The sequence below is a fragment of the Variovorax sp. GW823-FHT04B03 genome (assembly GCF_058796495.1).
Map to the genome: position 1 here is coordinate 55,573 of NZ_JBXAIT010000005.1, position 444,162 is coordinate 499,734.

General features: G+C 67.9%; 452 protein-coding genes and 2 tRNA genes (2 of these 454 cut by a window edge). 195 read left to right on the top strand and 259 right to left on the bottom strand.

The genetic code is table 11. From position 1 onward, the window contains the following. Positions 1-260: the 3' end of a 16S rRNA (cytidine(1402)-2'-O)-methyltransferase gene (rsmI, locus tag AC1RAD_RS21165; protein ID WP_492737024.1), read on the top strand. Its footprint begins 697 nt before the window's first position; the window shows 260 of its 957 coding nt (coding positions 698-957); the start codon falls outside the window, past its left edge; its stop codon occupies positions 258-260. A gap of 11 nt (positions 261-271) precedes the next feature. Here rsmI and AC1RAD_RS21170 read toward each other — a convergent pair whose 3' ends face one another. Both AC1RAD_RS21170 and AC1RAD_RS21175 read right to left on the bottom strand, forming a co-directional pair. Beyond that, entirely contained in the window at positions 272-823 is a 552-nt protein-coding gene (locus AC1RAD_RS21170; RefSeq protein ID WP_492737026.1) for an RNA 2'-phosphotransferase, read from the bottom strand. Further along, complete coding sequence (locus tag AC1RAD_RS21175; protein ID WP_492737027.1) at positions 820-1,740, bottom strand: LysR family transcriptional regulator; 921 nt, start codon at positions 1,738-1,740, stop codon at positions 820-822. Before AC1RAD_RS21175 ends, AC1RAD_RS21170 begins: the two co-directional genes overlap by 4 nt. Before the next feature lie 43 nt (positions 1,741-1,783). Here AC1RAD_RS21175 and AC1RAD_RS21180 point away from each other — a divergent pair, with 43 nt between their 5' ends. After that, positions 1,784-2,338, top strand: coding sequence for a hypothetical protein (locus AC1RAD_RS21180; protein WP_492687265.1), 555 nt, complete (start codon positions 1,784-1,786; stop codon positions 2,336-2,338). Positions 2,339-2,349: 11 nt separating this feature from the next. Here AC1RAD_RS21180 and AC1RAD_RS21185 read toward each other — a convergent pair whose 3' ends face one another. The 4 genes from AC1RAD_RS21185 to AC1RAD_RS21200 all read right to left on the bottom strand — a co-directional run bounded on the left by AC1RAD_RS21185 (position 2,350) and on the right by AC1RAD_RS21200 (position 4,342). Then, entirely contained in the window at positions 2,350-3,078 is a 729-nt protein-coding gene (locus AC1RAD_RS21185) for a glutathione S-transferase (protein ID WP_492737029.1), read from the bottom strand. An 89-nt stretch (positions 3,079-3,167) separates the two neighbouring features. After that, positions 3,168-3,395, bottom strand: coding sequence for a hypothetical protein (locus AC1RAD_RS21190; RefSeq protein WP_062481748.1), 228 nt, complete (start codon positions 3,393-3,395; stop codon positions 3,168-3,170). 161 nt (positions 3,396-3,556) lie between these two features. Further along, positions 3,557-3,631 (bottom strand) — tRNA-Arg (locus AC1RAD_RS21195). Positions 3,632-3,673: 42 nt separating this feature from the next. After that, a complete protein-coding gene (locus tag AC1RAD_RS21200) occupies positions 3,674-4,342 on the bottom strand; it encodes a TetR family transcriptional regulator (RefSeq protein ID WP_492737030.1) in 669 nt (222 codons plus the stop codon). A gap of 179 nt (positions 4,343-4,521) precedes the next feature. On the opposite strand from AC1RAD_RS21200, the gene AC1RAD_RS21205 reads away from it, so the two are divergent. From AC1RAD_RS21205 to AC1RAD_RS21220, 4 genes are all read left to right on the top strand, one after another. Further along, on the top strand, positions 4,522-5,817 hold the full coding sequence (locus AC1RAD_RS21205; RefSeq protein WP_062481754.1) for an efflux RND transporter periplasmic adaptor subunit: 1,296 nt from the start codon (positions 4,522-4,524) through the stop codon (positions 5,815-5,817). Between the two features lie 15 nt (positions 5,818-5,832). Then, positions 5,833-9,000 carry an efflux RND transporter permease subunit gene (locus AC1RAD_RS21210; protein WP_062481757.1) on the top strand — a complete coding sequence of 1,056 codons (3,168 nt, stop codon included), beginning with the start codon at positions 5,833-5,835 and terminating at the stop codon, positions 8,998-9,000. After that, the gene (locus tag AC1RAD_RS21215; RefSeq protein ID WP_062481759.1) at positions 8,993-10,417 is read left to right on the top strand and encodes an efflux transporter outer membrane subunit; all 1,425 of its coding nucleotides are present in this window, start codon (positions 8,993-8,995) and stop codon (positions 10,415-10,417) included. Before AC1RAD_RS21210 ends, AC1RAD_RS21215 begins: the two co-directional genes overlap by 8 nt. A gap of 115 nt (positions 10,418-10,532) precedes the next feature. After that, entirely contained in the window at positions 10,533-11,138 is a 606-nt protein-coding gene (locus AC1RAD_RS21220) for a c-type cytochrome (RefSeq protein ID WP_062481762.1), read from the top strand. Between the two features lie 91 nt (positions 11,139-11,229). Here AC1RAD_RS21220 and AC1RAD_RS21225 read toward each other — a convergent pair whose 3' ends face one another. The 4 genes from AC1RAD_RS21225 to AC1RAD_RS21240 form a co-directional block, all read right to left on the bottom strand. After that, on the bottom strand, positions 11,230-11,778 hold the full coding sequence (locus AC1RAD_RS21225; protein ID WP_492737032.1) for a DUF2946 family protein: 549 nt from the start codon (positions 11,776-11,778) through the stop codon (positions 11,230-11,232). Next, the gene (locus tag AC1RAD_RS21230; RefSeq protein WP_492737034.1) at positions 11,771-12,787 is read right to left on the bottom strand and encodes a YheT family hydrolase; all 1,017 of its coding nucleotides are present in this window, start codon (positions 12,785-12,787) and stop codon (positions 11,771-11,773) included. Before AC1RAD_RS21230 ends, AC1RAD_RS21225 begins: the two co-directional genes overlap by 8 nt. A gap of 81 nt (positions 12,788-12,868) precedes the next feature. Then, the gene (locus tag AC1RAD_RS21235; RefSeq protein ID WP_062481770.1) at positions 12,869-13,321 is read right to left on the bottom strand and encodes a YybH family protein; all 453 of its coding nucleotides are present in this window, start codon (positions 13,319-13,321) and stop codon (positions 12,869-12,871) included. Positions 13,322-13,373: 52 nt separating this feature from the next. Further along, positions 13,374-14,177, bottom strand: a complete 804-nt coding sequence (locus AC1RAD_RS21240; protein ID WP_492737036.1) for a hypothetical protein — start codon at positions 14,175-14,177, stop codon at positions 13,374-13,376. Between the two features lie 47 nt (positions 14,178-14,224). On the opposite strand from AC1RAD_RS21240, the gene AC1RAD_RS21245 reads away from it, so the two are divergent. The 4 genes from AC1RAD_RS21245 to trxC are packed head-to-tail and all read left to right on the top strand — an operon-like array spanning position 14,225 to position 16,795. Further along, positions 14,225-14,824, top strand: coding sequence for a LemA family protein (locus AC1RAD_RS21245; protein ID WP_492737038.1), 600 nt, complete (start codon positions 14,225-14,227; stop codon positions 14,822-14,824). A gap of 12 nt (positions 14,825-14,836) precedes the next feature. Then, positions 14,837-15,763 (top strand): TPM domain-containing protein, encoded by a 927-nt coding sequence (locus tag AC1RAD_RS21250; RefSeq protein WP_492737039.1) that lies wholly within the window; start codon positions 14,837-14,839, stop codon positions 15,761-15,763. A gap of 5 nt (positions 15,764-15,768) precedes the next feature. Further along, positions 15,769-16,299 carry a TPM domain-containing protein gene (locus AC1RAD_RS21255; RefSeq protein WP_070063861.1) on the top strand — a complete coding sequence of 177 codons (531 nt, stop codon included), beginning with the start codon at positions 15,769-15,771 and terminating at the stop codon, positions 16,297-16,299. A 46-nt stretch (positions 16,300-16,345) separates the two neighbouring features. After that, entirely contained in the window at positions 16,346-16,795 is a 450-nt protein-coding gene (gene trxC / locus AC1RAD_RS21260; RefSeq protein WP_070063801.1) for a thioredoxin TrxC, read from the top strand. 18 nt (positions 16,796-16,813) lie between these two features. Here the strand turns inward: trxC and AC1RAD_RS21265 are convergent, their stop codons facing one another. From AC1RAD_RS21265 to AC1RAD_RS21340, 16 genes are all read right to left on the bottom strand, one after another. Further along, on the bottom strand, positions 16,814-17,338 hold the full coding sequence (locus AC1RAD_RS21265; RefSeq protein WP_492737040.1) for a DUF3617 domain-containing protein: 525 nt from the start codon (positions 17,336-17,338) through the stop codon (positions 16,814-16,816). Positions 17,339-17,407: 69 nt separating this feature from the next. Next, positions 17,408-18,115 carry a phosphatase PAP2 family protein gene (locus tag AC1RAD_RS21270; protein ID WP_492737041.1) on the bottom strand — a complete coding sequence of 236 codons (708 nt, stop codon included), beginning with the start codon at positions 18,113-18,115 and terminating at the stop codon, positions 17,408-17,410. 52 nt (positions 18,116-18,167) lie between these two features. Then, positions 18,168-19,298, bottom strand: coding sequence for a Gfo/Idh/MocA family protein (locus AC1RAD_RS21275; RefSeq protein ID WP_492737569.1), 1,131 nt, complete (start codon positions 19,296-19,298; stop codon positions 18,168-18,170). Between the two features lie 37 nt (positions 19,299-19,335). Further along, positions 19,336-20,301, bottom strand: coding sequence for a substrate-binding domain-containing protein (locus AC1RAD_RS21280; protein ID WP_062480193.1), 966 nt, complete (start codon positions 20,299-20,301; stop codon positions 19,336-19,338). A gap of 51 nt (positions 20,302-20,352) precedes the next feature. Beyond that, positions 20,353-21,393: an ABC transporter permease gene (locus tag AC1RAD_RS21285; RefSeq protein WP_492737042.1), complete on the bottom strand. Its 1,041-nt coding sequence runs from the start codon at positions 21,391-21,393 to the stop codon at positions 20,353-20,355. Then, entirely contained in the window at positions 21,356-22,894 is a 1,539-nt protein-coding gene (locus tag AC1RAD_RS21290) for a sugar ABC transporter ATP-binding protein (RefSeq protein ID WP_492737044.1), read from the bottom strand. The genes AC1RAD_RS21285 and AC1RAD_RS21290 overlap by 38 nt, the downstream gene beginning before the upstream one ends. Next, on the bottom strand, positions 22,891-24,060 hold the full coding sequence (locus AC1RAD_RS21295; RefSeq protein ID WP_139705568.1) for an ROK family protein: 1,170 nt from the start codon (positions 24,058-24,060) through the stop codon (positions 22,891-22,893). Before AC1RAD_RS21295 ends, AC1RAD_RS21290 begins: the two co-directional genes overlap by 4 nt. A 248-nt stretch (positions 24,061-24,308) precedes the next feature. Further along, entirely contained in the window at positions 24,309-24,728 is a 420-nt protein-coding gene (locus AC1RAD_RS21300) for a F0F1 ATP synthase subunit epsilon (protein WP_062480186.1), read from the bottom strand. 18 nt (positions 24,729-24,746) lie between these two features. Then, positions 24,747-26,162 (bottom strand): F0F1 ATP synthase subunit beta, encoded by a 1,416-nt coding sequence (atpD, locus tag AC1RAD_RS21305; RefSeq protein WP_062480184.1) that lies wholly within the window; start codon positions 26,160-26,162, stop codon positions 24,747-24,749. A gap of 43 nt (positions 26,163-26,205) precedes the next feature. Next, the gene (gene atpG, locus AC1RAD_RS21310) at positions 26,206-27,081 is read right to left on the bottom strand and encodes a F0F1 ATP synthase subunit gamma (RefSeq protein WP_062480182.1); all 876 of its coding nucleotides are present in this window, start codon (positions 27,079-27,081) and stop codon (positions 26,206-26,208) included. 33 nt (positions 27,082-27,114) lie between these two features. Next, positions 27,115-28,728, bottom strand: a complete 1,614-nt coding sequence (gene atpA, locus AC1RAD_RS21315) for a F0F1 ATP synthase subunit alpha (protein WP_062480180.1) — start codon at positions 28,726-28,728, stop codon at positions 27,115-27,117. Between the two features lie 47 nt (positions 28,729-28,775). Then, positions 28,776-29,306: a F0F1 ATP synthase subunit delta gene (locus tag AC1RAD_RS21320; protein ID WP_492737046.1), complete on the bottom strand. Its 531-nt coding sequence runs from the start codon at positions 29,304-29,306 to the stop codon at positions 28,776-28,778. Positions 29,307-29,313: 7 nt separating this feature from the next. Then, positions 29,314-29,784, bottom strand: a complete 471-nt coding sequence (locus tag AC1RAD_RS21325; protein WP_062480176.1) for a F0F1 ATP synthase subunit B — start codon at positions 29,782-29,784, stop codon at positions 29,314-29,316. 33 nt (positions 29,785-29,817) lie between these two features. Next, positions 29,818-30,087, bottom strand: a complete 270-nt coding sequence (atpE, locus tag AC1RAD_RS21330; RefSeq protein WP_056576471.1) for a F0F1 ATP synthase subunit C — start codon at positions 30,085-30,087, stop codon at positions 29,818-29,820. Between the two features lie 49 nt (positions 30,088-30,136). Next, positions 30,137-31,015, bottom strand: coding sequence for a F0F1 ATP synthase subunit A (gene atpB, locus AC1RAD_RS21335; protein ID WP_062480174.1), 879 nt, complete (start codon positions 31,013-31,015; stop codon positions 30,137-30,139). A gap of 26 nt (positions 31,016-31,041) precedes the next feature. Then, positions 31,042-31,512, bottom strand: a complete 471-nt coding sequence (locus AC1RAD_RS21340) for an ATP synthase subunit I (RefSeq protein WP_056576477.1) — start codon at positions 31,510-31,512, stop codon at positions 31,042-31,044. Between the two features lie 137 nt (positions 31,513-31,649). Here AC1RAD_RS21340 and AC1RAD_RS21345 point away from each other — a divergent pair, with 137 nt between their 5' ends. The 14 genes from AC1RAD_RS21345 (at position 31,650) to ispC (ending at position 46,822) form a co-directional block, all read left to right on the top strand. After that, positions 31,650-32,543, top strand: a complete 894-nt coding sequence (locus tag AC1RAD_RS21345) for a D-amino acid aminotransferase (protein ID WP_492737048.1) — start codon at positions 31,650-31,652, stop codon at positions 32,541-32,543. Then, positions 32,540-32,848 (top strand): YbeD family protein, encoded by a 309-nt coding sequence (locus AC1RAD_RS21350; RefSeq protein WP_095747011.1) that lies wholly within the window; start codon positions 32,540-32,542, stop codon positions 32,846-32,848. The genes AC1RAD_RS21345 and AC1RAD_RS21350 overlap by 4 nt, the downstream gene beginning before the upstream one ends. After that, positions 32,845-33,522: a lipoyl(octanoyl) transferase LipB gene (gene lipB, locus AC1RAD_RS21355; RefSeq protein ID WP_062480168.1), complete on the top strand. Its 678-nt coding sequence runs from the start codon at positions 32,845-32,847 to the stop codon at positions 33,520-33,522. Before AC1RAD_RS21350 ends, lipB begins: the two co-directional genes overlap by 4 nt. Positions 33,523-33,529: 7 nt before the next feature. Further along, positions 33,530-34,513 carry a lipoyl synthase gene (gene lipA, locus AC1RAD_RS21360; protein ID WP_062480166.1) on the top strand — a complete coding sequence of 328 codons (984 nt, stop codon included), beginning with the start codon at positions 33,530-33,532 and terminating at the stop codon, positions 34,511-34,513. Between the two features lie 411 nt (positions 34,514-34,924). Then, positions 34,925-36,820, top strand: coding sequence for a 1-deoxy-D-xylulose-5-phosphate synthase (dxs, locus tag AC1RAD_RS21365; protein ID WP_492737051.1), 1,896 nt, complete (start codon positions 34,925-34,927; stop codon positions 36,818-36,820). A gap of 34 nt (positions 36,821-36,854) precedes the next feature. Next, entirely contained in the window at positions 36,855-37,796 is a 942-nt protein-coding gene (locus AC1RAD_RS21370; protein WP_062480112.1) for an SAM-dependent methyltransferase, read from the top strand. A 27-nt stretch (positions 37,797-37,823) separates the two neighbouring features. After that, positions 37,824-38,747, top strand: a complete 924-nt coding sequence (locus AC1RAD_RS21375) for an SAM-dependent methyltransferase (protein ID WP_492737053.1) — start codon at positions 37,824-37,826, stop codon at positions 38,745-38,747. Between the two features lie 85 nt (positions 38,748-38,832). Further along, a complete protein-coding gene (locus AC1RAD_RS21380; protein ID WP_492737055.1) occupies positions 38,833-39,939 on the top strand; it encodes a terpene synthase family protein in 1,107 nt (368 codons plus the stop codon). 60 nt (positions 39,940-39,999) lie between these two features. Further along, a complete protein-coding gene (locus tag AC1RAD_RS21385; RefSeq protein WP_492737057.1) occupies positions 40,000-41,118 on the top strand; it encodes a Rieske 2Fe-2S domain-containing protein in 1,119 nt (372 codons plus the stop codon). Next, positions 41,118-42,062 (top strand): polyprenyl synthetase family protein, encoded by a 945-nt coding sequence (locus AC1RAD_RS21390; protein WP_492737059.1) that lies wholly within the window; start codon positions 41,118-41,120, stop codon positions 42,060-42,062. Before AC1RAD_RS21385 ends, AC1RAD_RS21390 begins: the two co-directional genes overlap by 1 nt. A gap of 120 nt (positions 42,063-42,182) precedes the next feature. Next, the gene (locus AC1RAD_RS21395; protein ID WP_492737061.1) at positions 42,183-43,307 is read left to right on the top strand and encodes a Rieske 2Fe-2S domain-containing protein; all 1,125 of its coding nucleotides are present in this window, start codon (positions 42,183-42,185) and stop codon (positions 43,305-43,307) included. Positions 43,308-43,332: 25 nt separating this feature from the next. Further along, complete coding sequence (gene ispH / locus AC1RAD_RS21400) at positions 43,333-44,271, top strand: 4-hydroxy-3-methylbut-2-enyl diphosphate reductase (RefSeq protein WP_492737063.1); 939 nt, start codon at positions 43,333-43,335, stop codon at positions 44,269-44,271. Then, on the top strand, positions 44,268-45,566 hold the full coding sequence (gene ispG, locus AC1RAD_RS21405) for a flavodoxin-dependent (E)-4-hydroxy-3-methylbut-2-enyl-diphosphate synthase (RefSeq protein ID WP_492737064.1): 1,299 nt from the start codon (positions 44,268-44,270) through the stop codon (positions 45,564-45,566). The genes ispH and ispG overlap by 4 nt, the downstream gene beginning before the upstream one ends. Before the next feature lie 8 nt (positions 45,567-45,574). Then, positions 45,575-46,822, top strand: coding sequence for a 1-deoxy-D-xylulose-5-phosphate reductoisomerase (gene ispC, locus AC1RAD_RS21410; RefSeq protein ID WP_492737067.1), 1,248 nt, complete (start codon positions 45,575-45,577; stop codon positions 46,820-46,822). A 94-nt stretch (positions 46,823-46,916) separates the two neighbouring features. Here ispC and phnY read toward each other — a convergent pair whose 3' ends face one another. The 4 genes from phnY to psrA all read right to left on the bottom strand — a co-directional run bounded on the left by phnY (position 46,917) and on the right by psrA (position 52,210). Continuing rightward, entirely contained in the window at positions 46,917-48,374 is a 1,458-nt protein-coding gene (gene phnY, locus AC1RAD_RS21415) for a phosphonoacetaldehyde dehydrogenase (protein WP_492737068.1), read from the bottom strand. 21 nt (positions 48,375-48,395) lie between these two features. Continuing rightward, positions 48,396-49,643: a phosphonoacetate hydrolase gene (gene phnA / locus AC1RAD_RS21420; protein ID WP_492737070.1), complete on the bottom strand. Its 1,248-nt coding sequence runs from the start codon at positions 49,641-49,643 to the stop codon at positions 48,396-48,398. A gap of 44 nt (positions 49,644-49,687) precedes the next feature. Next, positions 49,688-51,004 carry an MFS transporter gene (locus AC1RAD_RS21425; RefSeq protein ID WP_062480079.1) on the bottom strand — a complete coding sequence of 439 codons (1,317 nt, stop codon included), beginning with the start codon at positions 51,002-51,004 and terminating at the stop codon, positions 49,688-49,690. 111 nt (positions 51,005-51,115) lie between these two features. Continuing rightward, positions 51,116-52,210 (bottom strand): iron-containing alcohol dehydrogenase PsrA, encoded by a 1,095-nt coding sequence (gene psrA, locus AC1RAD_RS21430; protein WP_492737072.1) that lies wholly within the window; start codon positions 52,208-52,210, stop codon positions 51,116-51,118. A 175-nt stretch (positions 52,211-52,385) separates the two neighbouring features. Here psrA and AC1RAD_RS21435 point away from each other — a divergent pair, with 175 nt between their 5' ends. The 6 genes from AC1RAD_RS21435 to AC1RAD_RS21460 all read left to right on the top strand — a co-directional run bounded on the left by AC1RAD_RS21435 (position 52,386) and on the right by AC1RAD_RS21460 (position 58,219). After that, complete coding sequence (locus AC1RAD_RS21435) at positions 52,386-53,270, top strand: LysR substrate-binding domain-containing protein (protein WP_492699649.1); 885 nt, start codon at positions 52,386-52,388, stop codon at positions 53,268-53,270. Between the two features lie 86 nt (positions 53,271-53,356). Continuing rightward, positions 53,357-54,910, top strand: coding sequence for a class I adenylate-forming enzyme family protein (locus AC1RAD_RS21440; protein ID WP_492737571.1), 1,554 nt, complete (start codon positions 53,357-53,359; stop codon positions 54,908-54,910). Continuing rightward, positions 54,911-56,032 carry an SLC13 family permease gene (locus tag AC1RAD_RS21445; protein WP_492737074.1) on the top strand — a complete coding sequence of 374 codons (1,122 nt, stop codon included), beginning with the start codon at positions 54,911-54,913 and terminating at the stop codon, positions 56,030-56,032. Positions 56,033-56,070: 38 nt separating this feature from the next. Continuing rightward, positions 56,071-56,763, top strand: coding sequence for a helix-turn-helix domain-containing protein (locus tag AC1RAD_RS21450; RefSeq protein ID WP_492737076.1), 693 nt, complete (start codon positions 56,071-56,073; stop codon positions 56,761-56,763). Positions 56,764-56,958: 195 nt separating this feature from the next. Next, the gene (locus tag AC1RAD_RS21455) at positions 56,959-57,810 is read left to right on the top strand and encodes a DMT family transporter (protein WP_492737078.1); all 852 of its coding nucleotides are present in this window, start codon (positions 56,959-56,961) and stop codon (positions 57,808-57,810) included. Between the two features lie 79 nt (positions 57,811-57,889). Continuing rightward, a complete protein-coding gene (locus AC1RAD_RS21460; protein ID WP_095747028.1) occupies positions 57,890-58,219 on the top strand; it encodes a hypothetical protein in 330 nt (109 codons plus the stop codon). Between the two features lie 81 nt (positions 58,220-58,300). On the opposite strand, the gene AC1RAD_RS21465 is transcribed toward AC1RAD_RS21460, so the two are convergent. Both AC1RAD_RS21465 and AC1RAD_RS21470 read right to left on the bottom strand, forming a co-directional pair. Next, positions 58,301-59,365: a DUF6708 domain-containing protein gene (locus AC1RAD_RS21465; RefSeq protein WP_492737080.1), complete on the bottom strand. Its 1,065-nt coding sequence runs from the start codon at positions 59,363-59,365 to the stop codon at positions 58,301-58,303. Next, positions 59,349-59,537, bottom strand: coding sequence for a hypothetical protein (locus tag AC1RAD_RS21470; RefSeq protein WP_492737082.1), 189 nt, complete (start codon positions 59,535-59,537; stop codon positions 59,349-59,351). The genes AC1RAD_RS21465 and AC1RAD_RS21470 overlap by 17 nt, the downstream gene beginning before the upstream one ends. A 92-nt stretch (positions 59,538-59,629) precedes the next feature. Here AC1RAD_RS21470 and AC1RAD_RS21475 point away from each other — a divergent pair, with 92 nt between their 5' ends. Beyond that, on the top strand, positions 59,630-60,502 hold the full coding sequence (locus tag AC1RAD_RS21475; protein ID WP_492737084.1) for a hypothetical protein: 873 nt from the start codon (positions 59,630-59,632) through the stop codon (positions 60,500-60,502). Between the two features lie 108 nt (positions 60,503-60,610). Here AC1RAD_RS21475 and AC1RAD_RS21480 read toward each other — a convergent pair whose 3' ends face one another. From AC1RAD_RS21480 to AC1RAD_RS21510, 7 genes are all read right to left on the bottom strand, one after another. Beyond that, complete coding sequence (locus AC1RAD_RS21480; protein ID WP_369630451.1) at positions 60,611-61,654, bottom strand: NADP-dependent oxidoreductase; 1,044 nt, start codon at positions 61,652-61,654, stop codon at positions 60,611-60,613. A gap of 118 nt (positions 61,655-61,772) precedes the next feature. Further along, on the bottom strand, positions 61,773-62,135 hold the full coding sequence (locus tag AC1RAD_RS21485; RefSeq protein WP_492737086.1) for a DUF3325 domain-containing protein: 363 nt from the start codon (positions 62,133-62,135) through the stop codon (positions 61,773-61,775). A gap of 31 nt (positions 62,136-62,166) precedes the next feature. Beyond that, entirely contained in the window at positions 62,167-62,805 is a 639-nt protein-coding gene (locus AC1RAD_RS21490) for a DUF4198 domain-containing protein (RefSeq protein ID WP_307588223.1), read from the bottom strand. Positions 62,806-62,860: 55 nt separating this feature from the next. Next, a complete protein-coding gene (locus AC1RAD_RS21495) occupies positions 62,861-65,035 on the bottom strand; it encodes a TonB-dependent siderophore receptor (RefSeq protein WP_492737088.1) in 2,175 nt (724 codons plus the stop codon). A gap of 171 nt (positions 65,036-65,206) precedes the next feature. Next, complete coding sequence (locus AC1RAD_RS21500) at positions 65,207-67,687, bottom strand: TonB-dependent siderophore receptor (protein ID WP_492737090.1); 2,481 nt, start codon at positions 67,685-67,687, stop codon at positions 65,207-65,209. A gap of 85 nt (positions 67,688-67,772) precedes the next feature. Continuing rightward, positions 67,773-68,711, bottom strand: a complete 939-nt coding sequence (locus tag AC1RAD_RS21505; protein ID WP_492737092.1) for a FecR family protein — start codon at positions 68,709-68,711, stop codon at positions 67,773-67,775. Next, entirely contained in the window at positions 68,704-69,243 is a 540-nt protein-coding gene (locus AC1RAD_RS21510) for a sigma-70 family RNA polymerase sigma factor (RefSeq protein ID WP_174250314.1), read from the bottom strand. The genes AC1RAD_RS21505 and AC1RAD_RS21510 overlap by 8 nt, the downstream gene beginning before the upstream one ends. Before the next feature lie 179 nt (positions 69,244-69,422). Between AC1RAD_RS21510 and AC1RAD_RS21515 the strand changes: the two genes are divergently transcribed. From AC1RAD_RS21515 to AC1RAD_RS21525, 3 genes are read left to right on the top strand one after another with little or no spacing between them, the layout of a single operon-like run. Then, positions 69,423-70,616, top strand: a complete 1,194-nt coding sequence (locus AC1RAD_RS21515) for an efflux RND transporter periplasmic adaptor subunit (protein WP_492737094.1) — start codon at positions 69,423-69,425, stop codon at positions 70,614-70,616. After that, positions 70,613-72,589, top strand: a complete 1,977-nt coding sequence (locus AC1RAD_RS21520; protein ID WP_492737096.1) for a MacB family efflux pump subunit — start codon at positions 70,613-70,615, stop codon at positions 72,587-72,589. The genes AC1RAD_RS21515 and AC1RAD_RS21520 overlap by 4 nt, the downstream gene beginning before the upstream one ends. Positions 72,590-72,597: 8 nt before the next feature. Next, the gene (locus AC1RAD_RS21525; protein ID WP_492737097.1) at positions 72,598-73,974 is read left to right on the top strand and encodes an efflux transporter outer membrane subunit; all 1,377 of its coding nucleotides are present in this window, start codon (positions 72,598-72,600) and stop codon (positions 73,972-73,974) included. Here the strand turns inward: AC1RAD_RS21525 and AC1RAD_RS21530 are convergent. The 10 genes from AC1RAD_RS21530 to AC1RAD_RS21575 form a co-directional block, all read right to left on the bottom strand. Then, on the bottom strand, positions 73,955-75,355 hold the full coding sequence (locus AC1RAD_RS21530; protein WP_369630457.1) for a sensor histidine kinase: 1,401 nt from the start codon (positions 75,353-75,355) through the stop codon (positions 73,955-73,957). The two genes, AC1RAD_RS21525 and AC1RAD_RS21530, sit on opposite strands and share 20 nt — an antisense overlap. Continuing rightward, positions 75,352-76,050, bottom strand: a complete 699-nt coding sequence (locus tag AC1RAD_RS21535; RefSeq protein ID WP_062478915.1) for a response regulator transcription factor — start codon at positions 76,048-76,050, stop codon at positions 75,352-75,354. Before AC1RAD_RS21535 ends, AC1RAD_RS21530 begins: the two co-directional genes overlap by 4 nt. Positions 76,051-76,100: 50 nt before the next feature. Continuing rightward, the gene (locus tag AC1RAD_RS21540; protein ID WP_492737099.1) at positions 76,101-76,481 is read right to left on the bottom strand and encodes a hypothetical protein; all 381 of its coding nucleotides are present in this window, start codon (positions 76,479-76,481) and stop codon (positions 76,101-76,103) included. Positions 76,482-76,486: 5 nt separating this feature from the next. Next, on the bottom strand, positions 76,487-76,978 hold the full coding sequence (locus AC1RAD_RS21545) for a DUF4260 domain-containing protein (RefSeq protein ID WP_492737101.1): 492 nt from the start codon (positions 76,976-76,978) through the stop codon (positions 76,487-76,489). After that, a complete protein-coding gene (locus AC1RAD_RS21550) occupies positions 76,971-77,435 on the bottom strand; it encodes a Spy/CpxP family protein refolding chaperone (protein ID WP_070061899.1) in 465 nt (154 codons plus the stop codon). The genes AC1RAD_RS21545 and AC1RAD_RS21550 overlap by 8 nt, the downstream gene beginning before the upstream one ends. Positions 77,436-77,525: 90 nt before the next feature. Beyond that, entirely contained in the window at positions 77,526-77,909 is a 384-nt protein-coding gene (locus AC1RAD_RS21555; RefSeq protein ID WP_062478905.1) for a hypothetical protein, read from the bottom strand. 247 nt (positions 77,910-78,156) lie between these two features. Then, entirely contained in the window at positions 78,157-79,968 is a 1,812-nt protein-coding gene (ptsP, locus tag AC1RAD_RS21560; protein ID WP_492737103.1) for a phosphoenolpyruvate--protein phosphotransferase, read from the bottom strand. Between the two features lie 10 nt (positions 79,969-79,978). Further along, a complete protein-coding gene (locus AC1RAD_RS21565; RefSeq protein ID WP_062478901.1) occupies positions 79,979-80,248 on the bottom strand; it encodes an HPr family phosphocarrier protein in 270 nt (89 codons plus the stop codon). Continuing rightward, complete coding sequence (locus AC1RAD_RS21570; RefSeq protein ID WP_062478898.1) at positions 80,217-80,672, bottom strand: PTS sugar transporter subunit IIA; 456 nt, start codon at positions 80,670-80,672, stop codon at positions 80,217-80,219. The genes AC1RAD_RS21565 and AC1RAD_RS21570 overlap by 32 nt, the downstream gene beginning before the upstream one ends. A gap of 188 nt (positions 80,673-80,860) precedes the next feature. After that, a complete protein-coding gene (locus AC1RAD_RS21575) occupies positions 80,861-81,397 on the bottom strand; it encodes a hypothetical protein (RefSeq protein WP_492737105.1) in 537 nt (178 codons plus the stop codon). A 102-nt stretch (positions 81,398-81,499) separates the two neighbouring features. On the opposite strand from AC1RAD_RS21575, the gene AC1RAD_RS21580 reads away from it, so the two are divergent. Then, positions 81,500-81,997 (top strand): TlpA disulfide reductase family protein, encoded by a 498-nt coding sequence (locus AC1RAD_RS21580; protein WP_062478893.1) that lies wholly within the window; start codon positions 81,500-81,502, stop codon positions 81,995-81,997. Between the two features lie 65 nt (positions 81,998-82,062). Here AC1RAD_RS21580 and AC1RAD_RS21585 read toward each other — a convergent pair whose 3' ends face one another. Beyond that, complete coding sequence (locus AC1RAD_RS21585) at positions 82,063-82,509, bottom strand: c-type cytochrome (RefSeq protein WP_062478890.1); 447 nt, start codon at positions 82,507-82,509, stop codon at positions 82,063-82,065. Between the two features lie 161 nt (positions 82,510-82,670). Here AC1RAD_RS21585 and AC1RAD_RS21590 point away from each other — a divergent pair, with 161 nt between their 5' ends. Then, on the top strand, positions 82,671-83,378 hold the full coding sequence (locus AC1RAD_RS21590; RefSeq protein WP_369630462.1) for a cytochrome b/b6 domain-containing protein: 708 nt from the start codon (positions 82,671-82,673) through the stop codon (positions 83,376-83,378). Continuing rightward, positions 83,375-83,965 carry a GNAT family N-acetyltransferase gene (locus AC1RAD_RS21595; protein WP_492737107.1) on the top strand — a complete coding sequence of 197 codons (591 nt, stop codon included), beginning with the start codon at positions 83,375-83,377 and terminating at the stop codon, positions 83,963-83,965. The genes AC1RAD_RS21590 and AC1RAD_RS21595 overlap by 4 nt, the downstream gene beginning before the upstream one ends. A gap of 7 nt (positions 83,966-83,972) precedes the next feature. Here the strand turns inward: AC1RAD_RS21595 and AC1RAD_RS21600 are convergent, their stop codons facing one another. From AC1RAD_RS21600 to AC1RAD_RS21710, 23 genes are all read right to left on the bottom strand, one after another. Next, on the bottom strand, positions 83,973-84,479 hold the full coding sequence (locus AC1RAD_RS21600; protein ID WP_070061892.1) for a peroxiredoxin: 507 nt from the start codon (positions 84,477-84,479) through the stop codon (positions 83,973-83,975). A gap of 83 nt (positions 84,480-84,562) precedes the next feature. Beyond that, the gene (gene rpsQ, locus AC1RAD_RS21605) at positions 84,563-84,832 is read right to left on the bottom strand and encodes a 30S ribosomal protein S17 (RefSeq protein WP_062478880.1); all 270 of its coding nucleotides are present in this window, start codon (positions 84,830-84,832) and stop codon (positions 84,563-84,565) included. Between the two features lie 9 nt (positions 84,833-84,841). Further along, positions 84,842-85,051 carry a 50S ribosomal protein L29 gene (gene rpmC, locus AC1RAD_RS21610; RefSeq protein WP_056577224.1) on the bottom strand — a complete coding sequence of 70 codons (210 nt, stop codon included), beginning with the start codon at positions 85,049-85,051 and terminating at the stop codon, positions 84,842-84,844. A 55-nt stretch (positions 85,052-85,106) separates the two neighbouring features. Next, positions 85,107-85,523, bottom strand: a complete 417-nt coding sequence (gene rplP / locus AC1RAD_RS21615; protein WP_007838137.1) for a 50S ribosomal protein L16 — start codon at positions 85,521-85,523, stop codon at positions 85,107-85,109. Between the two features lie 52 nt (positions 85,524-85,575). Beyond that, entirely contained in the window at positions 85,576-86,487 is a 912-nt protein-coding gene (gene rpsC, locus AC1RAD_RS21620; RefSeq protein ID WP_062478877.1) for a 30S ribosomal protein S3, read from the bottom strand. A 17-nt stretch (positions 86,488-86,504) separates the two neighbouring features. Next, on the bottom strand, positions 86,505-86,837 hold the full coding sequence (gene rplV / locus AC1RAD_RS21625) for a 50S ribosomal protein L22 (protein ID WP_007838134.1): 333 nt from the start codon (positions 86,835-86,837) through the stop codon (positions 86,505-86,507). 9 nt (positions 86,838-86,846) lie between these two features. Further along, the gene (rpsS, locus tag AC1RAD_RS21630) at positions 86,847-87,125 is read right to left on the bottom strand and encodes a 30S ribosomal protein S19 (RefSeq protein ID WP_062478874.1); all 279 of its coding nucleotides are present in this window, start codon (positions 87,123-87,125) and stop codon (positions 86,847-86,849) included. 10 nt (positions 87,126-87,135) lie between these two features. Continuing rightward, positions 87,136-87,960, bottom strand: coding sequence for a 50S ribosomal protein L2 (rplB, locus tag AC1RAD_RS21635; RefSeq protein WP_056576555.1), 825 nt, complete (start codon positions 87,958-87,960; stop codon positions 87,136-87,138). Positions 87,961-87,962: 2 nt separating this feature from the next. Continuing rightward, positions 87,963-88,298 (bottom strand): 50S ribosomal protein L23, encoded by a 336-nt coding sequence (rplW, locus tag AC1RAD_RS21640; protein WP_056576559.1) that lies wholly within the window; start codon positions 88,296-88,298, stop codon positions 87,963-87,965. Continuing rightward, positions 88,295-88,915, bottom strand: a complete 621-nt coding sequence (gene rplD / locus AC1RAD_RS21645; protein ID WP_062478869.1) for a 50S ribosomal protein L4 — start codon at positions 88,913-88,915, stop codon at positions 88,295-88,297. Before rplD ends, rplW begins: the two co-directional genes overlap by 4 nt. Beyond that, positions 88,915-89,595: a 50S ribosomal protein L3 gene (rplC, locus tag AC1RAD_RS21650; RefSeq protein WP_062478866.1), complete on the bottom strand. Its 681-nt coding sequence runs from the start codon at positions 89,593-89,595 to the stop codon at positions 88,915-88,917. Before rplC ends, rplD begins: the two co-directional genes overlap by 1 nt. Positions 89,596-89,832: 237 nt before the next feature. Beyond that, positions 89,833-90,387 (bottom strand): hypothetical protein, encoded by a 555-nt coding sequence (locus AC1RAD_RS21655; protein ID WP_492737109.1) that lies wholly within the window; start codon positions 90,385-90,387, stop codon positions 89,833-89,835. Between the two features lie 17 nt (positions 90,388-90,404). Next, complete coding sequence (locus tag AC1RAD_RS21660) at positions 90,405-91,991, bottom strand: hypothetical protein (RefSeq protein ID WP_159279622.1); 1,587 nt, start codon at positions 91,989-91,991, stop codon at positions 90,405-90,407. 151 nt (positions 91,992-92,142) lie between these two features. Continuing rightward, the gene (rpsJ, locus tag AC1RAD_RS21665) at positions 92,143-92,457 is read right to left on the bottom strand and encodes a 30S ribosomal protein S10 (protein WP_007838118.1); all 315 of its coding nucleotides are present in this window, start codon (positions 92,455-92,457) and stop codon (positions 92,143-92,145) included. A gap of 21 nt (positions 92,458-92,478) precedes the next feature. After that, positions 92,479-93,672 (bottom strand): elongation factor Tu, encoded by a 1,194-nt coding sequence (tuf, locus tag AC1RAD_RS21670; protein WP_062478858.1) that lies wholly within the window; start codon positions 93,670-93,672, stop codon positions 92,479-92,481. Between the two features lie 141 nt (positions 93,673-93,813). Further along, positions 93,814-95,916 carry an elongation factor G gene (fusA, locus tag AC1RAD_RS21675; protein WP_062478855.1) on the bottom strand — a complete coding sequence of 701 codons (2,103 nt, stop codon included), beginning with the start codon at positions 95,914-95,916 and terminating at the stop codon, positions 93,814-93,816. 97 nt (positions 95,917-96,013) lie between these two features. Next, positions 96,014-96,487, bottom strand: a complete 474-nt coding sequence (rpsG, locus tag AC1RAD_RS21680) for a 30S ribosomal protein S7 (protein ID WP_007829591.1) — start codon at positions 96,485-96,487, stop codon at positions 96,014-96,016. Between the two features lie 147 nt (positions 96,488-96,634). Further along, on the bottom strand, positions 96,635-97,012 hold the full coding sequence (gene rpsL / locus AC1RAD_RS21685) for a 30S ribosomal protein S12 (protein WP_013543948.1): 378 nt from the start codon (positions 97,010-97,012) through the stop codon (positions 96,635-96,637). 203 nt (positions 97,013-97,215) lie between these two features. Continuing rightward, positions 97,216-98,385, bottom strand: a complete 1,170-nt coding sequence (locus tag AC1RAD_RS21690) for a D-alanyl-D-alanine carboxypeptidase family protein (protein ID WP_062478853.1) — start codon at positions 98,383-98,385, stop codon at positions 97,216-97,218. Between the two features lie 40 nt (positions 98,386-98,425). Then, positions 98,426-99,058, bottom strand: a complete 633-nt coding sequence (locus AC1RAD_RS21695; protein ID WP_492737111.1) for an alpha/beta hydrolase — start codon at positions 99,056-99,058, stop codon at positions 98,426-98,428. A 70-nt stretch (positions 99,059-99,128) separates the two neighbouring features. Further along, positions 99,129-99,482: a (2Fe-2S) ferredoxin domain-containing protein gene (locus tag AC1RAD_RS21700; protein ID WP_095950244.1), complete on the bottom strand. Its 354-nt coding sequence runs from the start codon at positions 99,480-99,482 to the stop codon at positions 99,129-99,131. A gap of 9 nt (positions 99,483-99,491) precedes the next feature. Beyond that, positions 99,492-100,613, bottom strand: coding sequence for a VanZ family protein (locus AC1RAD_RS21705; RefSeq protein ID WP_492737113.1), 1,122 nt, complete (start codon positions 100,611-100,613; stop codon positions 99,492-99,494). A 19-nt stretch (positions 100,614-100,632) separates the two neighbouring features. Then, complete coding sequence (locus AC1RAD_RS21710; RefSeq protein ID WP_062478845.1) at positions 100,633-101,061, bottom strand: CopD family protein; 429 nt, start codon at positions 101,059-101,061, stop codon at positions 100,633-100,635. Between the two features lie 364 nt (positions 101,062-101,425). Here AC1RAD_RS21710 and hemB point away from each other — a divergent pair, with 364 nt between their 5' ends. Further along, positions 101,426-102,412 carry a porphobilinogen synthase gene (gene hemB, locus AC1RAD_RS21715; RefSeq protein ID WP_492737115.1) on the top strand — a complete coding sequence of 329 codons (987 nt, stop codon included), beginning with the start codon at positions 101,426-101,428 and terminating at the stop codon, positions 102,410-102,412. 75 nt (positions 102,413-102,487) lie between these two features. Then, a complete protein-coding gene (locus AC1RAD_RS21720; RefSeq protein ID WP_487847420.1) occupies positions 102,488-103,633 on the top strand; it encodes a magnesium transporter CorA family protein in 1,146 nt (381 codons plus the stop codon). Positions 103,634-103,716: 83 nt separating this feature from the next. On the opposite strand, the gene AC1RAD_RS21725 is transcribed toward AC1RAD_RS21720, so the two are convergent. Further along, the gene (locus AC1RAD_RS21725) at positions 103,717-104,085 is read right to left on the bottom strand and encodes a hypothetical protein (protein WP_062478764.1); all 369 of its coding nucleotides are present in this window, start codon (positions 104,083-104,085) and stop codon (positions 103,717-103,719) included. Positions 104,086-104,371: 286 nt separating this feature from the next. Here AC1RAD_RS21725 and AC1RAD_RS21730 point away from each other — a divergent pair, with 286 nt between their 5' ends. Beyond that, a complete protein-coding gene (locus AC1RAD_RS21730; RefSeq protein WP_070061881.1) occupies positions 104,372-105,262 on the top strand; it encodes a LysR family transcriptional regulator in 891 nt (296 codons plus the stop codon). A 50-nt stretch (positions 105,263-105,312) separates the two neighbouring features. On the opposite strand, the gene AC1RAD_RS21735 is transcribed toward AC1RAD_RS21730, so the two are convergent. Beyond that, positions 105,313-105,996, bottom strand: coding sequence for a dienelactone hydrolase family protein (locus tag AC1RAD_RS21735; protein WP_492737117.1), 684 nt, complete (start codon positions 105,994-105,996; stop codon positions 105,313-105,315). A gap of 54 nt (positions 105,997-106,050) precedes the next feature. Beyond that, a complete protein-coding gene (locus tag AC1RAD_RS21740; protein ID WP_062478772.1) occupies positions 106,051-106,650 on the bottom strand; it encodes a 2-hydroxychromene-2-carboxylate isomerase in 600 nt (199 codons plus the stop codon). 139 nt (positions 106,651-106,789) lie between these two features. Here AC1RAD_RS21740 and AC1RAD_RS21745 point away from each other — a divergent pair, with 139 nt between their 5' ends. Together AC1RAD_RS21745 and AC1RAD_RS21750 are read left to right on the top strand one after the other, a co-directional pair. Next, positions 106,790-107,536, top strand: a complete 747-nt coding sequence (locus tag AC1RAD_RS21745; protein WP_307697106.1) for an SDR family oxidoreductase — start codon at positions 106,790-106,792, stop codon at positions 107,534-107,536. 2 nt (positions 107,537-107,538) lie between these two features. Next, entirely contained in the window at positions 107,539-108,192 is a 654-nt protein-coding gene (locus tag AC1RAD_RS21750; RefSeq protein ID WP_056576614.1) for a MarC family protein, read from the top strand. A gap of 10 nt (positions 108,193-108,202) precedes the next feature. Here AC1RAD_RS21750 and AC1RAD_RS21755 read toward each other — a convergent pair whose 3' ends face one another. The 10 genes from AC1RAD_RS21755 to purT form a co-directional block, all read right to left on the bottom strand. After that, positions 108,203-108,664: an EVE domain-containing protein gene (locus AC1RAD_RS21755; RefSeq protein WP_492737119.1), complete on the bottom strand. Its 462-nt coding sequence runs from the start codon at positions 108,662-108,664 to the stop codon at positions 108,203-108,205. A 74-nt stretch (positions 108,665-108,738) separates the two neighbouring features. Beyond that, positions 108,739-109,905 (bottom strand): ABC transporter substrate-binding protein, encoded by a 1,167-nt coding sequence (locus AC1RAD_RS21760; RefSeq protein WP_492737121.1) that lies wholly within the window; start codon positions 109,903-109,905, stop codon positions 108,739-108,741. Between the two features lie 32 nt (positions 109,906-109,937). Then, positions 109,938-111,794 (bottom strand): AMP-dependent synthetase/ligase, encoded by a 1,857-nt coding sequence (locus tag AC1RAD_RS21765; RefSeq protein ID WP_492737123.1) that lies wholly within the window; start codon positions 111,792-111,794, stop codon positions 109,938-109,940. Positions 111,795-111,802: 8 nt separating this feature from the next. Next, positions 111,803-112,576, bottom strand: a complete 774-nt coding sequence (locus AC1RAD_RS21770) for an ABC transporter ATP-binding protein (protein WP_056576626.1) — start codon at positions 112,574-112,576, stop codon at positions 111,803-111,805. Positions 112,577-112,844: 268 nt separating this feature from the next. Beyond that, entirely contained in the window at positions 112,845-113,663 is an 819-nt protein-coding gene (locus AC1RAD_RS21775) for an ABC transporter ATP-binding protein (protein ID WP_095747054.1), read from the bottom strand. Beyond that, positions 113,660-114,736 carry a branched-chain amino acid ABC transporter permease gene (locus AC1RAD_RS21780; RefSeq protein WP_062478791.1) on the bottom strand — a complete coding sequence of 359 codons (1,077 nt, stop codon included), beginning with the start codon at positions 114,734-114,736 and terminating at the stop codon, positions 113,660-113,662. Before AC1RAD_RS21780 ends, AC1RAD_RS21775 begins: the two co-directional genes overlap by 4 nt. Positions 114,737-114,743: 7 nt before the next feature. After that, complete coding sequence (locus tag AC1RAD_RS21785) at positions 114,744-115,619, bottom strand: branched-chain amino acid ABC transporter permease (protein WP_070061875.1); 876 nt, start codon at positions 115,617-115,619, stop codon at positions 114,744-114,746. Between the two features lie 21 nt (positions 115,620-115,640). Then, positions 115,641-116,471 (bottom strand): helix-turn-helix domain-containing protein, encoded by an 831-nt coding sequence (locus AC1RAD_RS21790; protein ID WP_369645464.1) that lies wholly within the window; start codon positions 116,469-116,471, stop codon positions 115,641-115,643. Positions 116,472-116,584: 113 nt separating this feature from the next. Next, entirely contained in the window at positions 116,585-117,526 is a 942-nt protein-coding gene (lipP1, locus tag AC1RAD_RS21795) for a LipP1 family hormone-sensitive lipase (protein ID WP_062478799.1), read from the bottom strand. Positions 117,527-117,715: 189 nt separating this feature from the next. Next, positions 117,716-118,918 carry a formate-dependent phosphoribosylglycinamide formyltransferase gene (gene purT / locus AC1RAD_RS21800; protein WP_307581834.1) on the bottom strand — a complete coding sequence of 401 codons (1,203 nt, stop codon included), beginning with the start codon at positions 118,916-118,918 and terminating at the stop codon, positions 117,716-117,718. A gap of 180 nt (positions 118,919-119,098) precedes the next feature. Between purT and AC1RAD_RS21805 the strand changes: the two genes are divergently transcribed. The 3 genes from AC1RAD_RS21805 to AC1RAD_RS21815 are packed head-to-tail and all read left to right on the top strand — an operon-like array spanning position 119,099 to position 122,209. Next, entirely contained in the window at positions 119,099-119,947 is an 849-nt protein-coding gene (locus AC1RAD_RS21805) for a 3-hydroxybutyryl-CoA dehydrogenase (protein WP_390348149.1), read from the top strand. Between the two features lie 37 nt (positions 119,948-119,984). Further along, entirely contained in the window at positions 119,985-120,800 is an 816-nt protein-coding gene (locus AC1RAD_RS21810) for a crotonase/enoyl-CoA hydratase family protein (protein WP_487847427.1), read from the top strand. A gap of 56 nt (positions 120,801-120,856) precedes the next feature. Further along, positions 120,857-122,209, top strand: coding sequence for a serine hydrolase domain-containing protein (locus AC1RAD_RS21815; RefSeq protein WP_492737125.1), 1,353 nt, complete (start codon positions 120,857-120,859; stop codon positions 122,207-122,209). A gap of 3 nt (positions 122,210-122,212) precedes the next feature. Here the strand turns inward: AC1RAD_RS21815 and AC1RAD_RS21820 are convergent, their stop codons facing one another. After that, on the bottom strand, positions 122,213-122,986 hold the full coding sequence (locus AC1RAD_RS21820; RefSeq protein WP_492737127.1) for a type III pantothenate kinase: 774 nt from the start codon (positions 122,984-122,986) through the stop codon (positions 122,213-122,215). 134 nt (positions 122,987-123,120) lie between these two features. Here AC1RAD_RS21820 and lysM point away from each other — a divergent pair, with 134 nt between their 5' ends. Further along, positions 123,121-123,582, top strand: a complete 462-nt coding sequence (gene lysM / locus AC1RAD_RS21825) for a peptidoglycan-binding protein LysM (protein WP_492737129.1) — start codon at positions 123,121-123,123, stop codon at positions 123,580-123,582. Positions 123,583-123,601: 19 nt separating this feature from the next. Here lysM and AC1RAD_RS21830 read toward each other — a convergent pair whose 3' ends face one another. Then, on the bottom strand, positions 123,602-124,555 hold the full coding sequence (locus tag AC1RAD_RS21830; RefSeq protein ID WP_492737131.1) for an AraC family transcriptional regulator: 954 nt from the start codon (positions 124,553-124,555) through the stop codon (positions 123,602-123,604). Between the two features lie 129 nt (positions 124,556-124,684). Between AC1RAD_RS21830 and AC1RAD_RS21835 the strand changes: the two genes are divergently transcribed. Then, a complete protein-coding gene (locus tag AC1RAD_RS21835) occupies positions 124,685-124,957 on the top strand; it encodes a DUF4242 domain-containing protein (protein WP_492737133.1) in 273 nt (90 codons plus the stop codon). Positions 124,958-124,976: 19 nt separating this feature from the next. Here AC1RAD_RS21835 and AC1RAD_RS21840 read toward each other — a convergent pair whose 3' ends face one another. Next, complete coding sequence (locus AC1RAD_RS21840; protein ID WP_489061076.1) at positions 124,977-125,387, bottom strand: rhodanese-like domain-containing protein; 411 nt, start codon at positions 125,385-125,387, stop codon at positions 124,977-124,979. Positions 125,388-125,607: 220 nt separating this feature from the next. Here AC1RAD_RS21840 and AC1RAD_RS21845 point away from each other — a divergent pair, with 220 nt between their 5' ends. The 3 genes from AC1RAD_RS21845 to AC1RAD_RS21855 all read left to right on the top strand — a co-directional run bounded on the left by AC1RAD_RS21845 (position 125,608) and on the right by AC1RAD_RS21855 (position 129,447). Next, positions 125,608-126,717, top strand: coding sequence for a TRAP transporter substrate-binding protein (locus AC1RAD_RS21845; protein WP_492737135.1), 1,110 nt, complete (start codon positions 125,608-125,610; stop codon positions 126,715-126,717). 127 nt (positions 126,718-126,844) lie between these two features. Further along, positions 126,845-127,513, top strand: coding sequence for a TRAP transporter small permease subunit (locus tag AC1RAD_RS21850; RefSeq protein WP_492737137.1), 669 nt, complete (start codon positions 126,845-126,847; stop codon positions 127,511-127,513). Then, the gene (locus AC1RAD_RS21855; protein WP_492737139.1) at positions 127,510-129,447 is read left to right on the top strand and encodes a TRAP transporter large permease subunit; all 1,938 of its coding nucleotides are present in this window, start codon (positions 127,510-127,512) and stop codon (positions 129,445-129,447) included. Before AC1RAD_RS21850 ends, AC1RAD_RS21855 begins: the two co-directional genes overlap by 4 nt. Positions 129,448-129,449: 2 nt before the next feature. Here the strand turns inward: AC1RAD_RS21855 and AC1RAD_RS21860 are convergent, their stop codons facing one another. From AC1RAD_RS21860 to AC1RAD_RS21870, 3 genes are read right to left on the bottom strand one after another with little or no spacing between them, the layout of a single operon-like run. After that, positions 129,450-129,890 carry a DUF6691 family protein gene (locus tag AC1RAD_RS21860; protein WP_492737141.1) on the bottom strand — a complete coding sequence of 147 codons (441 nt, stop codon included), beginning with the start codon at positions 129,888-129,890 and terminating at the stop codon, positions 129,450-129,452. Between the two features lie 15 nt (positions 129,891-129,905). Next, a complete protein-coding gene (locus AC1RAD_RS21865) occupies positions 129,906-130,346 on the bottom strand; it encodes a YeeE/YedE family protein (protein ID WP_492737142.1) in 441 nt (146 codons plus the stop codon). 2 nt (positions 130,347-130,348) lie between these two features. After that, a complete protein-coding gene (locus tag AC1RAD_RS21870; RefSeq protein ID WP_062478840.1) occupies positions 130,349-130,672 on the bottom strand; it encodes an ArsR/SmtB family transcription factor in 324 nt (107 codons plus the stop codon). 106 nt (positions 130,673-130,778) lie between these two features. Between AC1RAD_RS21870 and AC1RAD_RS21875 the strand changes: the two genes are divergently transcribed. After that, complete coding sequence (locus tag AC1RAD_RS21875) at positions 130,779-131,690, top strand: MBL fold metallo-hydrolase (protein ID WP_492737144.1); 912 nt, start codon at positions 130,779-130,781, stop codon at positions 131,688-131,690. 12 nt (positions 131,691-131,702) lie between these two features. Here AC1RAD_RS21875 and AC1RAD_RS21880 read toward each other — a convergent pair whose 3' ends face one another. Then, positions 131,703-133,736, bottom strand: a complete 2,034-nt coding sequence (locus AC1RAD_RS21880; RefSeq protein WP_492737146.1) for a PEP/pyruvate-binding domain-containing protein — start codon at positions 133,734-133,736, stop codon at positions 131,703-131,705. Positions 133,737-133,810: 74 nt separating this feature from the next. After that, positions 133,811-134,095, bottom strand: coding sequence for a double zinc ribbon domain-containing protein (locus AC1RAD_RS21885; RefSeq protein WP_492737148.1), 285 nt, complete (start codon positions 134,093-134,095; stop codon positions 133,811-133,813). A gap of 217 nt (positions 134,096-134,312) precedes the next feature. Here AC1RAD_RS21885 and gorA point away from each other — a divergent pair, with 217 nt between their 5' ends. Continuing rightward, positions 134,313-135,671, top strand: coding sequence for a glutathione-disulfide reductase (gene gorA / locus AC1RAD_RS21890; RefSeq protein WP_492737149.1), 1,359 nt, complete (start codon positions 134,313-134,315; stop codon positions 135,669-135,671). 109 nt (positions 135,672-135,780) lie between these two features. On the opposite strand, the gene AC1RAD_RS21895 is transcribed toward gorA, so the two are convergent. The 3 genes from AC1RAD_RS21895 to AC1RAD_RS21905 form a co-directional block, all read right to left on the bottom strand. Next, the gene (locus AC1RAD_RS21895; RefSeq protein ID WP_492737151.1) at positions 135,781-137,694 is read right to left on the bottom strand and encodes a DUF3857 domain-containing transglutaminase family protein; all 1,914 of its coding nucleotides are present in this window, start codon (positions 137,692-137,694) and stop codon (positions 135,781-135,783) included. Positions 137,695-137,801: 107 nt separating this feature from the next. After that, positions 137,802-138,710 carry a ketopantoate reductase family protein gene (locus AC1RAD_RS21900; RefSeq protein ID WP_492737153.1) on the bottom strand — a complete coding sequence of 303 codons (909 nt, stop codon included), beginning with the start codon at positions 138,708-138,710 and terminating at the stop codon, positions 137,802-137,804. A 52-nt stretch (positions 138,711-138,762) separates the two neighbouring features. Continuing rightward, positions 138,763-139,677, bottom strand: a complete 915-nt coding sequence (locus AC1RAD_RS21905; RefSeq protein WP_492737155.1) for a LysR substrate-binding domain-containing protein — start codon at positions 139,675-139,677, stop codon at positions 138,763-138,765. Positions 139,678-139,864: 187 nt separating this feature from the next. Between AC1RAD_RS21905 and AC1RAD_RS21910 the strand changes: the two genes are divergently transcribed. The 7 genes from AC1RAD_RS21910 to AC1RAD_RS21940 all read left to right on the top strand — a co-directional run bounded on the left by AC1RAD_RS21910 (position 139,865) and on the right by AC1RAD_RS21940 (position 146,802). Then, positions 139,865-140,632, top strand: coding sequence for an ABC transporter permease (locus tag AC1RAD_RS21910; protein WP_070061918.1), 768 nt, complete (start codon positions 139,865-139,867; stop codon positions 140,630-140,632). Then, positions 140,629-141,657: an ABC transporter ATP-binding protein gene (locus AC1RAD_RS21915; protein WP_492737157.1), complete on the top strand. Its 1,029-nt coding sequence runs from the start codon at positions 140,629-140,631 to the stop codon at positions 141,655-141,657. The genes AC1RAD_RS21910 and AC1RAD_RS21915 overlap by 4 nt, the downstream gene beginning before the upstream one ends. Before the next feature lie 23 nt (positions 141,658-141,680). Further along, positions 141,681-142,757: an extracellular solute-binding protein gene (locus AC1RAD_RS21920; RefSeq protein ID WP_062481407.1), complete on the top strand. Its 1,077-nt coding sequence runs from the start codon at positions 141,681-141,683 to the stop codon at positions 142,755-142,757. Between the two features lie 9 nt (positions 142,758-142,766). Beyond that, entirely contained in the window at positions 142,767-143,588 is an 822-nt protein-coding gene (locus tag AC1RAD_RS21925) for an ABC transporter permease (RefSeq protein ID WP_062481405.1), read from the top strand. After that, positions 143,539-144,087, top strand: a complete 549-nt coding sequence (locus tag AC1RAD_RS21930) for a TIGR00725 family protein (RefSeq protein ID WP_307581868.1) — start codon at positions 143,539-143,541, stop codon at positions 144,085-144,087. Before AC1RAD_RS21925 ends, AC1RAD_RS21930 begins: the two co-directional genes overlap by 50 nt. Before the next feature lie 59 nt (positions 144,088-144,146). After that, on the top strand, positions 144,147-145,664 hold the full coding sequence (locus tag AC1RAD_RS21935; protein WP_062481401.1) for an AMP nucleosidase: 1,518 nt from the start codon (positions 144,147-144,149) through the stop codon (positions 145,662-145,664). A 115-nt stretch (positions 145,665-145,779) separates the two neighbouring features. Further along, positions 145,780-146,802 carry a Bug family tripartite tricarboxylate transporter substrate binding protein gene (locus AC1RAD_RS21940; protein WP_174250308.1) on the top strand — a complete coding sequence of 341 codons (1,023 nt, stop codon included), beginning with the start codon at positions 145,780-145,782 and terminating at the stop codon, positions 146,800-146,802. 12 nt (positions 146,803-146,814) lie between these two features. On the opposite strand, the gene AC1RAD_RS21945 is transcribed toward AC1RAD_RS21940, so the two are convergent. Beyond that, entirely contained in the window at positions 146,815-147,510 is a 696-nt protein-coding gene (locus AC1RAD_RS21945; RefSeq protein ID WP_492737159.1) for an ArsR/SmtB family transcription factor, read from the bottom strand. Positions 147,511-147,593: 83 nt separating this feature from the next. Between AC1RAD_RS21945 and AC1RAD_RS21950 the strand changes: the two genes are divergently transcribed. Then, on the top strand, positions 147,594-148,757 hold the full coding sequence (locus AC1RAD_RS21950) for a cytochrome P450 (RefSeq protein ID WP_492737161.1): 1,164 nt from the start codon (positions 147,594-147,596) through the stop codon (positions 148,755-148,757). Between the two features lies 1 nt (position 148,758). Here the strand turns inward: AC1RAD_RS21950 and AC1RAD_RS21955 are convergent, their stop codons facing one another. Further along, entirely contained in the window at positions 148,759-149,724 is a 966-nt protein-coding gene (locus AC1RAD_RS21955; RefSeq protein WP_492737163.1) for a flavin-nucleotide-binding protein, read from the bottom strand. Further along, a complete protein-coding gene (locus tag AC1RAD_RS21960) occupies positions 149,721-150,395 on the bottom strand; it encodes a glutathione S-transferase family protein (RefSeq protein WP_492737165.1) in 675 nt (224 codons plus the stop codon). The genes AC1RAD_RS21955 and AC1RAD_RS21960 overlap by 4 nt, the downstream gene beginning before the upstream one ends. A gap of 105 nt (positions 150,396-150,500) precedes the next feature. On the opposite strand from AC1RAD_RS21960, the gene AC1RAD_RS21965 reads away from it, so the two are divergent. The 7 genes from AC1RAD_RS21965 (at position 150,501) to AC1RAD_RS21995 (ending at position 157,426) form a co-directional block, all read left to right on the top strand. After that, positions 150,501-151,391 (top strand): LysR family transcriptional regulator, encoded by an 891-nt coding sequence (locus tag AC1RAD_RS21965; protein WP_492737166.1) that lies wholly within the window; start codon positions 150,501-150,503, stop codon positions 151,389-151,391. A 38-nt stretch (positions 151,392-151,429) separates the two neighbouring features. Then, positions 151,430-152,395: an ATP-binding cassette domain-containing protein gene (locus AC1RAD_RS21970; RefSeq protein WP_062481101.1), complete on the top strand. Its 966-nt coding sequence runs from the start codon at positions 151,430-151,432 to the stop codon at positions 152,393-152,395. An 11-nt stretch (positions 152,396-152,406) separates the two neighbouring features. Next, on the top strand, positions 152,407-153,255 hold the full coding sequence (locus tag AC1RAD_RS21975) for an ABC transporter permease (RefSeq protein WP_492737168.1): 849 nt from the start codon (positions 152,407-152,409) through the stop codon (positions 153,253-153,255). An 826-nt stretch (positions 153,256-154,081) separates the two neighbouring features. Continuing rightward, positions 154,082-154,534: a MarR family winged helix-turn-helix transcriptional regulator gene (locus AC1RAD_RS21980; protein WP_095950280.1), complete on the top strand. Its 453-nt coding sequence runs from the start codon at positions 154,082-154,084 to the stop codon at positions 154,532-154,534. A gap of 81 nt (positions 154,535-154,615) precedes the next feature. Continuing rightward, positions 154,616-155,041 (top strand): organic hydroperoxide resistance protein, encoded by a 426-nt coding sequence (locus AC1RAD_RS21985; RefSeq protein ID WP_062481095.1) that lies wholly within the window; start codon positions 154,616-154,618, stop codon positions 155,039-155,041. A gap of 189 nt (positions 155,042-155,230) precedes the next feature. Further along, positions 155,231-156,349, top strand: coding sequence for a DUF2855 family protein (locus AC1RAD_RS21990; protein WP_492737170.1), 1,119 nt, complete (start codon positions 155,231-155,233; stop codon positions 156,347-156,349). 33 nt (positions 156,350-156,382) lie between these two features. Then, positions 156,383-157,426 carry a serine/threonine protein kinase gene (locus tag AC1RAD_RS21995; RefSeq protein ID WP_492737172.1) on the top strand — a complete coding sequence of 348 codons (1,044 nt, stop codon included), beginning with the start codon at positions 156,383-156,385 and terminating at the stop codon, positions 157,424-157,426. Here the strand turns inward: AC1RAD_RS21995 and AC1RAD_RS22000 are convergent, their stop codons facing one another. Next, positions 157,427-158,323 (bottom strand): LysR family transcriptional regulator, encoded by an 897-nt coding sequence (locus AC1RAD_RS22000; RefSeq protein ID WP_492737174.1) that lies wholly within the window; start codon positions 158,321-158,323, stop codon positions 157,427-157,429. It lies immediately after the preceding gene. 90 nt (positions 158,324-158,413) lie between these two features. On the opposite strand from AC1RAD_RS22000, the gene AC1RAD_RS22005 reads away from it, so the two are divergent. The 5 genes from AC1RAD_RS22005 to AC1RAD_RS22025 are packed head-to-tail and all read left to right on the top strand — an operon-like array spanning position 158,414 to position 163,758. After that, positions 158,414-160,126 (top strand): acyl-CoA dehydrogenase family protein, encoded by a 1,713-nt coding sequence (locus tag AC1RAD_RS22005; protein WP_492737176.1) that lies wholly within the window; start codon positions 158,414-158,416, stop codon positions 160,124-160,126. 33 nt (positions 160,127-160,159) lie between these two features. Continuing rightward, positions 160,160-161,149 (top strand): Bug family tripartite tricarboxylate transporter substrate binding protein, encoded by a 990-nt coding sequence (locus tag AC1RAD_RS22010; protein ID WP_390348099.1) that lies wholly within the window; start codon positions 160,160-160,162, stop codon positions 161,147-161,149. A 36-nt stretch (positions 161,150-161,185) separates the two neighbouring features. Then, positions 161,186-162,154, top strand: a complete 969-nt coding sequence (locus tag AC1RAD_RS22015; protein ID WP_492737178.1) for a tripartite tricarboxylate transporter substrate binding protein — start codon at positions 161,186-161,188, stop codon at positions 162,152-162,154. 15 nt (positions 162,155-162,169) lie between these two features. Next, on the top strand, positions 162,170-162,616 hold the full coding sequence (locus AC1RAD_RS22020; RefSeq protein WP_082818305.1) for a PaaI family thioesterase: 447 nt from the start codon (positions 162,170-162,172) through the stop codon (positions 162,614-162,616). Then, on the top strand, positions 162,613-163,758 hold the full coding sequence (locus AC1RAD_RS22025; protein WP_492737180.1) for a CaiB/BaiF CoA transferase family protein: 1,146 nt from the start codon (positions 162,613-162,615) through the stop codon (positions 163,756-163,758). The genes AC1RAD_RS22020 and AC1RAD_RS22025 overlap by 4 nt, the downstream gene beginning before the upstream one ends. Before the next feature lie 12 nt (positions 163,759-163,770). On the opposite strand, the gene AC1RAD_RS22030 is transcribed toward AC1RAD_RS22025, so the two are convergent. The 10 genes from AC1RAD_RS22030 to AC1RAD_RS22075 form a co-directional block, all read right to left on the bottom strand. Continuing rightward, positions 163,771-164,766, bottom strand: coding sequence for a Bug family tripartite tricarboxylate transporter substrate binding protein (locus AC1RAD_RS22030; protein WP_492737182.1), 996 nt, complete (start codon positions 164,764-164,766; stop codon positions 163,771-163,773). Continuing rightward, positions 164,763-165,977 carry a VWA domain-containing protein gene (locus tag AC1RAD_RS22035; protein ID WP_070063047.1) on the bottom strand — a complete coding sequence of 405 codons (1,215 nt, stop codon included), beginning with the start codon at positions 165,975-165,977 and terminating at the stop codon, positions 164,763-164,765. Before AC1RAD_RS22035 ends, AC1RAD_RS22030 begins: the two co-directional genes overlap by 4 nt. Next, complete coding sequence (locus AC1RAD_RS22040; protein ID WP_492737184.1) at positions 165,974-168,322, bottom strand: DUF5682 family protein; 2,349 nt, start codon at positions 168,320-168,322, stop codon at positions 165,974-165,976. The genes AC1RAD_RS22035 and AC1RAD_RS22040 overlap by 4 nt, the downstream gene beginning before the upstream one ends. 13 nt (positions 168,323-168,335) lie before the next feature. Then, the gene (locus AC1RAD_RS22045; protein ID WP_307695078.1) at positions 168,336-169,415 is read right to left on the bottom strand and encodes an AAA family ATPase; all 1,080 of its coding nucleotides are present in this window, start codon (positions 169,413-169,415) and stop codon (positions 168,336-168,338) included. After that, positions 169,412-170,977 carry a DUF5691 domain-containing protein gene (locus AC1RAD_RS22050; RefSeq protein ID WP_492737187.1) on the bottom strand — a complete coding sequence of 522 codons (1,566 nt, stop codon included), beginning with the start codon at positions 170,975-170,977 and terminating at the stop codon, positions 169,412-169,414. Before AC1RAD_RS22050 ends, AC1RAD_RS22045 begins: the two co-directional genes overlap by 4 nt. Before the next feature lie 55 nt (positions 170,978-171,032). Beyond that, positions 171,033-172,382 (bottom strand): SWIM zinc finger family protein, encoded by a 1,350-nt coding sequence (locus AC1RAD_RS22055; RefSeq protein ID WP_492737188.1) that lies wholly within the window; start codon positions 172,380-172,382, stop codon positions 171,033-171,035. Between the two features lie 58 nt (positions 172,383-172,440). Further along, positions 172,441-172,995 (bottom strand): hypothetical protein, encoded by a 555-nt coding sequence (locus tag AC1RAD_RS22060; RefSeq protein WP_139700473.1) that lies wholly within the window; start codon positions 172,993-172,995, stop codon positions 172,441-172,443. Further along, positions 172,992-175,028 (bottom strand): molecular chaperone HtpG, encoded by a 2,037-nt coding sequence (gene htpG, locus AC1RAD_RS22065; RefSeq protein WP_492737190.1) that lies wholly within the window; start codon positions 175,026-175,028, stop codon positions 172,992-172,994. Before htpG ends, AC1RAD_RS22060 begins: the two co-directional genes overlap by 4 nt. A 158-nt stretch (positions 175,029-175,186) precedes the next feature. Further along, positions 175,187-176,236: an ABC transporter substrate-binding protein gene (locus tag AC1RAD_RS22070; protein ID WP_492699409.1), complete on the bottom strand. Its 1,050-nt coding sequence runs from the start codon at positions 176,234-176,236 to the stop codon at positions 175,187-175,189. 67 nt (positions 176,237-176,303) lie between these two features. Further along, the gene (locus tag AC1RAD_RS22075; RefSeq protein ID WP_492737192.1) at positions 176,304-177,212 is read right to left on the bottom strand and encodes a LysR substrate-binding domain-containing protein; all 909 of its coding nucleotides are present in this window, start codon (positions 177,210-177,212) and stop codon (positions 176,304-176,306) included. A gap of 100 nt (positions 177,213-177,312) precedes the next feature. Between AC1RAD_RS22075 and AC1RAD_RS22080 the strand changes: the two genes are divergently transcribed. Continuing rightward, positions 177,313-178,326, top strand: coding sequence for a zinc-dependent alcohol dehydrogenase family protein (locus AC1RAD_RS22080; RefSeq protein ID WP_492737194.1), 1,014 nt, complete (start codon positions 177,313-177,315; stop codon positions 178,324-178,326). A 188-nt stretch (positions 178,327-178,514) separates the two neighbouring features. Continuing rightward, positions 178,515-179,219, top strand: coding sequence for an aquaporin Z (aqpZ, locus tag AC1RAD_RS22085; RefSeq protein ID WP_095747097.1), 705 nt, complete (start codon positions 178,515-178,517; stop codon positions 179,217-179,219). Between the two features lie 22 nt (positions 179,220-179,241). Here the strand turns inward: aqpZ and AC1RAD_RS22090 are convergent, their stop codons facing one another. From AC1RAD_RS22090 to AC1RAD_RS22110, 5 genes are all read right to left on the bottom strand, one after another. After that, positions 179,242-179,580 (bottom strand): hypothetical protein, encoded by a 339-nt coding sequence (locus AC1RAD_RS22090; protein WP_492737196.1) that lies wholly within the window; start codon positions 179,578-179,580, stop codon positions 179,242-179,244. Between the two features lie 142 nt (positions 179,581-179,722). Beyond that, positions 179,723-181,084 carry a sensor histidine kinase gene (locus tag AC1RAD_RS22095; protein ID WP_492737198.1) on the bottom strand — a complete coding sequence of 454 codons (1,362 nt, stop codon included), beginning with the start codon at positions 181,082-181,084 and terminating at the stop codon, positions 179,723-179,725. Then, positions 181,081-181,737: a response regulator gene (locus tag AC1RAD_RS22100; RefSeq protein WP_062480678.1), complete on the bottom strand. Its 657-nt coding sequence runs from the start codon at positions 181,735-181,737 to the stop codon at positions 181,081-181,083. The genes AC1RAD_RS22095 and AC1RAD_RS22100 overlap by 4 nt, the downstream gene beginning before the upstream one ends. Positions 181,738-181,824: 87 nt before the next feature. Beyond that, positions 181,825-182,937, bottom strand: coding sequence for a winged helix DNA-binding domain-containing protein (locus AC1RAD_RS22105; RefSeq protein WP_492737200.1), 1,113 nt, complete (start codon positions 182,935-182,937; stop codon positions 181,825-181,827). Between the two features lie 10 nt (positions 182,938-182,947). Then, entirely contained in the window at positions 182,948-183,781 is an 834-nt protein-coding gene (locus AC1RAD_RS22110; RefSeq protein ID WP_139700487.1) for a pseudouridine synthase, read from the bottom strand. A gap of 163 nt (positions 183,782-183,944) precedes the next feature. Between AC1RAD_RS22110 and AC1RAD_RS22115 the strand changes: the two genes are divergently transcribed. The 6 genes from AC1RAD_RS22115 to AC1RAD_RS22140 all read left to right on the top strand — a co-directional run bounded on the left by AC1RAD_RS22115 (position 183,945) and on the right by AC1RAD_RS22140 (position 190,003). Then, complete coding sequence (locus AC1RAD_RS22115; RefSeq protein WP_062480685.1) at positions 183,945-185,021, top strand: bifunctional nicotinamide-nucleotide adenylyltransferase/Nudix hydroxylase; 1,077 nt, start codon at positions 183,945-183,947, stop codon at positions 185,019-185,021. A 65-nt stretch (positions 185,022-185,086) separates the two neighbouring features. After that, positions 185,087-186,532 (top strand): nicotinate phosphoribosyltransferase, encoded by a 1,446-nt coding sequence (locus AC1RAD_RS22120; protein ID WP_492737202.1) that lies wholly within the window; start codon positions 185,087-185,089, stop codon positions 186,530-186,532. Between the two features lie 84 nt (positions 186,533-186,616). Beyond that, positions 186,617-187,759 (top strand): MGDG synthase family glycosyltransferase, encoded by a 1,143-nt coding sequence (locus AC1RAD_RS22125; RefSeq protein WP_070063033.1) that lies wholly within the window; start codon positions 186,617-186,619, stop codon positions 187,757-187,759. After that, entirely contained in the window at positions 187,756-188,256 is a 501-nt protein-coding gene (locus AC1RAD_RS22130) for a hypothetical protein (protein WP_062480692.1), read from the top strand. Before AC1RAD_RS22125 ends, AC1RAD_RS22130 begins: the two co-directional genes overlap by 4 nt. Then, positions 188,253-188,792 carry a dual specificity protein phosphatase family protein gene (locus AC1RAD_RS22135; protein ID WP_492737205.1) on the top strand — a complete coding sequence of 180 codons (540 nt, stop codon included), beginning with the start codon at positions 188,253-188,255 and terminating at the stop codon, positions 188,790-188,792. The genes AC1RAD_RS22130 and AC1RAD_RS22135 overlap by 4 nt, the downstream gene beginning before the upstream one ends. Positions 188,793-188,881: 89 nt before the next feature. Continuing rightward, the gene (locus tag AC1RAD_RS22140) at positions 188,882-190,003 is read left to right on the top strand and encodes a zinc-binding dehydrogenase (RefSeq protein WP_492737207.1); all 1,122 of its coding nucleotides are present in this window, start codon (positions 188,882-188,884) and stop codon (positions 190,001-190,003) included. A gap of 258 nt (positions 190,004-190,261) precedes the next feature. Here AC1RAD_RS22140 and kdpE read toward each other — a convergent pair whose 3' ends face one another. From kdpE to AC1RAD_RS22255, 23 genes are all read right to left on the bottom strand, one after another. Continuing rightward, a complete protein-coding gene (gene kdpE / locus AC1RAD_RS22145; RefSeq protein ID WP_062480698.1) occupies positions 190,262-190,963 on the bottom strand; it encodes a two-component system response regulator KdpE in 702 nt (233 codons plus the stop codon). Between the two features lie 8 nt (positions 190,964-190,971). Further along, positions 190,972-193,716, bottom strand: a complete 2,745-nt coding sequence (locus AC1RAD_RS22150) for a DUF4118 domain-containing protein (RefSeq protein ID WP_492737209.1) — start codon at positions 193,714-193,716, stop codon at positions 190,972-190,974. Between the two features lie 174 nt (positions 193,717-193,890). Beyond that, entirely contained in the window at positions 193,891-194,025 is a 135-nt protein-coding gene (locus AC1RAD_RS22155; protein ID WP_301179194.1) for a hypothetical protein, read from the bottom strand. Further along, positions 194,015-194,371 (bottom strand): hypothetical protein, encoded by a 357-nt coding sequence (locus AC1RAD_RS22160; RefSeq protein ID WP_492737211.1) that lies wholly within the window; start codon positions 194,369-194,371, stop codon positions 194,015-194,017. Before AC1RAD_RS22160 ends, AC1RAD_RS22155 begins: the two co-directional genes overlap by 11 nt. A gap of 13 nt (positions 194,372-194,384) precedes the next feature. Continuing rightward, entirely contained in the window at positions 194,385-194,978 is a 594-nt protein-coding gene (gene kdpC / locus AC1RAD_RS22165) for a potassium-transporting ATPase subunit KdpC (RefSeq protein ID WP_492737213.1), read from the bottom strand. A gap of 13 nt (positions 194,979-194,991) precedes the next feature. Continuing rightward, positions 194,992-197,100, bottom strand: a complete 2,109-nt coding sequence (gene kdpB / locus AC1RAD_RS22170; protein ID WP_159274791.1) for a potassium-transporting ATPase subunit KdpB — start codon at positions 197,098-197,100, stop codon at positions 194,992-194,994. 13 nt (positions 197,101-197,113) lie between these two features. After that, positions 197,114-198,913 (bottom strand): potassium-transporting ATPase subunit KdpA, encoded by a 1,800-nt coding sequence (kdpA, locus tag AC1RAD_RS22175; RefSeq protein WP_492737215.1) that lies wholly within the window; start codon positions 198,911-198,913, stop codon positions 197,114-197,116. A 1-nt stretch (position 198,914) separates the two neighbouring features. Continuing rightward, complete coding sequence (gene kdpF, locus AC1RAD_RS22180) at positions 198,915-199,013, bottom strand: K(+)-transporting ATPase subunit F (RefSeq protein ID WP_056576794.1); 99 nt, start codon at positions 199,011-199,013, stop codon at positions 198,915-198,917. Then, positions 199,010-199,150 carry a hypothetical protein gene (locus tag AC1RAD_RS22185; protein WP_167395072.1) on the bottom strand — a complete coding sequence of 47 codons (141 nt, stop codon included), beginning with the start codon at positions 199,148-199,150 and terminating at the stop codon, positions 199,010-199,012. Before AC1RAD_RS22185 ends, kdpF begins: the two co-directional genes overlap by 4 nt. Positions 199,151-199,364: 214 nt before the next feature. Beyond that, a complete protein-coding gene (locus AC1RAD_RS22190; protein WP_492737217.1) occupies positions 199,365-200,015 on the bottom strand; it encodes a hypothetical protein in 651 nt (216 codons plus the stop codon). A gap of 187 nt (positions 200,016-200,202) precedes the next feature. Continuing rightward, positions 200,203-200,550 (bottom strand): hypothetical protein, encoded by a 348-nt coding sequence (locus AC1RAD_RS22195; protein WP_447747874.1) that lies wholly within the window; start codon positions 200,548-200,550, stop codon positions 200,203-200,205. An 8-nt stretch (positions 200,551-200,558) separates the two neighbouring features. Further along, positions 200,559-201,554 (bottom strand): DUF3829 domain-containing protein, encoded by a 996-nt coding sequence (locus tag AC1RAD_RS22200; RefSeq protein WP_159279562.1) that lies wholly within the window; start codon positions 201,552-201,554, stop codon positions 200,559-200,561. A 184-nt stretch (positions 201,555-201,738) separates the two neighbouring features. Then, complete coding sequence (locus tag AC1RAD_RS22205) at positions 201,739-202,854, bottom strand: YeeE/YedE family protein (protein WP_492737219.1); 1,116 nt, start codon at positions 202,852-202,854, stop codon at positions 201,739-201,741. 42 nt (positions 202,855-202,896) lie between these two features. Then, positions 202,897-204,621: a thiosulfohydrolase SoxB gene (gene soxB / locus AC1RAD_RS22210; RefSeq protein WP_492737221.1), complete on the bottom strand. Its 1,725-nt coding sequence runs from the start codon at positions 204,619-204,621 to the stop codon at positions 202,897-202,899. Between the two features lie 19 nt (positions 204,622-204,640). Continuing rightward, a complete protein-coding gene (gene soxX, locus AC1RAD_RS22215; protein WP_095747116.1) occupies positions 204,641-205,294 on the bottom strand; it encodes a sulfur oxidation c-type cytochrome SoxX in 654 nt (217 codons plus the stop codon). Positions 205,295-205,307: 13 nt separating this feature from the next. Beyond that, positions 205,308-206,111 (bottom strand): sulfur oxidation c-type cytochrome SoxA, encoded by an 804-nt coding sequence (gene soxA, locus AC1RAD_RS22220; protein ID WP_095747117.1) that lies wholly within the window; start codon positions 206,109-206,111, stop codon positions 205,308-205,310. Between the two features lie 67 nt (positions 206,112-206,178). Continuing rightward, positions 206,179-206,490 (bottom strand): thiosulfate oxidation carrier complex protein SoxZ, encoded by a 312-nt coding sequence (gene soxZ, locus AC1RAD_RS22225; protein WP_172438442.1) that lies wholly within the window; start codon positions 206,488-206,490, stop codon positions 206,179-206,181. Positions 206,491-206,536: 46 nt separating this feature from the next. After that, a complete protein-coding gene (gene soxY / locus AC1RAD_RS22230; RefSeq protein ID WP_492737223.1) occupies positions 206,537-206,995 on the bottom strand; it encodes a thiosulfate oxidation carrier protein SoxY in 459 nt (152 codons plus the stop codon). Between the two features lie 19 nt (positions 206,996-207,014). Then, complete coding sequence (locus AC1RAD_RS22235) at positions 207,015-208,064, bottom strand: c-type cytochrome (RefSeq protein ID WP_492737225.1); 1,050 nt, start codon at positions 208,062-208,064, stop codon at positions 207,015-207,017. Continuing rightward, the gene (soxC, locus tag AC1RAD_RS22240; protein ID WP_492737227.1) at positions 208,048-209,412 is read right to left on the bottom strand and encodes a sulfite dehydrogenase; all 1,365 of its coding nucleotides are present in this window, start codon (positions 209,410-209,412) and stop codon (positions 208,048-208,050) included. Before soxC ends, AC1RAD_RS22235 begins: the two co-directional genes overlap by 17 nt. Positions 209,413-209,431: 19 nt before the next feature. Further along, positions 209,432-209,749 (bottom strand): c-type cytochrome, encoded by a 318-nt coding sequence (locus AC1RAD_RS22245; RefSeq protein ID WP_307581966.1) that lies wholly within the window; start codon positions 209,747-209,749, stop codon positions 209,432-209,434. 144 nt (positions 209,750-209,893) lie between these two features. Next, positions 209,894-210,364 (bottom strand): thioredoxin fold domain-containing protein, encoded by a 471-nt coding sequence (locus AC1RAD_RS22250; RefSeq protein WP_492737229.1) that lies wholly within the window; start codon positions 210,362-210,364, stop codon positions 209,894-209,896. After that, a complete protein-coding gene (locus AC1RAD_RS22255; protein WP_492737231.1) occupies positions 210,361-211,320 on the bottom strand; it encodes an MBL fold metallo-hydrolase in 960 nt (319 codons plus the stop codon). Before AC1RAD_RS22255 ends, AC1RAD_RS22250 begins: the two co-directional genes overlap by 4 nt. A 111-nt stretch (positions 211,321-211,431) precedes the next feature. Between AC1RAD_RS22255 and AC1RAD_RS22260 the strand changes: the two genes are divergently transcribed. Next, positions 211,432-211,845 (top strand): DsrE family protein, encoded by a 414-nt coding sequence (locus AC1RAD_RS22260; RefSeq protein WP_070063008.1) that lies wholly within the window; start codon positions 211,432-211,434, stop codon positions 211,843-211,845. 37 nt (positions 211,846-211,882) lie between these two features. Here the strand turns inward: AC1RAD_RS22260 and AC1RAD_RS22265 are convergent, their stop codons facing one another. After that, the gene (locus AC1RAD_RS22265; RefSeq protein ID WP_062473861.1) at positions 211,883-212,209 is read right to left on the bottom strand and encodes an ArsR/SmtB family transcription factor; all 327 of its coding nucleotides are present in this window, start codon (positions 212,207-212,209) and stop codon (positions 211,883-211,885) included. A 287-nt stretch (positions 212,210-212,496) separates the two neighbouring features. Between AC1RAD_RS22265 and AC1RAD_RS22270 the strand changes: the two genes are divergently transcribed. The 5 genes from AC1RAD_RS22270 to AC1RAD_RS22290 are packed head-to-tail and all read left to right on the top strand — an operon-like array spanning position 212,497 to position 219,564. Next, positions 212,497-213,603 carry an efflux RND transporter periplasmic adaptor subunit gene (locus tag AC1RAD_RS22270; RefSeq protein WP_492737233.1) on the top strand — a complete coding sequence of 369 codons (1,107 nt, stop codon included), beginning with the start codon at positions 212,497-212,499 and terminating at the stop codon, positions 213,601-213,603. After that, positions 213,600-216,698 (top strand): MexW/MexI family multidrug efflux RND transporter permease subunit, encoded by a 3,099-nt coding sequence (locus AC1RAD_RS22275; RefSeq protein WP_492737235.1) that lies wholly within the window; start codon positions 213,600-213,602, stop codon positions 216,696-216,698. Before AC1RAD_RS22270 ends, AC1RAD_RS22275 begins: the two co-directional genes overlap by 4 nt. 12 nt (positions 216,699-216,710) lie before the next feature. Beyond that, on the top strand, positions 216,711-218,231 hold the full coding sequence (locus tag AC1RAD_RS22280; RefSeq protein WP_492737237.1) for an efflux transporter outer membrane subunit: 1,521 nt from the start codon (positions 216,711-216,713) through the stop codon (positions 218,229-218,231). A 35-nt stretch (positions 218,232-218,266) separates the two neighbouring features. Beyond that, complete coding sequence (locus AC1RAD_RS22285; RefSeq protein WP_070063058.1) at positions 218,267-218,932, top strand: helix-turn-helix transcriptional regulator; 666 nt, start codon at positions 218,267-218,269, stop codon at positions 218,930-218,932. Positions 218,933-218,982: 50 nt separating this feature from the next. Beyond that, positions 218,983-219,564, top strand: coding sequence for a superoxide dismutase (locus AC1RAD_RS22290; protein WP_492737239.1), 582 nt, complete (start codon positions 218,983-218,985; stop codon positions 219,562-219,564). 50 nt (positions 219,565-219,614) lie between these two features. On the opposite strand, the gene AC1RAD_RS22295 is transcribed toward AC1RAD_RS22290, so the two are convergent. Both AC1RAD_RS22295 and AC1RAD_RS22300 read right to left on the bottom strand, forming a co-directional pair. After that, the gene (locus tag AC1RAD_RS22295; protein ID WP_492737241.1) at positions 219,615-222,200 is read right to left on the bottom strand and encodes a hypothetical protein; all 2,586 of its coding nucleotides are present in this window, start codon (positions 222,198-222,200) and stop codon (positions 219,615-219,617) included. 105 nt (positions 222,201-222,305) lie between these two features. After that, positions 222,306-222,683 carry a VOC family protein gene (locus AC1RAD_RS22300; protein WP_354347760.1) on the bottom strand — a complete coding sequence of 126 codons (378 nt, stop codon included), beginning with the start codon at positions 222,681-222,683 and terminating at the stop codon, positions 222,306-222,308. Between the two features lie 245 nt (positions 222,684-222,928). Between AC1RAD_RS22300 and AC1RAD_RS22305 the strand changes: the two genes are divergently transcribed. Next, a complete protein-coding gene (locus tag AC1RAD_RS22305; protein ID WP_492737243.1) occupies positions 222,929-223,918 on the top strand; it encodes a Bug family tripartite tricarboxylate transporter substrate binding protein in 990 nt (329 codons plus the stop codon). A gap of 112 nt (positions 223,919-224,030) precedes the next feature. On the opposite strand, the gene AC1RAD_RS22310 is transcribed toward AC1RAD_RS22305, so the two are convergent. Genes AC1RAD_RS22310 through AC1RAD_RS22325 form a run of 4 tightly spaced genes read right to left on the bottom strand, consistent with a single transcriptional unit; the run spans position 224,031 to position 226,395 of the window. Further along, the gene (locus AC1RAD_RS22310; RefSeq protein ID WP_153281681.1) at positions 224,031-224,288 is read right to left on the bottom strand and encodes a hypothetical protein; all 258 of its coding nucleotides are present in this window, start codon (positions 224,286-224,288) and stop codon (positions 224,031-224,033) included. Positions 224,289-224,304: 16 nt separating this feature from the next. Continuing rightward, the gene (locus AC1RAD_RS22315) at positions 224,305-225,078 is read right to left on the bottom strand and encodes an SDR family NAD(P)-dependent oxidoreductase (protein ID WP_492737245.1); all 774 of its coding nucleotides are present in this window, start codon (positions 225,076-225,078) and stop codon (positions 224,305-224,307) included. Between the two features lie 58 nt (positions 225,079-225,136). Then, positions 225,137-225,616 carry a hypothetical protein gene (locus AC1RAD_RS22320; protein WP_062473882.1) on the bottom strand — a complete coding sequence of 160 codons (480 nt, stop codon included), beginning with the start codon at positions 225,614-225,616 and terminating at the stop codon, positions 225,137-225,139. Positions 225,617-225,630: 14 nt separating this feature from the next. After that, on the bottom strand, positions 225,631-226,395 hold the full coding sequence (locus AC1RAD_RS22325; protein WP_062473884.1) for a Crp/Fnr family transcriptional regulator: 765 nt from the start codon (positions 226,393-226,395) through the stop codon (positions 225,631-225,633). An 84-nt stretch (positions 226,396-226,479) separates the two neighbouring features. Between AC1RAD_RS22325 and AC1RAD_RS22330 the strand changes: the two genes are divergently transcribed. The 7 genes from AC1RAD_RS22330 (at position 226,480) to AC1RAD_RS22360 (ending at position 235,004) form a co-directional block, all read left to right on the top strand. Further along, positions 226,480-228,444: an AMP-dependent synthetase/ligase gene (locus AC1RAD_RS22330; RefSeq protein WP_369645525.1), complete on the top strand. Its 1,965-nt coding sequence runs from the start codon at positions 226,480-226,482 to the stop codon at positions 228,442-228,444. Next, complete coding sequence (locus AC1RAD_RS22335; protein ID WP_062473888.1) at positions 228,441-229,226, top strand: ABC transporter ATP-binding protein; 786 nt, start codon at positions 228,441-228,443, stop codon at positions 229,224-229,226. Before AC1RAD_RS22330 ends, AC1RAD_RS22335 begins: the two co-directional genes overlap by 4 nt. 2 nt (positions 229,227-229,228) lie before the next feature. After that, positions 229,229-230,158, top strand: coding sequence for a branched-chain amino acid ABC transporter permease (locus AC1RAD_RS22340; protein WP_070062998.1), 930 nt, complete (start codon positions 229,229-229,231; stop codon positions 230,156-230,158). Positions 230,159-230,162: 4 nt separating this feature from the next. Then, positions 230,163-231,227 carry a branched-chain amino acid ABC transporter permease gene (locus AC1RAD_RS22345; RefSeq protein ID WP_062473892.1) on the top strand — a complete coding sequence of 355 codons (1,065 nt, stop codon included), beginning with the start codon at positions 230,163-230,165 and terminating at the stop codon, positions 231,225-231,227. Positions 231,228-231,294: 67 nt separating this feature from the next. Then, positions 231,295-232,626 carry an ABC transporter substrate-binding protein gene (locus AC1RAD_RS22350; protein ID WP_062473894.1) on the top strand — a complete coding sequence of 444 codons (1,332 nt, stop codon included), beginning with the start codon at positions 231,295-231,297 and terminating at the stop codon, positions 232,624-232,626. A gap of 169 nt (positions 232,627-232,795) precedes the next feature. After that, complete coding sequence (locus AC1RAD_RS22355) at positions 232,796-233,608, top strand: ABC transporter ATP-binding protein (RefSeq protein WP_062473897.1); 813 nt, start codon at positions 232,796-232,798, stop codon at positions 233,606-233,608. A 148-nt stretch (positions 233,609-233,756) separates the two neighbouring features. Then, positions 233,757-235,004, top strand: coding sequence for a phenylacetate--CoA ligase family protein (locus AC1RAD_RS22360; RefSeq protein WP_492737248.1), 1,248 nt, complete (start codon positions 233,757-233,759; stop codon positions 235,002-235,004). Here AC1RAD_RS22360 and AC1RAD_RS22365 read toward each other — a convergent pair. Both AC1RAD_RS22365 and AC1RAD_RS22370 read right to left on the bottom strand, forming a co-directional pair. Further along, the gene (locus AC1RAD_RS22365; RefSeq protein ID WP_492737250.1) at positions 234,995-236,002 is read right to left on the bottom strand and encodes a hypothetical protein; all 1,008 of its coding nucleotides are present in this window, start codon (positions 236,000-236,002) and stop codon (positions 234,995-234,997) included. The two genes, AC1RAD_RS22360 and AC1RAD_RS22365, sit on opposite strands and share 10 nt — an antisense overlap. Positions 236,003-236,022: 20 nt before the next feature. Beyond that, positions 236,023-237,207 (bottom strand): M48 family metalloprotease, encoded by a 1,185-nt coding sequence (locus tag AC1RAD_RS22370; protein ID WP_070062995.1) that lies wholly within the window; start codon positions 237,205-237,207, stop codon positions 236,023-236,025. Between the two features lie 204 nt (positions 237,208-237,411). On the opposite strand from AC1RAD_RS22370, the gene AC1RAD_RS22375 reads away from it, so the two are divergent. After that, positions 237,412-238,386: a tripartite tricarboxylate transporter substrate-binding protein gene (locus AC1RAD_RS22375; RefSeq protein WP_070062994.1), complete on the top strand. Its 975-nt coding sequence runs from the start codon at positions 237,412-237,414 to the stop codon at positions 238,384-238,386. A gap of 80 nt (positions 238,387-238,466) precedes the next feature. Here the strand turns inward: AC1RAD_RS22375 and AC1RAD_RS22380 are convergent, their stop codons facing one another. Further along, a complete protein-coding gene (locus AC1RAD_RS22380; RefSeq protein ID WP_492737252.1) occupies positions 238,467-240,590 on the bottom strand; it encodes a carboxypeptidase regulatory-like domain-containing protein in 2,124 nt (707 codons plus the stop codon). A 181-nt stretch (positions 240,591-240,771) separates the two neighbouring features. Between AC1RAD_RS22380 and AC1RAD_RS22385 the strand changes: the two genes are divergently transcribed. Then, a complete protein-coding gene (locus AC1RAD_RS22385; protein WP_095747138.1) occupies positions 240,772-241,755 on the top strand; it encodes a helix-turn-helix transcriptional regulator in 984 nt (327 codons plus the stop codon). 64 nt (positions 241,756-241,819) lie between these two features. Here AC1RAD_RS22385 and AC1RAD_RS22390 read toward each other — a convergent pair whose 3' ends face one another. Next, entirely contained in the window at positions 241,820-243,952 is a 2,133-nt protein-coding gene (locus tag AC1RAD_RS22390; RefSeq protein ID WP_062473911.1) for a PQQ-dependent dehydrogenase, methanol/ethanol family, read from the bottom strand. A 143-nt stretch (positions 243,953-244,095) separates the two neighbouring features. Between AC1RAD_RS22390 and AC1RAD_RS22395 the strand changes: the two genes are divergently transcribed. After that, positions 244,096-245,349 carry a helix-turn-helix domain-containing protein gene (locus tag AC1RAD_RS22395; protein WP_492737254.1) on the top strand — a complete coding sequence of 418 codons (1,254 nt, stop codon included), beginning with the start codon at positions 244,096-244,098 and terminating at the stop codon, positions 245,347-245,349. A 4-nt stretch (positions 245,350-245,353) separates the two neighbouring features. On the opposite strand, the gene AC1RAD_RS22400 is transcribed toward AC1RAD_RS22395, so the two are convergent. From AC1RAD_RS22400 to xylF, 4 genes are all read right to left on the bottom strand, one after another. Continuing rightward, positions 245,354-246,508, bottom strand: coding sequence for an ROK family transcriptional regulator (locus AC1RAD_RS22400; RefSeq protein WP_492737256.1), 1,155 nt, complete (start codon positions 246,506-246,508; stop codon positions 245,354-245,356). A gap of 1 nt (position 246,509) precedes the next feature. After that, positions 246,510-247,313, bottom strand: coding sequence for an ATP-binding cassette domain-containing protein (locus AC1RAD_RS22405; protein ID WP_095747145.1), 804 nt, complete (start codon positions 247,311-247,313; stop codon positions 246,510-246,512). Between the two features lies 1 nt (position 247,314). Then, positions 247,315-248,505 carry a sugar ABC transporter permease gene (locus tag AC1RAD_RS22410; protein ID WP_070062989.1) on the bottom strand — a complete coding sequence of 397 codons (1,191 nt, stop codon included), beginning with the start codon at positions 248,503-248,505 and terminating at the stop codon, positions 247,315-247,317. A 146-nt stretch (positions 248,506-248,651) separates the two neighbouring features. Continuing rightward, the gene (gene xylF, locus AC1RAD_RS22415; RefSeq protein ID WP_390904083.1) at positions 248,652-249,674 is read right to left on the bottom strand and encodes a D-xylose ABC transporter substrate-binding protein; all 1,023 of its coding nucleotides are present in this window, start codon (positions 249,672-249,674) and stop codon (positions 248,652-248,654) included. 479 nt (positions 249,675-250,153) lie between these two features. Here xylF and AC1RAD_RS22420 point away from each other — a divergent pair, with 479 nt between their 5' ends. Genes AC1RAD_RS22420 through AC1RAD_RS22430 form a run of 3 tightly spaced genes read left to right on the top strand, consistent with a single transcriptional unit; the run spans position 250,154 to position 252,603 of the window. Then, complete coding sequence (locus AC1RAD_RS22420; protein ID WP_492686906.1) at positions 250,154-251,176, top strand: thiamine pyrophosphate-dependent dehydrogenase E1 component subunit alpha; 1,023 nt, start codon at positions 250,154-250,156, stop codon at positions 251,174-251,176. Then, positions 251,167-252,129 carry an alpha-ketoacid dehydrogenase subunit beta gene (locus AC1RAD_RS22425; protein ID WP_099793780.1) on the top strand — a complete coding sequence of 321 codons (963 nt, stop codon included), beginning with the start codon at positions 251,167-251,169 and terminating at the stop codon, positions 252,127-252,129. Before AC1RAD_RS22420 ends, AC1RAD_RS22425 begins: the two co-directional genes overlap by 10 nt. A gap of 24 nt (positions 252,130-252,153) precedes the next feature. Then, the gene (locus AC1RAD_RS22430) at positions 252,154-252,603 is read left to right on the top strand and encodes a MarR family winged helix-turn-helix transcriptional regulator (RefSeq protein WP_492737258.1); all 450 of its coding nucleotides are present in this window, start codon (positions 252,154-252,156) and stop codon (positions 252,601-252,603) included. Here AC1RAD_RS22430 and AC1RAD_RS22435 read toward each other — a convergent pair. Then, positions 252,591-253,367, bottom strand: a complete 777-nt coding sequence (locus AC1RAD_RS22435) for an SDR family oxidoreductase (protein ID WP_492737260.1) — start codon at positions 253,365-253,367, stop codon at positions 252,591-252,593. The genes AC1RAD_RS22430 and AC1RAD_RS22435 overlap by 13 nt on opposite strands. 123 nt (positions 253,368-253,490) lie before the next feature. Here AC1RAD_RS22435 and AC1RAD_RS22440 point away from each other — a divergent pair, with 123 nt between their 5' ends. Together AC1RAD_RS22440 and AC1RAD_RS22445 are read left to right on the top strand one after the other, a co-directional pair. Continuing rightward, positions 253,491-254,420, top strand: a complete 930-nt coding sequence (locus AC1RAD_RS22440) for a LysR family transcriptional regulator (RefSeq protein ID WP_492737262.1) — start codon at positions 253,491-253,493, stop codon at positions 254,418-254,420. 71 nt (positions 254,421-254,491) lie between these two features. After that, positions 254,492-255,526, top strand: a complete 1,035-nt coding sequence (locus AC1RAD_RS22445; RefSeq protein ID WP_139700606.1) for a Bug family tripartite tricarboxylate transporter substrate binding protein — start codon at positions 254,492-254,494, stop codon at positions 255,524-255,526. Positions 255,527-255,651: 125 nt separating this feature from the next. Here the strand turns inward: AC1RAD_RS22445 and AC1RAD_RS22450 are convergent, their stop codons facing one another. Together AC1RAD_RS22450 and AC1RAD_RS22455 are read right to left on the bottom strand one after the other, a co-directional pair. After that, on the bottom strand, positions 255,652-255,981 hold the full coding sequence (locus AC1RAD_RS22450) for a DUF1840 domain-containing protein (protein WP_070062980.1): 330 nt from the start codon (positions 255,979-255,981) through the stop codon (positions 255,652-255,654). A 17-nt stretch (positions 255,982-255,998) separates the two neighbouring features. Further along, on the bottom strand, positions 255,999-257,267 hold the full coding sequence (locus AC1RAD_RS22455; RefSeq protein WP_062474832.1) for a class I SAM-dependent methyltransferase: 1,269 nt from the start codon (positions 257,265-257,267) through the stop codon (positions 255,999-256,001). Between the two features lie 119 nt (positions 257,268-257,386). On the opposite strand from AC1RAD_RS22455, the gene AC1RAD_RS22460 reads away from it, so the two are divergent. Genes AC1RAD_RS22460 through AC1RAD_RS22485 form a run of 6 tightly spaced genes read left to right on the top strand, consistent with a single transcriptional unit; the run spans position 257,387 to position 264,330 of the window. Then, positions 257,387-259,771, top strand: a complete 2,385-nt coding sequence (locus AC1RAD_RS22460; RefSeq protein ID WP_492737264.1) for a bifunctional salicylyl-CoA 5-hydroxylase/oxidoreductase — start codon at positions 257,387-257,389, stop codon at positions 259,769-259,771. Between the two features lies 1 nt (position 259,772). Next, positions 259,773-260,252: a MarR family winged helix-turn-helix transcriptional regulator gene (locus AC1RAD_RS22465; protein ID WP_056576953.1), complete on the top strand. Its 480-nt coding sequence runs from the start codon at positions 259,773-259,775 to the stop codon at positions 260,250-260,252. Then, positions 260,249-261,103 (top strand): enoyl-CoA hydratase family protein, encoded by an 855-nt coding sequence (locus tag AC1RAD_RS22470; RefSeq protein ID WP_139700614.1) that lies wholly within the window; start codon positions 260,249-260,251, stop codon positions 261,101-261,103. Before AC1RAD_RS22465 ends, AC1RAD_RS22470 begins: the two co-directional genes overlap by 4 nt. 5 nt (positions 261,104-261,108) lie before the next feature. Beyond that, a complete protein-coding gene (locus AC1RAD_RS22475; RefSeq protein ID WP_307582028.1) occupies positions 261,109-262,302 on the top strand; it encodes an acyl-CoA dehydrogenase family protein in 1,194 nt (397 codons plus the stop codon). A 4-nt stretch (positions 262,303-262,306) separates the two neighbouring features. Further along, positions 262,307-263,935: an AMP-binding protein gene (locus tag AC1RAD_RS22480; RefSeq protein ID WP_492699490.1), complete on the top strand. Its 1,629-nt coding sequence runs from the start codon at positions 262,307-262,309 to the stop codon at positions 263,933-263,935. After that, entirely contained in the window at positions 263,932-264,330 is a 399-nt protein-coding gene (locus tag AC1RAD_RS22485) for a RidA family protein (protein ID WP_056576966.1), read from the top strand. Before AC1RAD_RS22480 ends, AC1RAD_RS22485 begins: the two co-directional genes overlap by 4 nt. A gap of 284 nt (positions 264,331-264,614) precedes the next feature. Here AC1RAD_RS22485 and AC1RAD_RS22490 read toward each other — a convergent pair whose 3' ends face one another. Further along, complete coding sequence (locus tag AC1RAD_RS22490; RefSeq protein WP_492737266.1) at positions 264,615-264,815, bottom strand: hypothetical protein; 201 nt, start codon at positions 264,813-264,815, stop codon at positions 264,615-264,617. Positions 264,816-264,843: 28 nt separating this feature from the next. Between AC1RAD_RS22490 and AC1RAD_RS22495 the strand changes: the two genes are divergently transcribed. After that, complete coding sequence (locus tag AC1RAD_RS22495; RefSeq protein WP_492737268.1) at positions 264,844-265,371, top strand: hypothetical protein; 528 nt, start codon at positions 264,844-264,846, stop codon at positions 265,369-265,371. A gap of 6 nt (positions 265,372-265,377) precedes the next feature. Further along, a complete protein-coding gene (locus tag AC1RAD_RS22500; protein ID WP_492737270.1) occupies positions 265,378-266,121 on the top strand; it encodes an SOS response-associated peptidase in 744 nt (247 codons plus the stop codon). Positions 266,122-266,132: 11 nt separating this feature from the next. Here the strand turns inward: AC1RAD_RS22500 and AC1RAD_RS22505 are convergent, their stop codons facing one another. The 4 genes from AC1RAD_RS22505 to AC1RAD_RS22520 form a co-directional block, all read right to left on the bottom strand. Beyond that, positions 266,133-266,996, bottom strand: a complete 864-nt coding sequence (locus AC1RAD_RS22505; protein ID WP_492737272.1) for a hypothetical protein — start codon at positions 266,994-266,996, stop codon at positions 266,133-266,135. 7 nt (positions 266,997-267,003) lie between these two features. Continuing rightward, positions 267,004-267,582 carry a hypothetical protein gene (locus AC1RAD_RS22510; RefSeq protein ID WP_492737274.1) on the bottom strand — a complete coding sequence of 193 codons (579 nt, stop codon included), beginning with the start codon at positions 267,580-267,582 and terminating at the stop codon, positions 267,004-267,006. 694 nt (positions 267,583-268,276) lie between these two features. Continuing rightward, positions 268,277-269,338 (bottom strand): phage portal protein, encoded by a 1,062-nt coding sequence (locus AC1RAD_RS22515; RefSeq protein ID WP_492737276.1) that lies wholly within the window; start codon positions 269,336-269,338, stop codon positions 268,277-268,279. Beyond that, positions 269,335-271,242, bottom strand: coding sequence for a terminase large subunit domain-containing protein (locus tag AC1RAD_RS22520; RefSeq protein WP_492737278.1), 1,908 nt, complete (start codon positions 271,240-271,242; stop codon positions 269,335-269,337). Before AC1RAD_RS22520 ends, AC1RAD_RS22515 begins: the two co-directional genes overlap by 4 nt. Before the next feature lie 164 nt (positions 271,243-271,406). Between AC1RAD_RS22520 and AC1RAD_RS22525 the strand changes: the two genes are divergently transcribed. The 27 genes from AC1RAD_RS22525 to AC1RAD_RS22655 all read left to right on the top strand — a co-directional run bounded on the left by AC1RAD_RS22525 (position 271,407) and on the right by AC1RAD_RS22655 (position 291,978). After that, positions 271,407-272,249 (top strand): GPO family capsid scaffolding protein, encoded by an 843-nt coding sequence (locus tag AC1RAD_RS22525; protein ID WP_492737280.1) that lies wholly within the window; start codon positions 271,407-271,409, stop codon positions 272,247-272,249. A gap of 59 nt (positions 272,250-272,308) precedes the next feature. Next, a complete protein-coding gene (locus tag AC1RAD_RS22530) occupies positions 272,309-273,328 on the top strand; it encodes a phage major capsid protein, P2 family (protein ID WP_492737282.1) in 1,020 nt (339 codons plus the stop codon). A gap of 94 nt (positions 273,329-273,422) precedes the next feature. Next, positions 273,423-274,352, top strand: a complete 930-nt coding sequence (gene gpM, locus AC1RAD_RS22535) for a phage terminase small subunit (protein ID WP_492737284.1) — start codon at positions 273,423-273,425, stop codon at positions 274,350-274,352. 111 nt (positions 274,353-274,463) lie between these two features. Next, on the top strand, positions 274,464-274,961 hold the full coding sequence (locus AC1RAD_RS22540) for a head completion/stabilization protein (protein ID WP_492737286.1): 498 nt from the start codon (positions 274,464-274,466) through the stop codon (positions 274,959-274,961). A gap of 2 nt (positions 274,962-274,963) precedes the next feature. Next, positions 274,964-275,176 (top strand): tail protein X, encoded by a 213-nt coding sequence (locus AC1RAD_RS22545; RefSeq protein WP_447779348.1) that lies wholly within the window; start codon positions 274,964-274,966, stop codon positions 275,174-275,176. A 7-nt stretch (positions 275,177-275,183) separates the two neighbouring features. Next, entirely contained in the window at positions 275,184-275,570 is a 387-nt protein-coding gene (locus tag AC1RAD_RS22550) for a hypothetical protein (RefSeq protein ID WP_447779350.1), read from the top strand. Continuing rightward, the gene (locus AC1RAD_RS22555) at positions 275,551-276,048 is read left to right on the top strand and encodes a hypothetical protein (protein ID WP_492737288.1); all 498 of its coding nucleotides are present in this window, start codon (positions 275,551-275,553) and stop codon (positions 276,046-276,048) included. Before AC1RAD_RS22550 ends, AC1RAD_RS22555 begins: the two co-directional genes overlap by 20 nt. Continuing rightward, on the top strand, positions 276,045-276,233 hold the full coding sequence (locus AC1RAD_RS22560) for a hypothetical protein (protein ID WP_492737290.1): 189 nt from the start codon (positions 276,045-276,047) through the stop codon (positions 276,231-276,233). Before AC1RAD_RS22555 ends, AC1RAD_RS22560 begins: the two co-directional genes overlap by 4 nt. A 31-nt stretch (positions 276,234-276,264) precedes the next feature. Then, entirely contained in the window at positions 276,265-276,894 is a 630-nt protein-coding gene (locus AC1RAD_RS22565; protein ID WP_492737292.1) for a glycoside hydrolase family 19 protein, read from the top strand. After that, positions 276,891-277,424, top strand: a complete 534-nt coding sequence (locus AC1RAD_RS22570) for a DUF2514 family protein (protein WP_492737294.1) — start codon at positions 276,891-276,893, stop codon at positions 277,422-277,424. Before AC1RAD_RS22565 ends, AC1RAD_RS22570 begins: the two co-directional genes overlap by 4 nt. Positions 277,425-277,427: 3 nt before the next feature. Continuing rightward, positions 277,428-277,913 (top strand): phage tail protein, encoded by a 486-nt coding sequence (locus AC1RAD_RS22575; RefSeq protein ID WP_492737296.1) that lies wholly within the window; start codon positions 277,428-277,430, stop codon positions 277,911-277,913. Between the two features lie 2 nt (positions 277,914-277,915). Further along, positions 277,916-278,380, top strand: a complete 465-nt coding sequence (locus tag AC1RAD_RS22580) for a phage virion morphogenesis protein (RefSeq protein ID WP_492737298.1) — start codon at positions 277,916-277,918, stop codon at positions 278,378-278,380. Between the two features lie 100 nt (positions 278,381-278,480). Beyond that, entirely contained in the window at positions 278,481-279,272 is a 792-nt protein-coding gene (locus tag AC1RAD_RS22585; protein ID WP_492737300.1) for a phage baseplate assembly protein V, read from the top strand. Continuing rightward, a complete protein-coding gene (locus tag AC1RAD_RS22590) occupies positions 279,269-279,601 on the top strand; it encodes a GPW/gp25 family protein (RefSeq protein ID WP_492737302.1) in 333 nt (110 codons plus the stop codon). Before AC1RAD_RS22585 ends, AC1RAD_RS22590 begins: the two co-directional genes overlap by 4 nt. Positions 279,602-279,609: 8 nt before the next feature. Further along, positions 279,610-280,509 carry a baseplate assembly protein gene (locus AC1RAD_RS22595; RefSeq protein ID WP_492737304.1) on the top strand — a complete coding sequence of 300 codons (900 nt, stop codon included), beginning with the start codon at positions 279,610-279,612 and terminating at the stop codon, positions 280,507-280,509. Then, positions 280,506-281,192, top strand: coding sequence for a phage tail protein I (locus AC1RAD_RS22600; protein ID WP_492737306.1), 687 nt, complete (start codon positions 280,506-280,508; stop codon positions 281,190-281,192). The genes AC1RAD_RS22595 and AC1RAD_RS22600 overlap by 4 nt, the downstream gene beginning before the upstream one ends. Beyond that, positions 281,189-282,538 carry an SGNH/GDSL hydrolase family protein gene (locus AC1RAD_RS22605; RefSeq protein WP_492737307.1) on the top strand — a complete coding sequence of 450 codons (1,350 nt, stop codon included), beginning with the start codon at positions 281,189-281,191 and terminating at the stop codon, positions 282,536-282,538. Before AC1RAD_RS22600 ends, AC1RAD_RS22605 begins: the two co-directional genes overlap by 4 nt. 9 nt (positions 282,539-282,547) lie before the next feature. Beyond that, positions 282,548-283,303 carry a hypothetical protein gene (locus AC1RAD_RS22610; RefSeq protein ID WP_492737309.1) on the top strand — a complete coding sequence of 252 codons (756 nt, stop codon included), beginning with the start codon at positions 282,548-282,550 and terminating at the stop codon, positions 283,301-283,303. Between the two features lie 108 nt (positions 283,304-283,411). After that, positions 283,412-284,884: a phage tail-collar fiber domain-containing protein gene (locus AC1RAD_RS22615; RefSeq protein WP_492737310.1), complete on the top strand. Its 1,473-nt coding sequence runs from the start codon at positions 283,412-283,414 to the stop codon at positions 284,882-284,884. Between the two features lie 2 nt (positions 284,885-284,886). Further along, positions 284,887-285,270 carry a phage tail protein gene (locus AC1RAD_RS22620; protein ID WP_492737312.1) on the top strand — a complete coding sequence of 128 codons (384 nt, stop codon included), beginning with the start codon at positions 284,887-284,889 and terminating at the stop codon, positions 285,268-285,270. Between the two features lie 6 nt (positions 285,271-285,276). After that, a complete protein-coding gene (locus AC1RAD_RS22625; RefSeq protein WP_492737313.1) occupies positions 285,277-286,473 on the top strand; it encodes a phage tail sheath protein in 1,197 nt (398 codons plus the stop codon). 26 nt (positions 286,474-286,499) lie between these two features. Beyond that, positions 286,500-287,021, top strand: a complete 522-nt coding sequence (locus tag AC1RAD_RS22630; protein ID WP_492737315.1) for a phage major tail tube protein — start codon at positions 286,500-286,502, stop codon at positions 287,019-287,021. Between the two features lie 56 nt (positions 287,022-287,077). After that, a complete protein-coding gene (locus AC1RAD_RS22635; protein WP_492737317.1) occupies positions 287,078-287,503 on the top strand; it encodes a phage tail assembly protein in 426 nt (141 codons plus the stop codon). Between the two features lie 8 nt (positions 287,504-287,511). Beyond that, on the top strand, positions 287,512-287,637 hold the full coding sequence (locus AC1RAD_RS22640; protein WP_447779378.1) for a GpE family phage tail protein: 126 nt from the start codon (positions 287,512-287,514) through the stop codon (positions 287,635-287,637). Positions 287,638-287,658: 21 nt separating this feature from the next. Next, complete coding sequence (locus tag AC1RAD_RS22645; RefSeq protein ID WP_492737318.1) at positions 287,659-290,322, top strand: phage tail tape measure protein; 2,664 nt, start codon at positions 287,659-287,661, stop codon at positions 290,320-290,322. An 8-nt stretch (positions 290,323-290,330) separates the two neighbouring features. After that, positions 290,331-290,816, top strand: coding sequence for a phage tail protein (locus AC1RAD_RS22650; RefSeq protein ID WP_447779382.1), 486 nt, complete (start codon positions 290,331-290,333; stop codon positions 290,814-290,816). A gap of 4 nt (positions 290,817-290,820) precedes the next feature. After that, positions 290,821-291,978: a contractile injection system protein, VgrG/Pvc8 family gene (locus AC1RAD_RS22655; protein ID WP_492737320.1), complete on the top strand. Its 1,158-nt coding sequence runs from the start codon at positions 290,821-290,823 to the stop codon at positions 291,976-291,978. A gap of 21 nt (positions 291,979-291,999) precedes the next feature. On the opposite strand, the gene AC1RAD_RS22660 is transcribed toward AC1RAD_RS22655, so the two are convergent. Continuing rightward, positions 292,000-292,590 (bottom strand): hypothetical protein, encoded by a 591-nt coding sequence (locus AC1RAD_RS22660; protein WP_492737322.1) that lies wholly within the window; start codon positions 292,588-292,590, stop codon positions 292,000-292,002. 102 nt (positions 292,591-292,692) lie between these two features. Then, positions 292,693-293,034, bottom strand: coding sequence for a helix-turn-helix domain-containing protein (locus tag AC1RAD_RS22665; RefSeq protein WP_095747183.1), 342 nt, complete (start codon positions 293,032-293,034; stop codon positions 292,693-292,695). 134 nt (positions 293,035-293,168) lie between these two features. Between AC1RAD_RS22665 and AC1RAD_RS22670 the strand changes: the two genes are divergently transcribed. From AC1RAD_RS22670 to AC1RAD_RS22755, 18 genes are all read left to right on the top strand, one after another. Further along, entirely contained in the window at positions 293,169-293,339 is a 171-nt protein-coding gene (locus tag AC1RAD_RS22670) for a hypothetical protein (RefSeq protein ID WP_447779390.1), read from the top strand. A 41-nt stretch (positions 293,340-293,380) separates the two neighbouring features. Beyond that, positions 293,381-293,590 (top strand): hypothetical protein, encoded by a 210-nt coding sequence (locus tag AC1RAD_RS22675; protein WP_447779391.1) that lies wholly within the window; start codon positions 293,381-293,383, stop codon positions 293,588-293,590. Between the two features lie 46 nt (positions 293,591-293,636). Then, entirely contained in the window at positions 293,637-293,849 is a 213-nt protein-coding gene (locus AC1RAD_RS22680; protein ID WP_492737325.1) for a hypothetical protein, read from the top strand. Further along, entirely contained in the window at positions 293,846-294,241 is a 396-nt protein-coding gene (locus AC1RAD_RS22685) for an Ogr/Delta-like zinc finger protein (RefSeq protein WP_487847544.1), read from the top strand. The genes AC1RAD_RS22680 and AC1RAD_RS22685 overlap by 4 nt, the downstream gene beginning before the upstream one ends. Before the next feature lie 111 nt (positions 294,242-294,352). Further along, positions 294,353-294,970, top strand: a complete 618-nt coding sequence (locus tag AC1RAD_RS22690; RefSeq protein WP_492737327.1) for a hypothetical protein — start codon at positions 294,353-294,355, stop codon at positions 294,968-294,970. A 4-nt stretch (positions 294,971-294,974) separates the two neighbouring features. Further along, positions 294,975-295,337 carry a hypothetical protein gene (locus AC1RAD_RS22695; RefSeq protein WP_492737329.1) on the top strand — a complete coding sequence of 121 codons (363 nt, stop codon included), beginning with the start codon at positions 294,975-294,977 and terminating at the stop codon, positions 295,335-295,337. 7 nt (positions 295,338-295,344) lie between these two features. After that, positions 295,345-297,474 (top strand): replication endonuclease, encoded by a 2,130-nt coding sequence (locus tag AC1RAD_RS22700; RefSeq protein ID WP_492737331.1) that lies wholly within the window; start codon positions 295,345-295,347, stop codon positions 297,472-297,474. Between the two features lie 27 nt (positions 297,475-297,501). After that, positions 297,502-297,774 (top strand): hypothetical protein, encoded by a 273-nt coding sequence (locus AC1RAD_RS22705; RefSeq protein WP_492737333.1) that lies wholly within the window; start codon positions 297,502-297,504, stop codon positions 297,772-297,774. Further along, complete coding sequence (locus AC1RAD_RS22710) at positions 297,771-297,944, top strand: hypothetical protein (protein ID WP_492737335.1); 174 nt, start codon at positions 297,771-297,773, stop codon at positions 297,942-297,944. The genes AC1RAD_RS22705 and AC1RAD_RS22710 overlap by 4 nt, the downstream gene beginning before the upstream one ends. After that, positions 297,941-298,261 (top strand): nucleoside triphosphate pyrophosphohydrolase family protein, encoded by a 321-nt coding sequence (locus AC1RAD_RS22715; RefSeq protein WP_492737337.1) that lies wholly within the window; start codon positions 297,941-297,943, stop codon positions 298,259-298,261. The genes AC1RAD_RS22710 and AC1RAD_RS22715 overlap by 4 nt, the downstream gene beginning before the upstream one ends. An 18-nt stretch (positions 298,262-298,279) precedes the next feature. Then, on the top strand, positions 298,280-298,537 hold the full coding sequence (locus AC1RAD_RS22720; protein WP_492737339.1) for a hypothetical protein: 258 nt from the start codon (positions 298,280-298,282) through the stop codon (positions 298,535-298,537). 29 nt (positions 298,538-298,566) lie between these two features. Continuing rightward, positions 298,567-299,250, top strand: coding sequence for a DUF4406 domain-containing protein (locus AC1RAD_RS22725; RefSeq protein ID WP_492737340.1), 684 nt, complete (start codon positions 298,567-298,569; stop codon positions 299,248-299,250). Positions 299,251-299,253: 3 nt separating this feature from the next. After that, the gene (locus AC1RAD_RS22730) at positions 299,254-299,565 is read left to right on the top strand and encodes a hypothetical protein (RefSeq protein ID WP_492737342.1); all 312 of its coding nucleotides are present in this window, start codon (positions 299,254-299,256) and stop codon (positions 299,563-299,565) included. After that, the gene (locus AC1RAD_RS22735; protein ID WP_492737344.1) at positions 299,562-300,041 is read left to right on the top strand and encodes a hypothetical protein; all 480 of its coding nucleotides are present in this window, start codon (positions 299,562-299,564) and stop codon (positions 300,039-300,041) included. The genes AC1RAD_RS22730 and AC1RAD_RS22735 overlap by 4 nt, the downstream gene beginning before the upstream one ends. Before the next feature lie 91 nt (positions 300,042-300,132). Beyond that, positions 300,133-301,857 (top strand): DNA cytosine methyltransferase, encoded by a 1,725-nt coding sequence (locus AC1RAD_RS22740; RefSeq protein WP_492737346.1) that lies wholly within the window; start codon positions 300,133-300,135, stop codon positions 301,855-301,857. Then, positions 301,854-302,015 carry a hypothetical protein gene (locus AC1RAD_RS22745; RefSeq protein WP_492737348.1) on the top strand — a complete coding sequence of 54 codons (162 nt, stop codon included), beginning with the start codon at positions 301,854-301,856 and terminating at the stop codon, positions 302,013-302,015. Before AC1RAD_RS22740 ends, AC1RAD_RS22745 begins: the two co-directional genes overlap by 4 nt. Then, positions 302,003-302,470, top strand: coding sequence for a hypothetical protein (locus AC1RAD_RS22750; protein WP_492737349.1), 468 nt, complete (start codon positions 302,003-302,005; stop codon positions 302,468-302,470). The genes AC1RAD_RS22745 and AC1RAD_RS22750 overlap by 13 nt, the downstream gene beginning before the upstream one ends. Before the next feature lie 144 nt (positions 302,471-302,614). Beyond that, positions 302,615-304,213 (top strand): recombinase family protein, encoded by a 1,599-nt coding sequence (locus AC1RAD_RS22755; protein WP_492737574.1) that lies wholly within the window; start codon positions 302,615-302,617, stop codon positions 304,211-304,213. On the opposite strand, the gene AC1RAD_RS22760 is transcribed toward AC1RAD_RS22755, so the two are convergent. From AC1RAD_RS22760 to rplN, 18 genes are all read right to left on the bottom strand, one after another. Then, a tRNA-Met gene (locus AC1RAD_RS22760) sits at positions 304,170-304,246 on the bottom strand. The two genes, AC1RAD_RS22755 and AC1RAD_RS22760, sit on opposite strands and share 44 nt — an antisense overlap. Positions 304,247-304,264: 18 nt before the next feature. Further along, entirely contained in the window at positions 304,265-304,663 is a 399-nt protein-coding gene (rplQ, locus tag AC1RAD_RS22765; RefSeq protein WP_056576970.1) for a 50S ribosomal protein L17, read from the bottom strand. A 95-nt stretch (positions 304,664-304,758) separates the two neighbouring features. Then, positions 304,759-305,748, bottom strand: a complete 990-nt coding sequence (locus AC1RAD_RS22770) for a DNA-directed RNA polymerase subunit alpha (protein ID WP_056576973.1) — start codon at positions 305,746-305,748, stop codon at positions 304,759-304,761. Between the two features lie 142 nt (positions 305,749-305,890). Next, complete coding sequence (gene rpsD, locus AC1RAD_RS22775) at positions 305,891-306,514, bottom strand: 30S ribosomal protein S4 (RefSeq protein ID WP_056576976.1); 624 nt, start codon at positions 306,512-306,514, stop codon at positions 305,891-305,893. Between the two features lie 130 nt (positions 306,515-306,644). Continuing rightward, the gene (rpsK, locus tag AC1RAD_RS22780; protein WP_009124825.1) at positions 306,645-307,049 is read right to left on the bottom strand and encodes a 30S ribosomal protein S11; all 405 of its coding nucleotides are present in this window, start codon (positions 307,047-307,049) and stop codon (positions 306,645-306,647) included. A gap of 12 nt (positions 307,050-307,061) precedes the next feature. Next, positions 307,062-307,427 (bottom strand): 30S ribosomal protein S13, encoded by a 366-nt coding sequence (gene rpsM / locus AC1RAD_RS22785; protein WP_013544105.1) that lies wholly within the window; start codon positions 307,425-307,427, stop codon positions 307,062-307,064. Between the two features lie 23 nt (positions 307,428-307,450). Continuing rightward, complete coding sequence (rpmJ, locus tag AC1RAD_RS22790; RefSeq protein WP_013544106.1) at positions 307,451-307,564, bottom strand: 50S ribosomal protein L36; 114 nt, start codon at positions 307,562-307,564, stop codon at positions 307,451-307,453. Between the two features lie 66 nt (positions 307,565-307,630). Then, positions 307,631-308,944 carry a preprotein translocase subunit SecY gene (secY, locus tag AC1RAD_RS22795; RefSeq protein ID WP_056576979.1) on the bottom strand — a complete coding sequence of 438 codons (1,314 nt, stop codon included), beginning with the start codon at positions 308,942-308,944 and terminating at the stop codon, positions 307,631-307,633. Between the two features lie 27 nt (positions 308,945-308,971). Next, on the bottom strand, positions 308,972-309,403 hold the full coding sequence (gene rplO, locus AC1RAD_RS22800) for a 50S ribosomal protein L15 (protein ID WP_056576982.1): 432 nt from the start codon (positions 309,401-309,403) through the stop codon (positions 308,972-308,974). 11 nt (positions 309,404-309,414) lie between these two features. Next, positions 309,415-309,597, bottom strand: coding sequence for a 50S ribosomal protein L30 (gene rpmD, locus AC1RAD_RS22805; protein WP_019653974.1), 183 nt, complete (start codon positions 309,595-309,597; stop codon positions 309,415-309,417). Between the two features lie 35 nt (positions 309,598-309,632). After that, the gene (gene rpsE, locus AC1RAD_RS22810) at positions 309,633-310,151 is read right to left on the bottom strand and encodes a 30S ribosomal protein S5 (protein ID WP_056576983.1); all 519 of its coding nucleotides are present in this window, start codon (positions 310,149-310,151) and stop codon (positions 309,633-309,635) included. A gap of 18 nt (positions 310,152-310,169) precedes the next feature. After that, complete coding sequence (gene rplR / locus AC1RAD_RS22815) at positions 310,170-310,535, bottom strand: 50S ribosomal protein L18 (RefSeq protein ID WP_056577252.1); 366 nt, start codon at positions 310,533-310,535, stop codon at positions 310,170-310,172. 14 nt (positions 310,536-310,549) lie between these two features. Then, positions 310,550-311,083, bottom strand: a complete 534-nt coding sequence (gene rplF, locus AC1RAD_RS22820; RefSeq protein WP_062474819.1) for a 50S ribosomal protein L6 — start codon at positions 311,081-311,083, stop codon at positions 310,550-310,552. Positions 311,084-311,107: 24 nt separating this feature from the next. Then, a complete protein-coding gene (gene rpsH, locus AC1RAD_RS22825) occupies positions 311,108-311,503 on the bottom strand; it encodes a 30S ribosomal protein S8 (protein WP_062474816.1) in 396 nt (131 codons plus the stop codon). Positions 311,504-311,523: 20 nt separating this feature from the next. Further along, a complete protein-coding gene (gene rpsN, locus AC1RAD_RS22830; RefSeq protein WP_056576989.1) occupies positions 311,524-311,829 on the bottom strand; it encodes a 30S ribosomal protein S14 in 306 nt (101 codons plus the stop codon). Positions 311,830-311,837: 8 nt separating this feature from the next. After that, a complete protein-coding gene (gene rplE / locus AC1RAD_RS22835; protein ID WP_056576993.1) occupies positions 311,838-312,377 on the bottom strand; it encodes a 50S ribosomal protein L5 in 540 nt (179 codons plus the stop codon). An 11-nt stretch (positions 312,378-312,388) separates the two neighbouring features. After that, positions 312,389-312,721, bottom strand: coding sequence for a 50S ribosomal protein L24 (gene rplX, locus AC1RAD_RS22840; protein ID WP_062474813.1), 333 nt, complete (start codon positions 312,719-312,721; stop codon positions 312,389-312,391). A 12-nt stretch (positions 312,722-312,733) separates the two neighbouring features. After that, positions 312,734-313,102: a 50S ribosomal protein L14 gene (gene rplN / locus AC1RAD_RS22845; RefSeq protein ID WP_009124801.1), complete on the bottom strand. Its 369-nt coding sequence runs from the start codon at positions 313,100-313,102 to the stop codon at positions 312,734-312,736. 215 nt (positions 313,103-313,317) lie between these two features. On the opposite strand from rplN, the gene AC1RAD_RS22850 reads away from it, so the two are divergent. Then, a complete protein-coding gene (locus AC1RAD_RS22850) occupies positions 313,318-314,496 on the top strand; it encodes an esterase-like activity of phytase family protein (RefSeq protein WP_492737351.1) in 1,179 nt (392 codons plus the stop codon). Next, the gene (gene proC / locus AC1RAD_RS22855) at positions 314,493-315,350 is read left to right on the top strand and encodes a pyrroline-5-carboxylate reductase (RefSeq protein ID WP_369630561.1); all 858 of its coding nucleotides are present in this window, start codon (positions 314,493-314,495) and stop codon (positions 315,348-315,350) included. The genes AC1RAD_RS22850 and proC overlap by 4 nt, the downstream gene beginning before the upstream one ends. A 13-nt stretch (positions 315,351-315,363) precedes the next feature. Here the strand turns inward: proC and ubiA are convergent, their stop codons facing one another. The 21 genes from ubiA to AC1RAD_RS22960 all read right to left on the bottom strand — a co-directional run bounded on the left by ubiA (position 315,364) and on the right by AC1RAD_RS22960 (position 343,808). Further along, a complete protein-coding gene (ubiA, locus tag AC1RAD_RS22860; RefSeq protein ID WP_095950392.1) occupies positions 315,364-316,224 on the bottom strand; it encodes a 4-hydroxybenzoate octaprenyltransferase in 861 nt (286 codons plus the stop codon). 90 nt (positions 316,225-316,314) lie between these two features. After that, positions 316,315-316,899, bottom strand: a complete 585-nt coding sequence (locus AC1RAD_RS22865; RefSeq protein ID WP_062474805.1) for a Dps family protein — start codon at positions 316,897-316,899, stop codon at positions 316,315-316,317. 136 nt (positions 316,900-317,035) lie between these two features. Then, positions 317,036-318,001, bottom strand: a complete 966-nt coding sequence (locus AC1RAD_RS22870) for a LysR substrate-binding domain-containing protein (RefSeq protein WP_062474802.1) — start codon at positions 317,999-318,001, stop codon at positions 317,036-317,038. 68 nt (positions 318,002-318,069) lie between these two features. Further along, entirely contained in the window at positions 318,070-318,813 is a 744-nt protein-coding gene (locus AC1RAD_RS22875) for a hypothetical protein (RefSeq protein ID WP_492737354.1), read from the bottom strand. Between the two features lie 22 nt (positions 318,814-318,835). Next, positions 318,836-319,777: a PoNe immunity protein domain-containing protein gene (locus AC1RAD_RS22880; protein WP_492737356.1), complete on the bottom strand. Its 942-nt coding sequence runs from the start codon at positions 319,775-319,777 to the stop codon at positions 318,836-318,838. 188 nt (positions 319,778-319,965) lie between these two features. Continuing rightward, entirely contained in the window at positions 319,966-320,916 is a 951-nt protein-coding gene (locus AC1RAD_RS22885; protein ID WP_492737358.1) for a hypothetical protein, read from the bottom strand. Between the two features lie 3 nt (positions 320,917-320,919). Continuing rightward, positions 320,920-322,395, bottom strand: a complete 1,476-nt coding sequence (locus tag AC1RAD_RS22890) for a hypothetical protein (protein WP_492737360.1) — start codon at positions 322,393-322,395, stop codon at positions 320,920-320,922. A 5-nt stretch (positions 322,396-322,400) separates the two neighbouring features. Continuing rightward, complete coding sequence (locus tag AC1RAD_RS22895) at positions 322,401-325,238, bottom strand: type VI secretion system Vgr family protein (protein WP_492737361.1); 2,838 nt, start codon at positions 325,236-325,238, stop codon at positions 322,401-322,403. Between the two features lie 153 nt (positions 325,239-325,391). Continuing rightward, positions 325,392-325,988, bottom strand: coding sequence for a hypothetical protein (locus AC1RAD_RS22900; protein WP_492737363.1), 597 nt, complete (start codon positions 325,986-325,988; stop codon positions 325,392-325,394). 30 nt (positions 325,989-326,018) lie between these two features. Then, positions 326,019-326,936 carry a DUF6708 domain-containing protein gene (locus AC1RAD_RS22905; RefSeq protein WP_492737365.1) on the bottom strand — a complete coding sequence of 306 codons (918 nt, stop codon included), beginning with the start codon at positions 326,934-326,936 and terminating at the stop codon, positions 326,019-326,021. A 6-nt stretch (positions 326,937-326,942) separates the two neighbouring features. After that, entirely contained in the window at positions 326,943-330,263 is a 3,321-nt protein-coding gene (locus tag AC1RAD_RS22910; protein ID WP_492737367.1) for a T6SS effector BTH_I2691 family protein, read from the bottom strand. Beyond that, the gene (locus AC1RAD_RS22915; RefSeq protein WP_492737369.1) at positions 330,256-331,200 is read right to left on the bottom strand and encodes a DUF4123 domain-containing protein; all 945 of its coding nucleotides are present in this window, start codon (positions 331,198-331,200) and stop codon (positions 330,256-330,258) included. The genes AC1RAD_RS22910 and AC1RAD_RS22915 overlap by 8 nt, the downstream gene beginning before the upstream one ends. Positions 331,201-331,211: 11 nt before the next feature. Beyond that, positions 331,212-334,043 (bottom strand): type VI secretion system Vgr family protein, encoded by a 2,832-nt coding sequence (locus AC1RAD_RS22920; RefSeq protein WP_492737371.1) that lies wholly within the window; start codon positions 334,041-334,043, stop codon positions 331,212-331,214. Positions 334,044-334,081: 38 nt separating this feature from the next. Beyond that, positions 334,082-336,808 (bottom strand): type VI secretion system ATPase TssH, encoded by a 2,727-nt coding sequence (tssH, locus tag AC1RAD_RS22925; protein ID WP_492737372.1) that lies wholly within the window; start codon positions 336,806-336,808, stop codon positions 334,082-334,084. 41 nt (positions 336,809-336,849) lie between these two features. Next, positions 336,850-337,971: a type VI secretion system baseplate subunit TssG gene (gene tssG / locus AC1RAD_RS22930; protein ID WP_492737374.1), complete on the bottom strand. Its 1,122-nt coding sequence runs from the start codon at positions 337,969-337,971 to the stop codon at positions 336,850-336,852. Continuing rightward, positions 337,935-339,785, bottom strand: a complete 1,851-nt coding sequence (tssF, locus tag AC1RAD_RS22935) for a type VI secretion system baseplate subunit TssF (RefSeq protein WP_095950380.1) — start codon at positions 339,783-339,785, stop codon at positions 337,935-337,937. Before tssF ends, tssG begins: the two co-directional genes overlap by 37 nt. Positions 339,786-339,811: 26 nt before the next feature. Then, positions 339,812-340,303 carry a type VI secretion system baseplate subunit TssE gene (tssE, locus tag AC1RAD_RS22940; RefSeq protein WP_062474770.1) on the bottom strand — a complete coding sequence of 164 codons (492 nt, stop codon included), beginning with the start codon at positions 340,301-340,303 and terminating at the stop codon, positions 339,812-339,814. Positions 340,304-340,412: 109 nt separating this feature from the next. After that, positions 340,413-340,925: an Hcp family type VI secretion system effector gene (locus AC1RAD_RS22945; protein WP_062474768.1), complete on the bottom strand. Its 513-nt coding sequence runs from the start codon at positions 340,923-340,925 to the stop codon at positions 340,413-340,415. Between the two features lie 84 nt (positions 340,926-341,009). After that, a complete protein-coding gene (gene tssC / locus AC1RAD_RS22950; RefSeq protein WP_139700650.1) occupies positions 341,010-342,500 on the bottom strand; it encodes a type VI secretion system contractile sheath large subunit in 1,491 nt (496 codons plus the stop codon). A 2-nt stretch (positions 342,501-342,502) separates the two neighbouring features. Then, positions 342,503-343,018 carry a type VI secretion system contractile sheath small subunit gene (tssB, locus tag AC1RAD_RS22955; RefSeq protein ID WP_070062960.1) on the bottom strand — a complete coding sequence of 172 codons (516 nt, stop codon included), beginning with the start codon at positions 343,016-343,018 and terminating at the stop codon, positions 342,503-342,505. Between the two features lie 121 nt (positions 343,019-343,139). Continuing rightward, positions 343,140-343,808, bottom strand: coding sequence for a tetratricopeptide repeat protein (locus AC1RAD_RS22960; protein WP_492737376.1), 669 nt, complete (start codon positions 343,806-343,808; stop codon positions 343,140-343,142). Positions 343,809-344,025: 217 nt separating this feature from the next. Here AC1RAD_RS22960 and tssJ point away from each other — a divergent pair, with 217 nt between their 5' ends. From tssJ to tssA, 4 genes are all read left to right on the top strand, one after another. After that, positions 344,026-344,646 (top strand): type VI secretion system lipoprotein TssJ, encoded by a 621-nt coding sequence (gene tssJ / locus AC1RAD_RS22965; RefSeq protein WP_062481131.1) that lies wholly within the window; start codon positions 344,026-344,028, stop codon positions 344,644-344,646. 79 nt (positions 344,647-344,725) lie between these two features. Then, positions 344,726-346,072 carry a type VI secretion system baseplate subunit TssK gene (tssK, locus tag AC1RAD_RS22970; protein WP_062481129.1) on the top strand — a complete coding sequence of 449 codons (1,347 nt, stop codon included), beginning with the start codon at positions 344,726-344,728 and terminating at the stop codon, positions 346,070-346,072. 16 nt (positions 346,073-346,088) lie between these two features. Next, positions 346,089-346,886, top strand: a complete 798-nt coding sequence (icmH, locus tag AC1RAD_RS22975) for a type IVB secretion system protein IcmH/DotU (RefSeq protein ID WP_062481127.1) — start codon at positions 346,089-346,091, stop codon at positions 346,884-346,886. After that, positions 346,883-348,043 carry a type VI secretion system protein TssA gene (gene tssA, locus AC1RAD_RS22980; RefSeq protein WP_390347936.1) on the top strand — a complete coding sequence of 387 codons (1,161 nt, stop codon included), beginning with the start codon at positions 346,883-346,885 and terminating at the stop codon, positions 348,041-348,043. Before icmH ends, tssA begins: the two co-directional genes overlap by 4 nt. A gap of 57 nt (positions 348,044-348,100) precedes the next feature. Here the strand turns inward: tssA and AC1RAD_RS22985 are convergent, their stop codons facing one another. The 6 genes from AC1RAD_RS22985 to AC1RAD_RS23010 all read right to left on the bottom strand — a co-directional run bounded on the left by AC1RAD_RS22985 (position 348,101) and on the right by AC1RAD_RS23010 (position 356,590). Then, entirely contained in the window at positions 348,101-348,940 is an 840-nt protein-coding gene (locus AC1RAD_RS22985) for an OmpA family protein (protein WP_492737378.1), read from the bottom strand. Between the two features lie 7 nt (positions 348,941-348,947). Further along, positions 348,948-349,931, bottom strand: coding sequence for a type VI secretion system-associated protein TagF (tagF, locus tag AC1RAD_RS22990; protein ID WP_095950376.1), 984 nt, complete (start codon positions 349,929-349,931; stop codon positions 348,948-348,950). Further along, positions 349,928-353,794, bottom strand: coding sequence for a type VI secretion system membrane subunit TssM (gene tssM / locus AC1RAD_RS22995; RefSeq protein WP_492737380.1), 3,867 nt, complete (start codon positions 353,792-353,794; stop codon positions 349,928-349,930). The genes tagF and tssM overlap by 4 nt, the downstream gene beginning before the upstream one ends. A 24-nt stretch (positions 353,795-353,818) precedes the next feature. Next, entirely contained in the window at positions 353,819-355,291 is a 1,473-nt protein-coding gene (locus AC1RAD_RS23000) for a hypothetical protein (RefSeq protein ID WP_492737382.1), read from the bottom strand. A gap of 102 nt (positions 355,292-355,393) precedes the next feature. Further along, entirely contained in the window at positions 355,394-355,687 is a 294-nt protein-coding gene (locus AC1RAD_RS23005; RefSeq protein ID WP_062481115.1) for a PAAR domain-containing protein, read from the bottom strand. A 60-nt stretch (positions 355,688-355,747) separates the two neighbouring features. Further along, positions 355,748-356,590: a M15 family metallopeptidase gene (locus tag AC1RAD_RS23010; protein WP_370681903.1), complete on the bottom strand. Its 843-nt coding sequence runs from the start codon at positions 356,588-356,590 to the stop codon at positions 355,748-355,750. 160 nt (positions 356,591-356,750) lie between these two features. Here AC1RAD_RS23010 and AC1RAD_RS23015 point away from each other — a divergent pair, with 160 nt between their 5' ends. The 9 genes from AC1RAD_RS23015 (at position 356,751) to AC1RAD_RS23055 (ending at position 367,965) form a co-directional block, all read left to right on the top strand. Continuing rightward, positions 356,751-357,581, top strand: a complete 831-nt coding sequence (locus AC1RAD_RS23015) for a hypothetical protein (RefSeq protein ID WP_492737384.1) — start codon at positions 356,751-356,753, stop codon at positions 357,579-357,581. 25 nt (positions 357,582-357,606) lie between these two features. Continuing rightward, the gene (locus AC1RAD_RS23020) at positions 357,607-360,618 is read left to right on the top strand and encodes a type VI secretion system Vgr family protein (RefSeq protein ID WP_492737386.1); all 3,012 of its coding nucleotides are present in this window, start codon (positions 357,607-357,609) and stop codon (positions 360,616-360,618) included. A gap of 8 nt (positions 360,619-360,626) precedes the next feature. After that, the gene (locus AC1RAD_RS23025; RefSeq protein WP_492737388.1) at positions 360,627-361,544 is read left to right on the top strand and encodes a DUF4123 domain-containing protein; all 918 of its coding nucleotides are present in this window, start codon (positions 360,627-360,629) and stop codon (positions 361,542-361,544) included. After that, positions 361,541-362,014, top strand: a complete 474-nt coding sequence (locus tag AC1RAD_RS23030; RefSeq protein ID WP_492737390.1) for a DUF3304 domain-containing protein — start codon at positions 361,541-361,543, stop codon at positions 362,012-362,014. Before AC1RAD_RS23025 ends, AC1RAD_RS23030 begins: the two co-directional genes overlap by 4 nt. Before the next feature lie 44 nt (positions 362,015-362,058). Next, positions 362,059-362,541 (top strand): DUF3304 domain-containing protein, encoded by a 483-nt coding sequence (locus AC1RAD_RS23035; protein ID WP_159279247.1) that lies wholly within the window; start codon positions 362,059-362,061, stop codon positions 362,539-362,541. 67 nt (positions 362,542-362,608) lie between these two features. Beyond that, entirely contained in the window at positions 362,609-363,094 is a 486-nt protein-coding gene (locus AC1RAD_RS23040; RefSeq protein ID WP_159279246.1) for a DUF3304 domain-containing protein, read from the top strand. A gap of 45 nt (positions 363,095-363,139) precedes the next feature. Next, the gene (locus AC1RAD_RS23045; protein WP_492737392.1) at positions 363,140-365,251 is read left to right on the top strand and encodes a T6SS phospholipase effector Tle1-like catalytic domain-containing protein; all 2,112 of its coding nucleotides are present in this window, start codon (positions 363,140-363,142) and stop codon (positions 365,249-365,251) included. 88 nt (positions 365,252-365,339) lie between these two features. Further along, on the top strand, positions 365,340-365,627 hold the full coding sequence (locus AC1RAD_RS23050) for a hypothetical protein (protein WP_492737393.1): 288 nt from the start codon (positions 365,340-365,342) through the stop codon (positions 365,625-365,627). 448 nt (positions 365,628-366,075) lie between these two features. After that, complete coding sequence (locus AC1RAD_RS23055) at positions 366,076-367,965, top strand: lactonase family protein (protein ID WP_492737394.1); 1,890 nt, start codon at positions 366,076-366,078, stop codon at positions 367,963-367,965. A gap of 13 nt (positions 367,966-367,978) precedes the next feature. Here the strand turns inward: AC1RAD_RS23055 and AC1RAD_RS23060 are convergent, their stop codons facing one another. Genes AC1RAD_RS23060 through AC1RAD_RS23085 form a run of 6 tightly spaced genes read right to left on the bottom strand, consistent with a single transcriptional unit; the run spans position 367,979 to position 374,523 of the window. Continuing rightward, positions 367,979-369,715: an acetyl/propionyl/methylcrotonyl-CoA carboxylase subunit alpha gene (locus AC1RAD_RS23060; RefSeq protein WP_492737396.1), complete on the bottom strand. Its 1,737-nt coding sequence runs from the start codon at positions 369,713-369,715 to the stop codon at positions 367,979-367,981. Between the two features lie 16 nt (positions 369,716-369,731). Then, a complete protein-coding gene (locus AC1RAD_RS23065) occupies positions 369,732-371,318 on the bottom strand; it encodes a 5-oxoprolinase subunit B/C family protein (RefSeq protein ID WP_492737576.1) in 1,587 nt (528 codons plus the stop codon). Positions 371,319-371,326: 8 nt separating this feature from the next. Further along, positions 371,327-372,097 carry a LamB/YcsF family protein gene (locus AC1RAD_RS23070; protein WP_492737398.1) on the bottom strand — a complete coding sequence of 257 codons (771 nt, stop codon included), beginning with the start codon at positions 372,095-372,097 and terminating at the stop codon, positions 371,327-371,329. Positions 372,098-372,132: 35 nt separating this feature from the next. Then, positions 372,133-372,810 carry a pyroglutamyl-peptidase I gene (gene pcp / locus AC1RAD_RS23075; protein ID WP_492737400.1) on the bottom strand — a complete coding sequence of 226 codons (678 nt, stop codon included), beginning with the start codon at positions 372,808-372,810 and terminating at the stop codon, positions 372,133-372,135. Positions 372,811-372,820: 10 nt separating this feature from the next. Continuing rightward, complete coding sequence (locus AC1RAD_RS23080) at positions 372,821-373,777, bottom strand: DUF979 domain-containing protein (RefSeq protein ID WP_095747223.1); 957 nt, start codon at positions 373,775-373,777, stop codon at positions 372,821-372,823. A 5-nt stretch (positions 373,778-373,782) separates the two neighbouring features. Then, complete coding sequence (locus AC1RAD_RS23085) at positions 373,783-374,523, bottom strand: DUF969 domain-containing protein (protein ID WP_062477421.1); 741 nt, start codon at positions 374,521-374,523, stop codon at positions 373,783-373,785. A gap of 284 nt (positions 374,524-374,807) precedes the next feature. Here AC1RAD_RS23085 and AC1RAD_RS23090 point away from each other — a divergent pair, with 284 nt between their 5' ends. Next, positions 374,808-375,512, top strand: coding sequence for a GntR family transcriptional regulator (locus AC1RAD_RS23090; RefSeq protein WP_492683833.1), 705 nt, complete (start codon positions 374,808-374,810; stop codon positions 375,510-375,512). 32 nt (positions 375,513-375,544) lie between these two features. Here the strand turns inward: AC1RAD_RS23090 and AC1RAD_RS23095 are convergent, their stop codons facing one another. From AC1RAD_RS23095 to AC1RAD_RS23115, 5 genes are all read right to left on the bottom strand, one after another. Further along, positions 375,545-376,858: a TRAP transporter large permease gene (locus AC1RAD_RS23095; protein ID WP_159279240.1), complete on the bottom strand. Its 1,314-nt coding sequence runs from the start codon at positions 376,856-376,858 to the stop codon at positions 375,545-375,547. Positions 376,859-376,867: 9 nt separating this feature from the next. Next, positions 376,868-377,401: a TRAP transporter small permease gene (locus tag AC1RAD_RS23100; RefSeq protein WP_095747225.1), complete on the bottom strand. Its 534-nt coding sequence runs from the start codon at positions 377,399-377,401 to the stop codon at positions 376,868-376,870. A 3-nt stretch (positions 377,402-377,404) separates the two neighbouring features. Beyond that, positions 377,405-378,385: a TRAP transporter substrate-binding protein gene (locus tag AC1RAD_RS23105; protein WP_492737402.1), complete on the bottom strand. Its 981-nt coding sequence runs from the start codon at positions 378,383-378,385 to the stop codon at positions 377,405-377,407. Between the two features lie 110 nt (positions 378,386-378,495). Continuing rightward, positions 378,496-378,756 (bottom strand): hypothetical protein, encoded by a 261-nt coding sequence (locus tag AC1RAD_RS23110; protein WP_225616844.1) that lies wholly within the window; start codon positions 378,754-378,756, stop codon positions 378,496-378,498. 28 nt (positions 378,757-378,784) lie between these two features. Beyond that, positions 378,785-380,110: a PA0049 C-terminal domain-containing protein gene (locus AC1RAD_RS23115; protein ID WP_492737404.1), complete on the bottom strand. Its 1,326-nt coding sequence runs from the start codon at positions 380,108-380,110 to the stop codon at positions 378,785-378,787. A gap of 645 nt (positions 380,111-380,755) precedes the next feature. Here AC1RAD_RS23115 and AC1RAD_RS23120 point away from each other — a divergent pair. Continuing rightward, a complete protein-coding gene (locus AC1RAD_RS23120; RefSeq protein ID WP_492737405.1) occupies positions 380,756-381,385 on the top strand; it encodes a LysE family translocator in 630 nt (209 codons plus the stop codon). Between the two features lie 18 nt (positions 381,386-381,403). Here AC1RAD_RS23120 and AC1RAD_RS23125 read toward each other — a convergent pair whose 3' ends face one another. Genes AC1RAD_RS23125 through AC1RAD_RS23140 form a run of 4 tightly spaced genes read right to left on the bottom strand, consistent with a single transcriptional unit; the run spans position 381,404 to position 386,564 of the window. Continuing rightward, positions 381,404-382,822 (bottom strand): L-serine ammonia-lyase, encoded by a 1,419-nt coding sequence (locus AC1RAD_RS23125; RefSeq protein ID WP_492737407.1) that lies wholly within the window; start codon positions 382,820-382,822, stop codon positions 381,404-381,406. Then, positions 382,819-383,799, bottom strand: a complete 981-nt coding sequence (locus AC1RAD_RS23130) for an ABC transporter substrate-binding protein (protein ID WP_070063193.1) — start codon at positions 383,797-383,799, stop codon at positions 382,819-382,821. The genes AC1RAD_RS23125 and AC1RAD_RS23130 overlap by 4 nt, the downstream gene beginning before the upstream one ends. Positions 383,800-383,831: 32 nt before the next feature. Continuing rightward, a complete protein-coding gene (locus AC1RAD_RS23135; RefSeq protein WP_062477436.1) occupies positions 383,832-385,478 on the bottom strand; it encodes an ABC transporter permease in 1,647 nt (548 codons plus the stop codon). Between the two features lie 15 nt (positions 385,479-385,493). Beyond that, the gene (locus tag AC1RAD_RS23140) at positions 385,494-386,564 is read right to left on the bottom strand and encodes an ABC transporter ATP-binding protein (protein WP_062477439.1); all 1,071 of its coding nucleotides are present in this window, start codon (positions 386,562-386,564) and stop codon (positions 385,494-385,496) included. A 198-nt stretch (positions 386,565-386,762) separates the two neighbouring features. On the opposite strand from AC1RAD_RS23140, the gene AC1RAD_RS23145 reads away from it, so the two are divergent. Both AC1RAD_RS23145 and serB read left to right on the top strand, forming a co-directional pair. Next, complete coding sequence (locus AC1RAD_RS23145; protein ID WP_492737409.1) at positions 386,763-387,671, top strand: LysR substrate-binding domain-containing protein; 909 nt, start codon at positions 386,763-386,765, stop codon at positions 387,669-387,671. Continuing rightward, positions 387,668-388,354, top strand: a complete 687-nt coding sequence (serB, locus tag AC1RAD_RS23150) for a phosphoserine phosphatase SerB (protein ID WP_492737410.1) — start codon at positions 387,668-387,670, stop codon at positions 388,352-388,354. Before AC1RAD_RS23145 ends, serB begins: the two co-directional genes overlap by 4 nt. Here the strand turns inward: serB and recG are convergent. Genes recG through AC1RAD_RS23165 form a run of 3 tightly spaced genes read right to left on the bottom strand, consistent with a single transcriptional unit; the run spans position 388,344 to position 392,628 of the window. Continuing rightward, positions 388,344-390,452, bottom strand: a complete 2,109-nt coding sequence (gene recG / locus AC1RAD_RS23155; RefSeq protein ID WP_492737412.1) for an ATP-dependent DNA helicase RecG — start codon at positions 390,450-390,452, stop codon at positions 388,344-388,346. The genes serB and recG overlap by 11 nt on opposite strands. 11 nt (positions 390,453-390,463) lie before the next feature. Continuing rightward, positions 390,464-391,954, bottom strand: coding sequence for a TIGR01777 family oxidoreductase (locus AC1RAD_RS23160; RefSeq protein ID WP_492737414.1), 1,491 nt, complete (start codon positions 391,952-391,954; stop codon positions 390,464-390,466). After that, positions 391,951-392,628: a DUF4166 domain-containing protein gene (locus tag AC1RAD_RS23165; protein WP_492698328.1), complete on the bottom strand. Its 678-nt coding sequence runs from the start codon at positions 392,626-392,628 to the stop codon at positions 391,951-391,953. The genes AC1RAD_RS23160 and AC1RAD_RS23165 overlap by 4 nt, the downstream gene beginning before the upstream one ends. A gap of 137 nt (positions 392,629-392,765) precedes the next feature. On the opposite strand from AC1RAD_RS23165, the gene queA reads away from it, so the two are divergent. After that, the gene (gene queA / locus AC1RAD_RS23170; RefSeq protein WP_492737416.1) at positions 392,766-393,809 is read left to right on the top strand and encodes a tRNA preQ1(34) S-adenosylmethionine ribosyltransferase-isomerase QueA; all 1,044 of its coding nucleotides are present in this window, start codon (positions 392,766-392,768) and stop codon (positions 393,807-393,809) included. 8 nt (positions 393,810-393,817) lie between these two features. After that, positions 393,818-394,990, top strand: coding sequence for a tRNA guanosine(34) transglycosylase Tgt (tgt, locus tag AC1RAD_RS23175; RefSeq protein ID WP_492737418.1), 1,173 nt, complete (start codon positions 393,818-393,820; stop codon positions 394,988-394,990). On the opposite strand, the gene AC1RAD_RS23180 is transcribed toward tgt, so the two are convergent. Then, the gene (locus AC1RAD_RS23180) at positions 394,987-395,367 is read right to left on the bottom strand and encodes a hypothetical protein (RefSeq protein ID WP_492737420.1); all 381 of its coding nucleotides are present in this window, start codon (positions 395,365-395,367) and stop codon (positions 394,987-394,989) included. The genes tgt and AC1RAD_RS23180 overlap by 4 nt on opposite strands. A gap of 135 nt (positions 395,368-395,502) precedes the next feature. Between AC1RAD_RS23180 and AC1RAD_RS23185 the strand changes: the two genes are divergently transcribed. After that, positions 395,503-396,285 carry an SDR family NAD(P)-dependent oxidoreductase gene (locus AC1RAD_RS23185; RefSeq protein ID WP_492737422.1) on the top strand — a complete coding sequence of 261 codons (783 nt, stop codon included), beginning with the start codon at positions 395,503-395,505 and terminating at the stop codon, positions 396,283-396,285. A gap of 72 nt (positions 396,286-396,357) precedes the next feature. Here AC1RAD_RS23185 and AC1RAD_RS23190 read toward each other — a convergent pair whose 3' ends face one another. The 6 genes from AC1RAD_RS23190 to AC1RAD_RS23215 form a co-directional block, all read right to left on the bottom strand. Continuing rightward, positions 396,358-396,735, bottom strand: a complete 378-nt coding sequence (locus AC1RAD_RS23190) for a DUF3597 domain-containing protein (RefSeq protein WP_095747238.1) — start codon at positions 396,733-396,735, stop codon at positions 396,358-396,360. Positions 396,736-396,826: 91 nt separating this feature from the next. Then, positions 396,827-397,927 (bottom strand): serine endopeptidase, encoded by a 1,101-nt coding sequence (locus AC1RAD_RS23195; protein WP_070063203.1) that lies wholly within the window; start codon positions 397,925-397,927, stop codon positions 396,827-396,829. Positions 397,928-397,970: 43 nt separating this feature from the next. Further along, positions 397,971-398,771: a DUF2145 domain-containing protein gene (locus AC1RAD_RS23200; RefSeq protein ID WP_492737424.1), complete on the bottom strand. Its 801-nt coding sequence runs from the start codon at positions 398,769-398,771 to the stop codon at positions 397,971-397,973. After that, positions 398,768-399,214, bottom strand: a complete 447-nt coding sequence (locus tag AC1RAD_RS23205) for a hypothetical protein (RefSeq protein ID WP_062477469.1) — start codon at positions 399,212-399,214, stop codon at positions 398,768-398,770. Before AC1RAD_RS23205 ends, AC1RAD_RS23200 begins: the two co-directional genes overlap by 4 nt. Before the next feature lie 210 nt (positions 399,215-399,424). Continuing rightward, positions 399,425-401,380 (bottom strand): MFS transporter, encoded by a 1,956-nt coding sequence (locus AC1RAD_RS23210; protein ID WP_492737425.1) that lies wholly within the window; start codon positions 401,378-401,380, stop codon positions 399,425-399,427. Positions 401,381-401,443: 63 nt separating this feature from the next. After that, entirely contained in the window at positions 401,444-402,301 is an 858-nt protein-coding gene (locus AC1RAD_RS23215; RefSeq protein ID WP_095747243.1) for a hypothetical protein, read from the bottom strand. A gap of 138 nt (positions 402,302-402,439) precedes the next feature. Here AC1RAD_RS23215 and AC1RAD_RS23220 point away from each other — a divergent pair, with 138 nt between their 5' ends. Next, positions 402,440-403,174 carry a helix-turn-helix domain-containing protein gene (locus tag AC1RAD_RS23220; protein WP_062477478.1) on the top strand — a complete coding sequence of 245 codons (735 nt, stop codon included), beginning with the start codon at positions 402,440-402,442 and terminating at the stop codon, positions 403,172-403,174. A gap of 7 nt (positions 403,175-403,181) precedes the next feature. Here the strand turns inward: AC1RAD_RS23220 and pyrF are convergent, their stop codons facing one another. The 6 genes from pyrF to AC1RAD_RS23250 all read right to left on the bottom strand — a co-directional run bounded on the left by pyrF (position 403,182) and on the right by AC1RAD_RS23250 (position 407,949). After that, complete coding sequence (gene pyrF, locus AC1RAD_RS23225) at positions 403,182-404,006, bottom strand: orotidine-5'-phosphate decarboxylase (protein ID WP_062477481.1); 825 nt, start codon at positions 404,004-404,006, stop codon at positions 403,182-403,184. 33 nt (positions 404,007-404,039) lie between these two features. Further along, a complete protein-coding gene (locus tag AC1RAD_RS23230) occupies positions 404,040-404,873 on the bottom strand; it encodes a uracil-DNA glycosylase family protein (protein WP_492737427.1) in 834 nt (277 codons plus the stop codon). Next, entirely contained in the window at positions 404,870-405,412 is a 543-nt protein-coding gene (rimI, locus tag AC1RAD_RS23235; RefSeq protein ID WP_062483095.1) for a ribosomal protein S18-alanine N-acetyltransferase, read from the bottom strand. Before rimI ends, AC1RAD_RS23230 begins: the two co-directional genes overlap by 4 nt. After that, entirely contained in the window at positions 405,409-406,122 is a 714-nt protein-coding gene (tsaB, locus tag AC1RAD_RS23240; protein WP_492737429.1) for a tRNA (adenosine(37)-N6)-threonylcarbamoyltransferase complex dimerization subunit type 1 TsaB, read from the bottom strand. Before tsaB ends, rimI begins: the two co-directional genes overlap by 4 nt. Next, complete coding sequence (locus AC1RAD_RS23245; protein ID WP_492737431.1) at positions 406,115-407,086, bottom strand: DMT family transporter; 972 nt, start codon at positions 407,084-407,086, stop codon at positions 406,115-406,117. The genes tsaB and AC1RAD_RS23245 overlap by 8 nt, the downstream gene beginning before the upstream one ends. A gap of 95 nt (positions 407,087-407,181) precedes the next feature. Then, on the bottom strand, positions 407,182-407,949 hold the full coding sequence (locus tag AC1RAD_RS23250) for a DeoR/GlpR family DNA-binding transcription regulator (protein ID WP_492737433.1): 768 nt from the start codon (positions 407,947-407,949) through the stop codon (positions 407,182-407,184). A gap of 78 nt (positions 407,950-408,027) precedes the next feature. On the opposite strand from AC1RAD_RS23250, the gene AC1RAD_RS23255 reads away from it, so the two are divergent. From AC1RAD_RS23255 to AC1RAD_RS23265, 3 genes are all read left to right on the top strand, one after another. Next, positions 408,028-408,615 carry an NUDIX hydrolase gene (locus AC1RAD_RS23255; RefSeq protein ID WP_139700716.1) on the top strand — a complete coding sequence of 196 codons (588 nt, stop codon included), beginning with the start codon at positions 408,028-408,030 and terminating at the stop codon, positions 408,613-408,615. A 7-nt stretch (positions 408,616-408,622) separates the two neighbouring features. Next, positions 408,623-410,044, top strand: coding sequence for a D-alanyl-D-alanine carboxypeptidase/D-alanyl-D-alanine endopeptidase (gene dacB / locus AC1RAD_RS23260; protein ID WP_447748165.1), 1,422 nt, complete (start codon positions 408,623-408,625; stop codon positions 410,042-410,044). Between the two features lie 133 nt (positions 410,045-410,177). Next, the gene (locus AC1RAD_RS23265) at positions 410,178-411,779 is read left to right on the top strand and encodes an alpha/beta hydrolase family protein (protein WP_492737578.1); all 1,602 of its coding nucleotides are present in this window, start codon (positions 410,178-410,180) and stop codon (positions 411,777-411,779) included. A 27-nt stretch (positions 411,780-411,806) separates the two neighbouring features. Here the strand turns inward: AC1RAD_RS23265 and AC1RAD_RS23270 are convergent, their stop codons facing one another. The 3 genes from AC1RAD_RS23270 to purE are packed head-to-tail and all read right to left on the bottom strand — an operon-like array spanning position 411,807 to position 414,549. Continuing rightward, a complete protein-coding gene (locus tag AC1RAD_RS23270; protein ID WP_492737436.1) occupies positions 411,807-412,808 on the bottom strand; it encodes an L-threonylcarbamoyladenylate synthase in 1,002 nt (333 codons plus the stop codon). Next, positions 412,805-414,007, bottom strand: coding sequence for a 5-(carboxyamino)imidazole ribonucleotide synthase (locus AC1RAD_RS23275; RefSeq protein WP_354348075.1), 1,203 nt, complete (start codon positions 414,005-414,007; stop codon positions 412,805-412,807). The genes AC1RAD_RS23270 and AC1RAD_RS23275 overlap by 4 nt, the downstream gene beginning before the upstream one ends. Beyond that, the gene (gene purE, locus AC1RAD_RS23280; RefSeq protein WP_447748171.1) at positions 414,004-414,549 is read right to left on the bottom strand and encodes a 5-(carboxyamino)imidazole ribonucleotide mutase; all 546 of its coding nucleotides are present in this window, start codon (positions 414,547-414,549) and stop codon (positions 414,004-414,006) included. The genes AC1RAD_RS23275 and purE overlap by 4 nt, the downstream gene beginning before the upstream one ends. Before the next feature lie 36 nt (positions 414,550-414,585). Here purE and AC1RAD_RS23285 point away from each other — a divergent pair, with 36 nt between their 5' ends. The 4 genes from AC1RAD_RS23285 to AC1RAD_RS23300 all read left to right on the top strand — a co-directional run bounded on the left by AC1RAD_RS23285 (position 414,586) and on the right by AC1RAD_RS23300 (position 417,835). Beyond that, positions 414,586-415,506: a tetratricopeptide repeat protein gene (locus AC1RAD_RS23285; RefSeq protein WP_159274101.1), complete on the top strand. Its 921-nt coding sequence runs from the start codon at positions 414,586-414,588 to the stop codon at positions 415,504-415,506. Positions 415,507-415,638: 132 nt separating this feature from the next. Next, a complete protein-coding gene (locus tag AC1RAD_RS23290) occupies positions 415,639-415,947 on the top strand; it encodes a helix-turn-helix domain-containing protein (RefSeq protein WP_062481916.1) in 309 nt (102 codons plus the stop codon). A gap of 49 nt (positions 415,948-415,996) precedes the next feature. Beyond that, positions 415,997-417,286: a type II toxin-antitoxin system HipA family toxin gene (locus AC1RAD_RS23295; protein ID WP_492737580.1), complete on the top strand. Its 1,290-nt coding sequence runs from the start codon at positions 415,997-415,999 to the stop codon at positions 417,284-417,286. A gap of 102 nt (positions 417,287-417,388) precedes the next feature. Beyond that, entirely contained in the window at positions 417,389-417,835 is a 447-nt protein-coding gene (locus AC1RAD_RS23300) for an META domain-containing protein (protein ID WP_307695199.1), read from the top strand. 15 nt (positions 417,836-417,850) lie between these two features. Here AC1RAD_RS23300 and AC1RAD_RS23305 read toward each other — a convergent pair whose 3' ends face one another. The 3 genes from AC1RAD_RS23305 to AC1RAD_RS23315 form a co-directional block, all read right to left on the bottom strand. After that, positions 417,851-418,759: a phosphoribosylaminoimidazolesuccinocarboxamide synthase gene (locus AC1RAD_RS23305; RefSeq protein WP_062478299.1), complete on the bottom strand. Its 909-nt coding sequence runs from the start codon at positions 418,757-418,759 to the stop codon at positions 417,851-417,853. A gap of 100 nt (positions 418,760-418,859) precedes the next feature. Further along, positions 418,860-419,924, bottom strand: coding sequence for a class II fructose-bisphosphate aldolase (fba, locus tag AC1RAD_RS23310; protein ID WP_062478296.1), 1,065 nt, complete (start codon positions 419,922-419,924; stop codon positions 418,860-418,862). Between the two features lie 154 nt (positions 419,925-420,078). Continuing rightward, on the bottom strand, positions 420,079-420,564 hold the full coding sequence (locus tag AC1RAD_RS23315) for an Lrp/AsnC family transcriptional regulator (protein WP_070063218.1): 486 nt from the start codon (positions 420,562-420,564) through the stop codon (positions 420,079-420,081). Positions 420,565-420,709: 145 nt separating this feature from the next. Between AC1RAD_RS23315 and AC1RAD_RS23320 the strand changes: the two genes are divergently transcribed. After that, positions 420,710-421,726 (top strand): 1-aminocyclopropane-1-carboxylate deaminase, encoded by a 1,017-nt coding sequence (locus tag AC1RAD_RS23320; protein WP_492737439.1) that lies wholly within the window; start codon positions 420,710-420,712, stop codon positions 421,724-421,726. Between the two features lie 60 nt (positions 421,727-421,786). Here AC1RAD_RS23320 and pyk read toward each other — a convergent pair whose 3' ends face one another. The 3 genes from pyk to AC1RAD_RS23335 form a co-directional block, all read right to left on the bottom strand. After that, on the bottom strand, positions 421,787-423,235 hold the full coding sequence (gene pyk / locus AC1RAD_RS23325) for a pyruvate kinase (protein ID WP_062478290.1): 1,449 nt from the start codon (positions 423,233-423,235) through the stop codon (positions 421,787-421,789). Positions 423,236-423,340: 105 nt separating this feature from the next. Then, positions 423,341-424,534 (bottom strand): phosphoglycerate kinase, encoded by a 1,194-nt coding sequence (locus tag AC1RAD_RS23330; RefSeq protein ID WP_390349632.1) that lies wholly within the window; start codon positions 424,532-424,534, stop codon positions 423,341-423,343. Between the two features lie 92 nt (positions 424,535-424,626). Beyond that, positions 424,627-425,535 carry a LysR family transcriptional regulator gene (locus AC1RAD_RS23335; RefSeq protein WP_492737442.1) on the bottom strand — a complete coding sequence of 303 codons (909 nt, stop codon included), beginning with the start codon at positions 425,533-425,535 and terminating at the stop codon, positions 424,627-424,629. A 90-nt stretch (positions 425,536-425,625) separates the two neighbouring features. Between AC1RAD_RS23335 and AC1RAD_RS23340 the strand changes: the two genes are divergently transcribed. From AC1RAD_RS23340 to AC1RAD_RS23365, 6 genes are read left to right on the top strand one after another with little or no spacing between them, the layout of a single operon-like run. Continuing rightward, complete coding sequence (locus tag AC1RAD_RS23340) at positions 425,626-426,180, top strand: VOC family protein (protein ID WP_492737444.1); 555 nt, start codon at positions 425,626-425,628, stop codon at positions 426,178-426,180. Beyond that, complete coding sequence (locus AC1RAD_RS23345; protein WP_492737446.1) at positions 426,173-427,294, top strand: alpha/beta hydrolase family protein; 1,122 nt, start codon at positions 426,173-426,175, stop codon at positions 427,292-427,294. The genes AC1RAD_RS23340 and AC1RAD_RS23345 overlap by 8 nt, the downstream gene beginning before the upstream one ends. Before the next feature lie 7 nt (positions 427,295-427,301). After that, positions 427,302-428,957 carry an FAD-dependent oxidoreductase gene (locus AC1RAD_RS23350; RefSeq protein WP_492737448.1) on the top strand — a complete coding sequence of 552 codons (1,656 nt, stop codon included), beginning with the start codon at positions 427,302-427,304 and terminating at the stop codon, positions 428,955-428,957. Beyond that, on the top strand, positions 428,954-429,172 hold the full coding sequence (locus AC1RAD_RS23355; protein ID WP_492737450.1) for a DUF2783 domain-containing protein: 219 nt from the start codon (positions 428,954-428,956) through the stop codon (positions 429,170-429,172). Before AC1RAD_RS23350 ends, AC1RAD_RS23355 begins: the two co-directional genes overlap by 4 nt. After that, positions 429,169-430,134, top strand: coding sequence for an MBL fold metallo-hydrolase (locus AC1RAD_RS23360; protein ID WP_492737452.1), 966 nt, complete (start codon positions 429,169-429,171; stop codon positions 430,132-430,134). Before AC1RAD_RS23355 ends, AC1RAD_RS23360 begins: the two co-directional genes overlap by 4 nt. A 40-nt stretch (positions 430,135-430,174) precedes the next feature. Next, a complete protein-coding gene (locus AC1RAD_RS23365) occupies positions 430,175-431,149 on the top strand; it encodes a Bug family tripartite tricarboxylate transporter substrate binding protein (RefSeq protein ID WP_492737454.1) in 975 nt (324 codons plus the stop codon). 10 nt (positions 431,150-431,159) lie between these two features. Here AC1RAD_RS23365 and AC1RAD_RS23370 read toward each other — a convergent pair whose 3' ends face one another. Genes AC1RAD_RS23370 through def form a run of 5 tightly spaced genes read right to left on the bottom strand, consistent with a single transcriptional unit; the run spans position 431,160 to position 434,206 of the window. Next, entirely contained in the window at positions 431,160-431,501 is a 342-nt protein-coding gene (locus AC1RAD_RS23370) for an AzlD domain-containing protein (RefSeq protein ID WP_070063228.1), read from the bottom strand. Next, positions 431,498-432,238 (bottom strand): AzlC family ABC transporter permease, encoded by a 741-nt coding sequence (locus AC1RAD_RS23375; RefSeq protein ID WP_492737456.1) that lies wholly within the window; start codon positions 432,236-432,238, stop codon positions 431,498-431,500. The genes AC1RAD_RS23370 and AC1RAD_RS23375 overlap by 4 nt, the downstream gene beginning before the upstream one ends. After that, positions 432,238-433,194 (bottom strand): methionyl-tRNA formyltransferase, encoded by a 957-nt coding sequence (gene fmt / locus AC1RAD_RS23380; RefSeq protein ID WP_492737458.1) that lies wholly within the window; start codon positions 433,192-433,194, stop codon positions 432,238-432,240. The genes AC1RAD_RS23375 and fmt overlap by 1 nt, the downstream gene beginning before the upstream one ends. Then, positions 433,191-433,688 (bottom strand): hypothetical protein, encoded by a 498-nt coding sequence (locus AC1RAD_RS23385; RefSeq protein ID WP_056577158.1) that lies wholly within the window; start codon positions 433,686-433,688, stop codon positions 433,191-433,193. Before AC1RAD_RS23385 ends, fmt begins: the two co-directional genes overlap by 4 nt. Next, on the bottom strand, positions 433,685-434,206 hold the full coding sequence (gene def / locus AC1RAD_RS23390; protein WP_070063231.1) for a peptide deformylase: 522 nt from the start codon (positions 434,204-434,206) through the stop codon (positions 433,685-433,687). The genes AC1RAD_RS23385 and def overlap by 4 nt, the downstream gene beginning before the upstream one ends. Before the next feature lie 160 nt (positions 434,207-434,366). On the opposite strand from def, the gene AC1RAD_RS23395 reads away from it, so the two are divergent. Genes AC1RAD_RS23395 through AC1RAD_RS23405 form a run of 3 tightly spaced genes read left to right on the top strand, consistent with a single transcriptional unit; the run spans position 434,367 to position 437,362 of the window. After that, a complete protein-coding gene (locus AC1RAD_RS23395) occupies positions 434,367-435,590 on the top strand; it encodes a LysM peptidoglycan-binding domain-containing protein (protein WP_159279203.1) in 1,224 nt (407 codons plus the stop codon). A gap of 33 nt (positions 435,591-435,623) precedes the next feature. Beyond that, a complete protein-coding gene (gene dprA / locus AC1RAD_RS23400) occupies positions 435,624-436,766 on the top strand; it encodes a DNA-processing protein DprA (protein ID WP_492737460.1) in 1,143 nt (380 codons plus the stop codon). 59 nt (positions 436,767-436,825) lie between these two features. Then, a complete protein-coding gene (locus AC1RAD_RS23405) occupies positions 436,826-437,362 on the top strand; it encodes a Smg family protein (RefSeq protein ID WP_492730292.1) in 537 nt (178 codons plus the stop codon). A gap of 55 nt (positions 437,363-437,417) precedes the next feature. Here AC1RAD_RS23405 and AC1RAD_RS23410 read toward each other — a convergent pair whose 3' ends face one another. From AC1RAD_RS23410 to AC1RAD_RS23430, 5 genes are all read right to left on the bottom strand, one after another. Further along, the gene (locus AC1RAD_RS23410) at positions 437,418-439,817 is read right to left on the bottom strand and encodes a DUF1631 family protein (protein WP_492737462.1); all 2,400 of its coding nucleotides are present in this window, start codon (positions 439,815-439,817) and stop codon (positions 437,418-437,420) included. Between the two features lie 112 nt (positions 439,818-439,929). Next, positions 439,930-440,892, bottom strand: coding sequence for a protein translocase subunit SecF (gene secF / locus AC1RAD_RS23415; RefSeq protein WP_062478240.1), 963 nt, complete (start codon positions 440,890-440,892; stop codon positions 439,930-439,932). Between the two features lie 18 nt (positions 440,893-440,910). Beyond that, on the bottom strand, positions 440,911-442,794 hold the full coding sequence (secD, locus tag AC1RAD_RS23420; protein WP_062478237.1) for a protein translocase subunit SecD: 1,884 nt from the start codon (positions 442,792-442,794) through the stop codon (positions 440,911-440,913). A gap of 89 nt (positions 442,795-442,883) precedes the next feature. Next, positions 442,884-443,219 carry a preprotein translocase subunit YajC gene (yajC, locus tag AC1RAD_RS23425; RefSeq protein WP_062478234.1) on the bottom strand — a complete coding sequence of 112 codons (336 nt, stop codon included), beginning with the start codon at positions 443,217-443,219 and terminating at the stop codon, positions 442,884-442,886. 258 nt (positions 443,220-443,477) lie between these two features. Continuing rightward, positions 443,478-444,162, bottom strand: partial view of an indolepyruvate ferredoxin oxidoreductase family protein gene (locus tag AC1RAD_RS23430; RefSeq protein WP_492737464.1) — the end only. It continues 2,927 nt past the right edge of the window; only the last 685 of its 3,612 coding nucleotides appear in the window; its start codon lies beyond the right edge, outside the window; its stop codon occupies positions 443,478-443,480.

The following is a 444,162-nucleotide window of genomic DNA, read 5'->3' on the forward strand; positions in this document are numbered from 1 at the left end:
TCGCCACCGTGGCCGCCAGCGCGCTGCCCGACTGGTTCGGCGCCGACCGCGACCGCACGCGCGGCGAGTTCGCGCTGGTGCTGCACCCCGTGGCGGTGAGCGGCGACGGCGGCGCGGAAGGCGAACGTGTGCTGCGCCTGCTGCTGGCGGAACTGCCGGTGAAGACGGCCGTGAAGCTGGCCGCCGAGATCAGCGGTGCGCCGCGCAACACGCTGTACGAGCTGGCGCTGCGCATCCGCAACGGCGCGGAAGGCGAGTAGACCGGCTGCGGCTACGCGCCGGGCCCGGGTTCCGACAGGAATTCCGGCGGCACGCACGCGGTCAGCCAGACCCCGTTCTCGGCGAGATGAAACGCGTGGCCGAGCGCATGCATGCGGCCGGTGTCCACCCGCAGCACAAGCGCCTTGCCGTGGCGCCGCCCCACCTGCACCGCCGTGGCCTCGTCGGCGGACAGGTGCACATGCTGCCGCGCACCCGGCAACAGACCCCGCACGCGGATGGCCGCCAGAAAGCGCGTCGCGGTGCCGTGGAACAGCAATGCCGGCGGCGTCACCGCCTCGAAGCTGCGGCTGACCTGCGCCGTGGAGTGCCCTTGCAGCGCGCGGATGCGCAGCCCGTCGCCTGACAGCTCGTAGCGCTTCTTCATCCCCGAATCGACGACGCGCACGACGTCCGGCCGGGTCAGGTCGCGGCCAGACGCCACAGCGCCCGCAACGAGATCGTCGATGCCGGCCCACCCCTCTGCGTCGAGGCGCAGGCCGACGGATTCCGGCGCATGCCGCAGCACGTAGGCGATGAACTTGCTCGCGTCTTCGGGTGTCATGGCGCCTTCCGGCCGGAGGACTGAAGGGCCGCCCGCCAATGGTCGGCATGGGCCAGCAGTGCGTCCTTGAGGCGCTGCTCGTGCGGCGTGGGCGGACGGTCGGCCGCATGGAACACGTGGTACTCGAGCGGCGGATAGCCCTGCAATGGAATGGCGACCAGTTCCCGGGGGATGCGGCAGCAGGCGTTCACCACCGCGAGGCCGAAGCCCAGCTGGGTGAAACGCAGCATCAGCTCCCAGCCGTTGGCTTCGAGCGAGGGCTGCCAGGGCACCGACTCGGCCTGCAGCAGCCGGCCGAGCAGTTCGCGGTGCGGCCTGCCGGCGGGCGGCACGATCAGGTGCGCGCCCTTCAGGTCCCGCAGGCGCACCGACTTGCGCCCGGCCAGCGCGTGCGTGCGGGGCACGACCAGCACCTGCCCCACGGACGTCAGGCGCCGCGCCTGCAGGTCCGCGGGCACCGTGCCGAGCGGCGCGATGCCCAGCTGCGCCTGCCCGGCCCGCACCGCCTGGACCGCTTCGTCGCGGTTGCGCGTGAGCAGTTGCAGGTGCGGCGATGCGCCCGGTCCGGAGAACTGCGACAGCGCCTTGCCCAGCAGGTAGAGGTACGCGCCCTCGCCGGCCGCCAGCGTGACGACCGGCGTGTCCTGCCCCACGGCCAGTCCCTTGACGAAGCGCCGGTTGAACGTCAGCAACTCCCGCGCATGCCGCGCGACCTGCTCGCCGGTCTGCGTGAGTTGCAGCGCACTGCCCACCCGCACGTACAGCGTTGCATCGAGCTGCTCGGACAGCTTGCGCACCTTCGCATGCAAGGCCGGCTGGCTGATGTGCAGCAGTCGGGCCGACTCACTGAAGTTCAACGTGTCGGCGAACACGGCGAAGGACTGCAGCGCGTCGAGGTTGGTGCGGGGTACATCCATCTATCCATTTTATGGATAACACCTTCAATATCAGTAGTTCCTGGTGAACGCCTTCATTTCTACGATCCGGCTGCTTCTTCAAGAACACAAGGAACAAGAAATGAAAAACACACACCCACTTCCCCGCCTCGGCATCGACATCGGCCGTGTGCTGATCGCGCCCGAGGACGCCGATGGCGCGGACACGTCCTTCATCGGCGGTTCGCTGGACGACGCGCTGCGCACACCGCCCTATGAAGGCATGTTCGATGCAGTCGGCCCGCTGGTGGACCGATTCGAGGGACGCGTCTGGCTGGTCTCGAAATGCGGCCCGAGCGTGCAGGCCAAGAGCCGTGCCTGGCTGCGGCATCACCGCTTTTTCGAACGCACGGGCATTGCGCCCGCCAACCTGCGCTTCTGCCTGCAGCGACCGCAGAAAGCCGATCACTGCCGCGAATTGCGCATCACGCATTTCATCGACGACCGCAGCGACGTGCTGCGTCACCTGGAAGGCATCGTGCCCCACCGGTATCTGTTCGGCCCCCAGCGAAAGCCAGTGACAGTCGCGGGCCTGGTGCGGCTGCCCGCATGGCAGGACGCTGCCGCGCTGGTCACCTGAGACGCCGGTCTTCAGCCGTCCAGCTCGGCATAGCGCCGAAAGATCCCATCCTCATTGAACGCGATGCGTCGGGGACTTTGCAGGTAGTCGTGCACGCGCTGGCGTCGCCGGATGTTCGCGTGCAGCTTCACGACCGCGGGCGTGGCGTCGAGCGCTCGCGCAGCGGCCTTGGGAAAGGCGTACTGCAGGCCTTCCACCAGCTGGAACAGCGACAGGTCGGCATAGGTCAGCACGTCGCCGACCAGGTGCAGGTCGCCCGAAGGGTTGCGCTGCAGCACCTGCTCGAACCAGTTCAGGAATTTCGGGATGCGCGCCTCGCGGAAGGCACGCGCACGCTGCAGGGCTGCGTCGCGCTGGTCTTCGTAGTAGTCGCCGGTCGAGATCGGGTGGTGGGTGTCGTGCGCCTCGGCCACCGCGTCGGCGATGGTGAGTTGCAGCTGGTGCGTCCACAGGCCGTCGGATTCGCCGATGCCGGCCAGCCCGAGCTTGGGGCCGAGGTACAGCAGGATCGCGGCGGTCTGGCCGACCACGATGTCGCCGTCGACGAGGAACGGCGGTGCGAACGCGGCGCGCGGGTTGCCGGGGTCGCCGAGCCGGCGGCCCAGCGCGGACTCGCCGCCGCCTTGTGAGGCGGGCAGCCGCGCGACATCGACGTAGTCGGCGCCCGCCGCTTCGAGTGCGAGCCGCACGAATTCGCCGCGGCCCTGGATCGTGGGCCAGTAGTGCAGTTGGTATGCCATGCGGCCATGGTGGCAGGGCCGGCGGGGTGCTGCAACCGGCGGCCGGCTGCGAGGGATGTCAGATCAGGCGGTGAAGGCGCGCGGCCGGCTCACCAGAACTTCCACCACGGGCGCGGCGGCTGGCGCAGGGCCAGGGGGCGGGTGTCCAGGTCGGCGCTCTGGCTCGGCGGAATCGAATCGCCGAAGCGGCGGCGCATCTCGGCCTCCAGGGCATGTGCGATGCCGCGGGCCTGTTTCTCGCCGCGCAGCGCGCGCCGACGCCATTCGGCGGCGTGTGCTGCGAGGCTGGTTTCGTCCAGTTCGGAGAGCTCCATCATGCGGGGAATTTTTACATGCGTGCGTCCGGGTGACAGGGTGCAACGGCGTGTCACGGCCCGGTCGCGCGGATCTCCGGATCGGCCTTGCCTTGCAAGGCCGCGCCGGGTCGGGGAAGAAGTGAAAAAACCGGAAGCCCTTGCGGAATTTCCGGTCTTGAAGGTGGTCCCGCCGCCAGGAATCGAACCTGGATCTCAGCCTTCGGAGGGCCGAATTCTATCCGTTGAAATACAGCGAGAGGGGTGCTCCGGAATGCACCGGAGCCACACATTATGGCCTATCAGGCCGCGGCGGTTTCCGCGTCCTGCGCCGTCAGGACGCCACCGGCCGGCGTGCGCGGAAAACCGAGCCCGGCCAGGTAGACGCGGAAGGTGCGCCGCCCGGTCGACACGAGGTCGAAGGCCGTGGGGTCGAGCAGCCAGTTCTGGATCAGCCCGCCCATCAGGGCGTGCATGCCCTGCGCCGCGACCGCACCCGGCAACGGCAGCCGGATGCGGGCGCGCCGCGCGGCCAGCCGCAGGGCCTTTTCGAAATCGACCACGCAGGCGTTGCGCGCGTCCAGGTGGCGCTGCTGCACCGAGGCCATGTCATGCGTGTACTCGACCTTGTGGGTCGCGATGTCGAACACGCGCCGCACCTGCGGGTCGGCGACCATGAGCGTCAGCGCGTGGATCAGGCCTTCCTCGATCTCGACCAGCGGGTCATCGCCGGGGATGTCGCTCTTGGGCGGCGTCTCCAGCGGCAGGATCACGCGCTCCATCATGGCGTTGAACAGATCGGCCTTGTCCTTGAAGTGCCAGTAGATGGCGCCCCGGGTCGCGCCGGCCTGCTGCGCGATCTGCTGCAGCGTGGTCTGCGAAACACCTTGCGCCTGAAACAGCAACTCCGCGGCATCGAGCAATCGATTCCGCGTCGCCAGTGCTTCTTCCTTCGTACGACGTGCCACCAAGTCTCCTGATTTGTAAAGCGAACGCCCTTTGCGTATCGTGGGGCCATTGCATGGCTGTCACTATACATCCATGAATGTATGTAAACTAGCGCGCTTCTCGGATGGCCCACCTGCCCGTGCTGGTTTACGGATCTCTCCCGCAAACGCGCCATCTCCCGTCTTCGCATCAAAGGAATCACATGCCTCTTCTGCATGTCTCGCGTCAACCGTCCTTGTCGTTTTCGCCGCGTCTCGCGACCGTGGCCCTCGTCTCCCTCCTGTTCCTGGCCGCCTGCGGCAAGGGCGAGGCCCCGGCCGGACCGGGCGGCGGTGGCGGTGGTGCCCGTCCGGCGCCTGAAGTCGGCGTGGTGACGGTCAAGCCCACCGACGTGGGCCTCGTGACCGAGCTGCCCGGCCGCCTCGAAGCCTCGCGCATCGCCCAGGTGCGCGCCCGCACGCCGGGCATCCTGCTCAAGCGCGAGTTCCGCGAAGGCAGCGACGTGAAGGCCGGCCAGCTGCTGTTCCGCATCGACCCGGCACCGCTGGTGGCCGCCACGCAGAACGCCCAGGCCGCACTGGCGCGCGCCGAAGCCAACGCCGTGCAGGCCAAGGCACTGGCCGATCGCTACAAGCCGTTGGTCGAGGCCAACGCCGTGAGCAAGCAGGAATACGCGACGGCCGTGGCCTCCGCCAAGACGGCCGACGCCGACGTGGCCGCCAACCGCGCGCTGCTGCAGACCGCCAAGATCAACCAGGGCTACGCCGATGTCACCTCGCCCATCGCGGGGCGCATCGGCCGTGCGCTGGTCACCGAAGGCGCACTGGTCGGCCAGGGCGACGCCACCGAGCTCGCCGTCGTGCAGCAGATCAATCCGCTGTACGTGAACTTCACGCAGTCGGCCTCCGACGTGCTCAAGCTGCGCCGCGCCGTGGCCGCCGGCCAGTACAAGCGTGCCAGCGGCGAAGAAGCCGCGAGCATCCGCGTGGTGCTGGAAGACGGCACCGACTACGGGCAAGACGGCAAGCTGCTGTTCTCCGACCTCACGGTCGACCCGACCACGGGCCAGGTCACGCTGCGCGCCGAGATCCCGAACCCCAAGGGCGAGCTGCTGCCCGGCCTGTACGTGCGCGTGAAGCTCGAGCAGGCCCAGGTGACGAACGCGATCACGGTGCCGCAACAGGCGGTCACACGCACCCAGCAGGGCGACCACGTGACGGTGGTCAGCGCCGACGGCAAGCTGAGCCAGCGCACCGTGAAGATCAGCGCCGCCAAGGACAACCAGTGGGTGGTGCTCGACGGCCTGAAGGCCGGCGAACAGGTGATGGTCGACGGCTTCCAGCGCCTGCAGATGATGCCGCCCGGCACGCCCGTGAAGGCGGTGCCGTGGCAGAAGCCGACGCCGAACGGCGCGGCTGCACCCGCGGCACCGGCAGCGTCTGCTGCCGCAGCGGCACCCGCCGCCAGCCCGGCTTCGGCCCCGGCTGACAAGAAGTAATCAGGAGCGCCTCGCATGGCCAAATTCTTTATCGACCGACCTATCTTCGCGTGGGTGATCGCACTGTTCATCATCGTGGTGGGCGGCGTCGCCATCACGCAGTTGCCGATCTCGCAGTACCCGCCGGTGGCCCCGCCGGCCATCGTGATCAACGTCGCCTACCCCGGTGCCTCCGCACAAACGCTCGAGGACAGCGTGCTGTCCGTGATCGAGCGCGAGATGAACGGCTCGCCCGGACTGATCTACATGGAATCGGTGGCCCAGGCCGACGGCACCGGCGCCATCACCATCAGCTTCGAGGCCGGCACCAACGAAGACCTCGCGCAGGTGGACGTGCAGAATCGGCTCTCGCGCGCCACGCCGCGGCTGCCCTCGGCCGTGACGCAGCAGGGCGTGCGCGTGGACAAGTCGCGCAACAACTTCCTGCTGTTCGCGATGCTGTCCTCGGACAACCCCGACTTCGACCCGGTGGCGCTCGGTGACTATGCCGCGCGCAACATCGTGCCGGAACTGCAGCGGATCGACGGCGTGGGCCAGGCCCAGCTGTTCGGCTCCGAGAACGCGATGCGCATCTGGATCGACCCGGCGAAGCTGCAAGGCTTCAACCTGTCGGCCAACGACGTCAATGCCGCGATCCGCGCGCAGAACGCCCAGGTGGCCTCGGGCACGCTCGGCGACCTGCCGAACATCCCCGGCCAGGCGATCTCCGCCACGGTCACGGTGAACGGCCAGCTCAACAGCGTCGAGCAGTTCCAGAACATCGTGCTGCGCGCCAACACCGACGGCTCGACCGTGCGCCTCAAGGACGTGGCGCGCGTCGAACTCGGCGGCCAGAACTACGCCACCTCCGCGCGCCTGAACGGCGTGCCCGCGGTCGGTATCGGCGTGCAGCCCACGCCCACCGGCAACGCGCTGAAGTCGGCCAAGGCCGTGCGCGCCAAGATGGCCGAGCTGGAGCGCTACTTCCCCAAGGGCGTGAAGTGGGACATTCCTTATGACAGCTCGCGCTTCGTGCAGATCTCGATCTCCGAAGTGGTGAAGACGCTGTTCGAGGCCATCGCACTGGTGTTCCTGGTGATGTTCCTGTTCCTGCAGAACTGGCGCTACACGATCATCCCGACGATCGTGGTGCCCATTGCACTGCTGGGCACCTTCGCCACGCTGCTCGCACTCGGCTTCTCGATCAACGTGCTCACCATGTTCGGCATGGTGCTGGTGATCGGTATCGTGGTGGACGACGCCATCGTGGTGGTGGAGAACGTCGAGCGCATCATGAGCGAAGAGGGGCTGTCGCCGCTCGACGCCACGCGCAAGGCAATGCAGCAGATCTCGGGCGCCATCATCGGCGTGACCGTGGTGCTGATCTCGGTGTTCGTGCCGCTGGCCTTCTTCGCGGGTTCGACCGGCAACATCTACCGCCAGTTCTCGGCGGTGATGGTGGCCTCGATCGGCTTCTCGGCCTTCATGGCGCTGTCGCTCACGCCGGCGCTGTGCGCCACGCTGCTCAAGCCGGTGGAAGCCGGCCACCACCATGAGAAGCGCGGCTTCTTCGGCTGGTTCAACCGCGGCTTCTCGCGCACGGCCAAGGGCTACGAAGGCGTGGTCGCGCGCATCCTGCGCCGCGCTGCACGCTACCTCGTGATCTACGCCGCGATCATCGGCGCCGTCGCGTACTTCTACACGCACCTGCCGAGCTCGTTCCTGCCCGAGGAAGACCAGGGCAACATCATCGTGAACGTGCAACTGCCCCCGGGCGCGACGCAAGAGCGTTCGCTGTCGGTGATGCAGCAGGTCGAAGGCTTCATCCTGAAGCAGCCTGAAGTGCAGAGCATCGTGAGCGTGATGGGCTTCAGCTTCTCCGGCCAGGGCCAGAACGCGGGCCTCGCCTTCGTGACGCTGAAGGATTGGGAAGAACGCAAGGACCCGGCCAACTCGGCCAGCGCGCTGGCAGGCCGTGCCTTCGGTGCGCTGTCGGGCATCCGCGACGCCTTCATCTACCCGCTGAGCCCGCCGCCGATTCCCGAGCTGGGCAACGCCAGCGGCTTCAGCTTCCGCTTGCAAGACCGCGCAGGCGCGGGCCACGAGGCACTGATCAACGCGCGCAACCAGCTGCTGGGCATGGCCTCGCAGAGCAAGATCCTCGCGCAGGTGCGCCCTGACGGCCTGGAAGACGCGCCGCAGCTGGAGATCGACATCGACCGCGACAAGGCCAACGCCCTGGGCGTGAGCTTCGACGCGATCAACAGTGCGCTGTCGACCTCGCTGGGTTCGAGCTACATCAACGACTTCCCGAACCGCGGCCGCCTGCAGCGCGTGGTGGTGCAAGCCGATGCGCCGGCACGGATGCAGCCGGACGACCTGCTGCGCCTGAACGCCGTCAACACCAAGGGCCAACCGGTGCCGCTGTCGGCTTTCGCAACCACCAAGTGGGTCTCGGGCGCCACGCAGACCGTGCGCTACAACGGCTACCCCGCCATCCGCATCAGCGGTGACGCGGCGCCGGGCCAGAGCACGGGCGCGGCCATGGCCGAGATGGAAAAGCTCGCCGGCCAGCTGCCGCAAGGCTTCGGCTTCGAGTGGACCGGCCAGTCGCGTGAAGAAAAGCTCGCCGGCTCGCAGGCCATGATCCTGTACGGCTTCGCGATCCTGGCGGTGTTCCTCTGCCTGGCCGCGCTGTACGAGAGCTGGTCGATCCCGCTGTCGGTGATCCTGGTGGTGCCGCTGGGCGTGCTGGGCGTGCTGGTGGCGACGATGCTGCGCGCCTATTCGAACGACGTGTACTTCCAGGTGGGCCTGATCACCATCATCGGCTTGTCCGCGAAGAACGCGATCCTGATCATCGAGTTCGCGAAAGACCTGCAGGCGCAGGGCCGCGGCGTGGTCGAGGCCGCGCTCGAGGCCGCGCACCTGCGGTTCCGTCCCATCATCATGACCTCGCTGGCCTTCGGCCTGGGCGTGCTGCCGCTGGTCCTGGCTTCGGGCGCAGGCTCGGCGAGCCAGCGTGCCATCGGCACCGGCGTGCTCGGCGGCATGGTGACCGGCACGGTCCTGGCCGTGATCTTCGTGCCGGTGTTCTTCGTGGTGGTGCGCACGCTGTTCAAGGGCAGCGCGCGCCAGCACGAGGCCGACAAGCGGCATGCGGCAGCGGCCGGCATCACGGGAGATACCACACACCATGACTAAGAAACCTCTGATCCCCACCGTGCTGGCCGCCGCGATGCTGCTGGCAGGCTGCTCGCTGATCCCGACCTACGAGCGCCCCGCGGCGCCGGTGCCGACGACCTACCCGGGTGACCCGGCACAGCCGTCGGGCCCCGCCGCGGCCGCCCTGCCCTGGCAGGACTTCTTCACCGACCCGCGCCTGGCGGGCCTGATCCAGACGGCGCTGGCGAACAACCGCGACCTGCGCGTGTCGGTGCTCAACATCGAGCAGGCGCGCGCGCAGTTCCAGATCGAGCGCTCGGCGCTGTTCCCGGCGCTCGGCCTCACGGGCACGGGCTCGCGCTCGAGCCCCAACGCCTACCAGGCGATCGATCCGACGCAGGGCAGCGTGGCCTCGCAGTACGCGGTCAACTTCGGCTTCACCGCGTGGGAGCTCGACTTCTTCGGCCGCATCCGCGCGCTGAAGGACCAGGCGCTGTCGCAGTACCTCGCCACCGAAGAGTCGCGCAAGGCCGCGCAGATCAGCCTGATCGCGGCCGTGGCCAGCGGCTGGCTCACGCTGCTGGCCGACGACGAGCTGCTCGAGATCACGCGCCAGACCATGGTCACGCGCGACGAGTCGGTGCGCCTGACCAAGCTGCGCTTCGACAACGGCGTGTCGTCCGAGATCGACTTCCAGGCCGCGAACTCGCAGGCCGAGACCGCGCGCGCCGCCTATGCGCAGCAGCAGCGTGCCCGCCTGCAGGACGAGAACGCGCTCGCCCTGCTGCTGGGCGCGCCGGTGCCGGCCGAGGCCACCGCCGGCGGCACCAAGGGTCTCGCGGGCATCCGCCCGATGCCCGACGTGCCGGCCGGCCTGCCCTCCGACCTGCTGACCGAGCGGCCCGACATCCGTGCGGCCGAGCAGCAGCTGATTGCGGCCAACGCCAACATCGGCGCAGCGCGTGCGAACTTCTTCCCGCGCGTGTCGCTCACGAGCTCGATCGGCACCGCGAGCAGCGAGTTCTCGAACCTGTTCGATCGCGGCACCAAGGCCTGGAGCTTCGCGCCCACGGTCACGCTGCCGATCTTCGATGCGGGCCGCAACATCGCGGGGCTCAACTCGGCCAAGGCCGGGCGCGAGATCGCGGTGGCGCAGTACGAGAAGTCGGTACAGACCGCGTTCCGCGAAGTGGCCGACGCACTCGCGGGCCGCGCCACGCTGGGCGAGCAGGCGCGCGCGCAGACCGCGCAGGCCGACGCCGAGGCGGTGCGCTACAAGCTGTCCGACCTGCGCTATCGCAACGGCATCGCCAGCGCGCTCGACCTGCTCGACGCACAGCGTTCGCTGTTCACGGCGCAGCAATCGGCGGTGGCCACGCGCCTGCTGCAGCTGCAGAACCAGGTCACGCTGTACAAGACGCTGGGTGGCGGCTGGGCCACACGCAACAACGGTTGAGACACCTGCGCGTCCGATATGGAGAGGTCAATTGCCCGCGCGGGCAAAGGGCCTCTCTATAATCGCCGGTTGGTTAGAAAAAGCCCCCGACGAGCCCCCCGTTATTGAGGACGCCATGAGCGCAGACCCGCACAACCAGGCCACAGAAGAAGCCCATACCGGCCCGATCAAGAACCCGAAGCAACTGCTGCTCGCGGTATTTTTCTCTTTCATCATTCCGATCCTGATCATCGTGGGCCTCGTGTCCTATGTGGTCTCGGGCACCAAGCCCGCCGGTACCGCGGAGGGCGACAACATGGCGCTCTACGGCGTGACCAAGGAATCGCGCGACCGTGAAGTGGCCGAGCGCCTCAAGAAGGTCGGCTCCATCGAGATCCGTGACGCCAACCGGCCGCTGGCCGCTGGCGATGCCGTGTTCAAGGCCCAGTGCGTGGCCTGCCACGGCGCCCCCGGCATCCCCGGTGCCCCGCACCTGAACGACGCCGCAGCCTGGGGCCCGCGCATCGGCCAGGGCTACGCGACGCTGCTCGAGCACGCGCTCAAGGGCAAGGGCGCCATGCCCGCCCAGGGCGGCGGCGACTTCGAAGACATCGAAATCGGCCGTGCCGTGGTGTACCTGGCCAACGCCGGTGGCGCCAAGTTCCCGGTGCCGGACCGCCCGGCAGCGGCTGCCGCGCCGGCCGAAGGTGCTTCGGCTGCGGCCAGTGCGCCTGCCAAGTAAGCGATCGACGGCGCCTTGCGCCCATGAAAAAACCGGCTCTCAGGCCGGTTTTTTTACGCCCGGAGAATCCGGATTGCTATCTTTTCAATAGCTATACAGCCACGCCTGCATGGCGTTCTGCTGGGCTCAGCACATGGCTGAAGCGCCCCGGCAGGTCGGCCGCGCGCACCGGCTCCGGCGTCCAGACGCCCTGCTCCACGGCCTCGGCGGCGATGCCCACGTCCTGCGTGTGCACCAGCCCGAGCCCCGCCGGGGCCACGAGGTAGAGCCGGCCTTCTTCGTCGAGCAGGCAGCCCGACACCTCGGCCGGCGCGCCCGTGTGGGCCGTGACCGTGAAGGCGCCCGCGCCCTGCTGCGCCACGCGCCACACCAGCGGCGCCGCCTCCAGCTCGACATACACGCGCTGCGGTCCGTTCTGGAAGAACCACTGCCCGTCGGCGTCGTGCTCGTAGTTGCGATGGATGAAGTCGATCAGCTTGTCGTGCCGCAGCATCGAGCCCTTGGCACTGCGAAACGGGCCCTGCGCCTGCGTGCGGTCGTCGCGCATGTACCAGTTGCCGCGCGCGTCCAGGCCGAGCCAGCCGTAGCAGTGCGGCACGTTCGGCCACTTGGCCAATGCCTGTTTGACGATGTCATCCATGGGCCGTATTTTGCGCCCGCGTCGACGAGAGGTGGTGGGCCAGCCACCCTCCTACGCGCTCAGGCATTCCGCCCACGTGCCCCGGCGGCAGGCCGAGCGGAAAGCCCACGTGGCCGCCGCCCGCGGGCTGCCACAGCGTGACGTGCGACCCGACCTCGCTGGGCCCCGGCAGGCTGCGGGCCGGAATGAAGGGGTCGTTGCGGGCGTTCACCACCAGCGCGGGCACGCGGATCGCGCCCAGCAGCGGCTTGGACGAGCCGCGCGCCCAGTAGTCGTCGGTGTTGCGAAAGCCGTGCAGCGGGGCCGTGAACACGTCGTCGAAGTCGTAGAGATCGCGCGCTGCCATCAGCCGGTCGCGGTCGAACAGGCCCGGGAACTGCGCCAGCTTGGCCAGCGCCTTGGGCTTCATGGTGGCGAGGAACATGCGCGTGTAGACCAGCCGGTTGAAGCCGCGCCCGATCGCCTCGCCGCCCGCCGCGAGGTCGAGCGGCGCGCACACCGACGCCACCGCGTCGACCGAGGCCCGTGCGCTCTCGCCGGCCTCGCAGGCCCAGCGCAGCAGCGCATTGCCGCCCAGCGAAACGCCGGCCGCCAGCACCGGTCCGCCGCCGCCCTGCACCACGTGCTGCGCGTGCATGCGCCGCAGGATCCAGTCGATTTCCTCGTAGTCGCCCGAGTGGTAGGCGCGCGGCGCGAGGTTCAGCTCGCCGCTGCAGCCGCGAAAGTGCGGCACCGCGAAGGCCATGCCGCGCGCGGCGGCAAAAGCCGCGAAGGCCTCGGCGTAGTGGCTGCGCGACGAGCCCTCGAGCCCGTGGAACAGCACCAGCAGCGGCCGGGGGCCGGGCTGCGGCGCATCGACGAAGTCGACGTCGATGAAGTCGCCGTCCGGCGCGGTCCAGCGCTCGCGGCGGTACACCGGCGCGGGCCCGTCGAAGCGGCGCGCGCACAGCGCGGCCCAGATGGTCTGCAGGTTGCCGCCGGGCAGCCAGCGCGGGGCGTCGTAGCCCATCGCATCGTGCGCGGCGGGCGACGCGGAATTCGGTGAGAAAGAGGAAGAAGGAAAGGGAGAGGCCATCGCTCGAAGCAGGACTCAGTGCAGGACCTGCGGTGGATCGTTCGCGTCGTCCGGCTCGCGCGCGCTGCCCGGGCTCGCGTGGTGCGCCACCATGCGCCAGCCCTGCGCGGTCTTGTGATACACGTTGGTGGCCAGCACGAAGGCATGGCGCGGCCCCTCGGCCGTGAGCACCTCGATGCGCTCCAGCACGTTGTGCACGGCGCTCGCCAGCGACTCGATCTTGCGCACGCGCGCCGGCGTCGCATGGATGGCGCCGTTGGCGAACATCTGCTCGAAGGCCGCGCGGATCGCCACCGCGCCCACCAGCCGCGGGCCGCCCGGGTGCACGCAGAACACCTCGTCCTCGTCGGCCCAGCAGGCCATCAGCGCATCGACATCGCCGCGTTGCAGCGCTTCATAGAAGGCGGCCTCGACATCGTCGGCAGTGCCGCCGATGGCCGCGGCGGCGCGGAAAGGGGTCTTGGGCATGGCGGTGAAGGGCGAGAGCGAAGGGGGTAGGCCGGATTTTGCCCTGCCCATGTCACGGCCATGTGGCAGCAGGCGACCCGGCCGTGGGTGCTTCGGGCGCGGACGCGGGAATCAGCCACGCGCGCGCCGCCGCCTCGGTGGCGCCCTGCGCGGCCTGCCACACCATCTCGGGCGCGGCCACGTGCACGCCGGGCGGCGCCACGCGCAGCGCGAGGTCGACCAGCTCGGCCATCTTGGGCGCACGCACAGGTTGCTCGTTGGCCGGCACCATGAACCGCATGATCGACAGCATCCAGGCCGCGAGCCGCTCGCCCATGTTGGCCAGGCGCACGGCGGTGGGCTTGCGCGCCGAGCGCAGCAGGATCACGCGCTCGAAGCCGCAGGCGACCACGGCCTGCTCGTCGAGGCTGGCCAGCCCGCGCTTGAGCGCCTCGGGCAGCCGGCCGCGGTCGTGCGGCTGCACGATGGCCAGCGTGCGCACGCCGCTGGCACGCAGCCAGCGCGCCAGCTCGGGCAGGTCGGCGGGCTCGGGGTGCCACAGCGCGCGCTCGCGGCCGTGGTACAGGCGCGGCGGGTCGAAGGCGACCACCGCCACGTCGGCCGCGACCAGCGGCCACTGCGCGATCGGCAACGCCGGACACTGCACCGTCTCGACGCCGGGCAGCCCGTCGTGCATGGGCTCGCGCGCCAGCACGCGCGTGTGCTGGAAGCGGTGGCGGCCCGCGAGCCGGTGCAGCAGCTCCTGGCCAAGCGCGCCGGTCGCACCCGCGATCAGCAGCGTGCCGGTGGGCGGCGCGGCAGCGGGCGGAACCGCGCGGTTCGCGGCCTGCAGGGCGTGGAGGGGATCGAGGGCCATGACCCCATCTATGCTAACTTCGGCCTCCTTCTGCGGAGGTAATGCAAATGATGATGAAGCGCTGGTTCCTGATTCTCGCGGCCGTCCTGTCCCTCAGCGGATGCGGCTACAACCAGTTCCAGTCCCTCGACGAGGCCAGCAAGTCGGCCTGGAGCGAGGTCCTCAACCAGTACCAGCGGCGTGCCGACCTCGTACCGAACATCGTCGCCACCGTGAAGGGCGAAGCCAGCTTCGAGCAGGACACGCTCACCAAGGTGATCGAGGCGCGCGCCAAAGCCACCTCGATCCAAGTGACGCCCGAGACGCTCAACAACCCCGAGGCCTTCAACAAGTTCCAGCAGGCGCAGGGCGAGCTGTCGTCGGCGCTGTCGCGGCTCATGGTGGTGTCGGAGCGCTACCCCGAGCTCAAGGCCAACCAGGCCTTCCGCGACCTGCGCGTGACGCTCGAGGGCACCGAGAACCGCATCACCGTGGCGCGCAACCGCTACATCGAGAGCGTGCAGGAGTACAACGTGCTCGCGCGCAGCTTCCCGACCAACCTCACGGCCATGGTCTTCAGCTACAAGCCCAAGGCGAATTTCTCGGTGCAGAACGAAGCCCAGATCTCGACGCCGCCCACGGTCGATTTCAGCACCCCCAAGAAGTAAGAAGCGGCGCCGATGGCCGCTGCCCTGATCCGCCGCGCACTGGCAGCGATCTTCATCGCGGCCCTCGCCTGGGCCGGCCTGCCCGCACTGGCGCAAAGCCTGCTGCCGATCCCCACGCTCACGGCGCGCGTGATCGACCAGACCGCCACGCTCGACGCCGCGCAGCGCTCGGGCCTCGAAACCAAGCTCGCGGCCTTCGAGCAGCGCAAGGGCTCGCAGATCGTGGTGCTGATGGTGCCGACCACGGCGCCCGAAGACATCGCGAGCTACGCGCAGCGCGTGGGCGACGCCTGGAAGATCGGCCGCAAGGGCGTGGGCGACGGCCTCCTGGTCATCGTTGCCAAGGACGATCGCAAGATGCGCATCGCCACCGCCAAGACGCTCGAAGGCGCGGTGCCCGACCTCGCGGCGGTGCGCATCATCGACGAGGAGATGAAGCCGCGCTTTCGCAACAACGACTTCGCGGGCGGCCTGAACGCGGCAGTGGACCGGCTCATCGGCCTGGTCGACGGCGAGCCGCTGCCCGAGCCTTCGCGCAACAGCAGTAGCGGCAGCAGCAACGACGGCTTCGACTGGGAGAACCTCGCGATCTTCCTGTTCGTCGGTGTCTTCGTCGGCGCGCCGATCGCGCGCGCCATCCTGGGCAAGACGATGGGCTCGGTCGCCATGGGCGGCGGCATCGGTGTGGTCGCGTTCTTCCTCACGACCAGCACCGTGATCGCGGTGATCGCCGGGCTGATCGCGCTCATGGTCTCGCTGTTCTCCGGCCTTGCCGGGTTCGGCCCCGGTCGCGGCGGCCGAGGCGGTGGTGGCGGAGGTGGCTGGAGCAGTGGTGGAGGTGGCGGCGGCTGGAGCAGCGGCGGCGGAGGTGGCGGCGGCGGATTCAGCTCCGGCGGCGGTGGCAATTTTGGCGGCGGCGGCGCTTCGGGAGACTGGTGAACCTCATGGCAACTGCAGACCCCACGCTCTTCTCGAAGCTGGGCCGCATCTGGCGGCATCGCTGGACCGACGAAGCCGCGGTGCGCCGCGTGCTGCCGGCCGACGCGATGCAGCGCCTGGCCGGCCGCGTGGCCGCGAGCGAGCGGCGCCACAGCGGCGAGATCCGCATCTGCGTCGAGGCCGGCCTGCCGATGTCCTACCTGTGGCGCCACGCACCGCCCCGGGAGCGCGCCGTGACGCTGTTCGGCAAGCTGCGCGTGTGGGACACCGCGCACAACAACGGCGTGCTGATCTACCTGCTGCTGGCCGAGCACGCCATCGAGATCGTGGCCGACCGCGGCATCGACGCCCATGTGGGCTCCGCCGAATGGGCCGCCATGACGCAGCGCATGGCCGTGGCCTTCCGCGAAGGCCGCTTCGAAGACGGCATCACGCTGGCGCTGGAAGAGGTGTCGGCGCTGCTGATGGCCCACTTCCCGCTGGCCGACGACCAGCCCGACACCAACGAGCTGCCCGACGCGCCCGTGGTGCTCTGAGGCCCGGCGCCTTGCAATCCGTGTACATGGCCCCTATTTTTCGGGCATGACCGAATCCGAATCGCTGCACATCGTCTGCCCGCACTGCCACACGACCAACCGCGTGCGCACGGCGCAACTGGGCAGCGCGCCCGACTGCGGCAGCTGCCACCGCCCGCTGTTCACCGGCCACTCCACCGCACTGCCCGACGTGGCCACCTTCGATCGCCACATCGCGCGCAACGAGATACCGGTGCTGGTCGATTTCTGGGCGCCCTGGTGCGGCCCCTGCCGCCAGATGGCGCCGGCCTACGAACAGGCGGCGGCCCAGCTCGAGCCGCAGGTGCGGCTGGCCAAGGTCGACACCGAGGCGGTGCAGGCGCTGGGCGCGCGCTTCAACATCCGCAGCATCCCGACGCTGGCGCTGTTCAAGGGCGGCCGCGAGGTCGCGCGGCAGGCCGGCGCGATGGGCGCGGCCGACATCGTGCGCTGGGTCAAGGCGAACGGCGCGGGCTGATCCAGCAACCGGCCGCGCTCACTTGCGCGGCGGCATCTTCGCCATCGCGTCGAGCATGTTCATCTTCATGCCGTTGCCCATGACCATGTCGCCCGGCTTCTGGCCCGGCTTGCAGGGGCCGACCCACTTGGCGTCGACGACGCTCGTGCCTTCGGTGCGCCCCATCAGCGGCGGGCTGTAGGTCGACTTGCTTTCGACGCGGTAGGCGCTGCTGAAGTCGCCGCTCATCACGGCGCGCGAGGTCGCGGTGGTGGGGCCGATCTTGCAGACCGAGTCGATGACCAGCTTCACGCCTTCGAGGCGCAGGTCCTGCTTGGAACACATGTCCTTGCCCATGCCCTGGCCCATCTCGCGCATCGCCTTGTCAGTGGCCGCGTCGATGCATTGCTGGATCGTCTGGCCCGGCGCCTTGGCCGTGGCCGCACCGCCCTCCCCGGTCTGGATTTCCCACAGGCCCGGCTTGCGTGCCGGGTAGTCGATGGCCAGCGCGGGGCCGGCGAGAAGACAGGCGACGGCAGCGAGGGAGAACAGGCGAAGGGTCATGGCGGGCTCGGTGGACGGCGATGCCGCTTTGTACCGTCGGCGCCCGCGCGGCGGAATACCGCGATCGGTCTAAGCCGCCCGCGCCGTACCCGGCACGAGCGCCGCCGATGGGCGCTCGCGCAACGCGAAGCCCAGCGCCAGGCCCAGCCCGAGGCCGCCCAGCACATCGATCAGCACATGCTGGCGCACGGCCATCGTCGAGTACACGATGGCCACGGCCCAAATGACATTGAGCAGCCGCAGCCAGCCCGGCGCGCCGGCTTCGCGCAACTGCCGCGCCAGCACCATGCAGGCGAACACCGAGAACGACACGTGCAGCGACGGAAAAGCGTTGCCCGCCGCGTCGAAGGTCTTGAGGAAGTGCAGCGACGAACCCGGCGCGGCATCGATCGCGAAGTTCGGGATCGCCGTCGGCATCCACCAGAACACGGCCAATGCGATCGCCGTCATCACCGCGCAGCCGATGGCGATGGTGTTCAGCTCGCGCCGGTCCCTGGCCAGCAGCACCGGCAGTGCGATGTAGGCCCACAGCGTGAGGTACACCGGCAGCATCGCCGGCCAGAACGCGATCAGCCGGTCGACGGCCGTGAGCGGCAGCACCCACGCCGGCCCGGCGTGGTGCATGACCCAGAAGTACAGCGGGAAGAAGCCCAGCGTGGCGACGGTGTTGCCGGCCAGCTTGAGCAGCCACAGCGTCCGGCAGCGCTGCCAGAGGGCGCGCGGCCATGAAGGCTGAGGCGAAGGGGCGTCGAAAGAAGATGAGGAGGAGTGCGTCATGGCGGCCGCTGGTGCCGCGGCCTCGCCTCGTTTCAACGAGGCCCGTGCGCGGCTACCAGGGCGTCCACTTTAATTCGCTTCCAGCCGACGCCACCGTGCGCTCGATGAAGCGCACGCCGCGCGCCCCGTCTTCCACGCGCGGATAGTCCGCCGCCAGCGGATCGGCCGCCTGCCCCGCGAGCCGCGCGCGGATGTCCGCCGCCACGCCCGCATAGACGTTCGCGAACGCCTCGATGAAGCCTTCGGGATGGCCGGCCGGCAGACGGCTCGCGCGCCGCGCCGACTCGCACAGCCAGGGCGCGCCGCGCGTGAGCACGCGCCGGGGCCCGTCGTGCGGCAGGTGCACCAGTTGGCTCGGCTGCTCCTGACGCCATTCGAGCGTGCCCAGCGTGCCGGAGACGCGCAGGCGCAGGTCGTTCTCCAGCCCGGTGTTGATCTGCGAGGCCACCAGCACGCCGCGCGCGCCGCCCTGGAAGCGCAGCAGCAGGCTGCCGTCGTCGTCGAGCAGGCGGCCCGGCACCAGCGCGCCGAGGTCGGCGCACAGGCTCTCGATCTCCAGGCCGGTGACGGTGGCCACGAGGTTCTCGGCATGCGAGCCGATGTCGCCGATGGCGCCGGCCGCGCCGCTGCGCGCGGGGTCGGTGCGCCAGTCGGCCTGCTTGTTGCCGCCCGCGGCTTCCACGTGGCTGGCGAGCCAGCCCTGGTTGTATTCGACGACGACCTTGCGGACCTCGCCGATCTGGCCCGTGCGCACCATCTCGCGCGCCTGCCGCACCATCGGGTAGCCGGTGTAGTTGTAGGTCACGCCGAACACCGTGCCCTGCTTCGCCACGGTGGCGACCAGCGCATCGGCCTGCGCGCGCGTGTGCACCAGCGGCTTGTCGCACACCACATGGAAGCCCGCCTCCGCGAAGGCCTGCGCCACCGGGTAGTGCACGTGGTTGGGCGTGACGATCGAGACGAAGTCGATGCGCTCATCGGCCGGGCGCTTCAGCTCGTCGGCCAGCAGCGCCTGCCAGTCGCCGTGGTTGCGGTCGTCGGCCAGGCCGAGGTCGCGGCCGGAGGCGCGCGCCTTGTCCGGGCTCGACGACAGCGCGCCGGCGACCAGCGCGATCTGGCCGTCGAGCGCCATGGCCTTGCGGTGCACGGCGCCGATGAAGGCGTCGCGACCGCCGCCGACCATGGCGCAGCGCAGGGGACGTGAAGCGATCTCGGTCACCTTAGAACGGCGAGTTCGGGTGGTAGAAATCCTTGGCGTTCTCTTTGGTGATCAGCACCGACGGAATGATCGTGGTCGCCGGCAGCTTCTCGCCCTTCAGGCGCGCCTCGGCCGTGAGCTTGATCGCGTCGTAGATGAACTTGGGCGAGTAGCTCACGTCGGCCGTGATGCGCTTGTCCTTGCCGTCCATGATGGTCTTGACCATGTCCTTGGCGCCGGCGCCGCCGAACACGATCTTGATGTCGTCGCGCTTGGCCTGCGAGATGGCCTTGAGCACGCCCACGGCCATGTCGTCGTCGGCGGCCCAGATGGCGTCGATCTGTTTGAAGCGCGTCAGGTAGTCCTGCGTGACCTTGAAGGCGTCGTCGCGGTTCCAGTTGGCGTACTTGGCGTCGAGCAGCTTGATGTCGGGGCTGCCCTTGAGCACCGCGTTGAAGGCGTCCATGCGCTCGTTGTCGAGCGTGGTCGCGATGCCGCGCAGCGCCACCACATTGCCCTTGCCGCCGAGCTGCTTGACGATGTACTCGGCCGGGATCTTGCCGAAGGCCGTGTTGTCGCCGGCCACGTACGCGTCCTGCGCGCTGGTGTCGGTCAGGCCGCGGTCGACCACGGTGACGTACGCGCCCTTGGCCTTGACCTGCGCGACCGGCTTGGTGAGCGCGGCCGATTCGAACGGGAACACGACGAGTGCGTTGATCTTGGTGACCGTCGACAGGTCCTGCAGCTGGTTGGCCTGCTCGGGCGCATTGGCTGCGGTCTTGATCGTGATCTTCAGGTCCTTGTGCTGCTTCTCGAGGTCCTTCTTCGCCTGGTTGGCCCAGTAGTTGATGCCGCCCATGAAGCTGTGCGTGGCCGCGGGAATCGACACGCCGAGGTTGACCTTGTCCGCGGCAAGCGCGGGCAGGCTGGCGGCGAACGCTGCGGTGGCAACCGCCGTGAGCGCGAGGCGTCGGGTGAAAGTCGTCATGCTGGATGTCTCCTCTTTGGTGGTGGAACGGAACGAACGAACAACGAAAAACTAGCGCCGGCCTCTTTGGAGGAACGCGACGACGATGATCACGAAGCCCTGGACGGCTGCGTTGAGGTACACGCTGATGATGCTGGTGAGGTTCAGGATGTTGCTGATGACCGAGAGCAGGATCGCGCCCACCACCGTGCCGGTGATGCTGCCCGCGCCGCCCTTCAATGCGGTGCCGCCGACGATCACCGCGGCGATCGCTTCGAGCTCCCACAGCAGGCCGGTGGTCGGCGAGGCCGAGCCCAGGCGCGGCACGTACAGCAGCGTGGCAATGCCCACGCACACGCCGAGCAGCACGTAGGTGAGAATCTTCACGCGGTCGACGTCCACGGCCGCGTAGCGCGCCACCTGCTCGTTGGAACCGATGGCCTGCACGTAACGCCCATAGGCGGTGCGGTTCAGGATGACACCGCCGATGACCGCGACGATCACGAACACCCACACCGGCACCGGGATGCCTGCGAGGCTCGCGTAGTACACCGGCGCGTAGAGGTCCGACAGCTCGTTGTCGAGCGTGAGCGCGCCGCCGTCGGCAAAGTACGTGAGGTACGCGCGGAAGATGCCCAGCGTGCCCAGCGTCACGATGAAGGGCTCGATGCGCCCCTTGGTGATGAGCAGGCCGTGCGCCAGGCCGAACAGCGCGCCCAGCACCACGGCGAGCACCGCGCCCATCATCACCGCCATCAGCGGCGAGCCCGAGGCGGGGCCGGCCCAGTTGATGAACATGATCACGCTGCCCGCGATGAGTGCGGCCATCGAGCCCACCGACAGGTCGATGCCGCCCGAGATGATCACGAAGCACATGCCCACCGCGATGATGCCGATGAAGGCGGTGCGCGTGAGCACGTTCATCGCGTTGTCGACGGTCGCGAAGTCGCTGTTGAGCAGCGTGCCCGCGATGCACAGCAGCACGAGACCGATGACCGGGCCGAGGCCGTGCAGGCGCTCGGTCCAGCGCGGCTTGGCCTCGCTGCGATGCGCTGCTGCCGCGGTGACGGCCGCTTCAGGCTGCGGTGGAGGTGTCTGCAGTTCCGGTGGCATGAGCGATGAGCTCCTCTTCAGTCAGGTGGGTCGCGTCGAGCGTGGCAACGAGCCGGCCCGCGCGCATCACCGCGACGCGGTGGCACAGGCCGATCAGTTCCATCAGCTCGGACGAGACGACGATCACCGCGAGGCCTTCGCGGGCGAGTCGCTGGATCAGGAAATAGATGTCGCGCTTGGCGCCGATGTCCACGCCGCGTGTGGGCTCGTCGAGCACCACCACCTTGGGCTGCGGCTGCAGCACCTTGGCGAGCGCGAGCTTCTGCTGGTTGCCGCCCGACAGCGACGAGGCCCGCACGTCGAGCGAGCCGGTGCGGATGCCGTAGTCCTTCACCGCCTCGCCGAGTGCCGCGCGCTCCGCGTCGGGCTTCAGCCAGGGCTGCGCGTAGCGCTCGAGCGCCATCAGCGTGAGGTTCTGACGCAGGCCGAAGTGCACGTGCAGGCCCTTGCCCTTGCGGTCTTCGCTGAGGTAGGTGAGGCCGTGTTTCGCGGCATCGCGCGGGTTGCGCCAGCCCTTGCCGTGCGGCACGGGCTCGCCGCGCATCTCGACCGCGCCACTGGCCGGGCGCAGCCCGAGCAGGCCCTCGAAGAGTTCAGTGCGGCCCGCGCCGACGAGGCCCGCGAAGCCGAGGATCTCACCGGGGCGTACTTCGAAGCTCGCGTCCTGCGCCCAGCCGGGCACGCTGAAGTTGCGCACGCGCAGGGCGGGCTTGTCGGCCGCCACGACGAGGTCGCGCGGCGGGTACAGGTCGGCGAGTTCGCGGCCCACCATGAGGTTGGCCATCTGCTGGCGCGAGACCTCGGGCGTCGGTGCGCGCGCCACGAAGCGGCCGTCGCGCATCACGATCACCTCGTCGGTGACCTGCTCCACCTCGTCGAGCTTGTGCGAGATGTAGACGATGGTCACGCCGTCGGCGCGCAGCTGGGCGATGAGCTTGAACAGGCGCTCGGTCTCGCCGGGCGTGAGCGTGGCGGTGGGCTCGTCCATGACGAGCAGGCGCGCGCGACGGGCGATGGCCTTCGCGATCTCGACGAGCTGCTTCTCGGCGACGATGAGGCGGCGCACCTTGGTGCGCGGGTCGATGGCCAGGCCGACGGCGGCGAGCGCGGCGGCGGCATCGCGCTCCATCGCGGCGTCGTCGAGCAACCAGCCTTTTTTCTTTTCATGGCCCAGGAAGATGTTCTGCGCCACGCTGAGGTCTTCGGCGAGGTTGAACTCTTGGTGGATCAGCACGATGCCCAATGCCTCGGCATCGCGCGAGCTCGTGAAGCTTTGCGGCTGCCCGTTGATGCGCAAGGTGCCGCTGGTCAGCGACTCGTAGCCCGACAGGATCTTCATCAGCGTGGACTTGCCCGCGCCGTTCTCGCCGAGCAGGCCGTACACGCGACCCGGCGCGAGCGCGAAGCTCACGCCGTGCAGCACCTGCACCGGGCCGAAGGCCTTCACCACGCCGTCGAACTCGACGGCCACGCTGCCCTTGGTTGCCACGGGGTTCGTCATGGCGCCACCCCGCGCGCCTTGAGCGTTTCCTGCATCGCCAGCACGCCCGCGCCGACGAGGCCGCCCTGCGTGCCCAGCGGCGTGTATTGAATCTCCAGGTGCCGCGTCGACAGCGCGAGCGAGCGTTGGTAGACGCTCTGGCGCACGGCCGCGAGAAACAGCGGCCCGATGCGCGTGATGCCGCCGCCGATGAACACGTGCGAAGGATTGAAGAAGTTGACGACCGACGCGAGCATCTGCCCGATCAGGCTGCCCGCGCGCTGGATGATGGCGTTGGCCGCCGGGTCGCCGCCGCGGCTGGCCTGCCCCACGTCGAAGGCATCGATGCGCCCGCGCGTGCGCAGGCATTCGGCGAGCGTCGCGCTTTCGCCGGCTTCGGCCGCCTGCATCGCCATGCGCGTGATCGCTGGGCCGGCCGCCATCGCCTCGACGCAACCCAGGTTGCCGCAGTGGCAGCGCGGGCCTTCCTGGTCGACGCAGATGTGGCCCACGTCGCCGGCCGAGCCGGCCGCGCCGCGGTACACCTCGCCGTGGCAGACGATGCCGCAGCCGATGCCGGTGCCGATCTTGATCACGAGGAAATTGGAGAGCGAGCGCCGCAGCCGCCACAGCTCGCCGAGTGCCATCAGGTTGACGTCGTTGTCCACGAACACGGGCGCCGCATAGTCCTCGCGCAGGTAGTCGCGGATCGAAAAGCTGTCCCAGGCCGGCATGAGCGGCGGGTTCACGAGCTGGCCGATCTCGAAGTTGACGGGGCCGGGCACGCCGATGCCGATGCCCAGCACGTTCCGTGGGCCCTGCCCGCAGCGGGCCAGCAGTTCGCGCATGAGCACGCGCACACGGGCCAGCACCACGGCCGGGCCTTCGCGCACGTCGGCGGCTTCCTCGTGCTGGGCCAGCACCGTGAGGTCGGGACGCAGCACCGCGACATCGAGGCTGGTGGCGCCGATGTCGATGCCGACGAGCACGCCGAGTTCGGCATTGAGCTGGAGGTTTTCGGCGCGGCGTCCGCCCGAGGAGCGCTGCAGGCCGGCCTCGGCCAGCAGGCCCTGGTCGACCAGGCCGGCGATGAGCGCGTTGGCCTTGCTCTTGGAGAAGCCCAGCTGCTCGGCCATGGCATGGCGAGAGCCGCCGGCCGACCAGAAGGTCGATTCCAGCAACCGCATTTCGTCGGTCGTGATGCCGCTCCAGGGTGCCACGCGTGTTGTCTCCGCTCTTCTTGTGGGAAAGGCGCCGGTCAAGAAAGCACCGGTCGCCGGGCGAAGGCGAATACTAGGAGGGCATCTTCAGCCGGGCAAGGCTGAACTTCGACCTATTTCAGATCGAATGCACCTTCATCCTGGCTCGGACGGACGAAAAAAAGCCGCCCGGAGGCGGCTTTTTCTTGGCTTCTGCCCGAGGGCAGCGGCATTGATTACTTCTTTTGGCGGTACTTGCGCAGCGCAGCGATCTGCGCAGCCATCACGGCCAGTTCCGACTGCGCCATCGCGATGTCGATGTCGCTCTTCGCGTTCTTCAGCGCTTCCTCGGCGGCCGCCTTGGCCTTGTTGGCCTTCTCGTCGTCGAGGTCCTTGCCGCGGATCGCGGTGTCGGACAGCACGGTGACAGCGTCGGGCTGCACTTCGAGGATGCCACCGGCCACGAAGACGAACTCTTCGCCGCCGTCGGCCGTCTCGATGCGCACGGCGCCGGGGCGGATGCGCGTGATCAGCGGCGTGTGACGCGGATAGATGCCGAGCTCACCGGCTTCACCGGGCAGCGCGACGAACTTGGCTTCGCCCGAGAAGATCGACTCTTCCGCGCTGACCACGTCGACGTGAATGGTGTTTGCCATCTGAGTTCCCATGCCGCCTTAGGCGACCTTCTTGGCTTTTTCGAACGCTTCGTCGATGGTGCCGACCATGTAGAACGCTTGTTCCGGCAGGTGGTCGGCTTCGCCGTTCACGATCATCTTGAAGCCGCGGATGGTTTCCGACAGCGGCACGTACTTGCCCGGCGAACCCGTGAACACTTCGGCCACGTGGAACGGCTGCGACAGGAAACGCTGGATCTTGCGAGCGCGGGCCACGGCGAGCTTGTCGTCGGGAGCCAGTTCGTCCATGCCCAGAATCGCGATGATGTCGCGCAGTTCCTTGTAGCGCTGCAGCGTGCCTTGCACGGCGCGGGCCACGTTGTAGTGCTCTTCGCCGACCACGTTCGGGTCGAGCTGGCGCGAGGTCGAGTCCAGCGGATCCACGGCGGGGTAGATACCCAGCGAAGCGATGTCACGCGACAGCACCACGGTCGAGTCCAAGTGGGCGAAGGTCGTGGCAGGCGACGGGTCGGTCAAGTCGTCGGCAGGGACGTACACGGCCTGGATCGAGGTGATCGAGCCGACCTTGGTCGACGTGATCCGCTCTTGCAGACGGCCCATTTCCTCGGCCAGCGTCGGCTGGTAGCCCACGGCGGAAGGCATGCGGCCCAGCAGTGCCGACACTTCGGTACCGGCCAGCGTGTAACGGTAGATGTTGTCCACGAAGAACAGCACGTCGCGGCCTTCGTCGCGGAACGACTCGGCGATGGTCAGGCCGGTCAGGGCCACGCGCAGACGGTTGCCCGGGGGCTCGTTCATCTGGCCGTAGACCATGGCGACCTTGGAGTCTTCGAGCTTCTCGAGGTTCACGACGCCAGAGTCGGCCATCTCGTGATAGAAGTCGTTGCCTTCACGGGTACGTTCACCCACACCGGCGAACACCGACAGACCCGAGTGGGCCTTGGCGATGTTGTTGATGAGTTCCATCATGTTCACGGTCTTGCCCACGCCGGCACCACCGAACAGGCCCACCTTGCCGCCCTTGGCGAACGGGCACACCAGGTCGATCACCTTGATGCCGGTTTCCAGCAGGTCCTGCGAGGGCGACAGTTCGTCGTACGCGGGGGCCTTGCGGTGGATGGAGGCGGTCAGCGTCTGGTCGACCGGACCACGCTCGTCGATGGGCGCGCCCAGCACGTCCATGATGCGGCCCAGCGTCGCCTTGCCCACGGGCACGGTGATGGGGGCTTGCGTGTTGGTCACGATCAGGCCGCGGCGCAGGCCGTCGGAAGAACCCAGCGCAATCGTGCGGACCACGCCGTCGCCGAGCTGCTGCTGGACTTCGAGCGTCAGTGCGCTGCCTTCGAACTTGAGGGCGTCGTAGATCTTGGGCATCTTGTCGCGCGGAAATTCCACGTCGACCACAGCGCCAATACACTGAACGATCTTGCCTTGAACTGCTTCTGCTTGAGCCATGTCTGCTCCGATAAAAATTTAAATCTGTTGAGGTCCGAAGGGCTCAGACACCGGCGGCCGCCGCAGCGCCCGAAACGATTTCCGAGAGCTCCTTGGTGATGCCAGCCTGGCGGGTCTTGTTGTAGACCAGCTTCAGCTCGCTGATCACATTGCCTGCGTTGTCGGTGGCGGCCTTCATGGCCACCATCCGCGCCGAATGCTCGGACGCCATGTTTTCTGCCACGCCCTGGTAGACCAGCGACTCGACATAGCGGACCAGCAGCTCGTCGATCACGCTTTGCGCATCGGGCTCGTAGATGTAGTCCCACGAGTGCTGGCCTTCCTCGACTTGCAGCGAGTCAGCGGCCAGCGGCAGCAGCTGCTCGACGAGCGGCTCCTGCTTGATCGTGTTGATGAACTTCGTGTAGCACAGGTACACGGCCGAGAGCTTGCCTTCCGCGTAAGCGTCCAGCAGCGTCTTGACCGGGCCGATGAGCTTGTCCAGATGCGGCGTGTCACCCAGGTGGGTGACGTGCGCCACCACGCGGGCACCGATGCGGTTCAGGAAGCCCAGGCCCTTGCTGCCGATGGCGACCGACTCGATCGCCACGCCGGCCGACTGCGCTTCGCGCAGCTTGGCCGTCACGGCGCGCAGCAGGTTGGTGTTCAAGCCACCGCACAGGCCCTTGTCGCTCGTCACGATGATGAAGCCGATCGCCTTGGCGTCGTTCTTCTTCATGAAGGCGTGCGTGTACTCGGGATTCGCCTTGCCAAGGTTCGCCGCGATGTTGCGGATCTTCTCGCTGTAGGGGCGTGCGGCACGCATGCGCTCTTGCGCCTTGCGCATCTTGGAAACCGAGACCATTTCCATGGCCTTGGTGATCTTCTTGGTGTTCTCCACCGATTTGATCTTGCCGCGGATTTCCTTACCAGCTGCCATATGAGCTCCTTCTTGCGTCGGTCAAAAGGTCGCTCAGGCGAACGACTTCTTGAACGAGGTGGCTGCGGCCAGCAGTTCGGCTTCGGCGTCCTGGCACACCTTCTTGAAGGCCTGCTTTTCCGCGCTGTCGTCCGGCTTGGCCGGCTTGACGTCCCACTTGGCACCATGCTTTTCCATGGTTTCGAGCAGGGCGGCGTGGCTCGTCTTCAGCAGCTGGTGGAAGCCGTGTTCGAACGGGAGCACCTTCTTGACGTCGATGTCGTCCATGAAGCCCTTGTTCACTGCGAACAGCGTGGCATTCATCAGCGAGATCGGCAGCGGGCTGTACTGGGTCTGCTTGAGCAGTTCCGTCACGCGCGCACCGCGGTCGAGTTGCTTGCGGGTCGCTTCGTCCAGGTCGGAAGCGAACTGCGCGAACGCGGCCAGTTCACGGTACTGGGCCAGGTCGGTACGGATACCGCCCGACTGGTTCTTGATCAGGTTGGTCTGCGCCGACGAGCCCACGCGCGACACCGAGATACCGGCGTTGATGGCGGGACGGATACCGGCGTTGAACAGGCTGGTTTCCAGGAAGATCTGGCCGTCGGTGATCGAGATCACGTTGGTCGGAACGAAGGCGGACACGTCGCCGGCTTGCGTTTCGATGATCGGCAGGGCCGTCAGCGAACCGGTCTTGCCCTTGACTTCACCCTTGGTGAAGGCTTCGACGTAGTCGGCGTTCACGCGGGCTGCGCGCTCGAGCAGACGGCTGTGGAGATAGAACACGTCGCCGGGGTAGGCTTCGCGGCCTGGCGGGCGGCGCAGCAGCAGCGACACCTGACGGTAGGCCACGGCTTGCTTGGACAGGTCGTCATAGACGATCAGGGCGTCCTGGCCGCGGTCGCGGAAGTATTCGCCCATCGTGCAGCCCGAGTAGGCCGACACGTACTGCATGGCAGCCGATTCGGAGGCCGAAGCAGCCACGACGATGGTGTAGTCCATCGCGCCGGCTTGTTCCAGCGAGCGCACCACGTTCTTGATCGACGAAGCCTTCTGGCCGATCGCAACGTAGACGCAGGTCATGTTCTGACCCTTCTGGTTGATGATCGCGTCGATGGCCACGGCGGTCTTGCCGGTCTGGCGGTCGCCGATGATCAGCTCGCGCTGGCCACGGCCGACGGGCACCATCGAGTCGATCGACTTCAGGCCGGTCTGCATCGGCTGGTCCACGGACTTCCGTGCGATCACGCCCGGAGCGACCTTTTCGATCACGTCGGTCATCTTGGCGTTGATCGGACCCTTGCCGTCGATCGGCTGGCCCAGTGCGTTCACCACGCGGCCGATGAGCTCGGGGCCCACGGGCACTTCCAGGATGCGGCCCGTGCACTTGACGGTGTCGCCTTCGGAGATGTGCTCGTACTCGCCCAGAATCACGGCGCCGACCGAGTCGCGCTCGAGGTTCAGCGCCAGGCCGAACGACGGCGTGCCGTCAGCCGTGGGCGGGAATTCCAGCATTTCGCCTTGCATCGCGTCCGACAGGCCGTGCACGCGCACGATGCCGTCGGTCACCGAGACCACGGTGCCCTGGTTGCGGATGTCGGCGCTGACGCCAAGGCCTTCGATACGGCTCTTGATCAGTTCGGAAATTTCTGCGGGATTGAGTTGCATGACTCTTTCCTTCTTTCAATAAATAGGGCCAACCGCGGCTCGCCGCCTCAGGCGGTGAGCGCTGCTTTCATTTGTTCGAGACGCGCCTTGACGGAGGTGTCGAGGACTTCGTCCCCCACCACCACACGGATGCCGCCGATCAGCGAAGGATCGGATTCCACACGCGTGTTCAGCGGGCGACCGAAACGGCGCTGCAGTGCCACGGCGACCTCGGCGAGGCTCGCCGCGTCGATCGGGAAGGCGCTGTAGATCACCGCGTCGGCCGTGCCGCCCTTGGCGTTCTTGAGCTCGCGGTACTGGGCCGCGACTTCAGGCAATGCAGCAAGCCGGCCGTTGTCGATCACCGTGCGCAGGAAGTTCTTGCCGGTGTCCGGCAAGGCTTGCGGCAGCAGACCGGAGATCAGATCGAAGATCTGTTCCGGCGACACCTTCGGGTCGGCAGCGAACTGCAGGAGCTGCGGATCGGCAGTGATGGCGGCCAGCTGGCCGATCCAGCCGGCCGTGCCTTCGAGGTCGCTCGAAGTAGCCTCGAAGAGCGCGTCCGCGTAGGGGCGGGCAATGGTCGCAAGTTCGGCCATATCGTCCTCAGAGCTCGGTCTTCAGGCGCTGGAGCAGGTCGGCGTGGACACCGGCATTGACTTCCTTGCGGAGAATCTGCTCGGCACCCTTGACGGCCAGCGCAGCAACCTGCTCACGCAGGGCTTCACGGGCACGCACGGACTGCTGTTCGGCTTCGGCGTGCGCGTCGGCCACGATCTTGTTGGCCTCCACCGTTGCACGGCCCTTGGCCTCTTCGATGATCTGCTGGGCGCGGCGCTCGGCATCGGCCAGGCGGCTGGTGGTCTCGTTGCGAGACTGAACCAGTTCCTGCTCGACGCGCTGGTTGGCGGAAGCGAGTTCAGCCTTGGCCTTCTCGGCGGCCGCCAGGCCCGCAGCGATCTTTTGTGCGCGTTCATCCAAAGCCTTCGCGATGGGCGGCCACACGAATTTCATCGTGAACAGCACCAGCAGCAGGAAGACGATGGCCTGAACGAACAGGGTCGCGTTGATACTCACGGCAACACCTTTCTGGAGTGGCGTTGAACCGGCTTACTTGGGCAGGTTGGCCAGCAGGGTCGCGGCGAACGGGTTGGCGAAGGCGAACAGCAGGGCGATGGCCACGCCGATCAGGAAGGCCGCGTCGATCAGACCAGCCAAGATGAACATCTTGGTCTGCAGGTCGTTCATGAGCTCAGGTTGACGGGCCGACGATTCCAGGAACTTGCCACCCATCAGCGCGATGCCGATGGAAGCACCGATGGCGCCGAGACCGACGATCAGACCACAAGCGAGAGCGACGAGACCGAGAATGTTTTCCATGATGACTCCTTAGAACAGATTTAAAGCAAACGAAAAGAAAAAGGGAAACTCAATGCGCCTCATGCGCCTGGCCCAGATAGATCAGGGTCAGCATCATGAAGATGAAAGCCTGCAGCGTGATCACCAGGATGTGGAAGATCGCCCAGACAGTGCCGGCAATGATGTGCCCGATGGGCAGCATCACACCGGAGAACGAGGCCGCCATGGCACCGCCCATGAGGGCGATGAGCATGAAGACGAGCTCGCCCGCATACATGTTGCCGAACAACCGCATGCCGTGCGAGACCGTCTTGGCCAGGTACTCGATGACCTGCATCAGCAGGTTGACGGGCCACAGCAGAGGGTGGGCACCGAAGGGCGCGGTGATCAGCTCGTGGCCCCAGCCGCCCAGGCCCTTGACCTTGACGCTGTAGAAGAGGCACAGGAGCAGCACGGAAGTGGAAAGACCGAGCGTGGTCGAGAGGTCGGCGGTCGGCACGGCACGCATGTAGGCGTGGTGCGGATCGTGGCCCAGTGCCGAGTAGACCTGGGTCCAGATGGCCGGCAGCAGGTCGACCGGCAGCATGTCCATCGCGTTCAGCAGGAAGATCCAGACGAACACGGTAAGCGCCAGCGGGGCAATGAACTTGCGGCTCGCGGCGTTGTGCACGTTGGCCTTGGCCTGGTTGTCGACCATCTCGACCAGGATCTCGACCGCCGCCTGGAAACGGCCGGGCACGCCGGGCGTTGCCTTGCGGGCAGCCAGCCACAGCACGAAGCAGCCCAATGCGCCGATGATCAGCGCATAGAGCACCGAGTCGAGGTTGATGACGTTGAAGTCAACAATGGCGGATTGAACGACGGGCTTGAGGCTCCAGTCGACTTGCCAGTGCTGGAGGTGGTGAACGATGTATTCACTCGCGGTCGGGGCGTGTCCTTCGGCGGCCATCTTTCAGCGTCTCTCTTCCAAAACAGTCAAATCCGGTTCAAAAATTTGGGCCGCACCAGCAGTGCCACCCAGTACATCTTCATGGCGACCACCACGCCAGCCACCATGGCCAGCCAGACGAGCCCCCCGATCAGCCACGGCGCCGCGGCCAGCAAGGCAACGGTCAGCGCGATCTTGATCATCTCCCACACAAAAAACCTCAACATGACAGCCTGCGACGGCATGCCCGGTTTGCGCCGGACACCGCGGACAAACAAGGCCGCGGGGATCGCTACTGTCATGGCTCCGTAAAACGCCGAGATTGCAGCCTCGGATCGCGCCGTCCAGATCCACGCCAGACAAGCTACCACCACGCCTGCAGCCACTTGGGCTGCGATCACCCACCAGGGTGACAGCTCGGGGTTTTGCTCGCGCAACTTCTGGGCCTCTTCGGCCGTCAGTGGCTTGAAATCGGATTCTTCGGCGTCAACCTCAGGGACAGGGGCGTTGGTTGTCATTCGAATGCACCCCGTGTTTGTCCCCGGAGAATTTTACAAAGCCATTGATTATAAGTAAAACCTAGCGGGGTCCCGCCATAACGTGACACTTCGTCGACAGTTCTGCACCGAGTGTGGCGTCCGCCCATAATTTGCGGATGCAAGACATCACCTCGGCACTGCCCGACACGCCGTGCTTTCTCAACGGCGAATTCACCCCTCTGCGCGACGCGAAGATCAGCGTCCTCGACCGCGGCTTCATCTTCGGCGACGGCATCTACGAAGTGATCCCCGTCTACTTCGGCGCGCCCTTCTGCTTCGATGAACACGTCGCGCGCCTCGAGCGCTCGCTGGCCGAGCTGCAGATCGACAACCCCTACTCGCGCGACGAATGGCGCGCCATCGCGACGCAGCTTGCCGCACCGCAGGGCAAGGCACCGCAGGCGATCTACTTCCAGGTCTCGCGCGGCGTGGCGCCGCGCGACCACGTCATGGTGCGCGGCCTGCGCCCCACCGTGTTCGCGATGGTGAATCCCCTGCCGCCGGTGGCGGATGCGGTGCGCGCCAAGGGCGTGGCCTGCGTCACCGCCGACGACTTCCGCTGGCAGAAGGCCCACATCAAGAGCACCAGCCTGCTGGGCGCGGTGCTCGCGCGACAGATCAGCGTCGAGGCCGGCGCCACCGAGACCGTGATGTTCCGCGGCGAGTGGCTCAGCGAAGCCTCGTCGAGCAACGTGTGGATCGTGAAGGACGGCACGCTCATCGGCCCACCGAAAGACAACCTCGTGCTGACCGGCATCCGCTATGGCCTGCTCGAGCGCCTGTGCCGGGACAGCGGCATTCCCTTCGCGCTGCGGCGCGTGTCGCGCGACGAGGTGTTCGGCGCCGACGAGCTGCTGCTGTCCTCGGCCACGAAGGAAGTGTTGCCCGTTGTCACACTCGATGGCCAGGCCATTGGCAATGGCCGTCCCGGCCCCATCTACCAGAGCTTGTATGCCGCCTACCAACAGGCCAAGCAACGCAACGCCGACGCGCCAGGAGCCACCGCATGACCGACACAACGCCCCCCACCGACACCGCATCGATCCCCGATCCGCGCAAGGAATCGCTGATCGAGTACCCCTCGCAGTTCCCCATCAAGGTGATGGGCGCGAAGGTCGACGGCTTCGTGCACGCCATCACGCAGATCGCCGAGCGCTTCGACCCGGCCTTCGACGCCACCACGGTCGAGCTGCGCGACAGCAAGGCTGGCAACTACCTGGGCGTGACCATCACCGTCACCGCCACCAGCCGCGAGCAGCTCGACGACCTCTACCGCGCCCTGTCCGCGCACCCGATGGTGAAAGTCGTTCTTTGACGCCCCTCGAAGCGCAGTGGCTCGGCCGGGCCGACTACCTCGCCACGTACGCGGCGATGCAGCGCTTCACGCAGGAGCGCACGCCCGAGACGCCCGACGCGCTATGGATCTGCGAGCACGACCCCGTGTTCACGCAGGGGCTGGCGGGCAAGACTGACCACATCCTGGCCCCCGGCCCGATCCCGGTCGTGCAGACCGACCGGGGCGGGCAGGTCACCTTCCACGGCCCGGGCCAGGTGGTGGCCTACCCGCTCATCGACCTGCGGCGCGCGGGCTACTACGTCAAGGAATACGTCTACCGCATCGAGGAATCGGTGCTGCGCACGCTCGCCCACTTCGGCGTGACGGGCCACCGCGTGGCGGGCGCGCCGGGCATCTACGTGCGCCTGGACGACCCGTTCTCGCACGCTGCCCTCACCGGCCCGATGCCCGGCGCCGACCCGTTCCGGGGCCTGGGCAAGATCGCCGCGCTGGGCATCAAGGTGAGCCGCCACGCCACTTACCACGGTGTGTCGCTCAATGTCGCGATGGACCTCGAACCCTTCTCGCGCATCAACCCTTGCGGCTACGCGGGGCTGCAAACGGTCGACCTTTCTACAATCGGCGTCCAAACCACATGGGAAGAAGCCGCCAAAGTGCTGAGCCAAAAGCTCGGGGCTTTCCTGGCTCCTTGACACACCAATGAGCACCACCGAAGTCGTCCGCGACGCCCAGAGCGCCGAAACCTACAACCCGCTGGCCAAGCAGAAGGCCGCGGCCAAGCTCTCGCGCATCCCCGTCAAGGTGGTGCAGACCGGCGAAGTGCTCAAGAAGCCCGAGTGGATCCGCGTCAAGGCCGGCAGCCCCACCACGCGCTTCTACGAGATCAAGCAGATCCTGCGCGAGAGCAACCTGCACACGGTCTGCGAAGAAGCCTCGTGCCCGAACATCGGCGAATGCTTCGGCAACGGCACGGCCACCTTCATGATCATGGGCGACAAGTGCACGCGCCGCTGCCCGTTCTGCGACGTGGGCCATGGCCGCCCCGATCCGCTGGACAAGGACGAGCCGCTCAACCTGGCCAAGACCATCGCCAAGCTGCGCCTGAAGTACGTGGTGATCACCAGCGTCGACCGCGACGACCTGCGCGATGGCGGCAGCCAGCACTTCGTCGACTGCATCAGCAACATCCGCGAGCTCTCGCCGATGACGCAGATCGAAATCCTCGTGCCCGACTTCCGCGGCCGCGACGACCGCGCGCTGGAAATCCTCAAGGCCGCGCCGCCCGACGTGATGAACCACAACCTGGAAACCGCGCCGCGCCTGTACAAGGAAGCGCGCCCGGGCAGCGACTACCAGTTCAGCCTGAACCTGCTGAAGAAGTTCAAGGCGCTGCACCCCAACGTGCCGACCAAGAGCGGCATCATGGTCGGCCTGGGCGAGACCGACGAAGAGATCCTGCAGGTGATGCGCGACATGCGCGCCCACGACATCGACATGCTGACCATCGGCCAGTACCTGTCGCCGTCGGGCTCGCACCTGCCGGTGCGCCGCTACGTGCACCCCGACACCTTCAAGATGTTCGAGGAAGAGGCCTACAAGATGGGCTTCAGCCACGCGGCCGTGGGCGCGATGGTGCGCTCCAGCTACCACGCCGACCAGCAGGCGCACGCCGCCGGCGTCTGACGGAACCGCCCGAGCGCCCGCCATGCGCGGGCGTCGGCGCCCCCTCCCTCCTCTCCCCCTGACCTCGCACCGCGGCCGTTTTCGAACGGCCGTGGCGGTCGTGCGCGCGCGCCGCGCCATCCAAAAAACTGATTAAAACCTCGGGGGTAAATAACCCAGGGTATCAAAAAATTTGCAGCCGCATTCGCTTGCGTGCGCCAAATCCATCCCCTACGCTGACCTCCTGATTTCGCCCGACCCGGAATTAAAAACCCGGAGCCGACGCGCCTTCAGGTTCCCTCGGAGGCTTTGACAAGGAAATTGAACCGTCAATTTCCAAGGCATTTTTTCGTCCGAAATTAGCCAGTACCGCATCGCATAAAGAATTCAGTCGCCACGGCCCGCGCGTTTCCATCTCACGGAGAAACCGGAATGCATGCCCTGCTCGAAGCCATCGATTCGCCCCATTCGCTGCGCCAGCTCGGCATTGCGCAATTGCCGAGCCTTGCTGATGAATTGCGATCCTTCATCGTCGACAGCGTGTCCCGCACGGGCGGCCACTTCGCCTCCAACCTGGGCACGGTCGAGCTGACGGTCGCCCTGCACTACGTGTTCGACACCCCGCGCGACCGCATCGTCTGGGATGTCGGCCACCAGAGCTACGCCCACAAGATCCTGACCGGCCGGCGCCAGGCCATGCCCACCTTGCGCCAATTCGGTGGCATTTCCGGATTTCCCCGGCGCACCGAATCCGAACACGATCATTTCGGCACCGCGCATTCCAGCACGTCCATTTCCGCCGCCCTGGGATTTGCGCAGGCCGCCCGCATTTCCAATTCGACCGACCACGCCATTGCGGTGATCGGCGACGGGGCCTTGAGCGCCGGCATGGCCTTCGAGGCCATGAACAATACGCAGGCCTGCGGCCGCTTATTGGTGATATTGAACGACAACGACATGTCGATTTCACCGCCCGTCGGCATGCTTCGCCTTTATCTGGGCGGATTGATTTCAGAACGCGCCTATGCCAGCGCCAATGAAGCCAGCCGGCAAAGGTTGCGCGCCATGCGCCCGGCGCTGGCCCCCTGCGAGCCCTCGGAGCTCGGCCTGTCGCCCGCCACCCTGTTCGAGCAGTTCGGCTTCCACTACACCGGCCCCATCGACGGCCACGACCTGGGCGCGCTGATCCCGGCCCTGCAGAAGCTGCAGGCGCAGCCGGGGCCGCAGCTGCTGCACATCGTCACGCAGAAGGGCCACGGCTACCGCCCGGCCGAGCAGGACCCGGTCCTGTACCACGGCCCCGGCAAGTTCGACCCCGCCGCCGGCATCAAGACCGCCCCCGCGTCAGCCCCCGCCAAGCCGACCTACGCCCAGGTCTTCAGCGACTGGCTCTGCGACGAAGCCGAGGCCGATGCGCGCGTGGTCGCCATCACGCCGGCCATGCGCGAGGGCTCGGCGCTGATGGACTTCGAGCGCCGCTTTCCCGAGCGCTACTTCGACGTCGGCATCGCCGAGCAGCACGCCGTGACCTTCGCCGCGGGCCTCGCGGCGGCGGGGATGCGGCCCGTGGTCGCCATCTACTCGACCTTCCTGCAGCGCGCCTACGACCAGCTGATCCACGACGTGGCCTTGCAGAACCTGCCGGTCGTGTTCGCGGTCGACCGCGCCGGCATCGTCGGCGCCGACGGCGCGACGCACATGGGCGCCTTCGACGTCGCCTACCTGCGCTGCATTCCGAACATGGTCGTGATGGCCGCGTCCGACGAGGACGAGTGCCGCCAGATGCTTCACACCGCCCTGCGCCACGACGGCCCGGCCGCCGTGCGCTACCCGCGCGGCGGCGGGCCCGGCGCGCTGCCCGTGCGCGCGCTGCAGCCGCTGCACATCGGCCGCGGCCAGGTGCGGCGCGAATCGACGCAGCCGATGGGCGCGCGCATCGCCATCCTGGCCTTCGGCACGATGGTCGCGCCCAGCCTGGCCGCCGCCGAACGGCTCGACGCCACGGTGGCCAACATGCGCTTCGTGAAGCCGCTCGACGCCGAGCTGGTGCTCTCGCTCGCCGAAACGCACGACGTGCTCGTGACTGTCGAAGAAGGCTGCGTGATGGGCGGCGCCGGCGCTGCCTGCCTCGAGTCGCTGGCCGCGCAGGGCGTGCTGATTCCGTCGCTGCACCTGGGCCTGCCCGACGAGTTCGTCGAGCACGGCGACTGCGCCCGGTTGCTCGCCGCCCACGGCCTGGATGCCGACGGGCTGGTGCAGTCGATCCAGGCGTTCTTCGATGCCAACGCCCCCGCGTTCCGCACGGCTCGCATGAGCCTCGTTTCCTGAAACCCACCGTGACCGCCAGCCACAGGAGAACCCGATGAGCACAGCCACCGCACGCCGCATCGACGCGCCCGCCCCGCCTTCGCTTCAAGTGATCCGGGGTGCCGAGGCCAACCCGTACCACGCCAAGGTCGAGTACACCTACCAGGACGACCCCGAGGACTGGCGCAAGGCCATCGGCGAGGACCTGATGTTCCAGTTCGGCGTCTACGACGACCCGCGCTCGGTGCCGCCGATCTCGCTGAACGAATCGGGCCTGCGCTACTTCGACCAGCAGATGGAGATCGCGGGCCTGGACCAGCCTCCCCCCTTCCCCATCCGGCGCATCCTCGACGTGGGCTGCGGCTGGGGCTTCGGCCTGCGCTACCTCGCGGAGCACTTTCCGCAATGCCGCCAGCTCGACGGCATCAACATCAGCGAGACGCAGCTCGCGCACTGCGCCCGCTACCACGCCCAGCAGCACCTGAGCGACCGCGTGAACCTGTACCTGTGCGATGCGCAGGACGTCGCCCTGCTGCCCAACCCCGACACGCCCTACGACCTGGTGACGATCCGCGGCGTCATCTCGCACTTCCCGAACGACCTGTACGAACGCTCGATGAAGCAGGTGGCCGCGCGCATGCGCCCGGGGGCCAAGGTCGTCATCTCCGACAACCTCTACAACATCCCGCTGGACAACTACCGCTCCGACATCGAGGACGAGGTCGACCGCCTCGCCTGCAAGCACCGCAAGACGCCGGCCTACTTCCGCCGCGTGCTCGAGGAGAGCGGCTTCGTGGTCGAGGACATGCGCGTGCTCCCGCGCAACATCGACGTGGCGCGCTGGTTCACCGACGTGAAGGAAAACATCGAGAAGAACTTCACGCCGGACACCATTCCGCCGCCGCTGGAAGAACTGCGCGTCATGGCGGTCAGCCTCTCGGTCGCGCTGATCAAGGACAAGTTCTCGACCTACAGCGTCATCGCGCGACGCCTCTGAATTTCCCCCACAAGGAGCGCCCACACCATGCAAGCATCCGCGCAAGCCGTCGGCATCGACGTCATCCACAGCCGCAGCCTCGACCACTACCAGGACAAGATCGAGCAGGTCTACGCAGACACGCCCGATCAGTGGCGCAAGGCGATCGGCAACGAGCTCTGGTACCAGTACGGCGTGTTCGACGACAAGATGGACCCGCACGACCTCCCGCTCGACGCCTCCGGCCGGCGCCACATGGAGCACCAGTTCGAACTCGCCGAGCAGGCCGGCGCCGACCTCTCGCCGGCCACCGTGCGCCGCGCGATCGATATCGGCTGCGGCTGGGGCCCGGTGCTGAAGTTCATCGCGCAGCGCTACCCGCAGTGCACGCGCATCGACGGCGTGAACGTGAGCCGGCCGCAGCTGGAGTGCGCGCGCGAACTCATCGCGCACGAGGGCCTGGCCGACCGCGTGCGGCTGTACCAGTGCAACGCCAAGGACATCGGCGAGCTGCCCGATCCGCAGGTGCCCTACGACCTGGCCATCCTGCGCGGCAGCCTGATCCACTTCACGCCCGAGGTGCTGGAGCAGGCCATGGCCTCGCTGTCGGCGCGCATGCGCACGGGCGGCACGGTGATCATTTCGGAGAGCCTCTACAAGGTGGACCTGGCGACCTACAAGTCGCACATCCCGGACAAGGTCGACCGCGCCGCGTCGGGCTACCGCAAGACGCCCGACGGCGTGAAGCAGGTGCTCGAGCGCCACGGCTTCGCGGTGCTCGACCAGCGCGTGCTGCCGTCGAACGCGGAGGTGATCCGCTGGTACGGGCTGGTCAAGGACAACCTGGACGCGCACCACCCGACCAGCAAGACCGCCACGTTCACCGAGCTGCGCGACATTGCGGTGAGCTTCTCGGACGCGCTGCTCAAGGACAAGGCCTCGTCGTTCAGCTTCATTGCGCGGCGGACCTGAGTTCCTGCGCGGACGGCGCCGAGAAGGCCGTTCGCGCGCCTGCCACAGCCACCCCCAACGACGACGCGATCCAGGAGAAAACCGCATGACCAGCCGTCTCAAGTTCCCGTTGCTACCGATCCCGCGCCGCTGGGAGATGCATCCGCACTTCGATCCCGCGCATTCGCTGACGAACCGCTTCGAGATGGCGACGCTCGCCTACTGCGACCGCTTCAGGATGTACGACAGCGAGACGCAACGGGCTCGCCTGGCCAAGATAGAAATCTCGCGCCTCGCCGCCCTGATGTACACCAAGGGCTCCGACGAGTTGCTGCAGGTCGGTTCCGACTTCACGTTGTGGGCGTTCGCCTTCGATGACGAGTACTGCGACGAGGGCCCGCTCAGCAAGGATCCGGCGGGTTTCAACCGCAAGGCCTGCGAGATCCTGCGCGGCATCGACAGCCCGGAGGATCCGCCTTGCAACGGCGACAAGTACGCCATGGGGATACGGGACATCCGCCAGCGCCTGGACCGGTTCGCCAAGCCCCAGCAAGCCGCGCGGTTCACCGAGATGATCCGCTGGTACGTCACCTCCGAGATGATGAAACTCACGGACCCCAGTCCGACGCTCAGCGATTACTTCGTCACGCGCCTGTACGCGGGGGGCGGTATGGCGTTTCCGGCGCTGGTCCATATCGTGGCCGACGTCGACCTCCACCAGAACGAGTGGGAGGATCGGCGCGGGCGCGCCCTGATGGAGATCACGGCCCTGCTGGCCAGCCTCGACGCAGAGATGTACGCCTACCCCAAGGAAGTTGCGCGCAGTTCCAACGACCACAACATCCTCATGCTCTTCCTGCGCGACTACCGCTGCTCTTTCGAAGAGGCGGTCGAGCGCTACATGCAGATGCGCTGGCGAATGATCAGCCTCTTCGAGCGCGTGCTCCAGGACGTGCTCAAGGACGCATCGCCGGCCATGACCGAATTCGTCAACGGTCTGGCTCTCTATCACGTGGGGACGATCCCATGGTCGATCGGCAACAACCGCTATGGATCGATCAGCGGGCTGGTGACCAACGAAGCGGTGGAGGACGGCGGCGTCACGTACGAGTGTCCGCCGGAGAGTTTCGAATCGATCGGCATCCAGTCGTGCGATTGGTGGTGGACGCTCGATCCGGCGCGGCGAGAAGTCGCGCACAGGCGCCGGGCCTGAGTCCGCAGGCGCGATGCGCCAGGCACCGAGGGCGGCGATCCACCGAAACCGAGAGCTCACATGACCGTTCTACTGAAACAGACAGAGACCGAGGCGCCTCCCGCCCCACCGATGCATGTGTCGGACGCCGCGACGCCCTTGCGCGCGCGCCAGCCGATGGCCGCACACATGAAGTGCCTGCCCGGCGACGCACGGCCGGTGCTGCCCTATCCGAACGGATGGTTCGCCGCCTGCTTCAGCCACGAGCTCAAGCGCGGTGCGGTGCTGATCAGGCCCTTGATGGAACGGGAAATCGTTCTGTACCGGACGCAGTCCGGCCTCGTCCGCGTGATCGAGCCCTATTGCCCTCACATGGGTGCGCACCTGGGACACGGAGGCCGGGTCGAAGGAGAGAACCTGGTGTGCCCCTTCCATCGCCTGAAGTTCGGACCGGAAGGCGGCTGCGTGCACACGGGCCGCGCCGGGCCGACACCGCGCATGGCACTGACCGCACGGCATGCACGGGAGCACAACGGGCTCGTCTTCACGTGGGTGCATCACGAGGGGCACTCTCCCTCGTGGGAGCTGCCGGTGCATGACATGAGCGGCTGGAGCCGTCCGGCCTTCGTGCATCACGAGCAGGAAGGCTATTTCCAGAACTCCGGGGAGAACAGCGTCGACGTGATCCATTTCGACACGATCCACCGCTTTGGACAACCGGAAATGTCCGCCCGCGTCGTCGACAACCAGCTGGAGGTCCGGATGTCGGCCACGTTGATGGGCAAGCCCATGTTCCTGCATCTCACGAACTACGACGCAGCCACCATGTACGGGCACTTCACGGTGCCTTCGCTCGGCCTGCAAGCCGTTGTCCGGGCGTATTCCACGCCCAACACGCGCCTGCGCTGGTCCTTGCGCATCGTCACGACCCTGAAAGTCGAACGCTTCGCCCGCTGGCCTGCGGGGGTCCGCTCGGCGCTCTATGCGCTGATGAAGCCGCTCGCGGGCGTGTGGTCGGATCGCACGTCGCACCAGGACACGCGGATCTGGGACCACAGGGGGCTCCCGGGGAATTTCAAGCTGATGGCCGAAGAGCGACCTGCCGCGCTGTACCAGCGCTGGGTGTCGCAGTTCTATTCGTGCGACTTCCCGGGTGTGAAGCCTTCGGCAACGGACAGGCCTTCGCACAAGGAGACTTGATGACCGCCTCCCTCGAGCATGCGCCCCACCGCATGGCCCCTCGCCCGGACGAGACCCGCTTCGACGCCTGGATGCACGACGCGATCGGCCGCACCGAACACGCGCTCGCCGCCGGCCTGCCGCCCGCCGCCACGCTGCCCTCTCGCCTGCACGAGGCGCTGCGCTACGCCGCACTCGCCGGCGGCAAGCGCATCCGCCCGATGCTGTGCCAGGCGGCGGGCGCCCTCGCCGACGCACCGCCCGACGCGCTGGACGCCACGGGCGCCGCCATCGAGATGATCCACGTCTACTCGCTCGTGCACGACGACCTGCCCGCGATGGACGACGACGACCTGCGCCGCGGCAAGCCGACCGTGCACGTGGCCTACGACGAGGCCACCGCCATCCTCGCGGGCGATGCGCTGCAGGCGCAGGCCTTCCTCACGCTGAGCGAGCTGACGCTGCCGGCCGAGCGCCGCATCGCACTGGTGCGCGAACTGGCCTGGGCGGCCGGCTCGCGCAACCTCGTGGGCGGCCAGGCCATCGACCTGCAGAGCGTGGGCCGGCCATTGGCCCGGCCGGAACTGGAACAGATGCACCGCATGAAGACCGGCGCGCTGATCCGTGCGGCGGTGCGCATGGGCGCGCTGTGCGGTGCGGCCGATACACCGCCGAACGCGGCCCTGTACCGCGCGGTCGACGCCTACAGCGCCGCCATCGGCCTGGCTTTCCAGGTGGTCGACGACATCCTCGACGCCACGGCCGATACCGCCACGCTGGGCAAGACCGGGGGCAAGGATGCGCGCAGCGACAAGCCGACCTGCGTGTCGACGCTCGGCCTCGAAGCGTCGCGCGCGCTGGCCCATGAACTGCGCGAGCGCGCCCATGTGGCGATCGCGCCCTTCGGATCGAACGGCCGGTATCTCGGGCAACTGGCCGACCTGATCGTCCACCGCTCGCACTGAAACGATCGCCCCGCCACCCGACGCGTTTGCCATGCCTTCTTCATCGCCAGCCAGGCGTCGTGGGTCCAGGACGAGGCTCTCGACGCTGCATCCGAACATCCTCACCCAGGAGTCCCAGAGATGACCGAACCGACCGCGCGCACCATGATCGGCCTGCCCTCCGTGCAAGCGATCCATCCACCCGCAGGCGAACACCATGCCTTCCCCCAGGAGGTTCGCAAGCCGTACCTCCTGGCGCGCAGCGCCTCGGGCGACACCCGTCCTGCGCTGCCCTATTCCAACGGCTGGTTCGCCGTGTGCTTCAGCCACGAGGTCAAGCCGGGCGGGGTGCACGTCGTCCCCTTCATGGGGCAGGACCTGGTCGTCTATCGCACGCAGTCGGGGCTGGCGCGTGTCGTCGATCCGTATTGCCCGCACGCGGGCGCGCACCTGGGACACGGCGGGAAGATCGACGGCGAGAACCTGGTCTGCCCGTTCCATGGCCTGGCGTTCGGTACCGACGGCGGGTGCGTGCGCGCCTGCCCGGGCCAGACCCCGCCCCGCGCGGCGCTGACGAGCCGCTACATGCGGGAGCAGAACGGGACCATCCTGGTGTGGCGGCACAGCGAGGACCGGCCTCCCGAATGGGAGATTCCCGCCATGGACCTGTCGGACCGCCTCAGCCCGCAATTCGGCGCCCACGAACTCGACGGCTACGGCGACTCCATGGGAGAGAACGGCATGGACCCGACCCACTTCGGCTGGCTGCACGGATTCACCGACACCGAGATCACGCACGAGATCGAGGGGCACACGCTCGTCGCCACGATCAACGCACGCTGGAAAGGACAGCGATTCCGCTCGCGCCTGACCAACTACGGCCTTGGCCATGCCTGCGGGGAGAACGAAATGCCGGACCTCGGCGTGCACGTCGTGACCCAGGCGTACGCCACCCCCATCGCCCCCCTGAGATGGACGTTCCGCTGGATCGACAACCCCAGCGTCGCGCGGATCGATCGCCTGCCCGCGCCGCTGCGGCGATTCGCCTACCGGGTGCTCAATCCGCTGGCACACCGCTGGCTGATCTCGGTCGTCAACGACGACTTCACGATCTGGAACGCCCGCACGCATCTGAAGCATCCCAAGCTCATGCCCGGCGAGCGCACCCTGGCCGCGTTCCGCCGCTGGTCCGAGCAGTTCTACCCACCCACCCAGACCGCCGACGCGGAAGCCGGCCCGGCGCCGAGAACGTCGACGGGAAGATGAACCGCCACCCCGAGGAGTCCCCACCATGCGCGTCATCCTTGCCCAGCCCCGAGGCTTCTGCGCCGGCGTCGTGCGGGCCATCGACACGGTCGAGCACGCGCTGCGGCGCCACGGCACGCCCATCTACGTGCGCCACGAGATCGTGCACAACAAGCACGTCGTCGACGACCTGAAGGCGCAGGGCGCGGTGTTCGTCGAGGAGCTGGCCGAAGTGCCCGCGGACGCGGTGGCGATCTTCAGCGCGCATGGCGTGAGCCAGGCCGTCGAGACCGAAGCCCGCGCGCGCGGCCTGCGCGCGATCGATGCCACCTGCCCGCTGGTCACCAAGGTGCACGAGCAGGGGCGCCGCTATGCCGCCAAGGGCTATGCGCTGATCCTCATCGGCCACGCCGGGCACCCCGAGGTGACGGGCACGCTGGGGCAGATTCCCGCGCCGGTCACGCTGGTGCAGACCGAGGCCGACGTGGACGCGCTGGTGCTCGATGCCGACGCGCCGCTGGCCTACATCACGCAGACCACGCTGTCGGTCGACGACACGCGCGGCATCATCGACGCGCTGCAGCGGCGCTTTCCGCAGATCGTCGGCCCCGACACGCGCGACATCTGCTACGCCACGCAGAACCGGCAGACGGCCGTGCGCGAACTGAGCCAGCAGGTCGACGTGGTGCTGGTGGTCGGCGCGCAGAACAGCTCCAACTCGCAGCGCCTGCGCGAGATCGCGGCGCAGGCCGGCGTGCGCAGCTACCTCATCGCGCAGGGCAGCGAGCTCAAGCCCGACTGGGTGCGCGACGCCGGCGCGGTGGGCGTCACCGCCGGCGCCTCGGCGCCCGAGACCATGGTGCAGGACGTCGTCGCCGCGCTGCGCCGGCTGGCCGAGGTGGAACTGCTGACGCTGCCCGGGCGCGAGGAGCACGTGGTGTTCCGCCTGCCGGCGGAACTCGCAACGGAAGTGGCCGTGCCATGAAACCGCCCGTCGCACGCCGCAGTTCGCGGCAGGTGCGCGTAGGCACCGTGCGCATCGGCGGCGACGCCCCCGTGGCCGTGCAGGCCATGACCAACACCGACACCGCCGACGCGGCCGCCACCGTGGCGCAGGTGGCGGCGCTGGCGCGCGCGGGGGCCGAGTTGGTGCGCCTCACGGTCAACAACGAGGAGGCCGCCGCGCAGGTGGCGCCGATCCGCGACGCGCTCGCGCGCCAGCAGGTGCACGTGCCGCTGGTGGGCGACTTCCACTTCAATGGCCACCGCCTGCTCGCGCAGTACCCCGACTGCGCGCAGGCGCTGGCCAAGTACCGCATCAACCCCGGCAACGTCGGCCGGGGCGACAAGCGCGACGCGCAGTTCTGCCAGCTCATCGAGATCGCCTGCCGCCACGGCAAGCCGGTGCGCATTGGCGTGAACTGGGGCAGCCTCGACCCCGCGCTGCTGGCGCGCCTGATGGACGTCAACGCGCAAGCCGCGCAGCCGCAGCCGGCCGACGAGGTGATGCGCCAGGCGCTCATCGTCTCGGCGCTGGAGAACGCCGCGCGCGCCGAGGACGTCGGCCTGCCGCCCGATCGCATCGTGCTGTCGGCCAAGGTGAGCCAGGGGCAGGACCTGATCGCCGTGTACCGCGAACTGGCCGCGCGCTGCGACTACCCGCTGCACCTGGGCCTGACCGAAGCGGGCATGGGCTCCAAGGGCATCGTGGCCTCGGCCACCGCGATGGGCGTGCTGCTGCAGCAGGGCGTCGGCGACACGATCCGCGTATCGCTCACGCCCGAGCCGAACGGCGACCGCACGCGCGAGGTGCTGGTGGCGCAGCAGATCCTGCAGTCGATGGGCCTGCGCGCCTTCACGCCCAGCGTGACGGCCTGCCCCGGCTGCGGGCGCACCACGAGCACCTTCTTCCAGTCGCTGGCCAGCCAGATCGAAGGCTGGCTGCACGCGCAGGCGCCGGCCTGGCGCGTGCGCTTCCCGGGCGTGGAAGACATGCACGTGGCCGTGATGGGCTGCGTGGTCAACGGCCCCGGCGAGAGCCGGCTGGCGCACCTGGGCATCTCGCTGCCGGGCTCGGGCGAGCAGCCGGTGGCGCCGGTGTACATCGACGGCGAACGCGCGCTGACGCTCAAGGGCGAGCACATTGCCGACGACTTCACGCGGCTGGTCGAGACCTACGTGGCCGCGCGCTACGGCGCCGACGCCGAGGCGAGCGAGCGGCTCGGTGCGTGGATGAAGCCGTCTTCGCGCGAGCGCGTCGTGCCGATCGCTTCCGCTTAAGCATCCCCATGGCCACGCAACGCCTCACCCTGCTCGGTGCCACCGGGTCGATCGGCGACAGCACGCTCGACCTCGTGGCGCGCCACCCCGACCGCTTCAGCGTGCATGCGCTGACGGCGCACCGCAACCTCGACAAGCTCTTCACGCACTGCGTCGCCTTCCGCCCCGAGGTCGCGGTGGTCGGCGACGCGCCAGACGCCATGCAGTTGCAGGCGCGGCTGCGCGCGGCCGGCCTGCGCACCGAGGTCATGCACGGCCCGCAGGCGCTGTGCGAGGTGGCGCAATCGGCGGGTTGCGACACGGTGGTCGCGGCCATCGTCGGCGCGGCGGGGCTGCTGTCGTCGCTGGCGGCGGCGCGCGCGGGCAAGAAGATCCTGCTGGCGAACAAGGAGGCGCTCGTGATGTCCGGCGCGCTGTTCATGCGCGCGGTGGCCGCGCACGGCGCCACGCTGCTGCCGCTGGACAGCGAGCACAACGCGATCTTCCAGTGCCTGGCGGGCGCACCCGCCGGCGGCGCGGGCGTGCAGCGGCTGGTGCTCACCGCGTCGGGCGGGCCGTTCCTGCACCGCCCGATCGAGGAGCTGGACCGCGTCACGCCCGACGAAGCCTGCGCGCACCCCACCTGGCGCATGGGCCGCAAGATCTCGGTCGACTCCGCGACGATGATGAACAAGGGCCTAGAGACCATCGAGGCGCGCTGGCTGTTCGCGATGCCGCCCGAGCGCATCGAGGTCGTGATCCACCCGCAGAGCGTGATCCATTCGATGGTCGCCTATGCCGACCAGTCGGTGCTGGCGCAGCTGGGCCGCCCCGACATGCGCACGCCAATCGCGCACGCGCTGGCCTGGCCCGAGCGCATCGACTCGGGCGTGGCGCCGCTGGACTTCCTGCAGCTCGCCCACCTGAGCTTCGCCGCGCCCGAGCTGAAGCGCTTTCCCTGCCTGCGCCTGGCGCTGGAGGTGCTGCGTGAGGGGTGCGCGGCCAGCGTGACGCTCAATGCGGCGAACGAAGTAGCGGTCGATGCCTTCCTGAACGGGCGCCTGCGCTACACCGACATTGCGCACGTGGTGGAAGACTGCCTGCAGCAGGCGCCCTCGTCCGCGCACGAGAACCCGGACGAGATCCTCGCAGCCGACGCGCAGGCGCGCGTGCTGGCGGGTCAGGCGATCCAGCGTGCGGCGTTGCGGTCCCCGTCGCCGGCTGTCCCGCTTTCCGAGTCGATCGCCTTGGACGAAGGCACAGGCGCGCGGCTGTAGCGCGACAGCCATTTGGCCGCGACGGCCAACGCCATCGGCGGCGGGGTCTCACGCACGGCGCGCGACGCGCCATGCGCCTCGTGCGCCGCGCCGCTCACCATGGCAGCGAATAGGTCTTGGTGTTGGTGAAGCTCTTCATGGCCTCGAGCACGCCTTCCTTGTAGCCCAGGCCCGAGTCCTTGATGCCGCCGAAGGGCGTGAGCTCCAGGCGGTAGCCCGGCACCTCGCGCACATTGACGCTGCCCACGTTCAGCTCGCGGATGAAGCGCGTGATGTAGTCCAGGCGGTTGGTGCAGATCGAGGACGACAGGCCGTAGGCCGTGCCGTTGGAGATGCGGATCGCCTCGTCGATGTTCCTGAAGCGGATGACGGGCGACACGGGGCCGAAGGTCTCGTGCTTGGCGACGGTCATCTCGGGGTCGACGTGGTCGAGCACGGTGGGCGAGTACAGCGCGCCGCGGCGTTCGTTGCCGTACAGAAGCTTGGCACCGGCTGCGATGGCTTCGTTGACGACGGCTTCGAACTGCTTGGCAGCCGCTTCGTCGATCACGGTGCCCATGTCGGTGTCCGGGTCCATCGGGTCGCCGTACTTCAGCGCGCGGGTCTTTTCCACCAGCAGCTCGACGAAGCGATCTGCGACCGACTCGTGCACCAGCATGCGCTTCACCGCCGTGCAGCGCTGGCCCGAGTTCTTGTACGACCCGTTGGCAGCCAGCGTGGCAGCCTCCTCAATGTCCGCGTCTTCCATCACGATGATCGGGTCGTTGCCACCCAGCTCCAAAATCTGGCGCTTGTAGGTGGCCTTGCCCGCGATGTACTTGCCGATGGGCACGCCACCCGTGAAGGTGACGAGGTCGACGTCGGCATTGGTCAGCAGCTCGTCGGCGATCTCTTTGGGGTCGCCCGTGAGCACCGACAGCATCTGCGGCGGCAGGCCCGCCTCGTACAGGATGTCGGCCAGCAGGAAGGCCGTGAGCGGCGTCTTCTCGCTGGGCTTCAGGACGATGCGGTTGTTGGTCGCAATGGCCGGCGCCACCTTGTGGATCACCTGGTTCAGCGGATGGTTGAACGGCGTGATGGCGGTGATGGCGCCCAGGAGCGGCTCGCGCATCGTGTATACCTTGCGGCTCTTGCCGTGGTGCGTGAGGTCGCAGGAGAACACCTGCCCGTCGTCCACCAGCGCCTGGTTGGCGGCGAACAGCAGCACGTCGGAGGCGCGGCCCACTTCGTACAGCGAGTCCTTGCGCGACAGGCCCGACTCGAGCGTGATGGTGCGCGACATCTCGTCCAGGCGCGAGGCGATGATCTCGCCGGCGCGCATGAGGATCTTGTAGCGCTCGTAGCGCGTGAGCGTGGGCTTGTAGTCGCGGGCGATGCGCAGGGCGTTGCGCACGTCGTCCAGCGTGGCCTTGGGCACGGTGGCGATCACCTCGCCGGTGTACGGGTAGGTGACCTCGATGGTGCGGTCGCGGTGGACTTTCTCGCCGGCGATGCGCAGCGCTTCGCGGTACACGGTGCCGGGCTTCAGGGCGGCATGGTCAGACTTGCTCATGGAATGCTCCGTCAAATAAGTTCAGGCGGCGGCCACCAGCGGGCCTTGGGCGTGGTTCAGTGCGAGGTCGAGCGCGTCGAAGTTGCGCAGCCGGCGCGTGCTCACCACGCCCGCGACGGGACGGTTGCAGATCAGGGGCACCTTCTGCTCCGACACACCCCCGTGCGAACGCAGCGGCACTTCGAGCGCCGTGAGGTCGTGGCGCGTGGCCGAGGTGCCGATGACGGTGCTTTGCTCGCTCACCACCACGATGTCGCCGATGCGGTCGGGCGGCAGCTCGAAACGCTGCGCAGCCTCCTTGCGCGAGAGCACGAGCTGCATGCCGGGGATGCGCTGGATGCGGTCGATCCAGCCGGGCACCTCGTCCTCGTTGGGCACATACACGGTGGCAAACGAGCCGAGCGCGCCGTGGTGCACCACGTACGGATCGGTGATCGGCAGGATCACGCGCGCGCGGTCCGGGCCGTACCAGCCGTCGAGCACGTCCTGCAGGTAGATCACGTTCGGCGAACCGTCGGCGCCGTGCTTGTCGTTCATGCCGTGGTCGGCCGTGAGCACGATGGTGGCGCCCAGTGCATCCAGCTGTGCCAGGTAGCCATCCATCATTTGATAGAAGGCATTCGCTGCAGGGCTGCCCGGCGCGGCCTTGTGCTGCACGTAGTCGGTGGTCGACAGGTACATGAGGTCGGGGCGACGCGACTCCATGAGCTTCACGCCGGCGGCGAACACGAACTCCGAGAGCTCCGCGCTGTACACCGAGGGCACCGGCATGCCGACCATGTCGAGCACGTTGTCGATGCCGTTCTCTTCCATCGTCACCTGGTCCGACTTCTCCGACGAGAAGCAGATGCCCTTCATCTTGTGGCCCAGCAGCTTGCGCAGCTTGTCCTTGGCCGTGACCACCGCGAGCTTGGCGCCCGCATCTGCAAACGCAGCCAGCACGGTGCCGGCGCGCAGGTACTTGGGGTCGTTCATCATCACTTCCTGGCCCAGCTCGCGGTCGAAGAAGTAGTTGCCGCAGATGCCGTGCACGGCCGGCGGCGCGCCGGTCACGATCGACAGGTTGTTGGGGTTGGTGAACGAGGGCACGACGCAATCGGCCAGCAGGTCGGCGCCGCCTTTGCGCATGGCCTCGAGGTACGGGGCCACGCCGGCCGCAATGGCCGCGTCGAGGTACGCGGGCTCGCAGCCGTCGACGCAGACGACGACCACCGGGCGGACCATCCAGCGGTAGCTGCGGCCGTTGACTTCGAGTGAGTCGGATTTCATGAAGAGATGCTCCTTGGCAAGTTGGGTGTGTCGGTGCGCGGGCTTCAGCGGCGGATGAACAGCGCGATGAAGGCACTGATGAGGCAGCTGGCCGCGACGATGGGGAACACCACCGAGGTGCTGCCCGAGTGGTCCAGCATCCGGCCGATCAGCGGTTCGCCCAGGCCGGCCAGCAGGTACGAGAAGAAGTTCATGACACCGGTGGCGGTGCCGGCGCGCTTGGCGCCCACGAGGTCGGGGCACAGGGCCCAGAACGACGAGGCCGGGCCGTAGACGAAGAAGCCCGCCAGGAACAGCAGCCCCAGGCCGAGGATGCTGGTGGGCAGCAGGTACATGCCCATCGAGGCGATGGCGCCCAGCAGCATGTACAGCACGATGGCCTTGTAGCGCTTGGAGCCGAACACCTTGTCGGAGATCCAGCCGTTGGTGAGCGCGCCGAAGGCCATGCCCACGGGCAGCGCCACCGAGATCCAGGCCGGGTCGATCATGCCGTCGGCGGCCTTGGCCCAGTCCTTGCCCAGGAAGTGCACGGGCACCCAGACGATGAGGCCGTAGCGTGCGGCATTCTGGAAGCCGATGGCCAGCGCGGCGATCATCAGCTTGGGGTTGCTGAGCACGGCCTTGTAGCGCGACCAGGAGCTTTCTTGCGGCTCGCCGTCGGCCACGCCGGCCTTGTCGGCTTCCTGCGGGTTGTTGTTGGCCACGCCGGTGTCGGGCGACTTGAAGCCCAGGTCTTCCGGCCGTTCACGGGCGATCAGGTAGAAGGCGATGCCGCCCACCAGCATCAGCAGCACGGGGAGCCGGAAGATCCAGCGCCAGTCCAAGTGCAGCACGTTGACGACGATGATCGAGGTCACGAACGACAGCACCGAGGCGCAGCCGGCGGCGAACACGTAGAAGCCGTAGACCTTGCCGCGTTCGCCCGCGCCCCACCAGTTCGACAGCAGCCGGCTGCCCGGCGCCCAGCCCAGGGCCTGGAAGTAGCCGTTGATGCCCCACGGGATCGCCAGGCTCTTGAAGCCGACCGCGAAGCTCACGACCCAGTTGGCGGCGCACGAGAGGATGGCGCCGGCGGTCATCACGCGGCGTCCGCCGAACTTGTCGCCCAGGTTGCCGTTGATGGCCTGCCCGACGGCATAGCACCACAGCAGCGAGGTCGAGGCCCAGCCCAGCATTTCCTTGGAGAGGCCGAACTCCTTCTGGATGCCCGGGATGGCGAAGCCGAAGGTCTGGCGCCCCGTGTAGAAGAAGAAGTAGCAGAACATGGCCGCCAGCAGCATCCGCCACTGCGCCTTGCGGAACGAATTGTCGAGGGGGCGTGCGTAGGTGCCCGCCTGCAGGATGGGATTGGCCGCTTGCATGGTATGTCTCCTTGTCTTGACGGGCGTGGGGCCCGTGGGGCCGGCTCGATGGCCGGCATATGGCTGTCTGTCTTGTCTTGCTGACTTGTCTCGCTGCGCAGTCCCTGTCCGTCAGGCCAACGCCGCCGCGCCGATGAAGTTCTTGCCGCGCGCCCCGTCCATGGCGCGCGCGATCATGGCCGCCGCTTCGCTGTCCGCCACGCCATAGTCGGCAAACTCGGTCTTCACGCCAAGCCCCTGCAGGAAAGCCCGCAGTCGCTGCGTGGCGGTCGCCAGGTCGGTGCCGAACAACAGCTGCAGCGTCCGGTCGCGGTCGGGCGAGCGGGCCCAGGCCTTCTCCAGCACGAGCGGCAGCGTGAACGAGCAGGCGATGCCGTGGGCCAGGCCGTGGCGCAGCGTCATCTCGTAGGAGATGGAATGCGCCAGCGCCGTCTTGGTGTTGGAAAACGCCATGCCGGCCTTCAGCGCGGCCAATGCCATGCGCTCGCGCAGGTCGAGGTTGCCCAGGTCTTTCAGCAGCGCCGGCAGGCAGTCGAAGATGTCGCGCACGGCCGAGACGGCGAAGGTGTCGGAGACCGGGTTGGCGTTGACGTTCCAGATCGCTTCCAGCGCATGCGAGAGCGCATCGAGCCCCGTCGACACCGTGGTGCCCGCTGGCACCGAGAGCATGAGCTCGGGGTCGACGATGGCGACCTCGGGCCAGGTGGCGTCCAGGTGCAGCGAGTATTTCTTCTGGTTGCCGGCGTCCCAGATGGTGGCCCAGGGCGTTACTTCGCTGCCGGTGCCGGCGGTGGTCGGCACGGCGATCAGCGGCTTGACGCTGGCGGGCACGAAGGGCTTGCCGGTGGCCAGCAGCGCGACGAGCTCGTCGAACTGGCCGTTGGCCGTGCCCACCATCAGCGCCTTGGCCGTGTCGATGGCGCTGCCGCCGCCGACCGCCACGATGGCGTCGCAGGGTGCGTCCGATTGCCAGAAGGTGTTGTACAGGTCGCGCAGGTGGGCGACGTCGGGGTTGGGACGCACGTCGTCGATCACGGTGACGAGCGCGTCGCCCAGCAGCGCCTGCAGGCGATCGACCAGGCCGAGGCCGCGGGCCTCGGGGAAGGTAACGAGCGCGACGCGGCGCCCCGCCAAGAGCGAGGGCAGCCGTGCGAGGCTGCCTCGCCCGGAATGAATGGACACGGGGTTGCGGTAGGCGTGGGGCATGTTTTTTGTCTCCGGTTTCTGTCTGGGCCGCAGTGTCGAAGCGGCGTGCCGGGGCGTCCAATCGCATTTCGCGCGTGCAACCCGTCCAAAACCGATGGATGCCTTCGGGAAAGCCTGCATAGGCGCCAGCGCCGCATCTGAGGGAGGCTCGGCGCACGCCCCTCACGATCGCCCCATGTTTCACCAGTACTACAAGTGGATCCGCTGCTTCCACGCCGTCGCCAAGACTGGCGGCTTCACCACGGCCGCGCGCTACCTGCACATCGGCCAGCCCACCGTGACCGACCAGGTCAAGGCGCTGGAAGAGCGCTTCAACGTCGAGCTGTTCCTGCGCAGCGGGCGCGCCGTGCGGCTCACGGCCGCGGGTGAGCAGCTGTATGCGATCACGCAGGGCCTGTTCGGGCAGGAGGAAGAGGCGATGCAGTTCCTGCAGCGCGCCCACAAGCTGCGCACGGGGCTGGTGCGCGTGGGCGCGGTGTCGCCACCCATCGCGCTGGAGCTGGCGCGCAGCTTCAAGCGCAGCCACGCCGGGCTCGACCTGACGGTGTCGATCGGCTCCGAGGCCTCCACGCTCGGCGGGCTGCAGGACTTCGACATCGACGTGGGCATCCTCGTGGAGCCGCCCGAGATCGAGGGCCTGCACCAGGTGCCGTACCGCGTGGAGCGCATCGTGGCCGTGGTGCCCGCGAAGCACCCGTGGGCGAAGAAACGCACCATCGCCACGCGCGACATCGCGGGCGAGCCGGTGATCCTGCGCGAGCCCGGCTCCAAGACGCGCCACCGCGTGGAGCGCGCCTGCGCGCAGCAGGGCGTGCAGATGAATTGCGTGATGGAGATCAACAGCCGCGAGGCCATCCTGCACGCCGTGGCCAACGGCATGGGCGTGGGCTTCGTGACGCAGATCGAGTGCATTCCGCTGCCCGGCCTGAAGATGGTGGAGATCGACGACGACGAGCTCTCGATCAGCTACTCGCTGTGCTGCCTGGCGGTGCGCAAGGACCGGCCGCTGATCCGCGCGCTGTTCGAGGTGGCGCAGCGGGGCGACGACACGGCCGGCTGATCGGGTTTCGTCGCGGGCGGCACACCCCGCGGCGGGCTTCTTCGCTATCCTGCCGTCTGGCCCCAGACGAAGGATCGACCTTGAACTTGCACCCCGCCCTCCAGGACGCCGCCGCGCGCGACTTCGGCACCCTTGCCGACCTGGTCCGCCTCCACGCCCAGCACACCCCCGAGCGCCCCGCGCTGGCCGATGCCCAGCAGACGCTGGACTACCGCGCGCTCGACGCGCTCATGGACCGCATCGCCGCCGCCCTGCAGCGCGACGGCCTGCGCGCCGGCGACGCCATCGCCGTCTGCGCCGCCTCGTCGGTGCCCTACGCCGCCGTGTTCCTGGGCGCGCTGCGCGCGGGCGTCGCGGTGGCCCCGCTGGCCCCCGGCTCGGCGCCCGCCAGCCTGGCGCGCATGATCACCGACGCCGACGCGCGCCTGCTGTTCACCGACGCCTCGGCCGCCGAGGTGGTGGGCGCCGCGCAGGCCACCGGCCTGCCGCACATCGCGCTCGACGGTTCCAACGTCGGCCGCGCGCTCGACGACTGGCTCGCGGCGCCCGGCGCGAAGCCGGAGCCCGTCGAGGTGCAGCCCAACTGGGCCTTCAACATCATCTATTCGTCGGGCACCACCGGCGAGCCCAAGGGCATCGTGCAGGGGCACGGCATGCGCTGGTCGCACATCCAGCGCGGCGCCAAGTACGAGTACGGGCCCGAGACGGTCACGCTGCTGTCGACGCCGCTGTACTCCAACACCACGCTGGTCGTGTTCTTCCCCACCCTCGCCTTCGGTGGCTGCGTGGTGCTGATGCCCAAGTTCGACGCGCTGGGCTACCTGCAGCTGGCCGTGCAGCACCGCGTGACGCACACCATGCTCGTGCCGGTGCAGTACCAGCGCCTGATGGCGCATCCGCGCTTCGACGCGCACGACCTGTCGACCTTCCGCCACAAGTTCAGCACCAGCGCGCCCTTCAACGCGGCGCTCAAGGCCGACGTGCTCAAGCGCTGGCCCGGCGGGCTGGTCGAGTTCTACGGCATGACCGAAGGCGGCGGCACCTGCATCCTGGAGGCGCACCTGAACCCGACCAAGCTGCACACCGTGGGCCAGCCCGCGCCGGGCAGCGACATCCGCCTGATCGACGAGGAAGGCAACGAGCTGCCGCGCGGCGACACCGAAGTGGCCGGCGAGGTGGTGGGCCACTCGGCCGGCATGATGACCGGCTACCACCGCCAGCCCGCGAAGACGCGCGAGGCCGAATGGTTCGACGCCACCGGCAAGCGCTTCATCCGCACCGGCGACGTGGGCCGCTTCGACGCCGACGGCTTCCTCACGCTGTTCGACCGCAAGAAGGACATGATCATCAGCGGCGGCTTCAACATCTACCCGAGCGACCTCGAAAGCGTGCTGCGCGGCCATGCGGCGGTGGCCGACGTGGCGGTGGTCGGCATTCCGTCCGAGCAGTGGGGGGAGACGCCCGTGGCCTTCGTGGTGCGCCGGGAAGGCGACGTCACCACCGAAGACACGCTGCTGCAGTGGGCCAACGCGCAGGTCGGCAAGACGCAGCGGCTGGCGCGCCTGCGCTTCATCGACGAGCTGCCGCGCAGCGCGATCGGCAAGGTGCTCAAGCGCGAGCTGCGCGACCTGAGTGCCTGAGTGAGCGCCGCAAGCACCGACACCGCCCCGCCCGAACACGGCGGCGGCAACGGCCTGCTGTGGGTGCTCGTGGCCGTCGCGGTCGTGTTCGCCTTCGTGCGCCCGCGCGCGCCGATGGACTGGCTGCGGCTGGTCGACTGGCAAACGGTGGGCGCACTCGCGGGCCTGCTCGCCATCACCCAGGGCGTGGAGAGGAGCGGCATGCTGCAGGCCGCCGCGCGGCGCCTGCTGGCCCACACGCACAGCCAGCGCGGCCTGGCGATGGCGCTCACGGCCACGGCCGCGCTGCTGTCGGCGCTGGTGACCAACGACGTGAGCCTGTTCCTGCTGGTGCCGCTCACGCGCGTGCTGGCCGTGCAGGCGCACCTGCCGCTGGCGCGGCTGGTGGTGCTGCAGGCGCTGGCCGTGAACGCCGGCTCGGCGCTCACGCCCATCGGCAACCCGCAGAACCTGTACCTGTGGCACCGCTCGGGCGAGAGCTTCTTCGGCTTCATGGCCATGATGGGCCCGACCGTGGCGATCATGCTGTTCTGGCTCTTCGTGGCCGTGTGGTGGCTGGTGCCGCGCACGCCGATCGCGCTGCGCGAGGAGACCGAGGCCGCGCCCGTGCAGCCGCGCCTGCTGGCGCTGGCCGGCGTGCTGTTCATCGGCTTCGTGGTCGCGCTCGACCGCCACTGGCTGCTGCCCGGCCTGGGCGCGGTGTTCGGCGTGCTGCTGCTCACCTACCCGCGCGTGCTGCGCGGCATCGACTGGGCCTTGCTGGCGATCATCGCGCTGATGTTCGTCGACCTGCGCCAGGCCGCCGAGCTGCCCGCCATCGCGGCGCTGCTGGGCCATTGGCCCATCGGCGAGGGCTGGCGCGCCTACCTCGCGGCCATTGCCGCCTCGCAGGTCATCAGCAACGTGCCGGCGGCGATCCTGCTCGACCGCTACGTGCACGACCTGCCCGCGCTGGCGGCCGGCGTGAGCGTGGGCGGCTTCGGCTGCGTGCTGGGCTCGCTGGCCAACCTGATCGCGCTGCGGCTGGCCAAGCTGCCGCACGGGCTGCGCGAGTTCCACCGCATCAGCATTCCCTTCCTGCTGGTGTGCGCGGCCTCGGCGCTGCTGCTGCGGCTGGGGTGATGACAGACGGCGGGGCGGCGCGGACAATCGCTCCCGCCATGCCCACGCCCGCCCCTGTCCTCTCGCTGCGCGACTACACGCCCTCTCGCGGCAGCCACGCGCACGACCACTTCCAGGTGCTGCTCGGGCTCGACGGCGTGCTCGAGATCGAAGTCGAAGGCCGCGGTTCGGGCATCGGCACGGGCCAGGCCCAGGTCGTCGCACCCGGCGACCGGCACGACTTCGAGGCCCGGCGCGGCGGCAGCGTCTGCCTCGTGCTCGACACGCCGCATGCCCCGTGGGCACGCTGCGTCGAGCAGCCACCGACGGATGCGCCCCGGCTGCACGCGCTGGCCCGCTACCTCGCGCACTGCCTGCAGCAGCCGCAGCACGCGGCCCTCGCCCTGCAGCACGGCCCGGCGCTGCTGCTCGAGGCCTGGGGCGCCGTCGCCCCGTCGGTCGCCGACACGCGCCGCCGCCGCATCGACTGGCCGGCCCTCGCGGCCTGGGCGCAGGCGAACTGGCACCGGCCGCTGGGCGTCGCCGACCTGGCCGAGGTCGCCTGCCTGAGCCCCAGCCAGTTCGCGCAGCGCTGCCGCGAGGAGCAGGGCCAGAGCGCGATGCTCTGGCTGCGCACACTGCGGCTGGCCCATGCGCGCGAACTGCGGCTCGAAGGCCTGAGCGTGGCCGAGACGGCGCGCCGCACGGGCTACCGATCGCCGTCGGCGCTCACGGCCGCACTGCGCCGCTGACCTCGCATTTCTCCCTCTCCCGCTGGGGGAGGGCCGGGGTGGGGGCACGACGGCCTTCACAAAAGCGCGGCGCCTCATCGACGGCCTGCCCCCATCCCCACCTTCCCCCAGCGGGGGAAGGTGCAACACCAGACCGTCGTCGCGCGACGATGTGCAGTCATCGCGCGACGACCGCCTCACGTAGCCTCGGCGTCCATGCCCGCCACCTTCTACGCCCTGCTCGCCATCGCGCTGTGGGCCACGCTCGCCACCTTCGGCACCGCGCTGTCGCACCTGCCGCCGTTCCTCCTGACCGGGTTGGCGCTGATCGTCGGCAGCGTGCCGAGCTGGCCGCTGGTGCTGCGCGACCGCCGCGCCTGGCGCGTGCCGCCGCGCACGCTGGCGCTCGGGGTGTACGGGCTCTTCGGCTTTCACTTTTTGCTGTTCATCGCGCTGCGACATGCGCCGCCGGTCGAGGCCAACCTCGTGAACTACCTCTGGCCGCTGCTGATGGTGGTGCTGGCGCCGGTGCTGCTGCCGGGCGTGTCGCTGCGCCCGCTGCACGTGGTGGCGGCGCTGCTGGGCTTTGCGGGCGCGGCCATCGCGATCCTCGGTGCGCGCAACGGCAGCGCAGCACTTCCCGGCGCGCCCGCCACGTACTGGGGCTTCCTGCCGGCGGCCGGCTCGGCCTTCATCTGGGCCAGCTACTCGCTGTGGACGCAGCGCGTCACGCCCTTCCCGACCTCGGCCATCGGGCTGTTCGGGCTGGTGTCGGGCGCGCTTTCGCTGGCCTGCCATGCGCTGCTGGAGCCGGCGGTGGCGCTGTCGGCGAAAGACGGGCTGCTGGTCGCGCTGTGCGGCCTGGGCCCGCTGGGCGCGGCGTTCTTCGTGTGGGACATGGCGCTCAAGCGCGGCGACGCGCGGCAGATCGGCATCCTGAGCTACCTCACGCCGCTGGCCTCCACCGCGCTGCTGCTGGCCGTGACCGGCCGGGCGCTCACGGCCAGCATCGCGCTGGCGGCGGCGCTGATCATCTCGGCCGCCGTGATGGGCACGCGTGCGAAATGAGACAAATCAGGGCGATGCCCGACAGAGCTTGTCGTTTTTTGTGGCTAGAGTGGAGGCTCAGGAAAAAGGAGTCACCCCCATGGATCAGAAGAACAACAAGACCGAGGATTTCGAGATCACGCCCAAGCTGGTGTTCGACATGAACCTGGCGCTGTACCTCGACCTGGTGGCCGCGCTGGAGGGCGCGGGCGCCGTCACCTACCGGCAGATGGCGGCGCGGGTCCTGAACATCAGCATGGACGCCCGCACCGACGGCGACACCAACCTGTCGACCGTGCTCGAAGGCATCGCCCAGGGCTTCGCGGGCCACGGCGACGGCCTCTCGATCGAACTGCTGAAGGCCGCGCGCGGCCTGCGCGAGGACGATGCGATGGGCGACATTCCGATGCGGCCCAACCTGGACGATTGACCCGTCGCCTGCGGTATCGATCTCCGGCGGCCGATGCGCCGTGCAATCGGCGGGGCGAGGCGACGCTGCCGCCTTCGCCACTCAAGGCGACTTCCTGACGGGCAAAGGCCGCCCCACCCGTTCCAGTACCTCCTGCGGCCAGATGACCTTGCGCATGGTCATGTGGCTGATCCAGTTGCATAGCGCCCACAGGGTGAAGAACGGCAACGTCACAGGAAAAAGGAGCAGAAAAAGAACGGTCGGAAAACGGTTGGTTCTCCACCACCAGCCCAGCTGGGGTCCGAAGGGGCTGACCACGCCCATGCTTTGCCACAAGCTGCGGGGGCGCTCGAAGATTTGAAGCTGCTCGCCCTGCGGAACACCTGGTCCCCCGTCTTCCATGAAGCGACGGATGTGCTCCCACAGCATCGGCACGGTGTACTCGCCCATGCCCAGGCTGTTGCCCACATCGAATTCATCAAGCAGGCGGCCCTCTTTTTCGTCGGGCTTGCGGTAGTCGCGCACCACCAGCGTCAGGCTGTGCAGGCGCGAGAGGGCCTGACCAGTGGATGCCAACGTCACACGGTGTTCGGCCGTGATGCACGCCCAGTCGTATTCCACCGCCTGCAGCGCGATGGGTTTGAGGCGCAGGCGCCGCCACCCGCTGTCGGCAGAACCGTCGAGCGGCGGAAACAGGCGATAGACCTTGCGGTGCTTGCGGTCGAAGACGGTCGGCTCGTCCTCGGGGGCGAAGAGGTCCATGCGCAAGAAGAAAAGGTACCAGCGGGGAAAAACGTAGAACGCCAGGAATGCAACGACCACCATCTCCAGCGCCAGGAACGGATGCCGCCAGGACGTGAACACGCTCAATATTCCCGAGGAAACCGCCATCCAGAGGGCCCATGTCTGGACGACAACGCCGGCCGCCACACTCATCAACGCAAATCCGCGCATCTGTGCGGATGCCCCCGGTTGCTGAAGCGCGATCGCGTCCTTGAACACCGCCACCACATTGTTCATGGCACTGGGCTCGTCGCTGGCGCGCTTGTTCTTTCTGAAACGCTCCAGCACGCCATTGAGCGCCTGGTCATCTACCGTGTTCGGCGCAGGCTCGACGCCTTGCAGCAACGCGATGGCTGGTGCCACGAACTCACCATGCTTGAGCACGTTCAGCTTCCTCCGGTGCAGCCGTATCGTGCTGCATTTTCTTGAAAATCGCCCCATCAGGGCTCGATGGGTCTGGTGTGGAGATTCTGGGCCACAGCCAGTGCATCGGGTCGGCCTTCAGCCCTGCTTGAATGACAGCCCCCGGAGCGTCCAGTATCTTGCTGCGGTCCATGCGTGCAGGTTGGTCACACGACCAGGCCACCGACGAAACGCGGAGGTTGTCAGAATTTCCCCCTTTCCACACCAACCTGTACCGAGAGCAAGGTGACCTCATTGAATCCCCCCTCGGATGGGGCCCTGTCGGCAGTGCTGCACAAGGTCAGCGACAACATCGTCCTCATCGGACCTGCGCGAAACAGGTTGCAGACAGGCGCAGCATTCGCGTCGTTCTGCTCGATGGTCTTGCTCTGCCTGCTGTGCGCGACCTTCATCGTGGGCGACGACGGGCCCAACGGATGGGCATCTTTCCTTCTCTCGCTTGGCATCGCCATGTTTCTGCTGGTGATGGTCTGCACGCAGTTTTTGTATCCTCGAAGCTTTCTGTTTCAACGTGCGCCGACCTATGCGGTCTTCGATTGCGAAGCGCAGCGGGGCTACTGGGCAAGCGATGGCCAGTTGCGCCCTGTGGCATGGAAGGAAGTTCGTTTCGATGCCTTCGAAACCAGCCGCCGATTGAGCGCTGGACAATGGCTGCACCAGCATTTCCTGCGGATCGAAAGCTCTGGACCGTGCGAGGGAAGCAGCGTCGACATACCGGTCATTCAGACCTTTGACAGCTTGAGCGGCACCCTGGTTGTTTCCAGGCTCAACACTGCCTTGCGTCGCTTCATGGGCAGCTGCCATGCCATGAGCGCTGACATCGCGGACCTTCGCCGGCGGCCTCAAGGGAGCATTCTTCGGTCCATCGGATCGTGGGTCATCCCACCCCATCAGTCCCTCAAGACGCACCCCTGGAGCGTTCTTTTCGGGGTGCTGGGCTTTCCGTGGGTCAGCGTGTTTTTCATCCTCAACGCCTTCTACATGGCGGCTGTCAAAGCCACGAGCACGCCCGCCCGCTGGCCGGATGAACTGCTGTCCAGGATCGGGGAAATTCCGGCAGGGTCCCAACTGGAAGCCATCATTTCGTCGAAGGTCTGACCGACCGTTGTGCAAGGCCCGCCCGCGTTTACCAACGATCCGTCGTCCTCCTGATGCCCCACTGGGGGGCAGCCCCGAACGACGGGGCTGCGGACGCTTTCGGCAGCGTCAGTCTTCGGCGACCTGCAGCACCAGCTTGCCGAAGTTCTCCCCCGCGAACAGCTTGTTCAGCGACTCGGGGAAGGTATCGAGCCCCTTCACGACGTCTTCCTTGCTCTTCATGCGGCCGTCCTTCAGGTAGCCGGCCATCTCGGCGATGGCGATCGGGTAGCGGTCGGCGTAGTCGAACACCACGATGCCTTCCATGCGCGCGCGGTTCACGAGCAGGCTCAGGTAGTTCTTCGGGCCGGCGGCCGGCATGCTGTTGGCGTTGTTGTACTGGCTGATGGCGCCGCAGATGATCACGCGGGCCTTGCGCGCCAGGCGTGCCAGCACGGCGTCGAGGATGTCGCCGCCGACGTTGTCGAAGTAGATGTCCACGCCCTTCGGGCAGTGGGTCTTGAGGCCTTCGCGCACGGCGCCCGCGCCGGCCTTGTAGTCGATGCAGGCGTCGAAGCCCAGCTCTTTCACCACCCAGTCGCACTTGGCGGCGCCGCCGGCGATGCCGACCACGCGGCAACCCTTGATCTTGGCCAGCTGGCCCACGGTCTGGCCCACGGCGCCGGCCGCGCCGGAGACGACGACGGTTTCGCCTGCCTGGGGCATGCCCACGTCCATCAGGCCGAAGTAGCCGGTCATGCCGGGCATGCCCAGCACGTTGAGCCACTGGGTGATGGTGCCCACGCGCAGGTCGACCTTCACGAGGCCGTTGCGCTTGATCTGGTCCTGCGGGATCAGCATGTATTCCTGCACGCCCAGCGTGCCGTACACGGTGTCGCCCACGGCGAACTGCGGGTTCTTCGAGGCCACCACGCGGCCGATGCCGCCGGCGCGCATCACCTCGTCGATGGCCACGGGCGGGATGTAGCTCTTGGCGTCGTTGAGCCAGCCGCGCATGGCGGGGTCGAGCGACAGCGACAGCGTCTTGACCAGCACGCCGCCCTCGTCGGGCTGGGCCACGGGCTCGGTGCTAAAACGCCAGTGCTCGCGCGTGGCCGTGCCCTCGGGGCGCTTGGCAAGACGGACCTGGTGGTTGGTGAGGGCGCTGCTCATGGTGTCTCCTTGATGGGTGAATGTGCCGGGCATCGGCGACGCAGCCGCATCGTAGTCGCGGGCCAAGACCCCGCGCGTAGCGCAGGCGACAGCCCGCGCGCGCCCTCCGGGCGCCCTGCTATGGAAGCAGGAGCAGCCCGTACGCCGCCGCCGTGGCGATGCCCAGCACCGAGGCCACGGCGCCGACGCGCCGCGCCCAGCCGGGCCGGTAGCTCACGAGGCCGACCACCACGAGCGCGGCGGCCGTGAGCGCGCCCAGCCACAGCACCCAGCCCATGGCCGGCCCGCGCAGCCGGAGTGCCGCGACCAGCGAGAGGAGAAGCAGCGCCGCGCCGCCCAGCTGCTGCCAGGGCCGCGACGGGCCCGGCGTGCGGCCGCGCCCGTGGGCGTCTTCGTAATGCCGGTCCATCGCCAGGCTCAACGTGACGAAGCCGCCGAGCGCCGACGCGAACAGGGCGCACACCAGCGCGAAGGTGCTCATGGGCAGCACCCCCGCGCCGGAAGCCCCACCCTCACCGGACGACGAAGCTCAGCGTGGCGACGTGGCGCGTCTGCGTGTAGGGCTTGCCGTCCCAGGTGCCCTTGCCGTCCTTGTCGGTGTGGTTCACCTCGACCACGTACTGGCCGGGCCAGGGCGTCTGCAGCGTGACCTGGCCGGCGTCGTCGGTGGTGAACTTCTTCTCCCACTTGGGCGGGCCGAACACGACCACCTCGGCCTTGGGCAGCGGCTTGCCCGCGAGCAGCAGCGTGAAGCTGTTGCTGTTGGCGGCCTGCGGCACGAGCTCGAGCGTGTGGCGCGCGACGGTCTCGGTGCGGCCGGTGCGCGCTTGGTAGAGGCTTGCCACGCCCTTGTCGCTGACGTAGGCGCCCACGAGGCGCGCGTCGCCGCTGGCGTCGGCCTTGACCACGAAGTGGTCGGCATGGCGCGTGGCCGGCGTCTGCTTGCCGTCGGCGGCGATGCCGCGCGGCGCGCTGACCAGCTTCAGGTGACCGGCCTCGGTCTCGCGCAGGTCGTCGGCCCATTCGCCGAAGTAGGCCTTGGCCTCGCCGCCCGCGGCGGGTTCGAGCCAGACGAAGTGGGCGTGCGCGGCGCCCGAGAAAACGAACGCGGCCGCCGCGAGGGTGGCAAGGGAGAACAGGGGTTTCTTCATGGTCGATGCTCCAGGTAGTGATGGCATGGTTGAGACGGAATGGAAGGCGGCTTGTTCAGAACTTGGCGCGCAGGGTCAGGCTCACGTTGCGCGGCTCGCCCCAGAACACGCTGTCGTAGAAGCCCACGTTGCGGTAGTACTTCTTGTCGAAGACGTTGCGGATGTTCAGCTGCGCCGTGACGTTCTTGTTGATCTCGTAGCTGGCCATGAGGCTGAAGACCGCGTACGCCTTCTGCGAGATGCGCGGCAGCGGGTCCTTCATGCTGAACAGCGGCGGCTGCCCATACCACGACTCGCCGTAGATGCCGCTTTGCGCCGTCATGTCGCCGCCGACCTTCAGGCCGCGCCAGGCGCCACTGAAGCGGTAGGCGGTCGACAGGCGCAGCAGGTGCCTGGGCTGGTTGGGCACGGCACGCGCGCCCTTGGCGGTCTTGGCATCGAGGTACGTGTAGCCGGCGGCCACGTTCCAATCAGGCGTGATCTGGCCCGACACGTCGAACTCGAGGCCGCGCGCGGTCACGCCGTCGCCGCTGGCCACGTAGGCCTGGCCGCCGTCGGGCAGGCGAAAGCCCGCGGGCACGCTGCGGTCGAGCTCGGCCAGGTTCTTCTTCTTGACCTGGAACACGGCGGCCGAGGCATTGAGCGCGCCGCCGAAGTACTCGCCCTTCACACCCAGCTCGGCGCTGGTGCCGGTCTCGGGCGTGAGGTACTGGTCGTTGCGGTCCTTCGAGGTCTGCGGACGGAACAGCGTGGTGTAGCTCGCATACAGCGAGTGGCGCTTGTCCAGGTCGTAGACCACGCCGACATACGGCGTGACCTCGTTCTTCGACTCCGACTTGCCCGTGGTGCGCGTGTACTGCTGCGCCGTGTTGTAGGCGTGCGTGTAGCTGCGGTAGTTGCTCACGCGCGCGCCGACGATCACGCTCAGCGGGTCGGTGAGGCTGAAGCGGCCCGCCACGTAGCCGCCGTTGAGCTGCGTGAAACCCACGGTCTTCGAGCCGTCGGCCAGGAAGATCGGGCGCGGGATGTTGCCGGTCCACGTGCGGTAGTCGGGAATGGCCTCGGGGTACGGGATCACCGGCGTGCCGCCCTGCGAGGTGTAGGTCTGGTTGCCGCCGTTCCATCCGGCGATGAAGGTGTGGCGCCGCCCGAACAGGCTGAAGGGGCCGGTGGCGTACAGGTCGAAGTTGTCGTTGACGTACTCGCCCTCGCCCCACACGCCGCTCCACAGCTTCATGCCCTGGCCGGTGAAGCGGTTGGGGTAGCCCGCGCCGCCGTAGGCCACGGTGGTGTTGTTGGCGCTGGTGGTGCGCGCATAGCCCAGGTGCACCTTCCAGTCGTTGTCGAAGCGGTGCTGCAGCGAGACGAAGGTCGTGTGCTGCTTGTTGGCCCAGGTGCTCCAGGGCGTGCTCAGGCTGGTGTTGCGCGGCAGGTTGGCGAGCGAACCGTCGTGGTTCCAGTACGGAATGGCGCCCCAGGTCGCGCCCGTGGGCTTGTTGTCCTGGAAGTCGATGCCGGCGGTGAGCAAGGTGGAGCGCGTGAGGTCGGCCTCGACGATCACCATGCCCACGGTTTTTCGCTCGTGGTACATGTCCATGTGCGAGTCGCGGTCCTGCCAGGCCAGCGCGGTGCGCGCGCGGATGCGGCCGTCGGCGGTGAGCGGCACCGACAGGTCGACCTCGGCGCGCTTGTGGTTCCAGCGCCCGTAGGTGAGCGAGGCGCTGCCCTGGAACTCGCGCGTGGGGCGCTTGCGCACCGAGTTGATGGTGGCCGACGGGTCGCCCGTGCCGCCCATGAGGCCGGTGGCGCCGCGGATGACCTCGATGCGGTCGTACAGCACGGTGTCGGACAGCGGCGCGTTCGGGCCGCGCGGCATGCCGTCGATCTGGAAGTTGTTGATCGAGAAACCGCGCGCCGAGTAGTTCACGCGCTCGCTGTCGGCCTGCCCGACCATGATGCCGGTGGTCTGGCCCAGCACGTCGTCGATGCGGGCGCTGCCCAGGTCGTCCATGCGCTCGCGCGTGATCACGGTCACCGACTGCGGCGTCTCGCGGATCGACAGGTCCATGCGCGTCGCGGTGGACGCCTGCTCGGCGGTGTAGGAGCGGCTGCCTTCGGTGCGGCCGCTGCGGTCGCCCGAGACGGTGACCTCGGACAGCGCCGCGCCGCTGGCTGCTTGCTGTTGCTGCGCGCTGACGACGCCGCAGCAAAGCAGGGCGACGAGGGCCACGGGAGACCGCCGGAAGCGGGCGCGTGAAAACGAATGCTGGTTCATGGCATGAAGAAAGGGGGGGACCCGACCCTGGATGTCGGCAACGCCCGTTGGCAGGAGATGGCTAGCGACGCACCCGGCCGCGAAGGGGCCGGCAGCGACCTGGCTGCGGAGAAAAAACGCGGTGCGTCAGTAGGTGCCGCGCAAGGTCACGAGCAGGTGGCGCGGGGCGCCGTAGAAGCTGCTGCTGGTGCTGGTGCGGTAGCGCGTGTCGAAGACGTTGTTCAGCGCCACCGACACGGCGAGGTGCTTGTTGATCGGGTAGCGCGCCATGAGGTCGAGCGTGGTGTAGGCCTGCTGCGTGAAGCGCGCATGGCCCGAGGGACCGAGGCCGGTGCTGTAGGTGTCGCTCTGCCAGTTCAAGCCGCCGCCCACCGTGAGGCCGTTGCCGATGCCCGCGATGCGGTAGCTGGTGAAGAGCTTCAGCAGGTTCTTCGGCACCTGCGTGTTCAGCCGCTGGCCGGCCGCGTCGCGGGCCACGCTGTGCGCAAAGCCGCCGCCGACCTGCCAGCCGGGCAGCAGCTCGCCGGCCACTTCGAATTCGTAGCCGCGCGTGGTCGTGCCCTTGGCGGCGCGGTAGGCGGCCGAGCCGTCGGGCGCAAACTCGTTGTCCAGGCGCACGGCGAGGTTGTCCTGCTTCACCTGGAACACGGCGGCGCTGAGGTTGAGCCGGTCGTTGTGGAAGGCGCCCTTCACGCCCGCCTCGTAGGCGTGCCCTTCGAGCGGATCGAGGTAGGTGCCGCTGCGGTCCTTGCTGGCCTGCGGCTTGAAGATGCTGGTGTAGCTGGCGTAGGCCGACCAGTGCTTGTCGAGGTCGACCACCACGCCCGCGTACGGCGTGACGACGCCCTTCTCGCTGCGCGTGGTGAGGGTGGCGGCGCGCTGCAAGGGGACGGTGCGCGTCGCGTCCTTCCAGTCGCTCGCGCGCGCGCCGACGATGACCGAGAGCGCGTCGGTGGGCCGCAGCCGCACCGTGGCATAGGCGCCCGACTGGCGCGTGGCGGTTTCCTGGCGGCCGGTCACGGGCTGGTGCGGCTGGGCCGGCAGGTCACCGGTCCAGCTGTTGAAGTTCGCGATCCACGGATCGAAGCCCGCCACGTTCCAGCCCGCGTACAGCGGCGCGTCGCTGTGCGTGCGCGAGGCGTTGTAGCCCAGCACCAGCTCATGCCGCCGGCCGAAGAGTTCGAAGGGGCCGCTGGCGTACAGGTCGAATGCGTTCTGCACCGGCACCGCGTTCCAGCGGTTCGTCCACAGGCCGAGCCCCGCACCCGTGGCGCGGTCCATGTAGCCGCGCAGCGCGTAGCCGATGACGTCGTCGTAGGCGCGGCGCGAGCGGTTGAAGGCGGCGTGCACGGCCCAGCCGTTGTCGAAGCGGTGGTCGAGCGCGGCGAAGTACTGGCGCTGGTCCTGGTACGAATGGGCCCAGCGCGCGGCGGCGCTGCGCGAGCGGCCGTAGCTGGCCTCGCTGCCGTCGCTGAAAAACAGCGGCAGGCCGGCGCGCGCCACGCCGTCGTTGTCGTGCCGCTGCAGCTCGAAGCCGGCACTCAGGCGCGTGCTGCGCGCGAGGTCGGCTTCGACGATGCCGTAGAACAAGCGCTTCTTTTCATGGTGGCGCTCGATCCATGAATCGCCGTCCTGCACGGCCGCGACCACGCGCGTGCGCACGCGGCCGTCGGCGGTGACGGGCCCGCCGATATCGAGTTCGGCGCGCTGCCGATTCCAGGTGCCCGCGCTGAACGAGGCGCTGGCCTGCAGCGCGTTGCCGGGGCGCTTGCGCACGAGGTTGACGGTGGCCGCCGGCGTGCCCACGCCGTTGAGCAAACCCGTGGCGCCACGCACCACCTCGACGCGGTCGTAGAACGCCAGGTCACCCGTCTGCAGCAACCAGGTGCCGGCCTGCGGGATGCCGTCGACCTGGTAGTTCTCGACCTCGAAGCCGCGCGAGTAGACGGCGTTGGCGTCGGTGCCGGCGTTGCCGCTCTGCACGAAGCTCAGGCCGGGCGCCTGGCGCAGCACGTCGCTGATCTGGCCCAGGCCCTGGTCGTCGATGCGGTCGCGCGTGAGCACGCTGACCGATTGCGGCGTTTCGCGCAGGCTGAGTTCGAGCCGCGTCGCGGTGCCGATCGCGCCGTCGGTGGTGTAGGAGCCGGTGCCTTCGGTGACGGTGCCGGTGTCCCGCCCACCGGTGACCGTGACTTCGCTGAGCGCACCACCGGCGGGCGCTTCGGCCTGCGGCTTCGGACCCGGCGGGCGCTGCGCCGCGACGCGCAGCGCGTAGCCGCCCGAAGCACCGCGCACCGCTTCGAGGCCGCTGCCTTCGAGCAGCTGCAGCAGCGCCTCGCGCGCCGTGTAGCGGCCCTGCAGCGCGGGCGCGCGCTTGCCGCGCACGACCTCGGCATCGACACCGAGCAGCAACCCCGTGCGCACGGCGAGCGCGGTCAATGCGCTGCTCAGCGGCTGCGCGGGCTGGTGCCACTCGAAGGCCGCATCGGCGGCGGGCGCTTGCGCGGCGGCCGGCACGGTGAGCAGCACCAGGCTCGCGAGCGCGAAGGCGCGGCGCAGGCGATGCCAGCGCTGCGCGGTCTCGGTCGGGTCTGCGGGTCCTGTCATGGTGTGGTGAATCTCTTTTCACCACCTATGACAAGCGGGCACGGGAAACGGGTAGCGGTGTGCGCGAAAAAGTTCGACCGCCCGGTCACGGCGGCGCCGTGGTGGTCACCCGCACCAGCCACGGCGACAGCGTCGACACGCGCAAGCTCGGCAGCGCGCTGGCGAGCAGCGCGAGCGCGGCGTCGCTCTGCTGGATCGGCAGCACGCCGGTGAAGCGCAGCGCGCCCAGGGCCTCGTCGTCGGCCAGCAGCAGGCCGGGCCGGTGCTGGCCGAGCTGGCGCAGCACCTCGGCCACCGGCGCGTCGTCGAACACCAGCCGGCCCTGCGGCCAGGCCAGGCCGCCGGGCGCGGCGGGCACGGTGTCGGTCGTGACGCCGCGGCGGTCGAAGCGCACCTGCTGCCCCGCCTGCACGTCGACCCAGCGGTCGTCGCCGCCCTCGAGCGGCTGCACGCGCACGCGCGACTCGGTGACGGTGACGAGCGTGTCGCTCGCCTCGCGCCGCACGGCATAGCGCGTGCCCAGCGCCTGCGCGCTGCCGTCGCGGTCGACCACGGCGAAAGGCTTGTCGCCGTGCGCGACCTCGACGAAGACCTCGCCGCGCAGCAGCTGCACGCGGCGCACGCTGCCGGAGAAGTCGATGTCGATGGCCGAGTCGCTGTTCAGCGCGACGCGGCTGCCGTCCTCGAGCGTCAGGTGGCGGACCTCGCCGGTGCCGGTGCGCTCATCCGCCAGCCAGGCCTGCCACGGCATCGCGGCGCCCGCCACGAGCAGGCAGGGCAGCAGCACGAGCGCGCCCAGCGCCTGGCGCGACAGGCCACGCCGCGCGGGCTGCGGCGCAGGGGTGTCGGGCGTGACCGACTCCCACATGCGGCGCATCTCGGCCAGGAGCTGCGCATGGCGTTCGTCGAGCGCGCACCACGCCGCGCAGGCGGCGCGCGTGGCGTCGTCCACGCTGTCGTCGGCGAGGGTCACGGCCCACAGCGCCGCCTCCTCGCGCAGGCGCTCGGCGGCCGCGTCAGGCATGGGCCGGGGCGTCGGCGCTTTCCGCTTCGGGCACGGCCGCGGCCATGCGGCCATGGCAATGCGCCAGCACCTTCGCGAGGTACTGCTTCACGCGCGTCTCGGACACGCCCAGTTCGGCCGCGATCTCGCGGTACGAGCGGCCTTCGACGCGCGCCATCAGGAAGGCGGTGCGGCTCTTCACGTCGAGCTCGGTCGCCAGCAGCGCGAGCACCTGGCCCAGCAGCTCGCGTGCGCAGGCCTTGTCCTCGGCGCTCGGCGCGCAGGCGTCCTCGGCCATCAGCGCGACGGTGCGCAGCACCTCGGCCTCGACCTGCATGCGGCGAAAGCGGTTGATCATCAACCGGCTGGCCACCACCTGCAGGAAGGCGCGCGGCTGGCGCAGCACCGGCTGTTGCGGCAGCTCGATGAGGTTGAGAAAGGTGTCGTGCGTGAGATCGGCCGCGGTGAAGCCGCAGCGCAGGCGGCCCAGCAACCAGCTGCGCAGCCAGCCCTGGTGGTCGACGTACAGCTGCCGGACTTCCGGATGGGACATGGTGTGAAGGGGCATCGCGGGCAGCGACGCAATTGAGAGTTATTCTCATTATAGATTTGTAAAGTTTGTCCTGCCCCCCGAAACGTCTCATTCCGCATGAGGCACCGCGCGGGCTACCCGTTTCCGCGTCCCGCACGTCTTAGCAGCATGACCCTCGCTTTCTTCCGCAAGGGCGCCCGGTGACGGCGCCCGCTTCCCGTTCGCGCGCCGGCCGGCGCCTGCGCATCGCCGCCTTCGCGGCCCTGGCCTTGGCCGCCGCCGCGGTGGCCTACGTTTGGGCAAGTCCGCGCGACCCCGGCTGGGACACCGCCGTGCTGCGCCGCGGCGACATCGAAAGCAGCGTGACCGCCATCGGCACGCTGCAGCCGCGCCGCTACGTGGACGTGGGCGCGCAGGTGTCGGGCCAGATCCTGCGGCTGCACGTGCAGCCCGGCGACGCGGTGAAGAAGGGCCAGCTGATGGTGGAGATCGACCCCAGCGTGCAGCAGGCCACGGTGGACGCCGGCCGCGCCTCGCTCGCGGGCCTGCGCGCGCAACTGGCCGACCAGCACGCGCAGCACCGGCTGGCGCGCCAGCAGTTCGCACGCCAGCAGCAGATGGCCGCCGAGGGCGCCACGCGCGCCGAAGACGTGCAGACCGCCGAAGCCACGCTGGCCTCGGCCGCCGCGAAGATCGCGCACCTCGAAGCCCAGATCGCCCAGACCCAGGCCACGCTGAAGGCCGACGAGGCGCGCCTGGGCTACACGCGCATCTACGCGCCGATGGCCGGCAGCGTGGTCTCGGTGCAGGCGCGCGAGGGCCAGACGCTCAACGCCACCTACCAGACGCCCGACATCCTGCGCGTGGCCGACCTGTCGAGCATGACGGTGTGGACCGAGGTCTCGGAAGCCGACGTGCGCCGCGTGAAGCGCGACATGGCCGTGTACTTCACCACGCTCGGCGCCGACCGCCGCCGCTGGGAAGGCACCGTGCGCCAGGTGCTGCCCTCGCCGCCCGTGCCCGCGGGCAAGGGCGGTGGCGACGCGCCGCAGGCGCCGGCCGCCAGCAAGGTGGTGCTCTACACGGTGCTGTTCGACGTCGACAACGCCGACGGCGAGCTCATGCCGCAGATGACCGCGCAGGTGAGCTTCGTCGCCGCCTCGGCGCGCAACGTGGTGGTGGCGCCGCTGCCCGCGCTCACGGCCGTGAAGGGCCAGGCCGGGCGCTTCACCGCGCGCGTGCTCGGCCCCGACGGCCAGCCCGCGCCGCGCGAGGTGCGCATCGGCGTGCGCGACCGGCTCTCGGGCGAGGTGCTCGAAGGCCTGGCCGAGGGCGAGCGCCTCATCACCGGCGAGCGCGCGGCAGGCAGCGACACGCGGAAGTTCCAGCTGTGAGTGCGGCCGAGACGAAGACGACCCCGCTGATCGCGCTGCACGACCTGCGCAAGTCCTACGGCGGCCACGACGGTGCGCCGGCCGTCGAGGTGCTGCGCGGCATCACGCTCGAACTGCATGCGGGCGAGTTCGTCGCCATCGTCGGCAGTTCGGGCTCGGGCAAGTCGACGCTGATGCACCTGCTCGGCTGCCTCGACCGCCCGACCGGCGGGCGCTACCTGTTCGCCGGCCAGGACGTGGCCGGCATGGACGCCGACGCGCTCGCGCGATTGCGGCGCGAGGCCTTCGGCTTCGTGTTCCAGGGCTACCACCTGATCTCCACCGAGTCGGCGCAGGAGAACGTCGAGATGCCCGCCATCTACGCCGGCGCGGCGCCCGCCGAGCGCGCCTCGCGCGCACGCGGGCTGCTCACGCGGCTGGGCCTGGGCGATCGGCTGGGCCACCGGCCGCACCAGCTGTCGGGTGGCCAGCAGCAGCGCGTGTCGATCGCGCGTGCACTCATGAACGGCGGACGCATCGTGCTGGCCGACGAGCCCACCGGCGCGCTCGATTCGCGCAGCGGCGAAGAGGTGATGGCGCTGCTCGACGAGATGGCCGCCGCCGGCCACACCGTGATCCTCATCACGCACGACCGCGAGGTGGCGCAGCGCGCGCGCCGCGTGATCGAGATCCGCGACGGCTGCATCGTGTCGGACAGCGGACGCGCGTCCGCCGAAGCACCACCTCAGCCGCTTGCGCTGCCCTCGCCCACGCACACGGCCGACGCCGCCGACACGCCGCGCGCCCTGCTCTCCGAACTGCACGAGGCGCTGCGCGCGGCCTGGCGCGTGATGTGGATCCACCGCTTTCGCACTGGCCTCACGCTGCTGGGCATCGTGATCGGCGTGGCCTCGGTCATCGTGATGCTCGCGGTCGGCACCGGCTCGCAGGAGGCGGTGATGAAGCAGATCTCGCTGTTCGGCGCCGACAAGATGTACGTGGCCGCCATTCCCGACAGCGCGCGCGGGCGCGGCGGCAAGCTCACGCTGGCCGACGTCGACACCATCCGCCGCCTGCCCAACGTGCGCGTGGCCATGCCCTACATCGAGGGCTTCGTGGTCGCGCGGCGCGGCAACGTGGACCACCGCACCGAGGGCGGCGGCGCCACCACCGACTTCGAGCAGGCGCTGAAGTGGCCGACCGCGCGCGGCATCTTCTTCGACGAGAGCGACGAGCAGAGCCTGGCCAAGGTCGCGGTGATCGGCGAGCGCGTGCAGGCCGCGCTGTTCGCCGACGGCTCCGACCCGGTGGGCCAGCGCATCCTGCTGGACAACGTGCCCTTCGACGTGCTGGGCGTGCTCGCCGCCAAGGGCGCGGGCGGCGGCCAGGCCAGCGAGGACGAGCGCGTGATCGTGCCCTTCTCCACCGCCGCCGCGCGGCTGTACGGCAGCAACCACCCGACCTGGGTGGCGGTGGCCGTGCACGACGTCGACAAAGCCTCCGAGACGGCCGCGGAAATCGTCGAGGTGCTGGCCGCGCAGCGCCACGTGCGCGACGTGCAGGTGTTCAACCAGACCGAGTCGATCAAGGCGCGCGCGCAGACCCAGCGCACCATGACCGTGATGCTCGGGCTGATCGCGGCGGTGTCGCTCGTGGTCGGCGGCATCGGCGTGATGAACGTGATGCTCATGACCGTGCGCGAGCGCACGCGCGAGATCGGCATCCGCATGGCCACCGGCGCACGCCAGCGCGACATCCTGCGGCAGTTCCTCGTCGAGGCGGTGCTGGTCACGGTGACCGGCGGCGTCGCGGGCGTGGTGGGCGGGCTGCTCGTGGGCGCCGCGCTCATCGTGTGGAGCGTGCCGGTGATCTTCTCCCTCACGGCCATCGCGGGCGCCTTCGGCTGCGCCGTGCTCACCGGCCTGGTGTTCGGCTTCATGCCGGCCCGCAAGGCCGCCGCGCTCGACCCGGTCGCGGCCCTGTCTTCCGAATGACGACTGCCATGACGCGCCTTTTCTTCTCTCCCGCCGCGCTGGCCCTGGCGGCGCTGTTGCTCGCGGGCTGCGCGACGCCCTCCACCGATGCGCCTGCGCGCACACCGACCGTCGCCGATCCGTGGTGGACGGGCTTCGGCAGCACCGAGCTGCCGGCCTTCGTCGCCGCGGTCGATGCCGGCAACCCCGACGGCGATGCCGCCGAAGCGCGCCTGCGCCAGGCCGAGGCGCAGGAACGCATCACCGGCGCCTCGGCCTGGCCCGCGCTGTCGGCGACCGCCGATGTGCAGCGCCAGGGCCGGCTCGGCGGCGATGCGAACGTGAGCGGCAACCGGCGCGCGCTCGGGCTCGACGCGCGCTACGAGGTCGACCTGTGGGGCCGCCTGCGTGCGCAGCGCGACAGCGCCGGCGCCTCGCGACAGGCCAGTGCCTTCGACCGCGACGCGGTGCGGCTCGCGCTGCGCGCGGGCGCGGGCGCGGCCTGGCTCGAAGCGCTGGGCCTGCGCGAGCGCACGGCCATCGCGCGGCGCAGCCTGGACGATGCCGAACGGCTGCTGCAGCTGGTCGAGGCCCGTGCGCGCGCGGGCGCGGCCTCGCCGCTCGAGCTTGCACAGCAGCGCGGCATCGTCGCGTCGCAGCGGCGCACGGCCGCCACGCTGTACCAGCAGTCGCGCGCGGCGGACATCCGCATGGCGCGCTGGCTCGGCCAGGCCGGCAGCGAGGTGCGGATCACGGCCACCAGCCTGCAGCAGCTCACGCTGCCCGCGGTCGACGCCAGCCTGCCGGCCGACCTGCTCGCGCGCCGGCCCGACATCGCACGCGCCGAGGCCGCATTGGCCGCGGCCGATGCCGACGTGGCTGCGGCGCGCGCGGCGATGTTCCCCACGCTCACGCTGAGCGCCGGCCTCTCGGTCGCGGGGCCACGCTTCGGCACGCTGTTCGATCACCCGGTGTACAGCCTCGCGGCGGCGCTCGCGGCGCCGATCTTCGACGGCGGCCGGCGCGCAGCGGCGCGTGACCTGTCGGCTGCGCGGCGCGAAGAGCTGCTCGCGACCTACCGCGCCGCCACCGTGGCCGCCTTCACCGATGCGCTGACTGCGCTCGACGCCGTGGCCGCGCTCGACACGCAGCGCGCCGCGCAGGACGAGGAACTGGCACAGGCCGAGCGCGCGCGCACGCTCGCCGAATCGCGCTACCGCGCGGGCGCCGAGACGCTGCTCACGCTGCTCGATGCGCAGCGCACGCTGTTCGCCGCGCAGGACGCGCGCGCGCAGTTGCTGCAGGCACGCTTGCAGGCTGGCGTGGCGCTGTACCACGCGCTCGGCGGGGGTTGGTCCGCCGACGAAGCGGCCGCCCCCACGCGCCTCAGCCGAACCGCACGCTGATCTGCAGGCCCGGGTGTGCGTTACGCACCGTGAGCCGACCACCGTGGGCTTCAGCGATGAGCCGGCACAGGTACATGCCGAGGCCGACCCCGCCGGTGGCGCGCGCCCGCGCGCCGTCGGTGCGATAGAAGGGCTCGGTCAGGCGTTCGAGCTGCGCGTCGTCCACGCCGGGACCGAAGTCGCGCACCTCCAGCTCGGCACCGCCGTCGGCCGGCGCGCGCAAGCTCACGGTCGGTGGCTGCGGTGCGCCGGCGCTGTAGCGCAGCGCGTTGTCCAGCAGGTTGCGCACCATCAGGCGCACGCGCATACGGTCGACGGGCTGCGGCGCCAGGCCGTCCGCGAGGTCGAGTTGCACCGCTTGCGCGCCGGGCATCTCGGCCACGATCTCGCGCACCAGCGCGGCCAGGTCGACCGGCTCGCGCTGCAGCGCGGCATGCGGGCTCGCGAGGCGTTCGCTTTCGAGCAGGTCGCTGATCAGGTCGCGCATCTCGTTGAGGTCGCGCAGCAGCGCCTCGCGCTCGGCCTCGCCTTCGGGCGTGGCGGGCAGCAGCTCGGCGTTGAGCCGGGCCCGCGTGAGCGGCGAGCGCAGCTCGTGGCTCAGCGCCAGCAGCAGGCCGCGCTTGGCGTCGAGCATGGCCTGGATGTCGCTGGCCATGGTGTTGACGCGCTGTGCGAGGTCGCCCAGGTCGTCGTTGCGGCGGATCGGAATGGGTTGCGCGAACTCGCCGCGACCGAAGCGCTGCGCGCCCTCGCGGATGTCGATGAGCGGACGCAGCAGCCGGCTCACCAGTGCGTAGGCCACCACCACGAGCAGCAGCAGCACGCACAGCGTGGTCCAGCCCGCCGCGCGCGGCGCGAGCTGCCACAGCCGGGGCGCCCAGCCGAAGATGACCTTGTGCCCGTCGGCCGTGGGGCGCACGAACCAGCGCTCGGTGGAGAACATCGACTCCTCGCGGTCGCGGTCGTAGAACCAGCCGCCGCGCGCGTGCATGTCGTTGCCGGGGTTCGACTCCCAATTTACGCTGGGCCCGGTGATGCGGATCGTGATCGGCAGCCGGTCGACCAGCGCCTGCGCGCGCACCGTGTCGGGCGGCGTGCCGAGTTCGGCAACGAGGCGGTCGGCGTAGTCCATCAGCATCGGCTGCGCGGCCTCGGCCCAGGTGCTGGAGAACGACCGCTTCATGCCGCCCACGAACACCGCCGCCATCACGAGCGCGAGCACCACGAACATCATCACGATCCGCACGCGCACCGAGCTGCGCCAGCGCTGCTGCATGTGCGCGTGCATGCGCGCGTGCCAGTGCCGGCGGCGCTCCTTGCCGGGGCACAGGCCTTCGTTGTCGGCGGGCACGGCGCCTGCGCGCCTGCGGGGAAATCTCATGAAGAAGGCTCGCCCGGCGCCACGGCCAGCGCGTAGCCGGCGTTGCGCAGCGTCTTGATGCAATCGAGCGGCTCGAGCTTCTTGCGCAGCCGGCTCACCACGATGTCGACCGCGCGCGTGAAGAGCTCGGCCTCGTGGCCGCGCAGCCGGTTGAGGATGTCGTCGCGGCTGAACACCTTGCCGGGCTCGCCGGCCAGCAGCGCGAGCAGGTCGAACTCGGTGCCGGTGAGTTCCACGCGCTCGCCGTGGCGCAGCACCTGGCGCCGGTCGAGGTCGATCGAGAGGCCGTCGAACACGCGCAGTTGGGCGTTGGCGGCGGCGGCCGCCGGCGCGCTGCGCTGGCGGCGCAGGATGGTCTGCACGCGCGCCACCAGTTCGCGCGGCTCGAAGGGCTTGGGCACGTAATCGTCGGCGCCGAGTTCGAGGCCGACCACGCGGTCCATGACCTCGCCGCGCGCGGTGAGCATCACGATGGGGATGTCGCTTTCCTTGCGAATCTCGCGGCACAGCTCGAAGCCGTCCATCTCGGGCAGCATGACGTCGAGGATGGCCGCGTCGTAGTGCCCCGCGCGCAGCTTGGCGATGCCCTCGCTCGGGCGCTTGGCGCTGTCGAGCGTGCAGCCGAAGCGTGCGAAGTAGGTGGTCAGCGGCGCGGCGAGGTGTTCGTCGTCGTCGATCAGCAGGATGCGCGGCATGGCGGGATTGTGCCTCCTGGCAAAGAGAGCGCGAATGGCAAGGCTTGCAATCAATCCGGCCGGCATCGCACCGTCCAGACCAGGCCGGCGGTGAGGCCGGCGAGCAAGAGCACGTGGTAGACCACGTCGGGCACCGTGCGCGGGCCGATGCCCGCGACGATGGTGCCAAGGCCGACCAGCGTGCCCAGCAGGGCAAAGCCCTGTCCGGCGATCGCCGCCGTGCGGGCATGCGCGGGGCGGCGCCAGGTTTCGAGCGCCGCGAGCACCAGCACGGTGGCGATCACGGCCTCGGCGGTGCGCGCCTGCGGATGCGCGTGGCCGGCCCCGAGCCAGCCGCCGTGCACCGCCGACGCGGCGGCGAGCGTGAACGCCTCGCCCAGCATCACGGTGCGCGCGAGCGCGGGGCGCATCAGGGGACGCGAACGGGCCACGGCACTCACCACGGATCGGCGCGGCCGATGCGGCCGAGGTGGGTGGACGCAAAACCGGTCGCGTACTTCAGGCCGAAGCCCAGCGCATGGTCGAGCCCGACGCGGGCCAGCCAGATCAGGCCCCCGGCCACCGCCCACGGCTGCGCCGCGAACACGCCCAGCGCCAGCAGCAGCACGGGCCCGATCAGCGCATGCGCGGCGTTGTACAGCGCCGCGCCGACGCGCGGCCCCGCGAGATAGCCGAGCAGCGAGAGGTCGGGCGCGAACAGCCAGAGCGCGAACACGCCCCAGCCCATGCCGAACTGGGCATAGCCGACCAGCGCCACCGCGAGCACCACCGCGCCTTCGAAGCGCAGCACGGTGCGCACGCCGTCCACGGCCGGGGCTTCGGGTTCGCGGGACACCACGGAGGCGACGTGGTGCTGCGGCGCCCGCAGGGCGGGTCGATGCAGCGACACGAAGCGCGCCCAGCCCGGGGGCGAGCCCATTTCAGCCATGACGGTTCCAGCGGCGGCCGCCGCGGTCCATGAAGTCACGCACCTTCTGTTGCTGGGCGGGGTTCAGGTGGTCGAAGAAGTCGGCCGCGGCGGCGATGACCTCGGGGCTGCCGGTGCGCACCACGGCGGTCTTCTCTTCGACCAGGCGCGCGGCGCCGGCCTGGTCGAGCGTGTTGCCCGCGAACAGCGCCTTGAACTGTGAGCGCGGATCGCCCGATCCGCCCGCGCCGCGCATGGCCTGGCGCTGCGCCTGCAGCTTCTCGGCGAGCACGGTGAGCTTCTGCTTCTGCGCGGCGTCGAGCTCGAGCTTGCTGCCGACGCGCTCGACCATCTTGGCGCGGAACTCGGCGCTGTCGCCGCCCCAGCCGTGGCGATGGCCGGCACAGCCGGCGATGCTGCCGGCGACGACGGCCAGGCCGGCGAATCCGAACAGGGTGCGTTTGATCCAGTGCTTCATGGGGGTGCTCCTTCATGCGCCCCTGCGCGGGGCTGCTTTCAGTGATGGACGTGGCGACGGCGGCGCCGCCCGGGGCGCCGCATCGTCGGCTCAGAGGCGGTTGCCGCTGTCGCGTGCGGCGGCGGCACGCGCATCGACGGGGTTCTGCATCGTCGAGATGACCTTGCTGTTCACGCGCGAGCCGGAGGTCACGTTCTGGTCGGGTGCGGCGGCGGTGCGCACGGCTTCGGCGATGACGCGGGCGCGGTCGGTCGACACGGCCACGGTCTCGGGGCCGCGCGAACCGCGCACGACGTTCTGGTCGGGGGCGGCGGCGGCACGCACGGCTTCGGCGTTGACATCGGCGCGGCTCATGGCCGACACGGGCGCGTGGACGCCCTCGTAGCTTTCAGCCTTGGCGCCGGCGGCGGCGAGCATGGCGAAGGAACCGACAGCGACGAGCTGCGCGAGGGAGAAGGACGACTTGACGATCATGATGCAGGCCTTTCTTTCAGGGGTTGGAAGAGGAGACCTGATGGTGCGCGTCAAGGCGCGGCGAGTCCTTTCACGCCCGTATCGCCGTATTTCGGTTTGTTTCATCAGGATTGGCTCGCCCCCAGGCTGCGCGCACTTCGTGTCGCTTCGCCAACCCCCTACCGGGGGCAACACCGACGGCCCGGCAAAGCCGGTTCCGTGGTGTTCCTGTTGCTTGCGTCCCGCCGCGAAGGGCGGGGTTGCGGGCTCAGCCCGCGAGTGCGGCTGCGGGATCGTCCGCGTCGAGCACGCCCTGCGCCCAGGGCTCGAGCTTGCCGGTGTCGGCGCGCAGCACTTCCTGCTTCACAGCGAGGATGCGCGAGGGGTGCATGGAGAAGCTGCGCAGGCCCAGGCCCAGCAGCAGGCGCGTGAAGGCGACATCGCCGGCCATCTCGCCGCACACCGACACGCCCTTGCCCTGGCGACGGCACTCGGTGATGGTGTCGGCCACGAGCTTGAGCACTGCGGGGTGTGCGGGGTCGTAGAGGTGGGCGACGGCCTCGTCGGCGCGGTCGATGGCCAGCGTGTACTGGATCAGGTCGTTGGTGCCGATCGACAGGAAGTCGAAGTGCTTCAGGAAGGTCTTGAGCGTGAGCGCGGCGGCCGGGATCTCGATCATGGCGCCGAGCTTGACCGGGCCGTACACCGCGCCGCGGTTGTCGAGCTCGGCGCGCGCGAAGTCGATCAGCGACAGCGTCTGGCGGATCTCGCTGGCGTGCGCGAGCATCGGAATGAGCAGGTGGATCTCGCCGTGCGCCGCCGCACGCAGGATGGCGCGCAGCTGCGTGAGGAACATCGCCGGATCGGCCAGGCTCCAGCGGATGGCGCGCAGGCCGAGCGCGGGGTTCAGGTGCTCCTGCTTGCTGCCCGATTTGCCGTCCAGCGGCTTGTCGGCGCCCACGTCGATGGTGCGGATGGTGACGGGCATGCCCTGCATGCCCTCGACCGCGCGCTTGTAGGCCTGGTACTGCTCTTCTTCGTCGGGCAGCCGCGTCTGGCGCGCCGAGTTCTCGCGGCCCATGAAGAGGAATTCGCTGCGAAAGAGGCCCACGCCCACGGCGCCGGCCTTGACGGCGCCGGCCGTGTCCTCGGGCATCTCGATGTTGGCCAGCAGGTCGACGCGCTGGCCGTCGAGCGTGACGGCAGGCTTGTGGCGCAGCCGCGCGAGCCGCCCGCGTTCGAGGTCGCCCTGGCGCTGCTTGAAGCCGTACTCGGCCAGGATGATCGGCGACGGGTCGACGATCATCACGCCGGCCTCGCCGTCGATGATGACCCAGTCGTCCTGGCGCACCAGCTGGCTCGCGGAGCGCGCGCCGACGATGGCCGGGATGTCCATGCTGCGCGCGACGATGGCGGTGTGCGAGGTGCGCCCGCCCACGTCGGTGACGAAGCCCGCGAACACGCTCTTCTTGAACTGCAGCATGTCGGCCGGCGAGAGGTCGTGCGCGATGAGCACCAGCGGCACGTCGAAGCCGTCACCCGCGGTGGGGTCGTCGTCTTCGTCGTCGTGGTCGTGATGCGCGGCGGCGCGCTTGCGCCGCGGCGGGCTGGGCGCGAGCACGGCGGCCGTGCCCTTCATGCGATGCAGCATGCGCTCGACCACCTGTTCGAGGTCGGCCTTGCGCTCGCGCAGGTACGGGTCCTCCATCTCGTCGAACTGGCGCGCGATGATCTCGAGCTGCGTGGTCAGCGCCCATTCGGCGTTGTACAGCCGCTCGCTGATCCAGTGCTTCACGCCACCGCTGAGCACGTCGTCCTGCAGCAGCATCTGGTGCACCTCGAGCAGCGCCGCAAGCTCGTGCGGCGCGTCGTTCGGGCCCATCTGCGCCACGCTGGCCTGCAGCTTGGTGAGCTCGTCGGCCACCGCGTTGCGCGCGGTGCGCACGCGGTCGATCTCGGTCTCGATCTCGTCGGGCTTGATGAAGTAGTGCGCCACGTCGATGCGACTGGACACCACCAGCACCGCGCGGCCGATGGCAATGCCACGGGCGACCGGGAGACCGTGGACTGCGAAGGTCATGCGCGGGTCCTTATTCGCCTTCGCCGAATTTGTCGTCCATCAGTTGGACGATGGCGTTCATGGCTTCGTCTTCCTGCGGGCCGTTGGTCTCGAGCTCGACGGTCACGCCGAGGCCGGCGGCCAGCATCATGACGCCCATGATGCTCTTGGCGTTGATGCGGCGGTCGCCGCGCGACAGCCACACCTCGCAGGGGAAGCTGCCGGCGAGTTTGGTCAGCTTGGCCGACGCGCGTGCGTGCAGGCCCAGCTTATTGCTGATGGTCACGGATTTCTTGATCACTGTGCTTTCTTTTCGCCTGGTTCTGGGGAGCCGCCACCGCCACCTGCATCACGCCGGCGGTGCCGCCCGCGAGGGCGCGCTGCACCAGGGTGTCGAGCGGTTCATGGCGGTAGGTGACGGCGCGCAGCAGCATCGGCAGGTTGACACCGGCCACGAGCCGCGAGCGCACGCCGTCCACCAGCTTCTGCGCGACGTTGCAGGGCGTGGCGCCGAACACGTCGGCCAGCACCAGCACCTGTGAGCGCGGGGCATGCAGCTGCTGCGCGAGCGTGATGCGCGCGGCGGCCAGCGTTTCCTCGGGCGACACGTTGGGCAGCACGTCGAGGGCCACGACCGCCTGTTCGCAGTCGGGGAACACATGCAGCGCGCACTGCCGCAGCGCCTGTGCGAACGGGGAGTGGGCAATGATGAGGATGCTGTTCATGCGGCTCGGAGGACGACGCGTCGATTATGCGGGGGCGCCCAAAGGAAGTAGAGACATCGAGGACACAACGCGGCAGCCGGGGAAGGCGGCCAATTCGGGCGTGTGGCCGGGGTGTCGATTCGCGCGGCGGCAACAGCTATGAAAACGATAGCTGGCCCGCGCATCGCGGCCCGCCGGCCGGCCCTCGCTCATGGCAGGCGCAGGCCCTCGAAGAAGGTCTTCGTCGCCTCGGGCGAGGACGGCCGGCCGAGCACGGTGGCCTGGTAGAGCGACACGCTGCCATCTTTCTGCGACTGCGCGAACCAGAGCACCTGGACCGGCGCCACGCCCTGTTGCGCCGATTGCCCGTCGAGCCGCCACGGTGCGGGAACGGCCGTGGCGCGCGGCAAGGTGGCCGGCCCCTGGATCACCTGCGCGACGCCCAGCTGGCCGTGCGTGGCCGTGCGCCAGGCCGTGAGCCAGGCCTCGGCCTGCGCCGGGCTGGTGGCGGCGGCATGGGCCACGGCGAAGGTCGCGCCGCCGGCTTCGCAGCCGGTCATGTCGACCTGCACCGACTCGGGCCCCAGCGGCACCGCGCGCTGGGCGCGGTCGGCCTTGCAGGGCAGCAGCGCGACCAGGCCGGCGTCGGCGATCGGCACTTCGCGCCAGTTGAAGGTGGGGCTGCAGGCGCCCAGCGCGGCGGCCAGGGCCAGCACGGGCCAGGAGGGGAAAGGAAGCGAGGGCATCGGAGGACGATTATCGAGCGGCCTTCGGGGAATGAAGCGCGTGCGCCGACGCGTTCCGGCACGCGGAACTAAAATCGCGCCGCCTCTCTCATTCAGGTGCCCATGAAAAAATACATCGCTGCCGCCGCCGTCGTGATCGCCCTGGCCGCCGGCGTGGGCGTGTACCTCGGTTCGGGCAGCACCGCCGCCCCGGCCTCGACCTTCGTGCTGCTCGACGGCACCACCAAGAGCACGGCCGACCTGAAGGGCAAGGTCACGCTGGTCAACTTCTGGGCCACGAGCTGTGTGACCTGCGTGGCCGAGATGCCCAAGGTGATCTCGACCTACGACAAGTACAAGGCCCAGGGCTACGACACGCTGGCGGTGGCCATGAGCTACGACCCGCCGAGCTACGTCGTCAACTTCGCCGAAACCCGCAAGCTGCCGTTCAAGGTGGCGATCGACAACACCGGCAGCGTGGCGCAGGCCTGGGGCGACGTGAAGCTCACGCCGACCACCTTCATCGTCAACAAAAAGGGCGAGATCGTGAAGCGCTACGTGGGCGAGCCCGACTTCGCCGAGCTGCACAAGCTGATCGAAAAGCTGCTGGCCGAGGCCTGACCTTCGGCCCCAGAAAAGCAAAAGGCGCTCCGAGGAGCGCCTTTTTTGTGGCGAAAACCCGCGGCTTACTGGTTGCGGAAGCTGTCGTGGCAGGCCTTGCAGCTGGCGCCGGTCGGGCCGAACTGGGCCTTGAGCGCATCGATGTTGCCGGCCTTGGCGGCAACCACCAACTTGCCGGTCTCGGCGATCACCTTGTCCTGGTGCTCCTTGAACTTCGCGGCTTCCTTCCAGACTTCGGGCTTGGCCTTGCCGCCTTCGGTGCCGGCGCCGAAACCAGCCCAGGGCAGCTTGGCCATGTCAGCGACGATTTCGGCGTTGGCAGCCGCAGCGGCGGCGTCGTAGGGTGCCCGGCCGTTGGCCATGGCGCCCAGGCGGCCGAAGTGCTGGGCCATCACGAACAGCGCGCTCTGGCGGTACTTGATGGCATCTTCGGGCTTGGCAAACTGTGCCGCGGCGGGCAGGGACATCGCAGCGCAGGCGGCTGCAAGGGCGAACGAAGCAAAACGGGTCATCGTGGGTCCTTGTGTGGGGGTTTTGGGCACCGTCGAACGCGGTGCTGCAGGCAGTGTAGGGGCTGCCCGTGTCGGGCGCATAGCAACAACCCGGTGGAACGACCGGGCTGGACTTTGCTAATCTGCGCCTTCCGCAGCCTCGCGCCCCGGCGCCTTTTTCGATGACCGACACCCTTTCGGTGGCCCGCACACGCGTCTGGGACCTGCCGACCCGCCTCTTTCACTGGGCGCTCGCCTTCGCCGTGATCGGCCTGATCGTGACGGGCCTGAACGGCATCATGGAATGGCATTTCCGCCTCGGCTACACCGTGCTGGCGCTGCTGCTGTTCCGGCTGGTCTGGGGGGTCGTGGGCGGGCGCTGGTCGCGCTTCGCGGCCTTCATCTATGCGCCGGGCTCGGTGATCGCCTACCTGCGCGGCAAGTCGCACCCCGACCACCTGATCGGCCACACGCCGCTGGGCGCGCTGTCGGTGTTCGCGGTGCTGGCGCTTCTGATCCTGCAGGTCGCCACCGGGTTGATGGCCGACGACGAGATTTCCGCCTCCGGGCCGCTGACCCGCTTCGTGTCGGGCGCCATGGTGAGCCTGGCGACGGGCTGGCACAAGGCGCAGGGCAAGTGGATCGTGATCGCCCTAGTGAGCCTGCATGTGCTGGCGGTGCTGTTCTATGTGCTGGTCAAGCGGCACCGGCTGGTCGGGCCGATGCTGTCGGGCGACAAGCTGGTGGTCGCCGGTGCGGCCTCCAACGGGAATGGCAATGGCAACGGCGTGGCTCCGAGCCGCGACGATGCGGTGTCGCGCACGCTGGCGCTGGTGCTGTTCGCGCTGTGCGCGGGCGTGGCGTTCTGGGTGGCGTCGTTGCGCGTATGAGCGGCTTTTCCGTCTCCCGCCCGCTGCCGCTGTCGGACACGCCGGCCGTGGTGCTGCTCACGCCCGACGAACCGCACGAAGTCGACGCCGTGCGCGCCATCTTCCGCGACTACGCGGGCTCGCTGGCCATCGACCTCGACTTCCAGGATTTCGACGGCGAGCTGGTCGGACTCCCCGGCGAGTACGCCGAGCCGCGCGGCACCTTGCTGCTGGCGCTGGTCGATCCCGCCCATGTGAACGAAGACGCCGGCCGTGCCGCGCCCACGCTGAAGCGCGCCGACGGCACGCTCGCCCACGTGGCGGGCTGCTGCGCGCTGCGCCCGATCGACAGCACGGACTACGCGAACGCTGCGGAAATGAAACGGTTGTATGTGCGCCCCGGGTTCCGGGGGCTCGGGCTCGGCCGGCAGCTGGCCGAGGCCATCCTCGATGCGGCCCGCAGCGCAGGCTATGCCTGCGTGCTGCTCGACACCCTCGACGACATGGAGTCGGCGCGCGCCCTCTACGAAGACCTGGGCTTCGCGGAGGTGCCGCCCTACTATCACAACCCCGTCGCCGGGGCTCACTACCTCAAGGTAGATCTCTAGACCGGGCTCAGCCGCGGGCTTGCGCCAGCAGCGTGTCGGCGTCGCTCACTTCGAACTTGCCCGGGCCTTCGACGTTCAGCGTCGCGACCTTGCCGTCCTTCACGAGCATCGAGTAGCGGTTGCTGCGCAGGCCCATGCCGCGGCCGGTCAGGTCGAGCGTGAGGCCGGTGGCCTTCGCGAAGTCCGCGCTGCCGTCGGCCAGCATGCGCACCTTGGCGCCGGTCTTCTGGTCGCGCGCCCAGGCGCCCATCACGAACGCGTCGTTCACGCTCACGCACCAGATCTCGTCCACGCCGGCAGCCTTGAAGTCGTCGAAGTGCTGCACGTAGCCCGGCACGTGCTTGGCCGAGCAGGTGGGCGTGAAGGCGCCCGGCAGTGCGAACAGCGCGATGGTCTTGCCCGCCGTGGCCTTGGTCACGTCGACCGGGTTCGGGCCGATGCTGCAGCCCTCGCCCTCCACTTCGGAATATTCCTGCAGGGTGGCCGAAGGAAGGGTGTCGCCGACTTTGATCATGTGAATTGCTCCTGAAAAAGAAAAACGGCCCACATTGTGGGCCGTTTCCGGATGGGTTGCCTCGAGGGCGACCGAGTGCCTGATCAGACCAGGACGGCCTTCTCGACCAGACGGGTCACGACCCAGTTCTTGGTCTTCGAGATCGGACGGCTTTCCGTGATCTCGATGGTGTCGCCGAGGTGGTACTCGCCCTTTTCGTCATGGGCGTGGTACTTGCTCGTCTTGGCCACGATCTTGCCGTAGAGCTCGTGCTTCACACGGCGCTCGACCAGCACGGTCACGGTCTTGGCACGCTTGTCGCTGACCACCTTGCCGATCAAGGTGCGCTTGAGGGATTTTTTAGCTTCCGTCATGTTCACTCCTTACTTGGCGGCTTGGGTCTCTTGCTCTTTCTGAGCAAGAATGGTCTTGGCGCGAGCGATGTCGCGACGCGTCACGCGCAGCGTCGTGGTGTTCGACAGCTGTTGCGTGGCCTTCTGCATGCGCAGGCCGAAGTGGGCCTTCTGCAGATCCTTGATTTCGGCTTGCAGGCCTGCGACGTCCTTCGTGCGCAGGGTTGCGGCCTTCGTCACCTTGGCCGAAGCCGCGGTTTCTTTCTTCTTACGTGTTGCCATGGATGTTCTCCTCTCAGGCGCCGAGCTGGCGAGCGACGAACGTCGTGCGCAGCGGAAGCTTGGCGGCGGCCAGGCGGAACGCTTCGCGGGCGAGTTCTTCGGGCACGCCGACGATCTCGAACACGATCTTGCCAGGCTGGATTTCAGCGACGTAGTACTCGGGGTTGCCCTTACCGTTACCCATCCGCACTTCAGCGGGCTTGGTAGAGATCGGCTTGTCCGGGAACACGCGGATCCAGATACGGCCACCGCGCTTCACGTGACGCGAAATCGCGCGACGAGCGGCTTCGATCTGGCGCGCCGTGAGGCGACCGCGGTCGGTGCATTTGAGACCGAAGTCACCGAACGCAACCGAGTTACCCGTGGTTGCGATGCCGGTGTTGCGGCCCTTTTGTTCCTTGCGGAACTTTCTGCGTGCAGGTTGCAGCATGTTTTGTTACTCCGTGAGGGCCCCAGGCACTTGCGTGCCCGGGAGCGACCGATTACTCGGTCTTGGCACCGTCCGCTGCTGCAGCGGGCGCGGCTTTGCGGACGCGCTTAACGGCGGGTTTCGAGTCTGCACCGGCACCGCCGGTTGCTTCTGCGGGCTTGTCGCTGCCATCGGCCGGAGCGGTGTTGCCACCGATCGGACCACGGGCACCGGCACGGGGGCCGGGACCACGACGGTCGCCACCCGGACGGTCGCCAGGGCGACCATCACGGCGGGGACCACGCGGGCGGCGCTCTTCGTCCGGACGCGGCGTTTCGACGGCCGGCAGGTCGTTGCGACCCAGCGTGTCGCCCTTGTAGACCCAGACCTTGACGCCGATGACGCCGTAGGTGGTCTTGGCTTCCGAGGTGCCGTAGTCGATGTCGGCGCGCAGGGTGTGAAGCGGCACGCGGCCTTCGCGGTACCACTCGGTACGTGCGATTTCGATGCCGTTCAGGCGGCCAGCCGACATGATCTTGATGCCCAAGGCACCCAGACGCATGGCGTTCTGCATGGCGCGCTTCATGGCGCGGCGGAACATGATCCGCTTTTCGAGCTGCTGCGTGATGCTGTCGGCGATCAGCTGCGCATCGATTTCGGGCTTGCGCACTTCTTCGATGTTGACCGCAACCGGCACGCCGAGCTGCTTGCCCAGTTCGCGCTTGAGGTTCTCGATGTCTTCGCCCTTCTTGCCGATCACGACGCCCGGACGAGCCGAGTAGATCGTGATGCGTGCGTTCTTGGCGGGACGCTCGATCATGACGCGCGACACCGAAGCGTTCTTCAGCTTCTTCTTCAGGTATTCGCGAACCTTGATGTCTTCGGCCAGCATGCCCGCGAAATCGCGGTCGCTTGCGTACCAACGGCTGGACCAGTTACGGGTGACCGCAAGGCGGAACCCGGTTGGGTGGATTTTCTGTCCCATATTTCTTCCAGGCCTTCTTAGTTGCCAACCGTCACGTACACATGGCACGTGGGCTTGCTGATGCGATTGCCGCGACCCTTGGCGCGCGCCGTGAAGCGCTTGAGCGTTGCACCTTGCTCGACGTAGATGGTCTTGACCTTCAGCTCGTCGATGTCGGCACCGTCGTTGTGCTCGGCGTTGGCAATCGCCGACTCGAGCACCTTCTTGATGATCACAGCGGCCTTCTTCTGCGTGAATTGCAGAACGTTGAGCGCTTGATCGACCTTCTTGCCGCGGATCAGGTCCGCGACCAGACGGCCCTTGTCGACCGACAGGCGGACACCGCGGAGGACTGCACGTGTTTCAGACATGGTCGTTCCTTACTTCTTCTGGACTTTTTTGTCCGCGGGGTGCCCCTTGAACGTGCGCGTGAGCGCAAATTCGCCGAGCTTGTGGCCGACCATCTGGTCGGTGATGTACACGGGCACGTGTTGCTTGCCGTTGTGCACAGCGATGGTCAGACCGATGAACTCGGGCAGAACCATCGAGCGGCGCGACCAGGTCTTGATCGGCTTCTTGTCCTTGTTCGTCACGGCCTTGTCGGCCTTGGCCACGAGGTGGTGGTCGACGAAAGGACCCTTTTTGAGAGAGCGAGTCATTGGCTATCCCTTACTTCTTGCGACGCGACACGATGAAGACCTGCGTGCGCTTGTTGTTACGGGTGCGATAGCCCTTGGTCAGATTGCCCCACGGGTCGACAGGATGGCGGCCTTCGCCAGTCTTGCCTTCGCCACCACCGTGCGGGTGGTCGACCGGGTTCATCACCACGCCGCGAACGGTCGGGCGGATACCCATGTGACGCTTCACACCGGCCTTGCCGAGCTGGCGCAGGCTGTGTTCTTCGTTGGCCACTTCACCGATGGTCGCGCGGCATTCGATGTGAATGCGGCGGACTTCGCCCGAACGCATGCGGACCTGGGCGTAAACGCCTTCACGGGCCAGCAGCGTGGCCGAGGTACCGGCCGAACGTGCGATCTGCGCGCCCTTGCCGGGTTGCAGTTCGATGCAGTGGATCGTCGAACCCACGGGGATGTTGCGGATCGGCAGGGTGTTGCCGGCGCGGATCGGGGCTTCGGCGCCCGACATCAGGGTTGCACCGGCTTCCAGACCGCGCGGGGCGATGATGTAGCGGCGCTCGCCGTCGGCGTAGCAGACCAGAGCGATGTGGGCGGTGCGGTTCGGGTCGTACTCGATGCGTTCGACCTTGGCCGGGATGCCGTCCTTGTTGCGCACGAAGTCGACAATGCGGTAGTGGTGCTTGGCACCACCGCCACGATGGCGGATCGTGATGTGACCGTTGTTGTTACGGCCGGCCTTCTGGAACTGGGGTTCCAGCAGGGCTGCGTGAGGCGCACCCTTGTGCAGGTGGTCACGCGAAATCTTCACCGCGCCGCGTTGGCCCGGCGAAGTGGGTTTCATCTTGATGACGGCCATGATTAAGCGCCTTCCCCGACGAGGTTGAGCTCTTGACCGGCCTTCAGCGTCACATAGGCCTTGCGCACGTTGTCGCGGCGGCCGATGGACTTGCCAAAGCGCTTGGTCTTGCCCTTGGTGTTGAGCACCGACACGCCCTGGACTTCGACCTTGAACATCAGTTCAACTGCGGCCTTGATCTCGGGCTTGGTGGCGTCTTGCAGCACCTTGAAAGTGACAGCGTTCGACTTCTCGCCGACCATCGTGGCCTTTTCGGACACGATCGGTGCGACCAGCACGTTCATGAGACGGCCTTCGTCGAACTTACGTTGTGCAGGGGTGGGGTTCACGCGGCTCATGCGAACATCTCCTTGAGCTTGTCGACGGCACCCTTGGTGACCAGCACCTTCTTGTAGTGAACCAGCGACACCGGATCGGCGTAACGGGGTTCGACCACGAGGATGTTGACCAGATTGCGCGAGGCAAGGTACAGGTTTTCGTCGACTTCTTCGGCGATCACGAGCACGGACTCGAGATTCATTGCCTTGAAACGGGCTGCCAGCGGCTTCGTCTTGGGCGAATCCACGGTCAGCGAATCGACCACGGCCAGACGGCCTTCGCGAGCGAGCTGCGAGAAGATGGAGGCCATGCCGGCGCGGTACATCTTCTTGTTGATCTTCTGCGAGAAGTTTTCGTCAGGCATGTTCGGGAAGATCCGGCCGCCTCCGCGCCACAGGGGCGAGGACGTCATACCGGCGCGGGCGCGGCCCGTTCCCTTTTGCTTGAAAGGCTTCTTGGTCGAGTGCTTGACCTGTTCGCGGTCCTTCTGGGCGCGCGTGCCTTGACGGGCGTTGGCCTGGAATGCAACGACGATCTGGTGGACCAGGTCTTCGTTGTAGTCACGGCCGAACACGGTCTCGGGGGCGTCGTACTTCGACGCGGCCTGGCCTTGTTCGTTCAGGAGTTCGAGTTGCATTACTTCGCTCCTTCAGCCGCTTGCGGCTTGGCCTTGATGGCGGGACGCACGGTGACGAAGCCACCCTTCGAACCCGGGATCGCGCCCTTGATGAGCAGCAGCTGACGCGCTTCGTCGATGCGGAACACGTCGAGGTTTTGCGTCGTGCGGGTGACGTCGCCGAGGTGGCCCGTCATGCGCTTGCCGGGGAACACGCGACCGGGGTCTTGTGCCATGCCGATCGAGCCGGGCACGTTGTGCGAACGGCTGTTACCGTGCGACGCGCGCTGCGAGCTCATGTTGTGACGCTTGATCGTGCCGGCGTAGCCCTTGCCGATGGTCGTGCCTTGCACGTCCACCTTCTGGCCCACGGAGAACACGCTGCTTGCCGCGATCACGCCGCCAGCCTTGTGCTGACCTGCGGTATCGGCGGTGACGCGGAATTCCTGGATGATTTCACCAGCTTCGACACCTGCCTTGGCAAGGTGGCCGGCTTGGGGCTTGGTCACGCGCGATGCTTTGCGCGAACCGAACGTCACCTGCAGGGCGACGTAGCCATCGGTCTCTTGGGACTTGATCTGGGTCACACGGTTGTTGGACACATCCACCACCGTGACAGGAACTGCGTCCCCGTCATCGGTGAAGAGACGCATCATCCCCACCTTGCGGCCCAGCAACCCGAGGGAGTTGCTCAGACTCATTTGTTTTCTCCAAAAATGGAAGACTTCCTTCGCCGCTGCCACTTCAATTGGCGACAGCGTTTGGCTGGTTTCCCGGCCTGCGAGAGAAGGTTGATAAATCTCCGCCGAAAGCGGCGACCGAACGGACGCAACAAGGGCAGAGCCAGAGATTATAGCCCGCAGTCGAACCGGGGCGCAAGTGGCCCTTTTCGGGCCGGATTCAGGGGGTTCCGGCCCCGTTTCGGGTGGCTTTCGGGCCTATTTCGCGGGCAGCGAGATGATGTTGTCGCCGCCTGGCAGCGACTTGATCTCGCCATTGGCCTTCATGGCGGGCGCCGCCGCGCCGGTCTGGATCGGGATGGAAATGGCGCTGGTCCGGCCGCCCTGCGTGATGAACACGTTCAGGTAGGCCAGTCCCTCGCCCTGGCCGACCACCGTGACGGAAGCGTCGGAGCGCTGCCCCGGCGGCAGGCTCAGCGACGCGCTGCCGGACAGCGTCAGCCCCGCATCGACCGTCAACGCCACGCTGGCGCCGGCGGGGTCGGTCACGCCATCGAACTGAAGAACGACGACCGTCGGCTTGCCGGCCTGAGGCGCGCCGTCCAGCCGGTACTGCAGCTTGACGCCGGAGTCATTGGGTTTTCTCGATGCGGTCACCCAGGGGGTGGCGGAGCCCTTCAGGCCTGCAGGCGACAACTTCGCGGTGGTGCGCGTCGGCGGCATCCCGTCAGCCAGGGCGCAGGCCGAGAGCGCGGACAGTGCAAGTCCCGCCGTCAGTGCGGCAGCCAGAGAGAGGCGAGTGTTCAGGATCATCGCGAGCCTTCCCTTCCTTATTGAACGAGCACGGTGAGGCACACCGGCGTAGCAGAGGAGCTCGTCATTGCGGCATCCCGCACCGCCAGAACGTACTCACCCGCGCTCAGGCTGACCCGGCTGCCCGATCGGGCGATCTCTCCACCCCGGAAGACGTCGAAGTCCGGCACCGCGGCGTTCCCGACCGTGACCTGGTAGTCCCGGTTCGCCGGCGCGGTGAAACGCAGGTAGGCAATGTTGCCGAGCTTGTTGCCCGTGCCCGCCACGCTGGAGACACAGACGTTGTTGACCACCGCACCAACAGCCAAGGCCCGGTACATCGGCAGCACGCCGGGCACGCTGGGCAACCCGCCGTCGTTCGATTCGCCCGCGCCGAATGCATCGCTGGAGGTGATGTTCTGCGCGGTCAGCAGGCTGTTCAGCGCCGAGGCGTTGCCAGGCGACGTCGCATTGAACGCGGCGGCGAAAGCGTGAATCGACGTGACCGGCGCGCCGCTTCGGAACTGGAAGCCGGTCAAGGTGTCGTGGATGGGCTTGAAGCCGGCCTGCCGGTTGAGGTTCCACAGGATGGCCTGGACAGATGACTCGCGGGACCAGCCGGGATTGCTTGTAGGACCACGCGAGAGATCCAACGGGCTGCCCCCCCTTTGCTGCGGCAGCTTTGAGTCGACATAGTTGCTTCGCTCCAGGGCAATGCCTGACCACGCATTACCCCAACCCTCGGAGAAAGCAAGTCGCCGATCGAGACGATCGTCCATCGAATGCCCGCCTCCGATCGAGTCATCTCGACTGAAGGCCGATTGGTAGTAGTGCCCCCATTCGTGCGCGATCACCGGCGCATCGAACTCGTCGGTGTCCACATCCTCCTTGCCCAGCACGTAGATCTGCCGACCGTTGCTTCCGCTGTTGAAGAAGAAGGTCGTGCCAATCTGCCCCGCCGAAAGATTGATTCCGTCCGACGGCGCGTTGTTGACGCTCCAGAAAACCTTCAACGAAGGAAACGCCGAAGCCGGCGCCACCGACAGCACCTTCTGCATGGAGGTGTAGACCGTATCGAGCACGGCGAACGGCGCCGCGACCCGCGTCCCGCTGTAGCGCGAACCATCCCAGCCGCTGTCCGCACGCAGGTCGCGCGTCAATGCCACGCTTCCCGAAGAAAAGCTCGCCGACTGCATCGAGTACAGCGCATCGCTGCGCGTGTTGTCGCGCACCGTGACATCCCAGGTCGCCCCCGGGCCGGTCCGGGTCAGCTGGGCCCGGACGCGCACGGTGATGTTCGTGTTCGCCGGCACCGAGACCGCGTAATTGCCACCGTCATCCGTGGTGGTCAACGCGAGCTGCGCCGATGTGGTGGCATCGAGCACCTCTACCGTGGCGCCGCGCACGGGCTTGGCTGTGGTGTTCGCGTACAGGAGGGGCCCGCTGTTGTTCGGCACCGAGTCGTAAGTGGCTTTCCCGCTCAGGGTGACCGGGTTCAGCACGATCGGCAGGCCGATGGGAAACCCACCGCCGCCTCCGCCACCACCACCTCCCCCACCGCAACCTGCCAGCAATGCCGCCGCGATGCACGCCGCACCGAATGCAAAAGAGAACTTCTGGCTCATCACGTGTGCTGCCCTCGTTTCAGCCCCGGCGCACTGCGTCCCGCAGGCCGGTGCGCGAGGATGCCACACTTGAGAAACAAACGTGAAGCACAAAAAAGCCCGCCTGCATTTCTGCAGGCGGGCTGTGCTCGGAATGCGACGCGAGGTCGAATTACTGCAGCTTGATCTCGACGTCGACGCCGGCCGGCAGGTCGAGCTTCATCAGCGCGTCCACGGTCTTGTCGGTGGGGTCGACGATATCCATCAGGCGCTGGTGCGTACGGATTTCCAGCTGGTCGCGCGACGTCTTGTTGACGTGCGGCGAACGCAGGATGTCGAAACGCTTCATGCGGGTCGGCAGGGGCACGGGGCCCTTGACGATCGCGCCGGTGCGCTTGGCGGTGTCCACGATTTCAGCGGCCGACTGGTCGATCAGCTTGTAGTCGAATGCCTTCAGGCGGATGCGGATCTTTTGCTTGGTAGCCATGGTGATTCCTTTGCGTCCGGCTTAGATGTCGAGGATCTTGGCCACGACGCCCGAACCCACGGTACGGCCGCCTTCACGGATGGCGAAGCGCAGGCCTTCTTCCATCGCGATCGGGTTGATCAGCTTCACGGTGATGCTGACGTTGTCGCCAGGCATGACCATTTCCTTGTCCGCGGGCAGCTCGATCGCGCCGGTCACGTCCGTCGTGCGGAAGTAGAACTGCGGACGGTAGTTGTTGAAGAACGGCGTGTGACGGCCGCCTTCGTCCTTGGACAGGACATACACCTCGGCGGTGAAGTGCACGTGCGGCTTGATCGAGCCGGGCTTGCACAGCACTTGGCCGCGTTCGACTTCTTCGCGCTTCGTGCCGCGCAGCAGCACGCCGACGTTGTCGCCAGCTTGACCTTGGTCCAGCAGCTTGCGGAACATTTCCACGCCGGTGCAGGTGGTCTTGACGGTGGGGCGGATACCGACGATTTCGATTTCTTCGCCGACCTTGATCACGCCGCGCTCGACAGCGCCGGTCACCACGGTGCCGCGACCCGAGATCGAGAACACGTCTTCCACGGGCATCAGGAACGTGCCGTCCACAGCGCGCTCGGGCGTGGGGATGTACGTGTCCAGGGCTTCTGCCAGCTTCATGATGGCGCCTTCGCCCAGGTCGCCCTTGTCGCCTTCCAGGGCGAGCTTGGCCGAGCCGTGGATGATGGGGGTGTCGTCGCCGGGGAATTCGTACTTGTCGAGGAGTTCGCGAACTTCCATTTCGACCAGCTCGAGCAGCTCCTTGTCGTCGACCATGTCGCACTTGTTCAGGAACACGATGATGTAGCCCACGCCCACCTGGCGAGCCAGCAGGATGTGTTCACGGGTCTGGGGCATCGGGCCGTCAGCGGCCGAGCACACCAGGATGGCGCCGTCCATCTGGGCAGCGCCGGTGATCATGTTCTTCACGTAGTCGGCGTGGCCGGGGCAGTCGACGTGTGCGTAGTGGCGGTTGGCCGTTTCGTACTCGACGTGCGCGGTGTTGATCGTGATGCCGCGGGCCTTTTCTTCAGGCGCTGCGTCGATCTGGTCGTAAGCCTTGGCTTCGCCGCCGAACTTGGCCGACAGCACGGTGGCGATCGCAGCCGTCAGCGTGGTCTTGCCGTGGTCAACGTGACCGATCGTGCCCACGTTCACGTGCGGCTTGGTGCGGGTGAATTTACCTTTTGCCATTTTTCAATCCTTGAAAGAGCATGTCCCGTGTGTTGGTTTTATGTCTGCATCCGATTGCTGGTTCGCCCCGCACGGGAACAGGGCGGCACCGGATCGCAGACAAGAAGGGCCGCGCACTGCGCGGCCCCACATTCTGGAAACTTACTTCGAGCGAGCGGCCACGATGGCTTCGGCGACGTTACGGGGAGCTTCAGCGTAGTGCTTGAACTCCATCGTGTACGTGGCGCGACCTTGCGTGGCCGAGCGCAGCGTCGTCGAGTAGCCGAACATTTCCGACAGCGGGACTTCAGCCTTGATGAGCTTGCCGCCACCGATCATGTCGTCCATGCCCTGCACCATGCCGCGACGGCTGGACAGGTCGCCCATCACGTTGCCGGCGTAGTCTTCAGGCGTTTCGACTTCCACGGCCATCATCGGCTCGAGGATGACCGGGCTGGCCTTGCGGGCGCCTTCCTTGAAGCCGAAGATCGCGGCCATCTTGAACGCCATTTCGTTCGAGTCCACGTCGTGGTACGAACCGAAGTGCAGCGTGACCTTGACGTCGACGACGGGGTAGCCCGCCAGCACGCCTTGCGTCAGTGCTTCCACAACGCCCTTTTCCACGGCGGGGATGTATTCGCGAGGAACCACACCGCCCTTGATGGCGTCGACGAACTCGAAGCCCTTGCCGGCTTCCTGCGGCTCGATCTTCAGGATGACGTGACCGTACTGGCCCTTACCACCCGACTGGCGAACGAACTTGCCTTCGGCTTCTTCGACGGTCTTGCGGATCGTTTCGCGGTAAGCCACTTGCGGCTTGCCCACGTTGGCTTCCACGCCGAATTCGCGCTTCATGCGGTCCACGATGATTTCGAGGTGCAGTTCGCCCATGCCGGAGATGATGGTCTGGCCGGATTCTTCGTCGGTGCGCACGCGGAACGACGGATCTTCCGAAGCCAGGCGCTGCAGGGCGATGCCCATCTTTTCCTGGTCGGCCTTGGTCTTGGGCTCGACGGCCTGCGAGATCACGGGCTCGGGGAATTCCATGCGCTCCAGCGTGATCATGGCGTTCGGGTCGCACAGGGTTTCGCCCGTGGTGACGTCCTTCAGGCCCACGCAAGCGGCGATGTCGCCGGCACGGATTTCTTCGATTTCGAGGCGTTCGTTGGCATGCATCTGCACGATACGACCGATACGCTCTTTCTTGCCCTTGACCGGGTTGTAGACGGTGTCGCCCTTGCTCAGAACGCCCGAGTACACGCGCACGAAGGTCAGCTGGCCGACGTACGGGTCGGTCATGAGCTTGAATGCCAGCGCCGAGAACTTCTCGCCGTCGTCAGCCTTGCGGGTCACGTCTTGCTCGTCGTCGTCCGTGCCGTGCACCGGAGGAATGTCCAGCGGCGAAGGCATCAGTTCGATCACGGCGTCGAGCATGCGCTGCACGCCCTTGTTCTTGAACGCGCTGCCGCACAGCATCGGCTGGATTTCGCCGGCGATCGTGCGCGTGCGCAGACCGTGGGTGATTTCCTCGAGCGTCAGGTCACCTTCTTCAAGGTACTTGTTCATCAGCTCTTCCGAAGCTTCGGCCGCGCTTTCGACCATCTTCTCGCGCCATTCCTTGGCCAGCTCGACCAGCTCGGCGGGGATTTCGCGCGTTTCGAACTTCATGCCTTGCGAGGCTTCGTCCCAGAAGATCGCCTTCATCAGACGCAGGTCGACCACGCCCTGGAACTTGTCTTCGGCACCGATCGGGATCACGATCGGCACGGGGTTGGCCTTCAGGCGGTCGACCATCATCTGGCGAACGCGGAAGAAGTTGGCGCCGATGCGGTCCATCTTGTTGACGAACGCCAGACGCGGCACCTTGTACTTGTTGGCCTGGCGCCAGACGGTTTCCGATTGGGGCTGCACGCCGCCGACCGAGTCGTACACCATGACGGCGCCGTCCAGCACGCGCATCGAGCGCTCGACTTCAATGGTGAAGTCCACGTGGCCGGGGGTGTCGATGATGTTGATGCGGTGCTCGGGCAGCGAGTGGTCCATGCCCTTCCAGAAGCAGGTCACGGCAGCCGAGGTGATCGTGATGCCGCGCTCTTGTTCCTGCTCCATCCAGTCGGTCGTTGCCGCGCCATCGTGCACTTCGCCGAGCTTGTGGGTCACGCCCGTGTAGAACAGGATACGTTCGGTGGTGGTGGTCTTGCCGGCGTCGATGTGCGCGGAGATACCGATGTTGCGGTAGCGCTCGATGGGGGTCTTGCGGGACATGATGTACTTTCGGGTTTAAATGCGTTGAGCGCTGGGCGTCGAGCACGGGCGATTTCGCCCGGTACTCAACCCCCAACGCTCAAGAGACGTGTGTTTTTTAGAAGCGGAAGTGGCTGAAGGCGCGGTTGGCTTCTGCCATGCGGTGCACTTCGTCGCGCTTCTTCATGGCACCGCCACGGCCTTCCGTGGCTTCCATCAGTTCATTGGCCAGACGCAGGGCCATCGACTTCTCACCGCGCTTGCGGGCAGCTTCCTTGATCCAGCGCATCGACAGGGCGAGGCGACGGACAGGGCGGACTTCGACCGGCACCTGGTAGTTCGCACCACCGACGCGGCGCGACTTCACTTCGACCATCGGCTTCACGTTGTTGATGGCAACGGTGAACGCTTCGAGGGGGTCCTTGTCCGGGTTCTTCTTCTCGATGAAGTCGAGGGCACCGTAAATGATGCGCTCGGCAACAGCCTTCTTGCCGCCTTCCATGATCACGTTCATGAATTTGGACAGCTCGACATTGCCGTACTTGGGATCCGGCAGGATTTCACGTTTGGGGACTTCGCGACGACGTGGCATTTTTCTAACCTCTTTGCTTCAGTTGGCATCGTTTCCGATACCGCGAGAGCCAGTCAGGACTCTCACTTACTCGACCCGACATTGGGTCACTTCGTTCGACAAGCCCGCCAAGGCCATCGAACACCGCTTGTTTTCTGACAGGAAGGCTTAAGCCTTCTTGGGACGCTTCGCGCCGTACTTGGAACGCGACTGCTTGCGGTCTTTCACGCCTTGCAGGTCGAGCGAACCGCGCACGATGTGGTAACGCACACCGGGCAAGTCCTTGACACGACCGCCGCGAACCAGCACGACGCTGTGTTCTTGCAGGTTGTGGCCTTCGCCGCCGATGTAGGAGATGACTTCGAAGCCATTGGTCAGACGGACCTTGGCAACTTTACGAAGCGCCGAGTTGGGCTTCTTGGGCGTCGTGGTGTAGACGCGGGTGCAGACACCGCGACGTTGCGGCGAGTTCTGCATGGCAGGGCTCTTCGAATTGATCTTCTCGACCGTTCGACCCTGACGCACCAGTTGATTGATGGTTGGCATGAATGAATTAGTCCCAAAACAACCCAGCCTTGGTGGTGAAACCGCCCTTGGTCGTGACTCAAGGAAGCCGGGAATAACGAAAACGTGAAACCCTTCGGAAAATTCCGAAAAGCCCACGAGTATAGCAGGCAGGTCTGAAATGGCAATGTCAGGCGCCTGGAGCGCCCGCCACCGCCTGTTTCAAGGCCTCTTTTCCCTGTCTCTTACTTGATCCAGAGACGCACGGCGTCCCAGGCGCGGCCGAAGACGCCGGCCTGCTCGACCGGTTCCAGGGCGACCAGCGGCACGTCCGCCAGGGGCTGGTCGTCCAGCGTGACCTTGAGCGAGCCGACGGCCTGGTACTTGGTGAACGGCGCGACCAGCGGGTCGGGGCGCGACACCTGCGTCTTGATCTTGCTGGCGGACCCGGTCGGCACCGCGACCACGATGGCCTCGGGGCGGCCCAGCTTCAGCACGTTGGCCTTGCCCTTCCAGACGGCGGGCGTGGCGGCGGGCTGGCCGGCTTCGAACAGGCGCACGGCGTCGTAGGCCGTGTAACCCCAGTTCAGCAGCTTCTGCGACTCGTTGGCGCGCACGGCTTCGCTGCTGGCGCCCAGCACGATCGACAGCAGGCGGCGGCCGCCGGTCAGGTTCGGGAAGTCGCGCTTGGCGGTGGCGATCATGCAGTAGCCGGCGGCGTCGGTGTGGCCGGTCTTCAGGCCGTCGACGGTCGGGTCGCGGAACAGCAGCAGGTTGCGGTTGGTGTCGTTGGTCGATGGCGTGCCCGGGTAGCGGTACTTCTTGATGGCGTAGTACTTGGCTTCCTCGGGGAAGTCGCGCACCAGGCGCGTGGCCAGGATGCTCAGGTCGCGCGCCGTGGTCGTGTGGCCGGGCGCCGTGAGGCCTTCGGGGTTCTTGTAGGTGGTGTTCTTCATGCCCAGCACCTTGGCCTGGGCGTTCATCATCTCGACGAAGTGCTCCACCGTGCCGCCCACGCCTTCGGCCAGCGCCACCGTGGCGTCGTTGCCCGACTGCACGATCACGCCCTTGATCAGGTCTTCCACCGGCACCTGCATCTTGGGGTCGATGAACATGCGCGAACCGGGCATCTTCCAGGCGCGCGGGCTCACCGGCAGGGTCTGGGTCAGCGTGATCTTCTTGGCGCGCAGCGCGTCGAACGCGACGTACGCGGTCATCAGCTTGGTGAGCGAGGCCGGTTCGACGGGGCTGTCGATGTCCTTCTGCGCCAGGATCTGGTTCGCGGTCACGTCCAGCAGCAGGTAGCTGCGCGCGGCGATTTCAGGCGGGGCCGGCATCTGGGCGGCGGCGATCACGCCAACCGAGGCAGCAGCGGTCAGCACCAGTGCGCGAAGCGCAGTGAAAAAACGATTCATGGGGAAGATAAGAAGAGACGAGGACAAGCCTGCAAGGCTTTCATTCGGTGCCCGCGCGCAGATGGCGGGCGACCAGGCTTTTGAGCAGCGGCAATTGTCCGTGAAAGAAATGGCCGCCCCCGGGAATAACCGTGACAGGGAGTGACTGGGGGCGTGCCCAGTCCATCACGGCGGCGAGAGGCACGGTGTCGTCGGCTTCGCCATGGACCACCAGCGCGCGCTCGTGCGCATCGGCCGGCAGCGTGGCCACCGAGAAACGCGAGGCGGCCGTGCCCACCAGCACCAGTTGCCGCACGTCGCGTGCGGCCCAGAGCTTCTCGGCCGCGCAGCTGGCCACGAAGGCACCGAAGGAAAAGCCGGCAATCGCCAGCTGACCTTCGGGCGCGAGCTGGCCGACGACATGCAGCATGTCCTCGAGCTCGCCGCGCCCTTCATCGTGGACGCCTTCGCTGGCGCCGACGCCGCGGAAGTTGAAGCGCACGGCCGTCCAGCCACAAGACACGAAGGCGCGGGCCAGGGTCTGCACGACCTTGTTGTCCATCGTGCCGCCGAACAGCGGGTGCGGATGGGCGATCACCGCGATGCCGCGCGCGTCGCCGGACGGCAGATCGCGCTGCACCTCGATCACGCCCGCGGCGCCCTGGAGGCTGATTTTTTCGGTCTGGGAGTTCATGGCGCTGGGGTTGGCTGGGCCGGCGATGCCGGCAACGTGCACGGTACGAGCACGGGGTCCGCGGGAAAGTTCAGCGGCCGACGTCGGGCGGCAACACCAGCCGCTCGACGACCTGGCCATTCTTCAGATGGGACTCGACGATCTCGTCGATGTCTTCCGCGTCCACGAAGGTGTACCAGACAGCCTCCGGGTAGACCACCGCCACGGGCCCGCCCGCGCAGCGGTCGAGGCAGCCGGCCTTGTTGACGCGCACCTTGCCGGGCCCGGCGAGCCCCTGCTCCTTCACCTTGGCCTTGCAGCGGTCGAAGCCTTCCTGCGCGTTGTGCAGGGCGCAGGAGTCTTCGCCGTTCTTGCGTTCGTTCAGGCAGAAGAAGATGTGGCGGCCGTAGTAGCCGGACGGCGCGGCGGGAGTGGTGCTGGGCATCGACCGATTTTATGAGCGTGCGTGCTCAGGCCGAGGGCGGCGCCGCGACAGCGCAGCCACCACGTACCCCAGCACCGCGAAGGGCCAACCCCAGCCCAGCCACTGGGCCAGGCCGTGGAAGCGGATGAAGCGGCCCTGCTCCCAGGTGGCCAGGGTCTGCGCGAAGTAGGCGCTCTCGGGCGCCTGGTTCAGCAGGCTCAGCTGGAGCACGAGCCCCATGAGCAGCAGCGCCCCGCACAGCCGGCGCGGCGCAAAGAGCAGCAGCACGCCCGCGAACACCGCCGCGGCCAGCCCGACCTGCACCGGCAGATCGAGCCAGGCCCACGCGTGCTCCGGGCCGTAGCTCATGGCCGCCGACAGCGCCGAGGCCGCAACGCCTGCGAGCAGGATGAGCGGCAGCAGCACCGCGCGCTGCACCACGTTGCGCGCCACCAGGTAGCCCAGTAGGCACGGCACCAGCGCGCCGAGCATCACGCACAGCAGTTCCACGGCCGGCACCAGCGGCTCCAGCTCGAACTGGCGCACGGGCAGCCAGTCGATGAAGGGCGTGTCGAGCAGCCACTCGGAAATCGTCGCCTCTAGCCGCTCGAAGACCTGGCCGAGGCCGAAGGTGACGGCGGCAGGGAACAGCAGCGCAAAGGGCCAGAGCGCGAGCAGCACGAGGCCGCCGCGCGCGTCTTCGACGAACCATTGCGAGCGCACGCGGCTCCAGTGCGCGATCGCACCCAGCCGCTCCAGCGCCGCGGCCAGCACAGCGCCGAGCACGGTTCCGGCGGTGTTCAGCCCCAGGTCGACATTGGAAGGAATGCGCGCTGGCAAATAGCTCTGCAGCGTCTCCATGGCAAACGCGATCGCCGCGCCCGCCACCGTGGCGCGCAACAGCGCACGCCACACACTGTGACTGCTGCCCGTGCGCAGCACGCTCAGCGCGCACAGAAAACCGAAGGGCACGTAGCCCGCCACGTTCACCCCGAAATCGAACCCCGTCCAGTACTTGGGCCAGGGCGCCGACAGGTAGGCCCAGGGCGCGATCCCCTGGTCACGCCAGTCGGCGAAGGGGTACAGGCTGGCATAGACGATCAGCGCCGCATAGGCCAGCGCCAGGGGGAGCGCGGCAGACTTGTGCGGCATGTCTACCGTCGACACGGGCTCAGAAGGGCTTCACCACCACCAGGATCACGATGCCCAGCAGCAGCAGCACGGGCAACTCGTTGAACCAGCGGTACCAGCGGTCGCTGCGGCGGTTGCCGCCCGCCGCGAAACGGCGCAGCAGCACGCCGCAGCCATGGTGGTAGCCGATGGCCACCAGCACCAGGGCCAGCTTGGCGTGCATCCAGCCGTTGCCGGGGCCGCGCCCGATGCCGTAGCCCAGCCAGAGCCAGGCGCCGAACACCAGCGCCGGCACGGCCAGGAAGGTGGTGAAGCGCAGCAGCTTGCGCGCCATCAGGAGCAGGCGCTCACGCTCCGCGACCGACTCGGGGGGCACCATCGCCAGGTTGACGAAGATGCGCGGCAGATAGAACAGCCCGGCAAACCAGCTGGCAATGAAAACAATGTGAAGAGATTTGACCCAGAGCATGGCGGCAGTTTAGTGGTGGCTGCACACTGACCCCTCTTCGGGGCCCTTTGCCAAGGTTTCGGGCAAAAAAAAGCCCGACGTCTTCACGTCGGGCTGGGAAGCCCTTTTGCTGTCACACATCAAGGCACCCGCTCAGGGAGGAAAAGCGGGGAGCGGCAAGCCGCCCGCTTCAGAATTTAACAAAGACGAAACAAGGTTTCAAGCGATTGAGGCAGTTTCTTTGACTTTTACAACAAAAATCTAGAACTTAAGTTCTATTAATTTCCGTAGTTGTCAGACAACTTGCCTCCAGCAGCTCTGGGCTGCGATTTCGCGCTTCAGGCACAATTTTAGATATATGACGTCACCATTTTCCCCGCTCGCAATGTTCCCCGCCGGCCGCCCGCGACGGCTGCGCCGCGATGCCTTCACCCGCAACCTCGTGCGCGAGCATGCGCTGACGACGAACGACCTGATCTACCCGGTGTTCGTGCAGGAAGGCGAGAAGCGTCGCGACGCCGTGCCCTCGATGCCCGGCGTGGATCGCCTGAGCCTGGACCTGCTACTGCCCGTGGCCGAGCAGTGCGTGCAGGCCGGCATCCCGGTGATGGCGCTGTTCCCGGTGATCGACGCCAGCCTCAAGACGCCCGCGGGCGACGAGGCCTTCAACCCCGACGGGCTGATTCCCCGCGTGGTGGCCGCGCTCAAGGCGCGCTTCCCCGAACTGGGCGTGATGACCGACGTGGCGCTCGACCCCTACACCAGCCACGGCCAGGACGGCCTGCTCGACGAGACCGGCTACATCCTCAACGACGCCACCGTTGAAGTGTTGGTGAAGCAGGCACTCACACAATCGCAAGCTGGCGTCGATATTGTGGCGCCGAGCGACATGATGGACGGCCGCATCGGCGCGATCCGCACCGCGCTCGAAGCCCGCGGCGACATCCACACGCGCATCATGGCCTACAGCGCCAAGTACGCCAGCGCCTTCTACGGCCCCTTCCGCCACGCTGTCGGCTCGTCCGCGACGCTCGGCAAGAGCAACAAGAAGGTCTACCAGATGGACCCCGGCAACAGCGACGAGGCCCTGCGCGAGGTCGCCATCGACATCGCCGAAGGCGCCGACATGGTCATGGTGAAGCCCGGCATGCCTTACCTGGACATCGTGCGCCGCGTGAAGGACGAGTTCCGCGTGCCGACCTTCGCCTACCAGGTGAGCGGCGAGTACGCCATGCTGAAGGCCGCCGCCCAGAACGGCTGGCTCGACCACGACGCCGTGGTGCTCGAAAGCCTGCTGGCCTTCAAGCGCGCCGGCGCCGATGGCGTGCTGACCTACTTCGCGCTTGACGCCGCCCGGTTGCTACAAAAATAATAGCTACTGCGGCATGCCTGCCGCACCTCCACGGCACTTCTGGCGTGGAAGCAGAACCACCGGGGGCGAGTGTCCATGCGCATCTTCGAAATCAGCCGCTCGCAGGTCAGCGAGCACGCCTCGCTGGCGCCGCTGGCCGTGCCGGGCGCCTGCGCCGCCGCCAGCTACCTCTGGATTTCGCTGACGCGCGACGAATTCCGCGCCGCCCAGCCCGAGGTGCAGCAGATCCTGCAGACGCTGTGCCAGACCCAGCTGGTCGACCTGCACGTGGCCGACCTGCTCAACGACCAGCTGCCCTCGCACTACGACTACACCTCGCTGTACGACGTACTGGTGTTCCGCCGCCTGGCCACAGGCAACGGCGCTGAAACCGGCAACAGCGGGGAGCCTTCGCTGCCGCAACGCCCCTCGCGCGGCGGCCCGCCGGTGCTGCGCCGCATCGACACCCGCCCCGTCGGCTTCGCGGTGTTCGACCGCGTGCTGCTGTCGGTGCACCCTGAGGACGGCACGGTGCGCGACGCCTTCGCCGCCCGGCTGCTGGCGGCCGCCTCGTCCGACGACCGCGGCACGCCGGCGCTCGACGTGCGTGCCACCTCGGCCCGCCTGCCGGCGAGCCCCGCCGACCTGATGCTGCGCATCGTCAACCTGATCGTCGACGGCTACCTCGACATGCGGCGCGAGCTCACGAAGCAGCTCGACCACTGGCAGACCGAGCTCATCGACCCGCGCAGCCGCTTCACCAACTGGAGCGCGCTGATGGAGGCGCGCCAGTCACTGCACCGCCTGGACGAAATCTGCGAAGACCAGCGGGCCGCCATGCAGGACTGGATCGATTCGCTCGAAACCCTGCCCGTGCCGCAAGGCGAGACCGCGCAGCGCGAGCGCGACCTGATCATGGTGCGCAGCCGCGACGTGCTGGAGCACATCCAGCGCGTGGTGCACCACGTGCACCGGCTCGAGCAGAACGCCGAGACGGCCGTGCAGATGCATTTCAGCGTCCAAGGCCACCGGGCCAACGACATCATGCGGGTGCTGACCGTGCTCACCGCCATCTTCCTGCCGCTGAACCTCATCGCCGGCATCTTCGGCATGAACTTCGAGTTCATCCCGCTGGTGCACAAGGCGGACGGCTTCTGGATCGCGATGTCGGCCATGCTGGTCATCGCGGTGCTGCTGGTCCTGATCTTCTGGCGCAAGCGCTACCTGGCCCGCACGCGCTGAGCGCCCATGAAAAAAGCCACGCAGATGCGTGGCTTTTCTGGTCAGCTCGGGCCGCCCCGGAAGGCGGCTGGCTTCGCGGCCAATTACTTGGCGACGGCGCCCGAACCTTGCTGGGCTTGAACGCGTGCGTCCATCGGGTTCACCATGGTCGAGATGACCTTGCTGTTGACGCGCGAACCCGAGGTCACGTTCTGGTCGGGAGCGTAGGCGGTGCGGATGGCTTCGGCTTCGACGATCGAACGGTCCTTCGACACGGCCACGGTTTCCGCGCCGCGCGAACCGCGCACGACGTTCTGGTTCGGGGCTGCGGCGGTGCGCTGGGCTTCGGCGTTGACTTCGTCGCGGCTCTTGGACGAGATCACTTGGGTCACGCCTTGGTACGTCTCGGCTTGGGCGCCGGTGGCGGCCAGGAGGGTCAGGGCGGCGGCTGCGAAAATGTGCGAGGTCTTCATGTCTGTTCCTTGTGTTCGGCTAGATGGGATGTCCACCAGGCTTGCACGTTGGCTCGCCTGTGCGGCGAGTGTCAGCCGGAATTCCTTCGGGAAAACACTCGGTTCAGAGACACGGTGTTTCCTGTAGCGAAACAATCAGTCAACAAAGTCGTGCACGCAAAAAAACGGGCACAAGGCGCCTGACTGCTTCCGGCTTACACCAGAACCCCGCGCCGGTCCTATCCGGCAAAACCCCCGAGAATCGGCACACCGCGCTCCCTCGCGAAAAACAACGGGTTTCACTGACATGGACAGTCTCGATCTGATCAAAACCTTCCGGGAAGTCGCCTCGCACGGCAGCTTCTCCCAGGCCGCCAAGCGGCTCGACATGTCGAAGGCCACGGTCAGCAAGTACGTCGCCGAACTCGAAACCCGCTTCGGCGTGCGCCTGCTCAACCGCTCCACGCGTTCCGTCAGCCTCACCGACGCCGGCCAGCTGCTGCTGGAGCGCAGCACGCCGATGCTCGAAATGGTCGAACTGACCCAGGCCGAGCTGCAGGAGCGCGCCAGCCAGCCCGGCGGCCGGCTGCGCATCTCGGCCCCGCACGGCATGGGCAACGGCGAATTCCCCGACCTGCTGGCCGACTTCATGCGCCACTACCCCGACGTGAGCATCAGCCTGCAGTTGACCAACCGCACCGTCGACCTCGCCGAGGAAGGCATCGACGTCGACATCCGCAGCGGCCCGGTGGAAGACGCCAACCTCATCGTGCGCAAGCTGCGGCTCATCCACATGGTGGTCTGCGCCTCGCCGGTCTACTGGAAGAAGCACGGCAAGCCCGCGCACCCGCAGGAGCTCGCCCACCACGAGGCGCTGACCCATTCGCTGCTGGGCACGCAGCCCGCGTGGCGCTTCGATGACAACGGCCAGCCGCTGGACGTGCAGGTCAAGAGCCGCATGGACTGCACCGAAGGCGCGCCGCTGATCCGCGTCGCGATGCGCGGCTTCGGCGTGATCTACCTGCCCTCGCTGCTCGTGCAGTCGCACATCGACAGCGGCGAGTTGGTGCCGGTGCTCGAAGGCTATGCGCGCAAGGACATGTGGCTGTCGGCCGCCTACCTGCAGCGGCGCCACAACAGCGCGGCGCTGCGCGCACTGCTCGACTTCCTGCAGACCCGGGTCGGCGCCAAGAAGTAACCCATGAAAAAAGCCCGGCACTGCCGGGCTTTTGCTTGAAGCGTGCCGGATCAGCCGACGTGCTTGGCAAAGAAGACCAGAACGCGTTCACGCGCCGGCTTCGCCGCCTCTGCGTTGTACGAGCCGCGCTGGTCGCAGTTGAAGCCATGGTCGGCTTCGTAGACATGCACTTCCACCTCGGGGTGCGCCTTCTTGAAGGCCTCGATGGTGTCCAGCGGAATCCAGTGGTCGCGGTTGCCGAACTGCGCGAGCACCGGCACCTTCGGCTGGCGTGCGCTTTCTTCCGGCGTCGTCATGCCGCCACCGTAATAAGGTGCGGCAGCGGCCAGGCCCGGCAGCAGGGCCGCGGCGCGCCAGACCAGCAGGCCGCCCCAGCAGTAGCCGACGATGCCGACCTTGCCCGCCTTCGAGGCGTAGGCGATCGCGGCTTCGAGGTCCTGCAGCACGCCGGGCGCAGGCAGCGCCTCGACCGCGGTCTTGTAGCCGAAGCCGGTCTTCATGTCGTCGTCGCTGTAGCCCAACTCGACGCCGGGCTTGACGCGGTGGAAGGTCGAAGGCGCCACGGCCAGGTAGCCGTCGGCCGCATAGCCGTCGGCGACCGAGCGGATGTGCGAGTTCACGCCGAAGATTTCCGGCACCACCACCACGGCGCCGCGCGGCGTGCCCGCGGGCTCGGCCACGTAGGCGGGAAAGGTGAAGCCATCCTTGGCGGTGAGGTCGATGAATTGGCCCATGGGGTTCTCCTGAAACGATGGAATGAAAAAGAAAAAGCGGGTCGGCTTGCGCCGTTACGCGCGCAGCGCCCGCTCGACGAAATCGAGCCGGTCCTGGCCCCAGAAGATCTCGCCGTCGATCACGTAGCTCGGCGCGCCGAACACCTGGATGTCGATCGCTTCCTGCGTGTAAGCCTCGTAACGCTCCTGCACCGCCTGGCTCTGCGATTGCTCGGCGCGCTTGGCCGGCAGGCCGCATTCCGCGACCAGGGCTTCGAGCAGGTTCGGGTCGCCGATGTTCCGCTCCTGCACCCACACGGCCGCGAACACCGCCGCGCTGATGCGCATCGCGGCCTCGGTGCCGTCGTGCATGTCGACCGCGATGATCAGCCGCGCCGCATCGTCGCCGGCCACCGGAAAGAACTTCGGCTTCGGGTTCAGCGGCAGGCCCAGGTGCTTGGAGAAGCGTGCCAGCTCGAGCAGCCGGTAGGCTTGGCGCTGCGGCGCGCGCTTGCCCAGCGGCAGGCCGCCCGACACGGGGAACACGCTGCCCATGTCGATGGGCCGCACGCGCACGGTGGCGCCGGCGGCCGCGGCGATGGCGGCAAAGCGGGTATGCCCCAGATAGGTCCACGGGCTCTGTGGCGCAAAGTAATAGTCGATGGTCTTGTGCATTCAGTAACCTCCGTGCTTCGCACTGCGGTGCGAGCTGGCTTGGGGCGGCGCGGCGCTCGCGCTGATGCGCCAGCCCTCGGTGATGTAATCCAGGCCGTCGGTTTTAACTGACGCACAGTTTCTCTGCAGGAGGTGGGATTTGGACCAGGTGCTCTTGATCACCGGCGGTGGGCGCGGCATCGGTGCCGCCACGGCCTTGCTCGCCGCGAAGCGCGGCTACGCCGTGGCCGTGAACTACGCCAGCAACTCGCTGGCCGCCGACGAGGTGGTGCGCACCATCCGCGCGGGCGGCGGCACCGCCATGGCGGTGCAGGCCGACGTGGGCGACGAAGCCCAGGTGCTCGCGATGTTCGCGAAGGTCGACGCCAAACTCGGGCGCCTCACCGCACTCGTGAACAACGCCGGCGTGGTCGATGTGCAGGCGCGCGTCGACGAAATGAGCGTGGCGCGCCTGGAGCGCATGTTCCGCATCAACGTGATCGGCAGCTTCGTCTGCGCACGCGAAGCCGTGCGCCGCATGAGCACGAAGCACGGCGGCGAAGGCGGCGCCATCGTCAACATCTCCAGCGGCGCCGCGCGCATCGGTTCGCCCGGCCAGTACGTCGACTACGCGGCCAGCAAGGCAGCCATCGACACCCTGACCATCGGCCTGGCCAAGGAAGTGGCCGACGAAGGCATCCGCGTGAACGCGGTGCGCCCCGGCGTGATCGACACCGACATCCACGCCTCCGGCGGCCAGCCTGGCCGCGCCGCCGAGATGGGCCCAGGCGTGCCGATGAAGCGCAGCGGCACCGCCGAAGAAATTGCAGGTGCCGTCCTGTGGCTGCTCTCGCCCGAGGCCAGCTACACCACCATGGCCCTGCTCGACGTGACCGGAGGACGATAACGATGAGCACCTCCATGGACCTCATCAAGCCGCTGGTCACGCTGGTGGCCATCGTCAACCCGCTGGCCATCGTGCCCTTCTTCATCCACTACACGCAGGACTACTCCGACGCCCAGCGCAAGCGCACGGTGCGCATGTCGGCCTTCAGCGCCTTCGTGGTCATTGCCGTCAGCGCGCTCATCGGGCTGCAGCTGCTGTCCTTCTTCGGCATCTCGATCGCGAGCTTCCAGGTCGGCGGCGGCCTGCTGCTGCTCATGAGCTCGATCTCGATGCTCAACGCGCAACCGGCCGAGAGCAAGACCAACGTCGACGAGCTGCGCGCGGTGGAAGTGAAGGCGTCGATGGGCGCCTCCATCGCGGTGGTGCCACTCACCATTCCGCTGCTCACCGGCCCGGCCGCGATCTCCACCGTGGTGATCTACGCCGACAAGACGCAGCATCTGTGGGAGCTGGGGCTGCTGGTCGGCTATGGCGTGGTGGTGGCGCTGGCGACCGCGCTGGCGTTTTCGCTCGCGCAGCCGATCGCGCGGGTGCTCGGCAAGACCGGCATCAACATCATGACGCGGCTGATGGGTCTGATCCTCGCGGCGCTCGCGGTCGAAGTGATGGCCGACGGACTCGGCAAGCTGTTCCCGATCCTGTCGAAAGTCGCCTGAACAGCTTCGTTCAGGCCAGCATCTTCTCGATGACCTTCCAGTGCGCCGGCTCGACCGGCATGATCGACAGCCGGTTGCCCTTGCGCAGCACGACCAGATCGGCCAGCTCGGGCCTGGCGCGCAGCTCGGGCAACGCCAGCAGCCGCGTCTTGCGCAGCGCCTGCACGTCGACCAGCAGCCAGCGCGGGTCTTCCTTCTTCGCGCCAGCGTCGTAGTACGGCGACTTCGGGTCGAACTGCGTCGGATCGGGTTGGATGCCCGAGGCCACGCGCGCGATGCCGGCAATGCCGGGCTCGGGGCAGCTCGAGTGATAGAACAGCACGCCGTCGCCGACCTTCATGCCGTCGCGCATGAAGTTGCGTGCCTGGTAGTTGCGCACGCCGGTCCACGCCACGGTGGCGTCGGGCGCGGCGAGGGCATCGTCGATCGAGACCTCGTCGGGCTCGGATTTCATCAACCAGTACTGGGGCATGGCGGCAGTCTCGCGAAGGGGATTTCGCGGAATATAGCCGCTCGCCCCCAGTACGGTACCGGGGCGAGCCTCGCTTACGGCGTCACGTAGTCAGAGACGACGACCCACTTGCCGTCCTTGATCTGCGACAGCCGCGACTGGTCGTTGCCCAGGCGCTTGGTGGCGGTGTAGGTGCTCTTCGGGCTGCCGAACATGTCGGGCTCGAAGGTGATGCTGTCCATCGCCTTGATGAAGCTGTCGGTCGTCAGGTTCGGGCCGGCCTTGGTCGCGGCCTTGATGAACGAGTCGATGATCACGTAGCCGTACACCGAGAACACGGTCGGGTCTTCGTTGAACTTGGTCTTGTACTTGTTGGCCCAGAAGCGCAGCGGCTGCGACTGCTCGTCGGTGTAGGGGTTCTGCACCGTCATGGTGGCGTACACGCCGTCCATGGCCTTGCCGCCGAGCTTGTGGATCAGGTCGGTGTAGGCCGCGCTCGAACCCAGGAAGGTCGGGTTGAAGCCGGTCTTGCGCGACTCGCCCACCGTGCCGATGGTCTCGCGGATGATGGTGCCGAGCACCACGAGGTCGCAGTTGGCCGCCTTCATCTTGGCGACCTGCGAGCTGAAGTCGGTGGCACCGCGCTTGAACGAGGTCTTCTCGGCCAGTTCCATGCCCGCGGCCTTCAGGCCGGCCTCGGCGCCGCGCTGCACTTCCAGGCCGAACTCGTCGTCCTGGTAGATCGTGCAGACCTTCTTGGCGCCCTTGTCCTTGATCATCTTGGGCAGCGCCAGGCGGATCTGGTCGTAGTAGGTGGCCGCGAACGAATACTTCAGCCGGTTCAGCGGCTCGTACATTTCGCGCGCCGCGGTGATCGGCATGTAGTTGACGACGCTCTTGTCGAACTGCACCGGCATCGCCGCCATGTTCTGCGCCGTGCCGATGTGGCCGGCCATGATGAAGATCTTTTCCTGGTTGACCAGCTTCTGCGCCGCCAGCACCGCCTTCTTCGGGTCGTAGCCCGAGTCTTCCACGAAGAGCTTGAGCTTGCGGCCGTTGAGCGTGCCCTGCTCGTTGAGTTCGTCCACGCGCAGCTGCATGCCGTTGCGCGCCTGCTTGCCGAAGCCCGCCAGCGGACCCGACAAATCCTGGATAGTGCCGATGCGAATCTCGTCCTTGCTCACGCCCTGCTGCTGCGCGGACGCGAGCGTCGCGATCAAGCCCAGCACGGCCAGCGTCGTCAATGTCTTGAGCTTCGTCATAGCGTTGTCTCCTCGGGTTGGCAAAAAAGAGGTCAGCGGTACATGGCGTCGATGCGCTGCGCGTACTTGGTCTGCACCAGCTTGCGCTTGAGCTTCATCGTGGGCGTGAGCTCCTCGTCCTCGGCGCTCAGCTGCGTCTCGAGCAGGAAAAACTTCTTGATCTGCTCGACGCGCGCGAACTTGGCGTTGACGCGATCGATCTCGCCCTGGATCAGGTCCTGCACTTCCTGCGTGCGTGTCAGGCTCTCGTAGTTGCTGAACGGCACGTCGTGGTCCTGCGCAAACTTTTCGACGTTCTCCTGGTCGATCATGACGATCACCGTGAGGTAGGGCCTCTTGTCGCCGATCACCACGGCATCGGTGATGTAGAGGCTGAACTTGAGCTCGTTCTCCAGCTCGCTCGGGGTCACGTTCTTGCCGCCTGCCGTGATGATGATGTCTTTCATCCGGTCGGTGATGCGGAAATACCCGTCCTCGTCCATCACGCCCACGTCGCCCGTGTGCAGCCAGCCGTCGGCGTCGATGGTCTCGGCGGTTTTCTCGGGCAGATTCAAATAGCCCATGAAGACATTGGGGCCGCGCACCAGGATCTCGCTGGTGGCCGGATCGATGCGCACCTCGTTGTAGCCCGTGGCCGGGCCGATGGAGCCCGGCTTGATGCGGGTGACGGGCACGGCGGTGGAGGCGCCGCACGACTCCGTCATGCCCCACACCTCGAGCATGGGCACGCCCAGCGCGAGGTACCACTTGACCAGCTCGGGCGAAATGGGCGCCGCGCCGGTCACGAGAAAGCGCGCGCGGTGGATGCCGATGAGCTTGCGCGCGTTGTCCAGCGCCAGCAGCCGCGCCAGCCGGAACTTCAGGCGCAGCCCCGTGCCGATCTCCTGCCCCGCGAGCACCTTGTTGGCGATGGTCTCGCCCACGCCGATGCTCCAGTGGTAGGCGGCCTGCTGCAGCGGGCTGGCCTCCTTCAGCGCGATCATCACGCCCGAATAGAACTTCTCCCACACGCGCGGCACGCCGGTGAACACCGTGGGCGCAATCTCGCGCACGTTCTCGGGCACCGTCTCGGGGTTCTCGACGAAGTTGAGGATCGAGCCGGTGTACATCGCGAAGTACTCGCCGCCCATGCGCTCGGCGATGTGGCACAGCGGCAGAAAGCACATGCGCTCGTCTTTCTCGTCCTGCGCGATGAGCGTGTTGTAGCCGCGTGCGGTGTACACCAGCCCCGCGTGGCTGTGCATGGCGCCCTTGGGCTTGCCGGTGGTGCCCGAGGTGTAGACCAGGATGGCCAAGTCTTCGGGCCGGCAGGCCGCCACGCTGCGCTCCAGCGCCTGCGGGTCGCCCGCCAGGTGCGTGCGGCCGAGGGCGCGCAACGCATCGAGGCTCATCACGCCCGGGTCGTCGAGTTCGCGCAGGCCTTCCATGTCGAACACGACCACGCGGCGCAGGCCGGGCAGACGGGCGCGCACTTCGAGCGCCTTGTCGAGCTGCTCGTCGTCTTCCACGAACAGCACGGTGGTGCGCGAGTCTTCGCACAGGTACTCCACCTGCGAGGCGGCGTCGGTAGGGTAGATGCCGTTCGACACACCGCCGCAGCTCAGCACCGCCAGGTCGGCCAGCACCCACTCGATGACGGTGTTCGAAAGGATGGACGCGCACTCGCCGCGCGTGAAGCCGATGGCCTGCAGCCCGGCCGCGATCTCGCGCACGGCCTCGGCCGTCTGGCGCCAGCTCCAGCTGCGCCAGATGCCCAGCTCCTTCTGCCGCATCCAGATGTTGTCGCCGCGCTGGCGCACGGCGTTCCAGAACATGGCCGACAGCGTCTCGCCGGGCACGAGGATGTCGTGGCCGGGTTCGATGGTTCGCAGATCCCAGAGTCCTTGCATGGCGACGGCTACCTCCAGGTCTTCTTCTTTTTCCAGCGCCGCTCGCCGCGCACGCCGTCGTCCTTGACACCGAGGTAGAACTCCTTGATGTCGTCCTTCTCGCGCAGGCGTTCGCACGAGTCTTCCATCACGATGCGGCCGTTCTCCAGCACGTAGCCGTGGTCGGCGGCGTTGAGCGCCATGTTGGCGTTCTGCTCCACCAGCAGGATGGTGGTGCCGCGCTCGCGGTTGATGCGCACCACGATCTCGAAGATCTCCTTGGTGAGCTTGGGACTCAGGCCGAGGCTGGGCTCGTCCAGAAGGATGAGGTGCGGCGCCGCCATGATGGCGCGCGAGATGGCCAGCATCTGCTGCTGCCCGCCCGAGAGCAGGCCGGCGTCCTGCGTGGCGCGCTCGCGCAGGATCGGGAAGTAGGTGAAGACGGTCTCGATGTCCCGCGCCACGCCGTCGCGGTCCTTGCGCGTGTAGGCGCCCATCAGCAGGTTGTCCTTCACCGACAGCAGCGGAAACACCTCGCGCCCTTCGGGCACGTGGCTCAGCCCCTGCTGCACGATGAAGGCCGGGTCTTTCGCCGTGATGTCCTGCCCCTGGAACTCGATGCTGCCCTTGCGCGGATCGATGATCCCCGAGATGGTCTTGAGGATCGTCGTCTTGCCCGCGCCGTTGGAGCCGAGCACGGTGGCGATCTCGCCCTTGCGCACCTTCAGGCTCACGCCGCGGATGGCCTTGATCGGGCCGTAGGCGCTTTCGACGTTGAGCAGTTGAAGCACGACGTCGCTCATGCCACTGCTCCCTGCTTCAAGGCGGAACATGCAGAGCCATCACGCCACGACGAAGCCCGGTGTGCGGTGCGGCGTGGGCGCCCCCTCTGTGCCGCCGAGGAGCGCAGCGTTTCGCGGATCAGGGCTCGCAGCTGTTTGAGCGAAGCGAGTTCTGCGAGACCCCGCGAAACGCGAGCACCGCAGGGCAGCCGCGAAGCGGCCGGCACAGTGGGGGCGACCGCGCCGTGCCGCGCAACGGGCGCTCCCAAAGAGGTAGCGAACACAGCGCTCATGCCACAACCCTCCGAAGGCTGCTCACGTCATCCACAGTCCCAAGGTAAGCCTCAATCACCCGCGAATCCGCCTGCACCTCACGCGGAGACCCCGTAGCCAGCACCTCGCCCTGATTCATGGCAAGCACGCGATCCGACACCTTGGAAACCAGCGACATGTCGTGCTCGACCATCAGCACCGACACCCCCAGCTCATGCTGGATGTCCTGAATCCAGAACGCCATGTCCGCCGTCTCCTCGACATTGAGCCCCGAAGAAGGCTCGTCGAGCAGCAGCAGCTTCGGCTCGGTGCACAGCGCGCGCGCCAGCTCCACCACCTTGCGCACGCCGTAGGGCAGCCCCGCCACCATCGAGTCGCGGTAGTGCTGCAGGTCGAGCAGGTCGATCACCTGCTCCGCCTTCTCGCGCGCCGCGATCTCGGCGCGGCGCGTGGCCGGCGTGAAGAACACCTCGCTCCAGAAGCCTGTCTGCCGGTGCGTGTGACGCCCGATCAGCAGGTTGTGCAGCACCGTCGCATGCTCGAACAGCTCGATGTTCTGGAAGGTGCGCGCAATGCCCAGTGCCGCAATGGCGTGCGGCGCCTGCTGCGTGAGCGCGATCGCCCCGCCCGCCTCGCCATGCCAGGTGATCTCGCCCGTGGTCGGCGTGTAGATGCGGCTGATGAGGTTGAACACCGTCGTCTTGCCCGCGCCGTTCGGGCCGATGAGCGTGAACACCTCGCCGCGCCGAACATCGAAGCTCACCTTGTTGACCGCGAGCACGCCGCCGAAGCGCACGCTCAGGTCTTTCGCGGAAAGAAGGACGTCGTTGCTCATCTCAGCCGGTCCGATTTGGTGAACGACTTCTGCCGCTTGAACAGCCCCTTGCGGTAGAACGGGAAGAGTTGCAGCCAGGTGCGGATCTTGAGCCAGCGCCCGTACAGCCCCAGCGGCTCGAACAACACGAAGGCGATCAGCACCAGCCCGTACACCAGCCCCTGCAGGCCGGGCGCCTGGCCGACCACCGCCGGCAGCCAGTCCTTGCCCATCGAGATCAGCTGCGGCATCGCGATGAGAAAGATGGCGCCGAGGAACGCGCCGTGCACCGAGCCCAGCCCGCCGATCACCACCATCAGCAGCAGGTCGATCGACTGCAGGATGTTGAACTGGTCCGGCGAGATGAAGCTCAGCTTGTGCGCGTACAGCGCACCGCCCAAGCCAGCGAGCGCGGCCGAGATCGCGAACGACATCGTCTTGTAGCGCGCCAGGTGGATGCCCATGCTCTGCGCCGAAATCTCCGAATCGCGGATCGCCACGAAGGCGCGCCCCGTCGGAGAGCGCAGCAGGTTCAGGATGCCCAGCGTGGACACCACCGCAACCACCAGGCACAGAAAGTAGAAGCCCTCGCCCGAGCCCAGCGACCAGCCGAACAGCTGCGGCGACTTCACATGCAGGCCCGCATTGCCGCCCGTCACGCTTTCCCAGCGCGCGAACACCTCCTCGACGATGAAGCCGAACGACAGCGTCGCGATGCCCAGGTAGATGCCCTTCACGCGCAGCGCCGGCATCGCCACCACCACGCCCACCGCCGCCGACAGCGCGGCCGACGCGAGCAGCGCGAGCGGGAACGGCACGCCCATGTTCGTCAGCACGCCCTGCGTGTACGCGCCCGTTCCGAGGAACGCCGCATGCCCGATGGAGAACTGCCCCGTGAAACCCGCCAGCAGCATCAGCCCCAGGCCGACGATGCCGTAGATCAGCACGAAGGTCAGCTGCGCGAGCCAGTACTCGTCGATGACCCACGGCGCGACGAGCAGGAAGGCCACGAGCAGGCTGTACCAGAGCACGTGGCCGCCGTGCCGCGCAAGGCGGATGTCCTGGTCGTAGCTGGTCTTGAAGATGAAGCGCATATGAGACTTACACCTTCTTGCGCAGCTTCTCGCCGAACAGACCGTTCGGCTTGATCATGAGCATCAGCAGCACCACGATGTACGGCGCCGTGTCCTTGAAACCGTCGGGCAGGTAAAAGCCCGCAAACGACTCGACGATGCCGATCACCAGCCCGCCGACGATCGCGCCCGGCAGGCTGCCGAAGCCCCCCACCACCGCCGCCGGAAAGGCCTTCAGGCCGATGAAGCCCATGTTGGCGTGCACGAAAGTGATGGGCGCCAGCAGCATGCCGGCGATGGCGGCCACCGCTGCGGCGAGCCCCCACACCAGCCCGTTGAGCCGCTTCACCGGAATGCCCATGTAGTAGGCCGCGAGCTGGTTCTGCGACGAGGCCTGCATCGCGATGCCCAGCTTGCTGTAGCGGAACATGGCGTACAGCAGGCCGCACAGGATCGCGGTGGCCACGATGATCACGAACTGCTCCAGGTTCACCACCAGCTCGCCGAGCTTCCAGATCTGGTCCTTGTAGGGCACCGCCAGCGTGTGGGTGTCGGTGCCGATGCCCGGCACCATGGTGATCAGGCCGCGCGCCACGTAGGCGATGCCGATGGTCAGCATCACGATCGAGAACTGCGGCTGCCCGAGGATCGGGCGGATCACCACCAGCTCGAGCAGCACGCCGAAGGCCGCCATGGCCACCACGGCCAGGAGCGCCGCGAGCCAGAACGGCATGCCGAACAGCGACATGCCCGCGAAGGCCCCGAACGCGCCCAGCATCATCAGGTCGCCCTGCGCGAAGCTCACCGTTTCGGTGGCCTTGTAGATCAGCACGAAGCCCAGTGCGATGAGCCCGTAGATGCACCCTTGCGCGATGCCCGACAGCAGGAGTTGGAGGATCTGCATGCGATGCCGTCCCGCCTGCGCTTACTGCCGGAACCCGCCGGCCGCGTCGTGCAGCGCGAGGCGGCGCGAGCCTGCCACGATGTCGCTGGGCTTGAGCCCGTAGACCTGGCGGATCGAATGGCTGAAGTGCGTGGAATCGGGGTAGCCGGTGTCCAGCGCGATGTCGGTCAGCGTGCCGCTCTGGTGCACATAGCGCAGCAGGCTGCGCGCACGCTTCCAGGCCCGGAAGCCGCGAAAGGCCATGCCCGTCTCCTGCTTGAACAGGTGCAAAAAGCGCGAGAACGACAGGTGCACCGAGGCCGCGCAGTCTTCCGCCGAAGCGGGCGCGGCCGGGTCGGCCACGAGCATGTCGACCACCTTGCGGATGCGCGCGTCGAGCGGGCGCGGCACGAGCGGGCCGTCGAAGAACAGCGCGTCGAAGTCGAAGCCGTCGAAGTCGATGCCGCGCGCCGAGGCCGCCAGCAGGTGGGCATGGACCTCGCGCATGCGCTGCACGAAGGCCGGCGCATCGACCGGGCCGCAATGCTGCAAAAAGGCCGGCATGCGCGCGGGATCGACCGACTCCGATTCGATCAGCAGGTTGAAGATCAGCGGGCAGGCGCTCTCGACCTGGTGCGGCACGTGCGGCGGCACCACGATGAATTCGCCGCTCTGCCAGGCCCCACCGCCGATGCGGATGCGGTTGGGCGGCGCACCGGCGGGCGACACGTACACGCCGTGCCCGCCCATGGCGCGCTCGGCCGCGGCGCCGAGCAGCCCGGCGTAGAAGACGCGCTGCGGCGTGAGCCACATGAGGCGTTCGCCCTGCCGTGCATCGCCGCCCGAAGGCGTCGACGTCCTGGTTCGCTGCATGGTGTCTGTCTCCTGCATCGGTCGACGACGTCCGACCGGGGGGTGGCGTCGTGTTCGCTGGATCGTAGCGGCGGGGGCCTTGCGCGCGGCATCCATTTGCGCGGGGACTTTCCCTAGGCCGACGCGAACGCGCGGCGCAGTTCCGCCGCGCACAACGCGACGGCGGTGTGGGCCTCGTCGAGCACCTTGCCCATGGTGATGAAGCCATGGATCTGGCGCTCGAAGCACACGTAGTTCGCGCGGTTGCCGGCGGCCGTGAGCGCCTCGGCATACGCCGCGCCTTCGTCGCGCAGCGGGTCGTAGCCGGCCGTGAGCACGAGCGCCGGCGGCAGGCCCGACAGGTCGGTGTGCAGCAGCGGCGAAGCGCGCCAGTCGAGGTCGTGCTTCGCGTCGGTGATGTAGTGGTCGTGGAAGTAGGTCATCGTGTCGCGCGTGAGCAGGTAGCCCTGCCCGTTCGCCTGGTGCGACGGATGGCCGCGGCGCATGTCAGTGGCCGGGTAGATCAGCAGCTGGAACACGATCGGCAGGTCGCCCGCATCGCGCGCGGCGATCGACGCCACGGCCGCGAGGTTGCCGCCCGCGCTGTCGCCGCCCACCGCGAGGCGACTCGCGTCGAGCCCCAGCGCGGCGGCTTCGCGGCGCACCCAGCGGGTGGCGGCGAGCACGTCGTCCACGGCGGTGGGAAAGCGGTGCTCGGGGCCCATGCGGTAGTCGACCGCGACCACCGCGCAGCCCGCGCCGTTGGCCAGCTCGCGGCACAGCACGTCGTGCGTGTCAAGGTCGCCGATGACCCAGCCGCCGCCGTGGTAGTACACCAGCACGGGCAGCGGGCCCGGGCCTGCGCCGAGCGGCTTGTACAGCCGCACCGCAATGGTGCCGTGCGGCCCGTCGGCGGCGAGGTCGCGCACCTCGGCGACCTCGGCCGGCAGCGGCTGCGTGGCGGTGCGGCGCTCGCGGTAGTAGGCCCGCGCGTCGGCGGGCGACAGGGTGTGGGTCGGCGGAATGCCGCGCGCTTCGATGAAATCCAGCAAGGCGCGCGCCTGGGGATGCAGCATGGTGTCTCCGGTGAATCGAACGGAGCGCTCAGTGTGGAGGGCGGGGGGCCTGCGGGCTATCCGCATGCACCCGCACCCGACCGGCGTCCTGGCGACAAGACCCGCACCATGCCCGCACCGCTGCGGGGTCGCTTGCGAAAACTGGCTACCGGGGCCCGGCTCGCGGGTTCACCCGGAGAACTCGAACGCTCAGGCCGTGCGCGGCTTCACGCGCGAAGCGGCTTCCTTGGCCAGCTTGCGGGCCGTGTCGGTGTCGGCCGCATGCACCAGCGCCACGCCCATGCGGCGCTTGACGAAGCTCTCGGGCTTGCCGAACAGGCGGATGTCGCTGCCCGGCACCTGCAGCGCCTCGGCCACGCCGTCGAAGGCGATGCCGGTGGCGTCCACGCCGCCGTAGATCACGGCGCTGGCGCCCGGGCTCTTGAGCGAGGTGTCGACCGGCAGGCCGAGGATGGCGCGCGCGTGCAGCTCGAACTCGTTCTGCCACTGCGTGGCCATGGTGACCATGCCGGTGTCGTGCGGGCGCGGGCTGACTTCGCTGAACCAGACCTCGTCGCCCTTCACGAACAGCTCGACGCCGAACAGGCCCTGGCCGCCCAGGTCGGCGGTGACGGCCTGCGCGATCTGCTGGGCCTTCTGCAATGCGGCCGGCGCCATGGGGTGCGGCTGCCAGCTTTCCACGTAGTCGCCGCTCACCTGCACGTGGCCGATGGGGTCGCAGAACTTGGTTTCGACGGCGCCGGCCGCGTCCTTCGCGCGCACGGTCAGCAGCGTGATCTCGTAGTCGAAGTCGATGAAGCCCTCGACGATCACGCGGCCGTGGCTCACGCGGCCGCCGGCCATGGCGTAGTCCCAGGCCTTCTGCACGTCGGCGGGGCCGTCGATCTTGCTCTGGCCCTTGCCGGAGCTGCTCATCACGGGCTTGACGATGCAGGGATACCCGATGCCCGCGTCGATCGCGGCCTGCAGCTCGGCCAGCGAGTCGCAGAACTTGTAGGGGCTGGTGGGCACGCCCAGCGTCTCGGCGGCCAGGCGGCGGATGCCTTCGCGGTCCATCGTCAGGCGGGCGGCGCGGGCCGTGGGAATGACGCGCACCACGCCCGCGTCTTCCAGCTGCTGCAGCATGGGCGTGGCGATGGCCTCGATCTCGGGCACCACCAGCGTGGGCTTCTCGGCCTCGATGAGCGCCTTGAGCTGGTCGGGGTCGCTCATGGTGATGGTGCGCGCGTGGTGCGCCACCTGCTGGCCGGGGGCGTTCTCGTAGCGGTCGACAGCGATGGTCTCGACGCCCAGGCGCTGCAGGGCGATCAGCACCTCCTTGCCGAGCTCGCCGGAGCCGAGCAGCATCACGCGGGTGGCGGAAGGGGACAGGGGAGTGCCGAGGGTGGTCATGCGAGGGCTCGAAAAAATGGGGTTGAAAACAATCGCAGCACTGTAAGCCACCCCGGGCCGGTGTCGCCCACGGGAACGGCGGCCCCTCCGGGCTGATTCACAATTACCGACATTCCGCGACGGCGGCCCCGCGCCCGCCCTCGCCTGCGTTTTTCTTTTTTGTTTCAAGGAGCATTTTTCATGACGATTCAGACTGTGGGCATCATCGGCGCCGGCACCATGGGCAACGGCATTGCCCAGGCCTGCGCGGTATCGGGCGTCAACGTGGTGATGATCGACGTGGCCCAGGCCGCCGTCGACAAGGGCATCGCCACCATCTCGGGCAGCCTCGACCGCCTGATCAAGAAGGAAAAGCTCACGGCCGAGCAGAAGGCCGCCGCGCTGGCGCTGGTCAAGGGCTCGACCGACTACAACGACCTGAAGGGCGCGCAGCTGGTCATCGAGGCCGCCACCGAGAACCACGCGCTCAAGCTCAAGATCCTCAAGCAGGTGGACGAGCTGGTGGGCCCCGAGGTGATCATCGCGTCGAACACCTCCTCGATCTCGATCACGCAGCTGGCCGCCGCCACCTCGCGCGCCGACCGCTTCATCGGCATGCACTTCTTCAACCCGGTGCCGATGATGGCGCTGGTGGAGCTGATCCGCGGCTACCTCACGAGCGACGCCACGCACGACGCGGTGAAGGCGCTGGCCGAGAAGCTGGGCAAGTCGCCGATCACGGTGAAGAACGCGCCGGGCTTCGTGGTCAACCGCATCCTGGTGCCGATGATCAACGAGGCTTTCTTCGTGCTGGCCGAGGGCCTGGCCACGGCCGAGGACATCGACGCTGGCATGAAGCTGGGCTGCAACCAGCCCATCGGCCCGCTGGCCCTGGCCGACATGATCGGCCTGGACGTGTGCCTGGCCGTGATGGAGGTCTACCTGGAACAGTTCGGCGACTCCAAGTACCGCCCCTGCCCGCTGCTCAAGGAAATGGTCGCCGCCGGCCAGTTGGGCCGTAAAACGGGCCGCGGCGTCTACACGTACTGATCCGGCATTCCATAAAAACAAGGAGACAAGCAACGCCATGACCGCCACCCCCACCACCCCGCCCGCCGAAGGCTGCATCGACACGCAGGTGCTTGACCACGTGCTGCTGATCGGCATCAACCGCCCCGCCAAGCGCAACGGCTGGACGCCGCCGATGTTCAAGCAGCTGGCCGAGGCCTACACGCGACTGGACGACGACCCCAGCCTGCGCGTGGGCGTGCTGCATGCGTTCGGCGACCACTTCACGGCGGGCCTGGACCTGCCGGCGGTCACCGAATACATGAAGCGCGGCGAAAAGGCGATTCCGGCGGGGCTGGTGGAGCCGCACGACTTCGGCCTGGAGGGCTACCGCCGCCGCACCAAGCCGATGGTGGCGGCCGTGAAGGGCATCTGCTTCACGGTAGGCATCGAGCTGATGCTGGGCGCGGACATCGTGGTGGCGGCCGACAACTGCCGCTTCTCGCAGATGGAAGTGCAGCGCGGCATCATGGCCACGGGCGGCGCCACGCTGCGCATGGCCGAGCGCGCGGGCCTGGGCAACGCGATGCTGCACCTGCTCACGGCCGACGAGTTCGGCAGCGCCGAGGCCTACCGCCTGAACTTCGTGCAGAAGGTGGTGCCGGCCGGCCAGGAGCTCGACGCGGCGCTGCAGATCGCGCAACGCATCGCAGCCCAGGCGCCGCTGGCTGTGCAGGCCACGCGGCTCAACGTGCTCAAGGCGATCGAACACGGGCCGCTGGCGGCCGTGGCGGAATTCATCGAGACGCAGAAACGCCTGTCGAACAGCGAGGACGCGGCCGAAGGCGTGCGCTCCTTCATCGAGCGCCGGCCTGCGCGTTTCAGCGGCCGCTGAGGCCATTGAAGCCGTTGATTTCCGTTCCGTTTCTGTCGTCCACTGGAGCCCGTTGCATGCCCTCTTCTTCTGTGTCGTCGTCTCTCTTCTTTCAACGCACGGCGCTGGCCGCCGCCTTCACCCTTCTTGCCGTGAACACCAGCCTCGCCCAGACCCCGCCGGCGCCCGCGCTGCCCGATCCCGCCGCCACCTCGGTCGAGGCGCTGGGCTGGATGCAGGGCTTTCCGCCGCCGCCCGACAAGCAGATCACCTTCGACAACCCGGTCGGCGGCGTGTACCCGCGCATCCGCTGGAGCTTCTCGCACGTGCGCGAGACGGTGCCCACGGCCAACGTGTGGCGCGGCCCCGGCGCCGCCAGCCCGCTGCCGGCGGCCACGCCGCGCTTCGACATCGAGGCCGTGCGCTTCCAGCCCATGGGCGGCGGCGAGGCGCAGACCTTCGGCCAGATGATCGCGCGCACCTACACCGACGGCATCCTGGTGCTGCACCGCGGCCAGGTGGTCTACGAGAAGTACTTCGGCGCGCTCTCGCCCGAGCGGCCGCACCTGGCGATGTCGGTCACCAAGTCGTTCGTGGGCACGCTGGCGGCCATCCTCGCGCAGGAAGGCACGCTCGACCCGTCGGCGCCGGTCACCAAGTACCTGCCCGAGCTCAAGGACACGGCCTACGGCGACGCCACCGTGCGCCAGGTGATGGACATGACCATCGGCGTGCGCTACTCCGAGAACTACGCCGACCCGAAGGCCGAGGTCTGGGACTACGCGCGCGCCGGCGGCATGCTCACGCAGGGCGCCAACTACGCGGGCCCGAAGTCGTTCTACGAATTCCTGGTCACGCTCAAGAAGGAAGGCACGCACGGCGACGCCTTTGCCTACAAGACGGTCAACGCCGAGGTGCTGGCCTGGATCGTGCGCCGCGCGTCCAACCGCTCGCTGGCCGACCTGCTGAGCGAGAAGATCTGGCGCCGCATCGGCGCCGAGCAGGACGCGTATTTCATGGTCGACCGCATCGGCACCGAGTCGGGCGGCGGCGGCCTGAACACCGTGCTGCGCGACATCGCGCGCTTCGGAGAAACGCTGCGCAACGGCGGTCGCGCGCCCAACGGGCAGCAGGCGATCGCCAAGGCGGTGGTCGACGACATCCAGCGCGGCGCCGATCCGGCCAAGTTCGCGAAGGCGGGCTACGCGCTGCTGCCGGGCTGGAGCTACCGGAACATGTGGTGGGTCTCGCACAACCCGCATGGCGCGTACATGGCGCGCGGCATCCACGGCCAGAGCATCTATGTCGATCCGAAGGCCGAGATGGTGATCGTGCGCTACGCCGCGCACCCGATCGCCGCCAACGCGGGCAACGACCCGCTCACCCTGCCCGCCTTCCAGGCCATGGGCGAGGCGCTGATGAAGCCCTGAGGCTCAGCCGGCGCGCTGCTTCGCGATGACGAGCAGGCCGTCCATGATCAGGCTCTCGACCAGCTCGAAGTGCCCGTTCATGGCGGGCGCCATCTTCCAGCCCGCGCCGCCGGTCATGAAGCAGGCCGGCTCGGCGCCGCAGTGCGAGCGCACGTGCTGCACCATGCGCTCGACCGCACCCGCGATGGCGTAGGTGCCGCCGCTGGTCAGCGCGTCGCTGGTGTTGGTGGGAAATTCGCGCACCTCGCCGGTGGGCACGTGCAGGCCCGCCGTGCCCGACTCGAGCGCGCGCAGCATGATGCCGTGGCCCGGCAGGATCAGGCCGCCCAGGAACTTGCCGCTGGCATCGATCGCCTCCACGGTGACGGCCGTGCCGATCAGCACCACCACCATCGGCCGCTCGGGCCCTTGCGACAGCATGCGGTGGCGCGCGCCGATCATGGCCACGAAGCGGTCGGCGCCCAGCCGCGTCGGATGGTCGTAGCCGTTGACGATGCCGGCCTCGCCCGCGCTCGATACCACCCAGCGCGGCGTGCAGTCGAAGCGCTCGGTGATCTGCTCTTCGGCGCGCCGCCGCAGCGTGTCGCCGGCCACGACGCAGCCCAGCATGGAACCGGGCGCGGGCAATTCGGCCCAGGGGCCGTCGGCCAGGCGTTCAATGTGGTCGAGAAATTCGGCACCATGGGCCTGCAGTGCCGCGCCGGGGAAGGCCCCCTCGTAAAGCGCCCACTTGAGCCGGGTGTTGCCGATGTCGATGGCGAGGAAGGGGGAAGACATGCGCGCGATTATTGCGACTTTGTTGTTATTCCTGCTGGCGCCTCTTTGACAGTCGCGGCATGGGCCTACGCGAAGGGTCCCGGTTCCGCCACTACATTCGCCTTTTCCATCCACCACGGCACAAGGAGAACACCATGGGATTGCTCAGCTTCATCAAGGAAGCCGGTGAAAAACTGTTCGGCGGTTCGTCGGCCCAGGCGGCCACGCCCGATGCGAACACGGCAGCCGCCGCGGCCATCAAGACCTACATCGAGACCCAGAACCTCGGCCTCACCGCACTGGAAGTGACCTACACCGCCAGCAGCGGCGTCGTCACCCTCGCGGGCCAGGCGCCCTCGCAGGAAGCCAGCGAGAAAGCCGCGCTTGCCGCGGGCAACGTGGCCAACGTGACGAGCGTGGACAACAACCTCGTCGCACCACCCGCGCCGCCGGCCCAGTACCACGACGTGGTGCGCGGCGACACGCTCTCGGCCATCTCGAAGAAGTACTACGGCGATGCCAACAAGTACAACGTGATCTTCGAGGCGAACAAGCCGATGCTGTCGCACCCCGACAAGATCTATCCGGGGCAGAAGCTGCGCATTCCGGCACTCTGACCCCCGCAACGGCGCCTCGCTAGGCGCCGTTGTGCCGCCAGGCCCCTGGCGACACGCCGTACTCGCGCTTGAACGCGCGATTGAAAGCGGCTTCCGATTCGTAGCCCACGCCTTCGGCGATGCGCGCCAGGTTGCCCTGGTCCTTGCGCAGCATGCCGGCGGCCAGGATCATGCGCCAGCGCGCCAGGTAGTGCATGGGCGGCGCGCCCACCAGTTCGGTGAAGCGGTCCGCCAGCACGCTGCGCGAGGTGTGGATTTCCTGCGCCAGCGCATCGACCGTCCAGTTGCGCGCGGGCTCGGCGTGCATCAACGCCAGGCAGCGGCTCACATGGGGGTCGCGCAGACCGGCCAACCAGCCCGGGTTGTTGGCGGGCATGGATTCGATGTAGCCGCGCAGCACCTCGGTGAACAGCACTTCCGCCACCTTGGCGGCGACCATCTCCGAGCCGGGCGTGTGCAACGGCGCATCACCCAACACGAAGTGGACCGACTGCTCGATCCACGGGCCCGCCGGCCTGCTGCGCAGCGGCGTGGTGAACAGACGCGGAATGTTCGCCATGACGGGATGGGGCGCGTCGCCTTCGTACGCGAACCAGCTGCACACCAGCAAGGTGCGATCGCCCTGGCCGCCGTAGCGCACGCGCGCCAGTTCGGGCGCTCGCGGGCTCACCACATGCGACATGTCCACCGCCGCATGCTGCAGGCCGCTGCCCAGCACATGCGAGTCGCCATGCGGCACGGCGATCACGTCGCCGGCGCCGGCGCGCACCGGTGGCTCGCCCTCGACCTGGGCCCAGCATTCGCCTTGCAGCACGAGGTGGCAGATGGCCAGCCGTTGCGCGCCGGGCCTGAGCAGCTGCGCGATGTCCGTTCCCTTGGGTACCTTGAAACACCAGGGTGCATACATGTCCCCGTTCAGGAACAGCGCGCCCTCCAGGCGGATGGTCCGAAGCACGTCCGACAAGACATCCATGGTCACCTCCCGGCAAGCGAGGGCGGGGTTTCGGTCAACAAGTCCGGCGAGACGGGCAATGCGGGGCGGCTGCGCGTCGGCACCATAGGCACTGGTCGCCTTCGACCGATTCTAGACAGGAGTACCGCCATGCCCAAGTTCGTTATCGAGCGAGACATCCCCGGCGCCGGCCAGTTCACCGCGGCGGACCTGAAAGCCATCTCGCAAAAATCCTGCGGCGTGCTCAGCAGCATGGGCACCGACATCCAGTGGATCCACAGCTACGTGACCGGCGACCGGATTTACTGCGTCTACCAGGCCACCGACGAGGCCCTGGTGCGCCGGCACGCGGAGCTCGGTGGCTTCCCGGCCAACCGTGTGGACCGGGTGTACAGCGTGATCGACCCGGCCACGGCCGAGTGAGGCGCGCGGGCCTCTCTGGCTAGTTCTGGCGCCAGGGCAGCCCGCGCCGGCGCCAGCCGCCGGTCAGGCCGCGGTGCCCGTGCTCGTCCGGGTTGCCCTCGAAGCCTTCGAGGATGTTGTAGGCCTGCACGCCCAGCTCGGTCGCGCGCTTGGCCGCCGCGATCGAGCGCACGCCGCTGCGGCACAGCAGCACCAGCTTCTTGCCGCCCTCTGCGGCGGCGCGCACGCCGTCATCGAAGGCCGGGTTGATCGCCATGCCCGGCCACTGCTTCCAGGCCAGCGGCACGGCGCCGGGCACGTAGCCGACCCACTCGCGCTCGGCGTCGGTGCGCACGTCCACCAGCACGGCCTCGCCGCTCGCCATCCACTGCGCCGCCTGCTCGGGCGTCACGTCGCCGGCGTAGCCTTTTTCTCCAACGGGTTCACTCATGGTTGCTTTCTCTCTCGAATCTCTAGGGTAAGCCCGGAGCCTTTGGCGGCTGGGGGCGATCGATCTGCACGCCGGATGATGGAATTTTTCACCGGTTCGTGAAAACCCTGTTTGTCACAAGGTGTGGCGCGCCAAAGATGGCGGTCGCGGCCAGTCAAAACCATAACGCGAAGACGACGGCCTGGGTGTTCCGGTCAGAGAACTATATGGAGAGAGACACATGACAGACAGCAAATCGCCCCGCCGTCGCAGCCTTCTCAAAGGCGCGGCAGTGGCCGCAGGCGCCATGTCCGCGCCGATGGTCAGCATGGCCCAAACCACGTCGCTGCGTTTCCAGAGCACCTGGCCGGCCAAGGACATCTTCCACGAGTACGCCAACGACTTCGCCAAGAAGGTGAACGACATGGCCGGCGGGCGCCTGAAGATCGAGGTGCTGCCCTCGGGCGCCGTCGTGCCCGCCTTCCAGCTGCTCGAAGCGGTGAACAAGGGCACGCTCGACGGCGGCCACGGCGTGGTGGCCTACCACTACGGCAAGAACTCGGCGCTGGCGCTGTGGGGGTCCGGCCCCGGCTTCGGCATGGACGCCAACACCGTGCTGGCCTGGCACAACTACGGCGGCGGCAAGGCGCTGCTCGACGAGATCTACAAGACGCTGAACATGGAAGTGGTGTCGTACCTGTACGGCCCCATGCCCACGCAGCCGCTGGGCTGGTTCAAGAAGCCGGTGGCCAAGGTCGAGGACATGAAGGGCCTGAAGTTCCGCACCGTGGGCCTGGCCGTGGACATGTTCACCGAGATGGGCACCGCCGTGAACCCGCTGCCCGGCGGCGAGATCGTGCCTGCGCTGGACCGCGGGCTGATCGACGCGGCCGAGTTCAACAACGCCTCGAGCGACCGTGTGCTGGGCTTCCCCGACGTGGTGAAGAACTGCATGCTGCAGAGCTTCCACCAGTCGGGCGAGCAGTTCGAGGTGCTGTTCAACAAGGGCAAGTACGCCGCCATGCCGCAGGAGCTGCGTTCCATCATCGACTACGCCGTGCAGGCGGCCAGCGCCGACATGAGCTGGAAGGCCGTGCAGCGCAACTCGCAGGACTATGCCGACATGAAGAAGGCCGGCATCAAGTTCTACAAGACGCCCGACGCCGTGCTGCGCGCGCAGCTCGCGGCCTGGGACAAGACGGTGGAAAAGAAGGCCGGCGAGAACCCGCTTTTCAAGAAGGTGCTGGAGTCGCAGCGCGTGTTCGCCGAGCGTGCGCTGCAGTGGCAGAACGATTACGGCGTCGACTTCAAGATGGCCTACAACCACTACTTCGGGAAAAAGAAGAGCTGATGCTTCCCGTCGGCGCGCACGTCGTTCCTGCGCGCGCCTTCCCCCCGCACAGGGGGCAACACCGGTGGCCCGGCATCGCCGGCGCCACGGTGTTCCATGAACGGGCCTCGCCCATGCTGCTGCCGCCATGACCATCCAACGCCTCCTCCACGCCGTCGACCGGTTCAGCATGCTGGTGGGCAAGACCTTCTCGTGGCTCATCGTCGCGCTGATGCTGCTGGTGTGCGGCGAGGTGTTCAAGCGCTATGCGCTGAACGCGCCCACGGCCTGGATCTTCGATGCCAACAACATGCTGTACGGCACGCTGTTCATGATGGGCGGTGCCTACACGCTCTCGCAGGCCGGCCATGTGCGCGGCGACTTCTTCTACGGCAGCATGAAGCCGCGCACGCAGGCCGCGCTCGACCTCGTGCTGTTCGCGGTTTTCTTCCTGCCCGGCGTGGTGGCGCTCACCTGGTCGGGCTGGACCTACTTCGGTGAATCGCTCGCGATGCGCGAGCAGACCTTCAACGCCGACCCGATTCCGGTGTACCCCTTCAAGTTCGTGATTCCCGTGGCCGGCGCGGTGCTGCTGGTGCAGGGCCTCGCCGAGATGGTGCGCTGCGTGCTGTGCCTGAAGACCGGCGTGTGGACGCCGCGACTGAAAGACGCCGAAGAAATGGACGTGGTCGGCGACCAGCTCGCCAGCAGCAGCTACGTGAACGAGGCCGACAAGCGCGAGGTGATCGAAAAAGCCCACGCCATCGAACAGGCCGCGCAGCAGCGCAAGAGCGACACGACGGGAGGCGCAGCATGAGCGAACCGGCACTCGGCCTGCTGATGCTGGGCCTGATCGTCTTCGTGATCATGCTCGGCTTTCCCACGGCGTTCACGCTGATGGGGCTGGGCATGTTCTTCGGCTTCATCGCCTTCTACGACCCCGCCTCGCCCTGGCTCGACAACAAGGTCTTCGACCTGATGGTGCAGCGCGCCTTCGGGGCCATGACCAACGAGACGCTGCTGTCCATTCCGCTCTTCGTGCTCATGGGCTACGTGATGGAGCGCGGCGCGCTGGTCGACAAGATGTTCCACAGCGTGCAGCTCGCGTTCCGCCGCGTGCCGGGCTCGCTGGCGGTGACCACACTCATCGTGTGCACCTTCTGGGGCATCGCGAGCGGCCTGGTGGGCGCGGTGGTGGTGCTGATGGGCGTGATCGCGATGCGCCCGATGCTCAACGCGGGCTACGACACGCGTCTGGCGGCTGGCGTGATCACGGCCGGCGGCACGCTGGGCATCCTCATTCCGCCCTCGGTGATGATCATCGTGTACGCGGCCGTGGCCGGGCAGTCGGTGGTCAAGCTCTACGCGGCGGCGATGTTCCCGGGCTTCTTCCTCGCCCTGCTGTACCTGATCTACGTGATCGGCTGGGCCGTGCTGCAACCGAAGGTGGCGCCCAAGATGCCGATCGACCAGCAGCGCGCGCCCATCACGCCCTGGGTGGCCCACCTCGCGGCCAGCTACTCCCCGCGCATGCTGCCCGCGCTCGCCGCGGCCGTGGTGGCGCCGGGGCGTGCCTTGCGCGGCGCGGTCGAGGGCGTGCGCCTGAGCTGGTGGATGCTGCTGCGCGGCCTGCTGAGCGCGCTGGTGCCGCTGGCGCTGGCCGCGGTCACACTGGGCTCGGTGTGGTGGTACGTGACCATCTACTCGCAGAAGGACAACAACGCGGCGGCCCCCGTGGCCACGCAGCAGGCGACGCAGAAGACCGGCGATCCCGCAGCCGCCGCGCCGGCTGCAGCCGAGCCGTCAGGCACCGGTCTGGCCGAGCCGCCGAGCACCGACGAACCCGCGAACACCACCGAAAGCAGCGGCCTGCAGGAGCCCCCCGGCGGCGTCGAGGAACCTCCCGGCAGCGAGCCCGCCGCCGCCCCTGCCGGTGAAGGTGGCCTGCAGCAGCTGGGCGACGCGGTCGAGGCACCCAAGACCGCCGCGGTGCCCGATGCCTTCTACACCGGCTTCTGGGTGGCCTGCCTCTTCACGCTGGCGCTGCTGGGCTGGTACTACTGGCGCATGGACGCGGAGCAGTTCGAAATTTTGCGCATGCTGGTGTCGTCGGTGATGCCGCTGGCCACGCTCACGCTGGTGGTGCTGGGCGTGATCCTGTTCGGCATCACCACCGCCACCGAGTCGGCGGCGGTCGGCGCGGCCGGCGCTTTCCTGATGGCGTGGCAGGCCGGTACGCTGAACTTCAAGAAGATCAAGGAGGCGGTGTTCCTCACGCTCAAGACCACCTCGATGGTCTGCTGGCTGTTCGTGGGCTCGGCGCTGTTCTCGGCGGTGTTCGCGCTGCTGGGTGGCCAGCGCATCGTCGAGGAGTGGGTGCTGAGCATGAACCTGTCGCCGCTGCAGTTCCTGCTGCTGTCGCAAGCGATCATCTTCGTGCTGGGCTGGCCGCTGGAGTGGACCGAGATCATCGTGATCTTCGTGCCCATCTTCCTGCCGCTGCTGGCGCACTTCCAGATCGATCCGCTGCTGTTCGGCGTGCTGGTGTTCGTGAACCTGCAGGCGGCGTTCCTGTCGCCGCCGGTGGCGATGTCGGCCTTCTATCTGAAGGGGGTGTCACCGCCGCACGTGACGATCAACCAGATCTTCGCGGGGATGATGCCGTACATGCTGATCGTCATCCTGTGCATGGTGTTCATGTACATCTGGCCGGGGCTGACGCTGTGGCTGCCGCAGTACCTGTACGGTTGAGTTCAGGCTGAAGCCGGGTGCCGCGCGAAGCGGCGGCGCTCGAGCAGCTCGAACAGGCCCATGCCCAGCAGCATGGCGCCCACGAAGACCAGCGCCTTGACCTCGCCCGTGCCCAGCGAAACCAGCGCGGGCCCGGGGCAGAAGCCCGCGATGCCCCAACCGACGCCGAACAGCAGGCTGCCGCCGACCAGGCGGCGGTCGATGTGGCGCAGGCTGGGCAGCGTGAGCGGCCCGCCGAGCAGCGACTCCTTGCGACGGCCGGCCAGCAGGAAGCCGACGGTGCTCACCGCCACCGCGCCGGCCATCACGAAGGCGAGCGACGGGTCCCAGGCCCCGCCCACGTCAAGAAAGCCCAGGATCTTGGCCGGATTGGCCATGCCGGAGACGATGAGGCCGAGCCCGAAGACAAGGCCGGCGAGCAAGGAAGCAATGGCGGTCCACATGGCAGGTCTCCCGGTTCACGACAGGTTCAGCAGGTGGCGCATCACGAACACCGTGGCGACCCCTGCGGCGATGAAAGCCAGCGTGGCGACCAGCGAACGCGGCGAGCGCCGCGCCAGCCCGCACACGCCATGGCCGCTGGTGCAGCCCGCGCCGTAGCGCGTGCCCACGCCCACCAGCAGGCCGGCCAGCGCGAGCGTGCCGTAGCCCGCGTCGATCTGCGCCGCGGGCAGCACGGCGAACAGCCCGTAGACGAGCGGCGCACCGACCAGCCCGAGTACGAAGGCCGCGCGCCAGGCCATGTCGCCCTTCATGGGGCGCAGCAAGCCGCCCAGCACGCCGCTGACGCCGGCGATGCGCCCGTTGAGCAGCACGAACATCGCGGCGGACAGTCCGATGAGCACGCCGCCGGCCAGTGCGGCCCAGGGCGTGAAATGAGGCCAGTCGATGGTGGGCATCTTCAGTTCTCCTTCGGGCAGTAGAGGCGGTACAGCACCGCCAGGATCTCGAGCAGGGCCGGGTCGGCCACGCGGTAGTAGATGTTCTTGCCCTCGCGGCGGGTGTCCACCACGCCTTCGGTGCGCAGCACCGACAGCTGCTGCGACAGGGTGGGCTGGCGGATGCCCAGCGTGCTTTCGAGGTCGCTCACGCACATCTCGCCCTGCGAGAGCTGGCACAGCAGCAGCAGCCGGGCCTCGTGGGCCAGCAGCTTGAGCACGGCGACAGCCTGGCCGGCGGCGCTGCGCAGCAGTTGGGGGTCGATGGCGTGGGTCGGGGTCTTCATGGGAGGATGACAGTTCGCGAAATAACATTATATGAATTCATATAATATTTGTCGCTTGATTGATTGAATGAGTGCCTGGCTTCCAGGCACCGCAGAAGGAGCGCCGATGACCCCGACCCCCATGCCCCCACGCGCCACCACCCAGGCCTTCTTCGATCCCGCGACGGGCACGGTGTCCTACGTGGTCTGGGACCGTGCGACGAAGCGCGCCGCCGTCATCGATCCCGTGCTCGACTACGACTTTCGCTCCGGCCACACCGACACCGCGTCGGCCGACCGCCTGCTGGCGTACGTGCGCGCGCAGGCGCTGCAGGTCGACTGGATCCTGGAGACCCACGCGCACGCCGACCACCTCTCGGGCGCGCGCCATGTGCAGTCGCAGGCCGGCGGGCGCATCGCCATCGGCGAGCACATCCGCACGGTGCAGGCCACCTTCCGCCACCTCTACAACCTGGAGCGCGACTTCCTGCCCGACGGCAGCCAGTTCGACCACCTCTTCAAGGACGGCGAGCGCTTTCACATCGGCGAGATCGAGGCGCAGGCCCTGCGCGTGCCCGGCCACACGCCGGCCGACATGGCCTACCTCGTGGACGACGCGGTCTTCGTCGGCGACACGCTGTTCATGCCCGACCTGGGCAGCGCGCGCGCCGACTTTCCGGGCGGCGACGCGCGCGAGCTCTACCGCTCGATGCGCCGGCTGCTCGCGCTGCCACCCGAGACCACGTTGTACGTCTGCCACGACTACCCGCCCGCCACGCGCGAGCCGTGCTGGCAGAGCACGGTGGCGCAGCAGCGCGCCCACAACATCCACGTGCGCGACGGCATCGGCGAAGACGAGTTCGTGCGCATGCGCACCGCGCGCGACGCCACGCTCGAAGTGCCGACGCTGATCCTGCCGTCGATGCAGGTCAACGTGCGCGGCGGCCGGCTGCCGCCGCCCGACGACAACGGCGTGGCCTACCTGCGCATTCCGCTGAACACGCTGCCGGGCCACCGCCCGCGCACCACGCCGGGCTGAGGGCGCGGCGACCTAGCGCCGCCGCTCCACATACGGCCGCGCCTGCAGCAGCACGATCTTGTCGCCCACCGTCGCCCACTCGATGTCCTGGTCGACCGCGTTGAAGGTGCGCTTCACCGCCGCGCCCACGGCGGCGAGCCGCACCACCAGCTCGTCGGTCAGCACGTGGCGGCCGACTTCCACGGGCACTTCCTTCACGCCGCCGTCCTTGTCCAGCTGCAGCGCCGTCTCTTCGGCCGAGCGGCTGAGCACCTGGATGGCCTTGGACCAGCTCGAGTACATCACCTGCTCCGCCACGCGCTTGCCCTCGACCACGCGGATGCCGATGCCGCGCTTGGCCGAGATGTACGTCACATGCGGATGCCCCGCGTCGAAGGGGTCGCGCGTGATCATCACGCCGGCGTTGGTCGAGTCGATGGCGGTCTGCACGAACACGCCCATCAGCACCGACTCGGCGCCGAAGCCCGCGGCGCTGCGCGCCTCCCAGGCCTCGGGGTTGAACACCGAGGCCCACACCTTCTTCACCGCGAGTTCGAGCGCGTCGCCGGTCTTCACGTTGGGCACCGTCGTGTAGAGCCCCGCGCCGCTGAAGCCCGGCAGGTCTTCCGAGTTGGACGAGCTGCGCACGAACACACCGCCCCCGCCCAGCTGCGCCTGCCACGCCGCGCGCCAGGCCGCCGCGGTGGCGGGCTCGACGGGCCATTGCACGATCTCGTCGCGCAGCTGCGCCAGCGCCTTCTGCCGCACCTGCGGGTCGCCCGCGAAGCCGGGGTGCTGCTGCATGCGCGCGAGGCGGTCGGCCAGCCCGTTCGACCGCATGAAGCGGTCGTAGTGCGCGAACGGAATGCAGAAGCCGTCGGGCACCGTGGTCGAGGGAATGCGCGCGGCCAGCACCGCGCCGAGGTTGGCCGCCTTCGAGCCGCATTGCACGCTGTGGCGCGCGCGCAGCGAGGCCAGGGGCAGCAGGCGCGCCTCGCGCAGGTCCGGCTTCGCGGCCTTGCTACCGGGCAGCGTGCCGGTGGCGGCGGCACGCACGGCGCGCGGCGGCAGCGCGGCGATCTCTTCCGGCGTGAGGCGGCGCAGCTGGTAGCCCGAGGCCGCCACCTTCAGCGCCACCCACTGGCCCGCATGCGCCTTCAGCACCGTGGCGGCGTCGCGCACGTAGGCGTTCGGAATGCCCCAGCCCTTGGCCAGCAGGTTGACGTGCGACAGCGCCGTGGACGGCCGCTCGGTGAGCACGCCGGCCACCGGCGGCAGGTTGATCGGCACCTCGCGCAGCACGGCGATATCGTCGGGCAACAGCGCGTTCAGGCCCGAGGCGTCGTTCACGATGCGCACGCGGCCGGTGGCGGTGCCCAGGTTCATCGGCAGGTAGGGCTGCTCGCGGATCAGCGCCTCCTGGCTCACGAAGTCGATGCCGGCCTCCTTCGCGATGCGCTCGTGCAGCGTGGAGTTGGTCTTGAACTTCACCGGCGCGAAGAAGCTGGCCTTCACCTGCGCCTCGGCCTCGCGCAGCAGCGGCACCGTGAGCCGGTCGCCTTCCCAGAACTCGTAGGTGAAGGTGCCGATGTTCTGCTGCCAGCTCAGCGTGCCGAACAGGAAGCGGCGGTCGGGCGCGAGGTAGTTGCGGTCGATCTCGCGCTTGACCGTGTTCGGCGTGAGCCGCGTGTCGCGCAGGAAGCGCACATGCAGCTGGAAGCGCGGCGTGTCGATGTAGTGCATGCGCGCCGGCTTCGCCTGCCGGTCGATCGCGAACAGCACGTGGGCCAGCTGCATCGGCGTGCCGGCGTCGTAGACGCGCGCCAGCGTGTCGAAATCGCCCTGGCTGCGCAGTGCCGGCAGCGAGGCGGGCACGGCCGGGCGCGGCACGAGTTGCGCGGCCGGGCCTTCGGGCTGTGACTGGTTCTGCTGCTGGTAGTACGACGGCTTGCGCGCGAGCTGCGCGCCGGCCGGCGCGGGCAAAACGGCCATCGCGCACAGCGCCAGGACCGGCAGCCATGCCAGTGCCGCGCCGTCCTTCTTCTGCCTGTTGGAATCGTTCTTCATGGGGCTCCTCCTTCATTGCCGACAAGCGCGGATTCTCGCTGTCGGCTCGCCCCATTTTTCGCGCGTCGGCCGCGCTACGCCGCCTGCGTCGACTGGCCGCATTGCGCGCAGAACTTCGCGCCGGGCACCAGCGCCGTGCCGCACTGCCGGCAGGCCGCGGGCAGCATCGACGTGCCGCATTGCTGGCAGAAGCGTGCGCCGGCTGCGTTCATCGCGCGGCAGGCCGGGCAGGCACTGCCGCCGGGTGGCGGTGGCGCGTCGCGGCCGTACCCGTGGCCGCCTTGCGAACCATGGTGCCCGCCACCACCGCCGTGGCGCGCGCCGCCATGTCCACCGAAGATCCGTTCCAGCATGCCCATGTGTTTCTCCCTTGCGTCGTGCAACAGGCCGGTGGCAACGTCGCCGATGGCGATGAATTCCCGCGGGCCTGACTGCAGTGGATTCCCTGAAGCAGCTTCAGGGTCAAGCGCCCCCCGGCAAAGACCCTCGCAGGCCGCGGTGCTTCACGGCCATGGCCCCGGCCGCAGCGCCGCCGCCGCCCCGCCGCTACAGTCGGCCGCAAGGAGCGTCTTTCTCATGCAACCATTCGATTTCGACCTCTTCGTCATTGGCGGCGGCAGCGGTGGCGTGCGTGCCGCGCGCATGGCGGCGCAGACCGGTGCGCGCGTCGCGCTGGCCGAGGCCGCCGAGCTCGGCGGCACCTGCGTCAACGTGGGCTGCATCCCGAAGAAGCTCTACAGCTATGCGGCCGGCTATGCCGAGTCGTTCGAGGAGGCCGAAGGCTACGGCTGGAAGCTCCCATCGGCGCCGCAGTTCGACTGGGCGCACCTCAAGGCCCAGCGCGCCAAGGAGATCAGCCGGCTCAACGGCATCTACGGCTCGCTGCTGAAGAACTCGGGCGTCACGCTCGTCACCGGCTGGGCCCAGCTGGTCGATGCGCACACGGTGGAAATCGAAGGCAAGCGCCACACCGCGCGCCACCTGCTGGTGGCCACCGGCGGCACGCCCTTCGTGCCCGAGATTCCAGGCCGCGAACACATCGTGACCTCCGACGCGATGTTCGACCTTGACCCGTTCCCGAAGCGCCTGCTGGTGGTGGGCGGCGGCTACATCGCCTGCGAGTTCGCATCGATCTTCAACGGCCTGGGCTCCAAGGTGACGCAGCTGCACCGCCGCGCCCACCTGCTCACCGGCTTCGACGACGACGTGCGCCAGTTTCTGGCCAACGAGATGGGCAAGGCCGGCGTCGACGTGCGCCTGAACTGCGAGGCCTCGTCGATCGCGCGCGGCCCCGACGGCCTCGTGGTCACGCTCGCGCGCGGCCAGCAGATCGAGGCCGACACCGTGCTCTTCGCCACCGGCCGCGTGCCCAACACGCAGGGCCTCGGCCTCGAGGCAGCGGGGGTGAAGCTCGACGACAAGGGCGCCATCGCGGTCGATGCGCACTACCGCACCTCGGTGCCGTCGATCTACGCGGTGGGCGACGTGTCGACCCGCGTGCAGCTCACGCCCGTGGCGCTGGCCGAGGCGATGGTGGTGGTCGACGCGCTGTTCGGCAAGGGCAAGCGCGGCATGGACTACGAGTTCATTCCCACCGCCGTGTTCACCCACCCCAACATCGGCACCTGCGGCTACAGCGAGATCGACGCACGCGCGAAGTTCGGCGAAGTGACCGTGTTCTCCAGCGAGTTCAAGTCGCTGCGCCACACCCTCTCGGGTCGCAGCGAGCGCACCTTCATGAAGCTCGTGATCGACAAGAAGAGCGACCGCGTGGTGGGCCTGCACATGGTGGGCGCGGACGCGGGCGAGGTGGTGCAGGGCTTCGCGGTGGCGATGCGCGCGGGCGCGACGAAGGCGCTGTTCGACAGCACCATCGGCATCCATCCGACGGCGGCCGAAGAGTTCGTGACGATGCGCGAACCGATGCCGGGCTGAGCAGCCAGAAAGCGCGGAGCCTCCGGACGCTGGGGAGACCCGAGTCAGGCGGTCTCGTTGTCAGGATGGCCAGCAAAGACTGACCGACATCCGACGCACGTTGGAGAACTCAGCGCGACTTGCGCTTGTAGAAGACCTGTGACTTCAGGTTCTGTGCAATCGGCTCGACTTCGGCCTGCCAGGCATTCATGAAGTCTGCCGTGCACACACCGTCCGGCGTCTTGTCGAACAGTTCACGCACCACACGCACGCCGTTCTTCGTGCGCTTGTAGCTGCTCGCAAATTCGAGATACCGGCCGCGCTTCGTCAACGATTCCGGGAGTTGGGCAAAGCTCACGCCGGGCGCCAGTTCGATGTCGTAGCTCTCATCGATCTTGAAGCCTTCGCAGTAGTGGCGCCTCGTGACGGGGGCCTGCTCCCCCTTGAATGCAAAGCCGGCAACGGACAGCGGCAGGTTCACGACGGGCGCCAACCGGAAGGCTCCGGAAGTGCCGGCTTGCAGGTAGTTGTCGATCTCGAAGGTAAAGCCGAACGCGTACTCGTCCGACAGGGCCTTGGCCTCGGACAGATCGCCGCGATCCAGTTCGCCCTTGGCCTTGAAGCCGGAGCCCGACAGCGTGCGTCGAACGAAGTCGCGAACGGTGGCCGCTTTCAAGTCACGCATGTAGGTGCGCATTTGCGCGGCCCGTGTTCCCTTGAGGCTGATCTGGATATCGCCCGTCGCGCTGCCATCGGCGCCGATGCGAAGCCGGGTCCGCACATGCTGCTGCGTGCGATCGGGGGCCGAAGGCGGGATGGTCGCCAATGTCGTGGCCGCTCCGACATGAAGAACCGGCTTGCCATACGAGCCATCCGGCAGGTAGCCGAAGGGAATCTCCTTGGCCGTCGCGTCCAGGTAGATCTTCCAGTCGGGCAGATAGTTGATGACGTGATTGACCATGGACACGACGGGCGTGGCTGGCAGGTCGAGTTGGTTGCCTGCATTGATCAGCACCTGCTCGCCCCGGATACCGGCCGCGCGCCACAGTGCCTGCAGCAGCGTCGCGTGGTCCTTGCAGTCGCCCATCTTGTTGTCGAGCACCACGTCGGTGTCTCGTGGCACGACCGCTCCCACGCCGATGCAATTGCCACCATAGGTGATGTTGCGGGACACCCATTCGTACAGCAGCCGGGCGCGTGTGAGCGGATCGGTCTGGTCACCCACGATGGACTTCGCCAGCGTCGTCACACGGGTCGTGGGCTCGGCCTTGGGCAAGGCACGGTCGCCATAGGCCTTGGCGATCGATTCGTAGCTCGGAAAGGTGCTCACCATCAGCACCGGAAATTCCTCCAGGCGCCAGATTCCTTCGTCCGCCTCGTCATAGGTCCGCGGCACAGGATTGCGGTAGCGCCACTCACGCACCTGAAGGCCGTTGTCCTCGCGGGCGGCCTCTTCCTGCAGGTTGTGGCTTTCGAACTTCAGGGCGAGTGGCTTGGCGAAGCGAACCGTGATGCGAGCATCTTCATAGACGGTCGCGGGCGAGAACGACTGCACAACCGAGAAAGCACCCGGAAAGATGGGCTCCTTGTCTGCCACCCGGTACTTCACCCCGACCGTATCTCCCACGGCCACGTCCGGAAACACCACCGAGAGTCGCGTGTAGTCCGAGAAAAGCGGCTTCGCACCGTCACGCCCGTTGTTGACCTCGGTCTGGTAGTTGGTCGAAGGCACCGCAATGCGCCGTCCATCGGCCTTCAACGTGTAGGCCTCCAGGATCTCGCCCTTCTGGATGCTCGTGCTGTACGAGAAGGACAAGGACTTCGCGTCTTCCAGCGCGCTCGCGTGAAGCACCTGGTTCGCCGATGCATAGGTCATCGTAGACCGGCCGTCCGACGCCACTTCGTAGTCCGCGTGCCACTGCTTTGAAATGACATGGGCCTGCTGAGGTTCCGCGGTCTGCGCCACCGCAGCGCTCGCCAGAACGGCCGTCAGGCAAAACACCCCCCAAGGCCGCACGATGGCCTGTTGCATCCGTCCGAACATGATTTCCTCCAGCGCTTCTTGTGTGGGAACGGAGTGGCAGACCCCGTCGTGTCGCGCCGTGCGAGGCGCGTTTCAAAATGATACAGAAGTCGCGCCAACCGTCGAGGCTAGAGGCGAGCCCCATGCTGCTTGCCTTCCAGCAGCTTCACCAGCACGAACAGCACCCGGTTCGCCGGCGTCGGCACGCCCAGCGCCTCGCCGCGCCGCACGACCAGCCCGTTGAGGTGGTCGATCTCGCTGCGCTTGCCGCGTGCGAGGTCTTGCGCGGTCGACGAATACTGCGAGGGCATCGACTGCGCGATGCCGCGCACCGCGGCGTCGACGTCGCCCGGAATCACCACGCCCTCGGCCTTCGCCACCGCGAGGCATTCGGCGACCACGTCGCGGATCACGTCGGTCACGCCCGTGCCCTGCACGAGCTCGCCGTAGGGCAGCTGCGACACGGCCGACAGCGCGTTGTAGGCGCAGTTGAGCACCAGCTTGGCCCACAGCGCGCCGCGCACGTTGTCGGAAATCTGCGTGGGCACGCCCGCCGCGATCAATGCCTGCGCGACCTCGTCGCTGCGGCGCGAGGGTGCGATCACCAGCTCGCCGCGGCCGTGGTGCTTCACATGGCCCGGCCCCGCCATCTCGGTCGCCACGTAGACCACGGCGGCGGCCACGTCGTGCGAGGGCAGCGCCGCGCGCACGCGCGCGTCGTTGTCGACGCCGTTCTGCAGCGTGAGCACCAGCGCGCCGGGCGCGAGGTGCGGCTGGATCTGCGCGGCGGCCGATTCGGTGTCGGTGGACTTCACGCAGAACAGCACCAGGTCGGCGCCCTGCACGGCGCCCGCTTCGGTGTTGGCCTCGAGGCGCACCTGTTCATCGAAGGCCTTGGTCTCCAGCCGCAGCCCGTTCGCGCGCACCGCCTCCACATGCGAAGGCCGGCCGATCAGCACCACGGCGTGGCCCGCGCGCGCCAGCATGGCGCCGTAGTAACAGCCGACCGCGCCGGCACCCATGACTGCGACTTTCATCGATTCGATTCCTTGGTTGTTCCGTGGGCAGAGCGTAGCGAAGACGGCCGCTTCATGCCTCGGTCTCCACGCCGCGCGACTTCTGCCCTTCGTCCATGATCCATTCGCGAAACGCCGCGAAGGCCGGCAGGTCGAGGCGGTCGGGCCGGTAGCACAGGTAGTGGCCCTGGTCCACGCGCACCGGCGTGCCGCAGGGGCTCAGCAGCGCGCCTTCGGCCAGCTCTTCCTGCACCAGCAGTTTCGGCACGAGCCCGATGCCCAGCCCGTTGAGCGCCGCCTGGATCAGCGCCGAGTACTGCGCGAAGCGCGGGCCGGCCACGGTCTGCACCTCGGGCACGCCGTGCTGCGAGGCCCACTGGCGCCAGGCGGTGGGCGCGCCCTCGTGGTGCAGCAAGGTGTGGCCGACGATGTCGATGGGCTGCACGATGCGGTGGCGCCCCTCGACCAGCGCGCGCGCCACGATCAGCACGAACTCGCGCCCCGCGATGTATTCGGACACCACGCCGGGCCAGCCATCAGGGCCGTAGCGGATGGCGGCATCGACGCCGGCCGGGATGCCGTCGCTGGGCTCCAGGTGGCGGCTGAAGCTCAGCATCACGTGGCGGCTCTTCTGTCTGAAGGCCGGCAGGCGCGGAATGAGCCATTTGGTGAGGAAGGTGGGCACGCTGGCCAGCGTGAGCAGGCCGGCGCCGGCATCGCCCGAACGCGCCTCGAAGGTCGCGGTCTCGATGGCGCGCAGGCCGCCCGAGATCTTCTGCCAGTACACGCGCCCCTGCGGCGTGAGCTGCACGCCGCGGCCGTTCTTCTGCAGCAGCTCGCGGCCGAGGAACGCCTCGAGCCCCGCGATCTGCTTGCTGACGGCGCTCACGGTGATGCACAGGGCGCCGGCCGCGAGCGTGATGCTCTGCTGGCGCGCCACGGCGTCGAAGGCCAGCAGTTCCTGGATGGTGGGGCAGTCGCGTTTCATGCCTGGCTCCGGTTGATGAAAGTCGTGTGAAAAACACTTGCCGATTGCTCAAGTGTCGTCATCCAACTTTCACCCATAAGTGTGCATCTGCTTCCTAGAATTCGCTGGAACGCGGCAATCCGCCGTGGGCAAAAAGTAGAGCATCCGGAAAGTATGCCGGGTGCGCAAGACCTTCGGAGACACCCCCTTGATTCGCGGCATCTCGCTCGTCTACGGCCTGTACCTGCTGCTGCCCATCGCCCTGCTGGCGATCGGCAGCTTCGGCGGCAACTGGACCAACACGCTGCTGCCCACTGGCGTCACCGGGCAGTGGTATGTCGACCTGTGGCTGGACACCTCGTTCCGCAAGGCCTTCGTGAGCAGCCTCGTGGTGGCGATGGCGGCCTGCGCGATCAACACGGTGCTGGCGCTGCCGCTGGCCTATGCGCTGTACCACGGCGCGCGGCGCGGCAGCAGCATCGCGGCGCGCATCGTGAGCGCCACGCCGGTCGCGGTGCCGACCATCACGCTGGCCTTCGGCTACATGATCGTGTTCAACACCGACCTCGCACCCTGGCTGGGCTCGATGCCGCTGCTGATCGCCGCGCACGCGATCCTCACGCTGCCCTACCTCACCAACACGCTGCTCACCGACCTGCGCCACCTGGACCTCGGGCGGCTCGAGCAGGCCGCCGCCACGCTCGGCGCCTCGGGCTGGCAGCAGTTCACCGGCATCGTGCTGCCCAGCCTGCGCCAGAGCCTGATCAGCGGGCTGGTGATGGTGGCGGCCATCTCGGTGGGCGAGTTCGGGTTGTCGAACCTGCTCACGAGCTTCCAGAACCGCACCTACCCGGTGGTGCTGCTGCAGGCCTTCTACGGCGCGACGGGCTTTGCCTGCGCGGCCACGGTGATCCTTCTCGTGCTGGCGAGCGCGTCGGCCCTTCTTTCCTCTTCTCTGGTGAAGCAGCGCGCATGAGCCTCCTCCTCGACAACGTCAGCTACAACTACCCCGGCAGCACGCACGGCCTGCACGACGTGTCGCTCGACGTGCGCACGGGCGAGCTCGTGGCGGTGATCGGGCCCAGCGGCTCGGGCAAGTCGACGCTGCTCAAGCTGGTGGCGGGGCTGGAGACCGGCCACACGGGCCGCATCGTGCTCGGCGGCGACGACATGTCGCGCACGCCGGTGCACCAGCGCCACATCGGCATGGTGTTCCAGAGCTATGCGCTGTTTCCGCACCTGAGCGTGCTGGACAACGTGGCCTACGGGCTCAAGCTGCGCAAGGTGGACACGGCCCCGCGCCGCCAGCGCGCGCAGGAGCTGCTCGACATCGTCGGGCTGGGCGACCACGCGCAGCGCGCCGTGGCGCAACTCTCGGGCGGCCAGCAGCAGCGCGTGGCGCTGGCCCGCGCGCTCGCCATCGATCCGCGTGCGCTGCTGCTCGACGAACCGCTCTCAGCGCTCGACGCCAGCGTGCGCGGCCATCTGCGCGACCAGATCCGGTCGATCCAGCAGCGCTTCAACGCGACCACGCTGCTGGTCACGCACGACCAGGAAGAAGCGCTGGTGATGGCCGACCGCGTGGCGATGCTGAAAGACGGCCGGCTGCTGCAGATCGCCACGCCGCGCGAGATCTACGAGCACCCCGCCAGCCGCGCGGTGGCCGAGTTCGTCGGGCTCTCGACCATCCTGCCCGCCAAGGTGGCGTCGCCGGGCCGGCTCGACATGGGCTTTGCCGAGCTCTTCGCCGAGACCGGCAACCGGCCCTTCGGCACGCCGGTGCATGTGCTGGTGCGGCCCGAACACATCCGCCCCGACCCGGCGCCCGACAGCGTGAACCGCCTGGCCGGCCGCACCGGCGCGCAGCGCTACCTGGGCGCGCTCACGCGCTACGACTTCGACGTGGCGGGCGCGGGCAAGCCCTTCCTCGCCGAGTCGGCCGCGCCGGCGGGCGAAGCGATCGCCATCGCGCCCGAACACCTTCGCCTGCTAGACCACTGACCTTTTCCTTCCAAGGAGCCTCCATGCAACGCAGACATCTGATCCAGGCCGCCGGCGCATTGCCCGTGCTGTCCCTCGCGCGCACCGCCTTCGCCTTCGACGGCCCCGAGCTCTACGCGGGCGAGAAGGCGCTGTACGCCGAGGCGCAGAAGGAAGGCCTGTGCGTCTCCTTCGACACCGGCCCCGAGTGGGCCAACTGGAAGTCGCTGTTCCGCGACTTCAAGAAGCGCTATCCCGAGATCGAACTGACCTACAACGACATCGGCTCGGCCGCCACCGTGGTCGCGCTCGAAAAGACCAAGCGCCGCCCGCAGGCCGACACCGCCTACTACTTCGCCGCCTCCGCCGTCGATGCCGCGAAGAAGGACGTGGTCGCGCCCTTCAAGCCCGTCAACTTCGACAAGCTGCCCGCCGTGTTCCGCGAGGCCGAAGGCCGCTGGTTCACCATCCACACGCTGAACATCGCCTTCCTCGTGAACAAGAAGCTGGTGAAGAACGTGCCCACCGGCTGGGCCGACCTGCTCAAGCCCGAGTTCAAGAGCACGGTGGTCTACCTCGACCCGCGCTCCACCGGCATCGGCCAGGTGCTGACCTTCGCCGCGGCCTACGCCAACGGCGGCAGCGTCGACAACGTGCAGCCCGGCACCGACTACCTGGGCAAGCTGCATGCGGCCGGCAACGTGCTGCGCGTGGAAGGCACCACGCCGTATGCCAAGTTCCTCAAGGGCGAGATCCCCGTGTGGATCAGCTACGAGAACGACGGCCTCAAGGCCAAGCACGTCGACGGCATGGGCGACGCGGTCGAGGTCGTGATCCCGAAGGAAGCCAGCGTGGCCGCGCCCTACGCCATCAGCCTGGTGAAGAACGGCCCGAACCCCAACGCCGGCAAGCTGTGGCTCAACTTCATCATGAGCGAGGCCGGCCAGTCGCTGTTCGCGCAGGGCTTCGTGCGCCCGGCCGTGCCGGGCACGCCGCTCTCGGCCGATGTCGCGGCCAAGATGCCGGCCGCGCCGCAGATCAAGCCGCTCGACGTGGTGAAGGCCTCGGAGCGCAAGGCCGAGGTCGACAAGCTCTGGGCGCAGGCCGCGCTGGGCAAGTAAGAGGCCGTGATGCGACGCTTTGGCGCCTGGCCCGCGTGGGCCTTCATGGCGCTGTTCTTCGCGGTGCCGCTGGCGGCGCTGCTGCCCGAGGCCTTCGGCGAGGGCGGCAGTGCCTTCGGGCGGCTGTTCGGCAACCCGCTGTTCCTGGGCGCGCTACGCAACACGCTGGGCCTGGGCCTGGCGGCGGGTGCGATCTCGGCGCTGGTGGGCACCTGCATCGCCATCGAACTGGCGCGCCAGCCCGAAGGCCGGCGCCAATGGATGATGACCCTGCTGGGCCTGCCGCTCGCGTTCTCGGGGCTGGTGATCGCCTACGGCTTCATCCTCGCGTTCGGCCGCGCGGGCTTCGTGACGCAGCTGCTCGCGGGGCTGGGCGCCGACCCGGCCGTGATCGGCAGCTGGATCTACAGCGTGTCGGGCCTGGGGCTGGCCTATGCCTACTACCTGATCCCGCGCGTGGCGCTGTCGCTGTACCCTGTGTTCGCCAACCTCGACCTGCGCCCGGCGCAGGCGGCGCGCACGCTGGGCGCCTCGAAGGCGCGCGCCTTCCGGGACACGGTGCTGCCCGAGGTGCTGCCCTCGGTGCTGTCGAACGCCTGCATGGTGGCCGCGATTGCCATGGGCACCTACGGCACGGCGCTGGCGCTGGTGGGCACGCAGCTGAACATCCTGCCGCTGATGCTGCTCGCGCAGGTGGGCGACGGCGGGTCCGATTTCGCGGTGGCGGCGGCCCTGTCGCTGGTGCTGATGGTGGTGTGTGTGGTCGTGATGGGAGTGGGCGATGTCTTTACACGAAGGCGCGAGCGCGGTGCTGTCGGCGCCGGTCACTGAGGCGCTGACGCGCCTGGCGCAACGGCAGTGGGGGCCGCAGCGCCACCGCCAGCCGGTGGCGATGCTCGGCCCGGGCGACGGCGGCCCGGCCGAATGCGAGGCCGCCTACGCGGTGGCGCACGCGCTGGCCGGTGCGGGCATGGCGGTGGTCTGCGGCGGGCGCGGCGGCGTGATGGCCGCCGCCTCGCGCGGCGCGGTGGAGGCCGGCGGCATCGCCGTGGGCATCCTGCCCGAGGACGACGACCGCCACGCCAACGAATGGCTCAGCGTGGCCATTCCCACCGGCATGGGCGAGATGCGCAACGGCATCATCGCGCGCAGCGGCGTGTGCCTGGTCGCCATCGGCGGCAACATGGGCACGCTGTCGGAGATGGCGATGGGCCTGAAATGGGGCAAGCCGGTGTTCGTGATGCACGGCGACGTCGCCCTGCCCGGCGCGGTGCAGGCCACCGACGTGGACGACATGCTGGGCAAGGTGCTGGCCTGCCTGCTGGACTGAGGCCTGCTCACCCTGTTTCCGGCCTCCCCATCGACACGGGCGCATTGCACAATGACGGCATGCCCTACATGCCCACCTTCGTCGCTCCCGCCCGCTTCACCGACGCCGCCGAGGCGCTCGACCAGGTCAAAGCCATCTACCAGGGCGGCCTGGCCCACCTGCGCGAATCGATGCTGCGCTTCGTCGCCGGCGAGGCGCTGCCGGGCCGGGTGCGAGCCTGCTACCCGTTCGTGCGGGTGCACACGCACACCGTGTCGCGCCACACGCCGCCGGCCAACGCCGGCCTGAGCTACGGCTTCGTGGCCGGCCCCGGCCGCTACGAGACCACGCTGACGCGGCCCGACCTGTTCTCGCGCTACTACCTGGACCAGTTCCGCCTGCTGCTGGAAAACCACCAGGTCGAGATCGAGGTGGGCACCAGCACGCAGCCCATTCCGATCCACTTCTCGTTCGCCGAGAACGACCACATCGAAGGCACCATGAGTGCCGAGCGCCGCGCCCTCATGCGCGACGTGTTCGACCTGCCCGACCTGGGCGCCATGGACGACGGCATTGCCAACGGCACCTTCGAGGCGCTGCCCGGCGAGCCGCAGCCGCTGTCGCTGTTCACGGCGGCGCGGGTCGACTACTCGCTGCACCGCCTGCGCCACTACACGGGCACGGCGCCCGAGTGGTTCCAGAACTTCGTGCTGTTCACCAACTACCAGTTCTACATCGACGAGTTCGTGCGCCTGGGCCACGAGGCCATGGCCGACGAGAACAGCGAGTACATCGCCTTCATCGAGCCCGGCAACGTGATCACGCGCCGGCGCGGGCTGGCCGCGGGCCACAGCGACACCTTCGCCCACCTGCTGGACGGCAGCCAGGGCACCGCGCCGCCGCGCCTGCCGCAGATGCCGGCCTACCACCTGGTGCGCGAGGACTACAGCGGCATCACCATGACCAACATCGGCGTCGGCCCGGCCAACGCCAAGACCATCACCGACCACATCGCCGTGCTGCGCCCGCACGCCTGGATGATGCTGGGCCATTGCGCCGGCCTGCGCAACACGCAGCAGCTGGGCGACTACGTGCTGGCCCACGCCTATGTGCGCGAGGACCACGTGCTCGACGAGGAGCTGCCGCTGTGGGTGCCGATTCCGGCGCTGTCGGAGATCCAGCTGGCGCTCGAGCAGGCGGTGGCCGACGTCACGAAGTGCGAGGGCCCTGACCTGAAGACGATCATGCGCACCGGCACCGTGGCCAGCACCGACAACCGCAACTGGGAGCTGCTGCCCGGCAACCAGCCGCAGCGCCGCTTCAGCCAGAGCCGCGCCGTGGCGCTGGACATGGAAAGCGCGACCATCGCGGCCAACGGCTTCCGCTTCCGGGTGCCCTACGGCACGCTGCTGTGCGTGAGCGACAAGCCGCTGCACGGCGAGATCAAGCTGCCCGGCATGGCCAACCACTTCTACCGCGAGCGCGTGGAACAGCACCTGCGCATCGGCATGCGCGCCATCGAGATCCTGCGCCAGGAAGGCACGACCCGGCTGCACAGCCGCAAGCTGCGAAGCTTCGCGGAAGTGGCTTTCCAGTAGGCTCCGACGCCTTTTCCCCCTCCGCGCCCCTCAGGGTTTCTCCCTGTGCGGGCGAGGGCGTGTTTGCCTTGTTTCGCGGACATCATTGGCTGTCACGTACACAACTGGAAACACGATGCGCCCGTCTTCGCCGCCTGCCGCCGCCCTTCCCCTGTCCCGCCGCCGCTTCGGCACCTGGCTGGCAGCCTCGGCCGCTGCCGCCGGTGCGGGCCAGGCCGCGCTGTGGGCCGGCAACGCCCGCGCGGCCGACGCGCCGCTGAGCAGCAAGCTGCGCATCGTCATTCCCGCCAACGAAGGCGGCGGCTGGGACCAGACCGGCCGCGCCCTCGGCGCCGCCCTGCTGGCCTCGGGCGCCGTGGGCACCGTCACCTACGAGAACATCGGCGGCAAGGGCGGCACCATCGGGCTGGCCAAGTACGTCGAGAAGTACGACGCCGACCCCGAGGCGCTGCTGGTCAGCGGCATGGTGATGGTCGGCGCGGTGGCGCTGCAAAAGCCCGCCGTCACGCTGGCGCATGTCTCGCCCGTGGCGCGCCTGACCAGCGACTACGAGGTGGTCGCCGTCAAGGCCGACTCGCCCATCAAGACCCCCAAGGACCTCGTCGCCCAGCTGCGCGCCGATGCCGCCAACACCGTCATCGCGGGCGGCTCGGCGGGCGGCGTGGACCACATGTTCGCCGGCATGCTGGCGCGCGTGGCCGGCGCCTCGGCGTCGCTGAACTACCAGCCGCACCCGGGCGGCGCGCAGGTGGTCGAGGCGCTCGAGACGGGCAAGGCGGCGGTCGGCATCTCGGGCTACAGCGAATTCGCCGAGAACATCGCCAACGGCAAGCTGCGCGCCATCGGCGTGTCGTCCAAGCACCCGTTCCAGGGGATCGCCTCGGTGCGCCAGCAGGGCGTGGACGCCGACCTGGCCAACTGGCGCGGCGTGATGACCGGCAAGAAGGTGCCGCCCTACCGCCGCGGCCAGCTGCTCGAGGCGGTGCAACGCGCCACCACGCACGACCTCTGGCAGAAGACCATCAAGCGCAACAACTGGGACCCGTACTGGATGGCGGGCAAGGACTTCGAGAGCTTTCTCGAACTCGACACCGCCATGGCGGGCCCGCTGATCTATCTGCTCAAGCTGAAGGCCTGAACGCCTTCGCCCTCAGGCAAACAACTCCGGCATCTCGCGCTGCGCCTTCGGCGTGAGCGTGAGCGCGCGCCCGTCGAGCTCCTGCCGCACCCAGCCGCGCCGCAGCGACAGCTGCAGCCACGCGGCGCCGAGCGCGCCGCCCAGGTGCGGGCGGCGTTCGCTCCAGTCGAGGCAGGCGCAGGCGAAGCGGCGGCGCGAGCGGCGCACGGCGTCGACCTCGACGCCCAGGCTCTCCAATGCAATCGCGCCGTCGGGCGTGAGTTCGTACGAGCCGCTCGCAAGGCCGCTGAGCCAGCCCTGCGCATGCAGCCGGTCGTGCAGCGCGACGCCCGCGGTGCCGGCCATGTGGTCGTAGCAGGTGCGGGCGCTGCGCAGGCGGCTCGGCGTGTTCGGCTGGAAGGCGGCAGCGGCGGGGCGCGGCGCGCCGGCCACGACCATGAGGCTTTCGAGCGCGGCGGCCACGTCGTCGCTGGCCAGGCGGAAGTAGCGGTGCTTGCCTTGCACGAGCACCTCGACCAGCCGCTCTTCCTTCAGGCGCGCGAGGTGCGCGCTCGCGGTCGAAGCGGCCACCTCGGCCACGGTGGCGAGCTCGGTGGCGGTGCGGGCGTGGCCGTCCATCAGGCAGTTCAGCATGCGGGCGCGCGCCGGCTCGGCGATGGCGCCGGCGAGGCGGGCGAGCTGGAAGTCGGAAGCGGTGGTGTCGTCCATGCGGGCATCCTAAGGCGATGCCGCATCCCACACTTCGTTCGCGACCGAAGTGTGTCGGCGGCGGCGAACGCACACTGCGCGCCATGACTACCGCTGTGCTCACCCACCCCGCCGATCCGGTCGCCGCCGCCACGCATGCCGACCCGTACCCGTACTACGCCGCGCTGCGCGACGGCCCGCCGCTCGCGTGGCACGAGGGCTTGCGCGTGTGGGTCGCGAGCCGCGCCGATGTGGTCATGCAGGTGCTGCAGGCCCACGGCGCGCTGCGCGTGCGCCCCGCCGCCGAGCCCGTGCCGCGCGCGATCGTGGGCAGCCCGGCGGGCGAGGTGTTCGGCCACCTCGTGCGCATGAACGACGGCCCCGCGCACCAGGCGCACCGACCGGCCTTGCAGCGCGCGCTGGCCGGGCTCGACCTGCAGGCGGCGCACGCCGCCGCGCTCGACGTGGCGCGACAGCTGCCTGCGCAGGCGCCGCTGTCCGAGGCGTTGTTTTCGTTGCCCGTGCGGGCGATGGCGCACCTGCTTGGCTTCGACGAGGCAACGTTGCCGCAAGTGGACCGCTGGATGCGCGACTTCGTCGCCTGCCTCTCGCCGCTGTCGAACGCCGACCAGCTGCAGGCGGCGAGCGTGGCGGCCGGCGCGCTGATGAACCGCTTCGAAGCCCTGAGCGCGAAGGCCTCGCCACGCGATGGCACGCTGCTGGCGGCGGTGCTGGCCGAAAGCGCGGCGAGCGCGCCGCTCTCGCGCGCGCTGCTGGCGAACCTCGTGGGCCTGCTCTCGCAAACCTGCGACGCCACGGCGGGCCTGCTGGGCAACAGCCTCGTTGCGCTGGCGCGCGAGCCTGCGCTGCGCCCGCTGGCACGCACGCGCGACGGGCTGCTCGCCATCGTCGAGGAGACGGCGCGCCACGACCCGTCGGTGCAGAACACGCGCCGCTTCGCGATCGAGCCCGTCGAGATCGCCGGCACCTCGCTGGCGGCGGGCGATGCGGTGCTGGTGCTGCTGGCCTCGGCGCAGCGCGATCCGGTGTTCAACCCCGATCCCGACCGCTTCATGCCCGTGCGCGCGCAGCGCCGCGTGCTCGGCTTCGGCCATGGCATGCATGCGTGCCCTGGGCAGGCGCTGGCCTGCACGCTGGCTGCTGCTGGCCTCGAAGCGCTGCTGCGCCAACACAGCGCCTCCGATCTCGACACGCTCGGCTGGCACTACCGCCCATCGGTCAACGGGCGCATTCCCGTCTTCGACTGAGTCAGTGCGCGGCCCAGCGCCCCGTGCCCGCCAGGTGCGGCGACAACGCTGCCTCGCCCCAGCGCAGCGGCAGCGCGGCCGGGCGGCGCAGCGCGCGCGTGACGTGGAAGCGCATCAGCCGCTCCGCGCCCTCGAACGCCGCCACTTCAGGCCCCTCCGTGACGATCTCCGCCGTGGCGCTCAGGTGCAGCAGCTCACCGGTGTCGAAATCGACGAACAGCAGGCCCGCGCGCGGATGCGCCTGCAGGTTGCCGAGCGTGTTGAAGAAGCGGTTGCCGTTGAAGTCGGGCACCGTGAGCACGCCGCCCGCATCGACGCGCACGAAGCCCGGCCGACCGCCGCGGTGCGACACGTCGACGCCGTGCGAGCGCGCATCGGCCACGTCGCCCATCGCCACCGCGTCGGGATACGCCGTGGCGATGAACAGCGTGTCGGCGGCGCCGATGAGCCGTTCAGCCGCGAGGTCGAGCGTGTCGAGCCACTGCACGGCGGGCTCGTTGGCCGGCGGCGTGGCGAACACCGGCTCGCGCGCCTGGATGTAGCGCGGGCAGTTGCCGAAGCTCTGCTGCACCTCGACCATGAAGCCCGCCGCGTCGAGCGCCTCGACCGTGCCGTTCATGCGGTTGCGCCGCCGCGTGTGCGGCTGGATGCCCAGAAGCCCCAGCGTCGCACCGGGCGCGAGCTGGCCCATAAGCGGATCGCCGGCGCCCGGCAGCGCGTCGATGCGCAGGTGCGTCGCGTCGGGCGAGTGCGCGAAGCCGGCGGGCGCGGCGAGCATGCTGGCCCACGGCTGCAGGTCGGCATCGAGGCTGCCGACCACGAGGAACGGCAGCAGTGCGAAGAACTCGCGGTGCTGGTCGGGCATGTAGTCGCGGATCACCCGCGGGCCCACCGCCTCCATCTGCTCGCGCGAGCCCACGAGCGATTGCAGCGCGCGCTCGCCGGCGTGGAAGGGCGCGGCGATCATGACGCCACCGCCAGGCCCACCGGCGAACGCACCATCGGCACGAACCCGGGCAGGGCTTCCACGCGCGCCAGCCAGGCGCGCAGCTGCGGGTAGGCGTCGAGCGACACGCTGCCTTCGGGCGCATGGGCCACGTAGGCGTAGTTCGCGATGTCGGCCAGCGTGGCCGACGGGCCCGCGAGGAAGGGCTGCTCGGACAGGCAGGTCTCCATCACCGAGAGCAGCGCGTGCGAGCGCTTGACGGTCTCGGTGCGGTCGGCGTCCACGCCGAACAGCACCATGATGCGCGCCGCCGCCGGGCCGTAGGCCAGCGGGCCGGCTGCCACCGAGAACCAGCGCTGCACGCGCGCCGCGCCCACCGGGTCGCGCGGCATCCAGCGCGCCGGGTCGGGGGCATAGCGTTCGTTGAGGTACACGAGGATGGCGTTGGAGTCGGCCAGCGTGACCTCGCCGTCCTCGATCACCGGCACCTGGCCGAAGGGGTTGCGCGCCAGGAACTCCGGTGTGCGGTGCTCGCGCTGGCGCAGGTTGAGCTCGACGATCTCGAAGGGCAGGCCCAGCACCGAGAGGAATAAGCGCACGCGGTGCACGTGGCCCGAGATGGCGCTGCCGAAGAGCTGGATGGGCTGGGCGGGCTGGGCGGGCTGGCGGGTGTTGGTGCTGTTCTCGGTCATGAAGAGTCCTTCGGGTGGGTATGGCCTCGATTCTTCTCTCTTCCACCAAATGAATGAATAGCCTTTTCCGGATTTGACTGCTGCGTTTTCCGGTTTAATCGCGCCATGGATCGCTTCAAAGCCATGCAGACCTTCGTGCAGATTGCCGACCAGGGCAGCCTGACCCGCGCCGCCGAGGCGCTCGGCAGTTCGCTGCCCGCCGTGGTGCGCGCGCTCGCCGCGCTCGAGGCGCACCTGGGCGTGCGCCTGTTCCACCGCACCACGCGGCGCCTGTCACTCACCGAGGAGGGCCGCCATTACCTGCCGAGCGCGCGCGAGGTGCTGCTCGCGGCCGACGCCGCCGACCAGGCGCTGAAGGCCGAGGCGCGCGAGCCGGCGGGGCAGCTGGTCATCACCGCGCCGGTGCTGTTCGGCCACATGTACGTGGCGCCGGCCATCGTGCGCTTCATGCAGCGCCACGAGAAGGTGCGCTGCAGCGTGCGGCTGCACGACCGCACGGTGAATTTGCTCGAAGAAGGCATCGACGTCGGCATCCGCATCAGCCCGCTCGAAGACTCGTCGCTGGTGGCGCAGACGCTGGGCACCATCCGCCGCGTGGTGGTGGCCAGCCCCGCCTTCCTGGCGCAGCACGGCGTGCCGCGCCATCCGCGCGACCTGGCGGGTGCGCCCTGCGTGCGCGGGCGCATCGATGCACCGCCGCAATGGGCGTTCCGCGATGGCGGCAAGACCGTGCACGTGACGCCCGAGAACCGCCTGGAGTTCAACCACCTCGCGCCCGCCATCGAGGCCTGCGCCGCGGGCATGGGCTTCGGCACCTTCTTCTCTTACCAGGTGCTGCCGCACGTGGCGCAGGGCCGGCTGCAGCTGGTGCTCGAAGACTACGAGCCCGCGCCCCGGCCCGTGAGCGTGATCTACCCGAATGCGCGGCTGCTGCCGGCACGCACGCGGGCCTTCATCGACTGGATGAAAACCGAGTTCAGCGGCTTGCGCATGTAGCTGCTGCGCCAATCGGCCGGCTGCGTCAGAATGGCCGCGTGCCATCCCACACCACCCCCTCCTCGCCTTCCTCTTCGTCTTCTTCCCCGTTGTTCCAGGTCCGTGGGCTGCGCAAGCGCTACGGCGAGACCACGGTCGTCGACGACCTCTCGTTCGAGATCGCGCCCGGCGAGTGCCTGGGCGTGATCGGGCCGAACGGCGCGGGCAAGACCACCACCATCCGCATGTGCCTGGGCCTCACCGCCCCCGACGGCGGCAGCATCGAGGCGCTGGGCCTGCAGATGCCGCGCGACGCGCTGGCCATCAAGGCGCAGCTGGGCGTGGTGTCGCAGTTCGACACCCTCGACCCCGACTTCAGCTGCGCCGAGAACCTCGTGGTGTATGGCCGCTACTTCGGTTTCAGCAAGGCGCACGTGCGCGCGCGCGTGCCGCAGCTGCTGGAGTTCGCAGCGCTCTCGCACAAGGCCGACGCCAAGCCCGGCGAATTGTCGGGCGGCATGCGCCGGCGCCTGTCGCTGGCGCGCGCGCTGGTGAACGACCCCAAGTTGCTGCTGCTCGACGAGCCCACCACCGGGCTTGACCCGCAGGCGCGGCACCTGATGTGGGAGCGGTTGCAGGTGCTGCTGCAGCAGGGCAAGTCGATCCTGCTGACCACGCACTTCATGGACGAGGCCGAGCGCCTGTGTTCGCGTCTGCTGGTGCTCGACCACGGCCGCAAGATCGCCGAGGGCCGTCCGCGCGATCTGATTGCCGAGCATCTGGAGCCTGACGTGGTCGAGGTGTATGGCAACGGGGCGCTGTCGCTGGCGGGGTCGGCCGAGCTGCAGGCGCTGGCTGCGCGCGTGGAGGTGAGCGGTGAGACCGTCTTCTTCTATACGCAGGATGCGCGGCGTTTGCTCGACGCGCTGACGCAGCATGGCGGGCTGCGCACCTTTCATCGGCCGGCCAATCTGGAAGATCTTTTCCTCAAGCTCACCGGTCGGCAGATTCGCCAGGACGGCTAGGCCTTCTTTCTATGAACACAACCACTGCTTCTTCTGCCGTTTCTCCCGAGACACCTGTGCCGCCTTCACCCTCCGTGTGGCGCGCGCCTGAGCTGTCGATGCGATGGTGGCCGGTGTTTTTGCGCAACCTGCTGGTGTGGCGCAAGCTGGCGCTGCCTAGCCTGATCGGGAACATCGCGGAGCCGCTGATCTGGCTTGTGGCGTTTGGCTACGGGATGGGCGCTCTCGTTGGGCAGGTGACGGTGGATGGCACGCAGGTGCCCTACATCCTGTTCCTGGCGAGTGGGTCGATCTGCATGAGCGCGATGAATGCGGCGAGCTTCGAGGCGCTGTATTCGGCGTTTTCTCGGATGCATGTGCAGAAGACTTGGGACGGGATCATGAATGCGCCGGTGGGGCTGGATGACATCGTGCTGGCCGAGATGTTGTGGGCGGCGTTCAAGTCGATTTTTACTGTGACTGCGATCTTGTTTGTGATGCTTGGGCTTGGGATCAGTCACAGCCCGAAGTTGATCGTGGCTTGGATGGTGTTGATCGGGTGTGGGATCACGTTTTCTTCGGTGGCGTTGATCTTCAATGCGTTGGCGAAGGGGTATGACTTTTTTACGTACTACTTCACGTTGTTCATGACGCCGATGATGTTTTTGAGTGGGGTGTTTTTTCCGCTGGAGCAGCTGCCTTCTGTTGTGCGTGCTGTGGCTGCTTGGTTGCCTTTGACGAATGCTGTTGCTTTGGTGCGGCCGTTGTTTATGGATCGGTGGCCTGAGGGGTGGTGGGTGCATGCGGGTGTGTTGGCTTTGTATGCGGTCGTTGCTTTCTGGATTGCGTTGGCTTTGACTCGGAAGCGGTTTCGGGGGTGATTCCTGGGGCGTGGGTCTTGTTTTTTCCCGGGGCCGGGTCTCGGCCCGGCGGCCGACCTACTTTTCTTTGCTTCGCCAAAGAAACGTAGGCAAAAGAAAGGCGACCCTACTGTCTGCGTCCCTCCGCTTCGCTACGGGCAACCTGCGGTGCTCACATTTCGCGGGGTCTCGCCCAAACTCGCTTCGCTCAAACAAGGGCGAGCCCTGATCCGCGAAACGCTGCGCTCCTCGGCGCATACAGAAGGGGTTGGGATACCAACGGGCCATCGCTTCGCTCGGCCAGTGGGCCGCAGCAGGCGCTGCGCGCCTGCTGCGGCGGGGATTGGTAGTGGCGTTGGTCGTTGCGTGAGCCGCTGGCGTGTGCGCTCATGCAGATGCAGATGTTCCTGCGAGCACCAGCGCCAGCATGAGTGCGGGCGGATGCGAGCACGAGCACGAGCACGAGCACGAGCACGAGCACGAGCACAGTCGTGGCATCCGGCTGTTGGAAGTTCCCAGGCCGAGCGAAGCGACGGCCCGCCCGGTGTCGAAGCCCCTCTGGCTGCGCCGAGGAGCGCAGCGTTTCGCGGATCAGGGCTCGCAGCTGTTTGAGCGAAGCGAGTTCTGCGAGACCCCGCGAAACGCGAGCACCGCAGGTTGCCCGTAGCGAAGCGAAGGGACGCAGACAGTGGGGTCGCCTTTCTTTGCTTACTTTCTTTGGCGAAGCAAAGAAAGTGAGTCGCCCGCCGGGGCGAGTCCCGGCCTCGGGAAGCAAAACGACCACCACCCCAAGTCACCCAAAACAACTACATTGCACACAATTGAATTGCGAACTACAATTCCACCCATGCCAACGAAACCCAACACAGACGACCTGCTCAAGCTAGACAACCAGCTCTGCTTCGCCGTCTACTCCGCCTCCTTGGCAATGACCCGCCTCTACAAGCCGTTGCTAGAAAAACTCCAGCTCACCTACCCTCAATACTTGGTGATGCTCGCCCTCTGGGAGCAAGACGGCCCCACCGTCTCCGCCCTCGGCGAGCGTCTCTCTCTAGATTCCGGCACCCTCACCCCGCTGCTAAAACGCCTCGAAGCCAACGGCTACGTAGCCCGAGTCCGCGACGTAGCAGACGAGCGTCGCGTCCACATCACGCTCACCACCGCAGGCCGCAAACTCAAGTCCCGTGCCGCCAACGTCCCCGAATGCCTCATGGCCGCCGCCGAATGCTCCGTCCCCGAGCTGATCGCCCTCACGCAACAGATCCAGACCCTGCGCGACCGCATCCGCAAAGCCGCCTGACACACAACCCATCCAGAGTTCTCCCCGGCTTCGTGAGAAGAAGCCCTTTCATCACCACTCCCCTGACCAAAGGAAATCACCATGACCACCAAGCTCGACAAAGTTCTCTACACCGCAGAAGCCCACACCGTCGGCGGCCGTGACGGCGCCGGCAAGTCCAGCGATGGCGCCATCGACGTCAAGCTGAGCTCGCCCGGCTCGGGCAAGCCCGGCACCAACCCCGAGCAGCTGTTCGCGGTCGGCTACGCCGCCTGCTTCATCGGCGCCATGAAGGCCGTCGGCCCGAAGATCAGCGTCAAGGTGCCGGAAGAAGTCGCCATCGACTCCAAGGTTTCCCTCGGCCCGACGAACGGCGGCGCGGCCTACGGCATCTCGGTGCAACTGGCGATCTCGCTGCCCGGCCTCGACGACGCACAGAAGAAGCTGCTGGTCGACACCGCCCACCAGGTCTGCCCGTACTCGAACGCCACCCGCGGCAACATCGACGTGGAACTGACCATCGTCTGATTCCGCTCTGACGGTTTCGTGAAACAAAGCGCCCCGGCCACAAGCCCGGGCGCTTTTTTCATGTCTGTCTCACGGGTGACGCCGAAACGCACGCCGAGATAGCGCCTTTCACCAAGCTTGGCTAATGTGGCCGCACGTCTCGCCCGTCCCGCCACCCGTCTTCAACACACATCCGTGGAGATCGACCCCATGAGCACCACCCACCTCCTGATCCGCAAAGACCAGCTGGCCACCACGCGCCTGCACACCGACACCACCGACCGGCCGCTGGCCGACGGCCAGGTGCGCGTGCGCATCGACAGCTTTGCGCTCACCTCCAACAACATCACCTACGCCGCCTTCGGCGATGCGATGAGCTACTGGCAGTTCTTTCCCTCCGAGGAAGAAGGCTGGGGCAGCATCCCGGTGTGGGGCTTCGCCAGCGTGGTGCAGTCGCAGCACCCGGGCGTGGCCGTGGGCGAACGGATCTACGGCTACTGGCCGATGTCCACGAGCGCGGTGCTCAGCCCCGACCGGCTCTCGCCGTCGCGCTTCACCGACGCGGCGCCGCACCGCGCCGAGCTGCCCGCGGTCTACAACCAGTACTTCCGCTGCAACGCCGACCCGCTGTACACCACCGACACCGAAGACCTGCAGGCGCTGCTGCGCCCGCTGTTCATCACCTCGTGGCTCATCGACGACTTCATGGCCGACAACGACTTCTTCGGCGCCACCACCATGCTGCTGTCGAGCGCCTCGAGCAAGACAGCCTACGGCACGGCCTTCCAGCTGCACCAGCGCGACGGCATCGAGGTGGTCGGCCTCACCTCGCCCGCCAACGTGGCGTTCTGCCAGAGCCTGGGCTGCTACGACCGCGTGGTGACCTACGACGCGCTGGACACCATCGCGGCCGACACGCCCTGCGTGTACATCGACTTCGCCGGCAACGGCGAGCTGCGCACCGCGATCCACGAGCGCTTCACCAACCTCAAGTACAGCAGCTCGATCGGCGGCACGCACGTGGAGCAGCTCGCCGCCAAGGGCGCGGGCAAGAGCCTGACCGGCCCGCGCGCCACGCTGTTCTTCGCGCCGGCGCAGATCAAGAAGCGCACCACCGAATGGGGCGCCGACGAGTTCGGGCGGCGCATGGTAGCCGCGTGGCACCGCTTCCTGGCCACCGTGACCGACGCCAGCAACCCCTGGCTGCACACCGAGCACCACCACGGCGGCGAGGCGGTGCAGGCCGCCTACGCGCAGGTGCTGGCCGGCAAGGGCGACCCGCGCACGGGCCATATCCTTTCGCTTTACAAACAAGCGGGCGCTCGCTGACCCGCACGGGGCCCATGTGGCGACAATCGCCGCATGACCCCTTCTTCTGTCGCGCCCGCGAACACCCATCCTTACGAGAGCCTCACGCCCGACGTGGTGCTCGACGCGCTCGCGACACTCGGCCTGCACGGCGACGGCCGCCTCACCGGCCTGAACTCCTATGAAAACCGGGTCTACCAGGTCTACCTGGAAGACCCGAACCCCCATCCTGCGGTGGTGCTCAAGTTCTACCGCCCCGGCCGCTGGAGCGAGGCCGAGATCCTCGAAGAGCACGCCTTCTCGCTCGAACTGGCCGCCGGCGAGGTGCCGGCCGTGCCGCCGCTGGCCTTCGACGGCAAGACGCTGCACCACCACGCCGGCTTTGCCTTCAGCGTGAGCCCCTACCGCGGCGGCCGCGCGCCCGAGCTGGACAACTTCGAGGTGCTCGAATGGGTGGGCCGCTTCCTGGCGCGCATCCACACGGTGGGCAGCGTCAAGCCCTTCGAGGCCCGCCCCGCGCTCGACCTGCAGACCTTCGGGCTGGACTCGCGCGACTGGCTGCTCGAGAACGACAAGATCCCGCTGGACATGCAGCGCGACTGGGAAAAGATCTGCAACGAGGCGCTGGACATGGTCCGCGCCACCGCCCTGGCGCTGCAGCCGCCGGCCTCCGACTTCAAGCCCCGCAAGCTGCGCCTGCACGGCGACGTGCACCCCGGCAACATCCTGTGGACGCCCACCGACCGCCCCGGCGGTGGCCCGCACTTCGTCGACCTGGACGACGCGCGCACGGGCTTCGCGGTGCAAGACCTGTGGATGCTGCTGTCGGGCGACCGCGCGCAGCGCACGGCGCAGCTGTCGGGCCTGCTCGACGGCTACGAGCAGTTCCGCGAATTCGACCGCCGCGAGCTGGCGCTCATCGAGCCGCTGCGCACGCTGCGGCTCATCCACTACAGCGCCTGGCTGGCACGCCGCTGGGAAGACCCGATCTTCCCGATCAACTTCCCGTGGTTCGGCTCCAGCGACTACTGGAAGGGCCAGATCCTCGTGCTGGAAGACCAGTGCGAGCAGATGGCCGAAGAGCCCCTGTACGCGTGATCACCCGGCGGCGTTCGCGGCCAGGCTCTGCGCCACGCCTTCGAGCAGCCGCTCGACCAGCACATTGACCGGCCCGGTGCGCCACACGCCGTAGGCCTCCGACTGCGCCACCGCGCGGTCGAGCGGGCGGAACACCGCGCCGCGCAGCGCCGAGTGCCGCATCGCCTGCGGCACCAGCGCCACGCCCATGCCCTGCGACACCAGCGACACCACGGCCAGCCAGTGCCGCACCTCGTGGCGCACCTCGGGCAGGAAGCCCGCGTCGGCGCAGATCGACAGAATGCGCTCGTGGTAATCGGGTGAGGCCTCGCGAGAGAACAGCACGAAGGGCTGCGCGCGCAGGTCGGCCGGCGCCAGCACGCGCTTGCGCGCCAGCGCATGGCCCGCGGGCAGGCAGGCCACGAAGGGCTCCGACAGCAGCAGCCGGTGCTGCAGCTCGGCCGGCATGCGGCTGGTGTGGACAAAGCCCAGGTCGAGCCGGTCGTGCAGCAGCTCGGCGATCTGCACGCCGGAGTTGAGTTCGCTCAGCGTGATGCGCACCGCCGGATGCCGCGCCTGGAACGCGCGCAGCGCGGGCGGCAGGCCGCGGTAGAGCATGGCGCCGACGAAGCCGATGCGCAGCCGGCCTGCCGAACCGGTGGCCACGTCACGCGCCTCCAGTGCGGCCTCTTCGGCCTGCAGCAGCACGCGCCGCGCCGACACGCGCAGCGCCTCGCCCGCCGGCGTGAGCCGCACTTCCTTGCTGTTGCGCTCGAACAGGCGCGCGCCCACCGAGTCTTCGAGCTGGCGGATCGCCACCGACAGCGGCGGCTGCGAAATGGCCAGCCGCCGCGCGGCGCGCCCGAAGTGCAGCTCTTCGGCGAGCACGGAGAAGTAGCGCAGGTGCCGCAGTTCCATGAATAGTTAGATCAAATCGTACAAGACCAAATCAATATTAGACACGGATCGTTGCCAACTCAACAATGCGGCGAACCAGGAGACGCCCGCATGCCTACATCCGCAGCCACAGCCGCCGCGCACCAGACCGCGCACCCGATCCCCGATCGCCACGGCCAGAACCTCTTCACCACCGACACCGAGCTGCACACGCTGCTCGCGCTGTACCTGCCCGAGGCCCTGCGCACCCACATGCGCCCGCACTTCGAGCGCCTGGGCGGCCTGGCGGGCGGCCTGCTGGACGACCTGGCCGGCACCGCCGACCGCAACCCGCCCACGCTGAAGCAGCGCACGCGCACCGGCATCGACGAGCAGAAGGTCATCAAGCACCCGGCCTATGTCGAGATGGAGCGCCTGGCGCTCAGCGAATTCGGCCTGGCCGCCATCTCGCACCGCGACGAGACGCTGGGCTGGAGCGGCAAGATGCCACCGCTGGTCAAGTACGTGCTGACCTACCTGTTCGTGCAGGCCGAGTTCGGCCTGTGCTGCCCGGTCTCGATGACCGACTCGCTCACGCGCACGCTGAAGAAGTTCGGCGCGCCCGAGCTGGTCGCCAAGTACCTGCCGCGCCTGACCTCGCTCGACTTCGACGAGCTCGCGCAGGGCGCGATGTTCATGACCGAGCAGGCCGCCGGCTCCGACATCGCTGCCACCGCCACCACCGCGCAGCGCCAGGCCGACGGCAGCTGGCGCCTGGCCGGCGACAAGTGGTTCTGCTCCAACCCCGACGCCGGCTTTGCGATGGTGCTGGCGCGCGCCGACGACGCGCCCGCGGGCATGAAGGGCGTGTCGCTGTTCCTGCTGCCGCGCGAGCTCGACGACGGCAGCCTCAACCACTACCGCATCATCCGCCTCAAGGACAAGCTGGGCACGCGCTCGATGGCCAGCGGCGAGATCCGCCTCGAAGGCGCGGTGGCCTACCTCGTGGGCGAGGAAGGCCGCGGCTTCCAGCAGATGGCCGACATGGTCAACAACTCGCGCCTGTCGAACGGCGTGCGCTCCGCCGGCCTGATGCGCCGCGCGGTGGCCGAGGCCGAGTACATCGCCTCCGAGCGCCGCGCCTTCGGCCGCGCGCTCGAGCAGATGCCGCTGATGCAGCGCCAGCTCGACAAGCTGCGCGTGCCGTCCGAGCAGGCCCGCACCATGGTCTGCCAGACCGCGCAGGCGCTCGCGCGCTCCGACGCCGGCGAGCCCGATGCGTACGCGCTGCTGCGCATCCTCACGCCGCTCATCAAGTTCCGCGCCTGCCGCGATGCGCGCCAGGTCACGGGCGACGCGATGGAAGTGCGCGGCGGCTGCGGCTACATCGAAGAGTGGAGCGACCCGCGCCTCGTGCGCGACGCGCACCTGGGCTCGATCTGGGAAGGCACCAGCAACATCGTGGCGCTGGACGTGATCCGCGCCGTGAAGCGCGAAGGCTCGCTGCCCGTGCTGCGCGCGCACGTCGAGTCACTGATCAGCAACGCCACCGAACTCACACCGGCCTTCGCCGCCGCGCTGCGCGACACCATGGCGCGCGCCTGCGCCCTGGCCGAGACCGCCGCGCGCGAAGGCGGCGACGTGCTCGCGCGCCAGGCCGCCTCGGCGCTGTACCACTGCACCAGCGCCGCCGCGATGGCCTGGGAGGCCTCGGCCGGCGGCTCCGCCGCGCGCCTGCGCTGGGCCCAGCTGGTGCTGCTGCACCGCGTGCTGCCGCGCGACCCGCTGGCACCCGACGCACTGCCCGCCGACTGGCACGCCGCGCTCGTGCGCACGGCCGCCTGAGCCCCTTTTCGAGAACAACGGAGACAAGACCCCATGCGACAACGACTCAGCCTCCTCCTGGGCACCGCCTGCGCCGCGCTGCTGCTGGCAGCCACGCCCGCCGCGCAGGCCCAGCCCGGCGCCTTCCCGACCAAGCCCATGACGCTGGTCGTGCCCTTCCCGCCCGGCGGCCCGACCGACGCGATGGCGCGCACGCTCGCCGCCGAGCTGCGCGACAAACTCGGCCAGCCCATGATCGTGGAGAACCGCGCGGGCGCGGGCGGCAACATCGGTGCCGACTACGTGGCACGCGCCGAGGCCGACGGCCACACGCTGCTGTTCGGCACCTCGGGCCCGCTGGCCATCAACGTGAGCCTGTACCGCAAGATCAGCTACGACCCGACGAAGAGCTTCGCGCCCGTGATCCAGGTCGGCTACCTGCCGAACATCCTGGTGGTGAACCCGGCCCTGCCGGTGAAGAACGTGGCCGAGCTGGTCGCCTACGCCAAGGCCAACCCGGGCAAGCTCAGCTACGCCTCGTCGGGCAACGGCGCCTCGTCGCACCTGGCGGGCGTGCTGTTCAACTCGGTGGCCGGCACCGACCTGCTGCACGTGCCCTACAAGGGCACGGGCCCGGCCCTCAACGACCTGCTGGGCAACCAGGTCAGCATGACCTTCACCGACATCCTCACCGCGCTGCCCTATGTCAAGGCCGGCAAGCTGCGCGCGCTGGGCGTGGCCACCTCGGCCCGCTCGCAGGCGCTGCCCGAGGTGCCCACCATCACCGAGCAGCTGCACAAGCCCTACGACGTGAGCGTGTTCTTCGGCATCGTCGCGCCGGCCGGCACGCCGGCCGACCGCGTGACCAAACTCAACCACGCGTTCGCCGAGGTGCTCAACTCGCCGAAGGTCAAGCAGATGTTCGCCGCGCAGGGCCTGGAAGCCACGGCGGACACCTCGCCGCAGAAGCTCGCGCAGTTCATCGGCAGCGAAACGGCCAAGTGGAAGGACGTGGTGAAGAAGTCCGGCGCGCAGCTCGACTGACCGCCACGACACACAAGAAAACAAGGAGACAAGAAGATGAAGACGCAACGGCTGTCACGCCTGCTCGCCCTCGCCGCGCTGTTCACCGCAGCCGGCGCCGCCACCGCAGAGACCTACCCGCAACGCCCCGTCACGCTGATCGTTCCGTATGCCGCGGGCGGTCCCACCGACCAGCACCTGCGCGCCGTGGCAGAAGAAGCCGGCAAGGCCCTCGGCCAGCCCGTGGTGCTCGACAACCGCCCCGGCGCGAGCGGCACCAACGGCGCCGCCGCGCTGGTGCGCGCCGCACCCGACGGCTATACGCTGGCCGTGCTGCCGGCCTCGGTGTACCGCGAGCCCTTCATCAACAAGGTGGCCTTCGACCCCGCGCGCAGCTTCTCGTACGTGGTGATGCTGTCCGACTACACCTTCGGCCTTGCCGTGAAGGCCGACGCGCCGTGGAAGACCTGGCAGGACTTCGCGGCCGATGCCGCGCGCCGCCCGGGCAAGCTCAACGTGGGCGCCACCGGCGCGGTGGGCACGCCGCGCATCGTGATGGACGAAGCCGCCGAGATGGCGAAGGTCCAGCTCAACATGGTGCCCTTCAAGGGCGACGCCGAAGTGACCAACGCCATCCTCGGCGGCCACATCGACGCCGCGCCGCTCTCGGGCGTGGCCGTGCCGCACATCGACGCGGGCAAGATGCGCTACCTCGTGATGCTCACGCCGCAACGCGTCAAGCGCTACCCGCAGGTGCCCACGCTGCGCGAACAGGGCGTGGACGCGGTCATCGATTCGCCCTACGGCATCGCCGGCCCCGCCGGCATGGACCCGGCGCGCGTGAAGACCGTGCACGACGCCTTCCGCAAGGCGCTGGCATCGCCCGCCGGCCTGCGCGTGCTGGAGCAGCTGAACCAGCAGACCAACGCGATGGACCCCGAGCAGTACCGCCGCTACGCGCTGGCCACGACCGCGCGCGAGAAGGAACGCGTGGCGCGCCTGCGCCAGCGCGGCCTGCTCGACTGACCCCCCACGCACACCATGTCGGACACCGCTTTCGTCGACGAACCACCGGGCGTGCTGTTCGGCCTGCCCATGCCGATGGCCCGCGCCTTCGCGCTGCGCGGCGAGGCCATCGGCGACGAGCGCGCGCGCGTGCGCATGCCCTACAGCGCGGACCACACCAACAGCCGCGGCGACGTGCACGGCGGCGCGATCGCCGTGCTGTTCGACTGCGCGCTCTCCAGCGCCGTGCGTTCGCACGCGCCCACGGCCTTCGGCGTGGTCACCGTCGACATCACGGTGCACTACACCGCGCCCTGCGCCGGCGACGTGATCGCCACCGCCGTGTGCGAACGGCGCGGCCGTGCGATGTGCTTCGCGCGCGGCGAGGCGCGCAACGCCGACGGCGAGCTGCTCGCGCTGGCCACCGGCACCTTCAAGCTGGTGCCGCGCACCGCTCCCTCTTCTTCCGAGTCCACCCCATGACCACCGCCCCTTCTTCGACCGGCGCCCTCGCGGGCATCCGCGTGCTCGACATCTCGCGCATCCTCGGCGGCCCGTACTGCGGCCAGATCCTCGGCGACCACGGCGCCGACGTGCTCAAGGTCGAGCCGCCGCAGGGCGACGACACGCGCACCTGGGGCCCGCCCTTCAAGGAAGGCGTGGCCTCGTACTACCACGGGCTGAACCGCAACAAGCGCGTGCAGCACCTGGACTTCTCGACCGAGGAAGGCCGCGAGGCGCTGCTGGCGCTCGTGGCCGAGGCCGACGTGCTGATCGAGAACTTCAAGACCGGCACGATGGAGCGCTGGGGCATCGGCTACGAGACGCTGTCGCAGCGCTTTCCGCGCCTCGTGTGGTGCCGCGTGTCGGGCTTCGGCGCCGACGGCCCGCTGGGCGCACTGCCGGGCTACGACGCCGCCGTGCAGGCCATGACCGGCATCATGAGCATCAACGGCGAGGCCGACGGCGGCCCGCTGCGCGTGGGCCTGCCGGTGGTCGACATGGTGACGGGACTCAACGCGGTGATCGGCGTGCTGCTCGCGCTGCAAGAGCGCAACCGCAGCGGACGCGGCCAGTTCGTGGAGGCGGCGCTGTACGACAGCGGCCTGTCGCTGCTGCACCCGCACGCGGCCAACTGGTTCATGGACGGCACGGCGCCGCGCCGCACCGGCAACGCGCACCCCAACATCTACCCCTACGACGCGCTGGCCACGGGCACCGACCCGATCTTCGTGGCCGTGGGCAACGACCGCCAGTTCGCGAGCTTCTGCCGCTGCATCGGCCTGCCCGCGCTGGCCGACGACCCGCTGTACCGCACCGCCGGCGCGCGCTCGGTGAACCGCGACGGCCTCAAGCAGCAGCTCGAAGCCGCGCTCGCTGCCTTCGACGGCCGCACGCTGGTCGACCAGCTGATGGCCGCCGGCGTGCCCGCCGCGCCCGTGCTGCCGGTGGCGGCCGCGCTGCAGCACCCGCACACGCTGCACCGCGAGATGGTGGTGGAGATGGAAGGCGGCTACCGCGGCATCGGCGCGCCCGTGAAGCTCAGCCGCACGCCGGCCAGCTACCGCCATGCGCCGCTGACGCCGGGCGACGCATTCCTGCCCAACGACGACGCTGCACGCTGACCTGCAGGTCGCTCAGTCGAGCGAGAGCTTGAGCGCGCGGATCAGCGGATGCCAGCGCGCCGACTCGCGCGCCAGCAGCGTTTCGAATTCGGCCGGCGTGCCGCCCACCGGCTCGACGCCGGCCTCGGCGAGGCGGCGCTGCACCACCGGGTTGTGCAGGGCGCTGGCCACCGCGCGCTGCAGCCGCGCCACTACCTCGGGCGGCGTGCCCGCCGGTACCACGAGGCCATGAAAGATCGCGGCCTCGACCTTCGGCAGGCCCAGTTCCGCGAAGGTCGGCACGCCCGGCCATTGCGCCAGGCGCGCGGGGTTCGCCACCGCCAGCACGCGCAGCCGGCCGCCCTGGATGAAGCGGCGCGCCGTGGCGAGTTCGCCCATCGCGAACGGCAACTGGCCACCCGCCACCTCGACCAGCGCCGGCCCGGCGCTGCGGTACGGCACATGCACCATCTCCAGCCCGGCCTCGCGCGCCAGCAATTCCATCGCGAGGTGCTGCGCGCTGCCGTTGCCGGCCGAGGCAAAACTGAAGCGGCCCGGAAAGGCGCGCGCGTCCTCGATGAAGGCACGCGCATCGCGCACGCCGCTGGCCGGGCCGACCAGCAGCACCATCGGCAGCCGCACCAGCTGCGTGACCGGCGTGAAATCGCGCGACGGGCTGTAGCTCAGGCTGCGGTACAGCGCCGGGTTGAACACCCACATGCCGTTGTCGGCCGACAGCACGGTGTGGCCGTCGGCCGGCGCGCGCGCGGCCTCGAGGGCGGCGAGCGCGGTGTTGCCGCCGGGCCGGTTCTCGATCTGCACTGGCTGGCCCGTGTCGATGGTGAGCTGGGCGCCGATGGCGCGCGCGACGACGTCGGCGATCGCGCCCGTGGGGAAGGGCACGATCCAGCGGATCGGGCGCGCAGTGTCGTCGGGCTGCTGTGCCCAGGCCGTGCCCGCCACCAGACCCACCAGACCCAGCGATGCGGCCAGCCGCCGTCGTGTCAGGTCCGGCGGGCGCGTCGTCACGGGGCGGCCCGGCTGGTCTTCAGGCCCTGCCCCGCGGCCCAGGTCGACACGTCCTCGCGCTTGATGGCCGCGGCCATGAGGCCCGGGAACGCATCGGGCGTGCAGGCGAACGAGGGCACGCCCAGCGCCGCGAGCTTGGCGGCCAGGTCGCGGTCGTACGAGGGCGCGCCTTCGTCGCTGAGCGCCAGCAGCGCGATGAACTGCACGCCGGCCTCCACCAGCTGGTGGGCGCGGCGCAGCAGGCCGTCTTCCACGCCGCCTTCGTACAGGTCGGAGATGAGGATCAGGATGGTGTTGCGCGGCTCGCGCACCAGCGTCTGGCAGTAGCCCACGGCGCCGTTGATGTCGGTGCCGCCGCCCAGCTGCACGCCGAACAGCAGGTCGACCGGGTCCTGCAGCTGCTCGGTCATGTCGACCACGGCGGTGTCGAACACCACCAGCTTCGTCGACACCGCCGGCAGGCTCGCCATCACCGCGCCGAAGATGCTCGAATAGACCACCGACGCGGCCATGGAGCCGCTCTGGTCGATGCACAGGATCACTTCGCGCTGCGGCTGGCGCGCCTTGCGCCCGTAGCCCACCAGCGTCTGCGGCACCACGGTGCGGTACTCGGGCTGCCAGTGGCGCAGGTTGGCGCGGATGGTGCGGTGCCAGTCGATCTCCGAATGGCGCGGACGGCGGTTGCGCTGGCTGCGGTTGAGCGCGCCGCTCACGGCGCTGCGCATCGGCTCCTCGAGCTTCTTCATGAGCTCGTCGACCACCTTGCGCACCACGGCGCGCGCCGTGTCCTTGGTGCCGGCCGGGATCACGCTCGCGAGCGCCACGAGGTTGGCCACCAGGTGCACGTCGGGCTGCGCGTTCTCGAGCATCTCGGGCTGCAGCAGCATCTGGCGCAGGTTCAGGCGCTCCATCGCGTCGCGCTGCATCACCTGCACCACCTGGCTCGGAAAGTACTTGCGGATGTCGCCGAGCCAGCGCGCCACGCTGGGCGCCGAATCGCCCCGGCCACCGCGCTGCCCGCCCTGGCCCAGGCCGCGCCGGCCGTCGGCTTCGTAGAGCGCGGCCAGCGCCTGGTCGATCTCGCGCACGCGGCCTTCGATGGCGCCGCAACTCGCGTTGGCCTCGCTGCCGAGCACGAGGCGCCAGCGCTGCAGGCGGTCGGTGGGCGGCAGGGTTTGTTCTTCGTCGATGGGTGTTGGATTCGCGCTCATGCCTTCACTCCCAGCAGTTCCCGCAGCAGCGGCAGCGCGAGCACCGCGCGTGATTCGTCCCAGTCGGTGGCGGCCACGGCGGACGGCAGCGTGCCGCCGACGGCGCCGCGCTTGGCGCGTTCGCCGAGCGCGCGCCGGTCGGCGCCCGAGAAGTCCGCGAAGCTGCGCCGCACCAGCGGCAGCACCTGCACGAAGTGGTCTTCGCCGAGCCCCGCGAGCCAGCCGTCGACCAGCGACCACACGGCATCGTCGTGCAGCAGCACCATCGCGTTGCGGTTGAGAAAGCCTTCGAGCCAGGCCGCCGCATCGGTGGGCGGCGCGCCGGCCGAGAGGTTGCGCGCGAGTTGCTGCGAAGCGCCGTCGCTGTCGATCTGCGCGTCGTCGAGCAGCAAGCGGCAGCTCACGCCGCGCAGCAGCGGCGCGCCGGTTTCGCCGAAGGCGATGGCACGCAGGGCGTTGCGCCAAGCGGTGGTCGTTTCTTCGCCGTCGCGCAGGCGCACCGCGTCGTGTGCGCCGATGAGGCGGGTGCGCAGCGACTCGGCGGCTTCGGCGTCGAGCGCGCCGCAGGCGATCGGCAGGCCGATGGCGCCGCGCACGATGAGGCTGTCGAGCACGTGCGAGAGCAGCGCGCTGTCGGTCTGGCGCACGCTGCCGTAGCGGAACACGTTGGCCAGCGGCGGCACGGCGCCGATGAGCTGCACGGCGTCGCCGGTGAGCGCGGCGCGGTCTTCGAGCGCGCGGGTCACGGCCTGCACGGCCACGGGCAGGTCGGCCAGCAGCACGGTGTCGACCTGCTCGGCCAGTGCGGTGAGCGAGGTCTCGGCCGCGAGCCCTTCCATCACGCGCGCGCTGGCGGCATGCGCCACGGTGGCGCCGAAGCGGCTGGCCTCGATGACGCGCAGCGCGAACTCGGGCTGCCACTGCAGCTGCCACACCTCGTGGAAGGTGCCGCGGCTCGCGCGCTGGCCGGCGGTGACCTCGCCCCACGGCAGGTCGAGCAGGCGCAGGCGGTGCAGCAGGTGGCTGCGTGCCAGGTCGTTGGGCTGGCGCAGGTCGAGGTCGAGCGTCTTGGCGGTGGCCTCGGGCTTGAGGCGCAGGCTTTTTTGCGCCTGTTCGAGGTCGCGCTGCAGCGGCACGGTGGGCACGTCGGCCGGCACCTGGCCCATGCGGTCGCCGACCGTGAGGCGTTCGCGGATGAGCGTGAGCGGCGCCTGCTCGCCCATGCAGATCACGCTGCGCACGGCCTCGTCGAGCTCGGGCAGGCCGGGCGCGGGGCGCTCGCGCAATGCAGCCAGCGTGTCGGCCAGGCGCGTGGCCTCGATGAGGTGGGCGGAGGAGCAGTCGAGGTCGTGCTCGCGCAGCAGGCGCGCGACGCGGGCGAGCCAGCCGGTGCTGCGGCCCGCCACTTCGTGCCCCTGCTGCCACAGGTGCTCGTACCAGCCCGGCGAATCGATGCCGGCGCCGTAGCCGCTGGCGCTCGTGAGGTGCCGGTAGGTCCACGGCACCCAGGTCGCGAGCACCTTGAGCTTGGGCAGGCCCTTGAGCAGCGCCGCATCGGCCTTGGCGGTGGCCGCGCCCTGCAGCGCGGGCACGTGCCAGGCACCGCACACGACGGCGATGCGCTGGTGGCCGGCCTTGACGGCCTCGCGGATCGATTGCCGCATGAAGGCTTCGCGTCGCTGCTCGCGTTCCATCGCGCGCACGCCGCGCCGATCTTCGGGCGTTTCGGCGCGCACGGCGGTCATGGCCTCGGCGATGGCGCCGAACAGGTCTTCGCCGTCGCCGCGTTCCTCGACCATGTGGTTCCACCAGCTCTCGCCGTCGGCATAGCCGGCGGCATGGGCGAGCCAGTCGAAGGGGTCGTCGGGCAGCGTGTGCGCGGCCTGTTCTTCCTCGGGGGCTTCGACCGTTTCGGCGACGGGCACCGTGTCGGTCTCGTCATCGCCGAGCGGTGTGTCGACAGGTTCTGCGGCCTTGGCCTCGTCGGCCGCGCGCGCGGCCTGCTCGATGGCCATGCGGTGCGCCTGCGGCAGGTCGATGAAGCGCGTGGGCACGCCGCGCGCGGCGCCCCACTGCAGCGCCTGCCACTCGGGCGAGAAGGTGGCGAAGGGATAGAACGCGGCCAGGCCGGTGTCCTCGCTCGCGTGGATCAGCACCGCGACCGGCGGTTGCAGGTCGGCATGCGCCAGGAAGGACAGCAGCGGCTCGGCCTCGGGCGGGCCCTCGACGAGGATGCAGTCGGGCTGCAGCGACTCGAAGGCGCGCAACAGGCTGCGCGCACAGCCGGGGCCGTGGTGGCGGATGCCGAAATAGTGCAGCGGCGAAGGCGCCGCGCTCGTGCTCATGCGCCGGCTCGCGTCAGAGTTGTTCGCGGCAGGCGCGGTAGAGGTCCTTCCAGTCGGCCCGCTCCTTGACGACGGTCTCCAGGTATTCCTTCCACACCACCTGGTCCTGCACCGGGTCCTTGATGACCGCGCCGATCAGGCCCGAGGCCACGTCGGCCGAGCGCAGCACGCCGTCGCCGAAGTGGCCGGCCAGCGCCATGCCGCTGTTGATGACCGAGATGGCCTCGGCGGTCGAGAGCGTGGAAGTGGGCGACTTGATGCGCGTCTTGCCGTCTTCGGTCTGGCCGTTGCGCAGCTCGCGGAAGATCTGCACCACGCGGCGCACTTCCTGCAGCGCGGGCGGCTCGGCCGGCAGCGCGAGCGCACGGCCGAGTTCGCCGACGCGCTTGACGACGATCTGCACTTCCTCGGCCTCGCTCGACGGCACGGGCAGCACCACGGTGTTGAAGCGGCGCTTGAGCGCGCTCGACAGTTCGTTCACGCCCTTGTCGCGGTTGTTGGCGGTGGCAATCACCGAGAAGCCGCGCGTGGCCTGCACCTCGGTGCCGAGCTCGGGCACGGGCAGGGTCTTTTCCGACAGCACGGTGATCAGCGAGTCCTGCACGTCGGCCGGGATGCGCGTGAGTTCTTCGACGCGCGCGATCTTGCCCAGGCGCATGGCATGCACCAGCGGGCTCGGCACCAGCGCCTTCTCGGACGGGCCGTGGGCCAGCAGCTCGGCGTAGTTCCAGCCGTAGCGCAGCTGTTCTTCGCTGGTGCCGGCGGTGCCCTGGATCAGCATGGTCGAGTCGCCACTCACGGCGGCCGCCAGGTGCTCCGACACCCACGACTTGGCCGTGCCCGGCACGCCGTACAGCAGCAGCGCGCGGTCGGTGGCGAGCGTGGACACGGCGATTTCCATCAGGCGCGAACTGCCGATGTACTTGGGGCTGACCTCGAAGCCGTTGGCCAGCTTGCCGCCCATCAGGTAGGTGAGCACGGCCCAGGGCGAGAGCTTCCAGTTGGCCGGGCGCTGGCGGTCGTCGACCTTCTGGAGCGCCTCGAGTTCTTCGGCGAATTGCTGTTCGGCATGCTGGCGCAGGACATTGCTCATGGACGGCCTTGGGAAGAGGTTGAAAGTGCAGAAGAAGAAGAAGAGGAAGAGGGAAGCGTGGCGACCAGCCGGCGCGCACGCACGATGCGCGCGGTGTCGGCCAGTGCGTTGGCGAGGCCGGGGCTTTCCTCGGCCGCGCGCGGCAAGTCGGCCAGCAGCGGCAGCGCATCGAGGTGCAGCAGCGCGGCGGCGGTGCCGAGCACCTGGCGCAGCACGTAGTCGTTGACGAGGTCGCCGCGCTCGACGCGCATGCGCAGCGCCTGGGCGATGCGCAGCGACAACGCGGCCGACGGCGTGTCGCCGGGCGCGCAGGCCTGGTCGGCAAAGGCGACGACGTCTTGCACGCCCTGGCCGGCATCGCCGAGTTGCGTCGCCCAGTGGCGCTCGCGGCGGTCGCGCGGCAGCAGCGCGAGCAGCGGGCCCACGCCGCCGCGATGGGCGCGCGGACGGTCGAGCAGCGCGTCGCACCAGTCGAAGTCGGGCGCGGCCAGCACGGCCTCGTTCCAGCCGCGCAGCAGCGCGTCGTGCCAGTCGCCCTTGGCGGCCCAGTCGAGCAATGCAGCGGGCGTCAGGCCGGTGCGCGCGGTCCACCACGCGAGCGGCATCTGGCGCACCAGTTGGTAGAGCCACCACGCGCGCTCGCCGAGGCTGTCGTGCGTGGGGCGCGCGGCGTCGATGGCGTCGTCCTTCCAGCGCGGATCGGCGGCTTCGGGGGCGTTGAGTTGCCACGTCGCGCCTTGCGACGACAGCAGCGGCGCGAGGAAGGCTTCGACGCGCCGCACATGCGCGCTGGCCGGCAGGCGCTGCAGCAGCTCGACCACGGTCTGGCGCACGTCGCGCGCGCGGTCTTTCAGCTGGGCTTCGAGCAGCGCTTCGTCGTCGGGGCCGAGGTTCTCGGCCAGTGCGCCGAGCAGCACGGCGCGCTCCTTGGCGGGCAACTGCGGCAGTTCGGCGGCGAGGCGTTCACGCGCGCCGGCCGGGTCGTCGCGGCGTTGCTCGGCCAGCACGGCGCGGCGCTGGTCGATGCTGCCTTCGTCCCAGCGGGTCTGGGTGTCGGCCTGCGCGCTGGCGCCGACGGCGTAGCGCCAGTCGTCGTTGCGCGCGGCCAGCCAGCGCCCGCGTTCGCCGAGTGCGAGGACGACGGCGGGACGCAGCGCGGTGTCGCGGCGGCCGGCATCGAGCGCGGCGGGCAGCAGGCTGGGCGGCAGGCGCCAGCCGGCGGTGGCGAGCACGGCCAGCACCTCGTGCTGCAGGCGCTGCGGGCCGCTGGCGAGGGCATCGGCGATCACAGCGAGCAAGGCGGGGTCACCGAGCGCGGGGCAGGTGTCGTGGGCGGCGGGCGGTGCGTCGTCGGCCGGCAAGCCCGGTGCAACGAAGCCCGCGCGGCGGCCCACGGCCACAGCGCCCGCGACGCGCAGCAGCACGCCCTGCGCGCTGTCGGTGGGTTGTTGCAGTGCTTGAAGCAGCGCGCCGAAATCGCCGGCCATGCCGTCGGCGGCCGGCACGGGTTGGCGTGCGGTGCCGACGAGGGCGGTCTGCAGCAAGGTGTTCCAGTGGGTCATTCGATTGCCTTCGTGCTTCGCACTTCGGTATTCGCCTTGGGAGCGGCCCGGCGGCTCATGTGCGCGCTCCGCTCAAGGTCCAGACCGGCGCGCCCGCGCCCTCGGCGGCCCACGCCGTGAGCGGCGCGAACTGCTCGCCGTCCCATTCGCCGAACACGCGCAGCGGCGCGCCGCCCGAATGCGCGAGCAGTTGCCAGGCTTCGGCCGCGGCCAGCTGCATCGGCAGCGCCTGCGACGCGGCGCCCAGGCGCAGCCACCACTGGTCGCCGTGCCGCGCGGGCACGGCATCGGCCCACACCAGGGGCAGCAGCGGCTGCCACGGATTGGCCGCGATCTGTTGCGCCATGCGCTGCCATTCACCGGCTTCGTCAGAGGCGGCGACCGGTGCGGCGGTCGACGCGGCCTCGGTCGGCAGCTCGGCCACCACCGCGCGCTGCGAGGCGTGGCCGGGATAGAAGCACAGCACGGCCGCGCGTTCGCTGCCGCTGACCCAGCCGGTCTCGAAGCCGCGTCCGCCGTGCGAGTAGTCGAGCAGCAGCGCGCGGCGTCCGCTCGCGCGGCCCTGCAGCCACACGTGACGCTCGACGAGCTTGGTGTCGCGCTCGTCCAGGCACTGGCCCAGCACGAGCCAGTGGTCGCTCACGCGTTCACCGTCGGCCAGCAGCGCCTCGCGGTCCTGCGGCCAGCCGAGGGCGGCGCGCAGGTCGGCGCGCGTGGCGGGCGAGAGGCTGTCGCGGCGCGGCACCGCATCGACGATCAGTTGCAGCCGGCCCAGCCGGTCGAGCAGCCGCGCGGGCCAGCCCTCGCCGGCACCGATCAGCTCGGCCGCCTGCGTGATGCGCTGGCCGAGCCCCGGCGCCTGCGCATCGACCATGCGCGCGGCCATGGCGGCCCAGCCCTCGGCCTGTTCGCTGCCGAGCGCGGCCAGGCCGCGCTGGGTCTGGTCGTCGAGCCAGCGCGCGAGCTCCTGCACGCCGGCCTCGATGCGCTTCCATCGCTGCGCGTCGCGCTTGGCGGCGGCAGCGGGATCGGGTGCGGCGGCCGGTTCGGCGGCGCGGGCTTCTTTCTTCTCGGCCTTCTCGCGGCGCGAGGCGAGCCAGTCGGCCACCCAGGGCGGCGGCGCGCCGGCGGTGAAGCTGGCTTCGCTTTGCGCGCGCAGCAGCATCAGCGCCAGGCCGTGCTTGCAAGGGAACTTGCGGCTCGGGCAGGAGCAGCGGAACACGGGCCCCGACAGGTCGACCTGCGTCTGGTAGGGCTTGCTGCCGCTGCCCTGGCATTCGCCCCAGACGGCGTCGTCGGAATGCCCGAGCGTGGGCCACTTGGCGGGCGCGAGCAGGCCTTTGGCGGCCTTCGCGGAGGCGTCGTCCGGCGCGAGCGCAAGGACGGCTTCGGTACTGAGACTCATGGAAAGGGCAGCCTCGCGCCGGGCCGCGGCGCGGTCAGGGGTGGGAGGGGCGCGACCATCAGGGCGCGATGGGGTTGCCGGGCGTGCCTGCTTCGCCGGCCACGACCGCTGTTTTCGCAGCGGAGGGACGGTAGGACACGCGGGCCGCCGGCACGGGTGCGGCGGCGATCGGTGGCGACGGCGACATGGGCCGCGTGACGCCGGCCTTGGTGACGCTGACAGGCGCGGTGGCCGTTGCCGAAGCAGGCACCACCACGCCAGGCGTCGCCTGCCCAGGCGCTGCCGGCGCCGTCTCGTACGGGTTGTGCAGCACCACGCTCTTGCCGACACCCACGCCGGTGCCGATCGGCCCGACGCCGACCCCCACGCCGACGCTGGCCGAACCGGTCACAGCGCCGTTGTCGTGCAGCGCCACGCCCGCGCCGAGCGGGCCCCAGCCGGTGTTCAGGCCGACGGAGAAGTTGCCGTCCTTGGTGGCACCGAGCCCGAGCGAGAGCCCGGGCACCAGCGGAATGCCGATGTGATAGTGCGAACAGCCGCCCACCAGAAGCAACAGCAGCAGCGCCGAGGTGGCAGCCGCTGCGCGACGAACGATGCGCGGCCGGGCGTTCACACCAGCAGCGCGTTGACGCGCCTCACGTAGGCGGCCGGGTCGGCCGGCAGGCCGCCTTCGGCCAGCAGGGCCTGGTCGAACAGGATGTTCGCGAGGTCGTCGAAATGCGCGGAGCCTTCGAGCTTCTTCACCAGCGGGTGCTCGGCGTTGACTTCGAGCACGGGCTTGAGGTCGGGCGCGGGCTGGCCGGCCTGCTTGAGCATGCGCGCGAGCTGCGTGCTCATGCCGCCGTCTTCCACCACGAGGCAGGCGGGCGAGTCGACCAGGCGCGTGGTCACGCGCACGTCTTCGGCCTTGTCCTTGAGCGCTTCCTTCAGCTTCTCGAGCAGCGGCTTGAACGATTCGGCGGCTTCCTCGGCGGCCTTCTTCTCGGCCTCGTCCTGCAGCTTGCCCAGGTCGACCGCGCCCTTGGCCACGCTCTGCAGCGGCGTGCCGTCGAACTCGTTCAGGTAGTTCAGCGCCCACTCGTCGACACGGTCGGTCATGAGCAGCACCTCGATGCCCTTCTTCTTGAAGACTTCGAGCTGCGGGCTGTTCTTGGCGGCGGCGAGGTTGTCGGCCGTGATGTAGTAGATCGCGTCCTGGCCGTCCTTCATGCGCGCCTTGTAGTCGGCGAAGCTCACGCTCGCGACGTCGCTCGTGGTGGAGGCAAAGCGCAGCAGCTTGGCGATGCGGTCACGGTTGCCCATGTCCTCGCCCAGGCCTTCCTTCAGCACCGCGCCGAACTCGGCGTAGAACCTGGCGAACTTGCCCGATTCGTCGGCGTACTCGGCGGCGGCTTCGGCGGCGGGGGTGGTGTTCTTGTCGACCACATCGGTCACGCCTTCGGTCGGCTCGGGGGCGGGCACCGATTCGCCCGAGCCCACGTCGACCTTGCCTTCGCCGCTCTCGGGCGCGGTCTTCTGCTTCTTCGCGAGGTCTTCGAGCATCGACAGCACGCGCTTGGTGCTGCCTTCGCGGATGGCCTTCACGTCGCGGCTTTCCTGCAGCAGCTCGCGGCTCACGTTCAGCGGCAGGTCGGCCGAGTCGATCACGCCCTTCACGAAGCGCAGGTAGTTGGGCAGCAGCGCCTCGGCGTCGTCCATGATGAAGACGCGCTTGACGTACAGCTTGACGCCCGCGCTCTTGTCGCGGTTCCACAGGTCGAAGGGGGCCTTGGACGGGATGTACAGCAGCTGCGTGTACTCGGTGCTGCCTTCGACGCGGTTGTGGCTCCAGGCCAGCGGCGCCTCGAAGTCGTGGCTGATGCTCTTGTAGAACTCTTCGTACTGCTCGGCGGTGATGTCCTTCTTGGGACGGCTCCACAGGGCGTTGGCCTTGTTCACCGTTTCCCACTCGCCGGTCTTCACCATGTCGCCGGGCTGGTCGTTCTCGCCGTCTTTCCACTCTTCCTTTTCCATCAGGATGGGCAGGGAGATGTGGTCGGAGTACTTGCCGACGATCTGCTTGAGCTTCCAGGCGTTGAGGTATTCGTCGGCGTCGTCGCGCAGGTGCAGCGTGATGCTGGTGCCGCGCGCGGCGCGCGTGATGTCGGCCACTTCGAAGTCGCCGGCGCCGCCGCTCACCCAGCGCACGCCATGGTCGGCGGGCAGGCCCGCGCGGCGCGACTCGACCGTGATCTTGTCGGCCACGATGAAGCCCGAATAGAAGCCCACGCCGAACTGGCCGATGAGTTGCGCGTCGGCCTTCTGGTCGCCGCTCAGGCGGCTCATGAAGTCTTTGGTACCACTCTTGGCGATGGTGCCCAGGTTGTCGATGGCTTCCTGGCGCGACAGGCCGATGCCCTTGTCGGTGATGGTGAGGGTGCGCGCGGCCTTGTCGAAGGTCAGGCGCACGTCCAGGTCGGGCTGGTCTTCGTAGAGCGCGGGGTGGTCGAGCGCCTCGAAGCGCAGCTTGTCGCACGCGTCGGACGCGTTCGAGATCAGCTCGCGCAGGAAGATTTCCTTGTTGGAGTACAGCGCATGCGTGACGAGGTGCAGCAGTTGCGCGACTTCAGCCTGGAACGGGAGTTTGGTATTGGAGGAATCAGCCATGGGAAAGAAAGGGATCGAAGCCAAAAAATTCTAAGGCGAGCCGCCCGTGGCGGGCGGCGGCCTTGCCAACTTTATGAACTGGGGTTGTCGCGCCAAAAAACAACGAGCGCAAGGCCGCGCGAACTTTGTCACACGGCTGTCGGCTACGCGCCGCGCTTTCAGCGCGGTTGGGACTCGACCTCGCGCGTCCAGCGGTCGATGAGCCGCTTGCGCTCGGCCGCCTTGCCGTACTTCTCGAAGTCGTACTTGATGAGCTTCACGCTCTCCATCGACGGAATGCGCGGATCGGGCTTGAAGGTCTTGTTGGCCGGCGACTGCAGGCTGCCGGCCTTGGCGCCGATGGACTGGCCCGCGGGGCTCATGAGCCAGTCGTAATAGCGCTTGGCGTTCTCCTTGTTGCGCGCGCCCTTCACGAGCGCGATGCCGCCGATCTCGAAGCCCGTGCCTTCGCAGGGCGCGGCGGTCTTCACCGGAAATTTGTCGTGCCGCCAACGCTCGAAGCCGAAGATGAAGCTCACGCCGATCGCCACCTCGCCCTTGGCCACGTTGGGCGCCTGCGCCTGGCCGCTGCGCGTGTAGCTGGTGACGTTCTTGTGCAGCTTCTTCAGGTAGTCGAAGGCGGGCTCCTCGCCCATCTGTTGCACCAGGCCCGCGATGACGGTGTAGGCCGTGCCGCTGGTGGCCGGGTGCGAGATTTCGATCTCGCCCTTGTACTCGGGCTTGATGAGGTCGGCCCAGCACTTCGGCTCGGCGAGCTTCTTTTTCTTCAGCAGGTCGGTGTTGAAGCCGAAGCCCATCGCGCTCGTGTAGAAGCCGCCCACCATGTTCTGCGACATGGCGTACTGGCGCACCGACCAGTCGTGCAGGTCGTTGATGTAGGCCGGGCGGTAGGGCTCGAGCAGGCCCTGCTCGGCGGCCTGCAGAAACGGGTCGCCGGTGCCGCCCCACCAGAGGTCGGTCTTGGGGTTGGCGGCTTCGGCGCGCAGCTGCGCACCGATTTCGCCGGTGCCCTTGTGGGCCTGCTGCACCTTGATGCCGGTCTCGCGCGTGAAGGCCGTGGCGGCCGCCTCGCACCAGCCCGCGTCGGTGCTGCACAGCGCGTTGACGGTGCCCTGCGCGGCGGCCTGCGACGCCCCGAGCAGGAGCGCCGTGCCCAGGCAGGCGGTGGCAAGGGCACGCACGGTGTGCCGGGGGGCGAATGAAGGCATGGGCGGGTCTCCTCGTTGTTCGACGTTGTATGAAGGCGCAGGATAGCGCCGGCGTGGGTGCTTGAGGTCAGCGCGCCGCCAGCAGCGGCGGCAGGTGTTCCACCAGCCAGTCGATCACCACGCGCGTCTTCAGCGGCAGGTAGCGGCTCGGCGTGCGGATCACGTGCAGCGGAAAACCGAAAGGCTCGGGCTCGTCGAACACGCGCACCAGCGTGCCGGCCGCGAGCGCGTCGGCCGCCAGCCAGGCCGGCAACCGCGCCAAGCCCATGCCGCCGATGGCGGCCTCCAGCAGCACCTCGGCGCTGTCGCAGCGCAGCCGCGAGGGCAGCGCGGCCTCGACCATCGCGTCGCCTTCGCGAAAGCGCCAGGGCGAGACCTGCCCGTCGCGGGCGTAGTACACGGCCTCGTGCGGCGCGACCAGTGCCGCAAAGTCGCGCGGATGGCCGCGTTCGGCCAGGTACGCGGGCGCGGCGCACAGCAGCATCCACTGCACGCCGACCGGCCGCGCCACGAGCCCCGCGCTGTCGTCGAGCTCGCCGCTGCGGATGGCCAGGTCGAGCCCCTCTTCCACGAGGTCGACGCGCCGGTCGTTGAAGGCCAGCTCCAGCGACAGCTGCGGATGCTGGCGCGCCAATGCGAGCAGCAGCGGCCCCACCTTGAGCCGCCCGAGCATCGCCGGCATGCTCAGGCGCACGAGGCCGGCAGCCGTGTGGCGCGCGGCGTCGGTGAGGGCCTCGGCCGCCTCCAGCTCGGCCAGCGCGCGTCGGCAGCGCTCGTAGTAGCCGTGCCCTTCCTCGGTGAGGCTCTGGCTGCGCGTGGTGCGCAAGAAGAGGCGCGTGTCCAGCCGCGCCTCGAGCCGCGCGATGCTCTTGGCGACGGCCGAACGGGTGACGTGCAGGCGCTGCGCGGCGAGCGCGAAGCTGCCCGCCTCCACCGCCGCGACGAACTCCTCGATGCCTTGCAGGCGTTGGCTCATTGGATACTTTCAAGCACCATTCTTCGGAAAATTATCCACCACCGGATCGTTTTCATCGTCAATAGCATCGAGGCCGGTCTTTTCCGATGGAGCCTTTCCGATGCAAGAACCCGACGTGCTGCGCCGCTGGCAGCTTCCCCGACTGGGCCGCGCCCACCTCGCACAGGCCGAGGCACCGATGCCCTCGCCCGACGCGGGCCAGATCCTCGTGCGCGTGGGCGCGGTGGCGCTCAACTACCGCGACCTGCTCATGGTGCGCGACGGCATGGGCATGGCGCTCGAACTGCCCTTCACGCCCGGCTCGGACATGGCGGGCACGGTGGCGGCCGTGGGCCCGGGCGTACATCGCTTTGCCGTGGGCGACCGCGTGATCAACACCTTCTGGGGCGGCTGGACCGACAGCCACTGGCACGCCGACACCACGCTGCTCGGCGGCCCCGGGCCGGGCATGCTGGCCTCGCACGTGTGCATCGATGCGAACTGGGCCGTGGCCGCACCGGCCACGCTGAGCCTCGAGGAAGCGAGCACGCTGCCATGCGCGGGCCTCACGGCATGGTTCGCACTGGTGGAAACCGGCGCCCTGCGCGCGGGCGAGACGGTGCTGGTCCACGGCACCGGCGGTGTCGCGCTGTTCGGCCTGCAGCTTGCGCGGCTGCACGGCGCGCAGGCCATCGTGGTGACGGGCAGCGCCGACAAGCAGGCCGCGGCGCGCGCGCTCGGCGCCACGCACGTGCTCGCGCGCGACAGCGACTGGCCCGCCGAAGTGCGCCGGCTCACGCACGGGCGCGGTGCCGACCACGTGCTTGAACTCTCCAGCGGCCCCGACCTCGACCGCTCGCTGCAGGCGGTGAAGCAGGGCGGGCGCGTGTCGATCATCGGCATGCTCGGTGGCGACACGCTGAGCGCGTCGTTCTACGCGATGGTGCTCGGCCGCGTGACGGTGCAGGGCATCGGCGTCGGCCATCGCCGTGCGCTCGAAGAGCTGGTGCGCGCGGTCGATGCGAACGCGCTCAAGCCGGTGATCGCCGCGCGCTACGGCTTCGACGCGCTGCCCGCCGCGCTCGACCACCTGGAACGCGGCGCGTTCGGCAAGGTCGTCGTGACGATGGCATGACGGCGATGTGACGCGGCCCCGCCCTCGCCCGACCATTTGCAAATGCTGCAGGGCACAAATCCACAGCATTCGTGAACAGTTGCCGCTAAGCGCGCCGGTTTGCTCGACGCCTCCATTTCCCGTTCCTAGAATGCGGCCCGCGTTCGGCTCCCGCCGTGCGTGCTTTCTCAACTTCAGGATGGAGCGTTATGGAACACAGTACCTACAAAAAGTGGTCTGCAGAATTCATTGGTACTTTCTGGCTCACGCTCGGAGGCTGCGGAAGCGCAGTTCTGGCCGCGGCCTTTCCGGGCGTCGGCATCGGCCTGCTCGGCGTCTCGCTGGCCTTCGGTTTGACCGTGGTCACGGGCGCCTACGCGCTCGGTCCGATCTCGGGCGGCCACTTCAACCCGGCCGTGTCGATCGGCCTCGCAGCCGCGGGCCGCTTCAAGGCCGGGCAGCTGCCGGGCTACATCGTGTCGCAGGTGCTGGGCGCCATCGCAGCGGCCGGCGTGCTGTACCTGATCGCCACCGGCAAGCCGGGCGCGGACATCGGCGGCTTTGCCACCAACGGCTACGGCGAGCACTCGCCCGGCAAGTACGGCATGACGGCCGCACTCATCAGCGAAGTGGTGATGACCGCCGTGTTCCTGATCGTGATCCTGGGTGCCACCGCCAAGCGCGCGGCCGCCGGCTTCGCGGGCATGGCCATCGGCCTGTGCCTGACGCTGATCCACCTGGTGTCGATCCCCGTGACCAACACCTCGGTGAACCCGGCGCGCAGCACCGGCCCGGCCCTGTTCGGCCCGTCGTACGCGGTGTCGGAGCTGTGGCTGTTCTGGGTCGCCCCGATCGTGGGCGCGATCATCGGCGCGGTGATCTACCGCGCACTGCTCAGCAGCAACGACGACTGAGCTTTCCGCAGCGGAGGCTAGCTCAGCTTCCGCTGCCCGACTTCACCATCGGCAGTGAAGTCGATTGCCCGATGGGCTCGGTGCCCGTCGGGTGCGAGGCCGCATAGGCGCCGGCCTGGATGTCGGACACCGGCGTCATCCCACTGATCGCCGGCGCCGACGTCGACTGCCCAATGGGCTCCGTGCCGCTCGGACGTGCCGCCGCCATCGCGCCGGCCTGCACCTCCGGGTTCTCCGGCGAATTCATCTGCAGCGGGTGGAAGTCCGAACCGTCGGTGGTTTCGGCTGAGGCGTTGACCGCGCCCAGCGCCGCGAACGCGGCGAAGGAAGCAACGGCGAGAAGCTTGAACGAAGTGCGCATGGTGTGTTCTCCTGAGGGCAGGTTGTCTCCGGTCCGGTGCCGTCGCGCGGACCGCGCGCAGCAGGACCTGCAACCACTCTAGGCAGCCTGACTGAGGCCAGCGTGAGCGAAGAATGAGCCCGGAGTGAGCACCACGCGATGACTACGTCGGCAGCACCACCCGCGCCCTCAGCCCCGGCCCGTCGTCCCTGTTGCGCAGCTCGATGCGCAGGCCATGCCGCTCGGCCGCCGTGCGCGCGATCGCCAGGCCCAGCCCGCTGCCGCCCGCCGCCGCGCCCGGCACGCGAAAGAAGCGGTCGAACACGCGCTCCAGTTCGGCCGGCGGAATGCCCGGCCCGTTGTCGAGCACATCGACCACCGCCTGCCCGTCGACGCGGTGCAGCCGCACATCGACCACGCCGCCTTCGGGCGCATAGCGCAGCGCGTTGTCGATGAGGTTGTCGAACACGCTGCGCAACTCGATCGCAGGCGCGGTCACCACCGCACCGGTCAGACCTTCAAAGCCCACGTCGATGCGCCGCGCATCGGCCAGCACCATGCGCTGGCCCAGGCTCTCGCGCAGCAGCGCCTCGATGTCGACCCGCTCGCCCGGCGCATCCGAGGGCGGCGCGTCCTGCCGCGACAGCTGCAGCAGCTGCTCGATGAGGTGCTGCGCGCGCGTCACGCCGGCCTCGAGCTGGTTGAAGCGCTCGGTGGCTTCGCCGGCCGGCACGTGCGCACGCAGGTTCTCGATCTGCAGGCCGATGGCGGCCATCGGCGTGCGCAGTTCGTGCGCCGCGTCCTGCACGAAGCGGCGCTGCGTGGCGAAGGCACTGCGCACGCGCAACAGCAGGTGGTTGAAGGCGCCCACCAGCGGCGTGATCTCGTCGGGCACGCGCGCCAGCGACAACTCGGTGGGGCGGCGCTCGTCCTGCGAGGCCACGTCGCGCGCCACGCCGCGCAGCGAGCGCGAGGCAGCCGACACGATGAGCCACAGCACCAGCAGCGCCGCCGGCAGCAACAGCGCGATCGGCAGGCCTTCGAGCAGGGCGCGGCGCAGCGCGCGGCGATGGCGGTAGTCCTCGTTCTGCAGCACCTGCACGCGCGGCGCGTCGGCATGTGGCGCGGGCTCGGCCGTGAACACGCGCCAGCGCGAATGGGCGGGCCCTTCAGCGCGCACGTCGCTGAAGCCGCTGCCGGGTTGCAGCGGCACCGACAGCGCGGGCCACGAGCTCGCGCGCAAGGCAGCGCCGTCGGCGCTCCAGATCTGCACCACGAAGGCGCCGCGCGAGAAGGCCGCTTCGCCGTCCATCGCGCGCGGGGTCTTGGGCGGGTCGTTGCCCGCGTACGACTCGGCCACCAGCCGCATCTGGTCGTCGAGTGCGTTGTGCACGAGGTTGCCGTAAGCGAGAAAGGAGAACCATGCCGTGAGCACCGCCGCCACCACATGCAGCGTGACCAGCCACAGCAGCAGCTGGGTGCGCAGCGAACGCGGGCGCCACCAGCGGCGGGCGGCATCGGTCATGCCGCCACTCGCCAGCCCAGCCCGCGCACGTTGCGGATGGCGTCGGCGCCGAGCTTGCGGCGCATGCCGTGGATCAGCACGTCGATGGCGTTGCTGGTCACTTCGTCGCCCCAGCCGTAGATGCGGTTCTCGAGCTGCTCGCGCGAGAGGATGGCGCCGGGCCGCTCCAGCAGCGCATGCAGCAGCGCGAACTCGCGCGCGGTGAGCGCCTCGCGCACGCCGTTCACGGCCACCTCGCGCGTCGTGAGGTCCAGCTGCAGCGCGGCGGTGCCGATCAGCGAATGCGCGGCGCCGTCACGGCGGCGCACCACGGCGCGCATGCGCGCGAGCAGCTCGCGGAACTCGAAGGGCTTGAGCAGGTAGTCGTCGGCGCCCAGGTCCAGGCTGTGGATGCGGTCGTCCAGCCCGTCGCGCGCGGTGAGCACCAGCACGGGCGTGGCGTCGCCGCGTTCGCGCGCGCGGCGCAGCACCTCGGTGCCGTCCTGGCGGGGCAGGCCCAGGTCGAGCAGCACGCAGGTGTAGCCGCCGTCGCCGAGCGCGCTGTGCGCCAGCTCGCCGTCGCGCACCCAGTCGGCCGACCAGCCTGCGCCCTCGAGCGCCTGCTTCAGGCTGCGCCCGATCATTTCGTCATCTTCCACCAGCAGCACGCGCATCGCGGCGACTCCTTTGCGCGCAAGGTAGCACGCGACCGGGATGATCGTCAGGGGCCCTGCGCCTCGGCGCAGCGTAGGCGCGAAGACTTAGGCGGGGCTTAGGACGCGGACGGCGTGCTGCTCGTCCTCTGCGTCCGTGGCAAAGGCCAGCAGGCGCAGCGCCTCTTCTTCCACGCCGCGCCGGTCGGCCGCCGACCAACGCGTGAAGGGTTCCAGCACCACGGTGGCCGCCTGCGTCGCGCGTTCGATCTTCCAGGTGCCCGCCACGAAGCCGTCGAGCAGCACCGTGCCGCGCACGATGCCGTTGATGGTGAACACGCGGGCGCGGTGCGCCTCGTCGAGCACGCGGCGGCGGTCGGCGTGCGAGAGCAGCAGGTTGTCCCATTCGGCGACCAGACGCGGCGGCGCGGGCGTGTCGGGGTCGGGGCGCGGCGCGCGCGGCAGGTCGAAGAGCTCCTGGCCCTCGTCGCCGGTGAACACGCGCAGCTGCGGCCTCAATCGATCTGCCACGGCCTTCCAGCCCGTGAGACCCGACCACGCGCCGGCATCGGCCAGCGTCGCGGGGCCGAAGGCGGCGAGGTAGCGCAGCAGCAGGTCGTCCTGCGTGGCGGTGGCGATCTCGGCGGTGGCATCGCCCAGCCACGCGCCGAGCGGCTGCAGCAGCGCGTTCTGGTGCGAGTTCCAGCTGCCCGCGGGCGGCAGGTGGACCAGCGGCACGTTGTTGCGGATGAGCGCGGCGAGCGAGGCCGGCGCGTGGTCTTTCCAGCGCGCCGCGAGCGCCTGGCCAAGGGCCGTGCCGGTGAGCGGCCCGTCGTCGAGCAGTGCACGGCCCGCCTTCACCACGGCCGCGCGGTCGACGCCTTCGAGGGCCCGCGCATGCAGGCCCGACAGGCCGCGCTGGTGCACGGGTTCGAGCAACGGCCGCCAGGCCCACGCGTCGGCGGCGGTCATCAGGTGCAGGGTGGCGCGCAGCGTCGACATGCGCACGATGCGGCGGTTCTTCAGCGCGTCGGTCAGCTGCGCGCGGTGAAAGCCTTCGAGCCGACTCCACAGGCCGATGTAGGGCGGGTTGGGCGCCTGCGCCTGCAGCCCGGCCAGCTTCTCGATGGCCTGCACGACGCTCGCCTTGCGCCGCGCCAGCAGCATCTGCCGCGCGAGCGTGGCCCGGTTCAGCGCGCGACGGCTCAGCACCGCGGCCATGGGCAGGTCGTCAGAATTTTTCGTGCGGCGCCAGGTAGCGCCACTGGCCCACCGGCAGGTTGCCCAGCATCACCTTGCCGATGCGCACGCGCTTCAGGCCCACCACCTTGAGGCCGACCAGCTCGCACATGCGGCGAATCTGACGCTTCTTGCCTTCGGTGAGCACGAAGCGCAACTGCTCGGGGTTCTGCCACTCCACGCGCGCCGGCTTGAGCGCCTGGCCGTCCAGGCTCAGGCCGTGCCGCAGCCGGGCCAGCATGGCGGGCGGAAACACCGCCTGCACGTTGGTGGTGACCGGGTCGTCGTCGTCCAGGCGCACCAGCTGGCCGGTGGGCGCGGGCTGGTCCAGGCCGTGGTAGGCCACGCGCACGAGGTATTCCTTGTCCATCGTCGAGTCTTCGCCGATGAGCTGGCGCGCGATGCGGCCGTCCTGCGTCATCACGAGCAGGCCGGTGGAGTCGATGTCCAGCCGCCCGCACGGCGCCAGGCCGCGCAGCTGCTGCGGGCCGAAGAAGAAGCGCGCGTTGTCTTCCACCCAGCGGTTCTGCGGCGTGAACAGCGTGACCGCCGGCTCGTGGCCGTCCTCGGCCTGCCCGCTCACGTAGCCGATCGGCTTGTTGATGAGGATCGTGACCTGGTTCGCCTGCTGCCCCTTGGCGGCCTTGTCGACCTCGATGCGGTCGTTGGGCGTGACCTTCACGCCCATCTCGGCGGGCTTGCCGTTGACGCGCACCCAGCCCTGCGCGATCCAGTCGTCCGCCTCGCGGCGCGAGCACAGGCCGAGTTCAGCCATGCGTTTGTTGAGGCGCACGGGCGCGTGGGGGGAGGTGGAGGGCTCGGTCATGGGGGGGCAAATCCTAGCAAATGCGCCCTGCGAGTATCTGGCCGTTTGCCATCGGCCGCCTGCCCCGTGGGGCCAGGAACACTTGATCGATGCGTCGCACCGGTGCTATCCTGAACCCAGGCGCAAGTTGATTGCGCCCTTTTTGGGGGATTCCCAAGTGAGCATGCCAAATACACGCAAGTTTCAGTACGCCATCGTCATCGGGCGTTTCCAGCCCGTTCATTTCGGTCACCAGCGACTCATCGAAGAAGGCCTTCGCGCCGCCGATCGGGTCATCGTGGTGGTCGGCTCCGACCGCAAGCCCCGCAGCGTCAAAGACCCCTTCACCTTCGACGAACGCGAACGCATGGTGCGCGCGTGCCTGCGCGGCAGCGAGCAGATGCGCGTGAGCGTCGTCGGCGTCGGCGACTCGCCCTACAACGACCAGATCTGGATCGCGTCGATCCAGTCTGCCGTCGAGCGGCTGATCCAGCAGGATGGCCATGTGCCCGCGGCGCAGGCCAAGGTCGCGCTGGTGGGACACCTGAAGGACAGCTCCAGCTACTACCTCAAGCTCTTCCCGCACTGGGAGTTCGTGGGCCAGCACAGCGTGGAAAGCCTCAACGCCACCGACGTGCGCAACCTCTACTTCGACCCCGAGAACCGAGGCCAGCTCGCACGGGCCGACCTGCCCGACGGCACCGCCGCCTTCCTCGACAAGTTCACCGGCACCGCCGACTATGCCGAGCTCTGCGACGAACGCGCCTTCCTCGTCGACTACCGCGACAAGTACCGCTATGCGGGCAGCGACTTTCCGCCGATCTACACCACGGTCGATGCCATCGTGGTCGAGGCCGGCCACATCCTCCTGGTGCAGCGCAAGTTCCACCCCGGCAAGGGCACGTGGGCGCTGCCTGGCGGCTTCGTCGGCCAGCACGAGCGGCTGCAGGACGCGGCCATCCGCGAGCTGAAGGAAGAAACCCGCCTCAAGGTGCCCGTGCCCGTGCTCAACGGCAGCATGAAGGCCAGCCATGTGTTCGATGCGCCCGACCGCTCGCAGCGCGGCCGCACGATCACGCACGGCTTCTTCTTCGAGCTGGCCCACAACCAGTGGACGGGCCTGTCGGACGTGCGTGCCGACGACGACGCGGCCGCCGTGCGGTGGGTGCCGATTGCCGAGTTCCTCGGGATGCCGGACCGCATCTACGAAGACCATTACTTCATCGCAAACCATTTTTTGGGTGGCCTGGGCAAGAACTGAACGACCAGGCTTTGTCAGCAAGAACGGGCTCCGGTTGACGGGGCCCACGTGAAAGGAGCTTTCACATGAACCGCAACCTCACCTCCTCGCCCCTGGGCAACAACCTGTTGCTGCGCACCGACTCCTACAAGGTGTCGCACTGGATGCAGTACCCGCCCGGTACGCAGACCGTGCACAGCTACATCGAATCGCGCGGCGGGCTCTTCAGCCATTCGCTGTTCTTCGGCCTGCAGGCGTACCTGCGCGAGTACCTGCAGACGCCGGTGACGCGCAGCGACGTCGAGGAAGCCGCAGCGATGATGGCCGTGCACGGCGAACCCTTCAACCGCGAAGGGTGGCTGCGGCTGATCGAGAAGCACGACGGACTGATGCCCGTGCGCATCCGCGCGGTCCCCGAGGGCAGCGTGCTGCCGGTGCACAACGTGCTCGCGACCATCGAGAACACCGACCCCGAGTTCTTCTGGGTCACGAGCTTTCTCGAAACCGAACTGCTGCGCGCTATCTGGTATCCGACCACGGTGGCCACGCTCTCGGCCGCCGCACGTACCACGCTGCTGCGCTACCTCGAAGCGACCTGCGACGACCCGCAAGGCCAGATCGCGTTCAGGCTGCACGACTTCGGCGCGCGCGGCGTGTCGAGCCTGGAGTCGGCGGCGCTCGGCGGCATGGCCCACCTGGTCAACTTCATGGGCACCGACACACTGGCCGCCTTGGTGGCGGCGCGTCGTTACTACGACTGCGACGTGGCGGGTTTTTCGATTCCCGCGGCCGAGCACAGCACCATCACGGGCTGGGGCCGCGACCATGAATCCGACGCGTACAGCAACATGGTCGACCAGTTCGCCAAGCCCGGCACGACCTTCGCCGTGGTGAGCGACAGCTACGACATCTTCAATGCCTGCGCGCGCATCTGGGGCGACGAGCTCAAGGCGAAGGTGGTGGCCTCGGGTGCGACGCTGGTGGTGCGGCCCGACTCGGGCGACCCGGCCGAAACCACGCTCAAGGTGGCGCAGATCCTGGCCGAACGCTTCGGCACCGCGACGAATGCCAAGGGGTTCCGCGTGCTGAACAACGTGCGCATCATCCAGGGCGACGGCGTGAACCTCGACTCGCTGCGGCTGTGCCTCTCGAACTTCTTCCACAACGGCTTCTCGACCGAGAACATCTCCTTCGGCATGGGCGGCGGCCTGCTGCAGCAGGTCAACCGCGACACCATGCAATGGGCGATGAAGTGCTCGGCGATGCAGGTGAACGGCGAGTGGCGCGATGTCTACAAGTCGCCGGTGGGCGATGTGAACAAGGCCTCGAAGAAGGGGCGGCTCGCGCTGGTGCGCAACGCGCGCGGCGAAGTACAGACGCTGCGCGAAGAAGCGCTGGCGAGCGGCCAGGTCGATCTGCTGCAAACGGTGTTCGAGAACGGACGCATCGTCGCGAACACCACCTTCGAGGCGATTCGCGAGCGGGCGGCCGCCGGCGTGAATCAGCTCGTCACGTCGCGGGCGCCGCTCTGAGGCGCTGATCCTTTCAGCACGGCGCGTGTGCATCGGCCGTGCCACATGGCATGTCCATAATCCGGCGACCAGACCGCCGAATCCATGACCAAACTCCTGATCCTCAGTGTGAGCGCCGGCAACGGCCATGTGCGCGCCGCCCAGGCGCTCGAAGCCACCCTCGCCCAGTCGTTCGCGCCGCACACCGCGGTGCATGTCGACGCCATGGCCCATGTGCCGGCGGGCTTTCGCAAGGTGTACACCGACTGGTACCTGCAGCTGGTGAACCGCGCGCCCGAGCTGTGGTCGTACCTGCACCAGCGCACCGACGTCACGCCGCACCACGCGCCCTCGCAGCGGCTGCGCCGCGGCATCGAGCGCCTGAGCACCGGCGCGCTGGTGCGCGAGATCCGCCGCGCCAAGCCCGACGCCGTGATCTGCACCCACTTCCTGCCGGCCGAGCTGCTGATGCGCGAGCGCAACCGGGGCCGCATCGAATGCCCCGTGTGGCTGCAGATCACCGACTACGACCTGCACAACATGTGGCTGGTGCCGGGCATGACGGGCTACCTCGCGGCGACGGAAGAAGTCGCCTTCCGGCTGCGCGCGCGCGGCATTCCGCCCGAGCGCGTGCATGTCACGGGCATTCCGGTGATGCCGGCCTTTTCCGAGCCCGATGCGCCCGAACTCGCGCACGCGGCCTGCGCCAGTGCGCTGGGCCTGGACCCCGCGCGACCGGTGCTGCTGATGGCGTCGGGTGGTGCCGGCGTGGGCGACTTGCCCAGCATGGTCGAGCGCGTGCTGGCACTGGGCGGCGACACGCCGTTCCAGGTCATCGCCGTGGCCGGCCGCAACGCTGAAGCCCATGCGCGGCTGGAGGCGCTGTCGCAGCGCCATCCGGGCCGCGTGGTGGCCGTCGGCTTCACGAACGAGATGCACAAGATGATGGCCGCGGCCGACCTGGTCGTGACCAAGCCTGGCGGCCTCACGGTGTCGGAGTGCCTGGCGCTGGGCAAGCCGATGCTGCTGATCTCGCCGATTCCGGGGCAGGAAGAGCACAACGCCGGCTTCCTCATGGAAGAAAGCGCCGCCTGGCTGGCCTACGACGCCATCGGCCTGGACTACAAGGTGGCGCGCCTCATGGCCGACCCCGCCAAGCTCGCGGCCATGGCCGCGCGCAGCCGCGCGCTGGGCAAGCCGCAGGCCGCGCGCGCGGTGCTGCAGCGCGTGCTGGGCCTCGGCGCATGAGCGGCGCAGCCGTGGAGCCGCGGCCCGGCATCGGCCGCACGCTGGTCTACCTCGCGTGGGTCGTGACGATGGCGTTCTTCTTCGCCAACGCCGAGATCCAGATCGAAGGCGGCGCCGGTTGGGCGACCTCGCTGCCCACCTGGCGCATCGAGAACAACATCTGGCTCGACCTGTTCTGGGGCGGGCGCGCGATGACGGGGTACCACGCCTGGGTGTTCACCTTCATGATGCTGGTGTTCTTCTCGCCGCTGGCCTTCCAGGGGCGCTGGACGCTGCGCGACTGGGGGCTGGCGCTCGCGGGGCTGATCGTGTTCTGGGTCTGCGAAGACTTCCTGTGGTTCCTCATCAACCCGGCCTTCGGCTTCGAGAACTTCAACCCCGTGAAGGCCTTCTGGCACAAGCACTGGCTGTGGGGCGCGCCGGTCGACTACTGGGGCGGGCTCGCGGTGGCGCTGCTGATCCTGGTGCGTCGCCACTGGCCGCGCCGCGCACGATGAAGCAAGACACCGCCGACCTCCGCCCCGACCACTGGGCCGATCCGCTCGACGCCCTGCAGGTCGAGAACCTGCACCGCATCACGCCCACGCTGTACCGCAGCGCGCAGCCGCGCCGCGCCAACGTGGCGGCGCTGCAGTCGCTGGGCATCCGCACCGTCGTGAGCCTGCGTTCCTTCAACGACGACCGGAAGGTGTTTGCGGGCAGCGGCATCCGGCTGGTGCGCGTGCCGATCAACACCTGGTCGATCGACGACGCCAAGGTGCTGCGCGCGCTGGTCGCGATGCGCGAGGCCGAAAAGCAGGGGCCGGTGCTCATCCACTGCATGCACGGCGCCGACCGCACGGGCGTGGTGGCGGCGGTCTACCGCATGGCCGTGCAGGACTGGGACAAGAACAGCGCGCGCCAGGAGATGCTGCGCGGCGGCTATGGGTACCACACGCTGTGGCGCAACATCCCGCGCTACATCGAGCGGCTCGATCCGCTGCGGATGCGCCACGCGCTGGCCCATGCCCCGGTGATCCCCATGGTGTCTTGAAGGCGCCAGCAGGCGCGCGCACCCGCTCCTATACTGGCCGCCCCGTGGCCGATGGCCATCTCCGAACGACCTTTCACAGGGGCTTTCCCATGGCACTCCAACTGCGCTCCCTCGTCCGTTCCAACGGCGAACTCGAACTCTCCCTGCACGACGACCCGATCCCCGAACCGCAGGCCCACGAGGTGGTGATCCGCGTCGAGGCCTCGCCGATGAACCCGTCGGACCTGGGCCTGCTCTTCGGCGCCGCCGACATGAGCACCGCCGTGGCCTCCGGCACCGCCGATCGCCCCGTCGTCACCGCCACGGTGCCTGAACGCGCGCGCGCCTCGATGGCGGCGCGGCTCGACCAGTCGATGCCGGTGGGCAACGAGGGTGCGGGCGTGGTCGTGAAAGCCGGCTCGTCGCCGGCCGCGCAGGCGCTGCTGGGCAAGACCGTGGCCGCCATCGGCGGCGCGATGTACTCGCAGTACCGCGCGGTGCCCGTGGCGATGTGCCTCGAGCTGCCGGCGGGCACCACGCCGGCCGAGGGCGCGTCGTGCTTCGTGAACCCGCTGACCTCGCTGGGCATGGTCGAGACCATGAAGCGCGAAGGCCACAAGGCGTTGGTGCACACGGCGGCCGCGTCCAACCTGGGCCAGATGCTCAACAAGATCTGCCAGAAGGACGGCATCGACCTCGTCAACATCGTGCGCAAGCCCGAGCAGGAGGCGCTGCTGCGCGGCATCGGCGCGAAGTACGTCTGCAACGCCAGCTCGCCGGACTTCCTCGAGCAGCTGACGGACGCCCTGGTCGCCACCGGCGCCACGCTGGCCTTCGACGCCACGGGCGGCGGCAAGCTGGCCGGCCAGATCCTCGGCTGCATGGAGGCGGCACTGAACCGCACCGCCAAGGAATACAGCCGCTACGGCTCGACCACGCACAAGCAGGTCTACATCTACGGTGGCCTGGACCGCAGCCCGACCGAGTTCGTGCGCAACTTCGGCATGGCCTGGGGCATGGGCGGCTGGCTGCTGTTCCCGTTCCTGCAGAAGCTGGGCGATGAAGGCACGCAGCGGCTGCGTTCGCGCGTTGTGGCTGAGTTGAAGACGACGTTTGCCAGCCACTACACGCGGGAAGTGTCGCTGGTCGAGGCGCTGCAGCTGGATGCGATCGGGGTGTATGGGAAGCAGGCGACCGGGGAGAAATTCCTGCTGAATCCGAACAAGGGGTGATCGGGTGCGCGCTCTCTTGGGAGCGCGCCCGACAGGCAGCGCGGCGCGGTCGGCCCCACTGTGCCGGCCGCTTCGCGGCTGCCCTGCGGTGCTCGCGTTTCGCGGGGTCTCGCAGAACTCGCTCCACTGCGTTGCGCTCAAACAGCTGCGAGCCCTGATCCGCGAAACGCTGCGCTCCTCGGCGGCACAGAGGGGCCGCCCACACCACACCGCCTGCCGGGCTTTGTGGATGGTTGAAAGCCCTTCTCTTCGCTTTGACTAGACGACCAGCCGGTACCCCACCGCCGTCTCCGTCAACAGATGCTTCGGCTGCGCCGGATCGGCCTCCAGCTTCTGTCGCAGATGCCCCATGTAGATGCGCAGGTAGTGGCTCTGGTCCGTGTGCGACGGGCCCCACACCTCGCGCAGCAGCTGCCGCTGTGTCAGCACGCGGCCGGCGTTGGCCACCAGCACCGACAGCAGGCGGTACTCGGTCGGCGTGAGGTGCACCTCGGCGCCGGCGCGGCGCACGATGCGTGCGGCGCGGTCCAGTTCGATCTCGCCGAAGCGGAACACGGCCTCGGCGGCAGGTTCATCGCCGTTGCCGCCCGCGGCGCGTGGACGGCGCAGGTTGGCGCGCACGCGGGCGAGCAGTTCGCCGGTGCCGAAGGGCTTGGTGAGGTAGTCGTCGGCGCCGGCGTCGAGTGCGGCGATCTTGTCGGCTTCGTCGGTGCGGGCCGAGAGCACGATGATCGGCACCTGCGACCAGCCGCGCACATCGCGGATCAGCGACACGCCGTCGCCGTCGGGCAGGCCCAGGTCGAGCACCAGCAGGTCGGGTTGGCGCGTGCCGGCGGCCGCCAGGCCGTCGCGCAGGGTGCCGGCCTCGTGCACCTGCCAGCCTTCGGCCTCGAGCGCGCCGCGCACGAAGCGGCGGATCTGCGGCTCGTCTTCGATCACGATGGCGGTGGGGGATGGCATGGCGGGTTTCAGAGCTGGGCTTCAGCGGGTTCGGGTGGCTCGCGGCGCGGCAAGGTGACGGTGAATTCTGCACCGCCGTCGCGCGCATTCGCCGCACTGATCTCGCCGCCGTGCGCGCTCACCACGGCGCGGCAGATGGCCAGGCCGAGGCCAACACCGGGCGTGGCGGATTCGGCCTCGCCGCGCGTGAACTTGTCGAACAGGGTCTGCTCGCGGCCGTGCAGCGCGGCGGGCAGGCCGGGGCCGTGGTCGCGCACGGTGAGCACCAGCGTGCCAGGCTCGGCGCGCGCGCCGACCTCGATGGGCGCAGCGCCGTACTTGGCGGCGTTCTCCAGCAGGTTGACGAGCACGCGCTCGATCAGCACGGCGTCGAACTCGACCAGCGGCAGCTCGGGGTCCCAGGCGGTCTGCACGGTCATGCCGCGCAGCGCGGGGCGCGCGGCGCGGATGGCGGCGCCCACCACTTCTTCGACCGACTGCCAGTCGCGCCGCAGGTTGACCGCGCCGCCGGCCACGCCGCTTTCAAGGCGCGCCATGTCGAGCAGGTTGCTGACCAGCGCATGCAGCGCGTGCGCCTGCGCGACGATGGCGCGCGCGGCCTCGCCGTGCTCTTCGGGCGGCAGGGTCTGCAGCGATTCGGCCAGCGCGATGAGCGCGGTGAGCGGCGTGCGCACGTCGTGCGAGATGGCACCGAGCAGCGCGTTGCGCAGGCGCTCCGATTCCATCTCCACCACGGCGCGCTGCGCGACCTCGACGTAGTGCACGCGCTCCAGCGCGATGGCGATCTGGCGCGCGAGCGTGTCCAGCTGCTGCGCCTGCTCGGGAATGAGCAGCCAGCGCGGGCGGGCCGGGCACAGCGCGAGCACGCCGCGCACGCGCATGGGCGCGCGCAGCGGCACGTAGTGCCAGGGCTGCGCGGCGAGCGTGGCGGTGGCCAGGCCGGCAGGCTGGCCGTGGCGGAAGGCCCAGTCGGCCACCTGTGCGTCGAAGCCGGGCGGCGGGTCGGCGGGGGGCACGAGCTGGTCGGCCGCGTCGGTGACCAGCACGCGCGCATGGCCGCCGAAGTGGGCCTGCACGGCGGCGGCGCCGAGCGCGACGACCTGGGTGCTTTCGAGTGCGGCCGAGAGTTCGCGCGTGAGCTCGAACAGCGAGCGCGCGCGGCGCTCGCGGCTGGTCGACACGCCGGCCGCGAAGCGCAGCCCGGCCGTGAGCTGCCCCACCAGCAGGCCGACGCCGAGCATCACGGCGAAGGTCAGCAGGTACTGCACGTCGCTGACCGCGAAGGACAGGCGCGGCGCGACGAAGAAGTAGTCGAAGGCCGCCACGTTGAGCATGGCCGCAAGCGCCGAAGGCCCGCGCCCGAAACGCATCGCCACGCCCACCACGCCGAGCAAAAACAGCATGACGATATTGGACAGCTCCAGCACGCCCGTCAGCGGGGTGCACAGCAGCGTGAGCGCGATGCTGGTGGCCGCGGCCCAGGCGTAGCCGGGCCAGCGCGACTGCGCGCGCTCATCGTCGTCGTCGGCCTGCGTGGCAACCAGCGTTGCCTGCGACAGGCGGCGCGCGCTGTCGGCGCGGCCCACTTCAAGGATGTCGAGCGCCGGCGCCCGCTGCGCCAGCGCGCGCGCCAGCGGCACGGCCGACGCGCCCCACCAGCGCCGCCAGCCGCGCACGGGCTCCGCGCGCCCGATGACCAGCGTCGCGCAGTTGAGGCGCCGCGCCTGCTCGGACAGTTGCTCCGCCACGTCGGCGCCGGTGAGCACGGCCGTGGCCGCGCCCAGTTCTTCCGCCAACTTGAGCACGGCGAGGATGCGATCGCGCTGAGCGGCATCGAGGCGCTGCAGCCGTGGCGTCTCGACGTACGCGGCATGCCAGCGCACGTTGAGCTGGCCCGCGAGCCGCGCGGCGGTGCGCACGGTCTGCGCCGCGCCCTCGTGCGGGCCGACGCAGGCCAGGATCGCGCCCGAGGTGTTCCAGGCCTGCAGCGCCGCGCCGCCCTGCCCGTTGCCGCCGGGGCCCGACTGCTCGACGCGCCAGCCGCGCACGTCGTCTTCCACGTGCTCGGCGGTGCGGCGCAGGGCGATCTCGCGCAGCGCGATCAGGTTGCCCTTGCGGAAGAAATTCTGTGCGGCGCGCTCGGCCTGTTGCGGCAGGTAGACCTTGCCGGCCGCGAGCCGCGCCGTGAGTTCGTCGGGCGTGACGTCGACCAGCACCACCTCGTCGGCCTCGTCGAGCACGGTGTCGGGCACGGTCTCGTGCACGCGCACGCCGGTGATGGCGCCCACGGTGCCGTTGAGGCTTTCCAGGTGCTGCACGTTGAGTGCCGACCACACCTCGATGCCGGCGGCCAGCAGCTCCTGCACGTCCTGCCAGCGCTTGGCGTGGCGCGAGCCGGGCGCGTTCGTGTGGGCGAGTTCGTCGACCAGCAGCACCGCGGGCTTGCGCGCCAGTGCGGCGTCGAGATCGAACTCGGCGAGCGTGCGGCCGCGGTAAGGCACCTCGCGCAGCGGCAGCGTGTCGAGCCCCGCGAGCAGCGCGGCGGTCTCGCTGCGGCCGTGCGTTTCGACCACGCCGATGAGCACGTCGCGCCCGGCCTCGCGCTCGCGCCGGGCGGCGCTGAGCATGGCCCAGGTCTTGCCGACACCGGCACTGGCACCGAAGTAGATGCGCAGCTTGCCGCGCAGCGCGCGCGCCTCGTCGCTGCGCAGTTGCGCGAGCAGGGCGTCGGGGTCGGGGCGGGTCTCGGGCATGGGGGCTCAGAAGGTGTGAATGAATCCGCCGTGTCCGAGCAGCACGCGCAGGCGCGCGCCATCAAGGCGCAAAGCGCAGCCGTAGCTTGGGCTACGGCGAGCATTTGCAACGCCGAGGGCGCGTGTCTGTGCGGGATGAGCGGGCATGGCGGGTTCGTTCACACCTTCTCAAGGTTATCGCATCGGCGGCCCGTTCTTGCGCCGCCGTTCATGTCGGCGCGCGGTGCGTGACAGCACCCACCAGGCAAAGCCCAGCGGCACGAACAGCGCCGCCATGGCCAGCAGCACGTGCAGCAGGTCAGTGACCATGGCGCAGGCCGCAGCGCGCGAGGTGATCGCGCCAGCTCATGAGCCGACCGATCTCACCCGAAGGCACGCATTCGATGAGCCGGTGCAGCACCTCGGCATAGCGCGCGGTCGGGAAACGGATCATCAGGCGCACGCAGGGCGCATCGCTTTCCTGCGAGCTGCAGGCATGCAGCAGCGGCTCGCAGCGCACCACGCCGGCCTCGGCGCAGGCAGCGATGCTGCGGCGCACGCGCAGCGCGTCGGCGCAGCAGACGGTGACGTCGAGCACATGGAACTGCGTCGTGCGCGGCGCGATCGGACTTCGCACGACGGCGACAGAATGTTCACGGTAGGCGGCATAGGCCATGGTTGTTTTCTCCTCAACGCACCGTCGAAGAAGCATCGAGCGCCAGGTTCAGCGCCAGCACGTTGACGCGCGATTCGCCCAGCACGCCCCACAGCGGCGACTGGGTGTTCTTCGCGATCAACGCGTTCACCTGATCGATCGGCACGCCGCGTTCGCGCGCCACGCGGGCGGCCTGGTAGTGCGCGGCGGCGGGGCTGATGTCGGGGTCGAGCCCGCTGGCCGAGGCCGTGACGAGGTCCACCGGCACCGGCGCGGTGTTGCCCGGATCGGCCGCGCGCAGCGCTTCGACGCGTGCCTTCACGGCGTCGGCCAGTGCGGGGTTCAGCGGGCCCTGGTTGGAACCACCCGAGGCGCTCGCGTTGTACGGCTGCGGCGCGGTGGCCGACGGGCGGCCCCAGAAGTGCTTCGGGTCACTGAAGTTCTGGCCGATGAGCGCGGAGCCCACGGGCTTGCCGTCGCGCATCACCAGGCTGCCCGCCGCCTGCGCGGGGAACATCGCCTGCGCGGCGCCGGTGACGACCGCCGGATAGAGCAGGCCGGTGAATGCGCTCAGCAGTGCGAAGAGCACGAGTGCGGGGCGGACGATGCTGCCGTTGTTGTTTTTCATGATGAAGAACTCCTCAGACCAGATGGACTGCAACCAGCAGCCAGTCGATCAGCTTGATGCCGATGAAGGGAACGAGCAACCCGCCCAGGCCGTAGATGGCGAGATTGCGACGCAGCAGCGCGGCGGCGCCCACCGGCCGGTAGCGCACGCCCTTGAGCGCCAGCGGAATCAGGAACACGATGACGAGCGCGTTGAAGATCACCGCCGACAGGATGGCCGACGACGGGCTGGCCAGGCGCATCACGTTGAGCGCGCCCAACTGCGGGTAGGTCGACACGAAGATCGCCGGAATGATCGCGAAGTACTTCGCCACGTCGTTCGCGATCGAGAAGGTGGTGAGCGAGCCGCGCGTCATCAAGAGCGCCTTGCCGGTCTCCACCACCTCGAGCAGCTTGGTCGGGTTGGAGTCGAGGTCGACCATGTTGCCGGCCTCCTTCGCGGCCTGCGTGCCGCTGCCCATGGCCACGGCCACGTCGGCCTGCGCGAGCGCGGGGGCGTCGTTGGTGCCGTCGCCGGTCATCGCGACCAGCCGGCCTTCGGCCTGGTACTTGCGGATCAGCGCGAGCTTGTCCTCGGGCGTGGCCTCGGCCAGGAAATCGTCCACGCCGGCCTCGGCCGCAATGGCGGCGGCCGTGAGCTTGTTGTCGCCCGTGATCATCACGGTCTTGATGCCCATGCGGCGCAGCTCGGCAAAGCGGTCGCGGATGCCGGTCTTGACGATGTCCTTGAGCTCGACCACGCCGAGCACGCGGTTGCCTTCGGCCACGGCCAGCGGCGTGCTGCCGCGGCGTGCCGTTTCTTCGGCGGCGCGCAGCATCTCGGCCGGCACGCTGCCACCCAGCGATTCGACATGGCGGCGCACTGCGTCGACCGCGCCCTTGCGCAGCACGATGGCGTCGACGTCCAGGCTGTTCGGCGCGGCCGGCAGGTCGACGCCGCTCATGCGGGTCTGCGCGGTGAAGGGCACGAACCGCGCGCCTTCGACCGACGCCGCTTCGAGGCCGTCGCGGCGCGCCAGCTCGACGATGCTGCGGCCCTCGGGCGTTTCGTCGGCCAGCGAGGCGAGCATCGCGGCGCGCGCGAGGCGGCCCTTGGGCACGCCGGGTGCGGGCAGGAAGGCACTGGCCTGGCGGTTGCCGTGCGTGATGGTGCCGGTCTTGTCGAGCAGCAGCACGTCGACGTCGCCGGCGGCTTCCACCGCGCGGCCCGAGGTGGCGATCACGTTGGCCTGCATCATGCGGCTCATGCCGGCCACGCCCACGGCCGAGAGCAGTCCGCCGATGGTGGTCGGGATCAGGCACACGAGCAGCGCGACCAGCGCGGTGAGCGACACCACGGTGCCCGCGCCCGCGGCCTCGACGCTGAACACCGAGAACGGCAGCAGCGTGACGGTGACCATGAGGAACACGATCGTCAGTGCGACCAGCAGGATGGTCAGCGCGATCTCGTTCGGCGTCTTGTGGCGCTTGGCCGCTTCGACCATGCCGATCATGCGGTCCAGGAACGACTCGCCGGGGTTCACCGAGATGCGCACCACCAGCCAGTCGGACAGCACGCGGGTGCCGCCGGTGACGGCCGAGAAGTCGCCGCCCGATTCGCGCACCACGGGCGCCGATTCGCCGGTGATGGCGCTCTCGTCGACCGAGGCCACGCCTTCGATGACCTCGCCGTCGAGCGGGATCACGTCGCCGGCTTCGACCAGCACGACGTCGCCCTTGCGCAGGTTGGGCGCCTGCTCGGGCAGCCACGGCGCGCCGTGGTGCGGCTGCTGCTGGTCCTTCAGCTTCTTGGCCCAGGTGTCCTTGCGCAGGCCGCGCAGCGAGGCCGCCTGCGCCTTGCTGCGGCCTTCGGCCAGCGCCTCGGCGAAGTTGGCGAACAGCACGGTGAACCACAGCCAGATGGTCACGGCCAGCACGAAGGCAGGCTGCATGCCGGTGTCGCCCGGAAAGCTCAGCGCATGCACCCACAGCAGCGTCGTGAGGATGCTCCCGATGTAGACGATGAACATCACCGGGTTGCGCCACTGGGTGCGCGGGTTCAGCTTGGCGAAGGCGCCCCACAGCGCGGGCTTGACCAGCGCTGCGTCGAACAGCGAGAGGGAAGTTTTGGTTTTGGCAGTCATGGTGCGCTCCTTCTTATTTCCAGAGCACGAGGTGTTCGACGATCGGCCCGAGGGCCAGTGCCGGCACGTAGTTGAGCAGGCCGACCAGCAGCACGGTGCCGATCAGCAGGAAGACGAACAGCGGGCCGTGCGTGGGCAGCGTGCCGCTGGTGACGGGCAGGCGTTTCTTGGCGGCCAGCGCGCCGGCAATGGCGAGCACCGGCACGATCATCGCGAAGCGCCCGAGCCACATCGCCAGGCCGAGCAGGCCGTTGTAGAACGGGGTGTTGGCCGACAGGCCCGCGAAGGCGCTGCCGTTGTTGTTGGCGGCCGAGGTCAGCGCATACAGCACCTCGGAGAAGCCGTGCGCGCCGGGGTTGGCGATGCCGACCTTGCCCGCACCCGCGCTCACCGCCAGCGCCGTGCCCGCCAGCACCAGGACCGGCGTGACCAGGATGGCGATGGAGATCAGCTTCATCTCGCGCACCTCGATCTTCTTGCCGAGGTACTCGGGCGTGCGCCCGATCATCAGGCCCGCGATGAACACCGCGAGCATGGCGAACACCAGCATGCCGTACAGGCCGCTGCCCACGCCGCCGAAGACGACCTCGCCCAGCTGCATCAGCACCATGGGGACCATGCCGCCGATGGGGGTGAGCGAGTCGTGCATGGCGTTCACCGCGCCGCACGAGGCGGCGGTGGTCACGGCGGCGAAGAGGGCCGAGGCGTCGATGCCGAAGCGCACTTCCTTGCCTTCCATGTTGCCGCCGCTTTGCAGCGCGCTCGCCACCTGGTCCACGCCCAGCGGGCCCAGCAGCGGGTTGCCGGCCTGCTCGGCCGGTGTGACGGCCAGCACCGCCACCACGAACAGCACCGTCATCGCCGCGAGCACGGCCCAGCCCTGGCGCAGGTCGCCGACCACGCGGCCGAAGGCGAAGCACAGCGCCGCCGGAATCAGGAAGATCGCCAGCATCTCCAGCAGGTTGCTGAACGCCGTCGGGTTCTCGTAGGGATGCGCCGAGTTGGCGTTGAAGAAGCCACCGCCGTTGGTGCCGAGCATCTTGATCGCTTCCTGCGAAGCGACCGGGCCCATGGCCAGCGTCTGCGTCTGGGTGGTGGCGTCTTCCATCACGGGCGCGCCCTTGTCGTCCTTCAGCGGCTGGCCGTCGGGGCCGTTCTTCGGCTGCTGGAAGGCCGTGGCTTCAACCGTCTGCACGCTCTTGTAGGCGTCGAAGTTCTGGATCACGCCCTGCCCTGCGAGGCACAGCGCGAGCACGAACGAGATCGGCAGCAGCACCCACAGCGTGACGCGCGTCACGTCGGCCCAGAAGTTGCCGACCAGGCCCTTGCCGTCACCACGGCGCGCGAAGCCGCGCACCAAGGCGAAGGCGACCGCGATGCCGGTGGCGGCGGACAGGAAGTTCTGTACCGCCAGGCCGAGCATCTGCGTGAGATAGCTCATGGTCGACTCGCCGCCGTAGCCCTGCCAGTTGGTGTTGGCGACGAAGCTCACCGCGGTGTTGAAGGCCGAGTCGGGCGACACCGCGCCCATGCCGGCCGGGTTGAACGGCAGCCCGCCCTGCAGGCGCTGCAGGGCATAGAGAAAGATCGCGCCGATGGCGTTGAACGCGAGCAGCGCCAGCGCATAGCGCAGCCAGTGCATCGACTGCTCGGGCTGCGTGCCCGCGAGCCGGTACAGCGGCGCTTCGATGCGCTGCATCCAGCGCGGCACGCGCTCGGCGCACAGCGCGGCCAGCAGCTTGCCCAGCGGCCAGGCCAGCACCAGCAGCGCGCCGAGAAAAAGGGCCAGCAAGACCCAGGCCGAGGTTTCCATGTCAGAACTCCTCGGCGCAGATCAGCGCGAACACCAGGTACGCGAACAGGACCACGGCGACCAGCGCGCCGAAGCCGTACAGGACTTCGAGGCCGATCACGATGCATCCCCCGGCGTGCGCGTTGCATCAACGCCCGCGTGCGGCTTTTGCGGCCCTTCGAGCCGGTTCAGCCCGACGACCATGGCCGCCACCACGACCCACAGCGCCAGCAAGGCGCCCATCCAGACGATGTCCATTCATCACTCCTGCAAACAAGATGAAAGGAGTCTCGGCAGGCGTGCGTAAAACCGGGGGAAAGAGTGGGTGGGGGGCCGTAAAGAAAGCGTAAAAACGCGGGCAACGCAGAGGGTGAGGCCCGCCTGGTGCGTCGCGTCGAATGTCTCGGCGAGCTCCAGCAAGGGAGCCGGGCCCATTCAAACAGCCGAAGCTGTTGCCGATGGAACTGCCCTGTCAGTCCACCTGCCAGGGATACCCGATCTCGGCGATGTCATTTCCGAGCGACGCCATGTCGAGGTCGGGATTGAATCGCCGGACGAGCGCGTCGCTGAGCGGTTGGTGCCGATAGATCGCCTCGACATCGCCCAGGTCGAGGTCGCGTTCGTAGTAGTCAGCCGCGAATTCGACGTACTGCTCGGGCCAGCCGGCGAGGACGGCAAGCAGCTCGGCGGAGCCATCCGGATCTTCACCCGGCGGAAGCTCGACCGGTCCGCAAGTCCAGCGTTCTTCATGGCTCAGGCGCCAGAGACAGAAGGTGCTGTCGCTGGTCGTGAACGCCGGCTCTTCCAGCAGGTTGGCGCGGAACTCCGCCGGCAGCCGTTCGAAGATTCCGGGCCATGGCGTCCCCGGCCGGAATGCCGGAGCCTCGTGCGCAAGCCCGTGAAGCGCGACGCCGGCCTGGCAGAAGATGGCAAACCAATGATCGCCCGAACCATTGCGCATCGATGCCATCGCCGCCTCATCCGACCACGCGGCGTTGAACGCGTAGTACCGGTACTCCCACTCCGGCGAGAGCATGGCGTCGAGCATTGCAAGAGACTGGGTCAGTCGCTTCAACGTCGGAATGTCTGGAAGCGCCTTCAGGTTTCTCGTCGAGAGGGTCATGCGGGGGCGAAGTTGGTTGGGGGATGAACGCGCATGCTATCTGCCGATCGGGTCGGGTGCATGTCTGCCGCCCGGACACTACAGCGCACAGGTTCAGTTCCGCTACACCCCGGACGGAGGTCCTGCCTATGACTTCTACGACCCGGTGGTCATGGACGTGGAGCGCTGATTCGGGCGAGCGACAGGCTCAGTGCGCCATCCACCGCCCGTCGTCACGCCGGCTCAGGAAGTAGCCGGCGCGGGCGGCGCGCGGGTCGTCGGCTGATTTTTCGTTGACGATGTCCATCTCGGCCCGCGCGATCAGCCAGGTGCCGCCCTGCTTGCCGTTGGACCATTGGAAGCGGTGGAAGCGCGCGTCGGAGCCGATGTAGAAGGTGTGCTGCAGCGGCGACGCGCCGTAGTTGCGGAACGCGGTGACGGGAATCTGCTGCGTCTCGCGGGCGCTGCCGCATCCCGCCAACCCCGTCGCAACGAGAAGCGCCGCGACCCCAAGGGCCGCGACGCTGCCGCGCGAAAGAACCCGCGCGGTGCCCATGGCCCGGGTCAGCGGCCGAAGCCGCGGTTGTACGAACCCACGGCGGAGTTGTAGTAGCTCACGATGTTCTTGTACGTCGACGGGAACTTGCTGTCCTTGAACGTGCGCCATTGGCCGATCATGTTCAGCAGGCTGCCGTGCAGCGACTCGTAGTTGTAGTTGGGCGCCTTGCCTGCTTCCCCCTTGGCCTTGGCTGCGGCCTTGGCTTCTTCGAGCGCCTTGGAGAGTTCTTCCAGCGAGGCCTGCAATTCGCTGGCCGCCGCATCGACCTTGGCGACGGCGTCCTTGTTCTTCAGGCCGTCGATCTGGTCGAGGCCGTTGACGAACTTCTTGGCCACCGCCATCGAGGCGAGCGTGTGGTAGTTGAGCATGTCGCCCTCGGCCTTGAGCTTGGCCATGCGTTCGGTGCGCGACGCCTCCTGCACGCGGTCCAGCTCGCCGCCCAGCGTGTCGATGCTGGCCAGCAGGCCCTTGAAGGCGGCGTTCATGTCGGCGTCGGCCGCGCGGCCCTTGACCCACTTGTCTTCGAGAAAGCTCTTGGACCGGTAGTACGGGTCCATCGGCGTCCAGACGGCGACGAGCTTCTCGCCCGTGGCCACCACGCCGTCGACGGCCGCGTCGAGCGCCGCGTCGCCCGAACCGTCGGCGCGCGCCTTCTTCAGGTCGTCCACGATGGACTGCACATCGGAAGGGCTGCCATAGAACGAGTTCCCGCTCGGCGACTTGCCGTTCACGTTCATCTGCACGTAGCTCTTGTACTTGGCACCCACGCTGCGGTTGTCGTCGATGAGCCGGTTGTAGCCCTGGCTGTAGGTGGTGCGGGCCGCGGCCTGCACGCGGGCCGGGTCCTTGGCGGGCTGGGTCTTGCCCGATGCGGACGGCGATGGCGAGGCCGCCGCCGGCGTCGGCTTGTTGTCTTCCTTGCAGGCCGCGAGCACGGCGCAGACACAAAGGCTCAAGGCAAACAGGCGCGTGCGCGCCGATCGGTTGTTGTGCGCAGTCATGGCGCTCTCCCTCGGTTGTGGTTGTTCGGTGCCGCGCCCGTCGATGAAGGCCATCGTTCGCAGCGGCAACAGGTGCGGAAAATGATAGCCAGCACCACCGCGTCCGATCGTCGCGAACGCGCGAAAAACGCCTCGCGCGCCGAACTAAATTGTGAGGATTCGCTTCAACGCACGGCGCTGGAAATCAGAGCGTGCGTTCGAGCTGCCAGCTTTGGTACTTCAGGCTTACCACCGCGCCGATGACGATGCCCGCGATGGCCGGCAGGCTCGCGATGCTCAGCGTCGACAGCGCACTCAGGCCCTGCCCGATGGTGCAGCCCATGGCCGTGACGCCGCCGATGCCCATGAGCACCGCACCCGTCGCGTGGTGCGCGAGGTCGCCGGTGCCGGCGAAGCCTTCCCAGCGGAATTCGCGCGACCACAGCGCATGCAGCGCCGCGCCCGCCACCACGCCGGCCACCGACACGATGCCCAGCGTGAGGCGCTTGTTGGCATCGCTGTAGAACATGAGCCAGTCGAGCGCGTAGGCCACCGGCGTGACGAAGCTCAACGCTTCGGCGCGGCCGGAGTTGGTGGCGAGGAACACGTGCTCGAGCGTGAGCGGATGCTCCTCGACCACCGCCCAGTGGCCGCTGAGCCACCACGCGCCGACGACCAGCGCACCGATCAGCATGCCGCCGACGAGACTGCGCACGTCGCGCGTCTCGCGGCCCCACGCGGCCCACACCAGCAGCGCACCGCCGAGCACCAGGCCGAGCGCGAGACGCAACGAGGCCGCGTTCATTTGGAACGACGCGGCCAGCACATCGGGCAGCGACGCATTCATCGCCAGGTCGATGTGCACCGCATCGACGGTCGCGACGCGCAGCACCGCGGTGATGCCCTTCAGCGTGGCGAAGGCCGACACGCCCATGAGCACCAGCACCACCAGCGCCTTGAGGTTACCCCCGCCCAGACGCACCAGCGTCTTGTTGCCGCAGCCCGAAGACAGCACCATGCCGACACCGAACAGCAGGCCGCCGACCAGCGCGGCGAGCCAGAGGATCTGGTGCGAGGCATAGAGCGTGCGGTCGGCATCGACGAGCCCCGCGAACACGAGCACCGAGAAGCCGATGAGCGCCACGCCGCCGGCCGCGGCCCACTGCTTCACGCGGGTCCAGTCGCCCAGCGCCACCACGTCGCTGATCGCGCCCATGGTGCAAAAGCGCGTGGCGCGCGCGACGGCGCCGAACACCGCCGACAGCACGAAGGCCGCCACGAGCGCGAGCGTGGTGAGAAGGGAAAGCTGCGCGATGGACATGCCCCGATTCTAGGGAGCGACCCCGCGCGTGCGGGGCCCCATTCAGCCCAGGCCGGGGTTCGGCGCGATGTTCTTCAGCACGGGTTCGTCGAGCCGGCGCGTGGTCACCACCTTGCGCGACTTCAGCCACGGCTCGATGACTTCCCACACCGGCTTGTTGCCGGCGGTGCGCGCCTCTTCGCTCACGGGCGCCCAGCCCGCGACCTTGTAGCTGCGGTTGGCATCGATGGGCTTGCCGCCCAGGCGCATGTCCTGGATGCGCTGGCCCATGGCGGCGGTCGGGTCGCAGGTGTACTGCAGCCCGCCCACGCGCACCATGTCGCCGCCCTGCTGGTAGTAGGGGTCGGGGTTGAAGAGGTTGTCGCAGACGTCTTCGAGCACGGTCTTGAGCGTCTCGCCGGTCATCTGCGTGACGGTGGCGTACGAATACGTGGTGGCCGTCATGTCCATCAGCCACTCGCGCGTGATCGCCTGGCCGGGCAGCAGCGAGGTGCCCCAGCGGAAGCCGGGCGAGAAGGCGATGGGCGCATCCTGCACTTCCATGAGCGCGTCGAGCAGCAGCTGGTCGCCGGTGCCGTTGAAGTTGCCGCGCCGGTACAGCGCGCCGTCGGTGTGGGCCAAGGTTTCTGCCAGCTTGGCCTCGTAGGGCGCGCGCACGCGGGTGATGAGCGCGTCCATCTCCTTGTCGGCCGGAATGAGGTCGGAGAACACGGGCAGCAGGCGGTAGCGGAAGTCGCTCACCTTCTTGCCCTTGACGTCGAAGTCGATCACGCCGAGGAACTTGCCGTTGGAGCCGCCGTTGACCACGATGGTCTTGCCGCCCGCGTTGCTCACGAGCGTGGGCATGGGCGTGCCGTCGTGCGTGTGGCCGCCCAGGATGGCGTCGATGCCGGTGACGCGGCTGGCCATCTTCAGGTCGACGTCCATGCCGTTGTGCGACAGCACCACCACCACCTGCGCGCCCTTGGCGCGCGCCTCGTTCACCACGCGCTGCAGGTTGTCGTCCTGGATGCCGAAGGTCCAGTCGGCCACCATGTAGCGTGGGTTGGCGATGGGCGTGTACGGAAAGGCCTGACCGACGATGGCGCAGGGCACGCCGTTGATCTCGCGCATCACGTACGGCTTGAACACCGGGTCGCCGAAGTCGGCGGTCTTGACGTTCTGCGCCACGAACTCGACCTTGCCCGCAAAGTCTTTCTCGATGATCTGCTGCACCCGCGCCATGCCGTAGGTGAACTCCCAGTGGCCGGTCATCACGTCGACACCGAGCAGCTTGCAGGCGTCGACCATGTCCTGCGCGTCGGTCCACAGCGACGTGGCCGAGCCCTGCCAGGTGTCGCCGCCGTCGAGCAGCAGCGCGCCGGGGCGGCTGGCCTTGAGCTGCTTGACCAGCGTGGCCAGGTGCGCGAAGCCGCCGACCTTGCCGTAGCGCTGCGCGGCCTTGTCGAAGTCGAGGTACGTGAGCGCATGCGCCATGCGCGTGCCGGGCTTCACGCCGGCGGCTTTCAGCAGATGCTCGCCCACGAGGTGCGGCACCTTGCCGCGCATGTGGCCGACGCCGATGTTGACGCCCGGTTCGCGGAAGTACAGCGGCTTGAGCTGCGCGTGGCAGTCGGTCATGTGCAGCATCGACACGTTGCCGAAGGCCGGCACGGTGTACATGCCGTCGAGGCCGGCGGCCATGCTGCTGCCGTGGCGGCCCAGGCCCAGGCCGGCGACTGCGCCGGCACCGAGCATCTGGACGAACTCGCGCTTGGAAAGGTTCATGAAGAAGGAAGCCGGGCGTTCAGCGGTTGACGGGAGACTGGGGGTCGAGCAGCAAGCCCATCACGTCGCGGATCTGCTTCTCGTTGAGGATGCCGGAGTGGCCGACGCGCGGCATGTTCGAGCAGGCGTTGTAGGCGCGCGCGTTCCACAGCTTGCCCCAGGTGTATTCGACGATGGGCTTGGACGCGGCGCTGGCCGGGTCGCTCACGCCGCGCAGCTTGCCGTAGTGGTACAGGCTCGGGCCGAGCGTGCCGAAAGAGATTTCTTCCTTCGACATCTGGTGGCAGTTGTAGCAATTGCCGCCGTTGGCGGCGTTGGCCGCGTCGGTCCAGGTGAGGCCGCGGCCGTTCTGCGCGATCTTCTCGCCCTCGCGCCAGTCGCCGACGAACTTGCCGTCGGAGGGCCACCGCACGGTCTTCATGTTGGCGGCCTCGATCTCCTTGGTTCGCTGCTCGTCCAGCGGCTTGCCGCTGGCCTCGGCTTCGCTGCACGCGAGGTTGGCCGGGTCTTGCACGAGGCGGTCGACCTTGGCGATGCCCTGGTCGCGGAAGGAGCGCTGCAGCGCGTCGGCGGTGAGCTTGTCGAGCTCGGCGGCGCTGTCGACGGACGCGCAGCCGAACACGGTGAGTGCGCAGGCCACGGCGGCCAGGCCGAAGAAGTGATCTGATTTCATGGGCGTGGCTCCTTCAGCGCTTGATGGCGGGCGCGGTGGTCTTGCCGCCCTTGCCGTTGACGCCCATGTACACGGCCAGCGCCACGGTCACGTCGCTGGCGTAGCCCGGGTACGGAAAGCGCTGCTGGCGGAAGCAGTCGTTGAGCCGGCGCTGCATGCCCCACAGCTCGCCCGACGACACGCGGTACGCCGGCCAGGCGCCGAAGCCTTCACCGGCGCCGGGGTTCTTCGTGAGGTTGGGCAGGTCTTGCAAACGGATGCGCTTGCCGTCGGCGCCGTGGCAGGTGGCGCAGGCAAAGTCGTGCGGGCCGGCGCGCAGGAAGAACAGGCGCTTGCCCACTTCGTAGGCGCGGCGCTCGCTCGCATGCGACTGCGGCAGGTTCAGCGGCAGGCCTTTCGATTCGGCCGAGATCCACGCCACCAGCCCCTCGAGGTTCTTCTGCTCGCCCTGGCCGAACGGCGTCTTGGCGATGGCGGCGGCGTCGAAGCCCTGCAAGGTTTCCATGCAGGTGAGCAGGCGCGACTCCATGTCCTGCACGCGGCCGGTGTCGGGAAAGTAGCGCGGCAGTTCGGCGAACGCGCCCTTCACCACGCCCGGTCCCTTGCCGAGGTCGCACTTTTCCATCGACGCGCCCTTGGGACCGCGCTTCTGTTTCCAGAGGTCTTCGCCCTTGGCCTCGAACAGTTCGGCGGGGTTGCCGTCCTGCAGCAGCGCGCGGTACTCGGCGATGCCTTCGGCCGTGGTCTTCTGCGCCGCGGCGGGCAGTGCGATGCTGCCGGCCAGCACCAGCAGGCTCAGGCATGTGGTTGTCCTCATGGGGCCGCCTTTTTTTCTCGTGGGGAACACAACACGCGAGCGAGCGCCCGCGTGGGCGAAGAAAGCGTCAGCTGACGGTGGCTTCGTCGGTGCGGGTGTCGCCGCGGTTGTCCTTCCAGGTCACGGCGATCTTGTCGCCGGCCTTCGCGCCCTTCAGCGTGAACTGCATGAAGGGGTTCTTCGACACCGCCGGGCCCCAGTCGGCCGTGAGCACGGTCTTGCCGTTGAGCGAGGCCGTGACCTCCTGGATGAACCAGGCGGGGATGGTCTTGCCGGCGGCGTCCTTGCGCTGGCCGGTTTCCATTTCGTGCGCCATGAGGATGCGCACGGTCGTCTTGTCGCCCGCGGCCTGGGCGCGGATGCGCATGGGATCTGCCATGGTGGTCTCCTTCTTCTCGTCGTGTTCTGTGTGTGAAGCCCGTCGCTCAGCCGCCGCAGCCGCCGAGCGTGACCTTGACTTCCTTCTTGGCGAAGAGCGCCTTGCCGTCGTTCATGACCGCGATCGCGTACACGTCGGACGACTGGCCCAGCTTGGCGCGCGTGGTGAAGTTCGACTCGACGAACTCCGAGGTGTTGAAGATCGCGACCACGGCGTTGGGGTTCTTCTCGACCAGCAGCATGAGCTGCTTCACGCCGGGCAAGGCGGTGGCCACGCTGAGCGGCACCACGGCGCCGTTCTCGGCGATGTCGGGGCCGGTGATGGTGACGTCCTTGCTCTCGGTGGGCGCGCCGATGACACCCACGGCCTTGAGCGCGTCGGCCACGCTCTTGGCGTCGAAGGCGTCTTTCGAATACGCGAGGGCGGTGGCGGGAAGCCAGCCGGCGGTGGCCGCCAGGCCTGCGAGGGCGGCGGACTGCGTGAGCATCTGTCTGCGGTTTTTCATGGGGTTGTCTCCTGTCGAATCATGGTCCGGCGCTGTCGGCGAGCCAGCGTGCGATGGCCTTGGCATCATCGTCGCCGAGGGTCTGCGGCGGCATCGGGATCGCCCCCCAGACACCGGTGCTGCCTGCCTTGATCTTCTGCAGCAGGTGGTCGGTCTGGCCGGGGTACTTCTTCGCGATGTCCGAGAAGGCGGGGCCGACGAGCTTCTGCGTCATGCCGTGGCAGGCGGTGCAGCTGTTCTTCTCGAGCAGTGCCACGGGCACCTTCGGTGCCGCGGCCGGTGCGCTGGTCTTCACGGCGGCGGCAGCGGGCGCTGCGGTGGCGATGCCGCGCTGCGCACCCACCAGCCGGTTCTGGTCGGCGAGGTTGCCGTGGCTGCCGCGTGCATGCGGCGGCAGTTGCGCGACGGACGACGCCGCCGGCACGCAGTCGCGCATGCAGGCCAAGGCCGACACGTCGGGCTTCGTCGCGCGGCCGAACTCGCTGCCGGGCCACATCGCGTGCGCGGTGGTGCCGCCGTTGCGGTTGGGCATGCGGGCCTGCACCTCGCGGATGTTCTTGTCGGACAGCGTGAAGTTGTCGGGCACGATGCCGCCGAGGTTCAGCATGTAGGCGGTGACGGCATACACATCGTCCGGCGTCAGCGACTTGGGCTGGTTCCACGGCATGGCGCGGTACACGTAGTCCCACACGGTCGACAGGCTCGTGACCTTCATCAGCGTGGTGCGGCCCGGGAAGGCCGGGTCTTTCAGGCGCGCGACGTGGCCGCTCTTGATGTCCTCGGCCGTGGTGCCGCCGACGATGGGGCTGAACACCTGGTTCGATTCGCCGAACACGCCGTGGCACGAGGCGCACTTGCCTTCCCACAGGTCCTGCCCGCGTGTGACGGAGCCCGAGCCGGGCGGCAGGCCCTTGAAGTCGGGACGCACGTCGATGTCCCACGCGGCCACTTCCTTGGGCGTGGCGTCGCGGCCGATGCCGGCATAGCCTGCTGTCTTGGGCTGCGCCCATGCGGCTGCACCGCATGCGAGAACGAGCAACAGCAGCGCGCGCTTAGGAAAGCTGGACATTCGCCACCTCCCCGTTCGCCTGCACCTGCCACGACTGGATGGCGTTGTTGTGATAGATCGAGCGCGTGCCGCGCACCGCGCGCAGCTGCTTGTAGCTGGGCTGCACGTAGCCGGTGTCGTCGATCGCGCGGCTCTGGATGATCGCGGGCGTGCCGTCCCACACCCAGTCGATGTTGAAGCGCGTGAGGCACTTCGACAGCACGGGCGATTCGAGCCGCGCGGTGCGCCAGTTGCGCCCGCCGTCCACGCTCACGTCCACGCGCTTCACCTTGCCGCGGCCCGACCATGCGAGGCCGGTGATGTTGTAGAAGCCCTTGTCGAGCAGCATCTGCCCGCCCGAGGGCGTGGTCACGACGCTCTTGCATTCCTGGATGCTGGTGTACTGGCGGTGCTGGCCGTCGGGCATGAGGTCGACGTAGTGCACGGTCTCGTCCTTGGCGCCGTAGGGCTGGTCGCCGAGTTCGATGCGGCGCAGGTACTTGACCCAGCTCACGCCCTGCACGCCGGGCACCACGAGCCGCAGCGGGTAGCCCTGCTCGGGCCGCAGCATCTCGCCGTTCTGGCCGTAGGCCACGAGCACCTCGCCCGAGCGGATGAGGCTCATGGGAATGGTGCGCGTCATCGACGAGCCGTCGGCGCCCTCGGCCAGCACGAAGCGCTCACCCTTGAGGTCGGCGCCCGCCATCTCGAGCAGCGTGATCAGCGGCACGCCGGTGAACTCGCTGCACGACAGCATGCCGTGCGTGTACTGGGCCGTCGGCACGGCGACGTTGCCCCACTCCATGCCGGTGTTGGCGCCGCACTCGATGAAGTGAAAGCGCGACACCGAGGGCAGGCGCATCAGCTCGTCGAGCGTGAAGACCTTCGGCGTCTTCACTAGGCCATTGACCATCAGCCGGTGCTTGGACGGATCGATGTCCCACCAGCCCTGGTGATGCCGCTCGAAGTGCAGGCCGCTGGGCGTGACGATGCCGAACAGCGACTGCAGCGGCGCGAACGACACCGAGGCCTGCGCGGTCGGCGTGAGCCCCGGGCTCTGGCGGCGCTGCACATTGGCTTCGTACTTGGAAGGCTTGCCGTAGCCGTCGGTGACCACCGGCTGGCCGAGGCCCGTGCTGTGCGCGGGCAGGTTCAATATGGCGGGGTCGCCGTCGCCCACGGCAGAGCGCGATTGCGCGAGCGCGGACGACGTTGCTGCTGTGCCTGCAACGGCTGCCGCGAAGGCGTTGCGGATGAAGTCGCGCCGCCCTTTGCCGGCTTCGGCGAAGACGGCGCGCACGCCCTGCGCGTCGAGAAAGTTCTCGGGTGCCTTGCGCACCTGCCCGGTCTGCTGGATGCTGCCGCTCATCGCGTCGCGTCCGTGGGCCTTACTTGGCGCCGCCCAACACCCAGGCGGCCAGCGCCTTGGCATCGGCCTCGCTCATCGCGGGTTGCGCGGGCATGGGCACGGCGCCCCACTTGCCGGTGCTGCCCTTCTGGATGCTCGCGGTGAGCGCGGCGAGCGCGTCGGCCTGGCCGGTGTACTTCTTCGCGACGTCGAGGTAGGCGGGGCCGACCAGCTTCTTGTCGACCGCATGGCAGGCGAGGCAGGCGTTCTTCTGGGCCAGTTCCTTGTTGGCAAGGGCCGGTGTCGACAGCAGGATGGCGGTGACAGCGACGGCGAGCGACGGCAGCAGCAACTTCAATTCGGTCTCCTCGAAACGCGCCCCGAAGCGGCCGGTTTCATCGTTAAATAAGTAAATCGTTATGTATTGATTTTAGGGACGATCGTGAACAAGGGAAGGGCTTTGCTCTTGGGGGAAACCCGTTCGGTTTCGCCATGCATAACGTCAGCTGCGGACGGCGGTGCGCGCTTGCTGCAGGCGTGCTTCGAGGTAGGCGCCGTAGAAGTCCGAGTCGCCGCCGGTCAGGCGCTCGGCGACCTCGCGGCCGTTGCGGCCGAAGAAGAGCACGGTCGGTGCGACGGTGACTTTCCACGCCTTGATGAGCGCGTCGTGCGTGCGCGTGGCGCCGTCGAAGTCGCGCACGGTGCGTTGATCACGAAAGTCGATCTGCACCACGGGCAAGCCCGCGGCGAGTTCGGGCATGAGGTAGTGCTCGCGCGCGATCTTGCAGAAGGGGCAGCCCTGCAGGCTGGCCATGACGACCAGCGGTTGCGAGCGGGCTAGCGCCGCGGCGAGCGCACCCGCCAGCGAAGCAGGTGCGGGCAATTGCACATCGGCCGCATGCACGGCCATCGGCGCCACGCACCACGCGGCGAGGCCCGCGACGAGCTGCCGGCGCGTGCGGTCGCCGCTCATCGCGCCTCCTGCTCCAGCAGCAGGTAGGTGTTGTAGGCGTTCATGCGGTTGGCCACCTTGAACAGCGGCCAGGCCTCGAAGCGCGACCAGTCGGTGGCGGCGTAGGCCTCGTCGAAGGGTGTCATCTCGGTGGCGGCCTTCTGCATCGCGCCGCGCAGGAAGACGAGGTAGTCGCGCGTCTGCCGCAGGTCTTGCGCCGGGTCGTCCGACGCGGGGCCGTGGCCCGGCACGATGGTGCGCGCATCGAGGGCGAGTAGCGCGTCGAGCGACGTGATCCAGTGCCGGCTGTCGGCCGAGCCCACGTAGGGCGTGCGGTTGCGGAACACGATGTCGCCGGTGAACAGCACCTTCTGCTGCGGCAGGAAGATGGCCAGGTCTTCGGGCGTGTGCGCGGGACCGGCGGGCTGGATCACGAAGCGCGTGCCGCCGATGGTGAGCTCGGTGCGCCCGTCGATCCACACGTCGGCCGGCACCAGCCGCGTGCGCTCGTCGATCCACGGTGCGAGCTCCTGGCGCGAGGCCTCGAGCCGCAGCCGCGCGGTGTCGGACGTGAGGTAGCTCTTGCCTCGCGCGTGCGCCACGATCTGCGCGCCCAGCGCCTTGAACACCTGCAGGCCGTAGATGTGGTCGGCGTGGTAGTGCGTGAGGATGACGTGGCTGATCGGCTTGGGCGTGAGCTTGCGGATCTCCTCCACCATGCGCTCGGCGACGGCGGGCGAACCCAGCGCGTCGATCATCACGACGCTGTCGCGCGTGACGACGAAGCCGGCGTTGGAGATGAAGTTCTGGTTCTCCTTCGAGCCCAGCGCGGGAATGCCCTGCACGTAGTAGATGTCGGGCGCCACCGGCAGCGGGCGGATCTCGGGGGCTGCGAACGCGGCACTGGCGCTCAGCCAGAGCGCAGCGCACATCAGCAGCGCCTTCGCGCGAACGGCGGTGGGCCGGCACGGGAACATCGTGGGTCGTCTCCTGCGGGCTGGGCGGCGAGGGCCGCGGGCTTGCCCGGCTGTAAATATAAGCAGAAGATGATATTTTGCGGGCAACGACAACAGCCAGAGGGTTTCCCCATGAGACACGCATTCATCGCTTTCCTGCTCGCCATGGTCGCCACGTTCGCGGGCGCGCAGGAGACCAAGGTGGTCTACCACGTCAACACCGGCGTGGAGAGCAGCGCCGCCATCCTGGCGAACATCACGAACCACCTGAACGCAGACCCGAAGGCGAAGATCGTGGTGGTCACGCACGGCCCCGGCATCGACTTCCTGCTGAGCGACGCCAAGGACAGCCGGGGCCGCGAGTTCAGCGGCCCGGTGAGCGCGCTGGCCGGGCGCGGCGTGGAGTTCAAGGTGTGCAACAACACGCTCACCACGCGCAACATCGACGCGGGCAAGCTGCTGATGGAAACCAAGGTGGTGCCCTCGGGCGTGGCCGAGGTGGCACGGCTGCAGGCGAAGGAAGGCTACGTCTACCTGAAGCCCTGAGGCGCGAAAGCCGGCTGACGCCGGCCTTCTTCTCTTCTTATTCCTGTTCGATGGCGATCTGCACGCAGATGCTGCGGCACAGCGCCACCACGGTCTCGTTCGCGATGCTGTAGTAGATGCTCACGCCGTCGCGGCGCCGTGCGAGCACGCCCGCCTGATAGAGCGTGTTCAGGTGCTGCGACATGTTGGGCTGCGTGGTGTCGATCTGCGCGAGCAGCTCGCTCACGTTCTTCTCGCCGTTGCACAGCAGGCTCACGATCTTCAGCCGCATGGGCGCGGCCATGGCCCGGAACAGGTCGGCGGCCATGTCGAAGACCTCGTCCTCGGTGACAGCCGCGGACTTCTTACGGGGTTTGGTGGCCATGCTGAATAGGTTCATGCGCAGGTCGCAATGTACATCGGCGTCTGGCGCAGCGAGCGATGTCCCGGCGGCCGTACGGCGATTGCACGCCGCCGCCGCGTCACAAAAGCGACGCGCTGCCCGTCTTCGGGGTGCGGGGATGTCCCCGCGCAACCACCCGGAGCACCCCGCATGCACGCCACGCCAAAGATAGCCCTGCCCTATCGGGGCCATTGCCACGTCTTTCTCGACAGCGTTCGGACGCGATCTAATAATCAAAGCACTTTCTTTGATAAAAAAGCAGGTTGCGTATGAACAAACAATCCAGGACCTGGCTCGGCGCCGGTCTCACGGTCGCGGTGCTGGGCGCGGCGGGCTACGGGCTCGTGGCGAAATTCCAGCCGGCCCATGCACAGGGCGGCGCGATGCCGCCGGCCAAGGTGGCGGTGGCCCCCGCGCGGCAGACCGAGATGGCGCGCTTTCTCGGCGGCATCGGCACGCTGGAGGCCAACCGGCAGGTCGAGGTGCCGGCCGAGGTGGAGGGACGGGTCGCGAAGATCCTGTTCACGCCGGGCGCGCAGGTGCGCGCCGGCCAGTTGCTGGTGCAGCTGAACGATGCGCCCGAGCAGGGCGACCTCGAACGGCTGCGCGCCCAGCAGGCCAATGCCAGGGCCCTGCTCGAGCGCACGCGCCGTCTGCTGCCACAGCAGGCCGCCACGCAGGAGCAGATGGAACAGGCGCAGGCCGCCTTCGACCAGGCCAGCGGCGAGCTGCGCCGCGTGCAGGCGCTCATCGAGCAGAAGCACATCCGGGCGCCGTTCGACGGCGTGCTGGGCATCCGCAAGGTCAACCTCGGCCAGTTCGTGCGCGCCGGCGACGCGCTGGTGTCGCTCACCGATGCGCGCACGCTGTTCGCCAACCTCACGCTGCCCGAGAACGCGCTGCCGGCGCTGCGGCGCAACCAGGCGGTAGCGCTCGCGGTCGATGCCTACCCGGGCCGCGTGTTCCCCGCGAAGCTCAGCGCCATCGAGCCCATGATCGGCAGCGACACGCGCACCGTGCGGCTGCAGGCCACGGTCGACAACGCCGACGGCGCGCTCACGCCCGGCATGTACGTCAATGCCAAGGTGGCGCTGCCCGCGCGCGCCGACGCCATCGCGGTGCCTGAAACCGCCATCACCTACAGCACGCACGGCGACTCGGTGTTCGTGGTGCGCGCCGGCGAAAAAGGCGACGGCTTCTCGGTGCAGCAGGTGTTCGTGAAGACCGGCGAGCGGCAGGACGGGTTGGTGGTTGTCGAGCAGGGCCTGAAGGCCGGCGAGCAGGTCGTCACCTCGGGCCAACTGCGCCTGTACAACGGCGCGGCCGTGGCCCCGGCCGCGAAGGACACGCTGGCCCTGCAGGACGCGAAGTCATGAAGTTCACCGACCTCTTCGTGCGCCGGCCCGTGCTGGCGCTGGTGGTGAGCACGCTCATCCTGCTGCTCGGCGCGCGTGCGCTGGGCGACCTGCCGGTGCGCCAGTACCCGCTCACCGAGAGCACCACGCTCACCATCACCACGCAGTACCCCGGCGCCTCGCCGGAGCTGATGCAGGGCTTCGTCACGCAGCCCATCGCGCAGGCGGTGGCGACCATCGAGAACGTCGACTACCTGTCGTCGTCCTCCACGCTGGGCCGCAGCGTGATCAGCGTGCGCATGAAGCTCAACGCCGACGCCAACCAGGCGCTCACGCAGGCGATGGCGCAGGTCAGCCAGGTGAAGTACCGACTGCCGGCCGAGGCCTTCGACCCGGTGATCCTCAAGTCGTCGGGCGAGGCCACGGCCGTCGCCTACGTGGGCTTCTCGAGCAAGACGATGCCCGTGCCGCAGCTCACCGACTACCTCTCGCGCGTGGTGCAGCCGCAGTTCGCGTCGATCGAGGGCGTCTCGGGCGTCGAGGTGTCGGGCGGGCAGACGCTCGCGATGCGCGTGTGGCTGGACGCCAACCGCATGGCCGCGCGCGGCATCTCGGCCGGCGAGCTGGCCGACGCGCTGCGCCAGAACAACGTGCAGGCCGCCCCCGGGCAGGTGAAGGGCCTGTACGTGGTGTCGAACATCCGCGTGAACACCGACCTGGTGAACGTGGCCGAGTTCCGCGACATGGTCATCAAGCGCGACGGTGACGCCATCGTGCGCCTGGGCGACGTGGCCACGGTGGAGCTCGGTGCCGCGAGCGCCGACAGCAGCGCGACGATGGACGGCGACAAGGCCATCTACCTGGGCCTGCAGGCCGCGCCCAACGGCAACCCGCTGGTGATCGTGAAGCGCATCCGCGACCTGCTGCCCGGCATCAAGCAGAACCTGCCGCCGGGCGTGGAGGTGCAGCTGCCCTTCGAGCTCGCGCGCTTCATCGAGGCCTCGATCGACGAGGTGCAGAAGACGCTGCTCGAAGCCATCGCCATCGTGGTGCTGGTGATCTTCCTGTGCCTGGGCTCGCTGCGCGCTGTGCTCATTCCGGTGGTGACCATTCCGCTGTCGATGCTGGGCGCGGCGGCGCTGATGCTGCTGTTCGGCTTCAGCATCAACCTGCTCACGCTGCTGGCGATGGTGCTGGCCATCGGCCTGGTGGTGGACGACGCCATCGTGGTGGTCGAGAACGTGCATCGTCACATCGAGGAAGGCAAGTCGCGCGTGCAGGCCGCACTGATCGGTGCACGCGAAGTGGCCGGCCCGGTGATCGCGATGACGCTCACGCTGGCCGCGGTGTACGCGCCCATCGGCCTCATGGGCGGGCTCACGGGCTCGCTCTTCAAGGAGTTCGCCTTCACGCTGGCGGGCGCAGTGGTGGTGTCGGGCGTGATCGCGCTCACGCTGTCGCCGGTGATGAGCTCGTTCCTGCTGCCGCAGGACGCCACGGCGGGCCGCATGGCGCGCTATGCCGAGGCCTTCTTCCACAAGCTGGCCACGGCCTACGGACGGCTGCTCGACGTGTCGCTGCACCACCGCTGGGTCACGGGCCTGCTGGCGGCGGCCGTGCTCGTGAGCCTGCCCTTCCTGTACAACGCGGCGCAGCGCGAGCTGGCGCCCGGCGAAGACCAGGCGATGGTGATGACCGTCATCAAGTCGCCGCAGCACGCCAACATCGACTACGTCGAGAAGTTCGGCCAGAAGTGGGACGAGGTGCTGGCCAAGTTGCCCGAGAACACCGGTCGCTGGCTCATCAACGGCTCGGACGGCGTCTCCAACAGCATCGGCGGCGTGCAGCTGTCCGACTGGAACGCTCGCCAGCGCAACGCCGACCAGATCCAGGGCGACGTGCAGGGCGGCATGAACGAGGTCGAGGGCAGCAGCGTGTTCGCCTTTCAGCTGCCGTCGCTTCCCGGTTCGACCGGTGGGCTTCCGGTGCAGATGGTGATCCGCAGTGCGGGCGACCACCGCAGCGTGTTCGAGGCGATGGAAACGCTGAAGAAGGCGGCACGCGAGAGCGGCAAGTTCGCCGTGGTCGACAGCGACCTGGAGTTCAACAACCCCGTGACCGAGGTGCGCGTGGACCGCGCCAAGGCCAACAGCATGGGCGTGACCATGAAGGCCATCGGCGGCACGCTGGCCGTGCTGGTGGGCGAGAACTACGTCAACCGCTTCGGCATGGACGGGCGCTCGTACGACGTGATTCCGCAGTCGCCGCGCGACCAGCGGCTCACGGCCGAGGCGCTCGCGCGCTACTTCGTGAAGAGCGCGAGCGGCCAGCCGGTGCCGCTGGCCAACCTGGTGCAGCTGTCGACCAGCGTGGGGCCCAACAAGCTCACGCAGTTCAACCAGCTCAACGCCGCGACCTTCCAGGCCATTCCGATGCCGGGCGTGACCATGGGCGACGCCGTGGCGTTCCTGAGCGAAGAGGCGAAGAAGCTGCCGGCCGGCTTCAGCTACGACTGGCAGTCGGACGCGCGCCAGTTCACGCAGGAAGGCTCGGCGCTGGTGATGGCCTTCGTGTTCGCGATCGTGGTGATCTACCTGGTGCTGGCCGCGCAGTACGAGAGCCTGCGCGACCCGTTGATCATCCTGGTCAGCGTGCCGATGTCGATCTGCGGCGCGCTGGTGCCGCTGGCGCTGGGCTTTGCCACCATCAACATCTACACGCAGATCGGACTGGTGACGCTCATCGGGCTCATCAGCAAGCACGGCATCCTGATGGTGGAGTTCGCCAACGAGATCCAGGAACGCCTGAACCTGGAGCGCCGCGCCGCCATCGAGCAGGCCGCGCGCATCCGGCTGCGCCCGATCCTGATGACCACGGCCGCGATGGTGGTGGGCCTGGTGCCGCTGCTGTTCGCGAGCGGTGCGGGCGCCAACAGCCGCTTCAGCATCGGCCTGGTGATCGTGGTCGGCATGCTGGTGGGCACGCTGTTCACGCTGTTCGTGCTGCCCACCATGTACACGCTGCTGGCGCGCGACCACCGCACGGTGGGCCGCTCGCAGCGCGCCGCCGAACTCGAGGCGCTCGTGGCGCGCGAGCCTGCCGGCGACACCGTCTGAGACACCGGGAGCATGACCATGACGACAAGAAGACCCTTCTCCTACGCCGCACCGTTCGCCCTCAGCCTGCTGGTGCTGGCCGGTTGCGCGGTCGGGCCGAAGTACGCCGCGCCGAACGATGCGCCGGTGACCATCTCTGCCCCCGAGCGCGCGCTGTTCGCGCCCGACGCGGTGCAACGCGACTGGTGGCGCCAACTCGACGACCCGCAGCTCGACGCGCTCATCGAACGCGCACTGGCCGGCAACCACGACATCCGCATCGCCCACGCGCGGCTGCTGGAAGCGCGTGCGATGCAGACCGAAGCCGAGCTCGACCGCCTGCCCGTGGTGACGCTGGGCGCCAGCAAGACGCGCAGCATCGCGCAGGGCAACGGCGTGCCGGCCGATGCGCGCACGCTGGCCCAGAGCAGCCGCGCCGGCTTCGACGCCGGCTGGGAGATCGACCTGTTCGGCCGGCTGCAGCGCCTGGACGAAGCCGCCACCGCGCGCGCCCAGGCCAGCGCCGCCGACCTCGCACAGGTGCGCATCGTGGCCGTGGCCGAACTGGCGCGCAACTACTACGAGATGCGCGGCGCCGAGCAGCGCCTGGCCGTGACGCAGCGCACGCTCGAGAGCCTGCGCCAGAGCCTGCGCGTGACCGAGGCGCAGGTGCGCACCGGGCGCGGCCTCGAAGGCGACCTGGCGAGCGCGCAGGCCAACCTGGCCAGCACCGAGAGCCAGCTGCCCGCGCTCGAGACCACGCGCCGCCAGGCCGCGCACCGCGTCGCCGTGCTGGCGGGCCTGCGCCCGGCCGAGCTGGCGCCCATGCTGCAGCCGCACCCGCTGCGCGTGCTCGACAAGCGCCTGCCCATCGGCGACCTGGGCGATCTGCTGCGCCGCCGGCCCGACGTGCTGCGCGCCGAGCGCGGCCTGGCCGCCAGCACGGCCGACGTGGGCGCGGCCACGGCCGAGCTGTACCCGCGCGTCGACATCGGCGGCTTCCTGGGCTTCATCGCGCTGCGCGGTGCCGACCTGGGCAGTTCGTCGAGCCGCGCCTTCAGCGTCACGCCCGGCGTGAGCTGGCCTGCGCTGCGGCTGGGCTCGGTCAAGGCCCGCCTGCGCGGCGCCGAGGCGCGTGCCGAGGGCGAGCGCGCCGTCTACGAACAGACCGTGCTGCGCGCCATCGAGGACGTCGAAAGCGCCCTCACCGGCTACGGCCAGAACCAGCTGCGCCTGCAGCGGCTGCTGGAGGCCTCGGCCCGCAGCGGCCGCGCCGCCGAGCTGGCCGAAGTGCGCTACCGCGAAGGCGCCGCGCCCTACCTGAGCGTGCTCGACGCGCAGCGCACCCTGCTGCGCGCGCAGGATGCCGTGGCCGAGGCCGAAACCGCCTCGTTCACCAGCCTCGTGGCGCTTTACAAGGCGCTCGGCGGGGGGTGGCAAGCGCCCGAAGGGAGCGCCGGGCCGTCCCCAAGCTCCCTTGCTCCCCTCGGGGGACGGGCCCGGCTTGCCGGGTCCTGGGGGCCCATTCCAGCGAAGGGAGGCCCAACCACCTGACAATGACGCTGTTTTCCCCCACGACCGAAGCCGCCATGTCCGCCCCCGATGCCACCAAGCCCACCTGGATGCCGCACCAGCCGGCAGACCGCATCCTCTCCACGCTGAAGACCCGCGGCGCGCTCGGCATCCCCGACATCGCCAAGGTGCTGCACGTGACGGTCGAGGCGGTGCGCCAGCAGATGTCCAAGCTCGAGACCGAAGGGCTGGTGGACGCCGAGAGCCGCTCCAGCGGCCGCGGCCGTCCGACCCAGATCTGGCGGCTCACCGGCGAGGGCCACCGGCGCTTTCCCGACACGCATGCCGAGATGACGGTGCAGATGATCAGCGCCGTGATCAGCGTGTTCGGCGAAAAGGGCATGGACCAGCTCATCGGCGCACGCGAAGCCACCATGCGCGCCACCTACACCGAGGCCATGCGCGGCGCGCGCAACCTCGAGACGCGGCTCGAGCGGCTCGCGGACATCCGCAGCCGCGAGGGCTACATGGCCGAGTACCGGGCCGAGGGCGACGGCTTTCTCTTCATCGAGAACCACTGCCCCATCTGCACCGCGGCGCAGGCCTGCACCGGCTTTTGCCGCAGCGAGCTGCAGCTCTTCGACGAGGTGCTGGGGCCCGAGGCCGACGTGAGCCGTGTCGAGCACGTGCTCGCGGGCGCGCGGCGCTGTGCCTACCGCATCGTGCCCAAGGCCCGCGCCTGAGGCACCGAACTGTTTTTTCCCTTCCACCAACTAGAAAGAAAGGCTCCACCATGGAACACACCCTTCCCCCGCTGCCGTACGCCATCGACGCCCTGGCCCCCGAGTATTCGAAGGAAACGCTCGAGTACCACCACGGCAAGCACCACAACGCCTACGTGGTGAATCTGAACAACCTGCAAAAGGGCACCGAGTTCGAAGCGATGACGCTCGAAGAGATCGTCAAGAAGTCCAGCGGCGGCATCTACAACAACGCCGCCCAGATCTGGAACCACACCTTCTTCTGGAACTGCATGAAGCCCCAAGGCGGCGGCGCACCCACCGGCGCGCTGGCCAAGGCCATCGACGCCAAGTGGGGCAGCTACAACGCCTTCAAGGAAGCCTTCGTGAAGTCGGCCGTGGGCAACTTCGGCTCGGGCTGGACGTGGCTCGTGAAGAAGGCCGACGGTTCGGTGGACATCGTGAACACCGGCGCCGCCGGCACGCCGCTGACCACCGCCGACACGGCGCTGTTGACGGTGGACGTGTGGGAACACGCGTACTACATCGACTACCGCAACCTGCGCCCGAAGTTCGTCGAAACCTTCCTGGCCAAGCTGGCCAACTGGGACTTCGCGGCGAAGAACTTCGGCTGAAGCCCGCGCTGTCGGCATGAAGAAAAAGCCGGCCTGCGGGCCGGCTTTTTTCATGGGCGCGCCGTCACCATCCAGTCGATCCAGCGTGCCACGTGCGCCTGGTCGAGGTCGAAGTAGTGGGTGTGGGCGCCCAGGCCGAGGCAGGCCTCGTGCTCGGCCGCGACGCACCAGGCCGGCGGCGTCGTCACCTGCTCGTAGGGCTTGTCGTCCGCGCCCCAGAGCCAGCGCCCGACGTAGTCGCCCGCCGTGTAGAGGTTGACCCAGCGGGCCACGCCGACCTGGGCCGCGCTCGGCCCGCCGCCGTTCGCGTCTTCCGCCGTGACCCAGCCATAGAGGTGCGGAAAGCGCGCCGCATACAGCTGGCGCAGCGGACAGCCGGCAGTGAGCAGCAGGAGCCGGCTCTCGTTGAGCGCCGCCCAGAGGTCGGTCACCCGCGCATCGACTTTCTGCGCGGCGCGGAACTGCAGGTAGCGCAGCAGCTCGGTCGAGATCACCGTGCCCTGGCTGTGCGCCACGATCACGATGCGGTCGTAGCCCTGCGCCGCCACGTGCTCCAGCAGCGACACGTAGCGCGAGAAGATGCGCGCGCGCGGAATGGCGCGGCGCGGGAACTCGCGGAAGTGGCCGTCGACGTCCAGCGCCACGTCGAGCGGCATGCGCAGGCCCGGCACGGTGCGCGTGAGAAAGCCGCCGAGCAGCGAGACGGAGGCGGCCAGCGTGGCGGCGGTGAAGATCAGCGGCTTGAGGCCGCTCTGCGACAGCGCCGACACCCAGATCACCGCATCGTCGATCCACCCGCCGACCGAGACATTGCACTGCTTGAGCACCAGCAACAGGGCCACCGCGAAAGCGACCACCACGCTGGCGCTGGTCAGTACGGCGACGAAGCGGTCCAGCCGCCGGTAGCCCGCGCCGAGCCAGCGGCCCAGGCCCTGCGAGGTGCCGAAGGCCACCTTGAGCTCGGCGAACAGGCTGGGCACCAGCACCGCCACCAGGTAGGCCAGCAGCGACAGCGTGAGGCCGGCCGTCAAGGCGAAGGCCTGCGTGCTCTTCTCGTAGCGGCTGTGCAGGAAGTTCGCGCCGTCGGCCCAGTAGACGTCCTTGCCGAACCAGAACGGCGCGTAGTCGACGTCCTTCGCGCCGAGTTCCACGAGGTTCGTCAGCACGGCCCACGACACCATCGACAGCGCCACGAACGCCGCCACCGACACGAACAGCCCCAGCCGCCCCGTGGCGATGCTGGCGCGCGCGGCCGCGTCGCGGTCGGGCACCGTCTCCCCGGCGAGCAGCCAGGCGATGAGCAGCACGCCGGCCACGCCCCACCAGGCCACGACGCCCAGCAGCAGGTACTCGACCACCCGCATGCCGGCGCGCACCCAGTGGCGCAGGTCGTCCGTGGCGCCCGCGGCCGAAGCGTTGATCGCCACGTGCACCAGCAGCACCGCCGCGGTCAGCGCCATCAGCCCCAGCCCCCAGGTGCGCGCCGCCGGAAAGCGGTCGCGCGCGATGCGCAGGGCGCGGTCGGCCAGCGCCGCGAGCAGCGCCAGCCAGGCCACGCCGACCACCCAGTGCGCGGGCACCAGCGCCCACAGGAACCAGCCCGCCAAGAGCGCGTACAGGCCCACCACGATCCGCGAGGAAGCCTGAGTGCGCGCCTGGTAGCAGTACCACCAGATCGCCAGCACCGGCACCGCGACGGCCAGCACCCGGCGCAGCAGTTCGGTGAGCGACAACGCGTGGGGCGCGGGCTCGACCCGCGCCAGCCCACCGAGCCCCGCGATCACCAGCCCGACCAGCAGCAGCTGCAGGAAGAGGTTCGCCAGCAGGTTGGCAAAGGCCCAGTCGAGCGCGGTCTGCAGCGAGGCCAGGCAGGCCCAGCGCCGCGCGCCCGGCGGCCGGGGCTTCCTGTTCACGCCGGCCGCCTCAGCGGCCCGGTCCACCGCGTCGCGGCCCAGCTGCGAGAGGCGGAATACGATGGTGAAGAGCTCGGCGACGATGCGCGCCACCGAGCCCGGCAGGCGCGACAGGTCGGCCCAGTACATCTCGTGCACGTCGATGCGCTGCTGCACCGGCTGCCCGTGGGCATCGGTGGCGTCGCGCGTCATGCGCACACGCGTGGCCTCGTAGGCCTCGTGGTCGGGCTCGGCGCGCTGCGACTTGAACAGCAGGTAGTCGCTGAAGGCGATGTCGGGGTTGCTCTTCTTCAGCTCGCGCGGCGTGAGCGGCCCGCGCCCCTTGGCGGCGCGCACCACGCCCGCGTCGTCGGCCTCGGCGGTGGAGATCCAGTCGTCGGCGCTGAAGTCCGAGGTCTTCGACTGCCGCATTGCCTTGCGCACGGGCGGCACGTAGGCCTTCTGCGCGGCGCCGCCTTCCGTGGCGGCCTTCTCGTTCTTGTCCTGATGCCCCGTGCGCTGCTGCACCATCGAGGTCAGCGGCGGCACCGGCAGGAGGTGGCTGTCGCAGTCGGCCTGGCGGTAGGTGGCGCCCTCGCCGGGGTGGTTGAGCATCAGCGAGGCGATGGCGCGGGCCGTGTCGCCGGCCTTCTGGTCGGCCACGCCGTGGATGGCGATGACCGCGACGCGCTCGGGGCGCGCGGGTGGCTCGGACGTTGACTGCTCGGGCGGCGGTGCGCTCATGTGGGAACTCCTCCATGCCAGGCCGGTGCATGGCAGGAGGAATTGTCCGCAGCGCGTCGCCCTTGGCTTCCCCCAAACGGGGGATGCCGGATGGACAGGGGCTCCTCAGACGTTGATGAGGTTCAGGATGTTCCCGTCCGGGTCCTTGAACCACGCGACCTTCATGTCGCCCATGACGTGGATGTCGCCCGCGAGCGTGGTGTCGGGCATGTCGTAATGCTCGAAGCGCACGCCCTTGGCCTTGAGCGCGGCCACGAGGCGCTCGATGTCGCCGTCGACCGACCAGGTCACGGCCGTGGCCTGGTTGGTGCCCGCGAAGGCCGAGCGGTAGACGTTGAGCCGCGTGTTGCCGCTGCGGTAGACGACGACCTCGTCGCCTTCGGCGTCAACCTGCGCCAGGCCGAGCGTGTCTTCGTAGAAGCGTCGGGCCACGGCGAGGTCTTTCACCGCCAGGTTGGCCACTGCATCGATGTGTCCGAGCATGGGTGCCTCCTGCAAAGAGGAAGGGCGCCCGGAAGCCGCCGAGCGCCGGGCGAGCCAGAAATACTCAACCATTTGGTGGAGTATTCGACGCGCGATGGGCGGTGTCAAGGCGTCCGAAAGTACGCACCGCCCCGCGTTCTGCCCCCGCCAGCCGAGACGAGGGCCATCGCGAACCGCGAAAACCCCGCGCCGGCACTTCCGGCAGACTGCATCCCCCCTGCCCCCAGAACGAGACAATGCACCCCATGACCCGATCGACACTCCTCCGTCCGCTGGCGTTCGCGCTGGCTTTTGCCGCCGTGGCGGCCACCGCCCCGGCCCACGCCCAGACCGCCGCCTACCCCGCCAAGCCCATCCGCATGGTCGTGCCCTTCCCGCCCGGCGGTGGCACCGACATCCTGGCGCGCCTGGTCGCGCAGAAGCTCACCGAGGCCAACCACTGGACCGTGGTGCCCGACAACCGCGCGGGCGCCGGCGGCACCATCGGCATCGCCGAGGCCGCGCGCGCCACGCCCACGGGCTACGACATCGTGATGGGCCAGAAGGACAACATGGTCGTCGCGCCCTGGCTCTACAAGAGCCTGAGCTACAACCCGGTGAAGGACCTCACGGCCGTGGCCCACGTGGCCTACACGCCCGTGGTGATCGTCACGCAGGCCAACTCCAAGTTCAAGACGCTGGACGACGTGGTGAAGGCCGCGCGCGCCGCGCCCGACACCATCACCTACGGCTCGCCCGGCAACGGCACCACCATCCACCTGGCCGGCGAGATCTTCAACGGCGCGGCCAAGATCAAGATGCGCCACGTGCCCTACAAGGGCTCCAACGCGGCCATGATGGACGTGCTCGCGGGCAACGTCGACCTGATGGTGTCGTCGGTGCCTTCGGCCATGGCGCAGATCAAGGCCGGCAAGCTGCGCCCGCTGGCCGTCACCTCCGCCAAGCGCAGCACCTCGCTGCCCGACACGCCCACCGTGGCCGAGCTGGGCTACAAGGACTTCGACGTGAGCACCTGGTACGGCGTCTTCGTGCCGGCCGGCACGCCCAAGGACGTGGTCGCCACGCTGAACGCGGCGATCAACAAGCTGCTGGCCACGCCCGAGATGAAGGCGGCCATCATTGCCCAGGGCGCCGAGCCGCAGAGCATGACGCCCGAGCAGTTCGGCGCGCTGCTGAAGACCGACTACGAGAAGTGGAAGGGGATCGTGCAGGCCTCGGGGGCGACGATCGAGTAAGAGGGGTTTTCATACCAGGAACACCGCGGAACCGGCTTTGCCGGGCCGCTGGTGTTGCCCCCGGTAGGGGGTTGGCGAAGCGACACGAAGTGCGCGAAGCCTGGGGGCGAGCTCAATCAGGCACGAACTTCGTGTTGAAGATCTCGACGTCCGCCGCATCCTCGAACGTCGCCACCTGCCCCATCTTCCCGTCGCTCATGCGGCAGGCCGAGAACAGGCTGTAGCGGCCCTTGAAATAGAACTCGTCCATCACGATCAGCGCGTACGGGTACGGCACGAACACCTGGTGCTCGAAGACGATGCGGTGCACGTTCCTCGGCGATGGGAAGAGCTTGTATTCGACGGTGTCGATGGACTTTGCGGTGGCCATGATGTGGTCGCCGTGCTCAGGCCGGGTCGCGCACGTCGGCCACGGGGTTGCTGCCGAAGTCCGCGCGCGCCAGGTAGGCGAGCACCTTGGCCGCGGCGCTCTGGGGGCTGTCGAGCCGGCCTTCTTCCTTCATGCTCACGAAGCGCGTGCGGTCCGGGAACTGTTCGGCCGAAGCGCCGCGCAGCTGCACCTGCATGTCGGTGTCGATGATGCCGGGCGCCAGCGACACGATGCGTGCGCCGTTCGGCGCATGCACCTCTTCGAGCGCCACGGCGCGCGAGAAATGGTCCATGCCGGCCTTGGCCGCGCAGTACGGCGCCTGGCTGCCCAGGGCGTTGCGGCCCAGGCCCGACGAGATGTTCAGCACCTTGCGTGCGCCGCGCCATTCGCGCGTGCCGCCCAGGAAAGCGGCCGTGAGCAGCATCGGCGCCTCGAGCCCGATGCGCAGCGCCTGGGCCAGCTCGGCCGGCACGGCGCGCGACAGCGGCGCGGGGTTGCCGACGGTGCCGGCGTTGTTGATGAGCGTGACGCTGTCGAAGCGCTGGCCGTCCAGCGTGCGCAGCCAGTCCGACAGGCGCGCCGCGGCGGCCACCGGGTCGGACAGGTCCTGCTCCCATTGCGTCAGTTCGGCGCCGCCGGCCTTGGGGGCTTCGGCCAGTTCGGGCGAGGACTTGCGCGCGATGCCGAGCACCGTGTGGCCGGCCTGCAGCAGCTGTTCGGTCATGGCACGGCCCAGGCCGCGCGAGGCGCCGGTGATGACGGTGAGGTGGGAAGAGGCGGAGGTGGTCATGGTGGTGTGGGAGCAGGAGAAGGCCGCAAGGCTAAGGGATATCGAAAGGCCGCGCGCGTCAGCCGGTACGGAACTGGGCGCGCAGGAAGTTGCGGTGGCGGGCGATGTGCTGCAGCTGCGCCGGTGCGATCGAGCCGCCGAGGTCGACCTCATCCGCGCCGTTGAGCACCGCGTTGGCGTTCGCCATGGCGCGCGCCACAACCTCTTCCTCGCTCACGCCGAGCTGCGCCGCCAGGTCGAGCGCGACGCGGCGCATGGCGCGCTGCGACAGCATCCACATCGCGCCGAAGCGGTCCCAGGCCAGCGCGGCTTCTTCCGACTTCTCGCGGTCGGCCAGGATGTCCTTGAGCGGGCGCGCCAGGATCTCGTTGAGCGCGTCGATCTGTTCGCCCAAGGCCTCGGCGCGGTCGATGGCTTCTTCGAGCGTCGGGCCGTCGTCTTCCTCGTTGCGGGCCTGCGTGGCCTGTTGCTGCTGCGGCGGCAGAAAGCTCGCCTGTGCGTCGGCGGGCACGATCTGCAGGTGGTCGGAAAGGGCCATGGTCTTTTCTTCTTTCAGTTCGAAGTGCTGTTGTTCTTGCGGCTGGACATCGCGGTGGCGCGCAGGCCCGGCAGGTCGAGCACGCGCAGGCCACCGTACTCCACGCGGATCAGCCCTTGCGCCGACAGCGCATTGAGTGCCTCGTTCACGCGCTGGCGCGACAGGCCGACAAGGTACGCCAGTTCCTGCTGCGTGATGCGCAAGACCTCGCCCACGCCGGGGTACAGCACCGGGTTGAACAGCGACACCAGGTTGCGCGCCACGCGCGCGTCGGGGTTGTTCAGGCGATCGATCTCCAGCGCCGCGATGAACTGGCCCAGCCGCTCGTTGAGCTGGTTCATCACGAAGCGGTTGAAGCCGATGGAGTGGTCGAGCAGCCAATGGAAGCTCTCGATCGGCAGCCCCGCCACGAGGCTGCGGCGCAGCGCCTGGATGTTGTAGCGGTAGGGCTCGCGCTTCATCACCGTGCCCTCGCCGAACCAGCCGCCGGGCGGCACGCCGGTGTAGGTGACCGAGCCGCCGTCGGCGTTGTCGTTGCTCATCTTCAACAACCCTTCGACCACGCCGAACCAGTAGGTGGGCGAACGCCCGACCCGGCACACCAGGTCGCCGGGCTCGGCCTCGCCCACCACGAGCGTGGCCTCGGCGCGGCGGCGCTCGGCGGGCGTGAGCGTGGGCAGCCACGGAATGCCATCGAGTTCAGCCGCATTGGCGGGGCGCACGCGGTCCTTGATGGAACCGCCGAGCACGTTCTGTGGGTTGAGGTTGCCAGGAGGCATCGGGAAACTCCGGGGAGTAGTGTCCCTAGGATTGTCGTTGGAACGACAACCGGGCGTCAAAGTGGGACCTACGATCCGGCCACTGTGCAAACCACCGCCCCCACCTTCCCCCGTCTGCTGCTCGCGCATGCCGAGGCCCGTCCCGAGGCTCCCGCCGTGCGCGAAAAAGACCTTGGCATCTGGCAAACCTGGACCTGGAACGCCGTGGCGCAGGAAGTGCGCGAGATGGCCTGCGGTCTGGCAAGCCTTGGCTTCAAGGCCTTCGACAACCTTGCGATCGTCGGTGCCAACCGGCCGCACCTGTACATGGCCGTGCTCGCCGCGCAAAGCCTGCGCGGCGTGCCCGTGCCGCTGTACCAGGACGCGGTCGCCAGCGAGATGGTCTTCATGCTGAACGACGCGAGCATCGAGTTCGTGATCGTCGAAGACCAGGAGCAGGTCGACAAGCTGCTCGAATGCCGCGAGCTGCAGCAAGGCCAGGAGGGCCAGCAGCAGGGCATCCGCCACATCATCTACGACGATCCCAAGGGCCTGCGCCACTACGAGCAGCCGGGGCTCATGAGCTACGAGCAGCTGCGCGAGCTGGGCCGGGCCTTCGACAAGGCCAACGCCGGCTACTACGACCGCGCCGTGGCCAGCGGCGAGGCCAGCGACGTCGGCGTGATCCTCTACACCTCGGGCACCACCGGCCGCCCCAAGGGCGTGTGCCAGACGCACGCCAGCTTCATTGCGGCGGGGCGCGGCGGTGTCGAGACCGACAAGCTCGGCCCCGGCGACAACATCATGAGCTACCTGCCGATGGCGTGGGTGGGCGACCACCTGTTCTCGGTGGCGCAGTGGCTGGTGGGCGGCTTCACGCTCAACTGCCCCGAGTCGGCCGAGACGGTGATGAACGACATGCGCGAGATCGGCCCGAGCTACTACTTCGGCCCGCCACGCACCTTCGAAGGCCTGCTCACGGCCGTGTCGATCCGCATGGAAGACGCGGCCGCGCCCAAGCGCTGGCTGTACGCGAAGTTCATGGCGCTGGCGCAGCGCGTGGGCGCCGACATCCTCAACGGCGCACCCGTGAGCACCGGCGACCGCGTCATGTACAGCCTGGGCAACCTGCTCATCTACGGCCCGCTGCGCAACGTGCTGGGCATGAGCCGCATCCGCGTGGCCTACACGGCCGGTGCGGCCATCGGGCCCGACCTGTTCCGCTTCTACCGCTCCATCGGCGTGAACCTCAAGCAGTTCTACGGCCAGACCGAGACCTGCGCCTACGTGTGCCTGCAGCAGGACGGCAAGGTCAAGCTGCAGACCGTGGGCACGGCCGCGCCGGGCATCGAACTGAAGATCGCCGACGACGGCGAGGTGCTGGTGCGCGGCGTGTCGGTGCTCAAGGAGTACTACAAGCGCCCCGACGCCACCGCCGAGGTGCTCGACGCCAACGGCTACTTCCACACCGGCGACGCCGGCGTGCTCGACAGCGAAGGCCACCTGCGCATCATCGATCGCGCCAAGGACGTGGGCCGGCTCGTGGGCGGCGCGATCTTTGCGCCCAACTACATCGAGAACAAGCTCAAGTTCTTCCCGCAGATCAAGGAAGCCGTGTGCTTCGGCAACGGCCGCGACGAGGTCTGCGCCTTCATCAACATCGACTTCGAGGCGGTCGGCAACTGGGCCGAGCGCCGCGGCCTGGCCTACGGCGGCTATGTGGACCTGGCCGGCAAGCCCGAGGTGCTGACGCTGGTGGCCGAGTGCATCGCCAAGGTCAACGCCGACCTCGCGGCCGAGGACGGCATGGGCGAGACGCAGATCGCGCGCTTCCTCGTGCTGCACAAGGAGCTCGACCCCGACGACGACGAGCTGACCCGCACGCGCAAGGTGCGCCGCGGCTTCATCGCCGAGAAATACGCCGTGCTGGTCGATGCGCTGTACGGCGGCAAGACCGCGCAGTACATCGAGACCCAGGTCAAGTTCGAGGACGGACGCACGGGGGTTGTCAGCGCCACGCTGAAGATCAACGACGCCAAGACCTTCCCCATCGTGAAGGCCGCCGCATGAGCAATCGGAAAATTGGCGACGTCATCCTCGACGTCCAGAACATCAGCCTGAGCTTCGGCGGCGTGAAGGCGCTGACCGACATCAGCTTCAACGTGCGCGAGCACGAGGTGCGGGCCATCATCGGCCCCAACGGCGCGGGCAAGAGCTCGATGCTGAACTGCATCAACGGCGTGTACTGGCCGCAGCAGGGCTCCATCACCTTCCGCGGCCAGACCTTCAAGCACATGAACTCGCGCCAGGTGGCCGAGATGGGCGTGGCGCGCACCTTCCAGAACCTGGCGCTGTTCAAGGGCATGAGCGTGCTCGACAACATCATGACCGGGCGCAACCTCAAGATGAAGAGCGGCCTGTTCGCACAGGCGCTGCGCTGGGGCCCGGCCGAACGCGAAGAGCTGCAGCACCGCGAGTTCGTCGAGCACATCATCGACTTCCTGGAAATCCAGGCGCACCGCAAGACGCCGGTGGGCCGCCTGCCCTACGGCCTGCAAAAGCGCGTCGACCTCGGCCGCGCGCTGGCGATGGAGCCGCAGGTGCTGCTGCTGGACGAACCCATGGCCGGCATGAACGTGGAAGAGAAGCAGGACATGAGCCGCTTCATCCTCGACGTGAACGACGAGTTCGGCGCGACCATCGTGCTCATCGAGCACGACATGGGCGTGGTGATGGACATCTCCGACCGCGTGGTGGTGCTGGACTACGGCAAGAAGATCGGCGACGGCACGCCGGATGAAGTTCGGAACAACGAAGACGTGATCCGGGCATACCTCGGCGTGGAGCATTGACCATGGGATTTTTCCTCGAAACCCTTTTCGGCGGCCTCATGGTCGGCATGCTGTATTCGCTGATCGCGATCGGCTTCGTGCTGATCTACAAGGCCTCGGGCGTCTTCAACTTCGCGCAGGGCGCGATGGTGCTGTTCGCGGCGCTGGCCATGGCGCGCTTCGCCGAGTGGTTCCCGCAGTGGTTCGGCTTCCAGAGCCAGATCCTCGCGAACATCCTGGCCTTCATCGCCGCGATGGCGGTGATGATCGTGGTGGCCTGGCTCATCGAACGGCTGGCACTGAGCAAGCTGGTGAACCAGGAAGGCATCACGCTGCTGATGGCCACGCTGGGCATCGCCTACTTTCTCGACGGCGTGGGCCAGACGATCTTCGGCAACGACATCTACAAGATCGACGTGGGCATGCCCAAGGAACCGCTGATGGTGCTCGAAGGCACCTTCCAGGGCGGCCTGCTGCTGAGCCAGGAAGACCTGATCGCCGCACTGGTGTCCGCCGCGCTGGTGGTGGTGCTGGCCATCTTCTTCCAGAAGACGGCCACGGGCCGGGCGCTGCGTGCGGTGGCCGACGACCACCAGGCCGCGCAATCGATCGGCATTCCGCTGTCGCGCATCTGGGTGATCGTGTGGTCGGTGGCCGGTTTCTCGGCGCTGGTGGCCGGGATCATCTGGGGCTCCAAGCTCGGCGTGCAGTTCTCGCTCTCGCTGGTGGCGCTGAAGGCGCTGCCGGTGGTGATCCTCGGCGGGCTGACCTCGATCCCCGGCGCCATCATCGGCGGCCTGCTGATCGGTGTCGGCGAGAAGCTGTCTGAAATCTATCTCGGCCCCATGCTCGGTGGCGGCATCGAGATCTGGTTTGCCTATGTTCTTGCACTGGTCTTCCTGCTGGTTCGGCCCCAAGGGTTGTTCGGCGAAAAGATCATCGATCGGGTCTGAGCACATGTTCTACAGAGAAAACGGCCAGTTCAAGTCGAGCTACCGCGCCGACCAACAGATCTTCCCGATCGCGCAGGACCGCCTGGCGATCCTCGTGCTGCTGCTCGTGGCGTTCGTCGTGGTGCCGATGGGCGTGTCCGACTACTGGATGCGCGCCATCCTCACGCCCTTCCTGATCCTGTCGCTGGCAGCGCTGGGCCTGAACATCCTGGTCGGCTACTGCGGCCAGATCTCGCTGGGCACCGGCGCCTTCATGGCGGTGGGCGCGTACGCGGCTTACAACTTCCAGGTACGCATCGACGGCATGCCGCTCATCGCCTCGCTGCTGCTGGGCGGCCTGTGCGCCACGGTGATCGGCGTGCTGTTCGGCATTCCGAGCCTGCGCATCAAGGGCCTGTACCTGGCGGTGGCCACGCTGGCTGCGCAGTTCTTCACCGACTGGGCCTTCCTGCGCATCCAATGGTTCACCAACAACTCGTCCTCGGGTTCGGTGAGCGTGGCGGGGCTGAACGTGTTCGGCGTGCCGATCGAGTCGCCGGTGCAGAAGTATTTGTTCTGCCTGATCTTCGTGGTGGTGTTCGCACTGCTGGCCAAGAACCTGGTGCGCAGCGCCATCGGCCGCGAATGGATGGCGATGCGCGACATGGACGTGGCCGCCGCGGTGATCGGCATCCGCCCGGTGTACGCCAAGCTCACGGCCTTTGCGGTGAGCAGCTTCATCGTCGGCGTGGCCGGCGCGCTGTGGGGCTTCATTCACCTGGGTGCATGGGAGCCGGCGGCGTTCAGCATCGACCGCTCGTTCCAGCTGCTGTTCATGGTGATCATCGGCGGGCTCGGCTCGATCATGGGCAGCTTCTTCGGCGCCGCCTTCATCGTGCTGCTGCCGCTCTTCCTGAACCAGCTGCCGGGGTGGCTGGGCTTCTCGATCTCGACCGCACTGGCCTCGCACCTGGAGACCATGATCTTCGGCGCGCTGATCGTGTTCTTCCTGATCGTGGAGCCGCACGGCCTGGCGCGGCTGTGGTCCACGGCCAAGGAAAAGCTGCGGCTGTGGCCCTTCCCGCACTGACAGGTTCCCGTTGTTGTTGTTCGTTCGTAAAAACCCGGCACCGAGGTGCCCACAAAAGGAGACAGGCATGACACTGAAATCGCTCGCTCTGACCGCCGCCCTGGTGGCCAGCACCCTCGGCGCGGCCTTCGCGCCTTCGCTCGCGCAGGCCCAGGCCAAGGAACAGTTCTTCCCGCTGCTGGTGTACCGCACCGGCCCCTACGCGCCCAACGGCACGCCCTGGGCCAACGGCAAGCAGGACTACATCAAGTACATCAACGCCACCGGCGGCATCAACGGCGTGAAGATCACGTACGAGGAATGCGAAACCGGCTACGCCACCGACAAGGGCGTGGAATGCTACGAGCGCCTGAAGGGCCGCCCGGGCGTGACGCTGTTCGACCCGCAGGCCACCGGCATCACCTTCGCGCTGACCGACAAGGTGCCCACCGACAAGATCCCGCTCATCACGCTGGGCTACGGCCTGTCGGCCTCGCAGGACGGCGGCGTGTTCAAGTGGAACTTCCCGCTCATGGGCTCCTACTGGACCGCGGCCGACATCCTGATCCAGCACATCGGCAAAAAAGAAGGCGGCATGGACAAGCTCAAGGGCAAGAAGATCGCCCTCGTCTACCACGACTCGCCGTTCGGCAAGGAACCGATCCCGCTGCTGCAGGAGCGCGCCAAGCAGAACGGCTTCGAGCTGTCGCTGATTCCCGTGACCGCGCCCGGCGTGGAACAGAAGTCGGCCTGGCTGCAGGTGCGCCAGTCGCGTCCCGACTTCGTGCTGCTGTGGGGCTGGGGCGTGATGAACTCCACCGCCCTGAAGGAAGCCGTGGCCACGGGCTACCCGCGCGAGAAGATGTACGGCGTGTGGTGGGCCGGCGCCGAACCCGACGTGAAGGACGTGGGTGCCAACGCCAAGGGCTACAACGCGCTGGCGCTGAACACCTCGGGCACGCAGCCCAAGGTGATCCAGGACATCCTCAAGCAGGTGCACGACAAGGGCCAGGGCACGGGTCCGAAGGACGAAGTGGGCTCGGTGCTCTACACGCGCGGCGTGATCATCCAGATGCTGACCATCGAGGCCGTGCGTCGTGCGCAGGAGCGCTTCGGCAAGGGCAAGGTCATGACCGGCGAGCAGGTGCGCTGGGGCATGGAGAACCTCGCGCTCGACCAGAAGAAGCTGGACGCACTGGGCTTCTCGGGCGTGATGCGCCCGGTGAGCACCTCGTGCCAGGACCACATGGGCTCGACCTGGGCGCGCGTGCACACCTGGGACGGCGCCAAGTGGGGCGGCATGTCCGACTGGTACGAGGCCGACAGCCAGATCATCAAGCCGATGGTGAAGGCGGCCGCCGACAAGTACGCCGGCGAAAAGAAGCTCACCCGCCGCGAAGCAGCCGACTGCCAGTCTTGAGCTAACCCCCAGGCTACGCGCACTTCGTGTCGCTTCTCCCACCCCCTTGCAGGGGGCAACACCAGCGGCCCGGCAAAGCCGGTTCCGCGGTGTTCCCCGAAGGGCGGTGGGTCAAGCGGGTATCTGAAAGAACAGCGTCGTTGTTCTTTCGAATGCTTCGGACCACACCATGAGCGAACCCAAGATCCTTCTCAACGTCAACGGCATCGAGGTCATCTACAACCACGTGATCCTCGTGCTCAAGGGCGTGTCGCTGACCGTGCCCGAAAGCGGCATCGTGGCGCTGCTCGGCGGCAACGGCGCCGGCAAGACGACCACGCTGCGCGCCGTGAGCAACCTGCTCGCGGGCGAACGCGGCGCCGTGACCAAGGGCACCATCGAGCTGCGCGGCGAGCGCATCGAGGCGCTGTCGCCGGCCGAGCTGGTCAAGCGCGGGCTGATCCAGGTGATGGAAGGCCGCCACTGCTTCGCCCACCTGACCATCGAAGAGAACCTGATGACCGGCGCCTACACGCGCACCGACGGCAAGGCCTCGGTGCAGGAGACGCTGGAGAAGGTCTACGCGTATTTCCCGCGCCTGAAGACGCGCCGCACCTCGCAGGCGGCCTACACCTCGGGCGGCGAGCAGCAGATGTGCGCCATCGGCCGCGCGCTGATGGCCAACCCGACCATGGTGCTGCTGGACGAGCCCTCGATGGGCCTGGCGCCGCAGATCGTGGAAGAGGTGTTCGAGATCGTGAAAGACCTGAACACCAAGGAAAAAGTGACCTTCCTGCTGGCCGAGCAGAACACCAACATGGCGCTGCGCTACGCCGACTACGGCTACATCCTGGAGAACGGCCGCATCGTGATGGACGGCGAGGCCAAGAGCCTGCGCGAGAACGAGGACGTGAAGGAGTTCTACCTCGGCGTGGGCGGCGCGGACCGCAAGAGCTTCCGTGATGTGAAGAGCTACAAGCGCCGCAAGCGCTGGTTGGCTTGACGCTCCCCCAGTCTTCGCGCACTTCGTGTCGCTTCGCCAACCCCCTCGCCGGGGGCAATACCAGCGGCCCGGCAAAGCCGGTTCCGCGGTATTCCCGAATGAGTCAGTTGAGCGCCTTGAACAGAACAGAAAGATGAAGGGTACGGACATGACCGACCACTACGACAAGCTCGAGATCCGCGACCCCGCCGAACGCGAACGTGACCTGCTGGCCGCACTGCCCCGGCAGATCACCCAGGCACAGACTGCAACGTCCGCCTTCACGAAGATCCTCGACGGCGTGAAGCCCGCCGACGTCACCTCGCGCGAAGCGCTCGCGAAGCTGCCTGTCACCCGCAAGTCGGAACTGCTCGAGCTGCAGAAGGCACGCCGCGCCGACGACCCCTTCGGCGGTTTTGCGTCGATCGTGCGCGGGCCGCGCATGCCGCGCATCTTCGCGAGCCCCGGCACCATCTACGAACCCGAGGGCGAGGCACGCGACTACTGGCGCACCGCACGGGCGCTGCATGCGGCGGGCTTTCGCAGCGGCGAGCTGATCCACAACAGCTTCAGCTACCACATGACGCCGGCCGGCTCGATCATGGAAAGCGGCGCGCATGCCATGGGCTGCACCATCTTCGCGGGCGGCACGGGCCAGACCGAGCAGCAGCTCGAAGCCATCGTCGACCTCAAGCCCGACGGCTACGCGGGCACGCCGAGCTTCCTGAAGATCCTGCTGGAGAAGGCCGAAGAAAAAGGCCAGAAGCTGCCGTGGTTCACCAAGGCGCTCGTGTCCGGCGAGGCCTTTCCGCCCAGCCTGCACGACTGGATCGCCGCACACGGCGTGCAGGGCATCCAGTGCTACGCGACCGCCGACCTGGGCCTCATCGCGTATGAAACCAGCGCGCGCCAGGGCCTGGTGATCGACGAAGGCGTGCTGGTCGAGATCGTGCGCCCCGGCACCGGCGACCCGGTGCCCGACGGCGAGGTGGGCGAGATCGTCGTCACCACCTTCAACCCCGACTACCCGCTGGTGCGCTTCGGCACCGGCGACCTCTCGGCCGTGCTCGCGGGCACCTGCCCCACGGGCCGCACCAACAAGCGCATCAAGGGCTGGCTCGGCCGCGCCGACCAGACCACCAAGGTGCGCGGCATGTTCGTGCACCCCTCGCAGGTCGCCGAGGTCGTGCGGCGCTTTCCCGAGATCGTGCGCGCGCGGCTCGTAGTGTCCGGCGAGATGGGCGACGACCAGATGACCTTCAAGCTCGAATGCGCCGGCGCCCCGGCCGGGCTCGACGCGCGCATCGCCGACGCGGTGCGCGAAGTGACCAAGCTGCGCGGCACCATCGAGCTGGTGGCGCCGGGCACCCTGCCGAACGACGGCAAGGTGATCGAGGACGCGCGCAGCTACAAGTAGGGGCGGTACAGGCGGCGCGTAATGAAGCGCGTGAGGAGCACGGTCAGCAAGGGGTAGAGCGGCACGAGCGCGGCCAGCAGCATGATCAAGCCGACGGCGCCGGAAAAGCCGGATGACGACGTCACCATCAGTGGCAGCCCCACGACGAAGACGACGACGCAGCTCGCAAACACCCCCACCAAGGCCAGCACCGACGCCGCCACGGCCCGGAAGGGCCGGACCTGCGTCAGGCCGGACGCGGTGCCGAGCCATCCGCCCCAGTACGACAGCGCGAAAATCACCAGGGGCGGACCGCCCCAGAACAGCAGGAGCGCGACGCCGTTCGACGGATCGACGATCGCCGTCCCGATGTTGGCGGCCATCATGCAGCGCGCCTGCAGCGACGCGAACACGACAGCGACCAGCGTTGCCACCGCGCGGCGTGGCGACACACCCGCCTGCACCGCATCTGCCACCTCGCGGTCGCCGGACGGCGCCGCAGCCGGTGCTCGCAGTGCCACCCAGGCCGCAAGCCACACGCTCAACACAAGCACGACCAGCTGCACCGCTTCGTACACGACCGCCGTCGAAGTCACCGCGAAGCCACCGAAGACCGCCTGAAGCCAGCTCCCCGAGAAGAGCATCTGCTGCAGTTTGTAGAGAAGCGGGCCCAGCGCGTAGTGGTTCAGCAGCAGCGCGATGAGATAAACCGCGGCATAACGCAGGTGCGGGCCGGGCAGTTGCGCCACGCTCGCGGCGCCGTGCACCTCCAGTGCCTGGCGGGCATGGCTCCAGGCCAGCGCCGCCGCCAGCACCCAGGCCATCGAGAGGTTGGCCATCATGGGAACCCACACGTCCGGCTGGGCATAGCTGGCAAGCATCTGCTGGCTGTCCGGCATGCCGGGCCACAGCTGCTTGCCGAAGTGGAACAACACCAACGCGACTTCGACGGCCAGGGTGATGAGCGCGAAGTCGCGCGGCAAGCGCCACGCATTCGCGAGTGAAGCGGAAGACGTCATCGAAGCCAACGGACGGCCACTTACTTCTTACAGCTCGCCGGCAACGCCTTGTCCTTCAACCCCTCCCCCGCGCTGCAATGCCACGCAATGCCCCGGTCGGTCGACGACGGCTCCATGCGCAGCGTGCCCTTGGTCGTGGCCACTTCCACCACCATGCTGTCCGGGTCGAGCGTGAGGGTCGCGCCGTTGGGCAGGTTCTCCGGCAGGCCGACGGCGGCCAGGGTGTCGGGGATCTCGGCCTTTTCTTCATAGTGGCGCGTGAGCGCGTTGCGCACCGGCGCGCCCTCGGACCAGGCCTGCGCGACGACGGCGCGGGTCTGGTACTCCTGGTAGGCGGGGATGGCTGCAGCCGCCATGACGCCGATGACAGCCACCACGATCAGCACACCCGCCGCGCCGCCGCCGGCCCGGCCGGCATACGGCACGAAGAGCGCGAGCAGGTAGGCCACCGGGTTGCGCTCGGGCAGCTTGGCGCCCGGGTCGATGGCGCGGGCGACGCGCTTGGTGAGCCAGGGGTAGCCGCCGATGAGTTCGTGGAACGAGCCCCAGAAGCCGCGGTTGCCGGCCGACTGGGCGGCGTAGCGCTGCAGGTTCACGTTGCGCCACTGCTGCGCGCCGGCGGCCAGCGCCACCAGCGCGCGCGGCGCGGAGTCGACCTCGCGGCAGCAGGCGGCACCGTGCAGGTCGCAGGTGTATTCCTTGGCGCGCGCATAGGCCGCGCCCAGGAGCGGCAGCCAGAGCACGGGCGCGCGCCAGATGTGGCCCGTGAGGTGGCCGCGGCGGATGTGGCCCAGCTCGTGGCCCATGTAGAAGTGGATGCCGTCGGGCTGCGCCTCCATGGCGTCGACCACGTCGGACAGCAGCACCACGAAGTTGCGGCCGAAGAAGCGCGTGGCGAAGGCGTTGAACATGCCGTCGCCGTGCAGCAGGTAGGCCTCGGGCGGCTGCGCGATGCCCAGGCGGGTGCAGCAGTCGACGAAGCGCGCGTGCAGCTCGGGCAGCTGCTGGGGCGACAGCTTCACGCCCGTGCCCTTGATCCAGGCGATGACCGCCGACTGCGCGAACACGTAGCCGATGAAGCCCAGCAGCACGTACAGCAGCGCAATGCCCAGCGTGCCGACGACGATCAGCGTCCAGGCCAGCAGGCCCAGAACGAGCGTGAGTTTGCCGAGCCAACGCTCGCGCGGATAGACCCAGGGATCCATTGGTTTCTTCTCCTCGATGCCGCCCGTCGGGCTGGCCTGTTTGTGGTTGTGGTCACCCCGGCGCGGGTGCGCGGGACGGGCGTGATCATGCCCCAGCATGGGGCGAAAACGGTGACATTCCTAAGGGCTATTCGGTATGGGTCAGCCCCCGGTCAGCCGATAAGATCGCGACCCTTTCCATTTAAAAACTCCGTCGGAGACATCATGAAGAAACTGTTTGCCCTCGCGGCGATTGCCGCGGCCGCCGTCGGCGCACACGCCCAGGATTTCCCCGCAGGCAAGCCCGTGACGCTGGTGGTGCCTTTCTCTGCCGGCGGCCCGACCGACCGCGTGGCCCGCGACCTGGCCGAATCGCTGCAGAAGACGCTGGGCACGACGATCATCGTGGACAACACCGCCGGCGCCGGCAGCTCGATCGGCACCGCCAAGGTGGCGCGCGCCAACCCCGACGGCTACACGCTGCTGCTGAACCACATCGGCATGTCGACGATGCCGGCGCTGTACCGCAAGCTGCCGTTCAACGTCGAGAACGACTTCGAATACCTCGGCATGGTCAATGAAGTGCCGATGACGCTCATCGGCAAGCCCGGCCTGCCCGCCAACAACTACAAGGAACTGACGACCTGGATCAATGCCAACAAGGGCAAGATCAACCTGGGCAACGCCGGCCTGGGCGCCGCCTCGCACCTGTGCGGCCTGCTGTTCCAGAGCGCGCTGAAGATCGAGATGACGCCCGTGCCGTACAAGGGCACCGCGCCGGCCATCGCCGACCTGCTGGGCGGCCAGATCGACCTGCTGTGCGACCAGACCACCAACACCACGTCGCAGATCGAGGCCAAGAAGGTCAAGGCCTACGCCGTGACCACCAGCAAGCGCCTGAGCACGCCCGCGCTGAAAGACCTGCCCACGCTCGACGAGTCGGGCCTGAAGGGCTTCGAAGTGTCGATCTGGCACGGCGTGTACGCCCCCAAGGGCACGCCCGCACCGGTGCTGAAGAAGGTCAACGAGGCCATCAAGGCCGCCATGAAGGACCCGGCCTTCATCAAGCGCCAGGAAGGCCTGGGCGCCGTGATCACCACCGACAAGCGCGTCGAGCCGGCCGAGCACAAGAAGTTCGTCTCGGCTGAAATCGCCAAGTGGGGCCCGATCATCAAGGCCGCTGGCGTGTACGCGGACTGATCCTTTCGATCTCCCATAGAAAAAGCCGCCGACCCGAAAGGGCCGGCGGCTTTTTTCATGCGGTGACAGCAGGAAAAGAATCAGGGAGGCGAGTAGGTCCACGCCTCGAAGTTCTTGCGCACATCGACCTGGCGCGCGGTGCGTGCCGTGAAGATGAAGCTGCTGACCGACGAGCCCTGCGCGTATTGGTAGGCGTTGTTGCCGACGCTCACGCAGTGGTTGTCGCTCGGCGAGTTCACCGGCTGGCAGTAGATGACGGCCTTGCGCGCCGAGGTGCGCACGGTGATCGAGTCGGTGAAGCGGTTGTTGTTGGGCCCACGGCCGGCCACCAGGAAGGTGGTCGGGGCGTAGGCGCCGCTGGGCACGGCCCAGCCGTCCTGGTTGCCCTCGGCGCTGAAGTCGATGTTGTTGGCACTGGGGTCGGACGGCACCGGGGCGCCGAACACGATGCCGCGCGGGACACCGTCGATTTCCTGCATCAGCTCGGCGCGCAGGGCCGGCGTCATTTCCACGGTCGGCAGTTGCACGGCCTCGGCAAGGGTCGGCGCGCGCGAGAAGGTGCGCACGTACTGCACCGGGTTGGTCCCACCGGCCGCCAGGAAGAACTCGAGCTTCCAGACCGCCTGGTCGGGAATGGCGCTCAGCTGCGCGTCGTCGAACTGCGGCGCTGCGAAGAGATTGCCGGACTCGACGCTGCTCGGGTTGCCGCCTTGCGCCGGGTCCACATAGCGTGCGGCCATGCGCCACAGCGAGGAGTTCAGCGCGCCGTTGGCGGTCCCGTCGGTGGTGAGCACCAGGGTGGTCAGCCCGGCCCGGGGCACGAGGACCAGCTCGCGGCCCGGCAGCGCCGACGAGGTGGCCACCACCTTCGTGAAGATCGAGTCGCCGTTGCCGTCGAGCACGTTGTCCACCGACACGTTGTAGCCCGCGGCGTGGTACTTCAGGTTCGCGTGCTTGAGGAAGTCCTTCAGCTCCTGCTGCGGACGCACGGCGGCGCGGTAGGCGTTGCTGTTGCCGGTGAGCTTGAGCGCGCCATTCACGATCTTGGCGTTGAACACGTCGTTGTCGGTGTTGCCCACGCTGTCGGTCCAGCGGTAGGTGAGCGCGATGTCGCCGCCCGGGTGGAAGTATTCGAAGTTGCCGCGGTCGTGCTTCAGGTTCGTCGGGCCGAAACGGAACAGGCTTTCGAAGGGCCGCCGCGGGCCGCTCGACGCGCGGCCGATGTGCAGGCCGGCCGCGACGAAGCTGGCCGGGTCGTCGCCCACGAACAGCGTGCGGCAGGCCGGCGCGACCACGTTGGCGGCCTCGCCGAAGGCGTTGCCGTCGGAGCCGATGGTGCTGTCCACGCGCTCGTTCAGCGGCAGCGCGTAGCAGGCGTTGAGGCGGTCCAGCAGGTCCTTGACCATCGCCGGCGTGGGCGGCTGCACGAGGGCCGCGGCATCGACCGCGGGCAGCGGCGCGATGCTGCTCTCGCCGGTGCGAAACACGATGGACACCGGCGCGCTCTCTTCGCTCGCGGGCTGCGCCTTGACGGTGATCTCGATGTTGGCGGCCGTGCCGTCGGGGCGCACCGACACGTTCAGCGTGTCGAGCACGCGGTCCTGGCCCGTGCCGTTGGCCTGGAAGGTGCCGCTCATCGGGTCGATGCTGGTGTTGAGCGCGTCCAGCAGCGGCTTGAGCGCGGCCACGAGCTTCGCCACCTGGTCGCTGATGGCGCCCGGCGTGACGGCGCCGGCATCGGCCTGCACCGCGGCGGCCAGCTTCGACGGATCGCCGTTGGGCGACAGCTGCGCCACCACCACGGTGGTCAGCGGCGTGACGTTGGTGGTGCCGGTGGCGGTGCTGGCGGTGGTGCTGTAGAGCGTGAGGTCGTCGCGCACGGCCTGGATCACCAGCGGCGCCTTGGTGCCCGCGGGCAGCACGCAGCTGTAGGTGCCTTCGGCCGGCACGGTCACTTCGCAGACCTTGGCGCCGGTCTGGTCGAACACGGTGAGCGCGGCGCCGGCAAAGGCCGCGCCGGTGGCCACGGTGCCGCTCAGCGTGCCGGGCGACTCGGCGGCGGGCGGCGTGCCGCCGTTGCCCGTGCCGACGGGGAATGCAAAGCCACCGCCGCCTCCGCCACCCCCACCGCCGCCGCAGGCGCCGAGGATCAACAGGGTGGCAAGGGACAGGGCGTGGGGGATTCTGGAGGTGGGGTGGGGCATCGTGGGTCTCTCGAAAAGGGAAAGGGCCTGGGCAGCAACCGAGGGCGCTGCAAACAATAGCTTTCGCTTTTGGAAATCAAATGATGCAAATGCACCATTCTTGAAACCGCGCGGCCGAGCCCCGCGCGCGTCACCGGAACATGGGATGGGCATGCGGCGCCGGGGCTGGAAGACTCCCCGCATGACCTTCACGGCCGGTGTCCCGCGCGACTTCAGCGACCTCCTGTTGCGGCTGTACCGCCTCTCGCACGAGCTGCCCATCGACGCCTTCCAGGACGCCGCGCTCGACCTCCTCAAGCCCGTGCTGCCCTTCGACTCGTCGATGTGGGGCACCGCCACCCGCACCGACCACGGCATTGACATCCACACGATCCACCTGCACAACCAGCCGCTCGAGATGGTCACGGCCTACGAGCAGGTCAAGCACATGGACACGGCCGCCGGCGAGGTGGCCAAGCAGTCGAACGCCACGCTCGCCTTCAATGCGCAGGCGTGGTTCTGCCGCGACGACCAGGCCGCGCTGCGCGACTACGGCCGCCGCTTCGAGCAGGCCAACTTCTTCATCACCTCGGATTCGAACCCGCAGACGAGCTTCGTCCACTGGCTCAGCCTGTTCCGCGCCGACCCGGAAGCCCACGGCACGGAGGAAGAGCGGCAACTGCTCGCCAGCCTCGCGCCGCACGTGATGCAGGCGCTGGCGCTGAACCGCGTGATGCACCTGGACCGCCTCGAAGCGGGCAGCGCGTCGCCCGGCGGCTCGGCCATCGGCGACCTGCGCGGCGTGCTGTACCACGCCGACCGGCTGTTCGAGGCGATGCTGAAGGCCGAGTGGCCGGCCTGGCACGGCCGCACGCTGCCCGATGCGCTGCTGCAGCACTTCCTGCAGGGCCACGCGCGCTTCAACGGGCGCGAGATCGTGGTCACGCACCGCGTCGAGCAGCGCCTTCTGTTCCTCAAGTGCCGCCATCGCTGCCGCGCCGACAGCCTCACGCCGCGCGAGCACACCATCGCCGAGCTGCTGGCGCGCGGCGACACCCACAAGGAAGTGGCCGCCATCCTGAACCGCTCGCCGGCCACGGTGCGCAACCACATCCAGTCGATCTACGACAAGCTGCAGGTGGGCAACGTGGCGGGGCTGATCCACGAGCTGCGGCTGGCGGGCTGACGAGCGCCCTGTCCCAAAAGAAAAGGCGCCGATGGCGCCTTTTCTGTTTGAGTCCGCGATACCTCTACTTCGGCCGGATCGCGTCCGCCGTGCCCTGGATGAAGGCCTTGATGCTCTCGATGTCGTCGCCCGAGAGCTTGCCCGTGAAGTCGGGCATGCCGCGCGACATGGCCGGGCCCTTGAGCACGAACTTGTCGAGGTTCTCGATGTAGGCCGGGTCGAGGTAGCCCAGGTTCGGGATGTTGCCGCCGCGGTCCACGCCCGGCACGCCGTGGCAGAACACGCAGTTGCTCACGTACAGCATGGTGCCGGCCTGGACCTTGGCGGGGTCGTACTTCACGCCCTGCACCAGCTTGGCCATGCGGTACTCGACGAACGCGGGCATCTTGGCCGTGCCGCCGACCGCGAAGGTGTAGACCGTGCCCGGGCCCTGGCGCTCGGTGGCGCGCTGCGCCAGGCCGTACACGCCGCCCCAGCCCACGGCCACCGACACGTACTGCTTGCCGTCCACCATGTAGGTCGCGGGCGCCGCCACCACGCCGGTGCCGGTGGGCGTTTCCCAGAGCTTCTCGCCGGTCTTGGCGTGGTAGGCCACCAGGCGCCCGTCGGCCGTGCCCTGGAACACCAGGTCGCCGGCGGTGGTCAGCGTGCCGCCGTTCCACGGCGAGGCGTAGTCCACGCCCCAGGCTTCCTTCTGCTTGATGGGGTCCCAGGCCACGAGGCGGCCGAAGGGCTTGCTCGTGGGCGGCTCGACGTTGGCGAACTTGCCCAGGTTCCAGCCCAGCGCCGCATGCGGGCGCCCAGGCGCGTTCTCGTCGAACTTCCAGGCCTTGTCGTCCATCAGGTTGATCGGCACGTGCTGGGCGGGCAGGTAGGCCAGGCCGGTCTGCGGGTTGTAGGACATCGGGTGCCAGTTGTGCGCGCCGAACGGGCCCGGGATGCTGTCGCCCGGCTTCTCGTTCTGCCGCGCGGCGGGGACCTCGATGGGCCGGCCGTTCTTGTCGTAGCCCGTGGCCCAGTTGACCGCGACGAAGTTCTTCGCCGAGATGAACTTGCCGTTGGTGCGGTCGATGACGAAGAAGAAGCCGTTCTTCGGCGCGTGCAGCAGCACCTTGCGCGCCTTGCCGTTCAGCTTGACGTCGGCCAGGATCATCGACTGCGTGGAGGTGTAGTCCCAGTTGTCGCCGGGCGTCTCCTGGTAGTGCCACTTGTACTTGCCGGTGTCGGGGTCGAGCGCGACCACCGAGCCCAGGTACAGGTTGTCGCCGCCCTTGGGGCTGCGCGCCTTGGCCGCCCAGGGCGAGCCGTTGCCGGTGCCCACGTACATCAGGTTGAGTTCGGGGTCGAAGGCGAAGCTGTCCCAGGCGGTGCCGCCGCCGCCGGCTTCCCAGTACTTGCCGCTCGGGTCCCAGGTCTTGGCGGCGCGCGCCATCGACTCGTCCTCGAAGGGCTTGCTCGGGTCGCCGGGCACCACGAACCAGCGCCACTTCTGGTCGCCGGTCTTCGCGTCGTAGGCGGTGACGTAGCCGCGCACGCCGTACTCGGCACCGCCGTTGCCGATGATCACCTTGCCCTTGAACACGCGCGGCGCACCGGTGATGGTGTAGCTGCCCTTCTGGCCCTCGATGGTGTTCTTCTCCCACACCTTCTGGCCGGTGGCGGCGTCGAGCGCGATCAGCCGGCCGTCATAGGCGGCCACGTAGACGCGGCCCTCGTACAGCGCCACGCCGCGGTTGACCACGTCGCAGCAGCCCCTGAAGCCTTTCGTGCGGTCGACCTGCGGATCGAAGGTCCAGATCTTCTGCCCGGTGCGCGTGTCGATCGCATGCACGATGCTCCACGAGGCCGTGACGTACATGATGCCGTCGACCACCAGCGGCGTGGCCTCCACGCCGCGCGTCGATTCGAGGTTATACGACCAGACCAGCCCGAGCTGCTTCACGTTGCCGGTGTTGACCTGGTCGAGTTTGCTGAAGCGCGACTCGGCGTAGTCGAGCCCGTAGCTGGGCCAGTCGGGCGTCTTCTTCGCCGCGTTGGCGCGCACGAAGTTGCCGTCGACGCGCTTGGCGGCCGCGCCGGCGCGGTCCTGCGGGCTGGCGGCCGTCTGGGCCAGCGCCGGGGCCGCAAGGCCCAGGCACAGCAAGGCGCCCGCAAGCAGGCGCCGCCCGGAAAGAGGCTGTGTCGTTGTCGTCTTCATCGGGGTCTGTCTCCTTCTTCGTTCTGCCCCAAGGATCGTTCGCACGGCATCGGCCTTCACCCCCGGGATTTCCCCAATCAAGCCTTGTTCCATTGCGGAACACATTCGAGAGGGTCCCTGAACCCGGAAGAGGCGGCGAACCCATGGCGCTCGACAGGCTCGGCACGGCGGATGCGCCGCGCCAACTCTTTGCCAGCACGCCGGCGCAGCGCGTGGCGCTGGCGCGGCAGCAGTTTTTCGAAGAAGGCGTGCGCCCCTCGGGGCTGGTCGGCGAGGCGGTCATCCAGTCGTGGATGCGCTGCAGCCGCACCCACGCCGACCGGCAGCGCGTGGTGGCCTTCGACGCCGTCACGCCCAGCCGGCTGCACACCACGCTCGCGCGCAACCGCGAGCTGCTGGACGTGGCGCGGCACGAGCTCGTGCAGATGGAGCACATGCTCGCGGGCACCGACTGCCGCGTGATCCTCACCGACCGCGACGGCGTGGTGGTGCATGTCACGAGCCAGCCCGCCGGCACGCACCAGCCCGTGCTGCGCCAGACCGCGCGCCTGGGCGTGAACATTTCCGAGCGCGTCGTGGGTACCACGGCGCCGGGCATCGTGGCCAGCACCGGGCAGGCCTGCACTGTCGACGGCGCCGAGCACTACTACGACGTGCTGTGCCACATGCAATGCGCCGCGGCGCCGATCCGCGACGTGAGCGGCCGGCTCGCGGGCGTGCTCGACCTCACGGTGGAGGCGCGGCGCTTCGGCTTCGACGCGGCCTCGATGGTGGCGCTGCACGCCACCATCATCGAAAACCGGCTGCTGCAGGCGCAGTCGCGCGACCACCTGATCCTGCGCTTCCAGGCCAGCCCCACGCTGCTGGGCACGCCGCTCGAGGCGCTCGCGGGCATCGCACCCGACGGCACCATCGCGTGGCTCAACAACGCCGGCGCACGGCTGCTGGGGCGGCTGCCCGAGGCCCCCGACGACCGCGACGTGGAATGCCTGCTGGGCCACGACCTCGCGAGCCTGCTGCGGCTGGGCCGGCGCGAGGCCGCACAGCCGCTGCGCCTGGCCAGCGGGCTCGGCGTGTGGATGCAGGCGCAGCTCAAGGGCGCGGACGGCGCGGACTTCCGGCATGCGGTGGCGATGCCCGACATGGCGAGCGCACAGGCCGAGGCGCCCGTGGCGATCGACGTGCAGGCGCAGCAGCCCGTGGCGCTTGCACCCGCCAGCGAGACACCACCCACCGAAACCCTGCGCGAGCACAGTCGCAAGCTGATCGAGGACACGCTCGCGGCGCACGGCGGCAACGTGTCGCAGGCGGCGCGACAGCTGCGCGTGTCGCGCGGCACGCTGTACCGGCGGCTGCGTGGCTGGCGCGACGACGACAGCAGCGCGGTAGCGGACTGACGGTTCAGGCGCCGGCGCGCGCCAGTGCACGCGCGCGGCGCGCCTTCGCATCGGGCTGCAGCGGCCGCAGGTAATCGTGCAGCGCCAACGCCGCCGCCCCCACCGCGGGCGCAAGCGCTTCGTAGCGCGCCGTGCGCAGTTCCGGCGCGGGCATGCCGGCACGTTCCGCATGGCCCTTCACGCCTTCGAACGCCGCCTGCGCGAACTCCGGATGCTCGGCGCAGACCTTGCCCCCGAGCACGATCGCGCGCGGGTTGAAGGTGACCCACAGGTTCTGCAGCAGCACGCCGAAGAACGCAGCGGCGCGCGCCATGTCCGCGCCCTCGCGCGCCAGCACGCGCGAACCGAAGAAGGCCTCGGCGCAGCCGCGCCGGCCGCACGAGCACAGCGGCCCGTCCAGCTGCAGGATGGTGTGACCGATCTCGCCGGCCATGCCTTGCGCGCCGGTGAAGAGGCGGTCGTTCAGCACCACGCCCGCGCCCACGCCGACGTCGCTGTTGACGAAGATCAACGGGTCTTCGCCCTCGCCCGCGGCGAACTCGTACTCGCCGAGCGCGGCGGCATCGGCGTCGTTCTGCAGCTGCACGGTGACGCCCGGCAGGCCCGCTGCGGCCAGCGCCTTTTCGAGCGCGGGCAGCAGGCTCACGTTGCGCCAGCCGAGGTTGGGCGCGAAGCGGACCACGCCCGTGCAGTCGTCCACCGCGCCGGGCACGCACACGCCGATGCTCGACAGGCGCAGGCCGCGCTGGTCGAGCTGCGCGTGCGCCGCCGCCGCCATGCGCGCGAGCTGTGCACACACGCGGGCCGGCGCGCCGTCGTCCAGCGGCTCGGCCTGCGCGTGCAGCACCTCGCCCTGCAGCGAGACACACACCAGGCGCAGCGTTTCGACGGCGATCTCCACGCCCATCAGCGCGCGCACGCCGACGTTGATGCGCAGCGGCGTGGACGGCCGCCCGAGCCCGTCGGCCACGGCGGCGCCCGATTCGCTGAGCCAGCCCTCGTCGAGCAGCTCGCGCACCAGCAGGCTGACGGTCGACTTGGTGAGTCCGCTTTCGCTCGCGAGGCGCGCACGCGACAAGCCCGGCTGCGCGCGCAGCAACCGCAGCAGCACGCTGCGGTTCAGGCGCTTGAGCAGCTGCTGGTCGCCGATGGTCTTCATGTCATGCCGCTGCAGTGGCCGCGGTTGCTGCGTGGTGCGCCTGTTCCCGCCCCTCGGGCCGCTTGCCGGCAATGATCATCCCGAGCACTTCGTCCTCGGTCACGTCGGCCGTGCGGTAGGTGCCCACGAGCTTGCCGTTCTTCATCACCGCGAGCCGGTCGCTCAGCGAGAACACATCGGGCATGTCGTGCGTGATGAGGAAGATGCCGACGCCGTCGTCCTTCAGCTGCTTGACCAGGCGCCCGACCATCGCCGTCTCTTCGGGGCCGAGCGCGGCGCAGGGCTCGTCCATGATGAGGATGCGCGCGTTGAAGTACAGCGCGCGCGAGATCGCCACCACCTGCCGCTGCCCGCCCGACAGGCGCCGCACCGGGATGCGGATGTTGGTGAAGTTCTTGTTCAGGCGCTGGAACACCTTGCGCGCCTGCACTTCCATGAAGTGGTCGTCCAGCGTGTTCCACGCCGTCATCTTCTCGCGGCCCAGAAAAAGGTTGGCCACCGAGTCGAGGTTGTCGGCCAGCGCGAGCGTCTGGTAGATGGTCTCGATGCCCTGGGCCTGCGCTTCGGCAGGCGTGCGGATGTGGACCTTCTCGCCCGCGATGAGCGTGTCGCCCGAATCGATCGGGTAGGCGCCCGCGAGCATCTTCATCAGCGTGGACTTGCCGGCGCCGTTGTGGCCCAGTAGCGCGACCACTTCGCCGGGGTAGAGGTTGATGCTCACGCCGTCCACGGCCTTCACGCCGCCGAAGGCCTTGCGGATCTCGCGCAGCTCGACGAGCGGTTTCGTCTTGTCGATGTCGGCCATGTCAGTTCTCCCCGAACTTGCGGCGATAGAGCACGTCGAAGACGACGGCCACGATCAGCACCTGGCCGATGATCACCATGCGCTTGCCGATGGGCACGTCGAGCAGCAGCATGCCGCTGTCCAGCGACTGCATGATCAGCGCGCCCAGCACCGAGCCGAAGATCGAGCCGCTGCCGCCCGCCAGCGCCGTGCCGCCGATGACGGCCGCCGCGATCACGTACAGCTCCATGCCCGTGCCCAGCGAGTTGGTGCCCGCGTTGAGCCGCGCGATCGACACGATGGCGGCCACCGTCACCAGCACCGCCAGCAGCGCGAACAGCATCAGCGTGACGCGCTGCACCGGAATGCCCACCAGCGCCGCCGCGTCGGGGTTGCCGCCCATCGCGAACACATAGCGGCCGAAGCGCGTGCGATGCACGATGAACGACAGCACGATCGCCACCGCCGCCCAGATCAGCACCGGGATCGGGATGCCCTGCGGCTCGCTCTTGGACGAGATCTGGTAGCTGTTCATCACCCAGGCGAAGCCGACCACCACCGCCACCGGCACGGCCGTGAGCAGCACGTCGAGCCACAGCGCCTCGGTCGGCATGTCGTAGCGCTGGCGCGCGCGGCGCTTTTGCACCATGCGCCCGAACAGCACCAGCGCCACCAGCCCCGCGAGCACCCAGCTGGCCGTGACGCCGATGCCGCCGTCGTAGCCGCCACCCAGGCGCTGGAAGAACTCGTCGTTCACCGGCTGCGTCTTGCCGTCGGCCACCAGGAAGGCCGCGCCGCGAAACGACATCAACCCGCCCAGCGTGACCACGAACGACGGCACGCCCAGCACCGCCGTGAGCCAGCCCTGGTAGATCGACACCAGCAGCGCCACCGCGAGCCCCGCCAGACAGGCCGTGGGCCACGACCAGCCCGAGGTGTACTGCAGGTAGGCGATGAGCACGCCGACGAAGCCCATCACCGAACCCACCGACAGGTCGATGTGGCGCGCCACGATGATCAGCACCATCACCGTGGAGACGATGCCGACCACCGCCGTCTGCTGCGCGACGTTGTAGAGGTTCTCGGGCGAGAGGAACACGCCGCCCGACATGACGCTGAACGCCACCGCCATCACGGCCAGCAGCACGCACATCAGGAGCAGGCGCAGGTCGATGCCGGTGCGGCGCCACCAGCCGGGTGTTGGATCGCTCATTTTTTTCAAGCCCCCTCAGGACGGACTACAGGTGCGCAACCGTCCACCGGCTGGCCCTTGCGGGTCGGCCGGAAGCCATGTTGCGAAGAGATGGAGGGCGCGTTCAGCCGTTCGGAAAGGGGCCGAACGCGCCGGTGGTTGCGGCGTTACTTGCAGGCCGCGGGCGCGTTCGCGCCCGAGACGCCCTTGCACAGCTCGTCCTTCTTGATCCAGCCGGCCTTGACGATCACGTCGAGGTTGTCGCGCGTGATCGGCACCGGCGTCAGCAGGCGCGAGGACAGCGAGAGCTTCTTGGCGCCGCCGGCCCAGGGCGCGGCCTTGTCGACCGGCTTACCCGCCGCCAGCGAGACTGCCGCCGTGGCGGCTTCGCGGCCGAGCTCGCGCGAGTCCTTCCAGATGGTCGCGGTCTGCGTGCCCAGCGCCACGCGGTTCAGCGCGGCGAAGTCGGCGTCCTGGCCCGACACCGGAATGCCGCGCAGTCCCTTGGCCGTGAGCGCCGCCACCGCGCCGCCGGCCGTGCCGTCGTTGGCCGCCACCACCGCGTCGACCTTGTTGCCGTTCTTGGTGAGGATCTGCTCCATGTTCTTCTGCGCGACTTCGGGCTTCCAGCCTTCGGTGTACTCGTCGCCGACGATCTTGATGTCGCCCTTCTTGATGGAGGCGTCCAGCACCTCCTGCTGGCCGGCGCGCAGGAAGTCGGCGTTGGGGTCGCTCGGCGAGCCCTTGATGATCACGTAGTTGCCCTTGGGCTTGACCTTGAGCACCTCGCGCGCCTCCATGCGCCCGACCTCGACGTTGTCGAAGGTGATGTAGAACACGCCCGGCGCCTCGATCAGCCGGTCGTACGCCACCACCGGCACCTTCTGCCGCGTAGCCTTCGTGACGGCGGGCAGGATCGCGTCCTTGTCCATCGCCAGCACGATGAGCGCCTTCGCGCCCTTGGACATCAACCCCTCGATGTCGCCCAGCTGCTTCTCGGGCGAGCCGCCCGCGTCGGCGCTGATGTACTTCGCGCCGAGTTTTTCCAGCTGCGCCTTGATCGCGGCCTCGTCGGTCTTCCAGCGTTCTTCCTGGAAGTTGGACCAGCTCACGCCGACCACGGTCTGCGCCATCGCGCCCACGGCCGTGAGACCGAACGCCAGGGCGGCCAGGGTGTGTTTCGTTGTCAGTTGCATCGGTGTCTCTCCTCAGAACGGTGTGCCGGGGTAGTTAGTTTGAGTGGCGAACTAACTATCCCATCGGCGGGGGGTTCCGGGCACCCGGGAATTCCCGGACGGCGCTGCCGCTCCAGATACAAATGGAAAACTCTGGGGACAGTTTCCGGACAAGCCCCCTGTTATCCACAGCGGGAACGCCCGCTCCCAAGTTGTTCCTGTTTTGATAGCACCGCGAAAGCACAGGAGCACACAGTGTCCGGGGTGTGACAAGTTGTTGTCAGGCAAGGGAAAAAGTGCCCTGTCCACAGGGCGGGTTTACCCTTATCTACTACTACTAACTTAAATAAGAAGAATAAATAGAGAAGAGAGCAGGAAGCCCGCGCCCGAAAAAGGGGCCGGGCGGGGGTCGAAGGGTTAGCCCGGTAGGTCGAATCCGTCTCGGTTGATACGATTTTTCTCAAAGCGCCGATCCCCAGGGCGTTGGAGACAAGATGGACCCGAGCAACCCCCCAGGCGCCGGCGAGGCGCTGTACCGCGTCATGGTGCGCATCCGCGCCTTCGAGAACGCCGCCGAGACCGCCAGCCAGGGCGGGGTCAGCGCCTATGGCCAGCAGGCGGGCGGCGCCGCCAAGGTGCGTGGGCCGCTGCACCTGTCGACCGGGCAGGAAGCGGTGCCGGCGGGCGTGTGCGCCCACCTGCGCGCGAGCGACTACCTCACCTCCACGCACCGCGGCCACGGCCACACGCTGGCCAAGGGCGCGGACCTCACGCGGATGATGTGCGAGCTGTTCGGCAAGGCCACGGGCTTCAACGGCGGCAAGGGCGGCTCGATGCACATCGCGGATTTCTCGGTGGGCATGCTGGGCGCCAACGGCGTGGTCGCGGCGGGCCTGCCGATCGCGGTCGGCGCGGCGCATGCGCAAAAACTCTTGAAGCACGGCGACGACATCACGGTCTGCTTCTTCGGCGACGGCGCGATCAACCGCGGCCCGTTCCTCGAAGCGCTGAACTGGGCCCGCGTGTACGACCTGCCCGTGCTCTTCGTCTGCGAGGACAACCGCTGGAGCGCCACGACCGCAAGCGGCCCGATGACGGCCGGCGACGGCGCCTCGGCGCGCGCCGCGTCGATGGACATCGCGGCCACGCAGGTCGACGGCAACGACGTGTTCGCGGTGCATGCCGCCGCCGCGCGTCTGGTGGCCGAGGTGCGCAGCGGCGCGGGGCCGCGCCTGCTGCACGCGCTCACCTACCGCGTGAAGGGCCACGTGTCGGTCGACCTCGCGGCCTACCGCGACCCGGCCGAGCTGGCCGCCGCGCTGGAAACCGACCCGATCGCGCGCGCCCGCGGCCACCTGCTGGACACCGGCGTGGCCGCCGCGACGCTGGACGCCATCGAGAACGCCGCGCGCGACGAGGTGGACACGGCCCTGGCCGTGGCCGACGCGGCGCCCTGGCCCGAGGCGAGCGCCGCCTTCACCGACGTGCAGACCACGGGAGCAGGCCAATGGCTGTGACGACACTGAGCTATTCCGAAGCCGCCGTGCGCGCGCTGCAGCAGGAGATGGACGCCGACCCGCGCGTGGTCGTGCTCGGCGAAGACGTGGGCCGCGGCGGCATCTTCGGCCAGTACAAGGGGCTGCAGCAGCAGTACGGCGCCGAGCGTGTGATCGACACGCCGATCAGCGAAGCCGCGATCATGGGCGCCGGCGTGGGCATGGCGCTCGCGGGGCTGCGCCCCGTGGTCGAGATGCGCGTGGTCGACTTCGCGCTGTGCGGCATGGACGAGCTGGTGAACCAGGCCGCGAAGAACCGCTTCATGTTCGGCGGCCAGGGCCGCGTGCCGCTGGTGGCACGCATGCCAGGCGGCATCTGGGACGCGTCGGCGGCGCAGCATTCGCAGTCGCTCGAGGCCTGGTTCGCACACCTGCCGGGCGTGGTGGTGGTGAGTCCGTCGACGCCGCAGGACAACCACGGCCTGCTGCGCGCGGCGCTGCAGTGCGGCGACCCGGTGGTCTACATCGAGCACAAGACGCTGTGGGGCCTGCGCGGCGAGGTGGACGACACGCTGGTCGTGCCGCTGGGCCAGGCGGCGCGCGTGCGCGAAGGCAATGCGCTCACGCTCGTGAGCTGGAGCAAGCAGATGCAGCCTTGCGCCGCGGCCTGCGACGCGCTGGCGGCCGAGGGCATCGCGGTCGACTTGATCGACCTGCGCACGCTGTGGCCCTGGGACCGCGAGACGGTGCTGTCGTCGTGCGCGCGCACGGGGCGGCTGCTGGTGGTGCACGAGGCGGTGCAGGCCGCGGGCTTCGGCGCCGAGATCGCCGCGAGCGCGGCCGAGGCCACGGGCTGCCGCGTCGCGCGGCTGGGCGCGCCGCGCATTCCGGTCGGCTACGCGCCGGTGCTGGAGGCGCAGTCGCGCGTCGGCGTGGACGCGATCGTGGCGGCGGCGAAGAAGCTAGCCGGCTGACACGCAAGAAAAATACGAACGGCCATGGACCCGCTCTTCTTCAAGCTGGTGCGGGTCGTCAACCTCACGGCGCGGCCGTTCCATGAGCGCGTGGGGCGCGAGCACCAGCTCACGCTGAACGAGTGGCGCGCGATGGCCGTGCTGGCCGCGCAGCCGGGGCTCAGCGCCACGCAGGTCGCCGACCTCACCGGCCTGGACAAGATGGCCGTGAGCCGCGCGCTGGCGGGCCTGAAGCGCCACCAGCGCGTGCAGCGCCGCAGCGACCCGACCGACCAGCGCTGCAGCCGCCTGTACCTCACGGCCGCCGGCAAGGCGCTGCACGCCACCGTCGGCGCGCTGGGCCGGCAGCGCGAGGCCGAGCTGTTCGCGGGCGTCGATGCGAGCGAGCTGGCCCGCCTGAGTGACACGCTCGACACGCTGATCCACGCGGTGGAGCGCGCGCCCGACCCCGGCGCGGCCGATCAGACGGTGTAGCCGCCGTCCACGCTCAGGTTGGCGCCGGTGACAAAGCCGCCGTCCGGGCCCACGAGGTAAGCGACCATGCCGGCGATTTCTTCGGCGCGGCCGTGGCGCGGCAGCACCATCACGTCGTGCATCGAGGCCGCGCGCGGGCCGGTGGCGGGGTTCATGGCGGTGTCGATGGGGCCGGGCTGCACGTTGTTCACCGTGATGCCGCGCGCGCCGAGGTCGCGCGCCAGGCCGCGCGTGAGGCCGACGATGGCGGCCTTGCTCATCGCGTAGACGCTGGCGCCCGCGTCCAGCACGCGCTCGGCGTTGATGCTGCCGATGTTGACGATGCGGCCCGTGCCGTCGCCCATGTGGCGCGCGGCGGCCTGGACGGCCACGAAGGTGGCGCGCACGTTGACGTCGATAGTGCGGTCGAAGTCTTCGAGCGAGAAGGTGTCGAGATCGCCGCCGAGGTACACGCCGGCGTTGTTCACCAGGATGTCGAGGCGCTCGAAGGCGCGTGCGCCCTGGGCAATGGCGGCAGTGAGCGCGGCGGCGTCGCCGGCGTCGGCACGGATGGCCAGCGCGCGGCCACCGGCGGCCTGGATCTCGCCGGCGAGCTTGTCGGCGTCGGCCTGCGCGCTGACGTAGGTGAAGGCCACGGCCGCGCCGTCGCGGGCCAGCCGGCGCACGATGGCGGCGCCGATGCCGCGCGAGCCGCCGGTGACGAAGGCGACCTTGCCGGCCAGAACGGGGGAGGAAGATGAAGAAGAGACAGAGGTGGAAGCCATGATTTTTCCGATCGGGTGGAGGAGGAAGGCCTTCAGTGTCGGAATTCCATTCCCTTTGCGGTAGCCATCAATCGGCCCGATCAGATTCAACCCAAAGTTGAAGATGAACGCCAGAATGGCGGCATGGAACCGCTCAATCACCTCGAATCCTTCGTGCAGAGCGCCGAGGGCGGCAGCTTCTCGGCGGCCGCGCGGCGCCTGGGGCTCACGCCCGCGGCGGTCAGCAAGAACGTGGCGCGGCTCGAGGCGCGGCTGGGCGTGCGGCTGTTCCAGCGCAGCACGCGCCGGCTCACGCTGACCGAGGCCGGGGAGCGCTTCCTGGCGCAGGTCGGCGGCGCGCTGGCCACGCTGCAGGACGCGGTGGCCGGCCTCGCGCAGGACGACGGCCAGCCCTCGGGCACGCTCAAGGTGAGCATGGGCCAGGCGTTCGGGCGCGAGCACGTGTTGCCGTTCATGGGCGACTTCCTGGCGCGCTACCCGGGCATCGTGCCCGACTGGCATTTCGACAACCAGCAGGTCGACCTGGTCGGCGAGGGCTTCGACGCGGCCATCGGCGGCGGCATCGCGCTGTCGCCCGGCGTGGTGGCGCGGGAGCTGGCGCGCATCCACGTGGTCGCGGTGGCGGCGCCGGCCTACCTGGCGGGGCGCGCGCTGCCCGCGCATCCGTCCGAGCTGGCGCGCTTCGACGTGCTGCTGCGCCGCTCCTCGCCCACGGGCCGGCTGCGGCCGTGGACGCTGCGGCATGCGAGCGGCGAGGAAACCATGGTCGACCTGCCGGCGCGCCCGCGCGCGATCTTCAACGACCCCGAGGCGATCGCGCAGGCGGCGCTGCTAGGGTTCGGCGTGGCGATGCTGCCGATGCCCTTCGTGGAGCGCGGCCTGCGCAGCGGCGCGCTGGTGCGGCTGCTGCCCGGGTGGTACCAGGATTCGGGCGCCGTGTGGATCTACTACCCGAGCAAGAAGCTGCTGCCACCGAAGACGCGGGTGTTCGTCGACTTCGTGCTGGCGCGCTTTCGCGAGGCGCGCTTCGCGCAGCGGATGCAGGTGGGTTGAGCGGCGATGGCCCCAAGAGGCCGGGGTTTTTACTCGCGACGCTTGCGGCGCCCCCCTGTACAAAGGCGCGCATGACTTCCATCTCCCGTTCTTCTTCCGTCACTTCATCCACCCGCCGCTTCGCGCTCGTCGCCACGGCGGCGGCCACCCTCGCGCTGCTGGGCGGCGCCGCACACGCGCAGGCCACCTGGCCGACCAAGCCGGTGCGCATCGTCGTGCCCTTCGCGGCCGGCGGCACCACCGACATCCTGGCGCGCGCCGTGGCGCCCGAGCTCTCGAAGGCCTTCGGCCAGCAGTTCATCGTGGACAACCGCGCGGGCGCCGGCGGCAACGTGGGTGCCGAGATCGTCGCGCGCTCGCCCAACGACGGCTACACGCTGCTGATGGGCACGGTGGGCACGCACGGCATCAACCGCGCGCTGTACCCCAAGCTGCCCTTCGACCCGATCAAGGACTTCGTGCCGATCACCCTGGTGGCCGCCGTGCCGAACGTGATGGAGATGAACGCCGAGAAAGCCAAGTCGCTGAACATCCGCAACGTGCAGGATTTCATCAAGTACGCGAAGGCGAATCCCGGCAAGCTGAACATGGCATCGAGCGGCAGCGGCACCTCGATCCACCTGGCAGGCGAACTCTTCAAGAGCATGACGGGCACTTTCATGGCCCACATTCCGTACAAGGGCTCGGGCCCGGCGCTGCTGGACATGGTGGGCGGCAATGCCGATGTGATGTTCGACAACCTGCCCTCGTCGATGGCGCAGATCAAGGGCGGCAAGCTCACGGCGCTGGCCGTGACCAGTTCGCAGCGCTCGCCCGCGCTGCCCGATGTGCCGACGGTGGCAGAAGCCGGCGGCCCCGCGCTCAAGGGCTACGAGGCGAGCTCATGGTTCGGATTGCTGGCGCCGGCCGGCACCTCGCCGGAGATCGTGAACCGCATCCAGCAGGAAGTGGCCAAGTCGCTGGGCACGCCGGCGATCAAGGAAAAGATGCTGGCCCAAGGCGCGATCCCGAGCGGCAATTCGCCGGCGGACTTCACGAAGCTCATTGCGAGTGAGCACGTGAAGTGGGCGAAGGTCGTGAAAGACTCCGGCGCAAAGGTGGACTAACCCCCAGTCTTCGCGCACTTCGTGTCGCTACGCCAACCCCCTTGCAGGGGGCAACACCTGCGGCCCGGCAAAGCCGGTTCCGCGGTGTTCCTCGAAAAGACAGGGTGACTTGCTGAGGTCGGGGCTCAGGTCCCCCAGGTCACATCCTTGCTCTCGGCCTGTGAGTCCTTGAGCATGTGCAGCAGCGGTGCGGCGCGCTGGTGCAGGCCGACATGCTGCTTCTCGGCGTCGGCGTCGTGGCCTTCGACGACGTGTTCGTCGTGGTTGTGCGGCGCAGGCTTGCTGCTTTCGAGCGCCAGTGCGGCTTCGAGGGCAGCGATGGCGCCGGGGATCTGCTCGACCGTGATGATGCCCTGCGGCGCGGCCGGCTTGCCGACGATGTCGAGCAGCTGGCGCGCATGCACCTCGAGCATCACGAAGTCTGGGGCGGCCCGGGATTTGAAGCGGTAGAGCATGGTGGTGGTGTCCTCACTTATTTGTAGATGTAGTCACGGGCAAAAGGGTACACCGATTGCGCACCGCGCAAGGCACCGTGTTCGACCTTGCCGTCGGGCTTGGTCGACAGCATCTGGTGCAGCGAGATCCAGCCCTGCTCGAAGCTCATCGCCGAGCCCGCGAGGTACAGGCGGTAGGCGCGAAGAATGCGCTCGGCGTTCTCGCCCTGGCGCCCGCCGCTGCGCCCCAGCACCTCGCGCGCGGCATCGAGCTGCGCCTCGAGCGCGTCCGACCAGGCCCACAGCGTGCGCGCGTAGTGCGGGCGCAGGCTCTCGGTGTCGACCATCTCCAGCCCGGCCGCCGCGGTCTCGCGCAGCACGTGCGTCACGTGCAGCAGCTCGCCGCCGGGGAAGATGTACTTCTCGATGAAGTCGCCCATGCCCGCGCCGAGCTGGCGGTAGTTCAGCTCGCCCGAGGTGATGCCGTGGTTGAGCACCAGCCCGCCCGGCTTGAGCAGGGTGTGGATCTTGTGGAAGTAGGTCGGCATGTTGGCCGCGCCCACATGCTCGAACATGCCCACCGACGAGATCTTGTCGAAGGGCTGGTCATCGGGCAGTTCGCGGTAGTCGCGCAGCTCCACGCGCACGCGGCCCTGCAGCCCCTTTTCTTCGATGAGCCGTTGCACGTGCGCATGCTGGTTCTTCGACAGCGTGATGCCGGTGGCGTCCACGCCGTAGTGCTCGGCCGCCCACAGCAGCAGCGCGCCCCAGCCTGAACCGATGTCCAGGTAACGCTCGCCGGGCTGCAGCATGAGCTTGCGGCAGATGTGGTCGAGCTTGGCTTCCTGCGCCTGCGCCAGCGTGAGCTCGGGCGTGCGGAAGTAGGCACATGAATAGACGCGGCGCGGGTCCAGCCACAGCGCGTAGAAATCGTCGGAGACGTCGTAGTGGAACTCGATCTGCGCGGCGTCCTTGCGCAGCGAGTGCGAGCCGCGCGACTTGGCGCGGCGCTGCAGGCGGCTCCACCAGGTGGTGTCGGTCTCGGCCGGGTTGCCGGGCAACAGGCCGACGGTGGCGTCGATCAGGTCGCGCATGGCGCCCTCGATCTGCACCTTGCCCTCGACGTAGGCCTCGCCGATGGCCCCGACCTGCCGGCCGGCCAGCTTGGCCAGCACCGACCACTCCTTGAAAGCCAGCGTCACGCGTGAACCCGCCTGGGCGACCCGGCGCCCGTCGGGCAGCTCCAGTGCGATGGGCACGGGCAGCGAGGCCAGCTGCGACTCGATCTTGGGTATCAAGTGTTGCATGCGTCCATGGTATTGATTTTTCCAAGGATTTGCATGACATCGCGCAGCCGCGCGGGCCGCAGGCCTCTGCAGAGAAGCCCTCGTTGACAACAGATTGTTTATGCCTAAACTATTCAACCATGAACAGCTTGATCTCCCCCCGCCTCGCGCCCGCCTCGGACCTCCAGCGCATCCTGTGCATCGGTGGGGGTCCAGCCGGCCTGTATTTCGCCCTGCTGATGAAGGCCCGCAACCCGGCGCTGCAGATCACCGTGGTCGAACGCAACCGCCCCTTCGACACCTTCGGCTGGGGCGTGGTGCTCAGCGACCAGACGCTGGGCAACCTGCGCGAGGCCGACGGCCCGACTGCCGCGCTCATCGGCAACGAGTTCCACCACTGGGACGACATCCAGGTCTTCTTCAAGGGCCGCCAGGTGCGCTCGGGCGGCCACGGCTTCTGCGGCATCGGCCGCAAGCGCCTGTTGAACATCCTGCAGGAACGCTGCCTCGAACTCGGCGTGGAGCTGGTGTTCGAGACCGACGCCACCGATGACCAGGCCATTGCCGCACAGTACAAGGCCGACCTCGTCATTGCCAGCGACGGCCTCAACAGCCGCATCCGCCAGCGCTATGCCGACGTGTTCAAGCCCGACATCGACCTGCGCAACTGCCGCTTCGTGTGGCTGGGCACGCACCAGACCTTCGACGCCTTCACCTTCGCCTTCGAACAGACCGAGCATGGCTGGTTCCAGGCGCATGCCTACCAGTTCGACGACAAGACCTCGACCTTCATCGTCGAGACGCCCGAAGCCGTGTGGAAGGCCCACGGCCTCGACCAGATGGAGCAGCCCGAGGCCATCGCCTTCTGCGAGAAGCTGTTCGCCAAGTACCTGGGCGGGCATTCGCTCATCAGCAACGCCACGCACCTGCGCGGTTCGGCCAACTGGATCCGCTTTCCGCGCGTGGTGTGCGAGCGCTGGACGCACCGCATCGACGTCGAAGGCCGCTCGGTGCCTGTCGTGCTCATGGGCGACGCCGCGCACACGGCGCACTTCTCGATCGGCTCGGGCACCAAGCTCGCGCTGGAAGACGCGATCGACCTGGCCAACGAATTCGCACAGGGCGGCACCGTCGACCACGTGCTGGAAGGCTATGAAGCGCGCCGCAGCGTCGAGGTGCTGAAGATCCAGAACGCCGCGCGCAACTCCACCGAATGGTTCGAGAACGTGCCGCGCTACACGGGCATGGAGATCGAGCAGTTCGCCTACTCGCTGCTCACGCGCTCGCAGCGCATCAGCCACGAGAACCTGCGCGTGCGCGACACGCAATGGCTCGGCGGCTACGAGCAGTGGCTGGCGGGCGGCAAGGCCGTGGCGCCGATGCTGATGCCGCTGAAGGTGCGCGGGCTCGAGCTCAAGAACCGCATCGTGGTCTCGCCGATGGCCACCTACAGCGCAGTCGACGGCGTGCCGCAAGACTTCCTGCTGGTGCACCTGGGCGCACGCGCGCTCGGCGGCGCCGCGATGGTGTGCGTCGAAATGACGAGCCCGACGCCCGAAGGTCGCATCACGCCGGCCTGCACGGGCCTGTACAACGACACGCAGCAGGCCGCGTTCAAGCGCATCGTCGACTTCGTGCACACGCAGTCGAGCGCCAAGATCGCGATCCAGCTCGGCCACAGCGGCCCCAAGGGCTCGACGCGCGTGGGCTGGGAAGGCACCGACGAGCCGCTCGAAAGCGGCAACTGGCCGGTGCTCGGCGCGAGCGCCCTGCCCTATGGCGAACAGAACCAGCTGCCGGCCGCGATCACGCGCGCCGAGATGGACACGCTGCGCGACCAGTTCGTCGATTCCACGCGCCGCGCGGTCGAGTGCGGCTTCGACTGGCTCGAGCTGCACTGCGCGCACGGCTACCTGCTGTCGGCCTTCATCAGCCCGCTCACCAACCTGCGCACCGACGAGTACGGCGGCGACATCGAAGCGCGCTGCCGCTACCCGCTCGAAGTGTTCCGCGCGATGCGCGCCGTGTGGCCGGCCGACAAGCCGATGAGCGTGCGCATCTCGGCGCACGACTGGGCGCCCGGCGGCAACACCGACGCCGACGCCGTGGTGGTCGCGCGCCTCTTCAAGGAGGCCGGCGCCGACTTCATCGACGTGTCCTCGGGCCAGACCACGCGCGCCGCCAAGCCCGTGTACGGCCGCATGTACCAGACGCCGTTCGCCGACCGCATCCGCAACGAGGTCGGCATCTCGACCATCGCGGTGGGCGCCATCACCGACGCCGACCAGGCCAACAGCATCATCGCGGCCGGCCGCGCCGACCTGTGCGCCGTGGCGCGCCCGCACCTGGCCGACCCGGCCTGGACGCTGCACGAAGCCGCCAAGCTGCAAAGCCGCGACGTCGACTGGCCCAAGCAGTACCTGAGCGGCCGCGACCAGATGTACCGCGAGATCGCCAAGCAGCAGCAGATCGCCGCGGCCACCGCTGCCGCAGGCCGCGCGGCCGACACCGAAGAGACACACTGACATGGACCTCGAAGCACGCGCCCACAGCGAGCACCCCGAGGCGCTGCGCCTCTGGCTGCGCCTGCTCACCTGCACGCAGCTGGTGGAAAAGCAGGTGCGCAACGGACTGCGCGCGCAGTTCGCCACCACGCTGCCGCGCTTCGATCTCATGTCGCAGCTCGAGCGCTCGCCCGACGGCCTGAAGATGAACGAGCTCTCGCGCCGCATGATGGTCACGGGCGGCAACGTCACCGGCATCACCGACCAGCTCGTGACCGAAGGGCTGGTGGAGCGCATCAACGTCGAGGGCGACCGCCGCGCCTGGCGCGTGCGCCTCACGCCGCGCGGACGCAAGCTCTTCAACGAGATGGCGCAGCAGCACGAAGACTGGATCGTCGAGGCTTTCTCGAGCCTCAACCCCAAGGAGATCGCGCAGCTTCACAAGCTGCTCGGCAAGGTCAAGCAACATTCCCACAGCAGCCAATTGGCGGAGACCGCATGAAGCACTACATCGGCGCAAGCAATCCCATGCGCGCGCAATTCGAACCCAAGGCCGACTACAAGGCCGAGCACTTTGCCTGGCGTTTCGAGGCCGGCGTCGGCACCATCACGCTGAACCGCCCCGAGCGCAAGAACCCGCTGACCTTCGACTCGTACGCCGAGCTGCGCGACCTGTTCCGCGCGCTGACCTACGCGACCGACGTGAAGGTGATCGTCGTCACCGGCGCTGGCGGCAACTTCTGCTCGGGCGGCGACGTGCATGAAATCATCGGCCCGCTGACCGGCATGCGCATGCCCGAGCTGCTCGAGTTCACGCGCATGACGGGCGACCTCGTGAAGGCCATCCGCAACTGCCCGCAGCCCATCGTCGGTGCCATCGACGGCGTGTGCGCCGGTGCCGGCGCGATGATCGCGCTGGCCTGCGACCTGCGCTACGGCACGCCCGCCACGCGCACCGCGTTCCTGTTCACCCGCGTGGGTTTGGCCGGCGCCGACATGGGCGCCTGCGCACTGCTGCCGCGCGTGATCGGCCAGGGCCGCGCCTCGGAGCTGCTGTTCACCGGCCGCGCCATGACCGCCGACGAAGGTCAGGCCTGGGGCTTCTTCAACGCACTGCACGACAGCGCCTCGCTGCTCGACGCCGCCACCAAGGTCGCGCGCGATCTGGCCGAGGGCCCGAGCTTCGCGCACGGCATGACCAAGACCATGCTGTCGCAGGAATGGTCGATGACCATCGACCAGGCCATCGAGGCCGAAGCGCAGGCACAGGCGATCTGCATGCAGACCGAAGACTTCAAGCGCGCCTACGAGGCCTTCGCGGCCAAGCGCAAGCCGGTGTTCGGCGGAGACTGACGCGCATGATGACCAAGATCCCCGCCCCACCGTCGACCGCGCACCTCGCGCTGCCGTTCTTCGACGACGCGCACCGCGCGCTCGCCAACGACCTGCTGCCCTGGTGCGCCGCCCAGGAGATCGACGAGCGCGACGACCGCGCCGCCTGCCGCGAATGGGTGCGCCGCCTCGGCGACGCCGGCTGGTTGCGCTACGCGGTGCCCGGCAGTGCCGGCGGCGCGCTCGAGCGCCTCGATTCGCGCGCGCTCGTGCTGCTGCGCGAAACGCTCGGCTACCACTCGCCACTGGCCGACTTCGCCTTCGCGATGCAGGGCCTGGGCAGCGGCGCGATCACGCTGGACGGCACGCCCGAGCAGCAGTCGCAGTACCTCACGGCCGTGGGCAAGGGCGCGAAGATCGCGGCCTTCGCGCTCAGCGAACCCGAGGCCGGCTCCGACGTCGCAGCGATGGCGATGCGCGCCGAGCCCACCGCCGACGGCTGGCGCCTGAACGGCGAAAAGACCTGGATCAGCAACGGCGGCATCGCCGACTTCTACTGCGTGTTCGCCAAGACCGACCCCACGGCCGGCACGCGCGGCATCACGGTGTTCATCGTCGACGCAACGACGCCGGGGCTCGACACCTCGGCCCACATCGACGTGATGGCGCCGCACCCGCTGGCCACCCTGCGCTTCGACAACTGCGTCGTGCCGCGCACGGCGCAGCTGGGCACGCTGAACGGCGGCTTCAAGCTCGCGATGCGCACGCTCGACATCTTCCGCGCCTCGGTCGCGGCCGCCGCGCTAGGAATGGGTCGCCGCGCGCTGGCCGAAGCCATCGCGCATGCCAAGGGTCGCCGCATGTTCGGCCAGACGCTGGCCGACTTCCAGCTCACGCAGGCCAAGCTCGGCGAGATGGCCGCGCTGATCGACAGCGCCGCGCTGCTCACCTACCGCGCCGCCTGGATGCGCGACGACGCGGAGCGCCGCGGCGCGCCGGCAGTCGGCGACGTGTCGGCCGCAGCCGCCATGGCCAAGATGTGTGCCACCGAGAACGCGAGCCGCGTGATCGACATGGCGCTGCAGATGCATGGTGGCCTCGGCGTGAAGGTCGGCACCAAGATCGAAAGCCTGTACCGGGACATCCGCTCGCTGCGCATTTACGAAGGCGCGACGGAAGTCCAGCAACTGATCATCGGCAAATCCGTTTTGCGGGGGTGAAACCGTGTCTGCCCAAGTCGATCGCTTCGTTCATGACCGCCTGCCGCCTGCCGCGCAGCTGCCGGTCTTTCGCTACGACCTGCCCGAACTGCAGTTTCCCGACCAGCTGAACCTGGTCGAGGAGCTGCTGGACAAGGCGGTCGCCAAGGGCTTCGGCGACCGGCCGATGCTGCGCTCGCCCGCCGGCGTGCTCACCTACGCCCAGGCGGGCGTCGAGGTGAACCGCATCGCCCAGGTGCTGGTCGAGGATCTCGGGCTCGTGCCCGGCAACCGCGTGCTGCTGCGCGGCGGCAACTCGGTGTGGATGGCGCTGTCGTGGCTGGCCGTGGTCAAGGCCGGGCTGATCGCGGTGGCGACGATGCCGCTGCTGCGCGCCAAGGAGCTCGGCGAGATCATCGAGAAATCGCAACCCGTGGCCGCACTGTGCGAAGGCCGCCTGCTCGAGGAGCTGGTGGCCGCGCAACAGGCGCACCCGGTGCTCGCGACGGTGATCGCCTTCAACCAGCCCGATGCACCCGATTCGCTGTCGGCGCGCGCGGCAAGCAAGAGCGGTGTGTTCCAGGCCTGCCCCACGGCGGCCGACGACATCGCGCTGCTGGCCTTCACCTCGGGCACCACGGGCAAGCCCAAGGCGCCCGTCACCACGCACCGCGACGTGGTCGCCATGTGCCAGACCTGGCCGCGCCACGTGCTGCGTGCGCGCAGCGACGACATCGTGGTCGGCACGCCGCCGCTGGCCTTCACCTTCGGGCTCGGCGGCTTGCTGGTCTTCCCGATGTGGGCCGGTGCGTCGGTGTACTTTCCCGAGGGCGCCTTCTCGCCCGAAGCGCTCGTGAAGCTCATCAACGAGGTCGGCGCGACCATCTGCTACACCGCGCCCACCTTCTATCGCCAGATGGCACCCTTCGTCCGGCAGCACGGGGCGCCGAGCCTGCGCATCTGCGTGAGCGCAGGCGAGGCGCTTCCCGACGCCACGCGCCAACTCTGGAAGGAGACCACCGGCATCGAGATGCTCGACGGCATCGGCGGCACCGAGGTGTTCCACATCTACATCTCGGCCGCCGGCGACGAAGTGCGCCGCGGCGCCGTCGGCAAGGCGGTGCCGGGGTTCACGGCCAAGGTGGTCGACGACCAGGGCAACGAAGTGCCGCGCGGCACGGTCGGCAAGCTTGCGCTGCAAGGCCCGGTCGGCTGCCGCTACCTCGACGATCCGCGCCAGGGCGACTATGTGAAGAACGGCTGGAACTATCCCGGCGACTCCTTCGTGCAGGATGACGACGGCTACTTCTTCTATCAGGCGCGTGCGGACGACATGATCATCACGGCCGGCTACAACGTCGGCGGCCCGGAGGTGGAGGATGCGCTGCTCAAGCACCCGGCCGTGGCCGAGTGCGGTGTGATCGGCAAGCCCGATACCGACCGGGGCATGATCGTGAAGGCCTTCTGCGTGCTCAAGCCCGGCAACACCGGCGACGCAGCGATGGTGAAGGCCCTCCAGGACCACGTGAAAGCCACCATCGCCCCCTTCAAGTACCCGCGGGAGATCGAGTTCGTGACGGCGCTGCCGCGCACCGAAACCGGCAAACTCCAGCGCTTCAAATTGAGACAACTCAACAGCAACACACCATCATGACGAACAAACTCATTCAGCCCCCGGGCTGGCTGCCCCCGAAGGGCTATGCAAACGGCATCGCGGCGCGCGGCACCCAAGTGTTCGTCGGCGGCCAGATCGGCTGGAATGCCCAGCAGCAGTTCGAATCCGACGACTTCATCGACCAGTGCGGCCAGGCGCTGCGCAACATCGCCGAGGTGCTGCGCGAAGCCGGTGCCGGCCCCGAGCACATGGTGCGCATGACTTGGTACGTGACGGACCGCGACGAGTACAGCCGCCGCCTGTCCGAGCTCGGCCCGGTCTACCGAGACGCGCTGGGCCGCAACTTCCCGGCCATGACCTGCGTGCAGGTGGCGGCACTGGTGGAGCACCGCGCGAAGGTGGAGATCGAGGTGACGGCGGTCATTCCGGACTGATCCTGCGCTTGGGCTGCGCGTCAGCGCAATCGTCATGCGCCGCTGCCGCGCACGTTCTCGAAACCGGCCTCTTCGCGGGGCGGGTCCGAAAACAGAAAAGCCCTCTTCGCGAGGGCTTTTTTTTGTGTCGAATTTCGACCAGGAATTTCCAAAAGAATTTGGACAAAGAAAAAGGCCCTTTGATTTCTCAAAGGGCCTTTTAAATTGGTTGCGCGAGGGGGATTTGGACAAGAGAGACTTGTCGCGATCCCCAACAGCAGCGCGCGCGTTCGCTGAGAACCGGCCTACATCGTCCGGTCGGGATGCGTCACAGGCTCAAGAAAGAGCGCCGCCGCCGCCTGCGGTGACAGCGCGCGCAGATGCGCGTCGCAGGCCAGGTCAGCAGCCAGCTCTTCAAGCTGCTCGGTGTCCACGGTGCGCCAGTGGACCTTCAGGCGTCGGGCGCAGTAGTAGACCCATATGTCGGTCGGAATCTCGTCGTCCATGGATTAAATAGTACTGTATATTTATCCAGTGTCAACGCTGATCGCCTACGAGGTCTTCCGCACCCGCTTCGAGGGTGGAAAGCTCCAATCCGTGGAGGCGATCAAACACACCCGAAGGGTTGGCGATCTCACCTACATGGAGCGCATCTACGACCCGCGGCCAGGTCGCAGCATCTACCTCGCGACGCTCACCCAGCCTGACGGCGAGACGTACGTCATCCCAGCACTCGACCGGGCACGCTTGCGGAAGATCCAAGGCGGCATCTTGATATCGGGCATCGAGGTGAAGCCGCGCGGCATCGGCTCGAAAAACATCAAGTCGGACGATTACTCGCAGACGTGGTTCTGCCGGCCGGTGGCGATCCCACGAGGCGGATTTGAAGACGACGGGGACCGCTACGGCAATCCCGCCGAATCACGGCGCCAGGCGCGCGAGCGTGAGCTGGCACAGTCGATTGAGGCGCGGAACATCGCCGAGACGCTGACAAGGCGGTCGACACGGCGGATGCCCTATGACCCCACAACGGCCTCGGGCCTTTCGCCGGGGTATTTTTGACCGGCCATGTGCAGCAACTACGAAACCGTCAGCCGAGCGGACCGCCTGCTGTCCTTCTTCGGCGTCGTCCGTGAAGACGATGAACGACCGGTGCTCACATGGCCGACCGGCATGGCGCCATTCATCCGGCTGGCTGAAGATGGATCGGGAAACCGGCGTGTCGACGACGGCGCGTTCGGCCTGCTACCCGGCTTCGCCAAAGAACTTGCGTACGGGCGCAAGACCTACAACGCGAAGGCCGAGACCATCGCGAAGCTGCCCAGCTACCGCAGTGCATGGCGCCTGGGGCAGCGCTGCGTGATCCCTGCGGAAGCGATATTCGAGCCCTACTACGAGACCGAAGAGAGCAAGCCAGTGCGCTACCGCATACAGCAGCCTGGAGAGGTGCCGCTCGGGCTCGCGGGCATTTGGGAAAAGTGGCCCAACCCGGAAACCGGTGAAGAGCTATTCAGCTTCGCGATGATCACGATCAATGCCGATGGGCATCCCGTGATGTCGCGCTTTCACAAGCCCGGCGACGAGAAGCGGATGGTGGTCATCCTCGACCCGGAGGACTACGACGACTGGCTAACCTGTCCGGTGCATCAGGCGCCGCAGTTCCTTCGGCAGTGGATGGGCCAGCTCGATACCTACCCCGCCCCACTCGCGGAACGGACGAAGAAGGAAAGGCCGACAGGGGCGCGAAAGCCCAAGCGCGCAGCCAACGGCTCACCGAAGCTCCCACCCCCGCCGCAGCTCGATCTCTTCTAGATTGACGCTCTTCAAGGGTTGGGGCTGCTTCTGCCGATCAACGAGTTCCAGAAATTAGAAGTAGCAAGTTTCGGGCGACGACGTTTTGAAACGAAATCAATGCCGATTGAAAACATCACAAAGTTAGTCAGTACACGTCCGAACATTGGGTTTTCGTCCAGCGCTTTTATGGCTATCTCCCGAAGCTCCGGTGCCCATTCGATGTCCGAGTCGTGAGACAAGAGCACATAGTGAACTCCCGGTACAAGTCCGAAGATGACGCCAGGTGAATCAAAATATGCGCACGAGAACGCAAGTGAGCCGTACTGGACGCAGAACTTAAGCCGTTCCCTTTGGGGTCCGGGCTTTAGGTCTGCATCCCCGATCCAAACGTCAACTTGGCTGACCCCTACATCCTTGCAAGTTAGTTCCGCAGGAGTGACGCAAGCAACAAATCCCCTTGGCAAATAGTCCCCACGCATCACACCTGAAATTAGTTCAGGCGGAATGTGCCGACGATTCTTGTGATCGGTTGCTTCAAAGGCGCACGCTGTCTTGAGAAGCCATCGCACAATAAGGAGCCGCTCCGGGAGGCTCAATTCGTGTGGCCCGATTTCGTTTCGTAGAAGCGCAAAAATGTGCGGCTCGGCGGCATGATCAACTTCTCTCATCCAGCCGTTATTGCAGGTATTGCAAATCTCTCCGGCTTGCAAAGCATCCGCAGCCATCGATCGATCCCATACCACCTTGTCCTTCGCTCTCCCGCCAAGCCCTAAGGGTGCCTTCGATAGGCCCAGCTCTTTGAGCCACGACTTCTTCAAAACGTGCTCCTTGGCTCGATTCTCCGAGGTCAGCGAAGCCTTGCAGAAAATGCAATGTCGTTCGAGCTTTTCCATACCGAAGCTAGCTGCTCGCACTGCCAGGGGCCGTCGCTTGACGCCTTGCGAGGTCGATAGACACCAGCTTTTGTTGGCTACGGTCGTAGATGTCTCTGAGCCCGCCGATCAGTGCTTCGATGTCGAATTTCTCGCCCCGAAACGCATATACGCGAGCCTGCGGGTCGTAGTGATGGATGATGTCGTGATCCTCTATGTTGCCGGCAACAGCGTGTCGGGGACCTATGAGACGTCTGACGATGTTCCTATGAACGGTTCGCTCTGCCCAATCGTCTAGCCTCTCGTCGAAGTGCTCAAGGTGATCTCTCAACGTGCGCGCTTGGACAGCATGAGGGATCTGCAACCCGAGAGCTTGCCGCAGCTTGGCCCCACGACTATCCGACCGCTGTCGGGACTTCTTGTTCTTCGACCCTGGTGGCCAAAACATTCGCGAAACCGCCGCCGAGCGATGAATGATCACCTGAGCAGGATCTATAGGGTCGCCATTCGAGCCCAACGCAGCATTGAGCGCGTCAACCGCAGCGAATGCACCTTCGCACTCTTCAACGACTTGGCCTAAATAAAGTTCAAGCAAAAAGTTGTCCATTGGGGGCCATTTAGATGGGAGGGCGAATGATCGCACTGCGCGAACTGAAACAATAGGTATAAAAGCACGCGCGTAGAAACCCGTAAAAACGGGAAATAAAACCACGATGTGAAAACGACAACCGCGCCAGTACAGGCGCGGGCTGGAACTTGACCGACCGGGTCGTAAAAACCGCTACCCGAAGCGTGCGGGCTCGGTGGGGGCTAGACCGCGCGCCAGGGGGTGCAGGCGGCTCGCCCGACCGGGCGGCGCCCCCTCCGCGATGAAAGGGCCAGCCGATGGCCCTGGCAGGCCCGTGGATGCGCCGCGAGGCGAGCGGCAGAGCGAGACGACACCCGGACGAAAAAAAGGGCGCTACGTGCGCCCTTGGGGTTGATTGATGTCCGCGCGTTCCGCTCTAACGGCTACGGCCAGCGCCGCGCCGCGGCTTCCATCCCTCGGGCATGGGGTGCTCGAAGATCACACGTTCCGGCGGCGGCGGCGGCGCGGGCGCCTGCCAGATCTGAATGCCCCCGGGACCGGGAACAAGAAACGGCGTTGCGGGGTATTCGAGTGGGACGATGTAGTCGTGCCACTCTTGCTGCTGAGGCGTCAAGGCCATGATGGTTCACCCTTTTGGGTTGTTACGGAACCATCATTCTTCGGGCGCACCCCACCGCCATGGAGGGCTGTTTTCCCAAATGGAGTTAGACGATCAGCCCGCCGCGGCCACGCCGGGCGGCTCGATGAAACGCACCAGTTCCTCGCCGGCCCAGTCGTTCAGCTCGCGGAAGCGCTGCATGAGCGGCCGGATCTCGTTCTCGATGAACACGGCCAGAGCCTGGGGCGCATTGCCGAAGCCGCCGGCATTGGTCGGCACCATGCCCAGCAGGCCCGGCGGCACGCGGTGTGCGGCCAGCACGTCATCCTTGCTCACGTTCTTGATCGCAGCGAAGTCGTCCTTGGCCGCCACCTCGCTCACGGGGATCAACTTCAGCCCGTCGGCCTTGCCGCCCGGCATGTGCAGGAACAGATTGCGGAAGTTGCCCGGCCCCTTCGAGTCCTTCAACGCCTTGCGCAGCGCGTTCGCGTCATCGTTGTCGACCTGCCCCTCGGTCAGATAGAGGATGAAGCCCGCGTGCGAGCCGTTCGCGTAGTACTTGCGCCGGAACATCGTCGCCGCCTCGTTCAGCCAGGCCGACTGCAGCGCGCTGATGTACTCGGGCAGGCCATAGATCTCTTGATTGACATCGTCCTCGCGCAGGTGGAAGACCGAGCCGGTTGGAAACTCGTGCTCTTGAAGCCAGCCGCGCACGAAGAAATAGTGGCCCGCCTCCTGGCCGCGCCGGGTGAACTTCGCGAGCGCGTGCCGCAGCTCCAACGGCCGCCCCGTGTAGGCGCGCGGCTGCTCGACGTATGCATTGCCGAAGACAAGAAAGTCCAGCGCCATGGCGCCGAACGTCGCGGCCGACAGCCGCGGATGCGGCATGAACAGCGACTTCAGCAGGTTGCGCTTCAGGTAGATCGCCGAGCCGTGGTGCGGCGACGCGCGGAATGCGCTCGCCAGCCCTTCCCACGGCAATGGCGGCTCGTACCAGCGGCCGTTGAACATGCTCTCGACATAGTCCAGCAGCTGGATGCGGCTCACCGGCTCAGGATCGCCGAAGCTGAACGCCTCGACGGTGCTTCCATCGCTCTGCGTCATCAGCGTGGTGGCCGTGACCGCCGGCGGGGTGCGGACCAATTCGCGGCCGTGGCCGTTCTTGCGTTTGCTCATCCAAAAATCTCCATGCGAGAGTTGCCGCCGACCACGTCGCCGGCCAGTGTTTCGTTGTCGAGCGCGTGCATCGTTGCCCACGCAAGATCTGCGTGGCCCGTCACTTCGGAGCGCCCCGAGTCGTATGTCACGTTCCGGCCGCTGGCCGTCAGCACGCGTTTGATGGCCATGAAGGCCGCAGCGATGTCGGTCCAGCCGGCGTCAAACTCCAGACGGCCTTTGTGGATCACCTGCTGTGCCTTGAGCACGAGGCGCTGTTTCACCTCGATGCTGTACTGGTAGCCCTTCACCTGGGGAAAGAACTTCTTGACGATCTGGTGCACGCCTTCACCCAGGCCGGTCTTGTCGATGCCGATGTGCACGACGTTGTATTGCTGGGTAATGCGGCGGATCGCCTCGGCCTGTGCCTCGAAGTCGGAGCCCTTGAACTGCTCGCGATGCAAGATGCGGAACTTGCCGCCAGGGGTGCGCGGCGGCGCGACCACCACGAGCGCGGCGGCGTCGCCCTTGTCCGAAGGGTCGTATCCAACCCAGACGGGGAAATGTGCGTAGGGACGAATCCACAGCGGCTTTACGTCGCTCCACGTTTCCCAACTATCGACCATGCACGCCTGCATCTGTGCGAGCGTGAACAACGACAGGCTGTCGTCGATGAACTGGCACATGAAGAGGTTCGCGAACTCGTCGACGCTGTATTCCTCGCGCAGCTCGGCGATGTCGAACAGATCGAAGCCCATCGCCACGGCGTCTTCCACCGTGACGATGTCGCGCCACTTCCGGTCCAAACCCAGCGCGCCGCCGCGCAGCGCCTTGTGGGTCGTGTTGATGCGAACGTGGTCTTTCTTCGCGCGCCCCTTGTTCCTGTCGTCGCCGGTCCAGAAGCCATAGGCTTCGTGCGACATCGCCGACGGCGTGCTGAAGTAGGTTTTTCGCCAATGCTTGTGCGAGGCCATCGCGCTGGCCAGTTTGTTGATGGTCCTGAAGCGCGGAACCCAAAAGAATTCATCGAAGTAAAAGTCGCCGTGGTACGACTGGGCCGTCATCGCGTTGGTGCCCAGGAACATCAGCTCTGCGCCGTTCCACAACTTGATGTTCTCGCCCTTCAGCTCGACGTCCACCTCTTTCGCGAAGTCGACGATGTAGCTGCGGAACTGGTGGGCCTGCGCCTTCGACGCCGACAGGAACAGCTTGTTGCGTCCCTCTTTCGCAGCTGACAGCAGGGCTTCACGCGAGAAATAGAACGTCGCGCCGATCTGCCGTGCCTTGAGGATCGCGCGCAGGCGCTGGTACTGCTGATCGAACCACGTTTGATGGAAGGGGAAGTTCGACTCGCGCAGCTTCGTTTCGAGCAGCGCGATCTGGTCTTCGCTGAACTCGTTGCGCTTGGGCTTTCGCTTCGGGGAAGCGTTGCGCGCTGCGATGTTCGGATTCAGGTCGCCTTCGCGCCCGGTCTGCTGGTACTTTTCCACCCGCGCGGTGCGCTCCAGCTGTCGCCCCAGCAGGTCGATTTCCTTGTAGTCGCCGCCGGTCTTCTCCGTCTTCAGGATGAGCTGGATCAGACGCACTTCGAGCGCACCATTGACGCGGTCGAGCGGCTGCGCGTCATCCCACTTGTCCGCCTCCTTCCAGCCGTACACAGTCGACGCTGGAACGCCCAGGTGCTCGGCGATCTGCTTGACCTTCCACCCTGTCCAAGCAAGGAAGCGCGCCGCGGTGCGGGGTTGCGCCTGCGGCGTCAACGTGGCAATCTGGCCCGTCTCAGTGCTCGCGACGCCGTCAGCAACGACAGCAGGCGATGCCACTTTGGCAGTGCTCGCAACCCGCCCACGCTTGTGCGGCGCGGACTTCGCAGCAGCGGAGACAGACCGGCGAGCGCGGCCGGGCGCAGCGGATTTAAGGGGCATGACACCGAGGTTGCCCGCGCGCGCGAAGCATCGCCACCACGTCCAACAGTCCCCGCCACTGCCACACGCGCAGCGGCTTGAGCGCGCACGACACCACGGACACCATTGGCTGGCACGTCGCAACACCACTGCGGCAACCCATCAACCAGCAGCGAGTCAAGCCAATGTCCACCACCGCGAAAAAGCCGGTTTCCAAGTTCTTCCGCGTCGGCGTCGAAGGCGCCACCAGCGACGGCCGCATCATCGACCGGGCCTGGCTCGAACAGATGGCCGCCAGCTACAACCCGACCGTGTACGGCGCGCGCATCAACGTCGAGCACATGCGTGGCTACAGCCCGAACAGCGACTTCCGCGCCTACGGCGACGTTCTGGCCCTCAAGACCGAAGAGGTCGAAATCGGCGGCGTGAAGAAGCTCGCCCTCTTCGCGCAGATCTCGCCCACCGACGAGCTGATCGCGATCAACAAGAAGCGCCAGAAGATCTACACCTCGATGGAAGTGCGGCCCAAGTTCGCCGACACCGACAAGGCCTATCTCATCGGCCTCGCCGTCACCGACAACCCCGCGAGCCTGGGCACGGAAATGCTCGAGTTCGCTGCCAAGAACCCGGACGCGAGCCCGTTCGCCGCGCGCAAGGAACAGCCCGAGGATCTGTTCACCTCGGCGGAAGAAGCCACTCTCGAATTCGAGGACGCCGCAGACGATGGCGCCCTGGCCAAGCTGCGCACCGCCATCAGCGGCGCGCTGGCCAAGTTCGGAAGCAAGGCAACCACGGACGACGCGCGCTTCGCCGCCGTGGTCGAAGGCTTCCAGCAAATCGGCGAAGCCTTCGAGCAGCACGCTGCAGACACGACTTCGAAGCTGAGCGCCGCCGACAAGGCCATCGGACAGCTGAAGACCCAGCTCGATGCCCTGCAAGCCAAATACAACGCACTCGACAACACCCCGGCCGGCACCCCCCGCCCGCCCGCGGCTGGCGGCAACGGCACCGCAAAGACGGACTGCTGAAACGCACACGCCCACACCCACGCAAACCCTTCCGCAACACCACACAGGCAGCAAACATCATGCGTAAAGAAACCCGCCAGGCACTCGACGCCTACTTCGCCCAGCTGGCCACCATCAACGAAGTTGCCAGCGTCGTTCAGAAATTCAACGTCGTGCCGCGCGTGCAGCAGACCCTCGAATCGAAGATGCAGGAGTCGAGTGCGTTCCTGCAGCGCATCAACGTCGTCGGCGTGACCGAGCAGATGGGCGCCAAGATCGGCATCGGCGTGAACGGCCCGGTCGCAGGGCGCACGGACACGACCGGCAACGGCACGCGCAAGCCGCGCAACGTCACGGCGATGGACGAAAACGGCTATCGCTGCGTGCAGACCAACTTCGACACGGCCATTCGCTATACGCAGCTCGACGCGTGGGCCGGCTTCCCCAACTTCCAGCCCCTCGTGCGTGACTCCATCATCCGGCGCCAGGCGCTGGACCGCATCTGCATCGGCTGGAACGGCACCAGCATCGCTGCGACCACCGACCTGGCCGCAAACCCGCTGCTGCAGGACGTCAACAAGGGCTGGCTGCAGCAGATGCGCGAGAACGCAGCGGCCAATGTCGTGACCGAGGGCAGCAAGCAGCCCGGCAAGGTCATCGTCGGACCCGACGCGGCTACCAGCGACTACGCCAACCTCGACGCGGTCGTGTACGACGCCATCACACTGCTGGACCCGTGGTACCAGGCAGACCCGGATCTCGTGGTCGTGGTCGGTCGTGAACTCATGCACGACAAATATTTCCCGCTGGTTAACAAGGAACAGCCGCCGACCGAAGCGCTGGCCGCCGACATCGTCATCAGCCAGAAGCGCGTGGGTGGCCTGCAGGGCGTCACCGTCCCCTTCTTCCCGGCCGGCAAAGTCATGGTGACCACTCTGGCCAACCTCTCGCTGTACTGGCAGCGAGATGCACGCCGCCGCAACATCAAGGACGTGCCCGAACGCGACCAGATCGAGAACTACGAGTCGTCCAACGATGCGTACGTCGTGGAGGACTACGGCCGCGCGGTGCTCGTGGAAAACATCGAGCTGGCCGCGTAACCCAGGCGCCAAAAGGCAGACATCCGTCTGACGAAACCCGCCGCGCGGGCTGCATCCAGCCCGCGCACTCATCCCACCAGACAAGCACAACACCATGCGCCCACTCAGCCCCGCACAGCGCCACCGCGCGCGCATCCTGCAAGAACAGGCCCAGGCCGCCAGCCCCTACGGCGTCGAGCTGCAGGGCGACGCCTACGGGCTCATGCGTGTCAAGCTCTCGCAAGACAAAGGACGCATCTCGCAGATCCAGTCGCACGAGCGCCGCGCCGAGCTGAAAGCTCGCCTGTTGCCGGAGTACTTCGACTGGATCGACACCTCCCTCAACACCGGAAACGGCGCGCAGGATCAAGTGCTCACCACGCTGATGGTGTGGGCCTTCGACGCGGGCGCCTACGCGCTCGGTCTGCGGATCGCGGGCTATGTCATCCGGCATCGCATGCCGATGGCCGACGACTACAAGCGAAGCCCGGCGGCTATCGTCATCGACGAACTGTCGAATGCCTACCTCAAAGGTCAATGGTCGCCCATGGTCGAGATGGCCGATGAAGACGGAACGCGACGCCTCGCGGCCATGGTGCTGAACATCGAAGGCCATGACCTCGCGCGTGCGCAGGCCGCCGGACAACTCATCGAGGCCGAGGCGATAACCGCGGAACAAGACGCCCCCGACCAGGCGCGTGCCAAGCTGCACAAGGCCATCGCGTACGCCGCGCTGGGCAAGGTGCAGACGGCCGACGAGCCCGACCTCGCGGCCATCGAGCCCGAGGCGCTGCGCCTCGCCCTGGCACGACTGCAGCGCGCTCTGGAACTCGACAGCAATTCCGGCGTAAAGAAAGACATCGAGCGCATCGAGCGTGCGCTCACCAAGGTCGACAAGGCCGCGACCCTGGCCAGCGAGGCGAAATCCGACGCACCGCCCGCCGGCGAAACCCAACAACCCGCTACCGCCACGCCGAAAGCGACGCGCAAGACTGCCGCGGCGAAGAAGGCAACGACCGCGCGCAAGCGTGCGGCCGGAAAGTAGCGACACCGAGCACCCCACGTGCCGGGCGGCCCGTGGCGCAGCGTGAAAGGTTGACCCCTCACCACAACGCGCCACGGCCACCGCCCACCTATCAACACCCGCCGAGCCACCATGTCCCTCATCGCCGCCGCCCCGCCCCTCGTGCGCACCACGCCGCCCAGCGACCCGGCGCCACTCGGCATCGTCACGGCCGGCGGCTGGTGGCCCGAGATCGACCTGGCCAAGTTGCGCGACGCAATGCGTCTCGACGGGACCATCACGCCGCAGCGACTGCTGCCCGCCGTGCAGGAAGCCATGGCCACAACCATCGGTCTGCTCAGCATCTGGGCAGCCGAGCGGGAGGTCGAAGGCCATGCATCGTTGGCCGTGGTGCCCGCGCTGCAGATCGACGGCGAGTCGATCAACGTGCAGCGCTTCCGGCGCGCGGTCTACAGCCACGCCAAAGCCAACCTGCTGGAGCGCTACAGCGACTACGACACCACGGGGCGCGCCCGCAAGGACGATCAGGAAGAAACCCGCGAGGGCCAGGCCGAGCAGCACCGGCGCGATGCCACATGGTCCGTGCGCGACATCCTCGGCACCACCCGCCTCACCGTGGAGCTGATCTAGCCATGCCGCGCACCGTCATCGCTCAGCAACACGACACCGTCGACCTGCTTTGCCTGCGGCACCTTGGTGCCACGGCCGGCGTCACGGAAGCCGCGTATCGGCTGAACCCAGGACTCGCCGATATCGGCCCCATCCTTCCGCTCGGCCGCGCAGTCATCCTGCCCGACCTTCCAGCCAACACCGCGCGCGTCGAGACCGTGCAGCTCTGGGATTGATTCAGCCATGCCAGAAGCCACCACCACTCTCGCCATCGCCGAGGCCGCGGGCGCCAAGTTCGGCCTCGTCGGCTACGTCGTTGTTCTGGTCATCATCGGCCTGGGCACCGCCATCTACTGGATGCTCGCGCGCAACCAACAGCGAATGTCTGGCGCCGATGCCGATGGCCAGATTCAGGCGCTCTCTGTCTACAAGGAAATGCTCAAGGCCGAGCGCGAGGCGCGCGTCGCGGCAGAGACGCGCGCTGACCAATTCGCGCGCGAACTCCGAGACGCCTTGCAACAGCTGGGCGAACTTAGGGGCCAGCTGCAGGCCATGACCGCCGAACTCGCGCGAGTGCGGCAGGAGCTTGAACTGATGAGAGGGCAGATCGATGGTAACAATCACGGATAGTCACCTCGCGAGCCTTGAAAAAGAGGCCCGCCGCGCACGCTGGATCGAGCGTCACAAGAACGTCTTGATGCTCGTCGTCATCGCGTGCTTCGCCCTCGCTGGCGGGCTCGCGGGGCTGGGCGTCGGCCATTGGTTCGGCGTCCAACAAGAACGCGCCGAACGCGTGAGCGAGATCAAGAACCTGCAGGTATTGCTCGGCAAGGCCATCGACCGCCTCGGGCCTATCGCGAGCCAAGTGCAGGAGGCCGTCGCGACCGCCCAGCAGGCCGCCGATACCGCGAGCGAGGCCGCGGACAAGGTCGACGAAGCCGCACTGCGAGCAGGCAAGGCGGCCGACAAGACCAGCGCAGCCGCCGCGAAGGTCGGCGCCGCCGCCACCAGCGTGCAGCAGGCGACGCGCCCGCAAGCGGCACCGTCCGCCCTCGTAACGCGACAGGTGCAGGAAACCAATCTCAGATTGCAGGAGAGCCGGAAATGAAACGCCTTGCCATGGTCTGCATCCTGGCCGCTCTGGTCGTTGGCTGCACAACGCAGGTCGCGGTCAACCCGCCCCGCTGCCCCCTGCTGCCAGAGCCGCCGGTGCGCCCAACGGCGCAGCAGCTCGACGCCTACACCGCAAAGCTCGCGCGCCTCTACGGCCAGTGCGCCGGTGGAACCCAGTGACTTCGCCCCGTCCTGACCAGATCCGAACCCCATGACCATCACCCTCGCCCAGCTCATCGCAACCGGCATCACGCCCGCCGTGGCGCGTGCCTTCCTGCCGCACCTGGCCGCCGCCTTCGAGCGGTTCGACATCGGCACCCCGCGCCGCATGGCTGCATTCATCGGCCAGTGCGGGCACGAGTCCAGCGCCTTCACGCGACTCGAAGAGAACCTGTACTACACCGACCCGGTCCGCATCGCCAAGATGTTCAAAGCCTTGCGCCCGGTCGAGAAAGCCCGCGCCTTCGTCCGACAGCCCAAGGCCATGGCCAACGTCGCCTACGCCGACCGCAATGGAAACGGCGGCGTCGAGTCGGGCGACGGCTGGACCTACCGCGGCCGGGGGCTCATTCAGATTACCGGACGCGGCAACTATCGGCGCGCCGCCGCCGGCACCGGCCTGCCTTGCGAAGCCAAGCCCGACATCGTCGCCGAGCACCAGGGCGCCACGCTCACGGGCGCTTGGTACTGGGCGGCCAACGGCCTCAACGCCCACGCTGACGCATGGAACCTCGAAGCCGTCACCCGCGGAATCAATCCCGAAATGGTGGGTCATGCAGACCGCGTCGACCGCTGCAATCGCGCGCTCGACGCGTTGCTCTCCATGCCGGCGACCGCATGAACAAGATCACGCTGGCCGCCGTGGCCGTCCTCATCGCTGCCGCCTCGGGCGCCATCGGCTACGGCACCGGGCGAAATGACGGCGCCGCCAGCGTGCAGCAGCAATGGGACAGCGACAAGACCACGCAGGCGCAGGCCGAAGCAGACCAGGCCACCACCACCCGCACCAAGGAATCCGCCCATGCCGACCAGATCACCGAAGCCGTCGACACCTATCAGGCTGCACGCGCCCCTGCCGCTGCTGATGCTGCTGAGCGCATTGCTCGTGCTGAGCGCCTGCAGCGCACCGCCGAGGGCCGCGCAGCTCAGTACCTTGCTATGTCCCAGGCCGGCAACACTGAGCGCAGCCGTCTCGCAAGCCATGCGGCCCGACTCGACGCCAGTCTTGCAGACGGCCGACGCGTGGCTGAACAGCTCCGGGCAACTGTTGTCGAGCGAGACCAGCAGCTCCGCTTACTCGCCGACGTCGTCCGGGCAGATCGCGCCCTTGCGGGATACCCGAGTGGCCCAACCGATGAACCCGAGCCCTGAGCCATGAAGAAGCCGCAGCTGCTGCGCGATCACATCACCCTCGCCTGCCCGGATCTGGACACCAATCCGGACAAGCTGACCGTCTTCATTGAGCGCGGCAACATCGTGCACACCGGCACGCCGGCCCTGTCGTTCGAATACCGGTACACGGTCAACATCGTTGTCACCGACTGGCCTGACAGCACCGACGTGTTGATCGTGCCCATCGTGGCCTGGCTAAAGCGCCATCAGCCCGACCTCTTCGACAACCCAGACCGGCGGGAAAAGGGCTTTCGTTTCGAGTCCGAAATCATCGACCACGTGACCGCCGACATCAGCATCGAGATCGACCTCACAGAGACTGTGGCCGTGCAGGGTTCGACAGTGGACGGCGTCAACCGGCTCACCACGCGCCACATCGGCGAGCCGCTGCTCGCGGATGCAAGCCAAGTAGAAACGGCGCTGGATCTCGCCGCTGAGTGGCGCATTCAGCCACTGATCGAGGGCTGACCGTGTCCGAGGAACTGTCCCGCCTTGCCGACTGGGTCGCCCCGCTTCTCGCCGGGCTGTCTGTGCCGCGCCGGCGCGCAGCCATGGTGCAGGTCGCGACGTACATGCGCCGCAGCAACGCGCAACGCATCGCCGAACAGCGCAACCCTGACGGGTCGGGCTACGAACCGCGCAAGCCACGCCTGCGCGCCAAGAAGGGCAGCATCCGGCGAACAATGTTCGAAAAGCTGCGCCAGGCCAAGCACCTGAAGAAGTCGGCCACCCCGGGGACCGCCGTTCTCACAATCGGCGGGCGCAGTGCACGCATCGCGCTCGTCCACCAGCGGGGCCTGCGCGACAAGGTCGACTGGCGCCGCCCGCGCAGCCCGGTCGTGAAGTACCCGCAGCGTGAACTGCTCGGCTTCACCGGCGCCGACGTCGACGCCATCACCGACATCCTGCTGCAGCACATCACCGCCGGCGGCTGAAGTTCGCCGGCGTCGCGCTTTCGTCAACGCGCGACCGTCCCCGCCACCTGCACATATAGCGCAGCTCGCACACGCGCGAGAGGCCCGGCACAGTGAACGCATGCCCGGACCCACCGACCCGAACCAACAGTTCGCAGACCTGAAGCGACTGATCGAAAACCTCGTGCGCGTGGGCACCATTGCCGCGGTCGACCATGGCGCTATGCCGCCGTTGGTGCGCGTGAAGCTCAGCCCCACCGCGACCACTCAATGGCGTCCCTACTTCGAGGCGCGGGCCGGAGACACGGGCACATGGAATCCGCCGACCGTTGGCGAGTGCGTCATGTTCCTGTCTCCGGGCGGAATCACCGAGGGCGGATACGCCTTGGCAGGATTGCCGACCGCTGGCCATCCGCCGCCGAGTGCCGACGCCAACAAGACCGTCACGAAGTACCCCGACGGCGCCGTCTTCGAGTACGACCACAGCGCCCATGCGCTCAAGGTCACGCTGCCCGGTGACGGAACTGCAGACGTCACGGTCCCCGATGCCATCACCGTGCATTGCAAGACCGCCGACGTCACCGCAAGCGAAAGCGCGACCGTCCACTCGCAGCAGATCACCCTCGAAGCGCAACAGATCACGCTCGACGCGCCTCAGACCACCGCCACGGGCAATGTGACCGTGATGGGACTGCTGACCTTCATGGGCGGCATGGCGGGCACGGGCGTCAGCAGTGTGCCGGGTGCCACGGGCGAGGCTCGACTGAACCTGCCGATCTACTCCACGCGCGAGATCGAGACCACCAGCACCATGCACGCTGACGGCGACATCACCGCCGGGGCAATTAGCGTCCAGGGCCACGTGCACGGCGAAGTGGCGCGGGGCGGCGACACGTCGGGCGGCCCCCAATGAACGGTGTCTCCAACATCGTCGGCCGGCAGATCGGGCGAAGCGCCCACATCACCCAGTCCGTGGCCGACATCATCACCACGCCCATCGGCGAGCGCGTCATGCGCCGGAACTACGGCAGCTACGTGCCGCAGCTGATCGACCACCCGGCGACCGAGGCCAACCGCTTGCGCCTCATCGCCGCTACGGCACAGGCAATCATGAAATGGGAACCGCGCACCCGCGTGCAGCGCGTCAACGTCAACGTCGACGTGCAGGGTCGCTGCGGCCTGCACATCGTGCGTCGAGATCTCGGCGGCAGTGACAGCGTCACGTCGACCATCAACCTGTAAGACGGCGCATGATCGACCTCTCCCAAATCCCTGCGCCCAACGTCATCGAGCCGCTGGACTTCGAGTCTCTGCTCGCAGAGCGCAAAGCAGAGCTGCTGGCAGCTATTCCCGAGGCTCAGCGCACCGCCATTCAGAGCGTGCTGTCGATCGAGTCCGAGCCTCTGAACAAATGGCTGCAGGTCAGCTCCTATCGCGAGCTGGTCGTACGACAACGTGTCAACGATGCTGCGCGGGCGGTGATGCTCGCCCATGCCGTCGACGGTGATCTCGACCAGCTGGGCGCCAATTGGGGCGTCACGCGTCTCATCGTCACGCCGGCCGACGACACGGCGCTGCCGCCGGTCGAAGCCGTCATGGAAGCCAATGCGGACTTCCGGCGCCGCATCCTTCTGAGGCTCGAAGCGTTCACCACGGCTGGCAGCGAAGCCGCCTACATGTACCACGCGCTGTCAGCGAGCGGCCAGGTGCGCGACGTTTCGGTCGACAGCCCCACTCCGGGCTTCGTTGTCGTCTACGTCCTCTCGCGGGAGGGAGACGGCACCACCGGCTCGGACCTGATCGAAAAGGTGCGTGCCGCGCTATCCAGTCGAACAGTCCGGCCGCTGACGGACAACGTCAGCGTGCTTTCCGCGAGCGTTGTGCACTACACCATCGAGGCTGAGCTCATCGTCGATAGCGGCAGCGACTCGGAAGTAGTACGGCAAGCCGCTTTGGCGGCGACTCAGGCCTACGCGGACAGCGTGCATCGCCTCGACGCTGACCCGAGCATCAGCGGCAACTATCGGGCGCTGCATCAGCCTGGCGTGCTGCGCGCAACGCTCGTGCAGCCGGCGGCCGACATCATGATGAGCGTCGGGCAGGCCGCCTACTGCTCGGGCATCGCCATCACGGCCGCGGTTGAAGAATGACCGACGCCGCCACCCTGCTGCCAAGTAGCGCAACGGCGCTTGAGCGTGCTGTCGCCGCGGCCGATGCACGCATCTCCGATACGCCCACGCCACTGCGCGATGTGTGGAATCCCTACGCGTGCCCCGCAGACATCCTGCCCTGGCTCGCCTTCGCCTACTCGGTCGACGAGTGGGATGACAAATGGAGCATTGAGGTCAAGCGCGAGGTGATCGCTCAGTCGCTGGAGATCAAGCGCACCAAGGGCACGCCGGGCGGCGTACAGCGCGCATTGGAAGCGATGGGGTTGCCAGCCCAGATACAGGAATGGTTTCAGCAGAGCCCGGCCGGCGATCCCTACACCTTTCGGGTTCGAATCGAGGCCGAGCAGATCGGGTTCACTGCCTATCAATTGGCGCAGATCCGGCGCGTCATTGAGGCATACAAAAACAAGCGCTCGCACCTGGCAGGCATCGACATCTTCATCCGCTCCACCGGCGGACCTCGTTGGGCATCGGTCGCCATCAGCGGATCGGATCTCAATGTCAGCGATGGAACGCCCAGGTACGACGACGGCACCAGCGCGCTCGATTTCATGATCGAAGGCGCCACCAGTGGCTATGCCGAAACCGCCGGCGCCGCCGACACGCTGCGCGGGGTCGTTTCGTCCATGCCGGAAAAGTTCACCATTCCCACTGACCTATGACCTCTCCACTCGACGGCAAAGTCTCGAAGTTCGGCCTGTCCGTGGATACGCTCCACGAGTTCATCAACGCCCCCGACGGCGACATCGAAACCGAGAGCGGGCAGCTTCCGAATCTCCACAAGCTTTCCCGTGAGCTGAAATCTGCCACCGCCGGTGCAATAGACACCAGGATCGGCGACTTCATCGAAGCGGTCGACCAAGCGGAGCAAAGCGCGGCACGTTCGGAAGCGGGCGCAGCTGCATCGATTGCCGGTAGCAACACCTACGGCACCACGGCCCAAGGTCTGACGGCCACCGGGAATGGGCAGCAGTTCTTAAAGAGAACGGGCGACCCTCAGGTTTATGAGGTGTACTGGAACAACGCCGGCGTCGCCGACTATCTCGGAAACTTCAGCCTTGCGAGCAAAGGTGCAATCGACGCCATCAACGAACTGATCACCGCCGACGGCGACCCGAACGGATTGGTGTTGCCGCTCCTGGACCGTTGGCGCTGGGTCTACGGCGGCTTCTACAACAACGGCGACCTCGAAACGCCAGGTTTTCGCATCGAGTGCGATCACCCTGAAGATGGCTTCGTCATCAAGAACCGATGGGGTTGGGTGCTGTTCGATTCCAAGAGGGTCGCTGGCGCCTCGGTGGCAGTCCCGCCTTGGGCTGGGCGAAATTACTTAGCCGTCGGCGACTCCATCACCAAGACGGGAAACCCAGCGGCTGGAAATTTCGATGACAACCTCACCGACAACTGGCCCACCTACTTCCGCGCAATCATGCAAGCGGCATCGTTCAAGAACTACGCCGAGAGCGGTGCATCCTTTCGGGAGTACGGGCAAAGCCCTTGGCTCAAGATGTCGCATCAGATCGATCAGGCGATTGCCAACGGTGTGCAGCCCGATATTTTGATGGTCTCAGCTGGCACGAACGATGGCATCGGGCACCTGGGAGACTTCGATACTGCAATGAGCCGGCCATCGCTGGCGGACCTCGACATGTCGACGACTGCAGAGTCGATGCGATACCTCTTTTGGAAGGCGCGCACGGCCTGGCCGAACCTGAAGGAGTGCTTCTACGGCCTGCCACTGCAACGCGCCGACGTGGAGACTTCCGTGCGTCTGCCGCTGCTGGACTTGGCAACCAAGATGGCCAGTCGGTACGGCTTTCACGTCATGGACGCCCATCGGCAGACGGGCATTCTTAAGGACTTCGAGTTCTGGCCCGCGATACCGGGCGGCAGCTCGCCCGGACGCCATCTGCGTGATGGGTTGCATCCGATGACCAGCGGCATGGTCTTGCTGGCGCAGTTCTATGCCCGCTGTGTTCGCAACGTTTTCAACTACAACCAGTTTTAAGGAGCCTGTATGGCCGGCATCACGATGGCTGGGGATCGCCATGTCCCTGAGGGCTACTTTCTTCCGCCTGACGCTGTGGACCTCGACCACTGGCACTTTTTCGGTGTCAATGCGGCGTTCAGTGCCAAGAGCCACCCCTTCGGGGCCGTGGCGAGTGTTGTTGGCGTGCCTGTCTTCAATGCGGGCTACGCCACCTTTCAACCTGGCGTCTCGTTCGTTCAAACTCAGACGCCGCAGAGGCCCGACGCGACCTACTTCTCTGTTTTCAAGGTGACCAATGAGTCGACTCAGCACCTGCTCAGCAATTTCGCTTCACCGGCCGTGGCGCCTCCCAATGCGTCCTCGCGCGGCATCAGCCTGTCGGTGAATGCCGGGGGCACTCCGGGCGACAACAAGCTGACGCTCGTTCTATCGCGGTCGGTGCTGGCTCCTGGCGTAGGTGATACGGCTGTGATCGTTTCGCTGGCCGACTCGGTCAATCGTGATCAATGGACGTTGGTGGCTGGCCGGGTCGACGCCGCCGGTGGGTTGAAGATCTGGAACCTGACGGCTGGGACGAGTGCGACGGCCGCGAGCGCGAATCCAGTGAATACCGGGTCGGCCCTGTTGCGCGTTGGATCGTCGTACACCACCCCGAGTGCTGACCCAAACAGTCAGGGTCTTTCGGTGGCCTATCGGTCGGCCAAGACTGACGCCCAGGTGCTGAAGACGGGACAATTTCTGAAGGATTACTTCGCAGCTGTCCACGGGATTGGGCTCGGCTGAGCTGTGCAATAGCTCTTCCGCCTAGAGCCTGAGGAGGCGCACCAGTCCTCGCCACCTCCACGGCCCGCGGTCCTCGCGCACGCGTGGATTCGTCGGCACAGTGGATGCATGGCGTTCACCAGCATCCACACCACCAACGGCCTGCGCGAGACCGCGCGGGCCATTGCTGAAAGCGCCCCCATTGAACTGGTTGCCATTGTTGTCGGAGACGGCGGTGGCAATGCGGTAGATCCGAATGTCGGAATGACTGCGCTGGTGCGCGAGCGTTGGCGCGGCACCATCAACCGCATCTACCAAGATCCAGAGAACGAGATCCTCTACATCGCGGAGGCGGTGATTCCCGCAGCGGTTGGCGGATGGACCATGCGAGAGGCCGGGCTGATCGACGCCAATGGCAGCTTGTTCACGGTTTGCAACCTTCCGGCCAGCTACAAGCCGTTGCCAGAGGAAGGCACCACCAACGACTTCACCGTCCGCATTGCTTTCCAACCGGGAAACGTCGACGCGGTCACGCTGCAGATCGATCCCAACGTCACCATCGCCACCCACAGCTGGGTCATCAACTACGTCACCGGCGGCGTGGTGTTCCCCGGCGGCACCACTGGCCAGGTGCTCACGAAGCAGAGCAACGCCGATGGCGATGCGGACTGGCAAGACATCGACGCCATCAACGTCACCGTCGACACCATCGAAGAAACGCAGACTCTCGCCGCAGCTCAGACCGTGGTCGACCTCACCGTCACCACCACGCGCGGCCTGGCCGTGTACATCGACGGCGTGCGGCTGCGTGCCGACGAATGGACTAAAGACCCCGTGATTGCCAGCCGGCTGACGCTGGCTGTGAGCTATCCCGCGGGCACCAAGCTCATCGCCGCGCAGAACGAGCCGACCGGCAACGCGCCCGATCCGCTACTGCGCAGCAAGAACCTGTCAGACCTCGACAACGCCGCGACCGCGCGTGCCAACCTTGGCGTGTACAGCAAGGCGGAATCGGATCGCGCTGGCCCCATCGGCATGCCGGCGCATTGGCCAACCGCGAACCTTCCCGCGGGCTGGCTCATCCGCAACGGTGCTGCCATCAGCCGCACCGCGTATCCGGCTCTGTACGCCGTGCTGGGCACTGCCTACGGCGAGGGTGACGGCTTCACCACCTTCAACCTCCCCGATGACCGTGGCCACTTCGATGGCGGTGCGGACATGGGGCGCGGGCTCGACCCCGCCATGGCGCTCGGCGTCAGGATCGACAGTCAGAACAAAACGCACTGGCACAGCGTGAGCATGGACAACGCCGGGTGGCACGACCATACGGTCTCCGTCAAGGCGGGCGGCAGGCACTCGCACCAGCTGAACACCTCAAGCGTTTTCTACAACGCGACCGGCGGGCCGCTCCCGTTCCCCGCGACGCTCGGCGCTGGCGCCGGCATCGTCAGCTCGGGAACGACCGAAGCGGGCGACCACGGACACGAAGCCACCGCATCCCCGAATGGACTGCACAAGCACACGGCCACGGCCAACCCGTCCGGCGAGGCTCACGCGCGCCCCAACGCCCGTGCCTACGTGCCCATCATCCGCGCCCTCTGACCATGCCCGACACCTTCGACCCCACAGACCGCGTCCCCGCCTTCCAGCTCAACGGCGCGGGCCTGTTCATCGACGTCGTGCCCGCACTCGAATCCATCGCAGAGCGCGGACAGGGCGTCTATCACGTCCCCAGCGGTGCGGTCATCGACCCCATGCCGGAAGACTGGATGACCGTCACCCGCAACGACAGCGGCTTCTTCACCTGCTTCGTGCGATGGCCTGAAGACAAATGGCCGCGCCACGATGGCCATAGATGGGAACTCGTCGCGCGCCCTGCCGCAACGATCACGGCCGCGCCGACGGCGGCCGAAAAGCTCGCCGCCTTCCTCGCTTCCAACCCCGACGTTTCGGACCTCATCAACGCCACCACTTCCAATCAGGAGTAGCCACACATGCCTACCGAATACCACCACGGCGTACGCGTCTTCGAAGTCGACGAAGGCGGCGCCACCATCCGCGTCATCTCGACGGCAATCATCGGCATCGTCGCCACCGCGCCCGCGGCCGAAGTCGACGCGTTCCCGCTAAACACGCCCGTGCTGCTGACCAACCCGGCCGGCAGCGTGGGCAAGGCCGGCGCCAGCGGCACCCTGGCGCAGGCACTCAAGGCCATCAGCCAGCAGTCGCAGGCGCTCACCATCGTCGTGCGCGTCGAGCCGGGCGCCGACGATGCGGCCACCACCAGCAACGTCATCGGCACGACCACCGCGGCCGGCCAAAAGACTGGCCTGCAGGCGTTGCTTGCTGCGCAGGGTCAACTGGGTGTCAAGCCGCGGATCATCGGCGCGCCCGGCTTGGACACCGAGGCGGTCGCCATCGAGATCGGCACCGTCGCCGAGCAACTGCGCGGCTTCGGCTACGTCGCGGCGCGCAAGGCCGACGGCATGGCCTACGCGACCACCAAGGAAGAGGCGACCACCTACCGCGCCGCCTTCGGCAAGCGCGAGCTGATGGTCATCTGGCCGAACTTCCTTGCCTGGAACGTCACGACCAACGAAGCCGACGCGGTGCCTGCCACGGCCTACGCGCTGGGTCTGCGCGCCAAGATCGACCAGCAGATCGGCTGGCACAAGACGCTTTCCAACATCGTCGTCAACGGGCCGCAGGGCATGACGAGCGACGTCTTCTTCGACCTGCAAAGCCCGAGCAGCGACACGACCTACCTCAACAGCCTCGAAGTCACGACCATCATCAACCGAAGCGGCTATCGCTTCTGGGGCAACCGGACCACCGAAGCCCAGGGCGGCAAGTTCTTCTTCGAGAACTACACCCGCACCGCACAGGTGCTGGCCGACACCATCGCCGAGGCGCATTTCAGCTTCGTCGACAAACCGATGCACCCGAGCTTGGTGAAAGACATGCTCGCCAGCATCAACGCCAAGGGCCGTGACCTCGTGAACGGCGGCTATCTCATCGGCTTCGAAGCCTTCCTGAACCCGGATCTCAACCCCAAGGAAGAGCTGGCCCAGGGCCGACTGCGCATCAGCTATCGCTACACGCCGGTGCCGCCGCTGGAAGACCTGGGTTTCAACCAGACCATCACCGACGACTTCCTCGCCAACTTCGCCGCCGCCGTCCAGGCCGCGTGATCGACACCACCGCATAGGAGCACACCATGGCCCTTCCCAAGAAACTCAAGAACTTCGCGCTCTTCGGCGACGGCGAAAGCTGGATCGGCGAGATTCCCAGCGTCACGCTGCCCACCGTCACCAAGAAGGTCGAGGAATACCGCGCAGGCGGCATGCATGGCCCAGTCGAGATCGACCTCGGCCACGAAAAGCTCGAGCTTGGCATCAAGGCCGGTGGCCTCAAGACGCAACTCATCACCATGCTGGGCGGCCAGGCGGTCGGCGCCAATGTGTTCCGCTTTGCCGGTGCCTATCAGGAAGACGCCAGCGGCATCGTCAGTGCCGTGGAAGTCATCGCACGCGGCCGAGTGACCGAGTGGAACCCCAACGAAGCCAAGGCCGGCGACGACAACGACCATGACTTCAAGGTCGCGCTGAGCTACTACAAGGTGACGGTCGACGGCGCAGAACTGCTGGAGATCGACGTCCCTGGGATGGTGTTCAAGACCGGCGGCGTCGACGTCTACAGCGCCATCCGCTTCGCCATCGGCATGGGCGTCTCGCTCTGACGCGTCCATCGCCAAACACGCCCGCCGCCCAACCTTCCACCCTCTGAGACTCCACCATGAACCACGCCCACCAGACCACCGACGCCGGCAACCACGGCCACAGCCTCAACGATCACGTCCACACTTCCAGCGTCAGCGAAAGCAGCGCCCACTCGCATGCGGTCGCGGCGCCACCCGCGCCGGCGGCCATCGTCCCCAACACGATCACGCTCGACGTGCCGATCCAGCGCGGAAGCACCACCATCGCCGAGATCACCCTGCGCAAGCCCAACGCGGGCGAGCTGCGCGGCCTGTCGCTGCAGCGCCTGCACCAGGCCGACGCCGACGAACTGCTCAAGCTGCTGCCGCGCATCACGCTGCCCAGCCTCACCCCGCACGAATGCGCGCAGCTCGATCCGGCTGACCTTTCCGAAGCCGGGGGGGTGGTCATCAGTTTTTTGCTGAAGAAAGCCGTGCGGGACGCGGTCTTGTCGACCACGTAGAAGACGCCATGGATGACCTGGCGTTCGTCTTCCACTGGCGGCCGGTCGACATGGAAAGCATGAGCCTGGCCGAGCTGATGGATCGGCGCGAGGGCGCCCGCCGGCGCTACGCCCCGAGCAAGCACGACGACTGACACACACGCATCACCACCGCCATGGCATCCCCGCTCACTCTCAAGCTCATCCTGGCCGGGGCCGCCAAGGCGGCTGCGGAACTCAAACCGCTCGACCAGCAGAGCCGCGCCGCGGCGGCCGGCCTGAAGCAGGCGCGCGACGCGCTCAAGATGCTGAACGCCCAGGCCGCACAGGTCACGGGCCTGCGCAAGCACCAGGCCGAGCTGGCCAGCCAGGGCAATGCCTTGAAGGTGCTGCGCACCAACCTCGACAGCGTCACGCGCACCTACGGCGCCAACAGCGACCAGGCGCGTGCGCTGCAGGTGCAGGTCGACAAGGCCACCGCCTCCTACGACAAGCAGCGCCGCTCGTTGATACAGCTGCGCACCGCGGCCACCGCCAGCGGCATCCAGAACCTCACGGCCGATCAGAGCCGGCTGCGCAGCGAGATCACGTCGACCAACACCAGCATTGCGCAGCAGAAGGCGCGGCTCGAAGCCCTGGCCAACGTCAGCGCGCGCAAGGCGCAGTTGCGTCAAGGCTTCAACAACACACGCACCACGGCCGGCCACCTGGCCATGGCGGGCGCCAGCGGCTTGGCCACCGGCTATGGCGTGCGCCGCGCCGTCACAGAGCCGCTGAACCAGATCCGCGAGTTCGACACCAGCACGACGCGGATTGCCGCGCTCGGCCTGAAGCCGGAAGACACCGCCCAGGCCATCGAGTACGCCAAGCGCATGAAGACCTTCGGCACCAGCATGAACGACAACATGGGGTTGATGCTGGACGCCACCACCGCCTTCGCCGACGTGCACCACGCCAAGATGGTCATGCCCACGCTGGCCAAGATGAAATTCGCGAACAAGGCCGTCTTCGGCGCCGAGAACGGGCAGGAGAACGAAGCGAAGTTCATGGACATGCTGAAGGTGATCGAGGCGCGCAACGGCCTGAACAGCGAGGCCGACTTCATCAAGCAAGCCGACATGGTCCAGCGCGTCATCACGGCCACCGGTGGCCGCGTGGACTCAACGCAGTGGCTCGACTTCCTCAAGACCGGCGGCCTGGCCGCGCGCGGCCTGCGCGACGATGCGATGTACTACCAGCTGGAGCCGCTGGTGCAGGCGATGGGCGGCAACCGCGTGGGTACGGCGACGATGTCGGCCTACCAGAACGTGTACCAAGGCAAGACCACGAAGCGCGCGGCCAACATGATGGAATCGCTCGGGCTGATCGCCGACCCGTCAAAGGTCACGCACGACAAGGCAGGCCAGATCGCGCAGCTCGGCGTCGGTGCGATCAAGGGCGCAGAGCTGTTCCAGAAGAGCCAATTCGAGTGGATGGAAAAGGTGCTGCTGCCCACGCTGGCAGAGAAAGGCATCACCGGCGAGAAGCAGGTTCTCGACGCCATCGGCGGCATCTTCAGCAACCGCACGGCCTCGGGCCTGTTCGGCATGATGTTTCAGATGCGCGAGCAGATCCACAAGAACGCAAAGCTCAACGCCGGCGCATTCGGCATCGATCAGCTCGATACCGAAGCACGCACCATGGTCGGTGGCCGTGAAGTCGAGACGATGGCCCGCTTCCACGATGCAATGCAAGAGGCAGGTCGTGCGATCCTGCCCACGTACCTCGGGCTGCTCGACACGGTGACAAGCGCCATGCAGGGCATCACAAACTTCGCCCGCGAGAACCCCATGCTCGCCTCCTACATCGGCAAGGCCGTGCTCTGGGTCGGCCTGCTGGCCGCGGGCTTCGGCGCGCTCAGCCTGGGCGCCGCCGCCCTGCTCGGCCCCTTTGCTGTGGTGCGCTACGGCCTGGGGCTGTTCGGCGTCAAGGCGGCCGTGCTGGCGCCCGTGCTCGGGCTGCTCACGCGGACGCTCGGCTTTGCCGCGTCGGCGGTCATGTGGCTTGGCCGCGCTCTGCTCTTGAATCCCATCGGCCTCGCAGTCACAGGCATCGCCACCGCGGCGTTTCTGATCTACAGGTACTGGGGTCCGATCAACGGCTTCTTCTCCAACCTGTGGGACCGCGTGAAGGGGGCCTTCTCGTCGTTTTGGCAGTACCTCGGGGGATCGGTGCCCGCTGCGCTTGCGACCGTGAGCGCGGCGATCCTCAACTGGTCGCCCATCGGGCTCTTTTATCGGGCCTTCGCCGCCGTGATGCAGTGGTTCGGCGTTGAGCTGCCGGCGAAGTTCACGACCTTCGGCGGGCAGATGATGCAAGGCATGGTCAACGGCATCACCACCGCGCTCGGCGTGGTGCGCGAGGCCATCAGTGGCGCGGCCGAATCCACGGTCAACTGGTTCAAGGAAAAGCTCGGCATCCGCAGCCCGTCGCGCGTGTTCATGGAAGCCGGTGACAACATCGTCGAGGGCGCTGCCATCGGCATCGACCGCAGCCGTCCCATGCTGCGGGCCGCGGCGCTCGGGCTCGCCGGTGCCGCGGCCGGGGCCATGCCTGCGATGGCCGGCGACTTTCCGCTCGCGGCCGGCAGCTTCGACAGCCGCCCGCCACTGTCCGCTTCGGCTGCTGGTCGCTCGGGCGCCGGCGTGGTGGTGCAGGGCGACACCATCACCATCCACATCACCGCGGCGCCCGGCGGCGATGCGCCAGCCCTCGCCCGCGCCATCCGCGCAGAGCTGGACAAGCGCGACGCCGACAAGCGGGCCCGTATGCGCGGCGCCTTCATCGACTACGACAACTGAACGCTGCCATGCTGTGCCTCGGCCTCTTCGTCTTCACCCTCGATACCCTGAGCTATCAGGAGCTGCAGCGCCGCAGCAGCTGGAAGCACGCGTCGCAGGCGCTCGTCGGTGCCCGCAACGCCATGCAGTACCTCGGGCCGGGCGACGACATCATCACGCTCAATGGCGTGGTGATTCCCGAGTTCGCGGGCATCCCCGCGAGCCTCACGGTGCTGCGCCTCATGGCCGACCAGGGCGCGGCCTGGGTGCTGGTCGAAGGCACCGGGACCATCTACGGCGCGTTCGTCATCACCGAACTGCAGGAAACCCGCACGCTCTTCCATTCCAACGGCGAGGCGCGCCGCATCGAGTTCAGCGTCACGCTGCAGCGCGTGGATCAGGACGAGATGGAAGTCGCGCAGCAGCTGATCTCCGACGCCATGGGCGACCTGGGCGCCATCCTGCAGGACGCGAGCGGCACCCTTGGCCAGGCGCTGGGCGTGAGCGGCGACTGAGCCGATGTCCGACGTCGACACCATCGCCGGCACGCTGCCCACCGTCACCGTCAGCGGCGCCAGCAACTACGGCCGGCGGCCCGCCGCGCACCTCACGCCGATCTGGCGCATCACGGTCAACGGCGCCAACGTGTCGGAGCGCATCCAGCCGCGCTTCGTCAGCCTGACCATCACCGATGACCGGGCCAACGATGCCGACGAAATCGAACTCGTCGTCAGCGACCACGACGGCGCCGTCGAGCTGCCGGCAACCGGCGACACCGTGGAAGTCGCCATCGGATGGCGCGCCGAGCCTGCCGCGGCCCCGTATCGGCAGTTCACCACCGAAGACATGGGCTTCCCGGTCGGGTTGGTCGACAAGGGCCGGTACACCGTGCAGGCGGTGGAGTACGCCGGCACGCCCGACACCATCACCATCCGCGCCAGGGCGGCCAACCTGCTCGACACCCTGCGCGGCTTGCGCGACCAGTCCTGGCACGACACCACCGTCGGCGCCATCGTCAACAGCGTGGCGAAGCGCAACGGTATCGAGGCGACCGTCGACAAGGCCATCGCGGCGCGGAAGGTCAAGCACGCCGACCAGCTCAGCGAGTCCGACGCCTCATTTCTGCGCCGGCTCGCGCAGACCTACGACTGTCTCTGCACGGTGAAGGGCGGCAAGCTGCTATTCAGCCAGGCGCGCGCGGCGCGCACGGCAAGCGGCAAGGTGCTGGCGCCCGTGGTCATCACGCGCCAGGACGGCGATCAACACCGGTGGAGCCGTGCGGACCGCGACGCATACAGCGGCGTGCGCGCGATGTACACCAACATCAAGACCGGGAACCGCAGCGCCGTCGTCGCAGGCATCAGCGGCCGAGCGAAGGAACTGCGCACGACCTTCGCGAGCGAGGCGGATGCATTGGCGGCTGCTCGGGCCGAATGGCTGCGCATCCAGCGCGGGATCTTCGACTTCGAGATCACCCTCGCCTACGGCCGCGCCGACATCACGCCGCAGCGCCCCGCGCGCGTGGCGGGCTACAAACGGCAGATCGATGAGACGCCGTGGATCGTTGCCCGCGTGCGGCACTCGCTCGACGGCGGCGGCTACGTCAGCCAGCTCACGCTGGAGACTGAGCAGGCCGAGGGCGTCGAAGGGCAGGAAGGCGCCGGCACCGAAGAATGAGGGAGCGCGACTGGCTCCGCGTTACTTCGGCCGATTGACTTGCAGGCCGAGTGCTTTGAGAAAGGATGGATCGACCCCACGCCCGCCCGCGCCCAGAGCGTTCTGCATCGGCTTCGACCAGCCCCAGCCCATCAATTCCTTGGTCACGAGGTCATTGAGGTTCTGCACGCCGATCACTGCGCGTGCGACCTTCTCGGCCTGCGCACGGGTCATGCGAACCTGAACCGACTTGTCCTTCAGCGCTTTCTCGGCCGTGCCCTTGTCGCTGATGGTCTGGAGCACGGGTAGGGCCGTGACCGTGACCTCGTTCACCTTGGTGTGGATGAACATGCGGAACAGCCCGTAGGCCAACACCTCGGCCATCTGATCGACCATCGCCGAAGGGAACTGCCTCACCGTTGCAGCCTCGACCTCGGCATTGATCTGCACCTGCAGCGGAGACTGCTTCAGTATCTTCACCTGGCCCAGCTCGACGCTGTAGTCGCCGAGTTCGTCGAACGCCTTCTCTGCGTTCGCAAACATGGGTGGCGTGGCCGCCTTCCCCAGCGTTGCAACCTGCGCCAGCACCGGCCCGCTCATCCCCGCGAGACCGCTGGCGACTGCCAGCACCAAGAAAGCTCTCCGCATCGATCCTCCTAATCTCCCGCGTCGGTCGCGGATTCCCTCATCGTCATCAACACCCAGCGGACAAGCGTTGCGACCATCAGTCCCAACTTACCCGTTGGCCCTCTTCGGTTGCGCGAGCGCATCAAGAACGCTGCGCGCCGCGGCGCGTCCTTGCTCGTCGGCGGCGTTGTAGTTGTCCAAGAGGGCGGCTTCTTCGGGTGTCAACGTCCGGGCGGCCGGGGAATGAGCACCAAAAAGCACATAGCTCACATCGACGCCGGCGCCCGCCAGCTTCATGAGCACGCCTGCACCCGGCTCGACAAGCCCGCGTTCGTAGCGACTCAACATCGCCCGTTGAACGCCAATCAGCTCAGCCAAGCCCTGCTGGGACTGGCCGAGACGATCACGCTCTTCACGCAGCCTGTCGCCGCAATGAGCATCAAAAGACACATACACCCCTTGACTCCGAGCCTTTTAATGCTCAGAATCCACCGCACACCACATTAACGAGTTCCCATATTAACCATATGGCCACCATTGCCCCCCGCCGCGGACGCCCCTCTCTCCCACCAGACATCCGTCTGGTGCGCGAAGTACCTGTCGCACTGCGCCTGCCGCCCGCCGAACACCAGCGGACCCAAGCCCACGCGAGCCGCGAAGGGCGATCCGTCGCCAACTTTGCGCGTCGCGTCTACCTGCTGGGCCTCGCGCAGTACGAAGCCGAGCTGGCCCGCAGCCGCAGCGCCTCCACCTGACCACCGACACCACCACGCCTTTGCCCGAAGGACTTTCGACGATGTACCCCGATCCCAAGCGCATCCGCGACAACCGCCTCACCGTGCGTTTCGACGACTACGAGGAAAAGCTGCTGCGCGCCCTGGCCGACTACCTGGGCGAGCAGCCCACGACGTTGATCCGCGAGCTGGCCCTGCGCCAGGCCGAAGAGCTGCTCGGCGTCAGCCGTGAGCCTTTGGCCGACGGCAGTCTGCCCCGCACCGCGGTTTAAAGCCAGTCGCTCAAAAGCGGCTTGCAGCCAGCCTTAGCCCCGCCGAATGTCTGACGAAAAGATGACGTGCTTCCACCAGATCAACCTGACCGACGCCGAGCACGCAGTGTTCGAACGGGTGCGCCGGGCGCAGGGACTGGACAGCGTCGAAGACGTGGTGGTGTGGCTTGCCAAGGTGCGTTTGCGCAAGGGCGTGGAGCACGTCACCGGCCGCCGCCGCGGCCCGCGTTTGGTCACATCAGGAGGAAAGCCGCAATGAACGCGTGCCAACACGAGCAGGCGGCTGACGCCAGCAACCGCTACATGCGCATCACCATCGAGTGCCCGCACTGCGGCACGCGCTGCGTTGCATGCGACAGCCGCGCGATGAGCAAGACCATGCGCGAGATCACCTACCGCTGCCGCAACTGGCAGTGCGGTTTCACCGGTGTCGCCACGTTGGAATTTCAGCGCGTGCTGGTGCTCTCCAGCATCCCCGCGGCAGACGTTTCGCTGCCGCTTTCGCGGCACATCCGCCGCGGCCAGCTGGCCCTGCAGCTGGCGGACGAAGGCAACGTCGCCGACGACGAAGCCTCCTATCTCGCGAACCTGCACACGCCCCTGAGCGACTGGGGCGTCAGCAGCGCCATGCCCGCCGCCCCGCCGGACTGATCTAGTCCCGCGCCTCCCCGGCGCACCTGCCCTCACCGACCCACCGCCACGCGCCTTTTTCAAGGCGTGCGGCCCCTCTCACGCCTTTTTTCCGTCACAGGAGCCGAAGACATGTCCCTCACCGCCCGCCGCTTCACCGACAAGCCTGCGCAACGCATCGACGTTCCCAAGCTGGCGAAAGTTACACGCGAAGAGGCAGAGCGCCTGCCGCTTCTGGATCGCGTGCTGTTGCAGGAGCACGAGCGACACGCCGCCCGGCTGGCGGACATCCGGCGCGTGGCCGACAAGCTGGCCGCGCTCGACCCCATCGTGCGCGCCGCCCGCGCCGACGGTGCCTATCTCGACGTCACCGACGTCCGCCTGAGCTACGCGAGCCACCGTCTCGGCGGCTATGGGCGCCGTGTCAACGCCGTGGTGCTGAAGGCCGGCGACACCTTTTCGAGCTGGCGCGACCCCAAGACACAGAACGCGGTCGCCAATGCGCTGCTGGCCGCCGGCTGGCGCGTGGTCGACGTCCATGCAGACGGTTCGGAGATCTCCCGCGACCGCGTCATCTTCATGCACGGACAGCGCGCGGTCGAAACCAGCTGCATGCGGCAGTGGGTCATCGACGCGATCGAGGCCGGCCACATCACGGCCGCCACGCAGGGCCGACACCCAGCCACTGACACCGGCACGCCGCTGAACGCTGCCAACGCGGGCGCTGCTCGCACCGCGTGCGCTTCCTGATGGCATGGACTGCGCCGAGACGCCCGAACACCACGAGTTCCACGGCCAGCCCAAGCCACCAGCGCCTATTCCCGATGGCAAACCGAACCCGTTCTATGCCCGCCACGCGGCCAAGCTCGCGAAGCTGCGCGAAGAGTGCGTCGTCATCGCTTTCGGCCAGCGGCGCGCGCTGCTGGAAGAGGACGAATGGCGGGCTCTGCCGCTCATGCTGCGCTTCTTCGTGCTCACCGAGGCCGGCATGGCCGACCCGGATGACGCGTTGCGGCGAGGCTGGCGCGAGTTCCCCGATGCCGAGCGGAGCGCGATCCGCGCAACGCTGCGCGCGTGGATTCGCGACCTTGATGCGCTCAGCGCTTTGACGCTGTAGGCACCCCATGCGTCTCGTCACTGCACGCCCTGCCACCCCCGATCCAGTCTTCTGGATGCGGCTTCGCTCCAGCCTTCCGAACGACCAGCACGTCGCGAAGGTCGCCCGCCGAATGGATGCGCGCTTGCGCAAGGAACTGCCGCCGCAGTGGGTGCCTGCGTTCGACGTGATCATGCCGCTCAAGCCCTCGGTGAAGGCCATGGGCGCGGACTGGGTCAGCTGGAACCTGGGGCGCGTCGATGCCATGCGTGCCTTCGAGCACGAGCACCAGGACATCCTGCACTGGACGGTGGGAGACGGCGAGGTGTGTGCGCGTGCGCGGCGCTGCGCCAATGCGCTCGACGACATGCTCAACGGCCACGCGTTGCCGATGAGCAAGCAGGACAGGCTCGACATCGTGCTCGACTACTGCGAGCGCATCGGTGTGGAAAAGCCGGTTGCAACGACGCCCGAGGGGCTGATCGCGCGCGCGGTGAATGAGCAATGGTGGCGCCGCGCCTTACGCAAGAAGGTGGCGCGCACGGTTGAGCATGCGGCCATCAAGCTGGGAGTGGTGCACCACAAGAACGGCGGCTATGCCAGCGACGAAGCATGCCGCCGACGCGTCGACCAGAACAAGCGCAATGCCGATCTGCTGAAGCGCGTGAAGATGCGCAACGAAGCCGGCCAGGTCTACAGCCTGTCCGAGCTGGCCGCGCTCTCGCCAAGCAATCGTGACATCCGCCGCGGCGAGCTGATGACGCGCATTCGCGGCTGCGAGGAATTCGCCGACGCCAACGGGCATCACGGGCTGTTCCTCACGCTTACCTGCCCGAGCCGGTTCCATGCGGTGCTGTCGGGCGGGAAGTCGCGTTGGTCAAAGCCGTCGCGCAACAACAAGTACGAAGGCGACTCCCCGCGCGATGCACAGCAGTGGCTGTGCCGCATGTGGGCCAAGGCCCGCGCCAAGATGGCACGCAAGGGCGTGGCGGCTTATGGCTTCCGCGTGGCAGAGCCGCACCACGACGGATGCCCGCACTGGCACGCGCTGCTGTGGTTCACCACGCCCGAGCAGGCCCAGCTGGCGAAAGAGATCATCAGCGGCTACTGGCTCAGCGATGCGGGCGACGAGCCGGGCGCCGTGCGCAACCGGTGCAAGTTCATCGCCATGACGCGCGGTGGCGCCGCTGGTTATGTCGCCAAGTACGTGGCCAAGAACATCGGCGCGGAGGATGGCGGCGATGCCGGCGTCGGCCAGCACACCGACACCATCGACGGCTTCGAGCACGTGATGGACACGCGCGAGTTCAAGGGCTGGCAGCGCGTGGATGCCTGGGCCAGCACCTGGGGCATCCGGCAGTTCCAAGCCATCGGACAGCCGAGCGTGACGGTGTGGCGCGAAATGCGCCGTGTCACGAAAGACCAGATCGACCGCGCACAGCTGCGCCTCGACTTCGGTGACGCCGCCGCCGTGAAGGCATGGTGGGCATGCCACAAGCATGGCGACCTGCAGGCATCGTGGGAGCGGTACGTGGGTGCCCAGGGCGGCATGTGCCGCAAGCGCCGCGAGTGGATGCTTCGCACCGCCGTGCGGGTCAACGAAGGCTGCAAGAACGTCTATGACGAAACCATCACGCGCAAGACCGTGGTGGGCGTCGAAACGAAGGCCGGAAACTGGCTCGTGAGCCGTCGGCAATCGTGGGCTTCCTGCGCCGGCGAAGCCGCGCAGGACAAGGCCCAGCGCGAAGCGATGGGCCGCCCTTGGACTCGTTTCAATAACTGTACGGCCCGCCTGACGCGCGAGCCGCTGCGGCAGCTCATGCAGGGTGATCGGCCGTGGGCCATGCCCTTCGATTCGGAAGAAATCCTGCCGCTGGAGCCATTCCGGCCCGCCCGAGCAGGGCGGCGAACACCGACGGCGCCACCGAACGAGCAGATCCACGTCGTCGACGGCGAGCGCACGACCTTCCGCATGCCCGATGCGGGCATCGCCGCAGCCGCGGCACTGATTCGCCAGGCCGAAGTGCGCCCAGTTGCGCCCGCAGCGCCGGCGCCCCGCGCCATCGATGACGCCTCGTCACCCGAGTTCGCCGCCTTGATCGCTCGCGTCAAGGCTTCCGCCCCCCGCCTGCGCGCCCTCGCGGCAGCTGGCCACTGATCCACCACCAACCGGAGCCGCATCACCATGCCACGCACCACCGCCGCGGTCGTACAGATCGCACAGCACAAGCCCTACGCGCCACCACTGGCGCACAAGGTGCACATCACCGCGCCCTACTCGCCAGCCTGCGCCACCGACGTGCGCGCCACCATCGAGCGCGTGCGCGGCCTGCTCGCGAGCCAGGCCGCCGGCCGGCGCAAGCCGCGGCGAGCGGACGCGCAGGCCATCCAGCAGGCCGACATGTTCCCGTCGACCGTTGTGCGCATCGCCCTCGTGCAGCAGCGGAGGGCGGCATGAACGCGCACCGTCTCAATCACCACGACATCCAGGCCGTCAAGACCTTCGAGGACCGGGCCAGGAAGAAGGCGCGCGGCAAGCGCATCGCTGACCGCATCACGCTGCTGGGCTGCGCGCTGGCCGTGATGGCGTTGCTGGTCATGGCCATGACCGGAGGTCTGTCGCAATGAACCCCTTGACGAGCACGCCGGCACCCGCGCTTCTGGCGGTGGTCTGCGAGCTGGAGCGCGCCATGCAGAAGTTTCCGACCTGGCCGACCGATCCGCTTCACGCGCTCGCCGTGCTCGGCGAAGAGTACGGAGAACTGACCAAGGCCATGCTGCAGCTCACCTACGAGCCGCACAAGACCACCGCCGCCGACGTGCGAGAGGAAGCGGTGCAGACCGCTGCCATGGCCCTGCGCCTGCTCGCAAGTCTCGACGGCTACGTCTACCAGCCGAGCGCACAGCACGTCCAAGACGTCGCAGCCTTCGGCAAGTTTGGCTGAGCCTGAGCGATGCCGTCCGTGATCGAGCCCACTGACCAGCAGCTGCGCGAGGCGTGCGAGCGCATGGCGCGCCGCTTCCGGTGGACCGACAGCTTCGAGACGGTGATGCAGGACGCCTGCCGTAGCCGGCTCGTGCGCCTCGCCGTTGCCCATCCGAGCGCGGCCGGCTTCGCGGCAGCTCGTGCGCCTCGACTCTTCGCGCGGCGCCTGCCAGCCACCGCGCTGCCGCTCTTCGACCGAAAGCGCGCCGCCTCGGGCGAGCGCGACGACGACTGACCACCAACCCTTTCACCACGCCCTAACCCATGACCAACCAACTTGCTCCCGACTTCGTCGGCGTCGACCTCGCGCACGGCAATGACATGACGTTCACTCAGCCACTTCCAGCTTTGCATCGCGTCTACATCGCAGGGCCAATGACGGGCTACGCTGAGCTCAACTTTCCGGCGTTTCGCGCGGAAGCCAGCGCGCTGCGCCGCGTGGGCCTCGAAGTCGTCAACCCCGCCGAGATCAACATCGACCCCAGCACCGGCTGGAGCGCGTGCATGCGCGCCGACATCGCCCAGCTCGTCACGTGCGACCGCATCCATCTTCTGCCCGGTTGGTCGCGAAGCAAGGGGGCATCGCTGGAGCATCACATCGGGCGTGCGCTGGGCCTGCTTGTCACTCTGGCCGAAGGCGCCGAGGCCATGCCCGAGCACTTCAGCTTCGCGGGAAGCGTCGACAACTTCGTGAGCCAGTTCCTCAACCACGCCGTCCAGGCAGAGGATGAGGGCGGAATCCGGGCTTCGGCGGCGGTGACAAAAGTCAGCCACGAAGCTGCGCTCGCCATCTGCGAGAAGGTGGCCGGCTACCACCAGGCACAGCTGAAATCTGTCCTCGCCGCTCACGGCTATCACACGGCGGTCACGCAGGCCCACGGTTACCAGTACCTCGGTGCCCGTCGTTGCATCGAGGCCATCCGCGCCGCCGCTCGTTTGGAGGGCTGAGCCATGCCGAAGAAGACTCTCAAGCTCTGCCCGCTCGCTCAACACATCGTCAAGATGCTGGCCGAGTCCGGCCGCCCTGGCCACGGTCCGACGTACGCCTGCAGCAAGGCGCACGAGCTGCACGGGCGCACTACGAACGATGTGCTCGTGTGGGCGAGCCATCAGCTCGACAGCACGAACCGTGGCGCCATCGCTGACGCGATTGGAAAGACATCGGGCTGGACCATCGATGCGGCCGACTTGGCCGCGGCGGCCCGAGTCGAGAAAGCGCTCGGCGCGCTGCCGGTGCTCAACCTGCAGGAGCTGCTGTCGTGAGCCGCGGGAAAGTGCGCAACCGGCGCGAGCTGTGCCGCAGTCATCCGGTAGCTACCGCCGTCGCCAAAGCGCAGATGGCCAGCCACATGACCACGGTCAGCATCGCCATCTACATGACGGCCGACGGCGAGCCGGCGCGCGATCTGCTCGCGCACCTGGGTTGGGTCATCGGCATCGGCGCCGAGATCGCGGCCGTTGTCGCGCCAGGGCTGGCACAGGCGAAGCGCCTGCATGCCGCGCTTCGCACCGTCGTCCAGCTGAGCATCGACAACGCCTGGCAGGCGGCGCAGGCCGGCGTGCTGTCGGACGCGGCCACCGAAGCGAAAGACCTGCTGATCGCACACGCCGGCATCGGCTTCGACCTCATCCCCAGCGGCGACTACATCGCCGGCCGCATCCGCGACGGCGTCGCGTCTCTCGCAGACGTGGCCGGCGCCGAGATCTATTCCACCGAATCCAAAGGAGTCACCGCATGAGTGAACTGATCTTCTTCATCGCCGGCCTGCTAATCAGCGGCGTCATCGGCGCCGGCACGATCTGCATCCTCGTGGTCGGGAGGGACAAAGCATGCTGATGTCCACGACTACCGAGATCCGACACGGCCACCTCTTCTGTGGCCTGGGCGGCGGCGCCAAGGGCTTCAATGCAGCGCGGCCAATCATCGGCACCCAGCGCGCTCGCTTCCGCTGCGTTGGCGGAATCGATAACGACCCCGCGGCCATTCGCGACTTCACGCGAGCGGCTGGTGTTGCCGGCACCGTGCTCGACATGTTCGACCGAAGCCAGTACAGCGACTTTCACGGTGCAGAGCCCGCGGCCGAATGGCGCGAGGCCACGCCGGCGGATATCCACGCAGCCTTTCACAACGAACGGCCGCATATCGTTTTTCTGTCCGCACCGTGCAAGGGATTCAGCGGGCTGCTGTCCGAGGGCAAGAGCAAGACGGACAAGTACCAGGCGCTCAACCGTCTGACGTTACGCGGCATCTGGCTGCTGCTGGAAGCCTACAAACACGACCCGGTCGAAATGCTGCTCTTCGAGAACGTGCCCCGCATCGCGACCCGCGGCCGGCATCTGCTCGACCAGATCGGCGACTTGCTCCGCGCCTACGGGTATGCCGTCGCCGAAACAACGCACGACTGCGGCGAGCTGGCCGGCCTTGCACAGAGTCGCAAGCGGTTCCTGCTCGTGGCCCGCCATCTCGAGAAGGTGCCGCCGTTCCTGTACGAGCCGGCGAAGAAGCAGCTGCGTGCGGTTGGCGATGTGCTGGGCCGCATGCTGCTGCCCGGCGACATGCGCGCAGGCCCGATGCATCGTGTGCCGTCACTGCAGTGGAAGACGTGGGTGCGGCTGGCTTTCGTCGAGGCCGGAAGCGACTGGCGCAGCTTGAACAAGCTGGCGATCGAGGACGGGCACTTGCGCGACTACATGATCGAGCCCGCCATGCAGGCGGCTGCATTCGCGCCGGCTGACCCGCGGTTTGAACAGTCGTCGAAGTGGACCGACGGGCAAGCCTATGGTGTGCGGCGCTGGGGCGACACGAGTGGGACGATTGGCGGACAGCAGAACCCAGGCCAGGGGGCCTACTGCATCGCCGATCCGCGCCACACCGGGCCGGCCAAGCACAGCAACGAATTCCGCATCGTCCCGTGGAACCGCGCCAGCCTCGCGATCACGAGCGCGCACGGCACCGGCCAGGGCGTCGCAGATCCGAGGCAATCCGGCGAGGCTTTCGCAAAGTACGCAGTGACGGCCTACGAAGAAGCTGCCGGCACCGTCATCAGCGGCAGCACCACGGGACAAGGCGCGTTCGCGGTAGCTGATCCGCGCAGCGGCATGCAGCGTGGCAAGGGTGACAACTACCTGACCGCCGGGCACTATGGCGTGACGTCGTGGACCGGCCCGGCCGGCGCTGTCAGCGCCGCCGCTGGCCACGACAACGGCCGATGGAGCGTTGCAGATCCGCGCATCCCGGCTGCGGCAGACAAGGTGCTGTGCCGCATCCAGGCGCTCGATGGCACCTGGCACCGCCCGTTCACGACCCTGGAGCTTGCGGCCCTGCAGTCGTTGGTCGACCCTGAAGAGCAGCTGGAGTTGGACGGCCTGAGCGATCAGGCATGGCGCGAGCGAATCGGCAACGCTGTGCCGCCGGCCGCCGCTACCGCCATCGCCGAAGAGATGGGCCGGACGCTCATGCTCGCGTGGAGCGGCGAGACATTCGCACTGAGCAGCGCCCCGATCTGGGTGCGCAACGTGGCAGTTGCGTTGAGCGTGGCAGGAGGTCACGCATGAGCGAGATCGTCACCAGCTGGATTCTGGGCATTGCTTGGCTGGCGGGGGTCGTGCTCGCCAAAGGCTTCTGGTCCACCGTGTTCGCAGTCACGGTTCCGTTCTGGGCGTGGTATCTCGTGATCGAGCGTGCCCTCGCCGCTTTGGGATGGATGCCATGAAGGCGCGGCCCGTGTTCAGTATCGACCGCCGCTGCAGCGCGGCCATGCGACGTATCGCCGCCTTCATCGACGAACAGGCCGAGATCGAGAAGGCGCGCATCGCTGCCGATTTTCAGCAGTTGAGGCGCGCCAGGGGCCTGCCTCCGATCATGCTTGCGGCGTGGAAGCACTACGTGATGCCGAAGCACTTCGAATGTCCTGAGTGCGGCGGGCGCGTGTGCATCGAGGTCGACGAATGGAGCGCCGCTACTGGCATCCCGAGGGCCGGAGGAATCCGCGTCATGTGCATCGCCGAAGAAGACGAGGTAGACCGCGCGATGCAGGCCGATGAAGACCCGGCATGGCAGCACCGCCACTGGCAAGGCGCCGAGTGGATGGGACTGATCCGCCGCGTTGAACGTTTCTGCGCGTCGGCGGTGCGCATCCATACCGCCGAACAGGAGCCACGCCGGTGAGCAGCCGTTCGGCAGACGGAAGCCCGCCAGCCGGCCTGCTGGGCAGAGCTACCATGCGGCCCCACATAGACCAGGCAAGCGCCTGCTCGAAACTCATCGAGATCCTGGCACGCCAGCTCGTCAACGACATCACCCGAGAGCGCAATGAGAGCCTGCCTGTACGCCCGATACAGCACTGACAACCAGAGTCAGAACAGCATCGAAGACCAGCTGCGGGCTGGCCGCGAGCGAGCAGCCCGAGAGGGCTGGCCCATCGCCATGATGCACGCCGACGAAGGAATCAGCGGCTCGACGCCAGTGGCGCTGAGAGCTGGTGGCAAGGCGCTGCTGGCCGACGCACTGGCCGACCGCTTCGACGTGCTGATCGTTGAAGGGCTGGACCGCATCACGCGCGACCTGGCCGAGCAAGAGCGTACCGTCAAGCGCATGGAGCACCGCGGCATCCGCATCATCGGCACGGCCGACGGGTACGACACGCAGCAAGCAGGGCGCAAGGTCATGCGTATCGCGCGCGGGCTCGTGAACGAGCTGTACATCGACGACTTGCGCAAGAAGACGCACCGAGGACTGCAGGGGCAATTCGAGCGGGGCATGGCCGCGGGCGGACGCACCTACGGCTACACGAGCGTGCCCGTGGAAGGCGGGCACCGGATCGTGATCGACGAGGAACAGGCGAAGCACGTGCGGTGGATCTACGAGCAGGTCGCCGCCGGCGCCACGCTGCGCAGCATCGTCTACACCTTGAACGCGCAGGGCGTGCCGAGCCCGCGCGGCAATGGCTGGGCCGCCAGTGCGCTTGTGGGCAACGCGAAGATGGGAGACGGCCTGCTGAACAATGAGATGTACATCGGCCGGCTCGTGTGGAATCGCCGCCAGTGGCTGAAAGATCCAGACACGGGCAAGCGCCTGCCAGTAGCACGGCCGCGCGACGAATGGCTCGTGCGTGAAGCGCCGGAGCTGCGCATCATCGACGCGACGCTTTGGGGCCAGACCCGCCCGCATGAACTCAAGCGCGGCAACCCGACGCGCGGTCGACCGCACGGCACCTTGTTCGGCGGCCTGCTGCGCTGCGATACGTGTGGTGGTCCCATCATCGCGATCAACGCGAGCCGCTACGGCTGCAGTGCGCACAAGGACAAAGGGCCAACGTCGTGCCGCAACGCGGCCACTTGGCGGCGCACGGACGTCGACAACCGATTGCTGGCTGAGCTGAGAGAGGATTTGCTGAGCCCGGCCGCACTGGCCGAGGTGCAGACCACGGTGCGCCGGCTGCTCGTCGAGCTGGACGGCGGGCAAGAACGTGCCCAGGCTGCGGCGCGCCGGCGCAGCGTCGATCTCGACCGCGAGATCCAGCGCATCGTGGATGCCATCGTGACGGTGGGCGCCAGTGAAGCACTGGCCAGCCGCTTGCGTGCGGCAGAGCTGGAGCGAAAAACGCTTCAGGCAACGCTTGAACAAGCGCCGCAATTGCAGGTCAGTGCAACCGAAATTGCATCACGCTACAGGCAGCTCGTGATGAATTTAAAAGAGACATTAAGCGGTGAAGCAAATACCGTGAGTGCGGCTCGTCCGGTAATTGCTGAATTGCTCGGCGCGGTCACGCTGCGGCGTGATCCGGAGACTGGAGAAAGCTGGGCACAAATGAAAAACCCCGCTGAACAACTGCTTTTGGCAGTTGCATCAGCGGGGTCTCCAATGTTGGTTGCGCGAGCAAGATTTGAACTTGCGACCTTTGGGTTATGAGCCCAACGAGCTACCAGGCTGCTCCATCGCGCGGCAAGTATAAATTATAGCTTATTCAGCGGCGTTTTGCTCAGCGCCAGCATCTTTAATTTCAGCACGGTCGACCAGTTCGACGAGCGCCATCGGGGCGTTGTCACCCACGCGGAAACCCATCTTCAGGATGCGGGTGTAGCCGCCCGGACGCGCTGCGAAACGCGGGCCGAGTTCGCCGAAGAGCTTGACGACGCTGTCGCGGCTGCGCAGGCGGTCGAAGGCCAGGCGCTTGTTGGCGAGCGTGGGCTTCTTGGCCAGGGTGATCATCGGCTCGATGACGCGGCGCAGTTCCTTGGCCTTGGGGACCGTGGTCTTGATGACTTCGTGCTCGATGAGCGAATTCATCATGTTCTGCAGCATCGCGAGGCGGTGCGAGCTGGTGCGGTTGAGTTTGCGGAGTCCGTGTCCGTGACGCATGGTGCTTTCCTTTACTTTATAAAAACAGACAGCCGTGTCAGGTACTGTCCGGTGCACTGGCCCTTTTCAGGGGGCCGATTTCTCAAAAATTCAAATCAACGCTTGTCGAGACCAGCCGGCGGCCAGCTTTCGAGCTTCATGCCAAGGGTGAGACCGCGCGAAGCGAGGACTTCCTTGATTTCGTTGAGCGACTTGCGACCCAGGTTCGGGGTCTTGAGCAGCTCGTTCTCGGTGCGCTGGATCAGGTCACCGATGTAGTAGATGTTTTCGGCCTTCAGGCAGTTGGCCGAACGCACCGTCAGTTCGAGTTCGTCGACAGGGCGCAGCAGGATCGGATCGAACTGCTGGGCGCTGCGCGGTGCGGGTGCATCGAATGCAGCGAGTTCGCCGCCTTCGAGCTGCGCGAACACGGCGAGCTGCTCGACCAGGATTTTAGCCGATGCGCGAACGGCATCTTCGGCGCTGATCGCACCGTTGGTCTCGATCTCGACCAGCAGCTTGTCCAGGTCGGTACGCTGTTCGACGCGGGCGCTTTCGACGGTGTAGCTCACGCGCTTGACGGGCGAGAACGACGCGTCGAGGACGATGCGGCCGATCGACTTGGTCGGCTCGTCGGCGTAGCGGCGCATCGTGCCGGGCACATAGCCGCGACCCTTTTCGACCTTGATCTGCATGTCGAGCTTGCCGCCTTGCGACAGGTGCGCGATCACGTGGTCGGGGTTGATGATCTCGACGTCGTGCGGGGTCTGGATGTCCGATGCGAGGACCGGGCCTTCGCCGTCCTTGCGCAGGCTCAGCGTGACTTCGTCGCGGTTGTGGAGCTTGAACACCACGCCCTTGAGATTCAGCAGGATGTTGACGACATCTTCCTGCACGCCGTCGATCGACGAGTACTCATGCAGAACGCCAGCGATCGTGACTTCGGTGGCCGAGTAGCCGACCATGGACGACAGCAGAACGCGACGCAGCGCGTTGCCGAGCGTGTGGCCGTAGCCGCGCTCGAAAGGCTCGAGCGTGACCTTGGCCTTGTTGGCGGCAAGTTGCTCGACCTGGATGGTCTTGGGTTTCAGCAGGGTGGTTTGCATGCAGACTTCCTCTCAATACCCCCGGCTCGTTACACCGGTAAGGCTGGTGAAGCGCCTGATCCGCAACAGAGTGCGGAGCAGGAACGTGAACAACAATATCAATCTCCCGCCGGCGCAAGGACGCGCAGGCGGGTAGAGAAAATCAACGCGAATACAGTTCGACGATCAGCGATTCGTTGATGTCGGCTGCGAATTCGTCGCGATCCGGGACCTTCTTGAAGGTGCCTTCGGCCTTGTCGGCGTTCACATCGACCCAAGCCGGCATGCCGACTTGTTGGGCCAGTTGCAGCGCTTCGACAATGCGGTTCTGCTTCTTGGACTTTTCGCGCACGGCGATCACGTCACCGGTCTTGACCAGGTACGACGGGATGTTGACCGACTGGCCGTTCACGGTGATCGCCTTGTGCGACACGAGCTGACGTGCTTCGGCGCGCGTCGAGCCGAAGCCCATGCGGTAGACCACGTTGTCCAGGCGCGACTCGAGGATGAACAGCAGGTTGGCGCCGGTGTTGCCACGGCGGCGGTCGGCTTCTTCGAAGTAGCGGCGGAATTGCTTCTCGAGCACGCCGTACATGCGCTTGACCTTCTGCTTCTCACGCAACTGCAGACCGTAGTCGGAGGTGCGCTGACCCGAGGTGCGGCCGTGCTGGCCGGGCTTGGAGTCGAACTTGGCCTTGTCCTGGATCGAACGGCGGGCGCTCTTCAGGAACAGGTCGGTGCCTTCACGGCGGGAAAGTTTGGCCTTGGGGCCGAGGTAACGTGCCACGGTATTTCCTTGGTGTCATCTGCCGCAGTTGCCTGCGGGAGCCGTCGGCGGATGTGCCGATGGCGGTGGGCTTAGTGAAAAAACAAATGCGCAGCCGCTCGAAAGCTGGCTGCGCCTTGCGGACTGACGATCAGATGCGGCGACGCTTCTGGGGACGGCAGCCGTTGTGCGGAACGGGCGTCACGTCGGCAATGGAATTGATCCGGATGCCGAGCGCAGCCAGGGCGCGCACCGACGACTCGCGACCAGGACCGGGGCCCTTGATCTCGACGTCGAGGTTCTTGATACCTTGTTCGACAGCAGCACGGCCGGCCACTTCGGAAGCGACCTGCGCAGCGAACGGGGTCGACTTGCGCGAGCCCTTGAAGCCCTGGCCACCCGACGAAGCCCACGACAGGGCGTTGCCCTGGCGATCGGTGATCGTGATGATGGTGTTGTTGAACGAGGCATGCACGTGGGCGATACCGTCCGCAACGTTCTTGCGAACCTTCTTGCGAACGCGCTGTGCGGCGTTGTTTGCAGGTGCTTTAGCCATGCTTGTCTATCCTTATTTCTTCAGGGACTGCGCAGCCTTGCGCGGACCCTTGCGGGTGCGGGCGTTGGTGCGCGTGCGCTGGCCGCGCATCGGCAGGCCGCGACGGTGACGGAAGCCGCGATAGCAGCCGATGTCCATCAAACGCTTGATGTTCATCGTCGTCTCGCGACGCAGATCGCCTTCGATCGTGAACAGAGCGATCTGGTCGCGGATCTTTTCGAGATCGGCGTCGGTCAGATCCTTGATCTTCTTCGAATATTCGATGCCGCTCGCTTCGCAGATTTGACGGGCGCGGGTGCGACCGATACCGAAAATGGCGGTCAGGCCGATTTCAGCGTGCTTGTGCGGCGGGATGTTGATGCCAGCAATACGTGCCATGTGCGTCCTCTAATACTCTTCAATCAACCCTGGCGCTGCTTGTGGCGCGGGTCGGTGCAAATCACACGCACCACACCTTTACGGCGGATGACCTTGCAATTACGGCAGATGGTTTTGACCGAAGCCGAAACTCTCATTTCATTCTCCTAAAACTGTTTAACGTGGCGGTCTACCGCCCGGACTCAATACTGAAACTCACAGCCCTACGATGTCTTGAAGTTCGCCTTCTTCAGCAGCGATTCGTACTGCTGGGACATCATGTAGTTTTGCACCTGGGCCATGAAGTCCATCGTGACGACCACGATGATCAGCAGGGAGGTACCACCGAAGTAGAACGGCACGTTGTACTTCAGGATCAGGAACTCGGGCAGCAGGCAGACGAAGGTGATGTACACCGCGCCAGCCAACGTCAGGCGAACCAGAATCTTGTCGATATAGCGAGCGGTCTGGTCACCCGGGCGAATGCCAGGAATGAACGCACCACTCTTCTTCAGGTTGTCGGCCGTTTCCTTGCTGTTGAACACGAGTGCCGTGTAGAAGAAGCAGAAGAAAACGATCGCAGCGGCGTACAGCAGCACGTAGATCGGCTCGCCCGGACGCAGTGCGCTGGCGATGTCCTTGATCCAGCGGAAGCCACCGTCACCAGCGCTGAACCAGCCCACCACCGTTGCCGGCAGCAGAATGATCGACGACGCGAAGATCGGAGGAATCACACCGGCCATGTTCAGCTTCAGGGGCAGGTGCGACGACTGACCGCCGTAGACCTTGTTGCCAACCTGGCGCCGCGCATAGTTCACGAGGATCTTGCGCTGACCACGTTCCACGAACACCACGAAGTAGGTGACCAGCACCACGACAGCGATGATGAAGAGCGCAACGATGGGGTTCATCGCACCGGTCGTCACCAGCGAAGCCAGGCCGCCGATCGCACCGGGCAGACCGGCCGCGATACCTGCAAAGATCAGGATCGAGATGCCGTTGCCCAGGCCGCGTTCGGTGATCTGCTCGCCGAGCCACATCAGGAACATCGAACCTGCCGTCAGGCTCACCATGGCGGTCAGGCGGAAGCCGAAACCGGGGGCGATCACCAGACCGGCCGACGATTCGAGGGCCACTGCGATGCTGAACGACTGGAACAGAGCCAGGCCGAGCGCGCCATAGCGCGTGTACTGCGTGATCTTGCGGCGACCGGCCTCGCCTTCCTTCTTCAATTGCTCGAAGGTCGGAAGCACGTAGGTCATCAGCTGCATGATGATCGACGCCGAGATGTACGGCATGATCCCCAACGCGAACACGGTGAAACGCGACAGCGCCCCGCCCGAGAACATGTTGAACAGGCTCAGAATGCCGCCCTGCTGGCCCTGGAACAACGCTGCCAGCTGGTCCGGGTTGATACCCGGCACAGGAATGTGCGCGCCAATCCGGTAGACCACGAGCGCGAGCAGCAAAAAGACGAGCCGACGACGGAGGTCGCCGAACTTGCCTGTTTTTGCGATCGTTGCCGCGTTAGTTGCCACGAAGAACTTCTTTCAGTCCGATGGTGATCAGGCGAGGCTGCCGCCGGCTGCTTCGATCGCAGCCTTGGCACCAGCGGTCGCACCCACGCCCGTCAGCTTGACGGCCTTGGTGAGTTCGCCGGTCTTGATGATCTTGACGACCTTGGCGAGCTGGCCCACGAGGCCGGCTTGCTTCAGTGCCAGGACATCGACTTCGGCCAGACCGAGCTGCTCGAGAGCAGTCAGCGTGACTTCGGCGTTGTACTTCAGCAGGTGCGACTTGAAGCCGCGCTTGGGCAGGCGACGCTGCAGCGGCATTTGACCGCCTTCGAAGCCGACCTTGTGGAAACCGCCTGCGCGCGACTTCTGGCCCTTGTGACCGCGACCTGCGGTCTTGCCGATGCCGGAGCCGATACCGCGGCCAACGCGACGCTTGGCGTGCTTGGCGCCAGCTGCCGGCTTGATGCCATTGAGTTCCATATCAGTCTCTCTTACAGAACTTTGACCAGATAACTGATCTTGTTGATCATGCCGCGCACTGCGGGCGTGTCTTGCAGCTCGCTCACGCTGTTGAGCTTGCGCAGGCCGAGGCCACGCACGGTCGCGCGATGCGATTCCTTGGTGCCGATCGGGCTCTTCACCAGCTGCACCTTGAGGGTTTGTTGTTGCGTCATTTGAATGCTTCCTTCAGCCTTGCGAGAGCTTGCGCTCAGGCGAAGATTTCTTCGACGGTGAGACCGCGCTTGGCAGCCACTTGGCCGGCCGTCGTCGAGTTCTTCAACCCGTCGAGCGTGGCGCGAACCATGTTGTAGGGGTTCGACGAACCATGGCTCTTGGCCACGATGTCGGTGATGCCCATGACTTCGAAGACGGCGCGCATCGGGCCACCGGCGATGATGCCGGTACCCTTGGGAGCCGGGTACATCACGACGGTGGCAGCACCGTGGTGACCTTGCACCTGGTGGTGCAGCGTACCGTTCTTGATCGGAGCCTTGAACAGGTTGCGGCGGGCTTCTTCCATTGCCTTCTGCACAGCAGCAGGCACTTCCTTGGACTTGCCCTTGCCCATGCCGACGCGGCCATCGCCATCACCGACCACGGTCAGCGCTGCGAAACCGAGGATACGACCACCCTTCACCACCTTGGTGACGCGGTTGATCGCGATCATCTTCTCGCGCAGACCGTCCTCAGGACCTTCGTTCTGCGTTCTTGCTTGAATCTTTGCCATTTTGAATCTCGTGTCCGATTAGAACTGCAGACCGGCTTCGCGGGCTGCCTCGGCCAGCGCCTTGACGCGGCCGTGGTAGGCGAAACCTGCGCGATCGAAAGCGACCTTCTCGACGCCGGCAGCCTTCGCCTTTTCAGCGATGCGCTTGCCGATGGCGGTGGCAGCGGCGGCATTGCCACCCTTGCCCGAGGCGCCGAGTGCTGCGCGCACTTCGGCTTCGGCGGTCGATGCGGTTGCGATCACCTTGGTGCCGTCGTCGGAGATGACGGTGGCATAGATGTGCAGGTTGGTGCGGTTCACCGTGAGGCGAGCCACGCCCTGCGTCGCAATGCGGATGCGGGTCTGGCGCGAGCGGCGAAGACGCTGTGCTTTTTTGGTCAACATCATTTTGCTGCCCCTTACTTCTTCTTGGTCTCTTTGATCACGATCTTCTCGTCCGCATAGCGGATGCCCTTGCCCTTGTAGGGCTCTGGCGGACGAACAGCGCGGATCTCAGCGGCGATCTGGCCGACGCGTTGACGGTCAGCGCCCTTGATCACCACTTCGGTCGGAGTCGCGGTGGTCACCGTGATGCCTTGCGGCATGTCGATGTTGACCGGGTGCGAGTAACCGACTTGCAGGTTCAGCTTGGCGCCGGACGCTGCAGCCTTGTAGCCGACGCCGACCAGGTTCAGCTTCTTTTCGAAGCCCTTGGTCACGCCAACCACCATGTTGTTCACCAGCTGGCGAATCGTGCCGCTCATCGCATTCGCTTCACGCGAATCGTTGGCGGGCTCGAAGCTCAGCTTGCCGTCCTTGTTGACGACATTCACCAGCGCATTGCGAGCCAGGCTGAGCGTGCCGCCCGTGCCCTTGACGCTGATCTGGTCTTCCTTGATCGACACATCCACGCCTGCGGGGATGGCGACCGGCATTTTTCCTACTCGGGACATTTCAGTAACTCCTCGATGTCTCGGTTAGGCGACGTAGCACAGAACTTCGCCGCCGACACCGGTGGCGCGCGCCTTGCGGTCGGTCATCACGCCCTTGGGGGTCGTGACGATCGCAACGCCGAGGCCGTTCTGGACTTGCGGAATGGAAGTGCTGGCCTTGTAGACGCGCAGGCCGGGGCGGCTCACGCGCTCAATGCGCTCGATGACCGGACGGCCAGCGTAGTACTTCAGCGAGATTTCAAGTTCGCTCTTGCCAGCTTCGGTCTTGACCTGGAAGCCGTCGATGTAGCCCTCGTCCTTCAGGACTTGTGCGATCGCGATCTTCACCTTGGAAGACGGGACCGACACGGTGGGCTTCGCCACCATCTGCGCGTTACGGATACGCGTCAGCAGGTCGGCAATGGGATCACTCATGCTCATGTTGTTTGCTCCTGCCTGGCTTACCAGCTGGCCTTGGTGACACCGGGGATGTCGCCGTTGAAAGCCAGTTCGCGGATCTTGGCGCGGGCCAGACCGAATTGACGGAAGGTGCCACGGGGGCGACCGGTGATTTCGCAACGGTTGCGCTGGCGCGTGGGGTTCGCGTTGCGCGGGAGCTTCTGCAGGGCCAGGCGGGCCGCTGCGCGCTCTTCGTCGCTCTTCTTCGCGTCGTTGGAAGTTGCCTTCAGTTCTGCGTGCTTCGCAGCGAACTTGGCAACCAGCTTGTCGCGCTTGAGTTCGCGCTGGATCAAAGATGCTTTAGCCACAGATCACCTCAGTTCTTGAACGGGAAACGGAAGCCAGCGAGAAGCGCCTTGGCTTCTTCGTCGGTCTTGGCCGTCGTCGTGATGCTGATATTGAGACCGCGCAGGGCGTCGACCTTGTCGTACTCGATCTCAGGGAAAATGATCTGCTCTTTGACACCGATGTTGTAGTTGCCACGGCCGTCGAATGCGCGACCCGAGATACCGCGGAAGTCACGCACGCGGGGCAGGGCCACGGTGACGAAACGGTCCAGGAACTCGTACATGTGCACGCCACGCAGCGTGACCATGCAGCCGATCGGCTGGTTTTCGCGGATCTTGAAGCCGGCGATGGCCTTCTTCGACTTGGTGACCACAGGCTTCTGGCCAGCGATCTTGGTCAGGTCGGCGACAGCGTTGTCGAGGACCTTCTTGTCGGCGACCGCTTCACCCACACCCATGTTCAGGGTGATCTTGGTGAGACGCGGAACTTGCATCGGCGACTTGTAGCCGAACTTTTCCGTCAGGTCTTTCGCGATCTTTTCGCGATAGTGTTGTTGGAGACGTGCCATGTGAGTACCTCTTAGGCGAACTTGATTTCGTCGCCGCTCGACTTGAAGACGCGAACAGCCACGCGCTTGCCGTCGGCACCTTGGGTGACCTTGATGCCCACGCGATCGGCCTTGCCGGTCGCAGCATTGAAGATCGCCACGTTGGATTGGTGAATCGGCATGGTCTTCTCGACGATGCCACCGGTCGTACCCTTGAGGGGGTTCGGCTTGGTGTGCTTCTTGACGAGGTTGATGCCGTCGACGATCACATGCGAATCGTCTGCGCGCAGCGACACGACGCCGCGCTTGCCCTTGTCACGACCGGCCAACACGATGACCTGGTCGCCTTTGCGAATCTTGTTCATGGCGTTGTGTCCTTAGAGAACTTCGGGTGCCAGCGACACGATCTTCATGAACTTCTCGGTGCGCAGTTCGCGCGTGACCGGTCCGAAGATGCGGGTGCCGATGGGCTCCAGCTTGGCGTTGAGCAGCACGGCGGCATTGCCGTCGAACTTGACGAGCGAACCGTCAGCACGACGGATGCCCTTGGCGGTGCGGACCACCACTGCGCTGTAGATCTCGCCCTTCTTGACGCGACCACGCGGAGCGGCTTCCTTGATGCTGACCTTGATGACGTCGCCCACGCTGGCGTAACGCCGCTTGGAGCCACCGAGCACCTTGATACACAGGACGGATTTCGCGCCCGTGTTGTCGGCCACTTCGAGCCGGGATTCAGTTTGGATCATTTCTTGATATTCCCAACTTGTACCGATGAGCCTCCAGGAGGGAGACACCGCGGTCAGTCTTGGGCCCGTCGTCCACGCCTCGAACCACTCGAGACGCTTCCGCTTTGGGCTGAAAGCTTCGCCTTTTGAAAGCGAAGCCCGCGATTGTGGCACCCATGCCGGGCGATGTCAACTGCCTCATCACGCGAACTTCGACAGCCGCTAGACTTTGTGGCGTGCGCGCCCCCATTCACCCCCTCGTTTCGCCGCCTTCCCTGCTGCGCCGACGCCTGCTGGCGGGCGGCGCGGGCCTGCTCGGGCTGGGATCGCTGGGACTTGCGGGTTGCCGCAGCGCAACACCGGCGCCGGACACCGGCCGGCTGCAGCGTTTGGGGGAAGCCCGCTGGGCGCACCGACGCTCTATAGAGAACACCACGGCGGGCGGCCTCTCGGGCATCGACTACGACCCCGCCAAAGGTGAGTACCTGCTTCTCAGCGATGACCGGTCAGACCTGGCTCCCGTGCGCTGCTACACCGCCCGCTGGCCCCAGCCGGCCGACGCCGCTCCCGAGCCCACCGGCGTTGTCCAGCTGCAACGCCCCAGCGGCGGCCCCTGGCCCGGCCGGCGCCACGCGGTCGACGGCCTGCCCGTTCCCGACCCTGAAGCCCTGCGCCTGCGCCCCATGGCCGGCACCCTGCTCTGGACCAGCGAAGGCGACCTGGCCCGCGGCTTCGGCCCCGCTATGTATGAATCGGCGCGCGACGGACGCTTCCTGCGCGAATTCGCCCTGCCGGCGATGTTCGCCCCCGACCCGACCCAGCGCCGCGGCCCGCGCGACAACCAGACACTCGAGGGCCTGGCCCTCACACCCGACGACCGGTCGGCCTGGCTCGCGATGGAAAACGCCCTGGTCCAGGACGGTCCCGTCCCGACCACCACCGCCCCCGGCGGCCCCTGCCGCTTCACCCAGGTCGACCTCGCGACCGGCCGCGCCATGCGCCAGATCGCCTATGTGCCTGACGCCATCCCGCTGCGCCCGTTGGTGCGGGGCACCTACGCCGACAACGGCGTGAGCGAGGTGCTGATGCTCGACACCCACCGCATGCTGGTGCTGGAGCGGGCCTACGCCACCGGCGCCGGCAATTCGCTGCGCCTGTATGAAATAGACACCCGGGCCGCCGACGACGTACTCGCCATCGACACCCTCGCCCCCGGCAACCATCGCCCGGCCGCCAAGACGCTCGTGGCCGACTTCGCCACCCTCAGCCTCTCGCGCCTGGACAACACCGAGGGCATGTGCTGGGGCCCACCGCTGCCCGACGGCCGCCGCCTGCTGGTGGTCGTGAGCGACGACAATTTCAATCCGCTGCAAGTGACGCAGTTCGCCGCCTTCGCCTACACCGACCGACCATGACCATCGCCGTGACCTTCCTGCCCCGCACCGCGCCGGGCCCCCTGCCCCCCATCGCCTTCATCGGCGGCGGCAACATGGCCAGCGCCATCATCGGCGGCCTGATCCAGCAAGGCGTCGCGGCCGACAACTTCGAAGTGGTCGAGCCTTTTGAGGAAGCCCGCACCAGGCTGGCCCAGTCCTACGGCATCGTCGCCAGGGCCGAGGCCAGCGAGGCCCTCGCGCGCTGCGCCGTGGTGGTGTGGGCGGTCAAGCCCCAGACCTTTGCCGAAGCCGCCCGTCCGGTGCGCGCCTTTGCAGCCGACGCCCTGCACCTGAGCGTGGCGGCGGGCATCCCGTCCGACAGCATCGCCCGCTGGCTCGGCACCGAGCGCGTGGTGCGCGCCATGCCCAACACGCCGGCCCTGGTCGGCAAGGGCATGACCGGCCTCTTCGCACGGCCGGGCGTCGAAAGCGCCGACCGCGCACGCGTCGGCCAGCTGCTGGCACCGACGGGCGAGCTGATCTGGGTCGACGCCGAACCCGCGCTCGACGCGGTGACCGCCATGTCGGGCTCCGGCCCGGCCTACGTGTTCTATTTCATCGAGGCGATGACCGAGGCCGGCGTCGAGATGGGCCTCACGCCCGACCAGGCCCAGCGGCTGGCCATCGGCACCTTCACCGGCGCCTCGGCGCTGGCGCACAGCGCGACCGAGCCGCCGTCGGTGCTGCGCGAACGCGTGACCTCCAAGGGCGGCACGACCTACGCGGCCCTGAGCGCGCTCGAAGCCTCGGATGTGAAGGGCCAGTTCAAGACCGCCATCCGCGCCGCACAGAAGCGCGCGGCCGAGCTGGGCGAGGAATTCGGGCGCGGTTGACCCAGCGGGCGGGCTATCGGAGGGCGTAGCCCGCCACGATGCCGACGAACACCGCGAAGCCCAGCCAGTGGTTTTCGCGGAAGGCCTTGAAGCAGCCCTCGCGCGTGCGGTCATGGATCAGGCGCCAGTGCCAGAGCGCCTGCGCCACCGCCGCGGCGATGCCCAGATAGAAGAGCACCCCCAGCGACCGGCTGGCACCGGCCCAGATCCAGACCGCCAGGAAGATCGCATAGCTCGCCATCACCGCCGCCACGTCGAAGCGGCCGAAGGTGATCGCCGAGGTCTTCATGCCGATCTTCAGGTCGTCGTCGCGGTCCACCATCGCGTACTCGGTGTCGTAGGCCAGCACCCAGAACAGGTTGCCCGCCAGCAGCCACCAGGCAAAGGCCGGCACCGTCGACTGCACCGCGGCAAAGGCCATCGGAATACCGAAGCTGAAGGCGATGCCCAGCACCGCCTGCGGGATCGACACGAAACGCTTGGCGAACGGGTAGATCAGCGTGATCGCCAGCGCCGCGAACGACCACAACACCGTCGTGCGGTTGGTGGTGAGCACCAGCCCGAAGGACAGCAGCGCCAGCACCGCGCCCAGCCCCAACGCCTCCTTGACCGACATCGCGCCGCTCGTCACGGGCCGCTGGGCCGTGCGCTTCACATGGCGATCGAAGTCGCGGTCGGCCACGTCGTTGACGCAGCAGCCCGCGCTGCGCATCAGGAAGGTGCCGAGCGTGAACACCGCGAGCAGGTGCAAACCGGGCCAGCCGTCGGCCGCGAACCAGAGTGCGCCCAGCGTGGGCCACAGCAACAACAGCCAGCCGGCCGGCCGGTTCCAGCGGATCAGATCGAGGTAGAGCGCAAAACGGCGGGCAAGCATGCGGCGGACGGGCAGACGAAAAAAGAGCGGCCATTGTGCCGCTCTTGGAAGGGGCTCCCGGCGCACCAGGAGATCATCAGGACGACGTCATCAGTCCTCGAGCAGCGAGCGCAGCATCCAGGCCGTCTGGTCGTGCACCGTGCAGCGCGCGGTCAGCATGTCGGCGGTCGGGTCGTCGCCGGCCTCTTCGGCCACCGGGATGAACTCGCGCGCGATGCGCGACACCGTTTCGTGCCCCTTCACCAGGATTCGCACCATCTCCATCGCCTTGGGCGGGTTCTGCGGCACGTCGGGCACGGTGGCAATCTTGCTGAACTCGGCGTACGAGCCCGGCGCGTAGTGGCCCAGCGCGCGGATGCGCTCGGCGAGCACGTCCGTCGAGCCCCACAGCTCGGTGTACTGCGTCATGAACATCGCATGCAGCGAGTTGAAGTGCGGCCCCGTCACGTTCCAGTGGAAGTTGTGCGTCGTGAGGTACAGCGTATAGGTGTCCGCCAGCACGCGGCTCAGGCCTTCGGCGATGGCCGCGCGGTCCTGGCGTTCGATGCCGATGTTGATGATCGGCGCATTGCGGCTGCCCGACTCCTGCGCGACGACGGCACCGCCCTTCTTGGGCACCTTGCCGGCGGAAGCTGCGGGCGACGGGGACTTGGTTTTCTTCGAGGGTTTGGCCATGGCGGAGGGGTCTTTCTTGAAGTTGGGTGACAACACCGAAATTCTGAAAGCCGGCAGGCGGCTTCGCAACAGCTTCACTCTATCCCAGCGATCAGCGATCCCAAACAGCCCGCGCGTAGGCGGAGGCCCCGAATCGCTAGGAGAGTCGTTTGACACCCGGCAGCTCGCACGCGTAGATCGCGTTGCGCAGCGCCGCAATGGCCTCGTAGCGCGTGAAGGTGCGGCGCCAGGCCAGCACCACGCGGCGCATCGGCGGGTCGCGGTCCTGCGCGTCGCGCACGGGCAGGTAGCGCACCATCTGCTCGGGCTCCTTGCGGCCCTTGACCTTCGGCTTGAGTGCCTCGGCCGGCACCGACAGGCGCGGCACCAGCGTCACACCCATGCCCGAGGCCACCATGTGCTTGATGGTTTCCAGCGACGAGCCTTCGAAGCTCTTGCGGATGCCCTCGGCATTGCTCGAGAAGCGCGCGAACTCGGGGCACACCTCGAGCACGTGGTCGCGAAAGCAGTGGCCCGTGCCCAGCAGCAGCATCGTCTCGCTCTGCAGCTCTTCCGACGTGATCGACTCGCGGTCGGCCAGCTTGTGCTTCACGGGCAGCGCCGCCATGAAGGGCTCGTCGTACAGCGGCGCCATCGCCAGGCCCGTGTCGGGAAAGGGCTCGGCCATGATCGCGCAGTCGATCTCGCCGGCGCGCAGCATCTCGAGCAGCTTGACCGTGAAGTTCTCCTGCAGCACCAGCGGCATCTGCGGCGTGCGCGCGATCACCTGGCGCACCAGGTCGGGCAGCAGGTACGGGCCGATCGTGTAGATCACGCCCAGGTTCAGCGGGCCGGCCAGCGGGTCCTTGCCGCGCTTGGCGATCTCCTTGATGCTGGCGGCCTGGTCGAGCACGCTTTGGGCCTGCTGGACGATCTGCTCGCCGAGCGGCGTCACGGTCACTTCACCGGCGCTGCGCTCGAAGAGCTTGACCTCGAGTTCGTCCTCGAGTTTCTTGATGGCCACCGAAAGCGTCGGCTGGGACACATAACAGGCCTCGGCCGCCTTGCCGAAGTGCCGCTCGCGGGCGACTGCGACGATGTATTTGAGTTCGGTGAGAGTCATAGCTTGCGTCAATTATGCGCAAGGGTCTGTGACCCGGCTGGGGCGGGGTTAAAAGCCGCGGGCTGCGCTTAGTCGGCGCGGCTCCAGACCCATTGCACCGGCCGCCCACCGTTCGAGGGCATCGGCTCGCCCTGCGTGACCGCGGCACTCACCCGCAGATCGGTCAGGCAGGCCCAGACGCCCGAGCGGGGGCAGGTCTGGCCTGTGTCTGCAAACAGCAGCTCATCGCGGCGCATGCGGTGCCCCTGGATCTGCGCCGAGCCATCGACCTGCACGGAGAACGCGACGCGGCCGGACGCGGCACGCTCTTCGAAGATCTCGATGGCGCCTTGCAGGGCGACGAAGAAATCCCAGTCGGACAGATCCTGTTCCGCCGCCGCGGCGGTGAAGTCGGCCTGGTACAGGCGCTGATAGCGCTCGGCGTTGTAGTCCAGCGCGAAGACGACCTGGCCTGTCGCGGCCTCCACCAGCCGGAACTGGCTGAAGCCTTGCCGCAAGCGCCCATCGCCGTACCGCGAAGGCGCGATCTCGCTGCGCAGGACGGGCGAGAGCATCACCACGGAGCCATCGTCGCGCTTCTGGCAAATCTCGAACACCGCACCGTCGTCGGTGCGAAAGACGAACTTCTCGTCGGACGTCCAGTAGCTGTAGTAGCGCTTGTCGTTCTCGATCGTGTAGCCGCCTTTGACGGGGAGGTCGGCGAGTACCGAGGCGCCTGGCGGTCTTTCGGCGTCGTCGACGGGGCGCCAATGGCCAGTTGCGGGGTCTAGGTCGATGAGGTCGGAGGCGGTGTGATGCAGGTAGAGCCACATGGGACAGGTTGAACCAGCAGCTTTATTTCGGGCAAACCCCGGCATCAGGACGATCGAGCCTCGTCGAGGCTGTGGCTGACATTTCCAGTGGCGCGTCTTTCGTTGTCGTCCAGCGACCGTCGGCCTGCAGCTTGCGGGCGTAGGCCACCAAGTCCTTCGGATACACCATGTGGTCGATCGTGCTGTCGTCGAGGTCGAGCAGGAAGCACGTCGCGCCAGCCTCGAAGGCCCAGTAGCCGTAGTAGAACGACCGGTCGTCTTCGATCTTGAGGTGGGCGTTGTACCAACGCGCACCGTCCTGGTGCTTGTACCAATTCTTCAGGTAGTCCTTCACCAGTGCGACGGCCTTGGCGTCATCGTCCTCGAAGTAGGCTTCGACCAGCGTGCTGTAGGGCTCATCGTGCAGCACCGCCTGCATGTCTTCCTGCGGGTCGTCCACAAAGTCCGCGATCAGCTGTTCGTACAGTGCATCGGCGTAGCGATTGAAAACCATCGCCTTGACGATGCGTTTGACCGAACGTGCATCGCGCAACAGGATGGCGACGCTGAGCAGTTGCAGGGCATCTTCGTACCAAATCTGATTGTCAAAATCGACGGCACAGACGTCCAGATGGGTCGTGCCGCCGTATTTCTTGTGGTGCTCTGCGAACTCCTCTTTCAAGGCGATTCGGAACGGCACGTTCGCATCATTCCAGCGCACGAATTCGTCCACGATGCCAGCGAGTTGCGGGGCCAGCGTGTCCAGATCAACACCCGCTGTGTAGTCGAGCATCCAGAGCCAGAATTTTTCATGGTAAGCAAATGCCTGTGCGACGACGTACGTTTGTGTGCCAGGTTGCTTTCGTTCGACCCCGGCAACTGATACGTCAATGGACTCCAGTTGTAGAGCGCGCACGTTCTCATACAGCGCCTTGTAAAGGAACTGTTGGCGATGACGCAGATGCATGTCGTCAGGCACCGACATCAAGGTAGGTTTCTTTGGTTTGGCGTTCTCAGACTCGAAGCGATCGAAAAGTCTGGGGGCGCCCGAAGGACCTTCATATGTTCACCGTGACACCCCAGGAAACGGCGCGGACTCAGTGCTCCGGCCGTCAGGCCCTGCCAGGCTCTCGCCGGGTACCTGAGCACGCCGTCGGCGCGACTCATACCAGTTCAAAGCCGAGGTGTGGATTGATCTTGGCTCCACTGCCAGAAGGTGGAGCCGTAGTCGCTGCCTTCGATCATTGGCATGACTTCGCCCACTTTGAAGTAACGACGACTTCCGATCTTGGCAGGGGTATCCCACCACCCCCCTTGAGGACAAGGCCGGCCTCCTTCACAACGCAGGCGTAAGGAGGATTCGTCGGCCGCCGCCTCTTCCTTTCCGGGGATACCTCCGCCTTCGTCGGCGACGCGGCTGATCAGCACCCAGGTCGTCGGTGCGCGAGACACTCGTTGCCTCGTCTGCGGGTCATATCCAATTGTTGCTTTGCGAGTTGGGTAGCCTTCGATGAGTACGGCTGCACAGCTGTCGTCACAGATGGGTAAATAGACGCCATTGCGCAAAACTGGCTCATCCGTTGTCAACGTCACCGAAGGATCGACTCGGTATACGGGCCAACTCGAAGGTGCATTCAAATCACCCCGATCCTCCACTGAGTAGCGAGATGTCAGGCTGCCAATCTTCCAGCTTCCAGCCTCCGTGATCGAAATATTGAACGCCCGAATATCAGCTTCGCTTTGCCAATGCCAGAACTGGTCTTCCAGCTCCTTCGGCATCCAGTCGGGAGCGTAGTCGCTGGTCTGGCCCTTAATATCGCTCTTTACATTTCCGCCCAGAGCAAGTGCACTGAGATCCCCACGTGAAAGGAGTACATACCCTCTGTTCAGCGCCTCCAGCGTGGAGCGGAAGTTGGGCAGCACCCGCTCGCCCCACACGATGTCCGGTTGCATTGATAGATGCCGACGCCGATAGTCCGCTGGCAGCTTGTGCATGAATTGCTCGAGCGCTTCCTCGGCGACCTTGACCATGCTAGCCCAGGCATCGCGCATCTGGCCAAAATAGTCGAGCGACGAGTAGCGCTCCAGTAAGTAGATTTCCTGAGGTATGAGCAGCGTGGGCATGATTTATTTCCTCGGTTCGAACCAGTTATTCGTCAAGGTCGGCACGCCGACCATACTGGTGGTTTCATCAAAATTGCTGTAACCCCATTTTGTTGGTTGGCGCTTTCCGAGATGGGCTTTGTCCAAATCTTGAGGGTCTAGGACAATTTGACGGCCACCCCCCTCTAGATAGAAGCTTTCCCCCCTCCCGCCTGAGGAGACAGTATTTCCAGCACGGTCGGATAGCTTCTGCGAACCAACAATACCTTCCCACGTTTTCAGTGGCTTGTCCTTCGGAACGGTGTAGGTCACGAACTCGCCATTGCTGTTCCAATTGGCCCACACAGCAAAGCGGCGGCGCCAATCATCCTTGCTCGTGAGCTTGTCGAACTCGGCTTTCTCCATCCAGCAGATACTGTTGTCACCAGAACCTGGATCGATGATTCGATAGAGTGTGGTTCCGGGCGGGATCTCTTTTTTTCCAATGGAATGGAACGTATCAAACTTCCCCTGCAGTGCTTTTGAGGAGGATGTTCTTCGAATATCGGGATAGCCGCTTGGAATCAATGGGGCTGAGTCGAGTGGATCGAACTCAGCATCGTGTCTCACATCCACCCATGCTGGCTTGCTCTTCTTGAGTTCCGCAATCTCTGCATCCAACGAAGGCTTCTTGAAGGCATGCGGATTCAGAGCATTGGTCGACGCGCGATAGTTCATATCGGCCTCGAGCTCCAGCCGCCTGGCCAATAGTCGCAACCAGTTTTGCACTGGGTCAATCACCATGGGCAAGTGCTTGTTAGCGACGTTGCGTACCTTCTCCGCCATCTGCTCCAACTCGGCCGCCTTGGCGCCCATCGCGTCTGAGCCCCATTTCTGAATCAAGCCGATCAGCTTCTTGAGCGTGACGATGCCCTCGTCCATGGCTTTCAGCAGCGCGCCGACGTTGACTTGGTCTGCGAGCTTGCGTGCAAGCTTGGCAAGCTCCTTGTAAACGTTGTCCCACTTCAACGCAGCCACAGCCTTGCGCACGGGGGGCCGTGCCAGAAATTCGTTGAGCTTGACGATGCCCGCTTCCACCCAGGGTTTTGTCGCGCCCCACAAGTCGGCCCCAGCAACTTTTCCGCCCATCTTCACGACGCCCTTACGGGCATAGGAAAACAAGATCTTGAAACACCCCTTGGCCACACTGCCCAGGACGGGAAACAAGCCAATGAGCGTCAGGACAAGTGCGACCCATGCCCACGAATCGCTGGTGTCCTCGTTGATCTTTCGGCAGTTGGCCACGATGTCGCGCACGTCGCAGATCTGATCCACGAAAGGAATCATGCTGATGACAGTGGCGGTAACGGTTTGCGCTGTGCTTTGCTCTTCGGCAAAGTCCCCTTGCAACACCACCCAGATCCATTCGGCCGCGGCGCTCAGATCTTGCTTGGCGCTCTTGACCCAACGCTCGGGTGCCGCCGAATACCAGGCCAGCGCATTCTCGAGTTCATTCCACATGCTGCTCAGCCCAGTTTCGATTGCGCGGCGGTGACCAATTTATCCAACGCATCCCACGGCTTGTCCGGCTGCGGTTCTCTCGGCTCATATTCCACGCGTTGCGCCTTGAGAGGGACGTTGTCGTGTCGGGCATGGCCTTGGGCATCGAGCGCGCCAGCGATCACCTGGCCGCCCTCAAAGAAAATCTTGTACTTTTGCCCAGCCATGGGCAGGCCTTCCGCGTCCTTATGGTCAATCTCGATCCAGGTCGGGATTTCCGCCGGCTCCGAGGGCAACACCGGCAACTCCGCCGGATTCCCCTTCGGCCCCACAAAGCTCTTGCTCGTCCCCTTCACATCCAGCAGCCCCGGCATCTTCAGCGTGATGTTCACCCCATCCAACTCGATGCTCGTCTGCCCGCCCTTGAGTGTGACCTTCTTCTGGGCCAACACATGAATCTCGTCATTGCTGCTGGTGACTGTGAAGCCTTCCTTGGCCAGCCATTCGAGCTCGTCGGTGTGCGCCTGCACGCTCACCGGCCCGTCCTGCGCGATGACCTGGATGCCGCCTTCGTGGCTGTACAGCCCCACGGATTTGGCGGCCGCAAAGCTCACGGTCTTGCCCGCTGCGATGTGGGCCTGCGCCTGCGCAGTCCAATGGATCGCCTCGCCTGCGTACACAGTCGCGCTGGCGGGCGTGGCCATGTTCAGGCTCATGGCCGCGTCGAGCACCATGAGCGGGCGGGCAAAGGCGGGCACGGGGTCTTGCCCTTCGCGCGAACCTGCGCCTTCTCCTCCCTTCGGCTCGCGCGCATCCTGTCCGTTGACGCTGCCGGGATAGTGCCCATTCTTCTGCGGATCGATGTCGTCGATGAGCGGCTGCAGCAGCGCCGTGGCGCTCAGCGCCAGCGCCTTCGCGCCGCCGGCCGCATCGGACAGCTTCTGCGCCTCGCGCAGCGCGCCCGCGAGCTGGCCGCGCACGCTGGTGGTGTCCTGCACGCTGCCCGCCGCACGCTCCTGGGCCAGCGTGGAGATCAACAAGCCCTCGCCGGCGCGCGTGGCGACCCAGGCGTCGGAGCGCAGCTCGGCGCCGCTGCCGCGCCAGGCGCCGCGGCTGCTCTCGTCGGGCGACTGGGCGTTGAGGTGGCCCAGATTGAGCTGGCTGGCCGCGTGCGAGCTGGCCAGGCGGGTGCGCACCTGGCCGGGTGCGTCGTCGGCGATCCACTGGTTGTAGCCGCTGCCGTCGAGCGCGCGGCTGTGCCAGCCCGAGAGCACGCCCGCGTGATTGGCCGACGAGTCGGTGCCAGCCGACCAGGGCGGCAGGTCCTGTCCGTTGTAAAGCTGCTGAGCGACCACCGGTCGGTCGATGTCGCCTTCGATGAAGGACACGAGCACTTCGGAACCCACGCGCGGCAGGTGATGTGCGCCCCAGTTCGGGCCCGCAACGGGTGCAGCCACGCGCAGCCAGACGGACTGGCGGTTGCTGGCGTGACGACCGGCGGCGACCAGACTGCCTTGTCCGCTGCCCGTCGATTGCGGCTGGCCCGCACGCTGGGCCTGCCAATGGAAACGCACCTGCACACGATGGTCGCGCTGCGTGTGGACGGCGGTCGGTGCCTCGTCGTCATCGCCACCGACCACGAGCGCGACCATGGCTTCGGGGGCCGTGGGTTTGGGCCGCCACAGCGGCACGACCTGCGCCTCGGCCGGCTGGGCCTCGAAGCTGTTGCGGTAGCTGCCCTTCTCGAGCTCGCCGGCCTCGAGCACTTGCGCGGCCTGTGCGCCGAGGTTGTTGGCCGCTTCGTGGCGCACGCGCAGCGCGAGGAATCTGCGGCCTTCGTAGCGGTCGTGCTGCGTGAGCGTGAAGCGCTCGCCGGCACCGAGCTGTCGCACGCTGCCTGCGGCGCCGTAGCGCTTGATGCGCGATTCGAAGGCCACCAACTGCTGCTCGGCGCGCCGGGCGGCGGTGGCGCTGTCGGCATAGCGCTGCGCGCCGGCGCCGTCGTAGTGCTCCAGCACGGGCACGTCGCCCATGGCCAGCGCGCTCTGCACCGCGCCGGTGGGGGCCTGCAGCACGCTGGCGTCCCAGGCGTTGCGCATGACGGCGTTGGTGGTGACCTGGCGCCGGCTGCTCCAGGCGGTGATGGCGTCGGTCGCTTCGGTGGCATCGACGCGGTGGAAGCGGATCTGCGACAAGGCGCAGTCAGGCGGGGTCGCCGCGCGGTCGAAGATCACTAGGCGGTGGTGCGAGGGCGTGGTGTTGTTCCCAGTGCCGCCCCTGCCACCCGTTGACTGTTGCTGCTCATGCTCGAAGCGAAAGCTCAGGCCTTCTTCCGCCAGCAGGCGCAGCACGAAGGCCAGGTCCGACTCGCGGTACTGCACGCAGGTGGGCCGCACGGGCATCTCCTGCGTGACTTCGAAGCTGAAGCTTGCGGTCGTGTGATCCGCGAACACTTCGCTCACGATGTCCTGCACGTGCTTGGCGGCGTACACGAAGCTGTCGCGGCGCAGGCCCAGCGCGGCGAGCCAGGGCTGCAGGTGCAGCCGGTAGCGCGCCAGGCCGCCGTCACCACCCAGCGCATCGACGGCCGTGAGGTAGCCGTGCCAGGTGCGAAAGCTGCCGTTGGCCAGCAGCAGGCGCAGGCTCAGCTCTTCGCCGATCAGCGCGAACGGGTCGAACTCGCTCGAGGTGGCGAGGGTGTCGATGGTGAAGTCGAAGAGTTCATTGAGCCCCTCGGTGCCGGAGAATCGCTCGACGACGACGGCGTTCTGCGGTGCCGACGCGGGCAGCTGCAGCTTGATGAGCCGCGCCTGCTCCGACAGCCGCGCGACGTTCAGGCCTTCGAGCTTCCATGGCGTCGGCATGAAGCTGCTTGATGTGTCTGATGACATGGATATCCACCTCCCTGGTGTCAGTGCCGGTCGTGCCGGTCTTCGTTCGATGCATGGCCGCGCGCGATCTTCCCGCCCTGTCGGTTCAGGGGTTGGCCGATCGACATCGCGTGGACCGGAAAAATCCTAGTTCGCCAGCGTTGCATGTGCGTTTGCTGTGCCACAGCTGAATGTCATGACCGCAGGCGGCGGAAACACGGTGTTCGATCCGAACAGCCGGTAGCGCTTTGCATTGATCGTGACGGTCTGGGTGAACGAGCCGGTCAGTCCCAGGCTGGACGCGGTCGGGTTCGTCTCATCGAAGCTCAATATCTGCGCAGGCAGGAACGGATCTTTGGGCATGTCGAGTACCACATGAATGGCGGCTGTCGGGACGGTTTCATTTCCAAGACGGATTCCGAACCAGCTGCGCGTCACGAACGTGGAGGACTTTTCCAGCCACGCGTCATGGACCGAGCAATCGCCAAAAGACGGCGCATCGAAACGAAGCTTCGCCAACAGCCGTCCCTGGGCGCGGCTCTCATCGCTCGATACCGCGGTGGATGTATCGGAGGTGCTCACGCTCATCCTATAGCCGCGATAGGCCACCGCCGATGCGACGAGGAGTGCCACGGCACCCGCAGCAAGCAGCGCAAATCTCGTCACAGGTCGCGGGCGCCGCATGGCGCGGGAATACGGTCGGCGGATGTCATGGCTGTCGTTGCCTCCACTGATCTGGGACATGAAAGGACTGTCTCGAATGGCAGGCGTCCGTCATTCGCGAATGCCTGCCGAACGACGCACCTCTTCTTCGCTCAAGGCCAACCCGCCAGCGGCGGCGATGACCTCTGGCGGGAATTGCGGCAACTTGCCCGTCCCCGAGCGCCGCAGGCTCTCGCCCGCCTGGATCGGCGGGCCGCCTTCTTCCATGTAGCGTCGAATGTGCTCATACAGGCGCCAGAGCAATTCATCCTCCCACCAGCCCTTGTAGCCAATGGTCACGATCTCCTTGCATTGCCTGGGTTGCCTGGGGTCACCCCACAGCAGCGCCAGCAAATAGGAAGAACGCGCCGCTTCGCCCGTGATCTCGGTGAGTTGGTAGCTGCGCGCATAGGCGTCGTCCCAGCGACAGGTCTTGACCTCGCCAACGCCTGCGCGCTGCCAGACCTTCCAGAACCTCATCGGAATGACGGTGAAGAACGAAACCTCCCTGGTCTTGCGATTGAAGAGAACCGGCAGATCGCGGGGCGTAAGGAATCCGACTCTGAAGAAAAAGATGGCCGCGACCAGAAAGAAGAGCGCGGCCATCGTCGAAACCATGGACATCAACAAGTTCAGAACGTAGTCCGACCTGCTTGAATCCAGATCCATGATGGATTCGAACGCGCCCCATCCGAACATGCAGGCAGCGAATCCGATGAGGACTGCGTACAGCCCCATCATGAATGTGATTTCGGTCGTACCCGCCGGCGCGCCAACAACGATGGCGTCCGGATGAATCCCCAACAAGGAATCGCACGAACTCGCCTTCCCATGCACGGGCTCGCGCTTTTCACGCGAGGCGATGCGCCAGGGAGACTTTCCTCCCAGCAGGCTCTTCTTCCGGACTTTCTCGACGAACTCAAACTGCGGGTCGGGCGCATTCCATTGCGGCAGCCGAATGTCGTAGTCCGGATTGTTTTCACGGCTCATGATCTGTCACTTGGCGAGTGACTCATCGACAATGAGCTCGCCTCCTTCAGGTGCATCCCAGATCCTCACATTGCCCTTGATGCCGCTCATCGCGTCGCGGCTCATTTCCACCCGTCGAGTGATCGATTCATCGTTGATTTCCAGCGGAAATATCTTGGTCTTCGGCCCTTCGACGATCTTGTCCTGCGCGTTCAATTTCCACTGCTTGCGCTGATCCGGCGTGCCAGTCACTTCAAACCCGAGTTCGTATTTCACCAGCTCACGCAACTGAACCGGGATGAACAGGCGCGTCCATGCTTCGTATGTGTCCGTGGGAACGTTCACCAGGATCGGGGCCATGCCAACCGAGCGTCCTTGCAAAGTCGTCTTGATTCCCGCATAGAAATCGACGCGAACACCCAGCAAGACCTTGTTGAGTTCATTCTGTTCCCTCTGCAGATTTCCCCACTTGTCACTGGCTTCGCCCCAGATGCTTCGCTTCACCCATTCGACAGTGGGCGCATCGTTCAGCAACATGGCGATGAAACCCGCAATCAAGCCCAGCCCGAGAAGCAGCAATCCCCACCCCGTCCAGGACAAGCCCCAGCCGGCCGCCACGGTTCCCGTGATCCAGCCTGCAGTTCCGGCCACGTACATTCCACCGGCGATGGCTGCACCGACAAAGAACAGGCTTTGGGCAAGGTACAGGGCCGATGCATCGGAATCTCCTTTTTCTTTTTCATTTCTGTGCCGCAAGAAGGCACTCACAGCGTCGAATAGAAGCGATATCGCCGACGCGCTCCCCGCCACCAATTTCAATCCCAGCGCCGACGCCGTCTTGCCGAGTTGCTTCGCGTACGCCTCGCTGATTTCCAGCAGCGCGCCGGTCACGCCCAGCCCCGTCGTCAGCAAGGTGATGCTGGCGTAGGTGCGCTCTTCCTGCGTACCCGTCTCGAGCGTGTGCCAGGTCTTGCTGATGGACAGCACCTGCAGCAGCGCGCCGGCCGCGGAAAACGTCGCACTGCCCTGCTTGAATACGGCCATGCTCTCGCGCATGACGTCCGAGCCCGTCTTGCCGACCCGGCGAGCGAAATCGGCCACGGCGTCGGCCGACGCACCGGCCGCTGCCCGCGCGTCCGAGCCGGCCTTGGCCCCGGCCGCAGTGGCCGCATCCACCGCCCCCGGCGCGGCGGCGGCACCCTGGCGCACGGCGACGTAGACGTCGATCAGCGCGTTGGCCGTGCCCGGCCTGCCGCCGACGTTGAACCACATGGCGCCGCCCAGGACCAGGCTCTTGACCTGCTTGCTGTCTGCCGCATCGGCAGCGCGCTGCGCCAGGCCCCGCACCAGCCCCATCTGCTGGCGCCAGTAGGCGGCCGCCTTGTCCAGCGAGATGCTGAATTTGTGCACGGTCACGCCCGCGGCCTTGCCCAGCGTGTTGGTGATCGATTCGGTCAGTGCCTGCAACTTGTCGCGCAGCGGCGCCGGCAGTTGCTGGAGCTTGTCCAGCGCCATGGAGGTGGCGCCCACGACGGTCAGGGTCAGATGGCCATAGGTGGACGCCAGGTTCTTCAGCAGCGGCAATTGCTGGGCGAGCCAGCGTATCTCGGGCACGGCACGCAGCAACGCCTTGTCGCCGGCCGGCAAGGGCGTGCCGGCGGCGACCGCTTTCTCGATTTCCTCGATCAGCTTGAAGAGGTTCTTGATTTCCTTGTGGACCTTGGTGGGTTTGAAGGCCTCCTGGAAACTCTCGAAAGCCGACTTCTGGTTGCCCAGCAACGACCGCACCAGCAATGCCTCCTTGTCGTTGGGGTCCTTGAGCAGGAAATCCTTGAACCACTCGGTGCCCTTGTCGGTGATCGGCCCGCCATGGGTGCACATGCCCACCGCGGCGGCGTAGAAGATGCCGTCACTGGGTGTCGCCTCGTCGAAGTCGAAGCCGGTGATCAGCTTGCGTTGCTCGGACTGCAGCCAGACCTGGTAGTCCAGCTCCAGACGTTCGAGGCGTTGGCGGTCTTCCTTGATCTTGGTCTGGTAGCTGCCCAGGAAGGTGCGGTGGGCGGGTTTGCGCTTGCCCCCCGTGACCCCGTCCAGAATGTCTTCTTTCAGGCTGGTGGCCTGCCGGTCGATCTGCGAGGCGCTGGGGAAGCTGATGATGCCGCGCCCATACACGCGGGTGCGGCCATCGCCATTGATGTCGTAGGGGTTGTATTCGTACTTGGGCTCCAGGGTGGCTTCGGGCGGGAGCTTTCCTGCCGCCTTCATGTCCTTGAACTCCTTTTCGCCGACCTCCTTGCCATTCAGGCCGGCGTACTGCGGATCGGTCAATGGCGCCTTGCGCGCCTGCGCCTGCTCGTCGGCCCGCTTGAGAAGCCCTTCGATGGTCAGCGCCGTTTGCAGCTTCTGGTAGCCGGACGTCTGCGTGATGACCCATTCGGCGGCATCGTTGCACAGGGTGATGCGGCGCTGGGCGGTTTCCGCGGTCGCGCCGATCGGGTCGATCAGGCCGACGATCATGACGTCGTTGGGCGAGTAGGGCTTTTTCTTGCTGGCCTGGTTGCCGGCGGCCAGGATTCGCTGGGCCTCCGTATGCAGGGTGCCGGCCGTTTCCGGGCGCGTGTGGGGCACGCCTGGCTTTCCAGAACTGGGCAGCGGTGCAAACGGGTTGCCGCGAAGCGCCGACGCAGGGCGACCGGGGTCGTAGTCGGCCACCGCAGTCTGCACCAGCTTGTCGGTCAACGGCAGGGATTGACTGCACGATGCGTCGGGCGCATCGATCTTGGTCATTCGCTTGCGACGCAGCGTCTTGTCGTTCCCGTACAGATGCCGAACCTCCGGGCTCCAGAGATGGTCGCTGTAGGCCACCCAGACCTTGCCGGCGTTCTTGGCGTCCTGGATCACGAACAGCATCGCGCTGGCGTACGCGGCGGTGCGACTGCAGGAAAAGGCCTCTTCGTCCTTGCCCGAGGCCGAGCCTTCGAGAGGGTGCGGGGTGAGGTAGCCACCTTCATGCACCTTGAAGGCTTCCCAGCCGCGTTGGCTCTTCAGGGTCGGGGTGTGCGACTTCTCGTAGTAGGCAATGACATAACCGGGGCGCAGCGTTCTGGCGACATGCCCCGACGTTGGCAATTGCGGCGCCGGGATCTTGGAATCCATCAGCACCCGGGTCGTTCCGCTGCGCGCCGCGTTCTCGGCATACGCCTTGTCGGCCACACCAGGACGCACCAGAAGCACCGGGAGGCCGGCTTTCTCGCAGGCCGGGCAACCTCCTGTCGCGCAGGCGGGCGTGTTGGCGGCCGCCTTGTTCGCCGCCGCCGAGTAGGAATTGAGGGCCATGGTGCTAGCCAAGGTGTTCTCCCTGTGCAGTCTGTTGGATGGAGGCCCGTGCGAACGCCGGGTCGAGCTCGGCCCGGATGGCGTCCCAGCCTTGAGGGTCGGGAATGTCGTCGAGCGCCTCGGCGAGCGATGCATCGCCTCCGATGGCACGAGCGATGGCCGTGCGCACGGTCGGGTGTGTCGTCAGCTCGGGGTGGATCTGCAGGACGTAGGCGCCCAGCAGGACCCGGTCCTGTCGATTGACGATGCCCGCGGCAATGACCGCATCAGCCGCCCGCGACGCCTGCTGCAGGTGGTCTGTCGGCAGCACGCCGGCAAAGCGCTGCCAGCCCCGCAGGAGGTCGTGCACCGTTTCGCTCTTGAGTGCATGGTTCCATTGCGCCGTGCTGAACCGGGCCGACGCCGGGTCTGGACTGGCATCGGACTGGAAAAGCACCAGCTGCGTGCACCTGTCGAGGCTGTACCAGCGTTGCACCGGGCCGAGAAGGCTCGCCTGCTGTGCCGGCGTGAGTACAGGCCACATCCACTGCATGACCCTGCGATCGGCCCAGCGGATGAGCTGCGAACTGCGTTGCCCCCAGAACCCACCTTGCATGACGCGTGCAAGGTGGCGAACCAGCGCGTCCACTGGCGCGGCAGTCAACAGCCATCCGCCGAGCGCGAACCCCTGCGTGCGCTCGGAGTCTGGATCGGCCTGTTCATCTGCTGCCTGTGCCAAGCTGGCTTCGAGCAGCCGCGTGTCATGCGGATGCAGATGGATCAGGCGGGGAAGTTGCCTGTCCTTGAGCAGCGGATGGTGAACGGGGACAGGCCATGTCTGGCGCGACTCCGCTTCCAGCCACTCGGCGGGAAAGGGCTCGCGCAGCATCGGGTCGATCAGCACGTAGGCCGAGAGCGTCTCGTCCTCCTGCAATGATTCACCCAGTTGCCTGGCAAGGCGTTCAAACATGGGTGGCTGCCTCACAAGGCGACGGCGCCGCTGGCCGCGGCGTCGTCTTGTTTGGGGCAGGGTTGCAGGTCACTGCCGGAGAGCGAGTTGCTGCTGCTGTCCCCTTGCGGCCCCACGAAGTTATGCATCCCCCTGAACGTCACCTTCCCCGGCGCATGGATCTTGATGCTCGATCCCTCCAGCCTGATGTACGCCCCCGCGCTCGTCAGCAGCACGTGCTTGGGCGCCTCCACGGCCACGTCCTTCGCCGTGCTGGCGATCGTCACCTTCTTGTCCGCCGCGATCTTCGTGGCGCCGGTCTGGCTCTGAAGGCTCACCTTGCCGCTGGCCGCATGCAGCGTGATGCCGCGCTCCTGGTTCGGTTCGCCGCCTTCTCCAGCCTTCGCCCCGACGGTGTACAGGCTCACCCCCTTGGCCACGCTCACCGCGATCTGCCCCTGCGCGGGCAGGTCGACATCCTGGCTCGCGACGATCGCTGTGTGCTGTCCGCTCACGGCGATCACCTCCTTCGGCGTGACGAAGCCGATGCCCATCGGCGAACTGAACTGCAGGTGCGGCTCGCTGTACGCGGTGACGCTGCCGTGGCCGCCTTCGGTGGCCTTGATGTCGCCGCCGCCTGAACCAGCGTTGCTGCCCGATGCCGCAGCACCACCTTCCTGCTTCGCTTCCAGCACCTCGGCCACATGCTTCAGCGCCGCGATCGCCGGCAGCTCGCCCGGAGCACCTTCACCCTTGATCTGCGCCTTCTGCGTCTGCGCACTCTGGGCGAGTGAGGTAGCGAGTTCTTCCGCCTGTTTCGTCTGCTGCTGCGCTTCGCGGCTGGCCATGAACGCGCCCTTGGCGTTCGGCTGGGCATAGGCGCTCACGAGCAGGCCCGCGCCCGCGCGGATGGCGCCTTGCGCGGTGGTGGCCAGTTCGGCGCCGTGGCCGCGGCCCTTGCCGCGCGCGTTGTCGTCCTGCTGCTTGTGGTGGCCCAGGTGCAGGCGGCTGCTGGCCTGGGTGGTGGCCAGGCTGGTGCTGCCCTGGCCGGGGGTGTCGTCGAAGACGAGCTGGTTGTAGCCCCCGTCGCCGCTCTGGCTGGCGCTCAATTCCTGGGTCTTGATGCCGCTGAAGACGGCGTTGTGCGCGTGCTCCTTGGCGCCCTTGCCTTCGCCGGCGAACCACGCGGGCGCGTTGCCGGTGGACTGGGCGGCGCCCGCGGGTTTCTGGTTGTGCTGGGCGTCGACCTGACCGGCGCCGTTGTAGAGCGCCGCGACGACCACGGGGCGGTCGATGTCGCCGTGGTGGAACTCCACCAGCACTTCCTGGCCCACGCGCGGCAGGCTCATCTGGCCCCAGTTGTCGCCGGCGGCGCTGGCGGCCACGCGCACCCAGGCGCCCAGGCGGTCGGCGGCGGGCGCGTTGTCCTGGCCGTCGGTGCGCGACTGGCGTGCGCTCGACGCACTGCCGCGCTGCCAGTGGAACTGCACCTTGATGCGGTGGTCGCGGTCGGTGTGCACCGGGGCATCGCCGCCGCCCACGCCGATGACGATGGCGCTCTGGCTGCCGTGCACGCTGGGCTTGGGATGGATGCGCTGGCCGTGGCCGTCCAGGCTCAGCGGCCGGTAGGGGATGGCCGCGCGCACGGTGGTGAATTCGTTGCGGTAGTGGGTGACGGCGTCTGCGGTCGTATCGCCGTTGCCGCTGTCGAACGCGGTGGCAATGTCGGGCAGGCCCAGCCGCTCGCCGATGCCGGTCTTCAGGTCTTCGTCGAAGTTGTTGCGTGCGACGTGGCGCACGGCCAGCACGGCGAAGCGGCGGTCCTGCTCGCTGTCCTTGTCGTGCTGCTCGTGTCCGCTCAGCGTGAAGGTGGTGGCGGGCGCCAGGGTGCGCACGGCGCTGCGGCCTTCGAAGCGCTTGTTGCGTAGCTCCAGCGCCTGCAGGGCGTTGGCGAGCAGGCGCTCCCCCTGCGCGGAGGTCTCCCAGCCGTAGGCGCCGGGGTCGTCGCTCCAGTGCAGGGTGCGCTGGCCCGCAGCGCGGCTTTGCTGTTGCACAGGGCGGGCGTTCACGCTCTTGTAGTCCCAGCTTTGCTGCGCGAGGCTGTTGGTCTGCAGCTGGCGGTGGCCGCGCCACTGCTGGATGGTGTCCTCGCGCTCGCTGGCATCGGCGCGGTGGAAACGAATGGTGGGCTGGGCGTTGGCGCGGAAGGCGCCGTTGTGGTCGGCGATGACGAGCGTGTGATTGCCCAGTGCTCCGTCCTTGCCCGTGGCGTGTTCGAACCAGTAGCACAGGCCCTCTTCGGCGAGCAGCCGCGCGACGAAGTCGAAGTCGCTCTCCTGGTACTGGGTGGTGATGCCGCGCACGGGGTAGATGTCGCGCTGGGCGATCTCCCAGCGCCACTGCGGCGCGAGCTGGCCCTGGCTCTGGTAACGACCGAACACGGCATCGACGATGTCGAACACGTTCTGGTGCTGGAACAGGCAGCTGTCCTGGCGATACCGCAGGAAGGCGATCCACGGCTCGATGACGAGCCGGTAGCGCGCCATGCCGCCGTTGCTCGACACGCACTCGGCCTCGCTCACATGGCCGTGGAAGGGGCGCAGCTCGGTGCGGCTTTGCGCGGTCTGCAGATCGAGGCGCACACCCTGGCCGATGAGGGTCTTGAGTTCGATGTGCGCGTCGTCGCTCAGCGCGGTGAGCTCGAAGCGAAAGCCGCCGCCGTCGATGCACTCCACGCCGTCCAGGCGCTCGGCCAGCAGCTTGTTCTCGCCCAGCGGCGTGTGCAGCACCAGCAGGCGATCGCGCTGCGTGGTGCCCGCGCGCATGAGCCCGCCGAGCGAGGCCGATGTGAAGGTCGTCGTCATTGTTTTTGTTCTCCCGTGGGCACGCGCGGCTGCTGCGCCTAGGTGATCCGGTAGCGGAACTCGCCGCCCTTGCCGCAGCTGGCCTTGATCTTGGCCAGCGGCGTCTCGTCGGCCATGCGCGTGAGCACGGCCTCGGCGATCTCGGGCAGCAAGGTGCCGTTGAGGATGTGGTCGACGTTGCGCGCGCCCGAGTCGACCTCGGTGCAGCGTGCGAGCACGGCCTCGACCAGCGCGTCGTCCCACTCGAACACGGCCTTGTGGTTGGTCGCGATGCGGTCGCGGATGCGCCCGAGCTTGAGCGCGATGATCTGCTCGAGCACCGCATCGGTGATCGGATAGAACGGCGCCACCTTCATGCGGCCGAGAAAGGCCGGCTTGAAGGCCTTCATGAGCACGGGGCGCAGCGCGTCGGCCAGCGCGTCGGGCGCGGGGCGCTCGTCGTCGGCCTTGTTCAGGCACGCCTGCATGATCTGCGACGAACCGATGTTCGAGGTGAGGATGATCAACGTGTTGCGGAAGTCGATCTCTCGGCCTTCGGCGTCGTCCATCATGCCCTTGTCGAACACCTGGAAGAACATCTCGAGCACGTCGGGGTGGGCCTTCTCGACCTCGTCGAGCAGCACCACGCTGTAGGGCTGGCGGCGCACGGCCTCGGTGAGCACACCGCCTTCGCCATAGCCCACATAACCGGGCGGCGAGCCCTTCAGGCCCGAGACGCTGTGCGCCTCCTGGTACTCGCTCATGTTGATGGTGATGAGCTTCTTCTCGCCGCCGTACAGGATGTCGGCCAGCGCGAGCGCGGTCTCGGTCTTGCCGACGCCCGAGGGGCCGACGAACATGAACACGCCGCGCGGCTTGTTGGGGTCTTCCAGGCGCGCGCTCGCGGTGCGCACGCGCTGGGCCACGGCGGCGAGTGCATGGTCCTGGCCGATGACGCGCTCGGCCAGCAGGGTGTCGAGGCTGCGCACGGTCTTGATCTCGTCCTTGACCATGCGGCCCAGCGGCACGCCGGTCCAGGCCGAGACGATCTCGGCGACGACGTGGCCGTCGACCTGCAGCGGCACCATCGGCGTGGTGCCTTGCAGTGCGCGCAGTTCGGCGAGCAGGGCATCGAGTTCATCGCGCGCGGGGTCGGCGGCGGCAGCGGCCTTCTTGCGGCTGGCGGCGCGGGCCGGCGCCTTCTCCGCCACGGCGGGTGCGGCCTCGGGCTGCTGAGCGACCGACTCGTCGCGTTGCGCACGCAGCGCGCGGATGCGCTCCACCAGTGCGTTTTCTTCGGCCAGGCGCTGCTGGCTCGCGGCCAGCTCGGCCTGCAGCGCGCTTTTCTTTTCCGCCAGTTCAGCCAGGCGCGCTTCGTGGCGCCCGCCGGCCGCGGTGTCGCGCACCAGCGCGGCGCTCTCGGCCTCGATGCGTTCAAGGCCGCGGTTCGCTTCTTCGATCAGCGCCGGCGTCGCACTCTGGCCGAGCGCGACTTTCGCGCAGGCCGTGTCGAGCACGCTCACCGCCTTGTCGGGCAGTTGCCGTCCGCTGATGTAGCGGTGCGACAGGCGCACGGCTTCGGTGATGGCTTCGTCGAGCACGCGGATGTTGAAGTGCTTCTCCATCAGCGGCACCATGCCGCGCAGCATGGCGGCGGCCAGCGTCTCGCTGGGCTCCTCGACCTTCACGACCTGGAAGCGCCGCGCGAGCGCCGCGTCCTTCTCGAAGTATTTCTTGTACTCGCCCCAGGTGGTGGCGGCGATGGTGCGCAGCTCGCCGCGCGCGAGCGCGGGCTTGAGCAGGTTGGCCGCATCGCTCTGCCCGGCCTGGCCGCCCGCGCCGATCATGGTGTGGGCCTCGTCGATGAAGAGCACGATCGGATGCGGGCTCTTCTTCACTTCGGCGATCACGTTCTTCAGGCGGTTCTCGAACTCGCCCTTCACGCTCGCGCCGGCCTGCAGCAGGCCCATGTCCAGCGTGTGCAGCGCCACGGCGCGCAGCGACTCGGGCACGTCCTGCGCGGCGATGCGCAGTGCCAGCCCTTCGACCACGGCCGTCTTGCCGACGCCGGCTTCGCCCGTGAGGATGGGGTTGTTCTGGCGCCGGCGCATCAGGATGTCGATGACCTGGCGGATCTCGGTGTCACGGCCGATGACCGGGTCGAGCGCGCCGTCTTTCGCGCGCTGCGTGAGGTTGGTGGTGAACTGGTCGAGCGCGGGCGTCTTGCCGGGCACGCCCGCGGCCAGCGGGTCGGCCGCCGGTTGCTGCGCATCGCCTTCGGCGGCCTCGCCCGAGGCGCCGGCTTCCGCCGCTTCGCTCGACCCGTCGGTGAGCTTGTCGAAGTCGTGCTTCAGGTCTTCGAGGCGGATCTTCGCGAACAACGGCGAGCCGCGCTGCGCCAGCTGCGCGAGGTCGGGCTGCGTGAGCAGTGCGAGCAGCAGGTGGCCCGAGCGGATCTGCGCCGCATGCGCGTCGAGCGAGGCCAAGAGCCACGCCTGCTGGAACAGCTGCTGCAGGTGCTGCGAGAACACCGGCGTGCGCGTGTTGCCGTTCTTGAAGGTCTGGATCTCGCGCTCCAGGTCCGACTGGATCGCGGTGGCGCTGATGCGGTTGGCACGCAGCACGCGCGCGAGGTCGTTGTCGGTCTGCTCCAGCAGCGCCAGGAACAGGTGCTCCAGGTCGACCTCGTAGTGGCCGTGGGCCAGGCACAGGTTGGCAGCGCGCTGCGTGGCCATGCGTGCGCTGGCGTTGAGCTTGGTGATCAGTGTCTTCAGCGAGGTGCTCATGAGCGGTGGTGTTGTTCTGTCGGTCGTGTTCGTTGAAAGGGTCACTGCAGGGGCTGAAGCTCGTACTGCGTGTCGCTGCGGTCGCTCTCGGCCTCGCGGGTGGTGATGAAGCTGTCCCAGCCGAGGTGGCTGCCGCCGCTGTCGCTGAGCTGCACGGCGGCCACTTCTTCGCGCGCCAGGATCAGGCGCACTTCGTATTCGCAGGTCACGCCGGCCAGCAGCGCCAGCATCTTTTCGAGCGCCTTCGCATGCGCGCGGCCCGGAAAGAACTCGCGCAGCGCGCTGCGCTTGAGCGGGCCGATCCACAGGCGGATGCGCAGGTCGCGCTGCCAGATGCGTTCGCCCGCCATCGCGTTCTGGCCCAGGCTCACGTTGCCCTCGCCCAGCCTGGAGCGCTGCTGCACGGGCATGTCGTACCACTTGCCCAGGAACTGCTCGATGCGGATGTGGCTGCGGAAGTAGTCGGACAGCACGCGCTGCAGGTACGCCGCCGACATCGGCCGGTGACGCACCGCGGCCGCGTAGCCGGCCACGGTCTCGTCGAACACGGTGCCCGTGCCGTCGGTCAGCGGATCGCGCTGGGCCGTGTGCTCCAGCCCGGCCATCGACAGCAGCACCGGCAGGTAGGCGCGGCTGCGCTCGTGCTCGTAGTGCAGCGGCAGGCGGTACTTGCGCCAGGCGGCATAGAAGAGCGCGGCGGCGCGGTTGCTGAACACGTCGAGAAAGGCGCGCGCCGAGCTGTCGCGCAGATGCTGCTCGCGGCGCATCAGCATCTCGGTGTAGACGATGGGCAAGGCACCCGACACGCCCAGCATGCCGAAAGACGCGGGCGTGAGTTCGATGCGGCCCAGGCAGTGCTCGTCCTCATGCGGCAGCGGCGGCTCGCACAGCTGCGCGCCCGACATCAGCTCGCCCACGGCGTCGCGCACCGCCAGCGCCTCGATCTCGCTGGGCGGGAAGTTCAGGCTCGTGGAGCTGCGAAAGCGCACCCAGCGCGGCACCATGCGCTCGCCGGGCACCAGGCGCTGGTGCACGTCGCGCTCCTGCCGCTTGAGCAGCATGAGCTCGATCAACCGCACCGCCTGGAAAAACTCGAAGCGGTAGGGTTCGCGCAGCAGCCTTTCGGCTACAGGAGGATCGATTCGCCGCTGCGGGGCTTGCATCGCACCAGCTCCTCCTTGTCGCGCGCCGAAACGATCACCAGCTGGGTGAAGCTGTTCAGGTGCACATAGAGACCGAAGAAATGGTCCATCACGCGGGCAAAGGCCTGCAGGCTGCTGCCCACGAAGCCGGTCTCGTCGACCGTGAGCCTGAGCTCGATGCCGCGCACGAAGGTCGCGAAGGGCTTGCCCGGCAACCACTGGGTGGTGGCCTGCTGCTCGATCGCGGTGATGGCCTCGATCTGCCGCGCCGACACGGCCGAGCGGCCCAGGTCGTACAGCCGCAGCATTTCCTTCAACGCCGGCAGCCCGCTGGTGGCCAGCGACAGGTGGTTGAGCGACAGGTGCGACACCAGCCGCCACTGCACGCCCTTGCCGCGCGGCATGCGCAGCGTCTGCGTCGGGCGGCGCAGCATGCGGATCGAGCGCGCCACCGAGTTGCCCTCGATGAACAGGTCGCCGCCGGGCAGGCCGAAGGCCAGCGAGTGCGGCAGGTCGCGGTTGGTGCAGGTGAGGTCGATGCTCAGCGTTTCGGTCTGCGGCAGCGAGGGCTGGAAGTCGATGTCGACAATCGAAAGCTCGGTCTCGTAGCCCGGGCTGCGCTGCGCCACGAGTTCGTTGCGCCGCGCGAACCAGTAGTGCTCGGCCTCCTTCGGGTGCTCGCCGTGGTGCAGCGAATAGAAGGGCCGGAACTCGATGTAGGCGTCGCCCTCGGCGGTCTGCTTCACGAGCTTGACCGAGTCGATGCTGTAGACCTCGAAGCCGAAGGCGCGGCGCGCATCGGCCACCACGGGGTAGGCGGCCGCGGCGTGCGTGACGCGGATCGGGTCGCTGCGCTGCTTGAAGAGGTTGATGACGGGCGTGCAGCCCAGGCGCAGGTTGCGGCTGGACACGCCCTCGAGCAGCCGCGCCGTGGGCGAATCGGCGCGCACGCCGGTCATCACGAGGTGCAGCGTGATCGAGCGGCACGAGCCGATGTGGCGCAGCGCGTTCGCCAGGTCGATGTCGACGAAGTTGAACTTCTCGGGGAACGCGAAGTACTCGCTGAGCAGGCGGTAGGCCGGGTGCGAGCGCGCCGGCAGCTCGATGAGCGCGTCGGCCTCCTCGAAGCCGACCGGGTGCAGCGCCTCGCCCTGCACCAGCGTCCACTTGCCGCTGCGCTCGGGCTCCACGAAGACGGCGGCCGTCTTCAAAAAGATGGCGTCGGCCAGCGCCGTGGCCAGCGAGGGCTCGGCGTCGATGAAGGTGCGCAGGCGCGCCAGCGTGAGCGCCAGGGTGCCGAGCGACTTCTGCTCGCCGGTGGCCTCGAGCGTGACCGACAGGCAGCCCGTGGCGTTGCGCGGCAGCGAGGCCTGCGCAGGCGCATTCACCACCGAGTGGTAGACCACGTTCGACACCTGCACCGCCGCCAGCGTGACGTCGTACACGCTGCGAAAGCGGCAGGCGCCGCCGCGCACCGGCTGCGAGGTGAGCTCGGTGCCGCGCGCGATGGTGACGGGCTTGCTGAGCTTGGCGAGCGCCGCGCCGCCGGCGTCGAACTGCGCGATGGAGCACGACGGAAAGGGCCGCAGGTAGTGCGGGTACATCACCTCGAGCAGCGCTTCGGTGAGCTCGGGGTAGTCGTCGTCGAGCTTCTTGCTGATGCGGGCCGTGAGCAGCGCGAACGACTGGATCATGCGTTCGACGTGCGGGTCTTCGCTGGCGTCGGCCGAGATGGCCAGGCGCGCGGCGATCTTCGGGTAGCCCTTGGCGAACTCCTGCGAGTAGCCGCGCAGGAAGGCCAGCTCGCGTTCGTAGAAGGGCAGCAACTCGTCCATGGTGGGCGTCGGGTTCCGGCGTGGCGCTAGGCGTACCGGCTCTTGCCGGTGCCGCGGGTGATGGAGTACTGCAGCGTCGTGGGCTGCAGCATGGCGTCGAAGTTCACCGGCTCGGCCAGCTCTGGCAGCACGAGCAGCGCGGTGATTCCGAAATAGAGCATGTGGGTGCTGGCCTGGCCGTCGACCTCGAGCGACACCGAGACATCGCGCAGGCGCGACTCGTGGCGGGCAATGGCCTGCTCCAGCGAGCGGCAGATGAACGAGCGGTCGTAGTGGCTGGCCAGGCTCAGGCCCGAGAAATCGCTCAGGCCGTAGGTCATGACGGAACGCCGGCACTCGGGGTAGGCCTGGAGCTTGGCGTCGTCGAAGACCATGCGCGTGTTGAGCAGGGATTCGAGATCGCGTGCGACCACGTTCTTGACCTCGTCAAGCGACAAGTGCCGCAGCACCGGCGAAGCCGGCCCGCGCCAGTCGTCATCGAACAGCTTGTCGAGCAGGCCCGGTTCGAATCCTGTCATGGGTCACTCCCTGTCTCTCGCGTCGGACAACGGGCACGGCGCCGCGCGAGGGGCGCGGCGCCAAAAAGAAACCGCGGCCTGCGCCGCGGTCGTCATTGCCCGACTGGCGTCAGACCGAGTAGGTCTTGTCGTTCTTCGTGAGGCTCCAGGCGCCTTGCGAGTTGCCGCCCTGGTTGCCGCCGATCTTCTGCTGCGTGTACTTCCACTGCACGGCGGCGTACTTCAGCGAGAAGGTCTCGCTCGGCACGCTGGCCACGTCGGTGCTCACGACCTTCGGGTTCACGCTGGCGATCAGCACGTACTTGAGCTTGATCTCCATGTACTGCACGCGCTTGCCTTCGCCGTCGGCACGGTAGAACTGCACCGTGACTTCGTCGAAGGTGGTGCCGCCCGACGCGTGCTGGTACAGCAGCGGGCTGACGACGTCCATGTCCTTCGTGAAGATCATCTCGCCGTGCTCGCAGCGCTCGGCGGTGTGGCCGCCGGCGGTCGACGCGGTGGCCGAACGCGGTTGCACGATGCTGTGCTGCCACGAGCTGACTTCGATCCAGTCCTTGTGGTCCTTGTCCTGCGACTCGCCGTTGATGGCCGGGCTGCCGAACTTGACGTAGATATCTTTCATGTTTCTTCCCCTTCTTGATTGATTGATTACTGACAGTTAACGTGTTGCAGCACGGCCCCTCGGCCGCGCACCCGATCTGCCTCCTTACTTATTCACTGACTTCGGCAGATCGGCGACCAAGCGCAGTGAAATAGACAGTTCATCCAGCTGGAAGTGCGGGCGCAGGAACGCGACCGCGCGGTACACGCCGGGCCGCCCGGGCACTTCGCCGACCTGGATGGCGGCTTCGCGCAGCGGGAACTGGGCCTTCTGTTCCTGCGTCGCGTTGTCGTCGAGCAGCACGTACTGCGCGATCCAGCGGTTCAGGAACTGTTCGACGTTGTGCGCCGAGGCAAAGCTGCCGATCTTGTCGCGCATCATGGCCTTGAGGTAGTGCGCGATGCGGGACACCGAGAAGATGTACTGCAGCTGCGCCGAGAGCACCGCGTTGGCGTTGGCGCTGTCGGTGTTGTACTTCTTGGCCTTCTGCAGCGACTGCGCGCCGAAGAACGCCGCGTAGTCGGAGTTCTTGCAGTGCACGAGCGGAATGAAGCCCAGGTCGCTGAGCTCTTTTTCGCGCCGGTCGGTGATGGCGATCTCGGTCGGGCACTTCAGGGCGATCTCGCCTTCGTCGGTCTTGAAGGTGTGCGTGGGCAGGTCTTCGACCAGGCCACCACCTTCCACGCCGCGGATGGCCGCGCACCAGCCGAAGTCGTCGAACGCGGCCGTCAGGCGCGTGGCGAAGGCCCAGGCGGCGTTGCACCAGAGGTACTTGGCGTGGTCGGTGCCGTCGACGTCTTCGACGAAGTTGAAACTGTCGACCACCGTGCCTTCGCGCGGGTGGTAGGGCAGGCGCCCGAGGAAGCGCGGCAACGTGAGGCCGACGTAGCGCGAGTCTTCCGAATCGCGGAACGACTTCCACTTGGCGTACTCGACGGTGTCGAACACCTTGGCCATGTCGCGCGGCTTGCCCAGGTCGGCAAAGCTTTCCAGGCCCAGCAGCTCGGGCGAGGCCGCGCCGATGAAGGGCGCGTGCGCGGCAGCGGCCACGTGCGCCATCTGGTCCAGGAAGTACATGTCTTCGGGCTGGCGCGTGACGTCGAAGTCGCCCACCAGCGCGCCGAACGGCGCACCGCCGAAGGTGCCGAACTCTTCTTCGTAGACCTTCTTGAACATCGCGCTCTGGTCGAACTCGACGGCGGCCTTGAAGTCGCGGATCAGGTCGCGCTTGGTGGCGTTGATGACCTTGATCTTGAGCATGGTGCCGGTCGGCGTTTCCTTGACCAGGTACTCCAGGCCGCGCCAGGTGCTCTCCAGCTTCTGGAACTCGGGCGCGTGCATCACGGCGCTGAGCTGCGCGGAGATGAGCGCGTCGAGGTCGGCCACGCGCGCGTCGATCATGGCCGACACGTTGTCGGAGACGATCACCGAGCCTTCGAGGACCTGGCTGACGAGTTCGCCGATGAGGTCCTTGGTGCGCGTGTGTTCCACGTCGGACTTGGCGACCTTGCTCTTCTCGACGATCTGGTCGAGCAGGTCGACCGAGACTTCAGACGAGGCGACACCACTCGATGCCGAAAGTGCTTGCGCGGTCATGTTCAGCTTTCGTCCTTCTTGCCGGCGCTCTGTCCCAGGCGCTGGAGTTGCTCGGTGTTGTTCAGCACGTCGGCCAGCAGGTCTTCGAGCTTGCTGTTGCCGGCCATCTTGTTGCGCAGGTCGGCCAGCTTGGTGCGCGCGTCGAGCAGGCGCTTGAGCGGCTCGATCTGCTCGACGACCGCTTCGGGCGAGAAGGCGTCCATCGAGTTGAAGGTGAGGTCGACGCCGAAGCTGCCGCCGCGCCCGTCCAGCTTGTTCGGCACCTGGAAGGCGGCACGCGGGGCCACGCCCTTCATGACGTCGTCCATGTTGTCGCGGTCGATGTTGACGAACTTGCGGTCCTTGAGCTTGGGCTGCTCGACCTCGGACTGGCCCGCCAGGTCGGCGATCACGCCGACGACGAAAGGCAATTCCTTTTTCTCGATGGCGTCACCGAGTTCCACGTCGTACGTGAGTTGCACGCGCGGCGGGCGCACTTTTTGGAGACGCTTCTGCACGCTCTGTCTTTTGGTCGCCATAAGCTTCAATACCTTCGCAATAGGACTGAGAAACGAATTAAAAAGTTGTACGACCCATTTCCAGATCGCACGCCCATTCGTTAATACATTGGTTTAAAAAACCAATTCAAAAACCGGACAATTACTTGAGCGCGTCAAATGGATTGCTGCCACCCGCGCGCGGGGCGGGCGCGGCAGGTGCCGGGCGCGGCGCGGCGACCGGGGCGGGCCGTGCGGCGGCGACCGGAGTCGGCGCGGCGGACGATGACGACGAGGGCGCGGGGGCCGGGCTGGGGGCCGCGGCGCGGCGCGTGGGCGCCGGCTTGGCTTCGGGGCCGGCGGGCACCAGGACCGACAGGCCCAGGGTTTCGCGCAGCAGGGCGGCCAGGCGGTAGGCATCGGCGTTGGCGTCGCCGCTCAGGCTGCTGTCCTTGCCCAGGTCCTCGATGGAGCGGGCCGCCAGGCGCAGGCCGCCCACGGCGGTGATGCTCTTGGCCTGCCGGCTGGAGGGGTCGCGGCGCAGCGACTCCTCGGCGGCCGAGATGGCCAGGCTGTAGCGGCCTTCGTTGAAGTAGATCTGCGCGATGCGCGACCACGGCTCACCGCGGGTCGGGTTGTCGGTGGCGAGCTGCTGGTACTGGCGGATGACGGGCGCCTTGTCGCCGGTGGCGGCTGCCGCGGCGGCATCGACCTCGGCCAGGCTCTTGTTGTAGGCCGCGGTGGCCTGGGCAACGGCCGCGTCCGGCGTGGTGGTACAGGCCGACAAAAAGACGGTGCTCGCAATGGCACCGGCAATCATCGTGCGCGACATGATTTTTCGAATCGACACATTCCCCCCTGATCTGACTTTTTAGCAGGCCGCAATCATTCATTAAATTGCGACCGTTGACAATAACAATACACGATACTACAGCCGCGTGGATGGCAAATGACGGGGGCGGATTAATGCTAATTTCCTAATCGAAAGTCATTTTCGAAATCGGTTAATCCTATTTGGTCCATCGAAATATTGTTACGACTCGCTTTTAATGAAAATATTAATTACATCTGGCGCGCTGCTGGCCGCGTTGATGCTCGGCGGGTGCAGCTCGCCGGCGCTCACGATCGCCAACATCGCGCTCGAGGCGAGCGGACTGAAGAAGCCCGAGCTGCCCGAGTCGCAAAAGCCCCCGCGCAAGGTGACGATGTCGATCGCCGCGGGCAAGAACCTCAACGCCGACGGCCGCAACCGCCCGCTGTCCGTGGTGATGCGCATCTACAAGCTGAAGGAAACGACGGGCTTCTACCAGTCGTCCTTCGATGCCTTCGTCACGCCGGGTCGCGACAAGACGCAGCTGGGCGACGACCTCGTCGAGAGCCGCGAGATCACGCTCATTCCCGACCAGCAATACACCTGGACCGAGATGGTTCCGCGCAGCGCCAACGCGGTGGCCGTGGTGGTGTTGTTCCACTCGCCCGATGCCCAGCGCTGGCGCTTCGCCTTCAACGCCGCGGACGCCGAAAAAACCGGCATCGTGATGGGCGCGCATGCCTGCGCGCTCACCGTCACGACAGGCGCGGTGGTGGGCCAGCAGAACGCACAAGGCGCCGCCCCCACGGGCGCGCTCAACCTGTTGGGGCCGGTGACTTGCCGGCCCTCGCCCGCCTGATCTGCAGCGACGGCGGGCCTGACCGAGTCGACACGACGATGCGATACATTCAAAAAAAATTGTGGGGAGTTGATCCGACGTGAGCTACGCAGCCAAGGTCCTCTGGGGAGAGGGCTTGTTTCTACGCCCCCAGCACTTCCAGCGCCAAGACGCGTACCACGAGGCGCGCCTGCGCGCCACGGCGCAGACGCTGCATCCGTACTTCTGGGGCGTGCGCTCCATCAGCTTCGACCTCGATGCGCTGGCCAGCGGCATGCTGCGCGCTTCGCAGCTGTCGCTGGTGTTCCCCGACGGTGAACCCTACGCGGCGCCGCAGGCCGACGCGCTGCCTCCGCCCATCTCGCTGGACACGCTGAGCCCGGGCCAGAACGAGATCACCTTCTACCTCGTGCTGCACCCGGTGAAGGAGCTCGGCAAGAACTACACCGACCCCAACGAAGAAGGCTTTGCCGCGCGCTACACCAGCGACGCGACGCAGTCGCTCGACCTGTACACCAACGCCGTGAGCGCCGAGGTGGTGTTCCTGCGCAAGAGCGTGAAGCTCTTGGCCGACACCGAGCCGCGCGAGCAGTTCGTGTCGATCCCGGTGATCCGCATCCGCCGCACCGCCGCGGGCGGCTTCGAGATCGACCGCAGCTTCGTGCCGCCGTGCACCAGCATCGACGCCTCGCCCACCGTGTTCCAGCAGCTGCGCCGGCTGCTCGACGTGCTGCAGGCCAAGGTCAATTCGCTCTACGGCATCCACCGCGAGCCGAGCAAGAACATCATCGAGTTCCGCTCGGGCGACATCGCCTCGTTCTGGCTGCTGCACACGGCCAACTCGGCGTTCGCCTCGCTCTCGCACCTGTTCCATCACCCGTCGCTGCACCCGGAGCGGCTGTTCCAGGAACTGCTGAGCCTGGCCGGCGCGCTGATGACGTTCGCCAAGACCTACTCGCTGAACGACCTGCCGGTGTACGACCACGAGAAGCCCGGCCCGGCCTTCGCCGAGCTCGACCGCATCGTGCGCGACCTGCTCGACACCGTCATCTCCACGCGCTACTTCGCCATCGCGCTCACCGAGACGCGCAACGCCTTCTACCTGGGGCGCCTCGATTCCGGAAAGATCGACGAGAAGACCGTGTTCTACATGTCGGTCACCGCCAGCATGCCGGCCGCCGAGCTGGCCGAGGTGGTGCCGCAGCGCTTCAAGATCGGCGCGCCCGAAGACGTCGACAAGCTCGTGCTCTCGGCCATGCCGGGCGTGCGCATCGTCTACGCGCCGCAGGTGCCGCCGGCCATTCCGATCCGCGCGGGCGCCTGCTACTTCTCCATCGACAGCAAGAGCCAGCTGTACGACCGCATGCTGCAGGCGCAAAGCGTCACCATCTATGCGCCGGCCGGCATCCCCGACATGCAACTCGAACTGATCGCCGTGACCGGCTGATCACCCGCCCGATCGTATGAACACCACCACCCTCAACAAGGCCCCTTCCCTGCTGGGCGCCGACGCGCCGCCCGCTTCGTTCACGCCGGCCGGCGTGGCGCCCGACGCCGATTCGAGCCTGCTCGACCTGCTGTACGACGGCTTCGTGATGCTGTTCCTGCTGAAGAAGAAGCAGCAGCCGGCCACCACCGAGCAGTTCCTCACGGGCATCCGCAACTACCTGGGCGAGTTCGAACGCAACGCGCGCAAGCTCGACGCCACGGCCGAGCAGATCCACGCGGCCAAGTACGCCTTCTGCGCCACGGTCGACGAGTTCGTGCTCTCGGCGCCCGAGTTCGCCATCCGCTCCGAGTGGGAGCGCCGGCCGCTGCAGCTCACGCTGTTCGGCGACCAGCTGGCGGGCGAGAACTTCTTCAACATGCTCGAGGTCGAGCGGGCGCACGGCGCCGCGCGCATCCAGACGCTCGAGGTGTTCTACATGTGCCTGCTGCTGGGCTTCCAGGGCAAGTACGCCATCGACGGCACCGAGAAGCTGGCCTACCTCACGGCACGCGTGGGCGACGAGATCGCCAACGCGCGCGGCAAGCGCACGCCGTTCGCGCCGCACTGGCCGCTGCCCGACCTGATCTCGCACTCGCTCAAGCGCGAGGCGCCGCAGTGGGTGGTGGCCGCGCTGTTCGCGCTCATCGGGCTGCTGGGCTTCATCGGCCTGTCGGCGCACCTGGGCAGCACCACGCAGGGCGCGCTCGCGAGCTACCAGGACATCGTGAAGCTCGGCCCACGCCAGGCCAACCTGACGATCTCGCTGCCATGACCACGGCCGCGACGAACCGCCTCGACCTCGCGGCCCTGCTGGCCCCGATCTCGGAGGCCAAGCCCTGCGGCGAGGACATGCTGTTCTCGCGCGAGTTCGACGCCATCCAGGAAGCGCGCAAGCACGACGATCCCTCGCTCGAACAGGGCGAATGGGTCATCGAGCTGAAGGAGGCCAACTGGCCTTTCGTGATTTCGGAGTGCGAGAAGCTGCTGCGCGCGTCCACCAAAGATTTGCGACTGGGCGTGTGGCTCACCGATGCGCTGGCCAGCCAGCGCGGCTTCGAGGGGCTGGCCGACGGCTACCGCCTGCTCAGCGGCCTGTGCCGCCAGTACTGGGACGAGCTGCATCCGCAGCCCGAGGGCGGCGACATCGAGATGCGCATCGGCACCGTCACCTGGCTGATCTCGCGCTCGGTCGAGCTGCTGCAGCGCGCGCCCATCGTGAGCGACGGCCACACCGGCCACAGCGCGCTGGTCTGGGAGACCGCACTGGCGCTCGACCAGGCCATCCGCCGCACGCCGGCACAGGCCGACGAACTGCAGCGCAACAAGGTGACGCTCGAGCAGTTCGACCGCCTGCGCCGCGCCACGCCCGCGAAGTTCTTGCAGAAGACGCACCGCGACGTGCAGGCCTGCGAGCAGGCACTGGCCGAGTTCGAGGCCGTGTTCGACGAACGCACCGCCTCCAACGGCCCGAGCTTTCGCGCCGCGAAGGACGCGGCCACAGCCATCCGCCAGGCCGTCGAGCGCTTTGCGCGCGAGGCCGGCGTACCGATCGACAACGGTGCGGCGCAGCAAGCCACCGCCGCTGCACCGGCCGCCAGCGCACCGGCTGCCCCGACCCGCATCGAACCTGTCTTCGACGCCGCCATGCCCCATTCATCTCCCACCTACCACGCGGCGGTGCATGTGCCCGCCGCGCTGCCGCCCGGCATCCACAGTCGCGCGCAGGCCATCGCGCAGCTCAAGGAAGTGGCGGCGTATTTCGAGCAGACCGAGCCCTCGAGCCCGGCCGCCTACATGGCGAACAAGGCCGCGCGCTGGGCCGACATGCCGCTGCATGCCTGGCTGCGCAACGTGATCAAGAACGAGCAGGAGCTGGCCCAGCTGGTGGACCTGCTCGATCTGCCCAAGGGCGACGACGAGTCGCGCTGACTTCGCGCCTTCGCGCTGAGTGAAAGAAGAAAGGCCCGCGTTGCGGGCCTTTCTTCTTTAGCGTCCGACGCGGAACTCGATGCGCCGGTTGCGCGAACGCCCCTCGTCGGTCGCGTTGCTCGCCACCGGCTGGTCCGGGCCCACGCCCGAGGTCGTGAGCGTCATCGGATCGATGCCCTTGCCCACCAGGTAGCCCTTGACCGATTCGGCACGCGACTGGCTCAGCGCCAGGTTCGACGCGCGGCTGCCCGCATTGTCGGTGTGGCCCACCACCGCCACCGACTTGTTGGTGAGCTTCTGCAGGATCGGCGCCATCTCGTCGAGGATGGCGCGGCCCTTGCCCGTGAGCGTGGCGCTGCCCAGCTCGAACTCGATGGTGCGGTTGGCCAGCGCCTGGTCGACCGCGATCTGCTCCGACGCGGGCACGCGCAGGCTGTTCTTGATGGTGTAGGTCGGGTTGAGCGAGTTCGCCATGTCGCTCACGATCTTCTGGCGCAGCGCCTCGTTGCCGACCTCGCCGCTCAGCGCCATCTGCGTGCCCTCGATCTGGAGCTGGCCGCGGTGGATGTCCTTGAGCGAGGGCGTGATCAGCCGCTGCACGTTGGCGCTCCAGTTGGCCGGCATGCTGACGGTGTTCACCACCTCGATCTTGTCGATCACGCCGCTGGGCCCGTAGACGCGGCGCAGCGCCTCGATGACGGCGATGCGCGTGGCTTCGTCGGGCACCTGCCCGCCGGCCACGACCGGCTCGCCCTTGCCGACGGCCGCGGCCGTGGTCTCGACGCGGGCGGCGGTGGCGCCCGCCGCCGGTTGTTGTGGTTGCTGGGCCTGCACGGCCGGCACGAGCGCGAGCCCGCAGGCCATGGACAGCACGAGAACGCGCAAAGAACAATTCATGACCGTGTCATTCCCCGATGAAGACTTCGCGAAAGGCGGTGAGCACGATGTCCAGCGGCAGCTGCGGCTGGTCGAGGTAGCTCACCAGCTTGAACATCGCGTAGTTGCTGTGGATGGTGTCCTCGACCCACTCCGGGTTGTCGATGTCGATGTTGTGCTCGGTGTAGACCTGCGGATGCAGCACGCTTTGCAGGCTGCGCGGCGACAGGCCGTTGAAGCCGATCACCAGCCGCGAGCGGCCGTCGATCTCGGTGACCAGCAGCACCAGTTCGAAGTCGGCCTTGGCCAGGAACTGCGACACCATCTCGAGCCAGAAGGTGGCGATCAGCGAGCGGTCGACCGGGTCGCGCGGCAGCGGCAGCGTGAGCCCCTTTTCCAGGTGCGACACGGCGCTGGCCATCACCGGCTGCAGCAGCAGGCCCAACGCCAGGATGGCGCGGCGCAGCGACACCTTGTGGCCGTCGAAGTTGAGCATCTGCTCGATGCGCAGCAGGCTGGTGTCGCGCGTGAACGCCGCATAGGTGGCGCGCGAGGCCGACTTCTTGAAGCCGGTTTCGATGGCCGGGTCGATGGCCTCGAACTTCTTCAGCTCGTTGTCCAGGTCGGTGCCGGCCGCCAGCGACTGCACCTGCACCGCCATGCGGTCCCAGTAGGGGCCGATGAGCATCGGCGCGCCGCGCATGAAGTCGAGCGCCTCGTCCACGTCCACCGAAGTGGCCGCCAGGAACGGGTAGCGGCGCGACGACTCGTCGCGGCTGGGGCGCACGTGCCCCGCAATGGCCACGCGGCTGCGCGAGCCCAGGCACACGAAGTGCATCGGCGCGGCGTTGTCGTAGATCAGCTTCCAGCGCGGGTCTTCCGACAGCATCTCCATGGTCTGCGACAGCCAGTGGTCGAACACCTTGATGAGCTGCGGGTTGTACAGGCCCTTCACGAAGTCGCCGCGTCCGGGCAACTTGCCGAAGTAGCACAGCTGTTGTGGCGCGCTCATTTGCCTGCTCCCCCTGCCTGCACCGGCGCCTGGGCCGGTGCCTGAACCGCTGCGGGTGCTGCTGCGCGCGGCACACCGATCTCCGCGACTGTCGACGGCAGCACCGTGCCGCGCAGGCCCTTGCCCTGCGGCGAATCGCCGCCCGAACCGGCCGACTGCGTGTTCTGGATCACGCGCAGCTTGACGGTCACGCTCGCGTTGTCGCGCGCCCACGTGAGCTCGAAGCTGCCGTCGGGCAACTTGATGCGCTGCGCCGTGCTGAGCAGGCGCTCCAGGCCGAAGTTGCCCGGCTCGTTGATCAGCTCGACCGTGCGCCCGTCGAAGGTGACGGCGGTGATCTTCGCGCCCGGCGTGCCCTGTGCGTTGGGCCAGACGAAGTTGGACCACTGCGGCGGCGTGTTGCGGTAGCGCAGCTGCTGGCCGTCGATCTCGACCATGTATTCCGTCAGCCCCGACACGGGCTGCGGCAGGATCTGGAACAGCGTCTGCGGCTGCGCGCTGCCGCCGGCACCGGCTGCGGCACCGCCCGACAGCGGCGCCACCCACTGCGCAAAGCCGTTCACGAAGTCGGGGCTCAGCGTGAGGCCCTGGTCGCCCCAGGCGCGCGGCGACAAGAGGTCGCCGCGGCGGATCACCAGCGAGCCCAGCGTGGTCGTCACGAACTTGCCGATGGCGCCTTCAGGTCCGAAGAACTGCGCGATTTCCGCCGGCGAGGCTTCGATCTTCGCGCTCGCCGAGAACGGGTACTTGGTGGCCAGCGACTGCTGGAAGGGCTGGTGCACCTGCGCGCTCCAGATCTTGTTGACCTCCACCGCGGTCGGCTGCACCGTCACCGCGTAGGCCTGCAGCAGCGGGCGCACCAGCAGCGGGCGCAGCGCCTGGCGCTGCGCGGCGTCCATGCCGGTGAGCATCTGTTCGTCGACGTACTTGAGCGCATCGGCCAGCTCGGAGCCGTTGCCTTCCAGCGTCTGCTGCATGAGCTGGCGCGCGCCCGGTCCGGGGTCGCCCTGGTTCTTGATCTGGTTGAAGCGACCGCGCAGCTTGGACAGCGTGCCCAGGTAGCCGCGCAGCAGCGAGGTGTTGTCGCGCTCGACCACCAGGCGCGCGACGCCCGCGAACTCGCGCCCGATCGGGCCCATCGGGATTTCCGTGGCGCCGCCGTTGAGGTCGACGTTCACGTTGACCTGCGACGGCGTGGCGCGGCTGAAGAGCCGCTTGAACCAGTTGAAGGCCCCGGTGCGCGCCTGCTGCAGGCCGGCGTTGACCAGCGAGGGGTTGTCCCATGAGGTCTGGTCGTACACCGTATCGAAGACCTTGCGGATCGGCGAGTTCTGCGGATCGCCCAGCTGGTTCATCGCCACCACGGCCTGCTCGAAGCTGCCCATGTCCTTCACCGCGATGCCCTGCAGGAAGCGTTGCCACTCCTTGGCGTACTCCAGTTTGTACATGGTGGCCAGCGTCTTGCGGATCTGCTCCGGGCTGCCTTCGAGCGTCAGGTCGTCGTTGCCGGCGACGTTGAGCACCCAGTCCTTGCTGGAGGTTTCCTTGTTGGCGGCGTCGCGGATCGCGTCGTCCACGTACTGCTGCCAGGCCTCGCGCGTGAACGCGCCCGAGATGGCGACGCTGCCGGCAAGGGTGCCTTCGGCTTCGGCGCTGCTGGCCGTGGCCCCGAGGATGCGCGCCACCGTCATCGGCGCGAAGCGCGTGGAGGCGCGCGCCTTGATCTCGGCGTATACGCGTTCGCGCGCCGGCATTCCGCGCACCACGCGGCGCAGGTTGTCGCGCGTCTGCTCGACCAGCGCCAGGTTGGTGTCGGCCAGCGCGGGCCAGTTGTCGTCGCCCACGCGGCGCAGGTAGAAGGTGATCATGCGCTCGGCATCGCGGATGACCGCCGCGCGCGGCATGTCGCCGCGGTTGCTCTCGAGCCAGCCGCGCCAGAAACGCGAGATCTGGTCGGTGAGGTGCGCCGTTTCCACCTGCCGCTTGTCGGACAGCATGAGGTAGGTCTTGAGCGCGTTGTAGGCGTCCTGCACATCGGCCGGCGAGGAGCCGGCATACAGGCCGCCGCCTTCCGGCGCCGCGGCGGGTGCCGTGGTGGTCGTGGCACCGGCGACCGGCAGCGGCGCGGGCGCCGTGCCGCCCGTCAGCGCGGCCACCGCGTCGGCGCGCTTCAGGCGGTCGGGGTGCGCATTGACCTCGCGCAGGAAGGCCTGCAGGTTGTCCGACACCGGCGCGAGCATGAGCTGCTTCACGCCGCCGTAGTACTCGGCGACGAGCTTGTCTTCGAGCTGGTTGCCCTGGTACAGGCCCAGCGACAGCGACAGCGGCCGGTCGTTGCGGAATTTCTCGAGCTGCTCGATGCGGTCCTGCAGGATGCCCAGCGCCTCGAAGCGCGTGCGCAGGCCGTTGTCGCTGGCCTGCAGCTTGACCACCTTGTCCAGGTCGGCCTGCACGTTCTCCACCAGCTGGCGGTTGCCGAGGTACGACCAGGTCCAGCCGCCCAGCAGCAGGCCCAGCACGGCGACGAAGGCGAAGAAGCTCACGTAGCGCACGCGCGCCTTCACGGGACTGGAGAACTGCCGCACCGTCTTCTTGTCGGCAAAGATCACCTTGGAGAACAGGTCGCGCAGGAAGAACCCGTTCTGCGAATAGATTTCCTTCGACTTGGTGGCCGCGTTGCTCAGCGTGAGTCCGAAGCGCTTGGCGATGCGCTCGGTCGACAGGCTGCGCATCGTGCCCTCTTGCAAGGCGCTGGTGAAGTAGAAGCCGCGGAACACCGGCTTGTGCTGGAACGGGTTGCTCTCGAACAGCGTGGCCAGGAAGGCGCGCAGCGCGGGCTTGATGGCCGCGAACTCGAGCGGAAAGATCAGCAGCTCGGGCGACGGGTCGCTGCTGCGGTGGTTCGCGAAGTGCGAGACGCTGATTTCCTTCAGGCCCATGTAGAGCTCGTCGAAGCGCTTGTCGAACAGCGCCACCGCGTCCTGCTTCTCGTCGCCGTCGTAGGGCAGCGAGGCGCCCCACACGCGGTCGCGCTCCATCTTGTCGCTGTCGCCGAAGAATTCTGCGAAGCCGGTGATCAGGTCGGCCTTGGTGAACATCACGTACACCGGCGCGAACACCTCGAGTCGCTCGGTGAGTTCCTGCATGCGCTGGCGCAGGTTCTTCGCGAGTTGAATGGCGAAGTCGGGCCGGCTGCCGATCAGCTCGGGAATGCTGGCCGTGATGATGATCCCGTTGATGGGCGCCTTCGGCCGGTACTTCTTGAGCAGGTCCAGAAAGCCGAACCACTCCTTGCGGTCTTCCTGGTGGATGGAATAGCGGCCCGCCGTGTCGAGCACGATGCCTTCGGTGGTGAAGAACCAGTCGCAGTTGCGCGTGCCGCCGATGCCCTGAATCACCGCGTTGCCCTTGTCGGCGAACGGGAACTGCAGGCCCGAGTTCAAAATGGCGCTGCTCTTGCCCGCCGCCGGGTTGCCGATGACCATGTACCAGGGCAGCTCGTACAGCGCCTCGCTGCCCGACATCTGGCCGATCTTCGAGGTCTTGATGGTCTTGACCGCCTCGACCATGCGCCCGCGCAGCTCGTCGATCTCGGCCTTGCGCTCGGGGTCGCTGTCGCGCACGGCGGCGTCGGCCTGGTCCTCGAGCATGTCGCCGAGCTTGCGGTTGGCCGCGCGCGTGCGCATGCGCCGCACGAACCACACCAGCAGCCACAACAGCAGCAGCACCACGAAGATGCCGACGGCCCAGATCGCGCCGACTTCGAGCGTCTGCGCCCCGAGCAGCAGGAACGCGCCGAGCGCGATGGCGCCGATCACCGACAAGGTGCGCGGATCGGCCAGGAAACTGAAGAATCGCCGCATAGAAGTTTCTGGAATCGGTCCTGTTTAAGTAGCGGGTGACGCGGGGCTCGCCGGGCCGGCCAGGAGGGCCGTCCGCGCGAGCGCGTCCTGCACGGAAATGGCGAGCACATGCCGTGCATCGCGCGCGGCCAGGTGGCACGCGAGCACGACGGCGCTCATGTCGGCCGCGGCCCCCAGGTGACCCAGGGTGGCGCAGACAGAGAGGTTGTTTTCGAAGGGCACGTGCGGCAGCCGCTCCTGCACGAGCCTGGCCACTTCGGTGACGCGGCTGGTGCGGTGGTCGGCGTCGCTCACGACCCAGTCGACCTGGGCGGTCTCGAGCGTCGAGGTGGCGAGCAGGTGCTGGGCGAAGCGATCGAGCAGGCTCGCATCGGGCGTGCGCGCGGTGTCGGCCGAGGCCTCGCGCTGGCCGCTTGCGCTGCGCGACAGGCGCACGGCCTCGGGCGGCGCCAGCAGCGCATCGCCGGCGCGCACGAGCAGCAGGCCCGCGGCGGCTTCGCCGGGCACGCGGCCCTTGCGGCGCGTGGCGGTGTACAGCAGGCCGTCGGCCTCCCAACGCGCGATGCTGGCTTCGGACACCGAGGAGTCGGCCGCCAGCGCGATCCACAGCGCAGGCCGCTGCTCGCGATGCAGCGACAGGCTGATGCGGTCGAGCAGCGCCATGCCGGACACGCCGTCTTCGCTCTTGAAGCAGTCGACGAGCCAGCGCTGCGACGCATCGCCCTCGCGCACACGCTGCTGCACCCACTGCGTGGCGATCGCGCGTTCGCTCTCGCTCCATGCGCCCGGCAACAGCAGCGAGAGGTTCAGCTGCGGCGCCGCCGCCGGCCCCGGGATGACGCCGCCGCTGGACACGAAGCGCCCGGGCGCGCGCACCGCGAGCGCATCGCCCGCGTTGGCGATGGCTTCGGCCGCGGACGCCAGCAGCTCCTGCAGCACGTCGGACATCAGGTGGATGGCGCGCAGCCGGTCGTCGGGCAGCGCATCGATATCGAAAGCTTCGCCGGCCGGTTGCAGGCTTTCGCGCAGGTGCTCGCGCAGCTCGTTCTCGTCGATGCCGTCGACGCGGCCCGCGATGACGGGGAAGCCTTCGCCGTCACGCAATTCGGGAACGATCTCTGGAGTCTGCGCCTGGCCGATCGCGGTGGCCACCGTGTCGGCATCGCTGCCGCGCGGCGTGCGAAGGGCGAAGGCGAGCACGGCCATCTGCAGGCGCTCCTGCGAAGCCTCGGTTGCTACGGCATTCGATGAGGCGGCGGCGCCTGCGGCCACCGTTGCGCCCGCCGCGGGCAGCGCAGCTGCAGGTGCAGCCGTGAAGATGCGGCGCAGCACCACATAGAAGAGCATCAACGCCAGCGGCAGCACGACAAGGTAGAGCACGATGTCGCTCGTGCTCGGCATGCGCGCCGTGTACTGCCAGTAGACGATCACGAGCACCCACACCGTGATGAACACGGCGCAGGCCAAAAGAACGGGCTTGATCAGTCGCGACAGCATCCGGAGTTTTCGAACGCCTGGGTCACGCGATGGCGATGGCAGCGGCCCACGCGGTCGCGTGACCGCATGCCATGCCTGCAGCCGAAGAAGGAGACACCGCCGTCATTCGGAGGCGGAAGCGATCTGGCTGGACAGCAGCCTGCAACCGCAGGCCGCGCGGTCGCCGTGGCGCGCCACGCGCCGGCCATCGATCGACACGCAGTCGCTGCCCGTCACGATGGGGTTGATGCCATGGCCGGGCCGCGGGCACGACACCATGTCGCCGATGCGCGCCACGCGCCGTTCATCGATGTGCGTGTTTTCGGATGCGGTGATCACGAAGCCACCGTGGTCGGTCTTGTCATGCAGAACGATCCACGGGCGGTCGTTGTCCGCCTCGGGTTGATCCTCACCCATTTGAACTCTCCCCCTTGATTGCCTCGTGGTGTGCCGGTGCGACAGATGTCGTCTCGGCATTCAGTTGCGTGACAATTTAAATCCCGGCTTGCGGTACTCCACGTGACCGTAGTCCCTGAAGGACCATCGACCACCCCACACCAAGCCCACGGACTCGGCCGCTTCGCCATAGAGGCGATAGCCTTCCATGGCCCATGGATCTTTTTCAGAGATCACCAGCTTGCCATTGCGATAGAACGCGTTGTCTGCCGCAAGTCCATACTGATGATAGCTTTGATTGGCCTTCGCCATGGTCACTGTATTGCCCAATGCAGCGAGTTTGGCTTGTCGTTCGGGGCTGCGATAACCCTCGAGCAATGCGAGGTCGTAGCCGTGCTTTTCTTTCATGATCTTGTAGACGAGCAGCAAACGATTACGAAAGTCCACATCCAGAACAGCCCAGTCCCGACTGCCTTCTTTCGTGAGCGGACGAATCTGCTCCACCTCTGCCGTCGCAAACACCTCGGGCGGCAACGGCTGCGGCGGCACCAGCTGCTCGCCCTTGAGCAAGGCCTCGATCTTCGGGTCGCTTGTGGCGGCCCAGTCATCGAAGAACAGAACCCGGCCACTTCCGAAAGTCACACTTAACAACACCGGCACGATAAGCAGGCCCATGCCCGACAGCAACAAGTAGCGATGTCTTACGGCAAAAGTACGCACTCCTGAGCCGCTGTCGCGCATCAACTGAAAACTTGCTTCGGACACAAAACCAAGACGACGTCCTATTCCAATAAAAAAGAATGCAATAGCAGTAGAAATGGAGACCGTCGCTCGCAACACACGGTCACGAAAAGAAGGGAACAAGAAGATGGCAAGTGCTGCCACCATCAAGGCAAAATAACAAAAGAGAGTGAAGAAGATCAACGGTGTTCAATGAGAGCCACTCAATTGTATGAGTCGCTTAAAAATTTGAACCCATCGCACGCAGCACCTTGTTGCATCCCAATTGCGATATCGCGTTGATCACGCCACATAAAGCCGAGGGGAGAAATCACATGCCCGCAGCCAGCCGGACCACCCATCCATGATGGGCGCGTCAGACGCCCACAAGGACCGCCCGAGCCTGCTCGGTTCGAGCGCCCCCACCGCGGCCACATCGACCGCCGCACCCGGAGGCGAATCCACGCGGGTGCTCGCACAGTTCGGTGGCCGCGAGAGCGGCGCGCGCTCCTTCTTCGCACGGCCCGGCGTGTGGGCTTCGCTCGCGGTGTTGATCGGCGTGGCGGGTGCCACGACCTACCACCTGCAATCGAAGCGCGCGGATGCGGCAGCGACGACCGTGGCGGCAGCAACGCCTGCGCCGGTTGCAGCGCCTGTCGCCAAGGAACCACCGAAGCCCGACGCGCCTGTTGCCGCCGCTGCACCGGAGCCCACGCCCGCGCGCATCATCGAAGGCGACAGCACGCCGCCGCCGGCAGCACAGCAGCAACAGCAACAACAACAGGCCTCCACGCCGTTCGCAGCCATCGGTGCGCAGCCCATGGCCGTGCCGCCGGCCGCGAAGCCTGCGCGCGTTGCAGCGGCAACATCCCCCGCGAAGAAGGCAGGCGCCGACAGCAAGGCCAGCGCCGCAGCTGCGAAGAAGCCGGAGCGCATCGCGTCGGGCTCGAAGAAGCCCGTGCGCACGGCCGCGAACGGCAAGCCCGTCAAGACCGCTGCCAACACCAGCAAGGCCGCGAAGCCCGCCGCGCGCACCGACCTCGCGCAGACGGCGGCACGGCCGAAGGGGCCCGATCCCGACACCGACCTGCTGACCGCGCTGCTCAAGCGCAGCAAGACCTCCGACCCCGCACCGTCGGCGCAGGCCACTGCCGCAACGGCGGACTGCAAGCCGGGCGCACCTTGCAAGCCTTGAGCATCCGAACCTGAGCGAATTCCCGATGCCTTCCGCTGACCGCAGCGCCCTGTGGGCCGAGCTGAGCCAGACGGCGCGGCTGTATCGCCTCGAAGCGCCCAGTGCTGCTTCATCGTCTTCGTCCGCCGCGCGAGAGAGCATCGACGCCTTGCGCGTGGAAGGCTGGGTGCAGCGCGAGGCGGTGTCCCAGCTGTTCGAGCTGCGCATCGTGTGCCTGAGCCTGCGCGCGGACCTGGCGCTGTCTTCTCTGATTGATCAACCGCTGACACTGGTCACTGTGCTGGCCGACGGCTCCATGGGCCGACGCACCGGCCTGATCCGCGCCGTCGAATCACTGGGCGCCGACGGCGGCCTGGCGCGCTACCGCCTCACGCTCGTGCCCTGGCTCTGGCTGGCCACCCAGCAAGGGCGCAGCCAGGTCTTCCAGCAACGCAGCGTGGCCGACATCATCGAACGCGTGCTCGCCCCGTACGCCGAAGCCGGCAGCTGGGCCTTCTCCTCTGAAGTGAACAGCTTCCTGGCCGACGCCCCCGTTCGCACCTACTGCACCCAGTACCGCGAGAGCGACTACGACTTCTTCTCGCGCCTGCTGGCCGAAGAAGGCCTGGCCTGGCGCATCGAGGAAGACGCCCAGGCTCCGACGGGGCACAAGCTCATCATCTTCTCGTCCAACGACACCCAGCCCGCCGATGCGGGCTCGCCCGTTCGCTTTCACCGCAAGAGCTCGCAGGAACGCAGCGACGCCGTGCAGGCGCTGGTGCGGCGCATGCGCCAGTCGGTGGCCCAGGTGCATTTGAGCGCGTGGAACGTCGACGGCAAGCGCCAGCTCACGGGCAGCGCCCCAGCGCGCTTTCCGGTCGGAGGCAAGAACGCCCCGCGCCTGGAGTACGACGACGTGCTCGGCTTGAACGACCGCAGCCGCGGCTGGGACACCAACCGCACCGTCGAGCGCTACGCCGCATTGATGATGGAAGCGGCCGAATGCCGCGCCGACCTGATGCTGGGCCACAGCACCGTGCGCACCTTGCGCGCGGGCACGCGCCTCGAGATCGACGACGCGCCCGCGCTGGGCTTGCAGGCCAAGCCTGCGCTGCTGCTGGACACCGTCGAGCACGTGGGCATCAACAACCTGCCCAAGGACACGGCCGCGTCGATTGCGGCGCAGCTGGGCGCGCTGACGGAACACCTGGTGTTCGATCAGCCGTGCGCACCCGTGACGGCCGAGGCCGATGTGTTCGGGCTGGTGACTGCAGCCACGGGCACGCACAACGACAACGACATCCACCCGCAGCCCCAGAGCCTGGCCACCGCCCAGGTCCAGGGCTACGCCAACAGCTTCTCCGGCGTGCACGCCCCGCGCCCCTGGCGCCCCGCATTGGCGGCGGCCGACGGAGCCCGCCTGCACGCCAGGCCCACGGCCAGCGGCGTGCACAGCGCCATCGTGGTCGGGCCTTCGGGCGAGACCTCCCCCAATGGCGCCGACGAGCTGTACTGCAACGACCGAGGCGACGTGCGCGTGCGCTTCCACTGGCAGAACGGATCGAGCGACAACGGCAACAGCAGCAGCAATGGAGACAACGCCCAGGACAACCGCAGCACCCGCTGGATCCGCGTGGCCCAGCGCCAGGCCGGCCCCGGCATGGGCTGGCAGTGGCTGCCGCGCATCGGGCAGGAAGTGCTGGTCAAGTTCGTCGACCTGGATGTGGACCAGCCCGTCATCGTCGGCGCGCTGTACAACGGCCGCGGCGACGGCGGCATCGCCCCCACGCCCGGTGGTGCATCGCGCGACAGCGAACAGGGCAGCGACAGCAACGACAACAACGACGTCTTCGCCCAGGCCAGCAACGCCTCGCCCAGCGCCCAGGCCAACCTCGCGGCCGGCCATGCCCCGCCCTGGCACGGCGCCAGCGCCGACGACAAGGGCCACCGCAACGCCGCGGCCCTGAGCGGCTTCAAGACCAAGGAGTTCGGCGGAGAAGGCTTCAGCCAGCTGGTGTTCGACGATTCGAACCAGCAGCTACGCGTGCAGCTGCATGCCAGCACCGCCCACAGCCAGCTGAACCTGGGCCACCTGATCCACCAGGCCGACAACTTCCGCGGCAGCTTCCGAGGCCAGGGCCTGGAGCTGCGCACCGACGGCTATGCGGCCCTGCGCGGCGGCAAGGGCGTCTTGCTGAGCACCTACCACGGCGCAGGCGGCCAGAAGCTGGAGCCCGTGGGCGACTTCGCCGCCGGCATGGCGCTGCTCAAGCAGGTGCAGCAGCTGGGCCAGGCGCTGAGCGATGCCGCCAGGACCCACGAGACCGTGCAGCTGGCAGGGCACATCGGGGCCAGCAAGGCCGATGAATCGCAACTCGACAAGGAACGCGCCCCGTACGCCGCGATGGAGCGCACCGCCAGCGGCATGGTGACGGCCGATGCGCTCGATGCCGCCTACGCGGACGCAGCAGACAAGGCCATCGCCACCGGCGAAGGCAAGGTGCCGCACACCAGCGACGCCGTGATCGCGCTGGCCGCACGCGGCGGCCTGGCGATGGTGGCGGGCCAGCAGCTGCAGGTCGTCAGCGGCGAGACCGCCACGCTGGCCAGCGGCGGCGACATCAACCTGGCGCTGGCCGACGTGCTGCGCGTGCACAGCGGGCAAGCCATCGGCGTGCTGGCCGGGGCGCAGAAGGCCGATGCGGACACGGGCCTGTCGGTGATCGCGGGCAACGACGACCTGGACTTCCAGGCGCAGCATGACGAACTGCGTGTGCAGGCCAAGGACGCGCTGAAGATCGCCAGCACCGACCAGATGGTGGAGTTCGCGGCCAAGAAGAAGATCCGCATCGCGACGGCGCAGGGCGCGTCGATCACGCTGCAGGATGGGGACATCACCTTCGAGTGTCCGGGGAAGATCACTTATCACGCGGTGCAGCGGAAGTTGGCGGGGCCGACAAGCTCGCCGTATGGGCTGCCGCTGTTCCCGCAGAGCATCTGCATCGAGTGCATGCTGAAGGCGGCACAAAGCGGAGCCCCCTTCTCCGCCTTGCAGTGAGCGTGGCGTTGGAATTCGCGACCGATCCGATCGACCCCCTCCACCTTGCCCATGCCGTGCAAGCGATGGCCGACGCCCAACCGTCATCCGTCGGCCTCTGGTTGCTGGTCGATGCGGCCTTGCTCGACCCGGCGCGCCTGGCCTCGGTGCTGCACCGCAATGGGTGGTCGCACGTCAATGCGCTGGCCAACACACCGTTGGAGGCCTATGGCGCAAGGGGACCGCAGCTGGTGGAGCTGCCACTGGACGACGAGGTGCGCGCCGAGGGCTTGCGGCGCCTCGCCACGATCGACCCGGCAGCACCCGCATTCAGCTGGATCGCCTCCAGCCACGCCGCTGCGGATTTGCAGGCCTGCTTCGGCTACCTGGCCCAGGCGCGGCACGACGGCCTGAAGCTGCATTGCCGCATGGGCGATGTGCGCGTGCTTCCGACGCTGCTTGCCACGCTGGCCGAGCCACAGACACGGCGCGTGGCGCGGGCCATCTCGCAATGGCAGTGGTTCGATCGCAGTGGTGCCGTGGTCGGCAACTGGCTTGCTGCTGATGGGAAGGACGATGTGGCCGATGTCCGCGACCATTTTGAGCTCGATGCATCGCAATTCGCGACGCTCCTGGATGCCTCGGAAGCCGACGGCATCTTTGCGCAGCTGCTCGAGACGGTGTCGCAGCTGGTGCCGCAGACCGGCCGGGCGGCGTTTCATCAGCGGCTCCAGCGCGCGCTCGAGGTCGCCACCCGCCTGCACGTAGCAGGTAACCCCGACCGGCTGCAGTTCGTGGTGCTGTCACTGACCTGTGGCGACAACTTCTACCAACACCCCGATCTGTCGGATACATGGAAGGCCGTCGCACAAGGCTCCAGCCTGTCGGGCCTGATGAAGGGCTGGAGCGACGAACTGTGGAAGGCGTTGGAGGGCAAGGCTTCATGACGCGTCTTGCTCTCCTGGTGCTTTGCGCGGTGGCGCTGGTGGCTTGCAGCAGCAAGAGGCCTGCGGCTGAAAGCTACAGCGCCAGTCTCAGCCCCTACAACCACAAAGAGGACTACATCCATCAGTTCTATGTGGACGGAGCGGGCGGCGGCAACTCGAGTCCGTACGGAGGCGGCGGCAGTTTCGTGTGCTGCATCTCTGCTCCAGCTCAATGGCGTCCCGGGCTCAGCGCGACGGTGAAATGGACGACATCGAGCGGAATTCCTGGCGACAAGCGCCCCGAGGCCATCACGCCCCGCTGGCACGAGAAGGTCGTTCCGATCGATCGATATGACGTGCCGGGTGGTCTGATGAACGTGCACTTCTTGCCGAACAACGAAGTGCGGCTGGTCGTCTCCAACATGAGGGCTGGCGCCAAGGGCTACCCTGGCCCCGCCTCTCCGGTGAAGCCGCCGGATTGGAAATGGTGAGCATGAGGCAAACAATCCATGCGCGCATTGAAAGGCCACACGCCATGAAACGTACCGCGCTCCTGACGCTTTGCGCACTGGCAGTACTGCCGCTGGCAGCTTGCAGCAGCAAGAAGCCGGCAGCTGAAAGCTACAGCGCCAACCTCAGTGCCTATAACCACACAGAGGACTACATCCACGAGTTCTATGTGGATGGGGCAGGTGGCGGCAATTCGCGCCCCTACGGCGGTGGCGGCAGCTTTGTGTGCTGCATCTCCTATCCGGCTCAATGGCGTCCCGGACTCAGCGCAACGGTGGAGTGGACAACCTCGAGCGGGATTCCAGGCGATACGCGTCCCGACGCAATCAAGCCGCACTGGCACAAGAAGATCGTCCCGATCGACAAATACGACATCCCAGGCAGCACGCTCAACGTGCACTTCCTGGCTGAAGGCGATGTTCGATTGGTCATCTCCAGCAAAGGCTCCGGCGCGAAAGGCTACCCCGGCCCCGACTACCCGGTGAAGCCGCCGAGCTGGAAGTGGTGACTCAAGGCGAGCAAGAATTTCGGAAACCCGAGGCACAACACGTGAACGCATTGAAAGGCCACACGCCATGAAACGCACAACCACCCTGACACTTTGCGCATTGGCACTGCTGGTGCTCCCGCTGGCTGCTTGCAGCAGCAAGGAGCGCACGTCAGAAAGCTACAGCGCCAACCTCAGTCCATACAACCACACGGGCGACCACATCGAACCGTACGTCGATGGCATCTTCGCCGGGCACTCAAGCGCCTACGGTGGCGGTGGAAGCTTCGTGTGCTGCATCTCCTACCCCGCCAAATGGCGTCCGGGCCTCAGCGCGAAAGTGAGGTGGGCTACATCCAGCGGGATTCCCGGTGACAGGCGGCCGGAGGCGTATGTCCAGCAGTGGCACGAGAAAGTCGTCCCGATCGAAAAATATGACGTCCCGGGCAGCACGCTCAACATCCACTTCCTTTCCGGAGGTGAAGTTCGGCTGATCATTTCCAGCAAGGGGGCAGGGGCCAAGGACTACCCCGGCCCTGCGTACCCCGTGAAACCACCCAATTGGAAATGGTGAGCCAGGTCAGCCAAGAAACATCCCAAAGAACCCGGGGAGCGACACATGGACGAATTTCGCGAAGGCTGGTACGAGGTCAGCTTTGACGCCAACACCTACGACAAGCGCTGCTTCTACTTCAAGACCATCGAACTCTGTACAGCCGAGTGCATCCTCAAGGAAACAGGGCTGCAGATACTGGTGTGGTCGGACGGGGCTGGCAGGGCCGAAACATGGTCCTCGACCTATCGACCGCTACCCACAGCGCCCACAGGCGACTGGTGGGACAACGACCCGGGCGGCGCGAACTACCAGCCCGGGCTGCCTGGCGACCACTCACGCGCCGACCGGACCCTGACCGCACGCGAACTGTGCCAACGCGCCGCCAGCGCCGACCCGAGCAAGGCCGATGCCCTGAGTTGCGCCAAAGAGATCCACGTGGGCCTGTTCTTCGACGGCACCAACAACAACCTGATTCGCGACACACGCGACCAAAGCCACACGAACGTGGTCAGTCTCTTCAACGCGCACAAGGACGACAAGGTCGAGAATTTTCGCTATTACATACCCGGCGTCGGCACGCACTTCCCCGAGATCGGCGAGGACAAGGAACTGGACAACGGCAAGCGTTTCGGCACCGGTGGTGAGGCACGCATCCATTGGGCCTTGATTCAGGTCTACAACGCATTGCATCGGGCGTATCACACGTCCGACCTCATCCAGCCGGACGAGATGAAGGAGCTCTGCACCGACCGGCTGAAGACCTGGTGGCGCTTGAGCGACAACAAGATGATCAGCATCTTCAGGGGCATTCAAGAGCGCCTGCTGAAAGCCATCAAGGACCAGCGGCCGCGGGTGACCAAGATGCATCTGTCGGTCTTCGGCTTTTCGCGTGGTGCAGCCGAAGCGCGCGCCTTTTGCCAGTGGATCCGGCTGGTCGCCGAGAACATGACGATCGGCGAAGCGACGCTGGAGCTTCATTTCCTGGGCATCTTCGACACCGTGGCGTCTGTCGGGCTGGCCGATTCGTCGCCCGTTGGCGAAGGCTTTCAGGACTGGGCTGACGGCACCATGGACATCCACGGTGTCAAACAGACCGTTCACTATGTGGCGGCCCATGAAATACGCCAGTCGTTTCCGCTGTCTACGGCGCGCATCAGGGCCACGAGCTACCCGCCGAACACCAAGGAGTTCGTCTATCCGGGGGCCCACTCTGACCTGGGCGGAGGCTACCCGTCGAAGTCCCAGGGAAAAGGCGTAGGCGGACGTACCTCATTGCTCTCGCAGATTCCCTTGATGGATATGTATTTCGAGGCAGTTTCGGCAGGCGTGCGAGTCCGCCCATTGAACGAGATGGACGCGGTGATCGAGCGAGACTTCAAGGTCGACCCTGGGCTCGATAAAGCCTTCAGCGACTACGCAGCCTGGACCACGACGGAGGAAAAGCAGAACGTCGCCAATGGGGGCGAGCCCGTGCAAAACCGCATGCGTTATCACATGGAGCTGTATTGGCGCTGGCGTGCGTCCAAGAGCGACGATGCCACCTTCAAGGCCATGGCGAGCTACAAGGCCTCCAAAGAGCAAGACCAGCAAGATCTCTGGGAGTCGGAACTCGACTGGCGTGAGGACATCAAGGCTGCCCAGGCGGCCAACCAGCCCCGACGGGTGTTCGTTCCCAGAGCAGGCGTCTACGTTGACCAGCCGCCCCGCGCCAACGAGGTGGAAAAGCGCCTGTTGCGCGCCGTGGCCGCTGCCAAGGATGTTCCGCAAACCGCCAACGACTTCTTCGACAAGTATGTCCACGACTCGCACGGCGGGTTCTGGATGCTCGGCCCCATCACGAAGGAGAACCGCGAGGACTTCGTGGCCGCCATCAAGCAGAAAAAAGCCACGCATGACCGGTTGCTGAAGGCGGCAGACGAGGAGACCCTCCCCTCTCGGGCGACGAACCTGCGCAACTATGCCCGCGGCTATGAACTCAACAACTTCGAACGCCGCGTGATCGCACAGGATGCAAAAGAACCGGGAACACTGCCTCTAATGACGGATGCAGATGCAGAAGATCTGCGAGACAACGCAGGCACGATGGCGACGCTCGCATTGAAGCTCCTGGGCACCGCCAGCCGCCGCGAACCCCGCGGCCACGGGCGTTACCGGCGCGTGTTCGACAAGAGTTGAAGAAGCCGGCTGCAGGTTCCCTCATCACCTCGCAGAACCTGCAACAGCCAACTGAGTGTCCATCGCCGCCCGGTAACGCCGGATCCAGATGAATCCGATCGCGCTCATCCGAATCCTCGGCACCCTGTCATCGGTGGTGTGCACGCTCTTCCTGATCGGCCATCGCGCACGCCCCCGTCCGTCGTGGGCACCTCGCTTGAAGAAAGCCTGGCTGTTCGTACTCGTGCTGGCTGGCACGGCGTTGCTCTACCTCGGTGCGCGCCATCTGCTCATCGACGCGAAGGACACCACGGCGCGTCTCGAAACCTACATGGCAGCCGTGACGCTAGCGCCCTGCATTCTTTCGGGATTGGTCGCCTTGCTGCTCAAGCCTTGATGCAGCTTGCGCACAAGCCCGCCGCACTGGCGCCTGCAGGCCTGTTTTTTTTGGGCACATAGGACTTTGGTCCAATGCCGGCGCGAAGCGCCTTTCCTAGGATCGCGCGGTCCTTCCCGTCACACGACACGAAAGCCGCCCTTCCATGCCGATAGCCTCTGCGTCAACGATCGCCCGTCATGCAGCCGCCGCCCTGCTGCTCGCCTTCCTTGCGGCCTGTGGCGGTGGTGGAGGCAGCGGCGCAGGCAGCCCCGCTTTCATGCCGTTGCCACCGGCCGCCGAACCGGTCACACCGGTCGCCCCCACCCACCGCATCGGCGGCACGGTCCGCGGACTCCTGGGGTCCGGGCTGGTGCTGCGGGGGGGGGGGGGGGGGAACCCCCCCCCCCCCCCCCCCGACGGCACCTTCGCCTTCCCCACGCCCTTGCGTGAAGGATCGTCCTATGCGGTGAGCGTGCAGACCCAGCCCCAGGCCCCGAGCCAGACCTGCACTGTCAATCACGCGGGCGGCCAGGTCGGTCGTGCGGATGTTGTCGACCTGGCTGTGGTGTGCGCCACCGAGAGCTTCGCGGTTGGCGGAACGGTGAGCGGCCTTGCGGGCACAGGGCTCGTGCTGCAGAACAATGCCGGCGACGACCTTGCCGTGTCAGCGGATGGGCGCTTCGTCTTCCCGACACCGGTCGCCAGCGGCGCGGCCTATGCGGTGACCGTGAAGACGCAACCCACCGGCCCCGCGCAGACCTGCAGTGTCGGCCTGGGCACTGGCGCGATCGGCGACGTGGCGGTGAACCACGTCGCAGTGGTCTGCGCGATCGACAGCTTCACCGTCGGGGGCACGATCTCCGGCCTGGTCGGCGCTGGGCTGATCCTCCAGAACAACGGGCAGGACGACCTGGCCGTTGCAGCCGGGGCCGGCACCTTCCGGTTCACGCAAGCCGTGGCCAGCGGCGCCGCCTACGCCGTGACGGTCCTGGCCTTGCCTGGCGGACCCGCACAGACCTGCAGCGTGAGCAACGCGTCCGGCACCGTGGGCGCGTCCCCGGTGACCCACGTGACGATCCTCTGCACGGTCGACAGCCACCGCGTCGGCGGCCGCATCACGGGACTGAACGGCCGCGGCCTGGTGCTGCAGAACAACGCGGGTGACGACCTGTCGATCGACTTCGGTGCCAACGGCGACTTCGCCTTCGCGGCGCCGGTGGCCAGCGGTGCCGGCTACGCGGTCAGCGTGAAGGCGCAACCGCAGTTCGTCCACCAGACCTGCACGGTCACCGACGGAACCGGGCAGGTCGTGTCAGGCCCGGTGCGCACGGTCAACGTGCACTGTGTCCTGGCGGCGCCGTCGGCGCAGCCGGCACGTTTCGCCTACGTGTCCGGTCAAGGCGACAACAGCCTGACGGCCTTCCACATCGACGCAACCACCGGGGCGTTGGCTCCCTTGCCCGAGCCGCCGACGGTCACGGGTCGCACACCGATGGGCGTGTCGCTGCACCCGAACGACCGGTTCGTCTATGTCGCAAACAACTCAGACGCCACGGTGTCCGCCTATGTCGTCCAGCCCAACGGCATGCTGGTGCCAGCGAGAACGCCAACGGTGGCAACAGGGGCCGGCCCCATCTTTCTGGGCATCGATCCCAGGGGGCGCTTCGCTTATGCAGTGAACGGCAGCAGCGACACGGTGTCCGCCTACCGCATCGATGCGACGACAGGCGAACTCACGTCGGTGGGTACAACGGCGACGGACAAGACCCCTTTCGACTTGATCGTGGACCCCACGGGCCGTTTTGTCTATGTCGCGCACTCGAGCGGCAGCGTTTCCACGCACCTCATCGACCCCACGACGGGTACGCTCTCGACCCGTATCACCACGCAAGTGGGAGGCCGGCCCAATGCCGTGACGATGCATCCCACGGGCCGCTTCGTCTACGTGGCGAACACGAGCAGCAACGATGTGTCGATCTACGCAGCCGATGCCCTCACGGGGGCGCTCACACCGGTATCGACGACACCGGCCGGCCAAGGCCCGACGTACATCGCGGTGGACCCCACCGGCCGGTTCGCTTATGTGGCGAACACCGGCGGCGACGTGTCGGCCTACGCGGTCGATGCCGACACGGGTCAGCTCACCGAAGTGACGCCGAGGGCGACAGCGGGCCAGCTCCCTTCCTCCCTGGCGATCGACCCGACGGGCCGGTTCGTCTATGTCACGAATCTCGTCAGCAACACCGTCTCGACCTACACCCTGAACACCACGACCGGCGCCCTCACGCCGAATGCGAGCGCCCCGACGGTCGCGACCGGGCGCTCCCCGCAAGGCATCGTGCTGTCGCGCCGGTAGGCGGCACGCTCACTCACCCGATGGTCGCGATCGCCGTCCCGGCGCCCACGTAACCCCCCGCCGCCGCCGCGAACACGATGCGCCCCGCGCGATGCGCAACCACCTGCATCTCCATCTTCATCGCCTCCATCACCGCGATCACGGCCCCTTCGGCGACCTCATCACCGTCGGCGACCTTCCATCCTTGCAGCGTGCCCGACACCGGCGCAGCCACGGCGGCGGCATCGGCCGCTGGTGCGTTCGCAACGCCAGGCGCAGCGGCAGCACCCGCACCACCCGCCGACGCCAACCCACGCAGCAACTCCGCCGGCAGCCCCAGCGACATGCGTCGCCCGTCGATCTCGATGGCCGTGCGGTGCAGCGAGGCATCCGGCAGCGGATCGGGCCGCATGCCTGCCTTCTCGTCGTTCGCAAAGTCCGTCTCGATCCAACGCGTGTGGACCTTGAAAGCGTCTTCCGACACGAAGTCGGGGTGCGCCATCACCGCGCGGTGGAACGGCAGCACCGTGGCTAGGCCTTCGATGCGGAATTCCTTGAGGGCGCGGCGTGCGCGTGCGATGGCCTGGGCGCGCGTGGCGCCGGTGACGATGAGCTTGGCCATCAGCGAGTCGAAGGTGCCGGGCACCTGCGAGCCGGCGTCGACGCCGGTGTCGACGCGCACGCCCGGGCCCGAGGGGGCGTCGAACACGTGGACAGGGCCGGGCGTCGGCAGGAAGCCGCGGCCCACGTCTTCGGCGTTGATGCGGAATTCGAAGGAGTGACCGCGCGGTGCGGGCGTCTCTTTGATTGACAGCGGCAGGCCTTCGGCGATGCGCAGCTGCTCGATGACGAGGTCGATGCCGGTGGTCTCCTCGGTCACGGGGTGCTCGACCTGCAGGCGCGTGTTGACCTCGAGGAAGGAGATGGCGCCGCTTGCGCTCAGCATGAACTCGACGGTGCCGGCGCCGGTGTAGCCGGCGGCCGCACAGATGTCGCGCGCCGACTGGTGGATGCGCTCGCGCTGCGCGTCGCTCAGGAAGGGCGCGGGCGCTTCTTCGACCAGCTTCTGGTTGCGCCGCTGCAGCGAGCAGTCGCGCGTGCCGAGCACGACGACGTTGCCGTGGGTGTCGGCGATGACCTGCGCCTCGACGTGCCGCGGGCGGTCGAGGAACTGTTCGACGTAGCACTCGCCGCGGCCGAAGGCGGTGATGGCTTCGCGCACGGCCGATTCGTAGAGGCCTTCGACCTCGTCGAGCCGCCACGCGACCTTGATGCCGCGCCCGCCGCCGCCGAAGGCCGCCTTGATCGCGATCGGCAGGCCGTGCTGTTCGGCAAAGGCGAGCACCTCGCCCGCGTTGCTGACCGGGTCGGCCGTGCCCGCGACGAGCGGTGCGCCGACCTTCAGGGCGAGCTTGCGGGCCTGCACCTTGTCGCCCAACGTGGCGATGGCCGAGGGCGAAGGGCCGATCCACGTCAGGCCGGCGTCGATCACGGCCTGCGCGAAGGCCGCGCTTTCGGAAAGGAAGCCGTAGCCAGGATGCACGGCATCGGCGCCGCTGCGCTTGGCGATGGCCAGCAGCTTGGGAATGTTCAAGTAGGTGTCGGCCGGGCGGTGGCCGTCCAGGCCGTAGGCCTCGTCGGCGCGGCGCACGTGCAGCGCATTCAGGTCGGGATCGGCGTAGACGGCGACCGACTGCACGCCGTGGTCGGCGCAGGCGCGTGCGATGCGCACGGCGATTTCGCCGCGGTTGGCAATCAGGACTTTTTTCATCGCAGGACTCTCGATCTCAAAGTTCGATGGGGCCGTAGCCGTCCATCGGTTGGAAGCGGACGCGGGCGTTCACGGGGATCTGCCCCGCACGGTCCAGGTGGTGGGTGGCGACCGACGCGATCACGGGGTAGCCGCCGGTGAGCGGGTGGTCGGCAAGGAACAGCACGGGCTGGCCGCTGGGCGGCACCTGGATCGAGCCGCGCGCCGTGCCTTCGCTGGGCAGCTCGGCGCTGTTCGCGCGCACCAGCGGTTGCTCGCCGTTCAGGCGGATGCCGACGCGGTTCGATTGCGGCGTCACCACCCACGGCTGGCTACACAGGCGCTCGACGGCGTCGGCGGTGAACCAGTCGGTGCGCGGGCCGAGCACGATGTCGAGCACGACCTCTTCCTGCACGGTGGGCAGGTCGGTCGGTGGCACTTCGTTGGCACCGACGACGGCACCGGTGGCGACGCTACGCACAGGCAACACGTCGCCCGCCACCACGGCCGGCGGGCCGATGCGGGCGAGCGTGTCGGTCGCGCAGCTGCCGAGCACGGGCGCCACGGCAAAGCCGCCGCGCACAGACAGATAGCTGCGGATGCCGGCGACGGGCTCGCCCACAGTGACGGTGTCGCCATCGGCCAGCGCGACGGGCTGGTAGCGCGGCAGCGGCCATTGCGCGCCGTCAGCTCGGGTCAGCATGAGCGGGCCGTCGGCGCCAGTGACGGCCATCACGGCGTTGCCGCGGCAGATGAACTGGAAGCCGCCGTAGGCGAGTTCGAGGCAGGCCACGTCCGACGCATTGCCGACCAGTCGATTGGCCGCCTGCAGCGAGCGCTGGTCCATCGCGCCGGAGGCGGACACGCCCTGCCGCGCCTGACCATGACGGCCACCGTCCTGCCACAGCGCTTGCAAGCCAGCGGCACGAACTTCAAAGGCGCCGCCGCCTTCAACGGCCGCAAGCGCGGGTGCTGCGACCACGGGCTCGGCCACCGGCAACGCCACCTTCAACGACGAGGCATCGACAAAGCGCACCGCATCGCCCGGCTGCAGCAGCGCCGGCGTCTCGCGCGACAGGTCCCACATGGGCGTGTCGGTCACGCCGATGATCTGCCAGCCGCCGGGGCTGGCCTGCGGGTACACGCCGCTGAAGCTGCCCGCGAGCCCGACCGCTCCGGCCGGGATGCGGGTGCGCGGCACCGCGCGGCGCGGCACGGTCAGGCTGGGGTGGCCGCCGCTCAGGTAGGCGAAGCCGGGCGCGAAGCCGGTGAAGGCAACGGTGTAGTCGCTGCCGGTGTGGCGGCGCACCAGCTCGTCGGGCGTGATGCCGAGCAGGCCGGCCACTTCGGCGATGTCTTCGCCGTCGTAGCGCACGGGAATCTCGATGCGCTTGTCGATGCGCGTCTCGCGGGCGTCGAGCGTTCGCTGGCGCACGGCGTGTGCCAGTGCGGCGGCCGACAGCACGGCGGGGCGGAAGGTGATGAGGATGGTGCGCGCGGCGGGCACCAGCTCGTCGATGCCGGCAAGGGGCTCCGCGCGCAGCGAAGCCAGCAGCGCGAGCGTCTGCGCCAGGTCGTCGAGCTCGACCAGCACGGCATTCAGGTTGACGCGAAGAAAGCGCATCGAGGTCGTCATGCGATCGCTGCCTCGGCGAAGGGGCGGATCGTCACGCCGGCCTGCACGAGCCGCTCGCGCACGCGGCGCGCCATCTCGACCGCGCCGGGGCTGTCGCCGTGCACGCAGATCGAGTCGGCGCGGATGCGCACCACGCTGCCGTCGATGGCGGTGACGGTGCCTTCGTTGGCAAGCCGCAGCATGCGCTCGGCCACGTCGTTCGCGTCGTGCAGCACGGCGCCAGGTTCGCGGCGCGACACCAGCGTGCCTTGCGGCGTGTAGGCGCGGTCGGCGAAGGCCTCGGCCACCACGCGCAGGCCCTGGGCCTCGGCCCAGCCCACGAGCGGCGAGCCCGCGAGCGCGACGAGCACGAGGCCGGCGTCGATCTCGCGCAGGGCCGCGATCACGTCGCGCGCCTGGCGCTCGTCGTGCGCGATGGTGTTGTACAGCGCGCCGTGCGGCTTCACGTAGCGCACCTCGGTGCCGGCCGCGGCGGCCAGACCCTTCAATGCGCCGATCTGGTAGATCACGTCGGCGCGCAGGTCGGCGCTGTCGACGTCCATGTTGCGGCGACCGAAGCCGACGAGGTCGCGGTAGGCCACGTGGGCACCGACCGCTACGCCGCGTTCCTTCGCCTGGCGCAGCGTGCGCAGGATGCCCGCGGGGTCGCCGGCATGGAAGCCGCAGGCCACGTTGGCGCTGCTGACGATGTCGAGCATGGCGGCGTCGTCGCCCATGCGCCAGACGCCGAGGCTTTCGCCGAGGTCACTGTTCAAGTCGATGTTCATCGGAGGTCTCCGGCGTGCACGGCACGCCTCAGGAATCAATGCAGCCGGCCGGCGGTTTCGCGCACGTCGTGGCGCACGGTAAGCGCGGTGCGGATCGCCACGCGGAAGGCCTTCACCTGCGCGTCCAGCGCCATGCTCGCCACGCCGGGTTTCGAGGCGGCCTGCTCGGGCAGGTAGGGCACGTGGACGAAACCGCCGCGCGTGTGCGCCAGCGCCGGGCGCGTCGCGAGCCGGTGCATCAGCGCGTAGAAGATGTGGTTGCACACGAAGGTGCCGGCGCTGTTCGACACGACCGCGGGCAGGCCCGCCGCGCGCATGTCGCGCACCATGGCCTTGATCGGCAGCGTCGAGAAATAGGCCGCCGGGCCGTCCCTGACCACGGGCAGGTCGATGGGCTGCTGTCCGGCGTTGTCGGGAATGCGCGCGTCGTCGATGTTCAGCGCGGCGCGCTCCATCGAGATCTCGGTGCGCCCGCCCGCCGCGCCGATGCACAGCACCAGCTGCAGCGGCGAGCCGATCAACGCGGCGTCGAGCGTGTCGATGGCGCGGCCGAACACGCAGGGCAGCTGTACCGCCTGCACCACGGCGCCTTCGCAGGCCCAGCCGTCAAGCGCGCGGGCAATTTCCCATGCGGGGTTGACCGGGTCGTTCTCGAAGGGCTCGAAGCCCGCGAGCAGCACGCGGCGTGCCTTGGCATCGGTGGCGGTGGTCATGCGCGGTGCCTCAGCGGAACATCAGGAAGTACAGCAGGAAGATGTTGACCACCAGCAGCGCGGCCGCGGTGGGTATCTGCACCTTGATCACCGCGTTCTTGTCGGGCAGCTCCAGCAGCGCCGCGGGCACGATGTTGAAGTTGGCCGCCATCGGCGTCATGAGCGTGCCGCAGTAGCCCGAGAACATGCCGATGGCCGCCATCACGGCCGGGTCGCCGTGGTACACGCCCACCAGCACCGGCACGCCGACGCCGCCCGTCATCACCGGGAAGGCCGCGAAGCCGTTGCCCATGATGATGGTGAACAGCGCCATGCCCAGCACGTACACGGCCACGGCCACGAAGCGGATGTCCATGTTGATGTAGCTGGTGGTGATGTGCGCCACCGCCTTGCCCACGCCGGCATCGGAGAACACCAGGCCCAGCATGCCGAGCATCTGCGGCAGCACCACGGCCCAGCCGAGCGCGTCGGTCAGGCGGCGCGACTCGCGCATGCCCTGCACGGGCGTTTCGCGCGTCAGCCAGCAGGCCAGCGCGAGCGCCACCACGCAGCCGATGCCCAGGCTCACCAGCGTGGTGTTCTTGGGGTCGAGCAGCAGCGTGCCGCCGAGCTTGATGTGGCTCATGCCCACGGTGCCGATCACGGTGACCAGCGGAATCGCCAGCGCCGGAATGAACAGCTTGTTGCCCAGGCGCGTGGCGCTGGCCTGGTACTGCTCGGGCGTGGGTTCGCGGTGCTTGCCCGCGCCGACGCCGCGCAGGCCGGCAATGACGGCCATGCCGATCGCGCCCACGCCCACGAGCGCGGGCGGCAGCTTGTCGCCGACCAGGAAGACCAGCGCATAGATGCCCCAGAAGAGCGCGCTGGTGTAGCGCTTGGGGTGCTGGCGGTCGGCCAGCGTCATCACGGCCGTGACGGCGAGGATGAAGCCGACCAGGAGGTACAGGTGCTGGATCGAGAGAATCATGATGCTCAGCGTCCTTCCTTGGCGGGCACGGCGGTGGCGGGCACGTCGGCTTCTGCAGCGCCGCCCAGCTCACGGGCCAGTGCCTGGTCGAGCCGGCGCAGGCGCCAGGCGTGGATGATGAAAGCGGCAATGGCCGTCGGGATGCCCCACATCGCGATGTGCAGCGGCTCGACGTCGATGCCCGCTTCGTGCAGGAAGGTGGTCATGAGCACGATGGCGCCGAAGGCCACGAAGATGTCTTCGCCGAAGAACAGGCCCACGTTGTCGGTGGCCGCGGCGTAGGCGCGCAGCTTGTGGCGGATGCGGTCGGGCAGCTTGCCGTAGCGTGTCTCGGTGGCGCCTTCGGCCATCGGCGCGAGCAGCGGACGCACCATCTGCGGATGGCCGCCCAGGCTGGTCAGGCCCATGGCCGCCGTGAGTTCACGCGCCGCGAGGTAGACGATCAGCAGGCGACCGGCGGTGGCCGACTTGATGCGGCTGATCCAGTTCTGTGCGTGCTGGCGCAGGCCGTGGCGCTCCAGCAGGCCGATCACCGCCAGCGGCAGAAGAATGATCAGCGGCAGGTTGCGCGTCTTGATGAAGCCGGTGCCGATGGCCGTGAGGATCGCCATCGGGCCGAAGCCGGCGGCGAACGCCGTGACGATGGCCGTGACGATCACGACCAGCATCGGATTGAAGCGCAGGATGAACCCCGCAATGATCACGGCCACGCCGATCAGCGGCCACAGGGGGACTTCAGGTGTCATGGTTGGTCTTTCGTTGCAATGCAAAACACCGGCGCAGGGGCACCGGTGCGGTCGATTGATGCAAACCTCATGCCAATGAATGAGCAATTCATTTCTTATGAATCACTCATTTCAAACAAGTTGTTGAACAATTTCATGTAGTGTGCCCAACAACAGTGTCTGAATACCCCCATGAAAACCCTGAAACGGGCGCGTTTCGGTGCACGGGCGCGGCATGGCACGGGAGCCGTCTGTTACAACGCAGGCTCGCTGCGCCCCTCTCTTTTCCCCTCCGACCGACCGGCATGACCCGACTGGATTCCCCTGCTTCCCCCGCCTCGCCGGCCGCCGGCGCGCTCACGCTCAACGACCGCGTGGCCGAGCTGATCCGCCAGAAGATCGTGAAGGGCGAGTTCTCGCCAGGGCAGCGGCTGTCGGAGGCCGCGCTGGCCGACAGCCTGGAGATTTCGCGCAACACCCTGCGCGAGGTGTTCCGCACGCTGACCAAGGAAGGCCTGCTCAAGCACGCGCCCAACCGCGGCGTGTTCGTGGCGGTACCGAGCATCGCGTCGATCATCGACATCTACCGCGTGCGCCGGCTCATCGAGTGCCAGGCGCTGGCGCAGGCCTACCCGCGCCACCCCGCCAAGAAGCACATGCGCGAGGCGGTCGAGATGGCGCTGAAATGCCGAGACGCCGGCGACTGGCTGGGCGTGGGCACGGCCAACATGGAGTTCCACAAGGGCATCGTCGAGCTGGCCGACAGCGAGCGGCTCAACGTGCTGTTCGCCCACATCCTGGTCGAGCTGCGGCTGGCCTTCGGGCTGCTGAAAGACCCGGAGTTCCTGCACGCGCCCTACGTGGACATGAACACGAAGCTGCTCGAGCTCATCGAAGCCGGCAAGTTCGCCGAAGGCTCGGCGGCGCTGAACGACTACCTCATCCACTCCGAGCGCATCGTGCTGGCCGTCTACGCGCGGCAGATGCCGGACGGCGGACTCGACAACTAGTTGAGTCCGCCCGCGCCGCGCGGGCTGCTGCGCTAGCGCTCCTTGCCCATCACCAGGTCAGGCAGGATCGTGACGATACCCGGGAACAGCGTGATCAGCGCGATGCACAGCACGAGGCAGAAGAAGAACGGAATGGCCGCCTTGGCGATCACGTTGCTGTCCTTGCCCGTCATGTTCTGCAGCACGAACAGGTTGAAGCCCACCGGCGGCGTGACCTCGGCGATCTCGACCAGCAGCACCACGAAGATGCCGAACCAGACCAGGTCGAAGCCCGCCTTCTGGATCATCGGCAGCACCACGGCGCTGGTCAGCACGATCATCGAGATGCCGTCCAGCGCCGTGCCCAGCACCAGGTACACCACCACCAGCGCACCGATCAGCGCATAGGGCGACAGGTGCATGCTGTCGACCCACTCGGCCAGCTCGCGCGGGATGCCGGTGAAGGCCATGGTCTTGGTCAGGAACGCAGCCCCGGCCAGGATGAACATGATCATGCAGCTGGTGCGCGTGGCGCCCATGATCCCGTCCTTGAAGTTCTGCCAGGTCAGGCTCTTGCCATAGGCCGCGATGGCCAGCGAGCCCAGCACGCCGAAGGCCGCGCACTCGGTGGCCGTGGCCCAGCCGGCCACCAGCACCCAGACGATGAACACGATCAGCAGCGCGCAGGGAATGAGGTTGCCCGACAGCCGGATCTTCTCCATGAAGGTGGTCGGCGGATCGGCCGGCGGCACCTGGTCAGGGTGGCGCAGGCTCCACCAGCCGATGTAGCCCGAGAACAGCAGCATCAGCAAAAAGCCCGGCAGGAAGCCGGCCAGGAAGATGCGGATGATCGAGGCGTCGGCCGCCACCGCGTACACCACCATGGTGATCGACGGCGGGATCAGGATGCCCAGCGTGCCGGCGGTGGCCAGCGAGCCGATGGCCAGCTTCTCGTTGTAGCCGCGGCGCTTGAGCTCGGGCAGCGCCACCTTGGCGATGGTGGCGCAGGTGGCGGCCGAGGAGCCCGAGACCGAGCCGAACACGCCGCAGCCGAGGATGGTGGTGTGCATGAGCCGGCCGGGCACGCGGTTCAGCCAGGGCCTCAAACCCTCGAACATTTCCTCGCTGAGCTTGGTGCGAAACAGGATCTCGCCCATCCAGATGAACAGCGGCAGCGCCGCCAGCTCCCAGCTCGCATTGCTTTCCCAGAAGGCCGAGAACAGGTTCTTGCCGGGCAGCGTGTTGGTGAAGAAGGCCTGGCCGACCCAGCCGACGATGGCCAGGGTCATGGCGATCCAGACGCCGCCGGCGAGCAAGAGAAGCATGATGGCGAGCAAGAGCGCGCCCATGAGCAGTGTTTCGAGCATGGCGTGCGTTCAGACGTCGGAGGAAAAATCGCCGGCTGCGTGCCGTTCTTCGATGGCGCGCTGGTAGCTGGGCTTTTCGCCGCGCACCACGCCCACCAACTCATCGAGCATGGCGATCAAGAGCAGCCAACAGCCGATCACGAAGGCGGACTGCGGAATCCAGATCGGAATGACCACCAACCCCGTGGCCATCTCCGCGAACTCGTAGCTCTCGTACGTGAAGCTGGTGGCCCAGTAGGTGAGGTAGGCCACCGACACTGCCGCGATCAGCAGGCACATCACGTCCAGCACACGTCGCACTTTCAGCGGCACCGCGTCCAGCAGCAGCGTCACGCGAACGAAGTCACCATGCCGGAACGCATGCGCCATCGCAAAGAAGGCCGCCGCCGCGCACAGCCAGGAGACGATGTCGTTGAGTCCGCTCACGTGCCAGTTCATCTGGCGGCCCACACCGGCCACGATCATCAGCACGAAGATCAGGAAGACGCAGAAAGCGCCCAGCGCGCCTGCACCGTCGTACAGGCGATCGAGGAAGCGGCGCACGGCTTACTTCTTTTTATAGGTGTCGACGATGGTGGCGCCATCGGCACCGGCAGCCTTGAGCCAGTCGGCCTGCATGATGCCGCCGACCTGGCGCATGTCGGTGTCCAGCTTGGGCGAAGGCTTGTGCACCTTCATGCCGCGCTCGGCGAGCAGGCGCTTGTACTCATCGTTCTTCTCCTGAGCGACCTTCCAGCCGCGCGCCTCGGCGTCGGCTGCGGCCTTGGTCACCGCTGCTTTGGTGGTCGCATCTAACGCGTCGAAGGCCTTGGCGTTCACGAGGATCGCGTTCTTCGGAATCCAGGCCTGCGTGTCGTAGAAATTCTTGATGTGCTCGAAGGTCTTGGTGTCGTAGCCGGTGGAGCCCGAGCTCATGTAGCTCTCGATCACGCCGGTGGCCATCGCCGCACTGAGTTCAGCTTGCTGGATCTGCACCGGCTGCGCACCGATGAGCTCGGCGATCTTGGCCGTGGCCGGGCTGTAGGCGCGCCACTTGATGCCGCGCAGGTCGGCCACCGAGCCGATCTCCTTCTTGGTGTAGATGCCCTGCGGCGCCCAGGGCACCACGAACAGCACCTTGATGCCTTGCGCGGCCAGCAGCTTGTCCATCGCGGGCTTGGAGGCGTCGTAGAGCTTGCGGGCCTCGGGATACGTGGTGGCCAGGAAAGGCACGCCGTCCAGTGCGTAGATCGGGTTCTCATTGGCGTAGTTGGCCAGCAGGATCTCGCCGGCCTGGGCCTGGCCGCTTTGCACGGCGCGCTTGATCTCGGGCGCCTTGAACAGCGACGCGTTGGCATGCACCGTGATCTTCAGCTTGCCGCCGGTGGCCGCGTCCACGTCTTTCGCGAACTGCGTGATGTTCTCGGTGTGGTAGTTGGTCGCGGGGTAGGCATTGGCCAGATCCCATTTGGTCTGGGCGTGAGCGCCGAGAGAGAAGGCCAGGCCCGCGAAGGCAGTGACGACGGCGTGCGCGTAGGGATTTCGCATGGAAACGCTCCAGGAGTGCAAAGAGGGAAAAGGGAGGAGAGGAAACGAATGAACGAGGCGAAGCCGCGGCGTGCAGTGCATGCACGCCGTGGCGCCGACGGCCAAGCCGGCTATTCCTTCTTCTTGGGGGCCAGCTCGAGCGGGCTGGCCGGCAAGTCCGAGCGCCGGGGCTCGGGCTTGTCCGCGACCTTGCAGTCCTGGTCCTTGAAGGGGCCGGCCTCGCGCACCCAGTCGGGGCTGATCGGATGCTGCGCGCAGACGGCCTTGCCGCTGACCTTGTTGCGCATCAGGTAGAAGCTCTCGGTGGGTTGCGCCAGGGCCGCGCCCGACAACGCCAGGCCGACGATGCCGATGAAGAGTTGGTGTTTCATGTCCATGCCTTCTTGTGATGCAACGTTGTCAGGGTGCCGGCGCCGACAGGGTCTTCGCCATCGCGATCACCAGGTTGCGGCCCTGGGCCACGATGGAATCGCGGAAGCCCTCGAAGGTTGCATCCGTGATCTTGCCGTCGCTGCCCGCGCCGAAGCGCGTCATGACCGGCGTGTGGATGTGGCCGGCGGGAATGTTCAGCTTGAAGGTGTCGCGCAGCAGCGTGTTGCGGTACGCGCTCGCATTGGAGAGGTAGTTGCCGCCGCCGCCCCGGCTGGCGCAGTTGTTGTCCAGCGGGCCCAGCGCGTCTTTCTTGCACGGCTGCACGGAGTAGGTGTCGCGCCGCAGCACGTCCCAGCCACCGGGCGTGCCGGTGTCGCGGTTGATGACGCCCTCGCCGGTCTTCGCGTCGATCATGGCCTGGAACGGCAGCGTCGACACCGTGAACTGCGGCGGCGTCTCCTTGGCCCAGGGCCGCGGCATGAAGCCGAGCCAGCGCTCCGGCGGATAGATGTCGCAGTCCAGCACCGACGGGAACCTGTCGCCGTCCATGCAGGCGGGCCAGACGTTGTCGTTGCCCGGGATGCTGGCCAGGTGGTAGCGGCCGTTGAAGTGCTCCAGGTGGAAGGCACCGCCGCCCTGGCTCATGGAGATGGACGCGTCCACGCGCTTGGGCCCGGGCTTGAACCACGGCCCCAGCGTGTCTTCCTGCATGCCCTGCAGGAAGGGCGGGTAGTTCACGGGCAGGATGAAGGTGCGGATGACGGCCGTGGTGCCGTCGCCCAGCGCCACGGTGTTGCCGTCCAGCGAGAGGATGGTCGCGCCCGAAGGGTTGCCGATGCGGATGTTCGGGTTGTCGTGAACGCCCGGCGTGCCCAGCGTGAAGGGATCGAAGCCGCTGACGAGGATGCGCTTGTGGCCCGTGCCTTCCGGGAAGTCGATCGCGTACTGGCCGCGCGACGCGCGCTCGAATTCGTTCTCCAGCGCGGCGCGCTGTGCGTCGTCGAGCGGGAAGTCGGGCTTCCACTGGCGCAGCGCGAACGTCATGGTCAGGCGCGCCCAGTACAGCATGCGGTCGTCGCTCTGCGGCAGGCTGCCCTCGACCTTGCGGCCCTGCACCCGGTCCACCGCGGCCTGCCACAGCTGCTGGCCCTCGGCCTTCAGCAGGGTGACGGCCGCGTCGTAGCTCGACGCACCGGCCAGGCCGTCCTTGCACAGCTTGAGGGCGAACGCCGGCCCGAATTTGTCGAAGCCGCTGGCCTGCAGCACCTGCTGCGAGAAGCTCGCCGCATCGCTGGCGCTGAGCTTGTTGGGCAGGCGCTGCTCTTCGTACGAGGCCGCGACGCCGGTGTCCATTGCGCACCTGGCCTGGATCGCCGGCGGCGCGGGTGGTGGGGGATTCGTCGTCGGTGGCGGTGCGGGCGGCGGTGCATTGGCAGCGGCGATCGCTGCTGCAATGGCCGCGACGGTGGCCGGGTCAGCCCCGCCACCTCCGCCGCCACCTCCGCATCCCGCCAGTACCGCCGCGCAGATGCCCAGCCCCAATGCATTCCGACGCCAGGAGATGCCGCCCTGCGGGACGCCCGATGCGTCCTTCGCTTTGCAGTCGTCCCCCGCAGAGGGGCTCGGATGAAAGTCGCTTGCCATGACGAATCGCTCCCATGAATGTGGTGTGTGCAGACAAGGAAAGCCTCGCGGCCGGTTGCCGTGAGCCTCGGCAATTGGTCAACACCACCATGCATCCAGGTCTCAACCGTTCGATCTTGGTTGAGCTTGAATTGATGTTTTGTTGAACAATTAATCGAATGATGCCCCACCATATTCGTCATGAAATTGGTGCAAACCCGCGAGATGAAGGACGCGCCAGCCAACGCCGCACAGCGGTGCCTCCGTGATTCGTGGGCTGTGCGCGAGGGCAAACGGGCACTGCGGGCAGAGCGACGCGCCGCCCCGGACTGCTGAAATAATGTTCACCCCGCCACACCCGCCGCCGGATGCGCCATGACCCTGTCCGCCTACCTGCTGTTCCTGCCCGCCTGCTTCGCCATCAACATGGCGTTCGGCCCCAACAACCTGCTGTCGGTGACCAACGGCGCGAAGCACGGCGTGTCGCCGGCCGTGATCGCGGCGAGCGGCCGGCTCGTAGCCTTCGCGGTCATGATCGCCATCGCGGGCCTGGGCATGGGCGCGGTGCTGGTCGCATCGGAGCTGGCCTTCGATGTCATCAAGTACATCGGCGCCGCGTACCTCGTGTGGATCGGCATTCGGCTGCTGCGCGCGCCGGCGCCGACTGCGCAAGTGCAGGCGCACGAAGCTGCGCCGCCGTCGATGCGCGCGCTGGTGCGCCAGGAGTTCACGGTGGCGGCCGGCAACCCGAAAGCCATCCTGGTGTTCACCGCCTTCTTCCCGCAGTTCGTGGTGCCTGGCGCGTACGCGTCGAGCTACGTGCTGCTGGGCGTGACCTTCCTGGTGTTCGAGCTGGTCGCGATCGCGCTGTATGCGCTGCTCGGCGCGCGCATGCGCCGGCTGGCCAACGGCAGCCGCGCGATGCGCTGGTTCAACCGCGTGAGCGGCAGCATGATGGTCGGCTTCGGGCTGATCCTCGCGTTCACGCGCCGGCCGGCGGGCTGAGCCGCGGCCGCGCGGCGGTCAGCACTCGACGATGTTCACGGCGAGGCCGCCGCGCGAGGTTTCCTTGTACTTGGTCTTCATGTCCGCGCCGGTCTGCATCATGGTCTGGATGACCTTGTCCAGCGACACGAAGTGCGAGCCGTCGCCGCGCAGGGCCATGCGCGCCGCGTTGATGGCCTTCACCGCGCCCATCGCGTTGCGCTCGATGCACGGGATCTGAACCAGCCCGCTGACCGGGTCGCAGGTCATGCCCAGGTTGTGCTCCATGCCGATCTCGGCGGCGTTCTCGACCTGGCCCGGCGTGCCGCCCATCACCGCGGCGAGCGCGCCCGCCGCCATCGAGCAGGCCACGCCGACCTCGCCCTGGCAGCCGACCTCGGCGCCCGAGAGCGAGCCGTTCTTCTTGTAGAGGATGCCGATGGCCGCGGCGGTGAGCAGGAACTCGACCACCGCCTCGTCGCCCGCGCCGGGAAAGAAGCGCTGGTGGTAGTGCAGCACCGCCGGAATCACGCCCGCCGCGCCGTTGGTGGGCGCGGTGACCACGCGCCCGCCGGCCGCGTTCTCTTCGTTGACGGCCATGGCGTACAGGTTGACCCAGTCCATCGCCGCGAGCGGGTCCGGCGCGGCCTGCGCCGTGCCATTGCCCTGCAGCTGACCGAACAGGTCGGCCGCACGCCGACGCACCTGCATGCGCCCGGGCAGGGTGCCGGTGCTCGCGCAGCCGCGCCGCACGGCGCCGGCCATGGCGTCCCACACCTGCAGCAATTCCGATCGCACCTCGGCCTGTGGCCGCCATTGCGTTTCGTTGGCCATCATCAGCGCGGCGATCGACAGGCCCTGCGCGCGGCATTGCGCGAGCAGTTCCGCGCCACTGTCGAAGGCGAAGGGCAGCGCGGCCGGTGCCGGACGCTGCACGCCGGCTTCGTTGCGCACGCTCTCGCCCTGCGCATCGACGACGAAGCCGCCGCCCACTGAAAAGTAATCCGCCTCGGCCAGGGTCTGGCCCTGCGCATCCAATGCAATGAAGCGCAGGCCGTTCGGGTGCCGGGGCAGGCTCTTGCGCAGGAAGAGCAGGTGCTCCTTCTCGTCGAATGCCACGGCGTGCGTGCCGAGCAGGTGCAGGCGCCGCTCGCGTCGGATGGCCGCGATGGCGGGCTCGATGGTGTCGGGATCGATGCGGTCCGGCCGGTGGCCTGCGAGCCCGAGCAGCACGGCGCGGTCGGTGCCGTGGCCGCGGCCGGTGGCGCAGAGCGAGCCGTACAGCTGCGTCACCAGCGCGGCCACCTGCGGCAGCAGGCCCCGCGATTGCAGCAGGCAGGCGAACTGCCGCGCCGCGATCATCGGCCCGACCGTGTGCGAGCTCGAAGGGCCGATGCCGATCTTGAACAGATCGAAGGCGCTGACCGGCGTCGAAGGCGCCTTCGCCGTGCTCGTCACCGCGCCTTCACCGCCAGGTTCCACAGCGCCACGAGCTGCTCGTACTCCGCCGAGGCCGCTTCCTGGTCGAGCGGGAAGACCTTGATGGCGCTCAGGTCGGGCAGCGAGGTGAGCTTGGACACCGCGATGTCGCTGCGCACCGGACGGCGGAAGTTCTTCACCAGCAGCTCCTGCTGCGTCTCCTTGCTCAGCAGGCCGTTGTAGAGCGCGACGGCGGCGTCCATGTTCTTCGCGCCCTTCACGATGAACATGCCTTCGGGCGCCAGGTAGCTGCCCTCGGTCGGGTACACCAGCTTGATCTCCTTCTGGCCGCCCGCCACGTACTCCTGCGCCGCGTACTCGATGGTCAGGCCCACCGGGTACTCGCCGGCGGCCACGCCCTTGTAGGTGCTGCCCGACGAGGCGGTGACGACCGCGTTGGCCGCCAGCTTGCCCAGGCCGTCGCGACCGAACTGCTTGAGCAGGCCGTACACCAGCATGTAGGCCGTGGCGCTCTTGCTCGGGTCGGTGATGGCGAACTTGCCCTTCCACTCGGGGCGCATGAGGTCCGACCAGGTCTTGGGCGCGGGCATGCCCTTGAGCTGGCGCTCGTTGACCATCATCACCATGACGTGCACGTTGGTGCCGACCCACAGGTCGTTCGGGCCGCGAAAGGCCGCGGGCACGGCCGCGAGGTCGGGCGACTTGTAGGGCGCCATCTGGTCCTTGTAGGCGCCCAGCGTGCCGAAGCCGCCGCTCCACAGCACGTCGCCGCGCGGGTTCTTGGCCTCGGCCTGGATGCGCTTCATCAGCGTGCCGGTGCCGCCCGTGACCTGCTGCACCGTGAGCCCGGGCGTCTTCTTCTTGACCACGGCCAGCGCGGTCTCGACGGTTTCGGTGTTGTTGGACGAATAGAGCACCACCGTCTGCGCACCCGCGACGCCCGCCGTGAAGGCCAGGGTCGCGAACGCGCATTTCGCCAGGGACTTGAAGGACATGAAAACCTCGCAGGTTGAAGTGAATGGGCGGGTCATTTGCTGGAGAAGAGGTTGATGCGGAACACCTTGATCGCCACCACGATGGGCAGCAGGATCACGCTGACCAGCGCCGCGCCGTAGGCCGAGGCCAGGCCCAGGCGGCCGCCGTCGACCTGGCGGAAGATGGCGATCGGCATGGTCTCCAGGCCGCCCGTGTAGACCACGATGGAGGCCGACAGCTCCGAGATCGTGGTCACCCACATCAGGATGGCGGCCGAGATGATCGAGGCCTTCATGGCCGGCAGCAGCACCTTGAAGAAGGTCTTCAGCGGCGACACGCCCAGGCTGATCGAGGCCTCCTCGATGGAGTCCGAGATGTTGAACAGCGTCGACGACGCATTGCGCACCGCGAAGGGCAGGCGGCGCACCGTGTAGCACAGCACCATGATCCCCGAGGTGCCCGCCAGCACCAGCCAGCCGGTGTTGAAGGTCTGCACCAGCGCAATGCCCAGCACCGTGCCCGAGATGGTCAGCGGCAGCACCACGATGTAGTCCAGCAGCTGGGTGAAGGGGTTGCGCTTCTTGATCGTCAGGTAGCTCACGAGCACCGCGAAGGCCACGCCCACCACGGTGGCCATCGAGGCGAACTTCAGCGAGTTGATGATCGGCTCGGGCGCGCCGCGCAGCGCGCGTTCCAGGCTCGAGAGCGACCACTGGCCCCAGCGCATCACGGGCCCGCTGGTCTCGGTGAAGGCGCCCACGAAGACGATGAGCAGCGGCAGCATCGACAGCACGATGATCACGCCCACGCTGAGCGTGTAGAACACCGCCGCGCCCGAGCGCACGCGCACCACGGCGGGCGCGCGGCCCTGCGTCATCGTGTAGATCTTGCGTTCGACCACGCGCTTCTGGAAGAACAGCACGATGGCCACGATGCCGATGGACACCACCGACATCGCGCTTTGCAGCGTGGGGCTGCCGCCCATCTCGCCGACGAAGGCGTTGTACGTCATGACCGACAGCAGCGGCACGCTGCTGCCCAGCACCACCGACAGCGCGAAGTTGCCCACCACCAGCGTGAACACCACCAGCGCATTGACCAGCACCGCGGGCAGGATCACCGGCACCAGCACGCGCAGCTTGGTCACCAGCGGCGAGGTGCCCAGGCTCAGGCCGGCTTCTTCGAGCTGGCCGTCGAAGCCGCGCAGCGCGGCCAGCACGCCCAGGTAGATGTAGGTGTAGTAGACCAGCGTCATGGAAAACACCATGCCGGTCCAGCCGTAGAAGGTCGGCAGCGTGATGCCCGCGCCCGCGAGCAGGTTGGTCACCAGCCCGTTGTTGCCCAGCAGCAGCAGCCACGACTGGCCGACGATGATCTCGGGGATCACGATGGTCATGATCGGGAGCACCGCCACCAGGTTCTTCAGCGGGAAGTCGTAGCGCGCCACCATGTACGCGAAGGGCACGCCCACGGCCACGGTGCAGGCCGTGACCGACACGCCGAGCACCAGCGTGTTGCGGAACGCGAGCAGGTATTCGCTGTCCTGCAGCAAGGTGATGAAGCCGGACAGCGAGAACGCGCCCGACTCGTCGCGCACGCTGTTCACGAACAGCGTGCCCAGCGGGTAGAACACGAAGAACAGCAGCAGCACGAGGCTGAGCAGGGTCAGGAAACCCCAGGGCCACCAGTTGATTTTCATGGCGTGCGTGTCCGTTCAGGCGGCGACGACGCGACTGTCGGCCGGCACCAGCACCTGCACCGCATCGCCGGCCTGGAAGTCGGCCACCATGTTGCCGGCGTGCAGCTCGACGCGGATCTCCGACTGGTCGTGCAGCCGGATGCGGTAGGCGGTCTTGAAGCCCAGGTACTGGCGGCGCAGCACCTCGCCCGCGATGGCGTTGGGCACGTGGGGCGCGGGCGCCATCAGCGACAGCGCCTCGGGGCGCGCGATGAGGATGCCCTGCGCGCCCAGCGCGGCGCCGCCCTGCTTGCCGTCGAGCTGCTGGCCGCACAGCTGGTAGCGCACGTGCGACGCAGCTCCGCCGGCGGACTCGGCCGGCACCGGGATCACGTTGGCCGAGCCGATGAAGTCCGCCACGTAGGCGTTCACCGGCGTGCCGTACAGTTCTTCGGGCGTGCCCAGCTGCGCGATGCTGCCGCGGTCCATGATGGCGATGCGGTCGGACATGGCCAGCGCCTCTTCCTGGTCGTGCGTGACGAACACGGTGGTGATGCCGGCCTCGCGCACGAGGTCGAGGATCACGTCGCGCATCTGCAGGCGCATCTTGGCGTCGAGGTTGGACAGCGGCTCGTCCATCAGCAGCACGCGCGGGCGGATCACCAGCGCGCGCGCCAGCGCCACGCGCTGGCGCTGGCCGCCGCTCATCTGCGCGGGGTAGCGGTCGGCCAGTGCCAGCAGGCTCACCTTGTCCAGCGCCTCGTTGACGCGCCGGGCGATCTCGGCCTTGGGCACCTTGCGCGCACGCAGGCCATAGGCCACGTTGTCGAAGGCCGTCTTGTCGGGGAACAGCGCGTAGTCCTGGAACACCATGCCGATGTCGCGGTGGTGGGTGGACACGCGCGTCACGTCGTCCTTGTCGAAAAGAATGCGCCCGCCGTCGGGCTCGTTGAAGCCCGCGATGCAGCGCAGCAGGGTCGTCTTGCCGCAGCCGCTGGGGCCCAGCAGGGTGTAGAAGGCGCCATCGGGCACATGCAGCGACAGGTTCTGCAGCACCGTCTGGTTGGCGAACTGCTTCACGACGTTGTCGATGGTGATGGAAGCCATGTCTCTTGTTCAGGGTGGAAGGAAGCGCGATGCTAGGTGCGCCCTCCACACGCCACCAGCCGTATTTTTTAAGGCGGCCGGTTAGTTTTTCTGCAGGCTTCCCGGTCTACGATGCGCGCCGGCCTCCAACCCCGGGCGGCACGCAACCGAACACGAAAAGAACATGAGGAAGACAAGCCCGCTCGCCAAGGTACGCATGTGGTGACCCGACGCCTCCCCCCTTTGAAGGCGCTGCGCGCCTTCGAAGCGGCGGCGCGCCATGCCAACTTCACCGCGGCCGCCGACGAACTCAGCATCACGCACAGCGCCGTCAGCCAGCAGATCCGCCTGCTGGAGGACTACCTGGGCCAGCCGCTGTTCGCGCGCGAGGCCCGCGGCGCGACGCTGCTGCCCCATGCGCGCGACTACTTCGCCGAGGTGCAGGCCAGCCTGGACCGCATCGCCAGCGCCACGGCCGCGCTGAAGTCGCCCCACCAGCGCGCCAGCCTGCGCGTGTGCACCACGCCCTCGCTGGCGATGAAGTGGCTCATCCCGCGGCTGGCCGGCTTCCAGGCCCTGGCGCCGCAGACCGACGTGCAGCTGTCGACCCTGGGCCGGCAGTTCTTCGACCAGGCCGAGGCCGACAGCGACGTGCTGATCCGCCGCATTCCCATGCAGCGCCCCGACCACACCTGCGTGCGCTGCCTGGACGACCACCTCGTGGCCGTGGCGTCGCCGCGCTTCATCGAGCGGCACCGCATCGCCAGCATGGCCGACTGCCTGGGCCACCCGCTGCTGCAGGCCGCCGGCGAAGTGGAGAACTGGCCGCGCTGGTTCGAGCTGGCCGGCGTGCGCGTGCCGCCCCAGCTGCCCGGCCCCGTGTTCGACCACCAGTTTCTTTGCATGCAGGCCGCCATGAACGACCTGGGGCTCGCGCTGGCGCCCTGGTGCCTGCTCGAGGAAGACATCCGCGCCGACCGGTTGCGCCTGGTGTTTCCCGAACCGCGCCTGCCGGCTTCGGGCGTCTACGCGCTGTACCGCACCGAAGGGCCGGTGGCCGCGCTGGCACGGCAGTTCGTCGACTGGCTCGGCACGCAGCACTGGAACGCGGGAAGCCCCACCCCATGACCACCATGCTCACTCTTCCTCCCCTGCGGCTGTCGGACTTCAAGCTGATCGCCTTCGACATGGACTCGACGCTGATCGACATCGAGACGGTCGACGAGATCGCCGACATCGCGGGCTGCGGCCCCGAGGTCGCAGCCATCACCGAGGCCACGATGCGCGGCGAGATCACCGACTACAAGGACAGCCTGCGCCGGCGCGTGGCCCTGCTGCGCGGCGTGCCGCTGTCGGCGCTGCAGGCCGTGTACGACCAGCGCCTGCACCTGAACCCCGGCGCCGAGACGCTGATCGCCGCGTGCAAGCAAGCCGGCCTGCGCGTCGTGCTGCTGAGCGGCGGCTTCACCTTCTTCACCGACCGCCTGCGCGAGCGGCTGCAGCTGGACGACACGCGCTCCAACGTGCTGGAGATCGAAGAGGGCCGGCTGACCGGGCGCATGCTGCCCCAGCCCTGGGGCGACATCTGCGACGGCGAAGCCAAGAAGGACAAGCTGCTCGACTGCTGCCGCGCGATGGGCATATCGCCGACCCAGGCCATCGCCGTGGGCGACGGCGCGAACGACCTGCCGATGATGCGCGTGGCCGGGCTGTCGGTGGCCTACCACGCCAAGCCCCTGGTGCGCGAGGCCGCCATGCTGGCGATCGACGAGGGCGGGCTCGACCGGCTGCTCGACCTGCTCAAGCCTTGAGGTATTCGGCCTTGGTGCCGAGCCAGCGGTCGATGTGGCGCTGCGCCAGCTCGGGGTGCTTCTGCAGCATCACCGGCGCGAGCTCGCGCGCCCAGTCGAGCAGCAGCGTGTCGGTCGCGAGGTCGGCAAAGCGCAGCAGCGGCGCGCCCGACTGGCGTGCGCCCAAAAATTCGCCGGGCCCGCGGATCTCGAGGTCGCGCCGCGCGATCTCGAAGCCGTCGCCGGTCTCGGCCATGGCCTTGAGCCGCGCGCGCGCCGCCTCGCCCACGCGGCCGCTGTCGCCCGGCGCATAGAGCAGCACGCAGGCCGAGGCCGCCGCGCCGCGCCCCACGCGCCCGCGCAACTGGTGCAGCTGCGAGAGGCCGAAGCGCTCGGCATGCTCGATCACCATCAGCGAGGCGTTGGGCACGTCCACGCCCACTTCGATCACCGTCGTGCTCACCAGCACCTGGATTTCGTTCGCGGTGAAAGCGGCCATCACCGCCTGCTTCTCGGCCGTGGGCATGCGCGAATGCAGCAGGCCGACCTGGATGTGGTCGCCCAGCGTGCCGGCGAGTTCGTCGCGCGTCTCGGTGGCGTTGCGCAGGTCGACCGCTTCGCTCTCCTCGATCAGCGGGCAGACCCAGTAGACCTGCCGGCCTTGCGAAATCTGCGCCTGGATGCGGTCGATGACCTCGTCGCGCCGGTGGTCGGCCACCAGCTTGGTGACGATGGGCGTGCGGCCCGGCGGCAGCTCGTCGAGCGTGGAGACGTCGAGGTCGGCGTAGTAGCTCATCGCGAGCGTGCGCGGGATGGGGGTGGCGCTCATCATCAAGAGATGGGGCTCGAGGTCGCCGCCGGCCTTGCCGCGCAAGGCCAGGCGCTGCGCGACGCCGAAGCGGTGCTGTTCGTCGATGATGGCCAGTGCCAGGTTCTTGAAGCGCACCTTCTCCGAAATGACCGCGTGCGTGCCGATGACCAGTGCGGCCTCGCCGCTCTCGACGGCGGCCGACATCTCGTCGCGTTCCTTCTTCTTCTGGCTGCCCGTGAGCCAGGCCACGCGCAGGCCGCGCTCGGCCAGCAGCGGGTCGAGCCAGCCGACCAGCTTGCCGAAGTGCTGGGCCGCGAGGATTTCGGTCGGCGCCATCAGCGCGCACTGGAAGCCCGCGTCGATGCAGCGCGCCGCGGCCAGCGCCGCGACCACGGTCTTGCCCGAGCCCACGTCGCCCTGCAGCAGGCGGTGCATCGGGACCTGCCGGTGCAGGTCGGCCGTGATCTCCTCGCCCACGCGCTGCTGCGCGCCGGTGAGGCCGAAGGGCAGCACGGCGAGCAACTGCGCATGCAGCGAACTCGCCGCCGCGTCGGTGGACGCAGGCAGCACCGGCGCACGCTGCGCCGCACGCTCCAGCCGTGCCTGCAGCTGCGAGAGCTGCTGCGCCAGCAGCTCCTCGGCCTTGATGCGCTGCCACGCCGGGTGGCTGTGGTCTTCCAGCGCAGCAATCGACACGTCGGGCGTCGGGTAGTGCAGGAAGCTCAGCGCGCTGCGCAGGTCCCACGCGCCGCGCGGGCCGATCTGCACCGGAATCGTCTCGTCGAGCAGCGCGCGCGCCAGGCCCGAGCGCACCTCGCGCCGCAGCACCGGCTGCGCGAGCCCGGCCACGGTCGAGTACACCGGCGTGAGCGCGTTGGGCAGCGCCGTGCCGGCCGCCTTGACGGTCGGGTGCATGATCTGCCGCCCCACGAAGCCGCCGCGCATCTCGCCGCGCACGCGCACCTTGGCGCCCACCGCGAGCTGCTTCTGCTGCGACGGATAGAAGTTGAAGAAGCGCAGCTGGCAGGTGTCGCTGCCGTCGTCGATGGTGGCGATGAGCTGGCGGCGCGGTCGGAACACCACCTCGCACTCGGTGACCACGCCCTCGACCTGCGCCATGTCGCCGTCGCGCGTGTCGGCCAGGCGCACGATGCGCGTCTCGTCCTCGTAGCGCATCGGCAGGTAGAGCGCGAAGTCGATGTCGCGCACGAGGCCGAGCTTGCGCAGCGCGCGCTGCACGAGGCTCAGGCCGGTGCCGGGCGGTGACGCCGGCGCGGCGGGGGGAGTCGGTTCTTTCTTGGCGGGCACGGGCAAGGCTTCTAGCGTGGACGGCAAAGGTCCGTCAAGGCGCTGCGGGCATCGGGGAACATGAACTGGAAGCCGCTGCGCAGCAGCTGCGCGGGCACCACGCGCTGGCCTTCGAGCAGCAGGTCGGCCTGCTCGCCGAGCAGCAGCTTCACGGGCGCGGCGGGCGTGGGCATCCAGCAGGGGCGGTGCAGCACGCCGGCGGCGACGCGGGTGAAGGCCTCCTGGCTCACTGCACCCGGCGCGGTGACGTTGAAGGCCTGCGCGGCGACAGGGTCGGTGGCGGACTCCGTCATCGTCCACACATGCGCGATGGCGCGGATCAGGTCATGCACATGCACCCACGACAGCCACTGCCGCCCGCTGCCCAGGCGCCCGCCCATGCCCAGCTGCACGGGCATCAGCAGCTGCGGCAGCGAGCCCTGGTGACCCAGCACGAAGCCGAAGCGCAGGCAGGCCACGCGAACGCCGTGCGCCACGGCCGCGTGCGCGGCCTGCTCCCAGCGCTGGCACAGCGTCGACATGAAGATGTCCTGCGGCGGTGCGTCTTCGGTGAGTTCGGTGGCGTCGCCCTGCGGCTGCACGCCGTAGTAGCCGATGGCGGAGCCCGAGAGCAGCAGCCACGGCTTGCGCGGGCGCGTGGCGATCCATGCGACGAGCTGCTGTGTCAAACCTTCGCGGCTTTGCAGAAGCTGCTGCTGGCGCCGCGCGCTCCAGCGCTGGCCGAGGATGCGCTCGCCCGCGAGGTTGACGACCACGTCGATGGCGTCCGCGGCGGGAATCTGGTCGAGCGACTGCACGCAGCGCACCGCGCCGCCGAAGCCCCAGGCGGCGCCGCGCGCGTCGCGCGTCCACACCGTCACCGCATGGCCGTCGGCCAGCAGGTGGCGCACGAGGATCTGGCCGATGAAGCCGGTGCCGCCCGTCACCAGCACCTGCTGCGGTGTCGTGCCGAAATGCACCGGGGCCTCGACGGCGCGCACCTGCGCCTGCTTCTGCTGCTTGAACAGGGCGCGCGCCGCGAAGCCGTCGCGCAGGCCCGAGATACCGACGCCCACGCCGCACAGCGCCAGGAAGGCGCTGAGCCAACCGTGCGGCTGCCACACCATCGCCGTCGGTTGCGCTGCCCAGCCGACCGCGCTCATCGCCAGCAGCGCGATGAACGCGCCGGCGTTGATGGCCAGCACCGTGTGCGTCACGCGTTCGGTGGGCGGCAGCAGACGGCTGCCGTCTTCGACCACGAAGTCCCACAGCGTGAGCACGATCTCGACGCCGAACACCGCGAGCAGCACCCACGCCCAGGCGCCGTGCCAGGCCCACGCCGACAGCCCGAGGAACAGCGCGCAGTAGATCGACGAGCGCGTGGCATGGATCGCCAGCTCGCGCCCCGCCGTGCCGCGCCGCGGCAGGGCTTCTGTGCCTTCGTGGTGGTAGAGCGTGTCGAAGGCGCCCAGCGCGCCTTGCGCCGCCATGAGCTGCAGGGCCAGCAGGTGCGTGTCGATCATGCGGACACCGCCTGCGGCTCCGGCACTTCCTCGAACACGCCGACCTGCGTGAAGGTGGTGCCCATGAGGCAGTGGCGGATTTCGATGCGGATGTTGAAGCGCTCGGGCGTCTCGTTGTGGTGCCAGAGGAAGGTCTTGCCCGGCGTGAACAGGCCCGGCAGCGGAATGCGCCAGCCGAACACCTCCCAGAAATAGCCGTCGCTCTGGAAATGCAGGCTGCCGCTGGGCTCCACGCTCAGCACCAGCTTCATGCCCAGCCCCATGCCCACGTACTCCAGCACCTCGCCGCGCTCGCTCTCCCGCATGAAGCTGGTGAACTGGATCGGTGGGCGCCCATGCAGGCGGTAGATGCGCTGCTTGTAGATGGCCGGGTCGTCGGGCCGGGCGTAGACCTGGATCTCGACCGGAAAGTGGCTGTCGCTGTAGGGGATGAGCGCGCCCTGGATCATCGGCTGCGTGAGGTGCCCCAGCAGCTTGCCGAACCGCGAGCAGCGCAGCTCGCTGAGCGCGCCCAGGTAGTGCAGCGCCTTGCCCGGCAGGGGGTTCTTGTCGAAGCGTCGGCGGATGTCGGGGTGCAGCCCCATCCAGGCGCCGCCCAGGATCTTCTTGAAGAGCTCGCCTTCGGAAGGAGGGGCTGGGGACGGCGTGACACGCGCGACAGAGGAATCGACCATGCGTCGATTCTGCCTCGGCAACCCCGGGCCAACCCCAAGTGACGCCCGTGATTCCGGGCCATGGGACAATCGCCGCTCTCCGCCTTTTTTCTCTTCCCATGCCTCCTTGGCACGGGCCCGTCCGGCCCTCAAGCACCATGCGCGCCTTCACGCTTTCCGATTTCGATTTCCATCTGCCGCCCGAGCTGGTGGCACAACACCCGGCCACCGAACGCTCCGCCTCCCGTCTGCTCGACGGCACAGGCCCCGCCCCGGCCGACCGCATCTTCAAGGAACTGCCCTCGCTGCTGCGCGCGGGCGACCTGCTGGTCTTCAACGACACGCGCGTGGTCAAGGCGCGCCTGTTCGGCGAGAAGCCGACCGGCGGCAAGCTCGAACTGCTGGTCGAGCGCGTGCTGCAGGGCCATGAGGTCGTGGCGCACATGAAGGTCAGCAAGAAGCCGCCCATCGGCACCACGCTCGAGATGGTCGGCGGCTTTCGCGCCACGCTGCTGGGCCGATGGCCCGAGGAAGACGGCGCGCTGTTCCGCTTCGGCTTCGAGAGCGACGCGGGCGAAGACCCGTATGCGCTGATGCAGCGCTGTGGCCACGTGCCGCTGCCGCCCTACATCACGCACACCGATTCGGCCGATGACGAGAGCCGCTACCAGACCGTGTTCGCGCGCGTGCCCGGTGCCGTGGCCGCGCCCACGGCCGCATTGCACTTCGACGAGGGCCTGCTGGCCGAGCTCGAAGCACGCGGCGTGCAGCGCGCCAACGTCACGCTGCACGTGGGCGCCGGCACCTTCCAGCCCGTGAAGACCGAGAACATCGCCGAGCACACGATGCACGCCGAGCGCTACGAAGTGCCCGAGGCCACGCAGCGCGCCATTGCCGAATGCAAGGCACGCGGCGGGCGCGTGGTTGCCGTGGGCACGACCACCGTGCGCACGCTCGAGTCGTGGGCAAAAAGCGGCGAGGCCACGGGCGACACGCGCATCTTCATCACGCCGGGCTTCGCCTTCGCGCATGTCGACGTGCTGGTGACCAACTTCCATTTGCCCAAGAGCACGCTGATGATGCTGGTCTCGGCCTTCGCGGGCTACGAGCGCGTGATGGCGCTGTATGCCCACGCCATCGCCAACGGCTACCGCTTCTTCAGCTACGGCGACGCCATGCTGCTCGCACGCACCCAGGACTGAACGACATCATGCTGAACTTCGAACTCCTCAAGACCGACCTCGACAGCCACGCGCGCCGTGCCACGCTCACGCTCAACCACGGCAAGGTCCAGACGCCGATCTTCATGCCGGTGGGCACCTACGGGACGGTCAAGGGCGTGATGCCGCGCAGCCTGGAAGAGATGGGCGCGCAGATCATCCTGGGCAACACCTTCCACCTGTGGATGCGCCCGGGGCTGGACGTGATGGCGAGCTTCGGCGGGCTGCACCAGTTCGAGAAATGGGACAAGCCCATCCTCACCGACTCGGGCGGTTTCCAGGTGTGGTCGCTGGGCGCGATGCGCAAGATCAGCGAAGAAGGCGTGAAGTTCGCGTCGCCCGTCAACGGCGACAAGCTGTTCCTCACGCCCGAGGTCTCGATGCAGATCCAGACCATCCTCAACAGCGACATCGTGATGCAGTTCGACGAGTGCACGCCCTACGACACCAAGGGCCACATCACGACCGAGGCCGAGGCGCGCGTCTCGATGGAACTGAGCCTGCGCTGGGCCAAGCGCTGCCAGGCCGAGTTCACGCGCCTGCAGAACCCCAACGCGCTGTTCGGCATCGTGCAGGGCGGCATGTTCGAGAACCTGCGCGAGGAGTCGCTGGCCGCGCTGGTCGACATGGACTTCCCCGGCTACGCCATCGGCGGCGTGAGCGTGGGCGAGCCCAAGGAAGAGATGCTGCACATCATGGGCCACACGCCGCACCGGCTGCCCGCGAACAAGCCGCGCTACCTGATGGGCGTGGGCACGCCCGAGGACCTGGTGCAGGGCGTGACCGACGGCGTCGACATGTTCGACTGCGTGATGCCCACGCGCAATGCGCGCAACGGCACGATGTTCACGCGCTTCGGCGACCTGAAGATGCGCAACGCGCGCCACAAGAGCGACCCGCAGCCGGTCGACCCCAGCTGCACCTGCCACGCCTGCGCCGGCACCTCGGGCGTGAGCTGGAACGATGGCGGGCGCGAAGGCTTCAGCCGCGCCTACCTGCACCACCTGGACCGCTGCGGCGAAATGCTCGGCCCGATGCTGTGCACGATCCACAACCTGCACTACTACCTGAACCTGATGACGGAGATCCGCGCGGCGCTCGACGCGGGCACCTTCACGGCGTTCCGCGCGCAGTTCAAGGCCGACCGCGCACGCGGCGTCTAGGGCTTCGCGGCGCCCGGCGGCTGAATGGCCAGGGGCGTCGCGTAGGGTTCGATGCGCAGCAGCTCGTTCCTGAAGACCACGACCTGCCTGAGCGGCGCCTGCACCAGCGCCCCGCTCGCGTCCTTGTGCGAGGCGTACTGCCAGAGCGTGAGCTGGCCCTTCTCGGCCAGCATGGCGGCCAGCCGCTGCACGGGCGGCGCCGCGCCGGCGCCCAGCTGGGCCGCCTCGATGCCCACCACGATGTCGTCGCGCGGCGAGATCACCTTGAAGAGCAGCACGGGCGCCGGTGCCTGCGCCTGCGCGCGGACGTGCCGCGCCGCGAAGGCGGCCGGAAGCAGCGCGAGGCAGAAGACGAAGCGGCGGTTGAAGGAGCTCATGGGTCGAAGCGTATGCCTGCCACGGCGCCCTGCCCACAGGCCGGAAGCCATACGCCGGGTGGAGGCCCGGCGGGCACCAGGGACGCCGTCATCCGGTACGCTTGCCCTGTCTTCACTGCGGTTGTCCTCACCCTCATGACCAACGCCTCCCCACCCACGGCCTATACCGCCCGCTACCCCTCGCTGGCCGGCCGCACCGTGTTCATCTCGGGCGGCGCCAGCGGCATCGGCGAATCGCTGGTGCGGGCCTTTCATGCCCAAGGCGCGAAGGTCGGCTTCTGCGACCTCGACACGGCCGCCGGCGATGCGCTCGCCGCGCAGCTGCAGGGCGCGCACCCCGCGCTGTTCGTGCCCTGCGACGTGACCGACACGGCCGCCCTCGCTGCCGCCATCGACGCGGTGCGCCAGCGCTTCGGGCCGGTGTCGGTGCTGCTGAACAACGCCGCCAACGACCGCCGCCACGAGATGGCCGACGTGACCAGCGACGACTTCGACCGCCTCGTGGCCGTCAACATCAAGCACCAGTTCTTTGCCGCGCAGGCCGTGGCCGACGACATGCGCGCGCTGGGCGGTGGCTCGATCGTCAACTTCGGCTCGATCAGCTGGCTCATGAAGGGCCGCGGCTACCCGGTCTACCAGGCCTGCAAGGCGGGCGTGAACGGCCTCACGCGCTCGCTGGCGCGCGACCTGGGCAAGCAGAACATCCGGGTCAACACGATCATGCCGGGCTGGGTGATGACCGAGCGGCAGATCAAGCTGTGGGTGAAGCCCGAATCCGCCGCGGAGATCGATGCGGCGCAGTGCCTGCCGGGGCGCGTGATGGCGGAAGACATTGCCGCGATGGCGCTGTTCCTCGCGGCCGACGATTCGCGCATGTGCACCGCGCAGGATTACGTGGTGGATGCAGGCTGGACCTGAAGCGCTTCAACGCTCGCCCCAAAGAAAAAAGCCCGGCATGCCGGGCTTTTTGCTGCGTGGGTGGCGGGACGATCAGTCGCGCAGTTCGGCCGGCAGCGTGCCGCCATTGGCGGCGATGCGAGTCATCACCTGCTTGTGCAGGCCGATGTTCCATTCGGCCGAACCCGGTTCGCCGTTGCTGTAGAGGATTTCGCTGGCCAGTTCCTTGCGCGCGGCGAGGCTGCTGTCCAGGCCCAGCAACTTGAGCAGGTCGACGATCGAGGTGCGCCAGTTCAGGCCGGCGGCACCTGGCATCGCGTCCAGGACGGCGGGCACGTCGCCCAGCGGGATCGCGGGCGGCGGTGCGGCAACGGCCGGCGCGCCGGGTGCAGCCGCCGGCGGTGCGGCGACGACTTCAGCGGCGTTGGCCGACGGGAAAATCTTGGAAAAAATCTTGCCGAAAATGCTCATGGGTGTGCTCCGTCAATGTGAATGGGAAAACCCGCGGCACGGCGTTGCGTGACGCAGCCCGGGGTTGTAGCACGACCGTGCGGCGCTTTCGCTACGTGGCCGGCTGAACCGGCGCGCCCGGCGTGACCGATTGCGCAGTGCCGGTCACAGGTGTATGCGCAGCGGCCGAGGTTCCGCAAGCGTGGCAGAACTTGGAGAACGCGCTCTTGCGCGTGCTGCAGTGGCCGCAGTGGTCGAACAGGCCGATGCCGCAGTGCGGGCAGAAGTCGATCTCGTTGTTCTTCAGGTCGACCGGCCGCTCGCAGCCGGGGCACACGCTCTTGGCCAGGCGGGCCAGCGCGACGTCGTAGCTCAGCTCTTCGCGGCGCACCTGGTCGGGCTGCTGCTCGGCGAGCTTCTGGCGCGCCAGGTAGCGGTTGAGCGCCACGATGGCGTAGCGCCCCACCAGCACCGTGAGCACGATGCCCACCACGTAGCGCACGTAGCCGCCGTAGCTCGGCAGGTAGGGCACCAGCTCGACGAAGAAGGCAAACAGGGCAAAGAAGATGAAGCCCCACACGAAGGGCCAGTAGGTGCTCTTGCGCTTCTTCACGAACAGCCAGCCGGCCACCAGCAGCAGCGGCAGGGTCAGCGCGAGCCGGTAGCCGAACACGCGCAATTCGACGCGGCGGTACTCGGCGTCCAGGCGCTGCTGTGCGTCGTGCTCCAGCACGCCCAATGCCGCGCGCGCACGCTGCTCGGCCTGGCGCGCGTCGAGTGCGATCTGGCGCTGCGCGTCGGCCTTGCGCTGCGCCGCGTCTTCCTTCTGCTTGAAGGCGTCGAGCGCCTTGGTGCGCGCGATGAGCTCGGTGTCCTGGTCGGGCTGCGCGGTGGCGCGGCGCGTGGCGATCCAGTTGCCGAAGGTCTCGCGCGCGTTGGCGCTGGCCTGCTGCGCGGTGTTGAGCTGCAGCTGCGCCTGGTCGAGGTCGCGCGCGGCCTGCAGCTCGGCGGCCTCCGAGGCCTTGATGGTGGCGCGCAGCGGCTCGGCCGCGGGCTTGTCGATGAAGTCGTCGAGCACGCGCACGCGCTCGACCTGCGGCAGGTCGCCCACGATCGTGCTGCCCAGCCCGATCAGGAAGCTCGCGAACACGAACGCCACCAGCCAGAGGCCGCGGCGGAACCACTTCTCGGACAGGCGCAGGGATTTGCTCATGGTCTTACCTTCGTTCTTTCTTTTCTTCGTTGCTTCTCTTCGCTCAGAGCTTGAGTGTGACCGGCGGCGCACCCAGGCCCGCGCGCGGCAGCCAGGCGAACACCGAGTCGACGGTCACGGTCTCGATGCGGTCCGAGAACCGCTTCTCGTTCGGATGATCGTCGAACGCGATGTTGGCCGAGCCCACGCGCCCACCCAGGCGGGTCAGCGGGCCGAGGTTCAGCGTGGTGGGCTCGTAGCCCTTGAACTGCAGCCAGGCCTGCGCCTGCGCGCGGGTGCCGATGGTGGCGGGCTCCATCGCGGCGGCCAGGGTCTCGATGGCCCACTGGTTCGACTGCTGGTACTTCTGGCCCCAGGCGTAGCTCACGATGCTGTAGGGCGCCACGTTCAGGCGCACGAGGCGCGCATCGGGCTCGCGCAGCGCGGCCATCAGCTGCGCCTGCACCGCCGGCGTGGGCACGGACCAGGCGGCCTCGTAGCGCCACAGGTCGTCGAGGAAGAACTCGCCCAGCCCCTGCCGGTAGACCGCGGCCACCGCCGTGCCGCAGTGGTTGAGCTTGTGCACCACGCGCCACGGGCCCTCGTCGGTCTTGTAGGCGATGCCCAGGTGCGAATAGCGCAGGCCGTACTTGCTCAGGTCCTGTCCGGCGCGCGCCAGGATGACCACCCGCGCGCCGCTCGCATCGAGCTGCTGCGAGGTGCGCTCGGCCAGCTGCATGCCCTTGACGATCAGCGCCGGCGTCGGCCTGACCTGTTCGCACGAGCGGCCGGCGTTCGCCTGCAAGGGCAGCACCGCTGCGACGGCGAACGCCAGCAGCAGCGCGGGGCGCACGGCGGGTTTCACGACAGTCTTTCGTTGTGAAGCAGTGCGCGGCCGACCGCATTGGGCACGAAGGCCAGCACCTCGCCCGCGGCCGAGAGCACGACGCCGGTACCGATCACGCTGACGACCACGGCCGTGCCGGCGGCTGCCGACACGCCGCGGGTGGCGCGCCCCATCACCTTGACGCTGGCGCGGGCGCCGTCCGAGGCGCGTTCGAGCAGGTAGACGGTGCCGTCGACCGAGGCCTCGACCGCGATCACGGTGAGCACCGAACCGCCCACCGACAGCGCCGCGGGCACGGCGACCACCGCGGTGGCCGAGGCACCGACGACCGACGCAGCACCGACCACCGAGGCCACGGGCAGCAGCGACAGCGCGGCCGAGGCCTCGCTCTGGGCCCGTGCGGGCAGCGGCGTCGCGACGCCCGCGAACGCGGCGCAGGCGGCGAAGGCCAGGGCGGCCATCGAGCGCACCAGGGCGGTCCTGCGCGAAGCCGGCAGGCCGCGCTGGGTGATCGAAACGGTGGAGGATGAGAGGGGTTGCATGAAGGCCTCGCGGCGCAGTGAAGGTGAGCGAATGATGGTTCGCCTTCATGTCGCGGGGCTCGAATACTTCAACCAGTTGCGATCCTGGCGTCCCGCAGTATCCCGAAGAGATACTTTGGGGCACACGCCTCAGGAGGCCAGCAGGCCGGCCACGCGCTGGCGCAGCGTCTCGGGCTGCACTTCCTGCGGCGCCACGGGGTGGCCGACGCGCAGGCCCACGCGGCTGAAGAAGCCGCGACGGAAAGGCTTGGCCATGGCGACCTGCTGGCCGCCGCGCAGCTCGATGCGGCTGAAGTACGAGCCCCAGAGGTTGGTCAGCGCCATCGGAATCACCGGCGGCTCGACGCCTTCGGCGCGCGCGCCCTCGAGGATCTTCATCACGCCGCCCTTGAAGGGCTGCAGCTCGCCGTCGCGCGTGATCGCGCCTTCGGGGAAGATGCCCAGCAGGTCGCCCTCGCGCAGCACGCCGATGGCCTTGGCAAAGGCCGCCTCGTACGCGGCCGGGTCTTCCTTCTGCGGTGCGATCGGAATGGCCTTGGCCAGCTTGAACAGCCAGCCGAGCACCGGCACCTTGAAGATGCGGTGGTCCATGATGAAGCGGATCGGGCGCGGGCTCGCGGCCATCAGCAGCACCGCGTCGATGAAGCTCACGTGGTTGCACACCAGCACGGCGGCGCCCTCGGTGGGGATGTGCTGGTCGTCCTTGATGTCGAAGCGGTACACGAAGCGCGACAGCACCCAGGCCACGAAGCGCAGCAGGTACTCGGGCACCAGCATGAAGATGTAGAACGCCACCACCGCGTTGGCGATGCCGGTGAACAAAAAGATCTGCGGAATGGTGAAGCCCGCGCCCAGCAGCGCACCCGCCAGCACCGAGCTGCCGATCATGAAGAGCGCGTTGAGGATGTTGTTCGCCGCGATGATCCGCGCGCGGTGCGTGGGCTGGCTGCGCAGCTGGATCAGGGCGTACATCGGCACGCTGTACAGGCCCGCGAAGAGCGACAGCAGCCCCAGGTCGGCCATCACGCGCCAGTGCGCCGGCTGCTGCATGAAGGCGCCCAGGCCCATGCCCGTCGCCGGGGGCAAGGCGCGCGAGGCAAAGTACAGGTCGATGGCGAACACGCTCATGCCGATGGCGCCCAGCGGCACCAGGCCGATCTCCACCTGACGACGACTCAGCGTCTCGCACAGCAGCGAGCCCACGCCGATGCCCACCGAGAACACCACCAAGAGCAGCGAAGCCACCTGCTCGTCGCCGTGCAGCACTTCCTTCGCGAAGCTCGGAAACTGGCTCAGGAACACCGCGCCGAAGAACCACATCCACGAGATGCCCAGCAGCGAGCGGAACACCACGATGTTCTCGCGCGCCAGCATCAGGTTGCGCCAGGTTTCGCTGAAGGGGTTCCAGTTGATGACCAGACTCGGGTCGGTGGCCGGCGCGGGCGGAATGGCCTGCGCCACGCCGCGCCCCACCAGCGCCAGCAGCAGGCAGGCCACGGCCACCGTGGTGTGGCCGATCTGCGGTATCGCCACCAGCAGCCCGCCCGCCACCTGGCCCAGCAGGATGGCGACGAAGGTGCCCATCTCGACCATGCCGTTGCCGCCCGTGAGCTCGCGCGAGTCGAGCACCTGCGGCAGGTAGGCGAACTTGACCGGCCCGAACAGCGTGGAGTGCAACCCCATGAGGAACACGCAGCCCAGCAGCACCACCGCGTCGGCGCGCACGAAGCCCCAGGCGGCGATCACCATGATCGCGATCTCGAGGTTCTTGACGAAGCGGATCATCTTCGTCTTGTCGAACTTGTCGGTCAGCTGCCCGGCCGTGGCCGAGAACAGCAGGAAGGGCAGGATGAACAGCGCACCGATCACCAGCCCCGCCATCGCGGGCGGCATCCAGCTCAGTTGCAGCTGGTAGGTCACCATGACGGTGAAGGCGAACTTGAAGAGATTGTCGTTCGCGGCGCCCGCGAACTGGGTCCAGAAGAAGGGCGCGAAGCGCCGCTGGCCGAGCAGGGCGAACTGGTTCGCGTGGGCGTTGGGCTCATGCACCACGGGCGCAGTCGCGGCGGCGGCGGGGGTTGTCATGCGATGCAATCTCCTCTTTGTCTTCTACCGCTGCGCCACGGGCGTTCCAGTGGCCAAGCCGCGTCATGCCGCGATGGCGGCTGGGTCGGGATTGTGCCGCAGCAGGGTGGCGCGCCAGCCCTTTTCGAGGCGGTACAGCGCCATCAGCACAGGCAGGCCGGCCAGCGACGCCACCAGGTGCTTGAGCGTGTGGCCCGACACGAGGTGGCCGGTGGCTTCGTAGATGGCGTGATCGCCCAGTTCGAAGGCCTTGGCCACCACATAGAACGCGATCACCCAGCCCAGCTTGAGCCCGACGGCGCCGCGCATCGGCGTGGCCAGCGCCAGCGTGAGCACCACCGCCATGCCGCCGAACTGCACCAGCGCCCAGGGCAGCACATTGCCGGTTTCCTGGCAGACCTCGGCCGCCAGCAGGCCGGCCGTGAGCACGAACCAGGCGGCCGGCCAGCCAGCGCGCTGGCTGACGCGTTCGCAGACGGCGATGCCGATCAGGCCCGCGAAGGCCACGGCCATGCCGGCGCGGTCGGCGGCCAGGCGGGGCGCGTCGGGCATCAGGTGATAGAAGGCCGAACCGGCAGCGGTGGCGATCAGGCCGGCGAAGAACAGCCAGGCGCAATCCAGCGTGTTGTCCGGCGGGTCGTTGGCGGGCGGCGCCAGCGGAAACCCGGCCAGCGCCTCCTGGTGCGAGCGGTCGATGCGGTTGAGCCGGTACAGCCCCAGGCAGCCGATGGCCAGGAACGGCAGGTTGCTCAGCACGTCCATCGCGTTGGGCAGGTGGAACAGCGGCCGGTTGTCGGCGAACACGGAGGCGATCGCCACGTCGGCGGCCGGCAGCGCCGGGCCGAAGAAGGCGATCAGCAAGAGCAGCGCGAAGGTGAACAACAGTCCGCGTTCGCGGCGTGTCAGGGTGGGCAGAAGCATGGCGTTCCTCGGTGGGGTGGTGGCTGGCGGGTGGAATCTAGTTGCCAGCCCTCCCCCAGGCATCGAGAATCGATACGAGGCACTATTTCACTCCCTTCGGTATCCTTTTTCTATACCTTCAACCCGTACCCTCCCTTCATGAGCACCACCGTCGACCTGGTCCAGGCCCTCAAGAACGAACTCAAAAGCGCCCGCATGACGTATGCCGACCTGGCCCGGTCGCTGGACATGGCGGAGTCCAGCGTCAAGCGCATGCTGGCCAAGAGCGACATGCCGCTGTCGCGCGTCGATGCGATCTGCCGCGCCCTGAAGATCGATTTCGCCGAGCTGGCGCGGCGCGTGGCCGACGCGCAGCCACTGCTGAAGGAGCTGACCCACGAGCAGGAAAAGGCCGTGGTCAAGGACAAGAAGCTGCTGCTGGTGGCGATCAGCGTGCTGAGCCAGTGGACGCTGGAGCAGATCGTGTCGTCGTACCGGATCACCGAGGCCGAGTGCATCGGCTGCCTGGCGCAGCTGGACCGCATCGGCATCATCGAGCTGCGCCCGCTCAACCGGTACCGCCTGAAGCTCGCCAAGACCTTCCGCTGGCGCCCGCACGGCCCGGTGATGGAGTTCTTCCGCGAGAACGTGGTGCTCGACTACTACAAGGGCGGCTTCGACGGCCCGGCCGAGGGGCTGCTGCTGGTGCACGGCTCGATCAGCCGGTCGCTGGCGCCCGCCTTCATGGAGCGGCTGCAGCGCGTGGCGCAAGACTTCGCGCAGCAGCACCAGACCGACCAGAAGCTGTCGGCCAAGGACCGCGAGGGCTACACCCTGCTGCTGGGCATGCGCAACTGGGAATTCGAGCTCTTCACCCGCCTGCGGCGGAACTGAAGGCCCGTCAGGGCTTCGCAGCTTCCAATGCGTCGCGCGTGGTGCGCGCGGCGTTCTTCGCCGCGTCGGCGAAGTCTTCGCCCGACGAGGCGTAGATGATCGCCCGCGACGAGTTCACGATGATCGGCGCGTCGGCGCGCCAGCCGGCGCGCACGGTGGCGACCGCGTCGCCGCCCTGGGCACCGACGCCCGGGATCAAGAGCGGCACCGTCGGCGCGAGTTCGCGCACGCGCTCGATCTCGGCCGGGTAGGTCGCGCCCACCACGAGGCCGAGCTGGCCGTTGAGGTTCCACGGGCCCTGCGCCAGGCGGGCGACGTGCTCGTACAGGAAGGGCTGGCCCTCGACGCTGGCCAGCCGCTGGCCCTGCAGATCGGAACCGCCGGGGTTGCTGGTGCGACACAGCAGGAAGGCTCCCTTGCCTTCGTACTGGAGATACGGCGCGACCGAGTCGAAGCCCATGAAGGGCGACAGGGTCACGGCGTCGGCGCCGTAGCGCTCGAAGGCCTCGAGCGCGTACTGCTCGGCGGTGGAGCCGATGTCGCCGCGCTTGGCGTCCAGGATGGTGGGCACGTGGGGCGCGTTGCGGCGCATGTGCTCCATCAGGCGTTCGAGCTGGTCTTCGGCGCGGTGGGCCGCGAAGTAGGCGATCTGGGGCTTGAAGGCGATGACCAGGTCGGCCGTCGCGTCGACGATGCGCGCGCAGAAGTCATAGATGCGGCTGGCGTCGCCCTTGTACGCCCCCGGGAATTTGGCGGGCTCCGGGTCGAGGCCCACGCAGAGCAGCGAGCCGTTGGTTTGCTGTGCAGCGGCCAGCTTGTCGAGGAAAGTCATGGGGCCCGATTTTACGGACCCCGCCCGCCGCTCTCAGGCCGTAGGGGTGGCCTGCTCTGCCGCCAGGCACAGGTCGGCCCAGGCGCGGGCCTTGTCGGCCGGGTTGCGCAGCAGGTAGGCGGGGTGGTAAGTGGCGACCACCGGCACGCCATTGGCCGATGCCAGCGGCACGGCGCGACCGCGCAGCTTGCCCAGCGGATCGCGGCTTTGCATCAGGCTCTGCGCGGCCAGCGGGCCCATCGCCAGCACGATGCTGGGCGCCAGCGCCGCCGCGTGGGCGTCGAAGGCGGCGTCGATCGGCTGCGGGGCGCCGGGTTGGCCAGCGGCCACGCCGCGATGCGTGCGCATCAGGTGCACGGGCGTGCGGCCGTCGTGCAGCTTCAGCGCGCGCAGCATGTTGTCGAGCAGGCGGCCGGCGTCGCCCGCGAAGGGCTCGCCGTGGCGGCCGTCGGCCTCGGGGGGCATGTCGGCCACGACCAGCCAGCCGCCCTGCACCGGCGCCGCGGCGTCGGCCTTGTCGGCGTACAGGCGGCAGGGCGCTTCGACCAGCACGGCGGCGCCTTGCGCCACGGGTGCCGGCGCGACCGGACGCGGCGCCGGAGCGGCCACGGGGCGGGCGACGGGTGCGGGTGCCGGGCGCGGCGGGGGCGGCGCGTCGTAAGACTGATCGCGCTCGTCGAGTTCCAGCGGCGGGCCTTCGGGCATGTCGGGCATGCCGGAATCAGCGGCCACGGGGACCTCCGGCTCGGCTTCGACTTCGATCTCGGGTTCCGGCGGCACAGGCCACCAGACCTTCACGCCCATCTCGTCGAGCATGGCGCGCTGGCGCGCGTCCAGGCGCAGGGTGTGGACCGCGGTGTCCGTCATCGCAAAGCTCCCCAGGCGGAGCCTGTTTCGTTGAGGCGCATGCTCATGACGACCGCGTCTTCGCGCTTGCCGTCGAACGCCGGGTAGTAGCCCTTGCGCACGCCGACGCTGCGAAAGCCTTGCCGCAGGTAGATGTCGAGCGCACGCCGGTTGCTTTCGCGCACCTCGAGCCACAGCCACAGCGCGCCCTCGCCGCGCGACCAGCCGGCCAGCGCCTCGAGCATGAGCGGCGCCCAGCCCTGGCGCTGGAAGGCCGGCGCCACGGTGATGTTGAGCAGGTGCACCTCGTCCACGCCCTTCATGGCGACGAAGTAGCCGATCAGCGTTTCGCCCAGGCTCGTGCAGGGCGACTCGACACCCGGCGCCACGCCGGGCGCCAGCAGGCACTGGCAGTGGTAGCCCACGGCCATCGAATCGGTGAAGTTGGCGCGCGTCCAGGGGTGCGTGTAGGCCGTCTGCTCGACCGCGCACACGGCATCGATCCGCTCGACGGTGAGCGGTTCAAGACGGGCTTCGACGGACTGGAGGACGGCGCTCATGCAGGGTTCGGCGGAACGGCAGCGGCAGCAGCCTTGATGGCGGCGCGTTCCTCGGTGGTTTGCGCCACTTTATCGCGAACATACAGCGGCCAGGCCTGCGCGGCGGGCACGGTGCGGCCGGCCGCGAGCAGCGCGGGCGCCAGCCGCAGCATGGCAGCGGCCGTGGGCAGCACCTCGTGGCGGGCCGTGGCGTTCGCCAGGCGCGGGCCGTAGGCGGTGAAGGCGTTGCCGGCGAGCGCCCAGCCGGCCGGCACCTCGAGCGCCTCGGGGGCGAGCAGCAGCGGCTCGGGATCGCCGCCGAACGGGCCGGCGGTGTCGAAGTCGTAGTGCGCGGCGTAGAGCTGGTCCATGCGCGCATCGAGCACGGCCACCACGCGCTGCGCGCCAAAGGCATGGCGCGCCTCGTCGGCCACGGCCAGCAGGGTGTCGACCGGCAACAGCGGCACCTTGGCGCCGAAGGCCAGGCCCTGCGCCACCGAGCAGGCGGTGCGCAGGCCGGTGAAGGAGCCCGGGCCGCGCCCGAAGACGATGGCGTCGAGCTCGGCCAGCGCGAGCCCCGCGTCGGCGAGCAGTTCGCGAATCAATGGCAGCAGCGTGCTCGACGCCTGCGCGCCGCCCACGCCGCTGTGCGCCAGCACGCGGTCGCCGTGGCGCACCGCGACCGACAGGTGCTCGGTGCTCGTGTCGAAGGCCAGCAGCTTGTCAGACATTCGGACGCCCCATTCCCGCCGGGCACGGCGTCGGGCAGACCGGTGCCACGCGCACGGCCGCCTTGCGCACGCCGAACAGGATGCCGCCCGTCACCAGCGCGAGCCCGGCGACCAGGCTCCAGTGCATCGGTTCGCCCAGCCACAGCACCGCGCCGAAGGCCGACAGGCCCGGCACCAGCGCCGTGATCATGGTGGTGCGCACGGGGCCGAAGTGCTGGATCATTTTGGTGAAGGTGATGCCCGAGATCACCACCGAGCCGACGCCCTGGAAGGCCATCTGGAACGCGACCTCGCCCCACGGCGCGCTGCCGATGTGGCTCACGACCGCGCCCGAGGCCACCAGCAAGGTGTAGACCGGCACGTAGGTCATCAAGGCGAACACGGTGATGGCGATGGTCGCGCGCACGGCGTCCAGCCCATGGCGGCGCGCCACCACGCTGTAGCAGGCCCAGCAGAAGGCGGCGCCCATGAACATCAGGTCGCCCTTCCAGACCTCGCCGCCCTCGAAGGCGTGCAGCAGGCTGCGCCCGCCGACCACGAGGTCGCCCGCGACGATCATCGCCAGGCCGATGGCGCGCGTGGGCGTGATGCGGTCGCGCAGCACCAGCGCGGCCAGCAGCGTGGTCCACAGCGGCAGGCTGCCGGGCATCAGCACGGCCGCATGGCCGGCCGGTGCGAAGAAGAAGCCGCTGTAGGCGATGAGGGCGTAGGCCACGCCGCCGAAGATGCCGGCGGTGGCCGTCACGCGCAGCGACAGCGGCGACAGACCGAAGAACGAGGACACGGCGCCGCGGTGCTTCGTCGCCAGCCACGCGCCCCAGGGCACCAGCACCAGGCTGGCGCCGCAGACGCGCGCAAAGGCCAGGTCGAAGGGCGTGAGCGAGCGCGCGGCCGAGGCGCGCGCGATGAGGATGAAGGCGGTCCAGACCACGACGGTGACCACGGCCGCGCCGATGCCGAGCATGCGGGGAGACAGGAGGGGCGGAGAGGTCTGCGGGGGCGCGACGGGCATCCCGCCATTATCGAGGGCAGGCCCCGGCCGCGCAGGGGCGGGGCGAATCAGCCGGCCTCGTCGGCGCGCAGGATCGCCAGCCCGGCCGCGCGCAGCGGCGCCAGCGCCTGCTCGGGGGCCTGCGGCGCCACCAGCAGCTGCGTCGCGCCCGCCAGCGGATTGATCACCCAGGCCGAGGCGGCCCCGAGCTTTTCGGACGAGGCCAGCACGACGGTCTCGGCCGCCGCGGCCATCAGCGCGCGCTTGATCTCGGCCTCTTCCGCATCGCCCGTGGTCAGGCCCGCCTCGGCGTGCACGCCGGTGGCGCCCATGAAGTAGGTGTCGGCATGGATGCGCGAAATGGCCGCCATGGCCGCCGCGCCGACCGCCACCATCGAATGCCGGAAGAGGCGCCCGCCGATCAGCACCACCTCGATGCCGGCGTGCGCCGCCAGCTCGACCGCCACCGACGGGCTGTGCGTGACCACCGTGGCCTGCAGCGCGAGCGGCAGGTGGCGCGCCAGCTGCACGGCCGTGGTGCCGCCGTCGATGAACACCACCTGCCCCGGCTTCACGAGGCGCGCGGCGGCGCGGCCGATGGCCACTTTTTCGTCGGGCGCGAGTTGCTGGCGGCCGCTGAAGTCGGCCTCGGCCGCCGCCACCGGCAGCGCGCCGCCATGCACGCGCTGCAGCAGCCCTTCGGCCGCGAGCTCGCGCAGGTCGCGGCGGATGGTGTCCTCGGACAGGGCCAGCTCCTCGCTGAGCGCCTTGGCGACGACCTGGCCGTCGCGCCGCAGGACCGAGAGGATGTGTTGCTTGCGCGGTCGGGTGAGCATGGGCCGATGGTAACGTGTTTGCACGTTATTGCACGAATCTTCTTGATGTTGCACGAACTCGGTTTTATGCTCGCGGCCATGACCATTCACGACCGCGTCCGGGTGCACGAAGTCACCCTCCTGTCCGACAACTGGTACACGCTGCGCACCACCGCTTTCGACTGGCGGCGCAACGACGGCGAGTGGCAGCGCATGCACCGCGAGACCTACGACCGCGGCAACGGCGCCACGCTGCTGCCCTATCACCTGGGCCAACGCACCGTGCTGCTCACGCGGCAGTTCCGCTACCCGGCCTTCGTCAACGGCCACGACGACCTGCTGATCGAAGCGGCTGCGGGCCTGCTCGACAACGCCGCGCCCGAGGAACGCATCCGCGCCGAGGTGGAAGAAGAACTGGGCTACCGGCTCGGCACCGTGCAGAAGGTGTTCGAGAGCTTCATGAGCCCGGGCTCGGTGACCGAGAAGCTGCACTTCTTCGTCGCGCCCTACGAGGCCTCGATGCGCGTCGGCGCAGGCGGCGGGCTGGCGGAGGAGGGCGAGGACATCGAGGTGCTCGAGCTGGGCATCGACGAGGCGCTGGCCATGGTGGCCGACGGCCGCATCGCCGACGCCAAGACGATCATGCTGCTGTACCACGCGAAGCTGCACGTTTTCGCGCCGGGATAATCCGCGGATGCCTCTTGCCTTCCGCCCTGCGCCCCTCGCACTGACCCTCGCCCTGCTGGCCCCGGCCGGCGCCTTCGCCCAGCAAGCCCTTCCGCCTCAAGTCGATGCCGCCCTCGCGCGTGCCAAGGTGTCGCGCGAGGCCGTGACCCTGCTCGTGGCCGATGCCGACGCGGGCCGCGCGCCGCGCCTGGCCTGGCGTTCGCAGGTGCCGGTGAACCCGGCCTCGATCATGAAGCTGGTGACCACCTACGCGGCGCTCGACCTGCTCGGCCCGGCCTACAGCTGGAACACGCCGGTCTACGTCGAGGGTTCGGTGGCCAACGGCGTGCTCAACGGCAACCTCTACATCAAGGGCCAGGGCGATCCCAAGCTGGTGCTGGAGCGCGTGTGGCTGCTGCTGCGCCACGTGCAGGGCCTGGGCATCACCACCGTGAGCGGCGACATCGTGATCGACCGCAGCGCCTTCGAGACCACGGTCGAGAACGACCCGGCCGCCTTCGACGGCGAGCCGCTGCGTCCCTACAACGCCTCGCCCGATGCGCTGCTGGTGAACTTCAAGTCGGTCAACATGACCTTCGCGCCCGACCGCGCGGGCCAGTTCGCGCGCGTGAGCTACGAGCCCCCGCTGGCCAGCGTGGCGATGCCGCCCACCGTGCCGCTGGCGCCCGGCGAATGCGGCGACTGGCGCGGTGCGCTCAAGCCCGACTTCAGCGACGTGAACCGCATCCGCTTCAACGGCGGCTTTCCCACCGGCTGCGGCGAGAAGAGCTGGGCCGTGGCCTACGCCGACCCGCGCACCTACAGCCTGCGTGCCATCGGCGGCATGTGGGCCGAGATGGGCGGGCGCGTGGGCGGCCAGATGCGCGAGGGCCGCGTGCCCGCGGGCCTGAAGCCGGCCTTCGACTTCGAATCGCCACCGCTGGCCGAGGTGGTGCGCGACATCAACAAGTACAGCAACAACGTGATGGCGCAGCAGGTGTTCCTCACGCTGGGCCTCACGCAGAAGCAGCGCGGCACCTTCGAGGCTTCGCGCAGTGCGCTGGGCCAGTGGTGGCGCGAGCGCATCGGCACGGGCGAGGCCTCGCCGGTGTTCGAGAACGGCTCGGGCCTGTCGCGCGACGAGCGCATCAGCGCCGCCGCGCTCGGCAAGATGCTGCAGGTGGCGTGGCGCTCGCCCGTGATGCCCGAGCTGGTGGCCTCGCTGCCCGCGATGGGCGTGGACGGCACGCTGAAGCGGCGCACGCTGCGCTCGGGCGGCGCGGCGCACCTGAAGACCGGCACGCTGCGCGACGCCTCGGGCGTGGCCGGCTACGTGCACGGCGCAAGCGGCCGGCGCTACGTGCTGGTGGCCATCGCCAACGGCGAGAACGCCGGCGCCGCGCGCGCCGCCTTCGACGCGCTGATCGACTGGACCGCGCAGGACCAGTGACTCGGACGGGGCCCGAGCCGCCCCGCTACTGAATAGGTTCTGCTCGCAAACGCTGCTTGCGCGCGGCCATGGCGCTGCCCAGAATCGGACGCTCGTTCGTTTTCGATACAACTCCAGGAGACGCGTCTTGACCTTGCAGCACCCACGGCATTCACAGCCCTCGTCCTTCCCGGCCCGCCGGGTCACCGCCGCGGCGACGCTCGCTGGCGCCACGTTGCTGCTCGCCGCCTGCGGTGGGGGCGGCGGTGGGGGCGGCGTCGGCATCGGCTTTCCGCCACCGGGCGGCGGCAGCGACACCGGGCGCGGCTCGGTCGTCACCAGCCCGCCCGAGCAGGGCACCAAGCTCACGGCCGACCAGTTCAGGGCCAGCCTGCAGGCCTCCGACCAGGGCAAGGCGCTGCTGCAGGTCACCGGCGCGCCCAAGTGCGGCGTCGACATGCGCTACCTCGAATACCGCACCGTCGGCGGCAAGAACGAAGCCACCAACGCCACCGCCGCGATCATGGTGCCCTCGGGTTCCGACGTGGCCTGCAGCGGCGCGCGCCCCGTGGTGCTGTACGCGCACGGCACCACGCCGGCGCGCAACTACAACCTCGCCAAGTGGACCGACACCACCCAGCCGGCCGCCGGCGAGGGCCTGATGGTGGCGGCCATGTTCGCGGCGCAGGGCTACATCGTGGTGGCGCCCAACTACGCGGGCTACGACAAGTCGACGCTGCCCTACCACCCGTACCTCAACGGCGACCAGCAGGGCAAGGACATGGTCGATGCGCTCACCGCGGCGCGCAAGACCTTCTCGGACATCGGAGCGAACGACGCCGGCTCGCTGTTCATCACCGGCTATTCGCAGGGCGGCTACGTGGCGATGGCCGCGCACCGCGAGATGCAGGCCACCGGCAAAACGGTGACGGCCTCGGCCCCGCTGGCCGCGCCCTCGGCCATCAGCCTCTTGACCGACTACACCTACCTGGGCTGGCCGGCGCTGGGCGCCACGCTGTTCGTGCCGCTGCTGTCGACCAGCTGGCAGCAGCAGTTCGGCAACGTCTACAACAGCACCAGCGACGTCTACGAAGCGCAGTACGCCACCGGCATCGACACCCTGCTGCCCACCCTCACGCCGGGCACGCTGTTCTCCAGCGGCAAGCTGCCGCAGCTGGCGCTGTTCCCGGCCGACGGCAAGCCGGGCCCGGTGAGCCCCGAGCTGGCGATCTTCTATGGGGCCAACAACCTCATCAAGCAGAGTTTCCTCACGCAGGCGGCCACCGACATCCAGTCGGCCCCCTGCCCCGGCAACGCGCTGCCGGCCACGGCCGCGTCGCTCGGCTCGGCCTCGCCGCTGGACTGCAAGCCGGCCACGGGCTTCCGCAAGGCAGCCATCGCCAACGACCTGCGCAACTGGGTGCCGACCAAGCCGATGCTGTTGTGCAGCGGCGCGAACGACCCGACCGTGAACTTCCTGAGCACGCGCGCCACGGCCGGCTACTTCCGCGCCAAGGGCATGCCGGCCGCCGCGCTCGCGGTGGTCGACCTGGAAGACCGCGGCACCACCGACAGCTATTCGGCCGCACGCGCCGGCTTCGCGCAGGCCAAGGACCTGCTGGCACAGAGCACGCCGGGCAGCGCCACCGACAAGGCGCGCGCCGTGACCGCGGCCTACCACGGCACGCTGGCGCCACCGTTCTGCCTGGCGGCAGCACGCGGGTTCTTCCAGGGGGTGCTGGCGGCCGGGGGCTGAGCCCCGCGGCAACCGATCAGGCGTGGATCAGGCCGCTGCAGCGCGCTGCAAGCGGTCTTTCACACCTTCCCACTCGGGCGTGTCGGGCGGCGTCTCGACCCAGATCAGCTTCACGCCCTGCGCGTCGAACTCGCGCAGCACCGCGAACAGCTGCTGCGCGGTGGCCGCCGCGTCGTCGGGCATGCGCCGCAGCAGCACGCGCTGCGAGCGGCTGCGCACGTTGCTGCGCGTCCACACGGCGATGTGCGCGGCGTTGGCGCCGAGCACATCGAGGCCGGTCTGGATGGCCTTGGGGTCCATCAGCCGCACCTTGGCGTCGGGCGCGTAGTGCGCCTCCAGCGTGCCCGAGGCGCGCGGGTCGGGCGTGTCGAGCACCTCGCGGTCGCGCAGCGGCTCGCCGACGGCGGCCTCGATCTGGTCACGCGTGATGAGGCCCGGGCGCAGCAGCACGGGCGCGCCGCGGCTGCAGTCGACGATGGTCGATTCGATGCCCACTTCGCAGGCGCCGCCGTCGATCACCAGAAGCGCATCGCCGAACTCGTCGTGCACGTGCTGCGCCGTGGTCGGGCTGACGCGGCCGAAGCGGTTGGCGCTGGGCCCCGCCAGGCCGGGCACGCCCTGCTCGGCGCAGGCTTCGAGCAGCGCCTGCGCCACCGGGTGCGCGGGGCAGCGCAGGCCGATGGTGTCCTGCCCGCCGGCCGCCGCCGTGCCCACGCCGGGCTGGCGCGTGACGATCAGCGTGAGCGGGCCGGGCCAGAAGGCCTGCACGAGCTTCTGCGCGAAAGGCGGCAGCGGCTGGGCGAAGCGCGACAGCGCCTGCGCGCCCTTGGCGCCCGCCGCCACGTGGACGATCAGCGGATGGTCGGCCGGCCGGCCCTTGGCCGCGAAGATGCCGGCGACGGCGGTGTCGCTGCTGGCGTCGGCGCCCAGGCCGTAGACGGTCTCGGTCGGGAAGGCGACCAGCCCGCCGGCGCGCAGCACGCGCGCGGCCTCGGCGATGGCGTCGGGAGCGTGGCCGTCGAGGATCATGCGAGCGCCGGCAGGCCCAGCAGCAGTGCGGCCTGCGAGGCATTGGCGCGCACGCTCTCGAGCGTGGCGCCGGTGAGGGTCAGGTGACCCATCTTGCGGCCGCGGCGCGGTGCCAGCTTGCCGTACAGGTGCAGGTGGGTGCCGGGCAGGGCGAGCACCTCGCTCCAGCGCGGCGCGACCGGCTTGGCGCCGTCGCCTTCGCCGCCCGGGAACCACAGGTCGCCCAGCAGGTTGAGCATGACGGCGGGGCTGTGCTGGCGCGGTGCGGTCAGCGGCAGGCCGGCGAGGGTGCGCACCTGCAGCTCGAACTGCGACACGTCGCAGGCTTCCATCGTGTAGTGGCCGCTGTTGTGCGGGCGCGGCGCCATTTCGTTGACCACCAGCGAACCATCGGCCAGCGCGAAGAACTCGACGCACAGCACGCCCACGTAATCGAGGCCGCTGGCGATGCTCTTGGCGGAATTGACCGCGCCCTGCGCCACGGTCTTGGGCATGTTCTGCGGGTGCACCTCGGTCACGGCGAGGATGCCGTCGCGGTGCAGGTTGCGCTGCGGCGGGAAATGCACGATCTGGCCGTCGCGGCCGCGCGCCAGGATCACCGAGCACTCGAACTCGAGCGGCAGCATCTTCTCGAGCACGCAGGGCACGCAGCCGGCGGCCTGCCAGGCCTCGACCAGCTCGGCGCGCGTCTTCACGCGCTGCTGGCCCTTGCCGTCGTAGCCCAGGCGGGCGGTCTTGAGGATGCCGGGCAGCAGCTGGTCATCGACGGCGGCCAGTTGCTCCGCCGTCTCGATGACGGCGTAGGGCGCGCAGGGCACGCCGCAGCGCGTGAAGTGCGCCTTCTCGGCGATGCGGTCCTGCGCGATGGCGATGGCCGAGGCCGCGGGCGACACCGGCCGCGCCACCGCCAGGTGCTCCAGCGAGGGCGCGGGCACGTTCTCGAACTCGGTCGTCACCGCGTCGGCCAGGCCGGCGAGGCGGGCCAGGCCGTCGACGTCGGCGTAGTCGGTGTGGATGTGGTGGTGGCTCACCCGACCGGCGGGGCTGTCGGCATCGGGGTCGAGCACCGCGGTGAAGTAGCCCATGCGTTGGGCCGCGTGCGCGAACATGCGCCCGAGCTGGCCGCCGCCGAGCACGCCGAGCGTGGCGCCCGGGAGGATGGGCAAATCGCCGGCATGGCCCGAATGGCCGGTGCTCACAGCGCACCCCCGCCTTGCGGCGAGAAGGGCGACACCGCCGCGCCCGCTTCGGGCGGCGGCAGCACCATGGCCTCGGCAGCGGCGGTCTGGGCCGTGCGGAAGGCGTCGAGCTTGGCGCGCAGCGCCGGGTTGTTCACCGCCAGCATGGCCACCGCGAACAGCGCCGCGTTGGCCGCGCCGGCGGTGCCGATGGCAAAGGTGGCCACGGGCACGCCCTTGGGCATCTGCACGATGCTGTAGAGGGAATCGACGCCCTGCAGGTGGCGGCTGGCCACCGGCACGCCGAGCACCGGCACCGTGGTTTTCGACGCCAGCATGCCCGGCAGGTGGGCCGCGCCGCCCGCCCCGGCGACGATCGCCGTGAGCCCGCGCCCGGCGGCGCTTTCGGCGTACGCGAACAGCGCATCGGGCATCCGGTGGGCCGAGACCACCTTCGCTTCGTGGCTGATTCCGAATTGCTGGAGAATCTCGACCGCGTGGCGCATCGTCTCCCAATCGGAGTTCGAGCCCATCACTACACCGACCTGAATGGTTTCGTTCATGGTTTCAATTTTACGTTTCACCCCCAGCTGTTCCCGATGATCGACATCACTCTCGAAAATTTCCAGGCCGAGCTGATCGAAGGCTCGGTCGCCACGCCGGTGCTGCTGGACATCTGGGCCGAATGGTGCGGCCCCTGCAAACAGCTCGGCCCGGTGCTCGAAAAGCTCGAAACCGAGTACGCCGGCCGCTTCACGCTGGCCAAGCTGGACGCCGACAAGGTGCCGCAGATTTCCTCGCAGCTGTCCGAGATGTTCGGCGTGCGCAGCATCCCGTTCTGCGTGATGTTCAAGGACGGCCAGCCGGTGGACGGCTTCGTGGGCGCCATTCCGGCCGAGAAGATCCGCGAATTCCTCGACAAGCACGTCCCGGGCGCGGATGAGGCCGAGGCGGCGTCGGAAGGCGCCGCCGCGCAGGAAGCGCTGGCCGAGGGCGACACCCTGGGCGCGCTCGAGAAGCTGCAGCACGCCGTGGCCACCGACCCGGCCAACGACGACGCGCGCTTCGACTACATCAAGCTGCTGCTGCAGGAAGGCCGCATCGACGACGCCAAGGTCGCCTTCGCGCCGGTGATCGCCAAGACCACGCTGGTGCGCCGCTTCGATTCGCTGCAGCGCTGGATGGATGCCATCGATTTCGCCGCACCCGTCACCGGATCGGCGCCGACGCTGGGCGACTTCGACGACAAGATCGCGGCCAACAAGCGCGACTTCGACGCCCGCTTCAACCGCGCCCGCCTGCTGATGGCCGCCCAGCGCTGGACCGACGCGATGGACGAGCTGCTCGACATCCTGATGCGCGACAAGACCTGGAGCGAAGACCTCGCGCGCAAGACCTACATCGCGATCCTCGACGTGATCGAGCCGCCGAAGGTGAAGGTCGCCGACGGGCAGATTCCGCCGGACGATCCGGTCGTGGCCACGTACCGTCGCCGCCTGAGCAGCGTGGTGCTGAGCTGAACGGCTGAACGACGCATTGCGCCTTTCAGTGCGCAATTGAACAAGAAAGCGACCTGAGGGTCGCTTTCTTGTTGCCGCCACCGCCCCATATAGATAGCATTGCTACTCAATTTCCGATAAAAGCGCATTGCAATGCTCCAACTGACCGAAGAACTCGAAAAAGCCCGCAAGGCCGGCGGCCTGAGCCAGGAGGCGCTGGCCACGCGCGCCGGGCTGTCACGCATGACGGTGCAGCGCATCGAAAGCGGCCAGATCGATCCGCGCCTGTCGACGCTGCTCGAAATGGCGCGCGTGCTGGGGCTCGAGCTGATGCCGGTGCCCGCCAGCCTGCGCCCGCAGCTCGAAGACTTCGTGCGCTCGGGCGGTCGCCTGCTCGGCCAGCCGGCGGGCGTGGGCGCGCCGCCGTCCATCGCGCAGAGCCTGGCCGACGAGAACCGGTGAGGCGGTGAGCACGCGCGCCGTCTTCAACACGGGCATCCGCTACCTGCGGATGCACCTGCATCTGCCCGGTGGCGGGCGGCGCGCCATCGGTTACCTCTCGCAGTACGGCGACATCCTGCGCGTGTCGTTCGACGAGGCCTACATCGCCGACGCGGGCCGGCCCACGCTGTCCCTCGCGTACCGCGGTGCCGACGAGGCCGCGACCCGCGCCATCCTGGCTTCGGCGCGCGACGCCCGCGTCTCGCGCAGCGACGGCCGCTGGCCCAGCTACTTCCAGAACCTGCTGCCCGAGGGCCACAACCGCGAGCGCCTGGCGCAGCAACGCGGCTGCGCGGCCGACGACGAGTTCGAGCTGCTGGCCGCCGCCGGGCACGACCTCATGGGCGCGCTCGAGGTCGAGCCCGTGCCCACGTCCGAGGGCATTCCCGACACCGTGCGCCACTGGCACACGGCGCTGGGGCTCGACGTGCTCGAACCCGGCTTCGTCGAGATGCCGGTGGAAGACGCCGCCGCCATCCCCGGCGTGGTGACCAAGTTCTCGGCGGTGCAGGACGGACGCCGCTACGTGGTCAAGCGCCACGGTGCGGCGGGCTCGTTCATCCTCAAGCTGCCGAGCACGCGCCACCCCGACCTGGTCGCCAACGAATACACCGGCTACCGCCTGTGCGGCGCGCTCGGCCTCGACTGCGCGCAGGCCCACGTGATCGACCGCGCCGACGCCGACCTGCCCGAGCAGGTGCCCTTCGCGCAGATCCTGGCGGTGCGCCGCTTCGACCGCACGCCCGAGGGCGGGCGCATCCACATGGAAGAGTTCGCGCAGGTGCTGCAGTACGAGCCGCGCCAGAAGTACGGCCGCGGGCTGGCCACCGACTGGCCCGCCATGCTGCGCGTGCTCGACCGCCTGTCGCCGAACCCGGTGGCCGACGTGCGCGAGTGCGTGCGCCGCCTCGTGGCCTTCATCCTGCTGGGCAACAGCGACGCGCACCTGAAGAACTGGGCGCTTCGCTACCCCGACGGCGTGGCGCCGGTGCTCGCGCCGCTGTACGACCCGGTCTGCGTGGCCGCCTTCTTCGAGGACGTGCCGGCGCGCGACTACGGCGTCAACCGCGCCATCGACGCCACGCTGCGCGCCTTCGACGGGGCGGCGCTGGAGGCGCTGCTGCGCACGGCCGGGCTGCTGCGGCCGGCGCGCTTGATGGCCATCGCGCGCGACACCGTGCGCCAGGCCCAGGCCGAGTGGCCCGCGCTGCTGGCGCAGGACGGCACGCCGGCCAGCGTGCGCCGCTGCGTCGAGGCGCGCCTCGCGGGCGGCGTGGCCCTCGCCAGCCTCGCGGCCTGAAGAAGCCCGGATGCGCCATCGGGCCTGTCTTCGCACCGGCCACGGCGTCGCATACGATGGCGCCGGTTTTAACTTGTTGCAGATTGAAAAGGAAAATTGGCCATGCGTTCCTTCGCCCGCCGTACCGCGCTCCCCGCCGTTGCCTCGGCCGCGCTGCTGCTGACCGCCCTGACCGGTTGCGGCAGCGGCATCAGCCTCGACGAGCCGATCGAAGGGCCGGTGTGGCGCCTGGTGCAGCTGGGCGACGAGCCCATCGCGCCGGGCGGCGATGCGCAGCTGCAGTTCGATCGCAACAGCGGACGGGTGAGCGGGTCGGGCGGCTGCAACCGCGTCACGGGATCGTTCACGCGCGCGGGCGTGTCGCTCAAGCTCGGCCAGATGGCCGCGACCCGCATGGCCTGCGCCGACCCGGTGCGCGGCGCCAACGAGGCGCAGTTCCTGTCGGCGCTGCAGAACACGGCCAGCTACCGGCTGGCGCCGGGGCGGCTCGCGCTGCTCGATGGCAGCGGCCGCACGGTCGCGCTGCTCAGCAGCGGCACGACGCGTTAAAGACGAAAAAACAGGTCAGCCGTGGGTGAGGCGGTCCAGCGCCTCACGGTACTTGGCCGCCGTCTTCTCGATGACTTCGGCCGGCAGGCGCGGCGCCGGGGGGGTCTTGTCCCAAGGCTTGCCGTTGATCTTGGTGGCCTCGAGCCAGTCGCGCACGAACTGCTTGTCGTAGCTCGGCGGGTTGGTGCCGGCGGCCAGCGCGGCCTCGTAGCCCTCGACCGGCCAGTAGCGCGAGCTGTCGGGCGTGAGCACCTCGTCCATCAGCACCAGCGTGTCGTTCTCGTCCAGGCCGAACTCGAACTTGGTGTCGGCAATGATCATCCCCTTGGCGAGCGCGATCTGGGCCGCCGCCTCGTAGATGGCGATGCTGACCTCGCGGATCTGCTGGGCCAGCTTGGGGCCGACGACCTCGACCACGCGCTCGTAGCTGATGTTCTCGTCGTGCTCGCCGGCCGCGGCCTTGGCTGCGGGCGTGAAGATCGGGCGCGGCAGCTTGCTCGCGTTGGTCAGGCCCTCGGGCAGCGGCACGCCGCAGACGGCGCGGTTGTCCTGGTATTCCTTCCAGCCGCTGCCGGCCAGGTAGCCGCGCACCACGGCCTCCACCGGGATCGGACGCAGGCGCTTGACCAGCATCGAGCGGCCCGTGACCTGCGCCACCTCGTCGGGTTGCACCACGCTCTCGGGCGCCTCGCCCGTCAGGTGGTTGGGGCACAGCGCGCCCAGGCGGTCGAACCACCACAGCGCCATCTTGGTGAGGATCTCGCCCTTGCCCGGGATGGGCTCGCCCATGATCACGTCGAAGGCGCTGAGCCGGTCGCTCGCGACCATCAGGATGCGGTCTTCGCCGACGGCGTAGTTGTCGCGCACCTTGCCGCGCGCAAGCAGGGGCAGGCTCTGGATGGAAGAGGTGTGAACGGTGGTCATGGACGGATGCTCGGCTGGGAAACGGTGACGGGAAAAGCGGATTGTGCGCGCAGAAAAAAGCCACCGCGAGCGGTGGCCTGCGGCGCGCAGTCTGTCTTCGTTAGATGACTTGCTGCGCCAGGTCGCCCTTGGCGTACTTGGCGGCAACGACCTGCAGCGTGTCGCCCTTGATCTTGGCGCCCTGGCCTTCGCAGCCGAACTCGATGTAGCGCTGCTTGCAGATCTGCTTGGCGGCTTCGCGCGCGGGCTTGAGCCACTCGCGGGCGTCGAACTTCTCGGGGTTCTCGGCCAGGAACTTGCGCACCGCGCCGGTCATCGCCAGGCGGATGTCGGTGTCGATGTTGATCTTGCGCACACCGTACTTGATGGCTTCCTGGATTTCCTCGACGGGCACGCCGTAGGTTTCCTTCATGTTGCCGCCGTATTTGCGGATGATTTCCAGCAGGTCCTGCGGCACCGACGACGAGCCGTGCATCACCAGGTGGGTGTTGGGCAGGCGGGCGTGGATTTCCTTCACGCGCTGGATCGACAGGATGTCGCCCGTGGGCTTGCGCGTGAACTTGTAGGCGCCGTGGCTGGTGCCGATGGCGATGGCCAGCGCGTCCAGCTGCGTGGCCTTCACGAACTGGGCGGCTTCTTCCGGATCGGTGAGCAGCGACGCATGGTCGAGCACGCCTTCGGCGCCGATGCCGTCTTCTTCACCGGCCATGCCGGTTTCGAGCGAGCCCAGGCAGCCCAGCTCGCCTTCGACCGTGACGCCGACCTTGTGGGCCAGTTCGACCACCTTGCGGGTCACGTCGACGTTGTAGTCGAACGAGGCGGGCGTCTTGCCGTCTTCGTGCAGCGAGCCGTCCATCATCACGGACGAGAAGCCCAGGTCGATCGCGCCCTGGCAGATGGCCGGGCTCTGGCCGTGGTCCTGGTGCATCACCAGCGGGATGTTCGGGTACTGCTCGATGGCGGCCTGGATCAGGTGCTTGATGAAGGCTTCACCCGCGTATTTGCGGGCGCCGGCGCTGGCCTGCAGGATGACGGGCGCGCCGGTTTCCTTGGCGGCCTCCATGACGGCCTGGACCTGTTCGAGGTTGTTGACGTTGAAGGCCGGAATGCCGTAGCCGTTGGCGGCGGCGTGGTCCAGCAGTTCGCGCATCGAGACGAGTGCCATGGGAAATACCTCGTGGGAATAGAAAAAGACGGGAAAAAGAGAAGGCGGAAAGTCGGGAGAAAACTACCCCGATTCTACCGAGCCCCCTTGTGGGACAGGGCCGACGCCACCCCGGGCGCCACGGGTACTGGCGCGCAGCTCTTTTTCAACTTTTTCAGATCGGCAACTGCGTGGTCGACAGCACCTGCTTGAGCACCACGAAGGTCCGGATCTGCCGCACGCCCGGCAGGTACAGCAGCTGCTCGGCATGCAGGCGGTTGAAGCTGTCGTTGTCGCGGGTGCGCACGAGCATGAAGTAGTCGAATTCGCCCGTGACGACGTGGCATTCGAGGCAGCCCGACACCTTCTGCGCCGCCTTCTCGAAATCAGCGAAGGAGTCGGGCGTGGAGCGGTCGAGCACCACGCCGATCATCACGAGCATGCCGACCTCGAGCGCATCGGGGTCCAGCAGGGCGACCACGCCCTTGATGAAGCCCGCGGCCCGGAGCCGCTCGACCCGCCGCAGGCAGGCCGGCGCGCTGAGGTTCACCTTGGCGGCCAGCGCCACGTTCGACACCGAGGCGTCGCGCTGCAGGGCGCGCAGGATGGCGCGGTCGGTGCGGTCGAGCTCCGTCGGGGCACGCAACTTTGTTGTGCTCATGGCTTCCTTTCCAGATGAAAAGCCTTCTGTATGGCGATACTGCCTTCTTTTGAGCGACGAAGCCAGCCAACTTCGCAAGCACATTGCAAAGCCTTCTTCCTACGATCGACAGCTTCAACCCCTCACCGCTTTTGGAGCTGCGTCGATGAACCTGAAGAAATTCCCCCGCCACGCCCTGACCTTCGGCCCCACGCCGATCCAGCCGCTGAAGCGCCTGAGCGCCCACCTGGGCGGCAAGGTCGATCTCTACGCCAAGCGCGAGGACTGCAACAGCGGCCTGGCCTTCGGCGGCAACAAGACGCGCAAGCTGGAGTACCTGATCCCCGAGGCGCTCGAAGGCGGCTACGACACGCTGGTGTCCATCGGCGGCATCCAGTCGAACCAGACGCGCCAAGTGGCGGCCGTGGCCGCGCACCTGGGCCTGAAGTGCGTGCTGGTGCAGGAGAACTGGGTCAACTACTCCGACGCGGTGTACGACCGGGTCGGCAACATCGAGATGTCGCGCATCCTCGGCGCCGACGTGCGGCTGGACGCAGCCGGCTTCGACATCGGCATCCGCCAGAGCTGGGAACAGGCCATGGCCGACGTGCGCGCGGCCGGCGGCAAGCCCTTCCCGATCCCGGCGGGCTGCTCGGAGCACCCGCGCGGCGGGCTGGGCTTCGTGGGCTTTGCCGAGGAAGTGCGCCAGCAGGAGGCCGAGCTGGGCTTCAAGTTCGACTACATCGTGGTCTGCTCGGTCACGGGCAGCACGCAGGCCGGCATGGTGGTGGGCTTCGCCGCCGACGGGCGCGCCGAGCGCGTGATCGGCATCGACGCCTCGGCCAAGCCGCAGCAGACCTACGAGCAGATCCTGCGCATCGCCAGAAACACGGCCGAGCTGGTCGAGCTGGGCCGCGACATCACCGAGAAAGACGTGGTGCTCGACCGCCGCTTCGGCGGGCCCGAGTACGGCCTGCCGAACGAAGGCACGCTGGAGGCGATCCGGTTGAGCGCGCGCTTCGAGGGCATGCTGACCGACCCGGTGTACGAGGGCAAGTCGATGCACGGGATGATCGAGAAGGTGCGGCTGGGCGAATTCCCGGCGGGCTCGAAGGTGCTCTACGCGCACCTGGGCGGTGTGCCCGCGCTGAACGCCTACAGCTTCCTGTTCCGCAACGGCTGAACCAGACGGCGCAATGAAAAAGGCCGGCATGTGCCGGCCTTTGCTTTGCTGCGAACGAACTCAGCTCGCGCGGCAGATCTTCAGCATGTTGGTGCCGCCGGGCGCGCCCATCGGCTCGCCGCAGGTGATGGCGTACACGTCGCCGCTTTGCACGATGCCGCGCTTCTTCAGATGGCTCTCGGCCTGGCGCAGCGCGGTGTCGCGGTCGCTTTCCGAATCCATGAGCAGCGGGCGCACGTTGCGGTACAGCGCCAGCTTGCGCTGCGTGGCCAGGCGCGAGGTCAGGGCGTACATGGGAATGTGTGCGCGGTGGCGGCTCATCCACAGGATGGTGGAGCCCGACTCGGTCAGCGCCACGATGGCCTTGGCGCCCAGGTGGTGCGCCGTGAACAGCGCGCCCATCGCGATCGACTGGTCGATGCGGCTGTAGGTCTTGCCGCTGAAGTCGGCGTCGAGCGTCTTGTCTTCGGCGGCCTCGGCGGCTTCGCAGATGCGGCTCATTTCCTGGACGGTCTCGAGCGGGTAGCGGCCCGAGGCGGTTTCGGCGGAGAGCATCACGGCGTCGGTGCCGTCGAGCACGGCGTTGGCCACGTCGCTCACCTCGGCGCGGGTGGGCACGGGGTTGGTGATCATCGACTCCATCATCTGGGTCGCGGTGATGACCACCTTGTCCATGTCGCGCGCCATGCGGATCATCTTTTTCTGCAGCGCCGGCACGGCGGCGTTGCCCACTTCCACGGCCAGGTCGCCGCGGGCGACCATGATGCCGTCGCTGGCGCGCAGGATTTCTTCCAGCTTCGGGATGGCTTCGGCGCGTTCGATCTTGGCGATCATGCCGGGCTTGTGGCCGTACTCGGCGGCCGCCACGTTGCACAGCTGGCGCGCCATTTCCATGTCGGTGGCGTTCTTGGGGAAGCTCACGGCCACATAGTCGGCCTGGAAGCTCATCGCGGTCTTGATGTCTTCCATGTCCTTGGCCGTCAACGCGGGCGCCGTGAGGCCGCCGCCCTGCTTGTTGATGCCCTTGTTGTTCGACAGCTCGCCGCCGAGCTTGACGGTGGTGTGCACCGCCTCGCCCTTGACGCCATCGACCGTGAGCACGATCAGGCCGTCGTTGAGCAGCAGCTTGTCGCCGGGCTTCACGTCGCGCGGCAGGTCCTTGTAGTCCAAGCCCACGGCATCGACGTCGCCCAGCTCGGTGCGCGAGGCGTCGAGCACGAACTTGGCGCCGGGTTCGAGCCAGATCTTGCCCTGCGCGAACTTGCCGACGCGGATCTTCGGGCCCTGCAGGTCGGCCATGATGGCCACTTCGCGGCCAGCCTTGCGGGCCGCCTCACGCACCATGGTGGCGCGGTCGATGTGGTCCTGCGCCGTACCGTGGCTGAAGTTCAGCCGCACCACGCTGACCTTGGCCAGGATCATCTGTTCCAGCAATTCCGGCGTGCTGGAGGCGGGGCCGAGGGTGGCGACGATCTTGGTGGCGTGGCGGGGGATGCGGTCCGAGCTCATGAAGGGGGTCTCCGTTTTGTATTCGCTACTGTATACACTTTGTGTGTCGAACGGAAGTCAGTCGCCACGGGGGATTTCCCTCCCGTGGCCGGACCGCCGCCGGAATCAGCCCGCCGCGCGCTTGGCCAGGATCTCGAAGGCCGGCAGGGTCTTGCCCTCCAGCACTTCGAGGAAGGCACCGCCGCCGGTCGAGATGTAACCGACCTGCTTTTCGATGCCGTACTTGGCGATGGCCGCCAGGGTGTCGCCGCCGCCGGCGATCGAGAAGGCGCTGCTTTCGGCAATGGCTTGCGCGATGGCCTTCGTGCCGCCCGCGAAGGCGTCGAACTCGAACACGCCCACGGGGCCGTTCCAGACGATGGTGCCGGCTTCGCGCAGCTGCGCGGCCAGGATGGCCGAGGTCTTCGGGCCGATGTCCAGGATCAGGTCGTCCTCGGCCACGTCGGTGGCGGCCTTGACGGTGGCGGGCGCGTCGGCCGCGAAGGTCTTGGCCGTGACCACGTCCACCGGGATCGGCACGTCGGCGCCGCGCGCGCGCATGGCGTCGATCACGGCCTTGGCCTGGTCGAGCAGGTCGGGCTCGGCCAGCGACTTGCCGATCGACAGGCCCGCGGCCAGCATGAAGGTGTTGGCGATGCCGCCGCCGACGATCAGCTGGTCGACGTTGGCCGACAGGCTCTTGAGGATGGTGAGCTTGGTGCTGACCTTCGAGCCCGCCACGATGGCGACCAGCGGGCGCTTGGGCTGGGCCAGCGCCTTGGTGATGGCGTCGATCTCGGCCGCCAGCAGCGGGCCGGCCGCGGCCACCTTGGCGAACTGGGCGATGCCGTAGGTGGTGGCTTCGGCGCGGTGGGCGGTGCCGAAGGCGTCGTTCACGTAGATGTCGGTGAGCGCGGCCAGCTTGCGGGCCAGCGCTTCGTCGTTCTTCTTCTCGCCCTTGTTGACGCGGCAGTTCTCCAGCAGCACGACCTGGCCGGGCTTGACGTCGACGCCGTCGACCCAGTTGGCCACCAGCGGCACTTCACGGCCCAGCAGCTCGCCCAGGCGCTGGGCGACGGGCGCCAGCGAGTCTTCGGGCTTGAACTCGCCTTCGGTCGGGCGACCCAGGTGCGAGGTGACCATCACGGCCGCGCCGGCGTCGAGCGCCAGCTGGATGCAGGGCACCGAGGCGCGGATGCGCGTGTCTTCGGTGATGCGGCCGGCATCGTCCTGCGGCACGTTGAGGTCGGCACGGATGAAGACGCGCTGGCCGGCGGCCTTGCCTTGCGCACAGAGGTCGGTGAATCGAATGACGTTCATGGGTCTGAGGATGGTGAAAGACGGGACTGCCCGCATTGTAGTTTTCGCCCTCTGGCGCCCCTGCGCGTCTCTTGCGGGGCGCTGATGCTTTTTCAGGCCTTCGCCTGCGCGGTCGCGAACTGTTCGAGGATGCCGACGAAACTCGCCGCCGCGGGCGACAGCGAGCGCCGCGCCGCGCTGTACACGCAGACCTCGCGGTGGAAGTCGGGCGACTCGAGCCGCACCATCTGCAGCCCGTGCGCGCGCACCAGCGACGCCGAGTAGGTCGGGCACACGGTCAGCCCCAGGCCCGAGGCCACCATGCCCAGCGCGGTGGTCATGTACGACACCTCCTGCGTGCCCGGCCGCATCAGGAAAGCGCGCTCCTCCGCCCCCAGCTCGGGCAGCACGCGCTGGCGGAAGTCGCGCGTGGGCGCGATGAAGGTGTAGGGCCCCAGCTCGTGCCAGCGCACCTTGCGGCGGTTGGCAAAGGCGTGGCCGGGCGGGCAGATCAGCCAGTGGCGGTCGCGGAACAGCGTGCGGCGCTCGATGGCGGCGGCGTCCACCGCCACGTCCTGGCCCACGGCCAGCTCGACGTCGCCGGCCGCCACGCCCAGCAGCAGGTGCTCGGGCAGCGTGTCGGCCAGGCGCACGTCCACGTCGGGGTACGCCTCGCGGTAGGCGGCGATCACGCGCGGCATCAGCGTGCAGGCCATGAGCTGCGGCGCTGCGAGCCGCAACAGCCCTTTCTTCTTGTCACGCAAATCGGTCACGCCCGCGACCGCGCTCGTGAGGTCGCCGAGCAGCCGGTGCACCGACGGCAGGAACTCGCGCCCCGCCTCCGACAGCTGCACGCGCCGCGTGTTGCGGTCGAGCAGCTGCACGCCCATCTCACGCTCGAGCTCGCGCACCAGCACGCTGAGCGCCGACTGCGTGAGGTGCAGCTGCCCGGCAGCGGTGGTGAAGCTGCCGGTTTCGGCCACGGCGGCGAAGGCGCGCAGCTGGCGCAGGGTGAGGTTCATATATATGGTTATTTCATCAATCGATGAATTAATTTCGATTGCATCATAAGACGCAGCATTGCCCAATCGCGGCCTCAACGGAGACACGACATGCCGACGACCGCCACCCCCACGGCGCCCCCACCCATTCGCGGGCTGCACCACTTCGCCTGGCGCTGCCGCGACAGCGAGGAAACCCGCCACTTCTACGAAGACCTGCTGGGCCTGCCGCTGGCCCACGTCATCAAGAACGACCACGTGCCGAGCACGGGCGAGTACTGCCCCTACGTGCACATCTTTTTCCAGATGCGCGACGGCGCGTACATCGCCTTCTTCGACCTGGGCGACGACACCGCCGCGCTGCCCTCGCCCAACACGCCTTCGTGGGTGAACCACATCGCGCTGCGCGTCGACTCGGGGGCCGACCTGCTGGCCGCCAAGGCGCGGCTCGAAGGCGCGGGCATCGAGGTGCTGGGCGTGACCGACCACCACATCATCGAGTCGATCTACTTCTTCGACCCCAACGGCATCCGCGTGGAACTCACCACGCCGACCGTGCCGCAAACCGAAATGGACGCGCACGCGCGCCATGCCCATGCCGACCTCGACGCGTGGACCGCGCGCAAGGCGGCGCTTCGCGCAGCGAAAGGCGCGCCGCATGTCTGAGCTGCAACTCGCCGTCATCGACGTGAAGCCCGGCGCGGCCATGGACAGCCAGTCGGGCCTGCAGCTGCTGCGCCCGCGCATCTACGGCGCCTTCCGCGCGCCGCCGGGGCCGAAAAAGATCGCGGCCATCGTGATGCACCCGACCAGCAACTTCATGGGCCACTACCTCATCGGCCCTCTGGCCGAGCGCGGCATCTGCTGCATGGGCCTGAACTCGCGCTTCGTCGGCAACGACACGGTGCTGCTGATGGAGCGTGCGATTCAAGACCTGGGCGCCGGCGTGCAGTACCTGCGCGCGGCCGGCTACGAGAAGGTGTTCCTGGTCGGCAACTCGGGCGGCGCGGCGCTCTCGGCCTTCTACCAGGCGCAGGCCGAGCAGCTCACGGCCACGCACCTGCCCGACGGCGACCCGACGCACCTGCACGCCAGCGACCTGCCCCCAGTGGACGGCCTCGCGCTGTGCGCCGCGCACCTGGGCCGCACGCGGCTGATGCGCGACTGGATCGACCCGTCGGTCACCGACGAGCACGACCCGCTCTCGGTCGACCCCGAGCTCGACATGTACGACCCGCGCCACCGCGTGCCCTACGAGGCCGAGTTTCTCGCGCGCTTCAGCGCGGCGCAGAAGGCGCGGATGGACCGCATCGAGCAGTGGTGCCTCGATCGCCTCGCGCTGCTGCGCGGCACACCCGGCGCGCCGCGCGACCAGACCTTCGTCGTCTACCGCACGCACGCCGATCCGCGCTGCGTCGACCTGTCGCTCGATGCCAACGCACGCCTGCCCGGCAGCGTCTGGGGCGATGCGCGGCAGGTGAACTATTCGGCCAACGCGATGGGCCGCACCACCTCGCTCACCGCGTTCCTCTCGCAGTGGTCGTCGCGCTCGCAGGCCGACGGGCCCACCAACCTCGCGCGCACCACGGTGCCGAAACTGCTGCTGACCTACACCGGCGACCAGTCGACCTTCCCGAGCACGCGCGACGCGTGGATGGCCGCGGGCGGCGCGCGCATCCGCAACGTCGACATCGTCGGCGGCAACCACTACCTGGCGGGCCAGCCCGAGCTGATCCCGCAGGCGGCCGATGCCATCGCCGAGTTCGCGCACGCGCTGTAGAAGAGCCATGGAAAACTTTGCATTCGCACCGGCCTACGAGTTGCCGGTCTGGCCCTTCACGCCACCGCCCGAGCTGAACGGCACGACCGTCGCGCGCCATCCGATCGTGATCGTCGGCGCCGGCCCCTCGGGCCTCACGCTGGCCTGCGACCTCGCGCAACGCGGCGTGCGCGCCGTGCTGCTCGACGAGGACGACACCGTGGGCGTGCGCGGCGCCTCGTCGCGCGGCATCTGCTACGCGCAGAAGAGCCTGGAGATCTTCGAGCGCCTGGGCATCTACGAACGCATCGCGGCCAAGGGCGTCACCTGGTCGTTCGGGCGCACCTTCTCGGGCAACGAGGAGGTCTACAACTTCAACCTGCAGGCCAACAGCGTCTCGACGCAGCCGCCCTTCATCAACCTGCAGCAGTTCTACATCGAGTGGTTCCTGGTCGATCGCATTCTCGAACTCGGCGTGACCGACCTGCGCTGGAAGAGCCGCGTGACGCGCGTCGAGCCGCTGGCCGACGGCGTGCGCATCGACATCGAGACGCCCGCCGGCAGCTACACGATCGAGGCCGATCACCTGATCGACGCCACGGGCGCGAACAGCCCGATCCGCACGCAGCTCGGCGTGGCATCGCATGTCTCGCGCAGCACCGACCGCTGGTGCATCAGCGACGTGCGCTTCGAAAAACCGCTGCCCACCGAACGCTGGACCTGGGTCGACGCGCCCTTCAACGAAGGCCGCGGCGTGTGGCAGCACCTGATGGCCGACGGCGTGTGGCGCATCGACTACCAGATGCCCGAAGACTGCGACCCGGCCGAGATCAGCCGCCCCGAAGTGGCCGGCGCGCGGCTGCGCGAACAGCTCGGGCCCGACGTGGCCTTCGAGTTCGTGTGGATCGGACCGTATGGCTACCGCGACCACCTGCTCGAGCGCTTTCGCCACGGCCGCGTGTGCTTCATCGGCGACGCCGCGCACGTGGTGAGCCCCTTCGGCGCGCGCGGCGGCAACACCGGCATCCAGGATGCGGCCAACCTCGGCTGGAAGCTCGCGTTGGTCGCGCAGGGGCAGGCCGGCGACGCGCTGCTCGACAGCTACGACGCCGAGCGCCGCCCGGCCGCGCAGGAGAACCTGACGGTCACGAGCCGTTCCGCGCGCTTCCTCGCGCCGCGCTCGCCGGCCGAGCACACGCTGCGCCGCGCCGTGGTGGCACTGGCCAAGCGCCACACCTTCGCGCGGGCGCTGGTCAACACGGGCCGCATGTCGGTCGCCAACGACTACCCCGCCGCGCCGCTGCTGCCCGAAGGCGCGCGCACGGTGCAGAACCTGCCGCTGTGCTGGGCCGATGGGCGCGAGACCACGCTGATGCAACTGCTGGCCGAGGGCACGCAGTGCCTGGGTCTGTGGTTCGCGCCGACGCGCGCGCAGGCGCAGGCCGCGTGCGATGCCACGGCCGCACTGCCGCTGCGCCTGCTGGCCGTGGGCGGCGACAGCGGCCTGCCGACCTTGCAGGCCGACGAGACGCTGGCGAGCCACCTCGGCATCGACCCCAGCGTGGGCGGCTTCGTGCTCGTGCGCCCCGATGCCTACCGCGCTGCGCTCCTTGCGCAAGCCACCCCCGACACGATCGCCGCCGCCGTCCGCACGGCGCTCGCACTCACCGCTTCGTCCTCATGATCACCGAGCCCCGCATCCCCGACCCCGACGGCTTCTACGCCGCCCTGCTGGCCGCGCACGAAGGCCGCACCGAGGCGCAGAGCGCCGACCTCAACGCGCGCCTCGTGCTGCTGCTGGCCAACCAGTGCGCCGACCAGGCCGTGCTGCTCGCGTGCATCCGCGCAGCAGCCGAGGCCGAAGAAGACACCCCCCCGACCACGACACCCACCCCATGACCGCCACCGTCTCTTTCGCTTCCGCCTCCGATACCCGCGAGCAGAAGCCCCGGCTGCAGGAACTCGCACCAGGCGCCTACGGCTACATCAGCGACTTCGATCCCAACTGCGGCTTCGTCGTCGGCGAGGAGCAGGTGGTGCTGATCGACACCCGCCCCACCCCGCGCATGGCGCGCGACTTCCTGGCGGCGATCCGCAGCGTGACCGACAAGCCGATCCGCACCATCGTGCTCACGCACTACCACGCGGTGCGCGTGATGGGCGCGAGCGCCTTCGACGAAGTGCAGGAGATCGTCGCCAGCAACGGCACGCTCGACTGGATCCGCACGCGCGGCCAGGCCGACTTCGAATCGGAGGTGGGCCGCTTCCCGCGCCTGTTCGCGGGCGTGGAAGAGATTCCGGGCCTGACCTTCCCGACCACGGTCTTCGAGCGCGAGATGGCGCTGCAGCTGGGCGGTGGCCGTGAACTGCGGCTCATGGCGCTGGGCCGCGGCCATTCGAGCGGCGACACCGTGGCCTGGCTGCCCGACAGCGGCGTGCTGTTTGCGGGCGACGTGGTCGAGAACCACTGCGGCGTGTACGCGGGCGACGCCTACATCGGCGACTGGGCCGGCACGCTCGACGCGGTGCGCGCGCTGCAGCCGCGCGTGCTGGTGCCCGGGCGTGGCGCGGTGCTGCAGGGCGAAACCGCCTGCGCCGAGGCGATCGGGCTCACGAAGGACTTTCTCTCGACGCTGCTCGACAGCGTGCGCGCGGGCATCGCCGCGGGCGAGACGCTCAAGGACTGCTTCGCGCGCGCCGAGGCGGCGATGACGCCGCGCTTCGGCGGCTGGCCGGTGTTCCAGCACGTGCTGCCCTTCGACGTCTCGCGCGCCTACGACGAGCTGCGCGGCATCGAGCACCCCGTCGTGTGGACCGCCGAGCGCGACCGCGAGCTCTGGCAGGTCCTGCGCGGCACCTGAGCCGCCCCCTTTTTCAACAAAGCAACGGAGACAACAAACGATGAAACGCTTCCTTCCCCTGCTGGCCGCGACCCTCGCGCTCGCCGCCGCATCCTTCGCGTCGGCGCAACCGGCGGCCTACCCCAGCCAGCCCGTGAAATGGATCGTGCCCTACGTGGCCGGCGGCGGCACCGACAACCTCGCGCGCTCGCTGGCCGAGGCCATGCAGCCGTCGCTTGGCCAGCCGCTGATCATCGACAACCGCCCCGGCGCGTCGACCAACATCGGCGTGTCGGTGATGATGCAGGCCAAGCCCGACGGCTACACGATCATGCAGGCCGAGAACGCGGCGCTGCTGTTCAACGAGCACATGTTCGCCAAGCTGCCCTACAAGCCGGCGACCGACTTCACCTACATCGGCACCATCGGGCGCTTCCCGGTGGCGCTGGTGGTGCACCCCGACTTTCCCGCGAAGAACGTGGCCGAGTTCGTGCGCTACGTGAAGGCCAACCCCGACAAGGTGAGCTACGCCTCGCCCGGCAACGGCTCGCCGCACCACATGGCGATGGAGCTGTTCAAGCAGAAGGCGGGCCTCACGATCACGCACGTGCCGTACAAGGGCGCCGCGCCCGCCATGACCGACGTGATGGGCGGCCAGGTGCCGACGATGATGCTCGACCTGGCCTCGGGCCTGCCGATCATCAAGTCGGGCAAGGTGCGCGTGCTGGCCATCGCGCTGCCGCAGCGCGCCAGTGCGTTGCCCGAGGTGCCGACCTTCGTCGAGGCCGGCTTCAGCGACGTCAACGCCTATGCCTTCCACGGCCTGATCGGCCCGGCCGGCATGCCGCCCGAGGCCGTGGCGCGCATCAACACCGAACTGCACAAGGCGATGAAGGCACCGAAGGTGGTGAAGCTGTTTGCGGAGTTCGGCTTCGAGGCGCTGCCCGGCACGCCGCAGGACTTCTACAAGCTCTCGCGCGCGGAGAGCGAGCGCTGGGGCAAGATCATCCAGGCAGCCGGCGTGAAGCTCGACTAGTCCAAGTCGATCACCAGCCCAGGCCGAGGTGCAGGGGCAGGTAGACCGCCATGCCGGCCAGCATCGTGCCCAGCACGCCGCGCCGCCAGAAGTAGTAGGCGCCGCCGACGACCGCCGCGTAGAGGCGGGCGTCGTGCAAGGTGGTGATCAGGTGGCCCTGCGTCATCACGATCTCGGGTGCGATCACGCCGGCCAGCGCGGCGGCAGGCGCGTAGTGCAGCGCGCGGTGCGCCCACTCGGGCAAGCCCCAGGGCCGGTCCAGGATGAAGAAGAAGCAGCGCGTGAGCACGGTGACGCCGGCGAGGCCGGCGATCACGGCCAGGGACCACCAGTCGGTGCCGCCGCTGTTCACTTGTCGTCCTCCGCGTCGGGGTCGAGCCCGAACTGCTTTTCGAGCCAGAAGCACAGCAGCACCGCCACGCCGATGGCGACCACGATGTTGAGCTTGAGCGGCAGCGCGTAGGCCCCGACCGCCGTGGCGCCCGCGATGAGCGCGGCCAGCACGCGCAGCCGCGTCGTCGCCATCGAGCAGACGATGGCCACCAGGCTCAGCACGCCGGCAAAGCCCAGGCCCCAGGTCTGCGGAATGAGGTTGGCCAGCGCGATGCCCAGCAGGCTCATGCCCATCCACGCGCACCAGGTCACGAAGTAGTTGCCGGTGAGGTAGGCCTCTTGCGCCAGCCGCTCGGCGGGCGTGGTCGGCGGCGCCGTGTACTGCTTCGTGAAGAGCGCGTAGCTCAGGTCGGCCGTCAGGTAGCCGTGCAGCAGGCGGCGCCAGCGCGGCATGTGCATGAGGTAGGGCCGCAGGTGCAGGCTGAACACGACGAAGCGCAGGTTGACGCAGAAGCCCGTCGCCAGGATCACCCAGGCCGGCGCGCCCGCGGCCAGCAGAGGGATGGCAGCCAGCTGCGAGCTGCCGGCGTAGACGAACAGGGTCATCGCCACGGCCTCGAGCACGCTCATGTCCGACTTGACCATGGCCACGCCGGTCATCAGGCCCCAGGCGCCGATGCCGAGCGCGGCCGAGGCCATGTCGCGCATGCCGGCGCGGAACTCGGGCTGGCGGCGCAGCGTGGGCGAGAGGAACATCAGCCGAAGACCTGGCCGGGCTTCAGGTCGAAGCCGCGCAGGAAGTCGGCCGCGGGCAGGCGCTTGCCGCCGGGGCGTTGCAGTTCGGTGAGCACCACGGTGGCATCGGCGGCCGCCACGGCGACGCCGGTGGCGTCGGCCGAGACGACGGTGCCGGGCGTGGCGCCTGCAAGGCCGGGCGCCACGTGCGCGGCCCAGAGCTTGACGGTCTCGCCACCGAGCGGGCTGTTGGCACCGGGGAACGGATCGAAGGCCAGCACGCGGCGCACGATGGCGGCGGCCGGCTGCGTCCAGTCGATCAGCGCTTCGTGCTTCTCGACCTTGTGGGCGTAGGTGATGCCTTCGGTGGGCTGCGGCGTGCGGACGAGTTGCCCGATCTGCGCCAGCGCCTCGACCACCATGCGGCCGCCGAGCGCGGCCAGCCGGTCGTGCAGGCGGGCGGTGTTCTCGTCGGGGGCGATGTCGAGCGCCTCGCGCAGCAGCATGTCGCCGGTGTCCAGGCCCGCGTCCATCTGCATGATGGTGATGCCGGTCTGTGCGTCGCCGGCCTCGATGGCGCGGTGGATCGGCGCCGCGCCGCGCCAGCGCGGCAGCAGGCTGGCGTGGATGTTGAGGCAGCCGTGCACCGGCAGGTCGAGCACCCACTGCGGCAGGATCAGCCCGTAGGCGGCGACCACCATCACATCGGGCTGCCATGCGAGCAACGTGTCGCGCGCGGCGGTGGCCTCGTCGGGGTACTTGCCGTCGAGCCGCAGGCTGCGCGGCTGCGCCACGGGCCAGCTGTTGGCAACGGCGCACTGCTTGACGGGCGAGGCCTGCAGCTTCATGCCGCGGCCAGCGGGCCGGTCGGGCTGGCTCATCACGCCGACGATGTCATGGCCGGCGGCGGCGATGGCCTCCAGGGCGACGCGCGCGAACTCGGGCGTGCCCGCAAAAACGACTTTCAACGCGCTCAATCCCGGATCCGTTCGAATTCGAGGTCATCCCCCGTGTGATACCGGCGCACCACGCCGGTGGGGTCGATGTAGATATAGAGCATGCGGCGCTCGTTGATGGCCTTGTAGCGCCAGGTCCAGACGGTGCCGTCGAAGGAACTGACGCGGCTGATTTCGTAGGGCTTGCCGTAGAAGGCCAGCACCTCGTTCTGGCGCCAGCGGTCGACCTGGATGTCGTGGCCGAAGCGCGCCTCGGTGAGCACCTGGGTCACCGAGACGACCTTGCCGGATGCGTCGAGGTCGATGTCGACCACCTCGAAGCCGGCCGGCATGCGCGAATACTGCAGGCGCTCGCCGCCGCCGTTGAGCGGGTAGCGGCCGGTGGGCGCGCCCAGGCGCTGCAGAGTCTCGGCGGCGGAGGTGCCGGGCTGGATGCGCGTGGGTTCGCTGACGCAACCCGCCAGGAACAGCAGTCCGGCGGCGGCCAGCGAGGACCACGCAGCCCGGTGGCTCATGCCCGTGCTTCTTTCATGTCCTCGCGCTGCTGCTTGAGGAGCTTGCTCTTGATGCGGTTGCGCTTGAGCGGCGACAGGTATTCGACGAACACCTTGCCCATGAGATGGTCGAGCTCGTGCTGGATGCACACGGCCAGCAGGCCGTCGGCCTCGATGGTGTGGGTGTTGCCGTCGGCGTCGAGCGCCTGGACCTTCACCGAGGTGGAACGCATCACGCCGTCGTAGATGCCGGGCACCGAGAGGCAGCCCTCTTCATTCAGCACCTTTTCGTCGCTGGCCCAGGTGATTTCCGGGTTGATGAGCACGATCGGCTCGTTGCGTTCTTCGGAGACGTCGATCACGACCACGCGCTCGTGCACGTCGATCTGGGTCGCGGCCAGGCCGATGCCGCTCGCGTCGTACATGGTTTCCAGCATGTCGGCGACCAGCGTCTTGATGCGCGCGTCCACGCCCTGCACCGGCTTGGCCACCGTGTGCAGGCGCTTGTCGGGGTAACTCAGAATGATTCGTTTGGCCATGAAATCGGGGGGAAGTTGTGGCTATTTTCGCCAATTCCGCGACGCGTCGCGGCGCATTGACGCGAAAACGTTGCCCTTGCAAGGGCTTCGGGCGCAGAATTCGTAGCAAATTGTGAGATTCGTATGCGCCACGATACTTCGTGCGCTCACCCATCCAGACATGACACAGCCCAGCTCCACCGAACACCAGCGCCCGACCTTCTTTGCCTTCTGGACGGCCGCCCTGGCGGTGGCCGGCAGTTGCGGCGCCACGGCGGCCTGGGCGCAGACGACCTACCCCGTCACGCCCCAGCAGCGCGCCACCGCCCAGCAGACCGCCCAGGCCGGCGTGCCGCTGAGCGAGCTGTCGCCGAAGGCGCCCGACGAGTACACCGTCAAGCCCGGTGACACGCTCTGGGCCATCTCGCGCCTGTACCTGCTGCGCCCCTGGCGCTGGCCGGAGCTGTGGGGCATGAACATCAACGAGATCCAGGACCCGCACCGCATCTACCCGGGGCAGGTGCTGTACCTGGACAAGAGCGGCGGCCGCGCGCGCCTGACCACCCGCCGCAGCGTGGGCGGCGTCGACGGCGGCACCATCAAGCTGTCGCCGCGCACGCGCTTCGACTCGCTCGCCGGCATGGCCCTGCCCACGCTCAACCCGAGCCTGATCGAGCCCTTCCTCAGCGAACCCATCGTGGTCGACGCCAACACGCTCGACGCCGCACCGCGCATCGTGGCTGGCAACGACAGCCGCGTGCTGCTGTCGCGCGGCGACCGCGCCTATGCGCGCGGCAATGCCGAGTCGCCGCTGGTCGAAAAGCCGGGCCCGGTGCAGCACTACCGCATCTTCCGCAGCGCCACGCCGCTGAAAGACCCCGGCACCGGCGAAATCCTCGGCTACGAGGCGCAGTACCTGGGCAAGGCGCAGTTGCAGCGCGGCGAATCGACCACCATCGAGACGACCGGCGACAAGGACGTCATCACCGTCGTGCCGGCCAGCATCGACATCATTGCGTCGCGCGAGGAAATGCGCGCCGGCGACCGCCTGCTGCCCGAGCCGCCGCGCCAGCTGCTGAGCTACGCGCCGCGCGCGCCCTCCACCCAGGTGGACGGCCGCATCGTGTCGGTCTACGGCAATGCCGTGCAGTACGCGGCGCAGAACCAGGTCGTGGCCATCAACAAGGGCACGCGCGACGGCGTCGACAACGGCCATGTGCTGGCCATTTTGAAGAACGGCGAGACCATCCTCGACCGCACCGGCGCACGCAAGGAAACCATCAAGCTGCCGAACGAACGCATCGGCCTGCTGATGGTGTTCCGCACCTTCGAGAAAGTCTCGTACGCACTGGTGCTCGAAATCAACGACACTCCCCGCGCCGGCGACTTCCTCGTCAATCCCTGACACGCGCCTGAGGCTTCTTTCTCGCACACTCGTTTGGAACGCGCAGAACTCGCAGGCTGGCTGCGACTTTCACTGACACCAGGCGTCGGCGACGGCGCCGCACGCCGCCTGCTCGCGGCCTTCGGGCTGCCTGACGCGATCTTCGCGCAGCCCGAGGCAACGCTGGGCGAAGTCGTCAGCACCGCCCAGGCCGCCGCGCTCAAGCAGCCGCCCTCCGGCCTGCAGGCGCAGGTCGACCAGACCTGGCAATGGCTGCACCCCGCGGACGACCCCACCGGCGGCGCCATCACGCGCCGCGTCGTGACGCTCGGCGACGCCGGCTACCCGGGCTCGCTGCTCGAGATGGTCGACCCGCCGCTGATGCTCTACGTGCTCGGCGCCGCCGCCTTCGACCTCACGCAACTCGGCCGCAGCCTTGCCGTGGTCGGCAGCCGCAACCCGACACCACAGGGCGCCAGCCATGCGCGCGCCTTTGCGCGGGCGCTGGGCGAAGCGGGCCTGCCCGTGGTCTCGGGACTGGCGCTCGGTATCGACGGTGCGGCGCACCTCGGCGCGCTCGACGCGGCCGGCGACGCCCCGGTGCTCGCCACGGTGGCCGTGGTCGGCACCGGCCTGGACCGCGTGTACCCCGCGCGGCACCGCGACCTCGCGCACCGCATCACGCTGCAGGGGCTGATCGTGAGCGAGCTGCCGCTGGGCACGCCGCCGCTCACGCAGAACTTTCCCAAGCGCAACCGCCTCATCGCGGGCCTGGCGCGCGGCACACTGGTGGTCGAGGCCGCACTGGCGTCGGGCTCGCTCATCACCGCACGGCTCACCTCGGAGCAGGGCAAGGAAGTGTTCGCGATCCCGGGCTCGATCCACTCGCCGCAATCGCGCGGCTGCCATGCGCTGATCCGCCAGGGCGCGAAGCTGGTCGAGTCGGTGAACGACATCCTCGAAGAACTGCCGCCGCTCGCGCCGGCCGCTCGCACGCCTTCCACCGACACGTCTTCGCCGGCCCCGGAGCATCCGCTGCTCGATGCCCTCGGCTTCGACCCGGTGAGCCTCGATGCGCTGAGCGCGCGCACCGGCTGGAGCGCGGCCCAGCTGCAGGCGAAGATGCTCGAGCTTGAGCTCGACGGGCATGTCTCGCGTTTGCCCGGCGGCCTATTTCAAAGAGCAGCCGTCGGCTGACGCTCGAAGTGCACGAAAGCCTGGGGACACACGACAGATTCCTCGGCTATATTGGGCCCATGTTCGAAGTGCTCGTGTTTGTGTATGAAAACTACTGGCGCGGCGATGCCTGCCCCGAACCCGAACAGCTGGGCCGCAAGCTCAGTGCGCACGGCTTCGAGGCGGACGAAATACGCGACGCCCTGCAGTGGCTCGACGGCCTGAGCCTTGCCACGCAAGGCCTGCAGTTCGAACACCAGGCCAGTGAAGGCGATGCCGACAACGCCATCACCACTGCCCGCGTCACGCTGGGCGGCGCGCCCGATGCGGCGCTGCCCCAGTCGAGCCAGTCGATGCGCGTGTACTCGCCGTCGGAGCAGGAACACCTCGGCGCCGAGTGCCTCGGCTTCATCCGTTTTCTCGAACTGTCGAACGTGCTGCCCTGCGGCCTGCGCGAGATCGTCGTCGAGCGCGCGATGGCCGCACCGGGTGACCCGGTGGCATTGGACGAACTCAAGATCATCGTGCTGATGGTGCACTGGAGCACCGGCATCGAACCCGATGCGCTGGTGCTCGACGAGCTTTGCGAGAGCCGCGAAGGCCGTACGGCACACTGAGCTCGCCTCCGAGCTGCGCGCACTTCCCCACAGACGAGAACAGCCGCGCGGCTGACTAGTTCAGAAGCCGCTCGGGATTCGCATCGAGCTTCGCCAGCGCCTCGCGCGTGGCGCGTGCGGTGAGCGTTTCTTCCTCGGCCGGCACCAGCAGGCCGGCCTGCAGGTACATCGCCAGCCGTCCGGCCTGGATGAGGAAGCTGCGGCCGTCGGCCGAGGCGAACAGGTGCAGCTGCTTGCGGTCGCTGCGCCAGACGAACTGGACCTGCGTCACGCGGTCGTTGTGGTCCAGCATGAACCAGTTGCCGACCTGCAGTTCGTGGGTCCACGCGAGCATGTCCTCGGCCACCTTGACGCCGGCGGTGTCGGAAATGACCTCGATCGCGGTCGCATCCACGCCGAGCAGCAACTCGATGCTCTGCGCGTCCAGCGGCAGGCTGGAGGCGCTGCCGTCGTCGGTCACGAAGTCTTCCAGGTGCGCCAGCCGCTCGGCCATGGCCTCGATCTTGGCCTGCGGAATGGCTTCGGTCTTCGACATGAAGGCGTCGGTGAGCGTGGCGCCGATGGTCTTGATGTGGCCTTCCTGCGGCTCGCCGACGATGCCCAGCAGGTCCATGCCCTGGCGCAGGCGCTGCAGCAGCTGCGGCAGGTCCTGGATCACGCGGGCGCGGTCGGCGCGGTTGGGCTTGGCACTCGCGGCCCAGACCAGCTCGGAGGCCACACGCTTGAGCATCACGGTGTGCTCGCCCTGCGCGCCGTAGCGCAGCGCGGCAATGGCCAGCACCTCGGCCCAGACCTTGAACAGGAACTCGCGGATCTCGTCGCGCACCGGCATGTCGTTGAGCATCTTGCGCAACTCGATGGTGTACTGGATCGCCATCGTCTCCTTCTGCTCGACCTGCTGCGCCACGCTCATGACGCGCTGCGTGGCGTCGCTCTGCGTGAGGTAGCGGCTGAGAAAAGCGACGAACTCGTCGAACACGAGCTTGAACACGCGCTGGCCGGTTTCGGGGTACTGCTCGATCACCTGCACCACGCGCTTGATCTCGTTTTCGAGCGCGCTGCCGGTGATGGCGGCGGCGTCGAAGCCCATCACGCAGGAACCCATGCGGTCGATCAGCATGCGCGCGGGGTGCTGCAGGGTGCCGAAGAATTCGGGCTCGGCGATGGCCACGCGCAGCACGGGCATCTGCAGCCGCGCGAACCACACGCGGGCGGAGAACGGAATGCGCTCTTCCGCGAGGATGGCCTGGAACATCAGCGCCACGATCTCGACCGTGGCCTTGTCGGCAGTGGTGGGCGCGCGTTTCTTGAGCTCGGCGGTGCGCCGGCGCAGGTCGACGGCGGTCTGCTGGATCAGCGTGGCCTGCTCGCCGCCGCCGTCGATGTACTGCGTGGCCGCCATGCGGTAGGCGACCTCGGCATCGGCGATGGCGCCGGCGAAGGTGCGTGAAAACACGCGGGGCGCGGCCACGCCGCCGCCGGTGCCGGTCGTGCCTCCGCCCGGTTGCGAGGCGCCGGCCTCGCCGCCGATGCGCGCGGCGACAAAGCGCTTGAGGCTCAGCAGCGCGGTCTGCGCGCGCTGCCGCGCGAAGGCGAGCGGCGAGCTGCCCATCATCGAGCTGGAGGCCGGCCCCGACGACGGCACGGACGCCGCATGCGAGGCCTGGAAAGCGAAGCCCGGACGCTGCGGCTGCGATGGCTGCTGCTGGCCGTGCGGCACGGCCGCACCTGCCGGCGCGCCCTGCCCCATCGGCATGCTCGACGACACCGGCATGCCCATGGACGACGGGCCGCCGCCCGAATCGCCCGTGCGGCGCACGAAGCTCTTGAGGTCGATTTCGGGCATCACGCCCTGCGCGATCAGGAAGGCGTTGGCGTTTTCGTAGGCCTTCACGACCACGTCCGCCAGGGCCTGCTGCGCCGTGCCCTGCACACGGCCCCAGGCCTCGCGGCTCAGGCCGGCGGCCAGCCACTGTTCCACCAGCAGCTTGGCCAGGGTCTCGGGTTTCAGCACGTCCCGGGCGTCGAGCTCGTGCGTGCCTTCGAGGTGCTGGATGCGCAGGCGCAGGTCGCTGAGTTCGAAGCTGGCTTTGTCGTGAATCGTCTGTGCCAGGCGCGAGGCGAGGATGTTGCTCTCGACCACCTCGTCGCCGATGAGCTCCAGCCGCAGCGCCGCGGGGGCCGACGAGGTGCCGCCCGCCGGGCCCGTGCCCAGTGCCTTGCGCCAGCCGGTCTGCGCCAGCGACACCCACTGCGAGGCATGGCCCTGGAACGCCACGAGGTCGTCGCGGCTTTCCTGCATGGTGCGCGCGCTGCCGACATCGGAGGCCACCGCGGTCAGCCGGTCGCGGATGGCCTGGGCCAGCGGAGCGATCGCGCCTTCCGTGGCCGCCACGAAACGCTCACGCGCCTCGCGTGCGAGCTGCAGGGAAGAAGCGGACCGCGCAGTGCTCATTGATGGATCGGAAAGGCCGGAGAGAACGGTTCATCGGCGACAGCCCCGAGCTTGCATCGGGATGCGCCACCGCACAAGTGCGGGTGACGCGAAGCTGGCGCCGAAGTATCCCTCAGACGACGGCGCCGGCGTTCGGGTCGTCGCCGCCGGAGTCGCCGTCGCGCTTGACCGGCGGGCCCTTGATCAGGTCTTCACGCTTCACGCCCAGCCACATCGCGATCGCGGCCGCCACGAAGCACGACGAGTAGATGCCGAAGCAGATGCCGATGGTCAGCGCCAGCGCAAAGTAGTGCAGCGTGGGGCCGCCGAAGAAGAACATCGACAGCACCACGAGCTGCGTGGAGCCGTGGGTGATGATCGTGCGGCTGATGGTCGAGGTGATCGCGTTGTCGATGACTTCGGTGGTCGTCATCTTGCGGTAACGACGGAAGTTCTCGCGCACGCGGTCGAAGATCACGACCGACTCGTTCACCGAGTAGCCCAGCACCGCCAGCACCGCCGCCAGCACCGCCAGCGAGAACTCCCACTGGAAGAAGGCGAAGAAGCCCAGGATGATCACCACGTCGTGCAGGTTGGCCAGCACGGTGGACAGCGCGAACTTCCATTCGAAGCGGAACGCCAGGTAGATCATGATGCCGATCACCACCATGGCCAGCGCCTTGATGCCGTTGGAGGTCAGCTCGTCGCCGACCTGCGGCCCGACGACCTCGATGCCGCGCTGCGTGGCCGACGGGTCGACCGACTTCAGCGCCTGCATGACCTGCGCGCTCTGCTGGTCGGAGCTCATGCCCTTCTGGGTGGGCAGGCGGATCTGCACGTCGCGCGAGGTGCCGTAGTTCTGCACCTGCACTTCGGGATAGCCGAGCTTGGTGACGGCCTCGCGCACCTTGCCGATGTCGGCCGATTGCTCGTAGGCCACTTCCATCACCGTGCCGCCGGTGAACTCCACCGACAGGTGCAGCCCGCGGTGGAACAGGAAGAACAGCGCCAGCGCAAAGGTTGCGAAGGAAATGATGTTCAGCACCAGGGCATGGCGCATGAACGGGATGGTCTTGTGGATGCGGAAGAATTCCATGGCGATGGTCCTCGGCCGTTACTTGGTGTCGACCACGGCCGTGCCGTCGGTCTTGGGCCGCCAGACGGTGCCGATCGACACAGACTTGAGCTTCTTCTTCTGGCCGTACCAGAAGTTCACGAGGCCGCGCGAGAAGAACACGGCGGAGAACATCGAGGTGACGATGCCGATGCAGTGCACCACCGCGAAGCCGCGCACCGGGCCCGAGCCGAAGGCCAAGAGCGCAATGCCCGCGATCAGCGTGGTCACGTTGGAGTCGAGAATCGTGCCCCAGGCGCGGTCGTAGCCTGCGTGGATGGCGGCCTGCGGCGAGGCGCCGTTGCGCAACTCTTCGCGCACGCGCTCGTTGATCAGCACGTTGGAGTCGATGGCCACGCCGATGGCCAGCGCCATGGCCGCGATGCCGGGCAGCGTGAGCGTGGCCTGCAGCATCGACAGGATGGCGACCAGCAGCATCAGGTTCACGGCCAGCGCGATCGACGAGAACAGGCCGAACAGCGCGTAGTAGGCACACATGAAGACCATGATGGCCAGGAAGCCGTACATCACGCTCTTGAAGCCTTTTTCGATGTTGTCGGCGCCGAGCGTCGGGCCGATCGTGCGCTCCTGGATGATCTCCATGGGCGCGGCCAGCGAGCCGGCGCGCAGCAGCAGGGCCAGGTCGCTGGCCTCGGCCACCGTCATCGAGCCCGAGACCTGGAAGCGGTTGCCCAGTTCGCCGTTGATCGACGGGGCCGTGAGCACTTCGCCCTTGCCCTTCTCGAAGATCAGCATGGCCATGCGCTTCTTGTAGTTCTCGCGGCTGACGTCGCGCATGATGCGACCGCCCTTGGCGTCCATGGTCAGGTCGACCTTGGGCTGGTTGCTCTGCTGGTCGAAGCCGGGCTGGGCGTCGGTGAGGTTCTCGCCGGTGACGAGCACCTGCTTCTTCACGATCACCGGGCGGCCACCGCGGTCGAGGAATTTCTCGGAGCCGAAGGGCACGGGCGCGCCGCTCAGCTCGGCCGCGCGGCCTTCGGCGCTTTCGTCGACCATGCGCATTTCGAGCGTGGCGGTGCGGCCCAGGATTTCCTTGGCCTTGGCCGTGTCCTGCACGCCGGGCAGCTGCACGACGATGCGGTCCAGGCCCTGCTGCTGGATCACCGGCTCGGCCACGCCGAGTTCGTTGATCCGGTTGTGCAGGGTCGTGATGTTCTGCTTGAGCGCGGCGTCCTGCAGGCGGCGGGCCGCCTCGGGCTTGATGGTGGCAGTCAGGCGCCAGTTGGTGCCGTCTTGCGTGTCGGTGGTGCTGAGGTCGGGGAACTGGTCCACGATCAGGCGCTTGGCGGTCTCCAGCGAGGCCGCGTCGCGGAAGGTCACCTCGACGGTCTGGCCGTTGCGGCTGACCTGGGTGCCGCGGATGCTCTTGTCGCGGAAGGTGGTGCGCAGGTCGCTCGCGAACGATTCGGCCTTCTTGTCGATGGCGCCCTTCATGTCGACCTGCAGCAGGAAGTCGACGCCGCCGCGCAGGTCCAGGCCCAGGTACATCGGGAACGCATGCAGCGACGTGAGCCACTTGGGCGAACGCGACAGCAGGTTCAGCGCCACCGTGTAGGGCGGGTCGCTGGCGTCGGGCACCAGGGCGCGCTGCACGACGTCGCGCGCCTTGAGCTGGTCGTCGGTGGTGGTGAAGCGGGCGCGCAGCGAGCCGGCGTCCAGCGTCACCAGGTCGGGCGTCAGGCCGGCCGCCTTCAGCGCCTCCTCGACCCGGGTCTGGGTGGCGGCATCGACCTTGACGGTCGTCTTGGCCGCGGACACCTGCACCGCGGGTGCCTCGCCGAAGAAATTGGGCAGGGCGTAGATGAGCCCCACGAGCAGCACGATCACGATGATCGTGTACTTCCAGACCGGGTAACGGTTCATGAGAAGGCGCTTTTCACAAGCGTTTCAGAAATGGAACACGGCGTGACTTGGGGCCCTGCGCCCTGAAGCGCAAGGTTCAGCTCACGCTTTTATTGCTTGACGGCGCCCTTGGGCAGCACCTGGACCACCGCGCTGCGCTGGATCTTGATCTCGACGCCGTTGGCGATTTCCAGGCCGAGGTACTGGTCGTTCAGCGAGGTGATCTTGCCGAGCACGCCGCCTGCCGTGGCGACTTCGTCACCCTTGGCCAGGGCTTCGATCATGGCGCGGGCCTCTTTCTGGCGCTTCATTTGCGGGCGGATCATGACGAAATACAGCACCACGAACATCAGCACCAGCGGCAGCATGCTGCCCAGCGAAGACAACATGTCGCCACCACCGGCGGCTGCGGGCGCGGTTTGAGCGAAAGCAGAGGAAATGAACAAGAGAGTCTCCAGCAGAGGGAAGAGAGAAGAAAAAGACTTCAGATGCGCGGGCCGGGCCCGCGGTTCCGCGCCCACGAGGGATGCGGGCCGCAAGTCAGAGGCTCGGCGGGGGAGGCCGCGCGCAGTCGGGCATTGTATTCGGCGCGGATGGCCGTTTCGCGCCCTTATCCGGCGCACCCCCGAGGGCTTTCAGCTATCGTTTAAATAGCAAAGAGCGCCGCAGGGGCGCTCTTTGTCAGGGGAAACGGGCCTGTCGGATCAGGCCGCTGCGCGCTGCGCCTGGGGGTTGCGCCACTTGCCCATCAGCTCGGTCCAGCGGGTGCGGGCCGCCGCGAGGTTGCGCTCCTTGACGTGGCCGTAGCCGCGGATCTGCTCGGGCAGGCTCGCGATCTCCAGCGCCAGCGCGTGGTTGTCGGCGCGCAGGCCCTTGAGCACTTCCTCGATGCTGGCGCGGTACTCGCCGATGAGGGCGCGCTCGGTCTTGCGTTCCTCGGTGCGGCCGAAGACATCGAGCGCCGTGCCGCGCAGGCCCTTGAGCTTCGCCAGGAAGCGGAAGCCCGTGAGCATCCAGGGGCCAAACTTCTGCTTCTGCAGCTGGCCCTTGGTGTTCTTCTTGGCCAGCAGCGGCGGCGCCAGGTGGTAGTTGAGCTTGTAGTCGCCCTCGAACATGCCCTCGACGCGGTCCAGGAAGGTGCGGTCGGTGTGCAGGCGGGCGACTTCGTACTCGTCCTTGTAGGCCATGAGCTTGAACAGGTAGCGCGCCACCGTTTCGGCCAGTCCCGTGCTCTTGCCGACGGCCGACTCGACCTGCTGCACACGGCCGACGAAGGCCTTGTATTCCTCGGCGTAGGCGGCGTTCTGGTAGCTGGTCAGGAACTCGGCGCGACGAGCGACGAGGGCCTCGACCGTCTCGCGCTTCTTGAACTCGATGACCTGGCCCGGG

Coding starts and splice junctions, on each gene's coding strand:
- AC1RAD_RS21170 (WP_492737026.1), bottom strand. CDS start 823: ATGACACCCGAAGACGCGAGCAAGTTCATCGCCTACGTGCTGCGGCAT.
- AC1RAD_RS21175 (WP_492737027.1), bottom strand. CDS start 1,740: ATGGATGTACCCCGCACCAACCTCGACGCGCTGCAGTCCTTCGCCGTG.
- AC1RAD_RS21185 (WP_492737029.1), bottom strand. CDS start 3,078: ATGGCATACCAACTGCACTACTGGCCCACGATCCAGGGCCGCGGCGAA.
- AC1RAD_RS21190 (WP_062481748.1), bottom strand. CDS start 3,395: ATGATGGAGCTCTCCGAACTGGACGAAACCAGCCTCGCAGCACACGCC.
- AC1RAD_RS21205 (WP_062481754.1), top strand. CDS start 4,522: ATGCCTCTTCTGCATGTCTCGCGTCAACCGTCCTTGTCGTTTTCGCCG.
- AC1RAD_RS21210 (WP_062481757.1), top strand. CDS start 5,833: ATGGCCAAATTCTTTATCGACCGACCTATCTTCGCGTGGGTGATCGCA.
- AC1RAD_RS21215 (WP_062481759.1), top strand. CDS start 8,993: ATGACTAAGAAACCTCTGATCCCCACCGTGCTGGCCGCCGCGATGCTG.
- AC1RAD_RS21220 (WP_062481762.1), top strand. CDS start 10,533: ATGAGCGCAGACCCGCACAACCAGGCCACAGAAGAAGCCCATACCGGC.
- AC1RAD_RS21225 (WP_492737032.1), bottom strand. CDS start 11,778: ATGGATGACATCGTCAAACAGGCATTGGCCAAGTGGCCGAACGTGCCG.
- AC1RAD_RS21230 (WP_492737034.1), bottom strand. CDS start 12,787: ATGGGCTACGACGCCCCGCGCTGGCTGCCCGGCGGCAACCTGCAGACC.
- AC1RAD_RS21235 (WP_062481770.1), bottom strand. CDS start 13,321: ATGCCCAAGACCCCTTTCCGCGCCGCCGCGGCCATCGGCGGCACTGCC.
- AC1RAD_RS21240 (WP_492737036.1), bottom strand. CDS start 14,177: ATGGCCCTCGATCCCCTCCACGCCCTGCAGGCCGCGAACCGCGCGGTT.
- AC1RAD_RS21245 (WP_492737038.1), top strand. CDS start 14,225: ATGATGATGAAGCGCTGGTTCCTGATTCTCGCGGCCGTCCTGTCCCTC.
- AC1RAD_RS21250 (WP_492737039.1), top strand. CDS start 14,837: ATGGCCGCTGCCCTGATCCGCCGCGCACTGGCAGCGATCTTCATCGCG.
- AC1RAD_RS21255 (WP_070063861.1), top strand. CDS start 15,769: ATGGCAACTGCAGACCCCACGCTCTTCTCGAAGCTGGGCCGCATCTGG.
- trxC (WP_070063801.1), top strand. CDS start 16,346: ATGACCGAATCCGAATCGCTGCACATCGTCTGCCCGCACTGCCACACG.
- AC1RAD_RS21265 (WP_492737040.1), bottom strand. CDS start 17,338: ATGACCCTTCGCCTGTTCTCCCTCGCTGCCGTCGCCTGTCTTCTCGCC.
- AC1RAD_RS21270 (WP_492737041.1), bottom strand. CDS start 18,115: ATGACGCACTCCTCCTCATCTTCTTTCGACGCCCCTTCGCCTCAGCCT.
- AC1RAD_RS21275 (WP_492737569.1), bottom strand. CDS start 19,298: ATGGTCGGCGGCGGTCGCGACGCCTTCATCGGCGCCGTGCACCGCAAG.
- AC1RAD_RS21280 (WP_062480193.1), bottom strand. CDS start 20,301: ATGACGACTTTCACCCGACGCCTCGCGCTCACGGCGGTTGCCACCGCA.
- AC1RAD_RS21285 (WP_492737042.1), bottom strand. CDS start 21,393: ATGCCACCGGAACTGCAGACACCTCCACCGCAGCCTGAAGCGGCCGTC.
- AC1RAD_RS21290 (WP_492737044.1), bottom strand. CDS start 22,894: ATGACGAACCCCGTGGCAACCAAGGGCAGCGTGGCCGTCGAGTTCGAC.
- AC1RAD_RS21295 (WP_139705568.1), bottom strand. CDS start 24,060: ATGCGGTTGCTGGAATCGACCTTCTGGTCGGCCGGCGGCTCTCGCCAT.
- AC1RAD_RS21300 (WP_062480186.1), bottom strand. CDS start 24,728: ATGGCAAACACCATTCACGTCGACGTGGTCAGCGCGGAAGAGTCGATC.
- atpD (WP_062480184.1), bottom strand. CDS start 26,162: ATGGCTCAAGCAGAAGCAGTTCAAGGCAAGATCGTTCAGTGTATTGGC.
- atpG (WP_062480182.1), bottom strand. CDS start 27,081: ATGGCAGCTGGTAAGGAAATCCGCGGCAAGATCAAATCGGTGGAGAAC.
- atpA (WP_062480180.1), bottom strand. CDS start 28,728: ATGCAACTCAATCCCGCAGAAATTTCCGAACTGATCAAGAGCCGTATC.
- AC1RAD_RS21320 (WP_492737046.1), bottom strand. CDS start 29,306: ATGGCCGAACTTGCGACCATTGCCCGCCCCTACGCGGACGCGCTCTTC.
- atpE (WP_056576471.1), bottom strand. CDS start 30,087: ATGGAAAACATTCTCGGTCTCGTCGCTCTCGCTTGTGGTCTGATCGTC.
- atpB (WP_062480174.1), bottom strand. CDS start 31,015: ATGGCCGCCGAAGGACACGCCCCGACCGCGAGTGAATACATCGTTCAC.
- AC1RAD_RS21340 (WP_056576477.1), bottom strand. CDS start 31,512: ATGACAACCAACGCCCCTGTCCCTGAGGTTGACGCCGAAGAATCCGAT.
- AC1RAD_RS21345 (WP_492737048.1), top strand. CDS start 31,650: ATGCAAGACATCACCTCGGCACTGCCCGACACGCCGTGCTTTCTCAAC.
- AC1RAD_RS21350 (WP_095747011.1), top strand. CDS start 32,540: ATGACCGACACAACGCCCCCCACCGACACCGCATCGATCCCCGATCCG.
- lipA (WP_062480166.1), top strand. CDS start 33,530: ATGAGCACCACCGAAGTCGTCCGCGACGCCCAGAGCGCCGAAACCTAC.
- dxs (WP_492737051.1), top strand. CDS start 34,925: ATGCATGCCCTGCTCGAAGCCATCGATTCGCCCCATTCGCTGCGCCAG.
- AC1RAD_RS21370 (WP_062480112.1), top strand. CDS start 36,855: ATGAGCACAGCCACCGCACGCCGCATCGACGCGCCCGCCCCGCCTTCG.
- AC1RAD_RS21375 (WP_492737053.1), top strand. CDS start 37,824: ATGCAAGCATCCGCGCAAGCCGTCGGCATCGACGTCATCCACAGCCGC.
- AC1RAD_RS21380 (WP_492737055.1), top strand. CDS start 38,833: ATGACCAGCCGTCTCAAGTTCCCGTTGCTACCGATCCCGCGCCGCTGG.
- AC1RAD_RS21385 (WP_492737057.1), top strand. CDS start 40,000: ATGACCGTTCTACTGAAACAGACAGAGACCGAGGCGCCTCCCGCCCCA.
- AC1RAD_RS21390 (WP_492737059.1), top strand. CDS start 41,118: ATGACCGCCTCCCTCGAGCATGCGCCCCACCGCATGGCCCCTCGCCCG.
- AC1RAD_RS21395 (WP_492737061.1), top strand. CDS start 42,183: ATGACCGAACCGACCGCGCGCACCATGATCGGCCTGCCCTCCGTGCAA.
- ispH (WP_492737063.1), top strand. CDS start 43,333: ATGCGCGTCATCCTTGCCCAGCCCCGAGGCTTCTGCGCCGGCGTCGTG.
- ispG (WP_492737064.1), top strand. CDS start 44,268: ATGAAACCGCCCGTCGCACGCCGCAGTTCGCGGCAGGTGCGCGTAGGC.
- ispC (WP_492737067.1), top strand. CDS start 45,575: ATGGCCACGCAACGCCTCACCCTGCTCGGTGCCACCGGGTCGATCGGC.
- phnY (WP_492737068.1), bottom strand. CDS start 48,374: ATGAGCAAGTCTGACCATGCCGCCCTGAAGCCCGGCACCGTGTACCGC.
- phnA (WP_492737070.1), bottom strand. CDS start 49,643: ATGAAATCCGACTCACTCGAAGTCAACGGCCGCAGCTACCGCTGGATG.
- AC1RAD_RS21425 (WP_062480079.1), bottom strand. CDS start 51,004: ATGCAAGCGGCCAATCCCATCCTGCAGGCGGGCACCTACGCACGCCCC.
- psrA (WP_492737072.1), bottom strand. CDS start 52,210: ATGCCCCACGCCTACCGCAACCCCGTGTCCATTCATTCCGGGCGAGGC.
- AC1RAD_RS21435 (WP_492699649.1), top strand. CDS start 52,386: ATGTTTCACCAGTACTACAAGTGGATCCGCTGCTTCCACGCCGTCGCC.
- AC1RAD_RS21450 (WP_492737076.1), top strand. CDS start 56,071: ATGCCCACGCCCGCCCCTGTCCTCTCGCTGCGCGACTACACGCCCTCT.
- AC1RAD_RS21455 (WP_492737078.1), top strand. CDS start 56,959: ATGCCCGCCACCTTCTACGCCCTGCTCGCCATCGCGCTGTGGGCCACG.
- AC1RAD_RS21460 (WP_095747028.1), top strand. CDS start 57,890: ATGGATCAGAAGAACAACAAGACCGAGGATTTCGAGATCACGCCCAAG.
- AC1RAD_RS21470 (WP_492737082.1), bottom strand. CDS start 59,537: ATGGACCGCAGCAAGATACTGGACGCTCCGGGGGCTGTCATTCAAGCA.
- AC1RAD_RS21480 (WP_369630451.1), bottom strand. CDS start 61,654: ATGAGCAGCGCCCTCACCAACCACCAGGTCCGTCTTGCCAAGCGCCCC.
- AC1RAD_RS21485 (WP_492737086.1), bottom strand. CDS start 62,135: ATGAGCACCTTCGCGCTGGTGTGCGCCCTGTTCGCGTCGGCGCTCGGC.
- AC1RAD_RS21490 (WP_307588223.1), bottom strand. CDS start 62,805: ATGAAGAAACCCCTGTTCTCCCTTGCCACCCTCGCGGCGGCCGCGTTC.
- AC1RAD_RS21500 (WP_492737090.1), bottom strand. CDS start 67,687: ATGACAGGACCCGCAGACCCGACCGAGACCGCGCAGCGCTGGCATCGC.
- AC1RAD_RS21505 (WP_492737092.1), bottom strand. CDS start 68,711: ATGCCTGACGCGGCCGCCGAGCGCCTGCGCGAGGAGGCGGCGCTGTGG.
- AC1RAD_RS21510 (WP_174250314.1), bottom strand. CDS start 69,243: ATGTCCCATCCGGAAGTCCGGCAGCTGTACGTCGACCACCAGGGCTGG.
- AC1RAD_RS21525 (WP_492737097.1), top strand. CDS start 72,598: ATGACGCGCCTTTTCTTCTCTCCCGCCGCGCTGGCCCTGGCGGCGCTG.
- AC1RAD_RS21530 (WP_369630457.1), bottom strand. CDS start 75,355: ATGAGATTTCCCCGCAGGCGCGCAGGCGCCGTGCCCGCCGACAACGAA.
- AC1RAD_RS21535 (WP_062478915.1), bottom strand. CDS start 76,050: ATGCCGCGCATCCTGCTGATCGACGACGACGAACACCTCGCCGCGCCG.
- AC1RAD_RS21545 (WP_492737101.1), bottom strand. CDS start 76,978: ATGGCTGAAATGGGCTCGCCCCCGGGCTGGGCGCGCTTCGTGTCGCTG.
- AC1RAD_RS21550 (WP_070061899.1), bottom strand. CDS start 77,435: ATGAAGCACTGGATCAAACGCACCCTGTTCGGATTCGCCGGCCTGGCC.
- AC1RAD_RS21555 (WP_062478905.1), bottom strand. CDS start 77,909: ATGATCGTCAAGTCGTCCTTCTCCCTCGCGCAGCTCGTCGCTGTCGGT.
- ptsP (WP_492737103.1), bottom strand. CDS start 79,968: ATGACCTTCGCAGTCCACGGTCTCCCGGTCGCCCGTGGCATTGCCATC.
- AC1RAD_RS21570 (WP_062478898.1), bottom strand. CDS start 80,672: ATGAACAGCATCCTCATCATTGCCCACTCCCCGTTCGCACAGGCGCTG.
- AC1RAD_RS21575 (WP_492737105.1), bottom strand. CDS start 81,397: ATGCCCTCGCTTCCTTTCCCCTCCTGGCCCGTGCTGGCCCTGGCCGCC.
- AC1RAD_RS21580 (WP_062478893.1), top strand. CDS start 81,500: ATGAAAAAATACATCGCTGCCGCCGCCGTCGTGATCGCCCTGGCCGCC.
- AC1RAD_RS21585 (WP_062478890.1), bottom strand. CDS start 82,509: ATGACCCGTTTTGCTTCGTTCGCCCTTGCAGCCGCCTGCGCTGCGATG.
- AC1RAD_RS21590 (WP_369630462.1), top strand. CDS start 82,671: ATGACCGACACCCTTTCGGTGGCCCGCACACGCGTCTGGGACCTGCCG.
- AC1RAD_RS21595 (WP_492737107.1), top strand. CDS start 83,375: ATGAGCGGCTTTTCCGTCTCCCGCCCGCTGCCGCTGTCGGACACGCCG.
- AC1RAD_RS21600 (WP_070061892.1), bottom strand. CDS start 84,479: ATGATCAAAGTCGGCGACACCCTTCCTTCGGCCACCCTGCAGGAATAT.
- rpsQ (WP_062478880.1), bottom strand. CDS start 84,832: ATGACGGAAGCTAAAAAATCCCTCAAGCGCACCTTGATCGGCAAGGTG.
- rplP (WP_007838137.1), bottom strand. CDS start 85,523: ATGCTGCAACCTGCACGCAGAAAGTTCCGCAAGGAACAAAAGGGCCGC.
- rpsC (WP_062478877.1), bottom strand. CDS start 86,487: ATGGGACAGAAAATCCACCCAACCGGGTTCCGCCTTGCGGTCACCCGT.
- rplV (WP_007838134.1), bottom strand. CDS start 86,837: ATGTCTGAAACACGTGCAGTCCTCCGCGGTGTCCGCCTGTCGGTCGAC.
- rpsS (WP_062478874.1), bottom strand. CDS start 87,125: ATGACTCGCTCTCTCAAAAAGGGTCCTTTCGTCGACCACCACCTCGTG.
- rplB (WP_056576555.1), bottom strand. CDS start 87,960: ATGGCCGTCATCAAGATGAAACCCACTTCGCCGGGCCAACGCGGCGCG.
- rplW (WP_056576559.1), bottom strand. CDS start 88,298: ATGAGCCGCGTGAACCCCACCCCTGCACAACGTAAGTTCGACGAAGGC.
- rplD (WP_062478869.1), bottom strand. CDS start 88,915: ATGCAACTCGAACTCCTGAACGAACAAGGCCAGGCCGCGTCGAAGTAC.
- rplC (WP_062478866.1), bottom strand. CDS start 89,595: ATGAGTCTGAGCAACTCCCTCGGGTTGCTGGGCCGCAAGGTGGGGATG.
- AC1RAD_RS21655 (WP_492737109.1), bottom strand. CDS start 90,387: ATGATCCTGAACACTCGCCTCTCTCTGGCTGCCGCACTGACGGCGGGA.
- AC1RAD_RS21660 (WP_159279622.1), bottom strand. CDS start 91,991: ATGAGCCAGAAGTTCTCTTTTGCATTCGGTGCGGCGTGCATCGCGGCG.
- rpsJ (WP_007838118.1), bottom strand. CDS start 92,457: ATGGCTACCAAGCAAAAGATCCGCATCCGCCTGAAGGCATTCGACTAC.
- tuf (WP_062478858.1), bottom strand. CDS start 93,672: ATGGCAAAAGGTAAATTCACCCGCACCAAGCCGCACGTGAACGTGGGC.
- fusA (WP_062478855.1), bottom strand. CDS start 95,916: ATGTCCCGCAAGACCCCCATCGAGCGCTACCGCAACATCGGTATCTCC.
- rpsG (WP_007829591.1), bottom strand. CDS start 96,487: ATGCCACGTCGTCGCGAAGTCCCCAAACGTGAAATCCTGCCGGATCCC.
- rpsL (WP_013543948.1), bottom strand. CDS start 97,012: ATGCCAACCATCAATCAACTGGTGCGTCAGGGTCGAACGGTCGAGAAG.
- AC1RAD_RS21690 (WP_062478853.1), bottom strand. CDS start 98,385: ATGAATCGTTTTTTCACTGCGCTTCGCGCACTGGTGCTGACCGCTGCT.
- AC1RAD_RS21695 (WP_492737111.1), bottom strand. CDS start 99,058: ATGAACTCCCAGACCGAAAAAATCAGCCTCCAGGGCGCCGCGGGCGTG.
- AC1RAD_RS21700 (WP_095950244.1), bottom strand. CDS start 99,482: ATGCCCAGCACCACTCCCGCCGCGCCGTCCGGCTACTACGGCCGCCAC.
- AC1RAD_RS21705 (WP_492737113.1), bottom strand. CDS start 100,613: ATGCCGCACAAGTCTGCCGCGCTCCCCCTGGCGCTGGCCTATGCGGCG.
- AC1RAD_RS21710 (WP_062478845.1), bottom strand. CDS start 101,061: ATGCTCTGGGTCAAATCTCTTCACATTGTTTTCATTGCCAGCTGGTTT.
- hemB (WP_492737115.1), top strand. CDS start 101,426: ATGTTCCCCGCCGGCCGCCCGCGACGGCTGCGCCGCGATGCCTTCACC.
- AC1RAD_RS21720 (WP_487847420.1), top strand. CDS start 102,488: ATGCGCATCTTCGAAATCAGCCGCTCGCAGGTCAGCGAGCACGCCTCG.
- AC1RAD_RS21725 (WP_062478764.1), bottom strand. CDS start 104,085: ATGAAGACCTCGCACATTTTCGCAGCCGCCGCCCTGACCCTCCTGGCC.
- AC1RAD_RS21730 (WP_070061881.1), top strand. CDS start 104,372: ATGGACAGTCTCGATCTGATCAAAACCTTCCGGGAAGTCGCCTCGCAC.
- AC1RAD_RS21735 (WP_492737117.1), bottom strand. CDS start 105,996: ATGGGCCAATTCATCGACCTCACCGCCAAGGATGGCTTCACCTTTCCC.
- AC1RAD_RS21740 (WP_062478772.1), bottom strand. CDS start 106,650: ATGCACAAGACCATCGACTATTACTTTGCGCCACAGAGCCCGTGGACC.
- AC1RAD_RS21750 (WP_056576614.1), top strand. CDS start 107,539: ATGAGCACCTCCATGGACCTCATCAAGCCGCTGGTCACGCTGGTGGCC.
- AC1RAD_RS21755 (WP_492737119.1), bottom strand. CDS start 108,664: ATGCCCCAGTACTGGTTGATGAAATCCGAGCCCGACGAGGTCTCGATC.
- AC1RAD_RS21760 (WP_492737121.1), bottom strand. CDS start 109,905: ATGACGAAGCTCAAGACATTGACGACGCTGGCCGTGCTGGGCTTGATC.
- AC1RAD_RS21765 (WP_492737123.1), bottom strand. CDS start 111,794: ATGCAAGGACTCTGGGATCTGCGAACCATCGAACCCGGCCACGACATC.
- AC1RAD_RS21770 (WP_056576626.1), bottom strand. CDS start 112,576: ATGAGCGACGTCGTGCTTCAACTGCTCAACGTCGAAAGCGCCTACGGC.
- AC1RAD_RS21775 (WP_095747054.1), bottom strand. CDS start 113,663: ATGAGCAACGACGTCCTTCTTTCCGCGAAAGACCTGAGCGTGCGCTTC.
- AC1RAD_RS21780 (WP_062478791.1), bottom strand. CDS start 114,736: ATGCGCTTCATCTTCAAGACCAGCTACGACCAGGACATCCGCCTTGCG.
- AC1RAD_RS21785 (WP_070061875.1), bottom strand. CDS start 115,619: ATGCAGATCCTCCAACTCCTGCTGTCGGGCATCGCGCAAGGGTGCATC.
- AC1RAD_RS21790 (WP_369645464.1), bottom strand. CDS start 116,471: ATGCAGCGAACCAGGACGTCGACGCCTTCGGGCGGCGATGCACGGCAG.
- lipP1 (WP_062478799.1), bottom strand. CDS start 117,526: ATGCTGCATCCCCAGGCGCGCGCCTTGCTGGATTTCATCGAAGCGCGC.
- purT (WP_307581834.1), bottom strand. CDS start 118,918: ATGACCACCCTCGGCACTCCCCTGTCCCCTTCCGCCACCCGCGTGATG.
- AC1RAD_RS21805 (WP_390348149.1), top strand. CDS start 119,099: ATGACGATTCAGACTGTGGGCATCATCGGCGCCGGCACCATGGGCAAC.
- AC1RAD_RS21810 (WP_487847427.1), top strand. CDS start 119,985: ATGACCGCCACCCCCACCACCCCGCCCGCCGAAGGCTGCATCGACACG.
- AC1RAD_RS21815 (WP_492737125.1), top strand. CDS start 120,857: ATGCCCTCTTCTTCTGTGTCGTCGTCTCTCTTCTTTCAACGCACGGCG.
- AC1RAD_RS21820 (WP_492737127.1), bottom strand. CDS start 122,986: ATGTCTTCCCCCTTCCTCGCCATCGACATCGGCAACACCCGGCTCAAG.
- lysM (WP_492737129.1), top strand. CDS start 123,121: ATGGGATTGCTCAGCTTCATCAAGGAAGCCGGTGAAAAACTGTTCGGC.
- AC1RAD_RS21830 (WP_492737131.1), bottom strand. CDS start 124,555: ATGGATGTCTTGTCGGACGTGCTTCGGACCATCCGCCTGGAGGGCGCG.
- AC1RAD_RS21835 (WP_492737133.1), top strand. CDS start 124,685: ATGCCCAAGTTCGTTATCGAGCGAGACATCCCCGGCGCCGGCCAGTTC.
- AC1RAD_RS21840 (WP_489061076.1), bottom strand. CDS start 125,387: ATGAGTGAACCCGTTGGAGAAAAAGGCTACGCCGGCGACGTGACGCCC.
- AC1RAD_RS21845 (WP_492737135.1), top strand. CDS start 125,608: ATGACAGACAGCAAATCGCCCCGCCGTCGCAGCCTTCTCAAAGGCGCG.
- AC1RAD_RS21850 (WP_492737137.1), top strand. CDS start 126,845: ATGACCATCCAACGCCTCCTCCACGCCGTCGACCGGTTCAGCATGCTG.
- AC1RAD_RS21855 (WP_492737139.1), top strand. CDS start 127,510: ATGAGCGAACCGGCACTCGGCCTGCTGATGCTGGGCCTGATCGTCTTC.
- AC1RAD_RS21860 (WP_492737141.1), bottom strand. CDS start 129,890: ATGTGGACCGCCATTGCTTCCTTGCTCGCCGGCCTTGTCTTCGGGCTC.
- AC1RAD_RS21865 (WP_492737142.1), bottom strand. CDS start 130,346: ATGCCCACCATCGACTGGCCTCATTTCACGCCCTGGGCCGCACTGGCC.
- AC1RAD_RS21870 (WP_062478840.1), bottom strand. CDS start 130,672: ATGAAGACCCCGACCCACGCCATCGACCCCCAACTGCTGCGCAGCGCC.
- AC1RAD_RS21875 (WP_492737144.1), top strand. CDS start 130,779: ATGACCCCGACCCCCATGCCCCCACGCGCCACCACCCAGGCCTTCTTC.
- AC1RAD_RS21880 (WP_492737146.1), bottom strand. CDS start 133,736: ATGAAGAACGATTCCAACAGGCAGAAGAAGGACGGCGCGGCACTGGCA.
- AC1RAD_RS21885 (WP_492737148.1), bottom strand. CDS start 134,095: ATGGGCATGCTGGAACGGATCTTCGGTGGACATGGCGGCGCGCGCCAC.
- gorA (WP_492737149.1), top strand. CDS start 134,313: ATGCAACCATTCGATTTCGACCTCTTCGTCATTGGCGGCGGCAGCGGT.
- AC1RAD_RS21895 (WP_492737151.1), bottom strand. CDS start 137,694: ATGTTCGGACGGATGCAACAGGCCATCGTGCGGCCTTGGGGGGTGTTT.
- AC1RAD_RS21900 (WP_492737153.1), bottom strand. CDS start 138,710: ATGAAAGTCGCAGTCATGGGTGCCGGCGCGGTCGGCTGTTACTACGGC.
- AC1RAD_RS21905 (WP_492737155.1), bottom strand. CDS start 139,677: ATGAAACGCGACTGCCCCACCATCCAGGAACTGCTGGCCTTCGACGCC.
- AC1RAD_RS21915 (WP_492737157.1), top strand. CDS start 140,629: ATGAGCCTCCTCCTCGACAACGTCAGCTACAACTACCCCGGCAGCACG.
- AC1RAD_RS21920 (WP_062481407.1), top strand. CDS start 141,681: ATGCAACGCAGACATCTGATCCAGGCCGCCGGCGCATTGCCCGTGCTG.
- AC1RAD_RS21925 (WP_062481405.1), top strand. CDS start 142,767: ATGCGACGCTTTGGCGCCTGGCCCGCGTGGGCCTTCATGGCGCTGTTC.
- AC1RAD_RS21930 (WP_307581868.1), top strand. CDS start 143,539: ATGTCTTTACACGAAGGCGCGAGCGCGGTGCTGTCGGCGCCGGTCACT.
- AC1RAD_RS21935 (WP_062481401.1), top strand. CDS start 144,147: ATGCCCTACATGCCCACCTTCGTCGCTCCCGCCCGCTTCACCGACGCC.
- AC1RAD_RS21940 (WP_174250308.1), top strand. CDS start 145,780: ATGCGCCCGTCTTCGCCGCCTGCCGCCGCCCTTCCCCTGTCCCGCCGC.
- AC1RAD_RS21945 (WP_492737159.1), bottom strand. CDS start 147,510: ATGGACGACACCACCGCTTCCGACTTCCAGCTCGCCCGCCTCGCCGGC.
- AC1RAD_RS21950 (WP_492737161.1), top strand. CDS start 147,594: ATGACTACCGCTGTGCTCACCCACCCCGCCGATCCGGTCGCCGCCGCC.
- AC1RAD_RS21955 (WP_492737163.1), bottom strand. CDS start 149,724: ATGATCGCCGCGCCCTTCCACGCCGGCGAGCGCGCGCTGCAATCGCTC.
- AC1RAD_RS21960 (WP_492737165.1), bottom strand. CDS start 150,395: ATGACCGAGAACAGCACCAACACCCGCCAGCCCGCCCAGCCCGCCCAG.
- AC1RAD_RS21965 (WP_492737166.1), top strand. CDS start 150,501: ATGGATCGCTTCAAAGCCATGCAGACCTTCGTGCAGATTGCCGACCAG.
- AC1RAD_RS21975 (WP_492737168.1), top strand. CDS start 152,407: ATGAACACAACCACTGCTTCTTCTGCCGTTTCTCCCGAGACACCTGTG.
- AC1RAD_RS21980 (WP_095950280.1), top strand. CDS start 154,082: ATGCCAACGAAACCCAACACAGACGACCTGCTCAAGCTAGACAACCAG.
- AC1RAD_RS21985 (WP_062481095.1), top strand. CDS start 154,616: ATGACCACCAAGCTCGACAAAGTTCTCTACACCGCAGAAGCCCACACC.
- AC1RAD_RS21990 (WP_492737170.1), top strand. CDS start 155,231: ATGAGCACCACCCACCTCCTGATCCGCAAAGACCAGCTGGCCACCACG.
- AC1RAD_RS21995 (WP_492737172.1), top strand. CDS start 156,383: ATGACCCCTTCTTCTGTCGCGCCCGCGAACACCCATCCTTACGAGAGC.
- AC1RAD_RS22000 (WP_492737174.1), bottom strand. CDS start 158,323: ATGGAACTGCGGCACCTGCGCTACTTCTCCGTGCTCGCCGAAGAGCTG.
- AC1RAD_RS22005 (WP_492737176.1), top strand. CDS start 158,414: ATGCCTACATCCGCAGCCACAGCCGCCGCGCACCAGACCGCGCACCCG.
- AC1RAD_RS22010 (WP_390348099.1), top strand. CDS start 160,160: ATGCGACAACGACTCAGCCTCCTCCTGGGCACCGCCTGCGCCGCGCTG.
- AC1RAD_RS22015 (WP_492737178.1), top strand. CDS start 161,186: ATGAAGACGCAACGGCTGTCACGCCTGCTCGCCCTCGCCGCGCTGTTC.
- AC1RAD_RS22020 (WP_082818305.1), top strand. CDS start 162,170: ATGTCGGACACCGCTTTCGTCGACGAACCACCGGGCGTGCTGTTCGGC.
- AC1RAD_RS22025 (WP_492737180.1), top strand. CDS start 162,613: ATGACCACCGCCCCTTCTTCGACCGGCGCCCTCGCGGGCATCCGCGTG.
- AC1RAD_RS22035 (WP_070063047.1), bottom strand. CDS start 165,977: ATGAGCGCGAATCCAACACCCATCGACGAAGAACAAACCCTGCCGCCC.
- AC1RAD_RS22040 (WP_492737184.1), bottom strand. CDS start 168,322: ATGAGCACGAGCGCGGCGCCTTCGCCGCTGCACTATTTCGGCATCCGC.
- AC1RAD_RS22045 (WP_307695078.1), bottom strand. CDS start 169,415: ATGAGCAATGTCCTGCGCCAGCATGCCGAACAGCAATTCGCCGAAGAA.
- AC1RAD_RS22050 (WP_492737187.1), bottom strand. CDS start 170,977: ATGACCCACTGGAACACCTTGCTGCAGACCGCCCTCGTCGGCACCGCA.
- AC1RAD_RS22055 (WP_492737188.1), bottom strand. CDS start 172,382: ATGAGTCTCAGTACCGAAGCCGTCCTTGCGCTCGCGCCGGACGACGCC.
- htpG (WP_492737190.1), bottom strand. CDS start 175,028: ATGGCTGATTCCTCCAATACCAAACTCCCGTTCCAGGCTGAAGTCGCG.
- AC1RAD_RS22070 (WP_492699409.1), bottom strand. CDS start 176,236: ATGCCTTCATTCGCCCCCCGGCACACCGTGCGTGCCCTTGCCACCGCC.
- AC1RAD_RS22075 (WP_492737192.1), bottom strand. CDS start 177,212: ATGAGCCAACGCCTGCAAGGCATCGAGGAGTTCGTCGCGGCGGTGGAG.
- AC1RAD_RS22080 (WP_492737194.1), top strand. CDS start 177,313: ATGCAAGAACCCGACGTGCTGCGCCGCTGGCAGCTTCCCCGACTGGGC.
- aqpZ (WP_095747097.1), top strand. CDS start 178,515: ATGGAACACAGTACCTACAAAAAGTGGTCTGCAGAATTCATTGGTACT.
- AC1RAD_RS22090 (WP_492737196.1), bottom strand. CDS start 179,580: ATGCGCACTTCGTTCAAGCTTCTCGCCGTTGCTTCCTTCGCCGCGTTC.
- AC1RAD_RS22095 (WP_492737198.1), bottom strand. CDS start 181,084: ATGACCGATGCCGCCCGCCGCTGGTGGCGCCCGCGTTCGCTGCGCACC.
- AC1RAD_RS22100 (WP_062480678.1), bottom strand. CDS start 181,737: ATGCGCGTGCTGCTGGTGGAAGATGACGAAATGATCGGGCGCAGCCTG.
- AC1RAD_RS22105 (WP_492737200.1), bottom strand. CDS start 182,937: ATGGCCGCGGTGCTGAGCCGTCGCGCGCTGAACCGGGCCACGCTCGCG.
- AC1RAD_RS22110 (WP_139700487.1), bottom strand. CDS start 183,781: ATGACCGAGCCCTCCACCTCCCCCCACGCGCCCGTGCGCCTCAACAAA.
- AC1RAD_RS22115 (WP_062480685.1), top strand. CDS start 183,945: ATGCCAAATACACGCAAGTTTCAGTACGCCATCGTCATCGGGCGTTTC.
- AC1RAD_RS22120 (WP_492737202.1), top strand. CDS start 185,087: ATGAACCGCAACCTCACCTCCTCGCCCCTGGGCAACAACCTGTTGCTG.
- AC1RAD_RS22125 (WP_070063033.1), top strand. CDS start 186,617: ATGACCAAACTCCTGATCCTCAGTGTGAGCGCCGGCAACGGCCATGTG.
- AC1RAD_RS22130 (WP_062480692.1), top strand. CDS start 187,756: ATGAGCGGCGCAGCCGTGGAGCCGCGGCCCGGCATCGGCCGCACGCTG.
- AC1RAD_RS22135 (WP_492737205.1), top strand. CDS start 188,253: ATGAAGCAAGACACCGCCGACCTCCGCCCCGACCACTGGGCCGATCCG.
- AC1RAD_RS22140 (WP_492737207.1), top strand. CDS start 188,882: ATGGCACTCCAACTGCGCTCCCTCGTCCGTTCCAACGGCGAACTCGAA.
- kdpE (WP_062480698.1), bottom strand. CDS start 190,963: ATGCCATCCCCCACCGCCATCGTGATCGAAGACGAGCCGCAGATCCGC.
- AC1RAD_RS22150 (WP_492737209.1), bottom strand. CDS start 193,716: ATGCCCGAGACCCGCCCCGACCCCGACGCCCTGCTCGCGCAACTGCGC.
- AC1RAD_RS22155 (WP_301179194.1), bottom strand. CDS start 194,025: ATGGTCACTGACCTGCTGCACGTGCTGCTGGCCATGGCGGCGCTGTTC.
- AC1RAD_RS22160 (WP_492737211.1), bottom strand. CDS start 194,371: ATGGCCTATGCCGCCTACCGTGAACATTCTGTCGCCGTCGTGCGAAGT.
- kdpC (WP_492737213.1), bottom strand. CDS start 194,978: ATGAAAAACAACAACGGCAGCATCGTCCGCCCCGCACTCGTGCTCTTC.
- kdpB (WP_159274791.1), bottom strand. CDS start 197,100: ATGACTGCCAAAACCAAAACTTCCCTCTCGCTGTTCGACGCAGCGCTG.
- kdpA (WP_492737215.1), bottom strand. CDS start 198,913: ATGGAAACCTCGGCCTGGGTCTTGCTGGCCCTTTTTCTCGGCGCGCTG.
- AC1RAD_RS22185 (WP_167395072.1), bottom strand. CDS start 199,150: ATGGACATCGTCTGGATGGGCGCCTTGCTGGCGCTGTGGGTCGTGGTG.
- AC1RAD_RS22190 (WP_492737217.1), bottom strand. CDS start 200,015: ATGACCCTCTCGACGAGAAACCTGAAGGCGCTTCCAGACATTCCGACG.
- AC1RAD_RS22195 (WP_447747874.1), bottom strand. CDS start 200,550: ATGGGCACCGCGCGGGTTCTTTCGCGCGGCAGCGTCGCGGCCCTTGGG.
- AC1RAD_RS22200 (WP_159279562.1), bottom strand. CDS start 201,554: ATGACTGCGCACAACAACCGATCGGCGCGCACGCGCCTGTTTGCCTTG.
- AC1RAD_RS22205 (WP_492737219.1), bottom strand. CDS start 202,854: ATGTCCATCGCGCAGCTTTCCCTTCTCACCACGCTCGCGCTCGTGGCG.
- soxB (WP_492737221.1), bottom strand. CDS start 204,621: ATGAACCTTTCCAAGCGCGAGTTCGTCCAGATGCTCGGTGCCGGCGCA.
- soxX (WP_095747116.1), bottom strand. CDS start 205,294: ATGAAATCAGATCACTTCTTCGGCCTGGCCGCCGTGGCCTGCGCACTC.
- soxA (WP_095747117.1), bottom strand. CDS start 206,111: ATGAGGACAACCACATGCCTGAGCCTGCTGGTGCTGGCCGGCAGCATC.
- soxZ (WP_172438442.1), bottom strand. CDS start 206,490: ATGGCAGATCCCATGCGCATCCGCGCCCAGGCCGCGGGCGACAAGACG.
- soxY (WP_492737223.1), bottom strand. CDS start 206,995: ATGAAAAACCGCAGACAGATGCTCACGCAGTCCGCCGCCCTCGCAGGC.
- AC1RAD_RS22235 (WP_492737225.1), bottom strand. CDS start 208,064: ATGTCCAGCTTTCCTAAGCGCGCGCTGCTGTTGCTCGTTCTCGCATGC.
- soxC (WP_492737227.1), bottom strand. CDS start 209,412: ATGAGCGGCAGCATCCAGCAGACCGGGCAGGTGCGCAAGGCACCCGAG.
- AC1RAD_RS22250 (WP_492737229.1), bottom strand. CDS start 210,364: ATGAGCGGCGACCGCACGCGCCGGCAGCTCGTCGCGGGCCTCGCCGCG.
- AC1RAD_RS22255 (WP_492737231.1), bottom strand. CDS start 211,320: ATGTTCCCGTGCCGGCCCACCGCCGTTCGCGCGAAGGCGCTGCTGATG.
- AC1RAD_RS22260 (WP_070063008.1), top strand. CDS start 211,432: ATGAGACACGCATTCATCGCTTTCCTGCTCGCCATGGTCGCCACGTTC.
- AC1RAD_RS22265 (WP_062473861.1), bottom strand. CDS start 212,209: ATGGCCACCAAACCCCGTAAGAAGTCCGCGGCTGTCACCGAGGACGAG.
- AC1RAD_RS22270 (WP_492737233.1), top strand. CDS start 212,497: ATGAACAAACAATCCAGGACCTGGCTCGGCGCCGGTCTCACGGTCGCG.
- AC1RAD_RS22275 (WP_492737235.1), top strand. CDS start 213,600: ATGAAGTTCACCGACCTCTTCGTGCGCCGGCCCGTGCTGGCGCTGGTG.
- AC1RAD_RS22280 (WP_492737237.1), top strand. CDS start 216,711: ATGACCATGACGACAAGAAGACCCTTCTCCTACGCCGCACCGTTCGCC.
- AC1RAD_RS22285 (WP_070063058.1), top strand. CDS start 218,267: ATGTCCGCCCCCGATGCCACCAAGCCCACCTGGATGCCGCACCAGCCG.
- AC1RAD_RS22290 (WP_492737239.1), top strand. CDS start 218,983: ATGGAACACACCCTTCCCCCGCTGCCGTACGCCATCGACGCCCTGGCC.
- AC1RAD_RS22295 (WP_492737241.1), bottom strand. CDS start 222,200: ATGAGCGCACCGCCGCCCGAGCAGTCAACGTCCGAGCCACCCGCGCGC.
- AC1RAD_RS22300 (WP_354347760.1), bottom strand. CDS start 222,683: ATGCTCGGACACATCGATGCAGTGGCCAACCTGGCGGTGAAAGACCTC.
- AC1RAD_RS22305 (WP_492737243.1), top strand. CDS start 222,929: ATGACCCGATCGACACTCCTCCGTCCGCTGGCGTTCGCGCTGGCTTTT.
- AC1RAD_RS22310 (WP_153281681.1), bottom strand. CDS start 224,288: ATGGCCACCGCAAAGTCCATCGACACCGTCGAATACAAGCTCTTCCCA.
- AC1RAD_RS22315 (WP_492737245.1), bottom strand. CDS start 225,078: ATGACCACCTCCGCCTCTTCCCACCTCACCGTCATCACCGGCGCCTCG.
- AC1RAD_RS22320 (WP_062473882.1), bottom strand. CDS start 225,616: ATGGCCCTTTCCGACCACCTGCAGATCGTGCCCGCCGACGCACAGGCG.
- AC1RAD_RS22325 (WP_062473884.1), bottom strand. CDS start 226,395: ATGCCTCCTGGCAACCTCAACCCACAGAACGTGCTCGGCGGTTCCATC.
- AC1RAD_RS22335 (WP_062473888.1), top strand. CDS start 228,441: ATGAGCAATCGGAAAATTGGCGACGTCATCCTCGACGTCCAGAACATC.
- AC1RAD_RS22340 (WP_070062998.1), top strand. CDS start 229,229: ATGGGATTTTTCCTCGAAACCCTTTTCGGCGGCCTCATGGTCGGCATG.
- AC1RAD_RS22345 (WP_062473892.1), top strand. CDS start 230,163: ATGTTCTACAGAGAAAACGGCCAGTTCAAGTCGAGCTACCGCGCCGAC.
- AC1RAD_RS22350 (WP_062473894.1), top strand. CDS start 231,295: ATGACACTGAAATCGCTCGCTCTGACCGCCGCCCTGGTGGCCAGCACC.
- AC1RAD_RS22355 (WP_062473897.1), top strand. CDS start 232,796: ATGAGCGAACCCAAGATCCTTCTCAACGTCAACGGCATCGAGGTCATC.
- AC1RAD_RS22360 (WP_492737248.1), top strand. CDS start 233,757: ATGACCGACCACTACGACAAGCTCGAGATCCGCGACCCCGCCGAACGC.
- AC1RAD_RS22365 (WP_492737250.1), bottom strand. CDS start 236,002: ATGACGTCTTCCGCTTCACTCGCGAATGCGTGGCGCTTGCCGCGCGAC.
- AC1RAD_RS22370 (WP_070062995.1), bottom strand. CDS start 237,207: ATGGATCCCTGGGTCTATCCGCGCGAGCGTTGGCTCGGCAAACTCACG.
- AC1RAD_RS22375 (WP_070062994.1), top strand. CDS start 237,412: ATGAAGAAACTGTTTGCCCTCGCGGCGATTGCCGCGGCCGCCGTCGGC.
- AC1RAD_RS22380 (WP_492737252.1), bottom strand. CDS start 240,590: ATGCCCCACCCCACCTCCAGAATCCCCCACGCCCTGTCCCTTGCCACC.
- AC1RAD_RS22385 (WP_095747138.1), top strand. CDS start 240,772: ATGACCTTCACGGCCGGTGTCCCGCGCGACTTCAGCGACCTCCTGTTG.
- AC1RAD_RS22390 (WP_062473911.1), bottom strand. CDS start 243,952: ATGAAGACGACAACGACACAGCCTCTTTCCGGGCGGCGCCTGCTTGCG.
- AC1RAD_RS22395 (WP_492737254.1), top strand. CDS start 244,096: ATGGCGCTCGACAGGCTCGGCACGGCGGATGCGCCGCGCCAACTCTTT.
- AC1RAD_RS22400 (WP_492737256.1), bottom strand. CDS start 246,508: ATGAAGACCATCGGCGACCAGCAGCTGCTCAAGCGCCTGAACCGCAGC.
- AC1RAD_RS22405 (WP_095747145.1), bottom strand. CDS start 247,313: ATGGCCGACATCGACAAGACGAAACCGCTCGTCGAGCTGCGCGAGATC.
- AC1RAD_RS22410 (WP_070062989.1), bottom strand. CDS start 248,505: ATGAGCGATCCAACACCCGGCTGGTGGCGCCGCACCGGCATCGACCTG.
- AC1RAD_RS22420 (WP_492686906.1), top strand. CDS start 250,154: ATGGACCCGAGCAACCCCCCAGGCGCCGGCGAGGCGCTGTACCGCGTC.
- AC1RAD_RS22425 (WP_099793780.1), top strand. CDS start 251,167: ATGGCTGTGACGACACTGAGCTATTCCGAAGCCGCCGTGCGCGCGCTG.
- AC1RAD_RS22430 (WP_492737258.1), top strand. CDS start 252,154: ATGGACCCGCTCTTCTTCAAGCTGGTGCGGGTCGTCAACCTCACGGCG.
- AC1RAD_RS22435 (WP_492737260.1), bottom strand. CDS start 253,367: ATGGCTTCCACCTCTGTCTCTTCTTCATCTTCCTCCCCCGTTCTGGCC.
- AC1RAD_RS22440 (WP_492737262.1), top strand. CDS start 253,491: ATGGAACCGCTCAATCACCTCGAATCCTTCGTGCAGAGCGCCGAGGGC.
- AC1RAD_RS22445 (WP_139700606.1), top strand. CDS start 254,492: ATGACTTCCATCTCCCGTTCTTCTTCCGTCACTTCATCCACCCGCCGC.
- AC1RAD_RS22450 (WP_070062980.1), bottom strand. CDS start 255,981: ATGCTCTACCGCTTCAAATCCCGGGCCGCCCCAGACTTCGTGATGCTC.
- AC1RAD_RS22455 (WP_062474832.1), bottom strand. CDS start 257,267: ATGCAACACTTGATACCCAAGATCGAGTCGCAGCTGGCCTCGCTGCCC.
- AC1RAD_RS22460 (WP_492737264.1), top strand. CDS start 257,387: ATGAACAGCTTGATCTCCCCCCGCCTCGCGCCCGCCTCGGACCTCCAG.
- AC1RAD_RS22465 (WP_056576953.1), top strand. CDS start 259,773: ATGGACCTCGAAGCACGCGCCCACAGCGAGCACCCCGAGGCGCTGCGC.
- AC1RAD_RS22470 (WP_139700614.1), top strand. CDS start 260,249: ATGAAGCACTACATCGGCGCAAGCAATCCCATGCGCGCGCAATTCGAA.
- AC1RAD_RS22475 (WP_307582028.1), top strand. CDS start 261,109: ATGATGACCAAGATCCCCGCCCCACCGTCGACCGCGCACCTCGCGCTG.
- AC1RAD_RS22485 (WP_056576966.1), top strand. CDS start 263,932: ATGACGAACAAACTCATTCAGCCCCCGGGCTGGCTGCCCCCGAAGGGC.
- AC1RAD_RS22490 (WP_492737266.1), bottom strand. CDS start 264,815: ATGGACGACGAGATTCCGACCGACATATGGGTCTACTACTGCGCCCGA.
- AC1RAD_RS22500 (WP_492737270.1), top strand. CDS start 265,378: ATGTGCAGCAACTACGAAACCGTCAGCCGAGCGGACCGCCTGCTGTCC.
- AC1RAD_RS22505 (WP_492737272.1), bottom strand. CDS start 266,996: ATGGAAAAGCTCGAACGACATTGCATTTTCTGCAAGGCTTCGCTGACC.
- AC1RAD_RS22510 (WP_492737274.1), bottom strand. CDS start 267,582: ATGGACAACTTTTTGCTTGAACTTTATTTAGGCCAAGTCGTTGAAGAG.
- AC1RAD_RS22515 (WP_492737276.1), bottom strand. CDS start 269,338: ATGAGCAAACGCAAGAACGGCCACGGCCGCGAATTGGTCCGCACCCCG.
- AC1RAD_RS22520 (WP_492737278.1), bottom strand. CDS start 271,242: ATGCCCCTTAAATCCGCTGCGCCCGGCCGCGCTCGCCGGTCTGTCTCC.
- AC1RAD_RS22525 (WP_492737280.1), top strand. CDS start 271,407: ATGTCCACCACCGCGAAAAAGCCGGTTTCCAAGTTCTTCCGCGTCGGC.
- AC1RAD_RS22530 (WP_492737282.1), top strand. CDS start 272,309: ATGCGTAAAGAAACCCGCCAGGCACTCGACGCCTACTTCGCCCAGCTG.
- gpM (WP_492737284.1), top strand. CDS start 273,423: ATGCGCCCACTCAGCCCCGCACAGCGCCACCGCGCGCGCATCCTGCAA.
- AC1RAD_RS22540 (WP_492737286.1), top strand. CDS start 274,464: ATGTCCCTCATCGCCGCCGCCCCGCCCCTCGTGCGCACCACGCCGCCC.
- AC1RAD_RS22545 (WP_447779348.1), top strand. CDS start 274,964: ATGCCGCGCACCGTCATCGCTCAGCAACACGACACCGTCGACCTGCTT.
- AC1RAD_RS22550 (WP_447779350.1), top strand. CDS start 275,184: ATGCCAGAAGCCACCACCACTCTCGCCATCGCCGAGGCCGCGGGCGCC.
- AC1RAD_RS22555 (WP_492737288.1), top strand. CDS start 275,551: ATGGTAACAATCACGGATAGTCACCTCGCGAGCCTTGAAAAAGAGGCC.
- AC1RAD_RS22560 (WP_492737290.1), top strand. CDS start 276,045: ATGAAACGCCTTGCCATGGTCTGCATCCTGGCCGCTCTGGTCGTTGGC.
- AC1RAD_RS22565 (WP_492737292.1), top strand. CDS start 276,265: ATGACCATCACCCTCGCCCAGCTCATCGCAACCGGCATCACGCCCGCC.
- AC1RAD_RS22570 (WP_492737294.1), top strand. CDS start 276,891: ATGAACAAGATCACGCTGGCCGCCGTGGCCGTCCTCATCGCTGCCGCC.
- AC1RAD_RS22575 (WP_492737296.1), top strand. CDS start 277,428: ATGAAGAAGCCGCAGCTGCTGCGCGATCACATCACCCTCGCCTGCCCG.
- AC1RAD_RS22585 (WP_492737300.1), top strand. CDS start 278,481: ATGCCCGGACCCACCGACCCGAACCAACAGTTCGCAGACCTGAAGCGA.
- AC1RAD_RS22590 (WP_492737302.1), top strand. CDS start 279,269: ATGAACGGTGTCTCCAACATCGTCGGCCGGCAGATCGGGCGAAGCGCC.
- AC1RAD_RS22595 (WP_492737304.1), top strand. CDS start 279,610: ATGATCGACCTCTCCCAAATCCCTGCGCCCAACGTCATCGAGCCGCTG.
- AC1RAD_RS22600 (WP_492737306.1), top strand. CDS start 280,506: ATGACCGACGCCGCCACCCTGCTGCCAAGTAGCGCAACGGCGCTTGAG.
- AC1RAD_RS22605 (WP_492737307.1), top strand. CDS start 281,189: ATGACCTCTCCACTCGACGGCAAAGTCTCGAAGTTCGGCCTGTCCGTG.
- AC1RAD_RS22610 (WP_492737309.1), top strand. CDS start 282,548: ATGGCCGGCATCACGATGGCTGGGGATCGCCATGTCCCTGAGGGCTAC.
- AC1RAD_RS22615 (WP_492737310.1), top strand. CDS start 283,412: ATGGCGTTCACCAGCATCCACACCACCAACGGCCTGCGCGAGACCGCG.
- AC1RAD_RS22620 (WP_492737312.1), top strand. CDS start 284,887: ATGCCCGACACCTTCGACCCCACAGACCGCGTCCCCGCCTTCCAGCTC.
- AC1RAD_RS22625 (WP_492737313.1), top strand. CDS start 285,277: ATGCCTACCGAATACCACCACGGCGTACGCGTCTTCGAAGTCGACGAA.
- AC1RAD_RS22630 (WP_492737315.1), top strand. CDS start 286,500: ATGGCCCTTCCCAAGAAACTCAAGAACTTCGCGCTCTTCGGCGACGGC.
- AC1RAD_RS22635 (WP_492737317.1), top strand. CDS start 287,078: ATGAACCACGCCCACCAGACCACCGACGCCGGCAACCACGGCCACAGC.
- AC1RAD_RS22640 (WP_447779378.1), top strand. CDS start 287,512: ATGGATGACCTGGCGTTCGTCTTCCACTGGCGGCCGGTCGACATGGAA.
- AC1RAD_RS22645 (WP_492737318.1), top strand. CDS start 287,659: ATGGCATCCCCGCTCACTCTCAAGCTCATCCTGGCCGGGGCCGCCAAG.
- AC1RAD_RS22650 (WP_447779382.1), top strand. CDS start 290,331: ATGCTGTGCCTCGGCCTCTTCGTCTTCACCCTCGATACCCTGAGCTAT.
- AC1RAD_RS22655 (WP_492737320.1), top strand. CDS start 290,821: ATGTCCGACGTCGACACCATCGCCGGCACGCTGCCCACCGTCACCGTC.
- AC1RAD_RS22675 (WP_447779391.1), top strand. CDS start 293,381: ATGTACCCCGATCCCAAGCGCATCCGCGACAACCGCCTCACCGTGCGT.
- AC1RAD_RS22680 (WP_492737325.1), top strand. CDS start 293,637: ATGTCTGACGAAAAGATGACGTGCTTCCACCAGATCAACCTGACCGAC.
- AC1RAD_RS22685 (WP_487847544.1), top strand. CDS start 293,846: ATGAACGCGTGCCAACACGAGCAGGCGGCTGACGCCAGCAACCGCTAC.
- AC1RAD_RS22690 (WP_492737327.1), top strand. CDS start 294,353: ATGTCCCTCACCGCCCGCCGCTTCACCGACAAGCCTGCGCAACGCATC.
- AC1RAD_RS22695 (WP_492737329.1), top strand. CDS start 294,975: ATGGACTGCGCCGAGACGCCCGAACACCACGAGTTCCACGGCCAGCCC.
- AC1RAD_RS22700 (WP_492737331.1), top strand. CDS start 295,345: ATGCGTCTCGTCACTGCACGCCCTGCCACCCCCGATCCAGTCTTCTGG.
- AC1RAD_RS22705 (WP_492737333.1), top strand. CDS start 297,502: ATGCCACGCACCACCGCCGCGGTCGTACAGATCGCACAGCACAAGCCC.
- AC1RAD_RS22710 (WP_492737335.1), top strand. CDS start 297,771: ATGAACGCGCACCGTCTCAATCACCACGACATCCAGGCCGTCAAGACC.
- AC1RAD_RS22715 (WP_492737337.1), top strand. CDS start 297,941: ATGAACCCCTTGACGAGCACGCCGGCACCCGCGCTTCTGGCGGTGGTC.
- AC1RAD_RS22725 (WP_492737340.1), top strand. CDS start 298,567: ATGACCAACCAACTTGCTCCCGACTTCGTCGGCGTCGACCTCGCGCAC.
- AC1RAD_RS22730 (WP_492737342.1), top strand. CDS start 299,254: ATGCCGAAGAAGACTCTCAAGCTCTGCCCGCTCGCTCAACACATCGTC.
- AC1RAD_RS22740 (WP_492737346.1), top strand. CDS start 300,133: ATGCTGATGTCCACGACTACCGAGATCCGACACGGCCACCTCTTCTGT.
- AC1RAD_RS22745 (WP_492737348.1), top strand. CDS start 301,854: ATGAGCGAGATCGTCACCAGCTGGATTCTGGGCATTGCTTGGCTGGCG.
- AC1RAD_RS22750 (WP_492737349.1), top strand. CDS start 302,003: ATGGATGCCATGAAGGCGCGGCCCGTGTTCAGTATCGACCGCCGCTGC.
- AC1RAD_RS22755 (WP_492737574.1), top strand. CDS start 302,615: ATGAGAGCCTGCCTGTACGCCCGATACAGCACTGACAACCAGAGTCAG.
- rplQ (WP_056576970.1), bottom strand. CDS start 304,663: ATGCGTCACGGACACGGACTCCGCAAACTCAACCGCACCAGCTCGCAC.
- AC1RAD_RS22770 (WP_056576973.1), bottom strand. CDS start 305,748: ATGCAAACCACCCTGCTGAAACCCAAGACCATCCAGGTCGAGCAACTT.
- rpsK (WP_009124825.1), bottom strand. CDS start 307,049: ATGGCTAAAGCACCTGCAAACAACGCCGCACAGCGCGTTCGCAAGAAG.
- rpsM (WP_013544105.1), bottom strand. CDS start 307,427: ATGGCACGTATTGCTGGCATCAACATCCCGCCGCACAAGCACGCTGAA.
- rpmJ (WP_013544106.1), bottom strand. CDS start 307,564: ATGAGAGTTTCGGCTTCGGTCAAAACCATCTGCCGTAATTGCAAGGTC.
- rplO (WP_056576982.1), bottom strand. CDS start 309,403: ATGGAACTCAATGGCATCAAGCCGGCAGCTGGCGCCAAGCACGCCAAG.
- rpmD (WP_019653974.1), bottom strand. CDS start 309,597: ATGACGCAACAACAAACCCTCAAGGTGCAGCTGGTGAAGAGCCCGATC.
- rpsE (WP_056576983.1), bottom strand. CDS start 310,151: ATGGCAAAGATTCAAGCAAGAACGCAGAACGAAGGTCCTGAGGACGGT.
- rplR (WP_056577252.1), bottom strand. CDS start 310,535: ATGTTGACCAAAAAAGCACAGCGTCTTCGCCGCTCGCGCCAGACCCGC.
- rplF (WP_062474819.1), bottom strand. CDS start 311,083: ATGTCCCGAGTAGGAAAAATGCCGGTCGCCATCCCCGCAGGCGTGGAT.
- rpsH (WP_062474816.1), bottom strand. CDS start 311,503: ATGAGCATGAGTGATCCCATTGCCGACCTGCTGACGCGTATCCGTAAC.
- rplE (WP_056576993.1), bottom strand. CDS start 312,377: ATGGCACGTCTCCAACAACACTATCGCGAAAAGATCGCGAAAGACCTG.
- rplX (WP_062474813.1), bottom strand. CDS start 312,721: ATGAACAAGATTCGCAAAGGCGACCAGGTCATCGTGTTGGCCGGTCGT.
- rplN (WP_009124801.1), bottom strand. CDS start 313,102: ATGATCCAAACTGAATCCCGGCTCGAAGTGGCCGACAACACGGGCGCG.
- proC (WP_369630561.1), top strand. CDS start 314,493: ATGACCATCGCCGTGACCTTCCTGCCCCGCACCGCGCCGGGCCCCCTG.
- ubiA (WP_095950392.1), bottom strand. CDS start 316,224: ATGCTTGCCCGCCGTTTTGCGCTCTACCTCGATCTGATCCGCTGGAAC.
- AC1RAD_RS22865 (WP_062474805.1), bottom strand. CDS start 316,899: ATGGCCAAACCCTCGAAGAAAACCAAGTCCCCGTCGCCCGCAGCTTCC.
- AC1RAD_RS22870 (WP_062474802.1), bottom strand. CDS start 318,001: ATGACTCTCACCGAACTCAAATACATCGTCGCAGTCGCCCGCGAGCGG.
- AC1RAD_RS22875 (WP_492737354.1), bottom strand. CDS start 318,813: ATGTGGCTCTACCTGCATCACACCGCCTCCGACCTCATCGACCTAGAC.
- AC1RAD_RS22880 (WP_492737356.1), bottom strand. CDS start 319,777: ATGTCGGTGCCTGACGACATGCATCTGCGTCATCGCCAACAGTTCCTT.
- AC1RAD_RS22885 (WP_492737358.1), bottom strand. CDS start 320,916: ATGCCCACGCTGCTCATACCTCAGGAAATCTACTTACTGGAGCGCTAC.
- AC1RAD_RS22890 (WP_492737360.1), bottom strand. CDS start 322,395: ATGTGGAATGAACTCGAGAATGCGCTGGCCTGGTATTCGGCGGCACCC.
- AC1RAD_RS22895 (WP_492737361.1), bottom strand. CDS start 325,238: ATGCCGACGCCATGGAAGCTCGAAGGCCTGAACGTCGCGCGGCTGTCG.
- AC1RAD_RS22900 (WP_492737363.1), bottom strand. CDS start 325,988: ATGTCCCAGATCAGTGGAGGCAACGACAGCCATGACATCCGCCGACCG.
- AC1RAD_RS22905 (WP_492737365.1), bottom strand. CDS start 326,936: ATGAGCCGTGAAAACAATCCGGACTACGACATTCGGCTGCCGCAATGG.
- AC1RAD_RS22915 (WP_492737369.1), bottom strand. CDS start 331,200: ATGTTTGAACGCCTTGCCAGGCAACTGGGTGAATCATTGCAGGAGGAC.
- AC1RAD_RS22920 (WP_492737371.1), bottom strand. CDS start 334,043: ATGACGACGACCTTCACATCGGCCTCGCTCGGCGGGCTCATGCGCGCG.
- tssH (WP_492737372.1), bottom strand. CDS start 336,808: ATGAGCACCTCGCTGAAGACACTGATCACCAAGCTCAACGCCAGCGCA.
- tssG (WP_492737374.1), bottom strand. CDS start 337,971: ATGCAAGCCCCGCAGCGGCGAATCGATCCTCCTGTAGCCGAAAGGCTG.
- tssF (WP_095950380.1), bottom strand. CDS start 339,785: ATGGACGAGTTGCTGCCCTTCTACGAACGCGAGCTGGCCTTCCTGCGC.
- tssE (WP_062474770.1), bottom strand. CDS start 340,303: ATGACAGGATTCGAACCGGGCCTGCTCGACAAGCTGTTCGATGACGAC.
- AC1RAD_RS22945 (WP_062474768.1), bottom strand. CDS start 340,925: ATGAAAGATATCTACGTCAAGTTCGGCAGCCCGGCCATCAACGGCGAG.
- tssC (WP_139700650.1), bottom strand. CDS start 342,500: ATGACCGCGCAAGCACTTTCGGCATCGAGTGGTGTCGCCTCGTCTGAA.
- tssB (WP_070062960.1), bottom strand. CDS start 343,018: ATGGCGACCAAAAGACAGAGCGTGCAGAAGCGTCTCCAAAAAGTGCGC.
- AC1RAD_RS22960 (WP_492737376.1), bottom strand. CDS start 343,808: ATGTCGCGCACGATGATTGCCGGTGCCATTGCGAGCACCGTCTTTTTG.
- tssJ (WP_062481131.1), top strand. CDS start 344,026: ATGAAAATATTAATTACATCTGGCGCGCTGCTGGCCGCGTTGATGCTC.
- icmH (WP_062481127.1), top strand. CDS start 346,089: ATGAACACCACCACCCTCAACAAGGCCCCTTCCCTGCTGGGCGCCGAC.
- tssA (WP_390347936.1), top strand. CDS start 346,883: ATGACCACGGCCGCGACGAACCGCCTCGACCTCGCGGCCCTGCTGGCC.
- AC1RAD_RS22985 (WP_492737378.1), bottom strand. CDS start 348,940: ATGAATTGTTCTTTGCGCGTTCTCGTGCTGTCCATGGCCTGCGGGCTC.
- tagF (WP_095950376.1), bottom strand. CDS start 349,931: ATGAGCGCGCCACAACAGCTGTGCTACTTCGGCAAGTTGCCCGGACGC.
- tssM (WP_492737380.1), bottom strand. CDS start 353,794: ATGCGGCGATTCTTCAGTTTCCTGGCCGATCCGCGCACCTTGTCGGTG.
- AC1RAD_RS23000 (WP_492737382.1), bottom strand. CDS start 355,291: ATGCTGTCGCGACTGATCAAGCCCGTTCTTTTGGCCTGCGCCGTGTTC.
- AC1RAD_RS23005 (WP_062481115.1), bottom strand. CDS start 355,687: ATGGGTGAGGATCAACCCGAGGCGGACAACGACCGCCCGTGGATCGTT.
- AC1RAD_RS23015 (WP_492737384.1), top strand. CDS start 356,751: ATGATGGGCGCGTCAGACGCCCACAAGGACCGCCCGAGCCTGCTCGGT.
- AC1RAD_RS23020 (WP_492737386.1), top strand. CDS start 357,607: ATGCCTTCCGCTGACCGCAGCGCCCTGTGGGCCGAGCTGAGCCAGACG.
- AC1RAD_RS23030 (WP_492737390.1), top strand. CDS start 361,541: ATGACGCGTCTTGCTCTCCTGGTGCTTTGCGCGGTGGCGCTGGTGGCT.
- AC1RAD_RS23035 (WP_159279247.1), top strand. CDS start 362,059: ATGAAACGTACCGCGCTCCTGACGCTTTGCGCACTGGCAGTACTGCCG.
- AC1RAD_RS23040 (WP_159279246.1), top strand. CDS start 362,609: ATGAAACGCACAACCACCCTGACACTTTGCGCATTGGCACTGCTGGTG.
- AC1RAD_RS23045 (WP_492737392.1), top strand. CDS start 363,140: ATGGACGAATTTCGCGAAGGCTGGTACGAGGTCAGCTTTGACGCCAAC.
- AC1RAD_RS23050 (WP_492737393.1), top strand. CDS start 365,340: ATGAATCCGATCGCGCTCATCCGAATCCTCGGCACCCTGTCATCGGTG.
- AC1RAD_RS23060 (WP_492737396.1), bottom strand. CDS start 369,715: ATGAAAAAAGTCCTGATTGCCAACCGCGGCGAAATCGCCGTGCGCATC.
- AC1RAD_RS23065 (WP_492737576.1), bottom strand. CDS start 371,318: ATGCGCTTTCTTCGCGTCAACCTGAATGCCGTGCTGGTCGAGCTCGAC.
- AC1RAD_RS23070 (WP_492737398.1), bottom strand. CDS start 372,097: ATGAACATCGACTTGAACAGTGACCTCGGCGAAAGCCTCGGCGTCTGG.
- pcp (WP_492737400.1), bottom strand. CDS start 372,810: ATGACCACCGCCACCGATGCCAAGGCACGCCGCGTGCTGCTCGCGGGC.
- AC1RAD_RS23080 (WP_095747223.1), bottom strand. CDS start 373,777: ATGATTCTCTCGATCCAGCACCTGTACCTCCTGGTCGGCTTCATCCTC.
- AC1RAD_RS23085 (WP_062477421.1), bottom strand. CDS start 374,523: ATGACACCTGAAGTCCCCCTGTGGCCGCTGATCGGCGTGGCCGTGATC.
- AC1RAD_RS23090 (WP_492683833.1), top strand. CDS start 374,808: ATGACCCGACTGGATTCCCCTGCTTCCCCCGCCTCGCCGGCCGCCGGC.
- AC1RAD_RS23095 (WP_159279240.1), bottom strand. CDS start 376,858: ATGCTCGAAACACTGCTCATGGGCGCGCTCTTGCTCGCCATCATGCTT.
- AC1RAD_RS23105 (WP_492737402.1), bottom strand. CDS start 378,385: ATGCGAAATCCCTACGCGCACGCCGTCGTCACTGCCTTCGCGGGCCTG.
- AC1RAD_RS23110 (WP_225616844.1), bottom strand. CDS start 378,756: ATGAAACACCAACTCTTCATCGGCATCGTCGGCCTGGCGTTGTCGGGC.
- AC1RAD_RS23115 (WP_492737404.1), bottom strand. CDS start 380,110: ATGGACACCGGCGTCGCGGCCTCGTACGAAGAGCAGCGCCTGCCCAAC.
- AC1RAD_RS23120 (WP_492737405.1), top strand. CDS start 380,756: ATGACCCTGTCCGCCTACCTGCTGTTCCTGCCCGCCTGCTTCGCCATC.
- AC1RAD_RS23130 (WP_070063193.1), bottom strand. CDS start 383,799: ATGTCCTTCAAGTCCCTGGCGAAATGCGCGTTCGCGACCCTGGCCTTC.
- AC1RAD_RS23135 (WP_062477436.1), bottom strand. CDS start 385,478: ATGAAAATCAACTGGTGGCCCTGGGGTTTCCTGACCCTGCTCAGCCTC.
- AC1RAD_RS23140 (WP_062477439.1), bottom strand. CDS start 386,564: ATGGCTTCCATCACCATCGACAACGTCGTGAAGCAGTTCGCCAACCAG.
- serB (WP_492737410.1), top strand. CDS start 387,668: ATGACCACCATGCTCACTCTTCCTCCCCTGCGGCTGTCGGACTTCAAG.
- AC1RAD_RS23160 (WP_492737414.1), bottom strand. CDS start 391,954: ATGATCGACACGCACCTGCTGGCCCTGCAGCTCATGGCGGCGCAAGGC.
- AC1RAD_RS23165 (WP_492698328.1), bottom strand. CDS start 392,628: ATGGTCGATTCCTCTGTCGCGCGTGTCACGCCGTCCCCAGCCCCTCCT.
- queA (WP_492737416.1), top strand. CDS start 392,766: ATGCGCGCCTTCACGCTTTCCGATTTCGATTTCCATCTGCCGCCCGAG.
- tgt (WP_492737418.1), top strand. CDS start 393,818: ATGCTGAACTTCGAACTCCTCAAGACCGACCTCGACAGCCACGCGCGC.
- AC1RAD_RS23180 (WP_492737420.1), bottom strand. CDS start 395,367: ATGAGCTCCTTCAACCGCCGCTTCGTCTTCTGCCTCGCGCTGCTTCCG.
- AC1RAD_RS23185 (WP_492737422.1), top strand. CDS start 395,503: ATGACCAACGCCTCCCCACCCACGGCCTATACCGCCCGCTACCCCTCG.
- AC1RAD_RS23190 (WP_095747238.1), bottom strand. CDS start 396,735: ATGAGCATTTTCGGCAAGATTTTTTCCAAGATTTTCCCGTCGGCCAAC.
- AC1RAD_RS23195 (WP_070063203.1), bottom strand. CDS start 397,927: ATGAGCAAATCCCTGCGCCTGTCCGAGAAGTGGTTCCGCCGCGGCCTC.
- AC1RAD_RS23205 (WP_062477469.1), bottom strand. CDS start 399,214: ATGGCCGCCCTGGCCTTCGCCGCCTGCGCCGCGTTCGCGGGCGTCGCG.
- AC1RAD_RS23210 (WP_492737425.1), bottom strand. CDS start 401,380: ATGACAACCCCCGCCGCCGCCGCGACTGCGCCCGTGGTGCATGAGCCC.
- AC1RAD_RS23215 (WP_095747243.1), bottom strand. CDS start 402,301: ATGCTTCTGCCCACCCTGACACGCCGCGAACGCGGACTGTTGTTCACC.
- AC1RAD_RS23220 (WP_062477478.1), top strand. CDS start 402,440: ATGAGCACCACCGTCGACCTGGTCCAGGCCCTCAAGAACGAACTCAAA.
- pyrF (WP_062477481.1), bottom strand. CDS start 404,006: ATGACTTTCCTCGACAAGCTGGCCGCTGCACAGCAAACCAACGGCTCG.
- AC1RAD_RS23230 (WP_492737427.1), bottom strand. CDS start 404,873: ATGACGGACACCGCGGTCCACACCCTGCGCCTGGACGCGCGCCAGCGC.
- rimI (WP_062483095.1), bottom strand. CDS start 405,412: ATGAGCGCCGTCCTCCAGTCCGTCGAAGCCCGTCTTGAACCGCTCACC.
- tsaB (WP_492737429.1), bottom strand. CDS start 406,122: ATGTCTGACAAGCTGCTGGCCTTCGACACGAGCACCGAGCACCTGTCG.
- AC1RAD_RS23245 (WP_492737431.1), bottom strand. CDS start 407,086: ATGCTCGGCATCGGCGCGGCCGTGGTCACCGTCGTGGTCTGGACCGCC.
- AC1RAD_RS23250 (WP_492737433.1), bottom strand. CDS start 407,949: ATGCTCACCCGACCGCGCAAGCAACACATCCTCTCGGTCCTGCGGCGC.
- AC1RAD_RS23255 (WP_139700716.1), top strand. CDS start 408,028: ATGACCATTCACGACCGCGTCCGGGTGCACGAAGTCACCCTCCTGTCC.
- dacB (WP_447748165.1), top strand. CDS start 408,623: ATGCCTCTTGCCTTCCGCCCTGCGCCCCTCGCACTGACCCTCGCCCTG.
- AC1RAD_RS23270 (WP_492737436.1), bottom strand. CDS start 412,808: ATGATCCTCGACGGCCACGCTCCCGACGCCATCGCCGAGGCCGCGCGC.
- purE (WP_447748171.1), bottom strand. CDS start 414,549: ATGAACGAAACCATTCAGGTCGGTGTAGTGATGGGCTCGAACTCCGAT.
- AC1RAD_RS23285 (WP_159274101.1), top strand. CDS start 414,586: ATGATCGACATCACTCTCGAAAATTTCCAGGCCGAGCTGATCGAAGGC.
- AC1RAD_RS23290 (WP_062481916.1), top strand. CDS start 415,639: ATGCTCCAACTGACCGAAGAACTCGAAAAAGCCCGCAAGGCCGGCGGC.
- AC1RAD_RS23295 (WP_492737580.1), top strand. CDS start 415,997: ATGCACCTGCATCTGCCCGGTGGCGGGCGGCGCGCCATCGGTTACCTC.
- AC1RAD_RS23300 (WP_307695199.1), top strand. CDS start 417,389: ATGCGTTCCTTCGCCCGCCGTACCGCGCTCCCCGCCGTTGCCTCGGCC.
- AC1RAD_RS23305 (WP_062478299.1), bottom strand. CDS start 418,759: ATGACCACCGTTCACACCTCTTCCATCCAGAGCCTGCCCCTGCTTGCG.
- fba (WP_062478296.1), bottom strand. CDS start 419,924: ATGGCACTCGTCTCGATGCGCGAACTGCTGGACCACGCCGCCGCCAAC.
- AC1RAD_RS23315 (WP_070063218.1), bottom strand. CDS start 420,564: ATGAGCACAACAAAGTTGCGTGCCCCGACGGAGCTCGACCGCACCGAC.
- AC1RAD_RS23320 (WP_492737439.1), top strand. CDS start 420,710: ATGAACCTGAAGAAATTCCCCCGCCACGCCCTGACCTTCGGCCCCACG.
- pyk (WP_062478290.1), bottom strand. CDS start 423,235: ATGAGCTCGGACCGCATCCCCCGCCACGCCACCAAGATCGTCGCCACC.
- AC1RAD_RS23330 (WP_390349632.1), bottom strand. CDS start 424,534: ATGAACGTCATTCGATTCACCGACCTCTGTGCGCAAGGCAAGGCCGCC.
- AC1RAD_RS23335 (WP_492737442.1), bottom strand. CDS start 425,535: ATGAACCTCACCCTGCGCCAGCTGCGCGCCTTCGCCGCCGTGGCCGAA.
- AC1RAD_RS23340 (WP_492737444.1), top strand. CDS start 425,626: ATGCCGACGACCGCCACCCCCACGGCGCCCCCACCCATTCGCGGGCTG.
- AC1RAD_RS23345 (WP_492737446.1), top strand. CDS start 426,173: ATGTCTGAGCTGCAACTCGCCGTCATCGACGTGAAGCCCGGCGCGGCC.
- AC1RAD_RS23350 (WP_492737448.1), top strand. CDS start 427,302: ATGGAAAACTTTGCATTCGCACCGGCCTACGAGTTGCCGGTCTGGCCC.
- AC1RAD_RS23355 (WP_492737450.1), top strand. CDS start 428,954: ATGATCACCGAGCCCCGCATCCCCGACCCCGACGGCTTCTACGCCGCC.
- AC1RAD_RS23360 (WP_492737452.1), top strand. CDS start 429,169: ATGACCGCCACCGTCTCTTTCGCTTCCGCCTCCGATACCCGCGAGCAG.
- AC1RAD_RS23365 (WP_492737454.1), top strand. CDS start 430,175: ATGAAACGCTTCCTTCCCCTGCTGGCCGCGACCCTCGCGCTCGCCGCC.
- AC1RAD_RS23375 (WP_492737456.1), bottom strand. CDS start 432,238: ATGTTCCTCTCGCCCACGCTGCGCCGCCAGCCCGAGTTCCGCGCCGGC.
- AC1RAD_RS23385 (WP_056577158.1), bottom strand. CDS start 433,688: ATGAGCCACCGGGCTGCGTGGTCCTCGCTGGCCGCCGCCGGACTGCTG.
- def (WP_070063231.1), bottom strand. CDS start 434,206: ATGGCCAAACGAATCATTCTGAGTTACCCCGACAAGCGCCTGCACACG.
- AC1RAD_RS23395 (WP_159279203.1), top strand. CDS start 434,367: ATGACACAGCCCAGCTCCACCGAACACCAGCGCCCGACCTTCTTTGCC.
- AC1RAD_RS23405 (WP_492730292.1), top strand. CDS start 436,826: ATGTTCGAAGTGCTCGTGTTTGTGTATGAAAACTACTGGCGCGGCGAT.
- AC1RAD_RS23410 (WP_492737462.1), bottom strand. CDS start 439,817: ATGAGCACTGCGCGGTCCGCTTCTTCCCTGCAGCTCGCACGCGAGGCG.
- secF (WP_062478240.1), bottom strand. CDS start 440,892: ATGGAATTCTTCCGCATCCACAAGACCATCCCGTTCATGCGCCATGCC.
- secD (WP_062478237.1), bottom strand. CDS start 442,794: ATGAACCGTTACCCGGTCTGGAAGTACACGATCATCGTGATCGTGCTG.